The sequence below is a fragment of the Sphingobacterium sp. HSC-15S19 genome (genome assembly GCF_050433745.1).
GTDB lineage: Bacteria > Bacteroidota > Bacteroidia > Sphingobacteriales > Sphingobacteriaceae > Sphingobacterium > Sphingobacterium siyangense.
On record NZ_JBNPWQ010000001.1, the window covers coordinates 57,672 to 444,799 of the forward strand.

Genomic DNA, 387,128 nt, shown 5'->3' on the forward strand with positions numbered 1-387,128 from the left:
GAGTTATCTAAACCCGAAGATTGTGAACGAGCCGTCCAGAAAACATTGGAAGTATATGGCCGTATCGATGGTTTGGTGAATAATGCCGGACAAAATGATGGTGTCGGATTAGCTTCAGGTAATTATGAAAAATTTGTTGCTTCTCTGCATAAGAACTTAATTCACTACTATCTGATGGCACACCACGCTTTGGATGCATTGAAAGCTTCTAAGGGCAGTATTGTGAATATTTCGTCCAAAACTGGCGAAACAGGACAGGGAAATACCTCGGCTTATGCGGCATCCAATGGTGGACGTAATGCGCTTACACGCGAGTGGGCTGTAGAATTGTTGCCTTATTCGATTCGTGTAAATGCCATTATCGTGGCAGAATGTGCCACTCCGCAATACGATACCTGGATTCAAACCTTATCAAATCCGGAGGAGACCTTGAAGAAAATTACGGATCGCATTCCATTGGAGCATCGCATGACGACAGCGGAAGAAATCGCCGATACAACAGTCTTTTTGCTGTCTAACAAGTCAAGTCATACAACTGGCCAATTGATCCATGTGGACGGTGGCTATGTGCATCTGGATCGCTCTATTATTGCTGAATCGTAGCAGAGCAGCGATTGGATTTTGGAAATTAAACTTGTGTGGTTTTGAGGTCACAACTCCGGTTCATTTCCAAAATCCATGATCGTTTTTTGATATTGCCCTTCAATCAATGAAAACATCGCCCATCGAAATCGAGTAGTAGGGATATGGTACATGTTCTACACAGCAGAGGTGAAGGGGAAGTTGTATGAAATGCAGTTAGCTAAAACAAAAAAAGCCTGTTCAATGAACAAGCTTTTTTTGTGGTGCCACCTGGGTTCGAACCAGGGACACAAGGATTTTCAGTCCTTTGCTCTACCAGCTGAGCTATGGCACCAGTTGACCTTTTATTTAAATCTGTGATCATCAGATTGAAGCGTGGTGCCACCTGGGTTCGAACCAGGGACACAAGGATTTTCAGTCCTTTGCTCTACCAGCTGAGCTATGGCACCGCTTTTTTGCTATGGGTTTGTTCCCCTATTGCGATGCAAATATAGTCCGATAATTTGAATTCTAAAACTTTTATGCAGATTATTTTCGTACTTTTTTCGAACGTGTTGATTTTGATCGAGATAAAATTACAAGAAACTAACATATAGGAAAAGGAATAAGCTGTATCTTTGCATTTCAATAATTAGAGATGAGTAAAAGAGGAAGAGTTTTAGTTGCAATGAGTGGAGGGGTAGATAGCTCCGTTGCTTCTGTCATGCTCCACGAACAAGGATATGAAGTTATCGGTATCACGATGAAGACATGGGATTATGCATCCGCAGGTGGTTCGTCGAAAGAGACCGGATGTTGTAGCCTTGATAGTATCAATGACGCTCGTACATTAGCCGTAAACTATGGTTTCCCTCATTATATATTAGATATACGTGATGAGTTTGGAGATTTTGTGATTGATAATTTTGTAGAAGAATATATTGCTGGACGCACGCCTAACCCATGCGTATTGTGTAATACCCACATTAAATGGGAGGCTTTAATGAAACGTGCTGACAAATTGGACTGTGAATTTATCGCTACCGGGCACTATGCCAATATCCGTATGCACGACAATGGTCGCTATGTGATATCAAAAGGTAAGGATGAAAATAAAGATCAATCTTATGTTCTATGGGGCGTGTCTCAAGAAAACCTTGCGCGGACGCAGTTTCCTTTAGGATCTTTCACGAAAAAGGAAATTCGTCAGATGGCTTTGGATATGGGACAAAAAGAATTGGCCAATAAGTCTGAAAGTTATGAAATCTGTTTCGTTCCTGACAACGACTACCGTGCGTTTTTGAGACATAAGGTGCCAACATTGGATCAACAAATTGGTCGGGGTAATTTTATCCTTTCCGATGGTACCGTCGTCGGTAAACATATTGGCTATCCTTATTTCACCATCGGTCAACGTAAAGGCTTAGGTATTGCCTTGGGTAAACCGATGTTTGTGATCGAAATCCTTCCAGAAAGTAATACGGTGGTATTGGGTGAAGAACACGAACTTGAAAAGTCACATGCCTATGTTCGCAATGTGAACTTTGTGAAATATGCCGGACTGGATCAACCGATGGAAGCAATTTCAAAGGTACGTTATAAAGATTCTGGTGCTTTGTCGACCATCTCCCAAGAAGGCGATAAAGTGCGCATTGATTTTGTACACAATGTGAAAGGTATTGCTCCTGGACAATCGGCCGTTTTTTATGAAGGCAATGATCTACTCGGTGGTGGTTTCTTAATGAAATAAGAAGAAGCTGGACTGAGATCTAGCATAAGAATTTTAATCCCTATCCTGTAACGACAGTATAGGGATTTTTTGTTTGGTTTAAAATGCGACTTATCTGGGCTTCTAATTCGAAGATATTCACTTTCCGCTATAAAGATTGAGAAATCTTAATTTGATATTACTAATAATTTTAGTAATTTTAACTTATGAATTCGTCAGAATATTTTAAGGGTAGAGGGGCGCAGATCAATCCCAATAACAAATTTTTTTCTAACCAATACGTGCAGGAGCATGTTGAAGGGCTGGATGAGGAGTTTTTGGGGGCCGAAAAAACACAATTTATTCCGACTCATCCAAAATCCATTATTTCCAAGTCAAATAGTCCGGATCTCCGTTTTGAAAGATCCATTAATCCCTATCAGGGCTGTGAACATGGGTGTATTTACTGTTATGCGCGCAATTCGCATGAGTATTGGGGTTTTAGTGCAGGATTGGATTTTGAGCGTAAGATCTTGGTAAAACATAATGCCGCTCAGCTTCTCGAACAGGAGTTTAGAAAATCGAGCTATCAGCCCGATTTGATTATGCTTTCCGGTAATACAGACTGTTATCAACCTATTGAACGGAAGCTGGGTATCACACGTTCGCTTTTAGAATTGATGGTCAAATACCAGCATCCGGTCTCTATCATCAGCAAAAATGTACTGATGCGGCGGGATTTTGATCTTTTGCGTGAACTTGCAGCACGCAATCTGGTTTCCGTTGCAGTAACCATCAATTCGTTGCGCGAGGAGGTACGTCAGAAAATGGAACCACGTACTGCAACGGCATCGGCCCGGTTGAAACTGATCGAGGGATTGACAGGGATTGGTGTACCCGTCATGCTGATGATGGCACCCATTGTTCCGGGGATCAATAGTGATGAGATTTCAGATCTGATTCGTTCGGGGGCAGATGCGGGCGCAATTACAGCCTCTTATACCATCGTGCGGCTCAATGGACAGATCGGTGGTATCTTTAAGGATTGGCTCTATCAGAACTACCCTGACCGTGCTGAGAAGGTATTACATTGGATTGAAGCCTGTCATGGTGGAAAAATTAACGATACCGATTTCGGGCGGAGGATAAAAGGGGATGGTCATATGGCCGAGAGTTTACAGCATTTATTCAAGCTTTCTGTCAAGAAATATATGAATAATGGGACGCTCCCATCCTTGAGAAGGGATCTTTTTCGCTTACCCGATGCAGGCACACAGCTGGGATTGTTTTAGTTATTAGTGTCAAATGGCAGCAGAAAATAAGCCATTTGTGTAATTTTAAAAATGGAAATTAAAACAGAACGGCTCAAGCTCAGATCCGTAGAGAAAATAGATTTGGAAAATATCCATTCCCTATTAATGTACCCTGAATCTGCATTGTTTAATCCGAGTGGATTTCCGGATGGAATAGCCCATACGGCGCAAATGGTGGAAGCTTGGTCAGCGCAAATCCATGAATCCGATGTCCGAAAGGATTATACCTTTTATATAGAAACTCTAGAAGGAAAGGAGTTTATTGGTCTAATTAATATCAGCGTTGTCAAGCTACGCTATCGAAATGCAGAAGTATGGTTTAAGCTTGTTCCGACAATGTGGAATAAGGGCTATGCAACAGAGGCATTGAACCGAATCCTGACATTTGGTTTCAAGGAACTTAATTTTCATAGAATTGAGGGCGGTTGTGCGGTTGAAAATATCGCTTCCGCTAAAGTAATGGAGAAAGTCGGCATGGTCAAAGAGGCTCGCAGACGGAAAATTTTGCCGTTAAAAGATGGTTGGAGCGATAATTATGAATTTGCTATTCTCGAGGAGGAATACCCGCTTTAAATTTTAGCAAAAAAGCCTGATTCATGCAATGAATCAGGCTTTTTTTATTGATAAGATCGAGGTTCTGTGAACTAAGATTTCTTTCTTTTGATCAAAACATAACTCACATAGAGTAATATAAGCCAAGCGGGGATCAATTCTACCGGAAGTTTCATTCCTGTGATCCACATGATGCCAAGTACAGCGATCAAAAAGATCAGACAGATATAGTTACTTAGGGGATATAGAAAGGATGGAAACTTGGTCTGTAAGTGGGCATCGAGTTTATTTTTTCTGAAATACAAATGTGTAATGGAAATCATGACCCAGTTTATAATCAGTGAAGATACCACAAGCGACATCAAGATCTCCAAGGCATTTTTCGGCGCAATATAGTTGATAAATACACAGATCGCAGCGAAAAGTGCCGAGACCAAAATTGCGTTAATAGGCGCATGATTCTTGTTGAGTTTCGAAAGAAAACGAGGGGCATTCCCCTGTTCTGCCAGTCCATATAGCATTCTGCTGTTGCTGTACACACTGCTATTATATACTGATAATGCGGCGGTAAGAACAATGAGATTTAGCGCATTTGCGATAATTTTTGTGAAATAGAAAGTCTTTCCAAAGAGGGTAAATTCAAATCCATTAAGTTTGTCAAATACCAGTACAAAAGGACTTGTATCGGCGGTGATATTCGTCCACGGTGTCAAAGAGAAAAGAATAATGAGTGCACCTACATAAAAGATCAAGATCCGATAGATCACCTGGTTGGTCGCTTTGGGGATGTTCTTTTCGGGATGTTCGGCTTCTGCAGCAGTAATACCAACCAACTCTAGACCACCGAAAGAAAACATAATCAATGCCATGGCCGAAAGGAGACCTTCAAAATTGCCATCCGATGTTTCGCTAAACCAGCCTTTTGGGAAAAAACCGCCATGTGAAGTCAGGTTGCTGAGACTTGCCTGCTCACCTCCAGTACCGCTTACCAGTAAGTATACACCAAAAACAATCATTGCGATGATCGCAATAACCTTAATGATAGAAAACCAAAATTCCGTCTCGCCATAAATTTTGACAGAGGCAAGATTAAGGGCGTTGATTGCAAAGAAGAAAAATAAACTTGATGCCCATAGGGGTATTTCAGGCCACCAGAACTGCACATAAACGCCTATTGCTGTAAGTTCGGCCATGCTTACCAAGATATACAGGACCCAATAGTTCCAGCCCGAAGCATAACCTGCAAAAGAACCCCAATATTTATTGGCGAAGTAGCTAAAACTTCCTGAAACAGGTTCTTCAACGACCATCTCGCCCAATTGGCGCATAATAAAAAAAGCAATAATTCCAGCGAAAGCATAGCCGAGTATAACTGCCGGCCCAGCTAGTGTGGCAGCCTTTCCGATACCTAGAAATAAGCCTGTACCAATTGCACCACCCAGGGCAATTAATTGAATATGTCTATTTTGAAGTCCTCTTTTTAATTCTTCCTTATTGTTCTGTTTCTCCATGTGTATGGTTAATACGGTTACTAGTCTGTTTTGACCGATCCTTGGCAGGGGAAACCTGTGAAGACTTTACTCCTTACCAGAATCGAATTGGTCAAAATTGCTGCCGCTGTATGATGTGCCGACGAATAACGTGGCTCCCAGTGCATCTTTTGCCCTAAGCGCATAAAGTTAATAAAACACTTAGGTATTTGTGCACATTCTGTTGTGCTTTTAATGTATTTCGTTGTTTTTTTATAAACAATGGCGGGAGCCATGTTTTTGGCTAAGAAATAGAAAGCGCCGTAATTTAGAAATACGGCGCTTTATGAATTAGTAGCTAGTGTGATTTTTGGCCACTCTAGCTAATAACGAAATCTTATTTGCAAATGCTACTCAAAAAGATAAATTAATTTGCTTTTTGTGTTTTTTCTCCGCTGCAGTCGCATCCACAGCCTTTCGAGCAGCTAGACTTGCCCTTTAATGATTTTCGGACATTTTTAACGACATACCATACAGCCGCCAAGACGAGAATTCCTACGATGAGATATTGTACTGTTAAATTATCCATAGCTTTTTATTTTAAAAGTTGATAAGCAATTAAGGCACTGAAATAGGCCAAACCTGTCATAAAACCAAGCTGTATTAAAGTCCATTTCCATGAGCCTGTTTCCCTTTTTACTGCCGCAATTGTACTCATACATTGCATAGCAAAAGCATAGAACAGTAATAAGGATACACCGGAAGCTAAATTGTAAGCCGGTAAACCGGTATTCCGGTTAATTTCGCTTTTCATTTTGCCTAATACCGTTGTTTTAGATGCTTCATCTTCGATATCCACTTCATCACCAAGGCTATATACTGTTGCCATTGTGCCCACAAACACTTCACGGGCAGCAAAGGAAGAAATGAGACCTATGCCCATCTTCCAGTCATAGCCCAATGGTTTAACAACAGGTTCAATAGCCATGCCAAGATAACCAAGGAAGGAGTGTTCCAGACGATATGATGAAACTTCATGCTCCAAATCTGCTTCGGACAGGTTGGGGTTATTTTTTGTTACATATTCTTCTGCTTGGCTAAATTTGTCGTTTGGACCAAAACTACCTAATGCCCAGAGTATAACAGAAATGGCTAAAATAATTTTACCTGCGCCGAAGACAAAGCTTGATGCTTTTTCCCAGACATTTAAGGCTACATTTTTCCAATCCGGAGTCTTATAGGTGGGGAGTTCAAAGATGAGAAATGATTTGTGTTTTGATTTGATGACTTTGGTCAGGATAATCGCGGATAGCAAAGCTGCGAATATGCCAAGCAGGTACATCACAAACAATACAATCCCTTGTATTTGAAAGCCTCCTAATTTCGTGTCCGGTATCACCAGTCCGATCAGAACGATATAAATAGGGAGACGTGCTGAGCAGGTCATAAAAGGTGTTACCAGAATAGTGACCAGTCTTTCTTTGCTATTTTCGATGTTACGTGCAGACATGACTGCAGGAACAGCACAGGCCACTCCGGAAATCAATGGAATCACTGATTTTCCATTTAGACCAAAGGGACGCAGCCAGCGGTCCATCAGGAAAACAACACGGCTCATATAGCCCGTTTCTTCCATGATCGAGATAAAGATGTATAAAATAACAATCTGTGGAATGAAGATTACAATCCCGCCAATACCTTTGATAATACCATTGCTGAGCAAATCGGTCAGAGGTCCTGCAGGAAGTGCTGTTTGCGTATAGGCTGCAAGATCACCAAATAAGCCATCGATAAAATCCATGGCTGGTCCAGACCAGGTATAAATTGCCTGGAAGATTAAAAAGAGGATACCAAAGAAGATGACATAACCAAAGATTGGGTGAAGCAGGATGCTATCAATCGTATTGGTTTTGTTTTTATTCGAGGATTCATCCTTTACATAGATTTCAGCAAGGCTGCTATCTAGGGATTTACTGCGCAATATGGCTTCGTCTTTTTGCAGCTTCTCGGCCCGCAATTGATATTTTTCACGGATTTGCTGAATAGCCTGATTTTTTTCCTTCGATAAAAAGGATACTTCGCCTTTGGCCAGGTATTGCCAGGTGTGGTATTCCGTATCTAATGGGAAAAGACGTTTAGTTTCCTCTAATGCTGCATCAGCTTCCGTTGGTAGACTGAATTTGCTGATATACATGGGCGGAACAGCATCAAAGTTTTTGATCAGCTGATCGATACCTTGCCCCGTACGTGCATTGGTTTCGTATACTTTAGTATTTAATAGGTGTTCAAGTTTTTGAACATCGATTGTAATTCCTTTTTCTTTGGCTTCATCAATCATATTGATGACAAAGATGGCCGGCAGACCGAGTTCCCGGGCTTGTTGATAAAGAATAATAGACCGTTTTAGGTTCGTAGGTTCAGCGACGACAACGACGAGGTTTGGTCTGAAACTGCTTTCTTTATTGACTAAAGTGTTGAAAACAACTTCTTCGTCCAATGAACTTGGGAACAGGGTATATGTGCCCGGTAAGTCAATAATACGATAAACTTTGTTGTTGGCTTTAACTTGCCCCTCACGTTTTTCGACCGTAATACCGGGATAATTTCCTACTTTCTGATTTAATTTTGTAATCCGGTTAAATAGAGATGTTTTACCCACATTTGGATTACCCAAAAGTGCAATAATCGGGTTATTCATTATTTCTGATCAATAAGGATGACTTTAGCTTCTGATTTGCGGATAGCAATTAAGGCGTTATTAGCACTAATATTTAGACATATAGGACCGTCCAAAGGTGCGATATGTTTCACCTCTACTTCAGTACCGGGTATAAACCCCAATTCGAAAAATTTAGCTGGAATTTCGTGTGAATCAAAATCTATAATTACCGCTTTTTCCCCTTTTTTTAGCTTATCTAAGCTAGTTCTATTACGCATCTGCCTGTTTTTTTGAATTCTTCAAATATACAGAATTTCTACCATTTAGAATGATTCTAATGTCATAGTTATGTATTTAGTAAAAAACAGCTATCTTTACTATTCAGAACGATTAATTATCAACCAGAATGAAGATTGAGGACGAAATCAAAGTAAGTAAATTCAGCAATGAATGGCATCGTTGTACGGTAAATATTCTTTACACGTACAATTGGATTAACAATGAGCTTGAACAGCGTGCTGCCAAAGAAGGAATCACTTTGAAACAGTTTAATGTCTTGCGCATATTGAGGGGCCAATATCCCAAGCCTGCAACCAATAATCTGATTAAATCAAGAATGTTGAGTACTACACCAGATATTTCGCGTATGATTGATCGCATGGTTTCCAAAGAATTGGTTTCACGTTGTCAATCGGGTGGTGATAAAAGGGCAGTGGATTTGGTTATCACTGAGAAGGGCCTCGAGATTCTTAAGAGTTTAGATGAGGATATGTTGATGAAGGATCTTTTACCCGATCGAATTAGCGAAGAAGAGGCAATGACTTTAAGTGCACTGTTGGATAAACTTCGCGGCTAAAGAAATTAATGCGCATGGTCATGATGTTCATGATCATGCGGTTGTTGATGCTGATCGTGCCCATGATCATGTTCTCCGACAAATAAGAAACTTCCGAGTGCAATAGCAACACCGGCTATCACAGCAATCATTTTCTTTTTATTGAATTTATGATGGTCAATTGAGCCCGATTCAAAAAGTATCGTTGTCGATATGTGCAAGAAGATACCAATAACCACGGCCATGATTTTATCAAAATATTGCTGGATATTGCCTACTTCACCTGCACTGATGGCTTTGCTCAGCAAAAAGCCAAAAGGGGTCATTGCTGCAAATAAAGCTAGTGTAATGAGGATGGTGTTTTTCTTTAAATGCGTGCTTATTAGAATACTTCCCAATGCAAATGCCGCCGGAATGTGGTGGATGGATATGCCTAGTGCAAGTTCAGTCTGATGTGTTGCCGCGAGTGGCATGCCTTCAAGGAAAGCATGAAGACATAGACTGAACATAATACCTATTGGAAAACGATGATTGTGGTGGTCGTGATCATTGTCGGTATGGATATGGCCATGCTCGATCCCTTGGGAGAACTGTTCAAGAAAGAGCTGGAAAAGAAATCCAGCAAGCACATAAATACCCAATACCTCAGGTGAAGTATTGTTAGACTGATAGACATGCGGAATGAGGTGCAGTACCGTAATAGAGAATAAATAGGCTCCACTGAAAGAAAGGATGAGTTTAAGGAAACTGGTTCCTTTCTTTTGTACAAAAAATACAGCAATTCCACTTGCAAATGCAGGTATGAATAAAATTAAAATCAATAAAATTGAATTCATTATACGTGTTCAGTTTTAAAAAAGCTAGGCACAAACCGTTTGAATAAGTAGCCTGTTGCCAATCCAACCAGGATACCTAAGGCTGAACCACAGAGGACATCAAACGGGTAATGGACACCAACATAAATTTGAGAGACTGAAATTAGGGTTGCCCAGGTAATACAAAGCCAAAGCACATGTTTCCATCTTCTCCGGAAAAGTACAATCCAGAAAAAAGCAAGGGAAAAATGATTGGCCGCATGAGAGGAGGTAAAGCTAAAGCCGGAGCCGCATCGCACCCGGATGTTGACATTTTCTTTAAACTCCACGTCGTTACATGGTCTAATCCTTTTTACAGTCTTTTTGATCAAATGAGATGATATACCATCGGAAATTCCGAAGGTAACCAAGGTCATGGCAACAATTAGAATTCCCGTTTTTCCATAGGTCTTTATGAAAAATATGATCAGAAATAAATACAAGGGGGCCCAGGTATATGGATTGCGTAGTATAGGCAATAACCAATCAAACACGGGGTTACTCAAGCCCTGATTAATGGCCAGAAAAATCTCTTGATCGATGTGTACTAATTGTTGAATCATAAATGTTGCTGATGACAATGAAATTCCCAAACTTTAAAAACTCACTTTTCAAAAGTAAAAATAATTTCATTGCAAACGGTTGTTTCTTTTAAAAACAACTTTGTTGCAACAAATATACGTTAAATATTCATTAATTATAATTTTAATTCGATATTTTATTGCCATTGTGCTAAATTTACACGTTAATCAATTCAAAAGAAATGACTTTAATTAAATCAATATCAGGAATTCGAGGTACGATAGGCGGGCGTGCTGGAGAGGCACTTACCCCAATAGATATCGTTAAGTTTACAGCTGCTTATGGCAAAATAATTGTTAAGCAGAGTGGTATCAAAAAAATTGTTGTTGGAAGAGATGCGCGTGTTTCTGGTGAGATGGTAAGTAATTTGGTGATTGGTACCTTGCAAAGCATCGGTGTTAATGTGGTTGATTTAGGTCTTTCAACAACGCCAACGGTAGAGATCGCTGTACCTATGGAAAAAGCTGCTGGTGGTATTATTTTGACTGCTTCACACAATCCAGGTCAATGGAATGCACTAAAGTTACTGAATGCAAAGGGCGAATTTATTTCAGATGCCGAAGGGCAAGAGGTATTGGCCCTTGGTGAATCCTTAGACTTTGATTTTTCCGAAGTTGAAGCATTAGGACAGGTTCATAAAGACTATTCATATTTTCAGAAACATGTAGACGCTGTATTAGCGTTGGAATATGTTGATAAGGAAGCTATTAAAGCCGCTAATTTTAAAGTTGCTTTGGATGCCGTAAACAGTACAGGTGGTACATTTATACCTGCCTTATTGGATGCGCTTGGTGTGCAGACAATCTATAAAATCCATTGTGAGCCGAATGGTCAGTTTCCGCATAATCCCGAACCATTAAAAGAGAATTTGACAGATCTATCAGCTGCGGTTATTGAAAACAAAGCTGATTTAGGGATTGCTGTAGATCCAGATGTAGATCGATTGGTCTTTATGATGGAGGATGGTGAGCTATTTGGTGAAGAATATACCTTAGTGGCAGTAGCAGATTATTTATTGCAGCATAAAAAAGGAAATACAGTTTCTAATTTATCTTCTACACGCGCACTGCGTGATGTGACTAAAGCACATGGTGGCGAATATTATGCCGCTGCTGTTGGTGAAGTCAACGTGGTTACAAAGATGAAGGAAGTGGATGCGGTAATTGGCGGAGAAGGAAATGGCGGTGTTATCTATCCTGCATCTCACTATGGCCGTGATGCACTGGTAGGGGTAGCGATCTTCTTGACACATCTGGCTAAACTTGGTAAAAAAGCCTCCGAATACCGCGCCTCTTTACCGCAGTACTTTATGTCAAAAAACAAGATTACACTGACTCCGGAATTGGACATTGACAACTTATTGGCCAAAATGGAGGAAAAATATAAAAATGAAGACCATTCAACAATCGATGGATTGAAAATAGACTTTGAAAATGAATGGGTTCATTTACGTAAATCGAATACCGAACCGATTATTCGGATTTACTCGGAGGGACCTACGCCTGAAGCTGCTGAGCAGATCGCGCAGAAGATTATCCGCGAAATTGAAGAAATAATTAAATAAAGATAAAAAGCTGCCTATGCAGCTTTTTGTTTTAAGACTGATCTCATCGGAAGAGGATTGTCTTAGCTATTACGAAGTTTTATAATGTATGATTAGAAAGATCATTTTAGGTACGTATTGTTTTCTTAGTTTAATTTTATTTGTCTTTCCGACAAGTGCCCAGCAGCCTATGGACGAAATCAATGGGCTACTGGATCGTTGGCACAAAACTTCGGGTGAGGTAAAGTATGGTCCATTTTTGAATGTTATTGCTTCAGATGGAGTTATTTTGGGTACTGATCATGATGAAAGGTGGGATAAAGCCCATGCAGAGAAGTTCAGCGATCAATATTTCAATCCCAAAAATGCCTGGACTTACACCTATGACAAGCGGCATATCAGCTTTAATGCCGATAGCACGACGGCCTGGTTTGATGAAACGTTTAAGATCAATACCAAGTCCTTTCGTGGCGTGGGCGTATTAAGTAAGCAGGATAATGAATGGAAGCTTCGTCAATACAGCATGTCCATGTCGGCACCTTATGCGGATGTGAAAGCGGCCGTAGGTGGAAAGGCAGGTCAGAAAATTCACAGTAACCTGTTATTGGTGATGGTGCTGTTTTTCTTTATGGCCATGTTATTTGTGCTGAGTCAACGCCTCAAGATCTCTTACCCCATTCTGTTGGTTGTTGGCGGACTTGTGATCTCGTTGATCCCCGGGGCACCTGTCATAAGTGTTGATCCTGATATCGTGTTTATGGTATTTTTGCCACCCTTACTTTTTGAAGCAGCCTGGTATACCAATTGGGGGAATTTTCTAAAGTGGCGACGGTCTATTTTTATCATGGGCTTTGGTTTGGTCTTCTTCACATCGCTGGCGATTGCCTACTTTTCGGTCAGTATTATTCCGGGATTTACCTTGGCGCTGGGCTTTTTACTGGGTGGGATTATCTCTCCTCCAGATGCCGTGGCTGCTAGTTCTGTCCTGAAAGGAGTAAGCATTCCTAAACGTGGAATTGCGATATTGGAAGGGGAAAGCCTGGTGAATGATGCAGCCTCATTGACGGTATTTAGATTTGCATCCATTGCGATTCTTACTGGCCAGTTTGTGATGAGCAATGCGACGACGCAGTTTCTGATGTTATCGGTCATGGGTGTTGTCGTTGGTCTGGTCATCGGTCACATCCTCTATATATTCCTACGTTATGTTGCTAAGTCGTCGAGTATTTCAACACCCATAACCCTTATTGCACCTTACCTGATGTATATTGTTGCGGAGCATTTTGAGTGGTCGGGGGTCTTGGCCGTGGTTAGTGGCGGATTGTTTCTTTCCTTCCGGGCAGGGGATTACCTCAACTATCATACACGGATCCAAACCAAAGAAGTGTGGGCGACAGTGGGTTTTCTCTTAAATGGATTTGTCTTTATCCTCATTGGACTTGAACTCCCGGTGATCATCAATGGTTTGGGGGAATACTCCATGGAGGAAGCTATTGATTATGCATTGGCGATTTGTGTAATTGTTATTGTTTTGCGATTAATCGCCGTTTATCTTTCGGCTTTTGTTCCCAGGATATTATTCAAACGGGTCCGCATCAAGGAAAAGAGTCCAGGGTGGAAATTACCCCTGGTCGTTGGTTGGGCCGGTATGCGCGGAGTGGTTTCTTTGGCATCAGCATTAGCAATACCATTGACTTTATATGATGGAACGGCCTTCCCACACCGAAATCTGATTTTGTTCATTACATTTGTGGTGATTTTAGTGACGCTTGTTTTTCAGGGGCTTACATTGCCTTTGTTGATTAAATTGATAAAAATTGAAGAGGTCGATGAGCAAGCTTCAATGGAGGAGCAAATCGATGAGATTCGGGTACGTCTTGGTAAAGAATCTATTGCGTATCTGGATAAACATTACGCAAAGGAAATGCTGGAGCATGAGACAATTGCCCGTGTTAAAGAGCAGATCATCCGGAGTGTAAATGCATCCGAACGAGCGAAAGAGGAGGATACACGTGCGCAGCTTTCTGCAGTAAGGGGGCTCTATAATAAAATTATGTTGGAACTTTTGGCGCTACGTCGTGACGGCCTGTACAAGATCAAGGAAAGCAAGGCCTTTGACAGTGATGTTATTAAAGAGATCGAGTATTCCCTGGATTTGGAAGAATCGCGTTTGTCGCGCAAGTAGTTGTTTATAAGTGAGTAAATCTCAGTTTTTTTGCACTGCGAAACCTAGCTCCAGTGTTGCAAAAAATAGTGCGCCGTTGTTGTAAGAAATAGCGTGTAGAGGTGCAAAAAATAGCGAATTTAGCTTATAATGCTAAATTCGCTATTTTTCCTTTATCACCCACTAAAAATATCGCTTGGCCTTTTTTTGCCTTTTGTACGGCATTGAAGCTTTCCTTTCCGATAGGCGTCCAGTTTTTTCCGCCGTCATTAGAGAGGTCTGTACCCGAGGTTCCCGTGCTGATCAGCTGTTTTTTTGAAAGGTAAATAACGGCCGACTTAAAGCCATCGGGAGCTGTTTCTGCCGCAAACCATGTTTTACCGCCATCGTTGGTTAACAGGCTATTTTTGTCTTTGTTTTTATCCTCTTTGTAATCGCCACCGACTACAATACCAGTTTTCGACGAGTAAAATGCAACGGAAAAAGGACCGGTGCTATTTTTCCCCTGAATGATGGGGCAGCTGTAACGTTGCCATGTGTCCCCCTGATCTTTGCTGCTGTAGATATTGGCTGCTGTTCCACCGGTGGCAATCCAGTATGTCCCTTTATTATCGCAGTAGATGGAGGTTCCACTGGCCGCAAAACCGGCCTCTCCTTCAGTAATTGTAAAGTGCATATTCGCGGATATATCTTTCCAGGACCTTCCGAAATCGATGCTTTTTAATAGTGGCATTTTCCCCTGAATGGCGTCGCCAAAGGCAATACCGATCCCTTTTGGTGTAAAAGCAAAACCGTCATAAAATATTTCGGGCCGCTTATCTATGAATACTTCTTTCCAGCTTCGACCGCCGTCATGGGTACTTAAGATGATGGCCGGGGAACCTGCCGAAATAATTAAGGCTTCGTTCTCATCAAATGCTTCGATATCCCTAAAATCTGTTTTTTCGTAGCCAATTGGATTTACCCACTGCCAGTTTTTTCCAGCATCGGTGCTGAGCCCGACGGTACCATTGCTTCCGCTTACCCATACAGTTGTATCATCGACTACACTTAGGCCTCTGTAGCTGCTGTTGCGTTCTTGATTTACGATGTTGATTTTTGCTTGTTGAGCACTCAGCTGGCTCAATAAGAAGGTTTGGATAATAAAGACCAGAAATAAAGGTTTCATGTGGTTATGCTTTTTATTTAAACAAATCTACTCGTCTTTTTGAAATTTTTCCCTGTTTTTTTAAGATTGTTTTGCGGAGCTGAAGAAATCCAACGGTCATTTTCCGTGGTGATTTAAAATAAGGAATGCTCAGTACGACCAACAGCGCGATGCAGGCGGAAGTGCCGAGGGCTCCGCCATAACCAGTAAAAAATTTACTGGTATTGAGCAGTATTGTCGTGAAAATAGCGCCAGCTAGAGCCAAACCGAAATAGGTTGATAACTGGTTTTTGGAGACCATGCCTATAAATGACGCGCCTATAAAAATAGGGGGAATGTACTGTGCGAGATGAGGAGGAACACTTTGTGGGAAGAAATGTAGAAAACCTGCAACAAGTAAGGTCAGCAATGCCGATGAACGCACTGCCCCTTGGTGAAACTTGGTGTTGACATAGTATGTCGCCGTGCTCCCGATGATGCCAACTAGGTATAAAATGAATGTTTCCATATTACTTAAAAATATATAAAAGGAGGTAAGTCAGTGAAACACCAAGAAAGGCCAATGTGCCTAGTTTACCGCCGACACCATTTAATAAACTTTTCGATACAATCAGAAAGATCGCTGTAAAAATACTCGCTGCTAAAATAAAAGAGAACCCATGAGCCACTTGCGCATTGGACATTCCTACAAATGCGCCGCAATAAATTGCTGCTGGAAGGTGGGGCAGATAAGTCGAATTTTTGTTGATATTTGGAATGAAAGAGGCTATGGTACCTGTCAGCGCTGCCCCCAATACAGGACCCAAACCGAAGATCTGATTGAAATAGTAGGATGAAATCGCACCTATAGGTACCCAAATAGCAATTTTAATCGATTCATATTCATGCCTGTGATGATGAATGGGCGATTTAAGGTAACTGTATAAGATCAGTAAGGACAATAGGCCAATAAAAGCCAATACAATATAAGAATGTGTATTTTCTACAAAGATGGCCACTAAAAAAAGGGCCTGAATGACGAATAATAAGCAGATGCTTATTATCCTAAATTTCTGCCGGGCTTGCATTTAAACAAATTTAGGCAAAGGTACTGATTATTTGTCTATTCTATTGGTAGATTTTCTTTTTATCAATATGGGATCAAGAACAATCTGTTCGATGGCATCGTACGGATTTTTTTGTTTGACCATTTTCAGAAAGAGTTTTGCACATTCTTCCCCCATTTTGTTGGCCTGTTGATCAATACTTGACAGTGTAGGGCTAATAAAGGAAGAAAAGGTCTGGTTTGCAAAACCGATCACTCCTGTTGCTGGAATGGCAATATTTGCAGTTTTTAATGCCTGAATAATCCCGACAGCTGTAAAGTCATCACCACCAATAAAGGCGTCCGGTTGGATTGCAGATTTTAGAATCTGTTTAGTTCCTTTGATGCCGGCTTCAATGGATAAGTCGCCGCGAATGATAAAGTCTTCCCGTGGGGAAATCTGCGCATCTTTTAAGGCCGCTTCGAAACCATGGAAACGATCCTGGAAAATAGCGATTTCTTTGTCCGTTGTGATAAAGGCAATATTTTTGTAGCCCTGTTCGAGCAGGTGCTGTGTTGCAAGGTAGCCGGCTCTAAAATCGTCAAGTTTGACCACAGGAGCAGGAATATCTTTATGGGTACGGTCAAAAATAACCAGGCATTTGCGCTGATTGATCACTTCCTGAAAATGCTGGGTTTCTTGCGTCTCCAGCGACAACGAAGCAATGATGCCGTCTACCTGAGCTTCAAGTAAGGTCTTCACGCCATTGACTTCATCTTCAAACGATTCATTCGATTGATAAAGCAATAGGCTGTAGTTGTGTTTTTTTAACTCTTTTTCAATGCTATGTACGGCTTCTGCAAAAAAATGAATTTGCATGGTAGGAACAATGACACCGATGGTATTGGACTTGCCCGAGGAAAGAGAAGAGGCCAACTTATTGACGCTGTAATTCAATTCCTTTGCTTTGTCGAGCACCAGCTTTCGTGTCGCCTCGCTGATCGTAGGCACATTATTCAATGCGCGCGATACGGTAGAGACTGTCACTCCAAGCGCACGGGCTATATCATAAATTGTCGTTTTTTTATTCACGCTCCAAAGTAAATAATTTTATTTAATATTTTGATAATTCAGAAACATACCCTACTTTTATGCAACCGGTTGCAATATTAGGCCGATGTTGTTTTTTATAACCAATTTGAATTGATTACCATGTATTTATTAGGTATAGACGTAGGTACTTCTTCTGTAAAAGTTTCGATTGTCGAGGCATCTTCACAACGTAAGGTTTGCTCGGTGCAATATCCGGATGTAGAAGCTCCCATAATTACTTTGGAGCCCAATTGGGCAGAACAGAACCCGCTCGATTGGTGGGACTACTTTAAACAGGCTCTGTTGAAGGCAAACGGGCTGGGCCTGTATGACCCCAAAGCAATTTCGGCCATTGGCATTGCATACCAGATGCACGGCTTAGTTGTGGTCGATAAAGATCAGCATGTGCTGCGAAATGCCATTATCTGGTGCGACAGCAGGGCTGTTGAATTGGGAAATATCGCTTTTGAAGAAATCGGAAGGTCTTTTAATCTGAGTCATCATCTGAATTCCCCGGGTAATTTCACAGCGTCAAAGTTGGCCTGGGTAAAAGCAAACGAGCCGGAAATTTATGAAAAAATAGATAAGATCATGTTGCCGGGGGATTTCATCGCCATGAAACTTTCGGGGCAGGTGACGACTTCCATTTCAGCCCTATCTGAGGGGATATTCTGGGATTTCAAGGATAATGTATTGTCGCGTACGATTATGGATTATTATGGCTTTGATGATCATCTTATTCCTGAGATCTTACCTGTGTTTTCAACGCATGGTCAAATTAAAGCCGCTGTTGCTGAAGAACTTGGGCTTTCTGGTACAGTGACCATCAATTATAAAGCCGGCGACCAGCCTAACAATGCACTTTCGCTGAATGTCCTTCAACCTGGTGAAGTTGCTGCGACCGCAGGTACTTCCGGTGTGATCTATGGCGTCAGCGACAAGCTGATCGCCGACCGCGAATCGCGTGTAAATACATTTGCTCATGTGAATTATCAGGAGAATGATATCCGTACAGGTGTACTGCTCTGTATCAATGGAACAGGCATTATGAATAGCTGGGGTAGACGTTTGTTGGGACGCGATTTGTCTTACGAACAGATTAACGCCCAGGCTGGCGCATCTCCTATCGGTAGCAAAGGATTGCAGGTTATCCCATTTGGCAACGGTGCCGAGCGGATGCTCAACAATCAAACGGTTGGAGCTTCAATTTCAGCGATAGATTTGAATAGGCATGAGACAAGCGATATACTGCGTGCTATACAGGAAGGGATTGCATATGCTTTTCGCTATGGTTTGGATATCATGCGCGAAAATAATCTGCATCCAAATATGATTCGTGCAGGTTATGCAAATTTATTCTTGAGCGCTGTTTTCAGGGAGTCATTTGTGGGAGCCACTGACGTTCCAGTTGAAATCTTTAATCATGATGGCAGTATTGGAGCCGCTCTTGGAGCAGGTATAGGAAGTGGGTATTATGCAGATTCTACAGAAGCTTTTCGGTCTTTGAAACCTGTGTATACAGTGGAACCTCAATTTGTAGCGCAATATGAGGAGCATTATCAGCAATGGAAGGAATTATTAAACAAACAAATAAATAGTAAATAAGATGAATATTATCAAAGGGAAAAAAGAATTTTTTAAAGGCGTTGGCCAAATTCAATTCGAAGGAAAGGACAGTACAAATCCATTGGCTTTCCGTTATTATAATCCAAAACAAATTGTTGGCGGCAAAACCATGGAAGAGTACTTTAAATTTGCCTGTTCGTACTGGCATTCTTTCAATGGTAACGGATCTGATCCATTTGGCGGACCGACACATCAATTTCCATGGGATGAAAGCAACGATGTAATCACAAGGGCAAAAGATAAAATGGATGCGGCATTCGAATTTATCAGTAAAATAAATATACCCTACTATTGCTTCCATGATGTGGACTTAGTTGATTATTCGGATAATGTGGTTGAAAATGAAAAACGTCTGTCGACTATCGTTGATTATGCGAAGGAAAAACAACAGGAAAGCGGTATAAAATTGCTTTGGGGAACAGCCAATCTTTTTAGCCATAAACGCTACATGAATGGAGCAGCAACTAATCCAGATTTTCATGTTCTTGCACATGGTGGCGCACAGGTCAAGGCAGCCTTGGACGCAACGATTGCTCTTGGTGGTGAAAATTATGTGTTCTGGGGTGGTAGAGAGGGGTATATGAGCCTTTTAAATACCAATATGAAGCGTGAGCAGGAACATCTTGCCCAGTTTTTACACATGGCCAAGGATTATGCCCGCAAAAATGGTTTTAAAGGAACTTTCTTTATAGAGCCGAAACCATGTGAGCCTACAAAACATCAATACGATTATGATGCGGCTACCGTGCTGGGCTTCCTGCGCCAGTATAATCTTTTGGAAGATTTTAAATTAAATTTAGAGGTAAACCATGCGACATTGGCCGGACATACGTTCCAGCATGAGCTACAGGTTGCTGTAGATGCAGGTAAATTGGGCTCCATTGATGCTAACCGCGGTGATTATCAAAATGGATGGGATACAGATCAATTTCCGAATGATATCAATGAATTGACCGAAGCCATGTTGATTATTTTAGAAGGTGGTGGATTCCAAGGTGGAGGTGTGAATTTTGATGCCAAAATCCGTCGGAACTCGACAGATCCTGAAGATTTGTTTTATGCACATATCGGTGGTATGGATCTTTTTGCGCGCGCGCTTATTACGGCAGATCGTATCTTGCAAGACTCGGATTACAAAAAAATACGGGCCGATCGTTATGCTTCTTTTGATACAGGCCATGGTGCGTCATTTGAAGAACGGACATTGACCCTGGAGAACTTAAGGGATTTAGCAGTGGAATTAGGTGAGCCGAAAACGATTAGTGGTAAACAGGAGTATTTAGAAAATTTGGTCAATAGATATATATAGTTCTAAAAATATTTCTATATTAGGCGATCAAATTAAACCAATTACCAATACATGAATAATTATTTAAGCACAAAAGATTACATCGTTTTCCTGGTATACTTTGTTATTGTAGCAGGTTACGGATTATGGGTGTATTATCGCAAAAAATCTGAATCTGTAGGTTCCAAAGACTATTTTTTGGCTGAGGGGTCATTGACTTGGTGGGCTATCGGAGCTTCACTTATTGCGTCCAATATTTCGGCCGAGCAATTTATCGGTATGAGCGGTTCCGGATTTAAGATGGGATTGGCTATTGCGACTTACGAGTGGATGGCTGCCATTACACTGATTGTCGTTGCGGTATTTTTTATCCCGGTATACTTAAAGAACAAGATCTTTACGATGCCACAGTTTCTCCATAAACGATATAATGGGACTGTTGCGATGATCATGGCCGTTTTCTGGTTATTGTTGTATGTTGTCGTTAATTTGACATCCATCCTCTATTTGGGAGCCATTGCGGTAAGTAGTATTTCCGGTATCAGTCTGGATGCCTGTATGTATGCCATTGCGATTTTTGCTGTGATCATTACATTGGGAGGAATGAAAGTAATCGGTTATACGGATATTATTCAGGTTTTCTTTTTGGTATTGGGTGGTTTGGCTACCACTTACCTAGCCTTGAATCTCGTTTCAGAGCACTATGGTGGCTCAGGAGTATTGGAAGGCTATCACTTGATGACCGAAAAAGCTTCCGACCACTTCCATATGATTTTGGATCGTAAAAATGAGAACTATCTCGATTTACCGGGGTTAACTGTGTTGATTGGCGGTATGTGGATCGTTAATTTGAATTACTGGGGGTGTAATCAATACATCACGCAACGCGCGCTTGGAGCAGATTTGAAAACCGCGAGAAACGGTATCTTGTTTGCAGCATTTCTGAAGTTATTAATGCCTATCATTGTTGTGTTGCCGGGTATTGCAGCCTATGTCATGTGGAAAGATGGCTTGTTCCAAAATGAAATGATGCAACATGGTGAGGTAAACCCTGACCACGCTTATCCAGTTTTGTTGAATTTATTGCCAGCAGGTTTAAAAGGCTTGTCTTTTGCAGCACTAACAGCTGCAGTGGTCGCTTCTTTGGCAGGTAAAGCAAACAGTATCGCTACAATCTTCTCCTTGGATATTTATAAAAAAGTATTCAATACAGAAGCATCGGACAAGAAATTGGTCAATATCGGCAAGCTAACTGTTGTGGTTGCCATGATTTTGGGTGTGCTGATTGCTCCACATTTGGGTATTGATAAAAAAGGTGGATTCCAATATATTCAAGAATATACGGGTTTTGTATCTCCAGGTATTTTTGCGATGTTCATTTTAGGATTCTTCTGGAAGAAAGCAACTTCAAATGCAGCTTTGTTTGCAACAATTGGTGGTTTTATTTTCTCCATCATCTTCAAGAAATTGCCGGATTGGGTCGATCTGTCATTCTTGTCATCGACAGGTTTCTCCGTTCCAAATCCAACAACAGGAGTCTACGAAATTCCATTTTTGGATAGAATGGGATTCGTCTTCATCATCTGTATTATCGGTATGATTCTCATCAGTATAGTCGACAATAAGCGCGGTGTCGTGCCAGCTGGATTGGAAGTTGATACCACGATGTTTAAACCACACCGGGCGTTTTTGGTCATTGCATTGATCGTAGCGCTATTGGTTACAGCATTATATTCTATTTATTGGTAAACCAATAGCAAATAAGATTTTAAAAACTCCTATCAATCTCGGTTGATGGGAGTTTTTTGTTTGTTTTAAAAATACCTATCTTGGTTTTACTAAAACCATTGCTTAACGAAAGATTGCTGCTATGAAAAGAAGATCCCCCTTGCTACTGATGACGCTGTTTGGATTGCTCACTACCTGTACGCCGATGCTGAGTTCCGCTCAGCGTACACAGAAACCACCTTTACATGGAAAACATTGGATGGCTATTACGGGCAAACCCTTGGCGGCAACAGCGGGTGCCCAGCTATTCCAACAAGGGGGAAATGCGGTGGACGCTGCTTGTGCAATGCTCGCAGCAACCTGTACGATGTGGGATGTACTGAGTTGGGGCGGAGAGACGCAGGCCTTAATTTATCATCCGAAACTAAAGAAGGTCATTGCGATAAATGCCTTGGGGGTAGCACCCAGTGGAGCGACAGTCGATTTTTTTAGATCAAAGGGCTACGAATTTCCACCAGAATATGGTCCCCTTGCTGCTGTCACACCGGGTACACCCGGCGGTTTGTGCTATATGTTGGCTCATTATGGAACGAAAAGTCTAGCAGAAGTATTAGCTCCTGCTCTTGAAATGGCTGCAGGGTACCCGATTGATGCGCAAACTGCAACGAGTATTGAACGTGGCAAAGAGCGCATTAAAGAATGGCCATACAGTAAAAAGGTGTTTTTAGTACATGATGGTAAATCCTGGGAAGCTCCCGAAGCCGGAGAGGTTTTTGTACAGCAGGATCTGCATAAGACCCTATCCAAATTGATAGAAGCCGAAAAGCAGGCTCTTGCAGCGGGTAAAGATCGAAAGGCTGCAATCATGGCTGCTTATGATCGGTTTTACACCGGCGATATTGCAGATGAATTTGTCCGTGGCAGTAAGGAGCAAGGAGGCTTAATCACGAAAGCAGACCTAGCCAATTGGAAACCTATTGAGGAGGAACCATTGCATGTCAATTATAAGGGCGTTGACGTGTATAAATTACAAGAATGGACACAGGGACCGGCCATGCTACAGAGTTTGCAGTTGTTGAAAAACTTTGATCTAAAGGCAATGGGTTATAATTCGGCTCCCTATATCCATACACTCTATCAGGTTATGAACTTGGCCTTTGCCGATCGGGATTTTTATTACGGTGATCCCTACGGTAAACCTAAGACACCAATTCAAGGCCTTTTGAATGAGTCCTATGCTAAGACTAGGGCCGCAACCATTGATCTTAAGCAAAATAACCCGAATGTACTTCCCGGAGACCCTTATCCCTACGAAGGTAAGCAGAATCCGTATCTTTCGTTACTGGAGCAGCGTAAGAAAGAGTTTACGCCACATACGGAGCTGAAAAATGATTTTGTCCCTAAACATGACGCACGCTCAAGTTCGTCGCGAACGGAATTGCCAAAAACAGCTCTTTTGGCATCTTTAACGGTGGATAGTGCTTATGTCGACCGTTTATTGCGGGGAACCACAAGCGTTGAAGCTGCGGATGAAGAAGGTTGGGTCGTTTCGATCACACCAAGTGGTGGTTGGCTCCCTGCCTGTATTGCCGGGAATACCGGGGTGGGCATGAGCCAACGTTTGCAGAGTTTTGTCTTAGATTCGTTGATTAACCCGTTCAATGTGGTCGAGCCGGGCAAAAGACCGCGTGTAACACTCACCCCTTCGATGGCGTTGAAAAACGGAAAACCTTACCTTTCTTTTGCTGTGCAGGGAGGAGATACACAGGATCAAAACCTATTGCAGTTTTTCTTGAATATGGTCGAGTTTGGTATGACGCCACAACAAGCCAGCGAAGCGGCCAATATCAACAGTAACCAGCTTTGGTTATCGCTGGGAGGAACGAAGACCGACGATCGAAAACCGCGCTCAGGTAGCCTTCTATTGGATAAAAATACAGCACCAGCAATTATCGAACAATTAAAGAAAATGGGGTATAGCATACAGCTCGGTGATCGTACCAGTGGACCTATAAATGCTATTTATTTCGACCAGCAGCACCATACACTTTGGGGTGGCAGCAGCAACAATGGGGAGGACTATGGCATCGGGTGGTAGTGTCTCATTAGCTTGCTGCTGGGTTTTGGTTTTGTTATCTCCATGGTATTTGTTATCTTACCTACTGATCGGAAACTGATTTTTGTTATGGAGGGTAGTGTCAATAAATATTCGTTTGTTTTTCAGCCTGATGAAGCTGGTATTGTCTTGGTAGATGGCCTGAAGCGGCGATTACGTGCATCGTTAGCCGAACTGTTTCCCGACAAAAACAAAGGCTGGTATCCCAGTTGCAATTCCAAAGCCCATGTAACGATATGTGCTTTTGAAGCAGATGGGAGTAAACTGACAATGGCTATTGAGGCTTTGCAGGAGACTTTGGTCTATGAGCGGAGTCAGTATGTTTATTTTGATCATTTTTCATCATTCGCCGGTGGTGCGTACTATATTGCACCGACTGTACATGCCCGGAGTTATCTCAAGGACCGGGCGCGAAAGGTTGTTCAAACTTTAGCGGAGTTTGATTTGATCGAGATTAGCGACGAACCCCATATTTCGATTGGACGACGTCTGGAACCAGAACAGCTTGAAATTGCAAAAGAACAGTTGCGGTCTGTCGACCTGAGCTTTATGTGCAAGGGCGTTCATGTGCGGCAGTTTAAACCTGATTTAGGGCAGTACGAGATCGTCGATTTCATCCAATTTGGCAACCAATCAAAGGAAAATTCTGGCCAGCTGGCATTTAAATTCTAATAATGTCGCAGTTTAATTGCCTAATAATGTAAAGCTTTTTATCTTTAAGGCCGACAATAGACGATATTGCACTTATAGTACTTTATGCATTACGACGAATCTCATCATAAATCCCTATCTGATATCCATGAAAGTGTAGATGTCAATCAAGGGAAATCCAAATTTAAGAAGATACTTAGTTTCTTTGGTCCGGCTTATCTCATTAGTGTGGGGTATATGGATCCAGGTAACTGGGCTACCGATCTTGCTGGAGGAAGCCAATTTGGCTATACCCTGATTTGGGTGCTGTTGATGAGTAATATCATGGCGCTAGTACTACAGAATCTATGTGCCCGTTTAGGTATTGTACGAGGTAAAGACCTTGCGCAGTGTAACAGGGAAACCTATCCTAAACGGATGAATTTTGTGCTCTATGTACTTGCTGAAATTGCAATTGCAGCCTGCGACCTGGCGGAGGTTTTGGGTATGGCAATCGGTCTTAACCTCCTTTTCGGCATTGATCTGCTCTGGGGGGTAATGATCAGTTTTGCAGATACTTTCTTATTGCTCTATCTTCAGAAGCTAGGGATGCGGAAAATGGAACTTTTTATCATTGGCCTGATTGCGCTTATCGGCATGTGTTTCATGGTAGAAATGTTTTTGGCGAAACCGGATTTTGCCGAGGTGGCCACTGGATTTATACCCAGTATCCCGAATAGTGCCGCACTATATATTGCCATAGGCATTATAGGCGCGACCGTCATGCCGCATAATCTATATTTGCACTCGGCTCTTGTACAGACACGGAAGATTGACCGGAATGAGGTTTCTATTCGAAAATCGCTCAAGTATAACTTTTGGGATAGTGCCATTGCCTTGAACCTGGCCTTTTTGGTAAATGCCGCGATATTGATTCTTGCAGCCTCTGTTTTTCACAAAAACGGTATGCATGACGTTGCCGAACTTGAAGATGCTTATCACCTATTGGGTAACCTTCTTGGAACGGAATGGGCCTCAAAATTATTTGCTGTTGCCTTGATTCTTGCCGGGCAGAGCTCAACGGTGACGGGAACCCTAGCCGGTCAGATTGTGATGGAGGGATACCTTCGATTGCGGATTAGTCCGACTTTGCGAAGGATTATAACCCGGCTTTTGGCGATTATCCCGGCTGTATTGGTGATACTTATTTCGGGTGAAGGTCGCGTTGGACAGCTGCTGATCTTTAGTCAGGTAATCTTGAGTATGCAGCTCGCTTTTGCTGTCATCCCGTTGATCCATTTTGTGAGCGATAAAGTCAAGATGGGTTCTTTTGCCATTAAACCGCTAACAAAAATTGCGGCATGGCTGATAGCGGCCATTATCGCTGTTTTGAATTTTAAATTGGTCTATGACGAAGTGGTCGGCTGGATTGGTGAAGCCGATAATATTGTGGTAACGGTATTATTGGTGATGGGCGCTGTGGGTTTGTTTGCCTTATTGATGGTGACCGTATTATACCCCATTTTACTCAAATCGAAACCAACGGAGCTGGAGGTTCACCCACCATTTGAGGCATTGCATTTTGAACATAAGGGCTCTTTTAAGAAAGTTGTGATCGCGTTGGATTTCTCAAATTCAGATCAGAAAGTAATCCAATATGCTTTACAGCTGTCGCATGACGATACGACCTTTGTCGTTGTACATATTGTTGAGAGTGCATCGGTGAAATATACCGGGGATTCGACGGATGATTACGAATCGCGTCAGGATTTGGAACGACTGAAATTGTATGCTGATTTTCTATTGTCGCAAGGACATCAAACAGCATATGAACTGGGATACAATAACCGGATCAAGAGTATTGCCGAAGTATGTGAAAAATACGGCGCCGATCTACTGGTTGTTGGAAGCCATGGGCACAGTGGTGTGAAGGATTTTGTTTTCGGTGAGACAGTTAACAAGCTGCGCCATGCGGTGAAAGTCCCTGTTTTTATCGCCCAATAGGCCTTAAGGAGCTATTCAAAAGAGCCTCTGTCTATTCACTGTAATTTTATTGCTGAAAAAGTGAGCGGGGCGATCGCTAAGTGCTAAATAATTCTTACTTTTGCGACATCAAATCAAGATATGAGCGACGCTATTAAACACGAGTGCGGAATCGCACTAATTCGCCTGTTAAAACCCTTATCTTATTATCAGGAAAAATATGGTACGCCATTTTATGGCATCAACAAATTGTACCTATTAATGGAAAAACAGCACAACCGTGGACAAGACGGGGCTGGAATTGCAACCATTAAATTTGATGTTAAACCTGGAAATCGTTACATTTCGCGTTACAGAGCAATGGGCTCAACTGCTGTGGCAGACATATTCGAATATGTACAGAAAAAATTTGCTTCTGTTCAGAAAGCATTTCCAGAAGAGTCAAAAGATACGCAATGGTTAAAAGATAACGTAAGTTTTACGGGAGAAGTACTTTTAGGACATTTGCGCTATGGAACGCATGGAAAGAACAGTATCGAAAGCTGTCACCCATTTTTAAGACAAAACAATTGGATGTCTCGTAATTTGGTGGTAGCGGGTAACTTCAACATGACCAATGTGGATGAATTGTTGCAACAATTATATGAGTTGGGACAACATCCAAAGGAAAAAGCAGATACCGTAACCGTTTTGGAAAAAATTGGCCATTTCTTAGATGATGAGAACCAGGATCTTTTCGATCAATTCAAAAAAGAAGGTCATTCTAATATTGAGATCAGCTCGCTGATTGCTAAAAATATTGATGTTACCAAAATATTGAAGCGTTCGGCCAAAACTTGGGATGGCGGTTACACCATCGCAGGTATCTTTGGTCACGGTGATGCTTTTGTTATGCGCGACCCAGCGGGTATCCGTCCGGCGTTTTATTATCAGGATGAGGAGATCCTGGTTGTAGCATCGGAAAGACCGGTTATTCAAACTGCATTCAATATTCCAATTGGTGCTGTGAAGGAAATTAAGCCAGGCCATGCCCTGATCGCTAAAAAAGATGGTACAGTATCCCAAGAGATGTTTAGACAGCCCGTAGAACAACGTTCTTGTTCTTTCGAACGGATTTACTTCTCACGTGGATCGGATGCTGATATCTATCAAGAACGTAAAGAATTAGGAAGATTACTGGTACCTCAGGTATTGGAATCTGTTAAAAATAACATCAAAAATACCGTATTCTCGTTTATTCCAAATACAGCTGAAGTATCTTACTATGGCCTAATGGATGGTATCAATGCCTACGTTCGGGATTTTCAAAAAGATACTTTATTGAATCGTTCAGAAAAAATTTCTGATGAAGAATTGGATGAAATCTTGAGTATTAAACCTCGTTTTGAAAAACTCAACGTGAAGGACGCTAAACTGCGTACGTTCATTACGCAAGATGCGGACCGTACAGACATGGTACAGCACGTATACGATACAACTTACGGTATTGTAAAAGATCACGAAGATACGATTGTTGCCATTGATGACTCGATTGTAAGGGGAACAACATTGAAACAAAGTATTTTAACGATCCTGGATCGTTTGAATCCTAAAAAAATCGTGATTGTTTCATCTGCGCCTCAGATTCGTTACCCAGATTGTTATGGTATCGATATGTCACGTATGGGTGAATTTGTCGCATTCGAAGCCGCAATTAATCTCCTAAAACAACGTGGTATGGCACATATTATCGATGAAGTTTATCAAAAATGTGTATTATCAATGACTCAGGACGTTAATGATATCGATAATTATGTCAAAGCGATCTATGCACCTTTTACTGATGAAGAGATTTCGGAAGAAATTGCTCGTATCGTAAGACCTCACCACCTGAAAGCAGAGCTTGAAGTAATTTACCAAACTTTGGATAATTTACACAAAGCTTGTCCAGACCATAAGGGTGATTGGTATTTCTCCGGTGATTACCCAACACCTGGTGGAAACAAGGTTGTCAATAAAGCTTATATGAACTGGATTGAAGGAAAGAATGTAAGAGCATATTTCAGCAGCTAAGTTCAAAATTATAATAGGAAGGGATGCATTTATGCATCCCTTTTTTTTTATATTCGTACCAATTAATTTCAATATCCTAAATTAAAAAACCGATTAAAGCAAGGGAATTGCTGTCCGTAAATAAATCTATCATGAAGCATATTTTTAAGAGCCTCTATTTTCAAGTCATCGTGGGTATACTTGTGGGGATCATCTGTGGTATCTATTACCCCGATTTTGCTGTTAAGCTAAAACCATTAGGAGATGCTTTTATTAAACTGATCAAGATGGTTATTGCGCCATTGATTTTTAGCTCCATTGTGATCGGGATAGCGGGAATGCAGGATACGAAAAAAGTGGGGAAAATCGGTTTAACTTCCATTATCTATTTCGAGATCATGACAACGATTGCCCTGATTATCGGTCTGGTCTTTGTTAATTGGATACAGCCGGGTACCGGGATGAACGCCGATCCAGCGAGTCTTGATGTATCTTCGGTATCCCATTATATTTCAGAATCCAAAGAGCCACATAGTTTTATGGATTTTATCATCGGGATCATTCCAGGTAATGTGATTGCTGCGGTAGCGTCTGACAATATGTTGCAGGTGCTCGTTTTTGCAGTGCTATTTGGGATCGGTATGACAAAAATAGGGCAGAAAGCTTCCGAGCCTGTGCTCAATGTATTGCAATCTTTTCTGAAGGTTCTCTTCTCCATTATCAAAATGATCATGTACCTGGCTCCAATCGGGGCAATGGGAGCAATGGGTTTTACGATCGGTAAGTTTGGAATCCAGGCCTTATCTAAACTCGGTATGCTGATGTTGAGCTTCTACCTGACCTGTTTTATCTTCGTGATCATCGTGATTGGGGCCGTATTGTATTTTTATCTCAAGGTGAATGTTTTTAAGTTTTTAAAATATATCAAAGAAGAGATTTTAATCGTTTTGGGGACTTCCTCTTCTGAGTCGGCTTTGCCGGGGATTATGCAGAAGATGGAAGATGCGGGCTGTGCCAAACCTGTTGTGGGCTTAGTTATCCCCACGGGCTATTCTTTCAATCTCGATGGGACAAGTATCTATCTGACTATGGCAGCGGTCTTTATTTCGCAGGCCCTCAATATGCATCTCAGCCTGGAGCAGGAAATTACCTTATTGTTGGTATTGCTATTGACCTCCAAAGGTGCTGCAGGCGTAACAGGAAGCGGTTTCGTTACCCTTGCTGCGACTTTACCTGTAGTAGGCCATGTACCGGTAGAATCTGTCGCTTTGATCTTTGGTGTGGATCGTTTTATGAGTGAAGCAAGGGCGATAACCAATTTGATCGGAAATTCAGCGGCAACGCTGGTGATTTCAAAATATGAAGATAGTTTGGACGAGGAGCTCCTACATGAAAAGTTAGGTTCTAAACGATGATTTCTGCAATCAAAAGCTATGATAAAAGAAGCTTGGCTCCAACAAAGAATTGTTTGAAAAGTCAGCTCAAACCGTTTAAGAATAGCTGATAAGGTTCTGTGAGCGAAATAGAAGATTATATCTCCTATTACAATAATCAACGGATAAAACTAAATTTAAATGGAATGAGCCCGACAGAATATCGAGCTCATTATTACAAATCTAATTAACTAAATTTGTCCAATCTTTTGGGGGCAGTCCAAATTTTGAATAGCCCCTTTCTATTCAAAACCTTTCAGGTATCTGTTAATTCTCTTTTTTTGTATTTTCTATATCTTGAGCCAGATCGATGGCACCAGTTACTTTTTCTTCCAATAGCGCGAGTTTGATCACCTGCGACATTTCAGTCACATAGTGGAATTGCATGTCTTTGATATAATCTTCCTTGATTTCCAAGATGTCTTTTTCATTGGATTTACAAAGGATAATATCTTTGATGTTCGCACGTTTTGCGGCAAGGATTTTCTCCTTAATACCGCCAACAGGTAATACTTTTCCACGTAAGGTAATTTCACCTGTCATAGCTAATTTCTCCTTCACTTTACGTTGGGTAAATAGCGATGTCAGTGCTGTGAGCATTGTTATACCAGCTGAAGGGCCATCTTTTGGGATAGCACCCGCAGGAACGTGGATATGGATGTCCCAATGGTCGAAAACGCGGTAGTTAATGCCGAAATCCGAAGCGTGGGCTTTCAGGTAGGCTAGTGCAATCGACGCAGATTCTTTCATGACATCACCCAAATTACCTGTCAGGCTTAAACGTCCTTTTCCTGGGCTCAGCGAAGATTCTATAAATAAGATATCGCCACCTACGGAAGTCCAGGCTAAGCCCGTCACGACACCGGCAACATTGTTATTTTCGTAGATGTCCTTATCAAATATTGGAGCGCCTAGGATATCGAGCAGATCTTGTTCGTTAATACTCGGACTGTAATCCTTTTCCATGACAATGCGTGTTGCGATACCACGTACGACAGAGCCGATCTTTTTTTCTAATCCACGCACACCAGATTCGCGTGTGTAATCCTCGATAATCTGTTCGATGATCTTAGCTTTTAACGAGACATCTTTGGATGCCATTCCATGCATTTCGCGTTGTTTTGGCAAAAGGTGCTTTTTCGCGATTTCGATTTTCTCCTCGATGGTATAACCATTCACTTCGATAATTTCCATCCGATCCAATAACGCAGGTTGAATAGAACTCAAGGAATTGGCTGTCGCAATAAACATCACTTTGGAAAGGTCAAACTCCATTTCGACATAGTGATCATAGAAATGTGTGTTTTGTTCCGGATCTAATACTTCCAATAAGGCCGACGAAGGATCTCCTTTGAAGTCCGCGCTCATTTTATCGATTTCGTCCAAAATAAAAACCGGATTTGCTGCTCCTGCTTTTTTCAGGGACTGGATGATACGGCCCGGCATTGCGCCGATATAGGTTTTGCGGTGTCCTCTGATTTCTGCTTCATCGCGCACACCACCCAAGGCCATACGGGTATATTTACGCCCCAATGCTTTGGCAATAGATCTTCCCAAAGAGGTTTTACCGACTCCCGGAGGGCCTACTAAACAAAGAATAGGTGCTTTCATATCATTTTTTAATTTCAATACCGCAAGGTATTCAATGATACGTTTTTTTACTTTCTCAAGTCCATAATGATCTTTATCGAGCACTTTTTGTGCTTTGTTTAAATCAAAATTGTCTTTTGTTGTTTCATTCCAGGGTAGATCAAGTAGTAGCTCAAGGTAATTGAGCTGTACCGAATAATCTGCAGCCGCAGGATTGATACGCGATAGCTTTTCGAGTTCTTTTGTGAAATGTTTTTCTACATCAACATTCCATTTCTTTTTCTTACCCCGTTTTTTAAGCTCTTCCAGCTCAAGATCGGGGGTGTTTCCACCCAGCTCTTCCTGGATTGTTTTGAGCTGTTGGTTCAAGAAATAATCACGTTGTTGCTTGTCAAGGTCGACACGTACTTTATTCTGGATCTGGTGCTTTAGTTCCAGCATCTGGATTTCTGTTGTCAGGAGCTCCAATAAAAGTTTGGCACGATTCTCTACTTTAGGTATTTGAAGTAGTTCCTGTTTTCTGACCATTTCGACATTGATATTCGACGAAATAAAGTTGATCAGAAACGAAGGGCTTTCAATATTTTTAATCGCGATACCAGCTTCACTAGGTAAGTTTGGCGAAAGTTGGATGATCTGCAGCGCCATTTCTTTTAAGGTAGAAATTGTCGCTTTAAAGTGCTTGGTCATCTTCGGCTTCGCTTCATTGAATTTCTCCACACGTGCCTTTAAATAAGGTTCAGTATCGACAATTTCCAACAAGTTGAACCGTTGTTTTCCCTGGATGATGACGGTGGTATTACCATCAGGCATTTGGAGGACTTTAATGATATGAGCTACGGTGCCCACTTTATTTAGTTCTTCAAACCCTGGATCCTCTACAGTCATGTCCTTTTGAGAAACAACACCGATGGTTTTGCTGCCTTTATAGGCTTCTTTGACCAGTTTGATGGATTTATCTCGACCTACGGTAATCGGAATGACAACACCGGGAAATAATACGGTATTACGCAAAGGCAAAATAGACAATGCTTCTGGAATTTCAGCATTCGCCATATTATCTTCATCCTCTTGTGTAAGTAAGGGGAAGAATTCGGTATCCTCTGCAACGATTGGAATTGCTTGACTGAAATCAAAAGTTTCGAATTTGCTCATAGTATTTATTTTGTGTATTTGGCAGTCGCTGACATGTTGACGGCTGACTTTCAAATTTTAAGCTTCTATTATTGTTTCCCCTATATTGCAAGGGAAGTGCCAATTGCTAAAAGTGAGCAAAATTACAAATCTATTTTCTAGAATAGGAAAAAAAGGCAGGTTAAATAAAATTTATCTGCCATTTGTTGGAGAAATAGGCATAATAATTGTAATATTGGAATGTGAAAGGGCACCGATGGCAGTTCTTGCGTTTAAAGAAATCAATCGGATGCTTTTTTACAGATGTAGAAACGATCACAAGTGATCATTAAAGAGTGAATATAAAAACGTAACTATTTAGATATGAATTTAAAATCATTTAAATTGGGTTTGTTTACTGGGGTTTTTGCCTTAGTTGCTTTTAGCGCGAATGCACAACAACCAAAACAGGCTGAGCATAGCAACGCTAATGTGAGAATGGGGCAGAAAGCTCTTTTGGATGGTGATTTCAAGAATGCAGAGTCATACTTGACTAAAGCCCTCCCTCAAGAAGGGAAAGATCCGGACGTATTATATATGTTGGGATATTCTCAATTTCAAAATGGTGACTATAAAAAATCAGCTGAAACTTTTGGAAAAGTAGTTGCATTGAACGGTAAAAATGCAAATGCTTTATACTTCAAAGCGAAAGCAACAAACAATCTTGCTACTCAAGCCACAAATAAGACATCTGTTGCTAACAAAGAGCAGTTGTTGAAAGTTGCTATTGAGGATTATTCAAAAGCAATTGCCATTACGCCGACTGATTCGAAATTCTATCAAAATAGAGCGATCGCTAATCGCGATTTAGGTATCTTGATCGGAACGGAGGGTACGCCTAACTACAATAAGGCAATGGCAACTGACGCTTATAACAATGCAATCAAGGATTACGAAAAAGTGTTGAGCTTTGATGCATCGAAAAAAGATATCCAAACAGAAATCAAAAAAGCGAAAGTATATAGAGATAACTTGAAATAGTATCGCTATAAAAGCATAGAAAAAGGGAATGCCAATGGTATTCCCTTTTTCTATGCTTATTAATTTTGTACCTATTGATTTTATAACTATTGATTTGTGCCGGTTGAAATGTACTTGTTGGAATGTAACGGTTGGAATATGCCTGTCACAAATGAGGTCCAGTTTCATTTAAAGGGGCGAATTTTCGACAGTTTTTCCTCGATAAATTTCAAACGAAATAAGCACTGAAACTGTTCTTTTCCTAAATCAAAATGAATATTATGGAAACGAATCGATTGTCAAAGGAAATGCAGGAAATTTTAATCAGTCAGATGACAAAAGAAGCTGAGGCTGCACAGATTTATTTGGCGTTGGGGGTATGGGCAGATGATCAGGGTTATGGCGGAATCGCCAATTTTCTGTATAGACATGCCCAGGAAGAGCGAAATCACATGACTAAAATTATGGGTTATATTCTGGAAAGAGGTGGACGCCCCAGAATACAGGCTATTGCAGAGCAGCCAGCGGACCCGCAATCGCTGACCGAATGCTTTAATCGCGTTTTTAAACATGAAGTAGATAATACCGAAGCGATCTATAACATTGTCAATTTAGCGATGGCCGAGAAGGACTGGGCAACATGGAACTTTGCACAGTGGTTTGTCAAGGAACAGATTGAAGAAGAGAAATTGGCCCTGGAATTGATGGATAAACTGAAGATTGCCGGTGGTGACCGAGCTTCAGATGAATCCTTGTTTGCGTTGGATTCCTCCCTGGAAGCCATGCCCGACGAAGTAGCCTTGGCAAGGGAAGCGACAGCAGATGACCCCAAATAAGTATAAAATAAAAAAGCGGGATCTTCAAGATCCCGCTTTTCTATTTTGCCATGTACTAATCTTAATCGATCTCACGATCATTTATTATCAGGCTTAATTTACTTTATGCTCAATGGCAGATACACACCGAAGGTGATGTTTCTACCCATATTGTAGACACCAAAGCTCGTGTCTTCCTGTGAAAGACGTCCTGGGCGCAATCGGCTCAACGCATCGTAATAACGTTTGTTGGTCAAGTTTGAAGCTGCTGCAAATACTTTCAGTTGCTGCGATCCGAGATGTAATGTCGTACCGATTCCTGCGTTCAATAAAGTATACGAGTTTGCTGGCGTTTCGAAGGTTTCATCAATGCGGCTCTGTTTGAAATAATTGTCTAGCCCCACAGAAACGTAGAAAGCATTCAAACCGCTAATCTTGGGCTCAAGACGCAATGTATTGTGTAAAACACCAGCTGGAATCAATGGCAAGGGTCTGTTAAAGGTATTGTTCTGTGCATGGGTATAGCTAAATGTATTATCCAGGTGTATCCAGTTTAACAAATGAAAATTCAGGCTTCCTTCGACACCGTAAAGATTGGCGTTTACCTGGCCATAGCGATATACGTCGTAGGTATGAGAATCGCCATCTTCACCCACAACGGTTTTCGTGTCGCCTTTTGTTGTTGAGGCATAGATAAAATTGTGGATATAGTTTTCATAGATTCCGATACTTCCTGTAACGATGCTATGTCCAAATTCGAGGGTTGCATCCGCTTGGTAACTTCGTTCAGGTTTCAGGTTTTCATTACCCACTTCATAGCGGTACGTTCCTTCGTGTACACCGTTGGAACCTAATTCTGCCGGATTAGGAGCTCTAAAAGCTGAACCGGCATTTGCTTTAAAATTGAGGTCTTCGCTGAAAATATGGGTATATCCAAGTGCTCCACTAACATTGCTGAAACTATTTTTAAAACCAGCGAACTGCTCTTCGTCTTCAATAAAGAGTTGCTTGCCTTTGTTATTGACGTAGTCATAGCGTAATCCGACGTTAAAGGTATTTTCGCCCCAGGTTTTCTTCGCATAGCCAAAAGCGCCCAATTCCAACTGATCATAGGCCGGAATTAAGAATTCAACACCTTTATTTAAGCTGTGTTCCTGGCTAGCACTAATACCAAAGACATGTTGCCAGCCATTTTTTTCACTTAACGAATATTTTGCGTCAAGTGAATACGTATTCAGGTCAAAGAATAAAGAAGGCGTTGCTTCTTCGAGCTCCCGACGTTGATTTTTTTGATAGCCCAGATCTAGTTTTAAACTACCGGAACCGATGACAAAGTTATTGTTGAGGGCCAGTTTGTAATGGCGGATGTCCTGCTTGGGGAAATCCAAAGTACGGCTTTTTGAGTTTATGTAAAGCGGGTCACCAGGTTCGGCGTCGTAAAAGCCGATATTATTTTTCAGGTATGAAAAATTCAGATGAGAGTAGCCCCATTGCTTGTTTAGCCCGAGCATACCACTGAAATTACTGGTATTAAAACCACTATTGCCATATCGGCCTGCGGGCGTATTATAAGAATAGGCGTTTTGATAAGAACCACGCCCACGCCATACGAAGCCATTTTCATTACCGGTAAGCATAACCGAACTATTGGTTAGTCCGTTATTGGTGGAGTAGCTGCTCAATACTTCACCTTTAATTTGCCCAGCTGTAGGAACATTTGGTTCAAGCACATTGATTACACCGCCAATAGCATCAGATCCGTACATCAAAGAGGCTGCACCACGTAGGACCTCCACACGATCCGGTTGATTTTGGTCGATTTCAATACCATGTTCGTCTCCCCATTGCTGTCCCATCTGTTTAACACCATCACTTACCGTAACGACACGATTATAACCGAGACCTCGTATAACAGGTTTTGAAATACCTTGTCCCGTTGTGATGTGGCTTAGTCCGGGAACTTGTCGGGAAAGAGCATCAATAAGATTCGTTGCATTTCCCTGCAGTTCATCTTTGGAGATTACAGCAACCGAGGTACTGTTGCGCCGGCTCTGTGACGTGACCAATGTACCTGTAACGACGACTTCATTGGTTTCAATAATACTTTCGGTTAGGGCGAAATCAAGGGAAAGATTTTCTGAAGTTAAATCGACGGTCTTGACAACGGACTGATAGCCCAAGAAACGGACCTCAACCAGGTAGCGTCCACTTGAAGGAAGTGATTTAAAGCTATACTGACCTTGTTGGTCTGATGCAGTGCTCGAACGAAGCTGTTGCAGAGATATTGTAGCACCGGCAATGGGAAGATTTGTTTTTGCATCCGTTACTTTACCGCTGATTGTTGCGGCAAGGGCCGGAAATATGGAGAAATAGGAGACAAGCATAAAAATGCAGCCTATAATTTTAAGTTTCATTTGTACGAATAATTTTTACGTATATATAACATCAAGGATAACAGCAGCCCAATAACTCATCGTATGAATTCTTGAGATTGTCGAGTCCTAAAAACTTTTATGAAGTTGTTTGTCGCAATAATGAGAAGAATATAGGAGTGACATTATTGGACTTATGTAAAAATTAAGCGATGGGGGGACCACGGTTACCAGAAAGCAGTGATCGAATAATTTGATCTCCCGTGATAAACAGGCCAAATTCAACTTGCTGTGTCGGGAGTATTAATTCGCGTAGCGTAAAATGAAAAACAATTTGTGGATGTGAATTTTGGTCACAGATGGAACACTTCGGATGGTCTGCATGGTGTTTTTTTGCAGGACTGTCTACGATACTGAGTGCAGTTTGCGGATGCGCATGGGTATACACAATGAACTGACCAATTAAGAAGGTCATTAAGAGCATGAATGCTGCGAATTTGTTCAATGAGATATCTTTCACGCTGAAATCACTACGTTTAAACCCATTTATCCGTTGAGTTATTTTGTTAATCTGGTCAAAGATAAGGAAAATAAAATATAAAGCAATTGTGTTGCATTTATTATTGTTGTGACACTGTATAAATGTCCGCTTAAAAGATAAATTGAATTTGCAGAAAAGCCCTCAAAAATGGATGCTATTCTTGAGGGCTGTGTATGGTGCTGATCAGGCGGTCTATTTTTTGGAAGGAATAAACTTGCCTTCAATTTCGTATTGATTGGCATCCAAGCCTTGGACATCTTGCAGTTTGACAATTCGATACAGCGAGTCGCTGTAATAGTCTAATTTTTCTTGACTATCGTATAAGGTATTTGTTATCGTTTTATCGATATGGATGTGTTTTACCTTTTCGTTTTTGTCAAACTCGATGCGTAGTTTCTGTATCTGTAGTTCTTTCTTTTTAGCTGTAAATTCTGTCACACAGTCTATTGCTTTGACTTCATAGAGTGATGGATCGAAGTTTTTGCTGATATCGGCAGCTTGAAAAGCGGAGAGTTCATTTTTCCAGCTGCCAATTTTTAGTTCGCGTTGCTCTTTCTCACCGTCTTTGCTGACAGATTTCAGAACTGCGGGATTGAGCTGCTGCAAGCGATTGACTTCGGCATTAAAAAACGAATCGACAGAAAATATAGCTGTAGATTTTTGTGTTTTTTTTGTTGCGGATGGAGATCCACAGCTCCAAAAAAGCAGAGCACTGCCCATAAGAAGGGAAAGTGCTCTGCCGCTATTTTTAAGTAAATTATTATTCTGATACCAATACATTTCCTGTCATTTCAACGGGGATATTGACGCCTAAAAGTTGTAAGACGGTTGGGGCAATATCACCTAATTTACCATCTGCTATTTTCTTATACTGATCGTCAATTAAGATACACGGAACCAAATTGGTTGTGTGTGCCGTATTTGGTGATCCATCTTCATTGACCATAAACTCGGAGTTACCATGATCGGCCAAAATAATAAAGGAGTAACCATTTTTAAGGCCTGTTTCAACAACCGTTTTTGTACATTGATCAACAGTTTCTACCGCTTTTATGACAGCGTCAAAAACACCTGTGTGACCTACCATGTCTGGGTTTGCAAAATTCAGACAGATAAAATCTGGTTGAAGGGTCTCCATATCGTTGACGATAGCTTCTGTAATTCCTTTGGCAGACATCTCCGGTTGAAGATCGTAAGTCGCTACTTTGGGAGATGGAACCAACAAGCGGTTTTCACCTTCAAACTGTTGTTCACGACCTCCTGAAAAGAAAAATGTCACGTGCGGATATTTCTCTGTTTCGGCAATACGCGTTTGTGTTTTATGGTTTGCTTCTAACACTTCACCCAAAGTATTGGTCAAGTTATCTTTTTGGAAAACGACTCTGACATTTTGGAATGTTTCATCGTAAGATGTCATTGTCACATAATATAGATCTAATGGTTGTAGATCATATTCTGGAAATGCCTTTTGTGTCAACGCAATTGTAATCTCGCGGCCACGATCTGTTCTGAAGTTGTAACAGAATACAACATCACCTTCTTGGATTGTTGCCACTGGCGCACCATTTGAGTCTACCAATGCAATTGGTTTTACAAATTCATCGGTTACACCTTCGTCGTATGATTTTTGGATCGATGCAACAAGGTCACTGGATTTTTCACCTTCCGCTTTTACTAAAAGATCGTAGGCTAATTTTACACGTTCCCATCTGTTATCGCGGTCCATCGCATAATATCGACCGATTGCAGAGGCAAAAGTACCTGTTGTCGTCTTTAAATAGTCTTGTAGGTCCTTAACATAACCAATGCCGGAGTTTGGATCCGTATCACGGCCATCTAAAAATGCATGTATAAAAACTTGGTCACTTGTCAAGCCGGCCTGTTTTGCAGCATCACATAAGCCTTTTAAGTGCTTTGTATGTGCGTGTACACCACCATCGGAAAGTAATCCGATTAAATGTACCTTTTTGTTATTTTCCAATGCATATTTAAATGCGTCTTGAATGATAGGATCCGTATTGAATACGCCGTCGTTGACAGCTTTGTGAATACGACCCAATTCTTGATAGACGATTCTTCCGGCGCCAAGATTCATGTGACCAACCTCCGAGTTTCCCATCTGTCCAGCAGGTAAGCCGACAGCTTCACCCGAAGCCTCTAAGCTTGAGTTTGGATAAGCTTCTAATAAATGATCTAAAAATGGGGTGTTTGCAGCTTCAACTGCATTTGATTTATCATGTTTTCCATATCCTAGTCCGTCTAGGATCATGAGTGCAACTTTTTTCTTATTCATCGTATAACAAAGATAATCTTAATTTTAGAATCTATCAACGCATCTTAAAAAGTTCCCTTGTTAATCCCTAATAATTTTATAGGTTTGTGGCATAATTTATGTTTGGTTAAAAAGCAGAACTACCTAATGATTGATATGGATGATAGAAGCTGTTCTATAATATGTTGAGCTATATGAAATTTTTAAGCTATTGCGCATTTATACTTATTAATAGTCTTTTTGTACACACTGCGGCCTTCGGGCATTATTTAAGAGAAGTAAATACAGTGGTAAAGGTAGCTTTGCCAGGTGATGATGATTCTTTAGGAAGTATTTCAGAGGAACTGAAATCGTATTTGAAAGAAGGTAATGCAAAAAATATGGCCAAGTATTTCGGCTCAAACTTAACCTTATCTATTTTGGGGGAGAATGGCGTCTACACAAAGTATCAGTCAGAAATCATGTTGGCGGCATTTTTTAATCAGCATAAACCCAAGACTGTTAAATTGACGCAAGCCAGCAATGCGAACAATGGCTATCAATATTTTACATTTACATTAGCTACAGAACAAACAAACTATCGTGTCTTTATTAAGATCGGCGTAGGAAATAATAACCATTCGATTGAAGAGCTAAGAATCGACAAAAATTAAAGCTAGCGATGCTTTTTTTATAAATCTATTTTTCGATTAAAAAATTATTCCACATCTTAGCCCAATAAATAGTATTTATGGAGAAGGAAATCAAGGACTATCTGGCCCAGTTTGTAAAACAGGCTGTCGCGGAGGATTTGGGCGATGGTGATCATACCTCACTTTCTACGATTGAGGCTGGGGCGCAAGGTGAAGCCAAATTGATTGTTAAGGATAACGGTATTTTAGCAGGGGTCGAAGTGGCGCAGGCGATTATTGCCTATATTGACGATACGTTGACCTGCGAGGTGTTTATCCACGATGGAAGTCAGGTTAAAGTAGGTGATATTGCTTTTTATGTGAGGGGAAATATCCAAAGTATTTTGCTGGCAGAGCGTTTGGTGCTGAATGTCATGCAGCGTATGAGCGGCATTGCGACAACTACCCGAAAATATGTAGACCTTCTAAAAGGTACGGATACGAAAGTTTTGGATACACGGAAAACCACACCCTTATTGCGTGTATTGGAGAAAGAGGCCGTTCGTATAGGAGGTGGGACCAATCATCGTTTTGGTCTTTTTGATATGATTTTAATTAAGGACAATCATGTGGACTATAGTGGCGGTATTGTACCGGCTCTAAAGCGCGCAAATGATTACAGAAAGACCCTAAATAAACCAATAGAAATAGAAATTGAAGTCCGAAATTTTGCGGAGCTTGATGAAGTTCTTAACTTTGGCGAAGTGGACCGAATCATGTTAGATAATTTTTCGCCGCAGGATGTAGCCAAAGCTGTTCAGCTAATTGACCATCGATTTAAGACAGAGGCCTCTGGGGGAATAACTTTCGACACGATCCGATCGTATGCGGAGGCTGGGGTAGATTATATTTCAGTAGGTGCTTTGACACACAGTGTAAGGAGCCTGGATCTTAGTCTGAAGGCCAAATTAATATAAGAACTGATTTAATTAATGATATCGATTTATTTAGTAACTGCAGTATTACTAGCTTATTTGTTTGGGTCCATACCTACAGCAGTTTGGTTGGGACAGGCATTTTATGGGGTAGATGTTCGTGAGTATGGTAGCGGTAATGCTGGGGCGACTAACACCTTTCGCGTATTGGGCCCTAAAGCGGGATCGATCGTGATGTTTGTAGATATATTTAAAGGCTGGACAGCAACAAACCTGGCTTATTTAATAGAACTGGGACAAAATACGAGTGATGTCCAATTTGTCAACTTTCAGTTGGCACTTGGCGTTATTGCGGTATTGGGGCACTTGTTTCCTGTGTTTGCGGGATTTAGAGGTGGAAAAGGGGTGGCCACACTGTGTGGTATGATCCTCGCCATACATACACCTGCCGCTTTGGTCTGTGTTTCTGTGTTTATCATCATCCTGCTGACAACACATTATGTTTCACTGGGGTCCATTTCAGCAGGTTTTGCATTTCCCTTTAGTTTGGCCTTTATTTTTAAAACAACCATACCTTCTGTGCTGCTTTATGGGATAGCCATCTGTATCTTGTTGTTAATTACCCACCAAAAGAATATAGAGCGTCTGTTAAAGGGGCATGAATCCAAGATTTATCTCTTTAAGAAAAAGCCGAAGGAAAAAGAATAGGCACAATAATTGCATCCGCTATAACGTATTTAATAATTTATTGTGAAATATCCATGTTGGAAAAGCTTAAGGCCGATCACCAGCGCACGGATATTCCATATGGCCATTGAAAGAAAATATATACATATGAACGGAGTGTTTAAATATTCGGCTATGGTATTAGCGTGTGTAACACTGGCATCGGGGCTGTCAGGTTGCGCAACTTCAGCTGTTACAGGGAAAAAATATTTGAAATTGGTCAGCGCAGATCAAGTGAACCAGCAAGCTGCATTAGCTTATAAAGATTTTTTATCGAAAAATAATGCTAAAGTAGTAACCGGAACTGCAGATGCAGCCATGGTGAAACGCGTTGGTAACAAGCTTGCAACGGCGGTTAACCAGTATTTGCAAAGTACAGGTCGCGCAAATCAATTTAACTTCAACTGGGAGTTTAATTTGGTGAAGAGCGATGATGTGAATGCATGGTGTATGCCTGGAGGTAAAGTTGCGGTATATACCGGAATATTGCCGGTAACACGTACAGAAGCGGGGTTGGCAACAGTTATGGGGCACGAGATCGCCCATGCTATTGAGGAGCATTCTGTAGCTCAGGCTTCGAATCAGATTGCTTTACAGCTGGGAGGACAGATTTTAGGTTCAGCAGCAGGGGTGTCTGGAAACAGTACGCTTGGTGTTTTTAATAATCTGTATGGTTTAGGTGGAAACCTGGCGCAATTGAAATTTTCGAGGAGCGATGAATCGGATGCGGATGCAGCAGGTTTGATTATTATGGCTTTGGCAGGTTATAATCCAAATGAGGCTGTAGATTTCTGGAAACGTATGGCTTCGGGTAGTCAAAAAGGGCAGCCAGAGTTTTTGAGTACGCACCCGAGTGATGAGCGACGGATTGCGGATATTCAGAAATTGATTCCAAACGCGATGAAATATTATAAAAAATAAAGAATCAATACAATAAAAAAGCGGAGTATGCACCTAGCATACTCCGCTTTTTTATAAGCGTTATTTATGGTTGTATTATACGCCTGCAAAAGCATCACTAATGCCGAGCACGACACCAACGACTAGCCCCATAAAATTAAAGGCGATAGTGATGATGACTATGATGCCAATAAATTTGTAATGTTTTTTGAGTGCATCTAAGCACAATTCGAGTTGGATGCTATCGCGGTTCTCGATTGCTTTTTTCGCTTTTGATCCAAAATTATAAAGGAAATAGATGGGAAGGCAGAAGAAAGCAAGAAATAAGAGATAAAGTACCCCGAATGTGGATAAGGCCCCTGCTGTTACATATTCGTCGGCTCCGAGTGATAATGCACTGGCTCCAAAGATTAGGCTGACCATGGTTATGGCAGAAATGCCGATGAAAATAAAACAGACAATGGCTAAAAAATTGGCCCATTTGGCCGCTGAAGCCAAGAAGGAGAGTCCTGCCGGAGACAATTTAATGTCTGCAGGTTCTTGAAAAGAAGAATTTTGAATACCGTCTTCCATGAAGCATAAATTATTAGGTGCGCGAATTTCTGAAAAGTTCTCGGTTTTTGAAACATTTTTTATATAAACCATCACGTCTATACAATCGTTTTGATTTTTTCGATCAGAATAGGTTATAGTGGCTCAAATCCGACAAGAAACTGAGTTGTTTAATAAAAGTCTCGATTGACAGGAAATTAGTTAAAAAATTTCAAAAAGTTAAATTCCGAATGGAAGAATGTTGTTACAAAAGATTTTTGCGGATTTGATGTGGAAAATTATTTTTAGAACAGTTTGTGTGAAGGGGAATGCTGGTTTAAAACATGTTACAACGTTTTTTTGCTGATAAATTGTATGTTAATATAGTAATTATCGCCTGTATTTCATGAAGTATGTGTGGTTTAGTGTGTTAAGTTTATATTAAGTCCTTTGTAATTTGAAATCTCTTAGTAATTTTGCTTAACATTTTTTAACAAATCACATTATATGAAAAGATCTTTACTCTTTTTCGCTCTTGTTATGGCTAGTTATGGTGCTGTACAAGCTCAGGTTACAACAAGTAGCGTTACAGGTATTGTAAAAGAGTCAAACGGACAGTTCACATCGGGAGCAACAATTAAAGCTACGCACGTGCCATCAGGAACTGTTTATTCTGGCTCGGCTAACGCTGCAGGTCGGTTCAACTTAGCTAATATGCGTGTTGGCGGACCCTACAAAATTGAAGTAACCTATGTAGGACAACAGCCTATCGTGTATGAAGATGTTTATTTGCAATTAGGTGAACCATTCGTAGTAAATCCTGTTTTCGGCGATTCAGCGACTAATCTTGAAGAAGTAGTTGTTACAAGAGCTGGTGTTTTAAAAGGAGAGCGAAATGGAGCATCTACCATTGTTGGGCGTCGTCAGATCGAAAATTTGCCTACAATTACGAGAAGTGTAAATGATTTAACCCGTTTAACTCCGCAGGCTAATGGGACTGCAATTGGTGGTGGAAATTACCGTGCCAATAATTTCACTGTTGACGGTGCGAATTTCAATAACCAATTTGGTATTGGCCAAAATATTCCAGCAAATGGTTCTCCAATTTCTATTGACGCGATAGAGCAGATTTCAGTGAATGTAACTCCGTTTGATGTTCGTCAATCAGGTTTTACAGGAGCGTCTATTAATGCTGTAACACGTTCTGGTCGTAACGATTTCTTTGGCTCAGCTTTTTATAGTGGTCGTTCTGATAAACAACAAGGAACTCGTGTAAATGATGTGGTGTTTACACCTAATGATCTAAGTGTAAAACAGTATGGTGTAAGTTTAGGTGGTCCAATTATTAAAAACAAGTTATTCTTCTTTGTGAATGTTGAACAATTGAAGCAAACTGAACCAGGGCCGACCAAAGTTGCTTCTGTAAAAGAATCTGACTATGGAACTACAAGTTATTTTGCAAGACCTACAGTTGCTTTTATGGATGAAGTGAGCAATTATTTGAAAAATACTTACGGTTATGATCCTGGTGCTTACCAAGGATATTCTTCGAAAAGTAATAATGATAAGATTTTTGCTCGTATCGACTGGAACATTGCTGATAATCACAAAATCAATTTTAGATACAACCAAGTTAAAGGGAAATCTCCTTCTAATTTGAGTTCTTCATTTAGTGGTTCTAATATTGATACAAAAGTGTATCCAATGAGTAGAACTGGAAATAATGCTTTAAGTTTTCAAAACTCGAATTATTTTCAAGAAACAAACTTATATTCCGCGACAGCCGAATATAATGGAAAGATTGGTAATTTGAATCATTCTGCTCGTCTCTCTTATGTAAACCAAGATGAGCCTAGAAGTGTCTCAGGAAGTGTATTTCCTTTAGTAGATATACGTGATGGTATTGCTGGTACAGGTGGTAACGTACTTACCTCTTTTGGAACAGATCCGTTTACGTACGGAAACCTTCGCTCGGTCAAAACTTGGACTGCAAATTATGACGCTAACTATACCTTGAACGATCATTATTTTACTGGAGGTCTTCAGTTTGAGACATCGCGTACTGTAAACGGATTCCAACGTTTTGGTGCTGGTTACTATATGTATAACTCTTGGGAAGATTTTACTGGTGGCAAACCTGCTGTAAACTATGCGCTGACTTATCCGTTGACCGCAGATGGTTCTCAGGCTATGCCAAGCTTCAAGTTTAACCAATGGTCACTTTATCTGCAAGATCAGTTTACCGTAAATGAAAAACTGAAATTAACGGGGGGAGTGCGTTTAGAACTTCCAACGTATCCTGATGTTTCAGAAATGAAAACTCACCCACTGTTGCAGAGCTTAGAATTTGCTAACGGACTTCATCTAAATACAGGTGCGATGCCTAAAACAAGAGTAATGGTATCTCCGCGTTTTGGATTTAATTATGATGTTAATGGTGATCGTTCATTTATTGTTCGTGGAGGTACAGGAGTATTTACTGGTCGAATTCCTTTTGTTTGGATCGTTGCTCAATCAGGAGATTCTGGTATGCTTCAATATACAAAGACTTATGCTGCTGGCGATGCAAATATGCCATCATTTAGCCCAGATATTAAAGCGAATTACCCAGCTAAACCTGATGCTGCTGGTACTTCATTGCCTGGTAACATGTCAGCGATGGATGTTAACCTTAAATTTCCTTCAACCTGGAAATCAAGTGTCGCAGTTGATTACAAACTACCTTGGGGAATGGTCGGTACAGTAGAGGCTATCTATAATAAAGATATTAATGCTGTAGTTGCAAAAAATGTAAACTTGGTTGATCCGACGGCAATGAATATCGCTGGATATGGAGATACTAGATTTATTTTCCCGAATGCAAATGCGGATAAATACCTATATACAATTGACTCAAAAGGACAACCGGTAAAAGGATCTACGGGACAATTTATTCCAACGTACATGACCAATGCGAAAGGCGGACATTATTACTCGGTGACTGCTCAATTGCAAAAAAGCTTCGACAAAGGATTCTCTGGAATGATTGCTTACACCTATAGTGGGGCTAAAAATTACGGTGATGGAGCTGGAGATCAAATTCAAAACCTATGGTCTATTCCTCTTCAAGCAAACGGTAACTCCAATAATCCTGAACTGGGATATACTACCAATATTGTTCCTCATCGTTTAATGGGATCTGTGACTTACACCAACAATTGGATTGGTAAATTGAACACTTCGATGACATTATTCTATAGTGGAAGCTCAATGGGCAGATTCTCTTACTATTATGGTTCTGATTTTAATCGTGATGGTCAAAATAATGACTTAATCTACATCCCGAAAGATGCTTCAGAATTGAAATTTAGTGATATCGCAGCTGGTAACAGTAACTACGGTAAAAAAGCCTACACTGCTCAAGAACAATCTGATATTTTTTGGGGCTTAGTGGATGGTGATAAATACCTTCGCGAGCACAAAGGAAAGTATGTTGAACGTAATGGCGCTGTTGCACCATGGAGACACCAGTTTGACTTCCATTTGTCACAAGAAGTATTTAGAGGAATCGGTGGCGGAAATAATTCATTAGAATTCTTCTGGGATGTGATGAATATTGGTAATTTATTTAATTCTTCTTGGGGTACTTATAAGATTAATAACAATATTTTATTGACCCCAACGAATATTGCTAAGGTTGAAGCAAATGGTACTACAGTCCCTACTTTTAACTTAGGTTATGCTAATGGAGATGCGATTAAGGCGCTTAACCGACCAAATGAATCAATTTCTTCAACATATTATATGCAGTTCGGTGTTAAATTTAAATTTAACTAGGAATAATATATAGTAAATTAATCTACGACACCCCAAAAGCTTGATGATAGCTTTTGGGGTGTTTTTTTTCGATTGCAAAAAGTACTCGAATTAGGGGGGGTATTGCAAATTAAAACTTAAACAAATATTATCAGTCCATTAGAACTAAAAAATTCTTCAATGTTTAGAAATTGCTTATACTATAATTTACAACGGAGGTTTTGATTTATATTATCAAGAGCAACTTTAACAAAGTTTTGTTTTGTCGCAAACAAAGTTCTTTTACGATCACTCTAATTTTCGATCTTTCCGATTATTTGATCAAATGTGTTACCGAATTACTCACATTTACATTGATATATATTTATGGATTATAATATGAAATAAAACAAAAAAACCGCAAATCCATAGAATTTGCGGGTTTCTGATAACACTTAGTGTTAGTGTTGTCGGGGTGGCAGGATTTTCCACCACTCCCCTAAATCGTTGATTATATTATTGTTAGCAAGTAACCTATCAAGAGAGGTAACCGAATAGGTCTCCTTTAATATGTCCTACTTTGTAGGCTTTTGAGTTCTCTTGATAGAACCTTTTCCAATCAGTCAATGTACTTTGTTATCATGAAGATACAAAACTTCCCCGATAATAACAATCCTTTTTTCATGGAATTTAGTCAACAAACCAATTCCGTAAACAGCCAAAGCGAGAACAGCACAGGACAAGAGCGGTGGGGTTTCGCAAGCCACTAATGAGCGAGGGGAAAACGACTTGGCTTCATTCTGGCTTTATCATGGCGTTATTCACCGAATAAATAAAAATATAAGCTCCATCACATCTCGTTTTCAAGCTTTTTAATCATATCAACCTGAAAGGGCTTTCTCCCTTTTTGACTTGTTCGAAATTAATTAACTCTAACAAATACCCACTAAATCCAGCTTTTTTTAAAATTAGTGCAATTAATAAAAAGTGTAAACTGTAAACTATATAATGTAGCATTTTATCATCTCCATCAACACTCTCCAATGGTACACGACCATGTAAAAAGTCATTTCTCTTACTAATAGCATCCTCATCAGCTTCAGTAAGCTGAATACCAATCACTTCAAACATTTTTATAAAGCCATCGGAATTAGTCGTCTGATTTAGATTATTTATTTTACTAATAACTGCCTGTCTATTATTAAACGCATTTTCAGAGTATTCATCTATAATGGTTTTGAAACGCTCCCTTATCTCTTTTGAAACACCTTTATCTTTTATCGGATTAATTTTGTTTGAATTCTCGGATAGTATTACATCCTTAAACGTTTCCAGCCCAACGCAATAAGTTGACGCTTTAATTTCAAGAGGAAGTTCAAAACTATTAACAATCATGGATATTACCCTTAAAATCCTTATGTCATCTAACGATTGTTCAACCAGTTTTGCAAATATTTCCCCATTTAAATACCGTTCTTTTTTTTCCAACGAGGGGTAGAAACTAAGAAGATCTCTGGGCATAAGTAGAGACGGGAAACCATTAACATCAGTTTTAAGTTTTTTAAATGAATGCAATACAGGGCTTTCGAACTCTGCATTTTCGCTACGGAAAATAAGTCTTTTTTCCCTCACCTTAACACCACTCAACAATTGATAGTTTAATGAGATAGCCTCAACAATCTTCTCAAACTTTTCATAATAGCATTTATCAAAAGTATCGAAAATCAAAAAATTGTCATCATTAATCTTTGACAAATAAATATGCAACCGAACACCTTTTACAAGGATTTTCAATAATCCTCCAGCATACCTAACAGATTCCGTTTCAAACGGAGATGTGATAAAGTATGAAATCAAATTAGCTTCCAAAGTACTTGGAAAGCCGAAAATACACCGAAAGAAATATTTCGCCTCATTATCAAAAGCAAGAGGCTTAAGTTCAGAAATAGTTCCACTATATGCATACTCTTCGGAATGGTTCATTTTAAACGTTTTCATCCCTCTTTCGATTAGATACCCTGTATTATCCCCAAAAATTGAAAATCGTTCACAAAACCCATAGCAAACTCTCTGATAAATATATGGCTCATTCTTTAAGTTCCGATTTAAGTCTTTCGCTCCAAGACGAAATTCAGACTTATTAAATGTCAGAGTACAGTCAATGCCATTAATAGTTTCAAAATCAGATTCAATTTTATAATCTGTTTCCAAACCTAATCTTCGTACACATTCTTCTGTAGGTCGAATAGAAATTTTCTCAAAAGATAGCTTATCACTCATTTAGAATACTATTTATAATCCAAAAGAACCAATTATGAGCCAATCATGAGCCAATTGAGCCAATTATGAGCCAATTATTTCGTAATAACTTCCTGCTCCTTTTCCAGTATTTCTAAAAATACCATATTCAACCAACTCTGATAAATCACGGGTTGCGGTTGGTTTGGCAACTAAATTTATCTCTTGATACTCTTTATTCGTAATTTTCCCTCTCTCTTTTACATATTCAACTGCTTTTAACTGCCGTTCATTTAGACCAAGCTTAACCAATTGTTCGGTAGTCATGCTATTTTTGAAAAGTGTTACCAACAAACCACCGTCCCGTTCAATAATTTCGGGTTCGGGAAGTCCGGCTTGTTTACAAGCTTCTATGATTTTTATTGTACCACGTCCCCAAGCATCTATCAAACCGCCTTTAAAGCAAACATCAGCAATAAGGACGTTGCGTGGTCGTGATGAATGTGGTCGTTTTAATGACTCAATAGTTAAAGGACTTTGTAAACCGCCCTCGTTCCAAAAAGTAATTTTATCATCGTAAACTCTAATTTGCGTATGTGCACCCATATAATTGCGATGCACCAAAGCGTTTAAAATAGCCTCACGCATTGCTTCACGTGGATATTCGGGCGTTTCAATTCGGTGCATTCCCTCAAACGTAATGTTCTTGACAATGAATTTATGATTGATTTGGTTCAAAACAGTTTGATACAAATTGATGATGTTATTTTCTTCGCTCTCTTGAAATACCAAATCCAATTCATCTCTAAAACGACCAATCCTAACATTAATGCTTGGATAAAATTTACCTGGGTCTTTGCCAAAAAGAACTAATGCGGCACGCTTTAGTTGCCCGCTTTCGGTTAAGCGTAGCTTGTCAAAAAGTTGTTGGGTGCTTAATCCGTCCACTTCGGGCAAGCGTCCTTTTTCTTTTGCCATTACCAAAAACTTAGCAACTGCCGTTTCATCAATATCATAAAAAGTTGCTCGTGGTTCAATCACATCATCCCACGTCTTGCCCGACTTCTTCAACAAAAACTCGTTGAGTGATGCGCCTGTCAATTCCTGCTTGGTGCTTCCACTACGATAGTAATATCTACCACGCAATGAAATAGGTACGGAATAAGGGTGGGTAACGATTTCAATAAAATATTCCCCTGCTTCCTCGTGCAAATTTACCTCAACGGTTATCCCCATTGCATTACGAATCTTGTTGGGAATATCGTCCATCAACTTCTTATAACCTTCTAAGCCAACAATATCTCCATTATCGTCTTTCCCGATATAAATCACCCCTCCTTGTGCATTTGCAAAACCGCAAACCCACTTAAGGTATTCATCGTGCCAACTCTCTTTATACTCTATATTCTGCTGTTCGGGCATATTGAATGCGGTTTTAAGATTATTCCAAAAATAATCATATTTCTTTACCTGTGCCTAATGCTATATAAGATACGGTTTTTTGGTTTGGCATGTTACTGACACAAATACTCTACAAATAACAAAAGGAAGCAATCGGTTACAAATATTTTGTTTTATTTTGTAGATTTCTCTTAAAAAACAAGGAAATTGTCAAATCAAGTTTAGGTTTTATATCTTTTTGATTAATCTATTTCTCTAACCAACTAAGCAAATTATTTCCGAAAGTAAATATAAAATCAAAAAATGCTTCATTTGCCTTATTTAAAGCTTCCTCTTTTGATTTAGCCACTACTGTAATTATTAATTGTCTATTTCGAATTTTAATCTTGTATGGATTTTCAAAATTGCTTTGCTCTCTATCTATATAATTTCTAACAATGCCTTCCTTATCTTTATTAAAAGAAACAGTATAAAAATAAGCACCTTTCGCGTTTTCATATTTCTCGACATCCCAATTGCATATATAAAGTTTGGCTTTACGTCGGTCACTATGAATGGGCTTTTCTAAAACTCTTGGTTGTTTTCCTGGAGCTGAATTAATTTCATCTAATTCTTTAAGTGCATCTTCTTTATTATCAAAGATGTCCAACACCTCATATAAGGGAATATGTCGTGTGCCACCAAATGTGCTAAAAAGCGGATCACGTGAATGATACTCTGGCACAATATCAACTAAAATAAATTTGACCATTTAGTTTTTATACGTATTGATGATGATTAAAGTTTAATCTCCCAAATATAATCAATTATCTTCCAAATGTTTCATCCACTATTAATGTAAAACACCGAAAACCAACTTTTAAAAGGGTTTTCACCCCAATTTCTTTGAATAATCCGATATTTATTTGCAAAAGGTGAATTGTAAATATTCTTTCATTTTTGTTTTAACAGTCTGAATAACTATCATACTATTGCCATTTATGATTTGTCGATTAAATCTTTCAAACGATTCTTGAAATTTACCCAAATATCATCTTTGTCGAAATCAGCATTCATTAATCTTTTTTTATAATCATTCAACACTGCCTTCAATCTATTTGCAAACTTTGTAGCATTTATAGTCTTGTTTGTTGGATCGAAATACTTTGCAGTTCTTTTTCTTGTAATTATCCAATTATTCCTTGTTTCTGCGTTATGTAGGATTCCACATCTTACATGTTCAAAAAAGTCGTTAGGGAGTCCTCCATCGTTTCTATTTGCAAGGGAGCCATCTGCTTTCCTTCCTCCTGTTGCTAACTCAGAAAATCTCCATTCGGTTGTAAAAAAATGTCCAAAAGTTTTACCACTTTGCTTGTCTGTGTTTCTGAACTGTTTATCTGTAAATGAAACATATGTTTCAATCAACAAACAACAGCTTGTCATTATTGCAAATCCGTTTTTATAATTTTTTATATAATCATCAGATGTATAGTCAAATGGTCTTATATAGCGTCCATAAAGCCTATCATATATAAAGTTCGCAAGTTTCTCTTTGTCTTTCGTTTTCAAAAACTCACGACAATGTTTAACATCTATTTCTTTTCCGTCTGCTGAGACTGCTAAAATTAGATTTTCATTTGGCATATTGTCGGTTTCGGTCTTAGTTCTTTATTATTACAGCCCACTGTTAATACAAATGGTTGTTGTCACACAAGAATACTAAATATTTTTGGTTTTTATTCTTTGGACACTTGCTTTTATCCTCTTTTATTATGGTAATTTATCAAAAATAATTCGGATATTATTTGGCTAATATCAAGCCTTTATAATGAACAATAATTTATAGCTCATATTTGCTTGAACCAGTTTTATTTTAATAATACAAAAGAGTATGAATCACTACCATATTATTCCAATAAAAACCAAAACACCATGGTTCTTGGATCATCGCGTGTTCTATTTTCAGTTAGGAAAAAGACCTCGACATGAAGCCTTGATTCAAAAGAATTATGAAGAGATAAACCTTATTTCGAGCCAAAATGGATTATCCTTTATGTTTCATAAGCATCTTATCAACAATGTTTGCCAAATGGATAGTAATCTTTTAGATTATGATTTTATAAAAGAAATAGCTTCCATGGATGAAAAAAAATTTTACGATGAATTAGAATGGCAAATATTTACTTACCAAGCTATAGACCCCGTGTATATTGTAAGAAAATATAATGAAACCTCTTAATCGCTTGGGGGTATGATGCTTTTAAAAAGGGTAAAAGAGGGCTAAGATTTCCATTTGAGTCATTACTGCCCATTGACAATATTGTTATAGGAGAGTATTCCCAATTTGACCCGTTCAAAATGTTAGCAGAACATGGGATTTACAACCTTAAGCCCTCTTAAATAAACATCATAGAAAATAAAAACAACCTATTGATTCCCGCTTTGCTTGTCCTCACCTTTCAGCCGTTGCAATTTTTCTTTTGCTCGCTCCGCGTCCTGCGTGGATTGCCTTGCGCTTTCTTCGGCTTTTCTAATAGCAATTAATCTTTCTTCCTCCTGCTTTACCCAAATTTTAAGTTGTTTGGGATTGTTGTTATAAATGGAATCAATATCCAATGACACCTGTGGATAAAACAACCTCACCATTCGGATTTTGATGTCGCTGTCGTGCAGAGCGGAGTTTGATCGCCAAAGCTGAAAGCTGGCGAAAAGAGAAAGTACCGATACAAGTGCCAATACAGCACCCGTAATAATATACGGTCGCTGTCGTCCTGTGATACGATGCTCCACATCGACCTTTATCCGCTGTGGCATTTCATTTATCAGCTTCTTTTGTTCGTCCAAAGCGGTGACAAGGCTATCGGTTGCCTTGGCGTACTTTAGGATGGATGCTTTCAGTCCGACAAGCGTTTCATCCTTTATATTACTTTCCAATTTCTTGCCTATATCGGCCAGTTCTGCCGAGTAGTCTTTGGTTTCGGACTGCCTTTTTTCGAGTTGTTGCACACGTTCGTCCATACTCACCATTATATCCTGTTGGTCTTTTAGGGTCTTCTGTAATTCCTGTTCGTTCATTTTTTTCGTGTTTTATCTGCTGATTCCTCTTGATTTTTCTTCCTCCGGCTTCTTCTTTTTCCTGCGCCACATAGGGTCGGGCTCGGGTTCTATCGAGGCGGGCATATTCAATAGGTCACCGAGCAAGCCCATTCCCGTTTCGTATGTTTCCGACCGCTGTTCCTGCGGTTGTAGCATTTCCCTTATCTGGTCGGCAAGTGTAGCGGACTGTAATATTTCCGTTCCCCGATTGTGGCTTAACTGTTTCTCCATACTGACGAAACTAAATTTGCGGTCGATTGCCGAGCCTTTGAATTTCACATTATCCTTTTCAAAGGAAATGCCCTGCACCTCGCTTGTACCGCTACGGTACTTATAATGGATGTCGATACCCTGCCTTGCAAGCATCGTTTCCACCTGTTTCCATGTGGTGGCTTTCGCCATGACGGATTTAAGGGCATCGTGTATGGCATAACGTAGTTTATCATTGCCACGAAGTGCCTGCCTGTTTACCTTTGCCTTGCCCTTGCCGGAGATGGTAGCCGTAATATTCTGTCATTTCCCTGCATACCTTTCGGCTCTTGTGCCAATGGTTATAGTTGCCAATGGTCTTGCCGTTATTGTCCACACGATTGTACACAATATGTACGTGTGGGTGTTTTTTATCCGTATGCAGTACGGAAGGTACTGGGTATTCTTGATGCCCATCTTCTCCATGTATTCCCTTGCGTGTTCTGCCATCTTCTCTAAGGTAAGTTTATCCCCGTCCTCGTTGCTCCAACTAAGCACGGTATGCCCCACGGCATTGCCAAGCTGTGGGCGCATCTTTCGCTGTGCGTTGAGGTCGGCAATGGTGGCTTTCACTTCATAATCCCTAACGCCTGCCGAATCCAGAACAAACGACTTTTCTCGTTCCAACAGGTAGCGCACGCAACCACCGAAACTCTTGCCCGTAATTACCTTAGCTATCATCCTTACCAATCCTTTCCATTAACCACTCCACTTCGTTCAGCAAACTGCGCAGACTCGCCATGATTGACACAAACCCTCCCTTGTGTGCAAGTTTGGTCAACTGGTTAAGGTTGTTTGCCATGCCCGACAACGTGCGCAAGTGTTCTGTTTCTTCTGTTGACAGCCTTGGTTTTATTATGGCAGTCTTTGCGGACTGCCGAAACCAATCGCTTATCCGCAAGCCTGCGTTTCTCGCTTTCCCTGCAATCGTCAAACGTTCGGTAGGGGTTATCCTGACCACGAGCGAAACGCTTCGGGTGATGGCTTTTTTCGGACGGCCACGCTTGCGTGTTTTTCCGTCCATGCCTTTTTCCTTTGCCAATTTTTTCATTGACAAACCTCCCCAAGTTTACGGACTGCGACCATCGGGAGCATCCGCCGTTCCCCACACTGCGGAGCGTGGGGAAACGGTTTTTTGCATTGCAAAAAAATAAACTTGCTCCCTACAGGGCGACAAAGGTTTACCTTTGGAGAACTGACTGCGGATTGCTTGTCTTTCCGGTGTTCTTTCCGAAAATCTTTCCAGCTGGAAACCTGCCTTTGGTCACTACTTATCTGCACGGACAGATAAGTAGCTAACTGTATAGCTGGATTTACCATTATATCATTGTTTCGATATACCATTATTTCACCCCCTTTCCGCTCTTTGCAGATGCTATTCTCCATCTTCACCTCCCTCCATCAGCTTTTGGATGTCCTCGTACTTGTAGTACATCAGTCCGCCGATTTTCTTGTACGGCAATGTGCCGTTCACACGTAGGTTCTGCAACGTGCCTGCGGATATGCCGAGCAACTTGCGCACCTCGTAGCTTTTGAGCCATGCCCTCGGCTCCTGTCCGTGTTTTCTTGGGTGGGGACTGTGCTTTCTGATTTCCTCCAACAGTTCCTTTTTGAATTTTTCGAGGTCATCCCTCGTGATAAGCTCTACGTTCATCTTTCCTCCTTTGTGTTATCGTTAAAAAACCTGTTACCCTGCGGACGGAAACAAATGGTATGTTTCCGTCCGCTTTTGGCACAAAGGAATGGAATAGGGTAATACGGTCATGACCGTTGCTTTACGGATGGTCATTTTTGATATGATTCCGTATTGGTTTTCAGAAAGTTAAGAAATTGTCTAGGTTTAGGTTGATTTAAAGGTTTATCGTTACAAACGTCTTTTTTTTGTTGGAACGATGTCGAAAAGCTTATTTTTTGATGGTATTTCGGCATATTTTTTCTTCAAATCTCTGAGGTCTGCCGGAAAATACCGTTTTATAGTATCGGTACTAATGGGTTGTTTGTCTTCTCGGAAGTATCGGCATATCATCTTCACCCATACCGTAGCAAATTGGGAGAAAACCAACTCACGTCCGTCCTTTAACTCCTGTTTCCTTAATTTCACAAAAAGGTCGACAACCGTTAAAACGTAGCCCTCGGGGATGTCGATGTAACCCTCGGTTTCGAGTTTTTGAGCTTCTTTGAGTTCTTTGGTAAGTTGCACCACGATTTCTTTTAACTCCTTAATTTCGCTTTCCTTTTCTGCTATAATTTCGTCTTTTGTCTTGGTGGTATTCCATTGGTCTATCGAAGCGAGATGGTCAAGGAATGCCCTTAGCTTTTTTTTCTGCTGTACGATGCTTTTGTGCTTTGATTTGGATTCCCGTTTATCGTCTGCTATTAGCTTGTTAAGTTCATCGCTCACAATTTCGTTCACGTGTCTGAAAAATTCGCTTTCGGACGCTTCTTTGTTCTCCTGCAAAAAGAACTGCAGATGGTGGTCATAGTACGCCCCAAATTCATCCTGTGTGCGTTCGTAAAGCCTTTTTAGGAAATGTAGGTCATAATGTCCTTTCCACCAAAAGAAAGGCATACCGATATCATAGATGTGTGCTTTGCCAAAGCGTGGACGTGTGCGGAAATAAGTACGGTCTTTCATGGACTTTATCTGTTGGTGAACAGATAAATATACCATATAAAGGGCCAATTGTAAAAAATAGGAAAGGTATTTCTCATTTGCTTTTTCAAGTAGCTTTTCCTGTAATTCTGTCTTTTCTATTCCCCTTTTAATAAACGCTCGTAAAGTTTCCAGTTTTCTTCTATTTCCTCTGCCCATTTATCAAATGGATTGAATATCGGTTTATAGTTGTATTGATAATTAGAGGAAAGTTGGGAAATGTCGAACTTTCTGGTGGACTATGAAGCAATATTAGGTGCAAAGATCTCTTCCAATAGGTGGCAAGCAATGAAGGTAGAAAAGGCCTATTGGATTGTGGCGGTCGCAAAACCTTAAATTGTCAAATGGTTTCTTTTCATAATCGTAAGTACTTCTCTTAAAATGCCATTGGCACTGATGAAGTTATCAATCTGCGTGTCTAACTTTACAATTTCTTTATTGCCATGAAAAAGATTGTTTCTAAATCGATACAAAATGAATAAGAGTGCTTTCAAGACCTCTTTGGGCTCAGTCTGTTGTCTTGTCAACACAGCAATGACCTGTTTTTTTGCGTTCTGATCGTTATTAGATGCTCTAAATTGTAATCCTTCAACACTATAGTTGGTGTCACCGTTTGGATTATAATATCGGTTAGAGAAATAGTCAATATAAGTAGCGAAACTCTCATTTTGGATAAGTTCTCTGTTGTTTATCTCTTCAACAATCGCTCCTATTGAATTTATGTCACAATGTTTATTACAACCAAATGTTTCAAAAATGTTCCATAGAAAAACAAAATTTCTGACACGGTCTATTTCTTCAATATGCAAGTCGATTGCATTGTCGAAGAAACTCATTGTCCAATCTAATTCATCAAAGGGCTCAATCATATTGTTATAGATTTACACGTTCAGTATATAAAATAAACATAACGAGTGTTTTAAAAAGGCAAACTATCATCGTTGTCCTCGACTTCAGAGACAGGTAGCGATGAAGGTGGGAGCGGTAAATTATTAACGATAAATAAGTTTAGAATATCTTCCCTGTCCATAAACATTATTTGACTTCGCTTGGAATTATCTAACATTCCACCGAGCCAATTCTTAGCAGCCTTTGTTATCTCACCACCCGCTACGATAAAGGCATGATCAACTAGAACTTTTTTACCAATCTCTGGATCAAATATCTCATGACCTATCATCATTAAAACTTGATTATATATTTCTGCTATATTGGCATTGCCTGATTTTGAAGTTCCTGCAGAATCTAACTTTCCTTTTTTTACTTGAATTCCAAAATATAACATATGCTGTGTGGGAAGCATAAACTTCATCCATATGTCTTTTCCATATTCCAGAGCTTTATCCTTATGTCCCGGTGCTGTGATACGATAAAACCCCAGTTGCCGAAAAAGGGGTAGCAGTACATCTTCTATCAGGGTATCTTCACTGCAAATATTGAGAAATGCTTGCAAAATCTCCCTGCGCTTTACCTCTGCTCTTGTCAGAGGTCTATGGGGATTTTCTGATGCCTTAAGAATTTTGTTAGAAGCACTATGTTTTAAATAGCACTTCCTATCCTCTGCGTAAAAAGCCTCAAAACCTTCTCTTGAAAGCACATTATTTAGCATCTCGAGCGCGTTAACTCTTCGGTTGTCTTCATTGAGAGCATCAGACGGATCCATAAGGTTTTGGATTACTCGCAAAAAAACATCGCTTGGCAAATCAGTACTACTAGTTGGTTCTGAAAGAATTGCCTTTAATGTTTCAGTAACCCAAATACCTCTTGTAGACCCATCATGTTCATATTCTGTTCCAGCATCACCAAAAAACTCTGTCAAAAACTTACTGCTGCGATAAACAAAGTAGGATTGTTCGGGGGCATAGTTACCACAGATCATATCGGCTATTTGTGTAAGGGTTCGATTTTTAAACATCATTTCAGAATCAAAAATAAGCAATACAAACTAACTGGGTAGCCAAAAAGGTAAAATACTTTTTTTAATGCTTCATATGAATAAGAGCGCTTTACACCCCCAACAAATGTTTATCAACCAATATTGCACGAACGGCCTTCGTTTGAAAACCTTTAAATTGTAATATTCAACCAGCGTTGTTTCTTCCTTTTCCTTCTCCCTAGCAGCTTAACTGGGCTGAGCAAATCAGAAAAATCCAAAACAAAAAGTGATACAGAAACTTGGAAAGAATTTATTTAGGTAACTTGCTGGCAACAACAAATAAGAGTATATGAACAGCTTAGACCATTTTATCTCTTTTAGAAAATTGTGTATTGAAAATGCACATACAGCGTTGGAATCAGCCAAAACTTTGGTTACTGCTAATCACATTGCTTACCATTTATGCACTCTATCATTAGAAGAGATTGGCAAAGCAACTATTGCTTGGTTCAACTATTGCAACGCTCAAAAATCCAATAGCGAGGATAGACTTCTAGTTATTGACGAACACGTCAAAAAAATATTTTGGGCAATATGGTGGCCATTTATGGGTCAAGAAGTACTAACTACCAAGCATTTGAATGAGAACAGATCATTTGCGAGCCATATCCATCAAAGAAGACTACAATCACTATATACCGAACTTGACGATAGCTTACCTGCCCACGAAAAGATTTCCGACGAGGAGTTGCAAACACTGCTTTCATTTGTAACAACAAGATTGGAGATGGCTAAAACAGATGAAATAACAAATAGAGAGCCTTCCGAAGAACTGACTAAGTTTATGGCTTATAGTGACAAGCCGGAGAAAAGATCATTTATTTTCGGGGAAGAAGGCCAAAAAGCTCTAATAGAAAAAGGGGATGTTAAGCTATGGGTCAAGTGGATAATTGAAAAATTCGAGAAAGAGGATTTAGAGCTAACAAAATTATTGAAGCAAGAGCTTGGGCGAAAGGCCGAATTCAATGACGAAGAAGAAAACACAAAAAAGTGGGAAATTAAAATTAAGGTGATTAGTTCTCTTCATTCCATACGACCCGCTATTCTGACTGATTATAATAAAACTTCCGAGATGTTTCAGTTAAATAAGGGAGGAGATAACAACATATTGATTATAAATGTATTACTAAGTAAACAAGTGTCTATTACGTCTTTATGGCATTATGGCTATTTTGTGTGTAGAGTCTATGTTACTTCGTTAAATATCGCTACCAACGGGGTGTTCTGGTGGAATACCAATGTTGACCTAGATAAATATTATGAAAGAATCCGCGACCTAGAATGCAATAAAAAAGTTCAGCTTGGTCTAGTCACCAACCTAAAATGGCCTGAAAGCCGGGCTCCTTTAAGCCTTCAGCATTTGCATCTAAGTGAGATCGTTAACCGATACATGTTGAAGAGCTATAATACTCACGACTTTGAACCCTTTCAGCACTATATGCATTCCCTGTCTCTTATCGCAAAAAATGATGTACATTTAAGATTCGAACTGGACATTTTTATTATTCTATTTAGATGCTATAGGAAAACCATTATCAAATACCAAAAACTAAAAAAACCAGAAGACTATGAATCAGTGGGGTTTAACCAAATCAAAGGATTATTAGCAGGGAGCGAAACATATGACCAGACGATGTCTTTGGGTAATTATTTACTAAATAATAATGTCCCCCCTGAAACTGCAGTGACAATGACACATGTACTTGCTATAAAAAATTATCTTGGAATTTATTTACTCACACTAGCCGTAAGAGATTTCAAATCTGATGATGCCGTTACACTAGTCGACCAAACCGACTGATATATTAACATGTAAAAAAGAAAATAGGCCATATCATCCAAGTGTAGATTCGTTAAGGCATCTTACCAAACTTGTAAAACTGATCGAAGAACTTGTTGAATCTCAAAAACGACTTGTTTTTCTGTTAAAGAGCATTATAAAAGAAAACAATATTGACATTTCATAAAATAGGGTAGCCCCAATTGGACTACCCTAATAAATTACACTAAATTTGATGGTTTTCGGGGAACGGAGGTCTTTTTAGCTTCCCGATGCCATGCGCTCCCTTAGGTTCTGCATATCCTCGCTTAGCTTTTGTTCCACCACTTTTGCGTAAATCTGCGTGGTTCGGATGCTCGTGTGTCCGAGCATCTTCGATACACTCTCTATTGGCACTCCATTGCTCAAAGTTACGGTAGTGGCAAACGTATGCCGTGCGATATGGAACGTAAGGTCTGTGCTTATTTCGCATATCTCCGCTATTTCCTTTAGGTAGCCGTTCATCCGCTGATTGGAGATAACGGGGAATACAGTACCGTTGCTGATTGCCCTCGGGTCATCTCGGTACTTTCCCATCAGTTCCCTTGCCTTTGGCAACAAGGGAATGCGGACACTTGTGTCCGTCTTTGCCCTACTTGTATATATCCATAGGTCGCCGTCTATGCCCGTAATGATATTATCGGGCGTGAGTTCTTCAAGGTCTATATATGCAAGTCCTGTATAGCAACTGAACAGGAACATATCCAGTACCTGTTGCAAACGCTCAACCCTAAACCGTTTCTTTTCGAGCTTGGCAAGTTCCTGCTTTGTTAGGCTTTCACGTTCCACTTTGTCATAATGTTTCCTAAACTTCGCAAACGGGTCTTTTGCAAGCCAATCCATCGTGACCGCCATGTTTACCATCTTGCGGAGACGCTCGATGTGTTTCATGATACCGTTGTTGTTCAACGGTCTATGATGGTCTTTCGGTTTGTAGTTGCGCAGATAATGTTCAAAATCGGAGATAAACGTATAGCTTAGTTCCGAAAGTGCCATGTCTGTACGGCGGTACTTTTCTTTCAGAAAGCGTTTGATATAGCTTTGCGTGGTATAATAGTTCTTCATCGTACCGTGTGCAAGTTTGCTCCCCTGCTCATTATTATGGTACTCCATTAGACCGCCGAGCGTTGGCTCTGATTTTGAAGCCCCCGTTACACGCTCACGGATGACCGCACCGTCTACCGTACTGCCCGATAATACCAATTCTTGGTAGGCATCAATGATTTTTGCCTTGAAGCGGTCAAGAAAGCGGTTAAGTTCTGCCGTCTCTTGACGGCTTCCCTTTGCCAAGCCTTTCTTTACATCCCATCCCGATAAGGCAATGGAACGTTTGACGGATATTTCCGTACGTTTTCCGTTCACTGTTACCCTCGCATAGATGGGAGTCGTTCCCTGCGTTGTTGTTTTCTGTTTCTTGAGGTAAAAGATAACCCCGAATGTGCAATGCTGTGTGTTCATATCAACTAATTTTAATGGTTGCATATCCGTGTTTTGGTGCTATCTGATTTGGTTTGATATGAAAAGGGGGCACCAATCGGCAAAAACCTTGTATCAAACAGGTACAAAAAGCATCAAAACAAACAACTACAATAAACTGATTTTTAGACATTTGAGTCATTTCTGGTGACCCAAAATTAGGAATAGAAAATGGGTAACCGAATAGGTCACCTTTTCTTTGGTTTTACTTGAACAGATTGGGGTAAGAAAAAAAGAAAAACCCCTCTAATCATACGATTAGAGGGGTTTTGACCGCCTTTGTAGGCTTCTCAGTCGGGGTGTCAGGTTTCGAACCTACCACTTCGTCGTCCCGAACGAAGCACGAGGCTACCGAGCTATGCTACATGTCTTTCGATATCTCAATAGCTCGTTTAAAATACCTCCTTATAATAGCGGATCAATTTTCACCCTTCAACCTCTTCACCTCTTCCGTCAAATCAGCAACAACTTTGGTCAAATCCAAGATAGCTTTAGTTTTAACTTCATCATCGTGAATGAGTTTTTCTAAAAGCGACGTTAATTTGGGAGTTTCATTAAATATTGGTTGATGGTTTTGATGTGCGACGGCATGATCTTTAAAATCATGATTGTGTTGAATATTATAGATAGCGTTATCATCATTAAAATTTTTGATGAATTCGACAGTGACACCTAGTGCTGTAGCTAATTCTTCAAGGGTAGGTTCCTCAATAACGATTTGACTTTCGAGATCTGATATTTTCTGTTGAGAAAAATTACTTGGACACATTTTACCTAACGCATCCTGCTTAATTCCTTGCATCCTACGAAGCTTTGCCACAACTTCACCTTGTTTAATTTTTCTTTCATCTTGAAATGCAACACTCATAATTACCTGATTAAAATAAATCCGTAAAATACGGGTAAGTTACCCGTTTGTTACCAAAATCAAATTCGGTACCTTTGATATAAAGATACGATTATTTGTCAATAAAAACTGCTTTAATAATATTTAAAGCCACTTTTGGGATGAATTATTTGTCTTTAGCATATTAAAACAATACATTTGCATCATCTTAATAGGTGGATGCACTTATGAGTCTTGTTAACGAAACCTGAGAAATTTCAAATGGAACAAGGCGATAAGTGGATCAAGCGCCCGTCGGTAATGGCGTGGCGTCCCGCTTACTCGTTCCATGGGCTTCTCAGGGCCTCGTTAACAGTGGGTTGGATGTCGCGCCATTGCCGTCTCTAATACCTACTAAAAAAGACTCGTTTTTATAAATCAAACGAGTTATGAACAAAAAACAAAGATCAAAGAACATCATCACAGCCCCCGAGTAGCTCGGCTGGTTTGGCCAAATTAGATTTGGCTTCTCTTTGCCATGGAACGCGTAACGCCAATATTATACACCTGTGTGACCCCTCAATCAAACGCGCTCTGGCTCCCAGAATGAATTAATTATTACTAATGTGAACTGAGTAACATCAGGCTCCCAATAAAAAGCTGATTTCGATCGGAGAGGGGATGCTATGTACTTTCGGTTACGAAGACTTACTGAAAAATGAACAGGATTTTAGCACTACAATTTGCTTTTGACTGGATGATTTATGATGTCCATAAGGTCGATTACACCCCTATAAAGGAGATTGAGGCATTCTGGAATCATTATGCCTTAGATGCTATTTCTGCTAATATACTGCAACTATTGAGCACGTATCTTGATGGTGGCTCAGGAGAGAATAGGCTCCTGAAAGATGAGGAAATGCAGGAATTTGCAACTGCATTGTATCGCGTATTGATCGCCTACAATGTCGCCAATTATCGCCATATAGACCTGCGTAAAATGCAACTTTCAGCAGAAGCTGAAGAGCGCATCGGAAAAGAGCTAGAATTGAGCAAAAAGGTCGCGGAGTTTTTCAGTAGGTTATCAAAGTAACCACTGACAAAAAAATAATGAATATCCTGAAATTTTTAGCCTTATTAAAGGGCTATATAACCTATATATTTCAAGTACCTGTGAAGCACTACTTAAGCACAGATATAGTACTAATTACGCAAAATTTGCGTAAGAAAATTAGACAAGGAAAAACGTACTTTAAAGGTCCCTCGATCCTGCTAAAAAAGCGCTGTACGATTAGCGCTCAGAAACTTCTAAAAAAAGCAGATTCTTCGGGCAGCCTTCGGGTTTTGTTCGAGGATCGTTCGACACTGCGTCGTATCAGCGTCGCCTCATCTTCGGGAATGCTTCGACTGTTGTTCGACTGCGCTTCGGGTAGGAGTCGAAGCGTACTCGAAGCCCTGCCGAAGCCGAGTCGAAGAGCTCCCGAACATGTCTCGACCATGTCCCGAAGAAGTCTCGAAGCTGAGCCGAAGGCCAGCCGAAGAGAGGAAAAGGTATCACCTTCTTCGGACTTTTGCCTGACCAACTTCGCCCCAACTTCTGCCTTTCATGCTATTGGTATTGAGTTTTCATCGGGATCTCATCGGGTTACACCGATCAAAACCCGATGCAGACTCGATGAAAATCCGATGAAATGTAAAAATTCGGCAGGAATTAATCTGGTAATGGTCGACTATAGCTTGGCACAAGAAACACACAAGCTTGACTATAGCGCGACCCTAGGTTCACCCTTGCTAAGCCCTTGTTATACACAAGGACAACTAAACGATTGCACAAGACCCACACAACAAAAGCAAGCTTTTCAGCAGGTGGGAAATGCTAGATTGACTTATGAAGTAGAATCTGAACGATCTGTTTTATGGTTCTTTAAGTCGATCTGCAAGGCTTTGGTGTTGCGAGCCAATACTTTGCTTGGATCAATAGGTTTAGTTGTTCAGCAGGCTTTAAAATGTTTTTTATTTGTTGCAGATTATAAGCGTGCGCATCGCATGGTTTTGTCATGCTTGTTTTTATGTTTAGTTTCTATGTTTAGTTTATCGGCTCAGACGCCCCGCAAGGACAGCGGGACCGATGGGCTCTCCAATCTTGTTGCGCTAAAGCCGGGCGATAAGGTTCCAGATGCGGTATGGAACCAGTCGCTTGAACTCCATTATTTTAATGGGAAAAAGAAAACAATCAAGTTCGCTGATCTGAAAGGGAAGCTGATCTTTTTAGACTTCTGGTCAACAGGTTGTCCGAGCTGCATTGAAGGTATTCCTAAAATGGAATGGATACAGCAGCGTTTTCCGGCTAACATACAGGTTATAATGGTCAATAGTAAGCGGAATAAAGATACAGCAAAACGGATAAAGACAAGATTTGAGAAATTTAAAGCTGATTTTAATTTTACGCCCTCTCTACCCACAGTATTAGATGATACCATATTTACCGCATTGTTTGCGCATAATACCCTACCTGCATTGGCGGTAGTTGATACATATGGTGTCTTTATTGCCATGACCAGCTCGCATTCTTTGACGGACAAAAATATTCAGGCTTTGCTGGATGGAAATGCCGTGTTAAAGAACGAAGGCAATTATAAAAACCTCACTCGAAGTGCTGCTGAACCGCTACTGGATACTGTGGGGGTGCATTACATTTCTGCATTTGGAGGATATAGGGAACATTACCTGCCTGTTTACCCGAATCTGAATCATAAGAATGGGACAACGTTCCTTCAAATGGGCAATCAGAGTCTACAGTTTATGCTCTTTCAAGCCTATGGGCAGGCGCTCAAAGGATTCCGACAAAATGATCTGGTCATAGATGCTCGTCTCGGTAGACAATTCAAAGAAAAGTTGTTGAATGTAAATAGCACCCAAAATAAGTATTGGTATCAGTTTTATACCGATGACTCGGTATCCAGCTCACAATTTGCGGATATTTTTTATCGAGAATTTCAGAACTATTTTAAAATTGCTGTTGCGCGTAAAAGCGACAGCATCGAACTGTATAAAATACGATTCTCCGATAAGATCAAAAACATTCTTACCAGTGGAAAGGCTTCAATTGCACGGTTTCAAGGGATAGGTGAAGAGGCTTTCTATCAGAATATCCCTATCGGTCTGTTTCTGCAGAATCTCTTTTATGCTTTTGATCTTCCGACTGAACTGCAAGAGAAGGAAAATTTTAATATCGATATCACCATACCTGCTGGCTTTGTCCGGTGGACAGAACAAGAAAAGTTAACTTTTCTGAACGAAAGAGGGATAGTGTTTAGTGCTGTGAAAGAATACAGAACTTATCCTTTAGTTTATCCAATCTACTAGTCCGAAGTAATGAAAGTTGGATTATTAACGCTGCTATGCAGCGTAAGCATCTTGCTGGGCAAGGCTCAGCAGATGCAACGGATGGAGATTAAAGGACGCATACTAAATAGTACGGATAGATCTCCTGTGCCGAATGCCAACATTCGCGTGATGAATAAACAGCAGGTAACGCGTACTGATGACAAGGGGCAGTTTGCTTTAATTGGTGTTGTCGATAGGGACTCGTTGACAGTCAGTTTGGTGGGATATCACGGCCGCACTGTGGCCGGAGGTTATTTTAGAGATAATGCAGTGATATTGCTTCAAAAGGAAGAAAACTATTTGCAGGAGGTACAGGTGAATACCGGCTATCAGACACTTCGGGCAAACGAAGTCACGGGGGCTATAAATGTAATTTCCCGAAAAATGTTGGATCAGCAGGTAGGGACCAATATCCTGCAGCGTCTTAACAATGTTGTACCCGCTATTCGCTTTGACAATCAGCCGATCAAAAATGCTATGCAGCAGAAGCTAAATGTTTCTGTTCGGGGACTAAGTACCATTAACGGTAATCTTGATCCTTTAATTGTGCTGGACGGGTTTATCTATGAGGGTGATATTACCAACATAGACCCCGCGATGATCGAGTCGGCTACGGTTTTGAAAGATGCTGCGGCGAGTGCTATATGGGGCGCCCGGGCAGGAAATGGTGTAATTGTACTGACCACCAAGAAAGGTATGATAGGGACAAATACCCGCAATAAAATTACGTTTGGAAGTACGATGATCTTTAAAGATCGCCCAAATCTGTCGCAGCTATATCAGGTTCCGAATGCTGATTTTATAGCTATTGAAAAGATGCTGTTCGATGGGGGACATTATGATGTTTTTCTACAATCATTTCCTTATGTAGCAATGACCCCCGTAATTGATATTTTGGACCGTACAAAAAATGGAAAGATTTCGTCATTGGACTCCGCAGAAGCAATCAATAACCTCTTGGCGCAGGACGGTTTGAAGAATTATTCAGACGCTTTTTATAGATCACCGATGTCCATGCAGTATAATTTGCATATCGCCGGTGGCAATGCAAAAAGCAGTTATGGGTTAGGATTAGGCTACACGAAAACAACAACTGAATTGGATAGCCGAAATAGAAAATGGAATCTGCTATTTTCAAATAGTTATCGTCCGATCGCAAACCTGCAGGTCGATCTGAATGTGAACTATACCGATCATAGGGATCAATCGGGGAGACCTGATTATTCCAGCCTGAGCTATGGTAGCAAATCGGTTCCCTATATGCAGTTCTTTGATAATAACGGTAAGGAAATATCGTTTGACGGGGATTTTAGAAGGTCGTATCTCGACCAGAATTTTGGTGCTTATTATTTAGACTGGTCTTACTATCCGCTGTCGGAATATAACTATTCGAAGACTACCAAAAACTTGACTGAGCTCTTTGCATCGGCCGGTATATCTTATCAGATCTTGCCCTACCTCAAGTTAACCGCTTCAGGACAATATCAAAAGCAGGCTTCCAAGAGTGAGTTTTTAAGTGAAATGGAAAGTTATAGTGCTCGACTGTTGATCAATAAATTTACACAGGTGGATCCGGTGACTGGAAAAGTAAGCTATCCGGTGCCGCGTGCGGGAATTAATAAAATTGGTGAAAGTGAGGGGCAGTCGTACACCGTGCGTAGTCAGCTCAATTTAGATCAACGATTGAGTGCGCACCACTTAATTGGCATCGTTGGTGCGGAGATGCGGCAGAATACGCAGCGTGGAGGAGCCTATACTGTGTATGGATACAACAGTATCCCCCTGACTTCGCAGGCTGTTGACTTTATAAACCTTTACCGCACGAGTCCCGACGCACTATTACAAACAATAGTGGGAAGTCCGGATTTCACAAAAACGGTCAATAGGTTTGTTTCAACATACATCAATTTTTCTGATATATGGAAGGAGAAATATGGCATTTCTTTCAGTTTTAGGCAGGATGGAGCCAATATATTTGGAGCCAATACAAATGATAAATGGTCACCACTATGGTCTGTGGGTGGTTTTTGGGATCTCGGCAAAGAGCAATTTATGGAGCTGCCTTGGTTGGATAATCTCAAGCTCAGAGCCACATTTGGTTACAGTGGTAACGTTGATCTGACCAGGACGCCCGAACCCATTGCAAATATCGAGACAGCACGATATACGAATTACCCCATGTTGAGTATCCGAAACCTAAATGATCCTTCACTCCGATGGGAGAAGGTCGGAACTTTCAATCTAGGAGTGGATTATGCGTTACTTAAAAACCGGATCTCAGGCAGTGTTGACTATTATGTGAAAAATGGAAAAGACCTGTATGGTACCACAGATTATGATTATACAACATGGGGAGCACAGGCAACAGTGGTTAAAAATGTCGGCGCCATGCGTGGTCATGGACTCGATCTGGCTCTGAATAGTATTAATACAATAAATAGGCTCAAATGGAGTACGAGTCTGGTAGTAGGCCTGAATAAGAACAAAACGACCGCATATTATAGAAGTGTGAACCAAGGGCTCGGCAATTTTCTCGGTAATGGCAATGGTATCACGCCGATAGTAGGACGACCTTTAAATGCAATAGCGGCTTATCGATGGGCTGGACTGAATGAAAAGGGGCAGCCACAGGGATACCTGAACGGTGAAGTCAGCACAGAATATCTCAAGATCAGAAATGCGTCTCTACAAAACGCTTCGGATTCAGAAAGTATTGTCTTTATTGGTTCCTCCAAACCCCAGCTGTTTGGCAATCTCATCAATACTTTTGCGTGGAAAGCATTTTCGATGTCTTTTAACATGAGCTTTAAAGCTGATTATTATTTTCAAAAGCCGTCCACGTCTTACTACTCACTCTTCGAGCAGGGTGTGGCTTATCCCGATTTTGAAAATCGCTGGATGAAGCCTGGCGATGAAAAGCAGACCAGCATGCCTAAAATGGAGTATCCGATAAATGATAATCTCAGTGCTTTTTATACCCAATCAGAAATCCAGATACTTAAAGGAGACCATATCCGCTTGGAATATATTAATGCCGCCTGGGAACATAGGGTACCTGGCAAGAACGAAATGAAATTTAGGCTGTATGGAAATATTGCTAACCTAGGTGTAATCTGGAAAGCTAATAGGCAACATATTGATCCTGAATTTGCATATCGTCTAACCCCTCCAAAAACATTTTCATTGGGAATTCAAATAGATTATTAAGAGATGAAAACAATAATTATAAGTATAACCCTGGGCTTTGCTACACTAATTTTCGGGGCTTGTGATAAATATTTGGATGTACAATCCAATAATAAATTGGTTGTACCCAAAGAACTGGATGACTTACAGAAACTACTGGACAATGTACGTGTAATGAACAATAATTTTTGTTCACGTGGTGAAAAGGCCTGCGATGATTATTATGTTCCTGAAAACAATTATAAAGGATTGAATGACATGGAGAAGCTGGATTATATCTGGGAGGACTCCCAATATAATTTTTCCAATGATTGGTCGAGCATGTACAATGTTGTATATATAGCTAATCTCGTATTGGAGCGTCTTGATAAAATTGATAGAAATGAACAGAATGCTGCAAAATGGGATGGTATTAAAGGCGTTGCCCTATTTTTTCGTGCGAATAGTTATCTCAGTTTGTTGTGGACTTATGCCAAAGGCTTTCAGCAGAATACCGCTGAGACGGATCTAGGTATTGTTCTTCGGGAAACATCGGATTTTAATGTAAAATCTGTACGGGCCTCCGTGGAGGATAGTTATAAAAAAGTGATCGCAGATCTGGAAACTTCGATTTCGCTTCTGCCATTGGAATCGGATCATGTGGTGCAGCCAAGTAAGCCAGCCGTATATGGGGTTTTGGCAAGAGCCCACCTGTCGATGCGTCAATATGATCTAGCATTAAAATACGCCGACCTTTATTTGCAACGACGAAATGAGCTTCTTGATTACAATAACAGCAATGAGGTGAAATTGACGGCCGCTTTTCCCTTTAGTTTATTCAATAAAGAGACTACATTCTATATGGAACTGAAGGCAACCATATTGACCAATGCGTATTCGAATATTGATTCTACGCTGTATCGTTCTTATGACCCTAATGATCTGCGGAAGCAGGCTTATTTTAAATTGGCAGCTAACACAGTTAATTTTAAGGGGCAATACTCGGGAAGTACGCTTTTATTTGGCGGCGTGGCCACAGATGAAATGTATCTGGTCCGAGCGGAATGCCTGGCGCGGGCGGGCAAGTTGGTGGAAGCGCAAGCAGATCTTAATAAACTTTTGGCGACGCGATATAAATCAGGAACCTATAAACCTTATCTTTTGACGGAGGCGGGGGAGGTGCTGAAAGTGATATTAAGCGAAAGACGGAAAGAGCTGGTCTATCGAGGGCTGAGGTGGATGGATATCAAACGATTAAATCTGGAAGGGCAGGAGATCGTCTTAAAAAGAGTAGTCGATGGGAAAGAATACAGGCTTTTGCCCAACGAAAACCGGTATGCATTACCTCTGCCGGCAGATATTGTGAGGATAGCAGGAATTCCTCAAAATCCACGTTAATTTACGATAATAGTGGCCCTGTATAGGGCCACTATTAATTGATGCAAGTCGAATCTCTAATTTCGATTAATCGGATTAAACTGCATAGGGCTATACCCAGGTTCCAACGAAGGAATGTATCCAGAGCTGGTAGAAGTTGCTTCGATTGCTATTTTGCTCGAGTCGAAAGATGTTCCAGAACTGTTAAGGTCTGTTGGATCAACTTGAACTGCACAAGCGAGCTCATCTTGGTTATTACAACTTTTGCCATTAGGAGATGTATCCCATTTCGACAAATTCTCTACCTCATTGGGAATTGTTGGATTCCCATGAAAATACACTGTCACAGGATCTAAACTTTTTCCTGCATAAGCTTCAGCACCTTTAAATGCTGAGAATCCGATAATCATGGCTCCGCCTAATATCATGTAGCCATAATTGTTTAAAAATTTGGTTAGCATAATGCTACCCTCCTTTCTGTATTGCAAACTGGTAATTGATTAGTAAAGCTGCCAGTTTGCAAACTTTTGGTAAATAATTGTCGGTATGGTCCTGTGTACCGATCGTATGTAGATACCAGCAGACCTTTTACATTGCTGCTGGCAGTATTGGGCTCCCAATAGTCGTAAATGCTATCTGGTGCGTACCAAATATCCTTTGACTTCGTATAGTGGATATTACAGTAACTGATGGCTCCCGTTGCCATAAAGCCTATCAGTAATAATGCGATATTTGTTCGGCCTGTTAGTGCACGCTCGCCGTAGTTGATCGTCTTACGGTGCAATCGCCATCCGGTTATCGATAGGCCAAGAATAATGAGATTAAAGATCAAATGTGCTGTCCAGGAAATATTGCTCAAAAAACTGGTACACATGCAAGGTTTCTTGTCATATACATTGAGGATGCCAAGACCGATATAGATACTAAAAGCTATAATAAGTATGGTCGAAACTTTCCATCCCCGGGAGCACAACCTCGCTGATGGTATCGCTAGCAATACGCCAACACCAATTTCCATAAGCGGAAGTAGCCAAAAGAGTATTGGAGCCAGAGAACTGATCACTGGCTGCTGCTCCAGGGCAATCTTGAATGCCCCAAGCTGCCAGAGTTTCTCCATCCCCACATAAACCCAAAAAAGTATCATTGCTGCACGGATGATCTTGTATATCATGTTGCTTTTTTTATTCCTTTCCATAACTTTAATTATTTAGATCATGGTATTTATTATTGCCTACCGCTGTTTTACTATTTTTCGTCGTTTCAAAAACAGGGCGCCGTATTTGCCCATACAATTGGATACAGCGGCCTGCCTGAGCGTCAGCTTCTACTTTCTCGTACGCTGTAAAACAAAGGTAGTATGGAAAATAGGCCGGAGCAGGTGTAGCGAAATGGTTAAGTTGGAAAGTGCACCTGCCTCTATTGGATTTAAATAACGACTGGGATGTAATGAAGATGTATTATGCGATAAAAAGATCAGCAGAGGATTCTTGGTAAAACCGTTGATTTTTGGCGTCTTAAGGCTTGTTTTGATAGATAGAACGAATATGATGAGGGGGTGTAGCGATGGCATACCCCCTGTTTTTTAAATTTTTATGTTTTATTTATTTAAGTCAGGAAACTGTCTATTCAGTTCGTCAAGCATCGTATTCAATACTTTGCGGATACGGAGCGCTGTATGAAATTCGGCACTTTTGTCCATTCGGATCAGGCTATGTGCAGAAAGTAAGGTGCCTTCCCTCGTTTTGACAAGCCTGGAAAACACCTCGGCAACTTCTTTTTTCTCTGACGACCACATAATATTCGCTTTGACAGATATATGCATCCAAAGTTTGAGCTCTTTGCCATTAAAATTGCTTTGAATAAATTGTTGGGGATAATCCTGCATTGTTGCTGATGGAGAGATTTTTTCATCCTCCATGTACCCGCGCATCAACTTGAGCAAGCTCCTACGGTTGCTATCATATGCAAAGTCCGGGATACAGGAGAAGTGTTTGGGGAAGCGTAACAAGGCATCCATAAAGGATGGGTCTGAATTGTAAAGTTCTTTCCAGCGATTGAAGAAGCCCATGTGGTTAAAATTGAAATTGACCATCAGAATCAAAAAGCGGTAATGCCAGTTTTTACTCTGGCGCTTGTCTTCAGCCAATTGGCAAAGTGATTCGATCATTTTGGTTAGGTAGTTCTGATGTCGGTATTGAATATAGGGAATCTTGCCATTTTCAAATAGGCTGTCCATACCCGAAAGGATCTCGGTGAGATAGGCTTTAGGTATGCTTTTCTGAGCCAACTTATCCAGAATATAGGGCATATGTTCGTATACATATTCATGCAGCTTCAGATGATAATGCTCCGGCAGCGGCGTATAGGGATCAATATCTTTTTTAAAGAGCTGTTCGATTCGCTCAAGTAATTCTTCTAGGGCAAATAGCGCTGCAGAACTCACAATTTTACGTACGTTACAGAAGCTATACAACAAAGAGTGTAGCCGCAACAATTGAGTATGGTAGATTTGGATAGCCTGACGTGCATTATTTACCTGAATAATCTCCCGATGGGCTTGTAGTGCCAATGCAAAATTAGTATTGCAGGCCTCGGCGATCTCACCCAAACGGTTTGGAATATCTTTGTTATCAAGATAAACCAAAGCTTCTATGAGCGTTGTCAGCTTCTGTAAACTTACGATCATCTGTACCTCCTTTTGATATCTTTATGGTACCACGGCCAGCCAAATCTCCCGGGATGCATCTGAAGTATGAGTGAATCTCCTTCGTTGGTCTGTTCATGTAGTTGGGGATTGACATTAATCGAAACTTTTTCTTCCTGACCTTCATAATTGAACGAAAACCATAGTTCGTATAAGTCACAGCAAGCAGGGCATTTCTGGATAACAATGGCGGGTATCCGTACAGCTTTTGCATTTGGGATATGCTGGCAATTAACCATGATCAGCAGCATACGGATATACCAGGCACATGCAATGATCATGATGGGAAATTGGATCCCATAAAGTTTGAAAATGTCTGTCTTTCTCCAGAAAAACAGATTTGCCATCGTGCAGATGATAAAGGCTGTCGGTATGCCCTTTTTTACAGCTGTCCAAAAGGGTTGTGAGCTGATCAGCAGCTGGTAGGGAAGGCGGTCAAATAGTGCTATGCTGCTGACCTGAATACAGACAAAAAAGATAACGAAAAGCTGCATGACGCGTTCTTGGCCACGCATTTCCAGAAATGGGATAAGAATGATCATTGCCCCGATGCTATAGACGCGTTCGCTATGTGACCGGGCCCAGAAAATCCCATATAAGGTAATCAGTACAGCAATTGCAATAAATACATAATTGCGGCTAAATAGCAGTCTAAATTTCTTTATCGTCCTCATGATTTATGGTTTAATAATCAGTGAAGTTTTACGCTATAAATTTACCCACTATAGCATGAAATTTCAGTGAATATCCCAACCATTTCAATGAAGGTCAATTTTTTACAATGAGGGCTAATTTCTTGACAGCGAAATAGGATTTTCTAGCAACAAAGAATTAAATTTTTCATCCAGCAGGGGAATTATTTGAACCGTAAAACGATGCAAAAGCATTGATTTAAGTTAGTTGGACATCGTTTAATAAATAATTGGCTAAATTTATATAACAAAAATAAGTATGTAAATTTTAATAGCGTTATTAAAATGTCGTCTGTACATGAAAAGTTTTAGCAAAAATAGATATCAGGATAATAGAACATTGACGGTGCAGTATCCCGATGGGATCTGGCAGTTGATTGCATCTTTCATTTTTGGAGGATTCTGTTGGTATCTGGGCTATCGGGGCGCCTTGGCGGAATGGCTTTTAGACTGGCCGGTAACCTATAGCTATCTATTTTTTGTATTGATGGTAGCGATTATTTTCTTTTATATACGATTGGTTATCGTAATATTAGACAAAAAGCAGAACTGGCTGGTTAACCCCGAAAAACGCGCCGGTATGCAATTATTTTTTTGCTGCATACTTCCGACGCTTTTATTGTTCTGGATCATTGGCCCCGATCCACAGGCGAAGGATGAATGGCTGCTGTTTCCTTTAATGGTCATATTTAGCGGTATTCTGGTCCTGAACATGTCCTATACAGTTTATTTCTACGTCGCTGTTTACCACAGGCAAAAAATATTGATTTTAGAACAGAAAGAAACTATCCTGCAGCAGGAATCAAGAACGATAGATCTCCAGGAGCAGATTGAGCTGCTTTCTCCGGGCATCGAAGAGCTGAAAGAGATCCTGGAAACAGCAGGGGAAGATAGAGATGTGGATGCAATGGATGAAATAGACTTAGCTCTGTTAAGATCCATGGATCTGGAACAGGAAGTATTCCTGCTCAATAATAAAATCTTGTCCCAAAAGATATCCTATAAGGATATCGGGATTTTTACTTATAAAAATGGTATAGTCAGCCTTTATTTAAGAACTGCGATGGACGAAAATCTGACTTGTGGCGAGCAGCGCAGCTTAAAGGAAGTTGTCAATAGCACGAAGGGATTTGTACAAAAGATAGACCGGGATAAGGCTATACCTTTGGATATGATCCAAGCTTGCCTGCAACTGAAACGGGGCCGATTGCGTATCCTGCTCAAAATCCCTTTTGAGGGAAGGTATAATTTTGAGGTATCCGATAAAATTGCAAAACATATCAGAGAATGGGTCATGATGCAGGTGCCAATAGAAAAGGAGCAATAAAATTGAATAGATGAACTTTAATAGATAGATTATGGAAAAAGTAAGGGACAATACCTGGAAATGCCGAGCTACTGGTAAAGTTGGATTTCCTTCTTTAATTGAGGCGCAATGGGCAATGCTTCACTTTAAGTTCAGATCCCGGATGAAAAACAAACTGGATGGTAAACGTATCAAACACAGGATGGGTAAAGATGCCTGCAAAAGGGCTTATTATTGTAAGTTCTGTAAAGGTTACCATATTACCACTTGGGAAAAAGGTCACTTTAATAATTATAAGGCCAAAGCTGAATCCTGGGAGATACCGAAAGTATTAGGAAATTGGAATTTTTCGATAGAATAATCCCGTCGTCTATTTTCAATTATCCAATTTTTTACCTTTATAAAACTTGCTCCATGCATCTCCCGCATAGCCGTTATCCAAATATTCAAAGGTGGAAGCACTCGCCCCTTTCAACTCTTGGCCGCGATAGAAAACCGTCCAGGAGTCTTTTGCATACCCTCCTCCAAGTGCTTTAAAGGTGGATGCCGAAGCGCCGGTAACTTTTATTCCCTGATAGTAAACTGCCCAAGCGTCTTTGGCATAGCCATCACCCATGTATTCAAAGGTTGAAGCAGAAGCCCCTTCCACTTTCTTATTTTTATAAAACACAGACCAGCTGTCTTTGGCGTATTGACCGCCAAGAGGCTGTGTGGTAGGATCAGCAAATCTATCGTTCTTTTCGCCCCTATAATAGCTGTTCCAATTATCTTTCGCATACCCCCGACCGAGATTTTCAAAGCTCGAAGCGTTTGCCCCATTAATTTCCTTGCCTAAATAGTAGACTTTCCACGCGTCTTTGCTGTAACCACTTCCCAGTGTCTTGAAGGTAGAAATTGTTACGTTTGACAATGGCTTGCCATAAAAGTAAACTTTCCAGGCATCGCTAGCATAACCGTCTCCAAGAAATTGGAAAGTAGATGGGCTGCCATCAGTTAGTATTGACCCCCGAAAATATACCTTCCAGCTATCCTTGGCGTAACCCGAACCTAAAAATTGAAACGAACTAGCATTGGCGTTTGGAATTTCTTTGCCACGATAATAAATGCGTGATCCGATTTTGCTGTAACCATCACCCAGATGTTCCTGAAAGAAAAAAGTAGCAGGATTAGCATGCGCTAATTTAGCGCACATCGCAGGTGTGGCAGTAGCTAATATAAAAAGAACTAGGATGGTTTTAAACGTAAATTTTGACATTATATAGGGCATCGGGTTAAATTTGAAAACAAATAATCATGTTTTCTCTTTTTAATGAGACCCCGTAATCATAATAAAGTTTAGTCATCAATTAATTATTTATTTCTTGGAACTATTGCGGTTGAAAATAGAAGGGTCATTGTATCGCATGCTAATTTCTTCAACTAAATTACAACTTTTTAAGCGCTCAGGCTGCAGTGGATAGAGATAACAGTTTTCATGAAATTGGCGACCGCGAGGAAAGGAGATTGTCCTGTCAGATCTTTGTCAATACGCACTGTAAAAGTCTAAAAATTTGGTCAAGTCGTATTTTTTTTGTATATTGCTGGTTATGAGTTTTAAAGAAAAATTAGAGAACTGGCGCACGTCAATCAATCGCGCCGGTAGTGGTGAGGAATTGTATATTTTGCTTTTGAACTACAAAAAGTTTATCAACAAAAATTGGATGGACGATTTTGGCGACCCGGGCAACTGGAAATCGGAATTAAATCAGGTCATCAGCAAAGTAAGAAAGAAAGTGAATGTGGCAGAAATTCAAAATTGCGGCGATCTCTCGTCCTACAAAGACGACGCTCGACAAACAGCCCATTCGCTCAATCATACATTAAGATATCACCACTCATTGACGAAAGAGTAGGCTAGGCCTACTCTTTTTGCGTTTATAGGGCTTTACTGTAAAGGAATCAGGACATTCTGTTCCAAGCGTACAGGGACATGCTTCACCGAGGTAAAACCGTCTTCCTTGGAAATGATGTTGGAAAGATCCAGTCCTCTTTTGGAGAACGTACTGATCAAAGCTGTTCTAAAGGTTGCCTTGGCTGAACCCCAGCCTTGTCCTAAGATGGTGTCGTTGTTGAGCTGGATCAGTTCATCTGTTGAATAATAACTGAATTTTTCCAGTAAGTGTTGGTAAAGATTTGTTGTAGTAGCCATACAATTTAAAAATTTAAAGGATTAAACCATAAACTGTATCCAGATCTTGTTGGGGAAAATAATCGTTCTGTGACGTTTATTTTGGTCGAAACCCGTATTAATTTACCACCGCGGTGCCTGCACTCGGTTGGTATTGCATCATGCAATTCTGAATACTCTACAAATATAGTAGATTATTTTTTATAATAAAAAATATTTTTGTTTTTAAGGGTAAATGAGCGCTAACAACAGGAATAGGGAGGTCAAAAGCGAGGCGCGTTGTTGGCTGTGATTTGGTTATGAAGCGGATAGCTGGGCGAAAAATTTATCATGTTACTGTAATCTCATCGAAAATACTTTTAAAAACAGAGATAAGACAATACTTTTGCGCCATGAATAGAATTGCGGAAATTAACGAATACATTGCTGCCGAACGCGAGGTATTATTGCAACACCCTTTGTATCGTAAGATCAAAACGATCAAGAATCTACGTTCTTTTACAGAAGGGCATGTGTACGCTGTATGGGATTTTATGTCTTTACTAAAAGCTTTACAGATTAAATTGACCTGTACGACTTTACCTTGGTTTGCGAGTGAGCATCCATCAACACGCTATCTAATCAACGAAATTGTATTGGCTGAGGAGTCGGATGAATACATTGATGGCCGCCGTTTGAGCCACTTTGAGATGTATCTGGACGCCATGGATGCCATGGGTGCCGACCTTCATCTGGTCAACAAATTTATTGCTCAAGCCAAAAAATCGAACAACATATTCGATGTCATTGCAACAACCACATTGGACAAGCGGATCAAAGACTTTTTGAATTTTACATTCGAAGTGATTGCTGAGGGCGAGGTGCATAAAATTGCTGCAGCCTTTACGTTCGGACGTGAAGACCTTATTCCGGGAATGTTTACCTCTATTTTGGAAGAGATTAAAACAAACTTTCCTACAGCCAATCTGGATAGCTTTATTTATTATTTTCAACGCCATATTGATCTTGACGGCGATGAGCATGGACCGTTGGCGATGCAGATGATCACAGATCTTGCCAAGGACGATGAGGTTAAATGGACGGAAATGAAAGAGATCAGTAAAATTGCGCTACAAAAAAGAATCCAGCTGTGGAATGCAATAGAAGATTCCTTATACGGATAATCTATTATTATACCATCGAGAAAGGCCTTTCAAATCACGATTTGAAAGGCCTTTTTTATGTGCTGTAAAAAAGGATATTGTAAGGACTTCTTGGCAGATATTGGTCTTTTTGTTTGAATTGATGAAAAAATGTCTTTTTTCCATAACATATTGGCGTTTGTGAAGAAATCCAAGTTCCAATAAGTGTCTAAGTTTGCAACGCAAAAAAATTACATAGCACACGTGAACTTTTTTCCTCCCTATTGGGCAAAAGGCATACTAACCATGGGATTGTTAGTATGCGCTATTTCGGACACCTTCGCCCTCGATTCTTTGCGCATGTCCCTGAAAGACATGATCGACAAAGCACTACAGAACAGTAAATACATCGAGCAGTCCTATTTGCAGCTCAAAGAAACTGAGGTGGCAGTACAGCAGCAACGCATGGAGTTGCTCCCTAAGATTTCCGCCAGAGCTTCTGCTAGTTATGCAAGTAATATGCCTGTGTATGACCAGGGGCTTTTAAATAAACCTTCCCAGCATGATATCATTCACTACTTGTACGATAGCGGCCTGGATTTTTATCTGAACCTCTACAATGGGCATCGGGACCTAATGAAAATAGAGTCCAAAAAATTGGAAAATGAGCTGGCCAGAATCGATTGGAAGAATGCCGCAGCGCAGACGAAATTGGAGGTTTGCAATCTTTTTTTGGATTTGGAACTGTCGTATAGTAACCGATCCTTAATTGAGCAGGATATCGCTGATCAACGGGTACAGCTCAAGGAGATTGAGCATCTGTATAAGGCGGGCGTGGTATTACACAGTGACGTCTTGCGTATTTCGTTGGAGCTTTCGAAGCGGGAACTGTTGCTCGTGCAGATCGGTCATGATATTCAGGCTGCAAATCAGAAGCTGCAGCTTATTGGCGGTATTACAGCGGAGATTGTGCCCCTACCCGAGCAGTTTCAAGTGGAAAGCCCCAGCTATGAAGCGCTTGTTGCCGAAGCGCGAAGCCATGCTTTTTCCCTCCTAAAATCCGAACAGGAAGTTGTTTTGAAGAAATTGTCGGTCAAACAGGCGCGATCAAATTATCTTCCTGAGTTGGGGTTGACCAGTACATTTACCTTTGCCAATCCACAGGTTTTCTTGTATCCCTATAATCCCAGCTGGTATAATCTGAGTATCACAGGGCTCAAATTAAGCATACCGATCTCGGCTATCTATCTCAATAAAAACGTGGTGCGCGGAGCACAGATCGCATTGGATCGACAAGAGGTAAAACACCATCATGAGGAGGAGATTCTGGAAAATCAGCTGTTACAGGCCCTGTTGGATTATCAATTGGCTATTAAGCAGCAGGACGTCTGTCAAAACAATAAGGCGTTGGCGCAAGAAAATGCACGGATTATAAAAAACAGGTATTTTAAATCATCGGCTTTGATTACGGATCTCTTAGATGCTGATATGCAATACCTAAAAACACTTTTTGATCTTGAAACCGCACATATTGCGATACAGAAACATTATTATTTTATCGAATTTTTGAAGGGTACTATCTAATGAAACCTAAATCACGAAGAACAGTTGTGGAGGCACAACTCACTCGAATCACCAACTGGTTGGCCGGAATTGTCTTGTTGGCCTTGTTGTTATGGGGCGCACAAGCATTATGGATGCGACTGCGGTATACCTACACAAATGATGCACAGGTAACACAGTATATCAATCCCATTGTTTCCCGGGTAGGCGGATATGTGGTTTCTGTGCATTATCACGATCATCAATTGGTTAAACGGGGTGATACCTTGTTGCTTATAGATAATAAAGAATATAAATATGAGGCTGATCAGGTAGCGGCATCCGTTAATAAGGAAGCTGCAGAGATCAATGTTCTTCATAGTCAAAAGGAAATTCTCCAGGCGGAACATGAATCTTTACGGACCTCAATTGCTGCCGGGGAGGCTCGGGTAACCAAGCAACAGTTGGAATATGATCGATATAATTATTTGTTTCAGGAAAAGTCTGCAACGGCACAGCAACTGGAGGATGTAAAAGCGACGTTGGATGTGTATAAGAGTGAGCTGGCTTCGTTAAAGCATAAATTACAGGCTTCACAGGAGCGTGTGCATGATGTGGATATGAAAAAAGGTGTGGTTGATGCCGAACGTGTTCGTTTAACAGCAGCTGTCGGCCGCAAACGGCTTGATGTCGGCTATACCGTTATTCGTGCACCTTACGATGGTCAGATTGGCAAACGCACGATTGAAAAAGGTCAAATGATAAGTGCTGGCGAAGTTTTAGGCTTTATCGTCAATAGAGAAACCCCAACCTGGGTAACGGCTAATTTTAAGGAAACACAACTGCGTTATTTGCATCTTGGCAATAGGGTTGAGGTGGTGGCTGATGCGTATCCGGATCAAAAATTTTATGGAAAAATTATTTCCATCTCCCCGGCTACAGGATCTGCATTCTCCCTTTTGCCACCAGATAATGCAACGGGCAACTTTGTGAAGATTGTACAACGCGTACCTGTGCGCATTGAGCTGGATAAGCAAAGGGGAGCGCAACAGCTTCTTTCGGGAATGAATGTGAATGTGTCGGTATCAAAAAAGCAGAACTAGTGAAAGGAATTTTTAAAGAATGGGTACCGGAGTGGTTGATCAAGCTTATCCTGTTTAGCAGCTTGATGCCGAGTATGGTCTTATTTTTCCTGCCAGGTGCAAATACAAATGTCACCGCTGGATTTTACGGTGCCCAACCCAGTGATGTCCAGTTTCTGATCATTTTGTTTTATGCTGGTTTTGTTGGATTCTACGTTTTAGAACGACGCTTTTTTTTATACTTTCCCATCAAGCAGTACTACATTATTTTTAATCTTCTGCAGCTATTGAATTGCTTTTTGATGTACAGCATCACCGATATCAGCTGGGTATATGGTCTGCGCTTTTTCCAAGGGATGTTGTTTGCTTCTGCCGTAAACTTATCGATCTCCATGATATTCTCACGGTTGAAAAGCGATCGGGCTAAGGAAGTAAGTTATGCTGTCTTTTTCGGCATGTTACTCTGCAGCTCCCCATTTAATACTTTCGTCACGGCCGAATTTATCGATTCATTCAATTTTGATCAGCTCTATCTATACGCTGCCTTATCATTTGTACCGGGTTTATTGTTGATTATGCTGTCGATGCGCTCTATACGGCATATACGCCCTTACCCTTTGTTTTCATTAGACTGGGCAAGCTGCATTTTCTATAGTCTTGTGATCGTCAGTTTTGGCTATTTAATGGTGTATGGACAAGAAGTTTATTGGTTTAACGATCAGCAAATGCTGATCATATTCGGGTTGGGTCTAGCGTTGCTTATTCTTTTTATTGTTCGGCAAATGGTGCTCAGGCGTGTGTATGTTCATTTGGCGATTTTTAAAAACAGGAACTTTCTCTTGGGCTTATTGATTTTGTACATGATGTATATCGAGCGCTTCTCCTTGACCATCTCAAATCAATATCTCGTACAGGTTATTCAACTTGATCCTATTCATTTATCCTATATCCAGTGGTTTAATATTGCTGGTATTGTCGCTGGTGTTCTAGGTTCATTGTATTGGATGCTTGGGCAACGCCCCGTAAAATGGATCTGGATTTCGGGCTATTGTTGCTTGCTGCTGTTTCACCAATGGATGTTTTTCTCCTTTGAGGGGCAGGGTAATGATGCGCATTTTTGGATACCCTTAGTTTTACATGGACTCGGAGTAGGGCTTATTATGGTACCCACCATTTTATTTTGTATTACCAGTGTCAGCCCGCAATTGGGGGCTTCTGCGGCTGCGGTCTGTCTTGCTATCCGATACCTAGGCTACACGAGCAGTATCGGTTTACAGAATTTTTTCAAGTTGTTTGACTATGCCCAGCACCAGCAGGTTTTTAGGGACCAAACGGAAGTGGGCAATCCCTTATTTCGGGAGTACCTGCAGCAGGAATCTGTCAGCATTTTGCAGCATGGACTGCAGTATAAGGAACATACAGCCGCCTTAAAGCTCGTTGCTGAGCGGGTCAAGATCCAATCCTTTGTGCGATATGCCATGGATTATTATGAGATCATGTCCATGATCAGTATCAGCATACTTTTGCTGATACTGATTTCGCCTTCCTTGAAAAGCATGTATAAAAAGTTGAGAAAAAACAGAATTTCTCCTGCTTAGCTGACAGTGCTACATTTTTCCTTTACCACAATATGCTGGTTAAGGAGACTTAAAAAAAAATAGCATGCTATCAGGATAGGGAACGATGTGAGATATCAATGCTAAAAACACTTCCAACGCCTTTTGCCGAGCGGACGCTGATCTCGCCTTGATGGAGAAGCACGATTTTTCGGGTAAGCGATAAACCGATACCATTTCCCTCGCTATAATCTTTGTTGCTTCCACGATAGAATGGCGTGAATATATTGGGCAGATCGACCGGGTCAATGCCTATTCCGTCATCTTTAAATTCCAGCTGAATCCTATTTTCATCCGCCTTGATAGCGATTAGGCATTTTTGATTGGGTGAAAATTTACAGGCATTTTCAATGAGGTTGACAAAGGCGACCTGCAATAGATACTCATTTGCATTGATGGATAGAAGTTTTTCATCTTCAATCGCCGGATCGACAAAAATGTCGAGTTTATAATTTGGACTTGACTGAAGAACCTGCTGGCATGCATCAATTAGTAGTTCGTCTATACGTAAGGTTTTAAACGCGATTTCTGAGCTGTCGTAACTTGCTTTGGCAAAATCAAGTAAGCTATTAAATAACTTCTTCAGTTTCTGTGCATCATTGAGCGTATTGTCGATGACAGTTTTATACTCCACTATGCTACGGTCCTTATTGGCAGAAATCTCGAGTTCTGCAATCATGGCGGCCAAGGGGGTTCTTAGCTCATGCGAGATATTGGAGACAAAATGCTTTTGGGCATCAAAGGAGTTCTCGAGGCGGTCAAGCATCGCATTGAATGTGCTGGCCAATTCGGAAAGCTCGTCTTTATTTCCGCTACTCGTAAGCCTGGCATCCAAACTTGTCGCAGAAATGGTTTTTACACGTTGTGTCATTTCCAGGATAGGTTGAAAGACCTTTTTGGAAAAGAATATTCCTGCTGCATAGATCAGAAATATAGACAAAATGAAAACCAAAAGAATGGTAGATAATAGACTATTCAGTTTATTGTAGCCGTATTGATCATAAGCTGCGGCTGTGATGATGTAAGTTTTGTCTTTGTACGGAAAGGTTATGCCGATGACCTGCCATTTTTCCTGATAAAATCGTATTTCTTTATTTTTGAGAATATCCTGCAGCATGGCTGGTGTCTCTTTGACAAAGTCGATATCTACGGCATCATGATACAAGAGGTCAAAACGGGTGTCGTAAATTGCCACCTCGACTTCGTTGAGGATTTTTCGGTTGTTGTGGTAGATATCTTCTAAGGTCTTTTTGTCGACTTTTGCATTCAAAAAAAGGTTTGCTTTGGTGTAAGCTTCTTTTTTCAATAGGGCGTAAAATTCTCTTTCCCGATTCTCCACCGCTGAAAAATATACTGTACAGGCAAATACCAGCAATATGGTGGCTGTAATCAGCGTGAACAATATGGAGATTCGTGTCCTGATTCGCATTAGTCTTGTTTTAGAATAAAGCCCATTCCGGATTTGGTATGGATATATCTGGTCGCAAAATCTTTGTCGATTTTTTTACGTAGATAGTTGATGTAAACATCAATGAAGTTGGTTCCGGTGTCGAAATGCGTTTCCCACACTTTTTCAGCAATTTCCATTCTGGAAAGGACACGCTCGGGATTCTGCAATAAATAATGGAGTAACTTGAACTCTTTGGGGGTCAAATGGATTTCGACAGTATTCCTTTTGACGCTTTTGGTATGGAGGTTCATTTCCAGGTCTCCATAACGCAAAATTGTTCCCGTGAGTGTATCTTGTTTTTGATATCTTTTGAGCAGGACTCTGATGCGGGCTAGGAGTTCGCGCATTTCAAAAGGTTTGACCAGATAGTCATCCGCTCCGGCGTCAAACCCCTCAATTTTATCGTCTGTAGTTCCTAATGCTGTTAACATGATAATGGGGACATCGGGTTTGAGATGACGAATTTCTTTGCAGAGATCCAATCCATCCATCTTGGGGAGTACGATATCGGTTATGATAAGATCAAAGTCGTGTTGTAAGGCCATTTTCTTTCCAGATATGCCGTCGTAGGCAATAGCTGTTTGAAATTCATTTTCATCAAGTCCGCGTTTGATCAATCCTGCGACACGTACGTCATCTTCGACTAGGAGAATCTTCATATAAAGAAAAACGTTAAAAACTTCGATGAATCGAAGTTTATCTATGATACCAAATCATGGGCTATCCATGCATTGTCCCTACAAATGTATCAAACTACGCTAAATTTACACGGATATGCAAATAAAACTTTCTACACGGTCCTGCGATGACATCACTTACCCAATGTCTGTTATTGATCGTAGAATAGGACTACTTTTGGAATTTTAAAAATGAATGGAAAAAATATGTTGATTATTTTCAAATTGATAATCAACAGTCCAGCCTTGATACCGGGCGATTTCGGTAATAATTGCCAATCCTAAACCGCTGCCTTGGCTGTTTTTCGAAAGTTTGGAAAACCGTTTGAATAAAAGTATTTTATCTAAGGGCATTGAACCGGGGTTATATACCGTTAAAGAAGTTTGATTGAGATGTACAGCAATTGTATCATTGGCATTGCTGTAACGTATGGCGTTCAGGAGTAGGTTGTTGATCAGAATTTCGGTCAGACTGCTGTTTCCTGTCAGCAGCACCGACGGTTGGATCTCCTGTTGCAGTCGTAGCTGTTTTAGCTCCAAATGTTCTTGCATGACTTCAATACTTTGTGTAACAAGCGAGTCCATGCTGATTTTTTCGGAATGATCGAATTGACTGTTGTCAATCTTTGCGAGCAGCAGCAGGTTGCGGTTGATTCGCGTGCTACGTGAAAGCGCTTTATGCATATCTTCAAAGAGCTGGTACTGCTCATCGCTTAGATCAGGATACTGTAATAAGATATCTAGCTTATTTTTTAGGATTGCCAAGGGTGTTTGCAATTCATGGGAAGCATTTTCAGTGAATTCCTTTTGTGATCGGTATACGGCCAGGTTTTTTTCAAGAAGTTTGGATAAGGATTGATTAAGCTCGTAGAACTCTATGGTGTCCGTTTGCTGAAAGTCAACCTGTTGTTGACTATTGAGATTAAATGCCTTCAATTTATCAACGGTATCTCGAAATGGTTTCCAGAGCCTAAGTGATATTTTTCTGGAGATAAAAAGTAGACCAATGACCAAGATAACAAAGAAAAACAGGGTCGTTGCGGCGATAGCGGCAATAGTCTCTACGGATTCCTCAATATTTGTTTGTACGGTAAAACGATAAGGTGCACCGTTGATCTGAATAACAGATGATAGGCATCTAAATCGGTCAATTGTCTTTGGCTCGACAAAAGGCTGCGGTTTTTCGATGGTATATACGCTATCTTGCAATAAATCGCCCGGTTTTACGCGATGTATATTGGTTTCAGGTTGTATGTTATTCCATAAAGCGATGCTGGCTTCGAGCTTGTCTTCGGAGAGTTTTAAACTGTTCAGTTCGTAGGTTGTTTTTTTGACGATAATTTCGTTATGTTCGTCTAATTCACTTTTCCATATCCCGTCGATTACAAAATAATAAACAGGAATACTGACACCTAGTACAATCAATACATAGAGTAGAAATGGGGTCGTTATTTTGCTCAGTAGGGGTTTCATCTCACTATTTTAATTTTCCCATTTGTAGCCCGTACCGTATACCGTTTTGATATAGGATTGACTTCCGGCGTCCTGTAGTTTCTTTTTTAAATTTTTGACATGAGCATAGACAAAGTCATGGTTATCGAGCATATCAGCAATGTCGCCGGACAAGTGTTCTGCTAAGGTACTTTTTGAAATTACTTTATTTTTGTTGCCAATAAAAAACATCAGCAGATCGAACTCTTTTTTTGTCAATACAACAGGAAGATCATTGACGACAACAGTTTTTGCAAGTAGATCAATCTGTATTTCATTTTGCACAACAATATTTGAGCTATTGAATTGTTTGCGACGGATCAAGGAATAGATTCGTGCTGTGAGTTCAGATAAATGGAAAGGTTTGGTCAGATAATCGTCGGCCCCCAGTTGTAGTCCATGGATTTTGTCGTCCAATGCATTTTTTGCAGAAATGATGATCACACCGTCCTGCTTTCGCTGCGTCTTCAACTCTTCGAGTAGTTTCAGACCATTTCCATCTGGTAGGCCGATGTCCAGTAAGATACAGTCATACTGGTATAACTGAATTTTGTCCAGAGCATCCTGCAAAGTTGGCGCAAATTCGCATAAATAGTGTTGTTCGCTAAGGTACGTAGCGATGCTTTTGGCCAGCTCCAATTCGTCTTCTATGATCAAAATCTTCATGTGGTAAAGATAGAATGTCAATTTAGTAGAAATTTAGAATTTATTTCGCAATGATCTATCAATTTTGTTCATTTTTATTTCTTGTCCTACGACAAGTGTAATCGCTATTGAAACGTGTAATTTTAGTGTAAATCAGTTATTTAGTATTAAAAAAAATCAAAACGAAATGGATAAACCGAAATCATTAAAATTAGAAATCATCATTCCTGCTTATCGCATGCACAGTCAAATTTTTCTGAATGCGTTGGATGGCGTTTCGGAAGAAGATGCATTAAAACGAATTGATGGACAGACCAACCATATCGTATGGATGGCGGGTAATTTTGTAAATGTGCGTTATGCAATGGCACATGTTCTTGGGCTTCAGGAAAATGATCCTTACCATGAGCTATTTTTTATGGGAAAGACACTCGATGAAAGTTATCACTATCCCAGTGTGCAGGAATTAAAAGAAAATTTTAAATCGATATCTCCGAAAGTCTATGCTGCTTTGCTGCAAGTGGACGATACGCAGCTGGCTGAACTATTTAAGATTAATATGAATATCCCTTTTATTGAGGAGGACAAGCTAAATTTCATAGGGATGTGTATCGGACGGGAAGATTATCTGGCCGGTCAGATTGCCTTGATGCGAAGGTTGCTGCACTATTCAGGCATGAAATACGATATTGACGAAAACATCCAGTACTAAAAGAAAAAATTCAGTACTAAAAATAGAGACTCAAGATCGGCCGCTGCTTAAAACGTCCGATCTTGAGTTTTTTAAGTATGGATCTAGCCGCATGATCTGTCTGCGCTGAAAAGTCAATACCTTGGTTTTAGCAGGGAACAAGGATTACTCGCTACCTTTTATCGTCAATATAACACCTGAATATTTCTCGTGGTCTTTACCGATATAGAGCAGATCGACTTTTTTTGTCGCAGCATCCTCGAGCTGTTTTTTCAATAGATTTAAATCCATTTTTTCCGTTTTTTCCTGCCATTCATCGGTCGATTGGGGCCTGAACGAAGCAATGTTCTTCATGTCAAAAAGTGCCGAATTTGTGTCGAGCTGCTTTGAACGATGTATAAAAACAGTGTCGCCCACGATTTTATCTATTTTTATCCAACCTGCAGGAAGTCCATTTATACTGTTACCATCCTGATCGGTAAAAAAAGTAGCGCCATAAAGCTGGCCTGCCTTTAGTTGCTTCAAATTATCAATCATCTGACCAACTTCTTTTTCCCGTTGTTGATTTCCCAATTTATTCTTTACCCCATAAATGACTGCCCAGATAAGGATTGCCGCAGTGACAATTAGAAATCCTTTCCATAACTGAAAATAGGGGATGCTATACTGACTTTTGAACGCTTTGATCTCTGCTTTTAATTCATCTGAATAATTCCGTGCGTGAATCAATTTACCCTGTTCGTCGTAAAGTCTGGAAAGTTTGACAAATCCACCGCCAAAAGGTAGGCCTATAAACCGACGGGCTGGCGTAATAATCTGCAAGGTGAAATTTCTTGGCGCGTTTTCTTTTTTTAAGGTTGCGGTTACCGTTTTTTCTGCTAATACAAAGTCGTAGATACTGAAAATAAAAAACATAGTCTGTCGTGATTTTTTAATGAAGAACTGAGGGAAGGATTCCGGATCAGTTCGGCTTCATGAGAAATGAAGCATGAAAGCAAAATTAAAAGAAATAAATAAAAATCAATAAAAACACCCGCGCATTGCAAGAAAATTTCGATTTTTGAAGGGTACATTTTTGAAAAGCAATAAGATCAAATTGATTTAATACGCTGTGCCTTTCAGGAGGCTGACAATATAAACCGAAATGTACTGTATAAAATATGATAAACCTAAAACTGAGTTTTATTTTGATCTGTGTAACAAGTGTTGTTATGGGACAAAAAATGGATAAATCAAAATTGGATAGCACCATTGCAGGCTATTATAAGGACCCGGCAGCTCCGGGGATTAGCTGTGCAGTTAGCCAAAATGGTCGTCTTATTTATCGTTATGCAATTGGACGTGCAGATTTGAAGGAAAAGCGTGCAATCACATCCAGCTCACATTTTCGCCTGGCATCGGTAAGCAAACAGGTGACTGCACAGGCGATATATACCTTAGTGATTCAAAAGCGTTTAAAACTAGACGACCCATTGTCCCTTTTTTTTAAAGATCTGCCAGTCGCGCTGAAAGGTATTACTGTAGCACAGCTTCTGCAACATACATCCGGAATCTGGGACTATGAAGAGCTTATACCGAAAGAAAGGAAAGATCAGGTATCGGATAAGGATGTGCTGAAGTATATCCGGCAGACTGATCGTTTATATTTCCCTTCGGGAAGTCAATTTCGCTATAGCAATACAGGCTATTGTCTTTTATCGCTGATTGTCGAGCATGTTGCAAAAAAATCCTTTGCTTCCTTTGTCAAAAATCACTTGTTTGAACCCATAGGCATTAGCAAGGGATTGGTATATGAACCGGGCACGACGGTTGATGAACGAGTCTACGGTTATCATCCGACAGAAGGCTCCTACCTGTTTGCCGATCAGAGTGTGACAAGTGCGACACAGGGGGATGGGGGTGTTTATCTATCTGCGGATGAATATCATACATGGGCCAATTTTTTGGTAAAAGATCGGTTAATACAGCCGGGACTGGAGCAATTGTTCGATCAAATGGCCTACCCGGTAAAGGATGGAATAGCGTATCATTTCGGATGGTTTATTCAAAAAAATGCAGGCCATAAAATCCTGTTTCATTCAGGTGAATCTACCGGGTTTCATCATATCGTATATATCGATGTACAGAAAGACCTTGTGGTTTCACTTTTTAGCAATCGTGATGATTTGATGATCGGTGAAGCATTTGATGCCATCCTTAAAACAATGGGTATCAGCAAACCGGTATTGAATGGACAGCATCGTTCAACTTTTGCATGGTTGAACGGAGTATATGCGAATGAGTGAAAGAAGGAAGCGGATTGAAATAAGCATAAACACTAAATCGTCACCGCTCCACCTGCGACGATTTAGTGTTTATGAAGAGACCTACTTTAAAAAGTCGGGCGATTGATAGGCCGGATTGGGATAGGTATAGAACCCTTCCCCAGTAGCGACGCCCAATTTGTTTTTGTCTATAAAATGCTCTTTGAGATAGGCCACTGTTTTGATCTTTAAGGGATCATTTGTTGCATCGGCGCTCATTTTATTGATATTATAAGCTGTTGTGATGCCAACGATATCGAGTATGCCGAAGGGGCCTGTTGGCGCCCCAGTGGCAACCATCCAGGTTTTGTCGATCGTTTGGGCATCCGCCACTTCGTTGACCAAAAGATCTGTTGCCGCCGAAAGTAATGGGACAAGTAAGGAGTTTACAATATAGCCAGGCTGCTCCTTGTGCAGCGGGAGGGCAACCATGCCAATGGATTTTGCAAAGTTTACAACCTGCTCAAATACAGTTTTGTCTGTACCCGGATGGCCCATAATTTCTGCTGTATTGTGCTTCCAGATTTCATTGGCAAAATGTAGCGCCAGGAACTTCTCTGGACGGCCGGTTTCTTGGGCAAATTGACTTGGTAGCAAGGTTGAGGAGTTTGTGGCAAAAATGGTTTTCTCCGGAGCCACTTTCGCTAACTCCTGATAGAAGCCAATTTTAATGGCTGGGTTTTCGGGAACGGCTTCGATAAGAAGATCTGCGTTTGCTACCGCCGCGGCCAGATCTGAACTATAACTTAGCCTGTCAAAGGTTGAAGCCAGTTGTTCTTTACTCGCATGAAGATCTTTCTCGAATGCCTGCGCCAAAATATCAAATTTTGCTGCTGCTTTTTTTAATACATCGTCGTTGATGTCGTATACAGTGACATGATAGCCATGAAATGCTGTTTGGAAAGCGATTTGATAGCCTAAAACCCCACTGCCAGCTATCGTTATATTTTTAAAGTCCATGATGTTATTGTTTTTTCAATTCGTAAAAATCTGCGCCACGGAATCATGGCGCAGGTTGTGATCCCTATCCTTTAATTCCTTTTAACCAATCTTTGAATTTGGTGATCTGCTCTGTCAGGAAAGATTCATGGTCTTCTTGTTCCTCAGAACCGATAGGCAGGATATGTTCAAAATAAGTGCCTTTTAGCATTTTACGTAGTAAGCCTTCGCCCACAAATGGTTTGTCATCATTTAATGTTTTGGCTGCTTTCAAAAGATGGCGGATGTCGTATTGTAGGGGATTAATATCCGGAACCTGCTTGTTTAAGTTCAGCAGTTCGTATACCGCAATACGTGCGGTACGTACCGAGCTTTCCATGGTAAAGACAACGTCATTGTTGGTTTCGACAAACTGACCGATCAAGCCCAGGTTTTTACATCCTTCAGGTACGACTCTCGGACGGTCGCCTTTTGCTCTTGGCATAAACATCGAGGTGATGTAAGGCATAAATGTCGTACGTACAATCGTATTTTTGATAACATCGTCCAGTTGATCAATAATGCCCAAATGGTGACATAGTTCGGCTAAAATTTCATCTCCAGTACATTGTGGCATTGGCTTTTTGATGTAATTTCCTTCTTTATCCATAAATAAGGCATATACCCATAAGACAAGAACATCATCCGGTTGGCCAGGGAAATGTGGCTGTCTATTACAGGTGAAACTCATCAGCCAATCAGAATCGGTAATGGTAATAATACCGCCAGTGACTGTTTTGCCGGAATAAGGGTCATTGACAGAATATTCTTTTAGTTTTTCGACTAAAGCCGAAGGTTTACATGTCAGGGTCGCAGACTCCCATGCTGATTTTTCGATGTTACTGCAGAACTTTTCGGGTTTACCAAAGATGGCGGATTTGGCAGCCAGATTTTTCCAGAGTTTCCAGCCTGCACTTTGACCGCTGCTGCTGTTGTCGATAGCGATGATCGGTGCATTTTTGTTGTCGCCGTAGAAGGTATCTTCTGTCATTGATCCAGTTGTCACAATGACGAAGTCGTCTTTTCCGATTGGAATTTTTACCTCTTTACCGTCTTGTTCTGTAATCAGGGCCTCCACAACTTTTCCATCGGTATTGCTTTGGATATCCAAGTCTTTGACTAACACATTGAATCGAATGTTTACACCTTTGCTTTGGAGTACTTTGCGCAAAGGGGTCACAAAGGTGTCGTATTGATTGTATTTCGGGAATACGAGTGATGAAAGATCATTCAATCCGTCTATCGCATGTAAAAAGCGGTGCATGTACAATTTCAGCTCAAGTAAACTATGCCAGTTTTCGAAAGCGAACATGGTACGCCAGAAGGTCCAGAAATTGCTGGATAAAAATGACTCGCTGAAGTAGTCTTCGATGGTTAAGTCATCTAAATCTTCTTTATTTTTGAGGAGCAATCGAATGATGGCCAGCTGATCCATTTTGCCCAATCCAAACTTGCTGAAGTCTTTTATCTCACCAAGTTTATGAATAAGCCTTGCTTTGGAGTAGTTGGAGTCGTTGTCATTGATCAAACGGTACTCGTCCAGAACACTGTAGGGGGCAGGCATTTCCAATGCAGGAATGTCCTGAAACATATCCCAAAGATTTTCGTAGGTCATATCCATTTCCCTACCACCGCGGATGACATAGCCGTCGGTTGCATTACCGGCGCCATCTAACGAGCCGCCTTCCACATGGAGCTGTTCAAGGAATGTGATGTTTTCAGCAGGAACATGACCATCTCGGATAAAATAGTAGGCTGCAGACATCCCTGCTATACCGCTTCCGACGATGTAGATTTTACTGTCTTTATATGATTTTGGTGGAATACCTTTATTGCGTTGATAATTTCCGATCTGATCAGAAAAGGGCATCGATTTTTTCGGTGTGTTAAGTTGTTGTTCTTTGCTTGAATCGGGTTCATGATTTACATTTCCATATTCAGCAGATGCATTTAATACTTTGTCGAATTTTGAGGTGATTTCTTTCATGATTCTTATGTTTTTTTAATTGTTGAGTAAAGTTACAAAGACCACCTTAATCATTTGTGCCCTCAAATTCGCTATTGTTCTACCGAATTTCCTCTTTCTACATATTTTGTCGCTTTCGGTACTCTGATGGCGATAAGGTGGCGTATTTTTTGAAAAAACGACCAAATGCTGAGATGGAATTAAATCCGATTTCATAAGAAATTTCTGAGATAGTCTTTTCGGGATTCCCGAGCAGCACATAGGCTTCTTTAAGCACACGCTCATCAATAATTTCATGTGGTGTTTTACCTGATGCTCTTTTAACAATCTGAATGAGGTATTTGTTTGAAATAAATAACTGGTCGGCGTAATATTGTACTTCTTTGTATTGATTGCTATGTCGCTGAACCAGGTCTGTAAACTTATAGAACAGGTTGTTGGTCTCTTGTACACTTTCCGTTGTATTATGGTCTTTAGAGACCAATTCGTCGGCGATCTCTAACAGGAGATTAAAGATGATCGTGCGGATGATATCTGCTGTAAAATGTGTTGTTCTTAAGGTAACTTCTTTGAAGTAGTCCATTAATTTTAACAGCTTGTCAATTTGTTTATCTTGGGAGCTGACAATGGTAAAGGTCGAATTTTTAAAAAGCCCCAGTTGTTCGATAAAGAATGGATTGACAATATGTTTAAGCAGGAATGCTTTGTCAAAAAAGAGTAGCTTCATTCTAAAGTCGGCGCTGACCTGCGAAAACCGGATAATTGTTGTTGGGGCGGATATGAGGATATGGTTTGTCGAGATATGGTATTCCTGATTGTCTACCTGAATATTTATATCGCCTGCCGTGCAGATACAGATGGCATAATAATCAATACGAAAAGCATTGCTTGGGTATTCAAAAATCGGATTTCCAGAAGAAATATAATAGGGGCGGTGGCAATTTACGCCAAAGAATGATAAGGTATCTTGAAGACTTTCGTGTGTATTATAAGTTGTTTTTACCTTAAACTTCATTGACTTTTTGTTCGGCTTGGGCATATACAGTTCCTATTGTTTTAAATATTCGAATGGGCTTTGTTTATTCGGATGCTGTCCGTTTGAGCATCAGCTTTTCTGTGGCAATATCGTCTTCTATCCCCACGAAGAAACTTTTGAATCCGAATTTATTCAGTAGTCGTCTCGATGCGGTGTTATCGGGATCAATGATACCAATCACATCTTTACCTGGATTTAATGTTGTGGCAAGGGCTAGCATCGACTCGCAAATCTGTGTTCCCAGCCCCTTTCCCCAATGTTCTTTGCGGAGCAAATAACCAATTTCGAATACACTTGGATCTTTTTTGTAGTTAACAAGCTTACAGTCGCCTAAAAGCTTTAGCGTATCCGCTTCGATTGCTTTAAAATAGCCTAAATCAGGATCCTGGTTGATTTCTAGAATCGAATCGAACTTTTTCCGGGCCTGCTCTTCGGACAATCCTTTGCCGGTAATGTATTTCATGACATCATCCGCTTTAACCAAGTCGTGGAAAGCGTCAAAATCTTCCGGAAGATATTTTTTGAATAGAAGTGTATTGTACATGGCTAATGTGTTTATTTACAAGATAAGGTTGTTTTCTCTGAAATCAAATTATCGGAACCTAAATCATCATCTTTCTGTCTTATTTAACTTTTTCATGATTTTAGTTCTCCAATTTAACTTACATTGCCTTTCTGTAAAGCGGAAGGGAAGCTTTTATAAGAATGCTATTCCGTAGCGATACGGTGTAAATAAGAATTTTTAGAGGGAGATAATCGTTATGGAAATAAGAGCGGCAAGTGGAGCCGACTATGCGGCAATCCTGCGCATTTGGGAAAATTCGGTTCGGGCAACACATGATTTTTTGAAAGAGGAGGATCTTCAGTTATATAAGAGACTGATCCCAACCGAGTATTTACTACAATTAAAGGTATATGTCATCGATGATGAGGGACAGCCTACTGCTTTTTTCGCTGTCTCCGATGATAATCTAGAAATGTTATTTGTGGATTCAGCCTACAGGGGAAAAGGTATTGGGACTGTGGCACTACAGTATGTGCTGGATAAGCTCCAGGTGTATAAAGTTGATGTCAATGAGCAAAATCAGCAGGCTGTTGATTTTTATCTGAAAAAAGGATATCAGCTTATCGGACGCTCAGCTGTAGATGGTATGGGCAAATCCTATCCGATCTTGCATTTACATCACGAGCGCGCTATCAATGGATTGAAATAATTTTAAAATGAAATAACTTATGATACAAGGTTTATACGAAACGCATATTCAGGTGCGTGATTTAGCCAAATCTGTCGCATTTTATACGGAGGTATTGGGATTGCGTGTGGCACATCGCGATCCGACACGTCCTATTGTTTTTTTATGGATTGGAACCGGCAAAGACTATATGTTGGGCCTGTGGCAGGAAGAAACAAACTTTCAACCGAGACATTTTGCTTTTAGAGCGGATAAAGAGGATATCTTGAACTATGCCGTGGACTATCTGAAAACACGTGACCTGACACCTTATAATTTTTTAAAGGATGGGATCGAAGCACCGATGGTCTTTGCATGGATGCCGGCATTGGCCATTTACTTTAATGATCCGGATGGCAACCAATTGGAGTTTATCGCAGTTTTGGAAGGGGAGGGCAGGCCCGAACTGGGCGTGCTGTCTTATGCCGATTGGATCAATCGTACGACACAATAAGTCGCGAAGAGACGACTTATTGTGTTGAATCCCATTCTTCGGCAAGGATTGCAAAGACCACGTCATCTTCCCATTGACCGTTATGGAAATAGCTTTTTACAAAATGAGCTTCCTTTCGGAATCCCAAACTTGTGAAAAGCTGCATGGATGCCTTGTTTTCCGGAGCTACCGAGGCCATGATCCGATGTTTATGATACTGACGGAACAGGGCCTCTATAACTGTTTTCAGTCCTTCTTTGGCATAACCCTGTTGCTGGAATTCTTTTTTTATGGTACAGCCCAATTCCACCTGCAGGTGTTCAGTACCAAAAAAATGAACGCCAATATCGCCGATTACTGCGTTTGCTATTTTGTCGGTCATAACGAGCTGAAACCAGGACTCTGGAAGATTGAATGTGCCCGGATTTTTAGCAATAAATGCATCGACTTCTGCCAAAGAGTCTGGAATCCAGCCCTGGTATTTATTGGTTTCTTTATCCGAACGGTAACCGAATACGGCCTGACTATCCTCCGCCATAATGGGGCGAATCGCTAATCTTTCTGATTCAATATGCATGACTTAACGTTTTGAAAATCTGGCTATCGCTTCTTCTCGCGTACCTACAAAATTGATTCTTTTTGATTTATTGCTTTCGTAGATAAAATCGTTTAGACTTTTACTGTTGTATCTGGAGAAATCGCCAACGATGGCAATGTCAAAGCCATACTGCGTATATTTTTGAAGAATTTCACCGGCAAGTTTTGTTTTAAGTTCGAAGAAATCGTCTGTGATGTTCTCTTGATAAAGAATTGCTTTGTATGCTTCTTGCGCGCCACAGTCGACCATAATCTGTAGACCATCATCGAGATTATGGATAAAGACGCCTGAACCTTTAACTTCAGCAATGTTTTCGTCACCTAGCTGAATAATAGTGATTTCCATTTTTTTTGTTGTGTAGTTTTAAAAATAAATTTGTGGGACCATATTCCATTGGGACCATATTCCATGACCCAGTGCTCTACGTTGGGATATCCTGTTGGAAATGATCTGCTTCGCGGATAAACAGGTTTTAACCTGCAAATTCTTTCAGCATATTAATTGTTGGACAGAAGAACAGGGAGCCGGTATGCGCCGTACTAAAGTCCAGTATTCTATCGTAATTCCCTTCGGGTTCACCAATAAACATTCTTTTTAGCATCAATTGTACGGTACTGAATGTGCTGGCGTAAGCGATAAAGTAGGTTCCCATTTCATTTGTTGCGATTTGCCCAAAAGGCATATTGTCGCGAACAATTTTCAAATCGTCACCGACATTGGCTAGGGCCGAATGTGAATTGGCCGGTTTTTCATCGTCGCCCATCTCAATATCGTTTGCTTTGCTTCTGCCGATGACCTTCTCCTGTTCAGCGACGGGTAAAGAACGCCAGGCGTTCATGTCGTGAATATATTTTTGTACAAATAAATAGCTTCCACCCGTATAGGCTGCATCCTCATCACCAACGATACCAAAGAAAGCACGATCCTCACCAAGGGGATTTTCCGTTCCATCGACAAAGCCCAAGATACTTCGGCCGTCCCAATATCTGAACCCATGAACTTCCTCTTTGCAATCGGCAACGGGACTTAATAAGGCTGCAATTTCGGTGGCCATGTCAATGCAATAGCTTTTCTCATAAGCACGAATATGGAAATGTAAATCTCCGGGTGTAGCCACAGCCACATGTTTTTGACCAATGATACGTTCGAAAGGAACCAATTCCTTTGGCATAGGTTCGTTGAGTTCCAGCTTTTTCCAGGCATGGTGGCTTATGCCCAATACCACGCTGGCTTTTACAAGATTTGAACGTACCTGTGCCGAATTATTGAGATTGACAACCAATGCGCATAAGCGTTGGAAGACATCCTTAATGACCACATTTTCGTGGAAATTCCATACCATAAACACCGTATTGTTGCTCGGTGTATCGATGACATTTTGGGCCTGATGATCCATAAGATAAGTTGTTGTGTGTTGTACAGCCTTGCTAAGCTACAAATAAAATCGGTTGTACGGATAGACTTTTTGATTACTCGAATGCGGTTTTTTGATATAATTTGACGATTTCATCCATGACCAGATCCGGTTCGTCATAAAAGACATGATGCTCCGCATTTTGAGCCAAAAGATAACGTCTATTGTTTTTTTGATCTGCAAATTTTTTAAGGGCAGCAATAAATAAACTGCGATCGGGTTCTTCAAAAGGCGATTTTCCTGCAACCTCATGTAGAACAGCCGTTGACGCTTCGTAGTTTAAAACGAGATGATAGAACCCTAAGCTTTCTTTTTTGATGTTATCAAGTTCACTGGCATATTCGCTCTTCAATGATTTGGATCGCTCCATGGTCATGAGATAAGGGGAGACAATATCGATCATTACTGTGCCAACAACCTGACCGGGATTGTTCGTTACAAATTTCATCGTATAGTTACCACCGAAGGAATGGGCAACAAAAAAGTACCGATCACGATAGCCCAATTGCTGCAAGGCAGTTTTAAGATCCTTTACTTCATTTGTCAAGCTAATGTTAACGGTGTCTATTTCACTTTTCCCAAAGCCAGCCCTGTCATAGGTAATTAAAGGTGCGCCTAATTTGCTCGATAGCGGTTCCAATAACTTTCTCCAAACGGAAGCATCATTTCCAGCCCCAGATTCAAAGACAATGGGGATACCTTTTTCTTCCATTAAAGTAAAATGAAGGCTATGGTTGCCTACATTGACCATGGTATCCCTGAGCTGTGCTTTTACGGCCAGCCCGGGAAGTGTCAGTAGGAGGAAAACGGATAAAAGGAGATTATACTTTAGCCTGTACATCGTTCATTTTAAGTGTCATGCTTGTCGCTTCTGTTTCGATCCATTGGCTGTATTCGGCGATAGCCTGTAAGCGAAGTTCGTCGGAGATATACCCTTCCGTAACCATTTGTCGCGATTGGGCGACTTTGTTCCAGATGGCCAGATTGGTATCAAAGTTAGCTTCTCCTTTTTTGTAGGTCTGATCGGCATTGATAACCTGAACCGAATGGAAACCTGCTTCCTGGAGCAGTGCCGCGACCTCATCAGCAACACGATTGTTCATACCTGCATCTGCTCTCCACTTCATGAAAGTATGGTAAAATGTGAGCATGCTTTCCGGAGGGGCGGGGTTCCATTCAATGGCGGTGTGATTGTAGTCTAAAATAGAAATTTGTCCTCCGGGCTTTAACCAGGATTTAAATAAGCCCAATGCCCTGGGAATATCACTTAACCATTGCATGGTGCGCGCCGTTATAATCAGGTCGAACGGATGTGGAGGCTGATAATCAAAAATATTGCTGCAGACAAGGTTCAGATTTTGGGTGCTACCATAGTGCTCATTGCCACTGTCGATAAAAGACGGTGTATTATCGAGCCCGGTTATAGTTCCGTCGCCAATATAAGTTGCTACCTCATTCGTGAGCGTTCCGGTACCGCAGCCCACGTCCAAGATTTCCATGCCAGGAGATAGTAGGGGGATAATCGTTCTATAATCGAAGGATAATGTCCTTCTTTCAAATATCTTATTGGCTTGTTGATCTTTTCTGTCGATAAATTTCTCTTTCATTGGATTTGGTTTAGTTGACTGTAAATATAGCTTTTGCTTTCCGGTTAAAAAAACTTCTATTCGTTTAACCGTTTTTGTTACGCTAATCAGACCAACAGTTGATGGCATTCCTTGATTTGTTTATGGTTACTATCAGTCGAATACCCTATTCTCCATTAAAAAGGATATCGTAGTCTTTTTACAAGGTATTAATAGGGGGTTAACAGGGTATTTACCCCTGCTAACCCCCTGTTATACCCCTGTTAACCCCCTGTAATATCCCTGTTATTATGGAAACTGATGTAAAGCAATTTCAAAGCTGTATCGGGCGATAAAAGAGGGCCATTTACTGCTTTATGACGATCATGTACTATTTTATAGAAACAGTGATATTTTGCGATTAATACCCTAATTAGGAAATTATTTTAGGTCGTTTCGCTGTTTTTTTAATAATAGTTTTTTATATTGTTGTACAACAGCACTCGTGCCGTTGCAATTACACTAAGATATCCTGATATTATGCGAAAAGTATTCAAAGTTCTCACGCTAACGTATTGTGCTGTTTTTCTTTCAGCCTGTTCTTCCAACTATCTCATGACATTCAATGGGGAGAATGTAAAAAAAGATGAAGACAAGGGAACGTTTTCATTTAATAATGATACAGTACAAATTGATTATTCCTTTGCCGACAGAGATGGTCGAATTTACCTTCGAATAGAAAATAAAATCGATAAACCGATCTTATGGGATCTTAAAAGTTCGGCCATGGTTATTAATGGTAAAACGCAAGGTTATTCTGCTGAACAAGCTGCTTTTAATGGAAAGATGAATGCTTCGGTTTCCGATATAGGCACTAGTAAATCCACTATATTCAATGATGCTTGGGTGAACGGTTATATTACAGGATCGGTAAGTTTGCCTAAAGATGTGGTACTTATCCCACCACATGCCTATGTGGATGGGCATTATTTTGATTTTAAAAACGATGTTAAATCCATTGTACGATCATCCCAAAAAGAAAAAGTGTATATGTATGATATGAGTGGCGAGAGTTTTGCGGTAAAACTTGCTCGATTTGAAGTCGCCGATTCACCTTACAGTTTACGTAGTTATTTAAGTTATTCGATTTTAGAAGATGGTAAAGCCATTGTTAAAACTACGGAGCAAAAATTTTATGCTGCCCAGCTTTGGCAGACCGGTTCAGTAGCCCTTAATGATATTATTGAACTGTATAATAAGCGCGGAGACGTGCTGGCTGTTAAGGAAAAAAAGGGGCAGGGGGCAATGCTTGTTGGAGGTGCCTTGGCATTAACTGCAGTTGCTGCCGCAATTGACCCGAAAGCGGCAGAATAGTACCTAGAGCCATATATTATGGCTATAGATTATGCTCGTCTAAGCTGTGCCGGATTAAATCATGCCGGTTACAGCTTAGACAAACAATAAGCTCAAATTATTGTTTATGGAATTGGAGTGCTTTTGCACGCTATCAAGACAAAGTCATATCACGCAAAAAAATCTATACATATGAAGTATCTTGCACAATTTATGTTGATCGTATTCCTTTTTGCCGTTAAAGAAGGCCGATCCTGTACACGCGTTGTTTATAAGGGACCTAATCAGACTGTTATCACGGCAAGGAGTATGGACTGGAGAGATGATATCGCGGCCAATCTATGGGTGTTTCCGCGTGGAATAGCGCGCAGTGGAGAGGTAGGACCTCAGTCTTTGAAATGGACTTCCCAATATGGGAGTGTAGTTTCCAGTGCTTGGGACATTGCTACAGTCGATGGTTTAAATGAAAAGGGATTGGTGGCCAATGTACTCTGGCTTGTCGAATCTACTTATCCTAAATTTGATCCAGCGGGACCAAAAAAAGGGCTTGCAATCTCGGCTTGGGCCCAATATGTTTTGGATAATTTTGCGACAGTCAATGAAGCCGTATCTGCCTTAAAGGATGAGCCATTTGTAATTGTAAGTGATTATATCCCGGGAACTACCAAATTTACGACCATACATTTATCGCTGTCAGATGCCACAGGCGATAATGCTATATTTGAATACATCAACGGTAAACTGGTGATTCATCACGATGCGGCCTATACAGTTATGACAAACTCGCCCGTCTTTGAAGATCAACTGGCGCTAAACAGGTATTGGCAGGGAATTCCGGGAACTATCATGTTGCCGGGAACAAACCGTGCTGCTGATCGTTTTGTGAGGGCTTCCTATTACATTAATGCGATCCCGCAAACAGACGATGTGCGGCTTTCTGTTGCCAGTGTTTTCAGTGTGATCCGCAACTGCTCGGTTCCCTTTGGAATAAGCTCGGAATCTGAACCTAATATTTCGTCTACACGATGGAGATCCGTGGCTGATCAGAAGAATAAAATCTATTATTTTGAGAATGTATTGGTTCCGGGAACACTGTGGGTAGATCTGGCTAAATTTGATTTAAAGAAAGGGGCTCCGACGATGAAGTTGGACATGAAGCAAGGGATGGCAATAAATGGGATTTCAAATAACCTGTTTAAGGCTGCCCAACCCTTTAAATTTATGGGCATTTAAATTAGAAAGACCGAATAAATTAGAAAGACCGAACCCGGTTGTAATGGGGTTGGTCTTTCTTTTGTTTAGGAATTAGTAGAAAGTCCTATTTGACTGACGTTCCGTCTATAATCTCTTCATCCGCTTTGCTGACCAATTTAGTGTCTTGTTTTAAGTCACCAAATATTTCGATCTGACCATCAATGCTGCGTCCTTTCTGTACAGGAATACGTTGTGTTTTGTTCGAAACAACAGCAATCACAAAACTTCCTTCGCCTGAAGTAAATACCGCCGATTTCGGTACAACAAAAGTACTGTCTTGAGATGTTAAAGGCAATTCGACCTCTGCAACCATACCCGGCAATAGCTTGTTGTCGGTATTGTTAATGTCAATTTCTACCCGCTCGGATCTTAATCGGCTGTCCAGGGCACCCGATTTACGAGCGATCTTACCCGAGAAGGTTTGCCCTGGCAATGATTTGACAGTAAATTGTAAGGGCTGGTTTTCGGTGAGGAAACCCGAATATTGTTCCGGAACAGCAACGGCTAACCTCAGTTTGCGTTGTTGTTGAATGGTCATGATGGGCATTTCCGAGCCACGGCCAGCAGGACCAACATAGGCGCCCTGATTGACATTTCTTGTTGCGATTACACCGTCGAAGGGTGCTCTGATTTCCAAATAGTTCAACAGGTTTTGTACCTCTGCGTAGGCCGATTTAGCGGCTTGGTACTGCGCAAAATCAGCATTCTTTTTTGACTCAGCAACCTCAAGATCCAGTCTAGCCACCGTTCCCTCTACTTTGCTGGTTTCAAAGAGTCTGTCGTAAGTGCTTTTTGTAGCCATATAGACCGCTTCTTGCGATTTGAGCCGCGATTTGGCTGCTGAAAGCTGCGAACTCAATTCGGGAGCCTCCAATACAGCCAATAGCTGACCGGCATGCACCTTACTTCCGATGTCCACGTTAAGACTTTTGACGTAACTGCTGACCTTAGCGTAAATCTCGACCTGCTGGAATCCCGTGATTTCTCCAGGGATCTGCATTTTATTTGTTAATTTCTGTTTGGTGGGTACAAATGTCTCCATTGCCGGAGCTGCAGCTTCCGGACTTTCTTTTTTTGCATTTTCCTCGGCAGCCGAATGGCATCCTGTTAAGGATGCGATCAGACCGGCGATAGCTAATATTTTGAACAAATTATTTTTCATGTTTTATAGATTATACTGCTTTTACGATAAAGGTTTTAATGCCGCAATATAGTGTTTACTTTCTTTGTCTTCAGGATCTAATGAGATCGATTGTGTACTGCTTTTTTCTTGTGCCCAAGCAAATATAAGCGGTAAGATGACGAGTACGGCAAAAGTCGAAAATAGTAATCCTCCAATTACGGCTCTACCGAGTGGTGAAACCTGTTCGCCACCTTCACCATGACCAATGGCCATAGGTAGCATACCCACAATCATGGCCAAACTGGTCATGATAATTGGGCGAAGCCGTAAGGATGCTGCCTCACGGGCTGCAGCCAGCGCATCGCCATTATGCCGACGGATATGTTCGGCATTGGTGATGAGCAAAACAGCGTTCGCAATGGATACACCCACCGACATGATAATCCCCATGTAAGATTGTAAGTTGAGGGTAGATCCGGTTAACAACAGCAGAAGCAATGAGCCCAGCACAACCGCAGGAACTGTGGTGAGCACAACCATAGAAACTTTGAACGACTGAAAGTTAGCCGATAGCATCAAAAATATGACGATGATGGCCACAGCTAAACCCGATTCGAGGCTGCTCATGGTTTCTGACAATACTTTTCCAAGTCCTATTTGCTCGATCGACAAGCCGCGAGGAAGTTCACCAAGGGCTTTGATACTGCGCTGTACATCCTTGGAGGCTGTTTTTAAATCATTATGATCAATATTTGCTGTAACTGATACATAAGGCATTGCACCTAAATTGTCGTTTTCGCCATAGGTGAAGGACGGTGTGATCGTTGCAACGTCGCTCAGTATTGGTCGCGCTGAATTTTTCAATAAAGGGATTTCACCGATTTCTTTCTCATCTTTCATTTTATCGATGGGAACCTGAACTTGGACGTTGTAAGAAAGTCCTGCTTTTTCATCGATCCAGGTGTTTTTTTCGGTATAACGCGAAGAAGAGGTGGAAGCGATCAGCGATCGTGTGACTTCGCTGAGATCTACACCCAATTGTGCGGCCCTGATGCGGTCTATCTTAATATCGTAAGAAGGGTATTTAATGGATTGTGCTAATTGTACATCTCTAAAATAAGGGATGGCTTTTAGTTCCTCGATCAATTTACCAGCGTACTTCTCGTTGTTCTTTTTGTTTTTTCCTGCTATCCGAACTTCAATAGGAGTGGGCGATCCCTGACTTAATACTTTATCCGTAAGCTCGATCGGTTCAAAGGATACCTGTACATCGGGAACTGCCGCTTTCAGGCGTTTTCGGTATTCATCACGGAAACTGTCCATATCGTGATGGTAGTCTTTCAGTGCAATTTGGAAAACAGCTTCATGTGGACCAGCCATGAAAAGATAGATCGGTGATACTGAAAACTGTCCGGGATGTTGACCGATATAGACAGAAGATATGCTAATATGTTCTTTCCCAACCAGTTTTTCCAGTTCGGCCAGCGCTAGTTTTGCTTTTTCTTCGGTGCGTTCGATACGTGTACCTTCAGCCGCACGGAGGCGCATTTGGAACTGACTGGAGTTAACTTTCGGAAATACATCCTGTCCGATTGTGGAAAGTAAAATGACAACAAGACTTATTGCTCCCAGCAGATAAACTACGGTAATGGTTTTCTTCCTTTTAAACAAACGGTCGATCATTTTCATGAATCTGTTTCTGAACCGTTCAAAAATACTGATCTTTCCATCGTTGTTAAAGTCTTCCCGTTCCACCAATAGTTTCTTCTGATTTAGGGTATCTTGCTCGGATTCTATGGTCAGTCCAGTTGCTGCAAATTGAGCTTCATCTGTATTTAAACCCACTGGTTCGGTCGCTTGTGGCGCTTTATGCGCATGATCTTTCATGAGCCAGTTTGCCATGATAGGAACAAATGTCTGCGAAAGGAGGAAGGATATGATCATTGAAAATCCAATGGACAGGGCCAAGGGAAGAAATAACGAGCCCGGAATACCTGTCATGGTAAATGCCGGCGCAAATACGGCTAGTATACAGAGCAGGATCAATAATTTGGGTAAGGCGATCTCTTTACAGGCATCCCAGATAGCCAAGGCTTTGGGTTTACCCATATCCAGATGCTGGTGTATATTTTCTATCGTTACCGTACTTTCGTCGACCAGGATACCAATAGCCAAGGCTAGTCCACTAAGGGACATGAGGTTGATGGTCTGCCCGAAGAGTTTCAGAAAGAGTACGCCGGAGATCACGGATATCGGAATGGTTAGGATAACGATCAGCGCAGCTCTTCGATCACCTAAAAATAGGAGGACCATTAGTCCGGTGAGGATAGCACCGATTGCACCTTCAGTAATCAAACTTTTTACGGAATTGATGACATAGACGGATTGATCAAATTCATAAGATAACTTGACGTCGTCGGGTAAATTCTCCTGAATTTTTGGTAAGGCTGCTTTTAAATTCTGGACAACCTCCCAGGTTGAGGCATCGCCGGCTTTGGCGATACTGACGTACACGGAACGTTTGCCGTTGACCAAAGCATAGCCTGCGGTAACGTCGGCACCATCTTTTACGGTAGCAATATCGCCTAAGTAAAGATTCTGTACCCCACCTTTAAATAATGGGATTTTTTCAAAATCTTTTACATCCTTGATGGTGTTGTTCGTTGGTGTAATGTAGTTTTTGTCCTGAATACGTACGTTTCCTGCTGGAGCGGTTTGATTGTTTAGTCTTAGCGCTTCTACGACCTGATCGGGTGTCATATTGTGACTCCGCATTAAATCGGGATCAACGTTGACCTCAATTGTACGTGGACTTCCCCCAAAAGGAGGTGGCGACAATAGGCCGGGGATTGACGTAAACGATGCCCGGACATAGACGTTGGCTAGATCTTGTAGTTCGTTGTTAGAACGCTTGTTACTGCTCAATACCAGTTGGCCTACAGGGAGGGATGAGGCGTCAAAGCGAATGATGAACGGCGGTTGTGAGCCTGGAGGAAAGGAGGCCTGGATCCGATTGGCCAGGGCACTTAGCTCGGCTGCAGCCTGGGCCATGTTGGTGTCTTCGTAATACGATACTTTCATTAAGGTCAGCCCTTGAATATTCTTGGTCTCAATAGACTTGACCCCATTGGCAAAAAGAAGGATATTGACGTAGTTTTTGGCAAAATAAGATTCCATTTGATCCGGCGAATAGCCACCAAATGGATGGGCAATATAAATAACCGGAAGGTTCATTTTTGGCAGGATATCCACCTTGATCGATCGAACGGCACCTATGCCAAAGACAATAAGTCCCAATACGAGTACGAGGATAGATATTGGCTTGCGTAAGGCAAAACGTATTAAATTCATGTAATGTTATTTATAGTTCTTTGTTGAAAATATCAAAATCTCCCGCAGCGGCGGCTTTTAATAAAAGCGACTGCCAAAGATTGATGTGGACGATCTCACGATCGGTTTCGGCTCTATTTAGTGTATAAAGGGTTTGCGTCACATCGACAAGCGTCGCTAGACCGTTTTTATACATCGTCATTTTTTGATTGTAAGCTTGCTGAGCTGCCGACACTTGTCGGGGAGCTTCTAGATCACTTTTTAGGGCCAATTGGATTTTCACATCAGCGGCATCCAGCTGTGCTGTCAATTGGGCTTCGGCAGTTTGGTATTCTTCTCTTAGGGCATCATTCGTAAAGCGCTGTGCACTGATTTTTTTATTGATACGCGCAATCGAAGTCAGATTCCAGTTTATGCCCAATCCCAAGAGATAATTTTGCCTACTGGGACGAACTCCTTGCCAATAATTTGTGCTATATGCTTGTAAATCCGTAATGTAGTCGCTCTTAAAACCAGATCCTCTGGTCTGAAAGACCCCAAAGGCGCTTACAGTGGGAAGATACTCTTTGGTTGATAGTTTCAACTGTTGTTCGCCAAATTCAATTTTACTTTTATAAAATTGCAGAATAGGATTACTTTCAATCAGATTGGGTGAAAGTGGAGTTAGCTCGACGGGTGTTTTCTGAACCAGAACAGTATCTATTTCGAGATTTTTCGCTGGAATCCCCATCAATACCGTCAGCTTATTGTTTTGCTCCTTAACATTTTCACGGGCCTGGTTGAGGCTGATTTTAGCGCGTGAAACTTCCGCTGAAGCTAGCGTTGAATCCACTCCGGGTAATATTCCATTTTTTACTTTGGTGGCAGCAATATTTAAAAATACCAGTGCACGATCGAGATTCATCTGTTGATTTTTTTCCAATCGTTGACTGGCCAATAAATTGAGGTAAGCTGCAGCAACCTTGACTTTATGCTGGAACTGTTCCTGACCGAGATCGGCCTGTAGTCGTTTGGTATCGGATTTGGCCAATTCGATACGTTCTTTTTTTCGTCCAAAGGTGTAAATGTCCCAATTGACATTGGCTAAGTAAAGCGCACCAAATGCGGCATTCCAATTTTGTTCTGGAAGGGCGGCTCCCGAAGAAGCTATACCCAGCCCACCAAATCCATACAGCGGACCATTTTGTCCGTTGACTGTTCCAAAGTCCTGTTGGGCTACGATGTTCAGATTGGGCCAAAAGTCGCGTTTGACTTGTTCATTGGTCTGCAGGGAGGACTGGAGATAATATTCCTTTGCCTTGATATTTCCATAATTTGCAATACCTTGTTCTACAGCATCGCGGAGCGTAAGCTTCTGAGCGAAGGAAGAGGAGGTCGCAAGTGATACAGCCAATGACAGCACTAAATTCAATTTCAGCATAGGTTATCTATCATTTTATGGACACGAAGATAGCGATGAGATGAACTGTGATGTCCCTTTAAAATGATCTATAGCGTTTAAAAGTGACCAATTTAATTCGTCATTTATTTTTCTGCTGTTATAAACTTAAAACTTTTACTTTGTAACAGATTTTTAACAAAAAAAGGATTATGAGAAAGGTTTTGGAGAACAAGATCATACAGGAGATCGTGCTATTGGTCTTTTCGTTTATCCTCTTTACTTTGAACGATTGGATTTTGATCTTGAGCTGGAAGGGATTTTTGATGGGCGTGTTCTATTTCTTGATCCTTTATGCGCATGCGCAGTTGAATCGCTTTTTTTTATTGCCCTTGCTGCTCAAAAAGAATAAACCCCTGTTGTATGTTCTGGCGTCGGTGGCAACCCTGTTGGTTTTTTCACTTATATTGAAAGAGCTAACAGATAATGTAATTTACAAGAATTGCTTTCTCTATAAGAATCTTGTTCAGAAAACGTTCCATTATCAATTTGGTGTATTATTGGGTTCGTTGATCTGTATATTGGGTAGTATCCAATTTATTGAATTTTATCGCTTTCAGCGTGTGAAGACCCGACGTGAACTGCTTTCCAATCAGACGCAATTGTCCCATTTAAAAAAACAGCTCAATCCACATTTTTTATTCAATACATTGAATACCATTTATGGTATTAATTTGAAGTACCCGGAACGTACCTCCGAATTGATCATCAAAGTTTCCCAGCTTCTCCGTTATCAGATGGAGAGCAGCGATCGGGAATTTGTTGCGATGGATGATGAGATCGATTTTATCTCAAGTTATATCGAGCTGGAGCGTGAAAGGTTAGGCTATCGCACAAAAATTGAATTTGATTATCAAAAAGAAGAAGATATCAATTATCAGATAGCGCCGATGCTATTGATTACTTTCGTAGAAAATGCTTTTAAACACGGAACCTGCAGTATTGAAGATTGTTTTGTACATATTTCGATCAAGATTGAAAAAGGGAACTTATATTTGCATGTACGGAATTCTGTTCCCGTTAAGAAAAGGAATGTTTTTTCGGCGAAAATAGGTTTGGAAAATACAATAGCGCGATTAAAACTTTTGTATCCTAATCGGTATACATTAACGACAAATTCCAAAAAAGAGGAGTATGAGGTGTCATTGGTTATAAATCTTTAAACAATGAATAAAAATAGCTGTATTGTGGTTGATGACGAACCTGCGGCGCATTATGTACTGGTAAATTATATTGAAAGAAGTACTGATCTGCAGTTGGTCGCTCAATGTTATAATGCTTTTGAGGCATTGGATTTTCTTCGGGAGAACAAAGTAGATTTAATCTTCCTGGATATTGAAATGCCCGAAATTAATGGGATGGAGTTTCTGAAGATGCTGGATAACCCACCCAAAACGATTTTGACAACAGCATATTCCGAATACGCATTGGAGAGTTATGATTACGGCGTTGTTGATTATCTGTTAAAACCTATTTCATTTCCCCGTTTTTTTAAGGCTGTTCAACGTTTTTTATCCTATAACACGACTGTGTCGCCCCAGGAAGAAGAACCCAAATCAATTAGTATACGCATGGATGGTCGTATTATTGACGTTAAATTATCGCAGATCGATTTTATCCAGAGCTTTGGCAATTACGTGAAAATTGTCACTCCTAGTCAGACATTTTTGACCGCAAGCACCACCCAGCAAATTCTCACACAGGTGCCGGCATCAAAGTTTATCCGTATCCACAAATCTTACATTGCTTCGATCAATAAGGTGATCAAATATGAGCATGGTATGGTACAGATCAATAATACGTCCCTACCGGTCGGGATTACTTTCCGTCGCGAGTTACAGGAGCGGCTAGCCAATAAATAGCGCTAAGCTATGAAGTAGTTCGATCATGTATCGCCGTTCTTGTCAATTCACAGCATATCATGTCATAACATATCATGTGAAGAAGAAAGTTCATTCATTTAGCTGGATGTGCTGATGCTGACGTTGGGTTTATGCAAGACCGGAAAGTTTACTGAATTGGCAATAAAACAATATTCACTTGCTTTTTGGTGTAATTCAATGGCTTGTGCAATCATCGTTGAATCTTTTACCCGGACCGAAGGATTTAGCGTAACTTCTTTAAAACGGCCTTTTCCACTTTCTTCTTCAAGCATGATCGCTGTTGCATGGTCTACATATTCTTCTACAATAATTTTATTGACCGAGCAGAAATGCAGGTACCATAACATATGGCAGGAGGACAGGGAGGCAAGCAATAGCTCTTCGGGATTGTGTTTGCTGGGGTCTCCCAGGAACGCTGGATCCGAAGAACCTTCAATCTCGGCTTTGCCGTCAATGCTAATGCGATGGCTTCTTTCGTAGTTTTTATAATGATCGGTTCCGCTGCCGCGATTTCCTGTCCACGTAATTGTGGCGATGTAATTATGCTGTTTCATTTGAAAATAATCGTTTGACGCTGTTGGTGCTAATCTGAAAGCAAGTTAAAAAAATATGCCTTTATCCTAAACATAAACACAATCTCTTCTGCGTAGAATTGACTTTCATATTATTTTTTTTGATCTAATTTTTTATTTATAATATACTGATTGGTATTTTATTTGTAGGTTTGTACTGATTTTAATTAAATCCAATATTTATGAATAATACGGTGTTTTCTACTGTTTTTAAATATACCTTTTGGTATTTTATTTTGTGTTATGATTGGCGTATGTATTGAAATTTTTATCGTAGCCTTTTGGATGGCAACTATGCGGGGCATACTTGTAAGACCTTTTTTGGTCGTGAATAATTCTGTTAACTAAAAATAGTTCGTATATGGAACAATATGATTTGGTTGTCATTGGGTCTGGCCCAGGCGGCTATGTTGCGGCGATTCGCAGTGCCCAATTGGGGTATAAAACCGCACTTGTAGAGAAATATGATACATTGGGTGGTACCTGCACCAATGTGGGCTGTATTCCCACAAAGGCAATTTTGGATAGTACACATCACTATCATGAAGCACAGCATCATTTTGCTGCACACGGGATTCAGGTAGGGGGACTATCGGTGGACTTTGGTCGGTTGTATGCGCGTAAAGATAAAGTGGTGTTGCAAAATACGCAGGGGCTGAATTTCCTGATGAAAAAGAATAAGGTTACGGTGATCCATGGAAAGGCCTCTTTTGTCAATAATTCAACGGTGGAGATTGCTACATCAGCGGGGGAGCGGCTGTCCCTTGGAGCAAAGAAATTTATCATCGCTACGGGTTCCAAGCCAGCGACAGTTCCGGGAGTAACCATAGATAAAAAACGTATCATAAGCTCAACAGAGGCGTTGTCTTTGCAAGAGAAGCCAGATAAAATCGTTATTATCGGTGGCGGTGTAATTGGGGTAGAGATGGCATCCATATTCAATAGATTGGGTTGTGAGGTCACTATTATCGAATATGCCGATCGTCTCCTTGCCAATATGGATCATGAATTGGGGGATGCCTTGAAAAAGATACTGCTGCATGATGGCATTAAAATTTTGCTTGAACAGGCTGTTTACAAAACCGAAAATATAGGCGCTGCGGCAAACGTTTTCTTTAAAGATCGAGCTGGTAACGAGCAGCAGTTACAGGCGGATTATATTTTGGTCGCTGTCGGGCGGAAAGCATTTACAGCGGGGCTTGGTTTGGAGAATACAGCTGCTCAACTAGACACCAGAGGTATGATCGTTACTAACGAGCAGTTACAGACGGCCGTTCCCCACATTTATGCTATTGGCGATGTGATCGGTGGGGCAATGCTGGCTCATAAAGCTGAAGAGGAAGCAATCTTTGTTGTCGAACATATGGACGGCCAAAAACCAAAGATACATTACGATCGGATCCCAAGTGTGGTTTATACCTGGCCCGAAGTGGCTTCCGTTGGCGCAACAGAAGAGGAGCTCAAAGCAAAGGGTATAGCGTATACGATTGGGAAATTCCCGTTTTCCGCCAATGCCCGTGCCCGCGCAGGGATGGATACACAAGGATTTGTAAAAGTGTTGGCCGATCCGAAATATGGCGAACTATTGGGAGTTCATATCATTGGAGCACGTGCGGCCGATCTGATCGCTCAAGGTGTTTTGGGCTTGGAATATGAAATCACCGCCGATAGTATGTCAAGGGTGTCTTATGCACATCCTACTTATTCAGAAGTCTTGAAGGAAGCGCATACCATTGCTTCGGGACGGCCATCCGTAAATATATAGGTATCGTATGCGTCTTTTCGGCGAAGAACAAAACGTATTTCTTTTAGAAGAGCTAAGCGTATTCCCTTCGTAGAAAAGGCGCTGCTTGTCTATTTTTTTGGATACAAACATCAATTTATCTATGTTTGTTGTGTATCAGGCTTTAATTTATGGACAAACAGCTATTGTTGGACAGTATTCAGAAAGAGATCGACCTCACGGAAGATGAAATCTTACGCCTATTGGCTGTTGTGAAATCCAAAAAAGTGAAGAAGAAACAATATTTGCTGTTGGAGGGCGATCTGAGCAGGTATGCTATTTTTGTCGCTTCGGGTTGTCTAAGAAGTTATTGTGTGGATGAAAATGGCTTTCAGTATATTCAACAGTTTGCTCCCGAAGGCTGGTGGATCGGCGATATGTATAGTTTGGTGACCGGAAAACCGGGCAACCTATACATTGATGCGGTATTTGAATCTGAGGTATGGATGATTTCCAAGGTAGATCTGCATCGGCTCTATCAGGAGATTCCGAAACTGAATGTCTATTTTCGGATACTTGCCGAAAATGCATTGGTTTATTGTCAAAGTCGATCGATGGAGAATCTCCGTCTAGCTGCCAAAGAACGTTACGAAAAGTTCTGTACACGTTATCCTACATTGATCGACTGTCTTCCGCAGAAACAAGTTGCGGCATATATTGGCGTTACGCCCGAATTTTTAAGCAAAATGCTGCATCAGTAGCGGAAATCGGGCTATCGGCAAGAAATTGCCCGGTGATCTACCATTTCTCTTTTAACAGCGTTTCCAATTGACCGATTTCTTCCTGATACATGGTTTTCTTTCTCGTTCCAAAGTAAAGTATATTCTCCACGGGAGAAGTCCCTTCCCAGATTAGTTTTATTTTTCCGGATGCAAGTGCTTCGGCACAAAGAAAGTCGGGAACAATGGAAAAACCAGTATTGTTGCTCAAGCAGCGTATGATTGAGCTGATATTTGGGACGATATAATTGGGACTGAAGTCTGGATGTTCGCCAAAGTGTGTCGACCAATAGTTTTTTAAATGATCCATATCGGCAGCCGTGCTATACCACAATTGTTTTTTCAGGAGTTGAGCTGCTTCCTTGATTTTATTGTCGCTCAGTAGTGACTCGAGTGTGGATGTGTCGGTCTGACAACCTGCAATCAAGACAATGCGTTCTTTTGAGAAAGCCTCGTATTGTAGATTCTGCTGGTTTCCTTTTTGAGGCGTAATAATAAGATCCAATAAACCATTATCAAGATCCTGCTGCATCTGAGGATATTCTCCAAATTTGATAATTAAATTAAAGGGGAGCTGCGCAATATGTTCTTCCAGCGTGTATTGAAAGGTCTCAAAACACATTCCGATACTGATTGTGACACGTTCGTCCAATGCACGCTTGTGAAAATGCTGTTCACCGGTTTCAAGTTTTTTAAGTGGGTCAATAACATAGTTGTACAAGATTTTCCCCTTTTCGGTCGGCACCATTCTTCGCGCAGATCGATCAAAAAGCTTGTGGCCGGTAAAGGCTTCCAGGGAATTCAGATGTAGGCTGACACCAGGTTGAGAAATAAACAATTCCTGTGCCGCTGCAGATAATGTTCCGGTTTCATAGATTGCCTTAAATGTACGAAGCCATTCTAAGTTCCATTTCATAGTTATTATTTTTATGATACAAATATACAATTTAAATTATTTGTATGATTTAAAAATATGATAGAAATTTGTGTTATCAATAAGAAAAATTATAGAAATGAAAATATTTATTATCAACGGCGGACAGAAATTCGCACACTCGGGTGGTTCTTTCAATACCACAATAACAAATTGGACTGTTGAAACATTGGCTGAAAATGGACTTGAAACAAGGGTAACAAATATCAATGATAATTTTGATCCAATGGTTGAAGTTGAAAATTTTAAATGGGCAGACATTATCGTTTACCATTTTCCTGTATGGTGGTTTCAGGTTCCGAACCGTCTGAAGCTCTATATTGATGAGGTTTTTACGGCGGGTCACAACAACGGTATCTATAAAAATGATGGTCGTTCACGTAAGAATCCGGCTATTAATTATGGTACCGGAGGTTTGATGCATGGTAAAAAATACATGGTGACTTCGAGCTGGAATGCTCCAGAGACAGCCTTTACAATGGAAAATGAGTTTTTTGATCAGCATTCCGTTGATGCCGGTGTTTTATTCGGTTTTCACAAGATGAATCAATTTGCAGGATTGGAACATCTGGGAAGCTTCCATTTTCATGATATGGAGAAGGGTGCGTCTCAAGAACGTGTCGACAATTACGAAAAGGAATATAAACAATATTTGGAAGAGGTCTTCCATTTGGAAACTACGTTAAACTAAAAATTTATTGATCGATAAATCGCTTTATCCATGGCGTTATTGCGATGAAAAGAGTAAATTACCACAATAAAAATCAATAACATGAAGGTATATTTAACCGCAATTTTAAAGGCAGTTCCCGCACATCGGGAAGAAGTATTGGCATTATTGTTAGAAATGGTCGAAGCAAGTAGAAAGGAAGCAGCCTGTATACAGTACGATCTGCATCAGGTAAATAGTGATGAAAACCAGTTTATCTTTTATGAAATCTGGGAAGATCAGGCGGGCTTGGATGCGCATAATCAACAACCTTATATTGTCGCATTCGGAAAAGTTGCCGGTGAAAAATTGCAGGAAGCGCCTCAAATTATATTAATGAATAAAATCGCTTAATTTACAATGTGGCCTTTAAGGACCGTATTGAAAAGATAGCAAAGAATATCATGTAGTGGATGACGTGTACAGGCGGAAGATATTAACTATAATTGAAGTATTGGTGGGTACCAAAATCATTTGTGTTGCCTTGAATAAGCTTGTTTATTCTGATTTAGTGACGCGAATGATTTTGTTGGTACCTTGCTGAACAGCGACATCGACTTTATTTCGTTGCGTGTAGCTCTGTTGTAGGAGGTTCAATTTTTTGGCCAGTTGACCATCCTGATTGTCTAGCCAGAAGGTCGCAGCCATAATACCAATTTGAACTCTATAACTGGAATCAGTTTCCGGAACAAGCTGCTCGATAACCTGATGTTGATACCAAGTCAGATTTTTGTTTTCTTTTTGGGAAACACAGGCGTGTAGGAAAATTGCCAGAAGGGCTAGATAGCCCATTTTTAAAAGTTGACTGCGTCTTAGGTTCATCAATAGTTTTTTTGTGTTACACCAAATCTACTATTTTTTATCCAACGAATGAATTACTGCTGTAAATTTTTACGCTCCTGTTTAGACAGAAACCCTTCATTTACTTATTAGACTTCTCGTGTATGCACATTCAAGTAAATCTAAAAATGTATGAAGTTTGCTGTTCATTTCGCGGTAATCAAAAGTCTGAATTTCTTCAGGAGATTGCACAAATTGGAGCGATTGGCTTTGAAGAAAGAGATCTTCTTCTGCATCTATTAAGAGCCGGACGACTTCAGGAGTGAGTTCCATATGGCATTGGAATCCGTAGACGAGATTTGTATAGCGAACAATTTGTCGAGGGCAGCCGACGCTGCTTGCTAAGATTTTACTTTCAGGGGTAAGTCCAGGCATATCGTTGTGCCAATGTCCGACCGGTAATGGGCTGCCAAAATGTGCTATTTTGCTGTCATTTATTCCTTCCTCTGTGAGCGTGATGGGGAAAACTCCAATTTCTTTTTGCGGACTATGTCTGTACGTTGCCGACAGCGCTTCGCCAATCAATTGTGCGCCCAGACATATACCAACAACCGCCTTGCCGGCATCAATACATTGGCGGATAAAAGCGATTTCGACCTTAGCGTCAAAATAAGGGTATTCGGACGGGGATGAATCTGGGCTTTGAGGCCCGCCCATAATGATCAATACATCGATGGAATCTATTTCTTTTGGAAGGGGATCCTGTTGATAAACATGGGAGAAAGTAACTGAATGTTGCTGTTTTTCTGCCCAGGTTAAATAGGCCCCGGGTGCTTCAAAAACTTCGTGTTGTATAAAATGTATCCGCATCGTTTTTTTTGTTAGTTGTGTTCGTTCCAGTAATAACTATCTGGTGTAGGACGTTGTCCAAAAATTGCCGTGCCTACCCTGACAATCGTAGCGCCTTCCGCTATTGCTATCGCTAGATCTCCGCTCATGCCCATCGACAATTCTTGCATCGATACACCGGGAATAGCTAGGGCTATAATCTGTTGTTGAATTTGTTTGAGCAATTTAAAACAGGCACGTACCTGTTCGGCCTCGGCACTCAATATACCGATAGTCATCAGTCCTTTAATCTTTAGTGTGCTTAATGTTGCTATTTGCTGAACCAGGCCGATCACTTCCCCTGGCGCAGCGCCGTACTTGCTCTCTTCGAAGGAAGTATTTACCTGGATGAGTACTTCCATGGTTTTGTCTTCTTTTAAAAGTCGCTGATGCAATTTTTCGGCGAGATCTATACGATCGATCGAATGGATGCAGGATACGTTGCATTTGAGCAGATCCTTGATCTTATTGGTTTGAAGATGGCCAATAAAATGATTGACATGGGGAACAGTGTTTAAATACTCAAATTTGTCTTTCAGTTCCTGCACTTTATTTTCAGCAATTAGGGTTTGACCAGCTTGCAGCGCGATTTCTATACGTTCGGCAGGTACGGTTTTAGTGGCTAGCAATAATTTTACCTCGCGGGGATCGCGACGGTTTGTTTTGCAGGCTTCGTCTATACGTTGTTGTATGACCTGTATATTTTCTGCTATAAACTCATGCATGGTGCGGTTGTACTGTTTTTTTCATCATGATATCTATTTGTTTATCGTCACCCAGTTGAAAAATATGCTGGTCGAATGCGACAAAACCATTTTTCTGATAGAAATTGATTGCCCGCAAGTTTTTTTCCCAAACACCAAGCCAGATAAATGAAGCTGCTTTTATTTGGGCTAAGGCTAGTGCTTTTTCAAACAATAACTGTCCCACTTTTCTACCCTGAAATTCCTGTAATACATAGATGCGCTCGATTTCTAATGCCTGCGGGCACTGTTGTTCGGTCTGGGCCTGGCCGGTATTTACTTTTAGGTAGCCAATAACATCATTTTTCAAGACAGCGAAGTAAAATTCAGATTCGTTATCGCAGAGCTCGGACAATAATTTTTCCTTTGAAAACCCTTCGGCCAGATAGGTCTTCATATTTTCTTCGGTATTCGTGTCTGAAAAGGTCTGAATAAATGTTGTTTTTCCTATTTGCTGCAGCAGGTCAATATCTGTTAGTTTTACCTGTGTGATTGCTATGTCAGTGTGTGTGTTCATTTTTTTTCGTTACTTATTGATCCATTTTTCATTGCTGCGGCAATATTTCATTCGAGCTCATTGTCGCTATTTTCCAGAAAATCACAGATACGCTATTGGAACCCCCGCTTTAATCGATACAATGGTCGCAAAACTATATTGTTGCATAAATTCAACCTTTTCTGCGTAATCTTCGAACTGGAAATGTTTGGGTACATACATGCAAATAGCTATTTCTTAATTTAATTCAAAATTACGGCCAATGGGTGCAAATGAGCTAGTCCAATTTGAATAATGTCGCTGGTCCAAAGTTCATTTATTGCGCTTGCTTAAGTATATTTACGCTGAAAGATAAGCAAAGAAAGGTGCCAGAAATGGAGAAATATGAACTAAGACGTTTAGAAATAGGAGAATGGCAGGAATATAAAAAAATTAGACTGGAGTCCTTATTTTCTACACCTGAGGTTTTTGGTAGCAACTATCAAAAAGAAGCAGGGTACAGTGATGCAGAATGGATGGCTTTGCTTGATAATCCCAAATGTGCGATGTTCGGTTTGTATAGCCAAGGAATATTGGTCGGGCTGACTGGTGTTGTATTGGATAGGGCAGATGAATCAAACGCGATTTTGATCGCTTCTTTCATTCAGGAAAGTCATAGAGGCCAGGGGTTATCCCGTTTGTTTTATGAAGCGCGTATCGCATGGGCACGTGAGCGCGGTTGTGGCCAGATTACGGTATCCCATCGGGTGGGGAACGATGCGTCGAAAGCAGCGAATCAGTCATTTCATTTTAAATACACGCAATCCAGGGATGTCGTTTGGCCTGACGGAATCGAAGCCGAAGAGCTAATTTATATTTTACATCTTTAGTTGACAAGCTCACAACAGTGGATGAATTCAACAGGATATGTATACCGGTCAAAACGCATCAGATGTTCTCTGCAGTAATCAGCTAAAAATTGTGCTTTCAGATCAGTTATTGTACGAGCTGTTGGGCATTTTTGGATTATATTGTTGTACATGGTCAACTTTAGCAAATATGTGTGGGCCATTCATTTCAATTCCTGCGGCTAGAAAGTCATCTAAGATCGATTGAAAAATTTCAGACTTTGCCAGTTCAATTTCACTAGATTTAGCGATGTATACATTCAGTTCATAGAGGACATAGAAGTCGTCTAATTTTTTTTGTAAGACGAATGGCGCGGGGTTAAGGTTGACCCTTTTTATTCGGGGTGGGATGTTCAGGAGCAATTCGTGTATACGTTGCCAAGGTTCTTCATAACCGACTGTCAATTCCACCTGAAAGCAGATTCCGTCTTCTGAGAAGGTTGAATAATTGACGGTATTTCCGGAAAGTACCGAAGAATTGGGGATGGTAATTTCTTCATTTTTTATCGTTCGAAGCCTTGTTACCAGTGGTGATTTTTCGATAACAACGCCTGTTTTATCGGCGATGGTGATGCGGTCTCCGATACGGAAAGGACGCATATAGGTGATCACAAGTCCCGCTATGATATTGGAAATTGCAGAAGATGATCCTAAAGAAAATAGGACACCTATAAATACAGATATTCCTTTAAAGATATCTGAATTTGCACCGGGTAAATACGGGAATATGAGCACCAGTGTGAAGGCTTGGAGCAGAAAGCGAACAATCGTAAAGGTAGGCATGGCAAAATCGCGATGGAAGCCATTAATCTCCAATTTGCCTTTGTCAATTTCGCTAAAAATATACTTTATGAATCGAACGGCATACCGCATGACAACGAGTATGACAAATACGGTAATCAGATTGGGGATATAATCCCAAATGGCCAAAACTGCGGTCTTCAGGGGTTTTGTGAAAAGTCCAATAAGATTGGATGCCCAACTCTGTGTAAATGGAAAAACACTGAAGACAATCGGCAGCATGATAAAGGCAATGAGGACGATCAGGCCCCAGCGTAAGATATTTATTGCATGAATAAACATCCGTGTTTTTTGTACCGAAGTGACAAGGACATAATTTTTGATCTTAATGTCTTTTATCCGCTGTGTTCTTTCCTTCAAAATTCGTTGCGTACCATATTTTTTCAACTTGTTTATCAATAGAACCAATATGGAAAAGACAAGGAGAATGAGCAATACAAGTCCAATACGGGTAAGAAGTTTTGTAATGCTGTTATCTGCACGTTCCGTTGTGATTGAATCCTGAATTCTTTTTAAGTAGTTTGCCGCAATCTCTTCTTTGCTTTTTCCTTCAAGTAGTGCGTCGAGTTCTGTGACGGAAGTTATGACGAGATCTTTATAAACGATGTCAGCACTGATTTCGTTGTTTTCGATTTTAAACGAATCTACTTTCACAAAATCGTCTTCATATAGATTATGGATTCTGCTGACCACATTGTAAGCTCGGTCTTTGGCCAATGATGATCCAAGTTTATTATAGATATAGAAGAGGGTATCCTGAAATGGCGCGACTGCATATCTTTTTGTGTTTTTTTTGATGGAGTCTACTTTAACTTTCAGCTGCTGCTTCCGAAGGTTGTTTTCTTCGTCAAACTGATTCAGCTGCTGTTTTAAATTTTCCTTTTTTGGGCTATTTTGACTTTTAAGATCGGCAATTTCATGCTGAAGCTTTACCCGTTCAAGAGAATCATTAATTTGCTGTTGTCTAATTCCGTTCAGTAAGGAACTCAGATCCAATTCTTTTTTATTGACCGAATCTGTTTCTTGTGCATAAAGCCGTGTGCTCGTTGAAAAAAGACAAGATATGGTCATTAAGAAATAAACGTAAATACTTCTCATTGTGTTGTTGGTAAAATTGAATGCCGATGTTTATTAGGTCATTTTGCACATAACGATCGGACGGGTTCTCAAAGATAATAATTATCTTGATTAGATGGCAGCATGTCAAATATGATATAAATTGAAGGTAAAATGATACGATGCGACAGCTGAATTTAAATTATTCCAACTTTCTTTGTTAAAACGATTGTGCATATGCTCAATGGGGAAAACTGTATAGCTAATTTTATCCAAAAAATATGATTAAACCTTTTCAAAAATCTATTTATGCAATGAACAAACTTGGGAAGATAGGTCTCTGTGTTATTGTGGCCTGTGTTTCCACTGTTTTAGATGGACAAGCTCAAGAACGCAAAGCTCCGGCTTATCCATTGATTACACACAACCCGAATTTTAGTATATGGTCTATGACTGATCAGCTTCATGCGTCGACAACGAAACACTGGACAGACACTGATCATTCGCTGTTGGGCTTAATTGATGTTGATGGCAATATTTATCGTTTTCTTGGCAAAGAAGAGCCTAGTTATGCGGTTATTCTACCGACTTCGGAAGATAAATCTTATACGGTACAATATACTGAATCAAAACCTCAAGGCAGCTGGGAGTCTTCCGCTTATAATACGAATACGTGGAAATCGGGACTTGCACCCATCGGTGATGATGCGCAGCAGGTAAAGACGCTTTGGAAATCGGACGATATCTGGGTGAGACGTGAGTTTTCCGTAGCGGATCCGAAGGGCATCAATGAGCTGTTTCTAAAACTCAATCATGATGATAATATAGACGTATTTTTGAATGGGAAGAAGGTTTACGAAAAGGTAGGTTGGACTAACAGCTTTCACTATTTACCGATTGACAAGGCGAATTTGAAGGCCGGGCAAAATCATATTGCCATCCATTTGAAGAATAGTGCTGGCGGTCGTTACCTGGATTTTGGCTTGGTCGACAGGCTTAAAGAGCGTGGACCGAAAATTCAGGAAGCCGTGCAAAAAGATGTGGAAATAACAGCGACGCGTACGGTCTATAATTTTCAGGCAGGTAAGGTGGATCTGAAACTAAGCTTTACGTCGCCTTTGCTTATGGATGATCTGAATTTATTGGCTCGACCGGTAAGCTATATCACGTATAACGTAAAAGCAAACGATGGCAAGCAACATGCTGTTAAAGTTTTTCTAAGTGCATCCACAAATATTGCGGTGTATAAGCCTTCACAGGAAGTAACCGCCGATAAATATGAAACGGCAAAATTGTCGGTACTAAAAGCGGGAACGGTCGAACAGCCTATTTTGCAAAAAGGTGCCGATGATATGCGGATAGACTGGGGGTATTTTTATGTTGCTTCACCAAAGCGGTATAAAACGCAACAGTTTATTAGTCCGAGGGGCGGAGCCGTCGACGCCTTTAGAAAGGGAACAACGACCGCTGCAAAAACTGTTAAGGGTACCTCACTTGCGCTGAACACGGTCATTCCATTTGGCAATGTGGGGGCGAAAGCGGAGGAGCGTTTTGTTGAGGTAGGCTACGATGAAATTTATGCGATTCAGTATTTCAAAAATAACCTGCGACCATGGTGGAACAATTCTGGCAAAGAAACAATGGAAAATCAGCTGACTTTGGCTGCAGATGAGTATCGTAATGTGCTCGATAAGTGCGTAGCATTCGACAAAGCTGTATATGCAGATGCATTAAAATCGGGTGGAAAAGAATATGCACATCTTAGTGTGCTAGCTTATCGCCAAAGTATAGCAGCACATACCTTGGTGAAAAGTCCACAAAATGAACTGCTATGGCTTTCCAAAGAAAATAATAGTGGTGGTTTTATCAATACGGTGGATGTCACTTATCCTTCAGCACCATTGTATTTGATCTATAATCCGGAGCTGTTGAAAGGGATGTTAACTGGAATATTTTATTTTAGCGAGAGCGGTAAATACCCCTATCCTTGGGCGGCTCACGATTTGGGTACGTATCCATTGGCCAATGGTCAAACCTATGGCGAGCCTATGCCTGTGGAGGAATCGGGCAATATGATTATTTTAACTGCAGCAATCGCGAAAGTGCAAGGGAATGGGGACTATGCGAGGAAGCATTGGAAAACATTGACAACTTGGGTAGATTATCTCGTTAAAGATGGCTTTGACCCTAAAACGCAGCTCTGTACAGACGATTTTGCTGGTCATCTTGCACGAAATGCCAATTTATCTGTTAAAGCTATTGTGGGTATTGCCTGTTATGCGCAGCTAGCGGAGGCCATTGGTGAAACTGCAATCGCAAAAAAATACCGTGCAATTGCGGAGGAAATGGTTCCGAAATGGATGGAAATGGCAGATGCGGGCGACCATTACGCGCTGACATTTGACGATAAAAATACCTGGAGTCAAAAATATAATTTGATCTGGGACAAAGTGTTGGGATTGAATCTGTTTCCGCAAAAAGTGTATGATACGGAAATTAAGTATTACCTGACCAAGCAAAATAGATTCGGCATACCATTGGATAGCCGTAAGGCTTACACCAAAAATGACTGGATTCTTTGGACAGCATCATTTGCTCCGTCAAAAGAAGCATTTGAAGCTTTGGTGAAACCTGTCTATAATCATGCGATTCAAACGGAATCCCGTGTCCCATTAAATGATTTTTATGATTCGACTACGGGGATCCGTGAAAACTTTAAGGCGCGTAGTGTTGTTGGAGGTTTTTACATGAAACTTTTAGCGGATATAATGAAACAAAAATAAATAATGTCAATGAGCAGGGGGAGAACCTGAAATGAAATTTAGTTTGTGTTTAGTTAATAAGACGGCGGGCAATTATAGGATTGCTCGCCGTTTGTTTATCGGGTTATGCGTTTCAATGCTTCGCATGATATTTTCACAATATCCTCATGTTTGATGCGATGTTTTTTTTCTAGAAATTTTCCATGTACAGTAATTGCCTGCATAGTGATGAGTCGGTCAAGCTGCCTGGATGATAGTTTTAAACAGTTACGAATGACGGTGGCTAGTTTGAGCTGAAAGCTGAATACATAGATGACTTTGAAGGATAAGGTGTCTTCGTTTGTGCTGTGCAAATTCTCCATGAACCGCTGTTCATACTGTATTTCATATTTGATGGTATCGAAATCTGCTTCAACATTGTTCTTTTTTCTGATTTCTGTTGAAAAAGCGTATTGCCATGCTAGCTCCCTGTTGTTTTCCTGAAATCTATGAAACAGTTCCTTATTGATGGATTCGGGGCTGGCACGGGAAATAATGGTCATATTGTAGGTGTTATCACATTTGATACATCTATAAATCAACCAAACGTCGATATTTTTTTTCTGTGCATTCATTCTGAACTTTTCACTGCAGTAGAACCTATCACTATCACAATGGCTGCAGGATCTTTTGAGAAGGGGAGTGTTGTGTGCTTTGATCTCCCAGATATATTCTTTTCGCATGAGTTGTAGTCGCGCTTAATATTCTTTATTTGATTTTTGATGTTATCGACGATATTGGAAAGGATGGGATACGGTATTTTAAATACTGAAATAGCATAAAAATACTCTCCTGAGCTAACAATACCGAGAATAATAGGGTGAAATGAAAACCTGTTCGGATAGGAGTTACCCGAATAAAAGAATAATTAGCCTGTGGTTTGTGAGGCTAAATTATGCGACTATAAATTTGAAAATTGTGTTCAAAACGCTATTTCGTTGGTTTATAAACGAATTTAATTAATTTAATTGATTTTCCATGGATAACGAATGAAATTGCGCTACAATTTATATCCTATCTTGATATTAGATGACAAGTTGAATGCGCTGCAGTTTGTTTAAATAATATAAATCGTTAATAGGTAATTGGAATAAGAAGTGTGACCGTAGTGCCAGCAGTTGGGTCTTTGGTGGTCTGAAGACTCGCTTTTTTTCCTAACAATTGCATACGTTCGCGACTGATTGTTCCAGAGAGTGAACGATGTGTAATTTCAGGAATGTCTGGATTGACTTTACCGCTATCTTTAATCGTCACCCGTAGGATATCTGCAGACAACGCAAACTGGATGTCAATACTACCATCGCCCGTTTCGAGGTTTATACCGTGCAGAATTGCATTTTCAACATAGGGTTGTATCAGCATTGGCGGTAGCATGACTGCACTTAAATCTTGATCTTCAGGTTGTGTGATGTGGTAATGAAAAGCATCTTCAAAACGCATTTGCTGTAAGATCAAATAGTTTTCTAGGGTTTCAAGTTCCTCATTTAATGGAACGAGGTTTTCACGGCTTAATTCGAGATTGCTACGTAATAGTCGGCTGAAACGGTTCAAATATTTGATGGCATTTTCTTTTTTATCCAGGCGCATGAAGCTCTGTACAGCGGAAAGGGTATTGAAAATAAAGTGCGGTTCCATCTGTGTGCGCAACAACTGCTGCTGCAATAAGACCTTTTCTTTCTCTTGCCTGGAGCGTCGCTGACGAAAACTGTAATATAGGAAGAAAAGTATGATGATCAATAAAATAACCGCCAGGGAGGAAATGATCAGTCCTAAACGATTTTGTTGTAGCTGAAGCTTATTGATCTTGATATTTTCATTCAGTATACGAATAGACTGATCTTTCGCCTGGAGTTGATAAAGGGCATTCATTTCCGCAATCGCTTGTGTATTCTCCGACTGATAAATACCTCTTTGTAATTGCACAAGGTGATTCAATACGTCTATAGCTGCTTTATCTTTTCCTTGCAAGCGATAGACGGCTGCGAGACTGTTTTGAAATGTAATTTCGTTGTTGGGAAAGATTAATTTGGGAAACTGCGCTTTAAGTTTGCCTGCTTTTTGGATGAATTTTTCGCCCAATACCGGCTTATTTAATGAAACATAGATTGCGGCTACATTACTGTAGTCTACGAATAAATTGTTCATCAATATAGAGGATGCTGTCTGTTGGTGCAAACGTTCATCTATTGTTATTTTTAGCAATTCATAATGTAAAATGGAATCCGGTTTCTTAGCCGTTTCATAGTATTGGATCTTCGAATCGTATAGAAAACTAATGTTGTATTTGTCTGGATTTTTAGTGTGTAATTCTTCGAGTTGATGAAGGAAGGGGGCAATATCTTCTGCTGGCCGTTGTAAGGTGTTCAGCGTCTGTATCATTTGTACCAAAACGCGTTGTCGGTTAATATGTCCTTCCGACAGTGAATCAATTAGGGGGAGTACCGAACGATTCATTTTTTCTGCAAGGTTATACTGGAAGGAGCTCAAGTTGTTTTGGGCAGCGGACAATAATATCGCTGATTTTGCTTCGGTTGACAGTCCTGCAGCGGTATCCGACAAAACAATCGTGGCGGCTTTGTTATAATAATAGCCCGCTTCGCGTTGTTTTGCTTCTATGCTACGGATGTTTCCTATTCCATTGTAAATAAGCGCTTTGTACTTTGCGTTTCCAGTGGTGGGTTCAATGAGTTCAAGCGCCTGTTGAACAAAAAAAAGAGCCGAATCTTGACCACTCATAGCATAGAGTCGTGCCAGGTAATATTTTACACGGGCAGCGAGTACCGTGTCTTTTTTTACGGTGGAATTATGGTCTAACGTTAACCAGGCCTGTTTGATGGAATCTCCATTTGCTGCAGTTAATTTTCGGTCTTCGAGCGTTTTAATCTGTGCAGCAATAGCATCATAGTCGGGCGAGGGTGTGTCTTTCTTTCGAGCGCAAGCGATAAAAAACAAAGGCAGTAGTAGCCAAGGGAAAATGCGGTTCAGTGCGCTCATTTTTCTGGGAAAAGCTGATTTAAGATCGAGTTTTTTCTACGTGATGAAATTGGAATTTCCTCTTTGTTCTTTAAGACAATATATTCGGAACGATTGACACCAGAAATATGCGACCTGTTGACAAGATACGATTGATGGGTGCGTAAGAAATAAGGCTGTGGCAATAATTCTTCATAATATTTGAGGGGTTTAGAGATTAACTCTTTTGTACCATCATTTAAAAAGAAAAAAGTATAGGGACCGTCTCCTTTGCAGTACACGATGTTGTGAACAGGGACGATACGTACCTGGTGTATGGAAGACAAGGCTATGCTTTCGGGAAGTTCACTGGCATGTAAAGCTTCTTGTGCCATTGATAAACGTTGCATCCATTGGGGATTGTTTTCGCTTTTACGCCGGTAACGTTCTAAGGCTTCGTTTAGTTCGGTTTGATCGACTGGTTTCAAGAGATAATCCAAAGCACCGTATTTGATGGCTTTGATTGCAAAATGATTGTAGGCCGTAATGAAAATAATATTCTGTGGAATAACGGTTAGCTTTTTTAGGATGTCAAATGCTGTACCATCACGGAGCTGAATATCCATAAGTATAACGTCTGGTTGTTTCTCTTCAATCAATTTTACAGCATTTGTCACCGTATCGCTCCAGCCAACAAGTTCAACGTCAGTTTCCTGTTGGACCAAATAGCTGATTTCTTTGCGTACGGCGGGTTCATCCTCGATAATGGCTACTCTAATCATTTATCAATACTTTATAGCGTATAAAAATAATAATTGTTAGTAAGGAAACTGAATCCATTTACAATTCGTTGCAATTATTTACAATCTGGATTCCGGGTTCGAACAGCGGTGAATTGGATTTGATCATTTAAAATTCCAAATAGCAGTTGAAATTTTTATATTTAGTATTGTATAGACCACTCGTAATATGGAGACTCAAAGTTCATTAAAATCGGTTTTCGCTGGTAGCATTGGTTTGATTACCTTGTTTGCAGTCGTTGGGCAATTTGTATTAAGCGCTCTCGTCTCTAAGCTTGGGCGCATGGACTATATTGTTCAGTTTTTTAGTTATTTTACGATTCTAGGTAATGTAATGGTTCTGCTATGCTGTTTTTTTACTGTTTGCTGGTCAAAAAGTCGAATAGGCCTATTTTTTACTAAACCCGAAACAATTACTGCCGTAACATTATACATTCTTATTGTCGGAATTATCTATAATACCCTACTACGCTTTCTGTCGCATCCACAGGGTTTATCAATGGTAGTTGACGAATTATTGCATGTGGTCACTCCTTTGAGTTTTTTCCTTTTTTGGTGGCGCTTTTTGGACAAGGGAACAATCCGTTGGAATCATCTTTTCTATTGGCTGATCTTCCCATTAGTCTATCTTTTTTATACGTTGTGGCATGGTTCGTTTTCTGGATTTTATCCGTATCCTTTTGTCAATGTTTCCGAGTTGGGGATGGACAGGGTTCTTTTGAACAGCTTTGGAGTGACCTTGGTTTTCGTCGCAATTGGTGCATTATTGATCGTATTGGGAAAATGGCAGAACAAACGGCATTCTCAACGGATTAAAAAATAAGAAAACTCAAAGCTTGTCGATATTGTTATATTACTAGAACAGCGTTCTATTTTTTACTTTAATTGAATTGAAAATGGTTATACGATTTTTTGTCTGTGTCTCTTTGGTATTATGTGCGATATGTTGTTTTGGTCAAGTTGATGTTGATAAAATGCGAGCCGAGTACGCTACTGCTGTTCAAAATAAAAAACTCTGTGAAGCGAATCTGAAACTATTGGAAGGAGCTGCCAATTCCGCAACGGAGAAGGGATACCTGGCTGCTTATGAAATATTATGGGCGAAACATATGGGTAATCCGTTTACAAAATTAGGTCAATTCAAGAAAGGGAAAAAGCTTTTGGAGGAAATGATCATGAAATATCCCGATAATATCGATTTACGTTTTATTCGTTGGAGTGTGCAGACACATGCGCCCTCTTTTTTAAGCTATAGTAAAGATCGATTGCGGGACAAGGAGTATTTGGTGCACAACTTACATAAATTACCCAATCCAAAGGGCCGAGAAGTGATCTATATCTATTTGAAAGAAGCAAATAGTTATCTCAAAGGTGAGCATGTGTTTTCACAGGCCGAATTGAATGAGCTCGCTAAGTAACAAGCGATCCATATAACGAGCTATCCATATAAGGCGTGGTCATTCCGCTGCTTATTCATTGATGCTGCATAAAAATCTTCGCATAGGTCAAGTTTTTTTTGGATGAAAATTTTCAACTTTGCATGATCAATAGCAATTAAACTTTAAAATGATGAAACAGATATTTATTAATCTCGTCGTAGCCGATGTGAATAAGTCAATGGATTTTTATACACAATTGGGCTTTACGAATAATCCTCAGTTTTCCGATGAACAAGGCAAATGTATGGTTTGGAGTGAGCATATTTTTGTGATGCTTTTATCTCCGGATAAATTTAAAACATTTACAGAAAAACCGCTTGCAGATACAAAAAAACAGATTGCAGCACTACTTTCACTTTCTGTTTCTGGTTTGGATCGTGTGAACGAAATTGTTGATAATGGATTGAAAGCCGGAGGAATTGAACCAACGCCAATGAAAGACTACGGTTTTATGCAACAGCGAAGTATTGAAGATTTTGACGGTCATACCTGGGAGATATTTTATATGGATATGAGCAAATTTCCAGCGGCATAGAAATCATATCGGAATAATCGGTTATCGTAAAGTCCCTTGCAGTAATGTAAGGGACTTTTTCTTTTGTTGTTAAGGTAGCGAAGTAGCTGTATGCCGATGATTGCTGCTGCCGATTTTTTTTAGCGGTTCCACGAATATTAAACCATCGGATGCGAATTATAGTTGTGCCTTGGGAAAAGCTGGGCTAGGGATTACATTTGACAACATATCCGTTTGCTGTTTAGATAAACGGATGGCTAACAAATCATAAAACTTGACACATGTTTAAAAATAAAAAGCTCAGCAAAAACCCACTTCATTATGTTTATGCGGTGATATGGTTGGTGTTATTTGGTTCCATTGCTTACTACGTTTATTCGGGAGCGGCATTTAAACCGGAGAATGGTAAAATTCACCTCTTAGCTATCCTTATTGCGTGGGTGGTGGAGTATCTGGGGCTTACAATTACAAGTCTACTCTTCTTATTGTATGGGATCTATCGGGCCATGACAACCGTTTTAGCGGATGTGAAGGATAATTTGTAAAAGAGCGTTTTTGGCTTACTAGTCAAAAACGCTCCTGTATAAGCTATGAAATAGCGGTATCCAATAGGTCATAGAGACTTTTGATCAAGGCCCGTATTTGGCTGCCATGCCGATCGGAAAATGAAAACTCATCTGCAAATCGGTTTGCCCCTCTCAAAAACTCCCGAAGCTGTTGTACATCCGCTGTAGTTGATGTGCCTGAAAATTTATTCTCATAAAGAAGAACATAGTCTAAAAACGGTTGAGCTGACTGGTTGAGTGAAACTTCCTGTTGCAATAGTGTCAGAAGTTGCAGATAATGCGCTTTGATGTATTCAATAGTTACCATGGTAAAGGAATTTCTTGTACTAGTTGTTTAAAGGCATCATCTCTGATAGCTGCAGGGATAAATAGCTGAATTGCTTTACCTGGCAGATGGGGGTTGATTATACCTGCGGCAATGGGTTGTCTTGCGGTGGTCCCTTGCCATACTTTTAGTGTTTTGGCTTGTGGCACTTCATAGCGGTAGAATTTACTGAAGTTGTTCCATGCCGGTTGAACGGCAGTACCGCCGATTACGTCGCCAACGGATTTTGGAATCTCTTTGGTCCAGTAGCCGCCAGCAGGATTTCCGCCAGTGACACGATATATTTTGGTGCCTGCGGGTAGTTCTGTCGCTGTAGCGTCGACAAAGTTGGCTGCTTCAACAGCAGGTAAATCTAAATCGGGGTTATTCCATGGGCTGTTTTTTCCATTGGCTAAGCCATTCGGTACATAATCAGATTTTTCTATTCCAGGGATATTGTTCCAGTCTTCAATATATACTCTTTGATGATAAATACTTTGTGCTGTTTCTAGGTTATTCAGCAGAGCAGCCTTATCCTTGGACTTAGAAAATGCCTCTTTGAGTTTGGTTTGGTCCAAACCTTTTGCTATCCAATTGTTTAATTTGGCTTTGGTGCCTGTTCCTAAAGATTTTTCGAGGTCGTCCATCCAACTGGTCGAATTTTCGATTTCATCAATTGGATCCTTATCCGAGGAACAATTAACGACAAGTTGACTTGTGAAGATTAACAGAATCAACAGCACTGTTTGAGTAAATCTGGTCATGATTGGTTTACGTTGTTAGTATATAATTAAATGTAATTAATAAAATAGTTAACGTGTTTTTTAAATAATGGTTTTGATTTAAGTGATTATTTGTTAAATAATTATTTTTATGGAAATACTTTTATGTATTAATATGTGTTTTGCTGGTGAAATTAGGTAATTGTTAAAATTTATGCAAGTTAATTTTGAGAATTTACTTAATTTAAAGGAAAGGTAATTTTATGGACTATAGTGGTTTTCTAGTCTCAAAATAGATCTTTCTAGCTTAATCTTCGGCGGATTTTGCCAGGATATGAATCAAGTACCCATTCTATCCGATAGATTTGGATAGAATGAGGGATTCCAGAACTTTATAGGTTTGACGGGTTCTTGGCGCTATCAAAACGGGTTTTTAGATGCTGCCTTCTTGAACGGCGTAAACGTGATTTTTTTACAGGATAATGTCTCTTTTTTGTGATATTGTTAAAGATTAGAGCCACCAGGAATAAAATTATGCAACCTGATAGTACTGGACTTAATACGTACCAATATCCCATTGAAGAGATCTTTGTTCCGCTGCTGACTGCAATGAGTGCAGTTGCTCCACCAGGAGGATGCAGCGTGCGTGTATGTTGCATACAAACAATGGACAGGGCAACGGCAAAGGGAGCGGTCAGCCAGATAATATCGGGAAGGAGCTGTGCAACGGTAACTCCGGCGATTGCAGAAACAACATGGCCGCCGATTAAATTGCGTGGCTGTGCAAGTGGACTTTGTATGGCACCATAAACCAAAACCGAGGAAGCTCCGAAAGAACCTATCAAAAAGACATTTTCGAGCGAAGGTAAATGAAGTGATTGGATATAGGCGATAATAAATATCCCAACAAATGCACCAATAAATGACCAAAAATGTTCCCAAGGATCGACTAATGTCTCTCTATAGATCACATATCTATAGATCCGTAATTGTCTGTGGAGATGCTGTTTCATTTTATTTGCAAAAATATGTAGACCAAGGGCTTTAAACTTTGCGCATTCTATCTTGATTTTTGAAGAATTTATAACATTCGATTTCTTATGCTGGGTGTCACGATACTTTGGCAGCAAAGTCCATCGAAATGATGTCTAAGGAATGCCCCATTTTTATAGACTCATGGTAGTTACAACGCTTTTGGCTCTTGTTCAGATCGAAAAATTTACCGGGCAAAAGTACACTAAAATAATAAGATCTATCTCCTGTAATTTAAAATCTCCCTTTTGATACGGCTAGTTTTAACGTATACTCTTTTCTGGTCCAATAGAATTGGTTGTTGGTTTTCTATCCGATCTTTCAGTATCATTTTGTGCAAATAGTTAAGTGGATGTTAGTTTGATGAAATTGGTTTCATTGCGGCGCGCAATGTGGCCCTGTTGGTTTTCGATCCGACCAGTGCAACTTACAATTTTGTAAGTTGTTCCAGTCTCCGGAAAAACACTTTAGTTTTGTTCAAAAATTATACGCTATGGAATTGAAAGATAATATTGTAGGTTTTCACCACCTGTCGATTAAGGCTCAGGATTTTGATAAGACGATTGGCTTTTATGGAAATCTTGGTTTTATTGTCGTGCATGAATGGTCGTTACCCGAGTTCAATTTAGAACGCTGCGCCATGCTTTTTAATGCCTCTATAGGCTATTATTTGGAAATTTGTGATAAGAATGCTGCTATTCCAACGCAGGGAAGAAGGCGTATAGAGGGGGAGGAGTATGTCGAGAATGCGCTACTTCATCTGTGTTTTACGGTAGAAGATGCCGAAGATGCCCGAATACAGGCTATCGCCCATGGTGCAGAGGACCTGAGTGCCGGTGTTTTCGAACTCAGGCTCAGTCAAGGTAAAAAAGATGTTTTTGTACGCAACAGTCTCGTTTATAGTCCAAATGGAGAGGTGATTGAATTTTTGGAGCGGGTTGATTTTAGTTAAGGATGGTCGTTGTTGAACCGAGAAAGGGCTGCCAATAGGGGTTTTAGCTGATGACTTTTGTCGGTCAGTGAATAGACAGATGCTGTTTTACTTCGGTCTTTTTGAATGAGTCCATCCAGCTGCAATTCTTTCAATTGTTTCGCAAGTGTACGATCGCTTACTTGGGGCAGAAGAATTTTGAATTCCGAATAGTTTGTGTCCTGCTCGAGGAGTTTGAATAGAATCGAAAGTTTCCATCGACCACTGAATAATGCCAACGTTTTTGAGGCGTTACAGAACTGTTGTAATGTTTTTTCATTGATTGCATTCGTCGAATTTTCTTTGCGGTCTGTCATAGCTACTAATATCGAAAAAAATGTGAAGAATGAAAGGGATATTTCCCTAGTAATTTGTGTCCTTCCGTCATCGATTTATTTTTAATAATTCTTTTATTTAGAATTATTAAAAATAGCATATCTTTGGGCCATTATTCATTGCGCTCCTACAAAGAGACAATATCATCTACAAATTCTTTTGTCTAAATGGAAACATACATTTTTTCAATGCGATCAATTTTACGCACTGTCTTTATCATTAGCCTTTTACATCTTTCACACAGCCTGCTGTCGCAGGAGAGCAAGGGCAGCGTTCGCGGGCGCTTAACAATGGTGGATGGTGAACCTATGGCTTCCAAGGCTATTTCATTGCTAGAACTTCAGCGAACGACCCTTACAGATGAGGATGGTAAATACATCTTCAAAGGGTTAGATACAGGTAATTATACCATTCGTGTACAATTATTAGGGGCCAAGGAAATCAAGATCCCCGTTCATATCGGAGCCCCTCTTATTCACGTGGAAGCGAATTATCAGATGTCGGACGAGAATGTACTTGCTTTGCAGGAAGTTGTTGTGCACGGTAAAAACAACAGATTTGTTCAAAAAGAAAGTGTGTACGTGGCACGCTTACCCTTAAAAAATTTGGAGAACCCGCAGGTGTATAATGCAGTTCCCAAAACTCTTTTTCAGGAGCAAATCGCTGTGGACCTCGGTAGCATTTCTAAAAATGTTCCCGGTGCTGGCATACCAATGATTGCTAACCAAGGCCGGGTAACGTTTCGTTCGAGAGGATTTGAAACTGAGCCAAATGCACGTAATGGTGTCGCTGGAGCTGCTTTTTCTTTTATCGATCCAGTTAATCTGGAGCGCATTGAAGCCATAAAAGGACCATCAGCTACCTTGTTTGGAAAAAGTGTATCGAGCAGCTACGGTGGCGTTTATAACCGTGTTACCAAAAAGCCTTATAACGATTTTGGGGGCGAAGTTGGTTATGTAGGTGGAAGCTGGAATTATAACCGTGTCGCTTTGGATCTCAATACGCCGATAAATGCGGACCGGACAGCTCTTTTCAGAATCAATGCCGCTGGAACGATAGAAAAAAGTTTTCAGGACCTGGGATTTACCAATAGCTTTGCCTTGGCACCAAGTTTCTCGTACCAGATTACAGATCGGCTTTCATTACTCTTGGATCTTGAGTATGGACAGGCCAAAGGGACATCTGTGGTACGTTTCAACCCATACACTGGAAGTAACAAAGTGCAGTCCATCAGTGATATGAAATTCCCTTACAAGAAGACTTTTCTAAGCAATGATTTAGCCTATCAAACGCAGATGTTCAATATTTTTGCGCAGATGAACTATAAAATTTCAGAAGAATGGACTTCACAGACTATCATTTCTAGGGCAAATTCAACTATCAATGGGTATATCTCAGCGCTGAATGGTAAATCTGATTCGACCTTAAATGCACAGGTTATGGTGGGAACTACGTCGTTTATTGCGACGGATCTGCAACAGAATTTTATCGGTGATTTTCATATCGGAAAATTTCGCAACCGGATGGTTATAGGCTTGGACTACTATAATAATTCCAATTATTTTGATCGCTACCATACCAACACCCGGACAATCAATTTTATAAATCCACCTGCAGATTATCGTATCAATCATTTTATTGTTGATTCTTTAACCGCAAAATCTGCCTATCGTAAGGAGAAAAATAGTGACGATACGTATGCGGCCTATGTTTCTGATGTATTTAATTTGACGGATCAATTGATGGTTATGGCGAGTCTGCGTGTGGACCGCTTTCAATATCATGGGGTCTACAATATTACGACAGGGGAAACTACGGGCGGGATAGGTGCTGGGGGGATCCAAAAAGGACCATTTGGGCAAACAGCATTGTCACCCAAATTTGGTGTGGTATATGAAGCGCTCAAAGATAAGCTATCGGTATTTGGAAACTATATGAACGGTTTTAATAATATCAGTGGTGTGGATATCAATAGCAATCCTTTCAAACCCGAATATGCCAATCAGATGGAGTTTGGTGTAAAAGGGGATCTATTCAACCACCGTTTGGCTGGAACTGTAAGTTACTACGATATCCGTGTGGATAATGTTTTACGCACGAATCCAGAGGATAGTAATTATTCCATCCAGGACGGTACACAGTTAAGTAAAGGTGTTGAAGTGGAATTGACTGCGAATCCTTTTAACGGAATGAATATTGTAGCTGGATATGCTTATAATGAGAGTAAATATAGTAACGCCGATCCATCGGTAAATGGTTTGAGACCTGCACTTTCGGGGCCACAGCGTATGTTGAATTTTTGGTTGAGTTATCGTATACCAGCTGGAAAATATCAAGGACTGGGCGCCGGATTTGGAGGAAATATGGGCAGTTCCTCTTATCAGACAAATACGCAGACAGCTAAGGTTATTATTCCTTCCTATCAGCTATTTGACGCAACTGTTTATTATGATCAACCTAAATTTAGGGTCGGAATAAAAGTAGATAATTTGACAAGTGAGAAAGCTTGGTCGGTAAGGCTTACGCCACAGAGCCCGGCGCGTGTTTTGGCTAACTTTACACTAAAATTTTAGTGGAAGACCACAACGAATAGATAAAAAAAGAGAAGGCTTAGCCTTCTCTTTTTTTATCTATTTACAGATTGAGACAATAATTGCAACGATGTCTGATTCTCATAAAGGAAATGCCTTGATCCTCGCCGGGGCTATTTTCATACCAATCTAGCCGGATCATATACATGCCTTTTTGAGTTGCCCGAAAAACTATATTTGCAGCGGTGTCAACTGGAATATTTTTCTCCCAATTCTCCGGGTTAAAGATTCGGATAGTAGACTCTTTCGATGGGCGTTTACCATAGATGTAAGGTGATATCTGATAAGAATCTTTTTTTGGTATAAGTTGGATATATGGACCTTCCGCTATGATAGGTAAGGTATCCGGCGCGCTGGAGCGTCCATATTCACCGTAAAGATATTCAATGGAACGGATGTTTTTACTGGAATCCTTTGCATTTCTAACGATGACGGGTAACTTGGTATTGATTCCAATAACCTGATAAAATGTGTTTGCTTTGGCGGAAAATGTCCCCTCCCAGCAATCCGCTTTTTTTATCAATAACAATGGTGATTCTTGGCCTGAGGTTGCTCGTGTTTTGAAGTCAAACAATTTTATGGACTCGAATTCGGTGCCACTTGTACGATGTCTTACACTAAGGTCATCAATATAACCATAACACACGCGGACTGTTACCAATGAACTGTTTTTAGCAGGTGGTATCACCTCCATCCAGAATGCACTGGCTTGGCTTTCTGCTCGACTTATCAGAAAGATGAGAAAAATAAGGACAATACGCATGGTAGGCTATGCTATGGTTTGAAGTTGAATTGATTTCTTCTTTTGGCTTTTTGACGGTTTCTTCTTCTTTCTTTTGTTCAGCCATATCCATATCCCTGTGATGGGAAGAGACGCTGCTAGGGTAACGGCTAAGAATGCAATAATTTTAGAGGGTAGTCCAAATATCGATCCCATATGGATGGATTTCATCATCCGTTGAACCTGCTGTGCCAATGGTAACTTTTCTAAAGGGTTATTTTTAAGTAACTGTCCGGATTTGCTGTCAAAGAATGCCTGGTTGATCTGCAAAGTTGCATTTGAAAAGTTTTCCTTGGTTAGCGCAAAAGCTAAATCCTTCTTTTCAGGAAATGTGACAATTATATTTCCCGAGTTAGGGTATAGGCTGTTTAACTGCTGATAGATCGTATCCAGCACAAGGTAATCTGAAAAAGCCAGTTTGTTGGTGTTGCTGATCTTCTCTTTTGTTGATTTTTGGGTTGAGCCCAATACTTTATAGAATTGTTTATTGTACCAATCGAAACTCCAGGTCAATCCAGTTAAGGTAAAAATAATTAAAAACAAAGATGCGTAGAAACCGCCGACTGCGTGAAAATCCCAGACCTTTCTTTTGAGAGAGGCTGCCATTTTCATGGTTACACGTTGTCTGAGCATGGATTTATTTTTAGGCCACCAAAGGTAAATGCCACTTAGGGCAAGAAAGAGAGCCGCTAGAGCTGAGATTCCCGTTAGGGTACTTCCGATTTTTTCGACGAGAAGAAAACGATGGATATCTAAAGTCTTTTGAAAAAAACGGTCACTCTGCCGACCTTTGGATAATAGTTCTCCAGTATAGGGATTCATATATGCATACCAATATCCGGTCTTTTTTTGTCCATACTGTATGCGGACACTGCGGGAAGGATCTGCTGGAATTTCGATGCGAAACAACTTTTTGTCCGGAAATATAGATTCGGCTTTTTCGGAAATATGTGCAAGAGAAAGACGATTGGTTTGTACGGTTACCTTCTGTTCTTTCGGCCACAAAAGTGGGGTAAGCTCTTTTTCAAAACTCAATAACATTCCTGTAACGCAAACAGCAAAAAAGATTATACCAAATAATAAGCCCAAATAAAGGTGGAGTTTTCCAAGTATATTTTTTAGAATATTTTGTTTAGCTCTTTTATTTGTCATAGATGCGCCGTCAATAGGATGAACAGCGCAAAAATACAGTATTATCAGTAATTATTCTAAATAAACGTAAAAAGTTTGATCACGTTGTTAATCGGGCCAATCTTCATTATCAGCGTAATACTCTTCGGGTCTTCTGTCAAGAGGTAGATCTTTGAGCACACGGATTGCGGCATTTCCTAATTCAGCATTTTGTTTTAGGTGGTACTGATTAGCGGGATAAGGCCTGAATGGCGATAAATAAGCTAAACACTGTATTTAATCAAGGGAAATATACATATGGTAATATTCGCCTCCTGCGAAAGACGTTTTTTTACCAAGCTTAAAACCAATCCTTTCATAGAGCTTTTGCGCATTGGGATTCTTTAGGTCAACGAGCAGACCAATTTGTTTAAAACCATGTTGCTTGGCATGTGTAATCGCATATTGTAAAAGTTGTGTTCCGATACCTTTACCTCGTGCAATGGGAGCAACAGCAATTGAATCGATATAAAATTCGTCACCAGCTGTTTCGGCTTCTGGAATCAAATTATTGTTGTACTGATCCTTCATGTGATCTAAAATAGGCTGTCTTAATTCAACAAACTGATCAGCATCGTAGCCAGTTAAAGAGCCTACAATACGTTCATTATCGTCAATTGCGACAAATGTATTCTCATAACTATAGAGATTACCTTTTTGCCTAAAAAGCTGAGTTAGAAAAAGTACTGCCTCAGTTGGATCTTCTTTTTGAATAAAACGAAATATAATGTCTCCCATCGCCTGGAGCATAATTTCAGGTACAACATGCGAATCACTCTCTTTGGCTTTTCTAATTTTATTATGTATATCCATGATTTGAAGAATAAAAACGAAGTTAGTAAACTTGATCGACTTTCCTTAGGGGGCCTTTGATTGGAGTGTTTTCGAAGAAAATTTACGATAACGAGCGATCTCTTGCTGGAGAGGGGGGAAAGCTGGACCTTTACTGACTGTGTTTGAAATTGCTCAGGATATCGATCCTGGCGAAAACCGATAAAAGTTAATTAAATACATTCTTGTTAAAAGAATATATTGTCTACTTTGGGTCGAATATTTGATCAATGTACTTGAATATCGATCGCTTTATATTCCTAAAACATTTCTTGTTATTTTTGAAGTGTGTTGTTGTCGGTTAGGCTAAATCAACAAATTTTTTTGGATTAAAAACAAATTACAATGATTTTAAGAGCTACGGTTTCTGCTTTTTTTGTTGCCATCATCAGCCTAATCGCGACCCTACTTGTACAGAATGCAGATTTAAATTTGGCTTATGCTGCATGTTGTTGTTCGCCTTATTTTATTGTTATCGCCTTGGTTTATTTCCATTTTAATTTCTTTCGGAAAAAGTTAAAGGTCTTAGAGAAACCAAAATTTGCTTTTGAACTTGGCTATGGTTTTCTTTTTTATTGCTTATTTTCTTTATTGCTTCCGGTACTTCTTTTTTTATCAACCTTGGGTGATGAATACGAGCATCGACTTTATGCGGATCTGGGCGGAGTGATTAAAGAAATGTTTCCCTTGATTTTAACACTCAGTATTTTCCTGACATTCTTTAGTAGCGTGATTATAACATGGGCTGTAAAATCATGGAAATATTTAGTTCCGACTTTGCTTGGATATCTTATTTTGCTACCGATTATATTCGCGTTCTCAACGACAATACGTGAGTTTAATGACCTCAGGGAAGAACGCCTCACGCAAGAAGATAATATCAGGGAAGGACGCTATAAATGGTTCTGTTCGATGAGTAATCCAACAGCTTATCCCGTCCAGTTGTATAAAGGCCGCTTTATCTTTCCGAAAGATGAAGATTACGAGTTTACATTTAGTGAGGGCAATATAGTGAACTATAACGCCATTTGGGGACAAGCTGGAGGCGGTACATATGAGCAGGTGATGTCATTGCCTAAGGCATTGGACATTACTTGGTATTCATTTGCTGAAGATGTTTTTTATCGCATGAACGGTCCGATTGATTATGGTAAATTGCGGACGTTGTTCAGTACGCCATACCAAGAAAAAGGGGCGATGAAAACTGTTGATGAACATTATAATAAGGTTATTTTGGGCTTTGCTCCGGGGGGCGTACTTGTGATATGGGCCGCGGGAACGGGACGTCGTCAGGTCGAAATTGGTCGTTATCAAGCTGAAAAAGTAACGATCAAGGCTTCGGATCAATCCAAGGAAAATGGAACGTATGGTAATATCTTTAATCAAGAATGGCGCGAACAGGTACTGTCCGATACATCGATTATTCCTTCGGATGTTCAAGAAGCTATTGCAAATAAACCGATTCCCTATGGCTATTGGGATAAATTGCGCACGCGGTATTCTTTACAGCCAAAACTTATTATGTCTGCCGACATTAAAACATTCGACGCAGACTTTGAATTTTATAATTCCGAACGTTTTGTCTTTGATGAGCGTCTTCGGGATATGGACATGGCATCTCGAGGTATTCCCAAAGATGTTTATATCAAATGGTATGATCAGCATAATAACCGATGTGCTGCGCGATTTTTGTTTGATGAAACTGAGACATTTAAAAACTTTGCTTCATTTTTTAATGATAAAAAGGGCATTGGGGCTGTACTGGAGTTCAATGTCGATACAAAGACTAAAATAGCAACAGCGACATTAAAGAATAATACTGAAAGTAAGCTGCTTTTGAAAACTGAAGTAATCGACTATGGAGAGCATTTCTAAAATTCGGAAGAGAACCTAAAGATCTTTTTTCATGTTATAGTTTGGTATTTCGACTTCAGTTCGTATTTGTATCTGCTCTGCGATAACTTTGAAGCCATTAGCTTCAAAAAAAGGTTTTGCTGTTTTGCTTACGTCTGCGGTTAAAATAGTGTTTTTATGTGTGGTAGCTTCGGCTTCCAGTGCATTATAAAGCTGTTGTGCGATCCCTTGTCGTTGAAAATCTTTATGCACATACAAGACGTCGATATAATCTCCATGATATAAGGAGGTAAAACCAACAATCTTCTGATTGAGCACAGCTACAATAAAATACTGATCTTCGATTAGCCGATGCCAACGGTCAGTGTTATTGACGCATGATATCCATGCTACAATTTGCTCGTTATTATAATCATTTGCGCATACAGTCTCAACCGTTCCGGAAAATAGGATTAATATTTCCTGCAGATCTTTCAATATTCCTTTTCGGAGAGTTAATCCTGTTCTTTTTGTTTGAATTTTGTTCATTTTTTTGGAAAAGTGTTAAATAAAAGACCTGATCTGTCAAATCTAATGGAACATAATAGTGTTGAAAGAAGGCGAAATTTTAATAAAAACGTATAATTATGTTAAAGTTATAAATATTATATTTATAACCGGATTTGAGCGCATTGATTTGCGAGCAATATGTCTGTATTAACCATTTTCTTTAAGGATTTTGCGTGTTAATTTTAAAGAATTATTGAAAATTATTTTATTGGTTATATCAATAGGGAGACAGCGCGCTGAAATTGACCTTTTTTAAGCATGAAAACCATTTTACTTTATTCTTTTATACTCGTTTCTTTGGTATTGTCAGGCAAACTTAATCATGTCTATGGGCAATCTGTAGCAGAAATATCTGCTATTGAGAATCCTGTTGTCCAACTGGAAGCTGTCCTGCTGTTGCCCATCAGATTTGACGGTGATACGATCAAGTTGAGAAATGCCTTGGCTCCGGTTTTTGAATTGGCAGACAAAAAAAGGAATATTGCTTTAAAATGGGCCTATTATATGCGCATGGCCGATGGTTTCTCTATAGCTTTTGATCGTATAAATTCGTCATCTGAGCGCTATTATCGTTTGGCTGAGCAGCTGCTACGTGTTCACCCTGATGCTGAATTAGAAATGTTAGGTTGTGCCCGTGAAGGGTATTACAACTTCGTCTATAGACGGGTAAAAGAAGCATTTCCGTTCTTTCTACGAGCGAATGATTTAAAATCTAAAGTCAATATCAAAAAAATCCCCTTGGTGGTGAAGCATTACCAATTTATGGCGAGCTTCTACAGTTATATTGGTGATCAGGCAAATGCTGTTGTTTATTTGGAAGAGGCTTTACCCTTTACAAAGCCGGCTTCACGAGAACGTGTCGATCTGATCAACTCTATTGCTGTATATCTGGCAAAGGACTCGCTCAATCACCAAGCCTTTTCTTATTTGAATCGTGCCATGGATGAGGCTAAATTGGCGAAGGATTCCGTGTGGATCGGTATTATTTCTGGTAATCTGGCGGATCATGCATGGCGAAAAGGTGAAAGGGAAAAAGCTATTGCGTTGGTTAAGAAAAATATAGCGCTCTCCATGCATTACAATGAACGTACAGATGCAATGCGGGCAAATCTCAATCTAGCCAATTGGTATATCGAATTGAAAGAATGGAAGTTGGCCGAGCAATATACGATGGCCTGTGAGCATTTGATGGAAGACAAACCCTATTTTTTGAAATATAAAATGGAACTAGCAAAATCCAAGTCCAACATTATGCGGGGTTTAGGACGTGAAGGGGAGGAGCTTAAGCAATTGCATTTGTATCTAATGCTGAAAGATTCGTTGGAAAAGAGAACGAATGACAAGGAGATACAGAAAATGCTCTGGCAAAGGGAATCTGAAAAATACAACCGGACTATCCAAGCCACGGAAGAAAAACGGATTCGGACAAAACGGATGTATCAGTTCATAGGCATTGTACTTATGTTGATTTTTGCGATAGTTGTTCTGTTAGTCAATAAGTCGAAAATTAAAATTAAGATGCGGAATACTTTACTGGAAAAAGACCAACTTGCGCTTGCCTATGAAAAACAATTGTTAGATCAGGAGCTAATGATTTTACGCAACTCCTTGACCGAGTTTACAGGCACTATCCGGCAAAACGATGTCATCATCCAGCAACTTAGGCAGGAAGTAGTAAAGATTTCTGAATCTGACCCGGCATACCTGACACAAGTTACGGATAATCTGAATGCGCTTTTGCAGCAGCACATTATGACGGATGAGCGATGGCAAAAATTCAAACATGTTTTTAACAAAGTGTATCCAGCTTATCTGACACAAATGCGGCAAACTTATCCAAAGATTACCGAGAATGATCTCAAGATATTAGCGCTGCTCAAATTGGATTTAAGTAATGCAAGTATGAGCGAACTGCTGTGTGTTTCGGTGGAAGCGGTTCGTAAGGCAAAACAGCGATTGAAGAAAAAATTAGAACAAACCGAAAAGTAAGGATATAGAGGTGCTATCAGGTGCATCCGCTGAAGTTAAGGAATGTTAAAAATAATGTTCGGTCATTTCTTTTGGCTATATTCATTTCAGCGTTTAAAACCTGTTTATTATGATAACGCCGATTATAAGTAGCTAATACATTTCTTATTGAATTCCATTAAGACGATACGGTTAAGTTTAAAATTTTTTAGATTCATTATTCTCTTTAATTTATTTGTAACAGGAGGTATTCTTTTACAGTCACTACGTTTTATGCTGAATTCCATCGGTATGATATCATTTTATATGTTCATTTTTTGGTTTAAAGTCATTGGTTCTATTATTTCTTTTATTGCCGAATATATTTTTCATCTTCCTAAGAAAGAAGTATTTCTAAAAAATTTGCATATATCTCCCATAAGTCTGCTGATAAGGCTTACTGTAATAGACTTTTTGTTATTTATAATTTATGTTGGAGTCTGAAAATTTATCTAATGAGCTGTTATACATAGATAGTTTATCGTTTAGTCGTGGTGGCGGGAGCATTCTTTCGGGGCTTTATTTGACATGTGCGCAGCATGAAGTAGTCGGAATTTTGGGTAGAAATGGTAGTGGGAAATCTACCCTGATGAACGTCATATTTGGACGTATTAAAGCTGATTTTGCTTTCATGCGTTGCAAAGGTGTCAAATTTGAAAAAGGCTACCAGACAGGAGAGATTACCTATCTCCCTCAGGAAGGTTTTTTGCCTAGAAATTTGCTGCTTTCTGAAGCCCTTCAATTTTTTCAAATAGATGATGTTAATTTACTGGAGATCCCATTGATTCAAGAGAATTTAAATAGGCGATTGAGTAGCCTATCTTTGGGCATGATTCGTTTGTTTGAAACGCTATTGATCATTTATACCAAAGAATCCATCACTTTACTTGATGAGCCCTTTGTCGGTCTTAGCCCTATTTATATTGAACTCATTAAAGAACATATTAAGCTAGTAAAACATCGAAAAGGAATATTGATATCAGATCATTATTTTAGGCAGGTAATGGATTTAAGTGACCGATTATATCTCCTAAAAGATTCACACTTGACCCAGGTCCTGAATGAAGATGAGCTCGTATTTGGAGGTTATTTAAATCAAATAGATTAATCAAGTAGAACCTACTCGATTAATCTATTTACTATAAGCGACTAAACGCTATTGAAAACTATTTCGCATTTTTTGCAGTGACATTAAGTTCAATGTCAACATTTTGTGCAATCATCCAATCTTGTGGATTACCTTCTGTACCGTAAGAAAGACCCCAATCTTGTCTTTGGATCGTAAATTTAGAATAGAATGTTACTTCGTCACCATTGAACGTGATTTTGGCAGGGAAAGTTACATTCACCGTTTTATCTTTGATAGTTAAGTTACCACTCACCGTATTTGTCGCATCAGCAACAACACTTTTTCCTTGCGCTGCATCGAATGGACCAACTTTGGTGATTTCGAATTTTGCAGTTGGATATTTTGCTACGTCAAAGAAATCAGCACTTTTTAAATGTGCATCCAAATCTGATGATTTTTTGCCACCGGATGTTGCAGGATCTACAGAAGCTGTATCTGTCAGAATAGAATTGACATCGATTGTGAAAGTACCACCAGTAACTGCGTTATTTTCAGCTGAAAGTGTTCCTTCACTTTTCAAAACACCATATCTTGGGTTTAAACCGCCTTTATGGTAACCAGTCCATTTTAATGAGCTTTTATCTGCTTCAACAGTGTAAGTCTGTCCTTTTTGTTCAGTTACTTCCTGAGCAGTTGTTGTTGTTGCTTTGTCGCCATTTGTGTTTTGACAAGAAGCTAACAACAGGATAAGGGCTAAACCCGAGATTAATTGTTTTTTCATTTTTAATCGTTTTATTTTTTATATGTTATTTACACTTTACATTTTGCAGCATCAACTGTGCCAATTTGCACCTTCTGATGTTGCCGATACAAAGGTAGATGATAGATAGTTTATTTTTGGTATCAGTTTCCTTAAAGAAACTACTTTCCAAAAAGATAGTGGTCTGTAACTTTATAAATGCGTATTTTTGTAAGAATAAAGAAATCATGTCAGTGGTCCAAGCTTTGCTTGTGTGTTCATTTATCGTTGATCGTATAGGGATAAGGAAGCCTGTGAGGGTGGACAATACATGAATAAAAAATAGTGAAATGAAAAAGGAAGCAACTTTAACGTCGTCAGGTGCATGCAAAACACGCGTGTTGGCCATTAACGATACCATGGAGATTTTGGCAGGAAAATGGAAATTTCATATTATAGGTACCTTATTGTTGGTCGAAAAATTGCGCTTTATGGAACTGCTGCGCGAAGTTGAGGGGATAGGTGCGAAGATGCTGTCTAAAGAACTGCAGGATTTGGAAATGAACCAGCTGATCAGGAGAACAGTATTAAATACCAAACCCCTGACGGTAGAGTATGAGTTGACCGAATGCGGAAAAACTTTGGGTCCAATCATCGATGAGATTACCAAGTGGGGTATAACCTACAGGAGTAAACTTTATACCAAGAATGAGGAAGTGGAAGCTGCGACCTAGTATGTAAACACGCCTTTGTTTTTAGTGATAAGAGGGTGGATGCCTGTAAAGAACCTGATACGTTGGTCGCAAATCCCTTTGATTATAGGTTATGAAAACGATAATAATTGTAAGTTTGTTCTAGAAATTACAGTCTAACCTACTAAAAAGAAGACAGGATGCGGTTACAACACTTACTTTATTTGTCTCTTGGAGTTTTGAGTATCAGCAGTTGCGGAATTACCAAAAACGCCCGACACCAAGAGATTACCTTTGATGAAGGGATCAAAAAGATTAACCATGTGGTTGTTATTTATATGGAAAACCATAGTTTTGACAATCTTTATGGCGAATTCAAGGGAGCAAATGGCATAGCGAATGTCAAAAAGGGGGATTTTTTACAGGTAGACGAGAATGGTAAAGCCTATCAATACCTCCCCGAAATTCCACGTAATAATTCCTTTCCAACCAATCTACCCAATCAATTTTTTAATATAGACCAGTATGTACCTTCGGATAAGGCGACGCCCGATGTTACACACCGTTTTTATCATAATCAATTGCAGATCAATGGTGGAAAAATGGATAAATTTGCACTCTATAATGATTCCAAAGGTTTAGCGATGGGTTATTACAATACAGAGAAGCTACCTTTGTATCCGTTTGCCAAAGCGTATACATTGTGTGATAATTTCTTTCAGAGTGTATTTGGCGGATCCTATTTAAATCATATTTATATGATTTCCGCAGCTATTCCTGTTTGGCCTGATGCACCAAGCTCAATGGTTGCTAAACTCGATGCAAATGGAAAGATGATTAAGGATGGTGTGGTTACGCCAGACGGTTATGCGATCAATCATGTGCTTTCTCGCAACAAACCTTATCCCGCGAAATCTGATACTTCCAAACTATTACCTTCTCAGACCATGCCGACCATTGGCGATCGCCTGACAGCGAAAAATGTAAGTTGGGCTTGGTATTCAGAAGGCTGGGATGATGCTGTTGCCGAACGTAAAAATAATTTTGCTTACAATCATGAGCCTTTTTTATATTTTGCTAATTATGAGGATGGTAAGGAAGGGCGAAAACACATGAAGGATCAAAACGATTTTATTAAAGCCGCAAAAGAAGGAACGCTTCCTAGTGTATCTTTTGTTAAACCAGGTGGAGGCAATGATGAGCATCCTGGAAGTTCGGCGGTCTATTCATCAGAACAACTTGCCGTTAATTTGATCAATGCTGTATTGGAGGGACCGAATGCAAAAGATGCGTTGGTGATTTTGACCTACGATGAATTTGGAGGTTTTTTTGACCACGTTAACCCACCCGTCGTTGACCGCTGGGGACCTGGTAGCCGTATCCCGGCAATTGTCATTGGACCATTTGCTAAGCGTGGTGTAGTGGATCATACGCCGTATGAAACAGTGAGCATCCTTTCATTTATAGAAAAACGCTGGGGAATAGAGCCTCTTGCTGAAAGAGATAGAAAGGCAAATCCCTTTAGAAATGCGCTCGTTTTCAAATAGACGGTTTTTATATCGAGAGATAGGAAATTGAACTATGTGTACAAAGGTTGTCGTTTTTATCTTATTGGTTGTAATAGTATTTACCCTCGGATTTACTACAGGGCAGCCTGTTTATACAAAACAAAAAGAGGGCAATGCCCGTGAGCATCTGATTCAGAAAGAAGTACTGGGTCAGATGCTTTCTTTTAGGACATATATCAAGGATACACTGAATGCCGAAGTGCAGAGAGGTACAGTGGATACGTTACGGCTCAGAAGAGCCTTTTTGAAAACAAGGCTACTTTTTAAAAAGTTTGAATGGGCTTCGGAGTATTTTACTGCAGATCTATCCAGAAGGTTAAATGGACCTCCGGTGGAGGAAGTTGAAAATGCGGATTTGTTGGATCCCTCTTTGGCTAGAGGAGTGGAGCCTATTGGATTGCAGGTGATTGAAGAGCTTATCTATCCCACTTTCGATAATAGCAATAGGCAAAAGCTAATTCGTGAAATCGAACATTTGATAACCAATACGGATTACTTGATTTCCTATTTTGAAGATCATCAATTGGAAGACTGGCGTATTTTAGATGCGACGAAATTGGAGGTGTTTCGGATTATTTCCTTAGGAATTACTGGTTTTGATAATGCGCTTTCTCGAAATAGTATGATCGAGTCTTCCATTGCATTAGGCAGTTTACAGCAAATTCTTTTGCAATATGAAGGTAGAAAAGAAACGCTGGCTTTGATGCTTACAGAGGCGATCAAATACCTGCAACAACACGCGGAATTTGAATCGTTCGATAGGGCACAATTCATTACCCAATTTGCCAACAACATCAGTACGGAGATAGCACAGTTGGAACGTAATCTTCCGGGCCCTAAAATCAGATACAATCGGATGCTTCGGCAAGACGTCAATACGATGTTTGATCTGAATGCATTTAATGTAGATGCCTTTAGCCCGGGGCCTAAATTTCACTTCAGTAATGAAAAGGCCGTATTGGGCGAGAAATTGTTTTATGATGTTGCTTTGTCGGGGACACATACGAGAAGTTGCGCTTCATGCCATCATCCTGATCGCGCATTTACAGATGGGTTGAACTTGCAAGTGGACATTCATGGTTCGGGACGTTTGCTCAAACGCAATACGCCTACTTTGCTCAATGCAGCATTACAGTCCAACTACTTCTATGATATGCGTTCGTTGACGTTGGAAGATCAGATACACGATGTCATTGGTAATAAGCAGGAAATGGACGGCTCGGTAACGGATATCGTTCAATACGTTTCTTCGGATAAAATCTATCGATCATTATTTAATAAAGCATTCAATACAGCGGATGGCCCGATCTCAGCTGAGCAGGTAAGCAATGCACTTGCTTCTTATATTCGTGGCCTGACCAAAATCAATAGCCGATTTGATGATTATATGCGTGGGGATAAGAACGCATTGTCCAAATCGGAAGTGGATGGGTTTAATTTATTTACGGGCAAGGGAAAATGTGCGACCTGTCATTTCCTACCTTTATTCAACGGTGTTACACCGCCCAAATTTATTCAGAGCGAAGTAGAAGTCCTGGGGGTACCAAAATCCCTGAAAGATTCTGTGCTGGATTCAGATTTAGGGTACTATGATATCATTGGTGTTGATTCATATAAATATGCCTTTAAAATACCTTCTGTCCGGAATGTAAAGAAAACTGCTCCCTATATGCACAATGGGATCTATCAGACCTTGGATGAGGTCATGGAATTTTATAATAATGGGGGAGGGGCAGGATTGGGAATCAAATTATCCAATCAGACATTGTCAGATGAAAATTTGCATCTGAGTGAAAAGGAAATGAAAGATATTATTGCGTTTATGGAAAGTCTCGAAAGCCAATAAAATGGCTGGTGGGCTATCTCTTTTAGAATAGTATCGATTGTTTTTGCTGGGCTAAGGAGTTTTATTGAGCCTAAATGAGGGGGCATCAAATTGATTGAGCTCTTGCAGTAACGGTAAGGGATTAATTCTTATCGTAGTTTTTCTTTCTTGTAGATTCTCTTCGGACCCTAGCGCTTTTACCTGTTCAGTTTTTATTCCAGTCAACAAGTTGAATTGGGTTTCAGTCGTTGTATTTTTTCCATCCCAGGTTCCTTTTTCTAGGTAGATCAATTCAAAATTTCCATTGTTGCAACGAAAAGTATAGTTGGCATGTCCATCTGTGATATCGGCTAATATATGAAGCTGACCATTTTCAATAGCGAAGTTGGGCAGCGGAAAATGGGGTTGGATCATCGTCGTTGAAGAGAGGGCCAATCGTAGCTTTCCGTTGGGTTTGGACAGAAATACCTGCGTTTTAATTGGTGTTGCTGTATTTGAAGTGTCCATGGCAAGAACAATTTTATCTGGATAACCATCATGATTTATATCGCCTTCTAGCTCTTGAATTTTTGCTGTAAAACTGTCTTTTGGTACCTTTTTTTGGCCATATAAGGCTAAACTACTTAAAAAGAATATGCTCAAGATTAGTTTTTTCATCCAGTATAAACACAGCATTAAATAAAACATAAATCGATTCAATATACGCATTCAGGATGGAAAAGCTATTATTTTACCCCATCTTGGTTTCTCGGAATTGATTAACAACCAAGTTAGTTTGCCTTACTGACTATAGGAATAGACTATAATACATGGAGTAGCCACTTGTTCCATCGAGCCATTGTACAAGTTCTTTATGACTATAATGAAAACCGGCTTTTTGGATAGCCGCTTTTGAAATTATATTTATTTCACGATGGCTTATAGTCAGTTTTCTTAATTGATTCGCGGAGGCCCACCCTATTCTTATTTTATACAAAAGACTCGATAGACCTAATTTTCTATACTGTGGCTGTATGAAAGACTGACCAAAGTAGGCTTCTTCTTTATTCAGCAACAGCATGCTGGTTATCCCAATCATTTTTTCACTTTCGAAAAGACCAAAAACAATGCGTGGGTATCTTATGCGTTCTGCCCAATCCATATCAGATAGTTCTATTTCAGGAGGAGTACTCCGTCGAAAAAGCGTAGGTTCGGTTTGAATTGACTCGATACGCATCGCTTTATAAAGTGGGGACTCGCGCTCTGTCAGCTGACGTATATGGAATGAACCTGATTGAAATGTTAAAACGGACTCTAACATAGCGTAGTTAATGCTGTCTTAATGATTATTTCTAATACTATAATGCGAAAGTATGTATTATTATTTATACTTCAAATGTGGTATTGCATTCATTCCAAATTGCTGATTCCCGATGATTATGCCGCGACAACTATGCCAATATATGGCTGCAATTGAGTAAGCCACAATTGTATTAAAATAACACATGATCCTATTCGTTTCAATGTGGCCTTATGCGCAAGTAGGGTATCAAAATATAAGTTTCACAAGTAGCATTTCCGTAATGGTACTGAAATATAAGAATAGAACTACAATAGTTCAGCTATTCTATTTTCTAAATCTTCTAGATCAAAAGGCTTGGCGAGATAGCTGTCTGCTCCCGCTTGCAGGGCTAGTGTTTCGATGTCGGTATTAGCGGATAGATAAATTACAGGGATATTGCGATATAAGGGGTGATTTTTGAGCAACCGTGTGGCTTCTACTCCGCCTATTTTGGGTATCCAATTGTCCATCAAAATTAAATCAGGATGTACCTCTTCTACTTTCTCGATAATATCATGAGAAGTTTCAGAGACGGCCATATTATAGCCATTTGTTTCGAGGATTATTGTGCATATTTCAAGGACATGTTTATCATCGTCCAACATCAGTATTGTTTTATTTGACATGTTGCAGCTTTAAAAAAGGTGGAGCTAAATTAAATAAAAAGCCTTAGCAGGAGCATGGGTAAAATACCGATTCTAGTAAGTAGAAATCCCCATTTTTAGGCTTAATGGAAGATAGTTTTTTGTCATGAGACGAATCGTCCGAAGTTTGAACTTTCAAAATTAGTATTATCTTTATGGTATAATCAATAACCCATTTTCATCTTATTGCTCATGAAAAAGAATGCCTTTAACCTATATCGACCTTTCATCTTAGTTTTATTGCTTGTTGCTGTGGGAAGCTATGTAGCTGCGTTTGAGAAAGTAAATCAGGACTATTTTCAGTTGAAAGTGTATCATTATGAAACTGATGAACAGGAGAAAGCCATTGATCAATATCTTGAAATGGCCTATTTACCTACAGTACATCAGATGGGATTTGAGAAAGTTGGTGTCTTTAAACCTGTTGAATATGTTGCTGGTAAAGAAAGACTGGTGTATGTTTTTCTTAGCGCTTCCGATCTGGGGCAATTGGTCGATTTGGAACTGCGTTTGGCTAAAGACCAAAGATTTCAGGACCTGGGTAAGGTTTATCTGGAAGCAAATTACAGCAGGCCACCATTTACGCGGGTGGAGACAATATTGATGAAAGCATTTGCTGCGATGCCTAAAGCAAAGCTGCCTAAATTGTCTGCTGAGAAAAATAAGCGGATTTACGAATTACGGAGCTATGAGGCTGCAACCGAGAAACTGTCAATGAATAAGATAGACATGTTTAACAACGGTGAAATCGATATTTTTAATAAGTTAAATTTTAATGCTGTTTTCTATGGACAAGTAATTGCCGGTAGTACGATGCCCAACCTGATGTATTTGACAGCTTTCGAAAATATGGAAGACAGGAATACACATTGGAAAGATTTTGGACCTTTATACAAACCAATGCAGGATTTACCTCAATACCAGAATAACGTATCTAAAAGTATAAAGGTGCTATTGTTTCCTACGGCATATTCCGATATTTAGAATTCGATTTAATTTATTTTTTTCTAACAAATAAATTAAATCTTTTGCACCAGTCAAAGAAGCTGGACAAAGCCTGTGTATCTAATTTTTCAAAATTGTAAATCTTATGCGGATAAGGCAGAGCATTGGTATAGATGCCTGTGTTTGCTAAAACAAGCATAGGGCCATCGCTGTCAATTTGATCAAAATATTTGCTGATGATTTTATAATGTGTATTAAAAAGTGATTCTACAGCTTCATTGTTCGGAACGAGGGAGATGGTATAGTCGTAATCTGCATGTTGCATCTTTTGGCAATTGCAGATAATATTTTCTCCAAGGGAAACCTCATTTCCACTATCCCAAAGAAAATTGGCGACCTCAAAAAATAAATCGTTTTTAACTTGCCCGACAGGCTCGGCGATGAAATATCTCATTAGCTTTCTCTTTTATTTGCTTTACCTTTTAGAATTCAGTTGATTACAGTAGTTTTATTCCAGTGAAAATCTGCAATTCCTCAAAAAAGATTTTATGCCTTTTGATATTGATGAATTAAGGAACTGGGTTCACTGTATTTTATATTACAAAGAAATATCAATCCAGTGGGGTTTAAAAGAGATAAAAGGTGGTAAGTATTGGACTATTCGAGGTTTTTGTTTCGAAATGTAAGGGCTGTCATACCTGTTACTTTTGAAAATAAGCGCGAAAAATAAGGATAATCATCGTAGCCGAGTGTGGCAGCAACCTCCTTAACGGATTTACTTGAATGGTAGAGCAGCCGTTTTGCTTCCAATACGATACGTTGCTGAATATGGTAGGTAACGGGCTTTCCCGTTGCTTTTTTGATACATTCATTGAGATAAGCCGTTGATATTTTTAATTTTTCGGCATATATTTTTGGCTGTTTGTTTGTGATAAAATCTTTATCCAATAACGCATTGAATTGTTTTGTAATATGCTCTGCTCTGGACTGTGCGTCACTTTTTTTTGATTGTACTAAATACTGCGAAATAATTAGGGCTGCGATCGTATTGCAGCTGTCTTTCATTAACGCAGGATACAGTTTTTCGTGTTTTCTTTCGTTGAGCTTTAAACAGATATCTACCGTTTTCGATAAGATAGTGCATGTTTCTTGGTCAATGTTGATTGGAGCAATCGTATCAATATCTTTCAATGCATTGATGTAATCCGAATTCAGGTTTTCTACACTGATCATTAGGACACTAAACACACTGTAGTCCATTGCGATGCCACGATGCACTTGATAGGGCTGAATGATCATGACAGAAGAAGGACCCAGTTGGTGTTGCTGAAAATCTATTTCGAAGATTCCATTTCCCTCCTCGAGTATAAAAAACAGGTAGAAATCATCGCGATGCGCCTGACTTATTTGGGCTAGTTCTAAATTTTTAACAGCATTCTTTTTTATCAGTATTCCTAAATTAAAATCATTCGGAAATGAATTTAGCGGTATAGTGTTACTTTTTTGCTGCATTTTTCTTGATAATTGATATGTAATGGGTGATCCAACAACTGCATGTCTTAAAAAGATAGTGCTTGTTAAGTAATTGTTATTGCTAAAAGGCTTCCTGTATTTCAACGCCGATTAGTGGATTGGAAAGCATCGTCAAATTTACGCATTTGTCAAGATAGCGAGTATGTTTTTTCTGTATTCGGGATCTTTTTCTCGAAGCTCCAGGATATTGTTTTTTAAATCCAAATTGACATACCACTCGGCATAGAGGTTCTTTTCATTGGCACCGTCGAAGAAAACTTTCGCTTTAATATATTCCTCGTCAAAATGCTCTGGACGACCACTGACAATCAATGCGGTGGAGCCGACACTATCAAGCATCTTAAATGTAGTACTCTCTATTTGAAACAGGCTATTTAAGGCTTTGGTAAAATTGTCGCTCAGTTTACCTATCGAATAAAAATTAACCCCTTCACGATAAAATCTTTTTTTATCAACTTCAGAGTCTACAATTCCCAATTTCATATCCGGGCGAAAGGCAATTGCTAAACCTACCGTCTCTCTCCCCCAAAGCCCCTTTGCCTGAATGATATGATGTTCGTCGTCGTCTTTCCAATATTTTGTTACTTTCAATTGCAAATCCACAAAATCATCGTCTTCGCTGACGTCGATTTGTTTCAAATTACCCTGTCCCTTCAAAAAATTCAAAAATCGCATAAATATCCTATTAATATGGTGTTAAGCTCCCTGTAGTCGCTATGGTGCTGACGGTATATGACGAGCATGACGAAGATGAAAGCTTTGGCTAAGTATATTAAAGATAATAAATATTTCAGATAAAAGAAGCGCCCAGTTAACCTTAAAAGCGTAAAAAATAACTAACTTATAAAGGAAGATTTTTTTCTCTTTTTTCTGATTCTACTTCATTTGAGACTCGTTCATTGATATTAATTTTAGCATTGATAAAAGAGAAGATCGTTGTTCCATGTTCCCGGGCATAGCTATTTGTAATGGAGTCTGCTGCCATTGATCGTGTAAAGAAGGGACTGGTTGTTTTTAGTTCAGTTTCACGCTCCCAACGGTTCTTGACCCGGATCAAATTGCGGTATTTTTTACTCAGATCAAACCAATTGATATAATCGGCATTGAAAGAAACAGCCCTAATCCCCAGTTTGGAATAGTAATTTATAGCACCTGCCTGTCCATAATTGTCGCAAAGAACGAGTGTATTTTGAGGTTGGGGGATCTGACGATAAACGCTATCTACTTTGTGGGCAAGTTCTTTCCAACCTAACATATCGGCAAAGTCTTGTGGAAGTGGGTGTTCTTCACCATCTTCCCAAGTTAACATGCCATATTTACGGTATTTTTCAGGATGTTCTATAAAGTACGATGGATTGTGATTGGGAAAGGCAATGTTGTAGATCGGTAGAAACAAGATGCCTGTTAAAACGATGAAGATAGGCTTAAGAATTTTACCAGTTTTGTTTTCCAGTAGTGATGCAATATAAACCGCTCCGAAGGCAAAATAAATGGGATAAATACCTATCGCATAATAATCCTTGGCTCTTAACAATAAGAAAATACCAATGGTAATAAAAAATGACCAGAAGAATAGGCGATAAGGTTTAAATGGGGGATATTTCAACAAGGCATATAAACCGAAAATTATAACAAGAAAAGTCCCGAAGAAAAACAAAAACTGAGAACGGAAAAAGCTCCACCGATTGACGTGGACGAGTTGCGTTGCCTGAAGCTCTTTAAAATGAGAGAATACCGGAAAATTATTTTGATACTGCCATATTAAATTCGGCAAGATGATAAGTATGGCGATGAGTAAACTACCATATAATTTTCGTTCCGTAAACACTTTCCGTTCGGGCACGAGTGCAAGGGCTGGAACTAAACCTAGAATAAGAAATACGACGTTATATTTATTCAAAAAACCGATAGCAAATACAACAGCAATATAAATTAGCCACTTCGATTGTTGGCTGTCCAAATATCGTATAATGAGGTAGTATATGGAAGTCCAGCACAATACATCCAAAGAATTTGGCTGATATAAGCCATTCAGACGGAAGAGAACGGAAAACATAATACTGCAACTGCCAAATACAAGTGCAAAAAGGTTTCCTTTCAACGCTTCTATAGTTTTCCAGACAATTAGAATTGTTAAGGCTCCGTACAATGCGGGGAAAAATTTGATCCAGAATTCGGAATTTCCGGTTATTTTGATCAGATAGGAGGTCCAGGAGGTCAGAGGCGGAACAGAGAGATAGCCCCAAGCCAGATGATTCGCTTGATCGAGATGTAGAAATTCGTCACGTTGCAATTCGTAAATCGGACTAATCAACTGATATTGAATGATGAATTTTAACAGGATGAGACCAATTAGGATAAATCGATGTTTAAGTGCCATCTAATGTTTGATTATGGTTGTCTTCCGCCAATTTACGATTAAAATAAATTCAAATTAAGTTATTTTAATAATCATCTATTGCTGCGGATCTATGGGGATCGGAGATTTCTGTGAAGAAATCAAATGCTGGCCCATTCTAAAATGTTATTTTCGTATAAAAAAGAGATTATGAGCATAGCTTTGCTGCTGAATACTGCTAGGGCAGAAGAATGGAAGGTCGAGATCACTAAACATTTACCTGATGTTAAGGTGGAGATATATCCCGAAATAGAAAATTATGATGCGGTAGAATTTGCACTTTGTTGGAAGCCTGATGCTAATTACTTTACTCATTTTCCTAATTTAAAAGTTATTCAGTCGGGAGGAGCGGGGATAGATCATTTATTCCCAAATAAGATTCCTTCAACGCTCCATATCTGTAGGATAATAGATCCAATGCTGAAAAGCGATATGTTTGAGCATATTTTGACCTGTTTGATGCATGCAATGAAGAATTTTTCGATGTATGCTACAGCGAAGGAACAACAGCATTGGCAACCACTAGTATATAAATCCATTGGTGAAACCAGTGTAACAATTTTAGGCTTAGGTGAGATTGGAGGCTATGTTGCCGAGAGGCTGGTTCAGTTGGGGTTTCTAGTAAAAGGATGGTCCAATTCCCCTAAAGCGCTTCCAGGGGTAGTTTCTTTCTCGGGACAGGAAGGACTTAGGGCGGCTGTGGAAAATAGTGATTTTGTTGTCAATATTTTACCCCTGACCGATGCCACAAGAGGAATTCTGGATCGTAATCTTTTTGAATTGTGTACGAATGAAACTGTCCTCATAAACGTTGGTAGAGGTGGGCATCTCGTTGAAAATGAGCTACTGGAGGCTATTGATAAAGGGCAGATTGCCCAAGCTTACCTCGATGTCTTTCACCTGGAACCGCTGCCAAAAGATCATCCATTTTGGTCCTGTTCTTCTATTTTTATAACACCGCATGTCGCAAGTCGAACCAATATCAGTTCGTCGGTTTTACAGGTAGTAGACAATTATAAACGAATGATTCGGGGGGAGGCTTTACTGAATGAAGTTTCTTTGGAAAAAGGTTATTAATGATAATATCCCCTTTAAGGGGCTAATGATAATGTACTCTGATGTGTAAATTGGGTATGTTTTTTTGTTTTTGATTTTTTGTAAACTTATAGGCAAATGGATTTTATTTTTTAGATTTATATAGTCAATTATCCTTGCTTTATTAACGGTTTATGAACGTACAAGTATCTACAAACTTTAGAAAACACGCGCGTAAAACAATTTTATCTATTGTTGTTTTTGCGGTTACTTATGTTATTCTGCTACTCTTGGCAATAGGTATTACTGTTGGTTTTACTTTATTGGGACTATTGATGTTCACTGCCAAGCCCATGTTTTTAACCGCAGTATTATGTTTGGGCCTACTCGCTACAGGTCTGACTATACTATTCTTTTTATTAAAATTTGTTTTTGCGTCAACAAAAGTTGATACGGGGCATCTTACACAGATATATGAGAGCGACGAACCACAGTTATTCGCACTTATTCATGAGGTGGTAAAGGAAGTTGACACAAGCTTTCCAAAGAAAATTTTTCTATCGCATGATGTCAATGCATCTGTATTCTATGACTCTAGTTTTTGGAGCATGTTTTTACCCATTAAGAAAAATCTTCAGATTGGTGTGGGGATGGTGAATGCAGTTACTCAACAGGAACTAAAGGCTATTCTTGCACACGAGTTTGGCCACTTCTCACAAAAAAGCATGAAAGTGGGTAGCTATGTTTACCATGTTAATCAGATTATCTACAATATGCTGTATAAGAATGAATCGCTGGATAATATGTTTGGTAAATGGGGTAACATCAGTGGGTACTCTGCTATTTTTATTGGTATATCGATGTTTATTATTCAACAGATTCAGCATATTTTGAAGCATCTTTATGAATATGTAAATCTCAATTATTTGGCGTTATCAAGAGAGATGGAATTTCATGCGGATGAAATTGCGGCACATGTTGCTGGTTCCCAGGCTTTGGCTGACTCGCTCTTACGTTTGGGGTTTGCAAACCATGCACTAAATAATGTACTTACTTTCTATGATAACAAATTTTCTGAAAATATCCGTAGTCGTAATATTTATCCAGAGCATCGTTGTGTCATGCTCTTGTTTGCGGAACGCAATAGATATCAAGTGCGAAATGGCTTTCCCCAGATCGAATTGGCGACTTTAAAAAAATATGATAAATCGAAGTTATATCTTGAAGATCAATGGTCGTCTCATCCATCGGATGAAGATCGGGTAAAAGCATTACAGAAACTTAATATTGTCAAGCAAGAAGCCAACAACGCACCTGCTATTGAATTACTAGCTAATCGTGCTGCCGTAGCAAACCAAATTTCGGATAAGTTGTTTGCGCAGTTACAGTATCAACAGCCCCCATCACTGTTAGAAATAACGTCTTTCAGTGATGATTTTGAAAGTCGAATGAACAAGTATGCTGTTGATCAAAGATTCAATGATTTCTATGACTACAATCATCCTGTGCGAAAAGGTGAAACTCCAATTTTTCAGGAACAGTCAAAGCCGACTTTTGATGAGTTGTTTGCCGATAGTAGAGTTGATACACTGTATGAACTTAATAGTCTAAAAAATGACAAATATGTCGTTGAAGCAATCAGCAAAGGAGAATTAAAATTAAAGTCCTTTGACTATGACGGTATAAAATATCGAGCTGCAGACGCTATCGAATTACTAAAAAAAATTGAAGACACTATTGCAGCTACGGAGCATAAAATTACCGACTACAACCAGCAGATCCATTATTATTTTGCACACTTGGCTGATACGCAGGGGATGTGTGAAGAGTTTGAACGAAGATATGATGATTTTGCTTTTTTCGACAAGAATTATGAGGAGGCACAAGAACTTTATGCTCACATGACGGAGAATACCCGGTTTATATTTCAGACTTTGCCCTTCGCTGATATTGAGGCAAGGTTGCAAGACGTCAAACGTAGGGAAGGAGAATTAAAAAAGAAACTGGCAACGCTTTTGGCACTTCCCGGAAGCAAGGATGAATTGGATGATACGTTGCTTACTTCATTGGACACGTATATCAACAGGGATTTAATATATTTTAATGTAGATCATTATAACGAGGATAATCTTCAAATCCTTTTTAATGCGATATCGGCCTATAAAAAGTTATTGGATGACCAGCATTTCGCGAAGAAAAAGCACTATTTGAATTTTATGCTTACCCTTGAGGAAGGTAAAGGACAGAAAAAAGAACTGTCGTAAATGCCCTTGTATATTGACGGTTTGTCCCCGCTGTACGTCGATTGAAATGGTTTATTTTTGATAGACAGTAACCCAGTTTTGAATTGGATTTGTTTTATTAAATATTAAACTTTTTGTTATGCGGAAATTAATAATGAAAATGTCTATTTCTATCGATGGATTTGTTGCAGGAATCAATGGAGAGACTGACTGGATGTTTAAAAGTGGCGACGATCATTCTAGCGCATGGGTTTTAAATATTTGTGAATCTGCCGGCGTTCATCTAATGGGTCGAAAGACCTTTGAAGTAATGGCTTCCTATTGGCCTGCTTCAACAAATCCTTTTGCGGCAGCAATGAATGAAATCCCTAAAGCTGTCTTTACAAAAAAGGGCTATCATCCCAAAACAGAAGATTTTGCTCACAATGCTAAGCTTCCTGCGAATTCCTCTTGGATGAATGCCCGTGTTTTTGATGCAGGTCTCATTGAAGGAATAAAAGCGCTCAAAGCAGAGGACGGAAGCCCTATCTTGGCACACGGAGGTGCTGAGTTTATGCGAAACCTCATCGAAACGGGCTTAATTGATGAATATCATCTAGTTACACATCCGGTCGCATTGGGAACTGGCTTATCCATATTCAATAGACTTTCTGAATGTCTTGATCTAAAGCTTGTGGATGTTCAAGTTTTTCCTGGGGGTGTGGTTGCACATAGCTATTGTCCAGTGTAAAAAAACTACAAAAGCTGTAAAATAACCCAGCTGTATTGATACCAGATAAAGAATATCATGAAGAAGTGTTATGATATTCTTTACCTTGTATATTCTATTAAGGGCTTAAAAATTCTGCGAATCTGCAGAAGGTCCATAACTCGCTGGCAACGGGATATCATTGAGTCTATAGTAAACACCTAATTGTGCCCTGTGATGTGTAATCTGGTTTAATGAGTGACGAATAGCACCGTATTTGCTCCAGCTTGCCAGTTTATGGCCATCATTTTTAATGGTCCAGCTTGGAATTAAGTCTTCCTCCTTAGCTGTTTCTAAAGCATTTTTTCCGGCTTCGTAATCTTCGTCCAATTTTTTTAAGAGATCATCCCGAGTCACTAGACTTGTTGGCACATAAGCACTTTTGGCAAAGTCAAGTTCTGAAGTCTTTAAAATGGTACTTGGCCATTCGAAAACTTCGACTAAGTGGGTTGCCAGACGCATCATTTTCATACTTTTTTCATGTGGGACATATTCATTCTTGCCTTCAGGGAAAAGTGCAATGAAGTTTTTTGTAATTTGATATTCATTCGCTAATTCTTCTTTTAATTGTGGTAATGTTTCCATGTTTTTTTACTGTAATAATTTAAAATTCGATTAGTTATCCTACTAATAGCTTTTGCTCTGGAATTGTTTTTTCGTTTAGTATTTGTTTTCCTGCTAAGGTTAAACAAAGATATAACCACTATGTGACAGCTATGTGTCAGTATGAATTGGATGAATCATCATTTATGATAAAAATAAAATAGTGGCAGCTCCTGTTATCTCATGTTGTTGAAAACTTGGACTGCAAAGGTTCGAGTATTTGTTTTTTTATAACGTTTATTTAAGCAAGCGCTGCAAATAATAAAGCAGGTCAAGCGAATTGTAAAAAGGGTGAAAATGAGCATATAGACTAAGTATATTTGATTGGTAATTAATTAAATAAAATTGAACGATGGGAAATAAGAAAGCAATATTCACTTTTGTAGGCCTGGTATTGGTTGCAGTACTTGGTATCGGTATATGGGCTTACCGTCTTCTGGGAAATATGGAGGCGGATCAGGAAAAAACAGAACAATTATCTTCCCGAATTTTAGCTGGTTTTGGCGATCATACCGCTATTTATAAATATCCAGTACAATTGTCCGCAGTCGACTGGGGGAAGAGCTGTCTAATTCTTGAAAATGGCGGTGCCGGTGATTTGGGAATAACTTATAAGGAAAAATGGAACGAGGCATTGGGAACAGTAGATAATTATCCCGGTGATGCTGTCAAAGGCATTGTTATGATAGCGATGGACATGCAGGAAAAAGGAGAGTACGTCAATAAGATCGGTCAAAAAGATAAAGCGTATCAGCGCAATTATATTATTAGCTATGTAGATCTCGAAAAGAAGGTAGTCATCGCCCGCGATACCCTATATGGTGAGGAGCCGCCTTTGGTCAATCGTTCCAGCGGTTCGGGAGCTGGTGACTTTCCCTCGGACACTGAAGTTGTAGATTCAATCAAAGGTAGATTGAAATTGTAATTTTTTTTTCTCCGTTTATGGAATTTTGATATTCTTCGCATCCCTGCACGAAAGTTGAAGTGCCGGATGGAAAAATCTAGTACTTGGCTTTAGGTAAATTTATCTATTTTTAAAAGAATTTAGCCAGTATCTTAAACATGAAATGGAAATCAATTGTTGTCTGCTTTTTAGCTGTTCTGTATTCTGTGGTCCTTTGTGGGCAATCGACCTTATTCAATAGTCCGCGTGGATCTTCTGACTATTATATTTATAAACTGAGCCCAGAAGTTTTAAGAAAAATTCACTTGGGAGAGAAGAAATTCGATGAAACTATGCTCAGCGATTTTTTTCTCAAGTATAAGGCCGGAAGTCCACAGCCGACTTTACCTCCTGGTAATTATGTCCAGGTCCGCGCCAGTGGAGCTGATCTCATTTATCAGGAATTGATTAGTGATAACCTATATGTCAAGATTATTCCGGCAGAAATTTTTGCGATTTGTCTATACGATTCTATGGGAACGATTATAAAAGATGCCCAAGTAAAAGTGAAGGGACGTCGCATGTCATTCGATAAGAAGTTTCATTATTATAAAGCTGCCAATGCAAATAGTGACGATGTCGTCAGTATTGAACATAAGGGTGTCTATCATTACCTGAGTGTAGAACGGAGTTGGCCTTACAAAGACAGGGTTCCATTATGGAAAGGGATCAAAAATAGCTGGCTTAGAACAAAGTTTAAGATTAAGAGACTCTTTCATAAACAAGAAACTGAACAGACAGAAAGCTTTATGGTTTTTAACAAGCCAATGTATAAGCCAAATGAGCAGGTTAAATTTAAAGCTTATCTTGAGGAAGAAAAATGGAAACCTTACCGTGATTCTATTACCGTACGTCTGACAGGTGGATATGGATATGCCAAAGATACCGTTTTGGCTCGACTTGCTCCCTATCGTCCGGGAATGTACAACTTTGCATTTGATTTGAAGGGGCTTGGTCTCATCCTTGATAGGGATTATGGGATTTCTTTGGAATCTACGAAAGCCAAAGACGTCTTGCATCAACAGTCTTTCCGATATGAAGACTATGAGTTAAAAAGCCTAAGCTTTAATATGACGTCCGAAAAGACGAAATATGCTAAAGGAGACAGTGTGCGACTGAAACTAAAAGCTTTAAATGAAAATGAAATGCCCATATATGATGGGAAAGTAGATGTGCGTGTTGTGACAAGTCCACTTTATACACTTGATATAAAATCCAATAAGGTCAATTTTATTCCAGATACATTATGGCAAACGAGCATTTCGCTTGCAGATGTGGCGGAAAAGGAAATTGTATTACCCGATTCAATCTTTCCGGCTGACATAGGTCTTACATTTCGGGTTATTGGCACCTATCTAAGTTCGGATAATGAAAGAATTGAGCGAAGTCTCGACCTTAATATACTCAACAGCGAAAAGGAAATTCGTATTGCTGTAAAAGACGGGCATGCAGAGCTGAAGTATTTCGAAAAAGGTGTTGCGATGCCAACAACTGCTCAGCTAATGATATTAGGTGAACATCGTGAAGTGCTGAAGACTGAAAATTTGAGTTTACCTAATTTGGTTTCTATACCTTGGCAGGCCGAAGAAATTGTTGTCAAGTCGAATGGATTCAGTAAAAACGTTTATCTGGAGGATCAAGAGCAGGCACAACTGAATTATCGGTTTTATCGAACTACGGATTCGGTGATATTGCATGTCAATAATCCCGCTATGATTCCATTTTGGTATCGTGTCTATCGTGCTGGTCGTACGATTGCTTCGGGTTATAATACCAAATTAAAAGGTACATTTTTAGCTCGGGGAAAAGACGGGTATAGCATGGAAATCACCTATCTTTTTGGAGGAAAATCAAAAGTTATCCAGGAAGAATTACCCTATGTGGAGAAGAATTTAAATTTGGCAGTCAACACGGCGACGACAGTTTATCCGGGGCAGAAGGCTGATGTAGAACTTTCGGTTACGGATAAGAATGGTAAACCGTTGAAGGATGTTGATATTACGGCCTATGGTTTTACCTCAAAATTTAGGTCAGCAACCACTCCAAATATTACGATGGGTGGTCTGATGCGAAGGGCAAGAGTCTCACAAAATCTTAATTTTAGTTTGGATGATGATGAGAAGGCACATCAGGGAGCTCTTCAAAATTGGGCAAAATGGTCTAAAGAGATGCAGTTGGATACGATGGCTTTTTATCGGTTTTTATATCCCAAAGATTATTATCAGGAGTCTCTTCCTCTAGATGCTGTCAAGAGTCAGATTTCCCCTTATGTCGTTGTAAATGGTGTAGTGCAGGGGATCCATTTAGTCTGGATAGACGGTGTTCTGACTTATGCTAAACAAGACCAACAAAATAACAATACTATTTTTGAAGTTTCTCCGGGGCAGCATGATTTCAGATTTAGGACCAAGGATCGCGACATTCGTGTAAGTGGCTTTTATCTTGAAAAGGGGAAAAAGGTCATTGTTTCCTTTAATGCCTCACAGGATACGATTGGTTTTACCTACCCCGAAAAAGAATTCAGCAAAGGCCAAATTTTGGTTTACCGATTACCTAAAGAAGAAGGTGGTAAGCTCTACACTAACGAATTGACTGAATTGAAGCGCCAGTTGATTACAGTAACCAACAATTTTGGAGCCTGGCAATTACCCAATAATAATGCATTGATTGAGATGCCGGCATATATCCAGACAGCAGGAGATCTCTACTACCTCAATCCCGTAAGAAAAACCGTTTACGATAACCGGTTGCGGACACAGGTTCCCGTAACCCTGATGGTGGGACCATTTCCAAGGACAGAAATGTATAACGGTGTGTCCAAAATAGGCACGCTCATGGTTGACACAGCGAAAATCGGACGTTTTGAAATTGAGGGAGGCTATCAATACAGTATCTATAAAAATTACCAAAAACAAAAAAGCTGGGATGGCAATCCTTTGCGGATTGATCTGTATGATTTTACGCCAAAGTTAGATTTTCAGGAGAGGGTATGGACCTTGGAGGATATCAAGGCAAACGTAGAACGTACTTTCCAAGAGACGATGCAAAATAGCACGGGACTTGCGCAATTTGCTACGGTGAAGAAAGGAAAAAAAGACGCTATTTTTAAATTGAATTTAATTTTGGGCAATGATGCTGCACAAAAAGGCATTCGACCTGCATTGATCTTTATTGAACCGACGAATGTCGAGGAGAGAATGTATTTTAGACTGTTTTACGGCGGACATCGAAGTTTTGGAGATCTTCCGGTCGGCGATGTTACTTTGCATATTGTAAAGGATGATTCAACTTCTTTTAGTTTACCAATCAAACTCAAAGCCAATGGGATGAATTATCTCAGACTGGATTCTATTCAATGGAGCGATGCATCCCAAGCGGCGAGATTGGCTTACAAACTTGTACGCGATGAAATTATTGTGCGTACCGTGGAAAATCCATTGCAGGATTCTATAAGGCATGGGCAGGAGATTGATCCGCGGTTCTTAAAAATAGACCAGGAAGGTTTTAGAGCGAAAAGAAATAATAATAAGGTCGCCCGGATCTTAGTTTATGATGGTGATACGCCATTAATTGGGGCTAAAGTAAGTGTTTCGGATACAAAAAAACGATATTTCACAAGCTTTGACGGTAGTTTGGAACTTGAGCTCTCCGATGACAAAAATGCTGTTCTTGAGATTGCTGCTTTAGGGTACAATACAGCTACAGTCAAAGTCTCCAGTGGCAAAGATTATTTCGTTGAGTTAAAGCCAAGCGAAAATCAATTGGATGAAGTGGTTGTTGTGGGGTATGGCGTCCAAAAAAGGCAATCATTGACTGCGGCAGTGAAATCGATCAATGCTAGGACGGATGGGGTGACTACGGCTATGCTGCAGGGGGCTGTAGCAGGGATTCGTATTCGTGGCGCTGCTAGTCTGGCCCCCAATGAAAAACCATTGATTTTAGTAGACGGAGTCCCCTTTGAAGGTGATATTTCAAGTCTTGATCCATCGACTATCGCGTCATTGAATGTGATTAAAGATCAATCTATGCTGGGATTATACGGTGCTCGGGCCGCCAACGGCGTGGTGATGGTTCAGATGAAAGCTGGAGCTTCTGCGGCATCGACAGGTGCTGTGGATATGCCCTATTTGGAATCTGGAAATACGATGCGCGTGAACTTCCGCGATGATGCATTTTGGCAGCCAAAGCTAACCACCGATGCTCAGGGAAAAGCTAATTTTGAAGCGACCTATCCGGATGATATTACCAATTGGCGAACATTCTTTATTGCTAAAGGAAGTAAAAATTTCGCCGACATAAAAGAGCTAAATGTCAAATCTTTTAAAGCTGTTTCGGCACATTTGGCGACTCCCCGATTTGCCATCAGGGGTGATCAGTTTTCTGCCATGGGACGGGTTGTCAATTATCTTAGCGACAGCTTACAGCTCTCGCGTACCATCAATAATGGACTAACAACGCAGGAGGCAAAGTTGAAAATTGCGAAGTCCTATCGGGATCCTATATCGGTTATTGCCGATAAGGGGGACAGCATCCAACTTGCTTATTCGATCGGATTGTCAAATGGATATTTTGATGGTGAAAAACGTAGCATTCCGATTTTTGAAAAGGGGCTTGAACAACATGAAGGAGATTTTAAAGTGCTTAACAGTACCGCAGAGTATTTGCTAAAAACTTCTCCTGCGCTAGGCGAAATCACCTTGCATGCCGAAGCAAATTCGCTGGAATTCTTACAACGGGAAATCGAATCTATTGATCGTTACAAATTTCTATGCAATGAGCAGATGGCTTCCAAATTGAGTGCATTACTTTCTAAAAAAGAGCTTACAAAATTGATCGGAAAGCCCTTTACAGAGGATAAGAAAATAAAGGATCTTTTGAAGGAGTTACAGAAAAACAAAAATTCCAATCAGGGCTGGGGCTGGTGGAACAAAAGTGAAACTGTGACCTGGATCAGCAACTATGTGATCGGGGTACTGTTGGATGCCCGAGAAGCAGGATACCAGGTTGAGATCGATACGGAGATCTATGCAGAACGTGAAAAGACCATGTTGAAAAGCAGCTTGGCTTCGCTGGATCTTCTATTGGATAAAGATAAGCTTCACGGGGCCAAAGAGAATTTGTTTGGCTCCCTGATATATCTGCTCCGGCTAGATCCGAAAACCGATTACAAAGATTATTTCTTCGAAATTGATACAAAACTGAAAAGTAAAACCATTAAGGATAAACTGTTGAAATATCTATTGATTTCAAAACTGGGTCTTAAAGATTCACATGCTGCAGACACTGTTCTTAAATATTCCTCAAAGGCTGTCTTAGGTGGGCTTTATTGGACTTCTGGAACTATAACAGATCAGAAAGGCAGATCTTTTATGCGACCTACGGAAACCAATACCGAGAATACACTGTTGGCTTACGGTGTCTTAAAATCAATTGGTGGTCATGATTCGGATTTAGAAAATATCCGTAATTACTTTTTTGCGCAGCGGCAGCAAAACCAATGGTATAATATCTACGAATCTTCGCGTATCATACGAAGTATTCTTCCTGATTTACTGAAAGAGGGTGAGTCTTTCCAGGCACCGGTTATGGTCATCAATGGCAAACGCGTCACTACATTTCCGTATACGCAAAGCTTTAAGTCGGATGAACAGATTAAAGTGAGGAAAGAAGGGACGGGGCCGGCTTTTGTGACAGCCTATCAAAATTTTTGGAATCCAAATCCTGTCATAGAAAAAGAAAAGGGGCTTGCTGTGGCAACTCGATTTAAGGACAATGGTGCTACGGTAGCGGCGCTGAAGGAAGGGAATCCTGTAAAACTTGAAGCAAGCGTAACCTTAACTGGTGAAGCTGAGTATGTGCAGATCGAAGTTCCTATACCGGCGGGATGTTCTTATGAAACCAAAACCAATGGATACTATAGAACCGAGGCGCACCGGGAGCATTTCAAAGATCGTGTAGTCATTTTTTGCAACAAACTGGGGAAAGGTACACATACCTTTGAGATCGAACTTTTACCTCGTTATACCGGGACTTATACAGTCAACCCAGCGAAGGCTGAATTAATGTATTTCCCGACATACTATGGAAACGAGAAAATGAAAGAAATCGTGGTGGAATAAATATGCTTTTACAAAAAAAGGGACTTATCACATGATAAGTCCCCAACATATAAAAACTAAAATTGAAAGTGTGCTATTGATGATCCCATCCACCACCTAGGGATCTGTATATCGCTACGCTTGCTTTGAGTTGGTTGACCTTCTTCTCAACGAGCTCAAATTTGGATTCCAGGGCATCGCGTTGTGTCAGCAGAACCTCCATATAATCTGCGCGGGCGTATTTAAAAAGGTCGTTGGAAATACCGATAGACTCATTTAATGCATCGACTTCCTTGGTCTTAATTTGTAGGCCATTCTCCAGATTTTTAATTTTGGAGAGCTGGTTTGCAACTTCAATATAAGTAGCCAATATAGTCTGCTCATAATGGTAAACAGCCTGAACCTGTCGTGCATTTGCGCTATAATACGCGGCTTTAATTGCCCGTTTGTTGATCAAAGGGGCGGTGAGTTCACCAACGAGGGAAGAGAGAAAGGCTTCCGGTTTGATGAGATAAGTCGGATCAAAAGCTTGAAAACCTACTCCCGCCGCAATGTCCAAAGAAGGGTAAAAGCGGGCTTTGGCCGATTTGATGTCCAGTTTGGACGCTGCAAGTTCATATTCAGCCTGCTTTATATCAGGTCTGTTTTCCAGGAGGTCGGCCGGGATGCCGGCATAAACGGTTTGCGGAACAAGCTTATCAAATGATTGTTGATCCCTTTGAACCGGCTGCGGGAATCTTCCAACAAGGTAGTTTATTCTATTTTCTGTTTCTGTGATCTTCTGCTTGATATCATATTGCATACCTTGGGTTTTCAATATCTGGGCTTCAAATCTTTTGACGGCAAGTTTATTGGATCGCGCATTTTTCTTCAAGTCATTTACGACGACCAATGCATCGTTTTGAATCTTTACATTCTCATTGATAACCAGAAGTTCGTTATCGAGCGCCAGGAGTTCATAATAAGAATCTGCAATTTCAGCGATCAGGTGAGTTACCATAAAGTTTTTGCCTTCCACGCTGGCAAAATACCGTTGCAGCTGCGCTTTGGTCGCATTGTGGAGTTTACCCCAGATATCTGTTTCCCATTGTGCCTGTACACCAACTCCAAAATCAAATAGCGGTTCAGGCATTTCGCGTCCGGGTTCGATTTCTGTATTCTTTTCCATCGCTCCAATGTTTGTGTAGCGACTTACTTTGTCGACCCCCGCACCAACTTTTACACCTACGGAAGGTAGATATTCACCTTTTTTGGCGCTTACCTCATTTTTGGCTATTTCAATTTCCTGAAGCATAATATGTAGCTCCTGGTTGTTTGCTAGTGCCTGACCGATCAGTCCTTGTAGATTGGGATCGCTGAAATAGCTGTTCCATTTGATTTTTCCTGTATTCACGGTGTCGCTGTCAGCATCCCCATAGTTTCCGGGAACGGTTCTATTTTCGGCACGTTGTTTTATTTCCAGTGGTTTGCAGGCTGCAAGACTAAGCAAGAAAAATGCGAAACCTGTATAGTGATATAATCTGTTCTTATTCATAATGTATCATGTCTTCGCTTAATGGTGATTCGTCTTCGGCTTGGATCATTTTTCTTCCGTCAGCCAATTTTGCAAAAATGTAGTAGAGTCCGGGAATGACAATAACGCCAAAGATAGTTCCGACGAGCATACCTCCCAGCGCTGAGGCACCTATGGTATGGTTACCGATAGCTCCGGCACCACTGGCAAAGACAAGTGGTACAAGTCCAGCGATAAATGCAAATGAGGTCATGAGGATAGGTCTGAAACGTGCTCGTGAGCCCTCAATAGCTGCTTCTAATATGCTATCGCCAGCTTGGCGCCTTTTCACGGCAAATTCTACGATAAGCACCGCATTTTTACCCAATAAACCAATAATCATGATCAGTCCGACCTGTGCATAGATGTCATTTTCCAGTCCCATAGCTTTTAATAGGAAGAATGATCCAAATACACCAACTGGTAGCGACAACAATACCGCAAACGGAATGATAAAGCTTTCGTACTGTGCAGCAAGTACAAGATATACGAAGACTAAGACGACTAAAAAGACATAAACGGCTTCGTTTCCACGTTGGGCCTCATCATAGGACAAGCCCTCCCAGGCAACTTTATAGCCATGTGGTAATGTTTGAAGTGCAGTTTCGTTGATTGCCTGAATAGCGTCAGCCGTTGTATACCCATTTGCCGGAAGTCCACGGATGGCGGCCGAATTGTACATGTTGTAGCGCGTGATTTCGTTTGGTCCCTGTGTTTTTTTTAAGGTCATAAAGGCCGAATAAGGAACCATTTGGTCATGATCGTTTTTGACGTAAAGGTTCATGATATCGGAAGGTAGCCTTCTAAATTCTGGTGAAGATTGTACATAGACTTTGAAGAACTGACCGAAACGGATAAAACCCTGCTCATAGGTACTACCGATAAGGATATTGAGGTTGTCCATGGCTTTACCAATGGAAACGCCTTTTTGCATGGCGGCGTTATTGTCAAATACCAATTCGTATTGTGGGTAATTGGCGGCAAAGAATGTAAAGACTCCGGTGAGTTCCTTACGTTTCTTTAGATTAGCGATAAATGCTTTATTTACTTTATCGAAATCTTGGTAATCGGTGGTCCTATTGAGGTCCAGCAGGCGCATGGAGAAACCTCCTGAAGAACCAAACCCTGGAACAGCGGGAGGTTCGAAGAATTCAACCGTTGCACCTAGATTTTTTGATTTTTCTTCAAGTTCTTCCATGATCTCTTTAACGGAGTGTTCACGTTCACCCCAGGTTTTGAGGTTGATAAGACAGGTTCCTGCATTCGATCCACGGCCTTCCGTCATGATTTCATAACCCGCCAGTGATGAGACAGATTCTACCCCATCTACCCCTTGACAGATCTTTTGGAGCTCTCTGGAAAGCTTATTGGTCTGTTCCAATGTTGATCCTGGAGGAGTCTGAATAATGGCATATATTGTGCCTTGGTCCTCGCTCGGTATAAAACCTCCTGGAAGCGTTTTGTTAATGACGAAAATTCCGACACAGAATGCTATTAAGATACCCCATGTAATTACTTTTCGGCTGGCAATTTTACGAAGTAAGGAGGCATACTTGCCCGTTATTTTATCAAAAGTACGGTTAAAAAGGTCGAGCGATTTAGTGAATACATTTGATTTTTTTGGTTTACCATGGTTATTTTTCAGGAGCATCGCGGCAAGCACAGGAGTAAGGGTTAATGCGACTACTGCAGATATCACGATGGAACTCGCCATGGTAATTGAAAACTGACGGTAAAATGTTCCGACAGGGCCTGTCATAAATGAAATGGGGATAAAAACGGCCACCATAACAGCTGTAATAGCGATAATAGCACCTGCGATTTCGCCCATGACTTCTTTTACAGCGCTGTATGGCGATATGGCACTTTCTTCCATTTTGGCATGTACTGCTTCAATGACCACAATGGCATTGTCCACGACAATCCCGATAGCAAGCACCAATGCAAACAAGGTCACTAAGTTGATCGACATACCGAACCATTGGATGACGAAGAATGTACCTATCAGCGAAACGGGCACGGCGATGATTGGAATCAACGTCGAACGCCAATCGCCAAGGAAAATAAACACAACAATGGCAACTAAAATAAAAGCATCGCGTAGGGTATGCATCACCTGTTCGATAGAAGCATCCAAGAATTGGGATACGTCATAACTGATTTTATAGTCTATCCCTGGAGGAAAGTTACCTTTCATCTCAGCAAGTTTTGCCTTCACATCTTTAATAACGTCATTGGCATTACTACCATAATTCTGTTTCAACACAATTGAAGCCGAGGGATGCCCGTCTAAATTGGAATAGATGTCAAAGAACTCACTACCCAATTCGACTTTAGCTACGTCTTTTAACTTGATGTTTTCACCGTCGCCGTTTGCGCGAACGATAATATTGTCGTATTCTTCAGGTGTATTGTATTGCCCTTTATAAGTTAGGACATATTCGAGGGATTGCGCTGCAATACCCGAGCTTTGTCCCAGTCGACCGGGACGGCCGATAATACTTTGTTCTCCTATCGCTTTCATCACTTCATCAACTGATAAGCTATAGGCGCGCATACGATCGGGATTTAACCAGACGCGCATGGCATATCTACGGCTACCTAAGATTTGTGATTTGGCTATACCATGAATACGATTGATTTCAGGAATGATATTTACCGTTGCATAGTTGTACAAGAACTTTTCATCCATGCTTTTATTTGTACTGTAAAGATTCACGTACATCAGCATACTAGGCTGAATTGGATTGACGACGACTCCTTCCTTTTGAACAAGTTCAGGCAGTAGTGGCATAACTTGATCCACCCGGGTTTTGACCAGTACGACGGCATCGTTGGGATCTGTTCCTGGATCAAATACGACGTTTACGGTTGCTTCACCGGCACTGGTCGCATCGGTTGCGATATAGCGCATTCCCTGTACACCGTTGATTGCATTCTCCAGTGTAATCAGTGAGGATTTTACAAGTACATCAGCGCTTGCACCAGGATAGGCAATGGAGACCGCCACTGTAGTCGGTGCGATTTTTGGAAATTGCTCAGTAGGAAGTTGCTTTATGGCCAAACCTCCGATAAATAGGATTACAACCGATATGACAATAGCAAATACCGGTCGATGTATTACTTTTTTAAACATAATGCTGCTTTTTTAATTACTCTGCATATAAATCTAAGTTTGACATGACTTTCTCCGGAGTCTGATATTTGGATTCAATAGTCTGGTTTTCCTGTACCATGCGAAGTCCATTCAGCAGAATTTTTTCGTCCTTGCCCAATCCGGAAGAAACAACATAGATATGCGGCAGTTCTGCAGCAACTTTTATTTCTCTTGCTTTTACTTTATTATCTTTTGTAATAACGTAAACATATTTTTTTTCAAGCTCCTCGAATGTAGCTTTCTGAGGTATCATAAGCGCGTTATTATAGGGCGATGTAATGACGATATTGCCTGTCTCGCCATAACGCAATAATCCCTTTGGATTTGGAAAAGTCGCTCTGTAGGCAATATTTCCAGTTTCATTATTGAAGTCTGATTCAATTGTTTCAACAATACCCTCATGACCGAATTCTTTTCCATTGGCCATGTTTAACCGTACATGCAGCGGGTTATTGTCTTGTTTTGCGTCCATTTGATTGAGGTATTCAACTTCGGGTACATTGAAGTAAACCCACATTTTACTGTTGTCGGACAGCTCTGTGATCAACTCACCTTCATCGACAAGACTTCCTTTACGGACATGAAGCTTACCAACGATTCCTGAAAACGGTGCTACGATATCAGTAAATTTGAGATGGGTATTCATAGCGGCTAACTCAGCTTTGGCTTTTTCATATTTTGCTTTTGCCATTTCAGTTTCCTGCGGAGCGACAATATCTTTTTCGGACAGATTTTTGGTGTTCTGATATTCGATTTCAGCATATTTTACCTCTGCTTTAGCACGATTTACATCGGACTCATAGAGGTTGGGCATGATTTTAAAGAGGGGTTGTCCTTTTTGTACAAATTGACCTTCATCGACAAATATCGATTGAATGTAGCCTTTTTCCTGTGCGCGCAATTCAATATGGTTGATCGAACGGATTTGGGCTACATAATCTTTATTGACAATTGTATCTTTGACCAAAGGAGTAGTGACATTGAAAACTGCAGCTTCTTTTTTGTCTTTTTTTTCTGACTGACAGCTTGTCGATAGAATAATAAGGCACAGGCTTATATACATAAAGCTTCTCATGACCATAATAATAGTTTTTTAATTATTTTCGAAAAATTGAACAATAGTGTGACCTGCTTCCAAATGGTTTTGAAAGCTATTTTGATGTTTTTTTAAGAAATTATTAAAAAATCACAGCCTGAATACACTGTAATGGATATATAGGGCGTTTTTTCGTGAAGTAAGCTGGTTGGAATTTGCAAGCGAAACTGCTGTGCGTGTATTGTGAAATTCGGGATGGATATAAGAGACTAGATTTCCAAAACCATCGCCTTTAAGTGCGAATAAGTTAGGGCTATTGGAATCGCTTCCCGTGTCGTCGTTTTCATTATCATTTTCTGAAAAATAAGCCCTTAATTTTTCATGTCGAGGACGTTTAGTTTTGCGAATAACTTTGGTGTCATAATCTTCGCTTTTTACTTGCTTGTTGAAGTGATTGACAGCGTGAAGATTGCAGGAGGGAATATTATTTGGTGTTGGCACATGATACCAGCCAAAACTGATAAGTATTGCGCAAACTACGCCGAACAGATATTGATGGAATTTTCCTTGCATCCTTGAAAGCAAATGTAATTAAACTTTAAAAATGATACAAGTGATTTAGGTATGGAAATTTTAAAGTTTATGTAATATTGTTACAAAGTGTTTAAACTGACAGTGTTTTAGTGGTTAATTGTGTAAAAATTACTCAAATTCCGTTTTTGAAATTGCGTTTAGGTGATATTTTTAAAAAATATCACCTAAATAGCTTTAGTTTTCTTTAATTGGTTGTGTTTTTAGGTGTTTTTCGGGTTGATTTTCGTTGTTTTTTTAGTTTGGCTTAATCTATTCTTTCAATTGAGTAAGAATGGCTTGTAGTATTTTTTGATAAGTAACCACCTTAATATCCAATTGGGCTATTCTAAACGGTTTTTAACGTTTTCTGATTATTTCGTAGCATTTGTATTGCTTTTTCAGCTCTTGTTTTTCGGGTTTGTTCCTGTTTTGCTGATCCAATCCAATCACAATAGCCTTGTTTGTATGATTTGGAAAGTGTTTCAAAAAAAGCATTGGCTTTTTCGTCCGTATCCAACAATTGTTGGAGTTCCATAGGAACGCCTTCAATATGTTCACCTTTTTTTAGCATGTATTTTTATCCTTTGATTCCCGATAAAAATACATAAATATCTTCGAGTTGCCGGCCTTTATTGCATGAATACTTTTGACTTGCCCGTTAGGTAATACGATCAGGGGACTGCAATACTTTTTCTTGGAATAAGACTTACATGTTGCCGCTGTCTTCATATGCGTTGAAACATATATCGTTCTTATTTGTAGTTCTATTAGTCAACAAAAAATTTTCAATATGAAAGCAGTACGTTTTTTTGGGCATAAAGATGTCCGCGTTGTGAATGATCTTGTGAAGCCCGTTCCTAAGGGCGATGAAGTATTACTAAAAATTGGTGGTGCAGGTGTTTGTCATTCTGATCTCCACATTATAGATGAGGGGACCGTTGTAGGTACGGTATTTACCTTGGGACACGAAAATGCGGGCTGGATTGAAGAAGTTGGATCGGATGTAAAAGACTATAAAAAAGGAGACGCGGTACTGGTCTATGGCCCTTGGGGCTGTGGGCACTGTAAACCCTGTCAGCAATCAAAGGAAAATTATTGTGATCACCAGTCTGAAATGGCTTATGGTGGTGGGCTAGGCCTAGATGGTGGGATGGCGGAATATATGCTTGTCCCTTCTTCGCGTTTACTGGTCCCAATTTATGACTTAGATCCAGTCATTGCTGCGCCATTAACGGATGCGGCACTTACTCCTTATTCGGCGATAAAACGTTCGATAGGCAAATTGACAGCAGATGAGTATGTGGTTGTGATCGGAGTTGGAGGTTTGGGCCATGTTGCCTTACAAATACTAAATGAAGTAAGCGCGAGTTCAATTATCGCCTGTGATGTCACCGAAGAAAAACTAGCCTTTGCTAAAGAACTCGGCGCAGCCTATGTGGTTAATTCGAAAGATGCAAATGCAGCCGAACAAATAAATAAGATTACGGGCATTAAAAAAGCTAAAGTAGTGATTGATTTTGTTGGCGCAACATCGACTATAGATCTAGGAACAAAGGTTGTTGGTTTGGATGGTGACCTGACAATTGTTGGATTAGGCGGGGGACACTACCAGTACAATATGTCGGGCTTCCTTTTGGTGTGAGTATGACAAACCCATATTGGGGCTCTCGGGTTGAGCTTATGGAAGTTGTAGGTTTGGCTAGGCAAAGGAAGATTCATATTGAAATTGAGCAGTTTAAGCTTGATCAGGCTAACGAAGTTTATGATCGAATGCGCAGCGGTAAGATCAAAGGAAGGGCTGTACTGATTCCTTAGTGAAAAAAAAGTCTATCTTTTTGGTAGTTTATTTTGGATTTTATTTTTTTGATGCTTATCTTTGTTGTATCATAATTTAGGTTTATAATTGGTTATTTAAGGTTTTCATTCTCCCCGTTTGAAAACCTTTTTTTTAAGTTTCTCTTTTGATTGATTATTAAAAACCTTCTGTCTTCTTTACTGTTGTAATACTAATAATCCGCGCTGATTTATCTGCAAAATATTTATGGACAAAACAATTCTCGTACTCACCGATTTTTCTGAAAACTCATGGACTGCTGTTCAATATGCGGCGAATCTGGCTAAAAAATTTAATTGGACAGTAGAACTTCTGCATATTTATACCATCCCAATAAAAGACAGTGTCCATGCGAAAATGGAGAATATGTTTTTGAAGCCTCAGAAGGAAGAGGCTGAAAGCATGCTCAAGGACTGGCAGATACGTATCGACGATGAATTTTCTGATCTCCGCTGTAAAACCGTAAGTTTGGCCGGCGACTTGGAAAAAACGGTACTAAACTTACTACAAGAAAAAGAATACCATTTTATCGTCATGGGAGCTAAAGGTAAAGGTATGATACAAAAAGCTGTCTTGGGAAGCAATACCTTCGCCCTGATAAAAAAGAGTCCAGTCGGTGTCTTGGCAGTACCCATCACTTTCCAAAAATTTAGGTTACAAAATATCGGATTACTGAGCAATTTTAAAGCGTCCGAATATGATCTACTCGACAGTTTCATCTTACGTGTACCGGAGAAATTTAATCTCAGCCTGTTGCACGTAACACAAAAGTATATCTCTCCAAAACAAGAAGATATTGAAAACTGGAAACAAAAGCTATCCGCCCAATTTTCGTTTAATAAAATTGATTATGTGGAAAAAAATGCGGTCAATCGTTTAGATTACAATATGCCTATACCACGTTGTATCGACTACATGGTGGAAATCGAAGCTATTGATCTTTTACTTGTGTCGTACAGTCCTAAAAGTTTTTTCAAAAGTATATTTTCCCGAAATCTTACGAAAGCAATTTATCGCAACCTGACGGTACCTACTTTTTTTAAGCGTAATTTATATTAATTGCGGGTAATCTCCTCCTGTTTATCACTTTCCATTGGTTGATCGTACACGGTTTAGTAAAGGGAAAATGATTAAACTAAAGTTAGTAGCCGCGATTTTATGATTACTAACTGAGCTTTAAATTGCGTCTCCGATGTGAGGTAATCTATTCATATTTTTCATTAGCTTTATCAATAATTGTATAAAATATAAACATAATGAGCCTTTGGATACTTTCTTTGATCGCAATACTTTCTGCAAGTCCCGATAGTACACATGTAGGAGAATATAAGTTTGCTGAAATGCCCAGTTGGAGTGATGAGTTTGATTACAATGGTCTTCCGGACGCAAAAAAATGGGGATATGATGTAGGCTCCTTGCATAATGGTTGGGGAAATCATGAACTTCAATACTATACAGATGCAAACAGGAAAAATGCAAGTGTGGCAAATGGTGTTTTACGTATTACTGCAATAAAAGAACAATATGAGGGGTTGAACTATACTTCTGCCAGGCTGGTGAGTAAAAACAAGGGCGATTTTCTATATGGTCGATTTGTAGTCCGAGCCAAGGTGCCGAAAGGGAAAGGTACGTGGGCAGCTGCTTGGATGTTGCCGACAGATTGGGGTTACGGAGGATGGCCACATTCGGGAGAAATAGATATCATGGAGCATGTCGGTTATGACGAGAATGCAATACATATTACCGTTCATACAAAGGATTATAATCATTCTATCGGAACTCAAAAAGGAGTGATGAAACGAATTGATCAGGCAACATCGGAGTTTCATAATTATCGGATAGACTGGACCCCTGAGTATATTCGTGGTTTCGTGGATGATGTACAGATCTACAGTTTTCCAAATGAAGGAAAAGGCAATGGCGTGTGGCCATTTGATAAAAGATTTCATTTACTATTGAATCTGGCCGTTGGTGGAGATTGGGGCGGTATGCAAGGCGTCGATAGTAGCACATTTCCTGCAGAGATGGAGGTGGATTATGTCAGGGTATATGATTTACTGAAACCTTAAATGAATCTTGTTTTCATCTATTTTCTCTAATTTATAAAGATTAATTCAAATGTTTAGGCATCAAGGGAGAGGAAGGAATTATATTCATAATTTAAAGTTAGCCTCTATTTTATCTTGTGTTGCGGGTTTGGTCAATATTACAGGTGTTCTTGCCGTTAGCACTTTAACAACGAATGTCACAGGTCACTTCGCATTTTTTTCAGAACAGTTGATTTTAATGAATTACAAGATGGCTTTGATTTATCTGTTATACATTGCTTTCTTTTTAATGGGAGCGTCTGTTTCAGGTTTTATCGTAGAATTAGCCTCAAAAAAGAAATCACATAACGCCTATATTATTCCAATTTGTATCGAGTCTATTATCTTAATTAACGTTGGACTGGTCCCAGCTTTATTTAAAGCAGGGCCAACTTTGCCAACAATAATTTCATTTGCCCTGCTTTTTGCTATGGGACTTCAGAATGCCCTGGTAACGAAGGTGTCACAATCCGTTGTCAGAACGACGCATTTGACCGGATTGTTTACTGATCTTGGTATTGAAATTTCACAGTTGCTTTTTTATAGAGAAATTGTTGAGAAAGTGAAATTACACAAAAGTATTTTTCTTAAGTTGATGATTATTGGTGGTTTTTTTTTCGGGGGAATTATAGGAGGTTTTATGTTTCAATATTTTAAATTGAAAACATTATTGTTACCCGCTACTATGCTTTTGTTTGCCTTATGGTATGACCATATTCTGCTTAAGTTTTATCATTTGAAGCGAAGCTTAAGACCGGATGAATAGGTTCGATTAAATTCATATATTAGCTTAATAACATGAACTATTCCCATATCCTGTTTGAAAAATTAGTATTATCTGCCGGTAGATTCAACATTAGTGAACCATTGTACTGCATTCTTTTATTTGAGAAAGCGACGAGTTTTTCGGTTGATTTGGTGACATACCATGCGGATCCTAAAAGTGTTTTGTTTTTGTCTCCCTATCAGTTGTTTACGATGGATGTGGTGCTGAAAAGTACTTTTAGTGTGCTAAAATTTCACGGCGATTTTTATTGTATAGAATATCATAAAGATGAAGTTGCCTGTAATGGAATTCTATTCAACAACATCTACCAGCAACCTCATGTGTTGCTCTCAGCAGCTATTTATCATGAGATATCAACGATCATGGGAAAAATAGATCAGCTCAAAATGTCGTCGGAATCCTATGATCAGTCATTGAGCAGAACCTATTTACAGCTGATTTTAGCGCTAGCGAGTAGACAAAAGCTACTTTTTAACGACGTACAAAAACCGTCTTGGGCTCATAGAGATATTATTGATGACTTTGAGCAGTTTTTGGAAAAGAATTATAAAGCGCATAAAGAAGTTACCTTTTATGCAGCGAACTACGGTTTAAGTCCAGCCGTTTTTACGAAAAAAATAAAATTGAAATGGGGAAAATCCCCATCAAAGTTGATCCAGGAACGCCTCGTATTGGAAAGTAAAAGACAGCTCCATTTGACGGCCAAAAGTATTAAAGAAATAGCAGCCAATTTGCAGTACAAAGATGAGTTTTATTTCAGTAGATTTTTTAAGAAGATGGTAGGCGTATCTCCTAAGGTATTTCGGAAGCGGGTGGGTTTATCAATTGTTGCCGAAAAGTCTATGTTATAGATCTATTTGTCCATGTTGTGGATTTAAGCCATTGTTTAGTTTTGCATGGTATTAAACAAACTACGTTATGGAGAAAATAATAAAGCTATTGGCAAAGTCACAATATATCTTTACAAACTTTGCTAGAATTTCAATTTTTATTGTGATGGCATGGATTGGAGGATTAAAAGCATTTAAATATGAAGCTGATGGTATAGTTCCTTTTGTTATTAATAGTCCGGCAATGTGTTTTTTTTATCATAATACGGAAAAACGGGTGTTGGATAAAAACGGAGAGCTAATACCGGAATACCAGTTGTTTAAAAATCCGGAAGGTCGTGTCGTAAAGAAAAATATTGCATGGCACCAAGAAAATGGAACTTATATTTTTTCTTATATACTTGGCTTTGTAATTGTTTCAATTGGTCTGATGATATTTTTAGGTATCTGGTATCCTAAAATCGGAATTTTGGGAGCATTGTGTACAGTGCTTATGTCATTGGTTACACTTTCTTTCTTGATAACAACTCCAGAAGCGTTTGTGCCAAAGCTAGATGGGGATTTCCCGTCACCTAATTATGGTTTTCCTTATTTATCCGCGGCAGGTAGATTAGTCCTGAAAGATGTAATTATGCTTGCAGCAGCATTGATCATTGCAGCAGAAAGTGCCAGCCGTCTGATAAAAAAAACGAATATAAAATAGAGACAGGTAGTTTTTGTATGTGATTTAGCAGAAGGTTGTTTGCTGGAGGCGATAACTACTCAGGGTAAATCCACCAACTTTTGGAAGGTATCTTTGATGCCAGCTGTATTTTGGCAGCATCTTTGTGTCTCGTCGTTAAACTATATTGAGTTATACCACGAACGATATGAAAATAATACGAACGACCCTTCCATTTCTTCTGTTTAGTTTCATCCTTTTAGTTGGATGCAACAATAATCAACAGATCAGGATGATTGATAAAGATGGGAACACACATTTGTTGACAAGAGAAGGTGATCGAAAAGGAGAATTGGGACTGCAGCGTATCATCGCTCGTGGCAATGATACAGTAATAACGATTGATGGTGCAGGTCATAAAATGATATGGACAGCTTCAGATGTGACCAATATTGATACAACAAAGATTCAATATTATCTCAAAAAGAGAAATGGAAGCAGTGTTCATATTTATACACCCGTCGATGTAAATCAAAATTTTATAGATGTCGAGGATAGTCAAAATGTTTTGTCAGATCCTTATGATGGTACAGACAAGAAAAAATCTCTACTGTAGATTGCCGCATGAAAAAGCATAATTTGGGCTAAAGAGAAAATCCTAGCAAGTTTACTTGCTAGGATTTTTTTTGGGTACTTTGGCACCTTCCTTTTTGGCTTCGGAGAGGCCGATGGCAATCGCCTGTTTTCGTGATGTTACCTTTTTTCCGCTACCAGATTTTAATTTTCCCGCTTTCATTTCGTGCATCGTCTTTTCAACTTTCTCAGATGCTTTTTCTGAATATTTTGCCATAATAGTGTTACACCTTGATCTGTTATTAAACACTTCTGCAAAAAGAACAGCTGTTTCAGTTGAATCGTTTGAAAATTCTTTGAGAGCGAAATAGCGAACATCTGTATTCGCTAATTCAATTCATTTCCAGCTTTAATCACGGCTTGGTTGACGGCTTTTATTCTTTCAAGAACCATTTTTTGTATTTTACGGTCGTAAGTCAATAGACCATTGACTTCATGTTCCACATCGGTAGTTTGCGTATAAATAGCAACACTCAGTCCTTTGTATCGGAGCAATTGTTCGACATTATCCATTAGGAATATATAACGGTCTGTGAGTGCCTCTATAGTGGGTTCGTAGGCATAGGCATTGTTTTCGACAGGCCACATGTGACCGCGGACAAATAAGCCTACGCCACCAAACTCTCCAAGGGAAGCTGCCCGTTTCGAATCCGGTTCTGAGGCACCCTTGGGGCCAACATAGATATGGGTGTCAACAAAATCTCCATTTCCGGGATCACCATAAGCTTTTTGGTAAGATGGATTGTTGTTAAATCCCGAATTACCGTTCACTAAACGTGAAGGGTCATATTGTTTGGTCCAGTCGGTAATATTGCGTACATCGAAAGCGCCCCAGTTTTCGTTAAAAGGAACCCAGGCGATAATGGATGGGGAGTTGTAGTGGTCGTCAATGATGGCCTTGTATTCATCACGAAATGCTTTTCGATAAATCGTAGTGTCTTCATCGGGATACCAAAGGCAGGGCATATCTTGCCACACGAGCAGTCCCATTTTATCTGCCCAATAATAGAACCGTTGGGGTTCGGTTTTCATATGCTTACGAATAAGGTTATAGCCAGCTTTTTTGGTAAACTCGATGTCATATTTGAGAGCTTCTTCCGTAGGTGCTGTTAGAATACCATCGGGCCAGTACCCCTGATCCAGAAGACCGAGCTGCATCACAAATTTATCATTCAATAGCGGCCTTACAATTCCGTTTACCTTACCAAGTTTAATATCACGCATACCAAAATAACTCTTAACCTCGTCGATGATTTCTCCATTCTTCCCATGTATACTTAATTTTAAATCGTATAAAAAGGGGGAGTCAGGAGACCAAAGTTTTGGATTTTCTACCGGGATATTAAATTCCATGCCCGACTGAATTACCGTTTTTGAAATTTCTTTTCCTTCTGAAGAAACGATGGCCGTAACTTTTGCCTTCGCTGTGCTAGTGACCTGTATTTTTAGTTGTTTTTCTGCTACTTGAGGTAACAATTTGATGCCCTGTATATGGTTTTTGCTTACTGGTTCCATCCACACAGTTTGCCATATGCCAGAAGAAAATGTATAGTCGCCTCGAGGTCCATTTTTACCCGAAGGATACTTACCGTCGTTCTTGTCATGCGCTGCAACGACAATGTTATTTGGACCGGCCTTTAAAAACTCAGTGATGTTGATCCAGAAGGAGTCGTAGCCACCTGAATGAGTACCAGCTTTTTTCCCATTTACAAATATGGTCGCGTCGTGATCCACTGCACCAAAATGGAGTATAATATCTTTCCCTTTCCAATGATTAGGTAGCTCGAAATTTTTACGATACCACAGATTAATTTCTTGTTTGCGTTGTATTCCGGATAAATAGGACTCTGGACAATAGGGGACAAGAATGCTTTCTCGGTTGTGGTCAAAGGAAATGGGGACAGCAGGATTTAGTGCATTCGGAGCATCCTTTCCACCTATATAATCCCATTTACCGTTGAGACATAGCCATTCATTCCTTTCCATTTGGGGACGTGGATATTCGGAAAGTGGGATTTCTGTTTGCTTGGCTATTGCTGTCCATGGGGTTGAAAGCTGTGGCTGTTGTGCCAAAGCATTAAGCCAACCGAAGAGCGATAGTGCCAGCACAAAAATTGAGGTTTTGGTTTTTATCATGGTATACTTCTTGGTTTTTCAGAATATGAATATAAGTATACTAAAAAGATTTAGTGAATTATAAACGAAATGTTACTACTGGGGCTTTCGATATTGGGCTTGGTTGGTTGGTTGGTTGGTTGGTTGGTTGGTTGGTTGGTTGGTTGGTTGGTTGGTTGGTTGGTTGGTTGGTTGGTTGGTTGGTTGGTTGGTTGGTGCACAAAAGAAATAGATGTTGGATTAAAGAAAATTACAGGAGCTGCCTTTTTTGAGACAGCTCCTGTAAAATGCTTATTACCAGATTTTGATTCTTTCTTCCGGTGACTTGTACAGTTTGTCTCCTTGTTTAACATCGAAAGCTTTATAAAAAGCGTCAACATTGATCAATGGACCAAAACTTCTGAAATATCCTGGAGAGTGTGGATCAGTTTTAACTTGGTTGACCATATATTTTTCACTGGATAGGGTTCTCCATACAGTTGCCCAGCTTAGGAAAAAGCGTTGATCTTGCGTGTATCCACTTATTTCACCTGGGTTTCCCTTATCTTTTAAATATAGTTGAAGTGCATCGTAAGCAATGTTTACACCTCCTAAATCCGCGATATTTTCACCGTTTGTAAATGTTCCGTTGACGAAAGTGCCTTTTACAGGTTCATATTTATCGTATTGAGCTGCGAGTGTTTTTGTTGCTTTTTCAAAATTGGCTTTATCTTCTGGTGTCCACCAGTCTACCAAGTTTCCGTCCGCATCAAATTGTGCGCCCGAATCGTCAAATCCGTGGCTCATTTCGTGGCCAATTACCGCACCTATACCACCGAAATTGACAGCTGCGTCGGCTTGTGGGTTGAAAAATGGCGGTTGAAGAATAGCTGCCGGAAACACGATCTCATTGTTTACGGGATTGTAATAGGCATTTACTGTTTGTGGAGTCATTCCCCATTCTGATTTGTCAACAGCCTTACCAATTTTAGCCAGATCCTTTTCATATCGCCATGTGGTGATATTTTGGAGGTTAGCATACAGATTGCCGCCTTTATTTTCAGATAGAATACTCAATTTAGAATAATCTTTCCATTTGTCCGGATAGGCAACTTTTACAGTAAATTTGTTTAATTTTTCAAGCGCTTTTCCTTTTGTAGCCGAAGACATCCAGCTTAAATCGTTGATATGGACTGCAAAACTTTTCTTTAAATAGTCGATCAATTCGACCATTTGTGCTTTAGCCTCAGCTGGAAAATATTTTTCGACATATAATTTTCCGAAAGCTTCACCTAATGTGGAATTGATCAGTTCAAATCCTCTTTTATTTAATGCTCTTTGTTCTTGTTGACCTCTTAAATACTTACCATAAAAAGCAAATCGCATGTCTCCTAATTTTTCGCTTAAATAAGAGGCACTACCGTTGATCATATGGAATTTTAAGTAATCTTTAATAACAGGAAGGTTTTGTGCACTGACCAATTTATCGAAGTTCTTGTAATAACCTAATTCCCCAATGATTACTTTTTCTGTATTGACACCTACTTTTTTAAGGTACTCAGGTAGATTTACATTTTTAACCAAGGCGGTTAACTCTGCCATGGTCTGTGGATTGTACTGTAACGTATTATCACGGCTTTGTTCATTGGTCAAGTAGGTCTTCGCAATGCTTTTTTCGTAGTCAACGATTCCTTTTGCGGCAGCATCAGCATTTTTATAGCCCAATTCTGTTAACATGGAAGCTACATATTTTTGATACTCGGCAATAGCTTCGGTATTTTTTTCATTTTCTTTCTGATAATAATCTCTTCCTAGCCCTAAGGAGGCATCTCCTAAGTAGACCGCGTTCATTTTTGAATCTTTTAAATCAGCGTAGACACCCCAGCCATAGAAATTATTCTCACCTTCTTTTGTTACGGAAGTTAAATAATTCTGAAGATCTTTTAGGTTTTTAATCGCGTCAATTTTGTTTAAATTTCCCTGAATCGGCTTAATACCGTCTGCATTTCTTTTCTTTAAGTTCATGTAAGAAGCGTACAGGTCCTGTATTTTTTTTCCCTCACTTCCTTCAGGAAATTTATCTTTTAAAAGTGAGTTCAGAATTTTCATCGAATTGTTGTCCGTATCTTCTGCCAATTTATTGAAGCTTCCCCAAGTGGGTTTGTCGGAAGGAATTTTAGCCGTTTTCATCCAGGTTCCGCTTACGTAGTTGTAAAAGTCATCCTGTGGACGTACAGATTTGTCCATTAAGCTCAGATCAAGTCCTTTGTCGGGTCCTGTACCTGCTGTCTGTGCTTCCGCATGCTGTGTGTAGACTCCAGCCAAGAAAATTAGGGCGAGTGTTAATTTTTTCATTGTTGTTTTAATGTTGTATGATTTTCAATAATTCAATCTGGGAGTACGCACAAATTACGGATAAAATAGGTTATGTTATTTGCTCCGTGTAATTCGATTTGTAGCAGCCATGTCAATAATTAGCTGTGATTTTTTTAAAGCTAAAAAAATCATTTACACAAATGACGGAAAATTCTAATTCAGCAACAAGTAAATTTGATCATTATCTGTCATTTTATTAAACTAATCGGGTAAATTAACATGTTATTCGTTTGTTAACGAATAACATGGATATACTTTTTAAAGTACATCCTTTGATGTGTTGGTGAACGCTCCGCTATCTGACTTAGCTAAGCTATTTTAGGACAAAAAGAAATACTAAACTTAATATGGAAATACTAAACTTAATATGAATTTAGTTTAGTATTAATAAACGATGTTTAATATTGCTTACATTTTCATCTATAAGTAAGCGATTATGTTCAAACTATCCTATTCAATTTCACCTAAAGTTACTGGCCTAACATTGTCATTGGCCATGCTGGCTGCACAGGGGTTTAGCCAGACCCGATCGTTCCAGGGGAGACTGGTCGATTCATTGAGTCAAGGCGCTATTCATGGCGCAACAATTCGTAATTCTCATTTAGCTAAGCTTGTTTCATCGGATCATTCCGGTAAGTTTGTGATCGATGCACATATCGGTGATACGCTAAGAATTGGCTACATGGGGTATCTTCCCAAGGTTTTCATTGTTGGTAATCAACCTTCATCCGTTATTTCGCTTATACCGAACCAACAATCCCTCAATGAGGTGGTTGTAACTGCGCTTGGTATCAAAAAAGAAAAGCAGGCTATTGGCTATTCAGTGCAGGAAGTAAAAGGTAAAGACATGGTTAAAGCTCGGGAACCAAATGCTATTTCTGGTTTAGCTGGACGCGTGTCTGGCTTAACAATTACACCGAGTACAAACTTATTTGGAGACCCGGGTATCACGTTACGTGGTCGGAGCAATATTCTTATTGTGGTCGATGGCATGCCGATTAATACCGATTCATGGAATCTTAGTCCGGATGATATCGAATCCTATTCTGTCTTAAAAGGGGCAAATGCTGCGGCATTATATGGGAACAGAGGTCAAAATGGAGCGATTGTGATAACGACAAAACGAGCAAAATCACAGGATAAAGGTTTCCAGGTTGAATTTAACTCAAGTACACAATTGCAGACGGGGTATAATGCGATACCAAAAATTCAAACCGAATATGGCCCGGGTTCAAATTATCAATATGCTTTTAAAGATGGTCGTGGGGGTGGAATCAATGACAACGATTACAATATTTGGGGACCCCGATTTGAAGGACAGCTTATTCCGCAATATAACAGTCCGATAGATCCCAAAACAGGACAGCTTATTCCCTTACCTTGGGAGGCCAGAGGAAAAGATAATTTGAAGAAATTTCTTCAGAATGGTCTTTTGAGTACAAACAATATTGCTATATCGACCAAAAATGATCATGGTGATCTACGCTTATCTGCGTCTCAGATGTTTCAACGGGGAACTACGCCTAACACTAAATTGGGAAGCACCAATATAAATCTTACCGGAGGCATTAACGCTGGTAGTAAGCTCCGTTTCGATGCGAGCATAAATTACAATAAGCAGTATTCACCAAATTATCCAAATATTGCTTATGGACCAAATAGTCCTATATACATTCTTACATTGTGGGGAGCGGCAGATTATGATATTGATGATCTTCGCAACTATTGGCAGCCTGGGAAAGAAAATGTACAGCAGTACAATCGTGAATACACCATTTATGACAATCCTTGGATGACGGCTTATGAAAATTTGAGGACTTATGATAAGGATGATATCTACGGTTACGTGTCGGCTAATTACAAGCTTAATGATAAATTGTCATTAAATGCACGTACAAGTGCTAGTACCTGGAATAGGAATAGAACGATTAAAATTCCAATTTCTGCCAACTTATATAATTATAATATCGGTGGAAGCCGTGTTGGAGGTTATCAGGAAACCTATGATACTTTTTGGGAAAATAATACAGAGGTCTCCTTAAAATACCAAAATCGTATCGCCGAGGACATAGGCTTCTCAGGCTCAGTTTTTGGTAATTTAAGAACCGTCAGTGTCAAATCGCTGTTTGCACGTACAGATCGTGGATTGACTGTGCCCGGTGTTTATGACTTAAGCAATTCGATCATGCCCACGGTGTCTACTAACGATCGCGCCCTGCGCCAGGTCGGAAGTGTTTATGGATTCATGGATATAGACTATAAAAGCATGTTATTCTTAAATCTAACGGGGCGATTTGATAAATCTTCGACGATGCCGGTAAAGAATAACACCTACTTCTACCCATCGGCTTCACTAAGCGCTGTGATTTCACAGATGGTCACTTTGCCTAAGGTTATTTCCGCATTAAAAATCCGTGGAGCATACGCTAACGTTGCGAGTGATTTCGTCAATGAATCGGCCCAGTACGATATTTATAAACTTTTGCCGGCATACAGTAATTATGGTCGTTGGGCCAATTCAATGACCGGCGTAACATATACTGATGTATTACCTAACCCGGATCTCGTGGCAGAGCGTGTGAAGACGGCGGAAATAGGTTTGGAAACTCGTTTATTTAACAACCGTCTGGGTTTCGATTTTGCTTTTTTTAGAAACCTGGAAGGTCCCAGGATTATCGAATTGGCTACGTCGGTTACTTCGGGTGTAAGAGCCAGACAAACCAATGGGTTGACTTTATTGCGTAAAGGTATCGAGCTGAGTATCGATGGGACTTTGATTCAACAGAAAGATTTTAGCTGGAATGTAATGGTCAATGCATCAACAAATCATGCCTGGCTACATGACATCGATGGGCATCAAACGCGTTCTGGGAATGTTCGTGTTGGTGAGCGATGGGACGGATATTACGTGAATGATTTTCAGCGTGATGAAAAAGGAATGCCAATTGTGGGTACAAACGGTTTACCAGCTTACAATCCTTATGTGAGCAGAATAGGTTATAGCGATAATAAATTTACGGCCAGTATCAGCAATAGTTTCCGATACCGTGATTTCAGTTTTAGTTTTCTTGTCGATGGCCGCTTTGGTGGTTTAATAAAAAATGTGCAGGATGCCAAACAAGGGGGATCAGGAACACATCCCGAATCAGCAAATGAATATCGTCTAAAGGACTGGGAAAATAGGGATGTCAAAGATTATAAAGGAACTGTCATGACCAATGGTTTAAAAATAGTCAAGGGGCAGCTCAATACAGATCAGGATGGTAAGATAATCTCCGATACAAGAGAATTTGCCCCAAATGATATTTCTGTGTTGTGGCAAAATTGGGCCACTAATTACTATCGGTCGGGACCAATTACAGCCAAAAGCCGAACCTTTGTCAAATTGCGGGAGATCGTTTTCAGTTATAATGTACCTGCCAACTTGCTGAAAAATTCCAGATTCTTCCGCAGTGCAAGTGTTTCAGTGGTCGGTAGGAATTTGCTGTATTTCACTGGAAAAGGTACCCAAAATATGGATTTGGACCAATTCACCAGTGCTAGCTCAGACTACCAGACACCATCAGTAAAGAGCTTTGGTCTAAATCTTAACGCAACCTTCTAAAAACTTAGTCAAAATTTTTAAAAATGAAGTACTTTAAATCCACTCTCATTCTTCTCCTGTTCGGGTGCTCTTTCAGTTCCTGTAAAAAGATAACGGATCTACAAAAAGACCCTGCGGCAGTATATAATCCTGCTCCAAAACTTTTGTTTACAGGAATACTCATGCGTTCCTATGATGCGCCATGGAGTGAAGATCATCGACATAATCAGTACATGACACAAAATGAGGCCTATTATGCGGGGCAGCCTTATGGATGGACTACAGGATCTTTCGAAACGCCCTATGGTATATTGCGTGATGTGTACCGTATGGAAATCGAAGCTGCAAAAACTCCTGAATTGAGTGCTGCTTATATGACCATGGCCAAATTTTTCAAGGCTTATTTCTTTGCCCGAACGACGGAAATGTTTGGTGATATTCCATTGACAGAGGCTCTGCAAGGTGAATCAGCGGGCAATTTTGCGCCCAAATACAATACCCAGTTGGAGGTATACCAGCAGGTGCTTAGCTGGCTTGAGGAGGCGAATAATGAACTGGCAAATCTAAAAGAAAAAGGCAATACATTAGATGGCGATTTCTTTTACAATGGCAAGCCTGAGCAGTGGCAGAAACTGGTCAACTCATTTAAGCTACGTGTTTTAATTAGCCTCAGCAAACGTGCCGATGATAGTCCCGCATTGCGGGTGAAGGAACGCTTTGCTGAAGTTTTGGCGAATCCAACCAAATACCCACTGATTCTTGAAAATCGGGATAATTTTCAACTCCTTTACAATAATATTAACACCTATCCGCTGTGGCCAACAGACGGTGTGATTATAAAAAAGGATGTGCGCAACACATTGGGAGCAACCTACCTGAATATTTTAAAGACTTTACAGGACCCAAGATTGTTGATTCAGGCACTGCCGGCTTCGGCGATGCCTTCTGATCCTACGCGCCCCTTCGACGCATACAATGGCGGGAAAACAGGCGACCTACAGAGTACCTTGCTAAAACAAGCTGCGGATGGACAGCTATCTATGATCAATTTCGATTATTGGCTCGCTTCGCCGTCTGGGGTTCCGTCTATTCAACTTGGTGCCTCCGAAGTCCAATTTGCCCTGGCAGAAGGTATCAATCGCGGTTGGGCTAGCGGAGATGCTGCGGTAAGATTTCAGTCAGGGATAAGTCAGTCGATGCTGTTCTACGGAATTTCTCAAGACAAGATCAATTTGTTCTTACAGGCAAATCCTTACAAAGGGAACAATATGGAAGGGTTAAAGCAGATCCTAACACAAAAGTATGTGGCATTTTTTGAAAACTCAGGAAAACAGGCATTTTTTGAGCAGCGCCGGACAGGAGTGCCAGTTTTTGATATAGGACCTTCGAATGCCAATAATAACCAGATACCGAAACGGTGGGCATACCCTAAGACCGAATACAGTACCAACGAAACTTACTTGAAAGAAGCTTTGCAACGTCAGTTTAATGGATCAGATACCCAAAATGACATTATTTGGCTTATTAAATAAAATACAAAGTAAGCGTAATTAGTTATGGAAAGACCTCTTGGATTTGTGTCCGAGAGGTCTTTTTACGTAGACAATTGTTTCTATAAATCGTTTATTGCTTCTCTTTGATGGTCAACATACGTATCAGGAGATCTTGTATGGAGAGACTATCAAGCTCTTTTCCAATAAATACCAGTGTATTCATTTTTCTTTCATCCTTTTTCCAATGGTTACCATAGTCCATATCGACACGTGAACCGACGGTCTGTATAATGATTTTTTTGTTTTCATCTTTTTTATAACCAATTCCCTTCATTCGGTAAATTTTGTTTGGATATTTGCCGACGAGTTTGCTCAAACCGAGAAATAGGTTTACGAAATTAAATTCTTCAGCAAAAGTATAGACGCGCGTTGCAATATCGCTCAGATGTTGTTTTGCCAGACTTGATTTGCCAAGTATCAGTGAACTGCTTAGATTAACGTTCTTCAGAAAAGAAAAGGCTTCTATTTTTTTTGTGTACTTTATTTCCTCAATTATTTCGAAAGGAAACCCCTCCGTTACTGTTGACTGGAGAGTTTTCGCTAATGGGTTTACATGTGCTAAGTAGTTGCTTAAATAGCTCAAATATGCTGAATGTACCGCTTCGGTTTTGTTGATGACAATGACGTCGGCAGCTGTGATTTGCCGTAACACTTCATCCCTTTCCTTGATCTGATCTTCAATAAGTGCAGCATCAACCAAGCAAATAATCTTTTTTAATGGGAAGTAGCTCTTAAACACTGGATGCCTTGTAAAAGGTTCTGTTATAGCATCGGGTATGGCAAGACCTGTACATTCAATAACGAGTTCATCAAAGCTGTCTTGTTTTTGATAGAGCGATTCGAGTGCGGTGTAAAGTTCATCGTTCAGCGTACAACAGATGCACCCCTCTTGGAGCGCTACCAATTGTCCATAGTTTTCATTGAGCAAGGAACTATCTATATTTAGTTGTCCTATCTCATTTTCAATGATAGCAAAACGTTTTTTCGGATAGGATTTCATTAAGGCATTTAGAAAAGTCGTTTTTCCTGCACCTAAAAAGCCAGTTAAAATGGTTACTGGGCGAGCATGGGCTGTATTCATTTGCGATGATTATACATTTAATCTGCTTCTGGTATCATCCCAACGAAAGTCGGGGAAAGGCAGATCTTATTTCAATAAATTGAAAAATTCGTTTCGTTTACTTTCTGATAAGAATATACCGCTGTATTCCAGCGTTGTTGTACAGCTGCTGGTGTCTTTGACACCCCGGGCGGAGACACAGAGATGATCGGCATCAATCATAACAATGATATCATCTGTTGCTAAGGTGGATCTGAGCTCATTGTAAATCTGTAAAGTAAGGCGTTCCTGCACCTGTGGTCGATGCGCATAGTAGTCTACAATACGGTTTATTTTTGACAGTCCTATTACGCGGTCTTTGGGGATATAGCCTATATGTGCCCGCCCTACGATTGGTAAAAAATGATGTTCACAGGCTGAATTTACCCGTATGTCTTTTTCCATCAATAGCTTATTGTAGCCATAGCGATTTTCGAAGGTGGACAGCTTGGGCTTGTTAACCGGGTTAAGGCCATAGAACAATTCGTTGATATACATTTTTGCTACACGATGGGGCGTTCCGCTCAGACTGTCATCTTGGAGGTCGAGGCCAAGTTCATACATGATGTCCTTAAAAAGTTGAGATATCTTGCTGATTTTTTCTTCGTCTGTTCGATCAAATGCATCGGGTCGCAGGGGAGTATCCATTGAAGTCATCATGTGTTGGTCTCCTAAATCTTCCGGATTGGATGCTGTATCTTTTTTTAATAATGTGTTCATAAATTAATTTTTATCAAATCGTACTGATTATACCTCTTGTCTATTGTCAAATGGAGTTGCCATTTCATAGCGCTATTCGCGTTATAAATATAGTTAAAAAACATCAAATGCAATATAGTTGCTTTTACTGTTTTTTAACTATATTTGATAGGTAAATCTTTAATGCGTTATGTTTAAGCAATTTATTCTAGTTTTTTTGTTTGTTGTTGCAGGAAGTAAAACTAATCCAGTTTTTTCTCAAGGGGTAACGGAATCACAACATTTGATAGAGCATAAGCCTTTGATGAATGAGGTTTGGAAAACCTTTGACACCATGCTCTATAAAGTTAACAAGGTTAATGGCAAGACGGTTTACACCCCCTATTTTCCGAGTAAGCTGTCGAAACTGGATGGAACAAGTGTAGAGTTGCAAGGCTATATGGTACCGTTAAAGGCCGGCCTTCGCCATAATAGGTTCCTTTTGTCGGTTTTGCCAGTGCAGCAGTGTATGTTTTGTGGACAAAATGGTATTCCACCCATGGTGGAGGTTACGCTGAGCGACAACAATAAAGTGTGGTTAAAAGAGAATCCTGTTATTGTAAAAGGCTATGTCAAATTAAATGAGAAAGATCGGAGCAGGGTTGAAATCTTTATCAGAGATGCAGCTCTTTTAAAACAGTAGGGATTATCAAAAGCTAACGATTCCGCCAGGTCCACCAAAGAATGATTCCATAGATAAGAACAGCGACCGCAAGCAGTAAAAATAGTTCGAAACTTGTCTCCGGAAAACTAGTCGATTGTGAAAGAAAGGCGGATATTAATAAAATGCCGAGTATGCCTGAGGTTATGCTCACAATGAGTTTTTGAGCTTTGTTTAACGCGGGTTTTGTTTGTTGTGCTACTTTCTTCTCGAGGATCTCATGTACAGGTTCGGTTTCCTTCAATAGTGCAATATCGAGATCAAGCTGCACTGCCATTAAATTGAGGGTATAAGCCCTTGGTAGAACTTCAGCTTTTTCGATGCGCTGTACAGATCGAAGATTCAGTTTGACAAGATCAGCAAGTTGCTGTTGGGAATATCCTTTACTGATACGGGCATTTTTGATCAAAAGCGCTATTTTCTCTTTGCTGGATTTATTGGTCATTTTATGACATTTTGCGGCGTATTCAAATGTCGTGAAATTAAATGATTTAAGGCTATAGCTTTGTGTAAAAAAAATCATGATCGCTATTGCTCTGGAATTGGTCATCTCCCAGTTTTTGCTGGGTTATTTTTGCAAGCGGAACCTCCAGGTTCTGGGGTTTTCCTCAAAGGTCGGATCTTTCCTCTTTTGTCTGTTTGGTCCCATAATATATGTTACTGCTCTCTATTTGAGTATTGCTTATTTAGTCGGAAACCCGTATCAACTAAATCCGAATTATACGGTATCTGATTTTTTTGGTAGTTTTTATTATGTATCAAAAGCAGTGGTATTTGAGGAATTGATCTTTAGGGGAGCCGTATTATATATTCTTATGAGACGCTGTGGTCAGGGGAAAGCTGCATTGATCACGGCGCTGGCTTTTGGCATTTATCACTGGTTTTCGTACGGTATCGTGGGGCAGATTTTTAATATGCTGGAAGTTCTTGTATCGACCGGTATAGTGGGGTATTTATTTGCACGAATTTGTATTAAAACAGGTAAAATAGTGCATCCGATCGTTTTACATTTTGGTTATAATTTTGCAACGATGATTCTATTTTCGAAAGAAAAAAATATCGGACTGCAGCTCCTGATAAAAACGTATGCGGTAGACCCAGTCAAACCCGAGGGGATTTTGCCTTTGTTCGTCCTCGTTAGTTATTATATCGGTTTTCCGCTGTTGTGCTATATTTTTCTTAAACAACTAAAAGCTGCAAATAATTTGTCCTGACTGCCTGCTAGTACCTATCATTTGCTCGCTTTATTACTTGCATATTGCGGAACGGGTTTCTTTTTTTGTGATTTATTTACATTGATTATCATCTAAATGCGTTTATTGTTTTGTTTTAATCATTTGATTAAAACAGTTGTTTGTTTTTAATTCTTTTTTCTATATTTGCATAATACAAGGAAGTTTAATCGGGATGAAAGAGAAGAAAATAGATCTGTCGACGGAAACGAAAATTAAGGAAGCGGCGAGGGTTGTATTCTATAAAAAAGGTTTCTCAGCAACCAGGACAAGGGATATTGCCGAAGAAGCAGGGATCAATCTTGCTTTGCTCAATTATTATTTTCGGAGCAAAGAGAAGCTTTTTGAAATTATTATGTTTGAAACCTTTTCGGCTTTCGTACAGAGTATGGCTGTTATCCTTAATGATGAAACAACCAATCTTGAAAGTAAAGTTGAATTGATAGCCAATAGATATATCGATTTTATCATCAGAGAACCGGAGGTGCCTACTTTTTTGATTTCGGAAATCAGAAACAATCCTCAGGAACTCCTCGAAAAGTTGCCAATCAAACAATTGCTAAACAATTCTGTTTTTTTTAAACAGCATCATGAAGCCGTAACACAGGGCTTTATTATGGAGCCACATCCTTTACATTTTTTAATGAATTTATTGGGGTTGGTTGTGTTTCCTTTTATCACAAAGCCTTTGATTATGGGGGTACAAGATCTCGATATCGAACAGTTTAATGCACTTATGATTGAGCGTAAGAAGCTTATACCGATATGGATAGGAGCGATGATGACAGCAAAATAATTTTTTTGTCCCAAACTTAATCAAATGATTAAATCTAAAGATTAAAAAATAATGCCACAATATATGAACAACGCAGTTATGAAGTATTGTTATTTAACGCATGTTATTCTTTTATTGATCCTGTTGCATTTTGCAAATAGGGCAACTGCACAAGGAGAAGCGCTTACTTTGGAGCGTTGTTATACGCTTGCCAAAGCAAATTATCCAGCAATTAAAAAAATGGATCTGATAACCAAAACGGGTGAGTATACCATCCAAAATGCCAATAAAAGGTTTCTCCCCCAAATCAGCTTCTCAGGTCAGGCAACCTATCAATCCCAAACAGTAAGTTTTGCGGATGCTGTAGGTTCATTGCCGGGTATTTCCCTACCTTCTATCAGTAAAGATCAGTATAAAATACAGGGTGAAATTAGTCAGCTCATTTACGATGCTGGCAATACAAAAATGCAGAAGGATTTAATCGCTGCAAATACGGCATTGGAGGAGCAGACCTTAGTATCCAGTCTCTATGGGATTAATCAACGTATCAATAGTCTTTATTTTGCTATTTTATTAATCGATGCCCAATTGAAGCAGAACGAGTTAAACAAGGCTAACTTACAGACTCAGGTACAAAAAGCTGAGGCTGCTTTTGACAATGGGGTAGCATTTCGTAGTAATGTGGAAGAGCTGAAAGCTGAAGTATTGAATATAGAAATGCAGACCACAGAATATACATCTAATCGTACAGCATATTTAAATATGCTTTCGCTCTTTATAGGAAAGAAGTTGCCCGAATCCATGCTATTGAAATTGCCTACCGCTCAGTATACGCTTTCCGCGATTAACAGACCTGAATTAAAAGCTTTTGATTTACAAAAAAACATCGTTGACCAACAGGAGAAACAATTGAAGTCCGATTATCTTCCACAGGTAAGTGGTTTTTTTCAAGGGGCATACGGAAGGCCAACCCTCAATATCATTGAAAATAAATTTGGTCCCTGGTACGTTACAGGGCTGCGTTTTTCTTGGTCGCTAAGTAGCTTTTATTCGCTGTCCAACAAACGAAATATCCTTCAGCTCAATCGTCAGTCTATTGATGCCGATAAGGAAACATTTTTGCTGAATGCCAAAGTTGACCTGAGCCAACAGGATGAGCAGGTCAATAAATATACCATCTTGATTCGACAGGATGATGCTGCGATTGCCTTGCGGACATCGGTAACTCAATCTGCTGAGGCGCAGTTGAGCAATGGAGTGATCACGACCCACGAGTATATTCAAAAATTAAATGCAGAACACTTGGCCAAGCAGCTCAAAATATTGCATGAGATCCAATTGTTACAAGCGATCTATAATTTAAAATTTATAGCCGGGAATTAACTGTAAACATCAAAAAATGAAAAGATTAATTGTATTTATTACTGCGCTCTCTTTGCTTAGTGGTTGTAAGCAACATAATGAATATGACGCTTCCGGGAACTTTGAGGCTGATGAAGTGATTGTCTCTGCGCAGCAAAACGGAATATTGATGCAATATGCTGTTGAAGAAGGAAAGCAATTGAAACCTGGAGATACTGTCGGAAAAATAGATGTCCGTACTGCTGAATTGCAAAAAGAACAAGTGCAGGCAAGTATCGAAGCTTTAGCTCAAAAGATGGTGAATCCTAAGGATCAGGTTGAACTGGTGCGGCGCCAACTGGTCGTTCAGGAAGCGCAATTAAAACAACAGCTGTACGAAAGGACCCGGACGGAAAATCTGGTAAAATCAGATGCCGCAACACGTAAACAGCTCGATGACATCAATGCGGCAATCGATCAATTGCGGAAACAAATAGCCGTGACCAAGCAACAACTCACCCTCAATACATACAATACAAATACCCAAAATCGGAGTATCCTAAGCGAGAAAAATCCGTTAGAGAAATCTGCTGCACAGATTCAGGAACAGATCAATAAGGGACAGGTGATTAATCCTATTGGTGGGACAGTTTTGGTAAACTATGCACTACAGGGTGAATTGCAGGTCGTAGGTAAGCCTTTATATAAAATTGCCAACACGGCGAAGCTTTATTTGAGGGCTTATATTACCGGAATTCAGTTGCCACAGATAAAAGTCGGACAGGCGGTGACTGTGCGCATTGATGATGGCAAGGAGAATTATAAGGAATATCCCGCAACAATTACATGGATTTCAGATAAATCTGAGTTTTCACCAAAGACAATTCAGACTAAGGATGAGCGCGCTAATCTTGTTTATGCGATCAAAGTAAGTGTGAAAAATGATGGTTATTTAAAAATAGGGATGTATGGTGAGGTCCTTTGGTCAAAGTAAGTTATTATGATCGCTGTCAGTGTAAAAAATATGGTCAAAACCTACGGTAATGTTAGAGCCGTAGATGACGTTTCTTTTGAGGTAAAGAAAGGTGAGTTGTTTGGGCTTATAGGGCCTGATGGCGCCGGTAAAACATCAATTTTCCGAATACTAACCACTTTACTGCTTGCGGATAGTGGTACTGCTGCTGTAGAGGGATTCGATGTTGTCAAAGAATATCAACAGATACGCAATCGGGTAGGGTATATGCCAGGACGTTTTTCATTATACCAGGACCTGACGGTAAAGGAGAATCTTACTTTCTTTGCGACAGTTTTTGGTACAACCATTCAGGAAAATTATCCACTTATCAAAGATATTTATGATCAGATACAACCCTTCAACGATCGTAGAGCAGGGAAATTGTCTGGCGGAATGAAGCAAAAGCTGGCCTTATGCTGTGCGCTGATCCATAAGCCCGACGTGCTTTTTCTGGATGAACCGACAACAGGTGTCGATGTTGTATCCAGAAAGGAATTTTGGGAAATGTTGACCAAACTCAAGGAACAGCAGATCACGATCGTGGTATCCACACCCTATATGGATGAAGCTCGACTGTGTGATCGTATTGCATTAATGCAGGGCGGAAGGATTATGTCAATCGATGAACCGTCAGGTATTATAAAAAGTTTTCCAAAGCCACTATATGCGGTTAAAGCGGATAATATATATAAACTGCTCCAGGATCTCCGTTCGGATCAGGCGGTAGAAAGCTGTTATGCATTTGGCGAATATTTGCACCTTACCCCAAAATCAGAAGTGGATGGTAGGGAAGGCATTATTGCCCTGGCAAATAAGTATAACCCACAACATCTCGTGGTTGAAAAAATAACTGCAACGATCGAAGATAGTTTTATCCGCCTGATGCAGGATCAAAATGGTATGGACGAATTCAAACAAGTCACAGATGGAGAATAAGGCAATAGTCTGTAAGGATCTGACCAAGCAATTTGGAGATTTTAAGGCCGTAGATAAAATTACGTTCGATGTTGACCAAGGCGAAATTTTTGGTTTTCTTGGTGCCAATGGTGCGGGGAAGACCACGGCCATGCGTATTCTTTGTGGTTTGTCCTACCCGACATCGGGTGAAGCAACTGTCGCTGGCTTCAATGTGTATAAAGAACAGGAGCAGATCAAAAAGAATATCGGTTATATGAGTCAGAAGTTCTCGTTGTACGATAACCTCACTATTTTGGAAAATATTGAGTTTTATGGAGGTGTGTATGGTGTTTCAAGGGCAGACATAAAGTCGCGAAGCAGTGATTTGGTCCACACCTTAGGTTTAGAGAAAGAAGCAAAAAAACTCGTGGGGGAATTACCTTTGGGCTGGAAACAGAAGTTGGCATTTTCTGTAGCGATTTTCCATCGACCTAAAATTGTTTTTTTGGACGAGCCAACAGGAGGCGTTGATCCGATTACCCGACGGCAGTTTTGGGATATGATTTATGAGGCTGCTGCCAATAACATAACGGTGTTTGTGACAACACACTATATGGATGAAGCCGAATACTGCAACCGTATCAGTATTATGGTAGATGGGAAAGTCGAAGCAATGGACAGTCCCACAAATCTGAAACAGCGGTTCGAAACCCATTCCATGGACGACGTATTTTATCAACTGGCACGTGGAGCTAAAAGATCGGGAGATTGATATGAAACAGTTGTTCGCTTTTATTCGCAAGGAGTTTTATCATGTTTTTAGGGATCGTAGAACACTGCTTATCCTTTTTGGGTTTCCCGTCGTTCAGATTCTCCTTTTTGGCTATGCATTGAGTAGCGAAGTTAAAAATATTGGAATTGCGATTCAGGATAATGCACGTGATGTCAACTCCAGTGAAATCGTAAACCGTATTAAAACAAGTTCATATTTTCAGGTGAAAGACGAAATTGTAAATTATAAAGATGTAGAAAGCCGATTTAAAGATGGAAGCATCAAATGTGCAATAATCTTTCCTGCCAATTTCGGGGAGGATCTATATCGAAAGGATGGTGCTCAAATTCAGCTATTAGCTGATGCTTCCGACCCGAATACTGCCACAATAGTCACCAATTATCTGACGGCTATAATTAAGGCATACCAGCAGGACCTAAATCCCGGAACAGCGTTATCCTATCAGATAGTGCCCCAACTGCGACAATTGTATAATGAAGAGCAGAACGGTTCCCTTAATTTTATCCCTGGAGTGATCGCATTGATTTTTATGATCGTTAGCACGGCACTGACCTCCGTGGCAGTTGTGCGCGAAAAAGAGCTGGGGACTATGGAAATTCTATTGGTATCGCCTTTCAAACCCATTATGGTTCTCATCGCCAAAGCGATTCCATATCTCGTGCTTTCACTCGTCAATTTTATCATTATTCTTCTACTTTCGGTGTTTGTACTTGATGTTGAGATCAGGGGAAGTCTGGTGTTGATTTTCGCGGAGAGTATTTTATTTATTATCACCTGTCTTTCTTTAGGCTTGTTGATTTCTAATGTCACCGATTCCCAGCAAACGGCCATGTTAATAGCGATGATGGGCATGATGCTGCCGACCTTATTATTGACTGGCTTTATGTTTCCTTTGGAAAATATGCCCTGGATATTTCAGGTTATTTCGCATATCGTGCCATCCCGCTATTACTATGCAATTATTAAAGCTGTCATGCTCAAAGGAATGGGCTTTAGTTATGTTTGGAAAGAAACATTGATTCTCGCCGGGATGTCAGTTGTGTTGTTGTCAATTGCATTGAAAAGATTTAAAATCAGGTTGTAATGGAGGTATTAAGATTCATATTACAGAAAGAGTTTCGGCAGATATTCAGAGACAAAATTATCTTGGCCATGATGTTTGTCATGCCGACAGTTCAACTGATCATCATGCCATTTGCAGCCAATTTTGAAGTGCAGAATATCAATATTGCTTATGTTGACAACGACCACAGTTCTTATTCAAGAACCTTAATCAATAAAATTGCATCTTCAGGATACTTTAAAATCGTAAGTAGTCCACTATCTTATAAAGTTGGATTGGAAATGATCGAAAAGGGAGACGCTGATCTTGTATTGGAGATACCGACAGGTTTTGAGCGCAATCTGGTGCGGGAAGGTACGCAGCAAGTCAATATCGCAGTGGATGCCATCAATGGTACAAAATCGTCCTTGGGTGGAGCTTATTTAACCAGTGTAATTACTGATTTTAACGGCGGTTTGGATGTAAATATCAAAGCCGCTAAAACAGGTATTTCAGAGCAGGTCGCAACCGTCAAAATAGCGAATTCCAATTGGTATAATCCCAAGGCTGAATACAAATACTATATGGTGCCGGGTATTTTGGTTTTGTTGCTTACGATGATTGGCGGATTTATTACAGCGCTCAATATTGTCAAAGAGAAGGAAATCGGAACAATCGAGCAGATCAATGTGACGCCCATCAAAAAATGGCAGTTTATCCTAGGGAAACTAATTCCATTTTGGATTGTGGGCATGATTGTTTTTACCGTTGGTATGATTGTAATGTATATTGTTTATGGTATTTTTCCGCAGGGAAGTTTACTGCTTTTATATCTCTTTGCTGCAGTGTACCTCATTGCACTATTGGGGTTGGGATTGTTTATTTCTACCCTTGCAGACACACAATTGCAGGCCATGTTCATCGCATATTTCTTTATGATGGTTTTTATGCTGATGAGTGGCTTTTTTACCAGCACAGATAGTATGCCGGCTTGGGCAAGAGCGATTTCGCAATGCACACCAGTTACCCATTTTATCAGTGTTGTACGGCTAATTGTCTTAAAAGGGAGTGGATTTCAGGAAGTGAAGAAAGAGCTTGTTTATCTTATTGGATTTGCTTTTTTGTTGAATGGTTTAGCCATCTATAATTATAGAAAGACCGTGTGAAAACATGGCGTAGTCATTCGTTCTTTGCTAATTGAACATAGCTCTTACGCTTGTTTAAACCGTCAGATCGTCGGCATAGAACGAGCTGACTCAAGTCTATTTACGTATAATTTCCACACTATCTTTCGGAAAATGATTTTGTAGCCATTGTTGTAGCTTTTCCTGTTGTGTTTGAGGTAGCGGAGTTTTGGTAGAATAAATAAATGCGACAAGGTTGGCTAAGCTATCTTTTTTGCTGTAATGTTGTTGTATACCAATGCTATAGGAGCTTAGCTCGGGAAACAATACCAAGATATCCCGATCGAGTTGTGGATTAGCCAATTGGTATTTGGTAAGTTCATTATTGAGAGCTCTTATGGTAAGGTCTTTTTCACTTACAGCAGCGGTACGCTTATCGATTTCGCTAAGAATACTTGATTTTAGGTCTAAACTGTCCTGATGAATAACCAGCGCGGTATTGGTAATCCCAAATGCTTCCATGCTGTGTTGTAGAGACTCAACTTCTTTTTTGCTGAATTTTTTTGATAAGAAAGCCAGTTCTAATTTCTTTGGATTACCATTCATCTCCAGTTTTTCATAAATGACCGTATAACCTTTATTGCTCAATTCCTGTTGAACGAACTGATTTACTTTGTTTGTGTATTTTTTTTCTTGCAGGAGATTGTAGGCAAAATATACGCTCGGCAATACAAGTATAATTGTGATGATGGTAATACTTTGTGTAATTCTTTTTTCCCGTTGCTGATCGACATAATGTGTTTTGGGGTATCGTAAATATTTGACAATCACAAAGGTCGAAATGCAGATAAAAACACAGTTTATTATATACAGGAATAATGCGCCGGCGAAAAAGCTGAAATTGCCTATTGCGAGTCCATAGCCCGCGGTACAGAGCGGAGGCATCAGGGCTGTTGCAATTGCTACTCCAGGAATTGGATTGCCCTTATCCACTCTTGTAATAGCAATGACACCGACCAGACCACCGAAGATTGCAATCATGACATCGTAAATATTCGGTGATGTGCGTGCTAGTAACTCAGATTGTGCCTCTTTAAAGGGGCTTAAAAGAAAATAGATAAACGATACGACCAAGCTGATCAATGTGGCGATCAGTAGATTTTTTAGCGATTTTTTTAATAACGGAAAGTCAAAAGTCCCTAAGGCGAATCCAGCTCCTACTATTGGCCCCATTAACGGAGATATCAGCATTGCTCCTATAATGACGGCAGTAGAATTTACGTTCAATCCAACAGACGCCACTACAATCGCGCAGGCTAGAATCCAGGCATTAGCTCCGCGAAAAGAAATATTACTGACAACATTTTCCAGAACAGCTTCCTTTTTTTCTTCACCTTGGTGTAGATCAAAAAATCGTAATATTTTATTCATAAATTTATTGTTGTACTAAAAAATATAAATATAGGGCCTAAACTATTCTTAACGTGCTAAAACTATGCCGCCTTTGGTAATTTGTTGTGCCTAGGCGATAAAATAAAGTAGCGATGCCGGATGGATCCAACTTTGATCGGATTGCCCGTGATCATAAATAGCGTTCCCTACAGATATAAAATGGCAAGAAGATTTTGTCGACTGCTCATAAAATATTATCTTTTAGTAATTTTAGAACTAAGAAACAAGAAATAGAAATGTCGTTAATAGATTTATCAAGACGCGTAGCGTTGGGAATAGATATCGGAGGGACCAATACGAAATTTGGGGTGGTCAATCATCGCGGTGAAGTACTTGAAAAGGAAAGCATAAAAACAGATGATTATGAGACAGTAGAGGATTTTATCGATGCGTTGTATGAAAAAGCATCTCCTTTAATTGAAAATTTTGGAGGTAAAGATAGCTTTGATGGAATTGGTGTTGGTGCTCCGGATGCGAATTATTATACTGGAACCATAGACCATGCGCCCAATCTTCCTTGGAAGGGTGTCATTCGATTCAGTGACTTAATGACCGCTAAGTTTAACATTCCCTGTACCATAACCAACGATGCTAATGCTGCAGCCTATGGTGAAATGCTTTTTGGTGCAGCGCGGGGAATGAAAGATTTTATTATGATTACCCTAGGGACAGGTGTCGGCAGCGGTATCGTCGCCGGCGGAAAGCTTATCTATGGTCATGACGGATTTGCTGGAGAATTAGGCCATACCATTGTTAAACCTGGAGGAAGGAAGCATTGGAGCACAGGTTCTGAAGGAAGTTTAGAAGCCTATGCGTCAGCGACAGGAATAACGATCACGGCAAAGAAAATGAGAGCTGAGTTTCCTGAGTCGATGCTAAATCAGTATCCAGAAGATGCTATAAATTCGAAGACTGTTCATGAGTGTGCTTTGAAAGGGGATGCAATTGCCATCGAAGTATTTAGATATACGGGGCAGAAGCTGGGTGAGGCCTTGGCCAATTTTGTGATGTTTTCATCTCCTGAAGCAATTCTCCTATTTGGTGGGGTAATTAAAGCTGGTGATTTTATCTTAAAACCTGCGAAGCTGCATATGGAAAGAAATCTTTTTCCTTTGTTTAGGAATAAAGTGAAACTTGTCTTTAGTGAATTGGAAGAAGCTGATGCTGCTATTCTTGGCGCAAGTGCATTGGTTTGGGAAAAATAAAATATTAATTTGTTCTCAAGATACTAACACCATCTATTAGGGATACCGTTTGTATCTTGAGAACAGGTTTTTTAAGTTGTTAATTTATAAATTTATGAGGTCTTTCTGTTAGGGTAAATCCAATACGCTGCCCAGAATTGGCAAAGAAATAACCGACTATTTCATACCTAAGGAAAGCTGTTGTTATTTTTCGTGTATCTAAAGGCATAGTCTTTGCTGATGAATTCTTTTAAACTTAAAACTATTTGTATGAAAAAGACCGTTTTTCTTCTTTTGTTGCTATGCACAGCCTTATTCTCAAAAGCCGACCAACTACAGGCCCTAACACAAAAACAAGCGGAAACCGCAGTAGCATATCTTAAGAAAGAGCCCATTGTTATTTTATGGTGTAGCTGCTGCGACAATCAAGCACCGAAAAAGATTACTGTAAACGAAGTATTTTTCAAGCAATATCCTGACGGGAAATATTATTCTGTTATCGTAAAAGGTAGAGATGAAAGCGGAGTGGAAGTTGAAGAATATGTAGATTTAGCGTATGTATTTGTGAAAAAAGGGAAAAAAGCCAAAAGTCTAGGCAAGGTTTTAAAATTTGAATGTGATCCTTGTACAAAACCATTTGACTGGTCGGTTTAAATCGTGTAGCTAAGAACTAATTTCTAAAAAAAACTCCCGAACTTATGAGCTCGGGAGTTTTTTTGTGCGGAAGAAGGGACTCGAACCCCCACGCCTCGCGGCGCCAGATCCTAAGTCTGGTGCGGCTACCAATTACGCCACTTCCGCATTAGGATTTCTTATGATGTCGCAAATATATAAACCAAAGTGATATCTTGCAAGTCGATAAGCTAGATTCCTTCTTTTAAATACGGATCATCCTGTTTATGAATGGAATATTTTTAATTAGGATACTTGTCTCTTTGATCACATGATCTACAGGCAGCTTGTTTACCCGATTTTTTGATGAAATGCTTGCTGTCCTAATCAAGTTTTGTTAGGGCCTTTGAATTGCGTAACAAAAATACATATTGAAAAAAGTCAGTTGTATGAGTCGTCTCAGCGGGTATGATATTTTCGCCAAAAAGCCGTGATTTTACAGTTATTAAATTTTGAGAAGTAGCATAGGGTGAATGTGCTGCATTGAGTTTAAACAATGATATACTATTTGGTCGACTTAATTCTTTTAGATCCTGAATGCCTTTCACGAGCATAAGTGGGCCATCTGCATTTACCCAATCTACTTTTTCATCTTCAGGGGTTGGAAATTGAGGATTCTTTGGAAGATACATTTCACTAGCAATGGTATAACTAACAAAGCTAGATACTTTATATCCTTTATTTTTCAAGCGTGTAGCAAAAGGATCATTGGTTGCATCCTTTCCTTTTTGTAAAACATGAAAAAAACCAAATAGTCCATATAGTTTTTGACCATCAATGTGGTGATTTTTAATATAATTTTCCAAATTTAACAGCATAGCTGAATCCCTGGATACGTCAGATTTATCCGCTGTAAAGCTTTTGTCTATGCCAATAACAGTGATTTTTGCCGAATCGGCAAGGTTGCGGTTATAATCATAAATTTCACCCCATTTTTGATATAGCTCTAAACTAGACTGTTGCGGAATACGTTTACGAATGGAGCTGACCACATCTTTCAGTAAGGTGTTATCTTTTAGGGGTTTGGATAAAAAGCTATTTAGTTTATTTGCATTTGTACTATCCATCTCAGCAATGTAATATTTAACACCGAGCTTTTTGTTCAAATAGAATAACAGCTCTTTGTCCAACTTTTGATTGTCTGCGTAGCCATGAATTTCCCCAAGTAAAAAAATATCCGAATTATAGAAGCTATTATCGAATAGAGAATCTACAATACGATCCTTAATCTCCGTTTTATGGAGCTTGAGATACGCTATATTTTCCGCATTGGTATTTCCTATAAATATCCGATTGGAAATGAAAAAATAGAGGAATAATAGCCCAATAATGGCCAGTATAGAAAAAAATGTGATCTTAATAAATTTAAAAAAAATTTTCATAAATGAGGTTTTGGCAAAGGTATTATTTTTCAAGGAATGAACCAATAAGTATCCAAGCATATAATTAAAATATATGTATTGGTATTTTAAAAAATTGAGTCATTCTTCAATAGAATTGGGTCATTCTTCAATGACAATTGCCATAGGACGATTGCTAGCGAACCGCTGCGGGCTTATTTTACAGTTTTTTGTACGATAACAGAGATTTTGTAGTTACCCCGTAGCGTTTGTGTCCATTGTTCCTTGTTCGGATAAGGAGCGATATCTTGTAATGAAATGGTATATCCGTTGGTATTGGCAGTTCTTTGATAGCCTCTATCCTGTAAATCTATTGTAGCGAGCTTTATGATCGTGGGTTTGGTTGCTTTTTCTGCGATCTCAATTTCTGCTACTGCAACTCCAGACCAAATACAGTTGACGCCTTCAGGGCAACGGCTATCTTCTGAAATACCTTTAAATTTGATCTTGATCGGATATGCTCGCAATGATTTTCTTTGTCCCTCAGCTAAGGATACACTTTCTGTCTCTTTTTTATTTGCAATACTTTCCTTTTTCGTTGCACAACTTGCTAGTGAGCAAATTCCTAGTCCAATAATAATCGTTATATAATTCCTCATCTTTGCCGAAATAAAACTAGTGTATATGTTATCCGGTTATTACTACCAAAATTAAGCCATATTTAAGAGGTCACGCTAGTATTAATTGCCGTTTATACCACTGTTTGTTACGCTTAATAGTGCTAAAATCCTATTTGGATCATTGCTGTGGCTTTTGGGCAATTATTGCTGTGATCCATTTTCATAATGATATGATTTTTCAGGTTCGTCACAGCTCGTAAAGAATAAGCTGGTTTTAGCTAGTTTTGATTTATCGAATCTTTCATCTTGCAGAAAGGACAGACCCTGCCGGATGTACTTATTTAAATACCGATCGTCTTGCTCAGGATTTCCTGCAAAAAAAGCTTCATTGTCTGATGCAAACTTGCTGATATATCTTTTGGTGACAGGATCTAAAATGTACTGTTCGAGGTCAGGGTAAAATATTGTGTAATGTGCATTGCTAAATATTTCCGTGGGGTCGATATAGTTTGTCTGATCATAATCCTTCTTCATGGTCAATATTTCGTTCCAATGCTCTTGATTTGAACCGTCTTGATTTTCTCTTAAAAAACCTCTTTCACCACCATAATTGGAGAGCCTGATGGCTAATTTATTACCTTCAGCCAAATATAGGTAAGCGCTGAAATTTTGACGTGCACGTTGGGGCTTGTTATAAGCAGCTATAAAATCATTGAATTTTCCTTCATTGGTATACTGAAAGACTTGATAAGTGCTATCATCTTCCATATACTGACTTTGTACAATAAATTTAAGCGATTGAACTGGTTTGGATTCCTGATGAACAAAAGGGGGGCTGAAACAGTTTGCCTTGTCATTGAAAACCCGATGTGTACTGTCATTATCAAATTGTACATAGGTTTTCCCGCTTTCAAAACCTGCCAGATTGAAACAAGTACTGTCTTTGTAGTTAGCATTGTGACGCCCATACAGTTGAAATAAAGGGGCTTCATCCGGATAGAAAAGCAGGTAATCTTTTTCAAAAACATAGGACCCGAAAACAGATGTAGCATAACCATATAAGAGAAATTTGCCATCTTCAAAAAGACAAATTCCGCTATTACCACCATACTGTCCACTGATTGTCTTTGCCTTATCTTTTCCGCTTGGAAAATAGTGCGTGACTTGCTGTGCTTTACTATTTGTTACCATAAGGATAAGACTAATTAAGCCTAGAATTTTTTTAATGAATGACGTGCTTTTACTTTCTTTCCGCATATCTTTTGTTGTTTATCAAATTTAAACCATTGCAACACTGGTTCAATGGTGGTATTTACAATCCGTGCAGGCATTTTACGATTCGCCGAAACCTGTTGTTGTTTATCAAATTTAAACCATTGCAACACTGGTTCAATGGTGTTATTTACAATCCGTGCAGGGATTTTACGATTCGCCGAAACCTGCAAGGGGGCAAACTAACGCATATCCTTTCGCTTGGTAAATTAGTGGTTTTATCCGTCGTATTTTCAACCTACATTAACATTTTTTTCCACCTATTAGAACAAAATATACCCCCACTTAGACCGCTGGTTCGAATATCTTTGATTCTCGTCTGATGAACACTTCGCCTACTTTGAATGTTCATGGAAATTTATGACGATTTTATTATAGCCAATAAGATAAATAGATGTCAACACTAACCCGTATAAATGCATATGTGCATCTCAAAAAACATATTCGAATGAATGTAATTGCAGATCTTGATATGAGTATTTTCTATTTTAAGAAAAGACCTTTCATCGTGATGGATTTGTCAAATGAAAAGATATATTTCAATGATAGTGGATTAGAATGGTTGCGTTCAGAAAAACAAATAGAACAGCCCGTTCAATGGACCCGAAGTAAATATCTTCCCTCAAAAAATTGGGTGGGACTAGCTGTTAATAACGAAAGAGATGATTTGATTATCCAGCTAATTGATGAATTTTATCTGGCAACATGTGATATGCTGTTGATAAATCCAATTTCCAAGGGGAATTCTTCTTGTAAATTAAGCTATTAGATAAATTTTAGTAAATCTAACTGTGTATACCAGGTTAGCCGAAAATGAAAACTACAAGCTGATTATCTGGCCTAATTAAGTTAAATTGATCCCGTTCTAGTGGGACTACTAGTGGAATTAAATAACCAAAAACAGGAATTGAGCAATGTAAAACATTAGTAACAAATGCTATCCGCATAAATGCTATGGTATAGTAGGTATTTTAACCTGTTTTATAGGTACTTTAACTTATTTTATTTTAGTTGCTTTTTTTTCTGATTTTTAATATCCATCTTTAGATCATTATAAACGTGAAATTTGAGTCCATTACACAATCTTTCTGAAGAAACATTGATTCTTTTGTTGAAAAAGAAGAATCAGCAGGCTTTTAGTTATCTTTACGATCACTATGCCAATGCGCTCTTTGGTGTGGTTTGTCGTATAGTGGCTTCAACTGAGCATGCGGAAGAAGTCATACAAGACGTATTTGTCAAAATTTGGAGACACATCGATGTTTTCGATGCTGAAAAAGGCCGTCTTTATACCTGGATGATCAACATTGCCCGTAATACAGCCCTCGATCATCGAAAATCAAAAGCGATCGTAAACGAACAGAAAAACCAACCGCTTTCAAATATCGTAAATAGGGAGGAAGAACAAGATCAAAGTCAGGACGAACTACATACGAAAGCAGATTTTATTGGATTCAGAAATATTTTAGATAAATTGAAGCCTGAATGGCGTATCTTGATTGAGATGGCCTACTATGAAGGATATACACAACAAGAAATAGCTGAACAACTTGATGTCCCGCTGGGAACGGTAAAAACTCGTACCAGAGCGGCATTTATACAGTTACAACAATTACTAAAGGAGTATCGTTAATTTTGGATATTAGAGCATACATATCGTCGGGGATTATTGAATCGTACGTTTTGGGGCTGGCTTCTGAAGAGGAAGTGAGCATCTTGAATTGTATTCGAAAAAATAATGTCGAAGTGGAACAAGCCATCATCGAAGCAGAAATTGCACTCGAAGAGTTGGCTGATAGCCAAGCGATGGAGATGCCTATGCAGTTCAAACAAGAGATATGGAATAAACTCATAGCGGAAAATCTTGTGCCAAGCGAAGATCAGGAAGTCAACGAAGTACTCGCGCCCGCTTCGACAGGCGATAGCGAAGTAATTGCTATCGGTGCCGACAAGAAAACGCTCGGTGCTCGGTCTTATACGTGGACGGTTGCAGCGAGTCTATTGTTAGCTGTTAGTATTGGTGCTAATATTTTCTTATATCAACGCAAACAGGATACAGCAAATAAGTTAAATCAGACGACGTCCTTACTTGATGCTGAACAAGAAAAAGTAGCGACATTACAGAACAAATGGGCACTCGTTCAAAACCCAGCGATCAAAACAATCCCTCTTAAGGGCGTAGAAAGTAAACCCGATTACCGTGCCTTGGTATTTTGGGATCAGGCATCAAAGGCAGTTTATCTAAGCATTGAGCACATGCCAGTTGCACCTAAAGGAAAGCAATATCAGTTGTGGGCGATGGTTGACGGTAAACCTGTTAATGCAGGTGTTTTTCCATTGGATTCAAAAGGAGACACGGCAAGTAAGATGCTCGATATTCCCCAAGCTCAGGCTTTTGCCATTACACTGGAAGATGAAGGCGGAAAAGATGCGCCAACGCTCAGTGCATTATGTGTGATGGGGAGTATATAATATATAAAAAAATGCCCTGATGGGATAAACCGATCAGGACACGCTAAAACAGGTAAACTACGTCTTTTGTTAGGATTTTATAAATAAACCTGCAATATTAAGTACAGCTTCTGCAGTTAGAGGTTCGTCGAATGACTGGGTTGCCGCATTGGTCGAAATTTTCCCCGAGGCGCCTGGCAAAGTCGTAATATCCACTCCCGCTTGTGTCACATTATTTTCGCCTGCATATACCGGATCGACAACTGCTCCTATACCACTGTCATTGCCTCCCGTAATCCAAGGTTTTTGATTGGCGGCTCCACCTCCGCGGGCACGGCGCATTTGACGGATATGGGAGGCATGTCTTGCCTCAACCGAATGGATCTGCAGCGCAGCAGTCAGTACAACGCGATTGCCAAGTAAAATTCCCGCCTGGCCTTTATAAGCTCTTACACCAGTATCTTCAAATGCTTGTGCGACAGCTAAAAATGTATCATAGTCACTAAAAACATTGCCAAAAGTGCCACCAGCAGTAAAATCAAAGGTTGGTTTTGAAACAGCTTTACTTCCCAGTACCTGTTTAAGAAAATTCACATGTGCAACTTCATGGTCACGAATGGTGGTTATCGCACCAAGTGGTTTACCTGTGGGGATAAGACCTGCTTTGGCAACACCCATTGTATAATATTCTGCTTCGAGATATTCCAATGTCAAGGCATAGTTGAGTACTCCATTTACATCTGTGGGCGCAGTGGCACCGTAGGCTTTTTTAAAGAGTTCACCTATCATAAAGGGCAGGGCAGCCAAGGTTACTTTTTTACTCATGGAAGCCAAACTTTTGATTGCTTCACGGCGAGGGCTGATACGATCGCTGAATTCAGGATCTACAGCATTTATTTGTTCAAAAACGTTTAAGAGATTCATGATAATCAGATTTTGGGTGAATTAATAGGTTGGTAGGTCACTAACATCAATCTTGGACTTAATAAATGGTGCAGCGGCACTAAGCACCACGCTTGGACTCTTTGCGAGATCAAGACCATTTGAATCCACTACTTCTTGATTGGCAAAACTGCCGTTGTCGATCATATCCCTGACCCAAGCAGCATGTCGTGCTTCAACGGAAACAATCTTACCTGCCAATAGTAAATAATTGACATCTTTGATTAGCCAACCAGCACCATTGTAGGCCGAAACACCAAGGTCTTCAAATGTTTTTGCTGTTGCCAGTACTGTTTCACGGCTACTGAAATTGACGCCAGCTAGGTTAAATTCTAGACTTGAAATGGCTTTTGCACCCAAGGCCACTTTGAAAAACTCACGGTGTGCAATTTCATGATCACGGATATCGGTGAAAAAAGATTTTTCCATATCCGTCATACCGCTATAGGGATTATTGACTAACTGGATGTAGAATGCGGCTTCAAGTTGTTCAAGTGCATAGGCATAATTTAGGATAGCAATGTCGCCGCTGCCAAAATACATGCCCTTGCCGCCGTTATCCATACCATCGTCGTGGTCTTTTTTACAGCTCGACATACCGAGTATGGCTAATGTCGCTGCGCTGGCTCCTGCATATTTTAAAAAGTCTCTTCGTCTGAGATCTCTTTTGTCCATGTCACTATTGGAGTTCAATAGTGTTTCGTTGTGGGAGGTTATCTTTTCCATAACAAAAGTCTTTTAGTTTATAATTTTTTCTCTGTACTTATACCCATTTACGACTTTTGGGAAAGCTTGGATTTCACAAGTTCAATTTTTTTTAAAATATTTTTTTCGCATTGAAAAACTGATATAATCTTCTCCTTTATGGGCGCCAAAGACAGAACAATCCTAAAAGATTTCGATGATTTCTATTTTCAATCGACTCAGGTATATATTATTCGTTACATTTATTGCATGTTCGTTTCAGATGGCGTGTTATTAGGAAAGGATAACAGTTGGCTTTGGATAATTTTAAGCGCAAAAGGTAGGCGGGAGTGGAGTACTTATTGTTGGTAGACTTTTAATCTAATAGTTTGTTTTTTTATTTAAAACTATTTTAACGTAGTGGTGTTCATGTTTATATTTATCATGCTATTAGCGCTGGTTTTCGATGTTTTACTATAGAATCAGGAGTGTTAATACAAAATATATTTTAGTTGGGCGTGGGAATGATTAAATCAATTGTTGGAAGATTAGTGAAATATTATTTATACGCTAGAGCAAGCTAGATATTAGAACCTATAAAGATTTCGAAGATAAAACTAACAACGAATACAGGCTTTTGTATGAATGCTAAATTGTCGCCTACAAATGAATCGGATCGAATACGCGTGTTGCATGAGTACGAAATTTTAAATACTGCAACAGAGGAAGAATTCGATCGCATTACAAAAATTGCATCGCTTGTATGTGGTACACCTATTTCATTGATCTCGTTGGTGGATAAAGACAGGCAGTGGTTTAAGTCGCGCGTTGGTTTGGAGACTGAAGAAACCAGACGGGATGTATCTTTCTGCCAGTATACCCTGGAAGAAGATCAACTGATGGAAGTTGAAGATGCTGAAAAAGACGAACGTTTCAAATCCAATGAACTCGTTACCCGAGAACCAAATATCCGTTATTATGCTGGTTTACCATTAATCGATCCCAATGGCTATGCCTTAGGTGCGCTATGTGTTATCGATCGTGTTCCAAGGCAACTCGACCAGCATCAAAAAGAAATTCTAACCCTTCTCCGGGATGAAGTTGTCGCGCTTATTGTCAACAGAAAGGAGAAAGAAAAATACAAGGAAAGTGAACAAAAGCTGAAAGCATTTTTCGATAATTCTCAAGGGCTTATGTGTACCCATGATCTGAAAGGGAATTTCATCACCGTCAATGATGCTGGAGCCAGGATCTTAGGCTATACGAGAGATGAGATTCAGGTATTATCACTTTTTGATATTGTTCCATCGGAGGGGCACAAAAATTTACAAAACTACCTGGATGCGATTGTTCGGCATGGAACAATCAAAGGAGAAATGCGTACCATGACTCGTTCGGGTGACATGCGTATCTGGATGTTTAACAATATTCTCCAGGCCAGTGAGAACAAAATACCTTATGTGATTGGTAATGCAGTCGATATTACAGAAGAACATTTTCTAGAAAAGAAACTTAAGCATGCACAGGCCACATTGATACGGACCGGCAGGGTAGCTAGAATTGGCGGCTGGGAATATACACCTGCTGATGGGAAGATAGTATGGTCCGAAATTACGAGAGAGATTCATGAAGCACCAGAAGACTATGAACCAGATCTGACAACTGCATTACAGTTCTATAAAGAGGGATCAAGTAGAAAAAAAATACAGACTGCAATTGAACACGCACTCGCTACGGGAGAAGCTTGGGATTTGGAACTTGAGATTGTCACCTTCACCGGTCATGAACTATGGATACGTGCCTTGGGAAATGCCGATTTTGAAAATGGTCATTGTGTCCGTTTATACGGTACTTTTCAGGATATTGATAAGCGTAAACGTATCGAAGCAGAGTCTTCCAATTCAAAAAAATTACTTGCAGAAGTGTTGGAAGCAACCTCTGCTGTCGGTATTATTGCGACCGACAATGCTGGTGTAATTACATTGTTTAATACAGGGGCCGAAAACCTCTTGGGATACCGTAGTGAAGAAGTGATTGGTAAATTTGGTCTTGCACACTTTCATCTAGAAGAGGAACTTGTTTTGAGGGCGAAAGAACTGGAGGTCGAATTGGGACATTCAGTAGATAAACTTCGGCTCTTTGTAGATATGGCAGAGCTGCACGGTGCTGAGCAGCGCGAGTGGACCTATTGTCGAAAAGATGGATCTCAATTATATGTTTCCTTAGCAGTTACTCATATTAGGGATATTAACGACAATGTCATCGGTTATCTTGCGATTGCGACAGATATTAGTCGGATTATTCATCAACGCGAGGAGCTGGAAAAGGCAAAATTAGTAGCCGAGCAGGCAAATGCAGCAAAATCACAATTTTTGGCAAATATGAGCCACGAACTTCGTACACCGCTGAATGGCATTGTTGGCTTTACCGATCTATTGCTTGGAACAGCATTGGAGGATACGCAACGGGAATACCTTACGATCGTTGATCAATCCGCTAATTTATTGCTTGGGATCGTAAACGACATTCTAGACTTCTCTAAAATTGAAGCCGGAAAGTTAGAACTGGAAATTGAACAGACCGATCTCCACGACCTGGTTATTCAGTTGACGAACTTTCTTAATCTGCAGATCAAAACCAAAAATCTAGCGTTTTATCTGAATATCGCGGCCGATGTACCACATTACATCTGGGTTGACGCTCTTCGCATCAAGCAAGTATTGATGAATTTATTAAGTAATGCCACAAAATTTACCGAGAAAGGAACCATTGAACTAAGCATTACAGTAGAATCACATGATGCTGACCAGGCTGTTCTGTGCTTTAGTGTCAAAGATACAGGTATAGGGATCAAAGCGGATAAATTGGAGCGGATATTTGATGCGTTTACGCAAGAAGATAACTCGATGACTAAACGTTATGGCGGAACTGGATTAGGATTGACTATATCCAATAAACTGCTTAAAATGATGGATAGTGAATTGAAATTGGAAAGCACTTTTGGTGCTGGCAGCCGTTTCTTTTTCAATATTCAGGTGCGTTCTATCTGGGAAATAAATGAGTGGGAGGAATTGAAAAAAATAAAGAATGTACTCGTTGTTGCCGAGGAAGAATCTGAACGAAATGCTTTGGCTCGGATGTTATCCTTAAAGAATATTGATTGCGTACAGGCAAAAACTGGATTTGAAGTATTACAGATGTTAAAAGGGGGGCGCTGTTTTGACGCTATCTTGATCGACAATCAACTGCCTATTATCAGTGGTATCGAAACAATAAAGAATATTCGCGAAAAAAAATTTAATAACAATTTTGAGCAGAACATCATTCCCATTTTTAGTGCTGAAGAGCAAGACATAGAACCGCTTTGTCATTCTCTGGCTATAAGTTATTGGTTAATCAAACCTGTTAAGCCTGAAGACCTGTATTCTGTTTTAATAAAGAGTATTTCCGTTTAACTTTAGGCACATGGATAATTTTAATCGTATGATACGAAGGAAGTTCAAGCTTTTCATAGCCTATTCAGAGAGCTGCGCAGGATGTTTAGTTCAATAGATTTAATAGCGATGAGTCCGATTGATTATCGTGCTCATCTCTATTAAATTTAATAAAAAAGGGCCGATCTTATTAGTTATTACAACTTAAAATACCCTTTTTTATTGATCTATAGTTTTTGGAATCGTTTAGCAAAATCAATGGCAAAATGATTTAATTGGATCTTACCATAGATAGGCTGACCCTGAATTTCAAAATCTTGTTGTAATTTTCCTGCACGGATTGCCTGCCCCATCTCTACATAGAGTGATGCAATTTCTGTTGGAAGTCCCGCCTTTAACATACCGTCCAAAGCTTGTTCGTCGGTAAATTCAATCCATGGCAGGTTTGGATTACCAATAGCATCTCCCAATGTGTGGGCAATTTCTGCTCCTGAAACATAATCGCTAACAATATAACGCACGTGATGTCCAACTTCTGAATTTTGGAGCGCATCGGCTGCGGCAGTAGCAATATCTAAAGGATCAACCAATGGAATTTTTAGCTCTGCAGGGAAGTTTGATCCTTCAATACCTGCGTTTTTGATTAATGGAATATCGTTATAAAAATTCGTGTAGAAATATCCGGCACGCAAAAAGGTGATATGAACATCGCGTAGTGTTTTGTATATCTCTTCAATTTGGTGCAAACCGCGAATTGGTCCTGTTCCAGCATCAAAATCAGCACCAACGCTGCTTAACATCACTATTTTTTTTAAGCCAGCCGACTTTATGGCTGTCGCGTAGGCTTTTCCTGCATTTGCGGTATTCTCAACAATATGTTGGCCACCTAAATTGGGAGGAGTCATCAGAAAAGCAGCATCTGCACCTGAAAAACTCGCGGTTAAAAAAGGACCATCTAAGATAGAACCAATAAGCGCTTTAGCGCCCAAATGTTCAATTTCGCTCGCTCTTTCAGGAGAACTGCTGATTACACTTACCTCATGACCTTGTTTGATAAGAATATCGACTAAATGTCTGCCTATATTTCCTAAAGAACCTGTTATTGTAATTTTCATCGTTTAATTTTTTATATGTGATAATACAAAAGTACATTTGTACTTTCTTTTAAGGAAGTACTTACCCTATAGTAAGTGTACTGAACGCAAAAACAAGACAATCATGACAGCAATTAAGGAGACATCGACGATTCAGGAAAACAAAAAAATTGCAGCGGAATTATGCCCTGTAACTTTCACAATGGATAAGATCGGCGGATATTGGAAACCAATTATTATTTATCATCTGTCTACGGATTGTAAGAGATATAGTGAACTTAAAAAATGTATCCCTGCAATTACAGAAAAAATGCTTATTCAGAGTTTAAAACAATTGGAAGCGGATGGATTGATCTTAAGGGAGGCAAGACCTGTTGTCCCACCTTTTGTGATCTACCGATTAAGTCCGGCAGGGGTAGGTTTATTTCCTGTTATTCAGGCAATGGCCAATTGGGCACTTGAAAATCAATAATCATTTACCGTTTTCCTATCGCTATTAAAGATAAGATGGTTTGACCAATGCAGGTGCTTTTCGCCAGGATATGGGTTTAATCTAATGTGATTTTTGTCATGTGTTTCCATTTCTCAGGTTTTATTATTTCCCTGTTTGGAAAATACGACCTATGTTGGAGGCAATGTTGAATACTGACTAATGTGTCAATTTTTTAATAGCCCCTATAAGCTAATTTTTAGAAACAAAAAACGCTTGAATCGGGGAAATTCAAGCGTTTTAACTAACCAATTATAAACCTAAATTATGAATCTATAGTATTACATTTTTTATGCCAGTTCAGTTAATATGACAAAATTGCAGTCCCACCTTGTTTAGTCTCCAAATCGGTAGCTCAGTGACAATAAGACTTTCCTGTTGTCCGGAAAGTCAGTATAAAATACCTTAAGATCTCCATATTCACTAACCAACTGCGGGTTCGCATTTCTGAGCAGGCCATTTGCGGTCAGTTTTATCATGCCGCGATCTCCAAACATTTTTTTCTCCGCGGCGACATCTATACCATACCTTTTATCCGTTCGGGAAGGTCCAGTAGTAATTCCCGATCGATAATAAAATGCAATTTCGCTGCGAAATCCATATTTAAATTGTAGCGTATGCCGGCTGTTCGCTGTCCAGCTTGAGCCTTTAGAATCTAGGTTTACATTTCCAATTTCTCCGGAATAGTTGTTGTAAAATGCATTTACATAGTGGCTTGCTGTCCACCATGTTCGTAACGTTTGGTTATACATTACACTTGCGCTATAGTTCATATAGCGCCCGATGTTCTCTGGTTTCGACAAGTTTTCACCAACTTTATCGCCTTGGCGGATAATCCAGTTGATCATGTCACGTCCGTATGAAATACCTAATGTGGTGAACAATTTGTTCCTATAGCCATGACCGATTTCCGTAATATAACTTTTTTCGGGTTTCAAGTCAGGATTTCCCTCATTGTAGCTATAGGCATCTTCGTAAATTCGAAATACGTTGATGTCATGATCACCCGGTCTTTCGATACGGCTGCTAAAGGATGTTCTCAACGTATTTTTCTCATTTAGATGATATAACAATGATCCACTTGGAAACAGATCAAAATAGCGCTGGTCATTTTTTTTGTTCAACGTGACCTGATTGGCGTTTATAAATGTATATTCTCCCCGCAGGCCAGCCTGATATTCTATTCGTTTGTATTTGCCAGAGTAGATGGCATACAACGCTTCGATATGCTGCGTGTATTGAAAGCGGTTTGAGGTTGCATTGTCCTGTATCCATTTGCCGTTATCCAGTAGTGTATTTATGACATCGTTGTTGATAAAGAAATACGTTCCTTTCCAGCCGAGCTCAATTTTGCTTGAATCTGTTAACGGTTTACTGTAGTCAAGCCTTCCGGAATAGGTCGTATTGCTCAGATCCTGAACATTGGTTCTCCCTGTTGAAGATTTCGTGTTTGTTTGCAAATTAAACTGATCGGTTTCAAACCGGTTATTATAGTCGTTTCCGTGTGGAGCAAAGTCAAAGTTGAATTTTAAAAAGTGATCTTCTCCTTCGTATTTATTAATATAATTGATATTAAATGTCCAGTTTTTAAACGACTCGTCAAAACGGTTGTTACTGATTGCATGCGCTGTCTGAATATTGGCTGGATAATCCCAGGTATCCATCTCGATAGATGCATAGGGTTTATAATTGCCCGTCATCCAATGTACACTTCCATCCAAAATTCCGCCGTCCGAAAATTCATATTTTGCCCCAGCACGAACACTATGAAAACTGGCATCATCTAATTTCTTACGTTCGTGTTGTCTCTGAAAAGAGGTTAAATTACCCTGGTTAAAAAAACTTCTTTCTGTAAGATTATGACTATTACTCCGATCATAGCTCTTATTTCCCTGCAAGTACATATCTAGCCCATTCATCTTGTAGTGTAATCCACCGCCCAAACCACCATAAAATTGTCGGCCCTGTCCAGCTCGGATAAAGGCATCGCCCCCAAAGCCGGCCTTTGCATTTCGCTTGGTCACAATATTAATTATGCCGGCAGTTCCCGCGGCATCTTCACGTGCCGAAGGATTACTGATCAGTTCCAATTTCGATACTTCGGATGCTTGCAGTCCGCGTAAAATACTGGCAAGCTGTTCACCGGAAACATACATATCACGGCCATTAATGCGTACGTTAGCACCTGCGCGACCCTGAATTGAAAAATTTCCTTTCCCATCCGAAACAAGACCCGGTGTTTTCTCCAATAATTCGAGGACATTGTTGCCTTCAGCTAATACACTTCCTTCGACATCAACTACCATTTTATCGGCATACTGACGTACACTAGCTTGCTTTCCAATAACATGTACGGTTTCCATCCGATGTTCAACTGGTTGTAAAAAAATGGGGGGCGCTGTGTGTTCGGTTCCAGCTAACTGGTATGCTCGACTATGTACTGTTGTGTAGCCGATTGAACTATAGCGTATAAGATAATTTCCATTTTTAGGCGTATGCAGTAGAAATGAGCCATCCTTAGCTGCATCTGCCTGCATGATCAGGGAAGAATCAGCCAAGTGTAAAAGACTGGCTGTGGCACCTTTGATGGGATGCCCGTCTTTGTCAAATATTTTTCCAGATAACTTTGTTTGCGCGACAAGTCCAGTGGCAGCGCCTGAAAGTAATATAGATAATAAAGTAGATTTCGTCATAATAATCGTGTCCCTTGTCCTCTTCGAGAAAGAACCGGTTTAAGCATAAATTAAATAGTAGTGATTCGAAAACCTAAAGGTTTGTGGATTTTGGACGGAAACGAATCGGTGGTTTTCGTATTGTTGTTTGTATGTTCGTATTTGATACGTTCATTTCTTCCCCGCTATGCAATTCCCTGCCCAATTTATTGCGGCCTTTTTTCTTTCCCCATTTGCGATTGTACCATATAATGAAGCCTGTAATAGGAAGTGTACCTGCAATAAAGGTGAGTACAAATGCCAGCACTTTTGTCGGGAATCCCCAAATTGACCCTACATGAATATCGTAATTGAGTCTTCTGAATTTTTCACCTGCACTTAATTCTTCAAAATCCTTGTTGAACAAGGAAATGTTATTGGGTAGAAATGCCCCGGTATACTGATCGAATGAATAATAGCGATTGTTATACTGTCGATCCATGTCATTGCGAATATAGACCGAAATCGTAGCATCCTTTTTTTCCTTGTCTGGATAGGTGATTGTCAAGTAGTGTGGATCTTTATATTGGGTTAAAATCGTCTCAATCTCGCGATCAAAAGCTGTCGAAAAAAGGGTTATTTGACCAATTTTTGTTGAATCGGATTGAACAGAAGTTCTTTCGGCTAGTGGCGTTCCCCAGTTTGTGGACCAATACAAGGCTCTGTTAAACCACTCGATACCATAATACATTCCAGTTATGGCCAATAATAGAATCAAAATAAAAGAATAAAAGCCAACCACATTATGCAGATCCAAATTAATTCTTTTCCAACCAGCTTTCCATTTGATCCGAAAGCTTTTTTCCCGAGTTGATTTTGTCCATTTTTTGGGATACCACCAGATCAATCCTGTGATTAAAGTAATACTAAAGACCAAGGTCGCATAGTTTACAATGGGGCGTCCAATTTCTCTGGGAAGCCATAGAAAACGGTGTCCACTCAGTGTCCATGCAAAAAAGCCATTCAATTTTTCTCTTAACTGTGCTTCTTTGGAATTGTCTTCTGTTTGCAAACCTAGATATTTGCCTGTATATGGGTGTAATAGATGCACCTGTGCGTTTGCTTTTGAATTAGCTTCTCTGCCTTTGCTCTCTTGCTCCTTTTTTTTGAGGGTAAAGGAAATGGGGTGATCCCGGGTATAGGTAATGCCCCTTACTACAGCATTAGGATAGAGTGAGTCTGCTATTCCGACGATCCTTGAGGGCGAAATCAAGGACTGGCTGGAAGCAAGGATATATTGCCTTTCTTTTTTCGGGATAACAAGATCGATAATCTCATGGTTAAAAACCCAAAGGCAGGCCATCAGGCAGATCACAAATACAATACTACCTGAAATTAATCCCAGCCAAAGGTGCAACCAATTATTGATCTGCCTGAACAGCGAATTATTTTTCTTCTTTCTTACAGCCATGTCCACATTAGTTTACGGCAAAACTCATAGAGCTTGCGCGGCTATACTCTTCAAAGTCTTGTCCTGTAACTTTTTCCCTTTTCGATACTTCCGCAAAGTATTTACCAGTCCATTCTGGCGTGAATTTGATTATACCCTGGTCATTTGTCTGCAGCCATTTAATCCATCCGCTGGGTGCAATGATCTGAACAGCTGTATTTGCTGCAGGTTTACCTTTTTCGAATAAAGTCAACGACAGCTCTTTTTTATTTTTGGAAACTATATTGTTCGTAAAGACAAACAATTCATTTTCGATATGGGTTGCTGTATTTCCAATAGTGGAATTTCCGACTTGGATTGTCGCTATCGCATTGATCTGATACTGTGTTTTGGCTCCTTCTTTGCGATCTGTATCTTTTTTTAGGGTAATGTGGTATACGCCCTCTTGGTCAGGGGTGAATGAGGCCAATAAGTGATCTTCTTGAGCAGTTGTTATCAAGGCGGCTGTGCTTCCATCAGGTTTGATCAATGTCAACGTAATCTGCGTACCATCTTTATACCACCACCATTTTGAGATAAGTTCATGTTCATCGGGTTCACCATAAACGATTTTTACCGTATGGAGCTTTCCTTTGGTTCCTTTCAGCGAAGTTTCAATAAAGACAGCATGTGCCGAAGCTGACAGCACAATAAAAAATGTGAAGAGGTTAATGAGTATTGTTTTCATTTGATTTAAACTAGGAGTTATGTTTTAGAAATACCTAGATTCGATTTTACACGTTTCATCATCGAGTACTCGAGTTTTGAAGGTGTCATCGACTAGGTATTTCCTAAACTTAGTGGCGTTTTATTTAAGCTTGTTCAAGTGATAAACCTGTGTAATTCCTGGATCGATCTCGGCACCGCGTTTTACCGAATTTTTTGCTGGATCGTATTCATACACATACCATTTAGACTCATCTGTCTTGAATACATCGTACAATTTTCCATTTTCCATAAAGTTCATCGTTGTTTTAGATTCTCCACCACCAACTAAAATCCGAAGATCTGCAACAATCTTCTTATTTGCCGGATCGACCACAAATGGACTGATGTAAACCTTGCCATCGCCTAGTTTTTGAACTTGTGAAATGTTGTTGCTGAAAACGTTATAGTCTTTCAAGTCGAAGAAATAATCTGGATCGAACGTAGTCTGGCCTGCCTTGATACGCAGTAAACCATAGGTAGCAGCATCCGTCTTTTTGGTTACGATATATAGATCATTGTTATCATCTGTAAAAGTAAGTGTCTGTACTTCCCAGTGTCCCGCAGCAAAGCCTCCTCTGCCATCTTTTATAATTTTCCCATTCGCTAAACTCGGATAATCACACACATACATGTAGGCCGTGTCTATGATATCTTTACGAGTTTCATTGCTTCTGTATTTGTGTCCGACAAATAATTTGTCGCCTCTTTGTGTGAAGCTCGTCGGTACGATATATGGATTATGATCTTTTCCTTCCGGAGTTTTGGGATTAAAAGTGATCATTGGAATTTCTATACCAATTGTTTTATTGATTGTCATATTGTTGATGTTCATAAAATAAATCGGTTGTTCCAGTACATTTTTCACTTTATTGGTCGTACCAGCTGTTTTAGTCATGACCATTTCATCTTTTGTGCTAATATCTTTTAGTACTTTTCCCAGATAGAAATTTCCAGGGAAAGCGTAATTGTTCGTTTCTTTCCAAGATTTACTATTGACTACTTCAAATTGACTAAATCTTGTTCCATCATTTGACAGGTAATATTTACCTTCATAGGCATAAGCGTAAATGGCATAGAATGCTGCTGGTAGGTGAGAGGTAATATCGATTCCTTGATTGTTGTTCGGAGTGAGCAGGGTATCTTTCATTAAATTATTTGCGGTAAGCAGGTAAGATGAACCCGCTGCGGTCGTCACCCATACACTATATAAGCTATTTGAAGTCGGTGTAGTTTCATCAGGTGAAGTGGTGTCAGGTGATTTCTTGCAGGAAGAAAATAACACAGTCGCAGCAAATATTGCGATGGCGAATTTATTGATTTTCATAAAAATATATATTTATTTGTTTTTTACATAATGGATAATCTCAGCTTGACGTAGAATGCACGTCCAGGTCGTTGCAGTCGAAAATTGTCGTATGCTCTTTCATCTGTTAAATTTCTAGCCTCAAAGGATACATTGTATTTGTTCCGGTCCCAAGCGTAACTAAGTACCGCAGAATGGATATTTTGGGAAGGGATGAGATCTTTGGATTCAAGTGATCCCAAGTATGATTCTGTCAGATAAAACCAGTGCGTGTATTGATATAAGTAGGAGAGTTGCACTCTGCTTCCTTGCTGAAACCAGTTATTCTGGATCAGGCTTATATCAGCGTTTCCATAGATCCAAGGGCGATTAATGAGTTGTTTGCCATAAGTGAGGCTAATTTGTTTATTGTCTGAATCGTCTGTGTATTTTTTGTTGTAAGTAGCTTTATCGTAAGAACCATTCAGGGTAACTGCTAAAAGATCTTTAAAGCCATATTTGACTTCGGCCTCAAAGCCGTAGAGCTTTACTCCAGGTTCGTTATAGCTTTGAAAATAGGCATTTCCATTCTGCATGACCGCACGGCTGGTTATATAGTTATCTGCCAAGCGATAGAAACCTGTTAAATCGACATTCAGAAAGTGATTTTGATTAATATACGTATTGTAGTAAAACCCAGTGTTGATATTGTCACTCCGTTCGGGCTTTAAATCCCAGTTGGATGTTGTATTGATACCGTCACCATAAAGAGCCGTCATAGAAGGTAAGTTGTATGCTCTTTCATAAGATAGTTTCCAACCGCAATCCTTGGTTATCCTATACCGTGAGGCTAAACTCATGCTGTAGTAATTCCCTTGCTTTTTTTGACTGATTATCCCACCGCTGATCAAATTGTTGTTTGCATCAAAGGTGCGTTCGTCAATATCTTTTGAGGCATTCATGCGGTAATATTTTACGGCTAAAACATTTGATAGGCGCTTGTCAAACCATTGGTTTTGCCATGACAAACCCAAAATATGTCGGCCCAAGTAGGATGGCAAACCAGACCGGTCATAATTGCCAATCAGTTCATATTGTTTCTGATCGTTGCTATTGAAATTGTAATTGAAATTTAAACTCTGATTACGCGCTTCATCAAAGTCATAGTTTAGATTTACGCGCGCGAGATAATTTGACAAATTATACTTTGTATCTTTTTGGGGATTCGGGGTTGTGGCATTGTAATTCGAGATCCAGTTTCCAGACCAATCGTAATTGTACATAGCTGTATCCCGCACGTAGCGGGTATCGTAGCTATAGCTTGTAAAAATATCTGCGTATAGGCGATTGACCAGAAAATTGCTTTTTTTGTAGCTCAGGGTTGGCATCAGATATTTGCTTTCAGACCATGCTCCGCCAAACACTTTGCTAAGTGAGGCCCCAAGCTGGTTTTCTTTGTGATTTTGTGAATAGGTCAGACCTGCATAGAACTGATCAGCCCAGGATACGTCGCGAAAACCGACCTCCAATTGTCCCATGGCTGAAGTGTAAGCATCGTTAAAACGCTTGGCTTTGGGGATCGTGACATACTTGTTGTCGACAGTGTTCTCGATAAGAACGTTGTACTTTTCGTTAGTATACATGTTATAATCATTGTCGGAATGATTGTAAAATGCATTCATCCGGAAGGAAAGTTTGTTTTTGGGATTGGTAAATGTGCCGACTACGGCTGCCTGATGTGTATTGAATGAGCCGTAGGAATAACTCAGATCCAGATAAGGTCTTGCTCGGCGCTTTGTAATAATATTGACAGCACCCCCGAGCGCATCGGAACCCAAAAAAGCAGGAACAACACCTTTGTAAACTTCGACCCGATCAATCAGATTGACAGGAATATTATTTAAGGACATCGATGACCCAAAGTTTTCCATGGGAACACCGTCAATATAGATTTTTGCATCGAGCCCGTTGATACGGAATACAAAGTTGGAGCCTAATCCACCATCTTCACGAATAGTAACTCCTGTGGCGCGCTTTAAAACCTGTGTTAAATTGGCAGCTTCGTTGGCATGTTTATTCATGTCAATGACACTGACATTAAAGCCCGATCGCTTTATTTCCGCTACTTTCTGCTCATTTTCAGTTTTCCTATGTGCTGTTACGGTTACCTCGTCGATATAATTGCGATCCTCGATAAGTTGAAAGTCCTGAATATTTTTCCCGTTTAGAGGTCGCTCTTCGTAGTTATATCCCACCGCAGTGACACGTATGATGGCCTTGTTCGGGATATTCGTATGTAGCTTATAATATCCATCTACATCGGATGAGGTACCATTGACCTGATCTTTTAGAAGTATTGTTGCACCTGGGATTGGTCTTCCAAAATTATCTTTGACAAAACCTGAAATAACGTTCTTTTGGGAGGTCTGGGCCTGTGTAAATACGGTAAAAATTAATAAGAGTAAAAAAGTAGATGTTGACTTCAACATTTTTATTTAGATTAAGTATATACAAGAGAGTTGCCTATACCGATCACTTACCGAATGTTGATTTCAGCTATTTTTTTTGAAAAATATGCAAATAGTTGATTATGAGCTTTGTTTTTTTTGAAGAACTATAGATTATTTTTTCAAATAATCCATGCGTACAATAAAGTTTGTACTATTGGGGAGTTGGATCCCCTTGGAGATTTCTTTTGTCTGCAAATTATACTTCCATACACGATGCTCATCATTTGCATCATCTATCGCTATATAAACATCCTTTTTGTCACTCCAGACATTCTCTTTTTGGGTACCTTTATCCAATGGGAGCGGAATTCTTTCGATGGAACCAGATTTTAAATCCACCAGTCTATATTCGAACTGATAAACTGCGTGATAATTGGAAAAATCGGTGTATAAATTCTTCTGTTCATTGCGAACAATCGCCTTTCCGTTGCCCACATACCAGATCCCGTATGCATGATTACCAATTGCCTTGGAAATATTGATCATAAAGTGCTGATCGACGAGCTGCTGCCCTTTCTTCTTTCTAAAAATTGCTGTTGGAAGCCTTAAATTATTGCCCAGCGCTATGCCAGGATTGGTCATGAAATAATAGTCCCCTAATTCGTCTTTAAAACTATAGGATTGTATGATGTTGAAGCCACCGGGATAGGTCGAACGAGTTTCTTTCTGAATTTGTTGCAATGTAAAGCTAGGATAGTTTATTGTGGCGTAATAGGTCGTATCAGATGTGGTATGTCCATATTTCCTGCGTGATTTGAAGAAGGAATAAGCCAGCCAAAGGTTATTGTTTTCAATATCAACAAGCCCGAGGTGTAGTGCGTTATATTCTTTTGTTGCAAAGGGAAGTGTGATGGTATCTTCCTTAATAATTTTCATCTCTGCAACATTAATCTGATAGAGTCGAGCCTGGGCTTTTTTTGCAATAAGATCCTCTCGACATAGCGCAATTAAATTGTTGTCATCCTTCCAGGTGATGGTTTCAAAGTCGCGATTTTTTAATTGTATACTGTCAATAAGGACCAAGGACGCCCCCTGTAATCGATGTTTTGTAAATACACTGGTTTGGCTTGACAACCGATAAAAGAAGCCATTTTTATAGATATATTCCCGTTCCTGAATTCGTGAGCTGGACAAAGGAATTTGTAAAGTCGGTTGTCGGGTATCCTCCAAACTTTCGGAGAAAAACAAACTGGTTGGGCTTTCATCTTTGTTAAACAGACAAAAAACAAAATCAGGATCTATGTTTTTGTTGGAAATTTGTTTACAAGAAAAAATAAAAGTTGCAAGGAAAGACAACAATACTAATCGCTTCATGTTTGCCTATTAAATGCTTTGAAATTGTTCTCTAATTTTAATCTGCATATTGGACGGGAGGAATGCCAAATCACTTTTTTGAAAAGCAACGATTTTACCAAAATCCGGAGAATCAGAAACAAAGTATTCTCGCCCGGCCTTAAATACAAGAACATTATGGTTGCTATCCACAAGCTCAAAGTCCCGTTTAGGTGTGATCATAAAGTCTCCGCTGAAGGTTAGTTTTTTATTGACCAGATCAATATTGGCCGTGCTATTTTTACTTAACTGTAAATCATAATGATCTTCGGTAAAGAGCTTGCTATTCTCAATTGATGTATTGGTAAAGGTATGATTATCCAGAGCAGGGGGAGATAGATAGAAAACAGAAAAACCGATTACAAGAACTGCGGCGGCGGCAGTAATTTTGGCCCAATGGAATTTTCTATATCGATATACATCGGCATTAATTTTATTCCACATGTCAGATCCAACTAGTTCATCGACATGGTTATTTTCCGCAATACTATCCCATGAATTATTATCCAACCATTTTTCAACCGCATGCTTTTCAGCTTCAGAGCATTCACCTGAAGCATATTTTTTAAGTATTTCTTGGTTGATTTCCATCTTTTGATAATCCACGTATATTCAAAAGTACAAAAAAGTAATTAATAGGAATCTCGCAATATTGATATTGCAATACTTTTTAAGTCTTATTTTGATAACTGACAATGCTTTACTGATATGATATTCGACTGCTCGCTCTGAAATAAGTAGATTTGTTGCAATCTCTTTGTTAGTTAACCCTTCGTCGCGACTCAGTTTATAGACATTTTTGCATTGTTTGGGTAAAGAATCAACAGCTTGATCCAAGTGATTTTTGAGTTCTTTGTAATAAATATAATTGTCTTCGTAAGATGCTGCTTTGCTATTTAAGATCAGCTCATGATGTCTCTCTTTATTTCCTTTATTCCGAAGAAATTCTAGTGATTTTAATTTAACCGAACGCAATAGATAACGCTCCGCATCCTGAAGTTCTAGCTGATATCTTCTTTCCCACAGAGATTTGAAGACATCTTGAACAATTTCTTTTGCATCATCTTCATTGTCTACACTTTTAAGCGCAAATGAAAACATTCTCTTCCAATACAGTTGAAAGAACTCTTCAAATTGTTGTTTGTTGATCTCTATTTTACGTACGGAGGTTTTCAAAGCACCCAAATATACACTCTATTTAGACTTGTTCCAAATAAAATGCGGTAATCTAATATCGCGCTACGTTGACTTAGTTGCTCTCGTGCTATCCAGCTGAAGCCGGTAACAGGTTAAAACTATAATTAAGAGCGATTGATTATTCCTTAGATTTTAGGTAGGGGATACGATATTGTTCGTCAAATCTTTTCTTGTCATCCCGATAACTACTGACTGCGCCGAGTTTATGCATCATTTTGATATAACACCAAGCGAGGTCAATCTGATAAGGTTTAAAACCACTCCGCGCACTCTTAGGATATAAATGATGGTTGTTGTGCCATTCACCGGCTACAATGCCGGGCCATAACTGATTTATTGATTTGTCTTTCTCATTGAAATCAATACCTTCACGTTGCTTGTCTTCACCTTTTGCATGGCCTTCATAGTTGAATGTCCGTACACCGATTGCCCAGAAACCGGCCGCGCCAAAGAGTGTACAGGCAAGCGCGTGGCCACCGATCAAATAGAAAATGGCATACCAAAAAGCCCAGTTTAGTATCCAGGATCCGATAGCATGAGAAGGATTTACGTACGACCCCCATTTTCGATATTGTGCATAACTATTGGCGGTTACACCTGTATGTCGCATCAGTAATTTGACACGGTTATATGAATTTTCCGTAAGGTCCTTAGCAATAGGCTGATGATTTACATCGGCTAAAAAACAGTATAGAAAACCAGCCTGGGCATTATAAGGGTCACCAGGGGTGTCAGATTTTGCGTGATGAACATGATGTGAAATCACATATATTTCTTCTGGAATTACATTAATAGTCAGATTCTGTGTGAAAAAACGCCAGAATCCGTTCCGGAATTTAAATGCGCCGTGTGTTGCAAATCGATGGTGCCATATCGTACCATGGGTTCCCATTACAATCATACTGTAGATAAATGCTGCCAAGACAGTCCACCAACTGAAGTGGTACACCAAAAAGATGAAAAAAAAGGGGATGAGGCAAGCTACTTTTAGCCAGCTAAAAAAGGGTAACCAATTTCTTTTATCTTTAAAAATATTGAGGCGTTTGAAGAATTCGCTGAAAATTTCTTTTTTGCTTGGCTTTACGAGGTTTCCATCGTTGTCTTTCCATCCGTAGGTAGGAACTTGCAGAACATGGTCTAAAAAGGGCATTTGTGGTTGATGTAAATTATAATATTTGCTAAAGCTACCATTTAACATCGTTAAAAAGTGTTAATACGAAAAGTTTAACATATCCTTAAGATGTATCAGGCTATTTGGAAAAATAAAATACTGTAGGGAAAGCGAATCCCATACGCGGTAAGTTTAATCTTATATAGTTTTCGATATTCATTCATACAATCGACGTTTTTTCCTCGGAGCTTAGTCGCTATTTATTCGCTCTGAACCGAAGAAGTACCGAAGAAGTTCCGAACAAGCACCGAACAAGCACCGAGTAATCTCCGAACATAATAGCATCATCCTGGTTGGTATTGAGTTCTAAATTTCTTCTAAATTGTTTTTGAATTTTATGAAATCATTAATAAAAAGAACATGAAAAGATTAATTTTTATTTTGGCTCTGATGGTAAGCGTATCATTGGTCAAAGCTCAAGAAGTCTCAGAAAAGAAAGTTCCATCAGTAATTAAGCTGGCGTTTCAACAGAAATACCCTAATGTAAAGTCTGTAAAATGGGAAAAAGAAAAGGGAAATTATGAAGCTGGATTTAAGGATGGAAAAATTAATTATTCCGTCCTTATAAATGCCGCAGGACATATTATTGAAACCGAGGTTGGAATTCCCGTCGGAGAGCTTCCTGCAGACGCTAAAGCTTATATAATCAAAAACTATTCCCATAAAAATATCAAAGAAGCAGCCAAAATTACTGATGCTAGAAATAATGTTAGCTCTGAGGCCGAAGTCGATGGTAGGGACTTAATTTTTGATGATAAGGGTAAATTTCTAAAGGAGGTTAGGGATTAGATTATGGTTCAATTACGATTATTTTATATTTTTATTTTAGTCATAGTTTCTTCGGTTGTTTCGGCACAGGTATCGTCTGTTACCGTTTCAGGTATTATAAAAAATAAGGCGGATAAATTGGCTATTCAATACGTTAACGTTGTGGTCAAATCTGATAAAGACAGCGCTTTTATCGCCGGAACGATGACAAACGATGAAGGCCGGTTTACCATTTCCAAAATTAAGCCAGGAAATTACCAATTAAACATTTCATTTACAGGGTTTGAGGATAAGAAGCAATCCCTATTTGTTGGTAGTCTTTCGGAGTTTTTGGATATCCCAACGATCGAGTTGGAGGAGCGTTCCATCGCATTGGAAGGGGTTACCGTGACTGCTCAGGCAGGTCATGTAAGTAATAAACTGGATAAGAAAATCTATTCCGTTGCCGATAATATAAGTCAGACCGGCGGTTCTGTTTTGCAGACGATGCAAAATTTGCCCGGAATCGCGGTTCAGGATGGCAAAGTTCAACTGAGAGGCAACGACAAAGTCACTGTGCTTATCGATGGAAAACAAACCGCCTTGACGGGTTTTGGTAGCCAATCTGGGTTGGATAATATTCCGTCATCAGCGATAGATAAAATAGAGATCATCAATAATCCTTCTTCGAAGTATGATGCCAATGGGAATGCAGGTATTATTAATATCATTATGAAGAAAAGTAATCAAAATGGATTTAATGGTAAAGTAGGTTTCAGTTCCGGATTGGGCTCATTATGGATACGGAAGGAAAATCTACCAACCATAAGACCACAATATACTTTAACACCTAAAATCAATCCCAGTGTATCATTAAATTACAGAAAAGATAAGGTCAATATTTTCATACAGGCCGATAATCTCTATACACAGACACTGAACAAGAATGAATTTGTAACTCGTAAATATGAAGATGGTACAATTATTAACTCACAGCTGAAACGAAATCGGAATACGAATTTTCTAACGACCAAAGCAGGGATAGATTGGCATATTGATGAACAGAATAATCTGACTATTTCGGGGATGTATGGAAGTGAGAAGATTATTGACCGGGGCGATCAACCTTTTTTCGATGCTGATATTTCAACACGCTTGCGTCTTTGGCAATTTTTGGAAGATGAATTGAAGACAACAGCCATGGCGACAACTTCTTATCAGCACAAATTTAAAGATGCCGGGCATTTGCTCAATGTTGGTTTTAATTATACATTTCATCGCGAAGACGAAAAGTACTTCTATGACAATTATCTACCTTCTTCGAAGGGAACAGACTCTTTTAAGCTGCTATCCGACGAACAGGTTTATGATGTTAATGTAGATTATATCAAACCGCTGAAATATGGACGTATTGAAACCGGAATAAAGGTGAGAAACCGGAATATTCCAACTAATATGGAGTTTAAACCGGGCGCCAACTCTGTTCTTGATATGAATGCTGGCGGCTGGGCAAATTACAAAGAATTAATACCAGCAGTGTATGGGAATTATGTTTTCGAAAATGAAAAATGGGAGGCTGAATTAGGCTTGCGTCTAGAATATGTGAAAATTCAATATGATGTAAATCCAAATCATAACACCTATAAAAGCGATGGGTACAATTATACGCAACCCTTTCCCAATGTGAGATTGGCCTACAAACTTAACGACAATAACAAGCTTTCGGCTTTTTATAATCGGCGGGTGGACCGACCTAATGAAGTTGACATTCGTATTTTTCCCAAGTATGATGATGCTGAAATTATCAAGGTTGGAAATCCAGGCTTGCGTCCTCAGTTCACCAATTCTGTCGAACTGGGATATAAGAATACCTGGAGCAATGGTTACTTTTACGCCGCAATGTATCACCGTTTCGCTGATGGAACTATTACACGGATATCGAGTACTGTTCCGGACAGTAAATTAATTTATGCTGTGTTCCAAAATGCAGGAAAGAGCTTCAATACGGGGATTGAAACAATCTTGAATCAAAAAGTATCTTCAATTTACTCCTTTAGTATTAATGGTAATCTCTATCGAAACCAAATCAATGCCTTTACAGTAGAAAACCTTTATCCCGAACCCAATACTTTTTCAGCAGATCGGCAGACTGCACTTTCAGGTAACTTGAAGTTTAACAATATGTTTCGTTTTGCAAGAGGATGGGATGGGCAGATTACAGCAATCTATTTGGCACCGGATATTATACCGCAGGGAAAAATCCAATCGAGGTTTTCAATAGATGCCGGACTAAAAAAATCCGTTCAAAAAGGAAAAGGCGAGCTTTTCTTTAATGCTACGGATTTATTAAATACGATGGTTATTAAGCGAAAAATAGATGGTATTGGTTTTAATTATACAAGCCATGATTATTACGAAACGCAGGTGCTGAGACTAGGATATAATTATAAATTTTAAAGAAGCAAGATTCTTTACACCTTCTCTTTAAGCTCCTGAGTAGAATAAAGTTTGCGAAATGTTGAAAGGTAATGGTTAAAAGGCATAACCACAATTGAAAAAAATCAGGATGGCACTGTAGGTAATTTGATAGGTTGTTGACTTACAGTGAGATCAGAGTAGCTTTAAATAAATATAATTGCTAAATTTAAGTATCTTTCACAAATACATACTGATATGCATCATCCATTAGAAAAACACTATGTCAACCGGGTTGGGTGGCTTCGCGCTGCTGTGTTAGGTGCCAATGATGGCTTATTATCGACGACGAGTATTGTGATTGGAGTTGCAGCGGCGAGCCCTGAACGCAATACCATTGTCTTGGCAGCATTAGCGGGCATGATTGCGGGAGCAATGTCTATGGCAGCAGGAGAATATGTTTCCGTAAGCTCGCAGGAAGATACCGAAAAGGCCGATCTCCTACGTGAGAAAAAGGAACTTGAAGAAATGCCTGAAATCGAGCTACAGGAATTAGCCAAAGTTTATGAAAGAAGAGGCGTCAGTAAAGAAACCGCCTTACAGGTTGCACGCGAACTAACTGCACATGATGCATTGGGCGCCCATGCACATGATGAATTGGGTATCAATGAGATTACACAAGCTAAACCTCTACAAGCTGCACTGGCATCTCTGGGCTCATTTGCGTTAGGAGCGCTACTTCCATTTATGGTTTCATTGCTTGCACCAATTAGGCAGATGGTCTATCTGCAGTATGGTTTTACGATTATTTTTTTAATGGTTCTTGGAGCGATTGCGGCCAAGACTGGAGGCTCGAGTATCGGAATTGCAGTAGGCAGAATATGTTTCTGGGGGACGATAGCGATGGGAGTGACCGCGTTAATAGGACATTTCTTCGGCGTTACGGTTGCTTAAATTTTTGAAGATAATACGCACTTCATAACTCAAGCTATGAAAAGCAAAGCATTTTCAATAATTCAGGATATCGGGTTCATCCTATTTCTTGTCGTATTTCCGCATGCTGTGCCATTACCTTTTTATTCTTATGCAGTGATTTGTTTTTTAGCAATTTTTCTTGTTTTAAGAAGAGAAGGCAGGTCATTGAAGGATTTGGGATTAAATAAGAAAAACCTTTCTTCGCGTGTTATTCTTTTAGGAATTCTCTCTGCATTAGCCTGGGTAATATTTATGCAGATAATATATATTCCAGTTATCAAACATCTATTTAATGTTCCCGATTATATGGAGTATAATTTTATCAGGAGTAGTATGGCAAGATTGATCATGACAATTGTTGCAGCTTGGATTATTGGTGGATTTTATGAGGAAGTTGTATTTCGGGGCTGTATCCAGAATATACTCGAAAAAAGATTGTTTAAAGGAATGGGACGTTGGTTGCCTATCGTGATAACCAGTATTCTTTTCGGTCTCTATCATCTGCAGCAAGATATATTTGCTGTTATAGCTGCTTGTTTGGGAGGATTCTACTGGGGTATTTTATATAAAAAATGGAATAATAATCTTTGGGTTTCAATCATTTCACATGCGCTATTCGATATGATTACCCTTATCCTAATCTATACTGGGAAATTTGGAAAACTTATATAGATTTTGTTGTTTTTTGAGACTTGTTTCATATGCTTTGTAAGCTCAGACAAGAATCTGGCGATAGAAAAACAGCCGACTAAATATGGCAAAAGTATTACCCTTATTTATTGATAGTGGACGAATATTAAGGAGATCAAAGCGATAATTATATTATGTGGGAGATTCATTTGCTTTTAACTATTTTGGTGTATTAAATCAATTTTTTATAATTAGTATGAAAATCAATCTATCACAGCGTACACTTATTTTTTATGGTGTCTTGGCGCCCTTTATTATTTTCGGATCAATCTATAATCTTTTGGGAATTATCTCAGGTACAAGTACGGTTATATCTTTTGGGGCCTTCGCTCTCTTTGGATTTGTTCTTTTACCCGCCTTACTTGTTTCCACCTATCGGCAAAACCGCTGTACGTTATTCAGTGACCGGATAAGCATTGGAAAAAAAGAATATGTTTTCGATAGTTACGCAGTTTCTATTGTTGAAAAGTATCTACCGCTAAAGGAAAGGCCACTTTTTTCATTATTTAGAACACAATATGCTAATTTAATTATTCGGGAAAAATCAAGTGGACAAATCGTGCTCAATAAAGATTTAGATATTTCCTTGCAAGCAATAAATAAAATGAAGGCATTTTTATCGGTGTAGATCAATAACTAAAGTGCCGTCTTGCTGTTTTATTGAAGTTGATTGAGAAGAAATTCGAAAGTATACTGCGGAGTGTAACCAAGTAATATCATAAATATCACGAGGTTGGGCTATAAGTTCCTCTGTAACCCACACCGCTTTTTCCGCATCAACAAGTGCATTGCCGTATATGGAGGTTGTAGAGGTAAAAAGAAAACGCTTTATTCCGTTCTTTACACAGGCATTTAACAGATTTAATGTTCCTGTTATATTGGTATCTATAAAACTTTGTCGGCTATAATTCAAATCCATATGTCTACCATGCAGCGCTGCAGTATGGATAATGGCTTCATAACCACTTGTGAATTCAATAACTGCCTCAGTTCGCTGTACATCTAAACAATGATCAGTGGTATCGCTTTCTAATAAATCAACTCCCGTAACATCGTGTCCAGCAAGACGTAGATTCCGAACTGTTACACTTCCTAATTTTCCCGAAGATCCTGTTACCAATATGCGCATGTATACAAAATAAAGGAAAATTTAAGATATAGGTATTTATATGCAAATTTTTTATGCGGTATTGGTATGAGGTAATAAGGCCGCTCGAAGCAGTAAAGATAGTCATACGGTAATTGTACACGACAGAGACATTGATAAAAAAAATGATACAAATTGTATAACAATTGATACGCCCTGTCAATAAATACAAACGCGTATGCAGTATCTTTCATATGGATATTTATAAACTAATTATAAAGCTTTGGCTACGTGGCTAGTTATGCCTACGCTGGTGTAAAAAAAAAACTAGAAACAAGTCTATCCTGACGGTTTCGGATAATCGAAATAAATCAACTATGAAAAGAAGAACATTTATTCAGGCGCTGAATTTTGGCATTGCCTCAGCCACGTTGTATAAAGGTTACGCAAATGAAATTTTATTTTCCTCTGATGCTGAACCAGGAAACAAGGTATTGTCCTATCACAAGATAAAAGATATCAGATTTTCTACCGTAAAGATGAATTATCCGAGACTTGTGGGGAAAAATGCCCGTCTCGACCTACATGGTTATGGACCTGATGTGGAAATATGTGTTATAAGGACAGATCAGGGAGCAATGGGCTGGACCTCACTCCGTGGCTCAAGACGTGAAGCTGAACAAATTTCGGGAGAATTGATAGGCAAGAAAATGTCAGATCTTTTTTCTCCCAAAGTCGGTACACTGCTGCAGACACATATTCCCTTTGATATGGCTCTTCATGATCTCGCAGGAGTCATTTTAAATAAACCTGTTTATGAAATACTTGGTCGAAAAGATCCGATCATAACAGATTATTATAGTGGTATGATCTATTTCGATGACTTAGAACCAGCGGATAGACCATCAGGAATTGACCGTATTCTTGAGGAATGCCAATATGATTATGGAGTGGGTTACAGGCAATTCAAGTTAAAAATTGGAAGGGGGCATAAATGGATGCCTTTTTCCAAAGGACTTCAACGGGATATTGAGGTTACAAAAGCAGTGGCAGAAGCATTTCCCGACTGCAGAATTTTAGTTGATGGAAATAATGGTTTTACATCAGACCAGTTTATTCAGTATTTAAAAGGTATCCCAATGGTAAATCTCTTTTGGATAGAAGAACCTTTTCATGAAACGGTGGTGGATTATCAAAAGCTTAGTGGCTTTATAAAATCAGAAGGCATAAATACTTTGCTGGCGGATGGCGAAGCAGATCCTGATCAGAACTTGCTGAGAACCTTATTTGAAAAGAAACTGCTGGATGTCCACCTTACGGATATTGAAGGCCTTGGATTTACGAATTGGAGGAATTTAATGCCAAAGTTAATACAACTCGGAGCGCAAGCATCTCCACATGCCTGGGGATCGCTTCTCAAGAGCTACTATACAGCGCATTTAGCCGGAGGGCTCGGAAATACCGTAACCATTGAAGGGGTTACAAGTACATCTGATGATGTGGATTTGTCGGGATATCTCGTCAAAGATGGGAAACTTATTCCTTCCTCATCTGCAGGGTTCGGTATGCAGTTGCTAAAAAAGATTTGAAAGAAAGAAGCTTTGAATTATTTTTCAAACCTTTCAAAGTTTTGCAACGTTCATAGAGGAGCAAACAATGGAATTTCTTAACCTTAACATCTTTACTAACCCATGAAACAAATGTGCTGAAGCATATTCACGGCGATAAAGTATTGTTTAGGGCTATGAAATACTTTTTAAAATTCCTTTAATTTTTTGTTGATCAAAATTTATTTCAAATGTCTAATAAAACTGTAACCCAGAAGATAAATGACCATCTTGCGAATGAACGAACTTTCCTTGCTTGGATCCGGACAAGCCTGGGCATTATGGGCTTCGGTTTTGTAGTTGTTAAGTTTTCACTATTTATTCGTCAGATTGAGCTCATTCTCAAAAGAGATATAGTCGAAGGATCTCAGCATGAATATTCTGGTGCTGTTGGTGTTTCTATTGTGGTTATTGGTGCATTGACGGTTATTGTCGCCTTTTTTAAATATCGTAAAACAAACAAACAAATTGAAGAGGAGAACTTCGCTCAAACTTCAAATAGTATTACAATTGTGGCCATATTGATTTTTGTCATAGGTATTATTTTGAGTTGGTATCTTGTCGACGGTCTTTAAGGAGATGCATTAGATCTAGTTAGCCTAGAATGATTATCCAGGCTAACTAGATCTAAATTGTCGTGCATTGGCTATTTATAATACCGGCAAAATATATTATTGCTGTGTACACTGTACCACGGTGATTTGATTTGTTGTGCCACGTTTTTCTAAAAACTGTCGTAGGGCGATCATCAGAAAGGCGAGAAAACCAAATCCCATCGTAAGCCAGGGCGAAAATTCTACACCTTTCGAAACGATAATCCAGCCACCTACGGTAGTTCCCAAGGTTACCCCGAGATTGCCAAATGAAGTCGCTAGACTATTGGCAAATTCTAGCGCCTCGGGAGCGGAAGAAATCATATAGGTAGATGCGTTTAAGAAGCTAGGAGAATAAAGAAATCCCCATAAGGCAATCGTACAGACCGTAGCGAACATATTGCCATCTGAAAAATACAGTAATAAAGGAATAATAAGTGTACCCGATAAGAAAAATGCTGTGGTAAACGTAATATTTCGGTTGAGCATTTTCCCTGCCACCCAGTTGGCGATGACTCCAATAATACCAAATACAAATAGCATATAACTAACCATGGTACTGTCCATATTCTTTGCTTTGTTTAAATATTCGGCGAAATAACTATAGGTAGAAAACCAAGCGGATACCATAAAGAAATTCATTGCGGTACTGACCATAAAAATGGGTTTGGTTAATATTTTCATCTGACTACCGTAGGATTTTTTTTCTTTTACAGGCAAAGAAGGAATGGTAAAATAGATCGCCAGTAGTGCAATTATACTGACAATGGCCTGTATCGTGAAAGAATATGTCCAGGAATAGAGACTGGCAATGTAGGTGGCGAAGGGGACTGTTGTCACCATGGCGATTGCAACACCACTAAAAACAATGCTCATAAGCTCATTTTCATTTTTCTTCCCCCCTTTTAAAATGGCGACAGACAATGCTGTCGCAATATAGACAGGTTGGAGAAAGGCGGGAAGAATTCTTACAGTAAGTAATAACCAGAAAGGAGGGGATAATGAAGAGACAATCGCCGTGACTAAGAAAATAGCGATGGCAGTTAACATGACTTTCTTGCGATCGAATCCCGAAGCCAACAATGTCATAAATGGCCCAGTTAGGGCAATGATCAAGGCAAAAGCACTTAATAAATAACCTGCTTTGTCGATACTGATATGATAATGATCGGCTATTTGGGGCAAGATACCAATAATGCCAAACTCAGTTGTGATTACGGCGAGAAAACCCAAAGCTCCGATGTATGCGTATTTTTTCATAAATAAAAACCTATTGTACATGATTAATTATACGAGCAAATGTAAAGGCAAATACTTGCTTCTGGGTGTAAAGCGGCTATTTGTGTGTTACTAACAAATTTGTAAGTAATGGTAAAAGAAAAGTTGTTGCTGAATAATTGATCTCTGCCTGACATTGATAAGTTGTGTGTTGTCAAAAGTTCTTTTATATTCACTTTAGATTTATTTTAAGGTTGAATACAGATAAGGAATACGAAATAAAAAAACTAATGGAACAGCATATATTAATTGTGGGCCTGGGGGGAGTGGGCGGATATTTTGGTGGTATGTTAGCGCGCAAGTATGAAAACACTGATATTCATGTCAATTTTTTGGCGCGAGGTAACCATCTTGAGGAGATTAACCAACATGGTTTAAAGCTGTTATTAGAAAAGGGAAGTTTTACAGCGAAGCCCTATAAGGCTTCCAGTGAGGCTGAGAACTTCACAAAAATGGATTACATTTTTCTTTGTACTAAATCTTATGATCTAGAAGATACTATGGCCTTATTAGGACCGTGTGTGAGCGCAGATACAGTATTCATACCCTTGCAGAATGGAGTAGACAGCAAAGAACGTATCAACAGATATTATCCGAATAATTTGGTTGTGGATGGTTGCGCCTATATTGTGTCCCGGTTAAAGGCTGCTGGAGTAATTGAAGTGACAGGAAAATGGGGTACAATGAGTTTCGGATTGAATGGAGAACATGATGAAAGACTGGATAGGTTATATCATCTTGTGCAACAAGCTGATATCCATGTGAATTATTCCGATGAAATTGAGAAAATAATATGGGATAAATTTATTTTTATTTCCGCTATGGCCACAGCTACTTCTTATTTTGATTATTCTATTGGTCAGATAATGGAAGATCCAAAGAAGAAAGATGCGGTTGTTAAACTTATTCAGGAGGTTACAACATTAGCTCAGGAAAAAGGAGTTGTTATTGCTGATCATATTGTACATAAGACCTTGGACAAAATGGAACAAATGCCTTACGATGCGACTTCATCCATGCATACGGATTATCTTAATAAACGACCGAAAACAGAGTTGGCATCTTTGACAGCTTACGTTATTCGTGAATCTAAAAAGTATAATCTCGAGACACCTGAATATCAACGCATGTTTGATGTATTGCGCCTAAAATCTGACTAGCTGTATTAAAATAGTTTGCGAGTTGGAAATTTCAATTGCTAAGTTCCTCTGGACAAGCTTTTTTTGAATACAAAAAGTAAGTTTAGCTGTCAAAAGAAAGCTGATTAGATTTTATTTCCTGTAAGGCCGCTGAATTTATTGCCTCGATTGTCTTTATAAAAATCACCGTCCTTCTTAAAACTATGCGCATCTACTCCTTCAAGTAGCTGTTTTTGATAAAAGACATTTTTTGCGTCTTTTCCGAAATCGTGACCTAAAGGTATAAACGTTTTAATATCGGCATTTGGAATTATTTCCTGATTATAATACACATTATTCTTGTCTTTTGAATAGGAGTTGCTTCCATACACATCATTCTTTTCATCAATCCGGAATAATTCAAAGGAAGGAGCATCTACCTGTTCATATCTGAAGCTTTTCCCCCTGAATAGGATCGTTTTGTTGTCAACACTAATATGATCCTGATCAAGTACACGAATTTTATCAATGGTCTTAAAGGACCTCGTTATGACATCTGATCCCTGCTGAAATGGTGGGTAATAAATAGTATTGCCAATTCTCATGTAATATTTGTTTATGGCTTCAATGTTTCCGGAGTTAGCAACAACTGCTTTAAAGGCACCTATATTCGGAGAGACATAAACTGAATCTTTATCCATTAAAAAATAGTCATTGACGAACGAAAAGGTTTTCCGATCTGCCTTTATCATGTCATTACTGTAGAAGTAATGGTCCTTGTCGTGTGCCCAGTTTATATGGTCCTTTACGAGCTCATATGTTTTTGGATCTGCTCCCTGGATGATATTAAAGCCTAGGGCTTGATCGATATAATAGACATGAAAACGATCTTTTGGAATCTGATTGTCGACATAAAAGGAATTCTTGTCCACGAGTTTTTGAGTCGTGCCACGAAAATATACCGCATTTTTGTCTTTAGCTATATCTTCTGACAAAACCTCAAACGATTTTGCATCAGCCTGCATTTGTGAAATGCCCAAACTAAACCAATTTCCATTCTGACAATAAGCTATCTGCCCTTTTGAATCGATGAAGTAAGAACCGGATTTTTGTTTATCAACAGGTTTGCCAATATTTCGACAAGAAATAAAAAAGCAAAGTAAAATACAAGCCAGAAAAAAAGTGTATTTTTTCATTTTTGCATTGCATATAATCCTAGATTTATTATTTATTATACCCATCTATATAAATTTACAACGACAAAATTAAAAAAACGAATTTTCAGTTTTCCGTTCCCTTATTAAGGCAATTGCATAAAACTGGCACCAATGACTTTTAGTGTGTTGTCAATGCGTTTCCATACCCTAAAATATCTAAATTTTCCTTCTAATGGTGCTCCCATTACCTTGCCTTTTGCCGTCATCGTAGTAACGGAAAGTGCGGTATCCCCAATTATTCTGATCTCATCAATTTCTGTTGAAGCATTTTCAATAATCATAGCCTTTGATCGGTGTGCATTTAGATCCATTTCTTTGGTTAACATTTGACCATCAGGTGCTACAGCAACCAGGTCGTCATATAGGAGGAGATCAAGACCGTCTACATTACTGGCTAGCTGCGCCAAGAAAAGTTGGTTCTCTGCTTCTGCAATTTCTTTTTTCGTGATTTTATCCATATTCTAATTTTGCATTTATATTTCTATTGTTTTGATTTTTACTTTAAAAATAATAAATCTAGATATTATTCGGTTGACTATGAGACTGTATGCGACTATTTAAGGTTTATCTCGATCAAGAATTTCGTAATATTTTAATAATGGAGGTGAACTTGTTAAACTGCTAAGTTTAAAATCAAGATGTTCCTCCTGTCGGAAAAATTAATTACTTCTTTGGTTTAGGTAGCTCCTTAATCCATATATTCTTAAAATCTACGGGTTGACCTTCACTCTGTAATGCGATAAATCCACTGCTGAGCAACTTACCATCGATCTTAATTTTGGGGTCATATCCATTGGCTGTTCCACCTCCAATCTGAGGTCTTGAATATTCTAGTACGGTATCTCCGTTAATGATATGTTTGATTAACGAATCTCCTAATACAATCAACTCCCCTTTAACCCATTGATCACCATCATAGGTCTTCGAAGTAGAATTTAAGCAATGTGAGGAGGCAATTTTGCCCTGATAGACCACATTGGTTCCAGGAGAACACATATTGCCTGTAGGGCGGGGCTGACCATCGCTCAGTCCTCCCAAAAGTTGCATTTCGACAGAAATGGGCCAATCCTGTTCTTTCAACATTGTTCTGGGATCCTGCGAATGAAACATAACGCCGCTATTACGAAGTGTATAGGAGGGGGCACCTTTATGGAGCTCGCCTACAAATCGATATTCAAATTTTAAATGATAATAAGAAAAGGGTGTTTTATAATATAAATGGCCAAATTGATCATTAAAATCATCATACTGATCATATCTGACCTTAATTATTCCATCTTCAACTCGAAAAGTATTTCCGTAGTTCACACCAACATCATGATGATGAATTTTGACAAACCAATCATTGATGTCCTTTCCATCAAACAAGGATTTCCAGCCATTATTATTGCCCTGACCTTTCATTCCTGCGCATCCTGTAAAAATAAGACCGGTAGCTACTATTGAATAGATAATTCTTCGCATTGAAGTGATATTTGGTTTAAAATTGGATAGCAAGATACGATATATTCCATTAAACTTTACAGTCTAAGAAATATCGTGGACAGCCGTAGCTCATTGCCGTTAAGCGCTGGCTAGATCATAATCAGACAATTTAAACGACGAATCAGTATATATTAAGCAAGTTTCGCTTCTCTTGTTAATTTACTTTTGTCAAGGTATAGTTCACTACTGAACAGGTCTGTCAATACTTTTTCAATCTCGATTTTATTGCATGTGGTAGGGTTTCGTCTCGATTTTAAATAATTTTCCGCGGTCATTTTTTTTGCCAATTGTCCTACCGTCTGCAAGTCAAGCACCTTACCGGTTTTGTGTGCAATCCAAAGCGAAGTGTGCGAAAACACAAGGCCTGTGAGTCCAATTGGCCAATTAAAGTAAATACCAGCTAAGGAAGCAACATAAAAAATCGCAAGTAATAGGGTCAGCCAAAAGGGAGGGCGTAGGATATCAAGTTTAAAGCCTAAATGTCTTTCGAGTTTTTCTACCCTTAACCGCCGACCATTTTTTGGGAAAATATCCGCAAGTGCAGCGTTTATCGTGATCGTTTTATGATCGATTTGAGCTGTCGAAGCTATTGCCTCACGTAGCTTATAAAAAGCCTGCTGATTTGTACAGTCGCTAGAATGATCAAGTTGGATCTTATTTGTGATATGATCGCAGAGCTCACCAAACGTTGAGATATGCATAAGTTCTGTGCCCCTAAACTTAATGTCAAATGATTTTTCGACTTTAACGAGTACATCGCCAATATCGTCTGGGTCTATATTTTGAAGTTCACAGTCTGTTATCGCATTCATAGTATGAATTCGTTAAGTTATACGAATATACTGAAAATGTTTCTCCAGGTCCTGTGCGGGTAGAAAGAAATTGTCGTAATCTAAGCGTAAGTTCATGATGGTTACGATTTAATTTGTGATAAGTCAATGCCAAATGCTGTCAATTGGGATTCTCCAAGTTCAGTAATATAGAGGTTTCTATCGCTGGGATCTGTTTTTGCTAGCCAACCTTTTGCTATTAACACCTCCAGTAAGAGCTGGCCGAGTTTTCCGCCGATATGTTCGTAACATAATTTTGCGGACTTCACTTTATCGTAGTTTTTCATTTTCGTCTGTTATGGGCTTAGTTTTTGATTTATAGTTTCTTAGCTATAAAATTATGAAAATGAAAAGGGACGCAAAATGATCAAAATCATCTATTCAAGTGGCTATTTGACACAATGTAGCGTGTTATTCTTTTAGATTAAAAAAACAAAATGTACCTAAATTTGGTATCTAAAACAGGGATTTTATAATTTATGAAAAAAGAACAGGATAAAGAGCAGCAGGTAAGCAGTTTGTTTATACGATTTAAAACTCAATTAGAAGACTCTGCTTATGTAAACGTCGATTTTTTGGTTCTTCTAGTGGATATCATTCGTCCCAAGCATACCAATCTGCTTTATCAGATCGATATTCAATTTTTACTGGATTATCTCCATGCCGCACCCGAGGAGCAGGAGTGCTTTCAGCTTTATTTAAAAAGAATTCTGGCCAGGAAAGATTTTGATCAGTTGATTTCAGATACAGGAATTATCAGCTATGCGGATTTTTTTTATGAACTTAAAAAAAGGATCACCGAGCGATACTTACCTTTTCAGCCACCCAAGTCTACTTTGCAATATATATTAAATCAGGTTTTTTACAAACCTCGTGATGCCGATTGGATTGTTACGGTTTCGCAAGAGCAGGTCGATGAACTGTTTCGTTTATGTCGATTCGAAACAATTTATGATGATGAAACTGGTTTTGGAATGATCGAAATATTGTATGGATTGGAACTGTTGGTTCAACGTATTACGGGGCGTGCAATGGAAACGGATGTAAACAAGATGGTGCCTGAGTTTCAAAATTTTGATAGTCCATTTATAGCCATTATGCGGGAATTTACCGAATTGAATGATCGTATTTTGCAATCGGATAATAAGTTTATCTCCTCGGATGATCTGTCTTATAAACAAATTTTGGTACTTCATAAGCAATGCGAATCGTATATTGAAACTGCCTTCGATAATTCACATCGCTTCGGAATTTCCATAAAGGTTAATCAATCACTTTTGCGCATGCGGCAACAACTTGAAAGGATCCGAGAAATCTTGCTTTTTTTAGTGATTGATAATCCGAAGGAAAAAAAGGAAAAGACTATCGCACTAACAATGACCCTGATTGGATACAATTCCCGAAAAAGCAATATTCGCAAATTGGTAGGGCAAAGTACACAGCTTTTAGCGTACGAGATTACTCATCATACTGCTCAGACTGGAGAACATTATATTACTTCAAGTCGGCAGGAATATTGGAAAATGTTCCGTTCTGCCTGCGGTGGAGGACTTATTGTAGGCGTAATGTGTATCGTTAAATTATTGTTAGGTAAGGTTCACAGCAGTGAGTTTGGTCATGCATTTTTATATAGCCTGAATTATGCTGTTGGCTTTACGTTAATTTATCTTTTTGGTGCTACCTTAGCCACCAAACAACCAGCAATGACTGCTTCCGCATTGGTCAACGCAATTGAGCAGGGGATTGCCGAACAGGGGACCAACAAACATCGGTATTGGATATTTGCTGAATTATTTGCGCGATTATTTCGGTCTCAGTTTATTGCTTTTGTCGGTAATGTTTTGATGGCTTTTCCGATGAGTCTTTTTCTTGTTTGGGTGATTCAACAATTGTTTCAGGTCAATATTGCGAGTGGCAAGTGGTTGCATCTGGTCAATGATCTCAATCCGATAAAAACGCCCTTGGTTTTGCATGCCTCTATTGCAGGTGTTTTTTTATTTCTTTCCGGTATTATTGCCGGTAGTATTTCAAATCGGGACAAGCATAACTCGGTATATTATCGTATTCAGGAACACCCCATGTTGAAAAAGATATTTGGAAAAGCAAAAACAAACAAAATAGCTTCGTTTTATGAAAAAAAATGGGCAGGAATCGTGTCTAACGTGTGGTTCGGGATATTTATGGGTTCAACAGCTTCCATCGGACTTTTTTTAGGTTTAAATCTTGACATTAGGCATATTACATTTGCCAGTGGAAATTTGGCTTTGGGCTTATTTGGTCATGGGATGGAGCTCTCTACCGACATATGGGTTTGGGGCATTTTAGGGATTGGAATTATTGGGTTCTTTAATTTTATGGTCAGCTTTTCGCTATCCTTGATGTTAGCCTTCCGCTCGCGAAATCTATCGTCGAAAGAATTGATTAAAATGGGAAAGGCTGTTTGGATCTATTTTAAAATAAATCCAAAGCTGTTTTTCTTCCCACCTCGAAAAGGTTAAGGGGCTTAATATTATCGTTGACTGCAATGTTTCGATACCGAGAGGTATATGTCCCCAGGTAAATATCCCACGTAAAGATTTAGGATCATTTTGCTATGATCTAAACATTGATGTCACCAGAAAGGTCGGGTTTATCTTCGTTATCTTTTTCTTTCTGTTCAGCCTGTGCTTCCTCCTTGTTATGGGTGCGATCGTCTTTGAGACCAGACAGATTGGTGTTAGGGCCCTCGTCTTCTTCTTTAGAAGCTTCCTCTTCCTGTGACTCGGACAAGTCTGGGCTTGGCTCACGTGGATCCGGATTTGGGATAGCAGTCATGAGAAGGGCCACCATGCCTAGTTTATTATTTATGTTTTTTAATCTGTTCATTTTAACTCGTTTTTTTAAAGAGAACATTTTTCGAACCATTATCGTTGGCTGAAATCGTATCTTATTTATTGCCTGTGACAATTTCAACTATACCTTGCAGCAAGGTAAGCTTCAATTCTTGGCCAAAGTAACTCTTGCGCTCATCATCGATGTGTATTTCTTTGCCTTCCCATTCCATCGCTAATCGACTAGCCCGGATAGGTATTATTTTAAATTCGACGTTGGTTCCATTCAATAGTCCATCGATATAGCTTAAAAGTTCCTGACGTTGATCGGCAGTGACAATGATGATATCAAACTGTCCATCTCCAGGATCAGCATCAGCAGCAAGCACTAGCCTCGGTCCGATGCTTGATATATTCATGATCTCAACTAGTATGCACTCTTTTTCATAGTTATTTCCAGCTACCGTAAGTCTCAGTGTGGTAGCGGGGAATGTTTCCACCAGCTTGCGGAGCTGTCTTAGTGCAGTTTTGATTTCATCTTCCGCACTAAGATCTTCGGTGTTTTTTTTATCCATTTTTTTCATTAGTGTAGGAAATACCCCAAAACCGATAGATTCAATAAAATATAGAGGTTTTCTTTCTAACCCTATGACCATCCCTACATCGAATTTTTTAAGTATAGCGCTTCTCCACAGACCGATAGCTTTTTCAGAGTCTAGAGGAATACCAAGAGAGATAGCAATATTGTTTGCCGTGCCTTGTGGTAATATAGCGATCGGCCTCTTAAATCTTAGCTTTTTTTCCAGTAGACCCATAACGGTCATTCTTATAGTGCCATCACCGCCAGCCAAGGCGATGATATCCGTCTGTGCGTCGATCTTTTTGACAGCATCTTTTTTTGTTACTACAGTGCAATTGTGGCCAAGATCTTCAATCAATTGACATAGTTCATCTTTATCTCCATTCGAGTCATCCCCAGCAGCAGGATTGTGTACTAACCTTATGTTTTTGCCATGTTCTTTCATAACAGCAGAACAAAGCATGCTTGAGATTGGTTTTCATAGAAAAGGACAGCTATGAATATACTTATCACCAATGACGATGGTATCTATTCACCGGGGATTGCGGCACTGGCACAGATGGCGAAAGAGTTTGGGACGGTTAAGATTGTTGCACCCGATGTTGAGCAGTCGTCAATGGGGCATGCTATTACGCATTCTCGGCCCCTAAGCTATCGGCATGCGCCTGTTACTTTTGAGGATATTGATGCCTATAGGGTCAATGGCACACCGGCAGACTGTGTAGCCTTGGGTTTGCATATGTTTCCAGATACGCAGGTTGTACTTTCTGGTATTAATATGGGGCCAAACTTAGGCAATTCAATGTGGCACTCAGGAACATTGGCTGCAGCAAAGCAAGCCACATTGCTCGGGATTACTGGTATAGCATTGAGTACACCTGTTGGAAAGACAGAACCTGATTTTGAAGGGCTATCTCGGTGGACAATCGAGGTACTCAAGATATTACTGAAAAATAAGGGTCCTGCTCTTTATAATGTGAATTTTCCACCCAAACCCGAAGGGGTTTCCTGGACAAGACAATCAGTACGTTTATATGATGGCAGTGTGGTGCCCGGAGAGGATCCCATGGGAAGGAAAAACTATTGGATTACAGTGGTGCCATTAGAACCAGCTGAAAAGGGGACTGATCGCTGGGCAGTAGAACACAATTTGGTCTCTATTACGCCTTTACGTCTTGATCTTACTGCACATGATGAACTTGCGGCAAGGCAGACAAGCGAACATAAATAATAGCAAGTAATAAAACACTACAAGATGGTAACAGCCGAAAATTTAATACAAAAGAAAAAATTCCGTCCCGCCAATAAAGCTGGATTTGGGGGAGTGGCATTGGGAAATGGATTTCAGCACAACTCAGATATTGAATGCTTAAAGGCAGTCGAAGCCGCCTGGAATGCAGGGATAAGATTGTTTGATACCTCGCCATGGTATGGTTTGGGTATCAGTGAACGTAGGATGGGCTTATTTTTAAAAGATCAGCCTAGAGAAAGTTTTACGTTGTCAACAAAAGTAGGCCGATTAATGTTGCCGCAGGAGGATTTTAAAATGGAACAATCGTTATGGAAAGGAAAATTAAATTTTGCTTACCAATATGATTATAGTGCTGCAGGAGTGAGAAGAAGTATTGAAGATAGTCTGCAGCGCTTGGGATTATCTTCCATTGATATGGTATTTATTCATGACCTTTCACCTGACAATGGAGATATGAAAGACAACTATACACATTATTTTGAGCAAGCTATTCATGGAGCAATGCCCGAATTGACTAAGATGCGAGAAGAAGGAGTTATTAAAGGTTGGGGACTTGGAGTCAATACCGTTGCGCCTATCTTAAAGACATTGGAAGTTGCTGATCCAGATATTTTTCTTTCGGCCTGCCAGTATTCATTGATAAAACATGACGATGAACTGAATCAGGTTTTCCCCAAAGTTGCTGAAAGAGATATTTCCATTATTGTAGGAGCTCCATTATGTGCTGGATTTTTATCGGGTAAAGACCGTTATCTCTATGATGGGAAGTTTCCTGCCGGTGTTAAAGAAAAGCTAAATGCTTTGCAACAGGTCGCGGAAAATCATGCTGTGGATCTCCGTACAGCAGCATTGCAATTTGCAGCCGCTCCCGAAACAGTGTCCGGTGTTATACCCGGAGCACATACCGCTGAGCAGGCCGTGCAAAATGCACATTCCTTTAAGGCCAAGATTCCCGCCGACTTTTGGAAAGAGTTAAAACATGATAAACTTATTGAAGAACACGCACCGGTACCCAATACCTAAGATACCTGATAAGATTAAGGGTGTGATTAGCGCACCCTTTTTCTCTTGAATAAAGTATCTCAGCGAAAACTAATTCTCGTTGAAATCATTGTCCATACTTTATTATTGAACAACTGTAGTTGAATTTATGGGGATCATTAGTTTAAAAGTAATTTTATTGTCTTTTAAATTTACGACTATTTTTCCCTTATGAATTTTTACTATTTCACTCACAATAAATAATCCTAATCCGAGCCCATTACTATTGACTCCTTTTACGAAAGGCTTAAATAGATCTGTAAGATCTGAATATTGAGGATAGGCGACCTCATTTGTAACACTAAAAATGAAATTTTCTTTTTGAATGCATGCATTTATTTCGATATTTTCATGAGGATTACCATGTTTTATAGCATTTCCAATTAAATTAGCGAAAGCCCGCCCCATTTTCTGATGATCACAAGGTACATCAACTGGAAGGTTGATGTTGGCGATTAGTGCCCTATTGTGTAATACTTCAAATTCCGATAAGATTTGCTTAATCAATGAATCCATGCGGTAATGATCATTAATTCTAATTAGCCTGTCTTGAAGACGGATACTACTGAAATCTAAAATATCATCTATCACACCTTTTACCCGTGATGAAGCCTCCTCTATTTTCTTTACTAAGTTTTTTTGGCTTTCATCTTTAATGTTTGCGCCAAGATATTGCGATATCACTTTTACGATGCTGACGGGATTATTTAAGTCATGGGCCAAAGACGATAAAACGAGTTCTCTGTTTTTGGAATAACTGAGTTCCTGTTCTAACTTTCTTCTCGTATTTCTACGTTCAATTGCAGTTTTAAAATCTATTGCAATCAAATCACTGCAAACAGGGAGCAACGTCTCCAATTTAATTGGGTCGAAGTGTACAGGTTCCGCATTCATGAAACTCAAGTGTCCAACAATAGAATTATTTTTGTTAATAATGGGGTAAGAGATATAGCTTTTTAAACCGAATTCATGAAGAACTTGCGTCCATTCGTCTACAGAACACTGCTCGCTATCGTCAATGTAAATAGGTGAGAAACCTTTCCTTATTTCCTGATATATTTTAACGTAGTTTTCGCTGTTTTTATTGACGATCTGCTGAGAATGATAATCATAAACGCACCAATTCCCCCATTTACGGCCAATTTTCCTGCGTATCATGCCATACCTCATTTTCGTGTGGCCACATAAAGCCTCCAAAATTCTTTGACAGGAGTCGAAGTCGCTCTTCTTCGTATGCCTATCGTACCATTGATTTTGATTTAATTGGTTTGGGATTGTCATTTTTACTGCCGGTCTATTTGTTTACGAATAGCTTTGACTTACTGTTGAGGTTGGTGCACTTTAGAATTACTAATACCCTTTATTGCGCGAAATATAAATGCTATAGCTGCAATAATTAAAAGAATATGAATAAAATCTTCTGTTATGAATCCGCCCACAAAAGTAATCGCCCAAACAATCATTACGCTAATAGCTACCGAATATAATAGGTCTTCCATATAATATTATTCTTTATTGAAGAACAATATCTAAATAGAATCGTTTCGTAATTTTGTAACTTGATAAGAAAACTTACAAAAAAAGCCGTTTTACATTAGTATAACGGTTTTTTTCTTCAATTTCTACGACTTAAAACATTGATTCCCTTATGAAAATGGTAAAAGTGATGAAAAACACATGTTATGCTGTTTTTTTTTAACGACATTTGAACATGGCTCTATTAATAACTTTGGATAATGTCTATCAATTGTATAATCTTGACTTTTCAAAAAAGACGGAAGGCATAGTTATTCTTAGTCAACGACATGGCCCTGGGAAGAAGTATACAAGTCATAGCCGCATATTTGATGGTTTATTATTAGGTTTTATGGTACAGGGATCTATGAAATCTCAAATCCATTTCTTAGAATATGAAGTAAACAAAGGGGACATTGCTATTTTGCAGCCACAAGTGATGATCGACACAAAATCATTGAGTGAAGATGCTGAAATCATAACAATCGGTCTTTCATTGGATTTCATTACAGAATTTCCTGTTCTACGGGAGTTTGTCATGAACAATCAAATAAGATGGCAGCCAATTATTAGACTTCAATCGGAAGAAATTAAACTCCAAAATGAATTATTGACCCTTATACAAAACTTCTACCATAAAAAAGCAAGTCCCAATAAGACACAAATGCTACGGCATCTCGTCATGGTGCTTGTTAGTATGATTTCTGAAGTCTATTCTAAATTACCAAATAACAAAAATTTGGTGAAAAGCCGTACGCATGAGATTATCGATGAATTTTATCTGCTTGTTTCAAAGTATGCCGGGCAACAAAGAAGTGTTGTATTTTACGCTGAAAAACTACATTTAACACCTCAATATCTTTCAACTTTCCTCAAACAGAAAACTGGAAGATCTGCATTACAATGGATTGATCATATCACAATTCTACATGCTAAAACATTATTAAAATCTTCTAATTTATCAATCAAAGAAATCAGTAATGAACTTCATTTTGAAGAAACAAGCGTCTTTTGCAGATACTTCAAACGAATTGTTGGTTTGTCACCAACAACTTATCGAAACGTGTGATAGATGGTATTCGTTTAACTATCGAAGGCATTTACAGATTTTCAAGTAGAATTAGCTTTCAAATGGTACGTAAACACCATTAAATTGTCAATAGCTCTTTTTCCCCATCTGTTTAATTTTACGGCATGAAAAATACAGGAAAAAAAGCAGCTATCGGGTTTATATTTATTACCCTGTTGATTGATATAACAGGTTGGGGCATTATACTTCCAGTTGTTCCTAAACTCATTGCAGAACTTATTCATGGAGACCTTAGTGAAGCAGCAAAATATGGCGGATGGCTCGGCTTTGCTTATGCTATTACGCAATTTATATGTGCGCCTATAGTCGGCAATCTCAGTGATAAATATGGTAGACGCCCAATTATCTTAATTTCTCTTTTTGGATTTGCCATCGACTATATATTATTAGCATTGGCTCCATCTATCAGTTGGCTCTTTTTGGGAAGAATCATTGCTGGGCTAACTGGGGCTAGTATTTCAACCGCTAGTGCATACATCGCTGATATATCCACGGATGAAGATAGAACCAAAAATTTTGGTTTAATAGGCGCAGCTTTTGGTATGGGGTTTATCTTGGGCCCGGTAATCGGTGGTTTACTTGGATATTACGGCGCTCGAGTACCCTTTTATGCAGCCGCTTTATTATGCCTAGTAAATTTTCTCTATGGGTTGTTTTTCCTGCCGGAAAGTTTAGATAAGGATAAACGACGACCATTTGATTGGAAACGTGCGAATCCCATTGGAACATTTAATTTTCTGAAAAGACAGTCGAAAATAGCGCGCCTTGTTGTTGCCTTGATTTTGGTCTATATCGCTCTTCACGCCGTGCAGAGTAATTGGCATTTCTTTACCATGTATAAGTTTAATTGGACAGAACGGACGGTTGGCTTATCACTTGGGTTACTTGGATTATTGCTTGGATTAGTACAGGGGGTTCTAATAAGATGGGTAACCCCTAAATTAGGCGACGAGAAAAGTGTATATTTTGGATTACTCTTTTATGCGATCGGTCTTATGCTATTCGCATTCGCTAGTGAAGGATGGATGATGTTTGTTTTCCTTATCCCATATTCTTTGGGCGGAATCTGTGGACCCGCACTGCAATCCATTATTAGCAAGAGTATTCCTTTAAATGAACAAGGTGAACTTCAGGGAGTGTTGGCAAGTTTGGTAAGTGCTACATCTATTATTGGACCTCCTATAATGACAAACTCATTCTACTATTTTACACAGGATAAAGCGCTATTTCAATTTTCGGGAGTGCCATTTTTTCTGGGATCCATTTTAATTTGCATGAGTGGAATTATGATATATTTTGTTTTTCAACGAAATAATAACCATTAAGAAAAGGGGATAACGCCTGCCAACTGTAATCGAGAAATTGTTACTTGTATCGATAATGGATTCATATTCTAAATTTTTAGCTTTAAGTATTTCCTAACTTTACTATATTTGCCATTAATAATAATTAGTCTAAATAGTAATTATATCTTTTTCAGATCAGGCTTTCCCAGATAGAAAGGTTTGGAAATAGACAGATATCAATATGCGGACAGGACGAGTGATTTTTTAAATACCTTCAACACGTGAAAACAACAACAAGATCTTGGTTTATTACCCCGAAAACAACATTGGCGAGCAGTCTATTGGTTTTAAGTTTTTCCATAATTCCAGCAATAAGTTTTTCAAGGGAAAGACCGATTGCTGTCAAGAAAAATGGTAATGATCAAGAATCGGGGACAATTAAGGGCAAGGTGAAAAATTCAGAAGGGAAAGGTTTGTCCAATGTGTATATCAATATTGATGGGATAAATAGCGCCAAGACTGATCATGAAGGGAATTTTATTTTTTCAAAGATTCCTAAAGGCATTCACTCCATGACCGTAAAGCATATTGGTTTTCAAGAAATCAAATCGCAGATCGCACTGGAAAGGGAAACCCTCGAGCTCCCAGATTTTGTCATGGAGCAAACAAGAAATCATTTGAATAAAGTTGTCGTAACGGCGAGCCGACTGGCTGAAAGTATTGACGAAGTGCCATCATCAATTACCTATATCGGAGGTAAGACCTTAGAAGATCAACGTCTGATAAATGACAACCTACCCAATATTTTAATGCAGAAAGTGCCCAGTATCTCTCCCAGTGAGGAAAGCCAAAACAATTTTATTGCTAAAATACGTGGTCGGAATTTTTTGGTACTTATTGATGGAATTCCTCAATCGACTCCATTAAGAAATGGCGGAAGAGATATGAAGACGATAGACGCTAGCGCAATTGACCATATTGAGGTCATCAATGGTGCTTCTGCAATGTATGGAAATGGTGCCGCCGGTGGTATAATTAATTACATAACAAAGAAGCCAAAGACAGACAGGAGTTTTCATTCTTCCACCTCTTTAAATAATTCCCTAAGCTTGGTCAGACCAGATGAAACATACGGGTATAATTTGGCACAAGTATTTTCTGGATCGAAAGACAAGTTTGATTATGTTGTGCAAGGAAAGATTGCGCGAACAGGTGTGGTACGTAGCTCCGATGGTACCATTGTAAGTCCATTTTATGGCCTGGGCGAGACAAAAAGTTATAATGCCTTAGCAAAGATTGGTTATCAGATTAACGATAATCATCGTGTTGAACTTATGGGTAACTATTATAGAAGTGTTCAGGATAGTAAATATGTTGGCACCAAGGGGGAGTTTGGCAGTAAACCTGCTATAGGGATACCTTCAGATACAGTGATTAACGGTGGGACACCTTACAATAAAGCTTTTCATGTAAAGTATGATGGTAACTTTGGTAGAACCTCAGCAAATATGAGTCTGTATTATGAAGATATGAACACGGTATTTGAAAGCTACAACCAAACATATTCTGATCATAAGGGAGCCAGAATAAATTTTAGTACGCCCTTTGATCTATCCAACAGCAATAAGGTAACTTTAATTTATGGAGTAGATCTTTTAAAGGATCACACGGTTCAAAAAACGTTGGACGATGGATTAGTGACACCCGACATGAATATGAAAAGTGGCGCCCTATACCTTCAAAGTAAGTTTAACCTGGCTGAATATTGGATCTTAAAAGGTGGTGTGCGATACGAAAACTTGGATTTCAAGGTAGGAGATCTAACAAAAGCAGGGAAAGTCACTCCTGGAGATAAGAGCAACTCAAACTCATTTGTATTCAACTTGGCAGGAAGGTATAATAAATTAAAATACCTGCAGCCCTTTGTATCATTTTCACAAGGGTATTCTATCGGCGATGTAGGACTTGTATTACGGAATGGAGTACCTTTGAGTCAAATTGATCCGAAGCCTGTAGTTGTCAATAATTTTGAGTTGGGACTAAATGGAACCTATGCTATGTTAAGTTACCAATTGACCGGGTACTATAGCTCTTCCAAAAAGGGTAGTACTTTCGCAGAAACTTCAACGCCAGGTAATTATGAACTGATTCAGGTGCCTCAACGTATTTATGGTTTGGAATTTGTAGTCGATGTAACCCTTGTTGAATGGTTGAAGTTTGGTACTATACTCGGGTATATGGATGGTAGACAAGATTTGAAAAATGAGGGAAAATATAAGGATAAATTGGATAATTCCATTATTTCACCTTTTAAAGTAAATATCAATGCAGATTTCAAATTGACAGATCGGTGGAATGTCTATCTGCAGTATTTACATTTGGGGAAACGCGATGTGTTTCAACCTTCTGAATATAATTATGGCAAATATCCGATTTCCGGCTATGGTCTGATGGATTTCCAAACACGCTACAAATTAAAGAATCTGGCGTTCATTTTTTCAGTTAATAATATCCTTAATAATGATTATTTTCCACTGCACGCGGAGGTGAGGGGAGCTACAAATGAAGGCCGTTATTATGTAAAAGGAAGCGGAACAATAGCGAATTTAGGTATTCAACTGGATTTGTAATACAACAATTTGATACGATTAATAGAAACAAGCCCCTGTAAGATTTTTATAGGGGCTTGTTTATGGCGAGTCTTTTCCCTCTTATTATCGCTTATACCGCTCATAATACTCTTCTATCAATTTTTTGAGTGTATTGAAATCAAGCGAAAGTTGATCTGCCGAAACGGCTATTCCATTTTCGCGTACATGTTGTTGTACTTGTGGAGAGAAATGCTGCATATAATTTTCGGGATGGTGTAGCTTCAAAAAAACAAAATGGACGCCATGGGCCATTCCTGTCGAGACAGATTGAATAGCAGTCCATTTTACAGTCCCAGCCTTTATTCCTACTGGCGTACCATGATATCGAATGCCATTTGCGTTCAATATTAGGCCAGTCCGATCTTTAACAAATAGGCTTTTTACTCCGCCAATTAGACAATAACATCCTAAGCCCCCTAAGGTCAACATCAATGCTCCAGGGAAAATTCTTATTTTTTCAGCGACAAAGAAAATATAGTAAGCAAATGCCAAAGCCGCTATCGTCAACAGTAAGCCAAATAGCGCCAATTTCAGACGTTTTTTGTTATCGAATTCTATGATAGTCTCGTTCATAATTAATGTTCTCTTTCACATCTTTATCTGACTAAGTTAAAAACAACGCTTTTTAAATTTTCATGCGAATTTCAATTCGTGTGGAATCGTTTTAAATTCGCAGTATCTTGAGGTCTATCTGTATTTAAGCTATTTTCTAAACTCAAGTAAATCCAGCACTATGCTTCACGAATCATCTTTGACGATTAACGTATTGATGGGTTAATCTATCCTCGAATCTTTTTCCAGCTTTTTGGTCTGTTTTGCGGAGAAGGTTTTTCCGAAATTGTAACTGAAACTCAATTTTGCATAGCGAGACTTCAATTTATTCACTGTTTCAATGCTAATCACATTGCCTAAACTGGAAATAGGTGCTTTTTGTAAGTTGAAAATATCCTCAATCGTCAGGGATATGTTTAACTTGTCCCGAAGCACTTTTTGTTGTAAACCCGTCGTGATATATCCTGTTCCCCCATATTGCATTTGAAAACTATTTCTTTTCGAAGCATAAAAGCCGAGTATTTGAACAGTAGTCTTTGGCAGAATATTAATAAAGGTGTTGATCGACCCACTAAAGTTGACAATCCCAGGTAACAAAATATCTGCTGTATTATTCGATCTGAAAGTCGGTCGTTGGGCCGATAAATATGTACTGACATTCACGCTGCTTCCAAATTTGTTTTGCGACATGACATAAGCTCCAATCTGGTTTAGATTATAATCATTATAATAGTTAAACTCTGGACTTCCAACCTCCTCATTATATCTTGAGATATAGGTAAACATATTCTTCGAGAAGTTTCCATATAAAGAAAAGATCAGTGAGTGGTTGGTATTCCACTTATGTGAATATTGCAAATCTAGTCTATTTGCAAAATATGGCTTCAACTGTGTGTTACCGTTGGTAAAATAGATAGGATTATTGGTCACCGCAAATGGATTGAGCATACTATAACCAGGGCGTTCGATTCTTCTGTTCCCCGATAAAGCAATGCTGTTTTTAAGGTCCTCGAAATCATAACGTACATTAAAGTTGGGAAATAGATTAAGATAGTTGTTTTTAATCTGTTCGTCAGTTGAAAGGGATCGTAACTTATAATCGAATGATTCTAGTCGCAAGCCTACATCGAAGGAGAAGTGTTTATATTTACCACTCAGAGAAGAATAAGCAGCAAGTATATTTTCGTTATATTGAACCTTATTTTCACTATTTGCTTCTCCTCCGACGATATTTCCATCTGTGGTCAGATTCTTAAAGAAGCTTTCTGTATTTGCACGGGCATATTTTACACCAAATTTTAGATCCGTACCCTTTCCGATGTTAGTTTTGTAATCTGTATTGAAGGTCCAGATTTCATATGGTCTCGTAATAATAAAATTTCTGCTATCATTTTCTGAGGAATTTATTTCCGTGTTAGAAAAATCATATGCCTTTCTCCAGAATGAAGTGTTATTCTCATTCGAGTATTTCGAATAATTCAGGCCGATTGAAAGCTTGTTTTTCTTTTTAAAATCTTTGTCGTAGATCAAATCGACGATATGGAAATTATTGTCTAAAAACATGAAGTCCCGCTGTTTAAGCTGCCTTTGAAATTCATCTTTCCGATTATAGATCGTGGCGTCTCGTTCATTTGGAAATTTACCATAAAAGCTGGCGTACCAATAATTAAAAGAGAGTGTACTTGTTGAATCAATAGTATAAAGTGTATTGATTTTTATGGAATGTGTCCTTTGGGATCTTTCACTAACCTGTTCTTGTCTATAGAGATAACTAGAATCAGGTAAGAAATAGTTTTTTATAAGATCGTTTCGTTTATGCAAATTTTCACTATATGAAAAATTATAACCCAATGAAATTTCAAACTTACTTTTTTTTAGATTTAAATTAAGCGATTGGTCCGTTCCCCAAAGGGTAGAAACACTTGTACTTGCCGACCCAAAGAAGCCTAAATTGGAATTTTTCTTAAGTCTGATATCTAACACACCTCCGTCTCCTGCGGAATCATATGCTGCGCCTGGACTGGTAAGCACATTAACAGACAAGACCTCGTTGCTCGGTAGAGATTTCAGGTAGTTCAATAAATCCTGCCCCCCCAAATTGACTTTTCGACCATTTATCAATACAGTAGCTCCCTTTCCGAGCAATTGTAATTTGCCTTCCATTTCATCAACGGTTAATCCCGGTACCTGCTTGAGCAGTTCTGCAATATTTGTACTATTGCCTAATATATTGTTTTCCGCATTAAATCTATACCCACCGGTAATCAGCTCCAAGGTAGGTCTCTTGGAAGAAATCGCAACCTCCTCAAGTTTATTGTCAATCTTATGAAGCCTTATAGTACCGATATCTATATTGCTTCCGCTCGGCGTTTCGATTCTTTTTATCTGAGGCTGAAAGCCAAGGTGGTTGATTTTTAGGTAAAATGAACGCTGATTATAGGTCAATTGGAAGTCGCCCCTGTCATTTGTACCCACTGTTTTGACAGGATTGCTGCTATTTTGATGGTCCAGTAAGTATATTGAAACTAAGTGAACGGGTTCTTTTGTAAGAGAATCGACTACTTTGCCCGTAACAGTAAAGGTTGAATCGATGCGCGAAAGGATAATCCTATTAGATGAACTATGAGCTATGGCGAAAAGAAGCAGGCATGGGAAGAGTAGGGCAATTTTTTTTAAGACTTTCATGTAATTAAGGTTCTTGTGCAAAGTTTGATGACCATTGTTTGCAGTTAGTGACTATAGGTTAGTCGAGCTCAGGAAAAAAATGTTGCACGATTTATAATAAAAGCGATTACCAATTGGCACAAAAGTCTTTTTATAAGTAAAAGCAAGTCTCTGCCCGATATGAGTTTCAGTTGGTAAAAATCAAGAGTAGATAAGATTTATAGTCTATATTTATTCTAAAAAAAATCTTTATTAAAAAAAACAAAACAAATATAGTATATTTATGTTCTAAATAAAGTGTATGAAATATCAACTTTTAAAAGAAATCATTGTATTAGTAGAGGAGTTTGAACAGGAGAACGTAGATGGAATCTACAGTACCGACGCGGATGGATTTAAACGTTGGGTAGTGGCAAAAGAAACCGATGTTCTGGTCGAACCTGAATGGGACGGTAAGGAAAATGGGCGTAGTCCAGAGAGTGTGATCAGCACATTAATAGTGCATATGAATAGGTTTGCAAAAAGTTATTCAAAGGCAGCTATTTGGGAATCTGATTTTTCTACACAAGAGGAGTTTATATACCTTATAACCTTAAGGTCGTTTGGCGAGATGACAAAAATGGAATTGATCAGGCGGAATATTCATGAAAAGCCAGCCGGCATGGCGATTATAAATCGTTTGATCAAACAAGGATGGATCGGTCAGCAAGATTCAGAGCAAGACCGACGAAGTAAGGTGCTTTATATCACAGAAAATGGCTTATCGGCGTTGGATCGACAAATGGGAAAAATACGTCATGCTACCAAGATTGTTTCAGGTGATTTGACCTACAGTGAAAAAATAACACTGATAAGTCTATTGGATAAATTGAGCAAATTTCATCAATTAATCTATGATAGAAATATTGCACCTGATAAATTGCTGGAACAAGTGAAGTTATAATTCAGTCCGAAGTGTAATAGGAATAGCTGGCTTTTTGTTGTCTTTTACACTTTTTGAAAAAGTCGCCTCCGAAATCTGATGATTAATAGGCAGATCAAATTATGGATATAATAAGATACTTTAATGCACACATTGTCCATTGCGGTAATGGGAAGGTCCATCTGGATGTTGCCCTTGCATAGGGAGTTAAAATAAACAAAAATGAAAAAGAAGGTAGCAGTTATTGGTGCAGGTTTTTCGGGTCTTTCAGCGGCGGCCTATCTTGCGCAGGCAGGATACGATGTGCATGTTTTTGAGAAACATACGCAGCCCGGTGGAAGGGCGAGACAGTTTAGTACGACAGAAGGGTTTAGATTTGATATGGGACCGAGCTGGTACTGGATGCCTGACATCATTGAATCATTTTTTTTAGATTTTGGGTGTTGTACTGCTGATTTTTTTGAACTTGTATCACTCAATCCACAATTTGAAATGATATTTAACTCTGGACAGATTCGTGTACCTGAATCCTATCAGGAGTTAAAACAATTATTTGAACAGATCGAACCTGGGGCTGGTACGCAGTTGGATAGATTTATGGAAGCTGCAAAATTTAAGTATGAAGTCGGCATGCGGGATTTTGTGAATAAACCCTGTCACAATTGGGGCGAATTTCTCTCTCCAAAAATTGCACTTAGTGCTTTTAAGCTAGATTTACTTTCTAATTTTAGATCCTATGTTGCCAAATATTTTAAGGACCAAAGATTGCGGACATTGATGGAATTCCCCGTTATATTTTTGGGCGCTTCACCCAAGGATATTCCGGCGTTATATAGCCTGATGAACTACGGCGGTTATGCACTTGGAACTCATTATCCCAAAGGGGGCTTTTTTCAGTTAGTACTGGCGATGCAGCAAGTAGCGGAGAGACAAGGTGTCACTTTCCATTTTGATCATAATGTTGATGCGTTAAATATAGAAAAGTATAAGATCACTTCTGTAGTTGTTAATGGTGTGAATCATCCATTTGATCTCGTGGTTGCATCGGCCGATTATCACCATATCGAAACACTACTTGCCAAGGAGTTGAGAAACTACGACGATGATTATTGGAAGAGCAGGACCTTTGCCCCCTCAAGTTTGATCTATTACCTCGGTATGAAATCGTCCATTCCAAATCTAACACATCACACACTTTTCTTTGAACATCCGTTGGATGATCATATTGACTGTATCTATGGTGAAAAAAAGTGGCCTGAAAATCCGCTGTTCTATGTATGTTGTCCATCCAAAACGGATCCGCATGTAGCCCCTGCAAACAGTGAGAATCTTTTCTTATTAATGCCCTTGGCAACTGCTATCTCGGATGATGATGAAACACGTGAAAAATATCTAATTAAGATGTTGAAGCGTTTGGAAAAGCGTACCGGTACAAAAAACCTATATGAACAGATTGCATACAAGAGGAGTTACTGTGTAAGCGACTTTATCAGCGATTATAATGCTTACGCTGGAAATGCTTATGGACTTGCAAATACATTGAAACAGACAGCGGTATGGAAACCCAAGATCAGAAATAAGAAAGTCCATAATCTTTTTTATTCAGGTCAGCTAACCGTTCCTGGTCCCGGGGTGCCTCCCTCCATTTTATCAGGGAAAATTGTTGCCAAAGAAGCCATTGAATTATATCGTAAAACATAAGACCATGAAAAAGCTATTTGATGAACTCGCTTATGAAGTAAGCAAAAAAACAACTGAAAAATATAGTACAAGTTTCTCGCTCGGTATTTTGGCACTCAAGCCCAGCATTAGGGCTAGTATTTATGCGATTTATGGCTATGTACGATTGGCTGATGAAATCGTAGACAGTTTTCATGGATATGATAAAAAGCGGCTGTTGGCGCGGTTATATCTCGAGACAAACTGTGCTTTAGAGGAAGGTATCTCATTAAATCCGATATTACAATCTTTTCAGGAAACGGTACATAAGTATGCTATCGACGTCGAGCTAATCCGCCAATTTCTGCATAGCATGGAAATGGACCTGAATAAAGTCGACTATAATTCTGAACGCTATAAAGAATATATCTATGGCTCGGCTGAAGTGGTGGGATTGATGTGTTTACAGGTTTTTACAGAAGGTAATAGACAGCGTTATGAGGAGTTAAAACCTTACGCTATGAAACTGGGCTCTGCATTCCAGAAGATAAACTTCTTGCGGGATCTTAAAGACGACTACCATGTTCTTGGTCGTACCTATTTTCCGAATTTGGATATGACTGTCTTTGATAATGCACTCAAAAGCCAGATTGAGGATGAGATACACAGCGAATTTAAGGAAGCGCTTTTGGGAATTAAAAAATTGCCTGCATCGGCAAAATTTGGCGTTTATCTGGCTTACAAATATTATCTTTCCCTGTTTTCGAAGATTCGAAAAAAGTCCTCAAAGGAGATTTTGGAAAGCAGGGTGAGGATACCAAATGCACAAAAAGCCTATGTTGCTTTAAAAAGTTATCTGCGTTACAAAGCTGCTTACTTATAAAATAAAGCTATGAATTTTATTACTGTATTGGTCACTTTTATTGCTATGGAGGGCGCAACCTGGCTTATCCATAAGTATATTATGCACGGCTTTCTCTGGGTATTACATCGCGATCATCATGATCATAGCAATGCGGGCTTTTTGGAAAAGAATGATTACTTTTTTATCATTTTTGCTCTTCCCACCATCGCGTTGATGTATTTCGGTTCGTTAAGGGATTACAATTATCTGTTTTACATCGGATTAGGGATTATGCTCTATGGTATGGCGTATTTCTTTGTGCATGATATATTTATCCATCAACGCTTCAAATGGTTGAGTAAAACAAATAACCGTTACTTTTTGGCGCTTCGGCGTGCTCATAAACAACATCATAAACATTTAGGTAAAGAGGAGGGCGAATGTTTTGGTTTTTTATATGTTCCGATGAAATACTTTAAAATGTATACTAACAATGAAAAAATATGATGCCATATACTTACTCGCTTATCTTATTTTTTACGGTCGTAATCTGTTTTGTCGCATCCTTCGACAAGCGGCTTCGATTCGATCGTGAGTTTGTTCCATTCTTAAAGGCAGCGGCCCTTGTTGCTGTTTTTTTTATCGCTTGGGATGTCTGGTTTAACAGTAGGGGAGTGTGGTGGTTTGATACGAAATATACTTTAGGCCTGATAATCGCAGGCTTGCCATTGGAAGAATGGTTATTCTTTATATTTATCCCTTTTTCCTGTATATTTACTTATTTCTGTATCGATAAATTTTTTAGATTACAATCGCTTTCCGCCTTTAATAATATCGTAGTCTTTGTGAGTGTCATTATATGTGCTGTGGTGGCACTTCGATATGCCGACAGAATTTATACGGTTGTTACCGCTACGGTGACTATCGTGACCTTGCTGCTTTTTCATTTTGCATTTCGGATACAATGGATTACGCAGGCCTCTCTAGTCTTTACCTTGCTTATGTTGGGCTTTTTACCTGTCAATGGTATACTCACCGGAACAGGATTGGAATCTCCGATAGTCAATTACAATCCCATGGAATTTATGGGGATCAGGGTATTAACGATTCCGGTTGAAGATGCGGTGTACGGATACACCCAGTTTTTGTGGGTTCTTTACTTTTTTAAAAAATTTCAAAGTAAGTCGCATGAATCCAATCAATAAAGAAGAGTTAACCATATATTCCTGTGTGAAAATAAGACCGATCATATTTTCCTGTGGATCGACCCAATAATGTGTATTGAATGTGCCACCCCAGAAAAATGTGCTGACATTAGCGGAGCGGACAAATTTATTTTCTGGCGTCACCAGCCAAAATCCAAGGCCAAAATAAAAGTTAAATTGCTATCCATCGCAAAAGCAGGTAGACCTGTCTCATTATAACTTGTATGGGTATTATAACTGCCTGATTCACTAAATGTAATTGTAAAAAAATGAGCATTAGATATGGAGAAATCTTGATGGTGATTTTGGAAGTCTAGGAGGTAAAACTGCAATTTGTCATAAAAAGAACGGGGCCCATGCAATGGACCCCGTCTGACAAATAATGCTACCCACAATTGATAACATTAGCTCTCTCATCTAAATTTCTATATTGATAAACAATACTATTTTGTATCCCACCATACCCTTGCCAGCAGGACTCCATTTTCTCCTTGTGCTTGCACGTTGGCGTTGTTGGTATTGATTTCTGTCTCCGGATACATAAAGCGCAACGGATACGCTCCTGAACTTGGCGATGATAGTGAATTTGGTATTGCAGGATAACCCAGACGTCTATAATCGTTCCATGCCTGGATATTGTTGATGTTGTGCAATGCAAGCCATTTCTGGGTTATGATCTGTTGAATTTTGTTACTCGCTTCCGTATAAATAACACTTTTCTGGTTTATGTAGGATTGCGCATTGTAATTATTTTGGTTGAACAGATAATTAAATGAGGCTTGAATTCCCTTTTGGTAGGATTCATTCGCGTTGCCACTAATCCATTTCCGCTCGATGGCCTCTGCTTCTAAAAAGGCAGTTTCCGCTAAGGAAATGAGAACGGTTGACTGGCTAAATGATTTTATAATCCCAGCGGGCTGTTTACCATTCTCCAGCGGACCCTTTAAGGCTGAAGTATTAACCGCTGCAAACTCCTCAGCTATGGTATTATTTCCAAAAAGGACACCTTTAAATTCTCCGCTGACCTGCGTATAGTTTTGTTGTAAGCGCGGGTCGTTATAGGCTTTGTACGTGTTGATCAAAAATTGTGTTGGTCTGATATTGGCATAATTTGCTACTGCCACACCTGCATTGTTCCGATAAAAGGTCTCGTAAAAAGGATTCATCTTTGCTGCAGTGTTGAGATATCCCGGATTGACAGCTGCATTCTCGGAAAGAAATCCTGAACCTTCTTCGATAATTTTCGATATTTCCTGCTTAATATAGGATTCTTGACTAGAAACTTCCGATTGTTTCAGCAAAGCTCTTAATTTTAGTGTGTTACCAAATTTGGTCCATTTGCTTTTATCGCCTTTGAAAAGAACGTCGTCTGTTGTGGGCAACAGAGAAGCAACCTTGATATCTGCAATACCTTCGGTAATTAGATCAACGGACTTGGCATAAACATCTTTTCCCGATTCATATTTCGGATGCAGGTTAACAGAGCCGTTTAAAGCATCACTGAAGGGAACATTATTGTAAAAGTCAACAAGTGTAAAGAAATGGTGAGCCATCATGATCTTACAGATCCCCGCATAAAATCTTGCATCTTCGACATTGGCCTGATCCAAAATTTCTTTGTAATACAGTAGGTTGTTATAATTGGATTCCCAGACAGGTATGCCGTCTCTTGTATCCCTTATCGCAGGACCGTTATAGGTCTTTAATGCTGTAAAAGTACTCACTCCCTCATTTGAAGTTCCCCAATAACCTCCCCACAAACCACCGATCTGATTCAGTTGGACAGATTCATTTACGGCAGATACGACCAAGGCGGCAGGAAGCTTGGCATTTAGGCTTAAATTTTCCTTTATTGGCGCATTCGGATTATCATTTACATCAAGAAAGTCCTTACAGGAGCTCGCTGTAAGTAAAGTAATCGCAAATAAGGCTGATTTTATGATAGTGTATTTCATCTCCGTAGTATTAAAAAGTAATGTTGACATTAAAACCCATTGATCCTGATGTCGGAATCTGTCTGAAGCTGTTGTAGCCATCTGTTTGATTATAAAGTGCCTCTGGGTCGCCGATTGTATTGGAAGAATGCCTGACGATGAAAAGGTTGTTTCCCACAAAACCAATGCTTGCTTTTTTGATTATCCGTTGATGGGATAGCCACGATTGCGGCAAATCATACCCGATATAGAGTTCCCTAAGCTTTAGGTAATCTCCTTTGGCGGCGGTGACAGATTGTATATTTCCGTATGCCGTCCACCACGCTTTATCTCCCTTAGAATATACCTCATTATTTTCGACAATTGATCCGTCAGCCAGGCGTACCATAGAATTAGGCATAATAAAAGGCTGTCTATCGTATTTTGCAGTTTCCGGATGTGTTCCGGCAGCAAACATCCTCGGGATTACCTCCGAATACATCCAACTTCCCAGTCTTGCATCAATCTGAAAACCCATTGTAAAGGATTTATAGTTGAATTTGGTATTAAATCCAAAAAGATAGGGCGGTACCATCGTTCCCATTACCTTTTCTTCTTCCGAAGGGATTACATTCCCGTTTGGATCCAAAACGATTTTCCCGTCTTCCCTTAAAAAGTCAGTCATGCGAAGTGTTGGATATTGTAGGCCTTTGATAGCGTAAGCTTGTCGAAAGATGTTAAACTCGTCGCCTGCATATAGATTTTTGGCTTTTGTGTCGGTATAACTGAAATTAAGGCCAAACTGTAAGTTCAAATCTTTGCTTTTAATTGCGGTTCCATTGATCATGATTTCATAGGTCTTATTGATGATCTGTCCAGCATTTACGATCGTTGAATTGAAGCCCGTTGCACGCGAGATACCAGCATCAAATATTTGTCCATCCGAGTCCGAATAAGCATAAACAATATCCGTCCGCAAACGGTCGTTAAAAAATCCGAGCTGGGTACCTACCTCAAATGATTTAACAAATTCGGGTTTTATCGATCGGTTAGGCTCAGATAGGGAAGGAGTAAATCCGACCAAACTACCAAATGGAAAACCCGCGGTTTGGCTATAACTCAGGTTCAGACGATAAGGATCTAAGGTTACGTTTCCTGTCTTATTAAAAGAAGCAAAAATACGACCGTAGCTCAATACCCTGCTCTTCTGCAGGCTCGCGATCGCATCTGTAAATACAAAAGAGGAACTTACACCTGGAGAAAAATAACTATTGTTTCCTGGGTCAAGCACAGATACCTGATCATTTCTTCCTGTAAACGTTAGAAAAAGATAGTTTTTATATCCAGCCGTAAATTCTCCGTAAGTCGCGAGCGAACGGTATTTTGTAATTGTTGAACCACCGGCCAATTCGCCAGTGCGAGAGCCCTGATTGAATATATCTTCAAATAATAGATTTGTAGCACTGATATTGATAGATTTCGTATCATCCATTCGAACATTTTGTCCGACCAAAAACTTGGTAGAGAAATCTCCAAAGTTCTTATGAAAATTCAGTATCAAATCATTGTTGAAACGGGTAAAGCCTCTATGTGTATCATTTACGCTACCATTTATATTTCTTGTTGCTATATTAGAAACCAATTTTCTGTTCGTCACACGACCAGGTTCTGATTGGAAATATAGTCCCGTACGGAAAGTCGCATCTAACCAATCTGTAAATTCATAATTAAACTCCAGTTTTGAATTTAATGTATGCTGATCAGAGGTATTTCTGTTATTGTCAGCCATGAAAATGGGATTTCTAGTCCCGGCAACTGGATTATACCAATTTAAAGGATGATTTGGCGAACTTGGATCATGCCAGTTTCGTGCATCTTTATAGTCGATATTGGCGGGTTGTGTATAAACAGATAACCATGGGCCATCACTTGTCGTATTGTTCTTGAAAAAAACATAATTTGTATTGAAAGAGGTATTCAACTTGTTAAATCGACGCGACCCATTAAATCGTACTCCCGTACGACTTGATTTGTCGCCCGGAATCACACCTTTGATACGAACATCCTGCAAAGAAACGTAATAAGATCCTTTGTCATCGCCAGAAGAGAATGATAGATCGTTTTGTACTGTTACCCCCGTGTCGAAAAAATCCAATCGGTTATCTTTATCCGGAGCACTATATACCTTCGTTGGTTGTACACCATTGATGGGCAACCCAAAATCTCTGACCTCACCATTAAAACGATCTCCCCAAGATTCATTTGCTACAGGACTGTACACACCATTTTGTCCTTGACCAAAACGCTGTTGAGCAGGGGGTAGCAGGAAAACCTTGGAAAACAGCGTACTATTGCTATAGTTGATCTGCCCTCTTTCTGCCCGACCCGATTTTGTGGTGATCATAATTGCACCATTAACACCTTCAGATCCATATAACGCAGCAGCATTAGCTCCCTTCAGTACAGTAATGTCTTGGATATCATTGGGATTTATTCGGGTAATATCGGGCAATGGTACACCATCCACAACATATATGGGATCATTTTTTGACCGGTTTAAAGAACGTGTTCCTCTTAACCTAATTTGAATTCCTGGGTCAGTTTTTCCTGTTGTTAAGTCTGTTGCATTGATCCTTAGTCCGGCAACTTTGCTCGATAACGCCAAAAGAGGATTTACGACCTTACCAAGATTCAATTCTTGATTGTCCACAGATTGTGCCGAAGTACCGAGTTCACGTGCTTGCCTTTTTATCCCCAATGCACCAGTTACGTTTACTTCGGATAGCATGTGTGGGTCTTCAGCTAGTCGGATGACAAGATTGGATTGTCCACTACGAACCTGAATTTCCTGTGGCGTATAATTGAGATGTGAGACCACCAATGTCTGTCCCTGATGAAGGCGGATACGAAAACTGCCCTGTGAACCTGTCATCACAGAATTTGATTTGATACTTTCTTTCACACGGATTGAAACGCCACCAATAGGCTCTTCGGTTTTTAAATCCAGGATACGCCCCTCTACGGTAAAATTAGTCTGTGCGGCCACCTCTTCATAAAACTGCGAGGTGAAGAATAGAAATAGGATTAATAAGTAGCTTTTTAACATTTTTTAATGTTTAATTGAATAAGTAGTATGATTTCAATACCTTTGATTATATTAAGTCTAAATAAATAGCTTACGAAGATACTTGCTAAGATAATTTACCGAATAACGCAATCGGAAATAAGACTTATACTATTGGAAATTTCTATTCGATGGAGTTACTTCAAGCAGAAAAAAAAGCATTTAAATACGATCATCCGGATTATAAAGTAAGGATGGTCTATCCGTACACAGACCATAACATTGTTCCGGAAGATAAGAGCTATCTTGTTATTATAGCTATTGAAGAGGGCTGCAGCTTGTCAACGGGGCCGAAGAAAATTGTTTTGAAAGAGGGCAGTAGTATGTTGCTACGATTGCATGCGAATACAGTCAGTATCACATCCAAACATAGCAATTCGCGCTGTCTCATACTGTTATATCGAGACTCTTATCTTAAGCAAATGGATATTTCCGAGCAGCATATAGTTGCGATAAATGATGCAATACTAAATGCGGAGAAAATTTCAGAGGAGACGTCGCTTATAACGTATGTAAAAGCTAAGGATCTAATACGAATGAATGGAAGCAGTTTGTTATTACCTGCATTTTATAAGTCCAAATCACTTTTTATTCTCTCAACCCTAATGGATGCTGTGCAGCCCGGTATTCCATCCAATAAACTGGAACTACGCGAATCAGATATTGAGAAAATTAGCCAGGTGAAATTGCTTATCGAAACAAACCTTCATGAGACCTATACCATACATAAACTTGCAAAAGAAGTTGGGACCAATGTTCAATATCTTAAACAGCACTTTAAAAGCTATTATGGAATAACGATATTCAATTTTGTGTTGAAGTGTAAAATGCAGCGAGCACAACATCTATTAAAAGATCACAGATTAACGATCAGCGTTATTGGAAATAAACTTGGTTATAAGCACGCAAGCCATTTTACTGCAGCTTTCAAAAAATTCTTTGGTTATGTTCCTAATAGTTTGCGTTATCTATTGGTCATGGGATGTGATGAACTGGCTGCGATTATAGAGATGGGTCTTATTTAAAAAATCAATAAATTCCGGTAATATTCTATTAACCTTTGGCAGTGTATGCTGTTGAGAACACGATATAACTATAAAACATATTGAAATAGGCATGCTGAAAAGAGGACGCTAAACGGTATTTATTACCATAGCGCATGTCTGTTCTTCAGTCCCCGCCAAGTATCCTATTTTGTCGCAGTCCTGTAACGACTGATGTTAATAATACAACGCTATAAGCCCACATGAGCCAAGAACCAAATGTTGCAGCTCGGCTTGACGGCATATTGGGAAAGATCTCTTCAAAAAATTGAATAGCGAATGTATCGAGAATCATTCCCGGCAATACCAATAGCACGCCAGCGACTATATTTTCAAAACCTGAAAGTTTAAATCTTTTGAAAGTTAAGACTGAAATCAAAATCAATGCAGGAATTACTGCTGCATATAAACTAGTAAGTACGACCGGTGAATCGGTAATAAAAAAGAATTGTCCCGCAAATCGGAAAGCCAACGTTGCCAAAAACCAAATTAAAAATCCGATAACAAGAACTGGTAAAATAAACGTTTTTTTCATTTTTGAAATTTTGAACAAAGGTATTATCCGACAAACGCCACTTTCGAGATTCATCTACAAGAAAATTCTATGCTGCGTAATGACATGATAGAAATTTTTGTAAATCTCTGTACTTGTGCAATGAGGAATTTTGCTCAGCTAATGTAATGAATTGATTTCATACCCGAGCTAATTTTAAATGCCTAAACTTTTCACTATTCAAAAACACGCTGATGTTTTTTATTTATGCTGATGGGCTCCCTTGTCCAGCAATCCCTTAACTATTCTCGGTCTTCCGCTCAGATCTAAGTTTCCATTGATCTGTTGGGAAATAAAGTTAGCGGAAGATCTTGCAGGAGAACCTCTTTTTATGCTATAATCAGCTGCGGTTGGATTCACAAAACATGGATTTTGGTTATAATTAGAATGCAGATCGGTTTTACAGATTTTTTTCCATTGGTCAGAAGATAAGATGGTCTGTCCTTCCCATATCCAAGTAGCGTTGTTCTCGCTAAAATAGAGGTTATAATCCAGATTATTGCCTCGTCCCGACTTGGTATATTTGTTTATAAAAGGCTGTCCAGGTATTGTATAAATAATATTGTTTTGTAGTACATTATCCATACAATTTTCGACCAATCGGATTTCTCCTTCGAACTCGTCAAAGTATCCACGATCTAAGCTGTTTTTATATAAGGTATTATTGACAACATAGCATCTTATCGTTCCACCGCCGGTGTAATTAAGATAACCACCTAAACTAATTCCCGCAAGGGAATTGTTATAAATTAAATTATTCCGTACAATACAATCCTGTGTGGGAAAATTATCAGTTTCACTTACGAGTCCAATACCCCGGCCACAACGATAAACACAATTTCTTTCAACGATTATATTTCGCGCACCGTCAATGTAAATTCCGATGGCGCCATTATGTTTTTCAAACGCAGGAATAGGACCTGTTTTTCCATTAATATCGTAAACTTCATTTTCGCTGATCAGACCATTGCGTACATAATTAAGTGCTGGATTGGCATTACCTGCATATCCACCTGCAGCGACTATTCCTATATTTTCACCGTTATAAACCTTATTTCTGCGAATAGTAAATCCGTCAACATACCCGTTGACGGTTATGTTTTCAGAATATCCTGTATTGCAATCGTGAACAATATTTTCTTCAACAATAATATTTGTTAGCGGTTCGGCAGTATTGCCTATAACAAGTATACCATGTCCACTTCGTCCATCCTGTGGAGAAGCATTATTTTCGATATGGTGGATTGTATTCTTTCGGAGGCTAATATTTTTTGATCCCTTGTCGATAATAATGCCATTTATATCAATTCCTTTGGCGCTTGTTCTAAAATTTTCAACTATAAACCCTTCGACCTGTATATTTTTTGCCTTCCTTATCGTTAGTAACGCTTCCATTTCGGAAATTAACAGTCCGTCTCCATTAATACGAACTAGCTCATTGGAATAGGGTATTAGGACTATCGGCTTTTCAATCGTGCCGGAGTTTGAAATAAATACCTTCTCATGATAAGTTCCCTTCTTTACAAATACCGTATCACCGGGCAAAGCGCTGGCGATTGCTTTTGAAATAGACTTAAAAGGGGCATTTCTAGTACCCAAATTGTTATCGTTACCGTTTATGTCGACATATTTGTTTTTCAGAGGGATCTTGGTCTGATTATGAGCTAAGGGAGCGCATTTCTTACAGGATGCACACGACAGAGTTGTGTTTTGAGCAATTAATAAAAGTGAAAATAAATATTTTAATTTCATTGATAGGGCTGTATATAATAACAGCCTCCTTTTTAATAGAGGCTGTTCATTGAAATTACAGAATTCTTATTCTGATATGATTTTACGAATGCTATTGTTCTTTTTATCCAGTACATACACAGTTCCGTTTTTGTCAACGGCAACGCCTTCAGGCACATTGAATGCCGCCGCTTCTCCAATACCATTTATGAAGCCAGACTTGCCCGATCCTGCAAAGGTACTTACCTGATATGTTTTGCCGTCTACAAAGCGGATGCTTTGGTCGGGAGAATTACTATCGCCGCCATTGGTACCATTTCCAGCAATTAGAATATTGTTTTGACTGTCGACTGCAATGCCCCAAGGGAGTGCGAATTCGGCGTCTTTCCCTGGGCCATTCTTATAGCCATATTTGCCCGTTCCAGCAATAACGGTATACTTCCAGATTTTTGGATCATATTGGCGGATTTGATTATCGCCATGTAAAGCGATATAAAGACTGCCATCTGAACCGCAGGCCATACCCGCAGGATAATTCAGTCCGGTGATAACAGTATTAGAGGCCGTACCGTCCAAATTGATCTGGTAGATAGGGGCCGGTGAATCAACGACATTGTAATAGATTTTTTTTGAAGTTCTGTCGTAAGCGATAAACCATGGGGCACTATGGCCCCAAGCAACGATTTTGGTGGTTCCGTCTGGAGAAATCTTTCGGATATCCCAATTACCTGGATCAGCACTATACAGATTTCCATGTTCATCTATGGTAAGGCCATAGGGGAGACTAAAACGTGCTTCAGTGCCTTTCCCTTCAGCAAAACCACCATTACCTGGAGAACCTGCAAATGTTGTTACGTTTCCGTTCGGGTCTATTTTTCGTATACAGTGATTACCTGGGTCAGTTACATATACGTTTAATGCGTCATCCACGACTATACCGTTGTTACGGTACCAGGCTTCACCGCTAAAATTAAACATGGCATCGGTACCTTTACCATTGGCAAATCCTGCAGCGCCATTACCCGCTAATGTGGTTACCGTTCTTGTGTAAAGGTAGGTATAAGTATCTTTCGAAGTGCCGGATTTTCCACCGATCGAAATTTCAAGAGGGCCGGTTCCTCCTTTTTTCGGTACAACAGCCATGATCTGTGTACCATTGGAAGCGATAACTTTTAAGGGAACACCACCTATTTTTATAGCTATCGCTGCGGTATCCAAGGAAAAATTCTCGCCATTGATCAATACCTCAGTTCCTCCAGATCCCTGTTTTGGAAGAAAGTCGGTAATGACTATGGGGGTATTGGGATCGTGGGTAAAACCGGCATCCTCTTTTTTACAGCCAGCTAGACTAAGGATAAGGAGAGCAAAAAAGATTAAACTAGTTGCGTTATATGTTAATTTCATAAATCTTTAAAAATAAAGTCCATATTTTAATTACCATCCCGGGTTTTGTACAAGCGCATTATTCTTGTCAATGTCATCTTGTAAGATGGGGAATAGATACATCTTGTCATTCCAATACCGGGTTTGCAGCGTTTGCCGTTTATAAAAATCCTGAAAAGCAAAGCCCTGACCATTATCGTTGGCACTAACGTTCAGACGATATATCGTCTGAACAGTGGGATTTCCCATCATCAAGCGACGGATTAGCGTAAAATAACGGTCTCCTTCAAAAGCCAGTTCAATCTGCCGCTCACGCAAGATCCATTTGCGTTGTTCATCCTTGTTGCCAGCCACCTGAGGGTAAACCGATTCAAGTTTCGGCAAGCCGCCCCGCTGACGGACAAGATTTAAATAGGTTAGAATATCTGGATGGCCAGGGTTGACTTCATTCATTGCTTCGGCATAGTTTAGGTAGATCTCCGCAAGACGAAGATGAATAAATGGACGGTAAACAGCACGGTCCTGGCGGATGTTGGAGGCTGGACTCACATTTTTCTGCCCGATATAACCAGTTTTGTCAGCGCTATTTGAATTTTGTCCTGCACCTGCTTTTCCCGAATAATAGAATTCTGCTCTACCACGGCCATCTTTATTGACATCCGATGAAAAATAGTTACGATCATCCGTTGTAGGCGCAGGTAATATTGGCTTACCATTGTATAGAATGTTGACATAGAATCGTGGCTCGCGGTCCACATACATCGAAGAGTTACCCGTGATGTAGCCTCTATTTACTCCGTCCCTTGACTTTCCATAGTTAGCGGGATCATCTTGCTGCACAAAGCCATCTTCTTTATAGCCGGAGGTAGGGTCGTCTATGGTTTTACCATTGCGCATCAGGTGAGCATCCACCACATTCTGAGTCGCATTCATCATATTGATACCACCTGGTTCAGGAGCGCTTCGTTTTTCATGCCCCCATTGCCAGGTATCGGCTCTGTGAGTAGAAAATATGATCTCACTATTAAAGCTCGTGAGGAAGAGATCACGGAAGGACAGGTACGGGTCGAAATTGGTATCTCCCTCCTCCAGATTTGTAAAAAGCTTGTAAGTATTTAAATCGATGACAGCTTTTGCAGCATCAGCGGCTATTTTCCATTTGCTGGGATCGTTTTGCAACGGAGCTAAAGCTTTTCCGTCTTTGTTCTTAAAGTCGGCAAAGCGGGGATTCCCATTCCATAACGGACTGGCAGCCCAAAGAGCTACCTGTGATTTTACGGCTAGACAGCTACCTTTACTCGGGCGTCCGTAATTGGCCGAGGAGGACCAAACAACAGGCAGATCAGCCGCAGCCATATCCATCATCTTATTGATATAATCCACACATTCCTGAAATGAGTTGCGAGGGTAATTATTATAGTCTTCATTTAAGCCAAGTGGTTTGTCCAATAATACTGCCGGACCATATTGGCGGAGCAATTTCCAATAAAACCATCCGCGGAGAAATCTTGCCTCGGCTTTATACTGTATCTTGAGGTCAGAGCCCATCGCACTTTCCGGAACTTTATCGATGTTTTCTTCGAAAACAAATGATTGTCTGATAGCACTATACGCATCATTCCAGTACTCTTGCCAATAAGCACTTTGGGGATTCCAGTTGCCTGCAACCATCTTGCGTACATTTACACTTGGGATATTGCACGAGTTTTCGTCACTTGCTCCCAAAACGGTATAGTCATCCACGGGCATTTTTACATAACTATAAATCTGATTCAGGTAACCTTCTGCGTTGGCGCGGGTTTCCCAGAGCATATCGGAGGTCAGTAGATTGTCCGGTTTTTTGTCGAGATAAGTGCAGCTTTGCATTAAACTTAGTGTCAGTAAGCCCAAAGCAATATATTTTGTTGATCTGTATTTCATGTTTGCTAAGATTAAATAGGTTTAAAACTGTGCCCGAACACCAAAGGTGATCATGCGGTTCAATGGATATTTAGCGCCATTATCACCCAACTCGGGATCCCAAAGCTTAAATTTGCTGAAAGTCAGTAAGTTTTGCCCCGAAGAATATACATATAGTGCGTTAAATCCGAGCTTGTCTAATCCTTTAGCTTTAATATTGTAACCGATTGAAGCCTGTTTTAACCGTGTGTAAGCTCCGTCCTTTAGCCAATGGGTACTATTCAGGTAATTATTGTCCGAGTTGTTCGCCATGGTAAGGCGTGGGTAATAGGCATCCTGGCGTGGATTATCAGCTGTCCAGCGATCTTCGACAATAGACATGGTATTGTTGGGGTAAAGTCCAATGCCCGAAAATGGGATAACGCCAGCGCCCTTAGCCCCACCTCCCGGAAAATCAATTCCCGAACCATTTGCCATAATACCAACATCACCAACACCCTGAAAGAATAGAGAAAGATCAAAGCCCTTATAGGAGATTCCAAATCCAGCACCAAATAGCCATGTTGGAAACCACGATTTACCAAGGTAGGTCTCATCAAAAGCATCAATGACATTGTCGTCAGCACTATTCAGGTTTTTATAACGGATATCACCTGGTTGCACTGGATTAAACTTTTGCTCGGGTGAGTTGGCAATTTCCTCATTGCTTACAAAATAACCTGTAGCCACATACCCTTTATATTCGCCAAAACGTTTTCCTGTTTCAGCTTGATAACTATATTTGCGGATCGGCTCGTCGGCAAAAATAATTTTATTTTTACTGTAAGTTACATTTCCGAACAAACGCATGCTGACACCGCCGAATTTATCATTGTATTCCAGATTTGCGTCTACTCCGGTGTTGTTCATTTCGCCAAGATTCGCGAAAACATTCAAATTACTATAACCGGCAATCGAAGAGATTGATTTCCTCCGGATAAGAATATCCTTCCGGTTTTCATGATATCTGCTCAATACGATATTGAGTTTGTTCCAGAGACCGATTTCTAGACCGATATCACTTTTATAAGACTTCTCCCAGGTGAGGTTCTGTACGCCCAGTACATTCTCGGTCATTCCCGCTGCCGAAGTCCCATTCAGGCCAAAACCTGTATTTCCACCAGCGCCAATTTGTGTTAAGTAGGGAAATCTGCCCCCATCAATGTTATCGTTACCGACAACTCCATAGGATCCCCTAATCTTTAATAGATTAAATGTGTTTTTCAGCGGTTCGAAGAATTCTTCGTTGGAGATGACCCAGCCACCCGAAATGGAAGGGAATAGACCAAATTTCTTGCCTTTCTCAAAATTTTCAGATCCCGTATAGCCGGCGTTGATCTCCGCAAGATATTTATCCCGGAAGCCGTAGGTAATCCGTCCTGCAATACTCTGATTGCGGTAGGGGATAGCACCGATCACCGAGCCGGCCAAACTGACCAAGCGGTTTCGCATATTATAGAGTAACATTCCGCCTATTTTATGGTCATTGAAAGTACGGTCATAATTTAAATTGGTTTCAAGGTACATAACGCGTTGACCGGCTGATTCTTGGCTATAATCAAGGAATTGCTGACCCACGCGGGTCTGGTTGAAGATAAGCTCTCCTTGTGGTGTACGACCTGTTGCTTGCCATAAGTCATTCCTTCCGGACCTACGGTTATTGAATTCACCATAGCTGTCAAATGAAAAACGAGCATAAGCAGAAAGCCCTTCAGTAACCGCATCTAGTTTTTGATTGATGGTCAGAACCGATTGGATAACCGGTTTAAACTCGTCAGAATAACCGTTATTTTGAACCTCATTTAACGGATTGCTGCCGCCATTATTTAAAGGCCCTGCCCATCTTCCGTCCGGATACCTGGTGGGGTAGGCGACGGGTGTAGTTGCATAAGCTAGGTACCATAGGTTTCCGGCCGATATTCCAGGATATCTTGAATTGACCAACATACCCGTCAAATTAAGCTGAACCAAGGTACTTTTCGTTAAATTGACATCAACATTGCTACGGAAATCATAACGTTTAAAATCTAAATTGGGATTGTAATTATTTATATTACTTACCTTGTAAGGACCCTTTTGATTATAATAAGATGCAGAAATGTAGTACTTCACAGATTCTCCGCCACCGTTGATATTCAGGTTGAAATTGTTTAAGAAGGAATTTTTCTTGTATACTTCGCCTATCCAATTGACATTGGGGTACATATAAGGGTCCAAGCCACTCCGTGTTTTTTGGATCAGTTCATCAGAGTATACGGGTGTTAAGCCCATATTTGTTCTTGCCTCATTCTGGAGTTCCATATATTTTATACCATCCAGCATCTGCGGAGTTTTCGTGAAACTTGAAAACCCAGATTCAGCTTTGAAGGAGATTTTAGGTTTACCGGCAACGCCTCTTTTTGTTGTGATGATCATTACACCGTTTGCCCCCTTTGCACCGTACATCGCTGTAGACGAAGCGTCTTTAAGCAGCGATATACTCGAAATATCTTCGGGGTCTATATTATTGAAAGATCCAGCGAAGCCTCCATTGACATCGTCCCGCTGTACACCATCGATTATAATCAATGGTGATTTATTTCCGGTGAAGGTGCCTATACCACGGATGGTGAAAGTAGAATTATCATAACCCGGTTCACCACTAGACTGAACAGAGATGATCCCGGCTACTTTTCCAGCCAGTGCATTCGATAGATTTGGAACAGGGGTCCGCATATCGGCCATATTCACTGAACTTACCGAACCGGTGACTGTAATTTTCTTCTGTGTACCATATCCCACAACAACGACATCGTCTAAGTTGTTGCTCGCCAAGGTTAAGGTAACAGTCAGGTAACTCTCGCGGTCTTTGTTAATTTTGCGTTCGAGGGTTTGGTAACCGATAAAGCTGAATGTCAGTACCTGTTCTCCAGTTGGAGGGGAAATTGTAAAATTACCTTTGTTATCTGTTGATGTGGTTAGTTGAGAATCCTTTATTCTGACTGTTACCCCGGCCAATGGATTGCCCTGTTGATCGCTGACCGTTCCACTGACACTTTTTTGGATCTCCGTCGGATAGTTTGTGTTCTGAATATCCAGTTTTTCTATCTTGGGACGAATGACCAAGGTTTTTTTCCTTACTTCAAACTCTAGGCCTTGCCCTTCGACAAGAGCTTTCATCGCGTCATTGAGTGAAACCCCATTCAGACTAAGCGTCACGGGGCGGGCATTTTTCAGCAGCTTGGTGTCATAGACCAAGTCGACGTGCGCCTGCTTGCTGAGTTCTGTAAGCACCTCATCCAGCCTACTATTTTTAAAATGTAGGCTCACCTTCTGACTGTAAACGGGCGTGTTGGCCTTTACAGTAGCTAAAAAAGCGAGAAATATGTAAAATTTCATCATTAGGATTATCTTAGATAAGGACATAGCATGTTCCTTTCCCAATATTATTTTCATAAATTTGTGAGGAATTAAAAGGTTATTAAGTTTTTGACTGAAAATTTTAAAACTTTATTCACGGCCAAGATGTTCGAGCATCTTGGCTTTATTAGTTTTAGTAATTGGTTATTTTTTTATGACATAGATCCTCCTTCCTTCGATCTTAAACTGCACGGATTTTGTGAATTCCATTATGGACAAGATTTCTTCTATATTTTCTCTTCTGGATATGCGAATATTAAAATTTACGTCGTTCCATTCATTGCCCTGAAATATGATTTCGGCATCGTACCATTGGGCTAATTCATCCATTACAGATTTGATATTTTCATCTTTGAAAATAAAATAATTATCTTTCCATGCGAGTTCAGTTTCAGGGTCAAATTTATCATAGATAACTCTAGAGGCATCCATCGTGGCCCTTTCTCCGGGTTTTAATATCTTGTTCCCTACTTTCGACGTTAGCTGTACTGAACCTTGTAATAAAGCAACTTTTGAAAATTTATTGGTTGTTCTGCTAGATACATTAAACTTGGTTCCCAATACACGGACTCCGAAGTTGTCTCCCTGAACAATAAATGGTTTTGACCTGGATTCCGCAACCTCAAAATAGGCCTCACCCTGTATAGAGACCAGTCGCCGATCCCTATCAAAATGTTCGGGAAATACAATGCTACTTTCGGTATTGAGCCATACTTTTGTTCCATCCTCTAGATTGATCTGAAACTTTCCTCCTTTCGGGGTTTTTAATGTGACTAGTTTTGGTGGACCGGTAACATCGGCATCCTGCTTTTTGTAGCTAATAACACCCTCTTTTTCTATTTTTAGAAGTAATGCCCCAAATTGGATCGTGTCGCCTGCCTTTTGTCCTGAAAGTTTGACCAGCTTGCCTTTGTCGTTTTGTAGCACAGCTTTGTCGTGGGCAGGTTTAAGCACTGCATGTTCTTGTTTTGGGTTATCCAAATGGTCGGATATGATGTTGATATAGAATAGAAATCCTATACTTGATATGATTAATATGGCTGCCGCATAAGGCAGGTAGCGTCTCGTCAATTTTTGTAGCCTATTTCTATGCTCACTTTCACGAATGGCCTTTAATACATTTTGCTGTATTTTTTTCCCCATTTCATCTTTATCCGCAAGGTCCTGACTGTCTAAAAGAGCGTGGTGGTAGGTATTCAATAAATCGTTATCCACTTCCATCATTTCTTGGTCTGTGGAAGTTTTATTTAGAATTTTTTTGATTAAGTATATTAATCTAGGCTCCTTCATGAAATTATAAATTGATTCTATGGTATAGAGTGCAATTTTTGAATTTACCCCCAAAAGGAAATTTCGATTTTAATAAAATAAAATGTAAGTATTTGTTTTTGAATTGATTAAATTTTAAAGGAAAATAAAGAATAAGATAGTATTCTTAGAAATATCTTGCTTTAACTTTTTAATGGCGATAGAGATTTGATTTTCTACTGTTTTTGGAGAAATGTTTAGCTGCAGGGCGATCTCTTTGTTATTTAATTGTTCTATTCGACTGAGATAGAATATCTGTCTACATTTCTCTGGAAGGTTATCGATTAATTGTTCAACATAGTCGAGCAGCTCAGTGTATTCCATTCTTATAAGCGGGTCAAATGAATCTATGTAGTTGATTTCGTCATTTTTTAATTCAGCATGTTTCATCGTTTTTTTGATTTCATGGAATACTTCATAACGAATACAACTGAATAGATAAGTATGAATTGAATACTTTAACCTGATTTTCTCTCTATTTCCCCAGATTTTAATAAATACATTTTGTACCAGTTCCTGGCATACTACAGCATCTGGAAAGGTATGAAAAGCTGTTTTAAATAACTGTTGCCAAAAACGCGACATAAAGTGCTGAAGGGCCCGCTCATCGCCGTTACAAACCAATTCAAAAATTTGCATATCAGAGTAAACGGTGTAATCCATAATTACGGGATGTTTATAGTCGGTAGTTAAAACAATTCAAACTTAAATACAAAATAGCTAAAAAGCAAAATAAGAATATCATTGAAATTTCTGAAATCTTGACCACCTAATTGTGGAAATCATTGATCAGGCAATTTGGGTATAGTTGATACGCGAATTCAAAATGCGATTTATTTAAGTCTTTTTGGGAAAATTGGATTTTTCCGAAAAACCCGATTTAAAAAAGCGGTTAGGGCCGCGTTAAGGTAGGGCCTATTCTGATATAGAAAATTACAATAATTCTTCTGACAGTGATGAGCTAGAGAACTTCTTGAATAAATTTTGATGTTTTTGATAAGGGAGTGTATTAAATTTAAAGTTCAAGTGCAAAAAATATTTAATGCCTTTTTAGAGATATAACCAATCCTTGTAAATTGCTATATTGCGTTGGCCAAATAAATTAGCCAAATAGATATGATCAAATACCTTAAGAAAAGGAAAGGCCCATTTTTTATCGCATTGATTTATGTGAGTATAGGTACACTATCTGTATGTTCTATTTATCCTGACGACCCTTTGTACAGCGATTGGGCAACTGTTGGATTAGCATTTACATTTCCGGTAACGATAGTCAGTTTTGGATATCGTTATGCCCAAGGAGATTTACTTTACCCTGTATTTATCATTCAGGCAATTATGTTTGTACTTACATTTTTTGTCCTGATCAATATATTGAAAACTACCCATAAAAAATAACGGTGCAAAATAAGGGTGAAAAATGCAAATATCCCAGTCATCCAAGAGATCAAAGCTAGATTTCCGTCTATTTTTCCATAGTTAGTTGGTAAATATCGCCTAATCATCCTTATATTTAATAAATATATTTTTCGGAATTTTGCTGAAATCAATCTTAGTAATCAGATGAAAGCCTGTAACTACAAAATCGTTTACCTATGCATTAACGCCTCAACCCCTCCAACCAATTTCTTAAAATCAACAATAAACTTTGCCCTATCGAAAGAAAGTTCCTTATGTCCCCTGGCTTTGAAAAGATGGTTGTTGCAAAAATAATCCCAAACTTTTGTAAGTTCTCCAATCTTCCGAAATTCGAGAAGAGCGTCGAATCGTTCATCTTGATAGCCTAGATCGTCGGCCAGATTGTAAAAGTCTACAAAATCAGCGAGTGTATCCACAGAAACAGTTTCTACTTTAAATCCGTCAATAATTTCCTTGGGAGAATAAGTGTACGACTTGGTAGGAGGTAAGTCTTTTATACCGGACAACCATGCTTCTAAATTAACAGGCGCTTTAAAGATACTGTTATTACTCTTCAACAAAGTCAGCAATTCTTCGATGGAAGGTGAGTGTAGTACTTTTCCATCAAGAGAGGTTAGCAGCTTATCATTTTCGTCAGTATCTTCATACCAGATGAAATATTTGCTCGAAGGGGAGTCTAATGGCACATAGCTCAAAATCCAGATCATATAGTCTTGACAATGTTCCAGAAACTTTTCGCTTTCGGTCAATATCTTACTATACGTAGTCCTCGTATTATCGATGCCCTCTTGCAAAGAAAATGCTGGGTTGGTGCTTTTATTGGTTAGTTTCGAAAGCGTAATTTGTAGCGCTAAAGGACTGAAAGCATTTTTAAACCTCGAATAGAGTGTAGTATAGATATTGAGCGCAAATTTTGGCTTGTGAAAGTAATGGCGTGAGATTAATTTTTTCAATATCTCAAATAGTTCTGGGTTTACTTTAGATCTTGTCCCTTTCCTAATTTCTATTTTCCAACGATAGTTTCTAGTGGTTCCGTTTTGATAAGTTATAGTAAATTTATAATAATCTGAGACCGAAAATTCGTTTTTCTCTTGTTTATAAGTACCATGGATATCGATAGTTTCTTTTGGTGCGATGTCATTTGGTATAATTTCTTGAATGTTTTTAGAAGTAATGGCCGGCAGAATGGTTAGAAATTCAGGTTTAATCGTACTTTTAAAAAACAGCTTGAGGCACCCTTGGAAATATTTGTTGGTCTTTCCCATTAAAAACGAAACTTCTCGTTCAGATATTTTTTTCTTTTTACAGATCTCATAGAAGTTAGTAAGAGTTTCAAAATCAGTTCTTAAGATGTTTTGTCTATTGATATTCCCCGTTTTTGATACGGGACTCGTCTTATTTTTATCCAAACGTTTCATAAGTTCTTGAATAGGCTTAACTGTTACTAACAAAAAATGAAATAAGGTCTTTTCTTTCAGTGTCGTTTGCGTAATTGAATATAAATAATTTTATTTGGTTATTTCTATGACTAATGCTATAAGAAAGGTTAGTAAAAAAGGATATAGATAAAATACGAAAGGACAATAAAATAACGATAATGCAAGAACTAATAGACACGATTAATTATGAATGGTAACAAAAAAATATATATTAGTTGGTCAAATTTTAAAGATAAAAGAATAAATTGTGGATATGTTATGAGCGTCAATATCTATAGAAAATAATTTATGAAAACAAGTTTGGTTATGTTATTGTTGATGTTCTATTTTACAGGTGTTAAATGTCAATTGAAAGATGAGAAGAAAGCAGTAGACGACAATTATCCAGTAATAAATATTGCAAAAAAACTTGATATTAATCAGGTCATTAAAATAGAGCTGTATCGGTTTAATCCAAAGAAGAAAAGTAACCAAAGTAAAGCTATTTCAATTGTATATAACAATAGAATAGCTCCTTGTTTTGATTATATTAGGACTATTAAGGATAAAGATAAATTTATAAAGATTATTACAGATCATCATACTTATGGCTCTGAAGATATTGCTTGTTTTGATACTGGCTATTCTGTTTTACTTTACGGAAATAAAGACGATATCGTAGGATATATTAATATCAGTATGAGTTGTAATAAATTGATTTCAAATCCAGAAATTAAAGAAAGGACCTATTACTCACGAGATGGACTTAGAAAAGTTGGATTTTCTAAAAAGGGGAAAATAAGTATTCAAAAAATTCTGGGTATTTAATCGAGCATGCTTGAAAAATTAGAAATGACAGATAAAGCATATTCCATTGAGGTATACCGACAAGCATATCATTTACAAATTTTTCTGTATACCATTAAATTCCGGCCTCCTCTCTATCAAAGTTGGCCTTTATTTTTGAGCAAACTTTAGGATTGTAGCATAACTTTACCCAGAAGTTTTCGATCCATCCAGCCCGTATAACAAGGGTAATTAATTTTTTCGTGTCCTGGACAAGCCAATTACGGTAATATCTTGGCACATCCCAGCATACCAATCGATAATATACTCGGTGCCTGGGATAAACTGTTTCGTGCCATTGTGGGTTTCCATTTTCCCTTGACCATAGCTAATTTCCTGTTTGATGTTAGCTACTAATGGCCATAATGGTATAAGGTCTAAATGATCCATATCGATTTAGTTCTAGTGTAGATATGATGCTATCGGCGTCTGTCGGAATGTTTTAGTTTTCAATGATAGTGACCTTAAGTCGTCAATAATGATTTCATCTTCTTGGAAATCAGTGATTATTTCTTCTTGAATGTTTGCATAATCCAAAGAATCAATTATTTCACCAGAGAGGATATCGAAAATATGTAGTGTACCCCCGGCGTACGCAGTTTGGTCACTCGCAGGCATAAATCCGTGAATACACGCCAAATTGCTCTCAGTAGTTATGATATTGTAACAGCAAATTCTATTATCTTTTTTAAGTTTCGAAAAATTTATTGTCCATATTGGTTTGACAAAGTTGTCGTGTGTAAAGCAGTGTAATGAATTTTTTTTGTCACTTACCAATAGATAGGTTTGGGTATTATCAAATTTTATCCAACTCGTACCGCCTATATTTTCAAGTTTTATTTCATCGAAATAATGATCGTCAAAGTGATATCTCAGAATAGATTTTTTTTCTGTTGGGATATAAACAATGTTGCTTTTAAGGTGTAAATCTGCATTGTAAAGACTTTTGTGAATTTTATCTTTTTTGAAAACCACCTCACCGTTTTTAATATTTACACAACATAATCCAGAATAATATTCGAGTAAAAAATAGTTAGATGACTTATCAATTATGCTTCTATATCCCAGAAATTTGTCAGTAGAAAAGAGTTGTTGTTTAGTTTCAATGTCAAAAGCTGTAATTGTCGTTTTATTTGCATTGCGTATTGTTAGCCAATTTTTGGATTTCAAAAGTATAATGTGGCCATTAGGGGCAAAATCTAAGAGACGGAATTCTTCGAAACCAAGATTATTTAAAATATTTAGGTTAGAATCTGTTAAGATTAAACCTTTTTTATCATCCTCTACAATAGCCTTATTAATCTGTCTTCTATTAACAACTCTTCTATTTTCGATTCTCATATTGTGATGGGGCTAAGATCCGGTGTTGTTATATTTTTAATACTTAGGATTTTTATACTACATGTTCTTCATTTCCAGATTTGAGCTTATTAGTTTGGTATAACTAGCTTAGCTTGGGAAAAGTCAATGGCTTTGTACCTATCTTCCATTTTCTTGTCGAGTATGACTTTGTCATCCGTGAATGAAACTGGAGGGGTTTTAAAATGCCAGGTTCCCAGATAGTTTAATGAGTTTTCTGTGATCTTAAAAGTAAAGCGTTCTAATTCATCTATACTTATCAGACCAGCGTTTACTTTATCTTCAAAACCATCCGTTGTATCCGTATTCTTAAAAATATATTCTGTAAACATTTTGCCACCATACCACTTACTATGGGTCCACCAATAATTTAGAATAGCGTAGTTACCCGGCTCGATAGTATATATGAAGATATTTTCCTTTGATGATTTGAATGTTGGTTTCACTCTAAATGCACAAACCTCCTTTGTATCTGTATTGATCAAACGTATGTCCTGCGGAAAACCGCCACTGCTGAATCCTAATCGTTGTATGAAGTTGCCATAGATAATAGCTTTCCCTTTCGGTATACCTTCGTTACTTGCGACATCATTGAGGTTTTTAAGATCTTGAGCATTAATCTGTATTGATAAAAAAACTAGGAATAGTGTTATTATACGTTTCATTTCTAAAGCAGATATTGGCTGACAAATATTCTTTGTAGACTTTATTAAGATTAACTAGCTGGAGATAAAGCTACAATAAATAGCTCATATTGTATATATCAATTATGAATTCTACGAATGATGACATCGGGAAATTTGATGCCATTTATCTAAGTTTTTTGGGTAAATTGGATTTTTCTGAAACCCCCGATTTTAAAAGAACAAAAATTTTTCTTTATGATGCACACAAAACATAATCTTAGCTACTTCTTAACCCTTATTTTGTTTTTTTGTATTGTGGCTTTGGGAAAGGCTCAGGTGCTCCCATTCTATAAGGTCACCCCCTTGGAGGACGATGATTATTTTACAAAAACTGTTTTTTCATTCAATCCTACTTTTATGAAAAGCAATAAAGTAAAAAGCATTCTACTGCAGAGTGAAGAGAAGGTTGGTATGAAATATATTTACAGTTTTAACACCGACGGTATGGTAGTAAGTATGACGAGCATACGATATAATAACGAAAAACCTGATACCGCTTTTTATACCAGATATTTTTATAATTTAAACGGACTCATCGATAAAAAAGCAAGGATAGATTATTCCAATGGTATCGTAAAAGTGAGTAGCGTCCAATACAATAAGAATAATAAAATTGATATCATCCGAACCTTCACATTGAATGCTCAGATGCCAAATAGGCCACAAAACAATGATTGGCAGGGAAAGCAATTTCCCAGAGCGGACAACATGATTTTAGAAGGCGCCTTACCTGACGAAAGCCTTTGGAAGAAAATGACAGCGAATAATGATTTTTCTTCCATGCAATATCGTTACTATACCGAAAACGAATTCGAGGCAGAAGAACGTACCGAATATTTCAATTTTAGTAAAAATAGCGGCGGTTCAGATACGTGTTATCAAAAAAAGACGTATTACTATTTGAAAGGGCATCCGGTAGTGTTGTTTCTACATAATGGCTGTGCTGTCGAGAAAACACCATCTGAATTGTATCAATTCAAAGACGGACTTTTGGTACAGCTCACTGATGCACCTTCTTCCCCTGATCCCAAAACAGAAAAGTATGTCTACGACCAAAACCGAAACCTGAAACTAATGGAAGATAGTTGGAACGGACGAAAAGTAAGTGAACTGGGAATGAGTTAAGATGAAAAAGGCTTTTTGGTTTCCATACAGCGAAAGTCGGATGCTGCTAAGGCTCATTATTTTGAAGATCGCATTCTAAAGGCAATTTATAGTTTTTACTAACTCAATAACCATTGCTTCTTTTCCATATTCCATTTTCATCGAGAATTTTTAAATAACTTTTAGGCGACTCTTCTAATTGAAAACATTGAACCAGTTGATCGGTTAAGGCAGTCAGAAAGTCAAAACAAACAGAAAAGTCCTCTTTTGAGTTGTAAAAGCCACCCCACTCATTTAAGCTCCAACAAAATATATCGCCCCTGGCAGTCGTAATCGAAATCACGATGTTAGGGGGATCTACGTCGTTTTTTTTGTAGTAATCATAGTTTTCTCCGCCCAACAATGATATTTCACGGGCAGGAATGTTGATTGCACTTATGTTTGAAATAAAACCGAACCAAAACAGGCACTGGTAAATCCGTCCTTATTCAGCGTTAGTATTTCTGTCGATTGTCGTTCGGAGGCCGTCTTAAATAGCCTATAAATAGCTATTAAGAGGAACGGAAATAATATCAGTAACAGCCAGCTCGAGAGATCATGTGCAGGGCGTACAAGAAAAAGGGTAGTTGTTAGTGTAATAGCCAATAAAACCGTAAAAAACCAAACAAGAATGGCTGAGGTTTTGCTGCGGTTATTAAAACGAAATTGATAGCTCTTCATCGTAAGTTGAGTAAGGTGAATTTCTAATAAAAAAACATAGCCTTCAATAATAAATATATGGATATTTTATTGGTATATAGCAAATTGCATGTAAATTGCTCTTGGATTACATACTTTTATGAATGAGATCGATGAAATGTTATTCCTATATGGACTGAGCGAAAAGCGCAGTATTTTACGCTTGCTCGATGATTTTCAGGACGAGGCGGAAATTAAAGAATATTGCTGGAAGGTTTTGAGAACTTACCCTGACCTTAAGAAAGAAGCCTGGTTAATTGGACTGGAAGGGGGCGATTATATCTACAGTTTTGAGGGACATTACGTTTTCATCACGGATGATATTTGGAGTTTTAATTTAATCGCGATGAAACCAGTATTAAAGTTGCTGGTAGAAAAGATAAAAGCCTTAAAGGCATCAGGTGAATGATAGACTTCGAAATTCAATAACCTGTAAATAAGATGTCTTCATTGTTGGATGTTATAATCAACTTATCATCGATCGTAAGGACTGCCGATTTATTAAAAAAATAGTTAGGCGAACAGCTCCAGCAGACTGTTTCCTGCTTATTAAATTTTGGCAGCGTTAAATTATCGGATATATATTACTCTTGTTACCCTTATAATAAAAATTTTCTTTCAATTTATTTTTGTATATTTATAAACCTCCCTACGTGCAGCACCTTGTCAAAGATACAAGAAGATCGTATGCAAGGACTTCACTTAAAAATCCAACAATGATTTCAGCAACAAAAAGAGGAATAGCGTTCCTATCCACTTATCCTCCACGCGCCTGCGGTATTGCAACTTATACAACAGATCTAATGAAGGCTATCGCGAGTAAATTTGAAGAGTCTTATCGACTAATTCCTATACCGATAGTAGATGACAATACGTCTCAGGAAGATGGTCCACTAGGGAAATTAGATATAACAAACCCGCTCTCTTTCGACACTATTCTTGAAAACATTTTGTTTGATCAGGATATTAAATTGATCTGTATCGAACATGAGTTTGGCCTTTTCGTTGGTCAAGAAACTGAGTTCATAACTTTTCTCAAGAATCTTAATTCAGCACAGCTTGCTATTGTCGTGACTTTCCATACGGTGTTGCCAGCACCAGACCGCATGCTGCTCGAACATGTATATGCCATTGCTTATAATTGTTCGCAAATCATCGTGATGACACAGGGATCCGCCGATATCCTTACTAGTACTTACAAAATTCCTACCAGTAAAATAACCGTAATTGCGCACGGTACGCATTTAGCTCCAGCGACGGATAAACACGCCATTCTTGAGCGATACAGCCTCGTGGACAAGAAAATCCTCAGTACATTTGGTTTACTTGGACCCAGTAAGAGTATAGAGACTACACTTTATGCGCTCCCGCTATTATCGAACAAAATCCAAATGTAATGTTCCTTATTTTAGGGATGACACACCCCAATCTTTTACGATATGAAGGAGAGACGTATAGAAACAAACTTGAGACAATAATAGACCGATATAACATTTCAGATCATGTCCGTTTTGTTAATGAATTTCTCTCAACAGAAAATTTATTGTCCTATCTGTCGATCACCGATGTGTATCTTTTTACGTCAAAAGACCCTTTGCAGGCGGTTAGTGGAACATTTTCTTATGCGCTTAGCTCTGGCTGTCCCATTGTGTCGACGCCAATCCCTCACGTAAAAGAGGTTTTAAAGGAAGATATGGGGACCATAATTGATTTTGAAGCTTCTGACCAGCTTGCGGCTGCAGTCAATCAAATTTTGGATGATGAACTTAAATTAGGCAAGATTCATCGTGTGAATCTTCAAAAGATGGTTAAAACCTCCTGGCAGAACGTTGCTATAGCTCATGTTTATCTTTTTGAGTTACTTATAGATAAAAAGAGGGAAATGATATACTCAGTTCCCCCCGTCAACCTGGATCATATTTTTCGGATGTCTGAAGAACGCGGATTTGTTCAATTTGCGGATATCTCTATGCCCGACCTTGCAAGCGGTTATGCGTTGGATGACAATGCAAGAGCACTTATAGCGATGTTACATCACTATAAAATATATGAATCATATGAAACCATTGCTCTGATTCAGAAATACCTGGATTTTATAGGTTATTGTATGCAAGCAGATGGTACATTTCTGAATTATGTAGACAGGAACGGCAATTTTACAATACAAAATAAACAGGAGAATCTTGAAGATGCCAACGGCCGAGCTGTCTGGGCTTTGGGTGAAGTGGTGGGCATGGCTAATCTTTTGCCTGAAAGGATAGTAAAACTTGCAATAGAGCTTTTGGAGCGGGCATCCAAGCATGCATTAGTTTACTATTCGACAAGATCGATGGCCTTTACCATTAAGGGCCTAAGTTTTATGAAGGGCAAAAATTATAAGGCTATCATAGAAGTCCTAGCAGATCGTCTAGCAGCTATGTTTGAACATGAGAGCTCTTCAGATTGGCAATGGTATGAATCTTATATGACTTATGGCAATAGTGTTATTCCAGAAGCCATGTTGATCGCCTATGAGACAACTAGGGACAACAGATATAGAGATATCGCCTATCAATCCTTTGATTTCTTATTGAGCAGGATTATTGTCGACGAAGAGATTCATGTGATTTCCAACAAAGGCTGGGCACATCGTGGCCAGCTGAGAACCGAGGGCAGGGGCGGAGAGCAGCCCATTGATGTTGCTTATACTATTATTGCACTAGATAGATTCTATAAGTTTACAAAAGATGAGCAATATAAGAAGACCATCCGAATAGTATTCGACTGGTTTTTGGGACGGAATCATATTAGACAGATTGTTTATAATCCTGTTACCGGAGGCTGTTTTGATGGACTGGAAGAGCATGCTATCAATATCAATCAAGGTGCAGAATCCACCATAAGCTATCTAATGGCAAGACTTAAAATGGAGGATCATACGCACGAACCTATGAGTTAGTTTCTTTTGAACAGTAGTTGCTTCATTGTCAATTATTATTTGTATATTTAATACTATGATCTACTATTTCATATAACCCCATTTCGTAGGTCCAATATGATAAATATACTTGTTTTATCTTTAAATTCTCCACAATATATTTTCCGGAAATTTTTAGTTCAACAACTAGCTGCTAGCGTACCTCAAAGAGAGAACACGTTTTAGTTTACTTTTATTCTTCCCGATCAAGTATAAACATTGAAAAGGGAAAAGGATAATACGCACTATAAAATCCATACATCATGAGTAAAGACATTAAAAAGGAAAAAAGCACAAAAGAGAAAACGCAATCTTCTTATCAAAAAGAAAAAGATTCTGTTTCGAAAGACTTAACGGAGAATGTTTTCCGTAAAAAAAAGAAATAGGCAATTGAAAAGATAGCTTATTTGTTTGCACTTGCACAAAGGCAGATTAATTTGGAGCGGGTACAAAGGCTGGATTATTAGACCAGGCTTTTGCTCGCTTTTTTCTTTAACAAAACTGAATTTGAGTATCGTATATTATATCTTTATGATGCATAATTTGAAGTAGTCGAGCATAAATCCTATAAAAAAATGATCAAAGCATCTATCATATTGGTATCCAAAGGGTAAAAACCACCTTTTCATCAAAGCATTTGACATGGATATCACCGCTGTGAGCCGTGATTATCTGTTTGGAAATATAAAGGCCCAATCCCAGTCCACCTTCTTTCTGGTTTTTTCTTCCAACAAAGGGCTTGAATAGGTTATTGAATATAGGCGCTGCTATCTGATGGCCATCATTTTCTATCTGGAAGATAAATCTATCACTTTCAATAGACGACTTTATAACGATTGTATTTTCTGCCAAACCATGTCGGAATGAATTTCCTATGAGATTTGAAAACACCTGTGCCATACGCTCATGATCGCATGTTACTGGATGTTTTGCTCCGAGATTTGTCTGTACTTTTCTGTGGGGTGCACTTGTTTGGATCTCACGAAGGGCCTGAAGGATCACTTTATCTAATTCGACCAGATTTTTGTTCAGATGTATTCCCGTGCCGAGTTTACTCCGGGCAAAATCAAGCATGTTATCTATTAGACCTTTCATTCTATAGGACGAATCATAAATAAGCTTGGCCGTTTGTTTATGTTTTGCATTCTCGAGTTTGTCGGCGAGATATTGCGATAAGGTAATCACAGCACTCAATGGATTTTTTAGGTCATGCCCCAGCACGGATAATAGCGTATCCCTGCGTTCAGAGTATTGTAATTCTTCACCTAACAGGGCTTGGGTATTTTTTATTTTGGCGATCGAACCCAAATGAAAACTGATCAGTTCAGCTAGAAGTTCAAATAGTGGTGCTATTCGTTCTCTATCAATTGACACGGCTTTATAATCTATCGTGCAGAGGGTTCCAAAGAACAATCCATCATTGTCAACGATCGGGAATGCGATATAACTTTTAAAACCTTTTGCATACAATTTTCTTTTCCAATCTTCATTTTCACAGTGGTCGATATCGGGGATAATAATAGGAGCATGTTTATCATGTGCCTCATCTCCTAAGGTGTAATGTAATTCGAGCTGCTGCCCCGCTGTTACTCCGACTCCGAGCGAATCCCGTACAGCACAGGCTATCCATTGATGGCCATTGTGAGAGGTCACCAGCCCTAGATCCATTCCTGTATATAGACATATGGTGTTCAATATATTCTTTACTACAGGAATATCTTCGATCCGCATGAGCAAATGGGAGATGGCATCCTTATTTTCTTTCATATCTGTTGCTATTGGTAAAATCGAAGTCAATATCAATGACTAAAATATATCACTTTGTAAGGAATGACTATATAATTACAAATTGGAGAATAAGATGTTTGATTTTCTGTTCGAATCTTGTGTTAGCGGACTTTATGTCTAAATATAAGCAAAATTTAATCGTTTTTTAGAATCTAATTGTATCAGAGAGGGGTGGATCCCAATTGGAAATACTTATTATTCCGGTTAAAAAGACCTTGATTTTCAATACAAAAAGACGTTTTTATACGTCTTCGTTGGAATATACACGTGAAATAGAGGTGATAGCTCTGCTAATAGAACTAATACTGTTCGATGGATGTTCTAATTTAAAAGCTCTAGGGCAATAAACTTTCTAACCATGGCAACACATAAAAGTAACGCAAGTGAAAATTCTGAAAAATGTATCTCTGATCGATAGAATTTAAAAAAACTCAAGATGAAAAAGAAAATTGTGGTGTGTGATGATGATATAGAAATACTGAATGCATTTTCTATTGTATTGGAGGATCAAGATACGATAGTTATAACGGTAGCGAATAGCTTAGTTCTGATAGACGTGTTGGACAGTATAGATGCTGATATACTTTTTTTGGATATTCATATGTCTGCACGTAACGGAGACCAAGTACTGCGAGACCTCAGGAGTTCATCTAAACATGATAAGCTGCCCGTAATTATGATTTCAGGTCATATCGATGGACGGAGTATTTCAGTGGAATGTGGAGCCGACGGATTTTTAGCTAAACCTTTTGATCTTATCGACTTGGAAAACTATATACGGAGATTTGTTTATGAAAGTGAATCTTAATATCAAATACTACGCACGACCATAAGGAAGAAACATGTTTTTTGAAATTTCCAATATTTTTGAAGAATATCATTGTCAATTCACTTGGTTCAATGTTTTTTTAAAACAGTGATAGCCGAATTTTTTAACTAAAAAAGGTAATACATTTTTCCTCTTAATAATTTGTATCAATAACGTCGCATACGCACAAAAAAAAGAATATTTTTACGAACCGGATCGCTAAAGAGGAAGGCAATAAAATGAAAAAGCAGCTATTAAGCTGCTTCTCTGCGGTTCTTAAAGGTAGATGGTTTCGCCACCGGTGCTGGTGTCCGAATTATCGGATCGGCCGCCACCACCGCCACCGCCACCACCGCCACCGCCACCACCGCCACCACCGCCACCGCCACCACCGCCACCACCGCCACCGCCACCACCGCCACCACCGCCACCTGATCCAGCAGCGATGCCTGATTCCATTTCAATGACGGTACAGCGTAATGAAGGAGCTTCGTACTCCTTTTTCATGTGCTCTGTTTTCATCTGCATTTAATTTTAGTAATCAATTGATATTCTCTTTATGTCAGAAGACTTTTAAAGATAGCTGTCCGGCGACTGGTAGAGGTTATGAAAATTATTGTATAATGCTATCAAAAGCATAATCCAAAAAAGCAAAAGCCTCCCAGAAGGAGGCCTTTGAAGGTTGTACTACAGTGAAATAATAATTATATAAATGAAATAGAAGAGACGATTTAATCAAGGAAGCATTGCTTTAAAGGACAAAAATGCGTCCGAATGATGTAATTAACTCATGGTAAAAGCTTGATGAATAAGCCTAAGCTAAAATGGCTAGCATATTCTTGCTGTGTATTATAAGTACTATCGTTAAATCGTAGGAAAATCATCTCTATTACCCTTTTTTAGCCAGGTCAATCTTAACTGAGATCTCATTGACGATTTTTTCGATGTCTGCGTCACTGCCCGCTGACTGAAAGCGGATAAATCCTTCTTTGTCAATCACCACTTTGTTTGGTATGCCTTTTACACCATAAGCCGAAACAACTGATTTTTTCTGGTCTTTCATTTCATCAAACAATACGTGGAAACTGTATTTATTTTCGGCGATAAATTGTGCAACCAAGTCCTTGTAATTGATTTCTTTCTGCCAGGTATTGACAAATAGAAATGTAACTTCATCATCATTCGCGTATTTGTTAACAGCAGCCTGCATGCCGGGGAAGGATATTTTACAGGGACCGCACCAGGTCGCCCAGAAATCCAGCACGACGACTTTGCCTTTTAGGCTAGCCAAAGAGACTTCCTTGCCATTATTGTCCATCAAAGAAAACTGTGGCGCCTCATTTTTGATCATTTCGGATTTGAGCTTCGTAATCAGCGCTGATTTGATCCGACCATCGAGCTGGCCGATATATTGGGTTGTATCCGTAAGATTGCCGTTTAGCTGACTGTACAAAGGTAATAGTGCGTTCATGAGCCGTGTTGTTTTTCCGTTTTGGACAACTTCATTTTCTAATAGGCTAAAGGCATCCAAATGCCTTCCTTTGATGTTCAGCGCTTTTGCATATAATATAGTTGTAAACTCCGAAGGAAGCTGCTGTTGTTGCAGGGCGAGCACATCTAAGGCTTTATCTAAGGCATTAGCCCCCATAAGTGATTCGGCATACTGTAATGTAATCCCGCCGTAGTATGGCAACCCGTCCTTATTGCTAGTGCTTTCAGCCGAATTCTTACGCACTGTAAGGTCTGTGTAAACAGGTTCGAGCATCGCTTGGACAAAGACAAATTCACCCTGCTTATTTAGTTCTCTCCCAACCATAAAATTGGATTCCACATAGTTTTTTCGAGGTTTTAATGCATTCATATATTGGGTTACTTTAGCCAGATTTTTTTCTCGGGCATATTGCAGGGCAATAGCACCCGTGGCATAGCCGTACACGCCATTGCTCTTTTCCTCGTAATTCCCTTCTGGATATTGTTGCAACAGTTGCTTATACTGATCTTCTGCCTGCTGGGCTGTGAGGTCGGTATTTTGAAATAATGCCCCAAAGGCCGTATTGCGGACGGTGATTCCTTTGGGAAATTTTTTGTTTATACCTTTTTTTATGGTTTCGGCCATATCCGTCTGCTCTAAACCTTCATAGAGCTGGGCGGAAAGCAACTGATCTTCCTCTTTTTTGGATTTTGAAAGAAATAAGGCTTCCTTCAAAATATTGTTTTTTGCCGCGTCGGTATTTTGCTGAAATAAGCCATTCAGATGCTTAAACAGTTCTTCCCGAGTGATTCCCTTCGTGGCAGCGAGTTGTCCAAAGACGGTCTGGCTTCCCAAAAGCAAAATAGGAAGCACGAATTTTATTGATTTCAATTGCATGTTTTGTGTTAAAATTAAGTTTACATTCTGCTATAGTATTTTAAATGGATTAGGTGCTGGAATGTCCCGAAAAAAATGAAAATATATTAACGCTGGCTCAGCAATTTGCTGATAGTTTTGGAAAACTAGAAAGATAGGATTGAATAGTACTGTAATTTTCATTGAATATCCCCATAGTGTCCCGAATAGTGCTTTAAATTTAATATCCTGATCAGTTAACTTTAATACAATGTTTTTCATATGCTATTTCAGTTCAAATCGCTCTGGACAAGCGGTGAAATAGTTTTCATTGAATGATATTATTTGGAAGAGCATCTCTGGAGCAATCTGGGTGTGCTTATTTTCGTATAAGTAGATCGCCTTGTGAATGGGAGTTAAACTTGAGTTCAGTCCGGGGAAAAGATATATCCAGTGGAATTCCATATTATTTTATAATAAAAACTATAATTACGTTGAGGAATCATTGAATTAGCTTTATCTGAATGATATCTTTTTTATAAAAAAGCAGTTGTAGGATAATTCTGAAAACAGGTATGAAGGAAATAATTCTAGTTGATGAAACCAAATGGCATCTCGAGGTTGACTATGCCACAGATGATCGGAGAAAAATTGCACTTTACAAAAAATGGTTACAGTTCGACAACGGCAGATTGGTTTATGATCACTACAAAGTTCCACCCTCAGGCCAATATTTCCAGTGTGTGTTTGGTGCAACAGTAGGCTTATATAGTGCTTTATTGCCAGTCGCAAGTGCTTCTGCAATCTGAATAAATGTTTCCATTTCACTCGGTAGTTGGTTATCCGCTAAATCAGGATGAAGCCATTCATTCAGCTCTAAGAATATCGGTAAATCTGATGGAATGCTCAGCGATATTTCGGTATTGGTTAGCCAAATATGATCCTAATATTCAGGCACTAAGCTTCTCATTAAATCCCAAGGGGCAATTTTATTCGGGTATTCAAGATCAATTTGTTTCTGTTTAAAAAAGTCGGAATTCGTATTTAACACAATAATTTGATCTCTAATTTTTATGGTTTTAACATTACTATCCAAATATGGAATATAATTTTCGTCGTCATAAAGAAATGACTCCGTATCAGAATCACTTACGAAACAATTGAAACTGACATCATCATATCCGTTAAGTAGGCAATTGCCATAGGCAGAGACAAGTGTTGTAAAACCATTGACATCATAATCGTGATTGTTAAACGCAAAAATTTCAATTAATATTGCCCATCGACTTTCATCTCGAAAAATTACCATTTTTTGATCTCCATGATAGTAATAGCCGTTATCCAACATTGGAAAGGTATAATTTTTAGCCTCTTGGTCAAGTTGACTCAGTATTCCTTCTCTTGATATCATTTATTTAAATTTCTTTAATTCTTCCAGCAATTTATTCTGTTTGGAAATGAAAGTATTTAGGCTATCTATTTTTAGAGGATGCGCATTTTGATATTTTTCAATTTCAGGTAGTGTTTTTCTGATTTTAAAAGCAGTATAGGTGCTAACGAGCGTTTCATTATTTTTAGTTATTTGACTGATATGATCTGTTATATCTTTTACTTTAAGATCGTATCGATCAGCACTGGCGGTAATTTCTTTTTCTACCTGTTGTTTTACAAATGAATCTGTAATGGCTTTCGTTTGTTCATTGGCATCCTGATAATAAGAATTATTGGTGTTGAGCACAATGTTATATACAACTAAAACTTTTTCTGTTTCCTCTAATGTCTTCACAATCCTGGAATTGAGAGCTGTAAGGTTTTTATCATCTTTTATCAATTCGGAATAGATATTGTCTACAGTTATATTATTTCCACGATAACTCTTAAAAGAACCTGAAGCAGCCGACTCAGCATTGTCCACTGCATTTTCTACAAGGGGTGAGTTCTGTTGCTTATTTTCTTGGCAGGAAAGTATAGACAGAACCAGCGTGGAAGCAAAAAGAATATTTTTCATAATTGTTTTGCTAAACGGTATAATATTATAGCCATCATATATGTCTCCATAATTAAATATAAACATTTAACTTCCATATTTCCAATGATCTTTGACTTGTCAAGTGTCTAGCTCTGTTGCAGAGTAATCATAGTTGAAAAGTCTTGCTTTAATCTTAGTGTTATTGACAAAAATACCAAAGTCAACATTTGCTTTAGTGAGAAAACCAGCACTATTTCCATCAATTTCGATACTTCCAAATTTTGAGAGTTTTGCCAGTTTTGTATTGAATGATCCATCATTGTCGGAAGATAGTTTTTTAAGCGTATTTCCTTCAGAATCTAAAAATCGTATCTCGGCATTGGGTACTTTTCTTTTTGTCTTAGCTTCAGTGACAACGCCTGAAATCGTTACCGAGTCTTGCGAATCGTTTTCGTCTAAATAGCCTGAAGCTCCGTACCCGCCCAATACTTTATTGTTTTCTGTCTGATGACAGAACAGGATGAGAAACAAAAGATCAAAAAAAAACTAAAATTTTAATAGCCCAGATCAAATTATAACACCTATTTATGTTTGCTATTTGCTTTTTCAACTTCTTTCCTTAGCTTTTTCCGGTCCTTTTTAGGCCCTGTTTCATTAATATAAACAGGTTGCCTAGGTAATTTTATATCCAAATAATGATCTTTAAAATTTGCATCAATTCGCACATCATCGATTGTCAGATTCGATCCAAATTTTTCTTTAATAACTTTACCCAAAAAACCATCTGATGAAATTTTATTTACAAATTCACCTTTTTTGTCGGTCATAAGGGAAGTTATGGTACCCTTTCCATTTTGAAGAAAAAAAACTCTTGCGTCAGACAATATTTCGTTATTGTAACATAATCTTACTTTTCCATGTATCAATGGTGCAACCTCGCTTTCTCCTTTGTCTTGCTGATTAAAACTACTGCAATTGTTTCGATCTATTTCAGGAAAGTCATCAAGATTCTTTTGTGTTGAGCAGCTTAATAGTGTTGAAAATAAAAAGAGTTTAGGGAAGATTACAATATCCCTGCACCCATTCTATAAAACGAATATGGTTAAACCGTGGCAATATTATTGATATGCACCAAATGAAATTTAGAGTTCAGTATTAGAGAAAATCTCTAATCCTTTTTTAGGGATATAGCTACCCTTTAAATTATTATATTCTTCTGCGAAAATAATCCGATAAAAATCTTGATTAGCATTTCTTACAGTTAGTTTCACTCCACTGTGAAGCGTGTCGATGATATGACTGTTTATTTTTGGCCTTTTATACACGGGTATTGTTGAAATTACTTCGGCATTGGGACTGTAATTATCCTTTAAATATTTACTATCTCTTACGGCGAGTAAATACATCCAATAGGTAAAGAGGATGGATCCGGTAATAAAAATAATGGATCGCATATTAATTTTCATAGACTACAATCTTCATTGATAACTTAGTTTTTAGCGATCTATACTTCATTTGATGAAATCCCAAACTCAGGAAATAAGCTGTAAAAGCTAATACAACCCGTGCTGAAATGCCGTCACCTTGGAGCTGCCTCCCAATATAGTAGGCCATCGCTCCGTATAAAAAGGAATAGAATACAGTTACTAAATATCGCGTAAATTTCCATCTTAGAAAAAGGAATAAAAAGAGGAATGCAAGAGCGGGAATGCTAACTATTTCAATCCAGATGAAGTTGTTTTGTATGTACAGAAAAAAATGGAATATAATAGAAGTAATAATGGCTTCAATGAAAACTATATTAATCACTGCTTCTCTGACAAAATGGATTTTGTTCATATATGGTACCGAGTTGAGGGATGTTAAAATATGCTGAAATAGGTTTATCCTCTAAATTAAGAATTAATGTGGATTTTTTTGTTTAAACAATTGATATTCTTACAGTCAACCAAGTTTGTGTTCCTACGATATTATGGGCTTTATTTTATAATGCACAGACAAAATATATCGCTGCTGGGGAGTACAACTACTCTAGCGTGTCGATTGATCCCCAACTTTGCTGCTTCTTATCCAGTTTTAGATCTTTCAATGAAATAAACATATAACTATACCAAGGTGATACTATGATTTCGAGTCCTCAACAAAATTTAGACTAATTTTTTATTTAAAAATTTTATAGATCATTTTATACATTTGTAAAAAAATGTTAATATTGTACTTATGTAATACATAATATTGTTGGCATTTTTCATAATCTAACCAATTAGTCTTAAACATCTGCTAACCATTGAAGAACAATTTAATTACCGATATGGAATCGAATCAAGTGGAAAGTCAAATAGAGCACAAAATTTTGCGCTGTCTAAAAGACGGAGATATGCAAGCATTTTCCTTAGTATATAATTTTTACTGGGATGGCCTCTATACCTTTGCTTTACGATTGATGAAGGAAGAATCACTAGCACAAGATGTTTTACATGATGTCTTTACTGAGTTGTGGGCCCGTCATAAAAGATTAAACATCCAATCATCGATAAAAGATTATTTATTCATTTGTACAAAAAACAGATGTTTTAAACTGCTGGGGAAATTACGTAGGTTAAATGAATTAGAGGAACACCTGTTGTTAGACATAGCTGTTGAGCATGATGAGCTTTCATATAAAGAACTCTCTGATCAGCTTGATGGATTATTAGCGAGACTTCCTACCAAAACAAGAGCAATATTTATCATGAGTCGCGAAGATGATTTATCCTACAAACAAATCGCCAAAAAAATGAACCTTAGTATCAAATCTGTAGAATATCATATATCAAAAGTCTTGAATAAATTACGAAAAGCCTTATAATTATATTCACCTTTTCGTTATTTTGTCATATTAACAAATTAAAATCTTTCAAATTCATCCGTATTATAAGCATATGCCCCTAAACGATAGAGAAGATATAAAAAAACAGACTTTTGATCGTATTCTAACAACGATTAGTAGAAAGAAACGTAAAAAGCGTTTGTTGAACGGGGCTATCCTATTTTTTGTTTTATCTATTTGTTCTACTAGCTTATACATTTTTTATCCTCGCTCCATTAATATCTCCCCCCAAAAATCTGAGCACATTTATGCGGATATTACAGCTGGAGACATCACAATTTCAGGATCAAGGCCCATGTCCCTTGCTGAATGGGAGAATAATAAAAACAAACCTTTCAAAGTCAGTAAAAAGAAAGATATGTTGATTATTGAACAGACAGAATCATCAACCTCCGAATTTGATGATGTTGTTCTGCGCGTTGGGGTTGGTGGATTGTATAAGGTTTTGTTAAAAGATGGAACTATAGTATTTCTTAATTCTAATTCTGAGCTGAGTTACAAAGGCGATTTTTTAAAAAATCGGATTTTAACTTTAAAAGGAGAAGCCTTTTTTGAGGTTGCTAAGAGACAGCAGGCTGATATTAAACAGGAGTTTATTGTTCTGACAGATAAACAGCGGATAGCTGTTTTAGGTACAAAGTTTAATGTTTTGTCTCGTGAAGGAGCCGAGCAGACTGTATTAACAGAAGGAAGTATAGCTTTAAAAAGTATTAAATCAGGAAAAAACAAGTTGCTTGTTCCTGGAGAGATGGCCATGCTGGATGATCAAGGATCTATTGATAAAACAATTGCTATAACCGAAGATTATACGTCGTGGAAAGATGGTAATTTGTATTATGAAAATAAAAGCTTGCGCTATATTCTCTCAGATCTTTCTAATATCTATCCAATTCATTTTGATCCCAATAAAGTTCCTAATCGAAATTTTACACTTTTTCTTAAAAGAGATCGCTCGTTTTCTGAGATTTTGGATCTCATAAAAAGATCAGGCAATTTGAACATCACGTTAAAAGGTCATGAATTAATTTTTTAAAAAAGTTTTTAGGGTAATCGCGTTTGGGAGACTCTTTATTGTAAGAATGGGAATAATGCCCCTTTTACAATAAAGCCTAAAAATATGAATAAAAAATTTCACCTGAGAAAAAACAAATTTTGGTTTGTTCGGGACCAATCTGCTTTAACTTTTCTAAAGCGATCGTCAAGAATAGGTACTATCCTTGGTTTAATAGCTCTCCAAAGCCTTCCCTTAGCCAAGGCACAAGAATTAAACCTCAATCTAAAAAATGCAACCTTATCAGAGGTCCTAAAAGAGATACGTAAACAAACGGGATATCAGATTATTTATGATTCGGATATTTTGCAAAACAAAAAATTAATCTCTTATTCTGGTTCCAAATTGGATTTGAGGTTAGTGTTGAAAAAAGCGCTCACCGAGCAGAATCTAGATTTTGTGATTGAAGGGAACACTATTATTGTTAAACCACAGGAAAGGAATAGTTTCAAAAATATCCCAAATCAAAAATTAGAAAAGATAGAGATTAAAGGTACAGTTTTGAATGCATCGGGAAAACCAATTGCGGGTGTGACTGTGACAGAAAGAGGTACCTCAAATACTGTATTGACAGCAGAAGACGGAACATTTACTTTAAAAGTAGCAAATGAAAAATCTATTTTGGATTTTTCCTATGTGGGGTATGCTTCTTTAAGTGAAAACGCTAGTCGCAACCCAATGCTGTTGACAATGGCCAGTCAGGATAGAGCCTTGGAAGAAGTTGTCGTAGTGGGGTACGGAACTCAAAAGAAGGCAAATTTGACTGGTGCGGTTTCTTCCCTTGATGGTAAAGAGTTAGAGTCAAGACCTGTGCAGAATGTTGGACAGGCGCTGCAGGGCATGATTCCTGGGTTGAATTTACAGACAACTGGATTGGGCGGCGAGCTAAATCAAAATCTAAGCGTCAATATCCGTGGTGCGGGGACGATAGGCGTAGGGTCGAGTTCATCAGTTTTGGTTTTAATTGATGGGATGGAAGGTAATATGAATGCGCTGAATCCTCAGGATATTGAAAATATCACCGTGCTTAAAGATGCAGCAGCTTCTGCTATTTACGGCTCCAGGGCACCTTTTGGAGTTATCCTCATTACAACAAAATCTGGAAAATCGGGGAAGATAACAGCAAATTATAACAATAATATAAGACTGGGCAAGCCAAGAGGGCTACCAACGATGTTAGATTCCAAAACATTTGCTTACTATTTTAATGAAGTCGCAGCAAACGATGGTGAGGGTGCAAAATTTTCGCAGGAGGTATTGGAACGGATTGACGCTTATCAGAAAGGAGAAATAGAAACGACAACTACCCCAAATGCTAGTGACAGATTTCAATACTATACGGGATCTAATGGGAATACAAACTGGTTTAAAGAGTTTTATAGGGACTTTACAACTTCCCATGAACATACGCTCAGTTTGAATGGCGGTACTGAAAAGCTAAATTTTTATAGTTCTGCAAATTACATGGATCAAAATGGTTTGAACAGATTTGCCAATGATAATTTTCAACGATATTCGATAGCTACGAAAATCAATGCAAAGATTAGCGATAAGGTGGACCTCATGTACAATACGCGTTTTGTACGTGAAGACTACGAAAAAGCAAGCCATATGAATGATTTATATTATCATAATATAGCGAGAAGATGGCCTACGATACCTTTGTACGACCCAAATGGAAATTATTCCGAACCAAGTGAAATATTGCAGCTGCAGCAAGGAGGACGTTCAAAATTTCAGAAAGATTTTCTTTATCAGCAGCTACAATTACATTATCAGCCAATCAAAAACTGGAATATAACAGGAAATGTCAATTACCGCATTACGACTCAAAATGACCATGCCGAAATTTTGAGAGCTTATTCAAATGATGCAAAAGGAAACCCGTTTCTCCTTGCAGTAGGATACAATGCTGCGGGGTATACCAATGTGTCTGAATACAATCGCAAAGACGAATATTTCAGTACAAATTTCTTTTCAGATTATTCCTTTGACCTCAACGATGATCATCATTTCAAAATTTTGGCTGGTTTCAATTCAGAGCTCAATAAGTATAGAGATCTCAATGGAAGCATGAGCGATCTGATCACAGATAATATACCGACATTGAATACTGCCACCACTAATCCAAGGGCTTCTGGGGGCTATCAACATTGGGCTACCGCTGGTTTTTTTGGACGATTAAACTATAGCTACAAAGATAGGTATCTTTTTGAGGCTAACGGACGATACGACGGCTCTTCACGTTTTCCAAGAGATTTGCGCTGGAATCTCTTTCCCTCCGTTTCCGTTGGATGGAACATAGCGAATGAATCATTTTGGCCTATTAAGGAGCATGTTTCCATGTTTAAGTTACGTGGTTCCTATGGCGAGTTGGGAAACCAATATACGGACAATTGGTATCCTTTTTATGCAACAATGCCAGTAAGTATAGCTAATGGTACCTGGCTTTTGAATGGACAAAAAACAAATACAGCCAGTGCACCTGGGCTTATTGCCTCAACTTTGACCTGGGAGCGTGTATCAAGCTGGAATGTGGGGTTGGATCTGCGGGCACTTTCCAATCGTTTAGGTTTATCTCTTGAAGTCTATCGTCGGAATACATTCGATATGATAGGACCAGCACCAGAACTTCCCGCTATTTTGGGTACAGCTGTGCCGCGATTAAACAATGCCGAGATGAATTCCAAAGGCTTCGAAATTGAGGTAAACTGGAAAGATCATATCGGTAAACTAAATTATAGCGCACGAGCTGTACTTTCCGACGACCGTCAGACAGTAACCAAATATCCTAATCCTACTGGTACGTTGAGTACTTGGTATGATGGCCGGAAGAATGGGGAGATCTGGGGATATCAAACTTTAGGAATAGCACAGAGCGCGGAAGAAATGGCTGCACATCTCGCTAATGCCAAACAGTCTTTCGGGACAAACTGGCAAGCTGGCGACATCATGTATGCTGATCTCAACGGAGACGGTCAGGTTAATAATGGAGCCAATACGTTGGCTAACCCAGGGGATCTGGCAATTATAGGAAATTCGGCCCCACGCTATCGTTACAGTTTTGATTTAAATTTCAATTATAGCGGGTTCGATTTAGGGATTTTCTTGCAAGGTGTTGGAAAACGCGATTATATGCCCAATGGCCCATATTTTTGGGGAGCGAATGGCGGGATGTGGCAATCTGCTGGATTTGTTGAGAATATGGACTTCTACCGTGATGAGAATTCCACTATGGTACAAAATGGTATATTAGGTGTTAATAAAGATTCCTATTTACCAAGACCTTATTTTAATACCTCAAAAAATCAGCAAACGCAAACGAGATATTTGCAAAGCGCCGCTTATTTACGTTTAAAGAATGCTCAGTTTGGATATACGTTTTCTCCACAGCTATTGACCAAAATAGGATTTTCCAAAATTCGAATTTATGCATCAGGTGAAAATTTGTTGACTTTTACCAAAATGGCCAAGGTTTTTGATCCGGAAACCGTTGGACTTGGAGGGTGGAACGATGGAAAAACATATCCATTTTCGACGACTTATTCTTTTGGACTTAACTTGAATTTTTAAACAGATAGATATGAAAAGAACATATTATTTCTCCACAATTTCTTGGTTGCTATCAATGACCGTGTTGTTCACTTTGCACTCCTGCAATAAGTATTTGGATAGAGAACCCTTATCCAATGTAACACCACAAGAATATTTAAATACAGAAGCGGACTTAGCTGCATATACTGTTGGACGTTATGCCTTTCCATCCCATTCTGGCTGGGGGCTTGGAACATTTGCCAACGATAACGGTACTGATAACCAGGTGACTTCAAGTTATTCGACACGCTGGGTCCCGGGAGAATGGCGTGTGCCAAGTTCCGGAGGTGAATGGGATTTTACCCAGATTAGACAGTTGAACTATTTTCTTGAACAAGTACTTCCAAAATGGAAAAATGGTAAGGTAACAGGAAATTCCGCAAATATAACCCATTATGTGGGAGAAGCTTATTTTTTGAGAGCGTATGAATATTTTACTAAGGTACAGGCGCTAGGTGATTTTCCGATCATCAGAAATACACTGAAAGATAATATGGAAGAGCTGACCGCTGCTTCTGTTCGACAACCTAGGAATGTGGTGGTTAGATTTATTCTTTCTGATTTGGATTCGGCGATTACACTGCTGAACGATGTTGCTCCGGACGGGAAAAACCGTATTTCAAAAAAGGCTGCTTTACTTTTTAAATCTCGTGTAGGATTATTTGAAGGCTCTTGGCTAAAATACCATAAAGGAACTGCTTTTGTCCCTGGTGGTACTGGCTGGCCGGGTGCAAAATCGCATCCAAATTTTTCGATCAATATCGATAATGAGATCAATTATTTCTTAGAACAGTCGATGACAGCCGCCGCTCAGGTAGCCGATGCAGTCGAACTTGTTGGAAATACAAAGGATGATGGTTATAATTCATCTTCAAATCCCTATTTTAAAATGTTTGGTGATGAAAATCTAAACGGTTACAGTGAAGTCCTTTTATGGCGGAGTTATTCAATGCCTTTAGGAATTACGCATGCTGTAAATCACTACATGAACCGTAATGGCGGAAATTCTGGATATTCAAGAGGTCTTGTGGAAAATTTCACCATGAAAAACGGACTGCCTATTTATGCTTCTAACGCTGGGTATGCAGGTGACGATTCCATCAGCCTCGTCAAAAAAAATCGGGATAATCGCTTACAGCTCTTTATGAAAGCACCTGGGGAATTGAGTTATACCAACCAGACTTCTTCGACAGGTGCTGTGCAGACAGAGCCGAGACCAGATATTATCGGACTAGCCGAAACAAGGTACGTGACAGGTTATGCCTTGAAAAAAGGAATGAGCTATCTTTTTGCCCAAGCTGAGGGACAGACTGGTACCACAGGCTCGATTATATTTCGCGCAGTCGAAGCGTATCTAAACTATATTGAAGCAAGTTATCTTGCAAAGGGAGTGATCGATGCAAAAGCCAATAGTTACTGGACAAAAATCAGAGAAAGAGCAGGTGTAAATACAGATTTTATGGCAACCGTAAATGCGACCGACATGCAAAAGGAAGCTCAGGGTGACTTTGCTGCATATTCAGCAGGACAATTACTATCTGACAAACTTCTTTATAATATTAGAAGGGAGCGCCGTTTGGAACTAGTTGCCGAGGGATTTAGATTTAATGATCTTAGGCGTTGGCGGGCTCTTGATCAGCTAGCAAGCAATCCATACATTATTGAAGGGATGAGGCTGTGGGGGCCTATGCAAGACTGGTACAAAGATAAAGGCGTCTCGACTTTAATCGTACCCGGCACAGCAGGAAAAACCGCAAATGTGTCTTCACCACAGGAAAGTCAATATTTAAGACCCTATCGGATTAATCTTTCGGCTAACAATCTTGTTCTAAATGGCTATAGCTGGACCAGTGCCCATTATTTGTCTCCCATAGCAATAAGTCATTTGAGCATAACTTCGACAGATGGTAGCCCAGCTGGTTCAATTATCTATCAAAACCCGAATTGGCCTTTAGTTGCCAATCAGGGGGCCAATCAATAATTGGTCGGAACCTTTACGAAAATTTTGAAGATAAGATAGTTCGGAGATTATTTCGGCTATCTTATTTTTGTCAGATAAATATCAAATGAAGAAAATTAATACAATTACATTACTGTTATTGGCAGCGGTTTTTCACGCTTCGGCTCAAAATATGATTGCATTACAACCCGGAGAATCAGAATCTGCTATTGTAACCAAAGCTGCCAACGTGATACCGACCCAAAGACAGCTTGATTGGCAAAAGCTGGAAGTGACCGGATTTCTCCATTTTGGGATCAATACCTTCACAAATAAGGAATGGGGTGAAGGGAAAGACGATCCAAAATTATTTAATCCGACGCAATTAGATGCAGAACAATGGGTTAGGACAGCAAAGGAAGGTGGAATCAAACTTTTGATTCTTACGGCGAAGCATCACGATGGCTTCTGCCTCTGGCAAACGAATACAACAGACTATTCGGTTAAAAATTCTCCTTACAAAAAGGGAAAAGGAGATATTTTTGGCGAACTTGCTGCGGCCTGTAAAAAATACGATATGAAGTTGGGGGTATATCTTTCCCCTTGGGATCGACATGAAGCTTCTTATGGGTCAGAAGCTTATAATGATTTTTTTGTTGCCCAATTGAGCGAATTACTGACCCGATATGGTCAGATTGATGAAGTTTGGTTTGATGGTGCTAACGGAGAGGGACCTAACGGTAAAAAGCAGGAATACGATTGGAATCGTTATTATCAGGTTATACGTGAAAAACAACCTGAGGCCGTTATCGCAGTTATGGGACCCGATGTAAGATGGGTCGGTACAGAAACGGGGTATGGACGGGACACAGAATGGTCAGTTGTACCGGCTAGTAATCTAGCACAAAATCAGATAGCTGCAGGATCGCAACAGCAGATGAATATTAAACCGGCCGGAGATATGCGTAATAAAGATCTTGGGAGCAGAGAAAGGATCAAAAAGGCAAAAGGGCTGGTATGGTACCCAGCGGAAACTGATGTTTCTATACGCCCGGGATGGTTCTATCACGAGGAAGAGGATAACAAAGTCAAAAGCCCGGGTAAGTTGATGGATATTTATTTTAATTCGGTAGGGAAAAATGGTGTCTTGTTGCTTAATATTCCACCAACAACTGCAGGTTTGATTCATTCGGTAGATGCTGCAAATTTAAAAAAGTGGAATGACTGGCGCACAGCATTGTTTTCGAAAAATCTTTTAAGCAAAGCTAAACTCCATACTGCAGGCCTCGTTTTAAAAAAATGGAAAAAAATGCCATTTTGGACGACGAAAGATGAAAAAAACAGCATAGCAACTTTTGAATATACCCTACCTAAAGCAACCGCGTTCAACGTTCTTTCCTTACAGGAAACCATCGCTTTAGGGCAACGTGTCGAGCGATTTAATTTGGAGATCTGGCAAGATGGAGTCTGGAGAGAAGTGTCGAAAGGAACTACTATCGGTAACAAACGTTTATTGACTTTTCCGACAGTTAGTGCCCAGAGATTAAGAATCAACATTTTACAATCTCGCCTAAACCCGCAAATAGAACAGCTGGGACTCTATTTCAATGAAAGAGGAGCATTTGAATAGCACATCATGATTTCAGCTTTAATTCCAATCACAAAAGATCTGAATAATTTTATTATGTTATACATAAGTTGTATTTTCGGATCTTCAATTTGTTTTTATGAACAAACTCAACCTTAAAATGCTATAGATGCAAAAAGAATCTAAATCTTATTTATCCATTTTTTCAACCCGAGGACTGAAATTTATACTATGTGCAATAATATCTATTGGACCAAATACTTTATTTGCTCAGGAACGAATAGTAACCATGCTCGAGGATGGATGGAAATTTACAAAACATGATCAGCCAAACTTCGCTGATATCGGATTGATTACAAGCGAATGGCAGACTGTTCGTGTTCCGCATGATTGGGCAATTTATGGCCCATTTAGTGCCAACAATGATAAGCAGCATATGGCTATTGCTCAAGATGGACAAAAGGAAGCATTGGAACATGCAGGTCGGACTGGTGGACTTCCGTTTGTAGGCGTTGGCTGGTATCGTAAAGAATTTGAATTGCCACAAAACGTTCAAAATAAGCGCACGGTTTTACAGTTTGATGGTGCTATGAGCAATGCTGTCGTTTTTGTGAATGGGAAAAAGGTCGGCAATTGGCCTTATGGCTATAATAGTTTTTATTTTGACGTTTCCGAGTATGTGAGTCCGGGTCAAAATTTGGTCGCGGTAAGATTAGAAAATAAGTCTGAGTCATCCCGCTGGTACCCTGGCGCAGGATTGTATCGAAATGTTCGATTGGAGATCACTGAAAAAACAAGTATTGCACATTGGGGCACCTATATTACGACGCCTGAGATCACAAAGGATTTCGCTCGAATTCAGGTTCGGACTGATTTAGCCGGTATAGATCTGTCGAAAGATTCTCTTTCCTTAGAAACTATTCTTATCGATAGCCATGGACGCATCGTGGCGAAGAAGAATGATCAGATAGGCAACTACCAGATCCAGCAGATGCAACAGGAATTGTTCGTTGAGAAACCACAATTGTGGGAATTGCAATCCCCCAATTTATATAAGGCTGTCAGCAAGCTCTATCAGAACGGCAAATTAATCGATAAATATCAAACCGTATTTGGAATCAGAAGCATTGCTATGGTACCCAATAAAGGGTTTTATTTGAATGGAAAGCTGACCGTATTTAAAGGAGTGTGTTTGCATCATGATTTGGGGCCTTTGGGAGCAGCTGTGAATGATGCCGCTATTAGGCGGCAGTTACGAATAATGAAAGATATGGGCGTTAATGCCATTCGCACTTCCCATAATATGCCGGCTCCGGAGCTGGTGCAAGCCTGTGACGAAATGGGTATTATGCTAATGGCGGAAAGTTTTGATGAATGGAAAATTCCCAAAATGAAGAATGGGTACAATCAATATTTTAACGATTGGGCCGAAAAAGATCTTGTCAATCTGATACGGCATTACCGCAATAATCCAAGCGTTGTGATGTGGTGTATTGGAAATGAAGTACCCGAACAAGGAAGTCCTGACGGATCTAAGGTCGCGCGGTATCTGCAAGATATTTGCCATCGTGAGGATCCATCTCGCCCAGTTACCCAGGGGATGGACAACCCTGATGCGGTTATAAATAGTAGCTTTGCCTCAACGATGGATGTTGCAGGCTTTAATTATCGTCCATTTAAATACCCCGAAGCCTATAAAAAGTTACAACAGCAGTTAATTCTTGGTACTGAAACTGCGTCTACTTTGAGTTCTAGAGGTGTTTATAAATTTCCCGTTGAACGAAAATCGATGGCAAAATATGACGACCATCAGGCTTCGAGTTATGATGTAGAGCATTGTTCCTGGTCGGATTTGCCTGAAGATAACTTTATTCAGCATGACGATCTTCCTTACGCAATAGGTGAATTTGTCTGGACAGGGTTCGATTATTTGGGCGAACCGACACCCTACTATACAGATTGGCCAAGTCATAGTTCTTTGTTCGGTATTGTAGATCTTGCCGGTATCCCTAAAGATCGATATTATCTTTATCGTAGCCATTGGAACCAGGAATTGCATACACTTCATATTCTTCCTCATTGGAACTGGAAGGGACGCGAAGGACAGAAAACGCCAATTTTTGTCTATACAGATTACCCTGCAGCGGAAATTTTTATCAATGGAAAAAGTCAAGGAGTAAAAAAGAAAGATTTTGATGTTACCTTGGAAAATTCTAACGATAAAAAGGCACAAAATGATTTTATGCGTCAAAAGCGCTATCGTTTGATGTGGATGGATACTAAATACGAACCGGGTACGGTTACGGTAGTTGCCTATGATTCTTTAGGAAATATAGCTGCAAGAGATAGTGTAAAGACGGCAGGTAAGTTATATACTGTACGTTTAGACGTTGATCGGAAACAATTGAAAGCAAATGGAAAAGATATTGCTTTTATCACAGCTACGCTGGTTGATAAACAGGGGAATATTGTGACAGGCGAAGACCGAGAATTAAAATTCAAGGTAAAAGGGCAGGGGGCATTTAAGGCTGTGGCGAATGGAGATCCAACAAGTTTGGAATCATTTCAGAAGCCTTTCATGAAGTGCTTTAATGGTCAATTGGTTTTTCTTGTTGAAAGCAGAGACTCTGTTGGGGAAATTATAGCAGAAGTAGAAGGAAAAGGATTGAAGAAAGCAAGCGTCAAATTAACGGTGAAGTAAATGATATGTTTCATCCTATAATGCTGTACAATCAGATAATATAGGTGTGTGTATAGATGGAATTTGCTTGTGGGGCACGATAATCTCATAAAGGTCTATTAAATATTGTAGAGAATTATTTGGCCTAATTAATGCATCAATTAATTATGTTTAAAAAAATGCTTTTGATACAACCTTTTTAATATCTTTGGTGAGTAACTTCATTTTATGAAAAGAGCTATTTTTTACCATTGTGCTCAGCTATTTTTCTTAATTCTAATTTTATTAATTGGAGGATGTTCCAAGAAGGAGAATATTGCGAGCAAAACCGATGAATATATTGATCAGGCAGAAATATTAAATCCTTTGAATCTTGTTGTAAGTGCTGCAAATAAAGATTTAATAGAGTTATCTTGGGATAAGGTGAACAGTTCGCATTTTAAGCCAGTATCCTATGCGATATATGTCGATAATAAGCTTGTAGCGAAGGATCTTAGTATAACAAAATACAGCTTAATTAATTTGCTTGGCGATACAAATTATAAGATCCGTGTAATTGCGAGTTCCCAAACGGGAATAACACAAGAACAAAGCATAGATGCAAGAACTGTTGGAGGCAGTACAACTAACGGAAGTACTTATGTTGAATACAAAATTCATACGCAATCACGTATAACGGGCAATAATAGCATCCGTCTTCTGGAAGATGGTGGACATTTAATCTGTACATTTTTGCAGCATGAGGGTGGAGAAACAAACTTTAAACTGATTGTATATCGTACAAATAATAAAGGCCAGATTATATGGTATCGCTTGATCCAGGATCTAAATTATTATGATTTACCACCACATGTAGTGTTGCCTTCTAAGCAAGATGAAGCTTTCATTATTGTTAAACACGATATTTATGTCATTGATCAGACAAATGGTAAACTGAAACTGGAGAAGCCCGTTTCGATAGATTTGTCTCCGAATGATTACGTTTCATCAGTTCAGTTTGACGCGTCACATAACATGATCATGGGTACAGGTGGGGGAGAGCTGTTAAAGGTTACTATCAGCGACTTTAAAGTTGTTTGGAAACGTAAAAATAGCTCCGTTGGGATTTCTTCAATTCAGTTAGACAATGCGCAACAGATCTATTATAGTTTGCTTGATTCTGAAGCAACAAAAATTAAGGTGCAAAAAACAGATCGGGACGGTAATGTGCTGGCTACTTTTGAGTTTGATGGAAAGCTTCCTGGCGATTACGAACGTCAATACCATATGCCTATTTTACTGAAAGATAAAAATGATATTTTTTATCTCTGGGGTTTTGACTTCTATTCCTATTCGTTAAGGTATGTCAAATTTGATAAGAATGGCAATGTCAAGGCAAAATTGGGTGAGTACGTCAATTTAAAGCCAGCAGGAGCTTTTTTTGATAATGATAACAATATTGTGGTCTATGGACAGCAAGAAGGTGGTGGAATATCCACTTATGGTACTATAAATAAGTATGACAGTGATCTGAAGCTCTTATCGACTTTACAATATCGTAATTTGGAGATGCATATGTTTAAAAATATGACCCAGAATGTCGATAATTCATACAACCTGTTTTTCTATTATATACAAACCTGGTCCTATGAAAATTTGAATTTCATTTATATTAAAACAAAATCAAATGGGCAACTTTAACAAATACCTTTGTCTACTGGGGCTTGTTTTTCTTATGTCGGCCTGTAAAACTGAAAAAAATGAGGTTTTTCCAAGGATTATTAATGAGGCCATCACTAGTGTCCGGGATAAAGAAATTTCAATGACCTATCAGATTTCCAGTCTAGGATATACAAAATCGGGCGTCAGGTACTATAAAAAAGATAATCCCAGTCAAGGAAAAAGTGTTGAAGCTGTTCGTGAAGGCGATATGTTTCGACTCACATTGAATGAACTGGATTCCGAATCTACTTATATTTTGGTGCCTTACATCGAGTATAATGGCAACACAATAGAATCTGAGCGTAAAACTGAAATAACCACAACTGCTCCATTCCCAGAAGATTTTACGCTCTTTTGGCCTACACCCGTGGCAACTTATGACGAGACTGGCAGGTTTACCACTGTTGTAGAAGGAAAGAACCTCCATAATATCAACTTGCGGGATCTCAAATTTCTTTATTGGAAGGACACATTGCACATGGACTATCCGCAAGCGACAAAAAATGGAACTTATCAAATCAACCTGTCGGGGTATTATCCGTACAGAGATGGTAACCATATGATGCGTGTTCTCTACAAAGAGAAAGAGATTATTGGACAAGCCATTGATTTTGTTTATACTGGAAAAGCCTTGTCCTTAAAGCTGAAAAAAACGTCGTTGAGGACTACTTATGCATCTATCTGCAATAATCAAATTTATTATTTTGGAGAAAATTCAGTCTCACTATTTGATCCTGAAACAAGCAGATTACAAAATATTGCTCATATTCCGGATTCGATACGATTTCTTCCTGCAAAATCCGTCTCCTTAAAGAATAAGATATTTTTTGTGTCACAACCAGTAAGCCATATACTGCCTTCTTTAGAACCGAATGCTTTTCATGGCAATGAGCTTCTTTGTCAGGCTTTTGATGTTGAAAAACGTGAGTTTTCAAAGTATTATTTTAGCCGGCCCCAACTTAAAGAATCGCACGGTTATAATAATCATGGTATCTTTGTGCACAATAATACGGTCTACCAAACGTATACACTTACGTTGAATTCGCGAGGCATAAAGAACATCGTTGCCAAGTATAGTCCAGAAAAAGACAAATTTGAAGAGATTGCCACTTTCGATATCAATTTTACTAGCGACTGTTTTGTCTCAGTTAAAGGCAGATTATATGCACTTGGAGTTTCAAATGTATTTGACCAAGGTTTCAATATCGGGTATACCTTAACGATATATGCTGTTGACGCGAACACATTTAAACTTACAGAATTATATCGTGTCGGAACAACCCATCAAACCTATCCTTATGCGCCAGTAGGTGCCATAAATTTTAATGGTGATATATTACTGGCATTGGACGTCAATAATTTTATGATGTACAACATAGTAAAAAACACGCTAAGTCCTATCTATTTAAGTATTAATGGAAATCATATGTATTTTGGCGGAATGTTCACTTATAAAGACAAGTATTACCTCAATGCTGATATTAACTTTTTAGAAGGCTCAATTTATGAAATGTCTATCCAATAACAACTGTATATGCTGGTTTATAGGAGTTTTATTAGTCCTTATGAGCTCCTGCAAAAAGGAAACCGTATATAACGAAATAGATGCTTTTGCAGATATTCAAAATAAAGTTACTTTAGATAAAGGCCAGTACATACTGTCTTTTACACTTGCTTCGTATCCATATAGTAAAGTTGAAGTATATGTACACGATGATCTTGCTGTTATGTACAAACAGACCGGAGGAAAAATCTACAATGCCGTGAGTCAAAATAACAATAAGTATAGTGTGTTCTTTTCCCCTTTAGAAAAATCGAAAAAATACTATTATCAACTGATTGTTAACGACAGCAACGGGAATTCAGTACGTTCAGCAATATTTAATTTTACAACTCAACCTTAATATCCATGTATAATAAGTCTACATTATTTTGGTGTTCATTTCTTTGTGTTTTTTTTGAAAGCTTTTTATTTGTAGCCTGTTCAAAGAAGGAATACCAGGATGTACTGAAAACAGTATATGAACCTAAGGCCGAGCCCACTGAACTATATGACGAATTCACCGTCCAGCTAAAGGGTAGCGCCTTACAAAAAGGGGAAACAGGTACATGGAGTATAACAAAAGGAACTGTAGTGGAAGATTATGTGAAAATCGACGATCCTAATAACCCTAATTCGTTTTTTAGGGGAGTGCCTGGAGAGGAATATATCCTTACCTGGACGGTAAAAGGTAGTGGTAATAGTAATACGGCCACAGTCGATGTTAAAATACCCGAGTTACATATCGATATTAAAGAAAACACACCCTCATCTTTTAAGACTATACTTCATTTCGCCGTGGATCCTAAATATAAAGGTAAATGGTCTTTCGATAAAGCTTATGGTCATCTACATAGCACATACCACGACGGATGGGCTAGGCCAGTAGAAGAAAACCCTACTATTGAACTGCATGGTTATTCCAATACCAGCTATCAAGTTACCTATACGATGACTTATGCTGGGAAAAATTATCAGTTTACCAAAAAGGTACAGACTGGCGAATATCAAGAAGACGAGGCATTAAATGAATTGCAAATGGGGCGCGGTGGGCGTGTTGTTGAAGATAAGGATGGACATATTATTGAAATAAATATGCAGGCTTCAGGTATTGCACATCGTTTTAATGACCCGGGCTCTTTTCCTGCGCTTAAGGCATTTAAATATCTGAGGAAGCTTATTTTAGGTGGATCTTCATTGAAAGATGTTCCGACTATTTTCGGCGATCATTACCTTGCTCTTGAAGAACTTAGTCTGGATCGGGTAGGCTATTATCTTACCATTCCCGATAATTTTGGCAATCTGACCAAATTGAAATCATTTCACCTCACACCGATGCGAACCCCCGATTTGGGATATACCGTGGTATTGCCAAAAACTTTTGGGAACTTAAAGTCGCTCGAAACCCTTATTATGCGGTATGTCGGCGATGTAGACTTCAACGGCACGTTGGGTAAACTGGCAAACCTAAAACACCTCGATTGTTTTGTTACCCAGCTTCCTTCAGATTTTGGAAACTTGACCAAACTGGTGTCTACGGAAATTCTCGCGCAACAGGCTTATATCCCATCAAGTTTGAGTCAATGCCGTAATTTGAGGTTTGCACGTTTTAGTTTTGTTTATGCGGGATCATCACCAGTTACCTTGCCTTCGGATATCGATAATTTGACTAAGTTGGACACGCTTGAAATTTACGGAGAAAGTAGGCTTCAGCAGCTGCCACAATCTTTTGGTAACCTCAAGAGCTTAAAACAACTTTGGATTCAAGGAGAAAGCTTGCAATCTATTCCTGATAATATTGGGAACTTGTCTAATCTTAGATTCTGGTTAGTGGGCGGTAATTTTAAAACTTTACCGGCTTCGATAGGTAACCTTAAAAAATTAGAAGATCTTTGGCTATCCCCTTCTGTAGAGAAGCTTCCAGATGAGTTCGGCGGATTAAGTAGTTTATCCTATCTGAATATGGAGAATAGTAGACTGACAACTCTACCAGAAACATTCGGAAAACTTAAGAGCCTGAAGGAAATCAATGCAAGGGCATCTTCGATTACTGATTTTCCAAGCAGTTTTGGACAGTTGGACGGTCTGCTAAAACTGGATTTCAATTATAGCAAGCTCAAGAAATTTCCTGTAGAGATTTGTGCTTTGAAGGCCGTGAATAACGTTATTTTGAACGGTACAAATTTGGGTCGACTTCCCGATGAAATTTATACCATGCGTTCAGGTGTGATTTTTACGCTATATCAATGTTTGAATATGGACTATGATCAATTAAAGGAAATCACTGCGAAAAGAGATGGTCTTGTATTTTATTACTGATAAGCGGATCATGATTGCCTGTAAATATGTTAATTTTTTAAGGCATGGCCCACAGGAAGTAAACATAAAGTCCGATACCACAGGGTGCTCCAGATGAATATTTACAGAATCTTTTTGGACGGAAACAAAAGGGTATAACGTAATACTATTCAAGCTTAATGAAGTTTCAAAAATTTCTTTTCGGACGATCAATTTTGGGTAAATTCCAAAAGAATAGAATAAAATGATAAAGGAGCTGACCAATATCATGATCATCCTTTTTTTGGAAGTATTATAAGGATAGCGAATGCGAGAAAAAAAAGAATTGTAATAACCGGAAAAACAAACGGTACTAGGCCATCAAAATTCACACAAAGCCCAAAAACTGTTAAAAATAAAATTGGTAATACGATTAGTATTATTGAAAAGTTTTATGGAGTCCAGTACTTTTTATAATACTCTAGCTGCGATTTTACATCGGGATCTTTCCCCTTTAATTTCCTATAATAACTTGTTAATATGATGCCAGACATGTCGTCAGGATGCCTTATTCCCCTTTTATTGAAATATGCGGAGAGCCTTGAACCTCCCCAGAGGCCCCAATTATTTCTCATCCACATTCCAAATCCGAAATGTGAGCCGGCCATAAACTCTGACTCTGTCATTTCTCTTATTTTATTTTTGGTGCTATCATCCCAGAACGAGTCTATTTGGACAAAACAATCGTCAAGGTTTTTCGGGATATAAATACCGGCAATTGTGTCCGCATCCATCCGCTGTCTGATTTCCTTTTTCAATTTGTTTTCCTTCAGTTTGAATGCCTTAACGAGAGAATCTTCTTTTACATAACCCGCTGAGAGTAGCTGTTTATAGTATTCCAAAATCACATCTTTTTTAAAGTTGTGGATTCCTTTATTATTTAAATATGTAAATAATGGAGATTTTCCAGTCGAAAGGAGCGAGTCAATCAATTCAAATTCACTTTTAAGTTCATTGTCGGTTAATTCACTTAACTCTACCTCATCACTATACTTGATTACGTTTTTTAGGCTATCGGAAACGTTAAGATTTAATAATGAGGCTGTTTCTTTCAGATTTCTAGGAAGGGAGTTTTGAGCAGAAGCAGAGGGCAGTGACCAAACAACTGATATAAGTGCAAGCAATATAAATCTTAGGGTGGTCATATTATTGGTGTAAAGCAGTTTTAAATTCAACTAATTAGATCTAAATAATTCTTGAACTAATTTAAGAATTTATTCTTTTCTAACAGCTGTCAACTTAGGTAACGTTGCACAAGAAATGTAATATGCTTTCAAACAGTTATAAGACTTAAGTGATCAATTTAATATTAATGAATAAGATTATAGAAAATGGCTGGCAGCCTGTTCAATATTGAACGGCCAGTGTTCAATAACGGTCAGTATTAAGAAAGAAATTCGTTCGTAGTGTATTGGCAAATAGCGTGTTAAATTTATTGGCAAACTATTTGGAATCCCCATTCAAGTACAAAATAAATAAAAGATGGTAAAGCCTATTTCCAATATGTTCGAAAAAACTTCTAAATATGTATTGATTATCCTATTCAGTTTATCATTTATGCTTACCTATGGGCAGCGTAACGAAATTATGGATAAGCCAAAAGTTGATGAGCGTATCGAGCTTCTGAGTATTGTGTTTAGACTTGCTGGCAATCAAGAGTATAGCTCAGCTATTTTTAAGCGCTACGTTGATCGAATCAATGAACACTATGGTCCTTTTAAAGAACACGAATTGATCACTTTTGTCAATAAGATTAAAAATGAAAATGGCATAGGCTACGATGCAGTGATGAGTATGGCCATACATCTTGATGATAAGTTCAATCTTAAGCAAAAAAATATCAACGAAACCCTGGACAAAAGGTGGAGTAGAGCTAATGCTCTTCAATTCGCAACACTGTTAAAGAAGTTTTACAAAGACAGTAATAGCAAAGGATTTTTTCAGGATAACCAGGCACTGTACAATGAGGTACAAAAGCGCTTTCTTCCAATTTATGAACATATTGAATTGGACTGGTACCCTAAATTCTATGGTAAGAAACCATCCGAAAAGTTTTTGATTGTGAATGGTTTGGGGAATGGCGGCGGTAACTATGGGGTAGCCATTAAAAATCCACAGGGTCTTAAGGAAGTCTACGCTATTATGGGGACATGGAGTATGGATAGTCTTGGCATGGCTGAATTTCCTTTACAGAGCTATTTACCTACATTACTTCACGAGTTTAACCACTCCTTTGTTAATTATTTATTGGAAAAAGACACGACAATTTTTAGAGACAGCGGCGAAAAATTATATAGCGTTGTAAAGGAGGAAATGAACCGGCAGGCATACGGTAGCTGGCAAACGATGTTGAACGAGGCATTGGTTCGAGCTGCGGTTATCAAATATCAAAAAGATCATAATTTCAGCTCCGAAGAGATTTCAAAGGAAACCAATGGACAGCTAGATAGGGGATTTCTTTGGATTGAGAAACTTGTTGATGAACTTGAACACTTTGATCGTCAGCGAGACTTATATCCTACTTTAGAAAGCTATATGCCTGTACTTGCCAAGGTTTATCAATCCTATGCTAAAGATATTTCTTCTTTAGATGCGGCTTTTGAAGAAAGAAGACCAAAAATCATTTCTTTTGAGGGAATTCAGGATGGACAAACCAATGTCAACAACACCTTAAGGGAGCTGAAGATAAATTTCGACAGGCCCTTATTGGGACAGGGACGGTCATTTAGGGGAGTTTCCAAAGAAGGTTTTCCGCTGATAAAAGGACATCGTTATTCTTCAGATAAGAAATCTGTTATCATTGATTGGGAGTTAGAACCAAACAAAAACTATGAAATTATCATTACAGGAAATGCATTCCGTACTGCAGATGGGATACCGATGAAAGACCATTATCTAAAATTTAGTACAAAGTAATTTACTGTAATGGACAATATTTGACCATATACATAATCAATTGTGGCAAAGGTAACTCACATTATCGTTGTGAGAGTTAAATAGGTTCATTCCATTGAGGTATACCGACAAACATATCATTTACAAATTTTTCTGTATACCGCTGCATTCCAGCTTCCTCCTTATCAAAGTAGGTCTTTATTTTTGAGCATACTTTAGGGTTGTAGCATAACTTGACGCGGAAATTTTCGATCCATTCGGCCCGTATAACAATCGTAATTAATTTTTTTTTGTCTCTGGACAAGCCGATTACGGTAATATCTTTGCACATCCCAGCATACCAATCGATAATATACACTTTGGTGCCCGGGCTAAACTGTTTAGAGCCTTTGTGGGTTTCCATTTTCCCTTCACCATAACTAATTTCCTGTTTGATATTAGCTACTAATGTCCATAATGGTATAGGTTCTAAATGATCCATATTTATTCAGCGCTATTTTAATTAAAATATTTTCGCAACTAGCTTCATGATATCGCTTTACTGGTTTTTGAATTTACAAAACAGGATGTAAGAAATAGAACTGCATATATAACGCATTGCATCTCGTTGGTAGTCCGATATCAAGTTCGCTAATGAACATTAGTTATATCGATCCGTTAAACTATCATAAGTGAGATAGGGATGAAGGCCTTATTAATTATAGAAATGGATAAGACATTTAGGGATTCATTTCCGTTTGGATACGAAAAATCCTCCCTATGATCTCATCAATTGCCTTTATTTCTTGATTGGGACAATCGAAACAGCATAACCACCGCCTGCGGCACAATGTTGAACGATCGTATCCTTTTTCGTTACTCTTGTAGTTTTTATTGTATACGCTTGTGGTTTTGTCTTATAGTTTGCGTCTGACGCATCAGCATAAATAGTTGCCAAATAGGTCTTTCCTTCATCCAGAAAATCAAATTTTATCTTCGATGTTCTGCTGGAATTTCCATTTACACTTCCTAAAAACCATTTTTCTGTATTTTTTTCTTTACGGGCAACGGTAATATATTGACCAGGTTCAGCCTCTAAATATTTACTGTCATCCCAATCCAGCCCGACATCTTTAATAAATTGAAAAGCATCTGGAAAACGATCATAATTTTCCGGAAAATCTGCTGCCATCTGCAAAGGGCTATACATTGTTACATATAGCGCCAATTGGTTGGCCAACGTACTATTCACATGGGCACCATTGGCGAGGTTCATTTCAAAAATACCAGGGGTATAATCCATTGGACCGCCAATAAGTCTTGTAAAAGGCAAGATAGTTACATGATTAGGCTTTATGCCACCGAATGCATGGTATTCTGTACCTCTAGCAGATTCATTGCCTATCAAATTTGGCCAGGTACGTGCTACACCCGTCGGACGTACAGCTTCGTGCTGATTAACCATAATTTGGTAGGAAGCTGCTTTTTCTACAGCATACTGAAAATGGTTATTTGTCCATTGGCTATAGTGGTGTTCACCCAATGGAAGAATATTTCCTACATACCCACTTTTTACAGCATCATAACCCAATTGGTTCATCAGCCTATAGGCTGTATCGATATGTCGCTCATAGTTGCGGATAGATCCGGATGTCTCATGATGCATAATCAGTTTCACACCTTTGGCGTGTGCATAATCGTTTAATCCTTTGAGATCAAAATCAGGATAAGGCGTGACAAAATCAAAGACATAATCTTTATCATTACCAAACCAATCTTCCCATCCGATATTCCATCCTTCAACCAAAACACCCTCAAAACCATGCTTCGCAGCAAAATCTATATACTTTTTAACGTTTGCTGTTGTCGCGCCATGGGTACCATTTGGTTTTGCCTTACTGAAATCTGTTATTCCCAACTGGACAGACGGAAATTCATTTGTATAGGACCAACTACTCTTACCGGAAATCATTTCCCACCACACGCCTACATATTTTGTAGGCTTTATCCAGGAAGTATTTTGTATTTTGCTTGGCTCATTCAAATTATAGGTCATCTTAGACGCCAATATATCTCTTGCATCATCACTTACGATAATTGTTCTCCAAGGTGAGGTAGCGGGTGCTTGCATTTTACCCTTATCGCCATGTGAATCTGGTGTAAGCCAAGATTCAAAAACAAAATTTTTGTCATCCAAATTGAGGTGCATCGTCGAATAATTCAGACAGCTTGCTTCATGTAAATTGATGTAAACACCTTCATTGGTTTTTAGCATCAACGAGGTCTGTACCCCCGTTGGCGAGAAGGAGGTTTGAGAGACGTTTCCACCTTCGTAAGCGCTTCCCATCAAACCCCTTATTTCAGATAGTTTAGATGTGGTATAATTATATTCCTGGGTGTCATAATCGCCAGGAATCCAATAAGCAGTATGGTCACCAGTCATGGCAAACTGGCTATGTTCCTCTTTAATAGTGAAGTAATTTAGGTTTTTCTGCAGTGGAAATTCATACCGAAAACCGAGACCATCATCAAATAAGCGAAAACGGATAATAATTTGGCGCTCTGTTTGTTTTTGGTTTAATGTGACAGCGAGTTCATTATAATGGTTTCTTACATTTTTAGTTTCTCCCCATACCGGTTGCCATGTTTCATCGAAAGTGCTGGTCTTTGAATCGGAGATTTCAAAATTGCTATAAAGCGAGCTCTTCTTTTTTATCTGGGTTTCACCATCCGTTTGTCCCCTTAAATGTAATTCTTCATCCGGTTTGAGCTTGAGTTCCAATCCCAGATTGCTGGTCTTGATTACCACGTTGTTTTTAAACTTTAATTCGTAGGTTGGCGTACCTTCTTTTGTCAATCCAAAGGCCAGTTCAAATCTTCCATTGGGCGATTTTATCTGTTGCCCCCGTGCTACGATCCCGTTAGAGCAAAAGACGACAAATAAAAGAAAAATTGATTTTTTCATCATTTCTATTTTAGCATATATATTAAAATTCAGTATTGTTATGAGCTTTGGATTACTTCGTCAATCGCAAAACTGTTACACCATGGGGTGGAATATTTTCAAAATAGGAACTCATTGTCCCCAGGTCTTCATGTTTCCATAAATCCCTTACCCGCCAATGGCTGCCAGATAAATCTGTAAAATTCAATCCTCTGGTTTGATAGTTACTCTCTCTATTAAAAAGGGCTATGACCCAATCACCATTGGTCAACTGACCTTTCCAGATTTGGCTTTTTGGATCTTTCGGATCGTTGGTTAAGGGTTTTCCGACAAATCCATCTTCTCTTAAAGCAAGTAGTTCCCTATTTTGGTAAAGCCAAAGATTTTTACCGATGGAATTATAACGGTCTCCAACTGTGACAGCGCCGCGAGAAATGAAGCAGGCTGAGATTACACTCTTCTTTTCATGATCATTTGAAAAAGTATTGATCCGAAGAAAATCAGCATCCAGTATCATCTTTCCTCTGCCTGAAATGTTAGACCAATAGGTCAGACCATCCATGCCATTTGCATATTGTGACCATCCAACACGTTTGATTCCACGTTCATTGTCGCTCCATCGCCACCATTTGCCATCTCCAACATCGTCGTTGACGCGGATCATGTGTCCGTATTTTTGCTCTACCTGCGCATCATTATAGAGATGTGGCATCACCAGACATAAGAAAATTCCATTTTTATCGCAGGCTTCACGCATCCACCGAAGAGCTTTCTCGTAGTACGCCGCCGGACGTACTGGACCTACTGTCCCCATATTCCTATCTTTTCCATCTTCAAACCAGGAAAGAAAATCTACGCGTAGATAGCGCACACCCATATCCGCATAGTATTGAATATATCCTTTGACATATTCTTCGGCTCCCGGTTTGTCAACTTGTACCCATTTAAACCAGGTGGCCTGTTCATCTTCTTTCATGATGCTGGAAAGGGGAATATTCGTTCCTTTAATTTTTACACCAGCATCAGCGGCCAATTTGATTACCCATAGGGGGTTGTTGTATATTCCCAAAGTCATCCCTCTACCTTTCAGGTTATCGGACCACCAGGCGTAGTCGTGCTTCCATTTGGACGAGTGGGTTGTACGATAACCATCGGCGTTGTATTTAAAGTCGTCGCCCCAGCCGTCGATACAGACCATCTTGTAACCTAAAGATTTTAGGTTGTTGTCAATCCAGTTGATATTCTTTTCCCATTCATCTTCAGGAATATAACCATCCGTTTCGAAGTTATATTCGTAAGGGCTCCAATATAGTGGGCCGACGAACGGATTTTGCAAACTGTCTGGATGAATTATCTTTGTGGTTATATCATTTGAAGGAGTTTTTGAACATGCTGTCATAAACAGCATGTTCAAAAATACAAGTGGTGTAGCGAGTTGATGAAATCGTCTCATATGGCCTAATTTTTGACAATTGAAATTGTTTCGTAAAGCTGGTTGAAGGTAATTTTATACGTTCCAGCTTCGGTAATTTTCCATTTGTTGTCGATTTTACCCTCAGCGATAATTATTGCATCTTTTCCTGTTGTTCCTTCTCCATTGGTTGGTGGCATGAAGAAATCTCCGTCCCAGCTTCCGGTTGCGGTTGGGATCTTAAATTCGCCCACTTTTAATGAGCCTGTATAAGTAAACTCATAAGGGTTTCCTGCTGTAGGCACCATTGGTGTTGGATTATCTATTGTCCAGCCAGAAGGCACAGCGTCCCCTACGAGCCATATCTGCTTGTACGGGGTAAAAGGTTTGATCGTTATAAATGGGGTTGCACTGATATTAAGCAGAATCTTGTAAGCGCCAGCAGTTGCGATGTTCCATTTATAATCAGGGTTTCCACCCGGAACCAGCTGAACACCAGTTTCGGAAAGTTTTGGATGGTTTGCTAAAGGCATAAAGAAATCTGTCCCCCAATTTCCTGTCGCTACAGGGATTTTAAAGTCACCAGCATTCAATACTTCATTAAACTTAAACTGAAAGGCGTTGGTCGGATCTTTCTTCATTGCATTTGGGTTTTCAATATTCCAGCCATTTGGCGTAGCATCGCCCACCACCCATAGGGATGCATACGCCGCACCGACCGGACCAGGAACAACCTGTATGCTGATTGTTTTCGATGTAGTTGACAGCGTTTTTGACGGAATTAGTCCGAGCACCGTAATATCCAGTTTGGACTCTATATTGACCGTCATCTTCAATTTTTCAACTAGTATAGCGTTCAATTCACCCTGGGTAAACCGTTTGCTTATCGCTCCAGAGGCGACTGCTACACTATCCCGTTGCTCACCGTTAGCCAGGATTATTTTATAAGAGATCATTGAGTTTGAAAATGCCGGCCACGAAACCGTAAGCGCATCCTCAGACGGCTTACTCGGATTAATGACCACTTTATCAGCAGATGCTGTAATATCCGTAATTTCGAATGGCAGTGGAGTAGGTGCATCCAGTTCTTTCGAACAGGACTGCACCATTATTAAACATACGCCCCATAGCAGGATATTTCCAAGTTGCTTTGAAGCCGACAATCTTATATTCCAATTAAATTTCATAACTTTCAAAAGGTTTTATACTTACTAAAACTGATTAGTATCCGGGATTCTGTTGCAATGACGGAGTTAGTGTGAAAACACTCTGACCAATAGGATAAATTTTAGTATGATCACTATTATCAGGTTCTTTATCCCACCATTTTCCAGAATTGAATTTACCCCAACGAATTAAATCGGTTCGGCGTCTTCCTTCGACCAGGAACTCACGACCCCATTCATCGATCATTTCCTGATCGCTCAATTGCTGTCCCGACTCCAGGTACAGGCTGTTTGAGCCAGTTGGATAGTTACGCTTACGCACCGCATTCAACAATTTTGCGGCGGATCCTTTATCGCCGGTTCTATATTTACATTCAGCTAGTGAATAATAAATTTCAGCAAGTCTAATCTCTGCAAATGCCGAAGAAATGGTATTTGGATCCTTAGAAGGATATATCGGATATTTCGCAACCCATAAGCCAGAGTTGTCATCTGCATGGTTCATATTGGATTCTTTATCTGCGATCTTTGTTCCCGGAGGGGTATCTTTAAACCATCCCACCTGATCACGGGCAAAGATGGTATATCCTCGGTTGCTTTTGACCAATTTTGTCGGATCGCTATAATAGGGGAGGTAACCGAACAAAAACATACCTTCTCTTTTACTATTGCCAAGATTTTTATATTTCTTTAATCGAAGATCATCTGGATAGCGCTGAAATTTGATAAAGGGCTTACCGAGGGCAAAATTATACTCGACACTGTCCACATCCCGTCCTGGCTGAAGGGCATAGCGGGTATTCATATTTCCGAAATCGGTAAAGCCGAAGAAATTTTGAGCCTGATGCGGTGCCATCCACCAATACATATCCGAACTATAATGCCAGTGTGTGCGGGCCAAAGTTGCAGGGAATCCGTAGATAACTTCACTTGAATTTGCGTTATCGTAATCAAAAGGTTTTGACCATATCGTTTCCAATTGGTAATTGCCATATTTTCCGTCTATGATATCCTGACATACCGCAGCACATTCAGCATATTTGCTTTGACCCGTATAAACTTCAGCATTCAGATAAAGTCTGGCCAATAAGGCTGCGGCTCCGCCTTTTGTCCATCTACCAATACCCGTTGTGCCGAGATCCTGACGGAGTGGCAATCCGGGAATAGCATCTTTCAGCTCTTTTTCAATAAAGGCGAAGGTTTCAGCAGGTGTCGCTTGCGGCGGAGTTGCAGTTTCACCCTTTACTTTTGTTACCAGTGGAATATTCCGGTATAAATCAAAAGCCCGTAGGTTGAACCAGGCCCGGAGTGTCTTCAGCTCAGCCACAAAGTCGGCCTTTTCCGCTTCAGTGATCTGAACTTTTTGGATATCCACCTTTTCGATATCCTCAAGCGAGTTTGTAGCTAAACTGATACCCTGAAAAAGAGCTTTCCACATATCACTGGTATAATCATCCTGAACTGTCCAGGTATGGTAATGAGCCCGTTGGTATTTGCCTCCATCAAACCAGTCGCCATCCCTATTTGGGGTCATCAATTGGTCGGCAGGGAGTTCCTGCGCGTAAAATAGACCACCACCCTGAATCGACCAAAAGGCATGTTCAAACGGTCTCAAAAAATCACGGATCACATCTTCTCTTTTCTGTAAGAAATTGTCAGAAGTAATTTTATCATATAAGGTTTCGTCAAGCTTGGTACAGCTTGCGCTTCCCAAAATTAGGGTGCTAATGGAAAGGGGAATTATATAACGTAATGAAAATTTCATCTCTTTGTTGTGTTTAATCGTTAGAATTTAACCTGTAAGCCTGCTAGGAATTGTGCCGTCGATGGATAGTAAGACAAGGAAGTATTTATACCGGGTGTCAGTCCATTAACGGATATTGCTTCAGGATCACCTGTTGTAAACTTGGTGAAAGTATATAGATTGCGTGCTACGGCATACACCCGGATCGAACTGATTTGCTTGACAGGAGGTTTGATATTATAACCAATCGTAATATTGTCGATTTTTACAAAATCACCTTTCTCCAAGAAGTAATCCGAAAGAGTAGAATAGGTCTCTGCATTGGTCAACGCAGCATATTTGCCATTTCCATAAGCCGATTTGAGCACGTTCGCACCAGATTGCGTAACTGGGGTTCCCAAATAAAAAGCGGTCGTGTTAAAGAGGTCGTATTTAAATGAACCTCGTAAAAATACCGAAAGATCGAAGTTTTTGTAGGTAAAGTTCTGTCCCAAACTGGCGGTAAACAATGGTAATCCATTGCCTACAAAACGTTTATCTTCTTCCTTTGCTGTGTTTCCGGGTATAATATTGTTGTCCTTATCATACACCATCAAACGTCCAGTGGCGTCGATACCGGCAGATTCGTACATATAGAAACTGCCGATTCTCCGTCCTTCTTCCAAACGTTGAGCTGGTCCGGGAGACCCCGGCGAAGGCATATAGGACATGAATTGAAAGTTTTGCCCCTTATAAATGTCATTTGAAAAGGAAACGAATTTATTGCTATTTGATGCTCCAGCGAAACTTACCGAATATGAAAAATCTTTCTGGGTGAGGATTTTAGCATTCAATTGCACTTCCAGGCCCGAATTTTTCATAGTACCTACATTGGCAAAGGTTGTTGTTAACACGAATGGTGGAACCGGAACGTTATAGGAGCCTAGTAGATCTTTGTTGGTACGTACATAATAATTGATACTACCACTTATTTTTCGTTGGAAAAGATCAAAATCGACGCCGAAATTTAAGTTCTGTGCTTTTTCCCAACGAAGGTCATAGTTGGTATTCTGACTGGGACCCCAAACTTGGTACGATGCCCCGTTAAATGCAAAATAACCATAACCTTGATAAGTATCTAACGAAAGGTAACTGCCAAAGTCCTGATTACCCGTCTCACCGTAATCTGCTCGAAGTTTCAGGTCATTGATCCAAGAAGCTTTCGGAAAGAAATCCTCTTCCATAATTCGCCAGCCTAAGGAGAGCGCGGGGAAATAACCCCATTTGTTCAGTCTTCCAAATTTAGAAGAGCCTTCATAGCGCAAACTTGCCGATGCATAATATTTATTTGCCAAATCATAATTTACTCTTCCAAAAAAAGCGATCAGTTTCGCATCATTTTTATATGAACCAACCGATCTGAATGTGTAATCACCCGGCTGTGGATTGGTAGGAATAGGGACGTCATATTGACCTGAGCCCAGATTGTTATACGTCAGTACATCGGATGGGAAATTTTGGTTACCCGCATTCATTCCTGAATACAGAAAATAATTATATGCATATCCTCCTAATACGTTAATATTATGTCTTCCGAAACTTTGTTTGTAGTTTCCTGTCCATTCAAATACATACTGGTCACTTTTTTTATAATTTCTTCCTGCTGAATTTCTACCACTATTTCCATTAATCGCGCCTGTATTGTAGGACGGTGTAAAATTGAAATCAAAAAAATCAGAAGATTGTTGTGCCAACGTTACCTGTGTAGACAAGTTTTCCAAAATGTTAAGTTTAAAAGCTGCATTCCAGTCCAGGTACTTGCCCTCGGTTCCATCCAATACCGTGCGAAGTTCTTCAACAGGATTATAAGCACCAGAAAAACCCGTATTGATATAATTGAATAAGTTTGGATTTTTTGCATCCATCACCGGCAATGTCGGATTTAGTGTCAAACTTTGATTGAATGCATTATAACTGGCATTATTTGCTTTAAGGAACCTGGGCGCAATGGTTACAGTGGCTGTATACAGGTTATTGGCCGAGGTATGGGACAGATTCAACCGCGCCCCGTATTCTTTCTTGTCTGAACGTAAGTCCAATCCATGAGCATTGCGCAGGTCAAATGAGACGATATAATTGGTTTGTCTGTTTCCACCAGCTAACTGAAGCGTATTTTTTTGATTAAAGGCGAATTTGCGCGATACTTCGTTAAACCAATTGGTATTTCCTCCAAAATCCGTTCCTCGGTTGTGTTTTAAAAAATCTTCGGCACTGAGAACCTGGATACGGTTATTCGGTAAGTCAAAACTCGCATATCCATCATAAAATGCGTAAGGCTCAGATGTGCCTTTTTTTGTTGTGATAATAATTACGCCATTGCTCCCACGTGTTCCATAGATAGCAGAAGCTGCACCTCCTTTGAGTATATCGATTGATTCAATATCGTTTTGATTTAAGTTGTCAACATTTCCCCCAGGAACACCATTAACCACATAAAGCGGTCCAAGTCCGGCGTTGCGGGAAGACACACCACGTAGTTGCAGACTGGGAGAGGAATTCGGATCTGACTGGCCAGTGTTTACTACACTGAGTCCCGCTACCTTGCCAGCAAGAGCATTAAGTACGCCATTTCCACCAAATACGTTGAGATCCTTACCGTTTAGATGTGTAATGGCGCTGGTTACTTCTTTTTTATCTAGGGTTCCGTAGCCAACTACTACAACGTCCGCTAATCTTTCTTCATTTGTTTCAAGCGTTAGATTATAGACAGTGGCGTTATCAATATTCTTTTCCAATTTTTTATAGCCTAGAAAACTTATCTGTAATTTATCCCCGACATTTACTGCGGATAGTGAAAATCTTCCTTCGTCATCTGTTTTAGTAGCTTTTGGTTTTCCGGATACGGTAATAGAAACACCGGCCATTGGTTTACCTGTCACATCAAGAATTTTCCCTTGAATGTTTTTTTCTTGAGCTTGTACCCATGTCATTATCAGTATCCACATAAACACAGTTAATAGATACTTTAAAGACGAGCACTGTCTTAAATAGATTACCCTCATAAATTGGTTGTTTAAAATTTTTAAATTATCCCTTTTTTGCTGCTTAGGTATTTTCTAAAACAGCCATTGGTTACAGTTCCAAATCTAGAGAAACCAAATCCCAGGAAAAAGATCGTAAACGCAAAATATAAGTCTGGTGAATGTTTAAGTATTTGATTATTAGCTGTTATATCTATATTTTTCTTTAGAAAAATATAGATATAACAGCAGTAAATTAGGTAGGGAAATAACATTTAGCGTACCGAATAATCTAAATTTAACACGCAGTACGATATGTAATACAGCGAATCAGAGCTGTATAGATGGGTATTTAAACGTATCGGGTGTCTTGTTTCTAAATACTTTTAATCGTTCCGATCTGCATGATGTTTTTATCAAATTCATCCTTATCTATGATAGCTTTGCTTTTAATTTTTGCCCGATAAGTATAAATTGTGTTTAAGGAACAATGGAGAAATCCAGCAATTTTGGATGAATCATTTACACCGAGTCTGATTAGGGCGAAGATGCGCAATTCGGTATTCAAGAGCTCATTCGTTTTAAGCATTATCTTTCCATCTTCGGTCAGCAACGAGTTTAAATCGTCTACAAAACTGGGAAAGAGATGAAGAAAAATATGATCAAAGGTATTAAACAGTTCCTTTTTTTCTTTGTCTATTCTCTCGTTAGATTTAACCAAGTTAAGGAGCTCCGAGATTTTGTCTCCCATGATCATTTTCTTTATTAAGGTCTGAAATTTCTCCAATTTCGTGATGTACATTGAACAGATATCAAGAAAATGTCCGATGTATACCTCTTTGATGTGATTGGATTCATACAACAAATTGTTCGTTTTGGACAATTTGTTGTTTACAATTTTATACTCTTCATTTTTAGTTTGTAATTCGTCATTTAGTTTATTGAGATCCTGATTTGCTTTAAATAATTCGAGCCTGAACCTACTCACTTTTCTCATCTGTTTATAAACATATATTATCGCTAGTATCAATAATATGGAAAGGACGGAAGCAACAATTAAAAACGTAAACAATTGCTCCTTTTTTTGTTTTTGATGTTCCTGATAAGAGGTATCAATAATTGGGAAAATTTGAGAAACTTCATAGGTCCTAAATTTAGCATTGCAGAAGATTGCGTCTTCAAGCGATGATTTTATACACATATAGGATTCATCGATGTAACCTTGTTGGTGCAGTAAAAATGCTAACGCTTGCATGGAAGTATTTTCTTTTATCGCATTTTTAATATCGCAAGCTGCGGATATAATCAGCAGTTCGCACTGTTTGCCTACATTGCCTTCCTTTCGGTATATTTCTGAAAGTGAGAATGCAAGCATTGCTTTTTCATGGCTATCTTCCTTTATTGTCGCGAATATTGAATTCAAGATTACTTTAGCCTCTTTTATTTTGTTCAGGTCGATCAGTTTTTCTGCATATACCATTTTGTAGTGATTCGAAGATTCATCAAGCAGCGTTAATAAAGAATCACGATAATTACGGCTAATTGCTAAATAATTTTTTTGGTTATAATTATGGTATGCATAAAACTTGAAAAAGTTCTTTTGAGCATCCAGATATTTTATTTTTAGGTGATTGTTTAATTTTTGGATGGGTATTCTATCCAAAATATCTTTAGAATCAATGTACATACCTGCGACCAGATAATGTAGAGAAAGGTCTAATTCAGTTTCTAGTATCCAATTTGGACTCTGGAGTTTATTTGCCAGTTCCAAATTTTTCTTAGCATAATAAATAGCGGAATCAGATTTATAGGATGCGTATGAGCTACTCAGCTGTTTTTGTAATTCAAATTTTAGATTCAGATTTTCGGTGCTATTGTCCAGCTTTTTTTTTATCAGGGAAAGATAAAGCTCTTTTTGCTCAACAAAAGTATCTTTATTTTGAATGAGATTAGTAAGATTGAGAATTGAGGAGTCTTTTAAAGCAATCGCTTTAGTTTTGGAAATTGTGGCTATAAAAAATAAAATCAGATATAAAAATACAGGTTTTCCCATTTATATTAGTAGAATACTATTCAAATTAAAGAAATTGAGCAGATCAAATATAAATAAATAACTTGAGTTTGTTCAATGGCGCTTTTTTTATAATAGATCATATCCGAGATTAAACACAATCCTGCGTGTTGAAACATTACACCAATAATGACCTATTCCATTTTCAGATACCTGCCCTCGAACGAACCCGTTATAACGTCTGACACATGTAGCGGTTCCGTGACTTTTTGGGTTACGCTCCAAACTGCTTTAAATGGTGGTTGCAATGTTTGTATATGAACTGACCTAATTGGGCTCTGGACATTCTACCAAAGAACCAATGTACAAATGTAGCTTTTTCAAATGTTTCATATTGCTCGATTAATAATTGCGTTACTGTCATTTTTCCCCAAAGAGCATCGCTGTCCTCGTGTAATAAATTAATTCTTTCGATGACCGCTTCTCTTATGTTTTTCTCAAATATTGATTTCATATTAGGAACATTTATCTATTCTATCTGGATTTTGATCATTTGCAGTCTTACAAATCTAACAGATTTGTTCTTCGATCGACTTTGCATAGGATAAGAAATAGAATTGCATATCTATCGCATTACATCTCGTTGATAGTCTGATAGACAGGATAATTTTTTGAACAAGATATTTTGAAAGTGGATTTTTAGCCCTGGATCAAACTGCCGGAAATGTTGTTTTGGGTGTTGGGAAAACGGGCATCTCGTTATATACGGTCGACAACTGTTCCGTAGAGGGAAATATTATTGAGGGGAATGATTCCAATGAGGTCGGTATCGATATTCAATCTTCTTCGGTACGCAGATCATCAGATATCAATGTGAGCGGAAACCAGATCAAAAGCGGATTTAAAAACGGTATCAACACTTTTAAATCGACAGGAACAGGATTTGACAGGATAGCTATCACAGACAATCGGTTGAAAACTGTGGTGCAGCATATCCAGTTAAAAGGTAAATTTTGAGCTACTTTAATTTCGTGCTTAATTTATTTCTGCAAAGTATACATCTCCGAATATCGCAATAACAAACATGAGCAAATAAAAAATGTGAAGTCTGGATATACTTGAACAAGCTGACCCCTCAAAATTGAATTAGAATTAGGGATGCGTAGTGCGTTTAAAGCTGTTATTCAACTGCCATACTGGCTGATGTTGGTTCTTCCCCACTTTTGGTGGTAATACCATTATATTTGTCTTCAATTAGCGTTCATATTTTAATGAATGCATCAAAACTTGTTTTTTCGGACGATGGTGATAACTTCAGGATTATATCAGTAGATAACCAGCAAGATGTACTGGTAGTTTATGTGCAGAGTACTACCCAAAGTGCTGTCTGCCCAAACTGCTGCATCACTTCGAAAAGAATCCACAGCTATTACACCCGCAAGATCGCAGACCTTCCTGTCTTTGGTAAAACTTCCAGAATTATTCTTCGCTCTCGTAAATTTTATTGTCATCAAGACGAATGTCCGTTCAAAATATTCACCGAGAGGCTCGAGAGTCATTTCAGGCCATATAAACGGAGGACTGAGCGTCTGGAAAGTAAGATCAGACAACTTGGGCTTCTTGCCGGAGGAAGGCCTGCTCAGCGGATTTGTACCATATTGTCTATACCCACTAGCGATACGACTATACTACGGTTGATTGAAAAAAGCGATTTTTCACCAGCAAAAGGTGTTGAAAAATTTAAGTGAGGCTGTACAGAAAGTTTTGATTAGGCATTACAGCAAAGCCACAGCTTTGTTGGCCAATAAGCAGTTGCGGGTTGACGATCAACAAATAGCTGAAAATCAAAGCTCACTATCTGAAAACAGAAGCTCTCCGGATTCAGCTCATGGCGGGATCCGCTTAAAGCGGTTTGAGCAACTGAAGGAATTACAGAAAAAAGGATATTCCATACGTGCCATGGCACGGCATCTGTGCATGCACAGACAAACCGTCAAAAACTATTTGGACATGGAAACCTTGCTCCGGAAATCTCAATGCAAGATTAATCCGCTTGAAAAATTCTTTTACGCATATAAAAAAGCGTATGGGGGAAGAGCCGAGCATATTGATCACCACATTGTGGCAGGAGCTCGATGATACTGCCGGTTTGTTGGACAACTAAATTCAAACTTAATATATAATCTTCAATTTTTGACTGTATTTGCTAATATTTTTCTTTTTTCAAATCCCCTCCCCAAAGTGATTGAGGGTGTTTGAAAAAGAGGGAAATATTATACCTACCACCAGCTTTCCTTATTGCACCGACCAATTATGAGGCTTTCTTTGCGTAATAAACAGTGTCTGGAGTTTCATCATCAAGCGAATCGTGCCGTCTTATCGTGTTATAAAAGGTAACATAAGCGTTAACTTTCTGATAGAGATCCATCCCTGCGTTAGGAGGATTCAAATAGATTTTCTCTCTCTTTAGTGAACCCCAAAATCTTTCTATGTAAATGTTATCGATCGCACGACCTTTGCCATCCATAGATATTTGAACTTCTGCATCTTGCAGCGCACGAACAAAGATACTGGAAGTAAATTGAGAGCCTTGATCTGTATTAAAAATATCTGGTTTACCGTGTTTTTCAATCGTTTCAAGCATGATATCCCTGCACCATTCTGCATTCATTGTATTGGAAACTCCCCAACCCATGATCTTTCTACTATACACATCGATGATAGCAAACATGTACATAAAACCCCGGAACATGGGGATGTAGGTTATATCAGCCTGCCACACCTGATTTATTCGTTCTATCTTGAGATTCCTCAGAAGATAGGGGAACTTATAATCAGCTTTGTTTGATCTACTCAAATTCTTCTTCGGATATATCGTCCTAAGGTTCATGAGCTTATAAAGCCTCCGAATACGTTTCTCACCTACAAAATACCCCAGGTCTTTACACAGGTGAACAGTCATACGTTTAACACCATAAAATGGACAATCTAGAAATTTGCGATCTATCGCATTCATCAGCTGTTGCTTCAGCGTAGATACTCCCTTAGATTTGAAATAGTAACTGCTATGAGGGAGTTCTATGATTTTACACTGTTTATGAATGCTCAGATGGTGGTGGGACGGGCAAATAAGCTTACGTTTATCTTCTGTGCTCATTTGCCCAAGATTTTTTTTAAGAAATCAACCTGCATCTGGAGTTCGCCGATCTTCGAATAGAGCTCTTTCTCTTTCGAATCATCATTAACCATAGGCTTATCCGTCGTAAATGCTGCTTCAGCATTATCTAAGAATTCCCGCTTCCAGGTATTGATCTGCGTAGCTTGAACTTCATATTTAGAGGCAAGCTCATGAATCGTTTGCTGTTCCTTAATAGCTTCGATAGCTACTTTAGCTTTGAAGCTTGCACTAAACTTTCTTCGTGTTTTTTCATCTATTAACTGCTAATTTAAACATTTAAACAGTTATCCAGTATTTGGGGAGTATCATAAATATAATACTATTTTAACTGATAATAGCTTGATTCATACTATTTGATTGTTCTGTTATTGTTTATTAATAACTATAGTGTTATTTTAGATAATAGTATTTTAACAATTATGAGCCACCATCCGATCAAAGAAGTCACTCCATTAAGAGAAACAGAATGCTTCACTGTGTTTCATCGCATTAAAGATAAATTTGATTTTCCATATCATTACCATGAGGAGTACGAATTAAATATGATTTTGAATGCTTCCGGTGCTCAGCGAGTTGTCGGAGACAGGATTGAAGAAATTGGAGATTATGAGCTCGTTTTGACAGGCCCTAATTTGCCACATGGCTGGTTCAATAATAATTGTAGATCAAAGAATATTGTTGAAGTGACAGTGCAATGGAATAAAGATCTATTTAGCGATCAATTTTTAAATAAAAATCAACTGAATTTTATTAAAAGAATGTTGCAAGTAAGCAGCTTTGGTATAAAATTCTCGAAAAGCACTATTAAGTCAATCGCACCCGAAATATTGAATTTGCATAAAACGGTGGGGTTTGATTCAGTGATAAAATTAATGCTAATTTTGCGGGATTTATCGGTAAGCAAAGACACTGAACTACTGGTTGAGGGAGATATGCTTTTGGACAAATCACTGAATTTTCGAAGCCGTCGTTTAGATGTAGCATTTGATTATATGAATAAAAACTTCAGCAAATTGATCTCCCTTAATGACGTCGCCGAACTGGTCAATATGTCCGAAGTTTCTTTCTCCCGGTTTATAAAGAAACGTACAGGAAAAACATTTATTGACAATCTCAATGAAATAAGACTTGGCCACGCTACCAGAATGTTAATAGAGACGAGCAATACAGTCGCTGAGATTTGTTACCTATGTGGTTTTAATAATATTTCCAACTTTAACCGGGCATTCAAACGTAAAAAAAATTGTACCCCATCTGCCTATAGACTCAACTTCAGTGGCAGCCGTGTTTTCATTTAAGAGTTAAAATAATATATATAGTATTTTGTGGTTTTGATTGTAAGATGGGGTATATTTTAATTTGAGTATAACATTTGGTTAAAATAGTATTGATCTTTAAGTGGGGTATTGGAATATATTTGTCTAATACTTGAGGCTAACCAATTAAGAAAGGGATATACAGTACGTATGCTTAATAGAAGTTACCCATAGTAAGCAATTTATAAATCTAAATGTTATATATTATGAGAAGAAGTTTATTGACGACTTATACTCTTTTTTGCAGTGCGCTATTTGCCGTTCAATTAAGTGTTGCTCAGAGTCGATTAGTTTCCGGAACCGTTCGGGACAATCAGGGTCAGCCTTTAGCTGGAGTAACAGTAAAATATGGAAATCAGGCAGTCACCACAAATGAAAAAGGGAATTATCAGATTTCTGTGCCAGGCGGAACAGGAGTTTTGACCTTCACTTCGCTCGGACTCAAGACCGAAAACGTCCAATTAAATAATCAAACAGTTGTAAATGCAGTTTTGGCAACCGCCACAGTCGATCTCGAGGATGTGGTTGTTATCGGTTACGGCGGAGTTAAAAAGAGTGATCTTACAGGCGCTGTGGCCACACTCAAAGGTGGGGACCTAAACAAGACTCCGGCTTCATCAGTGGATCAATTATTGCAAGGAAAGATCCCTGGAGTCCAAGTGGCAATTTCAAGCGGTAAGCCTGGAGCTGGCGCTACAGTACGTATCCGTGGTAATAGCTCTCTCAATGGATCCAATGCGCCACTTGTTGTTGTTGATGGATTTCCCTGGGGTGATGCAGGAGATCTAAAACAGATAAATCCTGAAGATATTGAGTCCATCGAAGTACTTAAGGACGCCTCATCAGCAGCAATATATGGTTCGCGTGGGGCCAATGGAGTTATTATGGTTACCACCAAAAAGGCAAGAGCCGGTAAACCAAGAATATCTTTAAACACTTTAAATTCTATTTCGACACTAGCTGTCAAACCTGATCTTTGGCGTGATGGCATCGAAGAAGCTGTTTATGCAAATGAGGCGGCATTAAATGGGGGGACTCCTTTAAGTCAATTACCTTATCTAGGCGAAGTTAGGAGTGGGGTTTACTTTCCGTCTATAGCTGAATTGCGCGGGTTGGACCCCAATAAACCACAGTGGACCACCAATACCGACTGGGCAGATTTAGTCTATCGAAACCCTTTTTCCCAAAACTATACGCTTGGTGTAGATGGAGGTTCAGATAATACAAAATACTCCATGTCCGGTAATTATTATAAGGAAGAGGGACTCGCGATAAAAAATGCGTATGACAAATATACCGGCAGATTGAATTTAGACCAAAAATTAACTGAGGCTATCTCCGCTGGTACAAATGTGATATTGACACATACGAACAATCAAGGGCAAAATTTGAGTGCCGGCCGTACGCGTATATTCCCTGTTTATGACAAAAATGGAAACTATTTTCGTACATCGGCTACGGATTTTGGTAATCCGATAGCGATTGCTAATGAAGTGCTCAACAAGTCAAAGACTATAGACGTCTTGGCTACAGTATTTGCTAATATAAAATTTACTGATTGGCTTCAGTTTAGGACACAGTTAAGTACTAAGTTTGGTAATTCTGTTGGTGATATCTACGAGCCAGCCACTGTGACATTTCGAGGTTATGAAAATACAGGTTATGGCTCTATTAGCAACTATAACAATAATGAGCTAGTCAATGAAAACTATCTCACCATCAACAAGACATTTAACGATATACATCGCTTTAATATTGTAGGAGGTTTCTCTTTACAGACATCAACAACCAGAACGAGTAATTTGATAGGGATGAATTTTGTCAACGATAACCTTCAAAATGAAAATCTCAACAGTGCAAAGACAAAGACACTCAGTAATGGACTCTCTTCATCTACATTGAATTCTTGGTTTGGACGGGTAAATTATGCTTTAGCAGATAAGTATCTTTTTACCCTGACCGGTCGCGCAGATGGCTCTACTAAATTTGGGGACAATAATAAGTGGGCCTTTTTCCCGTCAGCAGCATTCGCCTGGAAAATAAGTGAAGAAGAATTCATTAAACACCTGGGCGCATTTTCCGAGCTGAAATTTAGAGCAAGTTATGGATTGACAGGTAATCAGGGGATATCTCCTTATCAGACCATGGACCGCTATGGCTCTGAGCGCTATTTTGTAGGATCACAAAATGGTTTTATGACGGGCTTTGGTCCGGGCTTGGCCGGAGCCAATAATGAGCAGGGGCTTACTGTCGTTGGTGGCTTAGGGAACAAAAGCCTAAAGTGGGAGACGACAACATCTTTCGATATTGGTTTGGATATCGGGTTTATGAACCAGCGCTTTACCCTGACGGCAGATTATTACGACAAGCAGACGAAAGATTTACTCCGTACGCGTACAATTTCACCATCCTCAGGCTTTGATCAACAATGGGTAAACGATGGTGAAATAAGTAACCGTGGTTTCGAATTGGGACTCAATGCTAAAGTAATTCAAACCGACGGTTTACAGTGGTCTGTTGGTGGCAATTTCGCTCTCAACCGTAACAAAGTGGTTAGAATGGGCGAGAGTGACCGTGTTGTCACAGGATCATTGATTGAAATGGTACGTCAGAATGTCAACCATTTTATCGTTGGCCAACCAATGTATACGTTCTATGGTTATCGTGCAAATGGAATAATTCAAACATTGGAGGAAGGGATAGGTGCCGGACTTACTGGGCGGGAGGCATTACCAGGTGAGATTAAATACGTCGATATCAGCGGCCCTAAGGGCGAGTCTGATGGGACCATAGATCCTACATATGACCGTACAGTAATTGGCGACCCTACACCTAAATTCATTTATAGCTTTAATACCAGTGCTTCGTACAAGCGTTTTGACCTAAGTGCCCAGTTTTACGGCGTATATGGGAATGATGTTTTCGATCTTCAAAAGATGACACCGAGCAGGCAAGTGCAGCGCTGGACGCCCGATAACCCAAGTCAGTTATATCCTAGAGCCAATAATACGCGAGGCTATAAAGCTTCGGATTTTTTCGTTGAAGACGGTTCCTTTCTTAGACTGCAAAATGTTACCATTGGCTATAATTTTAAGCCGGGCCTGATTGCTGGCATCAGCACATTAAGGTTGTTTGCCGCCGGCAATAACTTACTGACTTTTACCAAATTTAACAAGGGTTTTGATCCCGAGATGGGATTGGATGGAATCAACTGGGGTAATTACCCACGACCTCGAACTTATTCCCTTGGATTATCCGTTGGATTTTAAATTAAACAGCCATGAAAATCAATAAACTTTTTATACCTATTTGTCTTTTAGGACTAATCAGCAGTACTTTTATATCCTGTTCTAAACTAACAGAAGAGCCTTATGGAATAGTTAATTCAAAGTCTTTTTACAAGACGGGGCAAGATGCGCTTTCAGGCTTGATCTATGCTTACGCCATTTTGCCTGAAGTCGGATATTATTCTAGGGGTTATTACATTATTACTGAATTGCCGACTGAGAATCTGACAGCGAAAGCAGATGCAGGGCAGTCAAATTTTGAACTGGATCAATTACGGACTACCTCGACAAATTCAGATCTTGATAATCTATGGACATATCTTTATCGTGGTATTTCACGTGCTAACGCCGTAATAGCCAATGTTCCTAACGTTCCTAATATGGCGGAAGCTGACCGCAATCAAATTATCGGCGAGGCTTATTTTTTGCGTGCACTTCACAATTTTAATCTAGTGCGTCTATTCGGTGAAGTTCCGCTTCGTTTAGAACCCCTTGTTGAGGCCGAGCAGATCCCTGTAGCCAAGTCAAGTATCCAGCAGGTTTACGATGTTATCATTGCTGATCTAAAGCAAGGGGAACAATTGATGTCAATTTCTAAAAATTTTGAGGGAAGGGCAAATCGGTGTGCTGCCCAGTCATTACTCGCAAAGGTATACCTCCATATGGCGTCTTCAAAAGCTTCAACTTCGCCAGGCTACGAATTTGTAACTGATGCGACAAAGCTCTATCTTGAAGCGAATACATATGCCGCAAAAGTGATCAACGATCAGCAAATTTTTAATTTTACAAGTGTGTTACCTGATATCTGGAATACTGAAATTTATAAAAAAGCTGCCGTTTCCGAACACATATTTGACGCTGCTGTAGATCGCTCAGGTGAGCGCGAGGGGAATTATTCCAAATTACCGAACATGTTTTTGCCTGATCCCGGTTTTGCAATGCGTATTCCATACAATCCAAGCGATCCTGAGACTACAATAATCAATATTGGTAAAGGGTGGAACCATTTTCAGATGGAGGCCGCGCACTACAACAGCTACAACTCAAGTGATAAGAGGAAAACAGACCTTATTGTTTCAGAAGTTGTCAATCCCGATGGCAAAACCATTAAACTTGGTATTGCGGATTTCTCGCGACCTTTTACCCGAAAGTACATTGATCCACTTCGGGATGCAGATAAAATGAGTACCAATTCGCCGGTGATACGTTATTCGGATATTCTTCTGGTTTATGCAGAGTCTGCTGGTCCTACAGCTGAGGGATATGCTGCGGTGAATAAAATCCGTAGCCGGGCAGGCCTAGGCCCGCTTACAGCAAATCTATCGGTCGCTGCATTTCGTGAGGCAGTAGTTGAAGAACGTGCACTAGAGCTTGCATTTGAAGGGAATAGGCTGTTTGATTTACGACGCAATCATCTGATGGAAAAAGTTTTGGTAGAAAAGTATGGTAAATCCATCACTTCAGGAGCATACTTTTTTCCAATTCCACAGCGTGAAATTGATACAAACCCATTATTGAAACCATAACTATTTTATTATGAATCTGAAAACATATAAAGCTGGTTTTGCAGCATATTTGATATTGGTTTTTACAGTCTTTGGTTGTAAAAAGGATCCCTATAAGGGAGTCGAGAGCAATGAGAAATCCATTGAAAACTTTTCCATGGGGACAGGCTTTACGCAGATAGGAGCAGCAGTTGTAGACAGGGCCGCTGGGACAGTGAAAGTAAAAGTATTGGTGGAGGACAATACTGACTTTTCCAAAGTGAAACCTGTGATCCAACAATCTTATCGCGCTACTGTTTCGCCTGCCTCTGGTTCTGAAGTCAATTTTCTTGCCGGCAACTATAAGTATAATTATACCGTGACAGCAGAGACAGGTGAATCTCGAGAATGGGAGGTCATCGTCGAGCCTTTTACCGAAACGATCCTCGGTACCTACGATATTACCGGACTTGTACTTTATGGTGGTACAGGGCCTGAATATGGTGGTGGCGCGGTTTTATCCTTAACGAGTAAACCATGGATATGGCCTGTATCTGATGGTCCTCAAGTGGAATTGGATAATAGCATAACCTTTAAACTGACAGGAGTAACACCGACAGGTAAAACTACGGGTACATTTGTAAATGATGCCGGCGCTGACGGAAAATATGCCAATTTCATTTATACACCAGACCCCAAAACAGATGTCAATAAATTTTATCGTAAAATACCGAAGGGTGAAGGGAAATGGGAGCGGGACTACACAACCGATATCTTGACGCTAATTGCCGCAGATGGAAGCAGCGTAAATTGTAGTTTTCTTGGTCCTGGTACCGAGGATCTTGGCAATAAACAGGCTAAAACAATTGTTAACAATGCTTTTGCTTTTTCATTGAACGGTAATGACGACTGGTCTGCAATCTATACAGACTATGATAAGTTTGTGAAAAAGCCCAGAAGATATTGGGTGGAAGTGAAAAAGCGTAATTGATCCAAATCATGAAGAAGTTATTTATGTATGCCGTGTCCATCTTAATAGGTGGAACGGCATGTACCAAGGCTGATCCGGCCACAGATCAAAAGCCCGGAGAAAAACCCTCACAAATCGAACTCCGATTATTTGACAAGCAGGCGACGGCAGAAACTAAAGCGCTCTACTCCCAATTATGGAAGATAAAAGACAAAGGCTTTATGTTTGGCCATCATGATGATCTGATCTACGGCAGAGAATGGAAGGAAGTTGCCGGTAGATCTGACGTTTACGAAATTGTAGGCGACTACCCCGCAGTTTTTAGTGTTGATTTTGCTGAATTGATGGATGACCGCCGTACCAGAGCGACTTTAAACGAGGCCCGTAAAAAGGCTATCCTTGAAGCGCGTTCCCGTGGTGAAGTTATTACCGCTATGTGCCACCTAAACAATCCCTTGACGGGCGGGGATTCATGGGACAATTCATCAAAAACAGTTGTTAAAGAAATTTTGACCGATGGAAGTGCAACAAATTTAAAATTTAAAAGTTGGTTGGATAATCTCGCCACGTTTGCACTTTCATTGAAGGATGGCAATGGCAAATTGATTCCTGTTATCTTTAGACCTTTTCATGAACATACCCAAAGCTGGTCCTGGTGGGGAAGTTCTTGTACGACTAGTGAAGAGTTTATAGCGCTTTGGAAGTTTACGTTATCTTATTTGACAGTAGCGAAAGGGGTACATAATTTTATTTTTGCGATATCGCCACAACGGGACAATAATGGACGGAAAGAAGATCTGCTATTCCGCTGGCCGGGGGATGAATTAGTCGATTTTATCGGTATGGACTGTTATCATGGTACAAATACCCAAGCGTTTCTTTCCAATTTAAACGCGTTGCAAGAGCTTTCTTTAGAAAAGAAAAAGCCTGCTGGTGTTACCGAAACAGGAATTGAAGGGATCAGAAATGGTAATGTACCCTATGTCAGTTATTGGACCGAGCAGATCCTCACTCCACTCGTTGGTAAAAAAATCAGTATGGTCGTTATGTGGCGAAATGAATACGATCCATTAAAGCAAGGGATACATTTCTATGGACCATGGAAAGGGCATCCCTCAGCCGATGATTTCAAAACGCTATTTAGGAGCAGTATAAGTTTATTTTCAAAGGACCTCCCCAATATGTATGTATTGGCCGATGGTGTAACCGTCAATTAATCAGGTATGCGCTTTTTAATTGGAATAATCTTTTTTTTCATATTTCCAGTAACTACATTTTCCCAGATTATTTCTGTCGATTTTAAGGAGTCAGCAGCACTTCAAGGAAGACGGATGGATTTCGTTATAAAACTTAAATCGACCTGGACAAACCCTTATTTGCAGGAAGACATTAAGCTTGACATGGAGATATATACAGCATCAGGTGAGGTACTGCTTCAGCCGTGCTTTTATGTAAAGGGGCAATCTGGGGATATTTCAGAATGGAATGCCCGGTTCTCACCCAGACAGCATGGCGATTATCATTTTAAGTTCGTATTGAGCAAAAATGGAAAAATAGTCGCCACATCTAGGAAATTCGATGCGCGGGTGCGGGAAACGGCAGAAAAAGGATTTCTAAGTGTTAAAAATAACTGGTCCTTACAATTTGATAACGGTACATCCTTTCGTGGGATAGCCGAAAACATCTGTTGGGAATCAAGGCGTAAAGACGATTCAAAATATTATGCAGCACTGCACCAAAATGCTTCCGTTTATAATTATGACCGTATGCTTGCCGAATTTGCTGAAAATGGCGGCAATTTCTTTAGGACCTGGATCTGTCCCTGGAATTTGCCCATAGATTTTCAGGACGGATTCAACAATGATCGCTACCAGTCAGATCCAGCTCATTTTAACCCCAGCGCAGTACGCCGGCTCGATCATCTCGTCGATCTTGCCGATTCACTCGATTTATATGTTATGCTTACTTTGGGAATGGGTAATTTCAGATCCGATAATATCGGAGGGGTAAAGACGACGGACGAGTTTTTTGCAGCCGAAGAGGCTAAAACGCTTTATAAAAATCGTTTGCGCTACATTGTGTCACGCTGGGGGTATTCACCGCATATTGCTATGTGGGAGTTTCTGAATGAAGTAGATAATATACAGTTTAATGGTCGGGAAAAGCCGATTTCTTCTAAAGCTATTGTAGAATGGCATACTGAAATGGCTACCTATTTAAAAAAGATAGATCCATATAAACACATTGTTACTACCAGCATATCCCATAGAGATATCCCGGGGCTCAATGATATCGAGGCAATAGATATCAATCAAAAACACATTTACAAACATACTGATCTGATACCCTCAGAAATCAATGCATACTCCACAAAACATAAAAAGCCTTATGTCATTGGCGAGTTTGGCTATGAATGGGATTGGCAGCAAAATTTTGATGATTTTGCATATGAGATGGAATTAGATTTCAAACGGGGTCTCTGGTATGGGCTTTTCTCATCAACACCGATCCTACCGATGAGCTGGTGGTGGGAATACTTTCAGAATAGGGATATGCTACCTTATTATCGTGGGGTACGGCAATTGAGCGACCGTATGTTGCTGAATGGAAAAGGAGAATTCAAGCCATTGGCATTAAAAGCCGGTAGGCTTGAAGCCTATGGCGTAAAATGTGGCGAGGAACTCTATATCTATCTTTACAATCCCACGAATGAGGTTTTTAGTAGTAGCGTAGAGATTTTGGACATCATCGGAAACAAAAAGGAGATCCAATCATTTGACCCGCTTACATTAAAATATCAGGCAGAAGAGCTGAAAGATCATCAGGATGGAAAAATATTATTGAAAGATCTTTTTGTGGGATCTAAAAAAGAGAAGCTTTATATTATTAAGTAATGACAGTAACAAATCACCTATTATGGAAAAAAATATATTCAAGTCACTAGCGCTACTATGTAGTTCATTAATCGTGATCACCGGGATCGGCTGTAAAACATTGACTAGCCAATCGCTGGCGGCAAATACGCAGGTCAATGATTCTGTTTCGTGGTCGGCTAAAAAAGAAAAGCAAAAGATAATGGATTACCTATCCCGGATTAAGGGAAAGCGTGTTATTGGTGGTATACACAATCGCGAACCCAATAGTGAGCCTGCCCGCTGGACCAATGCCATAAACAAACTAGTAGGTAGATATCCGAAGCTGTGGAGCGGTGATTTTTTATTTCAGCAGGAAAATATTGATCACAGGAGCACTATGATTGATGAGGCTATCAGCCAATTCCATCAGGGTGCAATTGTTAATATCATGTGGCACGCCTGCAACCCTGTCAATGGACAACCTTGTAGCTGGGATGACGGACGTGGCGTTTTAAGTCATTTGACAGACAGCCAGTGGGAAAACCTTTTTATAGAAGGGACCTTAGAGCATGGTAAATTAGTCTCGATGATGGAAGAAATTGCAGTTTATCTAAAGCGATTGAAAGACAACAAGGTCATCGCTCTGTTCAGGCCCTTTCATGAGATGAATCAGGGGAAATTTTGGTGGGGGGGACGCCCGGGAGAAAAAGGCACCGCTAGACTCTACCGGTATGTACATGACTTTATGGTTAAGAAAAAAGAGCTCGATAATCTAATTTGGGTTTGGAATGTTCAAGATTTTCAAAGCCTGGATACTGACGTCGAGCTGTATAATCCCGGAAGATCCTATTGGGATATTGTTTCGCTTGATGTATACGATGATCACACGGGGTTTAGTAATGAAAAGTATGATGCGATCGTTCGTGTAGCAGCAGGAAGGCCAATGGCGATCGGAGAGTGCCAGGTATTACCGTCACTTGAGGTACTTAAAGACCAGCCCAATTGGGTGTTTTTTATGGGCTGGTCAGAATTGGTCTTTGAAAAGAACAGTGAGGCTAAGATCAAAGCATTATACGGTTCCGATCAGGTAATTATGCTGGGTGAGTAGAATAATTACACCCTTGTACAACTATTTGTTAATAAAGTATTAGCCAGCAATATCGTTAGCTCACTATCTTAGAATAACCAAAATAAACAATTATGAGATCTTTATGTAAATTATGGTGTATCTGCTTGATCATATTGTCATACAGCTGCCAAAAAAAAGCTTTTGATCAGGCTGCAGAATCTCTGCCCAAGCAGAAAAAGATGGCTTTGAACAATGGTGTTGCTCCGGCTTCAATCACTGATGCCGTGACTATTTCGGGCAATAAATTTTATGTTGCCTCAAAGCAGATTTTTTTCAATGGTATCAACACAGCCTGGCAAAAGCAAAGCGATTATACTTTAGATTTTTTAGGTAGAAATTTTGATTACACCTGGTGGAGCAATGAGTTTCAGCGTTATAAGGATAATAAAATTAACCTTGCTAGAATCTGGGTGCATGGGTCGGGGAGCCATAGTCCGTCTTTAAACGGTGACGGTCTTGTCACAGGTGCCAGTAGTCAGTTCTGGACAGATATGGACCAACTCGTTCAGATCGCTAAATCAAAGGGAGTGTATCTGCTGGTTACATTTTGGTCATTTGATATGGTAAAGAATACCAGCAGCAAGTACAATCAATTTAGGCAGATCATCAATGACGTCAACAAAACCCAGTGGTATACCGAATATTTTCTTGTCCCCTTTCTGCAGCGTTATGAAAATGAACCCACCATTATGGGCTATGATATCTGCAATGAGCCAGAGCATATGTGGCGTGATGCAAACTGTGGCAATTTAAATAAGAACAATGTCGTGCGTTTCATTGCATGGTGTGCGGCCAAGACAAACCAATTTTCTACCAAGCCGGTGACGGTAGGTTCAATGTGGATTATTTTTAACAGCGATAGGTACACATCATGGGATACCTATGGGGGCAATAATTATAGCAATGCAAAATTGCAGGCGCAGTACAACAATTCCAACGCCTATTTAGATTTTTATTCACCCCATTGGTACCAGTGGCAATCCTCCGGGGCGCCATTTACCACGACCATCGGCTATTGGTTAGATAATGGTGATAAACCTGTCTTGATCGGAGAAACACCGGGGTATGATGTCAACAGCTCATCCTATAATAATTCCGGCAATTGGAATATTACTCTGGCCAATTATTACAAACAAAGCTATTGGAACGGGTACGCAGGCGTATGTGCATGGAAAAATCCATGGGAAAATGATAACTACGGTAATTTCAATGCCATTAAAGTGGCTACAAATGATTTTTATGTCAATTATCCGAGTCTAGTTTATCCCTAACAGTGTTGTATTCTAGTGATTGGTAATTGGTGTTAGAGGAGCAGTTTACTGCTTTTTTTACTAGTTTGGCCAATTTGGAGATAAAATAGTATACGCCGCAAGTGATGTTTAAGTGTTGTTTTGATGATTTTTAGTTCGAATTGAATTACCTACTGCTAAAATAGTATTAGTCGAGGTAAGCTTTACCAAGTAAATTTGCTGTAGAGATGTTAAAAGATAACCAATTGTAATATTCAGACTAGGCTCACAAATTATGATTATTCGACGACCAAATCCAAAATTATTATATGCCTTATTATTTGCGATCCTATCTGTTTTTCAATTGAAGGCGCAAGAACACAAATTAAACCAGTGGGTGACCCAAGATCAGCCTCTTTCGCAGCTTTCCGCAGGGCCGCCGGCAGTATTCGAGCCGACATCACGGGGGCGTCAACTACCTATCGTTATTGACGAAAGACAGGCATTCCAGACTATTGATGGATTTGGGTTTGCGCTGACGGGTGGTAGTGCCCAACTGATACATCAGATGGTACCCGATAAAAGGTCTAAGCTTCTACACGAACTTTTCAGTGCCGGAGATGGAATCGCCATTAGTGCTATCCGTTTAAGTATTGGTGCATCCGATCTAAATAGCTTTGTTTATACCTATAATGATCTCAGTGGTGGCCAGGCAGATCCGGATCTTTTGAATTTCAGCCTGGGGCATGATTATGAACATGTCATTCCTGTACTCAAAGAAATTTTGGCCATCAACCCCAAAATTCAGATTATGGCTTCACCATGGACTGCTCCTGTGTGGATGAAAGTGGGACAGCTGTTTCAAGGCGGTTCATTAAGGACGGACTGTTATCCTGTATATGCCCGTTATCTTTTACGTTATGTACAGGAAATGGAAAAAAATGGGATCCCTATTCATATGATCACCGTGCAAAATGAACCACTCAATTCGAGGAATACTCCCAGTATGCCATTTTCTGTATCGCAGATGCGCAATTTTCTAAGAGACCACTTACTGCCCGTCTTTAACAAATTGAAGCCGGATACAAAAATTATTCTTTTTGATCATAATTGTGATCGGCCAGATTATCCATTGACCCTGTTGAATGACCCTGCTATTGGTCCATATGTAGATGGATCCGGTTTCCACCACTATGGAGGTGACATTGGTACGATGTCATTGGTGCATCAAGCCAGACCTGACAAAAATATCTATTTTACAGAACAGATGGTCATTCAATCTAGCCAAAGTAAAATCAGCAACCTTGCCTACCAGACCGAACGCCTTGTTATCGGAACCATGCGCAATTGGAGCCGGAATATGATATTGTGGAATTTGGCCGCAGATCCCAATAATAATCCCCATACAGATAATGGTGGATGTGCCATATGTCAGGGCGCACTTACCATTGATGGAGATCAGGTATCAAGAAATGTGGCCTATTACGTTGTTGCACATATTTCAAAATTCGTTCCGCCGGGATCGGTACGTGTTTCCTCCAATGCTCCTTATGATCAAGGTATTGACATTACCACGGACGAGGAAAACGCGGATATCAAACGCGTTACTACAGTACAGAATAGTGGAGTATTGCCCAATGTTGCGTTTCTTACTCCCAAAAAAGAGATTGTCCTGATTGTTGCAAACAGTTCATTCTATGATCGGGAGGTAAAAGTTCAGTATAAGGGTAAATTCAGCATGATCAAGTTAGCTGCTGGAGCAGTAGGCACCTATTGCTGGAAATCAGAATAAAAAATTATGAAACCACCATGAATATTCAAACCACACAGTGGGAAGAATAGATCTGGCGGCCTCATTACCATTGAAAACAAATGATATACAGATGAAAAAACTAATTTTATTGGGCACAGCGTTGTTAGGTCTCTATTTGCCTGTTAAAGCACAGCAGGACGGATCCTCATTTAGCACAGCCGGATGGTGGCAGGCATCGACAGGCAAATTTTCACCTGCGATTGATTCCAGTGGACGGGTTACCTTCCGTGTGAAGGCTCCCCAAGCCAGCAAAGTGCAGGTCGAGATTGGCGACTGGGACATTATGAGATTGGCGATGGAACAGGATACAAGCGGTGTTTGGACGGCATCTACGAGCTCCCTATTGCCAGGTATTTATCAGTATGTATTTGTGGTAGATGGAAAACGTTCTATAGATTTAGCCAATCCTAAAGTCAAATACGGCACAGAAGTGTATGGCAGTGTATTGGAAATTATAGCACGTCAGCCTGCCGTTGATCAGTTAAGAGCCGTCAACCACGGAGAACTCCGCATCTTAACCTATACCGCTAGCAAATTAAATAAGCAGCGCAACCTTTATGTCTATGTGCCACCCCAAGCTGTCCAGTCAACTAAACCGCTGCCAGTTTTATATCTCAGGCACGGTGGGGGAGATGATGAGGGGAGTTGGTTTCGTGATGGGCGTGTTGCGTATATCATGGATAATTTGATTGCCGAAAAAAAAATAAAACCCATGTTGGTGGTTATGACCAATGGTCTAACGGATGGATCATGGGCCGGGGGTAGTTCAGTTGAAGGGATGGATCTTCTTGAAGATGAGTTGCTAAACGACGTGAAGCCGCTTGTCGAGCAACGATTTAATGTGGGTAAGGATAAGTCATCTCGGGCCATAGCTGGTTTATCTATGGGAGGAGGGCAGGCTTTCGTGATCGGTATGCGAAATAAAGATACTTTCCAATATATAGGTCAATTTAGCTCGGGACTTTTGAGTGATCCAGCATTTGATTTTGATCGCTATATCCCCAATATGTCAGCTTTAAAATCTTCTTCCAATAGTCAAGCTGTCTATATCTGGTCCAGCTGTGGTACCAAAGATCCTCGGTACAACGGACATTTAGCTTTTCTCCAGAAGTTGAAAAGCTATGGGGTTGATTATGTCTATGACCAGGCAGATGCTGGCCATGAATGGTCATTCTGGAGGGGACAATTGGAAAAATTTGTCCAACAGATCTTTAAAGAGCACAAGAAATAGAAAATATACAAGAGAAACAAAACTATACTTATAGAAGATGAATTTAATATTTGAAAATCGTAGACAAGCTATCGAACAAGCACATCAGGAACTAATTTCTCGAAAAAATACGCCATTATTGCCAGGAAATGGGATATACGAGCGGTATACCTATCCAGTTCTGACTGCTGATCATACACCACTTCATTGGCGTTATGATTTTGATGAGGAGAGAAATCCCTTTCTGATGGAGCGTTTCGGCATCAATGGGACATTCAATGCTGGGGCAATCAAGTGGCAGGACAAATATATTATGGTTGTGCGTGTAGAGGGCAACGATCGCAAGTCATTTTTTGCTATTGCCGAAAGTGAAAATGGCATAGATGGTTTCCATTTTTGGGATTATCCGATAGATATTCCCGAGACCGAAATTCCAGATATCAATATCTATGATATGCGTCTCACGCTACACGCGGACGGATGGATCTATGGTATTTTCTGTACCGAACGCAAAGATCCCGCAGCTCCTGCTGGTGATCTATCTTCGGCAGTTGCAGCTGCCGGCATTGTACGTACTCGCGACTTGGTCACATGGGAACGCTTGCCAGATTTACAGTCCAGCAGTCAGCAGCGCAATGTGGTCCTCCACCCCGAGTTTGTCGATGGTAAGTATGCACTTTACACACGTCCACAGGATAGTTTTATTGATGCAGGCAAAGGTGGTGGAATAGGTTGGGGGCTGGTAGACAGTATGGAAAATGCGGTTGTTTCCGAAGAGAAAATTATAAATCACCGACACTATCATACCATTAAAGAGCTTAAGAATGGGCAAGGGCCAGCGCCCATTAAAACCGAGCGTGGCTGGCTACACCTGGCACATGGCGTACGGATGTGTGCTGCAGGCCTTAGGTATGTACTCTATCTTTTTGTAACAGATCTGGCACATCCCGACCAAATAATTGCTGAACCCGCGGGACATTTTATGGCACCCAAGGGTATAGAAAGAGTAGGAGATGTCTCCAACGTACTCTTTTCAAATGGCTGGATCGCAGACCCCGATGGTACCGTTTATATCTATTATGCTTCGAGCGATACACGGATGCATGTCGCCTTATCATCGATAGACAGATTGCTTGATTATTGTTTTAATACAGTTCAGGATGGATTTCGGTCAGCAGCATCAGTCAAGGTCGTACATACGATCGCTTCAAAAAATCTGAATAGTTAGATTTGTATCCAGAATACCTACTTATGAGAATTGAAAATGAAAAAATCTCGTTGAGAGAGAAAATCGGATATGGCCTGGGAGATGCAGCGTCGTCCATGTTCTGGAAGCTGTTTGGTATGTACCTGATGTTTTTTTATACCGATATTTTTGGTATGGAGGCGAAAGCTGTTGGTACCATGTTTTTGATCACCAGAGTTTGGGACTCGTTGTTCGATCCCATTATAGGTGCACTTGCAGACCGTACACGGAGCCGTTGGGGCAAGTTCAGACCATTCATCCTTTATGTTGCCATACCCTTTGGTTTGATCGGTGCAGCAACATTTTATACGCCTGATTTTTCGCATACCGGAAAAATTATCTATGCCTACCTGACTTATTCCTTGATGATGATGGTGTATTCGGCGATCAACGTACCATATGCATCATTATTGGGTGTAATGAGTCCCTTTCCCAAAGTGCGTAATGTACTGGCTACCTTTCGGATGACATTCGCCTATATCGGGAGTTTTGTTACCCTGCTTTTATTCAACCCATTAATAGATTTTTTCAGTAAGGCGGGAGCAGATCTTACGTCACTTCAGCATGGTTGGTTTATGGCTGCACTAGTTATTGCTGCATTTTCAACGATACTTTTTTTGCTATGTTTTTATTGGACAAAGGAAAGGGTTGTAGAGGTGACGGCGCATCACTCGACATTAAAGCAAGATATCGGAGACTTGCTAAAAAATGGTCCTTGGTGGATACTGCTGGGAGCCGGGGTGGCGGCTCTTGTTTTTAATTCCATTCGGGATGGAGCAACGCTATACTACTTCAAGTATTATGTTGAGGAGCATCAAATCGACCGAATCATGATTTTTGAGGTACCATTTGTATTAAGTGGACTTTATTTGGCCCTTGGGCAAGCTGCTAATATATTAGGTGTTGTATTAGCAGCTCCTGTCAGTAATCGTATCGGAAAAAAAAGCACCTATATGATTGCCATGCTTATTGCTACGGTGGGAAGTATTGCCTTTTACTGGTTGGGCAAAGAAGATCTAATTCTTATATTTTCTCTTCAGGTACTCATCAGTATTTGCGCCGGGAGCGTATTTCCCTTGCTTTGGTCGATGTATGCCGACTGTGCAGATTATTCCGAACTACGCACAGGCAATAGGGCAACAGGTTTGATCTTTAGTTCTTCATCGATGAGTCAGAAGCTCGGCTGGGCATTTGGGACGGCTCTGACAGGTTGGCTATTGGCCTATTATGGTTTTCAGGCCAATCAGCAGCAGAGTGACGAAGCACTTCATGGTATTCGGATGTTCTTGAGTTTTTTCCCTGCAATCGGTACTGTATTATCCGTGTTGTTCATAAGTTTTTACCCTTTGAGCGAAAAACGGATGGATCTGATCCTTAATGATCTAAAGAATAAAAGAGAGGCTGATCTTGAAAAAAAATAGATGAATCAATACATTTAGCTTGAATTAAATGAATCGTTTTAGAGAAATACTTGAAAACAACATACTTCCATTTTGGAGTGAAAAAATGGTCGATCTGGAATTTGGCGGTTTTTACGGAAAGATGGATGGGCATAATCATTTGGTGCCCTATGCTAGCAAAGGAGCTGTTATGCACGCGAGGATCCTCTGGACGTTCTCAGCTGCCTATCGCCAATTTAACGATATATCCTATTTACGAATGGCTGAACGGGCTTACCACTACCTACGCGATAATTTTATCGATAAAGAATATGGGGGAGTTTATTGGGAGCTTGATTATCAGGGCAAGCCCCTCAATACAAAAAAACAGACCTATGCACAGGGCTTTGCACTGTATGGTTTCTCGGAGTTTTACAGAGCTACGGGAATATCCGAAGCTTTGGAGTTATCAATAGATCTTTTTAAGTTGATTGAGCATACTTTTGATGATGAGTCTGGCGGATATTTGGAAGCATTTTCGCGCGACTGGTCACCGATAGCCGATATGCGGCTGAGTGAAAAAGACGAGAATCAGGTCAAGACCATGAATACTCATTTACATATTCTTGAGCCCTATACCAATCTGCTACAGGTGTGGCCAGATGATCAATTAATTTCAGCCCAAAAGGATCTGGTCGATCTTTTCGTTAGCAAAATCTATGATTCGCGTACAGGGCATCTCAATCTTTTTTTTGATCGGGAGTGGAACTCAACAACTGATACCATATCATATGGTCATGATATTGAAGCAGCATGGCTTTTGTGGGAAGCTACTACCGTATTGAATATTCCCGCACTCTCCCAATCCATCAAAGATATTGTGACCAGCATTGGCCTCGCCGCCGTGGAGGGGATCCTTCCTGACGGAAGTATGGCTTACGAATTTAGAGATGGTCATTTAGATGACGAAAGACATTGGTGGGTACAGGCCGAGGCAGTAGTTGGTTATAGCTATCTGTCCAAAATTGTACCTGATTCCAAGTTTTTAGATTTAGCAGAAAATGTCTGGAAATTTATTCAGACAAAACTTATTGATGTTCAATTTGGAGAATGGTACTGGAGTGTATTGCCCGATGGACAAATGAATCGTAACGATGATAAGGCGGGTTTCTGGAAATGTCCTTATCATAACGGCCGGATGTGTTTAGAAATGCTTCGGTTTAATGACCACGTCTGCTAATAATTGATAACCTAAGACTAAACATTTTGTTGAAATTTTCTAACTCTATGTGTAGGTGTTTTAACATTTTGACTCATAGTTCTTTATGGGTATAAAGAAAGGGGGTGCTTTCTATTAAGTGTCCCCTTAAGTGGAGCTGGAGAGATTCGAACAGGTTAGGGGCACTATACCAAAAAGGACCATATTGATGAGACAATATATAAATCATTTTTGCTCTGATTGCGACTTCTATCTTTTCGAGTTCAGCGGTTACCAGCTTACGCAGTCCTCTATCAAAACAATACATGTTAAATGTGGATACGCGAAACGGTCTTGCGGCACATCCCAAGTTCCCTTGAGATCTCCCGCAAAGATTTGCCGTGTTCCAAAAGTGTTTTTATCGTATTGTACATAGCCACTTTATACATAACGCTGAGATTTTATTATACTCTCAACAAGTAAAACCTTAATTGTTTAAGGTGGTGGCATTTTAATGCGAATTGCTGGGGGTATCTATATGCGAATTAACAATTGAGACCTCGGACTGTCTTTTTTGTCTTGCCATTTCGACGATTGCTATTGCCCGAAGCTTTCTCTTCGTTCAAGTGGTTTTCCAGTTCTCCATCCATCATTGATTCCAACAGATGCTTCATTAACGGCGCTAGGACGCCATCATTGGGAGACAAACTTTTACCTTCGTAAAGACCTTGCATGGCTTCTGCCTTGAAGCGTTCAAAGTCGAATGGGTCTTTTTCTTTCATGACCGTGTCGTTTGAATAATTGAATATACATAATCTTATTGAATTATTCCTCTGACACAGTTCATGTTACAGTCTCCATTTCTATAATTAATACACTTTGTGGTACGATGCTGTTACCTCTTTTGTTTTTTCATTTCTTCTATCTCTCGCTTTAGCTGGTCTCGATCTTCTTTCTTGTAAAATTCTAACTCCGTTGCAGAATAATCGTACTTGAATAATCTCGCTTTTATTCTGGTATTATTGACAAAAATACCAAAGTCTATGTTTGCTATAGTGAGAAAACCAGCACTATTTCCATCAATTTCGATACTTCCAAATTTTGTGAGTTTTGCCAGTCTTGTACTGAATGATCCATCTGTGTCTGAAGATACTTTTTTGAGCGTATTTCCTTCCGAGTCTAAAAATCGTATCTCTGCATTGGGTACCTTCCTTTTTTTCTTAGCTTCAGTGATAATGCCTGAAATCGTCACAGAATCTTCCGAATCGTTCTCGTCTAAATAGCTTGAAGATTCGTACCCGCCCAATACTTTATTGTTTATTGTTTTAGGTCTGATGACAGAACATGATGAGAAACAAAAGATCAAAAAAAAGACTAAAATTTTAATAGCCCAGATCAACTTATAACACCTATCTATGTTTTCTATTTGCTTTTTCAACTTCTTTCCTCAACTTTTTCTGGTCCTTTTTTGAACCTATTTCATTAATATACATGGGCTGCCTTGGTAATTTTATGTCTAAGGCGTAGGTTTTAAAATTTGTCGCAATGTAAACATGTTCGATAGTCATCCCCGTTCCAAATGTATCTACAATAATTTTTCCATGGAGCAATCCCTCGGATGGGATCGTTAGCGAAAATTCTCCATTTTTATCGGTGATGGCTGTACCAATTGTATCACTCTCTGAACTAAGAAAGAAAACTCTAGCAGAAGGAACATTTTCATTATTATGGCACATTCTCACTTTGCCTTTTATTAAAGGCGATATCTCATCATCTGTATAACCTTTACCTCGTTGGCTATAGCTGCTGCAGTTGTTTTGGTCTATATCAACCCAGTCGTTATAATTCTTCTTTGTGGAACAGCTAAAGAGTGTTAGCAAAAGAAGAAGTTTAAAACCACAAAGGTTTAACTTTATGCGTAATGCCATTATAAATTTGGACCTTTTTTATATTTCAAATAATAAACAAAAATTCTTTATATGAATAGATTCCGTTGTAAACAAGATGAAATTTTTAGCACCATCAAAAGCTTTTTTTTAACTTGCTTGTACCTACCTCTAAAATCTAACTCATTTCAATATTAATAATTTTTCTGAGTTGATTCTCATTTATATCTATTTATTATTTTGATTCTTGATTTCTTTAATCTCTTTTTTCGAAAGGGGTACTGTGCTTTTCATAACTCCATTTATAATAAACAGTTTCACAGCTATTTCTATTTGTGAATAAAATCGACCCATATCAACTTTTGCGATTTCAAGTTCACCTAATGAATTTCCATCGGATCCATTTATATTAATATTCCCGACAGTAGGTTCAGTTTTTATGGTAAACTTAAATCTTCCTTTACTATCAGCTGTTTTTTTAGCAATTAATTTATTATTTGTATCCCGAATTTCAATTTCTGCATTTGGTACTATTTTATTACTTCCTCCCATGCGCACCTCTCCCTGAAGTGATATTATTCCTTCAAGATCTTTATCATCTTTTAAATATTTTATATTTACAATCGAAAACCCTGTGCTGTTAGATGGCTTGCCGCCCAATGCAAATCCGAAACAAATAGGCGCAAAACTGAACGAGATTGCGAACAAAGCCCGCACGGCAGGCGACTATCGTGAAATAGGCAACCTCTACGGGTTTCAATTATTGGTTAAAACAGAACTTCCAAAGGATAATTCAACACTCGAAAGGGTCAATAGATTTTTTATAACTGGCGAGGGCAATATCAAGTACACCTACAATAACGGTCTGATGGCAAAAGACCCCGAAACCGCCGCAATGAATTTTTTAAGGGCTTTGGAAAAACTGCCGGGCTTTGTGAAGCAGGAGCAGGAGAAAATCGCTGAAATACCAAAAGACCTACCGATACTTCAGGAAGTGGTTAACGGTACTTGGGCTAAGGAAAGTCGATTGAGTGATCTTAAAACGGAACTGGCTGCCGTAGAAAGAAAGATACAGCTATCTATTACGCCGGAAACCAAACAAGATGCTTCGGAGCAGGCAGAAAAGCAGAATGAAGCCCCAAAGGTGCAGGAAAGCATTATACGGACAAAAGGCGTTCATTCACCTCGTGGCGTATTATAATAGTCGTTACTTTTCGTCCTTTTCGTCCATTTTTTTTTATTAGGGCTTCACACAGGCTGTCAAGGAATTTGGTTCGGTTTATCTTACGGGCTTTCAGTTCCATAAACGTATGGTAAAAATCGCCCAATTCAATATTAAAGGCATCTTCAAATGCTTTAGCAATCAATTTTATATCTGTATTCCCATTGTTAAATACACCGTGGGAGTACAGTGCATATATGAGTTCAGTCAGTGCCGTTTTGCTTGCCGTCCATTTCAATGAATTGTCCGAACCCCTTTTCACATTGATGTTATTGAGCCTGTCTTCCAAATAAACTTGTATCAGGTCATTGGCAATAATCTTGGCAACCTTATAATCGTGTGAAGTAGAAAAACGATGGTCTGCTTCAAAATAAAATGTGTCTAACCACAGCCTTATATCGTGCTTGCCACGCACAAAGAATTTTTCGTCAACGAAAGAATTATTGCTGCGGTAATACTTGTAAAAATCAAGGTTGTTTTCAAAGAACCTTTTTAGCTTTTTCAGTTCTTTGGTAAAATATTTCTTGGTACGCTTGTTCCCGTAGGGTCTTCTTGTTTCGATTTTATAGATGGCATTGTAGTAGATGAGCTTTGAAACAATAACAGGTTTCTGATACTTGAAAAAATGGATTTCTTCTTCCATATTCTTAAAGTCATTTTTCAGTACAAAGTCCTTTAAGTCGGCAAGGCTTTGTATGATATGGTGTATAACGGCTTCAATTCTTTTTATGGGGCAGTCGGTTTCAATCTCCAGTTCCTGGATTGCAGTTTCCAATTTAAGATATGTTTCATTGTAAAATTTATCCATTCGCTTCATTTTGATGTAATATATTATTGGTTAATACAGAAAAGCTAACACTGTTCGTATTAGCTTATGATGCAATTACTGCTTAAAAAAATTCAACCTCTACCGTATTGATGATGGAACGATAGATAGATTTTTGTTGCATACTTTAATGAGTTGTAGCATGATGCAGGTCAATTTTTAGGAATTTTCCCGCATCACGAACTGCTTATTTACCGATTTTTCTACGGTTTTTGCAGTTTCCAACCATTTGGTATTTTATTTTAATATGTCAAGGCAAGCCCTACGCCCCAACCCATATCACTATCATAGTGGGTACGTATACCTATATTTTTATTGATAATATACCTAAGTTCTCCCATATATTCAAAGTCCGTATTGACCATAAAGCCGCCTCTTAATCTTTTTGTGATAGGAATATCCTCTCTCATTAATTGTAAACGGACTATTCCATCGTGATATACCTCTGCCTGGAAATTAACCAGCATCGGGAGCGTATAGACAAATCCCAAACTAAACTGTCTTCGGGTATTTTTTTCATTCCTTTGTCCGAACAAATTCTTCTCATGCTCGTCAATCCCCATTTTTCGGTAACGCCAGTCAAAACCTATAAACGGCATAAACCATTGCATTCTGCCCAAATACCTACCTAAATGTGTTTCTACCTCGTAGCCGTGCATATCATTGTAACCTAAACGCCATTCTGTTCCTAATTGGTAGCGTGCATTCATTAGCATAGCTTCTCCATCATTACCATTGGTTGCAAAATCGTTTTGTGCCATAAAATGAGGCATATTACTTTCTCTTTGCAATTCTTTATAGGCTTTTGCCTTATCGGGTAGATAGGGGTTATTGTAGTCTCCAACTTCAAAGACCCTGTTCATTCCCGCCATCATGTGATATAATATATGGCAATGAAAGAACCAATCACCTTCCTCATTTGCTAAAAACTCAATGGTATCTGTTTCCATAGGCATGATATCCAACACATTTTTAAGCGGCGATTTTTCGCCTTTTCCGTTTATCACCCTGAAATCAAATCCGTGAAGATGCATTGGATGCCGCATCATTGAATTATTATAAATGGTAATCCGTAGAATTTCTCCTTTTTTTACAGGTATTTTGTCAGTTTCCGAAAGTATTTTATTATCCATGCTCCATACATAGCGGTTCATGTTGCCAGTAAGTGTGAATTTCAACTCTTTTACAGGCGCATCATTTGGAAGAGAGGTGTTATAAGGTGATTGCAACATAGCATAATTTAATGTTTTGATGTCTCCCAAGGCATTAGCGTTGTAACGGTTAGCGTCGTTATCCATATCCATACCCTCATGCTTACTGTGGTCTGCTTTTTTTGTTGCATCTCCGGTAATTTCGGGATACATCACTACATTCATGTCCATTTGGTTAAGGCTCATCTTCATGCCCATATCGTTCAAATCGCCATTCATTTTCATCATATCGTTCATCATCTTCATCCCCTCGAAATACTTCAATCGTGGGAGTGGAGAAATAAGCTGTTTGACCCCATCACCTATAAAGTAACTCGCAGATTGTGTCCTGTCTTCGGTTGTTGCTAAGAACTCGTAAGCCAAACCATCTTGAGGGATAGTCACTACAATATCGTAAGTTTCAGAAACGGCAATGATTAACCTGTCCACCTCGACAGGCTCAACATCATTCCCATCATTAGCTACTACTGTAATTTTTCCTCCAGCATACCGTAGCCAGAAATATGAAGACGCCCCTCCATTGGAAACACGCAATCTGACTTTGTCGCCTGCTTTTAGCTTTTTACCATCAATTGTTTTCAAATCGGTGCTATGGCTACCATTTATTAGGATTTTATCATAGTAAACGTCACTGACATCCATCGCCAGCATCCGCTTCCACTCGTTTTTTACCTTTACCCCTAATTTTCCCTCCTTAATAGCTTCAACATATGATTGTGTTGCGCCTTTCTTAATGGCCGCCCAATCATTTGCATTGTGTAGCATACGGTTGATATTATCGGGGTTAAGATTTGTCCACTCACTTAATATAATTGGAACGGTCGGCAAATCGTCAATTCCTTTTCTGAATGTCTTATCATCGCTTCTTTTCTTCATGATAAAACTTCCGTACATGCCAATCTGCTCCTGCAATCCTGAGTGGGAATGGTACCAGTGCGTACCATGCTGGATAATCGGAAAACGGTAGGTGTAGGTTGTGCCCGGTGCGATGGGTTTTTGTGTAAGCCAGGGCACACCGTCTTCTTTATTGGGCAGGAACACACCATGCCAGTGAAGTGATGTGCTTTCTTTCAATTGGTTGTGCACCACTATTTCGGCAGTGTCGCCCTCGGTAAAGGTAAGGGTGGGCATGGGGATTTGCCCGTTTACGGCAATTGCCCTTTTTTGCTTACCTGCATAGTTGACAAGCGTATCTTTTACATACAGCTCGTAATGCACCACTCTCTGTGCAAACAGCGTTTGCGTGCAAAGCAGTATCAGCACTGTTTGCAAAATTCTTATAGGTATTTTATTATATCTATTCATGATTTGAAAAATTTTATTTAATGCTGTCTTCCATTGTGCTAAACCACGCTATCAAAACCTGCTTATCCTCCGGTGACAATACTGCATTGCGATGAATTAGTGTGTATGATGACAACGGCATTTCCCCGTCCTTAACCTGCCCGGCCATAGCCCTGAACTTGTTTCGCTGCCTGCGGACAGAATAGTCACCAAATTCGCTAAAGTTGAGTTCCTCTTTCCCCTTTTTTATATGCTCTGCCATGTACCATGCGCCGGGCTGGATACGGCTGTACCACGGATAATGGGTATTGTTGCTATGGCAGTCATAACAGGACTGAACAAGGATAGCCTTTACATTTTGGGGTACGGCGTACACCCTTTCGATATGGGTGGCTGGCACTTCATCCGACTGGTTCCGTAACGGCTGAAAGAACTGTATGCCGATGAGGATAACAGCCAGTCCCAATATGATTTTCTTTTTTAAGGACATATCAGTTCTTTGTGATAGTTTCCGTTACAGAGCCACAGCCCGGCATCTTAGCACCGTAGTACGGGTTTTTGATTTCCTTTGTTTCGCTTAACCAAAATGCCCCTTTTCCATCGTTAAATTTGGGACAGGCTATCTTATATACGGGCTTGCCCAAATCGAATGATTTGGCCAAATCGTAAAAGTCTTCGCCCAACATGACAAGGTGTTCCCTTTGGTGTTGGATGTTGCCCAAATTGGCGGCTATATGCACGCCATTTTCCTCGATGCTCGGGGAGATGTCCTTATAAGCCTTTAGCTGCTCTGCATTAAAACTGGTCGTATCCATGCTGTAAAGTGTCTTTACCAAGCCCTGCGCCGCAAATACCGCCTCCTTGTCATCATCTGAAGAAAGAGCGGACACCAACTTCCCATACTGCCCAAACAGACCCGGTATGGTCGGCTCTTCGCTTGCAGTATGATTGGCGTGTGCCGTAGTGTCCGTATGGGTTTCGGCAGAACTGTTCTTCTTTTCCGAATTGCCGTTACATGCCGATAATATAAATACGGCGATACCAAGAACTGTTGAGATTACATATTTCATCGTTAGTTAATTTTAAAAGTTAATTACTGTTTTTGCTTTTTTAAATAATTGGTGTAGTTATCCCTGCTTTCAAAGTAGGATACTTCACCGTTGTTTCCCGTAACGGCAATCACCGCAAGAGCCTTGTCTACCTGCTTATGAGAATAGGGGTCTATCGCCATCCGCACGCTGGCATCGTTTGGAATGCGCTCCTTGCACATTTCGCAGCATCCGTAGTAGGTTTTACCGCCAAATTTTACGTCAAACTGCTTTTTGCCCATATAGGCATCGTTGACCATGCAGACTTCATCCGATGGAACCAATTCACCCATTTGGGTACTATGCCCGTGGCTTTCCGGAGTTGCCTGCGAATGATGCTGTTCCGCTTCATCCTTATTTGACCCTGCCTGCCCGCAAGCGGTGAATAGCAGGGCTGATAAGGAAATAAAGCCAATTATTATTTTGCTCATGTCGAAACTGTTTTTTGAAATTTTATTATTTACTTTCTTCAAACTCTTTTAGCTTGCGCTTCATCAGTTCAATTTCTTCCGCTTGGGTTTTAAGTATGTTTTTTTGCAGCTCTATCAGTTCCGGGTCGGTCAGGTTTGCCTTTTTGGACATCAAGATGGCTGCTGCGTGATGGGGTATCATACCCTTTGCAAACTGCTTGTCCCCGACATTGATTTGTTCCCTGATACCAAACCATGAAAAGATGCCAACGGCAACCGAGATGATGGCTATCGACCAATTCATCTTTCCGTTGGGGTACATCACTTTCATTATCGCTAATTCGATAAGCAGCATTGCCGAGGTCATCAGCAGGGTCATGTACAGGTTATTGATATTGGGTATCAGGTTCTGCCACCCGTCAATCATGGCGTACATGATAAAATACATCACTGCGAACATGGCGACAGCCATCACCGCAAAGCGTTTGTACATGCCCGAAGCATGTTTTGGATTGTGCGTGCCATGCTCCGAGGCATGACCCGCATGGTGACTGTTTTGCATATTTTCCATAACCCCGAAATTTATTTGCTGTTAATTGTTTTTTCCACCTTACCGCAGGTCAGCATTTTAGAACCGTAGTAAGGGTTTTTGATTTCCTTGTTTTCGCTGAACCAAACAGCACCCTTGCCGTCATTGAACATCGGGCAATGGTCTTGATACAATGTTTGCGATGTACCGAACAAATCAATCAGGTCTTTCAAATCTTCGCCAAGCGAAGCCAAATGTTCCCGCTGGTGGTGGATGTTGCCAACATTTTCCCCGATATGTTCTGCGTGTTCTTTAGCATCGTCCGCTATGTCCATGTATTTTTTGTGCTTATCGGCAGGAACGGCTTTCATGTCCACCTTATTCAGGGTAGCTAACAGCTTTTTCCCTGAACTGGCGGCAGCTTTGTCATCGTCCGAAACAAGGGCGTTCTTTAAGGACAGATAATCGGTAACTATGGGCGCAATAGAAAAGTTTTTTGTTTCTTCTTTTCCTGTTGCTTTTGCTTCCTGACCGCTCGGTGTTTCGCTCACAGCGGGCGCAGCTACCGTTTCATCCTCTTTTGGTTGGGAAGCTGGCTGTTCTTGTGATACCACAGCAGTATCATTGGAAGACTGCTCGTTTTTGTTGGATACCTGATTGCATGATACTGTTACAAATGCCATGATAACAGCAATGATTGATAATGTTAGATTTTTCATTTTTATTTATTTAAATTAGTTTTACATACTGCTCATGTCGTGTCCTGCCATCGGGTCTGCTCCATTCCTAAAAATGTATTCGCTGTTTAAAAGATAAGCACCTGAAACAACTACAATATCTCCATCTACTAATCCTGAAACGATTTCTATTCTGTTATCTATTTCCGTTCCCGTTTTTACCATTCTACTTTTAAATGTCTTTTCTCCTGTTTGTACCCATACGGTTTCACTTTTACCATTTCTTATTACAGCATCTACCGGCATGGTTATGCCTTTAGTCTTCGGCGTTTCAAGAAAAACATATACAGGCATTCCGGGCTTCAACTCTTTATTTGGATTAGGTACTGTAATTCGTATCAAATTAATTCTTGAAGCCGGATTAAGTTCGGGGTTGCTAAAGTCTATTTTGCCAGTAATAACTTTGTTATTCAGGTCAGGAATTTGTACTGTTGCTGTTTTTGTCTGGTTGATAAGTGACATTTGGGAGGAATAAGCCTGTGCTTCTGCCCAAATTGTAGATTGGTCAGCCAAGTCCACTATCGTGCCGCCTTCTGCCACATAACCGCCCTCTAAAACTTGCAAACTTGTGATGTATCCCGAAGCCGTACTGTAAAATGTAGTTGTTGCCGATATTTTGCCAGCACTTTGTAAAGCTCTAACCTGATTATCCGTCATGCCCCACAATAACAATTTGTTCTTTGAACTTTGTATAAGCTGGTCAAAATCTATTGAATTAATATTTCCGAAAGTTTTCTTCTTTTCCAATGCCAGTAAAAATTCCTGCTTTGCATTGTTCAGTTCTTCACTATATATTTCCATTAACGGGGAACCTTTGATTACAAAGTCGCCAACGTTTTTATAATGCAGTTTTTCAACCCGTCCCATAACTCTGGAGCTTACGGATTGCATATTGTACTGATTGAAATTTAATACACCTGTAAGTATTACTCTATCCCCAAAAATACCATCTTTTAAGGTGTCTGTTTTTATGTTGCCCAACTTAATCTGTTCGCTATTCAGTTGAATGGTATTGGGGTCTGCTTGTTTGCTTTTCTCAACCCGAACAAGCTCCATGTGGCATATAGGGCAGTGACCGGGTTTGTCTGATACAACCTGTGGGTGCATGGAACAGGTATAGTAACTACCATCATTATTGCCTGCATGGTCATGTTTATTGTCTTTACAAGACAGCAAAACCGACATGAGGAGGGCAATTGTTATGACTAAATAATATTTCATATTCTAATTATTTTTTGTTCTTACAAAACTTTCACTATCCATAAGGTACTGTGCATTTCCGGCAATCTCATCCGAGGGTAACAGCCCCTGCAATACTTCTATATATCCGTTCGCTTCATTACCTGTTTCAATTTTATTCACGATAAACCCTCTATCTACTTTTTTCAAAATGACTTTCGTTAATCCAAGGGAAATGACGGCTTCTTTAGGTATCCAATTACCGGAAATTCCATCTGTTGCTATTTCAGATTTAACCTGACTTCCAATTGGTAAGTGCATACGGCTATTATCAAAATAGACACGCACTGATAACGTTTTACTTCCGGGTCTGAAAAATGGTTCTATAAACCCAATAGTTCCGGTAAATTTCTTCTCCGGTGCTACTTCCGGTATAATACTTACTGTTTGCCCTGTCTTTACAAGTGGTACATCCTCGGGAAAAATATTTAACAACACCCACGATTTTCCCGGGTTAAATACATTAAAAATAGTTTGTCCTTTTTGAACATACATACCTTCTTTCAGGCTAAGTTCAGAAGATGTTTCGGATATTTCGCCCATCGAATTTGAGGGTAATGTACCACTTCCCATTGACCCGGCTGTGCCGGTTTCGTGAATATGTCCGGCATAGTTGCTGTAAACAGATACGGATAAATCAGGCTTTCCTTTTTGGATGATACTCTTCAATTGGTTTTCGCTCATTCCAAGTAATAGCAATTTTTGTTTAGCTGCATTTATCATCATATTGTTCGTAGCATCATTTTTTAATAGAAACAATAAATTTGCTTGTGCTTCCATCAGTTCTGGGCTATAAATATCCATCACTTTCTGCCCCTTTGCTATTTTTTGGAATTTATAACGTATATAAAGATTTTCAATCCTGCCGGATATTCTGGCGGATATATTTCCAGTTTGTCGGGTATCATAAGCAATATTCCCAAGAGCTTGTACGGTTATGTCTTTTTGCTCTGACTGCATCCTAATAGTAGGAATGTCTGATATGACAAATTCATTAGTTGGTTTAAGCAGTGTATTCAACTCAATACTTTCCGCTCCATTTGTATTTACTGTTTTTTGCTCCAATTCCATTCCGCACTTGGGGCATTTACCGGGCTTGTTGCTGGTAACTTCGGGGTGCATGGGGCAGGTATATGTCGGGCTATTTTTAGCAGTATGACTGTTGTCGGGATGACTGGTCTTCTCTGTATTGTTATTGCAACTATACAATGCAAGAATAATCATCAAAAAACAAATTATATATTTCATTTTCTTTCAATTAAACGGTCTATTGTTATTTGCATCTCAAATGCTTTTGATAAAATATCAAGGTATTCCAGTTGTGTCATGTTCAGTTTTTCCCATGCATCATACAGCATAAATAATTCCTCGGTATTTTGCTCGTAACCGAGCTGCATTGTTTTGAAATTATTTTTCAAAGCCGGTATAATGTCCTCCCTATAAAGACTAAGCTGATTTTTTTTGAGGTCGAACTCGTTTCTCATGCCATATGCCATACCGCTGTATTCATTTATCATCATGTTTTTTTGAGAACTAAGGGCATCTGCTTTCCACTTCAAACTTGCAATATTAGCTTTGCTCATCTTTGAAGCCCAATTGACAAAAGGCAGTTTTATCATTGCCATTGCTGTGTATTGCATGGGCTGTCCGCCAAAGCCATACATATTTTCAAATCGAACACCAAATTCAGGTTTCAGGTTTTGTCGCTCTGTTTCCTGTTTCAGAGTTGTCAACCGTATCTGCTGGTCTAATGATTTCAGGTCACTCCGGTTTTTGTTGAACAGTGCAGTATCAAATACCATATCCGAATAATCGTTGAATGAAAATATTGTATCAATTTCAAAAGGAGCCATAGGGTTTCGCCCCATAAGGGCATTTAACCTGATGCGTTTTTCCTTGATGTCATTTTCATACATAATCTGCATATTACGGGTGCTTCCGAGCGCTGCTTTAGCTTTATAATATGCACCTATTTTACCTACTCCGTTCTTATATCGGATTTCTGCATTCTTAATCATGAAGTTTAGCATCTTTTCGTTTTCGGCAACTACATCCAGCCGTTTCAGTAATACAATCCATTCGGAGTATAAGAGTTTGGCATCCTGTATCAGTTCATTTATGCCTGCTCCTTTATTTTCTTTTTCTACGGATGACATTGCGTTCATATATGCTTCTTCAGCATCCAACTTTTTCTTATTGGGTATCATCTGTTCTATCGACAGCATAGCAGAACCCATTCCTTTCATGTCACCATCTCTTTTCCAAAGGTTCACGTTGTAAGGTGTCATAAACTGTCCAACACCAATTGTTGGCGGCATCCAGCTTCTTGCACCTTTTGCGGCTTCATCCATAGAGCGAATTTCATTGTCGTACATCTTCACAATGGGATGATTGGTTTGTATGCTATCTATAACATTTTGGAGGCTTATCACCTGTGCATTTATATTGGTAAAAAGACATACTATAAATGCTGTAAAAATTACCTTTTTCATTTCTGATTTTTTGATTTTAATGTCCTGCATCTAATACGTCAATCTTTCCGAATTTTTTCAGCTCATATTCTTTTTGCATCAGGAAGATAATTGGTGTAACCAGCAGAATATGGATTGCTGAAGTAAATACGCCTCCAACCATCGGCAATACGATTGGTTTCATCATATCACTGCCAACGCCGGTACTCCATAATATGGGAACCAGCCCGAACAGGGTTACACACACGGTCATTATTTTTGGACGTAAGCGTTTTGCCGCACCGTGTATAACGTATTCTCTAAGGTCTTCGTTTGTAATGGTTTCACGACTGTTTCCTTTTAATAGCACCAATTGTTGCATGGCATCATTGAGGTAGATGACCATAACAATTCCTGTTTCGACAGCAAGACCAAACAGGGCAATAAATCCAACAGCAACAGCTACAGAAAGGTTTACACCCCATAGACTAATCATAAATACTCCTCCAATCAGAGCGAATGGAATACTGATGAGATTGAAGAAAGCCTCTCTCATAGAATGAAAAGCAAAATACATAGACAGAAATATGATAACTAATACAATGGGCATAATCCATTTCAGTGTTTGTTCGCCCCTTATAAGGTTTTCATATTGTCCACTCCACTCTAAAAAATATCCCTGTGGCATTTTAAGCATCATATTATTCAGCTTGGCTTTAGCTTCTTCTACTGTGCTGCCAAGGTCTCTTTCTCTAACGTTGAATAGAACTGTACCTCTTAACATTGCATTTTCAGAGTTAATCATTGGAGCCCCCTCTGATAGCTTAACATCTGCAACACTTCCTAATGGAATAGGGCCAAAATCCATTGTTTGAACGGGCAGGCGTTTAAGTGCTTCAATATTATTTCTGAAATCCTGTCCGTAACGGGCATTTACAGAGAAGCGCTGCCTTCCCTCAATGGTAGTGGTCAATTTCATACCACCCAACGCGCTTTCAACCAAATTGTTTACATCGTCTATGCTTATATTGTATCGGGCAATTTCATCTCGGTTTATAACAATATCAACATATTTACCTCCCGTTATTGGTTCTACATACATATCTTTAATACCTGCCACACCCTCAAGTTCCGTTTTGATTTTTTGCGATAATGAATAGATGCTATCGAGATTTTGACCATAAACTTTTATGCCAACATCGGTACGGATGCCGGTTGACAGCATATTGATGCGGTTTATAATGGGCATTGTCCAACCATTTGTTACTCCGGGCATTTGAAGTTTCGCATTTAGTTCATTAATGATGTCATTCTTCTTTATTCCGTCCCGCCATTCATTTTGTGGTTTTAATAAAATGATAGTTTCAATCATACTGATTGGAGAATTGTCTGTAGCAGTATTCGCCCTGCCAGCTTTACCTAAAACGTGCGCTACTTCCGGTACAGATTTAATAATCTTATCCTGAACCTGCAATATTCGTTTGGCTTCTGAATTAGAAACATCGGGTAATGTAACGGGCATAAATAACAATGAACCCTCATCGAGTGGTGGCATAAATTCCCTGCCAAGATTTAATATCATTGGAATACTTATAATAAGTGCAGCGATGTTGATACCCAATACGGTTTTTCGCCATTTTACACACCATTTTATAACAGGCTCGTACAGCTTTTCCAAGCCCCGGTTTATCGGGTTTGAATGCTCACTTTTAAACTTGCCTTTCATAAAGAAAGAAATCAGCACCGGCGCAAGCGTGAGTATCAATAAAGCATCTACGACCAATATAAACGTTTTGGTATAAGCAAGCGGATGGAAAAGTTTGCCTTCCTGCCCTGTGAGTAGGAATACAGGTAAAAATGAAGTTATAATGATAATTGTTGAAAAGAATACGCCTCTTGAAACCTGCTTGCATGATTTCTCAATGATACTAAGTCGTACTTCCTCTGGAATTTTTTCGTAGCCAACATTTTTATTGGCTTTCTTTTTAAACCATTTTATTTTCATGATGGGTCGGATGTTTTTTGTTTACGCTCATTTTGCCAAACGGAAAGATTTCTGTAAGAGTTCTCTGACATTATAATTCCGTTATCTACAATTACCCCAATTGCCAATGCAATTCCGGTAAGGGACATAATATTGGATGATAACCCAAAAGCGTTCAATATGATAAAACTGATGGCAACGGTAACCGGAATTTGAATAATGATACTTAATGCGCTCCGCCAGTGGAACAGGAAAAGAATTACAATAAAGGCGACTGCAATAATTTCCTCTGCGAGCTTATGTTTGATATTTTCGATAGCTGCTTCGATTAATGTGCTTCTGTCATAAGAAGTTTTTAATGTTACGCCAGCCGGTAAACCTTTTTCAACATCTTTGATTTTTTCTTTAACGGCTTTTATCACTTGGTCTGCATTTTCGCCATAGCGCATTACTACAATTCCTCCAACAACTTCTCCTTCTCCATTTTGGTCAAATATACCCAGCCGCAAATCTCCGCCCATTTGTACGCTTCCGATGTCTTTTACTCTTACCGGAATGCCATTATAGTTGCCTACTGCAATTTTTTCAATATCAGCAGTATTCTTTACATACCCCAAACCTCGTATAATGTAAGCCATATCTGCCATTTCAAATTTGCGACCACCAACGTCATTGTTGTTTGCTTTTACTTTATTCATTACATCCATAAGGGAGATATTGTAATACTGGAGCTTTACGGGGTCAACGACTAACTGATATTGTTTTTCATATCCTCCAAACGAGGCTACTTCTGCAACACCTGGTACCGTTTGCAGTGCCAACTTGATATACCAATCCTGCAATGCACGCTGCTCTCCAAGTTCCATCTGCGGTGCATCCAAATGATACCAGTATATATGACCAACACCTGTCCCATCAGGGCCAAGCGTTGGTGTAACCTCCTGTGGCAATAGTCTTTGAGCATAATTAAGTCTTTCCATAACTCGTGTACGAGCCCAATAAACATCAACATCGTCATCGAAAATGATATACACGAAACTCATTCCGAACATTGATGTGCCTCTTACGTTCTTTACTTTGGGGATTCCCTGTAAGTTGCTTACTAAAGGATAGGTTACTTGGTCTTCGATAGTCTGTGGACTGCGTCCCATCCATTCAGTGAAAACTATTACTTGGTTTTCACTTAGGTCAGGAATTGCATCTATCGGATTTTTCTTAACTGCTGAAATACCCCAAACAAGTAAACCGGCGGCTATAAGCAGCACGATATACCTATTTTTCAAGGACAGTTCTATTATTTTTTGTACCATGATTTATTTTCATTTTAATACTGTTTTTTTACAGAACCGCAGGTCAGCATTTTAGAACCGTAGTAAGGGTTTTTGATTTCCTTGTTTTCGCTGAACCAAACAGCACCCTTGCCGTCATTGAACATCGGGCAATGGTCTTGATACAATGTTTGCGATGTACCGAACAAATCAATCAGGTCTTTCAAATCTTCGCCAAGCGAAGCCAAATGTTCCCGCTGGTGGTGGATGTTGCCAACATTTTCCCCGATATGTTCTGCGTGTTCTTTAGCATCGTCCGCTATGTCCATGTACTTTTTGTGCTTATCGGCAGGAACGGCTTTCATGTCCACTTTATTCAGGGTAGCTAACAGCTTTTTCCCTGAACTGGCGGCAGCTTTGTCATCGTCCGAAACAAGGGCGTTCTTTAAGGACAGATAATCGGTAACTATGGGCGCAATAGAAAAGTTTTTTGTTTCTTCTTTTCCTGTTGCTTTTGCTTCCTGACCGCTCGGTGTTTCGCTCACAACGGGCGCAGCTACCGTATCATCCTCTTTTGGCTGGGAAGCCGGCTGTTCTTGTGATACAACAGCAGTATCATTTGAAGAATGCTCGTTTTTGTTGGATACCTGATTGCATGATACTGTTACAAATGCCATGATAACAACAATGATTGATAATGTTAGATTTTTCATTTTTATTTATTTTTTGATTTTTAAAAAACTTGCGTTAATAGCCACTACAATGGTGCTTACACTCATCAGCACAGCACCCATAGCGGGACTTAAAACAAAATTCGGATAGAGTACGCCTGCCGCAAGCGGTATTGCCACCACGTTGTAGCCAACCGCCCATATCAGGTTCTGTACCATCTTTTTGTAGGTAAGTTTGCCGAAGTCAATCAGTTTGACCACATCCCTCGGGTCGCTGTCTACCAATATGATATCCGCTGTTTCGGCAGCCACGTCCGTACCGGAACCCACGGCAATGCCCACATCTGCCTGTGCCAGTGCAGGTGCATCATTTACACCATCACCAGTCATTGCTACGATTTCGCCTTTTGCCTGAAACTCCTTTACTTTCTCCTGCTTGTTGTGCGGAAGCACATTAGCCAAATACCCGTCCATACCCAATTTTCCGGCTACGGCAGCAGCAATCCTGTCGTTGTCCCCGGTGAGCAGAAAGGACTTGATGCCCATTTTTTTGAGTTCCTCAATCGCCTGTGCCGAACCCTCACGGATGCTGTCTGCCAAAGTAATGATGCCGATTACCCGGTCATCAATGAGGACAAAGTTGACCGTTTCGGCCTCTTGATTGATTTCGTTTGGAATTTCAGGCAGGGAAAGGTGGTTTTCGGTGAAATAATTCGGGCCGCCAGCTACGACATTTTTCCCGTTCACAACACCTTTAACACCTATGCCCTGCATATAGCTGAAGTTTTCAGACTTCCATAAGGCAAGGCTCTTTTCTTTCAATGTAGCCATAATGCCTTTGGCGATATGGTGTTCCGAATTTTGCTGTACTGCGGCAGCATACTGGATAACCTCATCGGCATTATATTCGTCTGTTAACGGTATAACCTTTTCTACGGCATGGGAACCTTTGGTGAGCGTTCCGGTCTTATCAAAAATGACAGTGGAAAGTTTTCGGGTGGTTTCAAATGCTGTGCGGTTGCGGATGAGCAGACCATTGGTCGCCGATAGCGTTGTGGAAATGGCGACCACCAACGGGATAGCCACGCCCAATGCGTGCGGGCAGGCCGTTACCATTACCGTCACCATTCTTTCAAGCGCAAAGGCAATATCTCCACTGCTTGCATACCAATAGGCAAATGTGCCTATGCCAACGGCAATGGCAATAAAGGTGAGCCATTTGGCAACTTTGTCCGCAAGGTTTTGCGTATTGGACTTAGTAGCTTGTGCCTCCTGCACAAGATTGATAACCCTGTTCAGGTAGCTGTCTTTTCCAACGGCTGTTACCTTAACTTTCAGCGCACCATCGCCATTGATAGAGCCTGCGATGACCTTTCCGTCCTTTTCCTTTTTCACGGGAATACTTTCTCCGGTAAGCATGCTCTCGTTGATATACGAAAGCCCCTCCAGTACCAATCCATCGGCTGGAATTTTTTCACCCGGTTTTATGATAGCCGTTTCACCGCTTTGCAGGTCTTCAAGCTTTATTTTTACCACTTCTCCGTTTCGCTCCACCGTGACATCGTTAGGCAGCAAAGCAACCAATGATTGCAAAGCCCGTGAAGCAGCCATTTGGGAACGCATTTCCAGCCAATGCCCTAACAGCATGATGTCGATAAGCGTAGCCAGTTCCCAAAAGAAGTCCATGCCCTGCAAGCCAAATACAACGGCTACGGAATAGACATAGGCTACGGATATAGCGATAGCAACAAGTGTCATCATCCCTATGGCTTTGGCGTTCACCTCGCCAATCATTCCCTTTAGGAACGGCAAGCCTCCATAGCTATAAATCACTGTACCCAATGCCAGCAGCACATATTTATCTCCATTGAAAGCAAGGCTGAAACCCAACCATTGCTGTATCATGTGTGACAGGAGCAGGATAGGGATTGTAATGACGAGGCTTATCCAAAAACGAGCGAGAAAATCGCCTGTATGATGCCCCTCATGTTTGTTAAAGCTATCTCTGGCTTGGTTATGATGAGAATGCCCGGAATGCCCATGTCCTGATTTTTGTACATGAGAAACTGAGCTACCGCCAACGGGAACCAGTGCCATGCCACAAAGCGGGCATTTGCCTGGTTCGTCTTTTAGCACCTGCGGGTGCATGGGACACGTGTATTTTTTCATAATAAGGGGTTTTAAAAGTTATGTTGCACTTAATTTTTTTGCCATCTCATGGGTCATTTCTTCGGCATAAGCACCATAGGCATCCACAAGTACGCCTTTATTTTTACCATCATTGGACGATATGGCATAAATCACGGCATTGTTATCAGGACTGCTGTCGAGGCTTTCAAACCTATGGGTTTCCGTAACCGTAAAATCCTCCGGTTTTAGTTTCAGGCTCCTTGACGCACAGTACAGGCAGTCCGGCAACAGACTAAAGTCCATACTGTATCCACGCTGTCTTAGGTCTTTAAGCGCCTGCACCATGTCATTGTACTGTACCATAGCTTTCAGACCTGTTATTTAATGGTTTCGACCGTACTGCCGCAGGTAAGCATCTGTGAGCCGTAATATGGGTTTTTAACAGCATTCTCTTTACTTAGCCAATTGGCTCCCTTACCTCCATTGTACATAGGGCAGTGCTGGTAATAAACGGGAGTATCCTGTTTAGACACTTTGGCCAGTGTGTAGATGCTTCCCGAAAGTGCCGCAAAAGCACTTCTTTGTTTTGCAACATCTTTTGATTTTGAAATGCTTTCCGCATTGGCGGTCAAGTCCTGCATCACTTTCATCCAAGCCGTATGTTCCTCTGCCGATAGCTTATTCATATCGACTGCTTTAAGGGATGCAGCCAATTCAGCGGCTTTGGCAGATGCGGTCGCCGCATCGGTTTTTATCAAAGCATCTTTCACTGAAAAGTAGTTGTCAAATACAGCCTTTAGCTGTGATTGGTTTTGGGCTGCATCTTTGTTAGCTGCCATTTGACTATGGTCGTGATTGCCATGTCCGGCATTCATGTCCATTCCCGCCTCCTTGTTTTTGGCAACCGTCTTCACTGGTCTATCATACTGGCAGCAACCAGCCAGTTTAGCATATACGTCATCCGGCGCACGGAACTTCTCACTGTCATAACCAGCCAAAGCGATACGTTTCAGGATTTCATCCTGATTTGTTTTGTCGCCGTCATAGGTGAGCGTAGCCATCTTGGTATCTTTGTTCCAGTCCACACTGGCTACCTTTTTTACGTTACCTGCCTTTTCGATGGTGGTTTTGCATATACCACAATTGCCGTAAATCTTTACGGTTTCTGTTTTCGCATTCTTGATTTGTGCGAAGCCGTTTATTGATGATAGTAATACGGCGATTACCATCACTATTTTTGATAATGATTTCATAATAATTACATTTTGAGAAACGGGGGATTGATAAACCCATTTCTGTTTTAAATTTTAAATAAATGATACAAATAGGGGATTTGCAAAAGCCGGAACAGCTTCTGACAGGACATACCTATGGCTATCAGGCCATAGTTTTAGCTTATTTTAGGCGGTAGCCAAATGGAGAAAAAGCCCGAAGAATAGTAGGCTTCTTTGAAACCGAATTTTTGCTTTTTAGCTGCTGCTAAGTGATTTTTTGCCTTTAATTCGATTACGGTTGGGACATTTAGGGAAGTGGTTGAAGCACCGCACCTGCAAGAGCTGTGGGAACAACCGCCCCCGCATTTGTCACTTTTGCATTTTTTACAGGATTTGCTCTTGCAACCTTTTTTATGTTCTGATTTTTTGGATTTCTCCTTTGAGCAGAAAGACTGCTCGGTCTTTGTTGAATTTTTGGAACAGGCATAGCTCTGACTTGGCATCATAAAGAAAACCAAACAGAACAATGTCAAAATGCCTATATGTATTCTATAATTTTTCAACGCAACAAAGTTACAAATTAGATTGGTTTTTTTTATATCGTTTTACGTTTTTTTTGCTATATGGAAAAATAATGCCATATACGCAATAACCTATCGCCTTTTTTCAGAATTGATAAAATGCCCTTTTTCATCAACCCAACCTCATGGAAATTCGGTCGGAAAAAGGGCATTTCAAAAAGTTGCTGGCTTAGGCATCCAAAGGTTCTATTTTGAAGCCTGCCTTTTGCACAGTCGATATTACTTCCTGCTCGGTAATGCCCTCGGACTTCACGGTAAGCACCTTGTCCTTATTGTTGGTGTCCACGTCCCAATGGCAGATGCCCTTGGTATTGTCCAGGTGTGGTTTCACAGATGCTATACAACCGCCGCAATTAATATTTGTCTTAAATTGAAATTCTTTATTTTCCATTTCGTTAAATTTTAAATGTTGTTTATTGGTACAAATTTCGCCACAATTCCGTTTGGCTTTATTGTGTTATTTTGGGTTTGATTTGTGACTTTTACTGATTTCTATTTCAACTAATAAAGCCACTTTTACCCTTTCTAACCTCAATGGTTTAAAAAGATAAAAGTGGCTCTGATAGCTAATTTTTCCCGAAGGATTTTTTTGCTATGCGGTGGCAAGCATTTCTTTACAAGCCTTTGCACATTCACGACAGGCATCAGCACATTGCTTACAATGCTCCATACCCATCGCAACGTGTTTCTCGCACTCGTCCGCACAAGCATTGCAGATGTCAATACATAACCTGCAGAGTTCTTTGCTAAATTTTCCGTCAAGACTTAATACATTTACTGCCGCAGAACAAATGGCAGCACATTCCAGATTGAGCTGAATACATTTCTTTAAATGTTCAACATCTTTTTCGTTCAAACAGGCTACTGTACATTGATTACACATTACCACGCATTGTTGGCAAGCCTCAATACAATTTTGAAATTTTGTCTGTATCATAATACTTAAATTTTTGATTTATGTAAAGTTCGTTATTTCTATTTAGAGCGTATTGTAATATTTCTTGTTTGATTTGTAACTTTTACTGATAATCCGACAGGCTCACTACAGGTTTACTTTTTCCATTTCAACCGCAAGCTGTTACTTACCACGCTCACGCTGCTCAATGCCATTGCCGCACCCGCAATCATCGGGTTGAGCAGGAAGCCGTTAACAGGGTAAAGGATGCCTGCCGCTACCGGAATGCCGATTACGTTGTAGATAAACGCCCAGAACAGGTTTTGCTTGATGGTGGCTACGGTCTGTTTGGACAAGCGTATTGCCTGCGGTATCTTGGTCAGGTCGGACGAAATGATGGTCATCTTGGCTACGTCCATTGCGATGTCGCTGCCTTTGCCCATTGCGATACTTACATCGGCTGTTGCCAATGCGGTGCTGTCGTTGATACCATCGCCCACCATTGCCACTACCTTTCCTTTACTTTGCAGTTCTTTCACAAAGTCGGCTTTATGCTGTGGCAAAACTTCGGCTTTGTAATGCTTGATGCCTGTCTGCTCCGCAATGGCTTTAGCGGTAGCTTCATTATCTCCGGTCAGCATATACAGGTCAATGCCCATTTCCTGCATTTCCCGGATAGCCTGCACCGATGTTTCCTTAATCTTATCGGCGATAGCGATTACAGCAAGAGCCTTTTTGCTGTTTGCAAACCAGATAACGGTTTTAGACTGTTTGCCCCATTCTTCGGCCTGGTCTTGTAATTCTCCGGCAATGGCAATGTTGTTTTCTGCCAATAGCTTTTTGTTGCCTACATAATAGGTTTCGTTATCATGGTCTGCTTTTGCGCCTTTGCCCGTAATGCTGTCGAACATGGATAAAGAGGTGGTCGCTACATCGCCAAGATGCTTCACTAAGGCTTCTGCCAATGGATGCTCGGATTGCTTTTCGATGCTCAAAAGGATTTCTTTTGCAGTGTCCTCATTGTTCAGCCATTTAATGCCCGTTACCTGTGGTCTTCCCTCGGTGATGGTTCCGGTTTTGTCCAAAACGATGGCATTTACTTTTTTGGCCAGTTCCAAACTTTCGGCATCCTTTATCAAAATGCCATTTTCAGCACCTTTACCAACGCCTACCATAATAGCGGTGGGTGTCGCTAAGCCTAAAGCACAGGGGCAGGCAATGACCAATACCGTAACGGCTGCCAACAGACCTTGAACAACCCCGTTTTCGCCTCCCAAAATCAACCATAGCGTAAATGTCAGGATGGCAATACCTATCACTGTGGGAACAAAGATGCCCGCAATCCTATCGACCAGTTTCTGTACGGGTGCTTTGCTTCCCTGTGCATCCTGCACCATTTTGATGATGTGGGCAAGCATGGTTTCTTTGCCCACTTTTACCGCCCTGAACCGGAAGCTGCCTTTTTGGTTAATCGTTCCTGCAAATACTTTTTCTTTTTCTTTTTTCAATACAGGTACAGGCTCACCGCTTAACATGCTTTCGTCCACATACGAATTGCCCGATATGACCATGCCGTCTACCGCAATCTTTTCACCGGGCTTTACGAGTATCACATCGCCTGCGCTTACGTCTTCGATAGCGGTCTGCTTTTCCGTTCCGTCCGCCTGTACCACGATGACCGTTTTTGGCTGCAAGCCCATCAGCTTCTTAATGGCTGAAGAGGTGTTGCCTTTGGCTCTTTCTTCCAGCAGTTTTCCCAAGAGGATGAATGCGATAATAACGGCAGCCGCTTCAAAATATACGTGAGCATGCAGTCCCCGTTGATGCCAAAAGTCGGCAAACAGCATATTGAAAACACTGAACAGGTAGGCAATACCTGTACTCAATGCCACCAGCGTATCCATATTGGCGGAACGGTGCTTTGCCTGCTTCCAAGCGTTTACAAAAAAATCCCTGCCCAACCATATTACAACGGGCGTGGAAAAGAGCCACATTATCGGGTCTGCATAGGGCATATCCATAAAGAACATTCCTATGATTACCACGGGCAGGGAAAGGATAATTGCCCAAATGGTCTTGTTTTTCAAGGTTCGGAATTTGTTTTCGTGGATGGCTTCGAGCGTTTCCTGCTGCTTGGTTTCGTCTTCAATCAATAGGTCGTAACCTACTCCCTGAACCGCTTTTTGCAGGGTGGAGGCATCGGTCATATTGGGCAGATATTCCACGGTAAGATTGCCCGTTGCAAAGTTCACGGAAGCATTAACTACTCCCGGTTGGTATTTCACAATGCTTTCGGCACTGCCCGCACAGGATGCACAGGTCATGCCCAATACCGGAAAAGCACTTTTAACCGTAGGAACTCCGTAACCTAAATCTTTAATTGCCTTAACAGCCTCGCCTACGGTTTCATTGCTATCTACTGTAATCGCTGCCCTTCGGTTGTTCAGCTCTACTTTATGGGTTTCTACGCCTTTTACCTGTGCCAATCCCTTTTCAACGATTAATGCACAGTGTTCGCTTTCTACATCCTCCAATGGAATGTATATATTTTCTCTGTTTGTCGCCATATTTGCCTGCTTTAATTTACAATACAAAATTGGCTATTATATTTATGGGTACTGGTGTGAAATTTTGGATTTGATTTGTAAGATTTACTTACACTTTATCCAACGGTTTTCTTTTATCCTTTTTAATCTGTTTGAAATGGCTTGGTGTTAGCCCGGTAACTTTTTTAAACTGGTTACTCAAATATGCCACGCTCGAATAATTTAGGCGGTTCGCAATCTCACTTAATGACAACTCATCATACACCAACAATTCTTTGACTTTCTCCACCTTTTGGGCGATAAAGTATTTTTCAATGGTTGTACCCTCTACCTCTGAAAACAGATTGGACAGGTAATTGTAATCGTGATGCAATTTGTCACTCAATACATCGGAAAGGTTGGTTTTTACATCACTATCCTGATGGTGTACCAGGTCAATGATAATGTTCTTTATCTTTTCTATTATCCTGCCTTTTTTATCGTCAATTACTTCAAATCCTAATGGCTCTAAAGTTTTGGACAAATTCTCTTTTTCCAGAGATGTTATTTCTTTGGAAAGAATAACTTCGCCCAGTTTTATATTTTTAGCATCTAATCCCAGTTTTTCCAATTCGTTTTGTACCACCATAATGCAACGGTCGCAAACCATATTTTTAATAAAGATTGTATTCATATTTATTTACTGACTACGTTTAGTATTTAATACATAAGCAATAAACAAATTTACAATTTAAGTTTAATTACTCTGACTTCTTGCCAAGAGGAATAAAGCCTGTGTACATATATACTTACTGTTTTTCATCTTGTTCGTCCATTTTCTTTATCAGTGCTTCACACAGCCTGTCGAGGAATTTCGTTCGGTTTATTTTGCGGGCTTTAAGTTCCATAAACGTATGGTAAAAGTCGCCTAACTCAATATTGAAGGCATCTTCAAACGTTTTGGCTATCAATTTTATTTCTGTATTCCCATTGTTAAATGCACCGTGGGAGTACAGTGCATAAATGAGTTCCGTGAGTGCAGTTTTGCTTGCTGTCCATATCAACGAATTATCTGAAACCTTTTTAACGTTGATGTTATTTAACCTGTCTTCCAAATATACCTGTATCAGGTCATTAGCAATTATCTTGGCAACCTTATAATCGTGCGAAGTAGAAAAGCGATGGTCTGCCTCAAAATAAAAAGTGTCTAACCATAGTCTTATATCGTGCTTGCCACGTACAAAAAATTGTTCGTCAAAGAAAGAATTATTGCTACGGTAATACTTATAAAAATCAAGGTTATTTTCAAAGAACCTTTTTAGCTTTTTCAGTTCTTTGACAAAATATTTCTTGGTACGCTTATTTCCATACGGTCTTCTCGTTTCGATTTTATAGATGGCATTATAATAGATGAGCTTTGAAACGATAATTGGCTTTTGATATTTAAAAAAGCGAATTTCTTCATCAACATTCTTAAATCCTCTTTTTAAAATATATTTTTTTACGTCGAATAAACATTTGATAATAAGTTGTATAACTGCTTCAATGCGTTCTATCGAACAGTCTGCTTCAATCTCAAATTCTTTGATTTCGTTTTCCAGCTTAGCCAGCGTTTCGTTATAAAATTTATCCATCCGTTATCCTAAATCTATTTTTTAAACAATAATAGAGAAGCCCAAATACTGTCATATTTGAAAGAAATTTGCATTTTCGGGTTTCTCTTTTGGAACTTTGGTTTTTGCTCGATACAGAACTAATAAGTCCATTTTTAGTGATAGGGATAGATATAATAGTGTCTAATTTTATGTATATCAAAGCAATAAGACACAGAGCTAAAAAATATCCCAAAAAGTATCATAAAGAGCGAAGGTCTTTTCTTCTTCTTCTTCTCCTTCGACAAATTGACATTTGATAACTTTTGCCTTTCTTACGAATTGTCTGTTTTATTCATCATTAGGATGTTCTAATCTTAAAATTTCATCCGCTGTATCCTTACTGCGTTTAGTATAGCTAATAAGGCAACCCCAACATCGGCAAAAACAGCTTCCCACATAGTCGCTAAGCCCCCAGCTCCCAAAACTAGTACAATAGCTTTTACTCCGAATGCTAAAGCTATATTTTGCCAAACGATTTTCTTTGTCTGCTTGCCTATATTGATTGCCATAGGTATTTTACTCGGTTTGTCATCTTGTATTACCACATCTGCCGTTTCAATGGTCGCATCGCTTCCCAAACCGCCCATTGCAATACCCGCATCGCTCAAAGCCACAACAGGCGCATCGTTTACACCGTCGCCAACAAAAGCAACGCTTCCGCCTTTGGCTTTAATTTCTTTAACTCTGTTTACTTTATCTTCAGGCAATAAATCTCCGAAAGCATTATCTATCCCCAACTGTTCCGCTACATACTTTACAACCGTACTTTTATCTCCGCTAAGCATAGTAGCTTTAACATTGAGCTTATGCAATAGATTTATGGTTTCCTGTGCGTCTTCTTTTATGCTGTCCGCAATGGTAATGTAACCAACAAACTTTCTATCATAAGCCACTGCGATTACCGTGTAGACAATGCTGTTCGGGTCTATGTCATAAGTAATAGAAAATTTATCCATCAGCTTAAAATTCCCTACCAATAATTCTTTCCCATTTACATTAGCCTTTAGTCCGTGTCCTGCAATTTCCTCTATATTTTCTAATGGGATATTGTGGTTTACATCGCCTACATATTCTTGAATGGCAGTTGCTACGGGGTGGCTACTATGGCTTTCCAAAGCATTGACCATTTCTAAAATTTCTTTCTCATCAAATGCCTTGTCAAATACAACTTCCTGAACTTTAAATACGCCCTCCGTCATTGTACCTGTCTTATCCATTACTACATTTTGTATGCTGGCAAGAACATCCAAAAAGTTGCTTCCCTTAACCAATATTCCATTTTTACTCGCTGCCCCAATTCCGCCAAAGTAGCCTAAAGGAATACTTATTACCAATGCACAAGGGCAAGAGATAACAAGGAATACCAAAGCACGATACAACCATTGGCTGAACACATAATTTTCTACAAAGAAGTAGGGCAATGCTGTAATTAGAATAGCTAACAGTAGAACTATCGGTGTGTATATTTTTGCAAACTTTCTAATGAATAATTCTGTCGGTGCTTTTTGAGCAGTAGCATTTTGCACCAATTCTAAAATTTTACTCAGCTTGCTATCAGTATATGCAGTTGTCACTTTTACCTGTGAAACGGTATTTAAGTTTATCATCCCTGCCAGTACCGTTTCACCTTTTGATTTCGTGTCAGGCTTGCTCTCACCCGTAAGAGCTGCTGTATTGAAAGATGCAGTTTCGGACAATAATTCTCCGTCCAATCCTAACTTTTCTCCAGGCTTCAATTGTATTATCTCTCCAATAGTAACTGTTTCAGCTTTTACAACTTTTGTTTGAGTGCCTTGTAAAATGGTTACTTCATCAGGACGTTGGTCGAGTAAAGATTTGATATTTGTTTTAGCTCTCTTTACTGCTAATGACTGAAAGACTTCACCAACAGCATAAAACAGCATTACAGCAACACCCTCGGGGTATTCACCAATGGTAAAGGCTCCAATAGTAGCAATACTCATCAGCAAAAATTCTGAAAAAACATCGCCTTTACCAATACTTTCAAAAGCTTCTTTAATTACAGGAAATCCGACTGGTGCATAAGCTATTATATACCAAACAGTTCTTACCCAACCTTGAAACCATTCAGGTTTCAAGACATTGTCTAAGTAAATAGCAATTAGCAATAGTACCAAAGAAATAATTCCTGGTAAAAACATTTTTACAACGCTGTTTTTATCAACAGCTTCACTTCGTTCATTGCTCTTTTGATTAACTTTTTCATCCGTTGAGCAACAAACATTATCAGTACTCTGCCCTGTATTTGTTTGGGCATCGTTTTTGTTCTCCTCCGTGCAGCAGAGTTGCTTGCCGTGTGCATCATAAATATGCTTGTGATTTTTATCTGTATTTATCATCGTTTAGTTATTATTGGTTAATCTTCGTCTTCTCCTGCATTAGATAATTTTGCGTTTACAAAAAATGCTCCTTTTACAACGATTTTGGCATTGACAGGAATTTGCTTGACAAAAGTTATTGCGGTATACCCCATATCAGATACCCCTTTCAATACTTCTACTTTTTCAAAATTTATATTGCTTGTATCTTCCTTATGTTCAGTTTCCTCATCTTCTTTATGGCTTTCTTCTTCGTGATGTTCTTCTGCTTTTTTATCGGTTTGTACGAAAATAAAATATTTACCATCAGTATTTACGATGGCATCATTGGGAACAGCAGGTGTGGTCACATTGCTTAAGCTTACAATTCCTGTTATATTCATTCCATCAATTAACCCATTTTTATTACCTTTTATGCGGCAACGTACAACAATAGTTTTACTCTCATTTTGAAAAGATGAACCGATATTGAAAACCGTAGCCTCATATTCAGTGGCTGGATTATTTGTCAATCGAAAATGAATAGTTTGCCCAATTTTTATTTGTGGTAAATCTTTTTCAAAAACTTGTAAATCCAAATGCAATGAGCTGTTATCTACAACTTCAATTACTGGAGAAGAAACATCTACATAACTTCCAATTTTAGCGAAAACATTACTCACTGTACCATTCAAAGGACTAATTACCGTTAGCGCAGATTTCAAATTACTGTTTGATAGGGTGCTGGGATTGATGCCCATTAATTGTAATTGTTGATGTAAAGATGCTTTTCGAGTACGAAGGCTGTTCAATTCGGCTGTTGCACTTTGTAAATTTTTCTTTGCGCCAGCATTTCCTTCGTTTAACTCTTTTTGTCTTGATAGCTCTTGCTCTGCAAAAGTTATTCTACTTACTATACTCAAATATTCTTCCTGTAATTGTATAAACTGCGGATTGCCAATCGTTGCTATTATTTCACCCTTTCTAACATAATCCCCAAGTTGAACTTTCAATGTTCTTATCACCCCACCATATAAAGTTGTAGCATTGGCTTTATTGTTATTGGGAACATTCAGATTTCCATTTGCTTTGATGGTTGCAGACAGCTCCCTTTGTTCTATTGTGCCTATTTTTATTCCAACTATCTTTATCTGTTCCTCTGAAAGTGTGGCAATGGTTGGTACTTCTTCGTGGGCTTCTTCTTTTTGAATTTCTTTTGCCTTCTGGTTTTGCCCATCCCCATCTTTATGATTATTGCAAGCGGAAAAAGCAAGTATTACAACAGTTATCACTGTTACAAACGTGATTTTATTTATATTGAATTTCATTTTTTATTTATTGATTAATGAGAGAATAAATACTGATTACAGACTGGTTTACCTGCTGAATACTTTTCAGATAATTTAATTGAATATCGGTTGTGGTTTGCAATGCAAAAAGATATTCTACATAGCTGATTTCTCCAGTTTTATAACCTAATTGTGCTGCTGATACTATTTCTTTGGCATTAGGCAATGCTTCTTGCTGAAAATAATTAAACTGTTGCATATCTTGTTGGTATTGTTGCAAAGCATTTTGTAATTGTGTTGTTAATGCTTTTTGCAGCTGCTGAGCATTGGCTTCGGAAGCCTGTTTTCTGAAGTCCAAAGATTTTATCCTTGCTTTGGTAGCACCATAAGTGATAGGAATTGCAATGCCAATATTTACAGAATTGAAACGTTTACCAGAATTAAAATATTTTTCTGCGCCATTTACAGTATGAAAACCTATTAAAGATTGATTTGTAAAACCAATTGTAAAATCAGGTAAACCTTGCGAACGTTCTACCTTTTTGGTCTGTTCTGCAATAACAGCATCCTGATATAAGGATTGAATGGCGGGATGACTTGCAACTACATCATTATCCAATAAATTACTGATTTGTAATGGTTGAAAAATTCCATTTTCTACAATGAGAAAATCCTCTCTTGTATTCATCAAAGTTTTCAGACTGGCAACAGCATTGTTTAAAAACACTTTATTCTGTTTTAACAATAAATTAATTTCCCCTTTCTTAGCTTCTGCCGTACTGATGTCCACTTTTTTTGTATCACCAGTTTTATAACGAAGCTGTGCTATTTTTATAAAATCGCTGTACAGACTATCTAACTGTTGTAATTGTTTTTGGTTATGTTGCAAATACAGGATTTGATAATAGTAAGTTCTGACCTGCGTTTTTAGCTCTATTACCGTAAGGTTTTTCTGTAATTCTTTCGCTTTTATTTCTGCATTAATCAATTGCTTTTTTGCTCCGAATAAAGTAGGAAAAGGAATAGTTTGCGCCACTTCAAATGACTGGTCGAATTTTGTACTGTTGTACTGCCCCAATTGTGCATTAATACCTAATTTTGGTAATTCTCCAGCAGTTTTTTTCAAGGCTTTACTTGCATCAATTTCTAAATCTGAAGCCTTTATGGTTTGATTATTTTTCAGCGCGATGCTTATTGCTTCATCAACACTGGATAAATCTTTCGTTTGTGCGTTTGCTGTAAAACCTACCAATGATAGCAGTAACACAACGATAGTTGTAATGGGTTTCACTTTAAATTTTCTTTTTAAATTAATTTTTGAATTGAAGATGATATACAATATAGGCAGTACGAATAGGGTAAGGAATGTGGCAGTTACCAAACCACCGATAACAACTGTAGCCAATGGTTTTTGTACCTCTGCGCCTGCGCTACTGCTCAAAGCCATTGGCAGAAATCCTAAACTGGCTACTGTTGCAGTCATCAAAACCGGTCTCAAACGGGTTTTAGTTCCTTCGATTACCCGTTTCAATACATCTTTTTCTCCTTCTTTTTCTAATTGATTGAAAATACCTATCAATACAATTCCGTTAAGGACTGCAACACCAAATAATGCAATAAATCCAATACCTGCGCTGATGCTAAAAGGCATTCCCCGAAGTAATAAAGCTAGTATTCCTCCAATTGCACTCATTGGGATAGCTGTAAAAATTAATCCGGCCTGTTTAAAGGAGCTGAATGTAAAGTAAAGCAATACAAATATCAATATTAAGGAAACAGGAACAGCTATCAGTAATCTATTACTGGCTTCCTGTAAATTCTCAAACTGTCCACCATAAGTGAAATAATAACCTGATGGTAATTTTACTTGGTTGTTCAATTTTTTTTGAATTTCTTCTACCACACTTTGTACATCTCTTCCTGCAACATTAAAACCAATTACAATTCTTCTCTTTCCAGCTTCACGGCTTATCTGCGCAGGTCCTAATTTATAGTCAATTGTAGCCACCTGTGATAGAGGGATTTGACTGCCTGTGCTAGTTGGTATCATCATATTGTTTACATCTTCAATACTACCTCTATAGGTACTATCTAAACGCACAACTAAATCAAATCTCCTTTCATTCTCAAAAACTACACCAGCACTTTTTCCTGCAAAAGCAGTACTTACAACATTATTTACATCTTCTACATTTACTCCATAATTGGCTAAACGAGTTCGGTCGTATTCAATATTAATTTGAGGTAGCCCACTTACCAGTTCTACTTGAGGTACTGTAACTCCCTTTACTGTTTGTATAACTTTGCTAACCTTATCGGCATTTAACGCTAGTGTATCTAAATTTTCTCCGAAAATCTTAATTGCAACATCTTGTTTTATCCCTGTCATAAGTTCGTTAAAACGCATTTGAATGGGTTGGCTTTTTTCGACAATTATGCCAGGTATTACGGCTATTTTTTCTTCTATTGCATCGCCTAATTCATCGTATGTCCTTCCGGATTTCCATTCACTTTCAGGCTTAAGAATAATTATTAAATCTGTTGCACTCGGAGGCATTGGGTCAGTAGGTACTTCACCAGCTCCAGTTCTACCTACCACCATTTTTACTTCATCAAATTGTTTGGCAATTCTCGAAGCAAGCATCGAAGTTTCTATGCTTTGCGTTAATGAGGTTTCAATAGGCATTTTAAATTCAATTGCATATTCTCCTTCTTGTAGTTGGGGTATAAATTCTCCTCCCATTCGGCTAAACAAGAAAATACTAACCGCAAATATGGCAATGGTGATACCCACGAACCAATACTTTATGCTAATCGCTTTTTCAAGCAAAGGCTGATATTTTTTTTGTAACCAATTCATCATTCTGTCAGAAAAGGTTTCTTTATACGTAGGTTTTTTGGATAAGAACAAAGCACACATCATTGGTATGTATGTTAAGGATAAAATCAAAGCTCCAAAAATGGCAAAACCTACAGTCTGTGCCATCGGACGGAACATTTTACCTTCAACACCCACTAACGTAAGAATAGGAATGTAAACAATTAGTATAATGATTTCACCAAATGCTGCACTGCTACGAATTTTGGAGGCAGACAGGAAAACCTCTTCATCCATTTCGGTTTGTGTAAGCCTTTGTTTAGATTTCCGTAAGCCTAAGTGATGTAATGTGGCTTCCACAACAATTACTGCCCCATCTACAATCAACCCAAAATCTATGGCTCCCAAACTCATTAAATTGGCGCTTACACCAAACACATTCATCATCGCTAAGGCAAACAGCATTGCTAATGGAATAGCGGAAGCTACTATTAATCCGGCTCTAAAATTTCCTAAAAAAAGTACTAATACAAAGATAACAATCAACGCACCTTCTATCAGGTTTTTTTCTACGGTACTCATTGCCTTGTCAACTAAAACTGAACGGTCTATATAGGGTTCAATAATAATATCATCAGGTAATGACTTTTGTATAGTAGGAAGTTTTTCTTTTATTTTTTCAATTACATTATTGGCATTTTCGCCTTTTAACATCATTACCACACCGCCTACTGCATCAACTTCTCCATTATATGTCATAGCCCCATATCTTACAGCATTACCAAATCGTACATCTGCCACATCTTTTATAAAAATTGGAACACTGCCAGGATTATTTTTTACACTGATGTTTTTTATATCTTCTAATGATGTAACCAAACCAATACCTCTAACAAAATAAGCACTTGGTTTCTTATCAATATATGCTCCCCCTGTATTTTGGTTATTTTTTTCAAGAGCGTTGAAAATATCGGTAATACTTATATCCATAGCCTTTAAGCGATTAGGATTAACAGCAACTTCATATTGCTTTAGCTCGCCACCAAAACTATTTACTTCTGCAATTCCGGGTGTACCATACAGTTGCCTTGCAACAATCCAGTCCTGCATTGTACGAAGGTCTTTGGCATTGTATTTATTTTCACTTCCCTTTTTGGGATGTATTATATATTCGTATATCTGACCAAGCCCTGTACTGACCGGAGCCAGTTCAGGTGTTCCTATTCCGTTCGGAATTTTTTCTTCTGCTTCTTTCAGTTTTTCATTAATGAGCTGTCGGGCAAAATAAATGTCTACTTTTTCCTTAAATACAACTGTAATTACGGACAAACCAAACCTAGAAATACTTCTGGTTTCTTCTAAATCGGGAATATTAGCAATGCTTTGCTCTATCGGAAAAGTTACTAATTGTTCTACTTCCTGAGCCGCCAATGTGGGGCAAACCGTAATTATTTGCACCTGATTATTTGGGATCAAGCAGAATTCTTGGGGGAATACAAAAAATTTCCTAGTTTAGTTTGCTTAATACAGATATCCCTTGCAAGACGCCGAACGTAAATTACTA

General features: G+C 39.4%; 332 protein-coding genes, 3 tRNA genes, 4 pseudogenes and 1 riboswitch (1 of these 340 only partly in view). Of the genes and pseudogenes, 152 read left to right on the top strand and 187 right to left on the bottom strand.

Annotated elements, in window-relative coordinates; translation table 11 throughout:
• A protein-coding gene (locus L1283_RS00260) for an SDR family oxidoreductase (RefSeq protein ID WP_120336224.1) crosses the window boundary here: on the top strand, positions 1-603 show its 3' portion. Its footprint begins 189 nt before the window's first position; only the last 603 of its 792 coding nucleotides appear in the window; its start codon lies beyond the left edge, outside the window; the stop codon is at positions 601-603.
• Between the two features lie 240 nt (positions 604-843).
• Here L1283_RS00260 and L1283_RS00265 read toward each other — a convergent pair.
• Positions 844-916: transfer RNA gene (locus tag L1283_RS00265), tRNA-Phe, on the bottom strand.
• 42 nt (positions 917-958) lie between these two features.
• A tRNA-Phe gene (locus tag L1283_RS00270) sits at positions 959-1,031 on the bottom strand.
• Positions 1,032-1,219: 188 nt separating this feature from the next.
• Between L1283_RS00270 and mnmA the strand changes: the two genes are divergently transcribed.
• The 3 genes from mnmA (at position 1,220) to L1283_RS00285 (ending at position 4,155) form a co-directional block, all read left to right on the top strand.
• Positions 1,220-2,311 carry a tRNA 2-thiouridine(34) synthase MnmA gene (mnmA, locus tag L1283_RS00275; RefSeq protein WP_429625597.1) on the top strand — a complete coding sequence of 364 codons (1,092 nt, stop codon included), beginning with the start codon at positions 1,220-1,222 and terminating at the stop codon, positions 2,309-2,311.
• Between the two features lie 185 nt (positions 2,312-2,496).
• Positions 2,497-3,561, top strand: coding sequence for a PA0069 family radical SAM protein (locus L1283_RS00280; protein ID WP_145329700.1), 1,065 nt, complete (start codon positions 2,497-2,499; stop codon positions 3,559-3,561).
• A 51-nt stretch (positions 3,562-3,612) separates the two neighbouring features.
• The gene (locus tag L1283_RS00285; protein ID WP_145329702.1) at positions 3,613-4,155 is read left to right on the top strand and encodes a GNAT family N-acetyltransferase; all 543 of its coding nucleotides are present in this window, start codon (positions 3,613-3,615) and stop codon (positions 4,153-4,155) included.
• A 71-nt stretch (positions 4,156-4,226) separates the two neighbouring features.
• Here the strand turns inward: L1283_RS00285 and L1283_RS00290 are convergent, their stop codons facing one another.
• From L1283_RS00290 to L1283_RS00305, 4 genes are all read right to left on the bottom strand, one after another.
• On the bottom strand, positions 4,227-5,645 hold the full coding sequence (locus L1283_RS00290; protein ID WP_145329704.1) for an amino acid permease: 1,419 nt from the start codon (positions 5,643-5,645) through the stop codon (positions 4,227-4,229).
• Positions 5,646-6,030: 385 nt separating this feature from the next.
• On the bottom strand, positions 6,031-6,192 hold the full coding sequence (locus tag L1283_RS00295) for a FeoB-associated Cys-rich membrane protein (RefSeq protein WP_145329708.1): 162 nt from the start codon (positions 6,190-6,192) through the stop codon (positions 6,031-6,033).
• 6 nt (positions 6,193-6,198) lie between these two features.
• Positions 6,199-8,301 carry a ferrous iron transport protein B gene (gene feoB, locus L1283_RS00300; RefSeq protein ID WP_088162631.1) on the bottom strand — a complete coding sequence of 701 codons (2,103 nt, stop codon included), beginning with the start codon at positions 8,299-8,301 and terminating at the stop codon, positions 6,199-6,201.
• Complete coding sequence (locus tag L1283_RS00305) at positions 8,301-8,540, bottom strand: FeoA family protein (RefSeq protein ID WP_046672175.1); 240 nt, start codon at positions 8,538-8,540, stop codon at positions 8,301-8,303. Before L1283_RS00305 ends, feoB begins: the two co-directional genes overlap by 1 nt.
• A gap of 128 nt (positions 8,541-8,668) precedes the next feature.
• Here L1283_RS00305 and L1283_RS00310 point away from each other — a divergent pair, with 128 nt between their 5' ends.
• Positions 8,669-9,118, top strand: a complete 450-nt coding sequence (locus L1283_RS00310; RefSeq protein ID WP_075993915.1) for a MarR family winged helix-turn-helix transcriptional regulator — start codon at positions 8,669-8,671, stop codon at positions 9,116-9,118.
• Positions 9,119-9,123: 5 nt separating this feature from the next.
• On the opposite strand, the gene L1283_RS00315 is transcribed toward L1283_RS00310, so the two are convergent.
• Complete coding sequence (locus tag L1283_RS00315; protein ID WP_075993914.1) at positions 9,124-9,933, bottom strand: ZIP family metal transporter; 810 nt, start codon at positions 9,931-9,933, stop codon at positions 9,124-9,126.
• Positions 9,933-10,514: a phosphatase PAP2 family protein gene (locus tag L1283_RS00320; protein ID WP_075993913.1), complete on the bottom strand. Its 582-nt coding sequence runs from the start codon at positions 10,512-10,514 to the stop codon at positions 9,933-9,935. Before L1283_RS00320 ends, L1283_RS00315 begins: the two co-directional genes overlap by 1 nt.
• Positions 10,515-10,714: 200 nt before the next feature.
• On the opposite strand from L1283_RS00320, the gene glmM reads away from it, so the two are divergent.
• Both glmM and L1283_RS00330 read left to right on the top strand, forming a co-directional pair.
• Positions 10,715-12,097: a phosphoglucosamine mutase gene (glmM, locus tag L1283_RS00325; protein ID WP_286849695.1), complete on the top strand. Its 1,383-nt coding sequence runs from the start codon at positions 10,715-10,717 to the stop codon at positions 12,095-12,097.
• Positions 12,098-12,185: 88 nt separating this feature from the next.
• A complete protein-coding gene (locus L1283_RS00330; protein ID WP_145329712.1) occupies positions 12,186-14,261 on the top strand; it encodes a Na+/H+ antiporter in 2,076 nt (691 codons plus the stop codon).
• A gap of 124 nt (positions 14,262-14,385) precedes the next feature.
• Here the strand turns inward: L1283_RS00330 and L1283_RS00335 are convergent, their stop codons facing one another.
• The 4 genes from L1283_RS00335 to L1283_RS00350 all read right to left on the bottom strand — a co-directional run bounded on the left by L1283_RS00335 (position 14,386) and on the right by L1283_RS00350 (position 17,504).
• Positions 14,386-15,408 (bottom strand): WD40/YVTN/BNR-like repeat-containing protein, encoded by a 1,023-nt coding sequence (locus L1283_RS00335; RefSeq protein WP_088162630.1) that lies wholly within the window; start codon positions 15,406-15,408, stop codon positions 14,386-14,388.
• A gap of 13 nt (positions 15,409-15,421) precedes the next feature.
• Complete coding sequence (locus L1283_RS00340) at positions 15,422-15,895, bottom strand: hypothetical protein (RefSeq protein WP_075993910.1); 474 nt, start codon at positions 15,893-15,895, stop codon at positions 15,422-15,424.
• 1 nt (position 15,896) lies between these two features.
• The gene (locus tag L1283_RS00345; RefSeq protein WP_232475594.1) at positions 15,897-16,385 is read right to left on the bottom strand and encodes a hypothetical protein; all 489 of its coding nucleotides are present in this window, start codon (positions 16,383-16,385) and stop codon (positions 15,897-15,899) included.
• 96 nt (positions 16,386-16,481) lie between these two features.
• Positions 16,482-17,504 carry a LacI family DNA-binding transcriptional regulator gene (locus tag L1283_RS00350; RefSeq protein WP_075993908.1) on the bottom strand — a complete coding sequence of 341 codons (1,023 nt, stop codon included), beginning with the start codon at positions 17,502-17,504 and terminating at the stop codon, positions 16,482-16,484.
• 120 nt (positions 17,505-17,624) lie between these two features.
• Between L1283_RS00350 and L1283_RS00355 the strand changes: the two genes are divergently transcribed.
• The 9 genes from L1283_RS00355 to L1283_RS00395 all read left to right on the top strand — a co-directional run bounded on the left by L1283_RS00355 (position 17,625) and on the right by L1283_RS00395 (position 30,530).
• On the top strand, positions 17,625-19,109 hold the full coding sequence (locus L1283_RS00355) for a xylulokinase (protein WP_088162629.1): 1,485 nt from the start codon (positions 17,625-17,627) through the stop codon (positions 19,107-19,109).
• A 1-nt stretch (position 19,110) separates the two neighbouring features.
• A complete protein-coding gene (gene xylA, locus L1283_RS00360; RefSeq protein WP_075993907.1) occupies positions 19,111-20,439 on the top strand; it encodes a xylose isomerase in 1,329 nt (442 codons plus the stop codon).
• Between the two features lie 51 nt (positions 20,440-20,490).
• Entirely contained in the window at positions 20,491-22,167 is a 1,677-nt protein-coding gene (locus L1283_RS00365) for a sodium/sugar symporter (protein WP_088162628.1), read from the top strand.
• Between the two features lie 121 nt (positions 22,168-22,288).
• Complete coding sequence (locus tag L1283_RS00370) at positions 22,289-24,244, top strand: gamma-glutamyltransferase family protein (protein ID WP_198385975.1); 1,956 nt, start codon at positions 22,289-22,291, stop codon at positions 24,242-24,244.
• 42 nt (positions 24,245-24,286) lie between these two features.
• Entirely contained in the window at positions 24,287-24,934 is a 648-nt protein-coding gene (locus L1283_RS00375) for a 2'-5' RNA ligase family protein (protein ID WP_088162627.1), read from the top strand.
• Positions 24,935-25,018: 84 nt separating this feature from the next.
• Positions 25,019-26,896: an Nramp family divalent metal transporter gene (locus tag L1283_RS00380; RefSeq protein WP_088162626.1), complete on the top strand. Its 1,878-nt coding sequence runs from the start codon at positions 25,019-25,021 to the stop codon at positions 26,894-26,896.
• A gap of 120 nt (positions 26,897-27,016) precedes the next feature.
• Complete coding sequence (locus L1283_RS00385) at positions 27,017-28,927, top strand: class II glutamine amidotransferase (RefSeq protein WP_088162625.1); 1,911 nt, start codon at positions 27,017-27,019, stop codon at positions 28,925-28,927.
• 131 nt (positions 28,928-29,058) lie between these two features.
• Positions 29,059-30,321, top strand: coding sequence for a C4-dicarboxylate transporter DctA (gene dctA, locus L1283_RS00390; protein ID WP_145329722.1), 1,263 nt, complete (start codon positions 29,059-29,061; stop codon positions 30,319-30,321).
• A gap of 98 nt (positions 30,322-30,419) precedes the next feature.
• Positions 30,420-30,530, top strand: coding sequence for an IS3 family transposase (locus tag L1283_RS00395; protein ID WP_083295844.1), 111 nt, complete (start codon positions 30,420-30,422; stop codon positions 30,528-30,530).
• 76 nt (positions 30,531-30,606) lie between these two features.
• On the opposite strand, the gene lon is transcribed toward L1283_RS00395, so the two are convergent.
• Entirely contained in the window at positions 30,607-33,084 is a 2,478-nt protein-coding gene (gene lon / locus L1283_RS00400; protein ID WP_088162623.1) for an endopeptidase La, read from the bottom strand.
• 342 nt (positions 33,085-33,426) lie between these two features.
• Between lon and L1283_RS00405 the strand changes: the two genes are divergently transcribed.
• On the top strand, positions 33,427-34,083 hold the full coding sequence (locus tag L1283_RS00405) for a tetratricopeptide repeat protein (RefSeq protein ID WP_070563675.1): 657 nt from the start codon (positions 33,427-33,429) through the stop codon (positions 34,081-34,083).
• A gap of 260 nt (positions 34,084-34,343) precedes the next feature.
• Positions 34,344-34,898 carry a ferritin gene (locus L1283_RS00410; protein ID WP_429625598.1) on the top strand — a complete coding sequence of 185 codons (555 nt, stop codon included), beginning with the start codon at positions 34,344-34,346 and terminating at the stop codon, positions 34,896-34,898.
• Positions 34,899-34,996: 98 nt separating this feature from the next.
• On the opposite strand, the gene L1283_RS00415 is transcribed toward L1283_RS00410, so the two are convergent.
• The 4 genes from L1283_RS00415 to gpmI all read right to left on the bottom strand — a co-directional run bounded on the left by L1283_RS00415 (position 34,997) and on the right by gpmI (position 40,083).
• Positions 34,997-37,291, bottom strand: a complete 2,295-nt coding sequence (locus L1283_RS00415) for a TonB-dependent receptor (protein WP_429625600.1) — start codon at positions 37,289-37,291, stop codon at positions 34,997-34,999.
• 163 nt (positions 37,292-37,454) lie between these two features.
• Positions 37,455-37,769 carry a hypothetical protein gene (locus L1283_RS00420; RefSeq protein WP_157626199.1) on the bottom strand — a complete coding sequence of 105 codons (315 nt, stop codon included), beginning with the start codon at positions 37,767-37,769 and terminating at the stop codon, positions 37,455-37,457.
• 213 nt (positions 37,770-37,982) lie between these two features.
• The gene (locus L1283_RS00425) at positions 37,983-38,570 is read right to left on the bottom strand and encodes a hypothetical protein (protein WP_429625602.1); all 588 of its coding nucleotides are present in this window, start codon (positions 38,568-38,570) and stop codon (positions 37,983-37,985) included.
• Positions 38,551-40,083 carry a 2,3-bisphosphoglycerate-independent phosphoglycerate mutase gene (gene gpmI / locus L1283_RS00430; protein ID WP_429625604.1) on the bottom strand — a complete coding sequence of 511 codons (1,533 nt, stop codon included), beginning with the start codon at positions 40,081-40,083 and terminating at the stop codon, positions 38,551-38,553. The genes L1283_RS00425 and gpmI overlap by 20 nt, the downstream gene beginning before the upstream one ends.
• Positions 40,084-40,256: 173 nt before the next feature.
• Between gpmI and L1283_RS00435 the strand changes: the two genes are divergently transcribed.
• From L1283_RS00435 to L1283_RS00450, 4 genes are all read left to right on the top strand, one after another.
• Positions 40,257-40,715 carry a DUF4783 domain-containing protein gene (locus L1283_RS00435; protein ID WP_157698559.1) on the top strand — a complete coding sequence of 153 codons (459 nt, stop codon included), beginning with the start codon at positions 40,257-40,259 and terminating at the stop codon, positions 40,713-40,715.
• A 77-nt stretch (positions 40,716-40,792) separates the two neighbouring features.
• Positions 40,793-41,650, top strand: a complete 858-nt coding sequence (gene nadC, locus L1283_RS00440; protein ID WP_088162618.1) for a carboxylating nicotinate-nucleotide diphosphorylase — start codon at positions 40,793-40,795, stop codon at positions 41,648-41,650.
• A gap of 15 nt (positions 41,651-41,665) precedes the next feature.
• A complete protein-coding gene (gene plsY, locus L1283_RS00445) occupies positions 41,666-42,316 on the top strand; it encodes a glycerol-3-phosphate 1-O-acyltransferase PlsY (protein ID WP_075993893.1) in 651 nt (216 codons plus the stop codon).
• Between the two features lie 126 nt (positions 42,317-42,442).
• Entirely contained in the window at positions 42,443-43,255 is an 813-nt protein-coding gene (locus L1283_RS00450) for a M48 family metallopeptidase (RefSeq protein WP_075994938.1), read from the top strand.
• Between the two features lie 75 nt (positions 43,256-43,330).
• On the opposite strand, the gene L1283_RS00455 is transcribed toward L1283_RS00450, so the two are convergent.
• The gene (locus tag L1283_RS00455) at positions 43,331-43,807 is read right to left on the bottom strand and encodes a hypothetical protein (protein WP_147420988.1); all 477 of its coding nucleotides are present in this window, start codon (positions 43,805-43,807) and stop codon (positions 43,331-43,333) included.
• A 498-nt stretch (positions 43,808-44,305) separates the two neighbouring features.
• Here L1283_RS00455 and L1283_RS00460 point away from each other — a divergent pair, with 498 nt between their 5' ends.
• Complete coding sequence (locus tag L1283_RS00460) at positions 44,306-47,581, top strand: TonB-dependent receptor (protein ID WP_429625606.1); 3,276 nt, start codon at positions 44,306-44,308, stop codon at positions 47,579-47,581.
• An 834-nt stretch (positions 47,582-48,415) separates the two neighbouring features.
• Here L1283_RS00460 and L1283_RS00465 read toward each other — a convergent pair.
• The 4 genes from L1283_RS00465 to L1283_RS00480 all read right to left on the bottom strand — a co-directional run bounded on the left by L1283_RS00465 (position 48,416) and on the right by L1283_RS00480 (position 52,801).
• Entirely contained in the window at positions 48,416-49,819 is a 1,404-nt protein-coding gene (locus tag L1283_RS00465; protein WP_429625607.1) for a HEPN domain-containing protein, read from the bottom strand.
• A 63-nt stretch (positions 49,820-49,882) separates the two neighbouring features.
• Complete coding sequence (locus tag L1283_RS00470) at positions 49,883-51,199, bottom strand: ATP-binding protein (protein ID WP_429625608.1); 1,317 nt, start codon at positions 51,197-51,199, stop codon at positions 49,883-49,885.
• Between the two features lie 226 nt (positions 51,200-51,425).
• Complete coding sequence (locus L1283_RS00475) at positions 51,426-51,929, bottom strand: hypothetical protein (protein WP_201638749.1); 504 nt, start codon at positions 51,927-51,929, stop codon at positions 51,426-51,428.
• A 227-nt stretch (positions 51,930-52,156) separates the two neighbouring features.
• Positions 52,157-52,801, bottom strand: a complete 645-nt coding sequence (locus L1283_RS00480) for a hypothetical protein (protein ID WP_201638750.1) — start codon at positions 52,799-52,801, stop codon at positions 52,157-52,159.
• A 247-nt stretch (positions 52,802-53,048) separates the two neighbouring features.
• Between L1283_RS00480 and L1283_RS00485 the strand changes: the two genes are divergently transcribed.
• Positions 53,049-53,396 carry a hypothetical protein gene (locus tag L1283_RS00485; protein ID WP_429625609.1) on the top strand — a complete coding sequence of 116 codons (348 nt, stop codon included), beginning with the start codon at positions 53,049-53,051 and terminating at the stop codon, positions 53,394-53,396.
• Between the two features lie 188 nt (positions 53,397-53,584).
• Here L1283_RS00485 and L1283_RS00490 read toward each other — a convergent pair whose 3' ends face one another.
• From L1283_RS00490 to L1283_RS00525, 8 genes and pseudogenes are all read right to left on the bottom strand, one after another.
• Entirely contained in the window at positions 53,585-54,232 is a 648-nt protein-coding gene (locus L1283_RS00490; RefSeq protein ID WP_201638754.1) for a hypothetical protein, read from the bottom strand.
• A 12-nt stretch (positions 54,233-54,244) separates the two neighbouring features.
• Positions 54,245-54,760 carry a hypothetical protein gene (locus L1283_RS00495; RefSeq protein ID WP_429625689.1) on the bottom strand — a complete coding sequence of 172 codons (516 nt, stop codon included), beginning with the start codon at positions 54,758-54,760 and terminating at the stop codon, positions 54,245-54,247.
• A pseudogene (locus L1283_RS00500) lies at positions 54,696-55,183 on the bottom strand (relaxase/mobilization nuclease domain-containing protein). Before L1283_RS00500 ends, L1283_RS00495 begins: the two are co-directional and overlap by 65 nt.
• Positions 55,173-55,553, bottom strand: a complete 381-nt coding sequence (locus tag L1283_RS00505) for a plasmid mobilization protein (RefSeq protein WP_201638759.1) — start codon at positions 55,551-55,553, stop codon at positions 55,173-55,175. The pseudogene L1283_RS00500 and the gene L1283_RS00505 overlap by 11 nt, the downstream one beginning before the upstream one ends.
• 324 nt (positions 55,554-55,877) lie before the next feature.
• Positions 55,878-56,156 carry a helix-turn-helix domain-containing protein gene (locus L1283_RS00510; RefSeq protein ID WP_286775121.1) on the bottom strand — a complete coding sequence of 93 codons (279 nt, stop codon included), beginning with the start codon at positions 56,154-56,156 and terminating at the stop codon, positions 55,878-55,880.
• 210 nt (positions 56,157-56,366) lie between these two features.
• The gene (locus L1283_RS00515) at positions 56,367-57,314 is read right to left on the bottom strand and encodes a hypothetical protein (protein ID WP_201638763.1); all 948 of its coding nucleotides are present in this window, start codon (positions 57,312-57,314) and stop codon (positions 56,367-56,369) included.
• Between the two features lie 173 nt (positions 57,315-57,487).
• Positions 57,488-58,024 carry a hypothetical protein gene (locus tag L1283_RS00520; RefSeq protein ID WP_201638765.1) on the bottom strand — a complete coding sequence of 179 codons (537 nt, stop codon included), beginning with the start codon at positions 58,022-58,024 and terminating at the stop codon, positions 57,488-57,490.
• A gap of 50 nt (positions 58,025-58,074) precedes the next feature.
• On the bottom strand, positions 58,075-59,073 hold the full coding sequence (locus tag L1283_RS00525; protein ID WP_201638767.1) for a hypothetical protein: 999 nt from the start codon (positions 59,071-59,073) through the stop codon (positions 58,075-58,077).
• Positions 59,074-59,380: 307 nt separating this feature from the next.
• Here L1283_RS00525 and L1283_RS00530 point away from each other — a divergent pair, with 307 nt between their 5' ends.
• A complete protein-coding gene (locus L1283_RS00530; protein WP_429625610.1) occupies positions 59,381-60,892 on the top strand; it encodes an AbiV family abortive infection protein in 1,512 nt (503 codons plus the stop codon).
• A 240-nt stretch (positions 60,893-61,132) separates the two neighbouring features.
• Here L1283_RS00530 and L1283_RS00535 read toward each other — a convergent pair whose 3' ends face one another.
• Together L1283_RS00535 and L1283_RS00540 are read right to left on the bottom strand one after the other, a co-directional pair.
• Positions 61,133-62,368: a site-specific integrase gene (locus L1283_RS00535; RefSeq protein ID WP_286775123.1), complete on the bottom strand. Its 1,236-nt coding sequence runs from the start codon at positions 62,366-62,368 to the stop codon at positions 61,133-61,135.
• Positions 62,369-62,804: 436 nt separating this feature from the next.
• Positions 62,805-63,254, bottom strand: coding sequence for a helix-turn-helix domain-containing protein (locus L1283_RS00540; protein WP_201638771.1), 450 nt, complete (start codon positions 63,252-63,254; stop codon positions 62,805-62,807).
• Between the two features lie 676 nt (positions 63,255-63,930).
• Here L1283_RS00540 and L1283_RS00545 point away from each other — a divergent pair.
• From L1283_RS00545 to L1283_RS00560, 4 genes are all read left to right on the top strand, one after another.
• Positions 63,931-64,305 (top strand): hypothetical protein, encoded by a 375-nt coding sequence (locus L1283_RS00545; protein ID WP_429625611.1) that lies wholly within the window; start codon positions 63,931-63,933, stop codon positions 64,303-64,305.
• Between the two features lie 125 nt (positions 64,306-64,430).
• The gene (locus tag L1283_RS00550) at positions 64,431-66,578 is read left to right on the top strand and encodes a TlpA family protein disulfide reductase (protein WP_429625613.1); all 2,148 of its coding nucleotides are present in this window, start codon (positions 64,431-64,433) and stop codon (positions 66,576-66,578) included.
• A 9-nt stretch (positions 66,579-66,587) separates the two neighbouring features.
• Positions 66,588-69,806 carry a SusC/RagA family TonB-linked outer membrane protein gene (locus L1283_RS00555; protein ID WP_429625614.1) on the top strand — a complete coding sequence of 1,073 codons (3,219 nt, stop codon included), beginning with the start codon at positions 66,588-66,590 and terminating at the stop codon, positions 69,804-69,806.
• Positions 69,807-69,809: 3 nt separating this feature from the next.
• Positions 69,810-71,162, top strand: coding sequence for a RagB/SusD family nutrient uptake outer membrane protein (locus tag L1283_RS00560; RefSeq protein WP_429625615.1), 1,353 nt, complete (start codon positions 69,810-69,812; stop codon positions 71,160-71,162).
• A gap of 56 nt (positions 71,163-71,218) precedes the next feature.
• On the opposite strand, the gene L1283_RS00565 is transcribed toward L1283_RS00560, so the two are convergent.
• The 4 genes from L1283_RS00565 to L1283_RS00580 form a co-directional block, all read right to left on the bottom strand.
• Positions 71,219-71,602 (bottom strand): hypothetical protein, encoded by a 384-nt coding sequence (locus L1283_RS00565; RefSeq protein ID WP_429625616.1) that lies wholly within the window; start codon positions 71,600-71,602, stop codon positions 71,219-71,221.
• Positions 71,596-72,312, bottom strand: a complete 717-nt coding sequence (locus L1283_RS00570) for a MauE/DoxX family redox-associated membrane protein (RefSeq protein WP_429625617.1) — start codon at positions 72,310-72,312, stop codon at positions 71,596-71,598. Before L1283_RS00570 ends, L1283_RS00565 begins: the two co-directional genes overlap by 7 nt.
• Positions 72,313-72,738: 426 nt before the next feature.
• Positions 72,739-73,827 (bottom strand): hypothetical protein, encoded by a 1,089-nt coding sequence (locus L1283_RS00575; RefSeq protein WP_201638785.1) that lies wholly within the window; start codon positions 73,825-73,827, stop codon positions 72,739-72,741.
• Entirely contained in the window at positions 73,824-74,519 is a 696-nt protein-coding gene (locus L1283_RS00580; RefSeq protein WP_429625618.1) for a hypothetical protein, read from the bottom strand. Before L1283_RS00580 ends, L1283_RS00575 begins: the two co-directional genes overlap by 4 nt.
• 316 nt (positions 74,520-74,835) lie before the next feature.
• Between L1283_RS00580 and L1283_RS00585 the strand changes: the two genes are divergently transcribed.
• The gene (locus L1283_RS00585) at positions 74,836-75,864 is read left to right on the top strand and encodes a hypothetical protein (RefSeq protein ID WP_070567060.1); all 1,029 of its coding nucleotides are present in this window, start codon (positions 74,836-74,838) and stop codon (positions 75,862-75,864) included.
• A 31-nt stretch (positions 75,865-75,895) separates the two neighbouring features.
• On the top strand, positions 75,896-76,204 hold the full coding sequence (locus L1283_RS00590; RefSeq protein ID WP_429625619.1) for a hypothetical protein: 309 nt from the start codon (positions 75,896-75,898) through the stop codon (positions 76,202-76,204).
• A 15-nt stretch (positions 76,205-76,219) separates the two neighbouring features.
• Here the strand turns inward: L1283_RS00590 and L1283_RS00595 are convergent, their stop codons facing one another.
• Entirely contained in the window at positions 76,220-77,098 is an 879-nt protein-coding gene (locus tag L1283_RS00595; protein ID WP_201638793.1) for a DKNYY domain-containing protein, read from the bottom strand.
• Between the two features lie 331 nt (positions 77,099-77,429).
• Here L1283_RS00595 and L1283_RS00600 point away from each other — a divergent pair, with 331 nt between their 5' ends.
• Positions 77,430-77,735 (top strand): hypothetical protein, encoded by a 306-nt coding sequence (locus tag L1283_RS00600; protein ID WP_201638795.1) that lies wholly within the window; start codon positions 77,430-77,432, stop codon positions 77,733-77,735.
• A gap of 32 nt (positions 77,736-77,767) precedes the next feature.
• On the opposite strand, the gene L1283_RS00605 is transcribed toward L1283_RS00600, so the two are convergent.
• Positions 77,768-78,031, bottom strand: a complete 264-nt coding sequence (locus L1283_RS00605; protein WP_070567048.1) for a 5-oxoprolinase — start codon at positions 78,029-78,031, stop codon at positions 77,768-77,770.
• A gap of 67 nt (positions 78,032-78,098) precedes the next feature.
• Positions 78,099-78,192: riboswitch (SAM-I-IV-variant riboswitch) on the bottom strand.
• A 210-nt stretch (positions 78,193-78,402) separates the two neighbouring features.
• On the opposite strand from L1283_RS00605, the gene L1283_RS00610 reads away from it, so the two are divergent.
• From L1283_RS00610 to L1283_RS00625, 4 genes are all read left to right on the top strand, one after another.
• Positions 78,403-79,173, top strand: a complete 771-nt coding sequence (locus L1283_RS00610; protein WP_088162597.1) for a DUF3050 domain-containing protein — start codon at positions 78,403-78,405, stop codon at positions 79,171-79,173.
• 264 nt (positions 79,174-79,437) lie between these two features.
• Complete coding sequence (locus L1283_RS00615; protein WP_333886485.1) at positions 79,438-80,715, top strand: TolC family protein; 1,278 nt, start codon at positions 79,438-79,440, stop codon at positions 80,713-80,715.
• Positions 80,715-81,776, top strand: coding sequence for an HlyD family secretion protein (locus L1283_RS00620; RefSeq protein ID WP_333886487.1), 1,062 nt, complete (start codon positions 80,715-80,717; stop codon positions 81,774-81,776). Before L1283_RS00615 ends, L1283_RS00620 begins: the two co-directional genes overlap by 1 nt.
• Positions 81,776-83,353 (top strand): hypothetical protein, encoded by a 1,578-nt coding sequence (locus L1283_RS00625; protein WP_429625621.1) that lies wholly within the window; start codon positions 81,776-81,778, stop codon positions 83,351-83,353. The genes L1283_RS00620 and L1283_RS00625 overlap by 1 nt, the downstream gene beginning before the upstream one ends.
• A gap of 70 nt (positions 83,354-83,423) precedes the next feature.
• Here L1283_RS00625 and L1283_RS00630 read toward each other — a convergent pair whose 3' ends face one another.
• From L1283_RS00630 to L1283_RS00645, 4 genes are all read right to left on the bottom strand, one after another.
• Complete coding sequence (locus tag L1283_RS00630; RefSeq protein ID WP_429625622.1) at positions 83,424-84,800, bottom strand: HAMP domain-containing sensor histidine kinase; 1,377 nt, start codon at positions 84,798-84,800, stop codon at positions 83,424-83,426.
• Positions 84,800-85,480, bottom strand: a complete 681-nt coding sequence (locus L1283_RS00635; RefSeq protein WP_075993860.1) for a response regulator transcription factor — start codon at positions 85,478-85,480, stop codon at positions 84,800-84,802. Before L1283_RS00635 ends, L1283_RS00630 begins: the two co-directional genes overlap by 1 nt.
• A 204-nt stretch (positions 85,481-85,684) precedes the next feature.
• Positions 85,685-86,971 (bottom strand): sensor histidine kinase, encoded by a 1,287-nt coding sequence (locus L1283_RS00640; protein ID WP_429625623.1) that lies wholly within the window; start codon positions 86,969-86,971, stop codon positions 85,685-85,687.
• A gap of 9 nt (positions 86,972-86,980) precedes the next feature.
• The gene (locus L1283_RS00645; protein ID WP_088162590.1) at positions 86,981-87,655 is read right to left on the bottom strand and encodes a response regulator transcription factor; all 675 of its coding nucleotides are present in this window, start codon (positions 87,653-87,655) and stop codon (positions 86,981-86,983) included.
• Between the two features lie 166 nt (positions 87,656-87,821).
• Between L1283_RS00645 and L1283_RS00650 the strand changes: the two genes are divergently transcribed.
• Positions 87,822-88,346 carry a hypothetical protein gene (locus L1283_RS00650; RefSeq protein ID WP_088162589.1) on the top strand — a complete coding sequence of 175 codons (525 nt, stop codon included), beginning with the start codon at positions 87,822-87,824 and terminating at the stop codon, positions 88,344-88,346.
• A 144-nt stretch (positions 88,347-88,490) separates the two neighbouring features.
• On the opposite strand, the gene L1283_RS00655 is transcribed toward L1283_RS00650, so the two are convergent.
• The gene (locus L1283_RS00655; protein WP_070567022.1) at positions 88,491-89,240 is read right to left on the bottom strand and encodes a hypothetical protein; all 750 of its coding nucleotides are present in this window, start codon (positions 89,238-89,240) and stop codon (positions 88,491-88,493) included.
• A 245-nt stretch (positions 89,241-89,485) separates the two neighbouring features.
• Here L1283_RS00655 and L1283_RS00660 point away from each other — a divergent pair, with 245 nt between their 5' ends.
• Complete coding sequence (locus tag L1283_RS00660; protein WP_429625624.1) at positions 89,486-90,610, top strand: serine hydrolase domain-containing protein; 1,125 nt, start codon at positions 89,486-89,488, stop codon at positions 90,608-90,610.
• An 81-nt stretch (positions 90,611-90,691) separates the two neighbouring features.
• Here L1283_RS00660 and L1283_RS00665 read toward each other — a convergent pair whose 3' ends face one another.
• The 4 genes from L1283_RS00665 to L1283_RS00680 form a co-directional block, all read right to left on the bottom strand.
• On the bottom strand, positions 90,692-91,588 hold the full coding sequence (locus L1283_RS00665) for a 3-hydroxyacyl-CoA dehydrogenase (protein ID WP_115050007.1): 897 nt from the start codon (positions 91,586-91,588) through the stop codon (positions 90,692-90,694).
• A 64-nt stretch (positions 91,589-91,652) separates the two neighbouring features.
• Positions 91,653-93,593, bottom strand: coding sequence for an oleate hydratase (locus tag L1283_RS00670; protein WP_429625625.1), 1,941 nt, complete (start codon positions 93,591-93,593; stop codon positions 91,653-91,655).
• Between the two features lie 97 nt (positions 93,594-93,690).
• Complete coding sequence (locus L1283_RS00675; RefSeq protein WP_159333224.1) at positions 93,691-94,587, bottom strand: helix-turn-helix domain-containing protein; 897 nt, start codon at positions 94,585-94,587, stop codon at positions 93,691-93,693.
• Positions 94,588-94,651: 64 nt separating this feature from the next.
• The gene (locus tag L1283_RS00680; protein WP_088162585.1) at positions 94,652-95,152 is read right to left on the bottom strand and encodes a GNAT family N-acetyltransferase; all 501 of its coding nucleotides are present in this window, start codon (positions 95,150-95,152) and stop codon (positions 94,652-94,654) included.
• Positions 95,153-95,369: 217 nt separating this feature from the next.
• On the opposite strand from L1283_RS00680, the gene L1283_RS00685 reads away from it, so the two are divergent.
• Both L1283_RS00685 and L1283_RS00690 read left to right on the top strand, forming a co-directional pair.
• Positions 95,370-95,822, top strand: a complete 453-nt coding sequence (locus tag L1283_RS00685; protein WP_198385974.1) for a GNAT family N-acetyltransferase — start codon at positions 95,370-95,372, stop codon at positions 95,820-95,822.
• A gap of 19 nt (positions 95,823-95,841) precedes the next feature.
• Positions 95,842-96,294 (top strand): VOC family protein, encoded by a 453-nt coding sequence (locus L1283_RS00690; protein ID WP_075993850.1) that lies wholly within the window; start codon positions 95,842-95,844, stop codon positions 96,292-96,294.
• 16 nt (positions 96,295-96,310) lie between these two features.
• On the opposite strand, the gene L1283_RS00695 is transcribed toward L1283_RS00690, so the two are convergent.
• The 5 genes from L1283_RS00695 to L1283_RS00715 all read right to left on the bottom strand — a co-directional run bounded on the left by L1283_RS00695 (position 96,311) and on the right by L1283_RS00715 (position 99,892).
• Positions 96,311-96,850, bottom strand: coding sequence for a GNAT family N-acetyltransferase (locus L1283_RS00695; protein ID WP_088162583.1), 540 nt, complete (start codon positions 96,848-96,850; stop codon positions 96,311-96,313).
• 3 nt (positions 96,851-96,853) lie between these two features.
• Entirely contained in the window at positions 96,854-97,216 is a 363-nt protein-coding gene (locus L1283_RS00700) for a DUF4180 domain-containing protein (RefSeq protein ID WP_429625626.1), read from the bottom strand.
• A 127-nt stretch (positions 97,217-97,343) separates the two neighbouring features.
• Positions 97,344-98,267: a Dyp-type peroxidase gene (locus L1283_RS00705; protein WP_429625627.1), complete on the bottom strand. Its 924-nt coding sequence runs from the start codon at positions 98,265-98,267 to the stop codon at positions 97,344-97,346.
• Positions 98,268-98,340: 73 nt separating this feature from the next.
• Positions 98,341-99,126, bottom strand: coding sequence for an alpha/beta fold hydrolase (locus L1283_RS00710; protein WP_429625628.1), 786 nt, complete (start codon positions 99,124-99,126; stop codon positions 98,341-98,343).
• Positions 99,107-99,892 carry a class I SAM-dependent methyltransferase gene (locus L1283_RS00715; RefSeq protein WP_088163725.1) on the bottom strand — a complete coding sequence of 262 codons (786 nt, stop codon included), beginning with the start codon at positions 99,890-99,892 and terminating at the stop codon, positions 99,107-99,109. The genes L1283_RS00710 and L1283_RS00715 overlap by 20 nt, the downstream gene beginning before the upstream one ends.
• 498 nt (positions 99,893-100,390) lie before the next feature.
• Between L1283_RS00715 and L1283_RS00720 the strand changes: the two genes are divergently transcribed.
• Both L1283_RS00720 and L1283_RS00725 read left to right on the top strand, forming a co-directional pair.
• On the top strand, positions 100,391-101,224 hold the full coding sequence (locus tag L1283_RS00720; RefSeq protein WP_157698557.1) for a hypothetical protein: 834 nt from the start codon (positions 100,391-100,393) through the stop codon (positions 101,222-101,224).
• 171 nt (positions 101,225-101,395) lie between these two features.
• Entirely contained in the window at positions 101,396-102,436 is a 1,041-nt protein-coding gene (locus L1283_RS00725; RefSeq protein ID WP_429625629.1) for a linear amide C-N hydrolase, read from the top strand.
• An 85-nt stretch (positions 102,437-102,521) separates the two neighbouring features.
• Here the strand turns inward: L1283_RS00725 and L1283_RS00730 are convergent, their stop codons facing one another.
• Genes L1283_RS00730 through L1283_RS00740 form a run of 3 tightly spaced genes read right to left on the bottom strand, consistent with a single transcriptional unit; the run spans position 102,522 to position 108,330 of the window.
• Positions 102,522-103,619: an efflux RND transporter periplasmic adaptor subunit gene (locus tag L1283_RS00730; protein WP_115050029.1), complete on the bottom strand. Its 1,098-nt coding sequence runs from the start codon at positions 103,617-103,619 to the stop codon at positions 102,522-102,524.
• A gap of 21 nt (positions 103,620-103,640) precedes the next feature.
• Complete coding sequence (locus L1283_RS00735) at positions 103,641-106,931, bottom strand: efflux RND transporter permease subunit (protein ID WP_145329585.1); 3,291 nt, start codon at positions 106,929-106,931, stop codon at positions 103,641-103,643.
• A 10-nt stretch (positions 106,932-106,941) separates the two neighbouring features.
• Positions 106,942-108,330, bottom strand: coding sequence for a TolC family protein (locus L1283_RS00740; protein ID WP_429625630.1), 1,389 nt, complete (start codon positions 108,328-108,330; stop codon positions 106,942-106,944).
• Between the two features lie 170 nt (positions 108,331-108,500).
• Between L1283_RS00740 and L1283_RS00745 the strand changes: the two genes are divergently transcribed.
• Entirely contained in the window at positions 108,501-109,511 is a 1,011-nt protein-coding gene (locus tag L1283_RS00745) for a sensor histidine kinase (RefSeq protein ID WP_145329580.1), read from the top strand.
• 3 nt (positions 109,512-109,514) lie between these two features.
• A complete protein-coding gene (locus tag L1283_RS00750) occupies positions 109,515-110,210 on the top strand; it encodes a LytR/AlgR family response regulator transcription factor (protein ID WP_286735376.1) in 696 nt (231 codons plus the stop codon).
• Between the two features lie 98 nt (positions 110,211-110,308).
• On the opposite strand, the gene L1283_RS00755 is transcribed toward L1283_RS00750, so the two are convergent.
• Positions 110,309-110,785 carry an OsmC family protein gene (locus L1283_RS00755; protein WP_145329574.1) on the bottom strand — a complete coding sequence of 159 codons (477 nt, stop codon included), beginning with the start codon at positions 110,783-110,785 and terminating at the stop codon, positions 110,309-110,311.
• A gap of 379 nt (positions 110,786-111,164) precedes the next feature.
• Here L1283_RS00755 and lpdA point away from each other — a divergent pair, with 379 nt between their 5' ends.
• The gene (gene lpdA, locus L1283_RS00760; RefSeq protein WP_286735378.1) at positions 111,165-112,568 is read left to right on the top strand and encodes a dihydrolipoyl dehydrogenase; all 1,404 of its coding nucleotides are present in this window, start codon (positions 111,165-111,167) and stop codon (positions 112,566-112,568) included.
• A 149-nt stretch (positions 112,569-112,717) separates the two neighbouring features.
• Positions 112,718-113,287: a Crp/Fnr family transcriptional regulator gene (locus L1283_RS00765; protein WP_429625631.1), complete on the top strand. Its 570-nt coding sequence runs from the start codon at positions 112,718-112,720 to the stop codon at positions 113,285-113,287.
• Positions 113,288-113,324: 37 nt separating this feature from the next.
• Here the strand turns inward: L1283_RS00765 and L1283_RS00770 are convergent, their stop codons facing one another.
• A complete protein-coding gene (locus L1283_RS00770; RefSeq protein ID WP_075993836.1) occupies positions 113,325-114,221 on the bottom strand; it encodes a LysR family transcriptional regulator in 897 nt (298 codons plus the stop codon).
• 97 nt (positions 114,222-114,318) lie between these two features.
• Between L1283_RS00770 and L1283_RS00775 the strand changes: the two genes are divergently transcribed.
• Both L1283_RS00775 and L1283_RS00780 read left to right on the top strand, forming a co-directional pair.
• The gene (locus L1283_RS00775; RefSeq protein WP_075993835.1) at positions 114,319-114,930 is read left to right on the top strand and encodes an NAD(P)H-dependent oxidoreductase; all 612 of its coding nucleotides are present in this window, start codon (positions 114,319-114,321) and stop codon (positions 114,928-114,930) included.
• An 81-nt stretch (positions 114,931-115,011) separates the two neighbouring features.
• Complete coding sequence (locus L1283_RS00780) at positions 115,012-115,302, top strand: putative quinol monooxygenase (protein ID WP_075993834.1); 291 nt, start codon at positions 115,012-115,014, stop codon at positions 115,300-115,302.
• Between the two features lie 144 nt (positions 115,303-115,446).
• Here L1283_RS00780 and L1283_RS00785 read toward each other — a convergent pair whose 3' ends face one another.
• The 5 genes from L1283_RS00785 to L1283_RS00805 form a co-directional block, all read right to left on the bottom strand.
• Positions 115,447-115,770, bottom strand: a complete 324-nt coding sequence (locus L1283_RS00785; protein ID WP_075993833.1) for a hypothetical protein — start codon at positions 115,768-115,770, stop codon at positions 115,447-115,449.
• A gap of 96 nt (positions 115,771-115,866) precedes the next feature.
• Entirely contained in the window at positions 115,867-116,598 is a 732-nt protein-coding gene (locus L1283_RS00790; protein ID WP_115050047.1) for a type 1 glutamine amidotransferase, read from the bottom strand.
• 11 nt (positions 116,599-116,609) lie between these two features.
• A complete protein-coding gene (locus L1283_RS00795) occupies positions 116,610-117,341 on the bottom strand; it encodes a YggS family pyridoxal phosphate-dependent enzyme (RefSeq protein WP_424545731.1) in 732 nt (243 codons plus the stop codon).
• Positions 117,334-117,876, bottom strand: a complete 543-nt coding sequence (locus tag L1283_RS00800; RefSeq protein ID WP_429625632.1) for a GNAT family N-acetyltransferase — start codon at positions 117,874-117,876, stop codon at positions 117,334-117,336. The genes L1283_RS00795 and L1283_RS00800 overlap by 8 nt, the downstream gene beginning before the upstream one ends.
• Before the next feature lie 81 nt (positions 117,877-117,957).
• Entirely contained in the window at positions 117,958-118,077 is a 120-nt protein-coding gene (locus L1283_RS00805) for an FMN-binding negative transcriptional regulator (protein ID WP_157626187.1), read from the bottom strand.
• Positions 118,078-118,229: 152 nt separating this feature from the next.
• Here L1283_RS00805 and L1283_RS00810 point away from each other — a divergent pair, with 152 nt between their 5' ends.
• Complete coding sequence (locus L1283_RS00810; RefSeq protein ID WP_248932401.1) at positions 118,230-118,724, top strand: GNAT family N-acetyltransferase; 495 nt, start codon at positions 118,230-118,232, stop codon at positions 118,722-118,724.
• Between the two features lie 102 nt (positions 118,725-118,826).
• Here the strand turns inward: L1283_RS00810 and L1283_RS00815 are convergent, their stop codons facing one another.
• Entirely contained in the window at positions 118,827-120,641 is a 1,815-nt protein-coding gene (locus L1283_RS00815; protein WP_429625633.1) for a mechanosensitive ion channel family protein, read from the bottom strand.
• A 272-nt stretch (positions 120,642-120,913) separates the two neighbouring features.
• On the opposite strand from L1283_RS00815, the gene L1283_RS00820 reads away from it, so the two are divergent.
• Positions 120,914-123,382, top strand: coding sequence for a glutaminase domain-containing protein (locus L1283_RS00820; RefSeq protein ID WP_429625690.1), 2,469 nt, complete (start codon positions 120,914-120,916; stop codon positions 123,380-123,382).
• A 95-nt stretch (positions 123,383-123,477) separates the two neighbouring features.
• Here L1283_RS00820 and L1283_RS00825 read toward each other — a convergent pair whose 3' ends face one another.
• From L1283_RS00825 to L1283_RS00835, 3 genes are all read right to left on the bottom strand, one after another.
• The gene (locus L1283_RS00825; RefSeq protein WP_248932398.1) at positions 123,478-123,975 is read right to left on the bottom strand and encodes a DUF1062 domain-containing protein; all 498 of its coding nucleotides are present in this window, start codon (positions 123,973-123,975) and stop codon (positions 123,478-123,480) included.
• 499 nt (positions 123,976-124,474) lie between these two features.
• Positions 124,475-126,394 (bottom strand): sensor histidine kinase, encoded by a 1,920-nt coding sequence (locus L1283_RS00830; protein WP_248932397.1) that lies wholly within the window; start codon positions 126,392-126,394, stop codon positions 124,475-124,477.
• Positions 126,391-127,134: a LytR/AlgR family response regulator transcription factor gene (locus L1283_RS00835; protein ID WP_083663731.1), complete on the bottom strand. Its 744-nt coding sequence runs from the start codon at positions 127,132-127,134 to the stop codon at positions 126,391-126,393. Before L1283_RS00835 ends, L1283_RS00830 begins: the two co-directional genes overlap by 4 nt.
• A gap of 187 nt (positions 127,135-127,321) precedes the next feature.
• On the opposite strand from L1283_RS00835, the gene L1283_RS00840 reads away from it, so the two are divergent.
• From L1283_RS00840 to L1283_RS00855, 4 genes are all read left to right on the top strand, one after another.
• A complete protein-coding gene (locus L1283_RS00840; RefSeq protein WP_075993827.1) occupies positions 127,322-127,975 on the top strand; it encodes a Pr6Pr family membrane protein in 654 nt (217 codons plus the stop codon).
• 73 nt (positions 127,976-128,048) lie between these two features.
• The gene (locus L1283_RS00845) at positions 128,049-128,570 is read left to right on the top strand and encodes a hypothetical protein (RefSeq protein ID WP_157626183.1); all 522 of its coding nucleotides are present in this window, start codon (positions 128,049-128,051) and stop codon (positions 128,568-128,570) included.
• A gap of 148 nt (positions 128,571-128,718) precedes the next feature.
• Entirely contained in the window at positions 128,719-129,126 is a 408-nt protein-coding gene (locus L1283_RS00850; protein WP_075993825.1) for a VOC family protein, read from the top strand.
• 260 nt (positions 129,127-129,386) lie between these two features.
• Positions 129,387-129,650 carry a hypothetical protein gene (locus L1283_RS00855; protein ID WP_075993824.1) on the top strand — a complete coding sequence of 88 codons (264 nt, stop codon included), beginning with the start codon at positions 129,387-129,389 and terminating at the stop codon, positions 129,648-129,650.
• A 43-nt stretch (positions 129,651-129,693) separates the two neighbouring features.
• On the opposite strand, the gene L1283_RS00860 is transcribed toward L1283_RS00855, so the two are convergent.
• The 3 genes from L1283_RS00860 to L1283_RS00870 all read right to left on the bottom strand — a co-directional run bounded on the left by L1283_RS00860 (position 129,694) and on the right by L1283_RS00870 (position 131,710).
• Positions 129,694-129,978 (bottom strand): hypothetical protein, encoded by a 285-nt coding sequence (locus tag L1283_RS00860; protein WP_075993823.1) that lies wholly within the window; start codon positions 129,976-129,978, stop codon positions 129,694-129,696.
• Positions 129,972-130,739, bottom strand: coding sequence for a hypothetical protein (locus L1283_RS00865; protein WP_075993822.1), 768 nt, complete (start codon positions 130,737-130,739; stop codon positions 129,972-129,974). Before L1283_RS00865 ends, L1283_RS00860 begins: the two co-directional genes overlap by 7 nt.
• 350 nt (positions 130,740-131,089) lie before the next feature.
• A complete protein-coding gene (locus L1283_RS00870) occupies positions 131,090-131,710 on the bottom strand; it encodes an HPP family protein (protein ID WP_075993821.1) in 621 nt (206 codons plus the stop codon).
• Between the two features lie 512 nt (positions 131,711-132,222).
• Here L1283_RS00870 and L1283_RS00875 point away from each other — a divergent pair.
• The gene (locus tag L1283_RS00875) at positions 132,223-132,681 is read left to right on the top strand and encodes a VOC family protein (RefSeq protein ID WP_075993820.1); all 459 of its coding nucleotides are present in this window, start codon (positions 132,223-132,225) and stop codon (positions 132,679-132,681) included.
• On the opposite strand, the gene L1283_RS00880 is transcribed toward L1283_RS00875, so the two are convergent.
• On the bottom strand, positions 132,678-133,016 hold the full coding sequence (locus tag L1283_RS00880) for a winged helix-turn-helix transcriptional regulator (protein ID WP_075993819.1): 339 nt from the start codon (positions 133,014-133,016) through the stop codon (positions 132,678-132,680). The two genes, L1283_RS00875 and L1283_RS00880, sit on opposite strands and share 4 nt — an antisense overlap.
• Before the next feature lie 207 nt (positions 133,017-133,223).
• On the opposite strand from L1283_RS00880, the gene L1283_RS00885 reads away from it, so the two are divergent.
• A complete protein-coding gene (locus L1283_RS00885; RefSeq protein WP_075994931.1) occupies positions 133,224-135,608 on the top strand; it encodes a TonB-dependent receptor in 2,385 nt (794 codons plus the stop codon).
• A 61-nt stretch (positions 135,609-135,669) separates the two neighbouring features.
• Here L1283_RS00885 and L1283_RS00890 read toward each other — a convergent pair whose 3' ends face one another.
• The 3 genes from L1283_RS00890 to L1283_RS00900 all read right to left on the bottom strand — a co-directional run bounded on the left by L1283_RS00890 (position 135,670) and on the right by L1283_RS00900 (position 138,390).
• Positions 135,670-136,389 (bottom strand): hypothetical protein, encoded by a 720-nt coding sequence (locus tag L1283_RS00890; protein ID WP_075993818.1) that lies wholly within the window; start codon positions 136,387-136,389, stop codon positions 135,670-135,672.
• A gap of 6 nt (positions 136,390-136,395) precedes the next feature.
• Complete coding sequence (locus L1283_RS00895; protein ID WP_429625634.1) at positions 136,396-137,559, bottom strand: PepSY-associated TM helix domain-containing protein; 1,164 nt, start codon at positions 137,557-137,559, stop codon at positions 136,396-136,398.
• Positions 137,560-137,814: 255 nt separating this feature from the next.
• Positions 137,815-138,390, bottom strand: a complete 576-nt coding sequence (locus tag L1283_RS00900) for a GNAT family N-acetyltransferase (protein ID WP_216640393.1) — start codon at positions 138,388-138,390, stop codon at positions 137,815-137,817.
• A gap of 363 nt (positions 138,391-138,753) precedes the next feature.
• Between L1283_RS00900 and L1283_RS00905 the strand changes: the two genes are divergently transcribed.
• Entirely contained in the window at positions 138,754-140,283 is a 1,530-nt protein-coding gene (locus tag L1283_RS00905) for a DUF2931 family protein (protein ID WP_248932394.1), read from the top strand.
• 15 nt (positions 140,284-140,298) lie between these two features.
• On the opposite strand, the gene L1283_RS00910 is transcribed toward L1283_RS00905, so the two are convergent.
• Positions 140,299-140,790, bottom strand: coding sequence for a GNAT family N-acetyltransferase (locus L1283_RS00910; RefSeq protein ID WP_075993815.1), 492 nt, complete (start codon positions 140,788-140,790; stop codon positions 140,299-140,301).
• 279 nt (positions 140,791-141,069) lie between these two features.
• On the opposite strand from L1283_RS00910, the gene L1283_RS00915 reads away from it, so the two are divergent.
• Positions 141,070-142,800: a helix-turn-helix transcriptional regulator gene (locus L1283_RS00915; RefSeq protein WP_429625635.1), complete on the top strand. Its 1,731-nt coding sequence runs from the start codon at positions 141,070-141,072 to the stop codon at positions 142,798-142,800.
• A gap of 448 nt (positions 142,801-143,248) precedes the next feature.
• Positions 143,249-143,926 carry an ATP-binding cassette domain-containing protein gene (locus L1283_RS00920; RefSeq protein ID WP_145330788.1) on the top strand — a complete coding sequence of 226 codons (678 nt, stop codon included), beginning with the start codon at positions 143,249-143,251 and terminating at the stop codon, positions 143,924-143,926.
• 58 nt (positions 143,927-143,984) lie between these two features.
• On the opposite strand, the gene L1283_RS00925 is transcribed toward L1283_RS00920, so the two are convergent.
• Positions 143,985-144,668: a YceI family protein gene (locus tag L1283_RS00925; protein ID WP_115050093.1), complete on the bottom strand. Its 684-nt coding sequence runs from the start codon at positions 144,666-144,668 to the stop codon at positions 143,985-143,987.
• A 308-nt stretch (positions 144,669-144,976) separates the two neighbouring features.
• Here L1283_RS00925 and L1283_RS00930 point away from each other — a divergent pair, with 308 nt between their 5' ends.
• The 3 genes from L1283_RS00930 (at position 144,977) to L1283_RS00940 (ending at position 148,732) form a co-directional block, all read left to right on the top strand.
• The gene (locus L1283_RS00930) at positions 144,977-145,360 is read left to right on the top strand and encodes a winged helix-turn-helix transcriptional regulator (RefSeq protein ID WP_145330786.1); all 384 of its coding nucleotides are present in this window, start codon (positions 144,977-144,979) and stop codon (positions 145,358-145,360) included.
• Between the two features lie 158 nt (positions 145,361-145,518).
• Entirely contained in the window at positions 145,519-146,865 is a 1,347-nt protein-coding gene (gene acpA / locus L1283_RS00935) for an acid phosphatase (RefSeq protein ID WP_115050095.1), read from the top strand.
• 34 nt (positions 146,866-146,899) lie between these two features.
• The gene (locus tag L1283_RS00940; protein WP_145330784.1) at positions 146,900-148,732 is read left to right on the top strand and encodes a cytochrome-c peroxidase; all 1,833 of its coding nucleotides are present in this window, start codon (positions 146,900-146,902) and stop codon (positions 148,730-148,732) included.
• A 51-nt stretch (positions 148,733-148,783) separates the two neighbouring features.
• Here L1283_RS00940 and L1283_RS00945 read toward each other — a convergent pair whose 3' ends face one another.
• The 3 genes from L1283_RS00945 to L1283_RS00955 all read right to left on the bottom strand — a co-directional run bounded on the left by L1283_RS00945 (position 148,784) and on the right by L1283_RS00955 (position 150,658).
• A complete protein-coding gene (locus tag L1283_RS00945; RefSeq protein WP_145330782.1) occupies positions 148,784-149,368 on the bottom strand; it encodes a hypothetical protein in 585 nt (194 codons plus the stop codon).
• Between the two features lie 130 nt (positions 149,369-149,498).
• Positions 149,499-150,011, bottom strand: a complete 513-nt coding sequence (locus L1283_RS00950; protein ID WP_333886613.1) for a GNAT family N-acetyltransferase — start codon at positions 150,009-150,011, stop codon at positions 149,499-149,501.
• Between the two features lie 287 nt (positions 150,012-150,298).
• The gene (locus L1283_RS00955; protein WP_115050104.1) at positions 150,299-150,658 is read right to left on the bottom strand and encodes a response regulator; all 360 of its coding nucleotides are present in this window, start codon (positions 150,656-150,658) and stop codon (positions 150,299-150,301) included.
• Positions 150,659-150,868: 210 nt separating this feature from the next.
• Here L1283_RS00955 and L1283_RS00960 point away from each other — a divergent pair, with 210 nt between their 5' ends.
• Positions 150,869-151,660 (top strand): NIPSNAP family protein, encoded by a 792-nt coding sequence (locus L1283_RS00960; RefSeq protein ID WP_145330778.1) that lies wholly within the window; start codon positions 150,869-150,871, stop codon positions 151,658-151,660.
• Between the two features lie 13 nt (positions 151,661-151,673).
• Here the strand turns inward: L1283_RS00960 and L1283_RS00965 are convergent, their stop codons facing one another.
• From L1283_RS00965 to L1283_RS00980, 4 genes are all read right to left on the bottom strand, one after another.
• Positions 151,674-152,075, bottom strand: a complete 402-nt coding sequence (locus L1283_RS00965; protein ID WP_145330776.1) for a hypothetical protein — start codon at positions 152,073-152,075, stop codon at positions 151,674-151,676.
• Positions 152,076-152,278: 203 nt separating this feature from the next.
• On the bottom strand, positions 152,279-153,133 hold the full coding sequence (locus tag L1283_RS00970) for an AraC family transcriptional regulator (RefSeq protein WP_145330774.1): 855 nt from the start codon (positions 153,131-153,133) through the stop codon (positions 152,279-152,281).
• A 138-nt stretch (positions 153,134-153,271) separates the two neighbouring features.
• A complete protein-coding gene (locus L1283_RS00975) occupies positions 153,272-153,829 on the bottom strand; it encodes a hypothetical protein (protein ID WP_145330772.1) in 558 nt (185 codons plus the stop codon).
• 166 nt (positions 153,830-153,995) lie between these two features.
• The gene (locus L1283_RS00980; RefSeq protein WP_145330770.1) at positions 153,996-155,534 is read right to left on the bottom strand and encodes an ArnT family glycosyltransferase; all 1,539 of its coding nucleotides are present in this window, start codon (positions 155,532-155,534) and stop codon (positions 153,996-153,998) included.
• 168 nt (positions 155,535-155,702) lie between these two features.
• Here L1283_RS00980 and L1283_RS00985 point away from each other — a divergent pair, with 168 nt between their 5' ends.
• From L1283_RS00985 to L1283_RS00995, 3 genes are all read left to right on the top strand, one after another.
• On the top strand, positions 155,703-156,629 hold the full coding sequence (locus L1283_RS00985; protein WP_145330767.1) for a 2-hydroxyacid dehydrogenase: 927 nt from the start codon (positions 155,703-155,705) through the stop codon (positions 156,627-156,629).
• Between the two features lie 152 nt (positions 156,630-156,781).
• Positions 156,782-158,851, top strand: a complete 2,070-nt coding sequence (locus L1283_RS00990) for a M48 family metallopeptidase (RefSeq protein WP_145330765.1) — start codon at positions 156,782-156,784, stop codon at positions 158,849-158,851.
• A 118-nt stretch (positions 158,852-158,969) separates the two neighbouring features.
• Positions 158,970-159,560 carry a dihydrofolate reductase family protein gene (locus tag L1283_RS00995; protein ID WP_145330763.1) on the top strand — a complete coding sequence of 197 codons (591 nt, stop codon included), beginning with the start codon at positions 158,970-158,972 and terminating at the stop codon, positions 159,558-159,560.
• Between the two features lie 105 nt (positions 159,561-159,665).
• Here L1283_RS00995 and L1283_RS01000 read toward each other — a convergent pair whose 3' ends face one another.
• Entirely contained in the window at positions 159,666-160,163 is a 498-nt protein-coding gene (locus L1283_RS01000; RefSeq protein ID WP_145330761.1) for a DinB family protein, read from the bottom strand.
• A 370-nt stretch (positions 160,164-160,533) separates the two neighbouring features.
• Here L1283_RS01000 and L1283_RS01005 point away from each other — a divergent pair, with 370 nt between their 5' ends.
• Positions 160,534-161,106, top strand: a complete 573-nt coding sequence (locus L1283_RS01005) for a hypothetical protein (protein ID WP_115050120.1) — start codon at positions 160,534-160,536, stop codon at positions 161,104-161,106.
• Positions 161,107-161,243: 137 nt separating this feature from the next.
• A complete protein-coding gene (locus tag L1283_RS01010; RefSeq protein ID WP_429625636.1) occupies positions 161,244-167,243 on the top strand; it encodes an alpha-2-macroglobulin family protein in 6,000 nt (1,999 codons plus the stop codon).
• Positions 167,244-167,316: 73 nt separating this feature from the next.
• Here L1283_RS01010 and L1283_RS01015 read toward each other — a convergent pair whose 3' ends face one another.
• The 5 genes from L1283_RS01015 to L1283_RS01035 all read right to left on the bottom strand — a co-directional run bounded on the left by L1283_RS01015 (position 167,317) and on the right by L1283_RS01035 (position 174,111).
• Positions 167,317-168,756 carry a TolC family protein gene (locus tag L1283_RS01015; protein ID WP_429625637.1) on the bottom strand — a complete coding sequence of 480 codons (1,440 nt, stop codon included), beginning with the start codon at positions 168,754-168,756 and terminating at the stop codon, positions 167,317-167,319.
• A complete protein-coding gene (locus L1283_RS01020; protein WP_088162530.1) occupies positions 168,749-171,910 on the bottom strand; it encodes an efflux RND transporter permease subunit in 3,162 nt (1,053 codons plus the stop codon). Before L1283_RS01020 ends, L1283_RS01015 begins: the two co-directional genes overlap by 8 nt.
• Before the next feature lie 16 nt (positions 171,911-171,926).
• Positions 171,927-173,012, bottom strand: coding sequence for an efflux RND transporter periplasmic adaptor subunit (locus tag L1283_RS01025; RefSeq protein ID WP_145330755.1), 1,086 nt, complete (start codon positions 173,010-173,012; stop codon positions 171,927-171,929).
• A gap of 105 nt (positions 173,013-173,117) precedes the next feature.
• Positions 173,118-173,540, bottom strand: coding sequence for a hypothetical protein (locus tag L1283_RS01030; protein WP_070566908.1), 423 nt, complete (start codon positions 173,538-173,540; stop codon positions 173,118-173,120).
• A gap of 346 nt (positions 173,541-173,886) precedes the next feature.
• On the bottom strand, positions 173,887-174,111 hold the full coding sequence (locus tag L1283_RS01035) for a YdeI/OmpD-associated family protein (protein WP_145330753.1): 225 nt from the start codon (positions 174,109-174,111) through the stop codon (positions 173,887-173,889).
• A gap of 219 nt (positions 174,112-174,330) precedes the next feature.
• Here L1283_RS01035 and L1283_RS01040 point away from each other — a divergent pair, with 219 nt between their 5' ends.
• From L1283_RS01040 to L1283_RS01075, 8 genes are all read left to right on the top strand, one after another.
• On the top strand, positions 174,331-175,182 hold the full coding sequence (locus L1283_RS01040) for an alcohol dehydrogenase catalytic domain-containing protein (protein ID WP_208734384.1): 852 nt from the start codon (positions 174,331-174,333) through the stop codon (positions 175,180-175,182).
• Between the two features lie 2 nt (positions 175,183-175,184).
• Positions 175,185-175,355 (top strand): hypothetical protein, encoded by a 171-nt coding sequence (locus L1283_RS01045; protein WP_429625638.1) that lies wholly within the window; start codon positions 175,185-175,187, stop codon positions 175,353-175,355.
• Between the two features lie 226 nt (positions 175,356-175,581).
• Positions 175,582-176,433 (top strand): universal stress protein, encoded by an 852-nt coding sequence (locus L1283_RS01050; RefSeq protein ID WP_145330751.1) that lies wholly within the window; start codon positions 175,582-175,584, stop codon positions 176,431-176,433.
• A gap of 197 nt (positions 176,434-176,630) precedes the next feature.
• Positions 176,631-177,443 carry a glycoside hydrolase family 16 protein gene (locus L1283_RS01055; RefSeq protein ID WP_145330749.1) on the top strand — a complete coding sequence of 271 codons (813 nt, stop codon included), beginning with the start codon at positions 176,631-176,633 and terminating at the stop codon, positions 177,441-177,443.
• Positions 177,444-177,492: 49 nt separating this feature from the next.
• On the top strand, positions 177,493-178,227 hold the full coding sequence (locus L1283_RS01060; RefSeq protein WP_145330747.1) for a YoaK family protein: 735 nt from the start codon (positions 177,493-177,495) through the stop codon (positions 178,225-178,227).
• A gap of 32 nt (positions 178,228-178,259) precedes the next feature.
• Positions 178,260-179,099, top strand: a complete 840-nt coding sequence (locus L1283_RS01065) for a helix-turn-helix domain-containing protein (RefSeq protein ID WP_145330745.1) — start codon at positions 178,260-178,262, stop codon at positions 179,097-179,099.
• 67 nt (positions 179,100-179,166) lie between these two features.
• Positions 179,167-179,781, top strand: a complete 615-nt coding sequence (locus L1283_RS01070) for a DUF417 family protein (RefSeq protein WP_429625639.1) — start codon at positions 179,167-179,169, stop codon at positions 179,779-179,781.
• 166 nt (positions 179,782-179,947) lie between these two features.
• Entirely contained in the window at positions 179,948-180,355 is a 408-nt protein-coding gene (locus tag L1283_RS01075) for a hypothetical protein (protein ID WP_139145018.1), read from the top strand.
• A 51-nt stretch (positions 180,356-180,406) separates the two neighbouring features.
• Here L1283_RS01075 and L1283_RS01080 read toward each other — a convergent pair whose 3' ends face one another.
• Together L1283_RS01080 and L1283_RS01085 are read right to left on the bottom strand one after the other, a co-directional pair.
• Positions 180,407-180,589 (bottom strand): DUF6496 domain-containing protein, encoded by a 183-nt coding sequence (locus L1283_RS01080; RefSeq protein WP_145330741.1) that lies wholly within the window; start codon positions 180,587-180,589, stop codon positions 180,407-180,409.
• A gap of 110 nt (positions 180,590-180,699) precedes the next feature.
• Entirely contained in the window at positions 180,700-182,508 is a 1,809-nt protein-coding gene (locus tag L1283_RS01085; RefSeq protein WP_145330739.1) for a glycoside hydrolase family 2 protein, read from the bottom strand.
• A 69-nt stretch (positions 182,509-182,577) separates the two neighbouring features.
• On the opposite strand from L1283_RS01085, the gene L1283_RS01090 reads away from it, so the two are divergent.
• On the top strand, positions 182,578-182,811 hold the full coding sequence (locus L1283_RS01090; RefSeq protein ID WP_429625640.1) for a hypothetical protein: 234 nt from the start codon (positions 182,578-182,580) through the stop codon (positions 182,809-182,811).
• Here L1283_RS01090 and L1283_RS01095 read toward each other — a convergent pair.
• The gene (locus L1283_RS01095; protein ID WP_145330442.1) at positions 182,782-184,821 is read right to left on the bottom strand and encodes a M13 family metallopeptidase; all 2,040 of its coding nucleotides are present in this window, start codon (positions 184,819-184,821) and stop codon (positions 182,782-182,784) included. The two genes, L1283_RS01090 and L1283_RS01095, sit on opposite strands and share 30 nt — an antisense overlap.
• Before the next feature lie 457 nt (positions 184,822-185,278).
• Between L1283_RS01095 and L1283_RS01100 the strand changes: the two genes are divergently transcribed.
• Positions 185,279-188,446: a SusC/RagA family TonB-linked outer membrane protein gene (locus L1283_RS01100; protein ID WP_341831564.1), complete on the top strand. Its 3,168-nt coding sequence runs from the start codon at positions 185,279-185,281 to the stop codon at positions 188,444-188,446.
• Positions 188,447-188,469: 23 nt separating this feature from the next.
• The gene (locus L1283_RS01105; protein ID WP_424545428.1) at positions 188,470-189,957 is read left to right on the top strand and encodes a SusD/RagB family nutrient-binding outer membrane lipoprotein; all 1,488 of its coding nucleotides are present in this window, start codon (positions 188,470-188,472) and stop codon (positions 189,955-189,957) included.
• Between the two features lie 91 nt (positions 189,958-190,048).
• Here L1283_RS01105 and L1283_RS01110 read toward each other — a convergent pair whose 3' ends face one another.
• The gene (locus L1283_RS01110; protein ID WP_145330449.1) at positions 190,049-191,059 is read right to left on the bottom strand and encodes a CobW family GTP-binding protein; all 1,011 of its coding nucleotides are present in this window, start codon (positions 191,057-191,059) and stop codon (positions 190,049-190,051) included.
• A 66-nt stretch (positions 191,060-191,125) separates the two neighbouring features.
• A complete protein-coding gene (folE, locus tag L1283_RS01115; RefSeq protein ID WP_286710370.1) occupies positions 191,126-191,797 on the bottom strand; it encodes a GTP cyclohydrolase I FolE in 672 nt (223 codons plus the stop codon).
• Between the two features lie 169 nt (positions 191,798-191,966).
• Here folE and L1283_RS01120 point away from each other — a divergent pair, with 169 nt between their 5' ends.
• Positions 191,967-192,458 carry a hypothetical protein gene (locus L1283_RS01120; RefSeq protein ID WP_088162517.1) on the top strand — a complete coding sequence of 164 codons (492 nt, stop codon included), beginning with the start codon at positions 191,967-191,969 and terminating at the stop codon, positions 192,456-192,458.
• A gap of 13 nt (positions 192,459-192,471) precedes the next feature.
• On the opposite strand, the gene L1283_RS01125 is transcribed toward L1283_RS01120, so the two are convergent.
• Positions 192,472-192,921 carry a helix-turn-helix domain-containing protein gene (locus L1283_RS01125; protein ID WP_158638962.1) on the bottom strand — a complete coding sequence of 150 codons (450 nt, stop codon included), beginning with the start codon at positions 192,919-192,921 and terminating at the stop codon, positions 192,472-192,474.
• A gap of 76 nt (positions 192,922-192,997) precedes the next feature.
• Here L1283_RS01125 and L1283_RS01130 point away from each other — a divergent pair, with 76 nt between their 5' ends.
• From L1283_RS01130 to L1283_RS01165, 8 genes are all read left to right on the top strand, one after another.
• Positions 192,998-193,690, top strand: coding sequence for a CPBP family intramembrane glutamic endopeptidase (locus L1283_RS01130; protein ID WP_088162516.1), 693 nt, complete (start codon positions 192,998-193,000; stop codon positions 193,688-193,690).
• A 193-nt stretch (positions 193,691-193,883) separates the two neighbouring features.
• Complete coding sequence (locus L1283_RS01135; RefSeq protein ID WP_145330455.1) at positions 193,884-194,504, top strand: TetR/AcrR family transcriptional regulator; 621 nt, start codon at positions 193,884-193,886, stop codon at positions 194,502-194,504.
• 63 nt (positions 194,505-194,567) lie between these two features.
• Complete coding sequence (locus L1283_RS01140; protein ID WP_208734366.1) at positions 194,568-195,866, top strand: TolC family protein; 1,299 nt, start codon at positions 194,568-194,570, stop codon at positions 195,864-195,866.
• A 16-nt stretch (positions 195,867-195,882) separates the two neighbouring features.
• On the top strand, positions 195,883-196,818 hold the full coding sequence (locus L1283_RS01145) for an HlyD family secretion protein (protein WP_145330458.1): 936 nt from the start codon (positions 195,883-195,885) through the stop codon (positions 196,816-196,818).
• 6 nt (positions 196,819-196,824) lie between these two features.
• Positions 196,825-197,775 carry an ABC transporter ATP-binding protein gene (locus L1283_RS01150; RefSeq protein WP_341831568.1) on the top strand — a complete coding sequence of 317 codons (951 nt, stop codon included), beginning with the start codon at positions 196,825-196,827 and terminating at the stop codon, positions 197,773-197,775.
• Positions 197,765-198,508: an ABC transporter ATP-binding protein gene (locus L1283_RS01155; RefSeq protein WP_088163713.1), complete on the top strand. Its 744-nt coding sequence runs from the start codon at positions 197,765-197,767 to the stop codon at positions 198,506-198,508. Before L1283_RS01150 ends, L1283_RS01155 begins: the two co-directional genes overlap by 11 nt.
• Position 198,509: 1 nt before the next feature.
• Positions 198,510-199,613 (top strand): ABC transporter permease, encoded by a 1,104-nt coding sequence (locus tag L1283_RS01160; protein WP_088162512.1) that lies wholly within the window; start codon positions 198,510-198,512, stop codon positions 199,611-199,613.
• On the top strand, positions 199,613-200,737 hold the full coding sequence (locus tag L1283_RS01165) for an ABC transporter permease (protein WP_088162511.1): 1,125 nt from the start codon (positions 199,613-199,615) through the stop codon (positions 200,735-200,737). The genes L1283_RS01160 and L1283_RS01165 overlap by 1 nt, the downstream gene beginning before the upstream one ends.
• A 96-nt stretch (positions 200,738-200,833) precedes the next feature.
• Here L1283_RS01165 and L1283_RS01170 read toward each other — a convergent pair whose 3' ends face one another.
• On the bottom strand, positions 200,834-202,126 hold the full coding sequence (locus tag L1283_RS01170) for a TIGR00341 family protein (protein ID WP_145330462.1): 1,293 nt from the start codon (positions 202,124-202,126) through the stop codon (positions 200,834-200,836).
• 257 nt (positions 202,127-202,383) lie between these two features.
• Between L1283_RS01170 and L1283_RS01175 the strand changes: the two genes are divergently transcribed.
• Positions 202,384-203,352: an ROK family protein gene (locus L1283_RS01175; RefSeq protein ID WP_145330464.1), complete on the top strand. Its 969-nt coding sequence runs from the start codon at positions 202,384-202,386 to the stop codon at positions 203,350-203,352.
• Between the two features lie 249 nt (positions 203,353-203,601).
• Complete coding sequence (locus L1283_RS01180) at positions 203,602-203,985, top strand: hypothetical protein (protein ID WP_145330466.1); 384 nt, start codon at positions 203,602-203,604, stop codon at positions 203,983-203,985.
• Between the two features lie 65 nt (positions 203,986-204,050).
• Here the strand turns inward: L1283_RS01180 and L1283_RS01185 are convergent.
• From L1283_RS01185 to L1283_RS01200, 4 genes are all read right to left on the bottom strand, one after another.
• Positions 204,051-204,132, bottom strand: a tRNA-Leu gene (locus tag L1283_RS01185).
• A gap of 194 nt (positions 204,133-204,326) precedes the next feature.
• The gene (locus L1283_RS01190; RefSeq protein ID WP_145330468.1) at positions 204,327-205,385 is read right to left on the bottom strand and encodes a hypothetical protein; all 1,059 of its coding nucleotides are present in this window, start codon (positions 205,383-205,385) and stop codon (positions 204,327-204,329) included.
• Positions 205,386-205,558: 173 nt separating this feature from the next.
• Positions 205,559-206,002, bottom strand: a complete 444-nt coding sequence (locus L1283_RS01195; protein ID WP_429625641.1) for a hypothetical protein — start codon at positions 206,000-206,002, stop codon at positions 205,559-205,561.
• A 162-nt stretch (positions 206,003-206,164) separates the two neighbouring features.
• Entirely contained in the window at positions 206,165-207,154 is a 990-nt protein-coding gene (locus L1283_RS01200) for a preprotein translocase subunit SecD (protein ID WP_158638963.1), read from the bottom strand.
• A gap of 529 nt (positions 207,155-207,683) precedes the next feature.
• Between L1283_RS01200 and L1283_RS01205 the strand changes: the two genes are divergently transcribed.
• From L1283_RS01205 to L1283_RS01215, 3 genes are all read left to right on the top strand, one after another.
• On the top strand, positions 207,684-208,004 hold the full coding sequence (locus tag L1283_RS01205) for a hypothetical protein (protein ID WP_158638964.1): 321 nt from the start codon (positions 207,684-207,686) through the stop codon (positions 208,002-208,004).
• A 297-nt stretch (positions 208,005-208,301) separates the two neighbouring features.
• Entirely contained in the window at positions 208,302-208,868 is a 567-nt protein-coding gene (locus L1283_RS01210; RefSeq protein WP_075993773.1) for an RNA polymerase sigma factor, read from the top strand.
• Between the two features lie 2 nt (positions 208,869-208,870).
• A complete protein-coding gene (locus tag L1283_RS01215) occupies positions 208,871-209,707 on the top strand; it encodes an anti-sigma factor (protein ID WP_075993772.1) in 837 nt (278 codons plus the stop codon).
• 69 nt (positions 209,708-209,776) lie between these two features.
• Here the strand turns inward: L1283_RS01215 and L1283_RS01220 are convergent, their stop codons facing one another.
• Together L1283_RS01220 and L1283_RS01225 are read right to left on the bottom strand one after the other, a co-directional pair.
• Positions 209,777-210,610 carry a ferritin-like domain-containing protein gene (locus L1283_RS01220; protein ID WP_075993771.1) on the bottom strand — a complete coding sequence of 278 codons (834 nt, stop codon included), beginning with the start codon at positions 210,608-210,610 and terminating at the stop codon, positions 209,777-209,779.
• 21 nt (positions 210,611-210,631) lie between these two features.
• Positions 210,632-211,354 carry a ferritin-like domain-containing protein gene (locus L1283_RS01225; RefSeq protein WP_075993770.1) on the bottom strand — a complete coding sequence of 241 codons (723 nt, stop codon included), beginning with the start codon at positions 211,352-211,354 and terminating at the stop codon, positions 210,632-210,634.
• A 599-nt stretch (positions 211,355-211,953) separates the two neighbouring features.
• Between L1283_RS01225 and L1283_RS01230 the strand changes: the two genes are divergently transcribed.
• Positions 211,954-214,767, top strand: a complete 2,814-nt coding sequence (locus L1283_RS01230; protein WP_145330476.1) for a PAS domain S-box protein — start codon at positions 211,954-211,956, stop codon at positions 214,765-214,767.
• 206 nt (positions 214,768-214,973) lie between these two features.
• On the opposite strand, the gene L1283_RS01235 is transcribed toward L1283_RS01230, so the two are convergent.
• The gene (locus tag L1283_RS01235; protein WP_075993766.1) at positions 214,974-215,861 is read right to left on the bottom strand and encodes an NmrA family NAD(P)-binding protein; all 888 of its coding nucleotides are present in this window, start codon (positions 215,859-215,861) and stop codon (positions 214,974-214,976) included.
• Positions 215,862-215,964: 103 nt separating this feature from the next.
• On the opposite strand from L1283_RS01235, the gene L1283_RS01240 reads away from it, so the two are divergent.
• On the top strand, positions 215,965-216,312 hold the full coding sequence (locus L1283_RS01240; RefSeq protein WP_145330478.1) for a winged helix-turn-helix transcriptional regulator: 348 nt from the start codon (positions 215,965-215,967) through the stop codon (positions 216,310-216,312).
• Positions 216,313-216,665: 353 nt separating this feature from the next.
• On the opposite strand, the gene L1283_RS01245 is transcribed toward L1283_RS01240, so the two are convergent.
• The 9 genes from L1283_RS01245 to L1283_RS01285 form a co-directional block, all read right to left on the bottom strand.
• Positions 216,666-219,023 carry an outer membrane beta-barrel family protein gene (locus tag L1283_RS01245; RefSeq protein ID WP_286735423.1) on the bottom strand — a complete coding sequence of 786 codons (2,358 nt, stop codon included), beginning with the start codon at positions 219,021-219,023 and terminating at the stop codon, positions 216,666-216,668.
• A gap of 73 nt (positions 219,024-219,096) precedes the next feature.
• Positions 219,097-220,452 carry a PepSY-associated TM helix domain-containing protein gene (locus L1283_RS01250; RefSeq protein ID WP_333889041.1) on the bottom strand — a complete coding sequence of 452 codons (1,356 nt, stop codon included), beginning with the start codon at positions 220,450-220,452 and terminating at the stop codon, positions 219,097-219,099.
• A gap of 7 nt (positions 220,453-220,459) precedes the next feature.
• On the bottom strand, positions 220,460-221,158 hold the full coding sequence (locus L1283_RS01255; RefSeq protein ID WP_286735425.1) for a DUF4198 domain-containing protein: 699 nt from the start codon (positions 221,156-221,158) through the stop codon (positions 220,460-220,462).
• A 120-nt stretch (positions 221,159-221,278) separates the two neighbouring features.
• Positions 221,279-222,502: a DUF4374 domain-containing protein gene (locus tag L1283_RS01260; protein WP_333889040.1), complete on the bottom strand. Its 1,224-nt coding sequence runs from the start codon at positions 222,500-222,502 to the stop codon at positions 221,279-221,281.
• Between the two features lie 23 nt (positions 222,503-222,525).
• A complete protein-coding gene (locus tag L1283_RS01265; protein ID WP_145330490.1) occupies positions 222,526-224,949 on the bottom strand; it encodes a TonB-dependent receptor in 2,424 nt (807 codons plus the stop codon).
• A gap of 132 nt (positions 224,950-225,081) precedes the next feature.
• Entirely contained in the window at positions 225,082-226,284 is a 1,203-nt protein-coding gene (locus tag L1283_RS01270) for a hypothetical protein (RefSeq protein WP_429625642.1), read from the bottom strand.
• Positions 226,285-226,293: 9 nt separating this feature from the next.
• Entirely contained in the window at positions 226,294-226,893 is a 600-nt protein-coding gene (locus L1283_RS01275) for a hypothetical protein (RefSeq protein ID WP_145330494.1), read from the bottom strand.
• Positions 226,894-226,914: 21 nt separating this feature from the next.
• Positions 226,915-227,478 carry an RNA polymerase sigma-70 factor gene (locus L1283_RS01280; protein ID WP_237241782.1) on the bottom strand — a complete coding sequence of 188 codons (564 nt, stop codon included), beginning with the start codon at positions 227,476-227,478 and terminating at the stop codon, positions 226,915-226,917.
• Between the two features lie 139 nt (positions 227,479-227,617).
• Positions 227,618-228,697, bottom strand: a complete 1,080-nt coding sequence (locus L1283_RS01285; RefSeq protein ID WP_237241780.1) for a fatty acid desaturase — start codon at positions 228,695-228,697, stop codon at positions 227,618-227,620.
• A 333-nt stretch (positions 228,698-229,030) separates the two neighbouring features.
• Between L1283_RS01285 and L1283_RS01290 the strand changes: the two genes are divergently transcribed.
• The 5 genes from L1283_RS01290 (at position 229,031) to L1283_RS01310 (ending at position 234,125) form a co-directional block, all read left to right on the top strand.
• A complete protein-coding gene (locus L1283_RS01290) occupies positions 229,031-229,459 on the top strand; it encodes a PepSY-like domain-containing protein (protein WP_429625643.1) in 429 nt (142 codons plus the stop codon).
• Between the two features lie 3 nt (positions 229,460-229,462).
• On the top strand, positions 229,463-231,874 hold the full coding sequence (locus tag L1283_RS01295; RefSeq protein WP_429625644.1) for a TonB-dependent receptor domain-containing protein: 2,412 nt from the start codon (positions 229,463-229,465) through the stop codon (positions 231,872-231,874).
• 216 nt (positions 231,875-232,090) lie between these two features.
• The gene (locus L1283_RS01300) at positions 232,091-232,786 is read left to right on the top strand and encodes a VIT1/CCC1 transporter family protein (RefSeq protein ID WP_333889037.1); all 696 of its coding nucleotides are present in this window, start codon (positions 232,091-232,093) and stop codon (positions 232,784-232,786) included.
• Between the two features lie 36 nt (positions 232,787-232,822).
• Positions 232,823-233,479 (top strand): CPBP family intramembrane glutamic endopeptidase, encoded by a 657-nt coding sequence (locus L1283_RS01305; RefSeq protein WP_075993753.1) that lies wholly within the window; start codon positions 232,823-232,825, stop codon positions 233,477-233,479.
• 214 nt (positions 233,480-233,693) lie between these two features.
• A complete protein-coding gene (locus L1283_RS01310) occupies positions 233,694-234,125 on the top strand; it encodes a hypothetical protein (RefSeq protein WP_145330502.1) in 432 nt (143 codons plus the stop codon).
• Here L1283_RS01310 and L1283_RS01315 read toward each other — a convergent pair.
• Entirely contained in the window at positions 234,114-234,626 is a 513-nt protein-coding gene (locus L1283_RS01315; protein WP_145330504.1) for an NAD-dependent epimerase/dehydratase family protein, read from the bottom strand. The genes L1283_RS01310 and L1283_RS01315 overlap by 12 nt on opposite strands.
• A 335-nt stretch (positions 234,627-234,961) precedes the next feature.
• Between L1283_RS01315 and L1283_RS01320 the strand changes: the two genes are divergently transcribed.
• Together L1283_RS01320 and L1283_RS01325 are read left to right on the top strand one after the other, a co-directional pair.
• The gene (locus L1283_RS01320) at positions 234,962-236,173 is read left to right on the top strand and encodes an enolase C-terminal domain-like protein (RefSeq protein WP_429625645.1); all 1,212 of its coding nucleotides are present in this window, start codon (positions 234,962-234,964) and stop codon (positions 236,171-236,173) included.
• Between the two features lie 209 nt (positions 236,174-236,382).
• The gene (locus L1283_RS01325; RefSeq protein ID WP_075993749.1) at positions 236,383-236,766 is read left to right on the top strand and encodes a YidH family protein; all 384 of its coding nucleotides are present in this window, start codon (positions 236,383-236,385) and stop codon (positions 236,764-236,766) included.
• A 96-nt stretch (positions 236,767-236,862) separates the two neighbouring features.
• Here L1283_RS01325 and L1283_RS01330 read toward each other — a convergent pair whose 3' ends face one another.
• A complete protein-coding gene (locus tag L1283_RS01330) occupies positions 236,863-238,044 on the bottom strand; it encodes an MFS transporter (protein WP_429625646.1) in 1,182 nt (393 codons plus the stop codon).
• 248 nt (positions 238,045-238,292) lie between these two features.
• Here L1283_RS01330 and L1283_RS01335 point away from each other — a divergent pair, with 248 nt between their 5' ends.
• Positions 238,293-239,222 (top strand): ketopantoate reductase family protein, encoded by a 930-nt coding sequence (locus L1283_RS01335; RefSeq protein WP_429625647.1) that lies wholly within the window; start codon positions 238,293-238,295, stop codon positions 239,220-239,222.
• 104 nt (positions 239,223-239,326) lie between these two features.
• Here L1283_RS01335 and L1283_RS01340 read toward each other — a convergent pair whose 3' ends face one another.
• The 5 genes from L1283_RS01340 to L1283_RS01360 all read right to left on the bottom strand — a co-directional run bounded on the left by L1283_RS01340 (position 239,327) and on the right by L1283_RS01360 (position 242,999).
• Entirely contained in the window at positions 239,327-240,421 is a 1,095-nt protein-coding gene (locus tag L1283_RS01340) for a DKNYY domain-containing protein (protein WP_429625648.1), read from the bottom strand.
• A 59-nt stretch (positions 240,422-240,480) separates the two neighbouring features.
• The gene (locus L1283_RS01345) at positions 240,481-240,855 is read right to left on the bottom strand and encodes a nuclear transport factor 2 family protein (RefSeq protein WP_333624601.1); all 375 of its coding nucleotides are present in this window, start codon (positions 240,853-240,855) and stop codon (positions 240,481-240,483) included.
• A 205-nt stretch (positions 240,856-241,060) separates the two neighbouring features.
• Positions 241,061-241,861, bottom strand: coding sequence for a 3-keto-disaccharide hydrolase (locus L1283_RS01350; RefSeq protein WP_088162486.1), 801 nt, complete (start codon positions 241,859-241,861; stop codon positions 241,061-241,063).
• A gap of 152 nt (positions 241,862-242,013) precedes the next feature.
• Positions 242,014-242,694: a hypothetical protein gene (locus L1283_RS01355; protein WP_198385971.1), complete on the bottom strand. Its 681-nt coding sequence runs from the start codon at positions 242,692-242,694 to the stop codon at positions 242,014-242,016.
• A gap of 101 nt (positions 242,695-242,795) precedes the next feature.
• Positions 242,796-242,999 (bottom strand): ArsR family transcriptional regulator, encoded by a 204-nt coding sequence (locus L1283_RS01360; protein WP_088162485.1) that lies wholly within the window; start codon positions 242,997-242,999, stop codon positions 242,796-242,798.
• Positions 243,000-243,191: 192 nt separating this feature from the next.
• Here L1283_RS01360 and L1283_RS01365 point away from each other — a divergent pair, with 192 nt between their 5' ends.
• Positions 243,192-245,210: a hypothetical protein gene (locus L1283_RS01365; RefSeq protein ID WP_429625649.1), complete on the top strand. Its 2,019-nt coding sequence runs from the start codon at positions 243,192-243,194 to the stop codon at positions 245,208-245,210.
• A gap of 100 nt (positions 245,211-245,310) precedes the next feature.
• Here the strand turns inward: L1283_RS01365 and L1283_RS01370 are convergent, their stop codons facing one another.
• Together L1283_RS01370 and L1283_RS01375 are read right to left on the bottom strand one after the other, a co-directional pair.
• On the bottom strand, positions 245,311-245,577 hold the full coding sequence (locus L1283_RS01370; protein ID WP_429625650.1) for a hypothetical protein: 267 nt from the start codon (positions 245,575-245,577) through the stop codon (positions 245,311-245,313).
• 61 nt (positions 245,578-245,638) lie between these two features.
• Positions 245,639-246,565, bottom strand: a complete 927-nt coding sequence (locus L1283_RS01375; protein ID WP_429625651.1) for a diacylglycerol/lipid kinase family protein — start codon at positions 246,563-246,565, stop codon at positions 245,639-245,641.
• 33 nt (positions 246,566-246,598) lie between these two features.
• On the opposite strand from L1283_RS01375, the gene surE reads away from it, so the two are divergent.
• Together surE and L1283_RS01385 are read left to right on the top strand one after the other, a co-directional pair.
• The gene (surE, locus tag L1283_RS01380) at positions 246,599-247,333 is read left to right on the top strand and encodes a 5'/3'-nucleotidase SurE (protein WP_429625652.1); all 735 of its coding nucleotides are present in this window, start codon (positions 246,599-246,601) and stop codon (positions 247,331-247,333) included.
• 24 nt (positions 247,334-247,357) lie between these two features.
• Positions 247,358-248,377: an aldo/keto reductase gene (locus tag L1283_RS01385; protein WP_429625653.1), complete on the top strand. Its 1,020-nt coding sequence runs from the start codon at positions 247,358-247,360 to the stop codon at positions 248,375-248,377.
• A gap of 102 nt (positions 248,378-248,479) precedes the next feature.
• On the opposite strand, the gene L1283_RS01390 is transcribed toward L1283_RS01385, so the two are convergent.
• Positions 248,480-249,676: a GAF domain-containing sensor histidine kinase gene (locus L1283_RS01390; RefSeq protein WP_429625654.1), complete on the bottom strand. Its 1,197-nt coding sequence runs from the start codon at positions 249,674-249,676 to the stop codon at positions 248,480-248,482.
• A gap of 38 nt (positions 249,677-249,714) precedes the next feature.
• Positions 249,715-249,894: a lmo0937 family membrane protein gene (locus L1283_RS01395; protein WP_286735451.1), complete on the bottom strand. Its 180-nt coding sequence runs from the start codon at positions 249,892-249,894 to the stop codon at positions 249,715-249,717.
• A gap of 212 nt (positions 249,895-250,106) precedes the next feature.
• Here L1283_RS01395 and L1283_RS01400 point away from each other — a divergent pair, with 212 nt between their 5' ends.
• The 3 genes from L1283_RS01400 to L1283_RS01410 all read left to right on the top strand — a co-directional run bounded on the left by L1283_RS01400 (position 250,107) and on the right by L1283_RS01410 (position 254,916).
• Positions 250,107-250,979: a helix-turn-helix domain-containing protein gene (locus L1283_RS01400; protein ID WP_429625655.1), complete on the top strand. Its 873-nt coding sequence runs from the start codon at positions 250,107-250,109 to the stop codon at positions 250,977-250,979.
• 125 nt (positions 250,980-251,104) lie between these two features.
• The gene (locus L1283_RS01405; RefSeq protein WP_429625656.1) at positions 251,105-252,325 is read left to right on the top strand and encodes a TCR/Tet family MFS transporter; all 1,221 of its coding nucleotides are present in this window, start codon (positions 251,105-251,107) and stop codon (positions 252,323-252,325) included.
• A 242-nt stretch (positions 252,326-252,567) separates the two neighbouring features.
• On the top strand, positions 252,568-254,916 hold the full coding sequence (locus L1283_RS01410) for a TonB-dependent receptor (RefSeq protein WP_429625657.1): 2,349 nt from the start codon (positions 252,568-252,570) through the stop codon (positions 254,914-254,916).
• An 84-nt stretch (positions 254,917-255,000) separates the two neighbouring features.
• Here L1283_RS01410 and L1283_RS01415 read toward each other — a convergent pair whose 3' ends face one another.
• Together L1283_RS01415 and L1283_RS01420 are read right to left on the bottom strand one after the other, a co-directional pair.
• Positions 255,001-255,510 (bottom strand): STM3941 family protein, encoded by a 510-nt coding sequence (locus L1283_RS01415; RefSeq protein WP_429625658.1) that lies wholly within the window; start codon positions 255,508-255,510, stop codon positions 255,001-255,003.
• A gap of 201 nt (positions 255,511-255,711) precedes the next feature.
• Positions 255,712-258,174 carry an outer membrane beta-barrel protein gene (locus L1283_RS01420; protein WP_429625659.1) on the bottom strand — a complete coding sequence of 821 codons (2,463 nt, stop codon included), beginning with the start codon at positions 258,172-258,174 and terminating at the stop codon, positions 255,712-255,714.
• A gap of 280 nt (positions 258,175-258,454) precedes the next feature.
• Here L1283_RS01420 and L1283_RS01425 point away from each other — a divergent pair, with 280 nt between their 5' ends.
• From L1283_RS01425 to L1283_RS01445, 5 genes are all read left to right on the top strand, one after another.
• Complete coding sequence (locus L1283_RS01425; protein ID WP_429625660.1) at positions 258,455-259,096, top strand: MarR family winged helix-turn-helix transcriptional regulator; 642 nt, start codon at positions 258,455-258,457, stop codon at positions 259,094-259,096.
• Positions 259,097-259,297: 201 nt separating this feature from the next.
• Positions 259,298-260,776: a phytoene desaturase family protein gene (locus L1283_RS01430; protein WP_429625661.1), complete on the top strand. Its 1,479-nt coding sequence runs from the start codon at positions 259,298-259,300 to the stop codon at positions 260,774-260,776.
• A 4-nt stretch (positions 260,777-260,780) separates the two neighbouring features.
• Positions 260,781-261,617, top strand: a complete 837-nt coding sequence (locus tag L1283_RS01435; RefSeq protein ID WP_075994923.1) for a phytoene/squalene synthase family protein — start codon at positions 260,781-260,783, stop codon at positions 261,615-261,617.
• A 9-nt stretch (positions 261,618-261,626) separates the two neighbouring features.
• The gene (locus tag L1283_RS01440; protein WP_075993729.1) at positions 261,627-262,085 is read left to right on the top strand and encodes a sterol desaturase family protein; all 459 of its coding nucleotides are present in this window, start codon (positions 261,627-261,629) and stop codon (positions 262,083-262,085) included.
• Positions 262,082-262,783 (top strand): lycopene cyclase domain-containing protein, encoded by a 702-nt coding sequence (locus L1283_RS01445; RefSeq protein WP_248932354.1) that lies wholly within the window; start codon positions 262,082-262,084, stop codon positions 262,781-262,783. The genes L1283_RS01440 and L1283_RS01445 overlap by 4 nt, the downstream gene beginning before the upstream one ends.
• 443 nt (positions 262,784-263,226) lie before the next feature.
• Here the strand turns inward: L1283_RS01445 and L1283_RS01450 are convergent, their stop codons facing one another.
• Together L1283_RS01450 and L1283_RS01455 are read right to left on the bottom strand one after the other, a co-directional pair.
• Entirely contained in the window at positions 263,227-264,738 is a 1,512-nt protein-coding gene (locus tag L1283_RS01450) for a SusD/RagB family nutrient-binding outer membrane lipoprotein (protein WP_429625662.1), read from the bottom strand.
• A gap of 10 nt (positions 264,739-264,748) precedes the next feature.
• Positions 264,749-267,802: a SusC/RagA family TonB-linked outer membrane protein gene (locus L1283_RS01455; protein WP_429625663.1), complete on the bottom strand. Its 3,054-nt coding sequence runs from the start codon at positions 267,800-267,802 to the stop codon at positions 264,749-264,751.
• A gap of 149 nt (positions 267,803-267,951) precedes the next feature.
• Here L1283_RS01455 and L1283_RS01460 point away from each other — a divergent pair, with 149 nt between their 5' ends.
• On the top strand, positions 267,952-268,845 hold the full coding sequence (locus L1283_RS01460) for a helix-turn-helix domain-containing protein (RefSeq protein ID WP_429625664.1): 894 nt from the start codon (positions 267,952-267,954) through the stop codon (positions 268,843-268,845).
• A gap of 145 nt (positions 268,846-268,990) precedes the next feature.
• On the opposite strand, the gene L1283_RS01465 is transcribed toward L1283_RS01460, so the two are convergent.
• The 7 genes from L1283_RS01465 to L1283_RS01495 all read right to left on the bottom strand — a co-directional run bounded on the left by L1283_RS01465 (position 268,991) and on the right by L1283_RS01495 (position 279,838).
• Positions 268,991-269,398, bottom strand: a complete 408-nt coding sequence (locus L1283_RS01465; RefSeq protein ID WP_248932350.1) for a DUF5367 domain-containing protein — start codon at positions 269,396-269,398, stop codon at positions 268,991-268,993.
• A gap of 219 nt (positions 269,399-269,617) precedes the next feature.
• Positions 269,618-271,168, bottom strand: coding sequence for a right-handed parallel beta-helix repeat-containing protein (locus tag L1283_RS01470; protein ID WP_429625665.1), 1,551 nt, complete (start codon positions 271,166-271,168; stop codon positions 269,618-269,620).
• A gap of 66 nt (positions 271,169-271,234) precedes the next feature.
• Positions 271,235-272,551, bottom strand: coding sequence for an IPT/TIG domain-containing protein (locus L1283_RS01475; protein WP_429625666.1), 1,317 nt, complete (start codon positions 272,549-272,551; stop codon positions 271,235-271,237).
• A gap of 30 nt (positions 272,552-272,581) precedes the next feature.
• Entirely contained in the window at positions 272,582-274,450 is a 1,869-nt protein-coding gene (locus tag L1283_RS01480; RefSeq protein WP_429625667.1) for a RagB/SusD family nutrient uptake outer membrane protein, read from the bottom strand.
• A gap of 21 nt (positions 274,451-274,471) precedes the next feature.
• Entirely contained in the window at positions 274,472-277,849 is a 3,378-nt protein-coding gene (locus L1283_RS01485; protein WP_429625668.1) for a TonB-dependent receptor, read from the bottom strand.
• A 162-nt stretch (positions 277,850-278,011) separates the two neighbouring features.
• Positions 278,012-279,157: a FecR family protein gene (locus tag L1283_RS01490; RefSeq protein ID WP_429625669.1), complete on the bottom strand. Its 1,146-nt coding sequence runs from the start codon at positions 279,155-279,157 to the stop codon at positions 278,012-278,014.
• Between the two features lie 114 nt (positions 279,158-279,271).
• Complete coding sequence (locus L1283_RS01495) at positions 279,272-279,838, bottom strand: RNA polymerase sigma factor (protein ID WP_394676007.1); 567 nt, start codon at positions 279,836-279,838, stop codon at positions 279,272-279,274.
• Between the two features lie 453 nt (positions 279,839-280,291).
• On the opposite strand from L1283_RS01495, the gene L1283_RS01500 reads away from it, so the two are divergent.
• Positions 280,292-280,573 carry a hypothetical protein gene (locus L1283_RS01500; protein ID WP_429625670.1) on the top strand — a complete coding sequence of 94 codons (282 nt, stop codon included), beginning with the start codon at positions 280,292-280,294 and terminating at the stop codon, positions 280,571-280,573.
• A gap of 191 nt (positions 280,574-280,764) precedes the next feature.
• Here L1283_RS01500 and L1283_RS01505 read toward each other — a convergent pair whose 3' ends face one another.
• The gene (locus L1283_RS01505) at positions 280,765-282,012 is read right to left on the bottom strand and encodes a hypothetical protein (protein WP_429625671.1); all 1,248 of its coding nucleotides are present in this window, start codon (positions 282,010-282,012) and stop codon (positions 280,765-280,767) included.
• A 309-nt stretch (positions 282,013-282,321) separates the two neighbouring features.
• On the opposite strand from L1283_RS01505, the gene L1283_RS01510 reads away from it, so the two are divergent.
• Complete coding sequence (locus L1283_RS01510; RefSeq protein ID WP_248932341.1) at positions 282,322-282,840, top strand: hypothetical protein; 519 nt, start codon at positions 282,322-282,324, stop codon at positions 282,838-282,840.
• A 210-nt stretch (positions 282,841-283,050) separates the two neighbouring features.
• On the opposite strand, the gene L1283_RS01515 is transcribed toward L1283_RS01510, so the two are convergent.
• From L1283_RS01515 to L1283_RS01525, 3 genes are all read right to left on the bottom strand, one after another.
• Positions 283,051-283,248 (bottom strand): hypothetical protein, encoded by a 198-nt coding sequence (locus tag L1283_RS01515; protein WP_248932340.1) that lies wholly within the window; start codon positions 283,246-283,248, stop codon positions 283,051-283,053.
• Between the two features lie 12 nt (positions 283,249-283,260).
• Positions 283,261-284,199: a hypothetical protein gene (locus L1283_RS01520; protein WP_248932339.1), complete on the bottom strand. Its 939-nt coding sequence runs from the start codon at positions 284,197-284,199 to the stop codon at positions 283,261-283,263.
• Positions 284,200-284,288: 89 nt separating this feature from the next.
• Positions 284,289-284,882, bottom strand: a complete 594-nt coding sequence (locus L1283_RS01525; RefSeq protein ID WP_248932338.1) for a hypothetical protein — start codon at positions 284,880-284,882, stop codon at positions 284,289-284,291.
• A 216-nt stretch (positions 284,883-285,098) separates the two neighbouring features.
• Here L1283_RS01525 and L1283_RS01530 point away from each other — a divergent pair, with 216 nt between their 5' ends.
• The 5 genes from L1283_RS01530 (at position 285,099) to L1283_RS01550 (ending at position 290,087) form a co-directional block, all read left to right on the top strand.
• Positions 285,099-286,028, top strand: a complete 930-nt coding sequence (locus tag L1283_RS01530; RefSeq protein ID WP_429625672.1) for a hypothetical protein — start codon at positions 285,099-285,101, stop codon at positions 286,026-286,028.
• Between the two features lie 817 nt (positions 286,029-286,845).
• Positions 286,846-287,154 carry a hypothetical protein gene (locus tag L1283_RS01535; protein ID WP_429625673.1) on the top strand — a complete coding sequence of 103 codons (309 nt, stop codon included), beginning with the start codon at positions 286,846-286,848 and terminating at the stop codon, positions 287,152-287,154.
• 307 nt (positions 287,155-287,461) lie between these two features.
• Entirely contained in the window at positions 287,462-288,142 is a 681-nt protein-coding gene (locus L1283_RS01540; protein ID WP_429625674.1) for a hypothetical protein, read from the top strand.
• The gene (locus tag L1283_RS01545) at positions 288,142-289,683 is read left to right on the top strand and encodes a glycosyltransferase (RefSeq protein ID WP_429625675.1); all 1,542 of its coding nucleotides are present in this window, start codon (positions 288,142-288,144) and stop codon (positions 289,681-289,683) included. The genes L1283_RS01540 and L1283_RS01545 overlap by 1 nt, the downstream gene beginning before the upstream one ends.
• Before the next feature lie 281 nt (positions 289,684-289,964).
• Entirely contained in the window at positions 289,965-290,087 is a 123-nt protein-coding gene (locus L1283_RS01550; RefSeq protein ID WP_257787001.1) for a hypothetical protein, read from the top strand.
• 205 nt (positions 290,088-290,292) lie between these two features.
• On the opposite strand, the gene L1283_RS01555 is transcribed toward L1283_RS01550, so the two are convergent.
• Entirely contained in the window at positions 290,293-291,468 is a 1,176-nt protein-coding gene (locus L1283_RS01555; RefSeq protein ID WP_429625676.1) for a GAF domain-containing sensor histidine kinase, read from the bottom strand.
• Positions 291,469-291,925: 457 nt separating this feature from the next.
• Here L1283_RS01555 and L1283_RS01560 point away from each other — a divergent pair, with 457 nt between their 5' ends.
• On the top strand, positions 291,926-292,297 hold the full coding sequence (locus tag L1283_RS01560; RefSeq protein WP_075993718.1) for a response regulator: 372 nt from the start codon (positions 291,926-291,928) through the stop codon (positions 292,295-292,297).
• A 276-nt stretch (positions 292,298-292,573) separates the two neighbouring features.
• Here L1283_RS01560 and L1283_RS01565 read toward each other — a convergent pair whose 3' ends face one another.
• Entirely contained in the window at positions 292,574-292,819 is a 246-nt protein-coding gene (locus L1283_RS01565; protein WP_429625677.1) for a hypothetical protein, read from the bottom strand.
• Positions 292,820-293,186: 367 nt separating this feature from the next.
• Positions 293,187-294,665, bottom strand: coding sequence for a TlpA family protein disulfide reductase (locus L1283_RS01570; protein WP_429625678.1), 1,479 nt, complete (start codon positions 294,663-294,665; stop codon positions 293,187-293,189).
• Positions 294,666-295,198: 533 nt separating this feature from the next.
• On the opposite strand from L1283_RS01570, the gene L1283_RS01575 reads away from it, so the two are divergent.
• A complete protein-coding gene (locus tag L1283_RS01575) occupies positions 295,199-295,432 on the top strand; it encodes a hypothetical protein (protein ID WP_088162460.1) in 234 nt (77 codons plus the stop codon).
• Here L1283_RS01575 and L1283_RS01580 read toward each other — a convergent pair.
• From L1283_RS01580 to L1283_RS01605, 6 genes and pseudogenes are all read right to left on the bottom strand, one after another.
• Positions 295,330-296,034: pseudogene (locus L1283_RS01580) on the bottom strand (DUF7003 family protein). The gene L1283_RS01575 and the pseudogene L1283_RS01580 overlap by 103 nt on opposite strands.
• Positions 296,035-296,631 carry a hypothetical protein gene (locus L1283_RS01585; protein WP_088163695.1) on the bottom strand — a complete coding sequence of 199 codons (597 nt, stop codon included), beginning with the start codon at positions 296,629-296,631 and terminating at the stop codon, positions 296,035-296,037.
• Positions 296,632-296,730: 99 nt separating this feature from the next.
• Complete coding sequence (locus L1283_RS01590) at positions 296,731-297,123, bottom strand: carboxypeptidase regulatory-like domain-containing protein (RefSeq protein ID WP_088162458.1); 393 nt, start codon at positions 297,121-297,123, stop codon at positions 296,731-296,733.
• Between the two features lie 50 nt (positions 297,124-297,173).
• Complete coding sequence (locus L1283_RS01595) at positions 297,174-297,419, bottom strand: hypothetical protein (protein ID WP_088162457.1); 246 nt, start codon at positions 297,417-297,419, stop codon at positions 297,174-297,176.
• Between the two features lie 315 nt (positions 297,420-297,734).
• Complete coding sequence (locus tag L1283_RS01600; RefSeq protein ID WP_429625679.1) at positions 297,735-298,058, bottom strand: hypothetical protein; 324 nt, start codon at positions 298,056-298,058, stop codon at positions 297,735-297,737.
• Positions 298,048-298,431 carry a DUF2929 family protein gene (locus L1283_RS01605; protein ID WP_088162455.1) on the bottom strand — a complete coding sequence of 128 codons (384 nt, stop codon included), beginning with the start codon at positions 298,429-298,431 and terminating at the stop codon, positions 298,048-298,050. The genes L1283_RS01600 and L1283_RS01605 overlap by 11 nt, the downstream gene beginning before the upstream one ends.
• Before the next feature lie 448 nt (positions 298,432-298,879).
• Between L1283_RS01605 and L1283_RS01610 the strand changes: the two genes are divergently transcribed.
• From L1283_RS01610 to L1283_RS01655, 10 genes are all read left to right on the top strand, one after another.
• Positions 298,880-299,440, top strand: a complete 561-nt coding sequence (locus tag L1283_RS01610) for an RNA polymerase sigma-70 factor (protein WP_429625680.1) — start codon at positions 298,880-298,882, stop codon at positions 299,438-299,440.
• A gap of 73 nt (positions 299,441-299,513) precedes the next feature.
• The gene (locus tag L1283_RS01615; RefSeq protein WP_286842007.1) at positions 299,514-300,494 is read left to right on the top strand and encodes a FecR family protein; all 981 of its coding nucleotides are present in this window, start codon (positions 299,514-299,516) and stop codon (positions 300,492-300,494) included.
• 84 nt (positions 300,495-300,578) lie between these two features.
• Positions 300,579-304,085 carry a TonB-dependent receptor gene (locus tag L1283_RS01620; protein ID WP_429625681.1) on the top strand — a complete coding sequence of 1,169 codons (3,507 nt, stop codon included), beginning with the start codon at positions 300,579-300,581 and terminating at the stop codon, positions 304,083-304,085.
• 10 nt (positions 304,086-304,095) lie between these two features.
• Entirely contained in the window at positions 304,096-306,087 is a 1,992-nt protein-coding gene (locus L1283_RS01625) for a RagB/SusD family nutrient uptake outer membrane protein (protein WP_075993653.1), read from the top strand.
• Between the two features lie 85 nt (positions 306,088-306,172).
• The gene (locus L1283_RS01630) at positions 306,173-307,675 is read left to right on the top strand and encodes an alpha-L-fucosidase (protein WP_088162451.1); all 1,503 of its coding nucleotides are present in this window, start codon (positions 306,173-306,175) and stop codon (positions 307,673-307,675) included.
• A gap of 127 nt (positions 307,676-307,802) precedes the next feature.
• Positions 307,803-310,334 carry a glycoside hydrolase family 2 TIM barrel-domain containing protein gene (locus L1283_RS01635; RefSeq protein WP_198385965.1) on the top strand — a complete coding sequence of 844 codons (2,532 nt, stop codon included), beginning with the start codon at positions 307,803-307,805 and terminating at the stop codon, positions 310,332-310,334.
• A gap of 207 nt (positions 310,335-310,541) precedes the next feature.
• Positions 310,542-311,993, top strand: coding sequence for a hypothetical protein (locus L1283_RS01640; protein ID WP_088162450.1), 1,452 nt, complete (start codon positions 310,542-310,544; stop codon positions 311,991-311,993).
• Positions 311,980-313,539, top strand: coding sequence for a hypothetical protein (locus L1283_RS01645; RefSeq protein WP_429625682.1), 1,560 nt, complete (start codon positions 311,980-311,982; stop codon positions 313,537-313,539). Before L1283_RS01640 ends, L1283_RS01645 begins: the two co-directional genes overlap by 14 nt.
• A gap of 40 nt (positions 313,540-313,579) precedes the next feature.
• Complete coding sequence (locus L1283_RS01650; RefSeq protein WP_070566777.1) at positions 313,580-313,918, top strand: hypothetical protein; 339 nt, start codon at positions 313,580-313,582, stop codon at positions 313,916-313,918.
• A gap of 5 nt (positions 313,919-313,923) precedes the next feature.
• Positions 313,924-315,873 carry a leucine-rich repeat domain-containing protein gene (locus tag L1283_RS01655; protein WP_088162448.1) on the top strand — a complete coding sequence of 650 codons (1,950 nt, stop codon included), beginning with the start codon at positions 313,924-313,926 and terminating at the stop codon, positions 315,871-315,873.
• Positions 315,874-316,283: 410 nt separating this feature from the next.
• On the opposite strand, the gene L1283_RS01660 is transcribed toward L1283_RS01655, so the two are convergent.
• Entirely contained in the window at positions 316,284-317,066 is a 783-nt protein-coding gene (locus L1283_RS01660) for a DUF6794 domain-containing protein (RefSeq protein ID WP_157698544.1), read from the bottom strand.
• Between the two features lie 307 nt (positions 317,067-317,373).
• On the opposite strand from L1283_RS01660, the gene L1283_RS01665 reads away from it, so the two are divergent.
• Positions 317,374-318,807, top strand: coding sequence for a DUF4932 domain-containing protein (locus tag L1283_RS01665; protein ID WP_088162445.1), 1,434 nt, complete (start codon positions 317,374-317,376; stop codon positions 318,805-318,807).
• Positions 318,808-318,883: 76 nt separating this feature from the next.
• Here the strand turns inward: L1283_RS01665 and L1283_RS01670 are convergent, their stop codons facing one another.
• The 8 genes from L1283_RS01670 to L1283_RS01705 form a co-directional block, all read right to left on the bottom strand.
• Complete coding sequence (locus L1283_RS01670; protein ID WP_088162444.1) at positions 318,884-319,267, bottom strand: hypothetical protein; 384 nt, start codon at positions 319,265-319,267, stop codon at positions 318,884-318,886.
• Between the two features lie 297 nt (positions 319,268-319,564).
• On the bottom strand, positions 319,565-321,730 hold the full coding sequence (locus L1283_RS01675) for a glycoside hydrolase family 97 protein (protein WP_088162443.1): 2,166 nt from the start codon (positions 321,728-321,730) through the stop codon (positions 319,565-319,567).
• A gap of 52 nt (positions 321,731-321,782) precedes the next feature.
• Complete coding sequence (locus L1283_RS01680) at positions 321,783-323,162, bottom strand: alpha-galactosidase (RefSeq protein WP_429625683.1); 1,380 nt, start codon at positions 323,160-323,162, stop codon at positions 321,783-321,785.
• Positions 323,163-323,167: 5 nt separating this feature from the next.
• Positions 323,168-324,307, bottom strand: coding sequence for a SusF/SusE family outer membrane protein (locus tag L1283_RS01685; RefSeq protein ID WP_070566766.1), 1,140 nt, complete (start codon positions 324,305-324,307; stop codon positions 323,168-323,170).
• Between the two features lie 34 nt (positions 324,308-324,341).
• Positions 324,342-326,051, bottom strand: a complete 1,710-nt coding sequence (locus L1283_RS01690; protein ID WP_070566764.1) for a RagB/SusD family nutrient uptake outer membrane protein — start codon at positions 326,049-326,051, stop codon at positions 324,342-324,344.
• A 20-nt stretch (positions 326,052-326,071) separates the two neighbouring features.
• Complete coding sequence (locus L1283_RS01695) at positions 326,072-329,014, bottom strand: SusC/RagA family TonB-linked outer membrane protein (RefSeq protein ID WP_070566761.1); 2,943 nt, start codon at positions 329,012-329,014, stop codon at positions 326,072-326,074.
• A gap of 391 nt (positions 329,015-329,405) precedes the next feature.
• Positions 329,406-331,082 (bottom strand): DUF6377 domain-containing protein, encoded by a 1,677-nt coding sequence (locus tag L1283_RS01700; RefSeq protein WP_088162441.1) that lies wholly within the window; start codon positions 331,080-331,082, stop codon positions 329,406-329,408.
• 232 nt (positions 331,083-331,314) lie between these two features.
• Complete coding sequence (locus L1283_RS01705; protein ID WP_070566757.1) at positions 331,315-331,554, bottom strand: DUF1569 domain-containing protein; 240 nt, start codon at positions 331,552-331,554, stop codon at positions 331,315-331,317.
• Positions 331,555-331,772: 218 nt separating this feature from the next.
• Here L1283_RS01705 and L1283_RS01710 point away from each other — a divergent pair, with 218 nt between their 5' ends.
• The 3 genes from L1283_RS01710 to L1283_RS01720 all read left to right on the top strand — a co-directional run bounded on the left by L1283_RS01710 (position 331,773) and on the right by L1283_RS01720 (position 333,179).
• Entirely contained in the window at positions 331,773-332,057 is a 285-nt protein-coding gene (locus L1283_RS01710; protein ID WP_070566755.1) for a right-handed parallel beta-helix repeat-containing protein, read from the top strand.
• 254 nt (positions 332,058-332,311) lie between these two features.
• Positions 332,312-332,788, top strand: a complete 477-nt coding sequence (locus L1283_RS01715; protein WP_088162440.1) for a transposase family protein — start codon at positions 332,312-332,314, stop codon at positions 332,786-332,788.
• Complete coding sequence (locus tag L1283_RS01720) at positions 332,739-333,179, top strand: hypothetical protein (RefSeq protein WP_429625691.1); 441 nt, start codon at positions 332,739-332,741, stop codon at positions 333,177-333,179. The genes L1283_RS01715 and L1283_RS01720 overlap by 50 nt, the downstream gene beginning before the upstream one ends.
• A gap of 172 nt (positions 333,180-333,351) precedes the next feature.
• On the opposite strand, the pseudogene L1283_RS01725 reads toward L1283_RS01720, so the two are convergent.
• Together L1283_RS01725 and L1283_RS01730 are read right to left on the bottom strand one after the other, a co-directional pair.
• Positions 333,352-334,206: pseudogene (locus tag L1283_RS01725) on the bottom strand (IS3 family transposase); the annotation flags it as partial.
• Positions 334,194-334,475 carry a transposase gene (locus L1283_RS01730; RefSeq protein ID WP_070566746.1) on the bottom strand — a complete coding sequence of 94 codons (282 nt, stop codon included), beginning with the start codon at positions 334,473-334,475 and terminating at the stop codon, positions 334,194-334,196. The gene L1283_RS01730 and the pseudogene L1283_RS01725, both read right to left, overlap by 13 nt.
• A gap of 162 nt (positions 334,476-334,637) precedes the next feature.
• Here L1283_RS01730 and L1283_RS01735 point away from each other — a divergent pair, with 162 nt between their 5' ends.
• The 13 genes from L1283_RS01735 (at position 334,638) to L1283_RS01795 (ending at position 353,376) form a co-directional block, all read left to right on the top strand.
• The gene (locus L1283_RS01735) at positions 334,638-335,516 is read left to right on the top strand and encodes an AraC family transcriptional regulator (protein WP_070566744.1); all 879 of its coding nucleotides are present in this window, start codon (positions 334,638-334,640) and stop codon (positions 335,514-335,516) included.
• Positions 335,517-335,740: 224 nt separating this feature from the next.
• Positions 335,741-338,803 (top strand): SusC/RagA family TonB-linked outer membrane protein, encoded by a 3,063-nt coding sequence (locus tag L1283_RS01740; protein WP_157698540.1) that lies wholly within the window; start codon positions 335,741-335,743, stop codon positions 338,801-338,803.
• An 11-nt stretch (positions 338,804-338,814) separates the two neighbouring features.
• Complete coding sequence (locus L1283_RS01745) at positions 338,815-340,347, top strand: RagB/SusD family nutrient uptake outer membrane protein (RefSeq protein ID WP_070566742.1); 1,533 nt, start codon at positions 338,815-338,817, stop codon at positions 340,345-340,347.
• A gap of 10 nt (positions 340,348-340,357) precedes the next feature.
• A complete protein-coding gene (locus L1283_RS01750; RefSeq protein WP_201303565.1) occupies positions 340,358-341,296 on the top strand; it encodes a hypothetical protein in 939 nt (312 codons plus the stop codon).
• Positions 341,297-341,304: 8 nt separating this feature from the next.
• Positions 341,305-342,492: a glycoside hydrolase family 26 protein gene (locus L1283_RS01755; RefSeq protein WP_088162439.1), complete on the top strand. Its 1,188-nt coding sequence runs from the start codon at positions 341,305-341,307 to the stop codon at positions 342,490-342,492.
• A 6-nt stretch (positions 342,493-342,498) separates the two neighbouring features.
• Positions 342,499-344,169: a cellulase family glycosylhydrolase gene (locus L1283_RS01760; RefSeq protein WP_070566737.1), complete on the top strand. Its 1,671-nt coding sequence runs from the start codon at positions 342,499-342,501 to the stop codon at positions 344,167-344,169.
• A gap of 22 nt (positions 344,170-344,191) precedes the next feature.
• A complete protein-coding gene (locus tag L1283_RS01765; protein ID WP_083295979.1) occupies positions 344,192-345,238 on the top strand; it encodes a glycosyl hydrolase in 1,047 nt (348 codons plus the stop codon).
• A gap of 92 nt (positions 345,239-345,330) precedes the next feature.
• Positions 345,331-346,530 carry a hypothetical protein gene (locus L1283_RS01770; protein WP_139145006.1) on the top strand — a complete coding sequence of 400 codons (1,200 nt, stop codon included), beginning with the start codon at positions 345,331-345,333 and terminating at the stop codon, positions 346,528-346,530.
• A gap of 253 nt (positions 346,531-346,783) precedes the next feature.
• The gene (locus L1283_RS01775) at positions 346,784-348,280 is read left to right on the top strand and encodes a glycoside hydrolase family 30 protein (protein ID WP_286775423.1); all 1,497 of its coding nucleotides are present in this window, start codon (positions 346,784-346,786) and stop codon (positions 348,278-348,280) included.
• Between the two features lie 91 nt (positions 348,281-348,371).
• A complete protein-coding gene (locus tag L1283_RS01780) occupies positions 348,372-349,532 on the top strand; it encodes an alpha/beta hydrolase (protein ID WP_070566731.1) in 1,161 nt (386 codons plus the stop codon).
• Positions 349,533-349,569: 37 nt separating this feature from the next.
• Positions 349,570-350,739: a glycoside hydrolase family 130 protein gene (locus L1283_RS01785; protein ID WP_286775424.1), complete on the top strand. Its 1,170-nt coding sequence runs from the start codon at positions 349,570-349,572 to the stop codon at positions 350,737-350,739.
• Positions 350,740-350,762: 23 nt separating this feature from the next.
• The gene (locus L1283_RS01790) at positions 350,763-352,178 is read left to right on the top strand and encodes an MFS transporter (RefSeq protein ID WP_070566727.1); all 1,416 of its coding nucleotides are present in this window, start codon (positions 350,763-350,765) and stop codon (positions 352,176-352,178) included.
• A 28-nt stretch (positions 352,179-352,206) separates the two neighbouring features.
• On the top strand, positions 352,207-353,376 hold the full coding sequence (locus tag L1283_RS01795; protein WP_070566725.1) for an AGE family epimerase/isomerase: 1,170 nt from the start codon (positions 352,207-352,209) through the stop codon (positions 353,374-353,376).
• Positions 353,377-353,449: 73 nt separating this feature from the next.
• Here the strand turns inward: L1283_RS01795 and L1283_RS01800 are convergent, their stop codons facing one another.
• The 6 genes and pseudogenes from L1283_RS01800 to L1283_RS01825 form a co-directional block, all read right to left on the bottom strand.
• Positions 353,450-353,662, bottom strand: a complete 213-nt coding sequence (locus L1283_RS01800; RefSeq protein ID WP_088162435.1) for an Abi family protein — start codon at positions 353,660-353,662, stop codon at positions 353,450-353,452.
• 1 nt (position 353,663) lies between these two features.
• Positions 353,664-353,783 carry a helix-turn-helix domain-containing protein gene (locus L1283_RS01805; protein ID WP_115050229.1) on the bottom strand — a complete coding sequence of 40 codons (120 nt, stop codon included), beginning with the start codon at positions 353,781-353,783 and terminating at the stop codon, positions 353,664-353,666.
• A gap of 102 nt (positions 353,784-353,885) precedes the next feature.
• Positions 353,886-354,116: pseudogene (locus L1283_RS01810) on the bottom strand (IS256 family transposase); the annotation flags it as partial.
• A gap of 113 nt (positions 354,117-354,229) precedes the next feature.
• On the bottom strand, positions 354,230-354,640 hold the full coding sequence (locus L1283_RS01815; protein ID WP_139145005.1) for a carboxypeptidase regulatory-like domain-containing protein: 411 nt from the start codon (positions 354,638-354,640) through the stop codon (positions 354,230-354,232).
• Positions 354,641-354,743: 103 nt separating this feature from the next.
• Entirely contained in the window at positions 354,744-355,262 is a 519-nt protein-coding gene (locus tag L1283_RS01820; protein WP_070566717.1) for a hypothetical protein, read from the bottom strand.
• 186 nt (positions 355,263-355,448) lie between these two features.
• A complete protein-coding gene (locus L1283_RS01825) occupies positions 355,449-355,880 on the bottom strand; it encodes a hypothetical protein (RefSeq protein ID WP_139145004.1) in 432 nt (143 codons plus the stop codon).
• On the opposite strand from L1283_RS01825, the gene L1283_RS01830 reads away from it, so the two are divergent.
• On the top strand, positions 355,855-356,421 hold the full coding sequence (locus L1283_RS01830; protein WP_070566713.1) for a hypothetical protein: 567 nt from the start codon (positions 355,855-355,857) through the stop codon (positions 356,419-356,421). The two genes, L1283_RS01825 and L1283_RS01830, sit on opposite strands and share 26 nt — an antisense overlap.
• Here the strand turns inward: L1283_RS01830 and L1283_RS01835 are convergent.
• The 24 genes from L1283_RS01835 to L1283_RS01950 all read right to left on the bottom strand — a co-directional run bounded on the left by L1283_RS01835 (position 356,378) and on the right by L1283_RS01950 (position 387,022).
• Positions 356,378-357,250 (bottom strand): RteC domain-containing protein, encoded by an 873-nt coding sequence (locus L1283_RS01835; RefSeq protein WP_198385960.1) that lies wholly within the window; start codon positions 357,248-357,250, stop codon positions 356,378-356,380. The two genes, L1283_RS01830 and L1283_RS01835, sit on opposite strands and share 44 nt — an antisense overlap.
• A 260-nt stretch (positions 357,251-357,510) precedes the next feature.
• Positions 357,511-359,784: a multicopper oxidase family protein gene (locus L1283_RS01840; protein WP_088162400.1), complete on the bottom strand. Its 2,274-nt coding sequence runs from the start codon at positions 359,782-359,784 to the stop codon at positions 357,511-357,513.
• Between the two features lie 13 nt (positions 359,785-359,797).
• Complete coding sequence (locus L1283_RS01845) at positions 359,798-360,253, bottom strand: heme-binding domain-containing protein (protein ID WP_088162399.1); 456 nt, start codon at positions 360,251-360,253, stop codon at positions 359,798-359,800.
• A gap of 1 nt (position 360,254) precedes the next feature.
• Positions 360,255-360,833, bottom strand: a complete 579-nt coding sequence (locus L1283_RS01850) for a DUF3347 domain-containing protein (RefSeq protein ID WP_286709899.1) — start codon at positions 360,831-360,833, stop codon at positions 360,255-360,257.
• 23 nt (positions 360,834-360,856) lie between these two features.
• Positions 360,857-361,282, bottom strand: coding sequence for a hypothetical protein (locus tag L1283_RS01855; protein WP_286709898.1), 426 nt, complete (start codon positions 361,280-361,282; stop codon positions 360,857-360,859).
• Positions 361,283-361,307: 25 nt separating this feature from the next.
• On the bottom strand, positions 361,308-361,832 hold the full coding sequence (locus L1283_RS01860; protein ID WP_286709897.1) for a DUF305 domain-containing protein: 525 nt from the start codon (positions 361,830-361,832) through the stop codon (positions 361,308-361,310).
• An 11-nt stretch (positions 361,833-361,843) separates the two neighbouring features.
• Positions 361,844-362,509, bottom strand: coding sequence for a DUF3347 domain-containing protein (locus tag L1283_RS01865; protein ID WP_088162395.1), 666 nt, complete (start codon positions 362,507-362,509; stop codon positions 361,844-361,846).
• 21 nt (positions 362,510-362,530) lie between these two features.
• The gene (locus tag L1283_RS01870) at positions 362,531-363,748 is read right to left on the bottom strand and encodes an efflux RND transporter periplasmic adaptor subunit (protein WP_088162394.1); all 1,218 of its coding nucleotides are present in this window, start codon (positions 363,746-363,748) and stop codon (positions 362,531-362,533) included.
• A gap of 3 nt (positions 363,749-363,751) precedes the next feature.
• Complete coding sequence (locus L1283_RS01875) at positions 363,752-365,014, bottom strand: efflux RND transporter periplasmic adaptor subunit (protein WP_198385959.1); 1,263 nt, start codon at positions 365,012-365,014, stop codon at positions 363,752-363,754.
• Entirely contained in the window at positions 365,011-366,258 is a 1,248-nt protein-coding gene (locus L1283_RS01880; protein ID WP_198385958.1) for a TolC family protein, read from the bottom strand. Before L1283_RS01880 ends, L1283_RS01875 begins: the two co-directional genes overlap by 4 nt.
• Before the next feature lie 16 nt (positions 366,259-366,274).
• A complete protein-coding gene (locus tag L1283_RS01885) occupies positions 366,275-368,221 on the bottom strand; it encodes an efflux RND transporter permease subunit (protein WP_088162392.1) in 1,947 nt (648 codons plus the stop codon).
• Entirely contained in the window at positions 368,218-369,510 is a 1,293-nt protein-coding gene (locus L1283_RS01890) for an efflux RND transporter permease subunit (RefSeq protein WP_088162391.1), read from the bottom strand. The genes L1283_RS01885 and L1283_RS01890 overlap by 4 nt, the downstream gene beginning before the upstream one ends.
• Positions 369,511-369,524: 14 nt before the next feature.
• Positions 369,525-370,181, bottom strand: coding sequence for a DUF3347 domain-containing protein (locus L1283_RS01895; protein ID WP_088162390.1), 657 nt, complete (start codon positions 370,179-370,181; stop codon positions 369,525-369,527).
• A gap of 6 nt (positions 370,182-370,187) precedes the next feature.
• Positions 370,188-372,308: a heavy metal translocating P-type ATPase gene (locus tag L1283_RS01900; RefSeq protein WP_070566705.1), complete on the bottom strand. Its 2,121-nt coding sequence runs from the start codon at positions 372,306-372,308 to the stop codon at positions 370,188-370,190.
• A gap of 18 nt (positions 372,309-372,326) precedes the next feature.
• Positions 372,327-372,632: a hypothetical protein gene (locus L1283_RS01905; RefSeq protein ID WP_002981094.1), complete on the bottom strand. Its 306-nt coding sequence runs from the start codon at positions 372,630-372,632 to the stop codon at positions 372,327-372,329.
• Between the two features lie 14 nt (positions 372,633-372,646).
• Positions 372,647-373,522: a DUF3347 domain-containing protein gene (locus L1283_RS01910; RefSeq protein ID WP_034735069.1), complete on the bottom strand. Its 876-nt coding sequence runs from the start codon at positions 373,520-373,522 to the stop codon at positions 372,647-372,649.
• A 711-nt stretch (positions 373,523-374,233) separates the two neighbouring features.
• Positions 374,234-374,455: a heavy-metal-associated domain-containing protein gene (locus L1283_RS01915; RefSeq protein WP_088162389.1), complete on the bottom strand. Its 222-nt coding sequence runs from the start codon at positions 374,453-374,455 to the stop codon at positions 374,234-374,236.
• Between the two features lie 201 nt (positions 374,456-374,656).
• On the bottom strand, positions 374,657-374,947 hold the full coding sequence (locus L1283_RS01920) for a four-helix bundle copper-binding protein (RefSeq protein WP_429625684.1): 291 nt from the start codon (positions 374,945-374,947) through the stop codon (positions 374,657-374,659).
• Between the two features lie 167 nt (positions 374,948-375,114).
• Positions 375,115-377,526, bottom strand: a complete 2,412-nt coding sequence (locus L1283_RS01925; RefSeq protein WP_088162387.1) for a heavy metal translocating P-type ATPase — start codon at positions 377,524-377,526, stop codon at positions 375,115-375,117.
• A gap of 88 nt (positions 377,527-377,614) precedes the next feature.
• Positions 377,615-378,178, bottom strand: a complete 564-nt coding sequence (locus L1283_RS01930) for a helix-turn-helix domain-containing protein (protein ID WP_429625685.1) — start codon at positions 378,176-378,178, stop codon at positions 377,615-377,617.
• A 115-nt stretch (positions 378,179-378,293) separates the two neighbouring features.
• Positions 378,294-379,118: an RteC domain-containing protein gene (locus tag L1283_RS01935; RefSeq protein ID WP_002981101.1), complete on the bottom strand. Its 825-nt coding sequence runs from the start codon at positions 379,116-379,118 to the stop codon at positions 378,294-378,296.
• A gap of 335 nt (positions 379,119-379,453) precedes the next feature.
• Complete coding sequence (locus tag L1283_RS01940) at positions 379,454-381,499, bottom strand: heavy metal translocating P-type ATPase (RefSeq protein WP_429625686.1); 2,046 nt, start codon at positions 381,497-381,499, stop codon at positions 379,454-379,456.
• Positions 381,500-381,516: 17 nt separating this feature from the next.
• Positions 381,517-382,785: an efflux RND transporter periplasmic adaptor subunit gene (locus tag L1283_RS01945; protein WP_429625687.1), complete on the bottom strand. Its 1,269-nt coding sequence runs from the start codon at positions 382,783-382,785 to the stop codon at positions 381,517-381,519.
• Between the two features lie 7 nt (positions 382,786-382,792).
• A complete protein-coding gene (locus L1283_RS01950) occupies positions 382,793-387,022 on the bottom strand; it encodes a CusA/CzcA family heavy metal efflux RND transporter (RefSeq protein ID WP_429625688.1) in 4,230 nt (1,409 codons plus the stop codon).
• Positions 387,023-387,128 lie beyond the last annotated feature (106 nt).

What these genes read in the sequence shown, in the direction of transcription:
- mnmA (WP_429625597.1), top strand. Translation starts at nt 1,220, where the DNA reads ATGAGTAAAAGAGGAAGAGTTTTAGTTGCAATGAGTGGAGGGGTAGAT.
- L1283_RS00280 (WP_145329700.1), top strand. Translation starts at nt 2,497, where the DNA reads ATGAATTCGTCAGAATATTTTAAGGGTAGAGGGGCGCAGATCAATCCC.
- L1283_RS00285 (WP_145329702.1), top strand. Translation starts at nt 3,613, where the DNA reads ATGGAAATTAAAACAGAACGGCTCAAGCTCAGATCCGTAGAGAAAATA.
- L1283_RS00290 (WP_145329704.1), bottom strand. Translation starts at nt 5,645, where the DNA reads ATGGAGAAACAGAACAATAAGGAAGAATTAAAAAGAGGACTTCAAAAT.
- L1283_RS00295 (WP_145329708.1), bottom strand. Translation starts at nt 6,192, where the DNA reads ATGGATAATTTAACAGTACAATATCTCATCGTAGGAATTCTCGTCTTG.
- feoB (WP_088162631.1), bottom strand. Translation starts at nt 8,301, where the DNA reads ATGAATAACCCGATTATTGCACTTTTGGGTAATCCAAATGTGGGTAAA.
- L1283_RS00305 (WP_046672175.1), bottom strand. Translation starts at nt 8,540, where the DNA reads ATGCGTAATAGAACTAGCTTAGATAAGCTAAAAAAAGGGGAAAAAGCG.
- L1283_RS00310 (WP_075993915.1), top strand. Translation starts at nt 8,669, where the DNA reads ATGAAGATTGAGGACGAAATCAAAGTAAGTAAATTCAGCAATGAATGG.
- L1283_RS00315 (WP_075993914.1), bottom strand. Translation starts at nt 9,933, where the DNA reads ATGAATTCAATTTTATTGATTTTAATTTTATTCATACCTGCATTTGCA.
- L1283_RS00320 (WP_075993913.1), bottom strand. Translation starts at nt 10,514, where the DNA reads ATGATTCAACAATTAGTACACATCGATCAAGAGATTTTTCTGGCCATT.
- glmM (WP_286849695.1), top strand. Translation starts at nt 10,715, where the DNA reads ATGACTTTAATTAAATCAATATCAGGAATTCGAGGTACGATAGGCGGG.
- L1283_RS00330 (WP_145329712.1), top strand. Translation starts at nt 12,186, where the DNA reads ATGATTAGAAAGATCATTTTAGGTACGTATTGTTTTCTTAGTTTAATT.
- L1283_RS00335 (WP_088162630.1), bottom strand. Translation starts at nt 15,408, where the DNA reads ATGAAACCTTTATTTCTGGTCTTTATTATCCAAACCTTCTTATTGAGC.
- L1283_RS00340 (WP_075993910.1), bottom strand. Translation starts at nt 15,895, where the DNA reads ATGGAAACATTCATTTTATACCTAGTTGGCATCATCGGGAGCACGGCG.
- L1283_RS00355 (WP_088162629.1), top strand. Translation starts at nt 17,625, where the DNA reads ATGTATTTATTAGGTATAGACGTAGGTACTTCTTCTGTAAAAGTTTCG.
- xylA (WP_075993907.1), top strand. Translation starts at nt 19,111, where the DNA reads ATGAATATTATCAAAGGGAAAAAAGAATTTTTTAAAGGCGTTGGCCAA.
- L1283_RS00365 (WP_088162628.1), top strand. Translation starts at nt 20,491, where the DNA reads ATGAATAATTATTTAAGCACAAAAGATTACATCGTTTTCCTGGTATAC.
- L1283_RS00370 (WP_198385975.1), top strand. Translation starts at nt 22,289, where the DNA reads ATGAAAAGAAGATCCCCCTTGCTACTGATGACGCTGTTTGGATTGCTC.
- L1283_RS00375 (WP_088162627.1), top strand. Translation starts at nt 24,287, where the DNA reads ATGGTATTTGTTATCTTACCTACTGATCGGAAACTGATTTTTGTTATG.
- L1283_RS00380 (WP_088162626.1), top strand. Translation starts at nt 25,019, where the DNA reads ATGCATTACGACGAATCTCATCATAAATCCCTATCTGATATCCATGAA.
- L1283_RS00385 (WP_088162625.1), top strand. Translation starts at nt 27,017, where the DNA reads ATGAGCGACGCTATTAAACACGAGTGCGGAATCGCACTAATTCGCCTG.
- dctA (WP_145329722.1), top strand. Translation starts at nt 29,059, where the DNA reads ATGAAGCATATTTTTAAGAGCCTCTATTTTCAAGTCATCGTGGGTATA.
- lon (WP_088162623.1), bottom strand. Translation starts at nt 33,084, where the DNA reads ATGAGCAAATTCGAAACTTTTGATTTCAGTCAAGCAATTCCAATCGTT.
- L1283_RS00405 (WP_070563675.1), top strand. Translation starts at nt 33,427, where the DNA reads ATGAATTTAAAATCATTTAAATTGGGTTTGTTTACTGGGGTTTTTGCC.
- L1283_RS00410 (WP_429625598.1), top strand. Translation starts at nt 34,344, where the DNA reads ATGGAAACGAATCGATTGTCAAAGGAAATGCAGGAAATTTTAATCAGT.
- L1283_RS00415 (WP_429625600.1), bottom strand. Translation starts at nt 37,291, where the DNA reads ATGAAACTTAAAATTATAGGCTGCATTTTTATGCTTGTCTCCTATTTC.
- L1283_RS00425 (WP_429625602.1), bottom strand. Translation starts at nt 38,570, where the DNA reads ATGTATTGGTATCAGAATAATAATTTACTTAAAAATAGCGGCAGAGCA.
- gpmI (WP_429625604.1), bottom strand. Translation starts at nt 40,083, where the DNA reads ATGAATAAGAAAAAAGTTGCACTCATGATCCTAGACGGACTAGGATAT.
- L1283_RS00435 (WP_157698559.1), top strand. Translation starts at nt 40,257, where the DNA reads ATGAAATTTTTAAGCTATTGCGCATTTATACTTATTAATAGTCTTTTT.
- nadC (WP_088162618.1), top strand. Translation starts at nt 40,793, where the DNA reads ATGGAGAAGGAAATCAAGGACTATCTGGCCCAGTTTGTAAAACAGGCT.
- plsY (WP_075993893.1), top strand. Translation starts at nt 41,666, where the DNA reads ATGATATCGATTTATTTAGTAACTGCAGTATTACTAGCTTATTTGTTT.
- L1283_RS00450 (WP_075994938.1), top strand. Translation starts at nt 42,443, where the DNA reads ATGAACGGAGTGTTTAAATATTCGGCTATGGTATTAGCGTGTGTAACA.
- L1283_RS00455 (WP_147420988.1), bottom strand. Translation starts at nt 43,807, where the DNA reads ATGGAAGACGGTATTCAAAATTCTTCTTTTCAAGAACCTGCAGACATT.
- L1283_RS00460 (WP_429625606.1), top strand. Translation starts at nt 44,306, where the DNA reads ATGGCTAGTTATGGTGCTGTACAAGCTCAGGTTACAACAAGTAGCGTT.
- L1283_RS00465 (WP_429625607.1), bottom strand. Translation starts at nt 49,819, where the DNA reads ATGAGTGATAAGCTATCTTTTGAGAAAATTTCTATTCGACCTACAGAA.
- L1283_RS00470 (WP_429625608.1), bottom strand. Translation starts at nt 51,199, where the DNA reads ATGCCCGAACAGCAGAATATAGAGTATAAAGAGAGTTGGCACGATGAA.
- L1283_RS00475 (WP_201638749.1), bottom strand. Translation starts at nt 51,929, where the DNA reads ATGGTCAAATTTATTTTAGTTGATATTGTGCCAGAGTATCATTCACGT.
- L1283_RS00480 (WP_201638750.1), bottom strand. Translation starts at nt 52,801, where the DNA reads ATGCCAAATGAAAATCTAATTTTAGCAGTCTCAGCAGACGGAAAAGAA.
- L1283_RS00485 (WP_429625609.1), top strand. Translation starts at nt 53,049, where the DNA reads ATGAATCACTACCATATTATTCCAATAAAAACCAAAACACCATGGTTC.
- L1283_RS00490 (WP_201638754.1), bottom strand. Translation starts at nt 54,232, where the DNA reads ATGAACGAACAGGAATTACAGAAGACCCTAAAAGACCAACAGGATATA.
- L1283_RS00505 (WP_201638759.1), bottom strand. Translation starts at nt 55,553, where the DNA reads ATGAAAAAATTGGCAAAGGAAAAAGGCATGGACGGAAAAACACGCAAG.
- L1283_RS00510 (WP_286775121.1), bottom strand. Translation starts at nt 56,156, where the DNA reads ATGAACGTAGAGCTTATCACGAGGGATGACCTCGAAAAATTCAAAAAG.
- L1283_RS00515 (WP_201638763.1), bottom strand. Translation starts at nt 57,314, where the DNA reads ATGGGCAGAGGAAATAGAAGAAAACTGGAAACTTTACGAGCGTTTATT.
- L1283_RS00520 (WP_201638765.1), bottom strand. Translation starts at nt 58,024, where the DNA reads ATGATTGAGCCCTTTGATGAATTAGATTGGACAATGAGTTTCTTCGAC.
- L1283_RS00525 (WP_201638767.1), bottom strand. Translation starts at nt 59,073, where the DNA reads ATGATGTTTAAAAATCGAACCCTTACACAAATAGCCGATATGATCTGT.
- L1283_RS00530 (WP_429625610.1), top strand. Translation starts at nt 59,381, where the DNA reads ATGAACAGCTTAGACCATTTTATCTCTTTTAGAAAATTGTGTATTGAA.
- L1283_RS00535 (WP_286775123.1), bottom strand. Translation starts at nt 62,368, where the DNA reads ATGAACACACAGCATTGCACATTCGGGGTTATCTTTTACCTCAAGAAA.
- L1283_RS00540 (WP_201638771.1), bottom strand. Translation starts at nt 63,254, where the DNA reads ATGAGTGTTGCATTTCAAGATGAAAGAAAAATTAAACAAGGTGAAGTT.
- L1283_RS00545 (WP_429625611.1), top strand. Translation starts at nt 63,931, where the DNA reads ATGAACAGGATTTTAGCACTACAATTTGCTTTTGACTGGATGATTTAT.
- L1283_RS00555 (WP_429625614.1), top strand. Translation starts at nt 66,588, where the DNA reads ATGAAAGTTGGATTATTAACGCTGCTATGCAGCGTAAGCATCTTGCTG.
- L1283_RS00560 (WP_429625615.1), top strand. Translation starts at nt 69,810, where the DNA reads ATGAAAACAATAATTATAAGTATAACCCTGGGCTTTGCTACACTAATT.
- L1283_RS00565 (WP_429625616.1), bottom strand. Translation starts at nt 71,602, where the DNA reads ATGCTAACCAAATTTTTAAACAATTATGGCTACATGATATTAGGCGGA.
- L1283_RS00570 (WP_429625617.1), bottom strand. Translation starts at nt 72,312, where the DNA reads ATGATATACAAGATCATCCGTGCAGCAATGATACTTTTTTGGGTTTAT.
- L1283_RS00575 (WP_201638785.1), bottom strand. Translation starts at nt 73,827, where the DNA reads ATGATCGTAAGTTTACAGAAGCTGACAACGCTCATAGAAGCTTTGGTT.
- L1283_RS00580 (WP_429625618.1), bottom strand. Translation starts at nt 74,519, where the DNA reads ATGAGGACGATAAAGAAATTTAGACTGCTATTTAGCCGCAATTATGTA.
- L1283_RS00585 (WP_070567060.1), top strand. Translation starts at nt 74,836, where the DNA reads ATGAAAAGTTTTAGCAAAAATAGATATCAGGATAATAGAACATTGACG.
- L1283_RS00590 (WP_429625619.1), top strand. Translation starts at nt 75,896, where the DNA reads ATGGAAAAAGTAAGGGACAATACCTGGAAATGCCGAGCTACTGGTAAA.
- L1283_RS00595 (WP_201638793.1), bottom strand. Translation starts at nt 77,098, where the DNA reads ATGTCAAAATTTACGTTTAAAACCATCCTAGTTCTTTTTATATTAGCT.
- L1283_RS00600 (WP_201638795.1), top strand. Translation starts at nt 77,430, where the DNA reads ATGAGTTTTAAAGAAAAATTAGAGAACTGGCGCACGTCAATCAATCGC.
- L1283_RS00605 (WP_070567048.1), bottom strand. Translation starts at nt 78,031, where the DNA reads ATGGCTACTACAACAAATCTTTACCAACACTTACTGGAAAAATTCAGT.
- L1283_RS00610 (WP_088162597.1), top strand. Translation starts at nt 78,403, where the DNA reads ATGAATAGAATTGCGGAAATTAACGAATACATTGCTGCCGAACGCGAG.
- L1283_RS00615 (WP_333886485.1), top strand. Translation starts at nt 79,438, where the DNA reads ATGGGATTGTTAGTATGCGCTATTTCGGACACCTTCGCCCTCGATTCT.
- L1283_RS00620 (WP_333886487.1), top strand. Translation starts at nt 80,715, where the DNA reads ATGAAACCTAAATCACGAAGAACAGTTGTGGAGGCACAACTCACTCGA.
- L1283_RS00630 (WP_429625622.1), bottom strand. Translation starts at nt 84,800, where the DNA reads ATGCGAATCAGGACACGAATCTCCATATTGTTCACGCTGATTACAGCC.
- L1283_RS00635 (WP_075993860.1), bottom strand. Translation starts at nt 85,480, where the DNA reads ATGAAGATTCTCCTAGTCGAAGATGACGTACGTGTCGCAGGATTGATC.
- L1283_RS00640 (WP_429625623.1), bottom strand. Translation starts at nt 86,971, where the DNA reads ATGAAACCCCTACTGAGCAAAATAACGACCCCATTTCTACTCTATGTA.
- L1283_RS00645 (WP_088162590.1), bottom strand. Translation starts at nt 87,655, where the DNA reads ATGAAGATTTTGATCATAGAAGACGAATTGGAGCTGGCCAAAAGCATC.
- L1283_RS00650 (WP_088162589.1), top strand. Translation starts at nt 87,822, where the DNA reads ATGGATAAACCGAAATCATTAAAATTAGAAATCATCATTCCTGCTTAT.
- L1283_RS00655 (WP_070567022.1), bottom strand. Translation starts at nt 89,240, where the DNA reads ATGTTTTTTATTTTCAGTATCTACGACTTTGTATTAGCAGAAAAAACG.
- L1283_RS00660 (WP_429625624.1), top strand. Translation starts at nt 89,486, where the DNA reads ATGATAAACCTAAAACTGAGTTTTATTTTGATCTGTGTAACAAGTGTT.
- L1283_RS00665 (WP_115050007.1), bottom strand. Translation starts at nt 91,588, where the DNA reads ATGGACTTTAAAAATATAACGATAGCTGGCAGTGGGGTTTTAGGCTAT.
- L1283_RS00670 (WP_429625625.1), bottom strand. Translation starts at nt 93,593, where the DNA reads ATGAAAGAAATCACCTCAAAATTCGACAAAGTATTAAATGCATCTGCT.
- L1283_RS00675 (WP_159333224.1), bottom strand. Translation starts at nt 94,587, where the DNA reads ATGAAGTTTAAGGTAAAAACAACTTATAATACACACGAAAGTCTTCAA.
- L1283_RS00680 (WP_088162585.1), bottom strand. Translation starts at nt 95,152, where the DNA reads ATGTACAATACACTTCTATTCAAAAAATATCTTCCGGAAGATTTTGAC.
- L1283_RS00685 (WP_198385974.1), top strand. Translation starts at nt 95,370, where the DNA reads ATGGAAATAAGAGCGGCAAGTGGAGCCGACTATGCGGCAATCCTGCGC.
- L1283_RS00690 (WP_075993850.1), top strand. Translation starts at nt 95,842, where the DNA reads ATGATACAAGGTTTATACGAAACGCATATTCAGGTGCGTGATTTAGCC.
- L1283_RS00695 (WP_088162583.1), bottom strand. Translation starts at nt 96,850, where the DNA reads ATGCATATTGAATCAGAAAGATTAGCGATTCGCCCCATTATGGCGGAG.
- L1283_RS00700 (WP_429625626.1), bottom strand. Translation starts at nt 97,216, where the DNA reads ATGGAAATCACTATTATTCAGCTAGGTGACGAAAACATTGCTGAAGTT.
- L1283_RS00705 (WP_429625627.1), bottom strand. Translation starts at nt 98,267, where the DNA reads ATGGATCATCAGGCCCAAAATGTCATCGATACACCGAGCAACAATACG.
- L1283_RS00710 (WP_429625628.1), bottom strand. Translation starts at nt 99,126, where the DNA reads ATGTACAGGCTAAAGTATAATCTCCTTTTATCCGTTTTCCTCCTACTG.
- L1283_RS00715 (WP_088163725.1), bottom strand. Translation starts at nt 99,892, where the DNA reads ATGAAAGAGAAATTTATCGACAGAAAAGATCAACAAGCCAATAAGATA.
- L1283_RS00720 (WP_157698557.1), top strand. Translation starts at nt 100,391, where the DNA reads ATGCGAAAAGTATTCAAAGTTCTCACGCTAACGTATTGTGCTGTTTTT.
- L1283_RS00725 (WP_429625629.1), top strand. Translation starts at nt 101,396, where the DNA reads ATGAAGTATCTTGCACAATTTATGTTGATCGTATTCCTTTTTGCCGTT.
- L1283_RS00730 (WP_115050029.1), bottom strand. Translation starts at nt 103,619, where the DNA reads ATGAAAAATAATTTGTTCAAAATATTAGCTATCGCCGGTCTGATCGCA.
- L1283_RS00735 (WP_145329585.1), bottom strand. Translation starts at nt 106,931, where the DNA reads ATGAATTTAATACGTTTTGCCTTACGCAAGCCAATATCTATCCTCGTA.
- L1283_RS00740 (WP_429625630.1), bottom strand. Translation starts at nt 108,330, where the DNA reads ATGCTGAAATTGAATTTAGTGCTGTCATTGGCTGTATCACTTGCGACC.
- L1283_RS00745 (WP_145329580.1), top strand. Translation starts at nt 108,501, where the DNA reads ATGAGAAAGGTTTTGGAGAACAAGATCATACAGGAGATCGTGCTATTG.
- L1283_RS00750 (WP_286735376.1), top strand. Translation starts at nt 109,515, where the DNA reads ATGAATAAAAATAGCTGTATTGTGGTTGATGACGAACCTGCGGCGCAT.
- L1283_RS00755 (WP_145329574.1), bottom strand. Translation starts at nt 110,785, where the DNA reads ATGAAACAGCATAATTACATCGCCACAATTACGTGGACAGGAAATCGC.
- lpdA (WP_286735378.1), top strand. Translation starts at nt 111,165, where the DNA reads ATGGAACAATATGATTTGGTTGTCATTGGGTCTGGCCCAGGCGGCTAT.
- L1283_RS00765 (WP_429625631.1), top strand. Translation starts at nt 112,718, where the DNA reads ATGGACAAACAGCTATTGTTGGACAGTATTCAGAAAGAGATCGACCTC.
- L1283_RS00770 (WP_075993836.1), bottom strand. Translation starts at nt 114,221, where the DNA reads ATGAAATGGAACTTAGAATGGCTTCGTACATTTAAGGCAATCTATGAA.
- L1283_RS00775 (WP_075993835.1), top strand. Translation starts at nt 114,319, where the DNA reads ATGAAAATATTTATTATCAACGGCGGACAGAAATTCGCACACTCGGGT.
- L1283_RS00780 (WP_075993834.1), top strand. Translation starts at nt 115,012, where the DNA reads ATGAAGGTATATTTAACCGCAATTTTAAAGGCAGTTCCCGCACATCGG.
- L1283_RS00785 (WP_075993833.1), bottom strand. Translation starts at nt 115,770, where the DNA reads ATGAACCTAAGACGCAGTCAACTTTTAAAAATGGGCTATCTAGCCCTT.
- L1283_RS00790 (WP_115050047.1), bottom strand. Translation starts at nt 116,598, where the DNA reads ATGCGGATACATTTTATACAACACGAAGTTTTTGAAGCACCCGGGGCC.
- L1283_RS00795 (WP_424545731.1), bottom strand. Translation starts at nt 117,341, where the DNA reads ATGCATGAGTTTATAGCAGAAAATATACAGGTCATACAACAACGTATA.
- L1283_RS00800 (WP_429625632.1), bottom strand. Translation starts at nt 117,876, where the DNA reads ATGAACACACACACTGACATAGCAATCACACAGGTAAAACTAACAGAT.
- L1283_RS00805 (WP_157626187.1), bottom strand. Translation starts at nt 118,077, where the DNA reads ATGTATGTACCCAAACATTTCCAGTTCGAAGATTACGCAGAAAAGGTT.
- L1283_RS00810 (WP_248932401.1), top strand. Translation starts at nt 118,230, where the DNA reads ATGGAGAAATATGAACTAAGACGTTTAGAAATAGGAGAATGGCAGGAA.
- L1283_RS00815 (WP_429625633.1), bottom strand. Translation starts at nt 120,641, where the DNA reads ATGAGAAGTATTTACGTTTATTTCTTAATGACCATATCTTGTCTTTTT.
- L1283_RS00820 (WP_429625690.1), top strand. Translation starts at nt 120,914, where the DNA reads ATGAACAAACTTGGGAAGATAGGTCTCTGTGTTATTGTGGCCTGTGTT.
- L1283_RS00825 (WP_248932398.1), bottom strand. Translation starts at nt 123,975, where the DNA reads ATGAATGCACAGAAAAAAAATATCGACGTTTGGTTGATTTATAGATGT.
- L1283_RS00830 (WP_248932397.1), bottom strand. Translation starts at nt 126,394, where the DNA reads ATGAGCGCACTGAACCGCATTTTCCCTTGGCTACTACTGCCTTTGTTT.
- L1283_RS00835 (WP_083663731.1), bottom strand. Translation starts at nt 127,134, where the DNA reads ATGATTAGAGTAGCCATTATCGAGGATGAACCCGCCGTACGCAAAGAA.
- L1283_RS00840 (WP_075993827.1), top strand. Translation starts at nt 127,322, where the DNA reads ATGGAGACTCAAAGTTCATTAAAATCGGTTTTCGCTGGTAGCATTGGT.
- L1283_RS00845 (WP_157626183.1), top strand. Translation starts at nt 128,049, where the DNA reads ATGGTTATACGATTTTTTGTCTGTGTCTCTTTGGTATTATGTGCGATA.
- L1283_RS00850 (WP_075993825.1), top strand. Translation starts at nt 128,719, where the DNA reads ATGATGAAACAGATATTTATTAATCTCGTCGTAGCCGATGTGAATAAG.
- L1283_RS00855 (WP_075993824.1), top strand. Translation starts at nt 129,387, where the DNA reads ATGTTTAAAAATAAAAAGCTCAGCAAAAACCCACTTCATTATGTTTAT.
- L1283_RS00860 (WP_075993823.1), bottom strand. Translation starts at nt 129,978, where the DNA reads ATGGTAACTATTGAATACATCAAAGCGCATTATCTGCAACTTCTGACA.
- L1283_RS00865 (WP_075993822.1), bottom strand. Translation starts at nt 130,739, where the DNA reads ATGACCAGATTTACTCAAACAGTGCTGTTGATTCTGTTAATCTTCACA.
- L1283_RS00870 (WP_075993821.1), bottom strand. Translation starts at nt 131,710, where the DNA reads ATGAAACAGCATCTCCACAGACAATTACGGATCTATAGATATGTGATC.
- L1283_RS00875 (WP_075993820.1), top strand. Translation starts at nt 132,223, where the DNA reads ATGGAATTGAAAGATAATATTGTAGGTTTTCACCACCTGTCGATTAAG.
- L1283_RS00880 (WP_075993819.1), bottom strand. Translation starts at nt 133,016, where the DNA reads ATGACAGACCGCAAAGAAAATTCGACGAATGCAATCAATGAAAAAACA.
- L1283_RS00885 (WP_075994931.1), top strand. Translation starts at nt 133,224, where the DNA reads ATGCGATCAATTTTACGCACTGTCTTTATCATTAGCCTTTTACATCTT.
- L1283_RS00890 (WP_075993818.1), bottom strand. Translation starts at nt 136,389, where the DNA reads ATGCGTATTGTCCTTATTTTTCTCATCTTTCTGATAAGTCGAGCAGAA.
- L1283_RS00895 (WP_429625634.1), bottom strand. Translation starts at nt 137,559, where the DNA reads ATGACAAATAAAAGAGCTAAACAAAATATTCTAAAAAATATACTTGGA.
- L1283_RS00900 (WP_216640393.1), bottom strand. Translation starts at nt 138,390, where the DNA reads ATGGATATACATAATAAAATTAGAAAAGCCAAAGAGAGTGATTCGCAT.
- L1283_RS00905 (WP_248932394.1), top strand. Translation starts at nt 138,754, where the DNA reads ATGATTTTAAGAGCTACGGTTTCTGCTTTTTTTGTTGCCATCATCAGC.
- L1283_RS00910 (WP_075993815.1), bottom strand. Translation starts at nt 140,790, where the DNA reads ATGAACAAAATTCAAACAAAAAGAACAGGATTAACTCTCCGAAAAGGA.
- L1283_RS00915 (WP_429625635.1), top strand. Translation starts at nt 141,070, where the DNA reads ATGAAAACCATTTTACTTTATTCTTTTATACTCGTTTCTTTGGTATTG.
- L1283_RS00920 (WP_145330788.1), top strand. Translation starts at nt 143,249, where the DNA reads ATGTTGGAGTCTGAAAATTTATCTAATGAGCTGTTATACATAGATAGT.
- L1283_RS00925 (WP_115050093.1), bottom strand. Translation starts at nt 144,668, where the DNA reads ATGAAAAAACAATTAATCTCGGGTTTAGCCCTTATCCTGTTGTTAGCT.
- L1283_RS00930 (WP_145330786.1), top strand. Translation starts at nt 144,977, where the DNA reads ATGAAAAAGGAAGCAACTTTAACGTCGTCAGGTGCATGCAAAACACGC.
- acpA (WP_115050095.1), top strand. Translation starts at nt 145,519, where the DNA reads ATGCGGTTACAACACTTACTTTATTTGTCTCTTGGAGTTTTGAGTATC.
- L1283_RS00940 (WP_145330784.1), top strand. Translation starts at nt 146,900, where the DNA reads ATGTGTACAAAGGTTGTCGTTTTTATCTTATTGGTTGTAATAGTATTT.
- L1283_RS00945 (WP_145330782.1), bottom strand. Translation starts at nt 149,368, where the DNA reads ATGAAAAAACTAATCTTGAGCATATTCTTTTTAAGTAGTTTAGCCTTA.
- L1283_RS00950 (WP_333886613.1), bottom strand. Translation starts at nt 150,011, where the DNA reads ATGTTAGAGTCCGTTTTAACATTTCAATCAGGTTCATTCCATATACGT.
- L1283_RS00955 (WP_115050104.1), bottom strand. Translation starts at nt 150,658, where the DNA reads ATGTCAAATAAAACAATACTGATGTTGGACGATGATAAACATGTCCTT.
- L1283_RS00960 (WP_145330778.1), top strand. Translation starts at nt 150,869, where the DNA reads ATGAAAAAGAATGCCTTTAACCTATATCGACCTTTCATCTTAGTTTTA.
- L1283_RS00965 (WP_145330776.1), bottom strand. Translation starts at nt 152,075, where the DNA reads ATGAGATATTTCATCGCCGAGCCTGTCGGGCAAGTTAAAAACGATTTA.
- L1283_RS00970 (WP_145330774.1), bottom strand. Translation starts at nt 153,133, where the DNA reads ATGCAGCAAAAAAGTAACACTATACCGCTAAATTCATTTCCGAATGAT.
- L1283_RS00975 (WP_145330772.1), bottom strand. Translation starts at nt 153,829, where the DNA reads ATGCGATTTTTGAATTTTTTGAAGGGACAGGGTAATTTGAAACAAATC.
- L1283_RS00980 (WP_145330770.1), bottom strand. Translation starts at nt 155,534, where the DNA reads ATGGCACTTAAACATCGATTTATCCTAATTGGTCTCATCCTGTTAAAA.
- L1283_RS00985 (WP_145330767.1), top strand. Translation starts at nt 155,703, where the DNA reads ATGAGCATAGCTTTGCTGCTGAATACTGCTAGGGCAGAAGAATGGAAG.
- L1283_RS00990 (WP_145330765.1), top strand. Translation starts at nt 156,782, where the DNA reads ATGAACGTACAAGTATCTACAAACTTTAGAAAACACGCGCGTAAAACA.
- L1283_RS00995 (WP_145330763.1), top strand. Translation starts at nt 158,970, where the DNA reads ATGCGGAAATTAATAATGAAAATGTCTATTTCTATCGATGGATTTGTT.
- L1283_RS01000 (WP_145330761.1), bottom strand. Translation starts at nt 160,163, where the DNA reads ATGGAAACATTACCACAATTAAAAGAAGAATTAGCGAATGAATATCAA.
- L1283_RS01005 (WP_115050120.1), top strand. Translation starts at nt 160,534, where the DNA reads ATGGGAAATAAGAAAGCAATATTCACTTTTGTAGGCCTGGTATTGGTT.
- L1283_RS01010 (WP_429625636.1), top strand. Translation starts at nt 161,244, where the DNA reads ATGAAATGGAAATCAATTGTTGTCTGCTTTTTAGCTGTTCTGTATTCT.
- L1283_RS01015 (WP_429625637.1), bottom strand. Translation starts at nt 168,756, where the DNA reads ATGAATAAGAACAGATTATATCACTATACAGGTTTCGCATTTTTCTTG.
- L1283_RS01020 (WP_088162530.1), bottom strand. Translation starts at nt 171,910, where the DNA reads ATGTTTAAAAAAGTAATACATCGACCGGTATTTGCTATTGTCATATCG.
- L1283_RS01025 (WP_145330755.1), bottom strand. Translation starts at nt 173,012, where the DNA reads ATGGTCATGAGAAGCTTTATGTATATAAGCCTGTGCCTTATTATTCTA.
- L1283_RS01030 (WP_070566908.1), bottom strand. Translation starts at nt 173,540, where the DNA reads ATGCAAGGAAAATTCCATCAATATCTGTTCGGCGTAGTTTGCGCAATA.
- L1283_RS01035 (WP_145330753.1), bottom strand. Translation starts at nt 174,111, where the DNA reads ATGCTAAAAAAAGGTGAACATATTGAAGGCGTTCCTATGGAACTCCAA.
- L1283_RS01040 (WP_208734384.1), top strand. Translation starts at nt 174,331, where the DNA reads ATGAAAGCAGTACGTTTTTTTGGGCATAAAGATGTCCGCGTTGTGAAT.
- L1283_RS01045 (WP_429625638.1), top strand. Translation starts at nt 175,185, where the DNA reads ATGACAAACCCATATTGGGGCTCTCGGGTTGAGCTTATGGAAGTTGTA.
- L1283_RS01050 (WP_145330751.1), top strand. Translation starts at nt 175,582, where the DNA reads ATGGACAAAACAATTCTCGTACTCACCGATTTTTCTGAAAACTCATGG.
- L1283_RS01055 (WP_145330749.1), top strand. Translation starts at nt 176,631, where the DNA reads ATGAGCCTTTGGATACTTTCTTTGATCGCAATACTTTCTGCAAGTCCC.
- L1283_RS01060 (WP_145330747.1), top strand. Translation starts at nt 177,493, where the DNA reads ATGTTTAGGCATCAAGGGAGAGGAAGGAATTATATTCATAATTTAAAG.
- L1283_RS01065 (WP_145330745.1), top strand. Translation starts at nt 178,260, where the DNA reads ATGAACTATTCCCATATCCTGTTTGAAAAATTAGTATTATCTGCCGGT.
- L1283_RS01070 (WP_429625639.1), top strand. Translation starts at nt 179,167, where the DNA reads ATGGAGAAAATAATAAAGCTATTGGCAAAGTCACAATATATCTTTACA.
- L1283_RS01075 (WP_139145018.1), top strand. Translation starts at nt 179,948, where the DNA reads ATGAAAATAATACGAACGACCCTTCCATTTCTTCTGTTTAGTTTCATC.
- L1283_RS01080 (WP_145330741.1), bottom strand. Translation starts at nt 180,589, where the DNA reads ATGGCAAAATATTCAGAAAAAGCATCTGAGAAAGTTGAAAAGACGATG.
- L1283_RS01085 (WP_145330739.1), bottom strand. Translation starts at nt 182,508, where the DNA reads ATGATAAAAACCAAAACCTCAATTTTTGTGCTGGCACTATCGCTCTTC.
- L1283_RS01090 (WP_429625640.1), top strand. Translation starts at nt 182,578, where the DNA reads ATGTTACTACTGGGGCTTTCGATATTGGGCTTGGTTGGTTGGTTGGTT.
- L1283_RS01095 (WP_145330442.1), bottom strand. Translation starts at nt 184,821, where the DNA reads ATGAAAAAATTAACACTCGCCCTAATTTTCTTGGCTGGAGTCTACACA.
- L1283_RS01100 (WP_341831564.1), top strand. Translation starts at nt 185,279, where the DNA reads ATGTTCAAACTATCCTATTCAATTTCACCTAAAGTTACTGGCCTAACA.
- L1283_RS01105 (WP_424545428.1), top strand. Translation starts at nt 188,470, where the DNA reads ATGAAGTACTTTAAATCCACTCTCATTCTTCTCCTGTTCGGGTGCTCT.
- L1283_RS01110 (WP_145330449.1), bottom strand. Translation starts at nt 191,059, where the DNA reads ATGAATACAGCCCATGCTCGCCCAGTAACCATTTTAACTGGCTTTTTA.
- folE (WP_286710370.1), bottom strand. Translation starts at nt 191,797, where the DNA reads ATGAACACATTATTAAAAAAAGATACAGCATCCAATCCGGAAGATTTA.
- L1283_RS01120 (WP_088162517.1), top strand. Translation starts at nt 191,967, where the DNA reads ATGTTTAAGCAATTTATTCTAGTTTTTTTGTTTGTTGTTGCAGGAAGT.
- L1283_RS01125 (WP_158638962.1), bottom strand. Translation starts at nt 192,921, where the DNA reads ATGACCAATAAATCCAGCAAAGAGAAAATAGCGCTTTTGATCAAAAAT.
- L1283_RS01130 (WP_088162516.1), top strand. Translation starts at nt 192,998, where the DNA reads ATGATCGCTATTGCTCTGGAATTGGTCATCTCCCAGTTTTTGCTGGGT.
- L1283_RS01135 (WP_145330455.1), top strand. Translation starts at nt 193,884, where the DNA reads ATGAAAGAGAAGAAAATAGATCTGTCGACGGAAACGAAAATTAAGGAA.
- L1283_RS01140 (WP_208734366.1), top strand. Translation starts at nt 194,568, where the DNA reads ATGAACAACGCAGTTATGAAGTATTGTTATTTAACGCATGTTATTCTT.
- L1283_RS01145 (WP_145330458.1), top strand. Translation starts at nt 195,883, where the DNA reads ATGAAAAGATTAATTGTATTTATTACTGCGCTCTCTTTGCTTAGTGGT.
- L1283_RS01150 (WP_341831568.1), top strand. Translation starts at nt 196,825, where the DNA reads ATGATCGCTGTCAGTGTAAAAAATATGGTCAAAACCTACGGTAATGTT.
- L1283_RS01155 (WP_088163713.1), top strand. Translation starts at nt 197,765, where the DNA reads ATGGAGAATAAGGCAATAGTCTGTAAGGATCTGACCAAGCAATTTGGA.
- L1283_RS01160 (WP_088162512.1), top strand. Translation starts at nt 198,510, where the DNA reads ATGAAACAGTTGTTCGCTTTTATTCGCAAGGAGTTTTATCATGTTTTT.
- L1283_RS01165 (WP_088162511.1), top strand. Translation starts at nt 199,613, where the DNA reads ATGGAGGTATTAAGATTCATATTACAGAAAGAGTTTCGGCAGATATTC.
- L1283_RS01170 (WP_145330462.1), bottom strand. Translation starts at nt 202,126, where the DNA reads ATGAATAAAATATTACGATTTTTTGATCTACACCAAGGTGAAGAAAAA.
- L1283_RS01175 (WP_145330464.1), top strand. Translation starts at nt 202,384, where the DNA reads ATGTCGTTAATAGATTTATCAAGACGCGTAGCGTTGGGAATAGATATC.
- L1283_RS01180 (WP_145330466.1), top strand. Translation starts at nt 203,602, where the DNA reads ATGAAAAAGACCGTTTTTCTTCTTTTGTTGCTATGCACAGCCTTATTC.
- L1283_RS01190 (WP_145330468.1), bottom strand. Translation starts at nt 205,385, where the DNA reads ATGAAAATTTTTTTTAAATTTATTAAGATCACATTTTTTTCTATACTG.
- L1283_RS01195 (WP_429625641.1), bottom strand. Translation starts at nt 206,002, where the DNA reads ATGAGGAATTATATAACGATTATTATTGGACTAGGAATTTGCTCACTA.
- L1283_RS01200 (WP_158638963.1), bottom strand. Translation starts at nt 207,154, where the DNA reads ATGGTAACAAATAGTAAAGCACAGCAAGTCACGCACTATTTTCCAAGC.
- L1283_RS01205 (WP_158638964.1), top strand. Translation starts at nt 207,684, where the DNA reads ATGAATGTAATTGCAGATCTTGATATGAGTATTTTCTATTTTAAGAAA.
- L1283_RS01220 (WP_075993771.1), bottom strand. Translation starts at nt 210,610, where the DNA reads ATGAATCTCTTAAACGTTTTTGAACAAATAAATGCTGTAGATCCTGAA.
- L1283_RS01225 (WP_075993770.1), bottom strand. Translation starts at nt 211,354, where the DNA reads ATGGAAAAGATAACCTCCCACAACGAAACACTATTGAACTCCAATAGT.
- L1283_RS01230 (WP_145330476.1), top strand. Translation starts at nt 211,954, where the DNA reads ATGAATGCTAAATTGTCGCCTACAAATGAATCGGATCGAATACGCGTG.
- L1283_RS01235 (WP_075993766.1), bottom strand. Translation starts at nt 215,861, where the DNA reads ATGAAAATTACAATAACAGGTTCTTTAGGAAATATAGGCAGACATTTA.
- L1283_RS01240 (WP_145330478.1), top strand. Translation starts at nt 215,965, where the DNA reads ATGACAGCAATTAAGGAGACATCGACGATTCAGGAAAACAAAAAAATT.
- L1283_RS01245 (WP_286735423.1), bottom strand. Translation starts at nt 219,023, where the DNA reads ATGACGAAATCTACTTTATTATCTATATTACTTTCAGGCGCTGCCACT.
- L1283_RS01250 (WP_333889041.1), bottom strand. Translation starts at nt 220,452, where the DNA reads ATGGCTGTAAGAAAGAAGAAAAATAATTCGCTGTTCAGGCAGATCAAT.
- L1283_RS01255 (WP_286735425.1), bottom strand. Translation starts at nt 221,158, where the DNA reads ATGAAAACAATACTCATTAACCTCTTCACATTTTTTATTGTGCTGTCA.
- L1283_RS01260 (WP_333889040.1), bottom strand. Translation starts at nt 222,502, where the DNA reads ATGAAAATCAATAAATTCGCCATCGCAATATTTGCTGCGACTGTGTTA.
- L1283_RS01265 (WP_145330490.1), bottom strand. Translation starts at nt 224,949, where the DNA reads ATGTTGAAGTCAACATCTACTTTTTTACTCTTATTAATTTTTACCGTA.
- L1283_RS01270 (WP_429625642.1), bottom strand. Translation starts at nt 226,284, where the DNA reads ATGAAGCGATTAGTATTGTTGTCTTTCCTTGCAACTTTTATTTTTTCT.
- L1283_RS01275 (WP_145330494.1), bottom strand. Translation starts at nt 226,893, where the DNA reads ATGGAAATCAACCAAGAAATACTTAAAAAATATGCTTCAGGTGAATGC.
- L1283_RS01285 (WP_237241780.1), bottom strand. Translation starts at nt 228,697, where the DNA reads ATGTTAAATGGTAGCTTTAGCAAATATTATAATTTACATCAACCACAA.
- L1283_RS01290 (WP_429625643.1), top strand. Translation starts at nt 229,031, where the DNA reads ATGAAAAGATTAATTTTTATTTTGGCTCTGATGGTAAGCGTATCATTG.
- L1283_RS01295 (WP_429625644.1), top strand. Translation starts at nt 229,463, where the DNA reads ATGGTTCAATTACGATTATTTTATATTTTTATTTTAGTCATAGTTTCT.
- L1283_RS01300 (WP_333889037.1), top strand. Translation starts at nt 232,091, where the DNA reads ATGCATCATCCATTAGAAAAACACTATGTCAACCGGGTTGGGTGGCTT.
- L1283_RS01305 (WP_075993753.1), top strand. Translation starts at nt 232,823, where the DNA reads ATGAAAAGCAAAGCATTTTCAATAATTCAGGATATCGGGTTCATCCTA.
- L1283_RS01310 (WP_145330502.1), top strand. Translation starts at nt 233,694, where the DNA reads ATGAAAATCAATCTATCACAGCGTACACTTATTTTTTATGGTGTCTTG.
- L1283_RS01315 (WP_145330504.1), bottom strand. Translation starts at nt 234,626, where the DNA reads ATGCGCATATTGGTAACAGGATCTTCGGGAAAATTAGGAAGTGTAACA.
- L1283_RS01320 (WP_429625645.1), top strand. Translation starts at nt 234,962, where the DNA reads ATGAAAAGAAGAACATTTATTCAGGCGCTGAATTTTGGCATTGCCTCA.
- L1283_RS01325 (WP_075993749.1), top strand. Translation starts at nt 236,383, where the DNA reads ATGTCTAATAAAACTGTAACCCAGAAGATAAATGACCATCTTGCGAAT.
- L1283_RS01330 (WP_429625646.1), bottom strand. Translation starts at nt 238,044, where the DNA reads ATGAAAAAATACGCATACATCGGAGCTTTGGGTTTTCTCGCCGTAATC.
- L1283_RS01335 (WP_429625647.1), top strand. Translation starts at nt 238,293, where the DNA reads ATGGAACAGCATATATTAATTGTGGGCCTGGGGGGAGTGGGCGGATAT.
- L1283_RS01340 (WP_429625648.1), bottom strand. Translation starts at nt 240,421, where the DNA reads ATGGGTATAATAAATAATAAATCTAGGATTATATGCAATGCAAAAATG.
- L1283_RS01345 (WP_333624601.1), bottom strand. Translation starts at nt 240,855, where the DNA reads ATGGATAAAATCACGAAAAAAGAAATTGCAGAAGCAGAGAACCAACTT.
- L1283_RS01350 (WP_088162486.1), bottom strand. Translation starts at nt 241,861, where the DNA reads ATGCGAAGAATTATCTATTCAATAGTAGCTACCGGTCTTATTTTTACA.
- L1283_RS01355 (WP_198385971.1), bottom strand. Translation starts at nt 242,694, where the DNA reads ATGAATGCGATAACAGACTGTGAACTTCAAAATATAGACCCAGACGAT.
- L1283_RS01360 (WP_088162485.1), bottom strand. Translation starts at nt 242,999, where the DNA reads ATGAAAAACTACGATAAAGTGAAGTCCGCAAAATTATGTTACGAACAT.
- L1283_RS01365 (WP_429625649.1), top strand. Translation starts at nt 243,192, where the DNA reads ATGAAAAAAGAACAGGATAAAGAGCAGCAGGTAAGCAGTTTGTTTATA.
- L1283_RS01370 (WP_429625650.1), bottom strand. Translation starts at nt 245,577, where the DNA reads ATGAACAGATTAAAAAACATAAATAATAAACTAGGCATGGTGGCCCTT.
- L1283_RS01375 (WP_429625651.1), bottom strand. Translation starts at nt 246,565, where the DNA reads ATGCTTTGTTCTGCTGTTATGAAAGAACATGGCAAAAACATAAGGTTA.
- surE (WP_429625652.1), top strand. Translation starts at nt 246,599, where the DNA reads ATGAATATACTTATCACCAATGACGATGGTATCTATTCACCGGGGATT.
- L1283_RS01385 (WP_429625653.1), top strand. Translation starts at nt 247,358, where the DNA reads ATGGTAACAGCCGAAAATTTAATACAAAAGAAAAAATTCCGTCCCGCC.
- L1283_RS01390 (WP_429625654.1), bottom strand. Translation starts at nt 249,676, where the DNA reads ATGACAATCCCAAACCAATTAAATCAAAATCAATGGTACGATAGGCAT.
- L1283_RS01395 (WP_286735451.1), bottom strand. Translation starts at nt 249,894, where the DNA reads ATGGAAGACCTATTATATTCGGTAGCTATTAGCGTAATGATTGTTTGG.
- L1283_RS01400 (WP_429625655.1), top strand. Translation starts at nt 250,107, where the DNA reads ATGGCTCTATTAATAACTTTGGATAATGTCTATCAATTGTATAATCTT.
- L1283_RS01405 (WP_429625656.1), top strand. Translation starts at nt 251,105, where the DNA reads ATGAAAAATACAGGAAAAAAAGCAGCTATCGGGTTTATATTTATTACC.
- L1283_RS01415 (WP_429625658.1), bottom strand. Translation starts at nt 255,510, where the DNA reads ATGAACGAGACTATCATAGAATTCGATAACAAAAAACGTCTGAAATTG.
- L1283_RS01420 (WP_429625659.1), bottom strand. Translation starts at nt 258,174, where the DNA reads ATGAAAGTCTTAAAAAAAATTGCCCTACTCTTCCCATGCCTGCTTCTT.
- L1283_RS01425 (WP_429625660.1), top strand. Translation starts at nt 258,455, where the DNA reads ATGAAATATCAACTTTTAAAAGAAATCATTGTATTAGTAGAGGAGTTT.
- L1283_RS01430 (WP_429625661.1), top strand. Translation starts at nt 259,298, where the DNA reads ATGAAAAAGAAGGTAGCAGTTATTGGTGCAGGTTTTTCGGGTCTTTCA.
- L1283_RS01435 (WP_075994923.1), top strand. Translation starts at nt 260,781, where the DNA reads ATGAAAAAGCTATTTGATGAACTCGCTTATGAAGTAAGCAAAAAAACA.
- L1283_RS01440 (WP_075993729.1), top strand. Translation starts at nt 261,627, where the DNA reads ATGAATTTTATTACTGTATTGGTCACTTTTATTGCTATGGAGGGCGCA.
- L1283_RS01445 (WP_248932354.1), top strand. Translation starts at nt 262,082, where the DNA reads ATGATGCCATATACTTACTCGCTTATCTTATTTTTTACGGTCGTAATC.
- L1283_RS01450 (WP_429625662.1), bottom strand. Translation starts at nt 264,738, where the DNA reads ATGAAATACACTATCATAAAATCAGCCTTATTTGCGATTACTTTACTT.
- L1283_RS01455 (WP_429625663.1), bottom strand. Translation starts at nt 267,802, where the DNA reads ATGTTAAAAAGCTACTTATTAATCCTATTTCTATTCTTCACCTCGCAG.
- L1283_RS01460 (WP_429625664.1), top strand. Translation starts at nt 267,952, where the DNA reads ATGGAGTTACTTCAAGCAGAAAAAAAAGCATTTAAATACGATCATCCG.
- L1283_RS01465 (WP_248932350.1), bottom strand. Translation starts at nt 269,398, where the DNA reads ATGAAAAAAACGTTTATTTTACCAGTTCTTGTTATCGGATTTTTAATT.
- L1283_RS01470 (WP_429625665.1), bottom strand. Translation starts at nt 271,168, where the DNA reads ATGAAATTAAAATATTTATTTTCACTTTTATTAATTGCTCAAAACACA.
- L1283_RS01475 (WP_429625666.1), bottom strand. Translation starts at nt 272,551, where the DNA reads ATGAAATTAACATATAACGCAACTAGTTTAATCTTTTTTGCTCTCCTT.
- L1283_RS01480 (WP_429625667.1), bottom strand. Translation starts at nt 274,450, where the DNA reads ATGAAATACAGATCAACAAAATATATTGCTTTGGGCTTACTGACACTA.
- L1283_RS01485 (WP_429625668.1), bottom strand. Translation starts at nt 277,849, where the DNA reads ATGATGAAATTTTACATATTTCTCGCTTTTTTAGCTACTGTAAAGGCC.
- L1283_RS01490 (WP_429625669.1), bottom strand. Translation starts at nt 279,157, where the DNA reads ATGAAGGAGCCTAGATTAATATACTTAATCAAAAAAATTCTAAATAAA.
- L1283_RS01495 (WP_394676007.1), bottom strand. Translation starts at nt 279,838, where the DNA reads ATGGATTACACCGTTTACTCTGATATGCAAATTTTTGAATTGGTTTGT.
- L1283_RS01500 (WP_429625670.1), top strand. Translation starts at nt 280,292, where the DNA reads ATGATCAAATACCTTAAGAAAAGGAAAGGCCCATTTTTTATCGCATTG.
- L1283_RS01505 (WP_429625671.1), bottom strand. Translation starts at nt 282,012, where the DNA reads ATGAAACGTTTGGATAAAAATAAGACGAGTCCCGTATCAAAAACGGGG.
- L1283_RS01510 (WP_248932341.1), top strand. Translation starts at nt 282,322, where the DNA reads ATGAAAACAAGTTTGGTTATGTTATTGTTGATGTTCTATTTTACAGGT.
- L1283_RS01515 (WP_248932340.1), bottom strand. Translation starts at nt 283,248, where the DNA reads ATGGATCATTTAGACCTTATACCATTATGGCCATTAGTAGCTAACATC.
- L1283_RS01520 (WP_248932339.1), bottom strand. Translation starts at nt 284,199, where the DNA reads ATGAGAATCGAAAATAGAAGAGTTGTTAATAGAAGACAGATTAATAAG.
- L1283_RS01525 (WP_248932338.1), bottom strand. Translation starts at nt 284,882, where the DNA reads ATGAAACGTATAATAACACTATTCCTAGTTTTTTTATCAATACAGATT.
- L1283_RS01530 (WP_429625672.1), top strand. Translation starts at nt 285,099, where the DNA reads ATGATGCACACAAAACATAATCTTAGCTACTTCTTAACCCTTATTTTG.
- L1283_RS01535 (WP_429625673.1), top strand. Translation starts at nt 286,846, where the DNA reads ATGAATGAGATCGATGAAATGTTATTCCTATATGGACTGAGCGAAAAG.
- L1283_RS01540 (WP_429625674.1), top strand. Translation starts at nt 287,462, where the DNA reads ATGATTTCAGCAACAAAAAGAGGAATAGCGTTCCTATCCACTTATCCT.
- L1283_RS01545 (WP_429625675.1), top strand. Translation starts at nt 288,142, where the DNA reads ATGTTCCTTATTTTAGGGATGACACACCCCAATCTTTTACGATATGAA.
- L1283_RS01550 (WP_257787001.1), top strand. Translation starts at nt 289,965, where the DNA reads ATGAGTAAAGACATTAAAAAGGAAAAAAGCACAAAAGAGAAAACGCAA.
- L1283_RS01555 (WP_429625676.1), bottom strand. Translation starts at nt 291,468, where the DNA reads ATGAAAGAAAATAAGGATGCCATCTCCCATTTGCTCATGCGGATCGAA.
- L1283_RS01560 (WP_075993718.1), top strand. Translation starts at nt 291,926, where the DNA reads ATGAAAAAGAAAATTGTGGTGTGTGATGATGATATAGAAATACTGAAT.
- L1283_RS01565 (WP_429625677.1), bottom strand. Translation starts at nt 292,819, where the DNA reads ATGAAAACAGAGCACATGAAAAAGGAGTACGAAGCTCCTTCATTACGC.
- L1283_RS01570 (WP_429625678.1), bottom strand. Translation starts at nt 294,665, where the DNA reads ATGCAATTGAAATCAATAAAATTCGTGCTTCCTATTTTGCTTTTGGGA.
- L1283_RS01575 (WP_088162460.1), top strand. Translation starts at nt 295,199, where the DNA reads ATGAAGGAAATAATTCTAGTTGATGAAACCAAATGGCATCTCGAGGTT.
- L1283_RS01585 (WP_088163695.1), bottom strand. Translation starts at nt 296,631, where the DNA reads ATGAAAAATATTCTTTTTGCTTCCACGCTGGTTCTGTCTATACTTTCC.
- L1283_RS01595 (WP_088162457.1), bottom strand. Translation starts at nt 297,419, where the DNA reads ATGACCGACAAAAAAGGTGAATTTGTAAATAAAATTTCATCAGATGGT.
- L1283_RS01600 (WP_429625679.1), bottom strand. Translation starts at nt 298,058, where the DNA reads ATGAAAATTAATATGCGATCCATTATTTTTATTACCGGATCCATCCTC.
- L1283_RS01605 (WP_088162455.1), bottom strand. Translation starts at nt 298,431, where the DNA reads ATGAACAAAATCCATTTTGTCAGAGAAGCAGTGATTAATATAGTTTTC.
- L1283_RS01615 (WP_286842007.1), top strand. Translation starts at nt 299,514, where the DNA reads ATGCCCCTAAACGATAGAGAAGATATAAAAAAACAGACTTTTGATCGT.
- L1283_RS01620 (WP_429625681.1), top strand. Translation starts at nt 300,579, where the DNA reads ATGAATAAAAAATTTCACCTGAGAAAAAACAAATTTTGGTTTGTTCGG.
- L1283_RS01625 (WP_075993653.1), top strand. Translation starts at nt 304,096, where the DNA reads ATGAAAAGAACATATTATTTCTCCACAATTTCTTGGTTGCTATCAATG.
- L1283_RS01630 (WP_088162451.1), top strand. Translation starts at nt 306,173, where the DNA reads ATGAAGAAAATTAATACAATTACATTACTGTTATTGGCAGCGGTTTTT.
- L1283_RS01635 (WP_198385965.1), top strand. Translation starts at nt 307,803, where the DNA reads ATGCAAAAAGAATCTAAATCTTATTTATCCATTTTTTCAACCCGAGGA.
- L1283_RS01640 (WP_088162450.1), top strand. Translation starts at nt 310,542, where the DNA reads ATGAAAAGAGCTATTTTTTACCATTGTGCTCAGCTATTTTTCTTAATT.
- L1283_RS01645 (WP_429625682.1), top strand. Translation starts at nt 311,980, where the DNA reads ATGGGCAACTTTAACAAATACCTTTGTCTACTGGGGCTTGTTTTTCTT.
- L1283_RS01650 (WP_070566777.1), top strand. Translation starts at nt 313,580, where the DNA reads ATGAGCTCCTGCAAAAAGGAAACCGTATATAACGAAATAGATGCTTTT.
- L1283_RS01655 (WP_088162448.1), top strand. Translation starts at nt 313,924, where the DNA reads ATGTATAATAAGTCTACATTATTTTGGTGTTCATTTCTTTGTGTTTTT.
- L1283_RS01665 (WP_088162445.1), top strand. Translation starts at nt 317,374, where the DNA reads ATGGTAAAGCCTATTTCCAATATGTTCGAAAAAACTTCTAAATATGTA.
- L1283_RS01670 (WP_088162444.1), bottom strand. Translation starts at nt 319,267, where the DNA reads ATGGATCATTTAGAACCTATACCATTATGGACATTAGTAGCTAATATC.
- L1283_RS01675 (WP_088162443.1), bottom strand. Translation starts at nt 321,730, where the DNA reads ATGAAAAAATCAATTTTTCTTTTATTTGTCGTCTTTTGCTCTAACGGG.
- L1283_RS01680 (WP_429625683.1), bottom strand. Translation starts at nt 323,162, where the DNA reads ATGAGACGATTTCATCAACTCGCTACACCACTTGTATTTTTGAACATG.
- L1283_RS01685 (WP_070566766.1), bottom strand. Translation starts at nt 324,307, where the DNA reads ATGAAATTTAATTGGAATATAAGATTGTCGGCTTCAAAGCAACTTGGA.
- L1283_RS01690 (WP_070566764.1), bottom strand. Translation starts at nt 326,051, where the DNA reads ATGAAATTTTCATTACGTTATATAATTCCCCTTTCCATTAGCACCCTA.
- L1283_RS01695 (WP_070566761.1), bottom strand. Translation starts at nt 329,014, where the DNA reads ATGTGGATACTGATAATGACATGGGTACAAGCTCAAGAAAAAAACATT.
- L1283_RS01700 (WP_088162441.1), bottom strand. Translation starts at nt 331,082, where the DNA reads ATGGGAAAACCTGTATTTTTATATCTGATTTTATTTTTTATAGCCACA.
- L1283_RS01705 (WP_070566757.1), bottom strand. Translation starts at nt 331,554, where the DNA reads ATGAAATCAATATTTGAGAAAAACATAAGAGAAGCGGTCATCGAAAGA.
- L1283_RS01715 (WP_088162440.1), top strand. Translation starts at nt 332,312, where the DNA reads ATGAATGCATCAAAACTTGTTTTTTCGGACGATGGTGATAACTTCAGG.
- L1283_RS01735 (WP_070566744.1), top strand. Translation starts at nt 334,638, where the DNA reads ATGAGCCACCATCCGATCAAAGAAGTCACTCCATTAAGAGAAACAGAA.
- L1283_RS01740 (WP_157698540.1), top strand. Translation starts at nt 335,741, where the DNA reads ATGAGAAGAAGTTTATTGACGACTTATACTCTTTTTTGCAGTGCGCTA.
- L1283_RS01745 (WP_070566742.1), top strand. Translation starts at nt 338,815, where the DNA reads ATGAAAATCAATAAACTTTTTATACCTATTTGTCTTTTAGGACTAATC.
- L1283_RS01750 (WP_201303565.1), top strand. Translation starts at nt 340,358, where the DNA reads ATGAATCTGAAAACATATAAAGCTGGTTTTGCAGCATATTTGATATTG.
- L1283_RS01755 (WP_088162439.1), top strand. Translation starts at nt 341,305, where the DNA reads ATGAAGAAGTTATTTATGTATGCCGTGTCCATCTTAATAGGTGGAACG.
- L1283_RS01760 (WP_070566737.1), top strand. Translation starts at nt 342,499, where the DNA reads ATGCGCTTTTTAATTGGAATAATCTTTTTTTTCATATTTCCAGTAACT.
- L1283_RS01765 (WP_083295979.1), top strand. Translation starts at nt 344,192, where the DNA reads ATGGAAAAAAATATATTCAAGTCACTAGCGCTACTATGTAGTTCATTA.
- L1283_RS01770 (WP_139145006.1), top strand. Translation starts at nt 345,331, where the DNA reads ATGAGATCTTTATGTAAATTATGGTGTATCTGCTTGATCATATTGTCA.
- L1283_RS01775 (WP_286775423.1), top strand. Translation starts at nt 346,784, where the DNA reads ATGATTATTCGACGACCAAATCCAAAATTATTATATGCCTTATTATTT.
- L1283_RS01780 (WP_070566731.1), top strand. Translation starts at nt 348,372, where the DNA reads ATGAAAAAACTAATTTTATTGGGCACAGCGTTGTTAGGTCTCTATTTG.
- L1283_RS01785 (WP_286775424.1), top strand. Translation starts at nt 349,570, where the DNA reads ATGAATTTAATATTTGAAAATCGTAGACAAGCTATCGAACAAGCACAT.
- L1283_RS01790 (WP_070566727.1), top strand. Translation starts at nt 350,763, where the DNA reads ATGAGAATTGAAAATGAAAAAATCTCGTTGAGAGAGAAAATCGGATAT.
- L1283_RS01795 (WP_070566725.1), top strand. Translation starts at nt 352,207, where the DNA reads ATGAATCGTTTTAGAGAAATACTTGAAAACAACATACTTCCATTTTGG.
- L1283_RS01800 (WP_088162435.1), bottom strand. Translation starts at nt 353,662, where the DNA reads ATGTATTGTTTTGATAGAGGACTGCGTAAGCTGGTAACCGCTGAACTC.
- L1283_RS01805 (WP_115050229.1), bottom strand. Translation starts at nt 353,783, where the DNA reads ATGTATAAAGTGGCTATGTACAATACGATAAAAACACTTTTGGAACAC.
- L1283_RS01820 (WP_070566717.1), bottom strand. Translation starts at nt 355,262, where the DNA reads ATGGCATTACGCATAAAGTTAAACCTTTGTGGTTTTAAACTTCTTCTT.
- L1283_RS01835 (WP_198385960.1), bottom strand. Translation starts at nt 357,250, where the DNA reads ATGGATAAATTTTACAATGAAACATATCTTAAATTGGAAACTGCAATC.
- L1283_RS01840 (WP_088162400.1), bottom strand. Translation starts at nt 359,784, where the DNA reads ATGAATAGATATAATAAAATACCTATAAGAATTTTGCAAACAGTGCTG.
- L1283_RS01845 (WP_088162399.1), bottom strand. Translation starts at nt 360,253, where the DNA reads ATGTCCTTAAAAAAGAAAATCATATTGGGACTGGCTGTTATCCTCATC.
- L1283_RS01850 (WP_286709899.1), bottom strand. Translation starts at nt 360,833, where the DNA reads ATGAAATATGTAATCTCAACAGTTCTTGGTATCGCCGTATTTATATTA.
- L1283_RS01855 (WP_286709898.1), bottom strand. Translation starts at nt 361,282, where the DNA reads ATGAGCAAAATAATAATTGGCTTTATTTCCTTATCAGCCCTGCTATTC.
- L1283_RS01860 (WP_286709897.1), bottom strand. Translation starts at nt 361,832, where the DNA reads ATGGAAAATATGCAAAACAGTCACCATGCGGGTCATGCCTCGGAGCAT.
- L1283_RS01865 (WP_088162395.1), bottom strand. Translation starts at nt 362,509, where the DNA reads ATGAAAAATCTAACATTATCAATCATTGCTGTTATCATGGCATTTGTA.
- L1283_RS01870 (WP_088162394.1), bottom strand. Translation starts at nt 363,748, where the DNA reads ATGAAATATTATTTAGTCATAACAATTGCCCTCCTCATGTCGGTTTTG.
- L1283_RS01875 (WP_198385959.1), bottom strand. Translation starts at nt 365,014, where the DNA reads ATGAAATATATAATTTGTTTTTTGATGATTATTCTTGCATTGTATAGT.
- L1283_RS01880 (WP_198385958.1), bottom strand. Translation starts at nt 366,258, where the DNA reads ATGAAAAAGGTAATTTTTACAGCATTTATAGTATGTCTTTTTACCAAT.
- L1283_RS01885 (WP_088162392.1), bottom strand. Translation starts at nt 368,221, where the DNA reads ATGAAAATAAAATGGTTTAAAAAGAAAGCCAATAAAAATGTTGGCTAC.
- L1283_RS01890 (WP_088162391.1), bottom strand. Translation starts at nt 369,510, where the DNA reads ATGGTACAAAAAATAATAGAACTGTCCTTGAAAAATAGGTATATCGTG.
- L1283_RS01895 (WP_088162390.1), bottom strand. Translation starts at nt 370,181, where the DNA reads ATGAAAAATCTAACATTATCAATCATTGTTGTTATCATGGCATTTGTA.
- L1283_RS01900 (WP_070566705.1), bottom strand. Translation starts at nt 372,308, where the DNA reads ATGAAAAAATACACGTGTCCCATGCACCCGCAGGTGCTAAAAGACGAA.
- L1283_RS01905 (WP_002981094.1), bottom strand. Translation starts at nt 372,632, where the DNA reads ATGGTACAGTACAATGACATGGTGCAGGCGCTTAAAGACCTAAGACAG.
- L1283_RS01910 (WP_034735069.1), bottom strand. Translation starts at nt 373,522, where the DNA reads ATGAAATCATTATCAAAAATAGTGATGGTAATCGCCGTATTACTATCA.
- L1283_RS01915 (WP_088162389.1), bottom strand. Translation starts at nt 374,455, where the DNA reads ATGGAAAATAAAGAATTTCAATTTAAGACAAATATTAATTGCGGCGGT.
- L1283_RS01920 (WP_429625684.1), bottom strand. Translation starts at nt 374,947, where the DNA reads ATGTGTAATCAATGTACAGTAGCCTGTTTGAACGAAAAAGATGTTGAA.
- L1283_RS01925 (WP_088162387.1), bottom strand. Translation starts at nt 377,526, where the DNA reads ATGGCGACAAACAGAGAAAATATATACATTCCATTGGAGGATGTAGAA.
- L1283_RS01930 (WP_429625685.1), bottom strand. Translation starts at nt 378,178, where the DNA reads ATGAATACAATCTTTATTAAAAATATGGTTTGCGACCGTTGCATTATG.
- L1283_RS01935 (WP_002981101.1), bottom strand. Translation starts at nt 379,118, where the DNA reads ATGGATAAATTTTATAACGAAACGCTGGCTAAGCTGGAAAACGAAATC.
- L1283_RS01940 (WP_429625686.1), bottom strand. Translation starts at nt 381,499, where the DNA reads ATGATAAATACAGATAAAAATCACAAGCATATTTATGATGCACACGGC.
- L1283_RS01945 (WP_429625687.1), bottom strand. Translation starts at nt 382,785, where the DNA reads ATGAAATTCAATATAAATAAAATCACGTTTGTAACAGTGATAACTGTT.